Here is a 461373-nt window from a genome sequence, read left to right as displayed (position 1 = left end):
GGCCGAAACCGTGCCGCTGCGCTTCAAGGTTGGTGCGCCCGACGATGTGGAAAAGCTGGTCCTCTCGGCCATGCCCGGTGTGCAGTTGGTCTACACGCCGCAAGTCCCCCCCGCCGTTCCCGTCAAGCCGGGCGCCTGCTATTTCACCTTGCAAACCCGCGGTTCACTCTATGACCGCATGCTGCAAGCGCGAAGCATCGCCATCTATGCCCCATCCGGCATCCCTGAATTGAAGCTGGATCTCATCGCCGTCACCCGCTAACCGTTGTCCACCGAAAGAGCCCGCCATGACTGCCGACGCGCCCTCTCTGATGCATGGAGCCACGCTCCCTCCCCGTGCCGCCGACTTCTACGGTTCGCGGCCCACCAAATCGCTGCTGGACCTGCTGTACGACGGATTCCTGATGCTGTTCCTGCTTAAAAGCGGGCAGCAGCCAGCCAGCGCGGCGTCGTTTTCGGCCCGCGTGCAGCAATTCCTGGCGGATTTTGAACGCACCGCCAAGAAGCTGGATATCCCCGCCGAAGACGTCTACGCGACCAAGTACGCATTCTGCGCGGCGGTTGATGAAACCGTGCTTAATTCCGGTTTTTCCATCCGCGACGCCTGGATGCTGCAACCCCTGCAATTGACGCTGTTCGGCGAGCAGTTGGCGGGCGAGAATTTCTTTTCCCGCCTGGAAGACTTGCGGGCGCAGGGTGCGCCGCGGCTGCAATCCCTGGAAGTGTTCTACATGTGCCTGCTGCTGGGCTTCCAGGGCAAGTACATGATCGAGGGCCAGGAAAAGCTTGGCTACCTGACGGCGCGTCTGGGTGACGAGATCGCGTTGCTGCGCGGCAAACGCGCCGGCTTCGCGCCGCACTGGCCGCTGCCCGACAAGATTGCGCACACGCTCAAGCGCGACGTGCCGCTATGGAGCATCGGCGCCATCTTCGCGCTGCTGGGCTTGCTGGCGTACCTGGGCATGAGCCATTTCCTGAATGGCGACATGCAGACGGCGATGGCCCCGTATCACGACATCGTGAAGCTTGGGCCGCGCGCCGCCCACCTGACCATCTCGCTTCCTTGACGGTCCCTCCGGACGGCCACGCCCCATGATCGATCGCTCCTCCTCCATCACCGGCTACAGCAGTCTGGACGCCGCCGCCCTTTCCCAGCACGCGCGCCTGCTTCAGGTCAGCACGCCATTGGGCGACGCGCTGACCGCCGAACGCATGCACTTGCAAGAAGGCGTCTCTGAACTCTTCGCCTTGACGCTGGACTGCCTGGCCCCCTCTGCCGAGCTGGACGTGGAACAGCTGCTGGGCAAGGAAATCAGCGTCAGCCTGTTGTTGGCCGATGGCGGCCAACGCCGCTGGCACGCGGTGGTGGAAGGTGTGGACACATTGGGCGCCGACGGCGGTCTGGCGCGTTACCGCCTGCATGCGGCCCCCTGGCTGGCCACCTTGAGATTGCGCCGCGACAGCTTCCTGTACCAGGACAAGTCCGCCACCGACATCCTCAGCGAGATCTTCGCGGACTATCCGCTGGCCTCGTTTTCCTTCGACATCAGCGAGCCGCTAGCGCCACGCGCGGTTCGCACCCAGTACCGCGAGACCGACCTGGCTTTCGTGCTTCGCCTGATGGCGGAGTCCGGCCTGAGCTTTCGCTTTGATCACCAGCAGGACGACCAGCAATCCGGCGGCACGGGTGGCGCGCAACACCGGCTTGTCGTGTTCGACGCGAGCTCGTCGCGTCCGGAAAACCCCGCGTCCCCCCTGCGCTTTCATCGCAGCGACGCCACCGAGTCCGAAGACAGCATTCTTCGCTTTGGCGCCGCGCGTACCCTCCAGCCCAACCGCGTCACGCGCGTCGCCTGGAACGAGCGCACCCTGCTGGCCCACGGCGCGCAAGCGCAGTCAGACCTGGATGCCGGCGCCGTGCCACCGCTGGAAGACTACGACTTCGACGGCCATGGCCGTTACACGGACGATGCCGACGCCGACGCGCTGACCCGGCGCAGCCTGCATTCCCATGAATCCCGCATGGTGCGTTTTGATGGCGGTGGCACCGCGCGCCAGATGATGCCGGGCCACACCTTCGCCCTGACCCAGCACGACCGCTACGCGGAAGGCTCGAGCCAGGCGGTGGACGAATTGGGGGGCAACCGCTACACCCTGCTGCGCGTGACGCACGAAGCCGCCAACAACCTGGGCAGCCAGGCCGCGCAGGTACTGGAAGCGCCGGACCTGGAACGTGGCGCGTACCGCAACACGTTCAATGCCCAGCCCGCGGCGGCCGTGCTGCTTCCCGCCTGGCGCGCAAAGCCTACAGCCCCCGAAGGCGTGACGGCCGTCGTCGTGACGGCGCAGGATGCGGCGGTGTCCTCCGGCCGCGACTTGCGCGTCAAAGTGCAATTTCCGTGGCAACGCGGCAAGCGGCCTCTTGCGGGTGGCCTGCCGCATCGCAGCCATGGCGACGACGCCGGCAATGCGCCGGGCGACGACAGTTCCGGCACCTGGTTGCGCGTCACCGGCGCCCAGGCGGGCCCCAACTGGGGCGCGCATCACCTGCCGCGCCAAGGCACCGAAGTGGTCGTTGAATTTCTGGACGGCGATATCGACCAACCCGTCGTGGTGGCTCAGCTATACAACGACGCCGATTTGCCGCCTTGGACGGCCGGCGTGGACGCCGAGGCCAACCACCCCGGCACGCTGAGCGGATGGCATAGCCAAGGCCTGGACGGCCAGGGTCATAGCCAATGGCTGTTCGATGACACCTCCGGCCAGGTCCGTACTCGCTTGTCCACCTCGACCGCTGCCTCGCAACTGGGCTTGGGTTATCTCGTCACGCAAGGGGCGGACGAATCCAGCCGTGGCGCGTGGCGTGGCACCGGTTTCGAGCTGCGCTCGGACGCCTGGACCGTGGTGCGTTCGGGGCAAGGCATGCTGCTGTCGGCCAACGCGCAAGAGAACGCCCGATCCACGCAGGCGGATGCGCCGCAAGCGCTGGCGCTGATGCGCGGCGCGCAGAATTCCGCGCAGCGCATCAACGCCGCCGCCACGCAGCGCCAAGCCCGTCCACTGGCGGCCACGGACGGTTTCGATGCGCTGACCCAAGCCGTCGACCCCAAGGCCGACGGCCGCTATCCCGCCAGCGTGGGCGGGCAGCAAGCCATCAAAGCCAGCAACGGCGAACGCAGCGGCACGGAGCCCGTGGAACGAATCAACGGCGCGCGCATGCTGATCGACGCGCCCGCATCGCTGAATCTGGCGACGCCAGCCTCAGCCATCCTGCATGCCAGCGAAAACCTGCACGTCACGGCGCAGGCCGATGGCCATGTCGCCGCGCGCCAGACGTTTGCCAGCGCGTCGGGCCGCTCGACCAGCCTGTTCGTGCAGGACGGCGGCATCCGCGCCATCGCCGCCAATGCACCGGTCTCCCTGCACGCGCACACCGACATGCTGGAACTGCTGGCGGGACAGGACATCACCATCACGTCCACCACCGACAGTATCGAAATACTGGCGAACCAGCGCATCACCTTGCAGGCCGCCGGCGGCAGCATCGTCATGGACGGCGCCGACATCGTATTCAAGGGACCGGGCATGTTCTCGGTCAAGGGCGCATCGCACAATCTGATCGGTCCAGCCAGCGACGCCGCGACGTTGCCCGCACTGCCGTCCACGCAGGTGGGTGACGTGATGCTCGTCAAGGCGGAACTGGTCCATCGCCCCACACAAGTACTGCAAGCCCTGGCGGGCTCGGGCCAGGCCGTCAATGCGGCGGGCGCGTCGGACGCGGTGGCAGGCACCGCCGCCGCCGGCGCCGACGCCTCGGTCCTGGGCAGCATGGGCGCCACCCTGGCGAAAGGCGCCAGTGCCGTGTCCAGCGGCGTGTCCGCGCTGACGGACAGCGCCTCCGGCATGCTGGACCGCGCCAAGTCGATGGCCAGCGACGCCCTCAAACCCGTGCAGGATATCGCTGCGCGAGCGAACAGCGCGATGGCCTCGGTGCAACAGGCCGGGTCCGACATGATGTCGGCCGCAACAGGCAAGGTAGGGGACATGGCGGGCTCGGTCTTGGGCAGCGCCGGAGCCGGCGCCAGCAATGTGGCCAGCAATGTTGCCGGCAACATGGCCGGCAACATTGCCAGCGAGGCCATGGCAAACGTGACGCCCTCCCTGATGGGCGGCGCCACACCCTCGCTGATGGGCGGCGTGCCCTCCTTGGCTGAAGGCGCGACGGGCGCCCTGGCATCGGCGATGCCGGCATCGTTGACCCAGGCCGCGGACACCGCGGCCAAGGTGGGCGGCCTGGCAACACAGGCCGGCAACATGGCATCGGGCATATCGGGCGCTGCGGCGGGTGCGGCGGGTGCGGCAGGCAGCACGCAAGGCGGCGTCGGCGCGGCGATCCAACCCGTGATGACCCAGGCGATGAACGCCATGGGCGACAAGGGCGCGGCGCTGGGATCCGCCGTCAACACGCTGATGTCCATGCCGGACGTCAACTCGGGCAACATCCCGGCGGTGGCGGGCGCGATCCTGAGTACCCCCGGGCTGAGCGACTCCGCGATTCCCGCCGTGGTGGGTGCCATTCTGCAATCGCCCAACGTCACCAGCATCACGCTGCCGAAGGTGGCGGAAGCCATCATGAACGTCCCCGCGGTGGCGAACTCTCCCATCCCGGGATTGGCCCGCCGGGTCATGGATGCGGCTGGAATCAGCCTGCCGGGTACCGTGACGCGGCCCGCTGGCCAAGACGGCGCGGCAGGCCCCACGGAAGATCCAGGCGCCGAGGGCGCCGCCCGGGCCGCCTCTGCGTATCGCAGCCAAAGCGGCGCGCAACTGCAATACGTGAACCTGAAAACCACCGACGAACGCTGGAATGATGGCCAGGCGCTGACCAGCCTGGACCGCCAGACCAACCGGCCCAAGATCCGCGTGTCGTTCAACAAGCGCGGCGAACATCGCTTCTCGGTGAAAGTCCTGGCCCGCAGGACCAATGCCGTGTATTCGGCCCGCGAGCGTAGCCGCCAGCCGCTGTACCGCGATCCCGATCAGTCCACCTATCAGTACGTGACCGATCCGGACGGCACCAAGGTCGTCGATAACATCACGCTGCCCGCCGCCGGGTTGAACAGTTATCTGTTCGAGGTCTTGAACGACCAGAACCAGACGGTCATGACCGAAATGATCGAGACCGTGCGCCGCATGTACATCCAGGAAATCCGCATGCCGGGACCCGAGAACATGCAGCGCCGCTACGGCTTCCAGCCTACCGCCGAAGAATATGCGCGTCACGGCATCGACGTGCTGCAACTGCCCTACGTCCAGACGCGCGGCGACGCCAACTCCGACGTCTGGACGGAAGAAGGCGATGCGCGCATGCGGCAGCTGGTGCAGTCGGTCTATCCGCGCTCGGAAGGCGCAAGGCACGAGCCCTACACGATCGCCGTCTGCCACATCGACCGCCTGGTGGCCGCATGGCCGATATCACCGCTCATCATGCGCGCAAACGCCGGCCCGGGCGTGGGTGACGCCAACATGGACCTGCTGGGGCCCGATGGCAATCCCGCCTTCCTTTGGCTGGGCATCGATCCCAACGACGATTGGTACCTGGAGTGCCTGTTTGAATACACAGACCCCACAGGAACCGTCAAACGGGCCGTGGTGCCCAAAGATCGCATCACCCCTATCCCAGACGACCCCGCCGAACCGAACGGCTGCGCGCGCGTCAGGGTGCGTCTGGCGGGCCTGTTGCCCACCCCAGCGGCTGGCCGGATCATCCTGCGCGTCAAACTCATGGAAAGCGCGGCCGGCGGGGTCGCCTTCCTGGGCACCAACATCCTGGGCGTTGCAGTGCGCACGCCCTGGCAACTGGCCACGATGCAATACCAGCAAGAGACCCTGGTCCACGAAATTGGCCATTTGCTGGGCATGACGCCCAGCGGCCCGGATTGGGCCGCTGCCAACGACGACGGCGAACTGTATGACGCATCGAAACTGGACGGCGGCCGTTATTTCTATTCCGACGCCGGCAACCACTGCCACTTCGGCTTGCCCGCAAGCCAGGCCAATTCCCAAAACGTAGGCGCATGCGTGATGTTCGGTGGCGACTGCCAAAGCATCCGCTACTGCGCCTCATGCTCGGATGCCGTGCGCAAGGTGGATATGTCCAATGGCTGGACCACGTCCTGACGCGCGGCGCCGCACGTCGGCGCGCACCCTTGCCCTGCTGTTCAGCGCCGCCGCCTGGGCGTTCATCCCGGCGGCAGCGCCCGCTCAACCCGTTATGCCGAAACCGACCATGAACTCCGACTGGACCGATCCCGCCTCTTTCGCATCCGTGCAGATCGACAGCATGCGCGACCACGCCTGCATGCCGGCAACCCAAGGCTATGACGAACAGCTTCAGATTGCCGCGCCCTCCCGCGTGTGGCTTCGTCCCCCCGGCGTGCTGGTCATTCCGGTCTGCGCACGCGGCATCGTGCCCGCCGTGCAACACCCATCCCTGCCACGTATTGTCGCGACCGACCTGGAAACGCAAAAGGTCTATAACGGCGTGGCCTTCGAGTACAAGCTGCCTACCCAACCCGGCGTTGAAGTGGACACCATCCCAAGTTCACGACCGCCTCGCGGGCGACCGGTGGCCCCGGGCATGAGCGTCGGCACACAGTTCAGCACGGATGCGGCCGCCCGCGCCAAGCTGCCGGCCCATCCCGCCACCTACGAGGTATATATCGAAGCCAATGGCTTGCGGTCGAATACGGTCAAGATCGAGGTGCAGGCGGCGAAGTAGCCGCGTCGCGGTCAGCGTTTGGCTTGCCGGAACAAGCCCAACATCCAGTTTCGGATCGACCGCCCATACACCCAACCCAGCGCTGCAAGACTCAGCATGCCAGCGCCCCATGCGCGGGCAACCCTGTCTCCGGCGGTACGTTTCCCGCCCAAGCGTCTTTTCTCCTGCCTCTACCGCCTATTGATGCGGCTTCGTCGTTTCGATGAACTGCTGCAACTGCGCCGGGCTTGCTTCCCCGGGCTCTGGCAAGCCTTGGAGAAAGCCCGCAGCCCCCGGGCCGGCCGGAGAAGGTTGCACGCGCACCTCTCCACCTGGCAGGAAAATCGCCCAGGCATAACCGCTATGAAAGGGCTCGTAGGGCAAGACAGGAGCGTCGCGCACGGCCAGTTCATTGTCTCCGCGCCTGAACATCGAATCCGAGTTCCATTCGATCCGCATCGTCATGCCAGGCTTCCACTGCGAAGGTAATGAAATGCAGCAAGTACCCGAGGTATAGGCGTGCGCTTGCACACCGCTAGCCCACCCCTGATTGATATAGACCGGAGCCAGGCCTTCATCCAGGTAGTTGATGACACCAAGTCTCAGCGCAATCGTCTCAGGGATGGGCATGGGCTGCGCCCGCGCCGCCCCGACGGCGCAAGCCAAAGCGACCAGACACACCCCGATCACCAGTGGACGACCTGAACGAAGCCAGCGGCCCAGCGCGGACCCGACCTGCGGCGAATATGTCTGCATGATCAGAATCGAGGAATGGCGTTGAAGTTCATCGGCATATTCTGTAGCGCGCGGATCGTGCCTTCCCGGTCCTGCTGGGCTTCCCGTTGTGCCCGGACCTGCGGATTGGTGTAGACCGAGCGCCAGCGCAAATAGCCCCACTGCCAATAGAACTCCCGCCCGCTTGACTGCAATGCCAAGTCGTTCGGATTGGCGCGATACCTCGCCAGCTCAGCCTGCTCTTCCTTGTTCGGCCGCACCACGAGTGCCAGATCGGGACGGCCCTGGGAAACGTACTCCTCGGCCTCCTTTGCGCGCCTTTCCAGCTGTTTGAGGCGATCCTGCTGGATCGACAGCCAGACGTCATCATCCTTGCCTAGCGGCTTGAACCACGCGCGCGAATCATGCACGAAGTTGTCCAGCAGATCGATTACCCCGGCGGCAGGCTTTCCCGGCAGATTCCAGATACCGCGGATCTGATCCAACCACATTTTCTCCTTGGTACCGCGCAGCATCAGCATCAGGCTATCGTAGAGCCGGGCGCCTTCCGCGCCGGGGCCGGGTGCGACGACCGGATTACTCGTCCGCTCAAGCGCATTGTCCGTTGTGAGCTTTCGTACTTCCATCAACAGCTCGTCGTTGGCCTGGACCAGATCCTCATAGTCCTGCGGATAGTTTTCTCTGGCCCGCAGCGCGCTGGGAATGCCGCCGATCCACTCTGGTCCGCGTTCCGCACGCAGGCGCCGCCAACGCAAATATTGAACATAGTGGTTGTAGAGAATTCGGCGAGTCGACGTTTGCTTGCCTGAAATATCCCGAGTCGCCTCCACGTACGCATTGAAAGCAGCACGTAACTCGGGCGACACGCGAAACCGGCTCTGAAATAGATCCGGTGCCGTATGCAGCCTCAGCGGAACACCGGCCTGCACCGCCTCCCGGTACATGTCGCATAAGGGGATCTGGGACAGCTTGTCGCTGTCTTTCGCGCCACGGCCCTGCTCCGCCGGCTTGTAGCCACCGCCCACATCGGAGTGCACTCCCGGGTAGACGATCTCCTCGTAGTTCGGCCCATCAATCAGGTCCAGCGGAAAAGACCCCCGCACTTCGTGCGCACCGACCATGTGGACGCATCGGGAGACGTAGTTAGGTATCTCCATATCCTGCTTGCGCGCCCAGGCGCCATGCCCGTCCCACGCTTCCCCGGGCACGCTTTGAGCGATACCGGCGGAGGCCACCGTATCGAAAAGCCCCATGAAATCGATGTCGACTTTGATGCCCGCCAATCGCAAGATACCGTCGCCGCGAGGATTGTAGAAAGACATGCCTTCCGGCACATCGCAAGCATTCTTCAGCCAATTGGCAAATACGCGAGCTTCGGCCGCACCGCGTGAAAACCCGAAAATGGAAACACGGATGCGCTCAATCTTCGGATTCGTCGCCACATAGCTGGACAGTCTGTCTCGCAAATCCCGGTTGCGTCGGGACAGGACCGTATAGCGGGCCACGTCCTTCGGTTCGGCATAGTTGACTTTCCACACTCTCCAAAGGGTATCCAGGTTGCCTTGCACGCGCCTCGCCAACACATCAGCAGCATCGCCAGGCGCCATGTCGGTATAGGACGCCAAGGGAACCTTGGCCGCCTTCGCCAAGCTCTCGATCTGCAACTGGGACAACGACATGTCCGCGCTCATTTCGCGGATCAGCGTACGTGGATTCTGACCCAGGTCCTCGAACAGGTCCCGCGAAGTAAAGTGGGAATACAGGTGATTCTGAAATTCCAGCAATGCCCAGTTGATGCGCGCCTCGCCGCCCCAGCCAGCCGCTGCGCCCGCCTGCGCATGCGCGCCTGTTCCCGGGTCGCCGACCTTGTCCATGCAAGGCGTTCCCACGCCCTCCACATACGTCCTGAAGCGGTGCTGGCGTGCGCTATAGCTGGGATCCTTCTTGTCGTCGAACACGCTGTACAGTCGCGCCACATTCGTCTGCGTGTGGTTGCCGGCCTTATCGGACAGGTACATGTTATTGCGCGTACCGTCAAAGAAAAATCCGAAGAACAGCTCGATCGAGCAGTCCGTCCCGGCCTTTTCGCCCATGCGCTGGCAAGCCTTGCGCTGTTCCTGGAAATCCAGATCCGAGGGGATCTCACGGCAAGGATTCGCGAAGCGAAATTTAAAGCTCATGATTACGATTCCATTCCGGAGGCGGAAGACGCCTGAAGATGACGCGCAGAAACCAACATCCCCTGGCGGCGCAGCAATGTCAGCGCATGCCGGTAAGCCAGCGCTTCGTTGTCCAGTCCGCGACGCGCCAAGCGCGCCAAGCCTTCCTGGATGATCTGATGCGCGGCCGCGGGCGTACCGCCAAGCACGCCCAGTAGCGGCCCGCGCAACTGCACGAAACGCAATATGGCGTCGGGCAACGCCAGCCGTTTCAAATGACGTTGCTGGTCCGCAGCGATGAGATAAGGCTGTGTGTCCGCGTCAGGGTTGAAATGGGGGCTTCCTTCAATGCGACGCAGGGCGCCAGACCGTTCCACATACGACCACCAGTGAATACCTGCCAACAAGCGTTGGCGTTGCATCGGCGCAAGCACCTCCATCAGCGCCGCGAACGACCGGGTATCCGCCAGACGCAGCAGATACCCCTTTCCTTCAGCATTGACGGCTTCAAGTTGTGCACGCAGGTGGTCCGCCAATTGATCCAGCGACGCCGCACTCTGCAACAAAGACAGCATCGGCTTGCCTTGCGTCAACCGGAACAGCTTGTCGCACAAGGGCTTGCGCAGAGCGGGTACCCACGGCAGCCGCAACAGATACGGGGCCACTTGATCCAACCCATCACCTTCATAGCGGCCGGCGTAAAGCGAGCAGTAATCTTCCGCATCCAGCCAGCGTGCCAGCCGCTGGGGCAGTTGGGGCGAGAAGCCGGCATCAAGCAGGACGTAATGCTCCAGGTCGTCGGGACGTGTCCACGTCTCGTCATAAAGCGCCTTGGCGACTTCCGGGCCGGCGGGATCGATCCAGGTATCGCGGTCCTCAAGCATTCTTCACCGTCATCGCCTGTCCGCCCGCTGCCGCCTCTACCGCACAACTGACGCAGACGCTTTCGGGGAACTGCGGAAAGGGATAGGGCAATTGATCCGGCCCGGCGAACCGCTTATCCGCGGTCTTCACATCGATGCGCCCAGGCGCGGTGACGATAATGTTGCCGCCTTCGATCACGATGCTGGCGCCCGCCGCGTTCGCGATGCGGATGCGCTTGGGCGCGGCAACCTCCACCGCCGTCTGCGCGCTGCCCACGGTCACATCCTTCTGCGCCTGCACGCGCAAGATATCGTGCTGCGCCTGCACATCCACATTGCCCGTGGCGGATATCAGATCCAGGCCTGAGTCTTCTCCGCCCTGCTGCAAGCCCGCGACGATGCCCAGGCCCTGGCCGGTGTGCACGCGCAAGGCCCCCAGCACGGCCAGGTTCTGGTCCTTGCCGGACGACCAGTGCACCGCTTCGCCTGCTGTGTAGTGCATGTGCTGCCCCGCAATCTGCGCCAGTCCCGCGCGCGCCGCCATCAGGACGACCGGGTCGGAAAGATGCGGCACTTTACCGTCGGCCGCCTGGGTATGCTTGGCTGAGGCATCGCCACGCGCGCCGTCCAGGCTGTCGCCAGCAACGGTGCCGGAGACCACGCGGTGCATGGCGGCCAAGGGCGCTTTACCGGCGTCCAGCACGCTGGCCTCCGGCCCCGTGGTTCCCATCGCCGTCGCCAGGCGCAACCCTTGGTGCGCGCCGACCACGCTGTCCAGGGACCGCGCCAACTGGTCCGCCTGACTGGCCAGCGCCTGCACACCCGCTGCATCGCCCGCGGCACTCACATTGGCGCCGGCCGTCGTATAGGTGCTGAGCAGCACCCCTGCCCCGCCGCGCACCGCGCCATAGCCGTCGGTGCGCAGTTCCGCGCCCAGGCCGCGCAGGCCGCCACGATAGTTGCCCGCTTGATGGATCAAATGGCCCAGGTTCAATTCACTGGTTTCCTGACTGCTCTTGATCTGCGTGCGCAGCTGACCGTCCGTGTCGTCAAAGACAATCTGGTTGTAGCCCGCGCCGCCGAATTCCTTGCTCTTGAAGCCGGTCAGCGCGGCGGCATTCCGATGGTTTTCGTCGCCACCGCCCGCGCCGTGCCAGGCCGGCGCATTGCCGGCGGCCAGATTGGCCTGGGCGCTGGGCATGCCGTCGCGCGCGGCGCCATAGACCTGAGTGTCGGATTGGCCGCCCTGGCGTCCGCCCGGAGTGGCGGGCGTGCCGCCTTCGCCGCGTCCGTTGTACAGCGCACCGACCACCACCGGCTGGTCCACGTCGTCGTCCAGGAAGCGCACCAGCACCTCCTGACCGATGCGAGGCACGAAGCTCATGCCCATGCCCGCGCCCGACTGGCGCTGCGCCACGCGAACCCAGCGGCTCTTGGCTTCGCCATCCCTGCCCTCGGCTTGCCAGTGGAAGCGAATGCGCACATCGCCGCGCTGATTGCGCAGTATCTCGTCCTGGCCGTTGGCCTGCGTCGCGCCTTCCGCATCGGTCACCACGGCCGTATGCACGCCGTGCACCGAAGGCGCTCCCGCCAGCCGCGCACCGCGCCCTTGTGGCAACTCGGGCCGCCACGGGCGATCACAACGCACGGCCTCGAAACGATTCGCATAGCCCACCTCGCGCGCCTTGGACAACACGGCGGCGTCAGCGGACAACATCGGGGTGTCTTGCTGGCCTGCGCCCGGAGCCGTCAAGGCGTCGTCGTCCAACACCAGATGCGCATCCAGCCCGCCCAGCCGCTGCGAAAGCGACGCGCGGGTCTCGGGCGGGAGGTTGTTGATGCCCGTGTGCTCAACCCGGTCCAGCACAAAGGTGGGTTCAAAGCCGTTCTCGTTGGCGGGCCCCAGTGATGACATGTCTTGCAGCGTGAAGCGCGTGCCTGACCGGAAGGTGCGCACGCCGCCTTGGCCAATGAATGACTCAGCGCGCGCGCGCACGGCTTCCATCGCCAAGGTCGCTTGGCGTTTGGCCTGGGCTTCGTCGGCGACACCGCCGTGTCCCAACGGTTCATACCATTCCAGGCCCGCGGCGTCGTCCTCGCCATTGGCGGGGTTGACCAGCGCCTCGGCGGCGACGGCGCGCTTGCTGCTGGGGTGCCAGCCCAGCACCGTGATTCGATCAGGTACGCGGCGGCGACAGCGCGCGATGGCCTGCACGGTATCGCGCGTCTCAGTGGCGCCTGCGCGATGAAAGCGTATCCCACCGCCTGCGGATTCCGCATCCTCGTCCAGGCTGCGGCTATCCGTGAAGATCAGCACCGCATGCTTCGCGGGCACGTCAGCGGCCTCTACCACCGTCCACCCCAGCCCCGCCTCGGCCAGCAGGCGGGAGACGAATTCATAGTCGGTTTCCCGATACTGCGTGACATAGGCATGCGGCGTCAGATCCGCCAGCGCCGCTTCCACGTCGGGCGCGATGCGCGTGGCGTAGCCTTCATAGCCATCAAGCACATGCTTCACGATGTCCAGCACGGGCTTGGATTCAAACACGCGGCTGGCGCGTTGCTGCGTGGCAAGCCATAACCACGGCACGACGGTCAGCCGGTAGCGTGCAAGGCCCGCGTCGCCCGAAAGCAATTCGGCCTGACGAATCACACCGCTGCGGCCGGCTTCACTGCCATCCGCTCGCGTCGTCCAAAGCGTCACTGGCCGCGAAATCATGTCCTGCAACGCCAGCCCGGCATTATCTGCCAACACCACGATGCGTAACTGCGCCATGCCGGACAGCGCTTCACGCGCGACCCAGCCTTCAACCTGCAACGCTGCAAGCGCCCCTTCGCCCTCCAGCCGGTAAAGGCGGGCGTCGGAACTGAACAGGCCAGGCGTCGTGGTCGAATCCATTACGGGAAAACCTTTATCAAGGGCGCTCAAGGCTCAATGTGCGCTTGGGCATTGGGGCATTCCGCGGCGGTGCCCCAGTGGCCCGCGCACACGCGCAGGCGGCATTGCTCACTTTCCAGAAAGCCCAGCTTGCGGCATTCCGCCAGCCGCGCCGACAACGGCGAGCCCGGCAATTCGCGGATGAAAATGCCGTCTGTCTTGTAAACCTTGGTACCCGGTGGAGACGCCGGCGGCAAGCCGTAGGACATCAACGCAGCCAACAGCGCGGCATCACTATCGCTGCGCGGACTCTGCTTGGCGCGCGTTGGCGCGGCCTTCGGCGCTGCGGCAGCCTCACGTGCGCGATCTGCGCGTTGCACGGTGGGCCCCGGCGCCTTGGCGGTGGCGGCTGCCGGCGCATTCGAGGCGGTCACGGCAGCGGGCTTGGGTGCGGCGGCAGTGACCGCCAGCGCGGACAAGGGGTTGGAGGGTTCGGGCTCACGCGCATCCAGATCGGGCGCGCGCGCCAACTGCGCGAGTGGATGATCTTCCACGATCGTTGCCGCGGTGGATGCAGGTAGTTCGGGCGCGGGCGCTTGCGCCATCGCTGCAACGGGCAGGTTGGCGTCCTTGGTCGGCCTAGGGGGTTCAGACATGACCCCATCCGCATTGGCCACCACGTTGGGCCGCGCGGGCGTGTCGAACACCGCCCAAAATCCTGCTCCCGCGATACCCAGCAACAGCAGCAACGCCAGCAAAGGGGCTTTGGAACGGCGTTTCGGTGCCAGATGCTTGACCTCTGCTTCCGGCACGCGGCCTTCCAGTGCGGCAAGTATGCGCGACGATTCGCGCGCCTCTGCGGAAGAAGCGCGCCCAGCCAGCAAACTTGGAATAGAGGTCGGTGTGCTCGATCTTTTTTCGTCTTCTGCCATGCGAGGTCCCGTGTCGGCGAAGGACCTGTGGATCCCCCGTAACCAAGGTGATCGAGAATACCCGAGCTTGCTGTTTGGAGCACCGCTTCTTGTTACGATTTCTAAGGCACAGACGCTGTTTGCAACGCCCAAGCGCTTGCCTCAATCCCAAATAGAACAAAAGATTACGCCTTCGTGATCGAGGGATACCTTTGCTACTTCTGCTGCCCCTGTATTTTCTGCTTGCGATAGGCGTGTCCGCGTTGCTGGTCTTCCCCTCTTTCCGCATGGGAACCGCACGCGGCTTACGCGCGTTGGCGCTCGGCGTTCGCCGAATGGTGGCCCGTCGCGCAGGTCAGGCCGCAGGGGTCGTGGGCGGGTCCGCGCAGGGCATGCGAATGGGCTTTGGAAAGGCCGGCGACACGTTCTCGGCCTATCGCTGGCAGATCGCGGCGGTGCTTCTCGTGGTGTTGCTTCCGTCACTTTTCGCTTTCGTCATGCGACACAATCACACATTTTTTTACGAGGATCGAACGGCGGGTCCGGACCCTAGAATTCAGGCGTTATTGACGGGCGAGCGACTGGTGCCTCCGCCCCCTTTGCCGCCTGAAATATTCACCACGCGCGAGGTTGAATTGGTACGCCCGAACCTGGGTGGCGCCAGCCGCGATTGGAATCTTCTGGACGCCGACTATCGTCAGCGCCTGTTGGCCGCGTACCGAGTCATGCGTGAAGAGCACGGCTATGAAATGGTGCTGATCGAGGGCTATCGCAGCCCCGAGCGGCAAACCGAACTGGCCGGCAAGGGATCGCACGTCACCAACGCAGGCGCCTACCAGAGCTATCACCAGTATGGTCTGGCCGCGGACAGTGCGTTCCTGCGCGACGGCAAGGTCGTCGTGTCGGAGAAAGACCCGTGGGCCATGCGCGGCTACGAGCTATTTGGCGAGACGGCCGAGCGCGTTGGCCTGACGTGGGGCGGACGCTGGAAGTTGATGGACTTCGGCCATACCGAGTTGCGCCGCCCCGGCGTGATGCGACGCGACGCGGGGACCGCGCAATGATGCCGTCACGCCGTGCAGTCAGTATGAAAGGAACATCGCCCAAGCGCGCCACGACAACCGCCATTTCCCTGGGGCCTCATGACTCGCGTGCTTAAAACCGGCTTGCTGTTGGCCCTTGTCTTCGGCGTCGTCTGGCTGGCCGTCATTATCTGGTGGCAGGAATCGCACACGCTGCCCACCGGCACGGACATCGGCCTGTACCTCTTCGCCCTGCCGCTGGCGCTGATCGCGGCAGGCTGGGCAGGCGCGCGCGTGGTCCGGGCACGGCGCGAAGCGCGCGCGGCCCCCGCAGGCCCCGCTGCGGCTGGCGATGCCGATGCGGCTCCCGCCGCACCGATAACGCCACGGCTGATCGTGCTGGCCAGCGCGGCACGCGCCGCGCCAGGCAACGACCCGCAAGCCATCCATGCCGCAGTGACCGAACAGCAGCGCCCCGACCTGGACACGTTCTTGAAGAATGCCAAGGGCTTTCCCATTTTCAGCGCACGGGCCGCGCATCTGGACACCGAGATGCTGCGTGATGCCGCTGTCCAGGCGAATGCGCCGCAGGCTGCGCAGGCCGAGGACCGCATGCGCGCCACCACCTTGCTAAGCGAAGTGATTCAGTCCCTGTCGCAAGCCGCCCGCGCACACGTGCTGGACGGCGGCACGCCCCAGCGCGACGATGCGTGGCCGCTTCTGCAACTGGAATTGATGCTGCCCGCGGACTGGCCCGAGGCGGCGTGCGACCATGCCGTCGAACAAGCCCGCGCCGCAACGGTCTGGCCATCCACCCGCACCACCGTTCGCATCCATGCCGCGCAGGACGCCTTGGCCAGCGACAGCCTGCTGCGCCAGTTGGCGCAGGAGCCCTTGACGCCCGCGATCGCCACGATGCGTCTGGTGGCTGCGGCCGACTCCTATATCGATGCCAGTCAAGTGCAGGACTGGGAGGCCCAAGGCACGCTGGCCGGCAATGCCACGCCGCAGGGCCGCATCCCCGGCGAAGCGGCGGCGGGACTCTTGCTGGACCTGGCCATGGCCATGACCCCGGCCCCCGGCATGCCGCCTCCCGCGACGGACTTGGCGCCGCCTGCCGACGCGCTGGTGTTGACGTTGTCCCCCACGGCACAACGGGCCACCCGCGCCGATGCGCGTGGCGCCGTCATGGAACCCATGCTGACCGCGATGGCCACGCAGTTCCTGGAAGGCCACGCCCAACCGGCCGATGCAATCGGCGCGCTGGTCAGCGATGCCGACCATCGCGGCAGCCGTCCGCTGGAGGCCGTCGGGCTGGCCAGTGCCCTTTTTCCCGCGCTGGACCCGAATCAGGATTGCCTGGCGGTGGGAGCCGCTTGCGGCTACACCGGCGCCGCGTCCCACCTGCTGACTCTTGCCGTCGCGAGCGAGGCCTGCACGCAATCAGATTCCCCCGTGCTGGCCGTCTTGACCCAAGACCCCGCCCAACGCACGCTCACCCTTGTCTCTCGCGCCCCTTCCCTCTCCGCCTGACCCACAAAAAAATAGTCAAAACTCATGCGTAGCCCTTCAGGTTTTTTCTCCGGTATTTCCAGCGCGCTAAGCGAAGGCCGGCATTGGTCGTCGCGCTTGCTGGCCAGCCCTCGCACCTTCATGGTGATCGGCCTGCTTGCCTTGGTGGTCTTCCTGTTCCTGTTCGCAGACACCGTGGAAATAGGGCTGACCTGGGCGGCCATCGCGCTGGGTATTTTCCTGTTCCTCTGGTTGTGCGTGCATCTGTGGCGCCGGCGGCGCACGCGGCATGCCAACAAGAAACTGGGCGACATGCTGGAGCAGCAGGTACAGACCGGCGCGGCCGCCAATCGCAGCGAAGTGGACGCCCTGCGCACGCGGCTGACGCAAGCCGTGCGCACGATCAAGACATCGAAGATTGGCCAGGTATCGGGCAATGAAGCCCTGTATGAATTGCCCTGGTACATCGTGATCGGCAACCCGGCGGCGGGCAAGAGCAGCGCGGTGATCAATTCCGGTCTGCAATTCCCGTTTGCTGACAAGAATGGCGCGGCGGTGCGCGGCGTGGGCGGCACGCGCAACTGCGATTGGTTCTTCACCACCGAAGGCATCCTGCTGGACACGGCGGGACGCTATTCGGTGCACGAAGAAGACCGCAACGAATGGATGGGGTTTCTGGACCTGCTCAAGCGCCATCGCCCCAAAGCGCCCATCAACGGCATCATCGTCGCCGCCAGCATCGAAGAACTGACGGGTTCGGGCCCTGAGTTCGCCATCAACCTGGCCAAGAATCTGCGCCAGCGCGTGCAGGAACTGACGGATCGGCTGGAGGTGTACGCGCCCGTCTACATCATCTTCACCAAGGCCGACCTGATATCGGGCTTCAGCGAATTCTTCTCGGACTACGACCAACGCGAGCGCGACCGCGTTTGGGGTGCGACCTTGCCTTATGGGGCGGAAGAGAACCGCGACGTGCTGGCGCTGTTTGACGAGCGCTTTGACGAGCTGTACGAAGGACTGAAGGAGATGGGCACTGCGCAGATCTCCCTGCGCAACAATCGCGAATTGCCGCCGGGACTGTTGACGTTCCCCCTGGAATTCGCCGGGATCAAGCCTGCGCTGCGCACCTTTCTTTCCACGCTGTTCGAGACCAACCCGTTCCAGTACAAGCCAGTATTCCGCGGTTTCTACTTCACCAGCGCCTTGCAGGAAGGCGTGGCGCAAAGCACATCCACCGAGCGCCTGGCCGAACGTTTTGACCTGCACCCCGCGCAACGCGCGCAGCCGCGCAATGTGTCCTCGCACAACGGCTTCTTCCTGCGTGATCTGTTTTCCAGCGTCATCTTCGCTGATAAGAAGTTGGTACGCCAGCACGCCAGTCCGGCCAAGACGCGCATGCGCTACCTGACTTTCTTCGGCCTGGTGCTGGCGCTGGGCCTGGTGCTGGGGGGCTGGAGCTGGTCTTACCTTGGCAATCGGCAGTTGGCGCAGAACGTGCAGGCGGACATGGACAAAGTGGTGCGGCTGCAAAGCGAGCGCACCGACCTGCAAAGCCGGCTGGAAGCCATGGAGATCCTTCAGGACCGCATCGAACAGCTGGACCGCTATTCCTCCAGCCGGCCCTGGTCGTTGGGGCTCGGCCTGTATCAGGGAGACGTGCTGAAGCAACGCCTGCTCGCCGAGTACTACAACGGCGCCCGTCAATTCATGCTGACGCCGGTGAAGGCCAGCCTGGAGGACTTCCTGGCGAAGGTGGACACCTCGGCCGCGGCGGCTGCCGCCGGTGGCACCCCGCAACCGGCGCCGCAGGCCGCGCGCGCCGCGCACAACTCGGGCGGCGACACGCTGTTCCAGGATGCATCTCCCACCAATGCGGACGACGCCTACAACGCGCTGAAGACGTATCTGATGATGGCCAATCATCAGCACGTGGACCCCACGCACCTGTCCGACCAGATCACGCGCTTCTGGCGCGGCTGGCTGGAAACCAATCGCGGCGCCATGCCGCGCGACCAACTGATCCGTAGCGCTGAGCGCCTGATCTCGTTCTATGTCAGCCGCGCACCGGATGCGGGATGGCCTCAGATCGAGACCAATCTGGCCCTGGTGGAAAAAACGCGGGGCAGCCTGCGTTCGGTGATGCAGGGCATGCCGGCGCGCGAACGCGCCTACGCCACCTTGAAGGCGCGCGCGGCAACGCGCTTCCAGACCATGACGGTGGCGCGCATCGTCGGCGAGAACGACGCCGGCGTGGTGGCGGGCAGCTATGCCATCCCGGGCACGTTCACGCGAGAGGCGTGGGAACAATACATCCAGCCGGCGATCGGCGAAGCCGCCAAGAAGGAAGTCCAGACCAGCGATTGGGTGCTGGGCGTGAACGCCCGTGACGACCTGACCCTGGAAGGCAGTCCCGAGCAGATCCAGAAGAGCCTGGCGACGATGTACAAGACGGAATACGCCGAGGAATGGCAGAAGTTCCTGCGCGGCGTGACGATCAAGCCGTTCACCAGTTTCGATCAGTCCGTGACCGCCATGAACCGCCTGGGCGATCCGCAGACCTCCCCCATCGCCAAGCTCATCAACACGACCTACGAGCAGACCTCCTGGGACAACCCCTCGTTGATCAACGCCGGGCTGCAACAGGCCCAAAGCGGCGTGGTCGGCTGGTTCAAGCGCGTGATCCTGCGCCAGACGCCGCCCGCCCCCACCGCCACCGCCGCGAATGGCGAAGCGCTACCCATGGGCCCCATCGGCCGTGAGTTCTCGGACGTGGCGCGGCTGGTGGTCACGCGGGAAAACCAATCGCTGCTGGGCAACTACATGGGAGCCCTTTCCAAGATCCGCACGCGCTTCAACCTGCTGAACAACCAGGGCGATCCTGGGCCTGGCGCGTTGACGCTGATGCGGCAGACGCTGGAAGGCAAGGACTCGGAACTGGCGGACGCCTTGAAGCTGGTGGACGAACAGATGTTGGCAGGCATGAGCGCGACGCAACGCGAAACGCTGCGCCCGCTCTTGGTGCGCCCGCTGATTCAAGCCTATTCCGTCACGATGCAACCCGCCGAGTCGGAACTGAACAAGGTCTGGAATGCGCAGGTCTATCAGCCCTTCAACCTGACGCTGGCTGAAAAGTATCCCTTCGCCGGCCGCGCCAGCGTGGAAGCCAGCAGCGATGAGATCGGCCAAGTGTTCGGGCCGCAAGGCAGCATCGCCAAGTACGTCAATGACACGCTGGGGCCGCTGACCGTGCGACGCGGCGATATCCTCACCGCGCGCACCTGGGGCGACATGGGCGTCAGCCTGCAACCGACCTTCACGGCCAATTTCGCGCAATGGGTCGCGCCCTTGTCGGGCGGCGCGGCAGGCGGCGGCGCCGCCAGCCAGCCGCAGACGCTGTTCCAGATCCAACCGAAGCCGGCGGGCGGCGTCACCGAGTACACCATCGAGATCGACGGCCAGCAGCTGCGCTACCGCAATACGCCGCCGCAATGGGTCAATTTCGTATGGCCTAACGCACAAGGCGCTCCCGGTGCCCGCATCACCGCCACGACGTTCGACGGCAGCGTGGTCGAGATCGTCAACGAGCCCGGCCGCTTCGGCCTGGAACGCCTGATCTCCACCGCCCAACGCACGTCCAACCCGGACGGCAGTTTCAACATGAGCTGGGGCAAGTCCAACGTGACCGTGCCCGTCAAGCTGCGCATCATCAGCAATGCCCAGGCACCCGGTGCCGGTGGCAGCGAGCCCGGCAGCCAGGGCTTGCGCAACTTGCGCCTGCCCTCTTCCGTGGTGGGTACCTCCCCTGAACCCGCCGCCCAGCCGCGACCCGGAGCGCCGCAATGAGCAACGTGCAGTCCCCCCTGTTCCGAACGGCCTACTTCGGCAAGATTCCCTCGCGCGGCGATTTCGTGAAGAACACCTCGCACCCCCAGCTGATGGCTACGCTGGACGCCTGGGTCGCCAATACCATGGAGATCCTGGCGCAGGAACCGCATTGGAAGGCGCTTTACGACGACACCGCGCCCACCCCATTCGCCATCCTGGGCTCGCGCGGCAAGCTGGCCATCGCGGGCCATATACAGCCCAGCCAGGACCAGTCAGGGCGGCGCTTTCCCTTCCTGTCGGCCACGTCCCTTGAAGTGCAACGGCCGCTGGAATTCATTGCGCGCAGCCCCATCGCTTTCAGCAGGATGTGGAACCGCATGAGCGGTGCGGCCAATCTGCTGATGAGCGACGCCGACCCCAGCGCGGCCTTGCAGCAGCTGAACGAACTGGAAGGTGAAATCCGCACGGCGGCCGATGACGGCTTCGACGCCTTCGTGGACTTGCAGACCCTTGAACGCCTGCAAGCCATGCTGCGTAGCAACGGCCATGCCGCCAGCGTGCACGACATTGTCCTGGCGCTGGGCATCCTGCTGGAACCCGTCATGTCCAGCGGATCCTCGCAGTTGGACAAAGGACTGGCCCTGCCGCTGCCGGACGACCCGCTCTACATGAACCTGGTGGCCGCGTACTGGATGACGTTGATCTCGCCGTTCTTGTCCCGCGCGGATTTCGAGATCACGATTTTCATCGGCCGCATCGCGGGCAAACATCGGCTGGTGGCCGGCTTTCGCGGCGCATCGCCACAAACGCTGGCCAGCCTGCTCTCCACCCCACAAGCGTTCGCCGAACAACACATCGTGCTGGAAAACGCGCCTTGGGTGCGCAACCACGTGTCAGCCAGCCATGGCCTGGCCAAGCTCTCCAGCTATCTGGATCAACCGCGGCTGTCCTTGCGCACGGCGCTGGACACCTTCCGCGAAGTTTTCACCGGAGCCTGACCATGCGCGTCTCTCTCCTTCTCATTGCAACGCTGTTTTCATGCGTTGCGGCGGCCCAGGACGGCGCAACGGTCGTTCCGGCCAACGTCGTCCCGCAACCGGGCCAAGTCGTCGCCAGCGGCTCCGTGCCAGACGAAGCCACCAAAGCCGATGTACTGGCGCGGCTGCAACAGGTCTACGGCGTGGGCAATGTGATTGACCAGATCGATGTCGGCGGCGTCGTAGCGCCACCCAACTGGTCGGAGCACGTCGGCAAGCTGATCGGCCCACCGTTGAAGCAGATCAACCGCGGCCAGCTGGAAATCGACGGCACACAGATCCGCTTGCGCGGCGAGGTGCAGAACGAGGCATCGCGACAGCAGATCGCCAGCGCGTTCGCGACGTCACTGAATCCCACCTACAAGATTGTCAACGGCCTGCGCGTGTCGGCCAGCAAGGACGAGCAGGGCCAGCTGGACAAGCTGCTGACCAATCGAGTCGTGGAATTCGAGACCGGAAGCACCACGCTGACGCCGCGTGGACGCGAGTTGCTGGACCTGGTGGCTGATGTCGTCCCAAAGCTGCATAGCGAAAAAGTGCAGATCATCGGCCATACGGACAGTTCCGGCAGCCGCAGCACCAACCTGGCGCTAAGCCAGGCGCGCGCGGATGCCGTCAGGGCCTATCTGGTGGACAAGGGCTTGCCACCCGCCCGTTTTGAAACCCTGGGCGCGGGGCCCGACCAACCGGTGGCGACCAACGCCACGGCGGAAGGCCGCGCCAAGAACCGTCGCATCGAATTCCGGGCAAGCCGCTAGCGCGGCGCGACCGCAGGCGTCCCCGCCAGCCAAGCGGGTCGCCTGCCTTTAACCGCCCTCAGCTATTGCCATCAGGCGGTTTGGGTACGCCCAGCAGCTCTTCCAGCCCCGACAAGGCATCGCCGTTCTTGACGACGGTGCGCAGCCACAGGTGCAGCGACATCTCACCCCAGCTGGCAGCCTTGTCGGCCAGATAGGCCACCGGGCTATGAGGTTCGGTGCGGCGGAAGAATTCGGCCACTTCACGCAACTGCGCCAAGGCCTGATCACGGGTTTGCAGCGGCCCACGGGCGGGCCCGGCAGGCGTGGCGGATGCGGAGGGCGTGTCGGCGGACAAGGAGGGCTCCAGTCGGGTAGCGGCGGGCAAGGTCCCCGCATCAGGCGTGGCCGGTACAAGAGGCGCCAGGTCGGCACGCACCAGCAGCCCGGCCTCGCGCGCAAAGCGATGCGTCAACGCCGTGACATCCCTGAGCGCATCGCGCACGGGCGAAAATGCGGGGCCCTCATCACCCAGGCGTTCGTTCAGCGTCGCCTCCAGCACGTCGACCGCCGCAAAGCAACTTTGCAGATTGGCTTCCAGTTCGGAATAGAAGGCCGGCGGCGTGTCTCGGCGCGCAGCATCGAACTGGTCCATGGTGACCTTGCCGCGCGTCAGGTCCGCGGCATGCTGTGGCGTGCGCTTGACCGCGTTGGCCAGTTGCGCCGCACTGTCCCAAAGCGCCGCGCCAAAGCGACCGCCTTCGGATTGCGTCAACGGCAATTCACGGATCAATTGCTGGGAGCGCGACAGCAGCCAGGCCAGATTGCCCACGCGCTGCTGCACATCGCCTTCCTCGGGCACGGGATGCAGGCCGTCCCAATAGCGCCGGCACAGGCCGTCCACCAGCAGAAAGCCGTCACGCAAACCCGCAAAACCGCGCGTCTTGGCCCAGGCCTCGGCCAGCCAAGCCGCCACGCGCACGTCCTTGCTGCGATCCCGCAGCACTTCGGTGCAGATGCCGATCACCTTTGGCCAATCGGCCTCTTTGATGTCGATGATCCAATCGCCTTGATCCAGATGCGGATCGTCGTGGCGGCGGGCTTCACGGATGGCGTCGAACTCGGCCGAGAACACCATGTCGGTGCCGCAAGGCGCATCGCCCGCAATGGGTTCCAGCAATGGGTCGATATTGCTCATATTGGTCTTGTTGAATGGCTGATTCACGGCCGTCCCGCTTGCGAGTCAGACCGCCCGAAAGAGGTCCGATCATCCCATATCTGTAACGCGCTTACGTTCTAAGATGACACGTCCTATTACAAAGCGCATCACGCACCCTCGATATCATTCCTGTTCCCGACAGCAAGGAACTGCGATGACCAAGTCCTTCCACCAAATGCCTGACGGTCACTTCATCATTGGCACACCGCGCCGCTGCCCAGATGGCACTTACGTCGGTGACGGCGGCCCCATCACGCGCGCCCCCGACGGCACCTATGTTGCCGGAACGCCGCAGCGCGCTCCCAATGGCCGCTACCTGGGTGGAGATGGCCCCGTTCGCATGGCCCCCGACGGCAGCTTCGTGATCGGCACTGCCAGAATGGCGCCGGACGGCGCATATCTGTAAGCACTCTTTACCACTCTCCTGGAGCCCTCCACAGCCATGGCGCAACGATCGGTGATACGCAAGGGCGACCGTACCTCGCACGGCGGGGTGGTCGCCACAGGCGACGACACGGTGATGATCTTCGGACAACCCATGGCTCGGTTGGGTGACCGCGTGACGTGCCCGAAATGCGCGGGCCAGCATGTCATCGTCGAAGGCTCGCCTGGCGTCAGCTCCGATCGGCGCACCGCGCTGGAAGGCATGAAGACGTCCTGCGGCGCCACGCTGATCGCCAGTCAGCAGTTCTACCGGCTGGAGCACGGCGGCGGCTGAACCGCCCCACCGTCAGCGTTCCCCCGGCTGGCGCATGACGCCAGATGCCGTCCACCCGGATTCGCCCCGGCGTGCGTTGTCGGGCACAATCCGGCCACGTTCTTCATCGTGGCATCCCAAGCAGTCCCTATGACGTCTTCGCAGCACACTCCGATCACCCCGCTCGTGTTCGCCGCCGCCCTATGGCTGCTGCTGCCCGCCGTTCAGGCCGCCGAAACTCCCGCGCCCCACAAATCGGCCGTTCACGCCTCATCGCCCCCCGCCGGCATGCCGCAGTTCGGGGTCGGCAAGCATGGCCGCAGCCTGACGCTTGTCCTGCCGACGGACGGCGACAGCATCGCACCGGCGCCCAACACGCCGTACCGGCTGTTCGTGACCGGCAAGGACGACAGCATTCAGAACACCCCCAGCCAGGACGGCATCCTGCATGGCGTCACCGATGCACAGGGCCGAACCGCCTGGGTCTGGACTCAATTGCCGCACGCCGCAAAGGACTTCACGCTGATCCGCCGTATTGGCGACGGCGCCTGGGGCCACTTTTTCCAGCTGAATTCCAGCGGCGACAACGGGCCCCTTCCCGCCTGGCCCTACATCATGACCATGCGCCAGCGCTGGGGCGAACAATGGGTGGACCTGGGCTACACCACGCGCCAAGGCGCCACGGCCTATTTCAGTCATGACGTGCCGGCAGCGTCGCTTTCCCTGTCAATCGACGCACCGCTCATTTACAACCGGGCGTGTTTCGCCGAGCTGGACGCCATCAACCGCAAGTTCAGCCAGAACGACCCGGCCGGCGCGGAGTCATTGATCAACGCCATGCAGTGCGCCGACACGCCGCGCCAGCAACTGGACCTGGCCCACCTGCTACTGCTGGCCGGCCAGCAAGATCAAGCCCGGCACTGGCTGCTGCGTGCCCGCCAGTGGCGCTTTCCGGAATCGCTCACGCGCACAGACACAGAGCTGCTGCAAGACCGCATGAACCTGGAACGCCTGCTGGAAATGCCGCAACTGGCCCTGGCCGATTCCCAAACACTGCAACAGCGCCAAGCCCGCCGCGGGCATGCGCCGGCCGGAACCGAACCCGATCTGGCCAACGAGATTGCCTATTACCTGGCGGACTTTCCCAGCTTTCTGCCTGACGCCCAGGCGCAGGCGCGTCTGTCCATCCGCAACACCGGGCCCAATCCGTACAACCAGGGCACCCTGGGCTGGATTCTGGCCTTGCAAGGCGACACCACGGAAGGCTTGCGCCTGATGCACGAGTCCTACCGCGACATCCCGCGCAACGAAGAAATCGTGGCGGACTACGGCCTGACGCTGTGGCGCAATGGTCAGCCGGAACAAGCCGTGCGCCTGTGGGACGAAGCCCAAGCCCAATGCGTGTGGGGCCGGCGCCTGCACGATGCGATGCGCCAGGCGGAGTATCCGCATCCGTACTTCCAGCCGGCAAGTTCCGACGCAGTGAACGCTTATCGGCAACGCTGCGACAAGCCGTGGACCAAGCGTAAAACGATCACTGGCAGAGCGCCTGGCGATCGCACCCAGGCCAGCTAGTCGGGAATCACGGGATACGCATCGAAGGTTTCCTTCACCAACTCCCGCAACCACACAATGGCGGGATCTTGATGAAACCGCGGATGCCAATGCTGCCGCAACGCAAATGACGGTAGCGGCATCGGCGGTTCAAGCACGCGAACCGAGCCGTAACCGGCAAACACATTGCCCAGCTCTTGCGGCACGGTCGCGATCAGGTCTGGGTGCTGGTCGATCAGCAAAGGCACCACGAGGAAATGCGGCGTCGACAAATAGATGTTGCGCTTGATTCCTTGCTCTTCGATTGCGCTGTCATAGGCCTCGGACGATCGCCCCGCCAATGTCACCACGATCTGCGGCATGCGCTGGAATTGATCCAGCGTCAAGGCGTCGCCCACCTCTGCGTTCTTCACGCTGACCAGCGTGACGAACTTGTGCATGAACAGCTGCTGCTGAAACAGCCCAGACGGCGCGGCCCGCAACGACCCCAAGACCAGATCCACTTCGCCAGATGCCAGCAAGGGTTCAATCTGGGGCACCGGCACCTGCCGGGACCGCAATGTGCAATGGGGCGCCAGCTTGCGCAGCCGCTTGATCAGGGGCGGCAAGAACACCAGTTCACCCATGTCCGTCATGCACAACGTGAACGCGCGCCGCGCCACCGCAGGGTCGAACTGAGCCTGGGACAGCACCTGCGCACGTATCGTCGCCATCAGGTCCAGAATCGCTGGCGCCAGGCTCTCGGATTTTGGCGTCGGCAGCATGCCCTGCCCCGTCTTCACGAATAGCGGGTCATCAAAGAACGATCGCAACCGGTTCACTGCGTGGCTCATCGCGCTTTGTGACAAGCCCAGTTGTTCGCCCGCGCGGGTCACGCTGCGTTCGCGCAGCAGGCTGTCGAATACGGCAAGCAAATTCAGGTCGAACTTCTCGTTATGCATGACGTGCATTCCCAGTATTAGACCCATGACATTGACGCATATTCCGCGTCTGCCTATCTTGCTGTCAAGCGCCGCGCAGATCGGCGTTCCGACTAGGAGACAAATCTTGAAATCCCCCATACGCCTCATTCCCGGGGCGCTGCTTTCCTGCGCCCTGCTTTCCTGTAGCCCCGCCATCGCCGACATCAACATCGGCGTCGTGCTGTCGCTGACCGGGCCCGCCGCATCGCTGGGCGTACCCGCCAAGAACGCCATCGACCTGCTGCCGCGCGAACTGGCCGGCCAGGCCATCCGCTACATCATCCTGGATGACGCCTCCGACACGACGCAAGCCGCCCGCGCCTTTCGCCGCCTGGTCGACGAACACAACGTGGACGTGATTCTGGGCACATCGGTCACGCCCTCAACGTTGGCACTGGTGCCCATCGCGCTGGAAAAACAGGTGCCGTTGCTAAGCCTGGCCGCCAGCGTCAAGATCGTTGAGCCCATGGACTCCCAACGGCGTTGGGTGTTCAAGGTCATCCAGAATGAGAACCTGATGGTGGCCGCCACCCTTGCCCACATGCAGAAGCAAGGCGTCAAGACGCTGGGCTTTATCGGTTTTGCGGATGCCTATGGGGATAGCTGGCTGGCCGAAATCAGCAAGCAGGCAGAACAGGCCGGCATCAAGCTGGTGGCAACCGAACGCTACGTGAAGACCGATACCAGCGTCACGGCCCAAACACTGAAGCTGCTGGGCGCTCGCCCCGATGCCGTGCTGGTGGCGGCGTCCGGAACGCCGGGCGCGCTGCCTCAGAAATCGCTGCGCGAACGCGGCTACCGTAGCGGCATCTATCAAACCTATGGCATCGCCAACCGCGAGTTCCTGCGCATCGCCGGCAAGGATGCCGAAGGCGCGCTGTTTGCCGTCGGCCCCGTGGTGGTCGCCAGCCAGCTGGATGCAGCCAATCCGATCCGCACCGTCGCCACTGACCTGACACAGCGCTACGAAAGCGCCTACGGCAAGGATTCCATGTCGGTGTTCGCCGCCAATGCCTGGGATGCCAGCATCGTGCTGCAACACGCATTGAAGTCCGCATTGAACGCCAACAAGCCCGGCACCGCTGATTTCAGATCAGCCGTGCGCGATGCGCTGGAAGGCACAAGCGATGTTGTGACGTCGCAGGGAATATCCACCATGTCGCCCACCGATCACGTCGGCTATGACGCGCGTGCCGCCGTCATGGTCCAGATCAAGAACGGTGCGTGGCACTACGTGCAATAGGAGCAGATCCATGTTCATCAAAAACACCTGGTATGTGGCCGCCTGGGACAAGGAAGTCAGCGGGGACGGCCTGTTCTCGCGCACCATCATCGGAACCCCCATATTGATGTATCGCGACAGCAACGGCCAGTTGGTGGCGCTGGAAGACCGGTGCTGCCATCGCGGAGCACCGCTGTCGGTCGGTCGGCGCGAAGGCGACTGCGTGCGCTGTCTGTATCACGGCTTGAAATTCGACGCGACGGGCGCCTGTGTGGAAGCGCCCGCGCAACCTCGCATCCCTCCGCAGGCTCGCGTGCGGAAATTCCCCGTGGTGGAACGCCACCGCTGGATCTGGATCTGGATGGGCGACCCGGAACGCGCCGACACGGCGCTGATCCCCGACACGCAATGGCTGGATCATCCCGACTGGCGTAGCCAGGACGGTTATATCCACTACGACGTCAACTATCTGCTGATTGCCGACAACCTGCTGGACTTCTCGCATCTTCCGTTTGTGCACCCCACGACGCTTGGCGGCAGCGAGGACTACGCCGCGGTGTCCCCAAAGGTGGAACGGCTGGCCGACGGCGTGCGCATCACACGTTGGACCATCGACACGGCAGCCCCCGCCTTTGCCACCAAGGTCAAGCAATGGCCGGGCCGCGTGGACCGCTGGAACATCTACAACTTCACCCTCCCCGGCATCTTGCTGATGGATTCCGGCATGGCGCCCACCGGCACCGGCGCACAGGACGGCCAGCGTGTGGATGCCGCCGAATTCCGGGGCTGCCAGGCCTTGACGCCGGAAACCGAGACATCGACCCATTATTTCTTCGCGCATCCGCACAATTTTGCGATCGACCGGCCCGAAGTCACGGCATCCATCCACCAAAGCGTGGTCGCCGCCTTCGACGAAGACCGCGACATCATCACGGCGCAACAACGGTCCTTGTCGCTGGCACCGGATTTCAAGATGGTGCCGCTGTCCATCGACGCCGCGCTGTCGCAGTTCCGATGGGTCGTGTCCCGCCGACTAGAGGAAGAGCAGCAGCAAACATCCGCCATCATTCCGATCACCCCCTCCCGGGAAGTCGCCTGACATGCGGCCGCTGATCATCAGCCGGATCATCCGCGAGGCGGAAGGGGTACGGGGTGTGCTGTTGCGCAGCCCTGACGGCGCCGACTTGCCCGCCTACGCGGCGGGCGCCCATGTCGACGTGGAACTGGGCAACGGCCTGATCCGCCAGTATTCATTGTGTGGCGACCCGGCCAAGCGCGACGTGTACCGGCTGGGCATCGGCCTGGCCGCTGAGTCCCGCGGAGGATCCCGCCACGTCCACGACATGCTGCGCGAAGGCGATCTGCTGAACGTTGGCGACCCGCGCCAGCTTTTTGGCCTGCACGCGGAAGCGGCTTCGCATTGCTTTATTGCGGGCGGCATCGGCATCACGCCTATCCTCGGCATGATCCTGGCCTGCGAACAACGGCAGGAGACGTGGCATCTGCTGTATTGCGCGCGCAGCCGCGGCCATGCCGCCTACCTCCATGAGCTTTCCCCCTACGGAAACCGCGTCCGCCTGCATTTCGACGACGAACAAGGCGGTACGCGCTGTGATCTGGACACGCATCTGGCAGAAACCTTGCAACCGGCCTCGCATGTCTATTGCTGCGGTCCCGCCCCCTTGATGGATGCCGTGGCGTCGGCATGCGAACGCCGTCACCTGCCTGCCGCGCATCTACATGTTGAACGCTTCTCCGCGCCCCCCGCTACGGCGAAAGCAGGGCAGACCGATGCGGGCTTTACCTTGGTGCTGGCCAGAAGCGGCGGACGCTATGACGTCCCAGAGGAAAAATCGGTGCTTGAAGTCCTGGAAGCAGCGGGCATCGCGTGGCCGCACGCCTGCCGTGAAGGACTGTGCCGCAGCTGCGAAGCAGGCGTGCTATCCGGCCAGGTAGACCACCGCGACTATGTGCTGAGCGACGAAGAACGCGCCAGCAACCGCAGCATGATGGTTTGCGTCTCTCGCGGTTGCGGCACACTGGAACTGGATATCTAGGACGCCGCCCTGTAATCTTCCGTATACGCTGCACGCCACGCGCCTGCCGAGCGGCAGCCGCAGGAGACCCCCATGAAATCCCCGCTGATGCACCTGATCACCCTGCTGGCAACCGCCCTACTGCTTAGCGGCTGTGCGCCCGGCAATGGCGGCCCGCCCCACCCTGGCGCGACCAACCCCTACAGCAGCGGCGGCTTCCACGACGCCGGGCCAAACTACCCGGATACGGGACGCTAGGAAAACCTGCTTAGGCCGCGTCTCGAATCGCCGCGATCAAACCGTTCAATTCCGCATCACGGTCAGGTTCATTCGCGCTGACATAGCGTGGCTCGGGATACGCGGCCAATTGCACGACCGCGAGTGCACGCTGGCGGTCGATATAGATGCGCTGACCCGAATGGCCCATGGCCATCATCGCGCCGTCTTCGCGCAACCACCAGCTATAGCCATACGCCGTCAACCCGAGCGCCTGGCGGCTGGCGGAATGGAACGATTCAGGCACCCCGTGCGCCACGGAACTTGCCTGATCGATCCAGCCTTCGGGCAAGACCCGCTGGCCATCGATCACGCCATCATCCAAAACAAACTGTGCCAGCCGCCCCAGATCCCGCAGCGTCATCCCCGCCCGGCTGCCGCCGATTTCTTGGCCGTTCTCGGATTCCAGCGTGTAGAACGCATCGAACTCCATGCCGTACGGCTGCCAGATCTTGCGTGACAGATAGTCCGCCAACGTGCTGCCGGTGGCCGCCGATATCAGCGCGCCCAGCAGATAGGTGTCGCCGGTGTTGTAGTGCCACACGGTGCCCGGAGCATGCAGCCGCCGGCAAGCGCGCAGCAGCGCCAGGACGCCACCCGGCACCTTGTCCGCCAGCGACTTGCTGTAGCGGTTCACGTCCGACAGCTTGTCCGTGTAGTCCTCGGTCCATTCCATGCCCGAGGACATCGTCATCAAATGGCGCACCGTCACCTGCTCGTAGGCGCAGCCCTGCATCGCGGGCAGATAGTGCGTGACGGGATCATCAATGCTGCGAATGGCGCCGTCTTGCAGCGCCGCCCCCACCAACAATGCCGTGATCGATTTGATGGTGGACATCGTGGACCAGCGGTCATGCGGTTGCAGCCCCAAACCGTAACGCTCCAGCACTACCTGCCCCTGGCGCATCACCAGCAATCCCGCCACGTTGTTGCGGTCCATGAACTCGGGCAATTCGCGGTTCACGCCATCGGACAGATACTGCACGCGCAACGCCGGGCCACGCGGCAATTCCCGCACGTTGGCGCCGCGCGCCACCGTGCGCGTCGCGAAGAGCTGATCCACGATGCGGTAGCCATAGGATTGCAGGCACGGCGGCCACAGCAAGAAATCCTCGCTGCGCGGCAGGTGAACCGCGGGCTGGGCAATGGCCGGGGAGATCGGCAGGGAAGACAGGTCGGTCATGGGAAAGGCTCGATGCGGAGCATGCCGCGCAGAAGAAGGGATCAATCGTTCCGGATGCCCAGACGCTGGATGATGGGCCCCCACGTCGCGGCCTCGCGCGTCATGGCTTGCGCCACGGCCTGCCCACCGAACTCGGCGGGCGGCAGCATGTAGATCTGCGCCATCTGCGCCCGCGCCTCAGGGTCGGCCCAGAATTGTTTCGTGGCCTCGGTCAGCCGGGCCAGCACGCCAGCCGGCGTGCCCTTGGGCGCCATCAACCCATACCAACCGTCGCTGGGAAATTCCGTGGCACCCACCTCGAAGATCGTGGGCACGTCGGGCATCTCGGCCACACGCTTGCTGCCAAACACCACCAGCGGAATCGCCTTGCCCGTCTTGATTTGCGGAATCGCGCCCGACAGCGCATCCGCCGTCAAATCAATTTGGCCGCCCACCAGGTCCATCATCGCGGGCGCCGCGCCTTTGTATGGCACATGCGACATCTCAATACCGAAATGCTGCGCCAGGAAGGCCACGTTCAAGTGCGTTGAATTGCCCATCCCGGCCGATCCGTAGTTCAGGACGCCGGGCTTGCTCTTGGCCACGCGGACCAGATCGTCGACGCTCTTGATGCCGCTGGCCGGATTGGTCACCAGCACTTGCGACGTGCCCGCAATCATCGTCACCGGGTCAAAGTCGCGCACCGGGTTGTAGGCCAGCGTCTTGTACGAGAACGGATTCAAGGACATGTTCGACGTGCTGCCGAACAGTAGCGAATAGCCATCCGCCGGCTGCTTGGCCACAAAGGCGGCGGCAATGCTGCCGTTGGCGCCGGGCTTGTTCTCGACGATGACGGTGCCACCTATCGCCTTGGAGACGTAGCTGGCCCAGGCACGCGCCAGCGCATCCGCCGCGCCGCCCGCCGATACCGGCACCACCACGGACACCGGCTTGGCGGGAAACCGCTCTTGCGCCAACACCGGGGCGCCCATGGCCGCGGCAAGCCCGGCCGCCGCCAGCAAACGACACAGCAAACCGCGCGCGCGGCGGTTCCAAACGGCCGGGACGGAAAAGCGGGGGGATAGCGTCGGGACCATGGCGGCTCACTGGATGGCGGATGTTGAAAGGCGACGAATGAGCAGCGATCTTAGGAGCGCCACTAATTGCCGTCCAATGCATAATCGGCTTACCTTCCATAATCAAAATGAATAATTCTGGCGGACCGCATGAACCTACAACAGCTGGACCATTTCCTTGCGGTCGTGGAAACCCAATCATTCAGCCGTGCCGCCGATAAGCTGCACCTGACGCAACCGGCGCTTAGCCGCAGCATCCAGGCATTGGAAGAAGAACTGGGTGGCCCGTTGCTATTGCGCGGTAAAACAAAGACGCTGACCGCGTTGGGAGAATTGGCACTGGCCCGCGCGCGCCGGGTGCGCGTTGAACTGGCGGAGTTGCGGCGCAGTGCCAACATCCTGGCCAACGTCGAAGCGGGCACGCTGCGCCTGGGGCTGGGCCCCGCCCCGACCGCCATGCTGTCCGTGCATTTGCTACAGCACATGATGCAGCGCTATCCCGCCATCAAGGTGCAGCTAAGTGGCGGCACCGCCGACACGCAACTACAGGAACTGCGCGAAGGCGCGGTCGACGCGCTGATCCTGCACCGCACACAAGTGCCCCCTGATGACGACCTGACGCTGGACCTGTTCCCGCGCACCCCACTGGGCTTTGTCTGCCGGGCGGGGCATCCACTGGAGCATCTGCACGCGCTCAGTTTTGCGGAGCTGCGCAAGTATCCGCTGGCCGCCAGCGGACGCGCCATGAGCAACGATGTCATCCACCGCCTGAACGAGTACTTCGGCAATCGCACCCACTTCTACAATGCGATCCAATACCAGTCGAACGACGTGAACGCCCTGGTGGAAGTGGTGCGCAACACCGACGCCATTTTCTTCGGCGTGCTGCAAGTGGCGCGCACGCTGCTGGAACAGGGCGAACTGGTGCAACTGCACCTGTCGCCGCCGCTCTTGCTCAGTTCGGAGTTCATGTTCGTCACGCTCGATGGCAAGACGCCGCCGCCCGCCTTGGAAAAGATCCGGGACTGGTGCGCGGAGCAGATGGCGGGCACCCCTCTGCCCTAGCCGGGCTGCGCCAACAGGCGTTGGATTTCCGCTTCCGTCTCGGCGTAATTGCCCTCGCCGAAATGGCGATAGACAATCTGGCCCTGCTTGTCGATCAGGTAGAACGCCGGCCAATACTGGTTGCGGTAGGCGTCCCAGGTGGCGTAGCGGTTGTCCTGCGCCACGGGATACGTGATCCCGAAACGCTCCAGCGCCTTCTGGACGTTGGGCGTCGAGCGTTCAAATGGAAACTCCGGCGTATGCACACCCACCACGACCAGCCCCTGATCCTTGTACTTCTGATTCCAGCTGGTGACGTAGGGCAGCGTGCGGATGCAGTTGATGCACGTGTAGGTCCAGAAATCGACCAGCACGACCTTGCCGCGTTGCGACGCCAGGGTCAGCGGCGGGCTGTTCAGCCAGTTTTCGATGCCGGTGAATTCCGGCGCGGGAACCGGGCCCGAGGCGGCCCGTGCAACACCGGGCGCCACGGAGGCGGCCAGTGACGTGGCAAGCAACGCGCCCAGCGCGATCTTCTTGAATGAGGCAAGCATGGTCGTACTCCTTGGATGGCAGTGGGGAAGGTCAACTGAACAGATTGCTGATCCAGGCGTAAGCCAGGATGTCGTACTGGAAATAGATGGCGGCCGCGGTCAGGATCAGCAACACGCCAAAGCCCTGTTGCAAGCGGTGCGTGTAGCGGGACAGCCCGCGCACCCTGGCGGCAATGGCTTGCCCGCCATAGGCGATCGCCAGCATGGGAATGCCCGCGCCGATGGCGAACACCAGCAGCAAGGTGCTGGATTGGGTCAGGTTCTGCGCCTTGGCGGCCAAGATCAGGATGGATGCCAGCACGGGCCCCGCGCAGGGTGTCCAGACGGCGCCCAGCGACAGGCCCAGCAGGAAGCCGCCCGCATTGCCACTACCCGAGCCGCCGGCGCCGAACGCCAACTGCTGTAGCGGCCCGCCAAACCGGGCAATCAAGCGGTCATAGGGCTGCGGCCAGATGCGCACCAGGCCGAACAGCGCCAGCAGTCCGATCGAGGCGGATCGCACGGCCTCATGCACCGTCGCGTTCAGGTTGGACAGCAGGCTTAGCGCGATGCCCAGCCCCGCGAACGCCAGCACGAAACCCGATACGACGAACAGGGGACGCAACCGATCCGCCCGTTCCAGCGACGTGCCAAGCAGGACCGGCAGCAGGGGCAGCACACACGGCGATGCAATGGTCAGCATGCCGGCCAGCAGGGCGATGGGGGTGTTGATCAGGTCCATGGGTGTCCTTTGGAAAGAGGCCCCATTGCACCCGTGGCACGTATCCGGCTTGTGCCGGTTTGGTGCGAATTTCCCTGCTTATGTATCCACCGCCCTGGCGTATACAGTACGACACACATCACGGCTGCCTCGGCGCTATAAACCGGTCATCCCTCGTCTTTCGGAGCCCTCCGATGAAACGCCTTCTAGCCGTGCTGTTGCTGTTGTTCGGCGGCTTAAGCGCGGAAGCCGCCAAGCCTTTCCAGTGCCAATTGATCGCCAACACCCGTCCGCGCCGCGATCCCCTGCCCCCGGTATCATGAACGACACGCCCTCCCATCCCACAAAGGCATCCGCAGATGGATCACATTGATCACGTCATGATCGTCGACGACGACCGAGAGATTCGCGAACTTGCCGGCAACTTCCTGAAAAAGAACGGCATGACCGTCACGCTGGCCGCCGACGGCCGGCAAATGCGATCCCTGCTGGAAGGCCTGTCCGTCGACCTGATCGTGCTGGACATCATGATGCCCGGCGACGATGGCCTGGTGCTGTGCCGCGAGCTGCGCAGCGGCAAGCACCGCCGCATCCCCATCCTGATGTTGACCGCTCGCAGCGACGACATGGACCGTGTGATTGGCCTGGAGATGGGTGCCGACGACTATCTGGTCAAGCCTTTCGTGGCGCGCGAACTGCTGGCCCGCATCAAGGCCATCCTGCGCCGCACGCGCATGCTGCCGCCAAACTTCCAGGTGACGGAACCTGGCCGCGAGATCGCGTTCGGCGATTGGCGGCTGGATACGACGTCGCGCCACCTGCTGGACGCGGACGGCACCATCGTGTCGCTGAGCGGCGCCGAATACCGCTTGCTGCGCGTCTTCCTGGACCATCCGCAGCGCGTGCTGAACCGTGATCAGCTGCTGAATCTGACACAAGGCCGCGACGCCGACTTCTTCGGCCGTTCCATCGACCTGCTGGTCAGCCGCCTGCGACAGCGCCTGCGTGAAGACGCCCGCGAGCCCCAATACATCAAGACCGTGCGCAGCGAAGGCTACGTGTTCGCCGCTGCCGTCGATGTCTCGGAATCCAACCCGTGACCACCGCCGCCCCGCGCCGCTTCGCCTGGCCCGGCACGCTGGTCGCCCGGCTATTCCTGATCTTCCTGACGGGCCTGCTTCTGGCCTATGCCCTGTCGTTCGCCTCGCTCTTCTACGAACGCTACGCCGCCACCAAATCCATGATGCTGGGCGACCTGGGACGCGACGTCGCCATCGCCATGGACATCCTTGACCGTCTGCCGGCGAACGAACGCGCCGCCTGGCTGCCGCGCCTGTCCAGCGGCAACCGCGAATACCTGCTTGGCGACGGCGACGCCGACCAGCCCCTGACACTGGATGCCGCCCGCACGGCGGCGCAGGCCATCGAAGCGGCGTTGGGGCCTGCCCGCCACGTAACGATCCGCGCCATGGCCAATGACCCCCACCATATCCAGGCGCGCGTCGTGTTGACCGACGGCCAACCGGTGACGCTGGACATCCACCTTTCCATGATGGGCCTGGCCCCCTGGCTGTTGATCGTGCTGGCGGTGCAATTGGTGCTGCTGATCGGCTGCGCGTGGCTGGCCGTGCGGTTGGCCGTCCGCCCGCTGACGCGGCTGGCGCGGGCCGCCGAAGCGCTGGACCCAAACACCCACAGCCCCGCCTTGGACGAACGCGGGCCGACGGAAGTCGCGCACGCCGTCGCCGCGTTCAACGCCATGCAGGAACGCATCGCCACGCATGTTGCTGAGCGCATGCAGATGCTGGGCGCCATCTCGCACGATCTGCAAACGCCGATCACCCGCATGAAGCTGCGCACGGAATTCATGGAAGACTCCATCGACCGCGACAAACTGACGAACGACCTGAATGAAGTCGAGCGGCTGGTGCGCGAAGGCATCGACTACGCCCGCAGCGCACACGGCAGAGTCGAGCCCCCCGTGCGCGTGGACCTGAACGCCTTTTTGGAAAGCCTGGTGTACGACTACCAAGACACCGGCAAGCAGGTCAGCCTGTCGGGCGATCGCGCCGGCCCGATGCTGACCCGCCCGCACGCGCTGCGGCGGATCCTGGGCAACTTGATCGACAACGCGCTGAAGTTCGCAGGCGCGGCCGAGGTGCGCGTCGCCGCACATCCCGGCAAACCCCTGTCCATCTTCGTACTGGATCGCGGCCCGGGCATCCCCGAACCAGAACTGGCCGCCGTGCTGCAACCGTTCTACCGCGTGGAGAGTTCACGCAACCGCGACACCGGCGGCACCGGGCTGGGTTTGGCCATTGCGCATCAACTGGCCGACGTGCTGGGCGCCACGCTGATATTGAGCAACCGCGACGGCGGCGGCTTGTCGGTGGAAATCCGCATCCCGGCCTGACGGGCTGGGCGCGTTGCTACTTGCCTGACAACACACCCGATTTCAGCAACGGTTCCAGAATGCCTGCGGTGTATACCCGCGCCACGTTCTGCAAAAACGCCGTGAAGTCCATCTTCGCGGCATGATCGGCGCGATCCGATATCACGCGCATCACGGCGAACGGAATACCGAATTCATAGCAGACCTGCGCCATTGCCGCGCCTTCCATTTCCACGCACAGCGCATCGGGCAAGCGCTTGCGTAGCGCCTGGGCCTCGTCGTTATGGCTGACGAAGACATCCCCCGTGGCAATCAGCCCACGATGCACTTTCGGTGCGGCAAGCGTGGTTCTACCGTTGGCGGAGGGCTCGCCGCTTGCCCGAATGAACTGCTCTGCGCCGTCGTGCAACAACGCACTGAGTCCCGCATCTGCGTCAAAACACACGCGGCCCAGCAAGGGAATCTCGTGCTGATCGAACAATGGCCGCGCGTCCATGTCGTGTTGCATCAAGCTACTGGCAACGACCACGTCGCCCACATCCACGTCAGCATGCAAACCGCCTGCCAGCCCGGTGAACAGCACACGAGACACCTGGAATTCCTGAATGACGATAGAGGCCGTCGCGGCGGCGGCGACCTTGCCGATACGGCTTAGCGCGATCACGCAGGGTGTGCCCCAAAGCGTGCCCACATGAAAATCGCGCATGGCGATACGGTGGATGGTTGCGCCCGGGTCCATCGCGGCCAACAGGTCGGCGATCTCTTCGTGCAAGGCGCCCAGGATGGCAAGACGGCCCATGATGTTCTCTCGTAGTGAATAGCGTGTGGCTGAAAGCCGTTCAGGGCGGAACATACCCGATTGCGGCGCAGGTTGACACGGCGTCGGCTTGCCCCCTAGGTTGAATAATAGTGCGCAAGGGAATCGCCGAAACCACGCCTGAACGGCGTGTATCCCAGCGTATCCGGCTGCCCCCGGCGACACACATTCATGCCAACCCCGAGCCCCGCCGACACATTGTCGATACAGCCCGTTGATGCAATGCAGGCTCCAAATCCATCCTGCGGCCCCGCCGCGACACAACCTGGAGCCATCATGGCCAAGCAATTGGAAGAAGTCCTGTACACCGCCCACACCCACACCACCAGCGGCCGCGACGGCACCGGCCGCAGCAGCGATGGCGCGCTGGACGTACTGCTGAGTCCCCCCGGGTCCGGCAAGCCGGGCACCAATCCTGAACAATTGTTCGCCGTGGGCTATTCCGCCTGCTTCATGGGGGCCATGAAACGCGCGGGTGCCGCGCACGGGATTGCGGTGCCAAAGGACGTGGCGATCGACGCCCGTGTGTCGCTGGGCAAGGTCGACAACGGGAAGAATTTTGCGTTGGGGGTGGTGTTGGCCGTGTCGCTGCCCGGGTTGGAAGAGGAGCAGAAACGGCTGTTGGTGGAGGGTGCGCATCAGCTGTGTCCGTATTCACGTGCGATACGGGATAACGTGGATGTGCGGTTTGAAATGGTTTGAGGGGTAATGATCGGGCGGTGGCTTTGGCCACCGCCCTGACAGTTGCCGCATCCGGAATATGTCGTCTGGCCGCATTTAATTCCAGCCCGGCTTTCCCCTGATTTTCAGCGCCGCAAGTGCGGCAGGCTGCATGATATAAAGAGGCCCCAAAACCAGAGGCGCATGGTGCGCCGAGAGCTACGCAGCCATGGCCAAGTTTGACAAAGGTAGCGCCCTTCCCGCTGGCTGGAACGGCCTGGCTCACAAAAGCTGGGTACGGGGCGACGCACAAAGCGCAATTAACATTGTATTGGCGGACTTGAACCGGCACGGCGCCCAAAAGCCTTTAGGGATCATTCTTCAGTTTGCGTTTTATCTCTTTAATGCAGAGGACTTTGAAGCCGCAGCACGCATCCTGGAAGGCGCTCGCGCGGGTTATCCGAAAGATCCGCAATTGCTGCTGAATCTAGCGGTCTGCCTCACTAAAACGAAGCGCCATGAACTCGCGGCTGATCGACTGACGGAACTGATCGCGATTCAACCGGACAATGCCGTTGCCTGGGACGCACTATGCAACGTACGTCGTGCCCAGGGGCGATTCGAAGACGCCGCACAAGCTGGGACGCAAGCCTTGACCTTGAAGGATGAGGCCCAGGCCGAGGCCCCGTCAAATTGGAAGCTGCCAGCAGAAAGCCCGTCCGCCTGGCTTCGTGCTACCGGCAAAGCACAGCATTCCGTCCTGTCATTTTCGCTTTGGGGCTCAGGCCAGAGTTACTTGCGCGGGGCAATCGACAACACATTGGCAGCGGCCCAATTTTATCCAGGCTGGCAAGTTCGCTTTTACCTAGACGATACGGTTCCCGTTGCCGTGCGCGAAACCCTGGCAACCCTGGGTGCCGACGTACGAATGGAAACCGCTGGCCAAAACACCCGCCAGCGACTCACCTGGCGCTTCAAGGTGGCTGACGATCCACACGTGGGACGATTCGTGGTGCGCGACGCCGACTCGGTTGTGAACCAGCGTGAACGATCCGCTGTAGAGGCATGGATTGCATCGGATCGCTGGTTCCACGTCATGAGAGATTGGTGGACGCATACGGATCTGATGCTTGCCGGGATGTGGGGCGGAATCGCTGGCGCGCTACCCAAGATAGAACCGCTGTTGAAGACGTATACGCCGCCGGCCGTGGCAACCAGCACGATCGACCAATGGTTTCTCCGAGACAAGGTCTGGCGATATGTCCGCACAAGCTGCCTCATTCATGATCGTTGCTTCCCGGTTCCCAATGCCGTGCCTTGGCCTGATCCCGCACCTGCCGACGATACGCATGTGGGAATGAACGATCATATTTTGGTCGAAGAGACTCAAGCGACCAGATTGCGCGAGGCGCTTGATCTTCATGTACCGAAGTGGCGTGAAAATTTGGGGTGCCTGAAGTTGTGATGGGGGACGTTTCGGGTCGTTAGGATTTACGGTTTCAGACTATTTTTATACGGAAAGGCAGCTTGGATGGGTTTTGGCCTCATAGCTAGATCGGCCGAAAATTGCAGTCTGACACCTTAAATTGGGAAAAGGGGATGAGAGAAATTTCGACGATTGAGGCTACTGCGGCGGCGGCCTTAAAGGATCACCACGTTCTCACTTAGCTTGAATCGACACCTTAAATCCAAATCTCGGAAGGAAGGTACAACCCCACACCCGAAAAATTGCGCTGCTTCATCTTTTCAGCGAGCTCATTAGAAACTAACAGATGTGCCATATATTCAGAGTCTCTGGCTAACATGTGCCCTCCTAGACAATCCTCATAATATCGTAATTTCTTGAACCCCATAATCCTATCGGTTCCAGGAACAAGTGTGAAAATTGATTCATTTTTATCTATAGCGGTAACAGACGAAATTATGTTAACGAAATAAAATCCATCAACACCCCCATCTTCCGCCTGAATCCTAGCTTCTATTAACTGAATATCATCGGGTGCGTTTTCAATCAAAAAATCAGCAAAGTCTCTACCCACCAATGGCAACATTGCACTGTTTGGTAGGCATGAAAATTCATGCAACAAATTTCCAGAAACACTGAACCGAACTACAGGCATTGCATGCTGATCCGGCAGCCGCTCCCCTCTCCTCAAAGAAAACCTATCCAAACCCTCAGCACTAACATATTCCCCTATGAGAGCTTGAGGATAATCATCGGAAACTCTCCACAAATAGGTCATAACGTTCTTCATTTAGCCCATTCTCGAAAATTCTTATTTAACGCTCGGTCCCCTGACCTCAAACCCGGGCTAGCTCAGTCTGACATCTTGAATTCAAATCCTGTGCCTTTTACCTCCTTAAACCCCTACATCATCTCAATCGTACGTTCTTTCCAAAATTTAGTTTGCTCAGCAGTGCAGCCTAGAAATTGACAAAATCGTTCCGCAGCTTCGAGCCCCCCCTTGATACCGCGATCAACATCATCAGATGCTTGCCGTACATTTGCAGCCAATGCCAAGAAAATTTCAAAGTCCTTAGCTATTGATGTCAACTCCCAATTCGACGATGCCATCGTATTGAGATGGTAAACATGATCTGAGTTACTACTCCCAGATGGCGCAACACAGATTAGATTAGCCTCATACCTTCCCACTGCGACGAGATGTGTACCTTTAAGTTTTTTTATTAAAGACTCACCCGAATTCTCTTTCATCATGCTTTGACCCAGCGGCTCATTTATAGCAGACGGCCACAGAGAAAAAAAACCAATCGAGACCCCGGCAAGACGAAATTCTCGAGCAATAGAAACGTATTTTGGGGGCAAATCCAAAATTGATATTACATCATCCGATATACCACCCACATCGGGCACAACAGCCATCTCAGCAAGAATGCTCGGAAATGAGTAAGATAATTTTATGGTGTACCGACTAACGTCACCAACCGTTTTTAAAATCATACTTATTCCCCGAACTGTTTAAGGTTTCAGACTACGTTTTAGACGGTCGCCCTCGATTTCCCGGCACAACGTTTCGTTGCGATGCAGCCTCCAATTCCATCACGAATTCCGGCTTAGCCGTTGGATGATTGCTTCGAACCATCATTCGTATGACAGCCAAGTCAGCTTCTAGCATTGCCTATTCTATATACTGCACATAAGCCGCCCGGCGCGCAACTGTTGAACTCCCAAGGCCCAGATAAACAGCATATAGATCCAGAATGCGATCGATCGACAAGCCCATACGGCCGCGATAGCTGGACCATCGATAGTCCTCAGGCTTCTCCGCCATGCTTGCCCTCACAGGGTTCTGCTCAATATAGCGGCAACAAGCGAGCAAGTAGGCATCACTCTGCACGGGACTCGACTGAAGCGAAACTCCCACAGCGATCCAGCCCCCCGGAACGCTCGTTTCATCGTCTCGTCGCGCGCCTGGTGACCTCTTTCATCAAGCGGCCTACCGCAGCCACATCATCACCCGGTGTTAAAAGTAAATGCACATGGTTGGTCTTGAGGCAATAGGCATGCTCCACACTGTGATAACAGCATGGGGCAACTATCACCCGTAGGAGCCTTGACGCCATAGCCATCTCAATCTATCAGAGAACCAGTCCGGCACGTTAACCTGGTTTCATCACGACAATGAGAACGATGAGGGTCTATATGGCACATCCTACTGAAATGGCGCAGCCGGATTGACAGGCCATTATTTCAATATTCGGGACTTAATGTGCTAGTGCACATTAATGCGTGGAGCAGAATTGCTCCATGGGAGGGTGAGTGCGAGAACCTGCGACTATTTATGTCACTACTTAGATGGGTTCACAGGATGGCAATATTCCAGCGTCATAGCCATATTTGCCCCAAACTACAGCCAGTAATTTTAAATAATTCACGGCAAAAAAAACGCCGCATGAGACTACATATATTTTATTTTCAGTATCTATTCTTATAATAACCAAAAATCTCATTATCACTTAGAACATATGCAACATGGGCACAAAAATCCTCCTCAAAATTCTCTACCACCCCCTCCCCCGGAGAGACATCCAGATAATCTACCCACCATGATTTGTATAAAATTTCAGCACCACCCTTAGAATCAAAGACACTAAAGTTCGTCATCCCCCCGTCAAGATTCTTATATTTAAAACGAAAACTAGGATCCTCTAAATCAAAATATTTCCCAGAAATCCACAGAAAAATACCGTCATTCTCAACATACATTGCGACAAAACTTCCCCCAACAAAAGCGCCCTCGCCAACCACCTTCATATCGGACAATTCGGACGCAATCTCTATTACCTCACCATTATCAACGTCAAAGTTTAGATAACACTCATGCCAATTGAATTTTCTCAATATCACCAAGCACCTCAATGAGTTTTATCCATATCAAGAAGCATAGTTAACGCCGAATTTTCTTCCAATTTAGATCGGTACTAAAGACTGGGTTAGGATCACTGCTTCCCGATTCCCAATGCCGTGCCTTGGCCTGATCCCGCACCTGCCGACGATACGCATGTGGGAATGAACTATCATATTTTTGTCCAAGAGATCCAAGCGACCAGATTGCGCGAAGCGCTTGATCTTCATATTCAAAACTGGCGTGAAAAACTAGCGTGCTTGAAATTGCAAAGTGAGACGTTTCTGGTCGTTTGCACTTCATTTTAAGGCGTCAGACTGGGCAAACCCAATCTGACACTTTAGTTTTGGGTCGGGGGGAGCGTGCAATCTGATACCTTTAATTTCGAACTGCACTAAATTCTACGAACCAATTGAAACATTCCCGATCTTCGACCCAACGGCCACACCCCGGGACTGCAAAATTAGTCTTGAAAATATCTCCCAATAAATATCCAAATCAGATATCTCCAAATTATCAACCACATCCAAACCACCCAAAAAAAGTGGATTCTTGTAGCCAACGCACTGATCAATCAGTGGCGTCGCTCCCCCGCACGTAATCCACTGCAAATAAAAACTCTCCGCCAACGCCTCTTCACGGCACTCAATCAATTCCTCTTCGTGAAAGGTCAAAATATTACATGGCACTTCCAAAGCATCCCCAGTTCCTGGCTCAAACATTACAACACCAGGCGCTCCGTTCTCTACTCTACGATCATCAACTGCGAATATTCTTCCTAACCAATCCACACCAAAGCAACTTATGTGTGTATTAAATTTTGGAAATGTACGAGAAACCACAGCATTCCAGTTATCGACTGAAGATGCAGAAAAGATCCTATAAATTCCGTTATTAAAACTACAGCCACCAAAATTCTTGAGAAATTCTTTTATGGTGGGAAATTGGGAATCTCCTGCCTCCCAACTTAACAGTTGGTCAGACAGATACGCGGAGACAAAACCTTCAAACATTCATCGATCCTTAATCAGGAAATTCTCAATTAGAGTTCCGGGACATAGATTCTTGATCTGATGCTGAATTTGAACCCCAAATGCTTCGGTTGACACGAAAGTCCCGCTTAAGGTGTCAGACGGCATTCTAGACGGCCGCCCTCGATTTCGCGGCATAACTTTTCGTTGCAACGCAGCCTCCAATTCGTGGCAGAGAGCTTCTTTAGCAACCTCAAGAACGATTTAAGGCATCACCAAGTCTTTCATGGCTGGGAGCACGCGCGGCTGGCGACCTTCAACTACATCGAGGTCTTCTACAACCGCCGGCAAATCCATCAGCGGCTAGGCTATCGAACCCGTGCTCAGGCCGAGGCCGCAGTGCCTTAACCAAACTGTCCGGAAAACCCGGGCTAGCTCAGTCTGACACCTTAAATTTTCTAAGTTCGAGGTGGTTTGAGGGGTGATGGTCGAGCGGTGGCTTTGGCTACCGCCCTGGACGGTAGGCTTGACTGGAAAAGGCAGTCTGACACCATAAACAGAAATTCGTGGAGAAACCTCAGAGTCTGACACCTCAATTTTTAAATTTTCGTTATGAAGCCCACTCGGTTCGGTCTGGCAGGCGCCCCTCCGTCCATTCCCTCATGATCTTTATGGCAGCTCTATTGAAGCAATGTGCCTTATCATCGCCAGGCATGCTCTCTATTAATAATATTTCACCGCTCCCCTTGTTAATCTCAAAAATTCCACAACGAGATTCATCACCCGTAAAACGGTAATTTGCAACAAATCCGTCCTCCCCAACCTTCTCAATCAAAATATAGAAAGCCATATTTATTTACTCCGGAGTCCAATTTCGACCGGCACGCACCGCAGCATCATGCGCAGTTCGGTAGTCAGTCTTAAAAATTCCTTCAAACTTCGATTCGAAAATCTCATGCCTCAGCAAATCGATATCAGCCTGCACGTGACCTCCACCAGCTAGGCGATCCCATGCATTAAAGATATGCGGATCAGCGTCAAACCTTCTGGCCCCAATATCAAGTTGGTGCTCTTTGAAGAACAAATGATCTTTAATGCGACCAATTCTCGCTTCGGACCAACCAATATTCTCGGAAATAGTCATCACATCAGTCGTGCTCTTGCGAATCACATCGTACTTCGACTCCCCTCTGACTTTTGGCCCAGATAGTTATTTTCGGTTTCGATCTGAGCAGCTAGCTTCGCCGTCGACGTATCGCCGCCAAGCGCCTCAGTAAGGCCAGCCACGATACTCGTCACCAAATTGACGCGCGCCTCTTTGTCTTCCGCGGAGAGCTTCTCAGCATCCTTCCCGGTAATGCGATCAACCAGGTTGTTGAGCGCCACACTTACGGCAGCATCCATAGCGCCAACTCCGCAAGCGCCTCCCTTTCCGGCAGCCCCAGCACAACCAACCAGACCCTGCAATGCCGTCCGGGCAACCTCGCTGCCCAATGTGTCGGCAATCGACTTCACTTGGCTGGCACCTAAACCCTGCAAGTAGTTCGCCGCAGTTGCCTGAACGAATTGCCCCGCCCGGTCCCCATTTGGACGCCACCTCATACCGGGCCTTGAGATCCTTCTTAAGCGCGGGGTCTGTCTCAGCATTCGTGGAGCATGACAAAAAAAACCCGGCGATCTCTCGCCGGGAATGTCCCTGCACACACAACACCGAATAATCAGTTCGGGAACACCTTGATCTGGTCGCTTTTCAGTACGTCCGGCGTCAGGCTCTTGTCGATCCATTCCATCGACGTGTCGGCCACGCCCGGGGTGACCAGTTCAGCCGGCACGATGGTGATGTCGGCCAGTACCTTGAACGGGTACTTGTCGCTCTTTTTCGTCACGCCAAACAGTTGCGCTTCCAGGCCCTGGCCGTCGGCGCGGTGCATCTTGACGTCGCGGCCGTAGCCCTTGAAGGTCACGTCGTGCATGGCGGCGGCCACTTGTTCGGGGCTGGGCCAGGCGCCGCCGTTGTCCTTGATGGCCTTCTCGTAGCCTGCTTTCAGGCCCTGGATGGCTTGCACCATGTGGTAGACCGAGTAGATCGGGTAGGCGCCGGTCTTGTCGTGGAATTTCTTCACGAAGGCCTGGTGTTGCGGATCGTCCTTGGTTTCGGGATGGAGGAAGTAGTGGTCGCCGCGGGCGCCGACGTAAACGCCCTCAGGCAAGGCATTGCCCAGGCGTTCCAGCGAGCTCTCGGCCAGCGACAGCACGAAGGTGGAGTTCTTGAACAGGTTGCGCTGCGAAGCCTGACGCACGAAGTTGTCCAGGTCGCCGCCCCACGAGGTGGACACGATGACGTCCGGGCGCAGCGCTTGCAGGCGGCTGATCTCGGTGGAGAAGTCGGCGGCGCCGAATTTGGGGAACATCTCGGCCACGACCTTGACGTCAGGCTTGAACTTCTTCAGCGCGGCCAGGAAGATGTCGCGCGAATCGCGGCCCCAGGCGTAGTCCTGGTTGACGATGGCAATCGTCTTGAAGTCGGGCTTGACCTTCATCAGGTACAGCACCTGGGCCACCATTTCGGTGGTGGCGTTGGCCTGGGTCCGCACCACGTACTTGTATTTCTTGCCTTCCAGCGCCTTCTCCGTGCCGCAGTCCCACAGCACGTTCAACACTTTCAGGTCTTCGGCCACCGGCGCAACGATGTTGCAGTGGCCGCTGGAGATGGCGGACAACATGACGCGCGTGCCGCCTTCCGCCAGGCGGCGGTATTCCGACAACAGCTTTTCACCGCCGCCGCCTTCGTCGATGTAGCTGGGCACCAGTTTGACGCCATCGATGCCGCCGTTGGCATTGATGTCCTGGATCAGAATTTCGGCTGCGTCGCGGGCTGGCACGCCGAATACCGAGGCCGATCCCGACAGGAAAGTCGAAATGCCGATGTTCAGTTCTTTGGGCTTGTCAGCGGCGCCGGCCAGCGCCGTGAAGCCGGACAGCAGGGTGGCGCCCAGCAAGGCCGCCAGTCTTGAGGTTTTCATGGTCTTGTCTCCAGTGTTGTATGGGTCTTGGGCGTGTTTGGCCCGTTGCCCTTAGAAAACGATGGCGTCGCGCAGGCTGCCGCCGGTAGCGAGGTGATCGAACCCTTCGTTGATCTGGTCCAGCGAAAAGGATTTGCCCATCATCCGGTCCACCGGCAACTGCCCTGCCTTGTACAGGTCGATGTAGCGGCTGATGTCGATGGCAGGTACGCCCGAGCCCAAATAGCTGCCGCGTATGTCGCGCTCTTCGCCCACCATCTGCGACAGCGACAAGGGAAAGCTGAGCTTGGGGTTGGGCAGGCCCGAGGTGACGGTGGCGCCGCCCCGACGGGTCAGTTTGTAGGCGGTTTCGAAAGCCGGCACGGCACCGGCCATGTCAAAACCATAGTCCACGCGGCCGCCGGCCAGGTCGAACAGATCGTCGTCCGTCTTGACCTGTTTCGGGTTGACGGTGTGGGTCGCGCCCAGTTCCTTGGCCAGCGCCAGCTTGTCGTCGCTGAGGTCCACGGCAACCACCCGGCGCGCGCCAGCGGCCACGGCCGCCAGCAAGGCGCTAAGCCCCACACCGCCCAGGCCGACGATCGCCGCCGTGTCGCCAGCCTTGATGCGAGCCCGGTTCAGCACCGCGCCTGCTCCGGTCAGGACCGCGCAGCCAAACAGGGCTGCTTCGCGATGGCTGAGTTCGACGTTGACCTTGACGCATGATCGGCGAGACACCACGGCGTACTCGGCGAAGCAGGAAACGCCCGTATGGTGATTGATGGCTTCGTCGCCGATATGCAGGCGGCGGTCGCCGCCCAGCAAGGTGCCCTTCGTGTTGGCGACGGCGCCGGGCTCGCACAGCGCCGGCCGGCCTTCCATGCACGGGTTGCAGCAGCCGCAGCTGGGCACGAACACCAGGGCAACATGGTCGCCCGGCTTCAGGTCCGTGACGCCCGGCCCGGTCTCCACGACTTCACCGGACGACTCGTGGCCCAACACAATGGGCACGCCACGCGGGCGGTCGCCATTGATGACCGACAAGTCGGAATGGCACAGGCCTGCCGCCTTGATCCGAACGAGCACTTCGCCCGTACCGGGCGGGTCCAGTTCGACCTCGGTGATGCTCAAGGGCCGGGTTTTGGCGTAGGGGCCTTCCACCCCCACGCTGCGTAGCAACGCCGCTTTGATTTTCATGCGCTGGTATCCACGGTGAAGAAAGAAACGCCCGGACGGGCCGGGCGTGTGCCAAACCCATCAGACCGTGCGACCGCCGTCGACGGGAAATTCCACCCCGGTGATGAACTCCGCCGCGTCGCTGGCCAGGAACAGGGCGGCAGCCGCCACGTCCGAGGGCTGGCAAAAGCGGCCCAGCGGAATGGTGGAGACGAATTTGGCGCGGTTCTCGGGCGTATCCGGCAACCCCATGAATAGCTCGAACATGCCGGTGATGCCCATCACGGGGCAAATGGCGTTGACGCGAATGCCGTCGGGGCCCAGTTCCACGGCCATGGACTTCGACAACACGTTGACGGCGCCTTTGGAGGCGTTGTACCAGCTAAGGCCGGGACGAGGACGGATGCCGGCCGTCGATCCCACGTTCAGGATCACGCCACGTTTTTGCTTGCGCATCACCGGCACGACGGCTTGCGCCATGTGATAGATCGACTTCACGTTGATGTCGAACATGCGGTCGAACATGGCCTCGTCCACGTCCAGCATCGGCTGGTTCTTGTGGGTGATGGCGGCATTGTTGACCACGATGTCGACCGAGCCAAACCGCTCCAGGCATGCGCGCACGGCGTTGTCGATATCGGCGCGGCTGGACACATCGGCCTTCACCGCCAGTGCGGCGGCGCCAACCTCCGCGGCCACGCGGTCGGCGGCTTCCTTGTTGATATCGGCGATGACGACTTTTGCGCCTTCCTTCGCGTACAGCTTGACGATGCCTTCCCCGAAACCATTGCCCCCGCCCGTGACGATGGCAACCTTGCCTTGCAACTGACTCATGACTTGTCTCCGGATAGCCTGGCGATCATTCGCCGTAGAATTGAATAAGCGTTTTGGTCGTGCTCATTTCTTCCAGGGCGATGAAACCCTTTTCGCGTCCATGGCCGCTTTTCTTCACGCCGCCGAACGGCAGCTCGACGCCGCCACCCGCACCGAATCCATTGATGTAGACCTGGCCGCATTTGATGCCACGCGCGACCCGCTGCTGACGTCCACCGTTTTCAGTCCAGACTGCGCCGAGCAGACCGTAGTCGGTGGCATTGGCCAGCCGGATGGCATCCGCTTCAGAATCAAACGGCAACGCCACCAGAACCGGTCCAAATATTTCTTCGGTCAACAGCGTGCTGTCGTGCGTCGGAGCGCTGAACAAGGTCGGTTTGACGAAGTAGCCGCCGGCCGGCACGCCATCGGCAATACTGCCTTCGGCCGCCACTTTCAGGCCATCCGCCAAGCCCTTGGCGATGTAGTGGTTGACGCGATCGAATTGCGCCTTGTTGACGACGGGCCCGCAAGTCAGGTCCATGTCCGGCGTACCGGCGCGCACCTTTGAAAATTCGGCGGCCAGTGCCTTCATGAAGTCCGCGTAGATGCCCTTCTGCACCAACAAGCGGCTGCCGGCCGTGCAGGTCTGGCCGGTGTTGTGGACGATGCCCTTGACGATGGCAGGGATGGCCAACTTGTAGTTGGCGTCGTCGAACACGATATGCGCGGACTTGCCGCCCAATTCCAGCACGCACTTCACCGCATTGACGGCGGCGGCCTGCTGGATCAGCACGCCCACTTCGTTCGACCCGGTGAAGGTGATGAAGTTGATGTCGGGATGGCGCGACAGACTGGCACCGGCCTCTTCGCCCAGGCCCGTCACGATGTTCAGCGCCCCTGCGGGGAAGCCCACTTCCAGCGCCAGTTCCGCCACGCGGATGATTGACAGGCAGGCGTCTTCGGCGGGTTTGACGACGCTGGCGTTGCCCATGGCCAGCGCCGGGGCGACGCTGCGGCCGAACATCTGCGCCGGATAGTTCCACGGAATGATGTGAGCGGTGACGCCCAGCGGCTCACGGATCAGCTGGACCGAATAATCCTTCTGAAACGGAATGGTCTGGCCATGCACCTTGTCCGCCGCGCCGCCGTAGAACTCGAAGTAGCGCGCCAACACGGTGATGTCGCCGCGCGCCGTGGACATGGGTTTCCCCGTGTCACGCGATTCCAGCTGAGCCAGCTCTTCATGATGCGCCAGCACGGATTCGCCCAGGCGCAGCAGCAGGCGGCCGCGATCCAGCGCCGTCATGCGGCCCCAGTCACCATCAAGCGCGGCACGCGCAGCCTGCACCGCGTCATTCACGTCGGCCTGCTGGCCACGCGGGATCGTGGTGAACACGTCGCCATCGACGGGCGACACCACGTCTATGGTGCGTCCGTCTCGGGCATCGACCGGGCGGCCGTTGATAATCATCTGCGTCATGGATAGTCTCCGGGAATTCAATTCAAGGTGATCGAGCCACGCTCGATCGTCCATATCTGGTCGGGAATGTCACCAAGCAACTTGACGTTGGACTCGGTGATCACCACGCATAGGTCGGGTTGAAGCTCTTTCAGCCTCGCCAGCGCCTCGGTGTAGTCGCGCGCCAGCTTCGGAGCCAGGCCCTGAAAGGGTTCATCCAGCATCAACAGGCGGGTGCCAACCATGATGGCGCGCGCCAGCGCCACCATCTTTCCCTGCCCGCCCGACAATGCGGAACCCGACCGCTTGAGCATCGGTTCCAACTGGGGCATCACCTTCAACACCGTGGCAATGCGCACGGCGATTTCGGCCTTGGATTGGCCCTGCACTTCGCATGGCAGATTCAGGTTTTCTTCCACCGTCATGGTCGGGAAGATCACACGATCCTCGGGTGCGTAGCCCACTTTCAGGGCGGCACGCTTGTGGCCCGGCAAGGCGGTCAAGTCCGTGCCATCGAAGGCAATCTTGCCGGACCTTATCTTGGTCAGGCCCATGATCGAGCGCAGCAGCGTGGTCTTTCCCGCGCCGTTGCGGCCCACGATGCCGATGGTCTTGGACGGTTCAAAATTGGCGTTGACATCACGCAGGATGCGGTTGCCCGCCAGGTCGACGTTGATGGCCGATAGATTCAACATGGTTCAGGCCCCCAACACTTCGCTTTTGATCTGCGGGTTATTCAAGACTTCCTCGGGCGATCCGTCGGCGGCCACCTTGCCCGCGATCCAGGCCGCCACGCGCGTTGCGTAGCGTGACACGATGTCCACGTCGTGCTCGACGAACCAACTGGTCACGCGACGTTCGTCCAGCGCATGCATCACGGTTTCCATCAAGGCGAACTTGTCTTCCGACGCCACGCCGCTGGTCGGCTCATCCATGATCAGCAGCTTGGGCCGCAGCGCCAACGCCATCGCCACATCCAGCAGCTTGCGCTTGCCCTCAGGCAGTTCGATGGACAGCTCGTCTGCTTCGGCAAGCAGGCCCACCAGATCCAGCGTGGCGTCCACTTCCTTGTCGTCGATCGTGCTTTCCAACGACCGGAACCAGCTCAATTCCTTGTTGCGGCGTGCGGCCGCGATCTGCACGCACTGACGCACGGTGTGCTCGGTGAACAACTGCGGCAGCTGGAACGAGCGTCCCAGGCCCAGGCGTACGATCTTGCGCGGCGCCATGGCGGTGACGTCGCGCCCGTCGAAATACACTTTCCCCTTGGACGGCGCCAGGTAGCCCGTGCAGATGTTGATGAAGGTGGTCTTGCCCGCACCGTTCTGACCGATGACGGCCAGGCGCTCGCCTTCATGCAGTTCAAAGTTGATGTTGTCCGCGGCGATCACGCCGCCGAACGCCAGATGCAGGTTCGTGGTTTGAATGAGGGGCTTCATCTTCAGTTCCTCACCGATTGAACACGTGCTTGCACGCGGGCACCCGCCTCCGCGCGTGCCTGGTCCCGCTTTTGCAGGGTCACGCGCTTCATGATCTGACCGACAAATCCCGTTGGGAACATGAAGATCACCAGGATCAACGTAAGGCCCAGCAAGAATTGCCACAGACCGGGGAAGTACGCTGCCGACACCAGCTTGACGGTCTCAAAGCCGACCGCGCCCAGGAATGCACCCGCCGCGTGGCCCGCGCCACCGAGGATCGTGATGAACACGAATTCACCCGAGCGCAGCCAGGATCCGATCTCGGGTGTCACCAGCCCCTGCATCAAGGCCAGGATGGCGCCGGAGAATCCGACCACCACCGCCGACAGCAGATACCCTTTCCACATGATGAAGTAGGCCGAGAACCCCAGGTATTCGATGCGCGTTTCATTCGTCTTGATGGCGGACAAGGCCTGCCCGCTACCCGACCGGAAATAGCGCTGCACCCACCAGGCCAACGCCATGGACAGGATCAGCGTCAGCACCAGCAGTGCGCGTTCAAACGATTCGCGCTCCATCAGCACGCCAGCCATGGAAGGCCGCACGATGCGCATGCCGTCCGAACCGCCGGTCAGGGTGTAGAGCTTGCCCAGCAACGCAAACAGCACCATGCTCAGCGCCAGATTCAACATGCCGAAGAAGATGCCGCGATACCGCACGACGAACAGGCCGATCACAATCGCCGCCAGGAAGCTGGCGACCACGCCCGCCAGGATCAGCACCAAGGCGTCGGTGCCCGGCATGGCACGGGCCAGGAAGGCCACCGTGTATGCCGAGATGCAGGAATACATCGCATGGCCAAACGAGATCTGGCCGGCGCGCGCCATCACCGAGACGCCCAGCGCCGCGATGGCGTATGTCAGGCCGATGACGATAGGGGTGATGGTCCACGAAAAGGAGTAGCCAAGGAATAGCGTGGCCAGCGCGGCCAACAGGCTGAGTGCAGCGACTTTCATCAGATCCTCCGGGCCTGGGCAACCGTGAACAGGCCATGCGGCCGGATGATCAGCACCAACACCATGATGATGTACGGCACTGCCACTTCCAGTTCAGGCGCCGCATACACGGCGATGGCGCGGATGATGCCGATCAGCAGCGCGGCGATCAGCGCCCCGGTGATCTGGCCCAGCCCGGCCGTGGCGACGACCGCGAACGACAGCACGGTCATGTCTGTGCCGGCGCCCGGCACCAGCGACGTGGTGGGTGCGGCCATGGCGCCGCCCAGGGCACCCAGGATGGTGGCGATCACAAAGGTGACGTAACCGATCTTCTTGGCGTTGATGCCCAGGGATGTTGCAACTTCGCGGTTGTGCGTGGTGGCTACCGTCTGTTTGCCCAGCTTGGTGTGGCGCAAGAAGAATTCCAGACACACATAGGCCAGCACGGCCGTCACCGGCACCACGACCAACTGATAAGTCGTATAGGTGATGTCGCCGATCTCGATGTTGCCCAGCCGGTTGACGACTTCGCTGGCGCTGTAGGGCTGCGCGCCCCACAACAGGCGCTGGATGTCTTCCAGCATCAGGAAGCCACCGAAGGTGATCAGCAGCTTCAGGATGGGGTCGTAGTTCTGCGCCCGGCGGATCAGCACGAATTCCATGATGCTGCCCAACGCCAGGCCCACCGCGATGGCGGCGACGAACAGCGCGGCAAACAGCAGGAATGGGGAATCGGTTTTGGGCGCCAGGAACATGACGAGGCTGGCCGCGGCGTACCCGCCGAACGCATAGAAGGCGCCATGGGCAACGTTCAGGATGCCCATCACGCCAAACACCAGGGTTAACCCCATCGACACCAGGAACAGCAGACTGGCATACGCCACGCCGTCCACCAAAGCCAGAGGCAATAGATCCAAGGTCAAGCGTCTTCTCCCAATACGCTAAGCACCTGCCGCGGGGACGATGCGTTGCCGCGGCAACGTGTCTTCCAGCGTGGCGGTGCGGGCTTGTCGCCCTGGGTGCGCTGAGCGCACCCTTGTCTCGTTATGGACCTTGCCGTACCCGCTGCCGCTGCGATACAGCGCGGGCCGGAAGGCGGTTATGTGGCGGGTTCAGGTGGCCCGTAAAGGCGCTGATTCTTACCCGTCCGATAATGGAATCGAAGTATAGGTATGCCCCTTATTCAGCGCCTATTTATCTTTGTGCAAGCCGGGCTTCACAAGCCGTAGAGTGGCCGCTGGCTAGGGGGTTTCCGCACGGGGGTTTACCTGATGCATCACTGCCATTGGCGCCCGGGTTTGGTAGTCGGGGATGATGCGGATCTGCGCTTCGTCGGGCAATTGCACATATCGGCCTAGTCCATCCGGCGCCAGCGCCCCGACCTTCATTCCGGCAAGACGTGCGCCCGTGGCATCGCTGATGTCGATGCGCAGTTGGGGCGGGTTCAATCCGTATGGCTGATCTGGATGGGGCGCCAGCACCCGGTCGCTGCGGGCTTGCGAGAACAAGGCCAGAAAATCCGCCGCATCGAAGCCTTCAGCAATGCTTGCCGGCGTCGCGGTCCAACCCGTGTCGCCGCGAGTCAGCGTGACCGTGGTGGTGGGCGTCGTTAGCGTCACCTTGGCGGCCTGCCCCGCATTCCAGGCGTACAGCCGGGCAGGCTTTCCGGCGTCATCGTGCACATGCGTATGGCCATCGTGCGCGGCCGGGGCCTCGGCGGCGTCCTGCCATTGCCAGGCCGACAGGGCGACGCCGGCCACCAGCAGCAGTAGCCATCCGATGTGCGGGCGCATCACCGGCGCCTCCACCACAGCAGCAATCCCGTCATCAGCGCCAGCAGAGGCAAGGCGACCGTGCTGGTCCAGAACACCGCCCGCATCTGACGGTTGGTGAGTTCGACGCGGCGGCCTTCATAATGGCGCGGCCGGATCGTCAGCAAAGCGTCTTCCCCCGCCAACAGCGTCACCGCGCTGGTGAACAGCGCGCCGTTGCCCAACGTAGCGAAATGGCGGTTGGTGGCAAAGTCGCTGTCACCCGCCACCAGCAGCGTCGGGTGCGCCGCGCCCTCCGCGCTGGCCGCTTGCGCGTTGCGCGTGGCCAGCGCCATCAAGGTATAGCGCGACGCCGGCTGGCCAGGCAGATGCGCCTGGCTGGATGTCTGCGCCAAGGGCGTGACGACCACGCCCTTGGGCAGGCTATCGCCAGCAGGCTCCAGCCCACTGGCGCCGGGAAAGAAACTAAGCGGCAGCCCGCGCGTCATCTTGTGGCGCGTGTAGTCGCTGACGGCTGGACTGCCCGGATCATTGCGGTAATGGCTGCCCGGGTCCGCCAGCGCACCGGGGGGCCGCGCAATGCCGAAATCACTCAGCAGCGCGTCCAGTCCGTGGTTCGTATCCGGCTCCAGCAGCAGCAGGGTCTTGCCGCCTGCTGCGGTCCAATCGCGCAATGCCTGGGCGTCGTCTTGACCGAACGGCGCGCGCGGGCCTGCCGCCACCACCACCGCGCAAGCAGGTAGCGCTTGCGCCACACTGCCAGCGTTCACGCTTCGGGTGGAAAACCCCAGCGTCTGGAGCGCGTTGCGGGCCATCGCCATGCCATGCTGTTCATGGACCTCCACGCGGGCAACCAGGTTTTCGTCGTCGCCATGGTCTTCCAGGTCGTCCAACGAAGTCAGACTGTCCAACACGGCTTCGCGATGCCCCTGCGTGAAGCAGACCGTCTGCGCGCCACGCTGGCTGATGCGGATCAACGCATTGGTGAAGTCGGTTTCGGTACCGCCATTGATCGTCAACTTCCGGGAATCCGAATGCAGCACCGCGCTACCCGCGAACTGAATGCCCGCTTCGCGCGCATCGGCGGGCCGCAGCGCCGGGTCCACGCCGCGCACGCGGATCAGCGGGTTGGCATGCTGGTACTGGCGCAGCAGCTCCAGCGCATCGACCATGCTTTTGTTGCGCAAATCGTAGAACCACGTCACCTCAACCGGCTGCTTGATCTGGCGCGCGACTTCGATGCTCTCGGGCGCCAGGCTGTAGAGCCGTTGCGCGGTCAGATCCATCCGCCCCAGGTGACGGGACGTCCACAGGTTCAGCGCCAGCAATAACGCAGCGACGGCCAGCAACGGCAACCACAGCAACAACCGTCTGCCCGCGCGCCGCCACACCGGATGCGGGTTCATCGCAGTCTCCAGCGTTTCAGGTTGACCGCCGCGATCATCAACGCCAGCATCGTAAGGCTGGCCAGCATCACCGTGGCAGGCCCGGGCAGCACGCCACGGATGAAGTCCACGTGCTGAGCCGACAAGGACAGCGCCTGGAAGAACGGCGACAGCGCGGGGAAGGCGTCCAACGCGGCGGGGTAGTCGATGAACCACAGCAACACCAGAATCCCCCAGGTGGCACTGGCGGCGACAATCTGATTGGTGCAAGTGCTGGATACCGCGATGCCGATCGCCAGGAACAACGCGCCGTACAGGAACACGCCAACATAGCCGCCGACGATCGGCCCGTAATCCGGCTGTCCATACCAGGCCAGCGGCAGTACCGCAGCAGTGGTGCCGGCCAGCATCAGTGCCAGCACCGTCAGCCCGGCCGCATACTTGGCGGCAACCAGCGTGGCGTCCGACAAGGGCAAGGTCAGCAGCAGCTCCAGCGTGCCTTGGCGTGCCTCTTCGGCGAACGCCCGCATGCTGACCAAGGGCATCACCAGGATCAGCAGGATCGTCATGTTGTGAAACGCCGTCACCATCTGGCCCGTGCTGACGAAGAACAGATTGAAGCTGAACAAGTAGCCCGACAGCCCCCAGAACACAGCGACCACCACCAAGGCCACCGGTGACCCGAAATCCGTTCGCAGCTCCTTCCGGTACAGCGCGCCAAATCCTTTCATGCCTGCCTCCGGATTACGGGATCGTTCGGCGCCAGCGCCGCCAACAGCCGCGTTTCCACCGCGTCCTGCAAGGACAGCACCGCACGCAATTCCGCGTGCACCAGCACAATGCGCAGCACGGCGTCGCACGTTGCGCCGCTTGCACCACTTGCGTCGGCGCGGGCCATATCCTTGGCATTCGTATCCCAGCTGATGCGCCATTTGCTGCATGCGCCATCCAGCGCGGTGACGTCCACACCGCGCACGCCCGGGCAGGCGGACAAGGCCGCGTGCAAAGCCCCGTGGTGCGCCGTGGGCAACGCCAGCTTCAGCTGCAACGCCGCCTGCGCGTCCCCCAACGCAGCGTCTTCCACCAACCGGCCCTGCCGCAAGATGACGATGCGCGTGCACAGCGCCTCCACTTCCTGCATCAAGTGGCTGCTGAAAACGACAGCCCGTCCCTGCGCGCAGCGCCGGATCATCGCGCGCGCTTCCACAATCTGCACGGGATCCAGGCCGTTGGTAGCTTCGTCCAGCAACAGCACCGGCGGATCGTGCAACACGGCTTGCGCCAGCCCGACACGCTGGCGCTGCCCCTTGGACAGCCGGCCGATCACGGTGCGCGCCACGGCTTGCAAGTCAAAACCATCGATGGCGCGTTCGATGCTTTGGCGGCGCATGCCCGCCCCGCCCGCCACCTTCACGCCCGCCCCGAACTCCAGGTACTGCGTCACCGTCAACGATTCATAGAGCGGCGCGCGCTCTGGCAGGTAACCGATGTCGGCGTTGCCGCGCCCCGGTGCCGGGGCGTGGCCCCGAATCGTGACGCGGCCGCTGTCGGGCGTGTAGAACCCCGCCATCAGGCGCAGGGTGGTGGTCTTGCCGCTGCCGTTCGGCCCCAACAGGCCCACGATTTCACCGGGCCTGACGGACAGGCTCAGGGAATGCAGGACTTGGCGGGGTCCGAACGACTTGCAGACCTGGTGCAATGCAACAGCCGGCTGCATGGCCATGCCCGTCAGTCGAAGACTTTGGTTTTGGCGTTCTGCGCGTGCTGCTCCGCGTCATGGCTGTACCAAAGCTTGCCCTGGCGCGCGTCACGGATCTGCTTCAGGCGGTCAATCGCCTGCATCGAGGCCGCCGTGTTCCACGTGATGCCAGGAATCACGCCCGCCTCGTTCTCGCCCGTGTAGATCGCGTCTGCCGCCAGCAGCACCGTGCCGGTGTTCTTCAGTTTCACCTGCAAGGACTGGTGGCCCTGCGTGTGGCCCTTGGTGTCCAGCAACACGATCGAGCCGTCGCCAAACAGGTCGAAGTCGCCTTCCACCTGGATGAAGTCGTAGTCGCGCGTGGTGTCGAAGTCCTTCATCACGTAGGCGGCCCGCTGGAACTTTTCCGGCCACCAGGCGGCGCGCAACTCGGCCTTCTGCACAACGTGCCTGGCGTTGGGGAACATCTTGATGTTGCCGGCGTGATCCAGATGGAAGTGGGAGTACACGACGTACTTCACATCGCTGACGTCAAAGCCTGCCGCCTTCAACTGGCGGTCGACGACTTCGTCGCGGCCCTGGATGGAATTGAATGCGCCGCACAAGCCCTGGCCCCAATAGTTGGCGCAGTTGCCGTCGGCGGTGGCCTGGTTCATGCCGGTATCAAACAGCACCAGGCCGCGCGGGTGTTGAATGACATAGGCCGGCACGGGGATCTTGATCTTGGTGCCCACGTCCACCATGGCGGTCATGAAGCCTTTGTCCAGCTCGATCTTGCCGACGGATAGCTGCATCAGTTTGATGTCCGGCGGCGCATCGGCGGCATGCGCCGCGCCCCCCGCCATACCCGCCGCCACACCCACCGCGCCTACAAACGACTTCCAGCTCTTGCTCATTGTTGTCTCCTCGGACCAACAGGGAAAGCCGCTGCCTGCTGGCGGCGGCCGATAGCGAGCTGCCCGGTGTATCCCGGGCTGTCTACTTCGATAGGTTTCGTCTGTGCGGGGGCTGCGGCAGGCGGCGGTGACACCCGCAGCCTGGGACGGCATCTGTCGGCCGTTTTCTCTGTTGCGCACTCTGACGCAGCGCCGAGGGGCTGCCAATCAAGGAATGCTTAAGCTGGGCTTCACGGACGCCGAAGGGGGGTGGGAACCCTTACCGCTCAAGCAGCCCTGCGGATCGCGCCCGACCTACACCAGCACCGCACCCTTGCGTCGCGTGAATTGGGCCAGCGATTGCAGCGCCAGCGCGTGCATGGCTGCTACCGACGGCAACAGTGTTTCTTCTTTGCGGGTCAGAACGCCCACGATGCGCTCCACCGTGGGCTCGGCCAGCGGCACGAATGCCAAGCCGGTGCTGACGGCGGGGCGAGCCAACACCGGCAGCACGGTCACGCCCAGGCCGCTCACCACACTTGCCAACAGCGAGGCGCGGTTGGACACCACCATTGCCGGGTCATCGATGACGCGCCCCAACTGCTGATTCCTCAGCGTGTCGAAAGTGGCGTTGCCAATCAGTCGTTCGGCTTCCAGGGCGGACCAGGGCACCGGGCCGCGACGCCGTGCCAGCGGATGGCTCTTGCGGCAGACCAATCCGAACGCATCGCGCGCGACCGGCGTGAACGCCACCTCGGCGGTACGCGGCACCTGCCCAGCCACGCCAACCTGCACTTCACCGTTCAACACCAGCCGGTGCACGTCCTGCGACGACTCGTCCACGGCCCGAATGCGGATGTCGGGATGGCTGCGCGCATAGCGCGCCAGCAGCCGCGGCAGCCACTCATCCGCCAGCGATGGCATTACCGCCAACGACACTGGCCCGGTATTGCCCATGCCCAACTGGCGTGCGGCATCCAGCACGCGGTCGTGCGTGGACAGCAGTTCGCGAAACAACGGCGCCACCGCCTGGCCCAGTGGCGTCAATTGCGCCCGCTTGCCTGCCTCGAACAAGGGTGCGCCCAGTTGCTGTTCAAGATCCTGCATGGCGGCCGACACCGCCGCCTGCGATCGATGGGTACCCTCGGCCGCCAAGCGAAAACTACCGTGGTCGGCAGCCAGTAGAAACTGGCGCAGGTGCTGGATCTTCAGGGGCGATGGCATGGCGGAGGCGGATTGAATTCAGATTTTCCGAAATTAACTTACGTTAATTTGGATTGTCAAAATTCAACCCGCAATTCAACAATGCATGCATCGTTCATCACGCAGGCATTGGAGCAATGGCATGGCTTTGCAAGTACGCAAAATCGTCAGTTACGTAGAGAAGACCCACATTGAAGGCGGCAAGGCGGCCGAGCGCCCGCTGATCATGATCGTCGCGGCCGCTGTCATCCGCAATCCATGGGCAGGGCTGCCCTTCCAGGAAGATCTGCGGCCGCAGATTCTTGAAAATGCACCGCCTCTGGGCGAACTGCTGGTGGAAGAAATCCTGCGCCAGGCAGGCGGCGCCGACCAGATCGAGGCCTACGGCAAGGCCGCCGTGGTGGGCACCGCTGGCGAAGTCGAGCATGCGTCGGCGCTGATCCATACGCTGCGCTTTGGCAATGCGTACCGCAACGCGGTGGGCGGAACCAGCTACCTGAGCTTCACCAACATGCGCGGCGGCCCTGGCTGCGTGATCACGGTGCCGTTGATGCACAAACTGGACGAAGGCCTGCGGTCGCACTACCTGACCGTGCAGACCACCATCGCCGACGCCCCGGCGCCGGATGAAATCGTAGTCGCACTGGGTGCAGCCACGTCGGGCCGCCCGCATCACCGCATCGGAAACCGCTACTCCGACTTGCAGGAACTGGCGCAAGAGGCGCAACCGAAATGAGCATCCAACGTCAGCGTTCCGGCCGCGGCGAACCGCTGGTGCTGCTGCACGGCGTCGGGCTGGATCACACGCTATGGAACGACCTGGCGCCGTTGCTGGAACCGCATTTCGACGTGCTGCGCTACGACCTGCTGGGTCACGGCGCGGCCCCCGCTATCGAAGGCCGGGCGGGGATCCGGGATTTCATTGCGCAGCTGGATGCGGAACTGGATCTGGCCGGCTGGCCCCAAGCGAACCTGCTGGGATATTCCATGGGCGGGCTGGTGGCAGGCGCCTATGCAGCCGCCCGGCCAAGCCGGGTCTCGCGGCTGATCCTGTTAAGCACCGTGTTCCAGCGCACGCCTGACGAAGTCCGCGCGGTGACGGCGCGATTGGCGGCTGCCGCCACTCAGGACCCGCAGGCCGCTGCGGCGATCTCGCTGGAACGCTGGTTTACCCCGGAATTCCAGGCCGCGCGCCCCGAGCGCGTCGCAAGCATCGGACAACGGCTGATCAACAACGACCGCGCCAACTTCCTGGCCGCCTACCGACTGTTCGCGGAAGGCGACACGATTCTTGCGCAAGCCGCGCCCGCGATCGAACGGCCGACGCTGGCGATGACTGGCAGCGAGGACGTGGGGTCCACCCCGCGCATGACCCGCGACCTGGCGCAAGCGCTACCCAATGCCCGCGCGCAGGTGGTGCCTGGCCAGCGGCATATGCTGCCGGTGGAGGATCCCGCCATCGTGGCCTTGGCGCTGCAAGGCTTTTTACTGCCGCAAGACGCCGAATCGTCCGCCTGACAGAGACGATCGGCCAGGCCCCAAGGTGTGGAGACGGAGACAAACAACATGAATCGCAGAACCCTATTGAAGCAGTTGGCCATCGGCTCGATGGCGCCCATGGCTCTGACGTTGAGCCGCATGGCCGTGGCGCGCGAAGCGCCGCTGCGCGTCATCGTCCCCTTTCCGCCCGGTGGAGGCACCGACGTGCTGGGCCGCGTCATCGCCGCCACGCTGGAAGGCGCGCTTGACCGCTCCGTCATCGTTGAAAACAAGCCCGGCGCCAGCGGCATGCTGGGAGCAGACTACACCGCCAATGGCGCCAAGGATGGCAGCGTGCTGCTATTTGCCGGGCTGGTGCCATCGGTACGCTATTACGCCCGCCCGCCTGAAGACGTGCTCAAGCAGTTGGCGCCCGTCTGCCCGATCGCGCGCTCGCCCTATATGGTGGCCGTCAACAGCGATCTGCCCGCCAAGACACTGGCGGAACTGGTGGCCCAGGCCAAACGGGAACCCAAGGGGCTGACGTTCGGATCACCGGGCAACGCCACGCCGCAACACCTGGCCACCGAACTGTTGCAAGCCGCCTGCGGCATCGACATGCTGCATGTGCCGTATCGCGGCACAGGCCCCATGATGACTGACCTCTTGGGTGGGCAGATTCAACTGGTGGTGGCCACGGTTGCCGCCGTCGAACCTTATTTGAAAAGTGGCCGGTTGCGCGTGCTGGCCGTGACCAGCCGCGAGCGCCTGGCGAAATACCCCGACATTCCCACCATCGCGGAAAGCGGTTACGCCGGCTTCGATGCGCAGATTCAATTCGGCACCTACTGCGCGGCGGGCACGCCCGAAGCCACGATTGCTGCGCTGAATCAGGGCATCAACCGCGCGCTGCAAACCGACGCCGTCCACGCCAAGCTGGCCGAACAGGGGTTCCAGCCGACCGGCGGCACGCCCCAGCAGTTGCAACAGGCGTTGCTGTCCGAAATCCGCGACGTGGCCGGGCTGGTGAAGGCAGGCAAGGTGCGGGTGGACTTGTAGCGATCTGTAGCGGCCGGTAGCGAAAGGGACGCAACGCTGGCAGATGGCGTGATTAGAATTCGGTCTTCTTCATCCCTGCCCGCCTACGATGCCCCGCCCCCTATCCTTCTTGACCGGCGCCCTGACCTTGTCCGCCCTGTTGACGGGTGGCGTGGCGCACGCCGCAAGCGGCCCTTGCCCCGAGGCGGCCGACATCGTGCGAACCGTATATCAAAACCAGGACAAGCCCGACCGCGAAGGCCGCATTCGCTTGAAGCAAGCCCACGCCATCGTGACGCTGTCTGACGCGGACGTCGGCGCGCCCTTCGCGGTGGCCTGCAAGGCCTGGCCGGCCAACCCAGACTTGCTGCTGGTGGCGGTGCCGTTGATGCAAGACACGCCCGACCCCGAAAACGGCCACGAAGGCGATCTGGAAGTGCTTGTGCTGGACCGCCAGACGCTGCAAGCGCGGCAGCGCCGCACGCTGGTTGACCTGATGTCGGACGATGCCTTGCGCATTGCCAGCCTGTCGTTCGATACGGCGCGTTATGACCTCACGGCCGACCGCCGTGCGTTTGGTATCCGCATCGAACGCGAAGGCGCCTCGCGCGCCAACCCCATGGACGAAACCAGTTTGCGGCTCTTCACCGTGGAAGACAACGAATTGCGCCTGGTACTCGACGGCCTGATCGTCAACCACTCGTCCGGCCAGTGGGACACCAGTTGCGCGGGAAAATTCACGGAACGCGCGGTGAGCCTGTCGATAGGCACGGCGCAAACCAAGGGCTACCGCGACTTGGTCGCCGCCGACTCACACTCATCCAGTCGCGCTGCGGTGCAGCAAGGCGGTTGCGAAGAAAAAACCGTCAGCCAGGGCAAGACGCGCCACACGCTGCGCTTTGACGGCAACCGTTATCGGATTCCCAAAGCGCTGCGGTCGATAGACAGCGAGACCGCTGGATAACCACCATTTACAAGCGGGTCCGTCTCTGGGCATGCTGCCTTGCTGATCCGGCGTAGATCGGGCGCAACATGGAGACGACATGCCTAGTCAGGAATCCCTGCATTCCGCCCATATCCGCGAGATCGAACAAGTCGGCCAGGGTCGCCCCACGCAACGCGACGCACACGTCGTGCGCAGTTGGCTGCGCTGCCTGGATCAGTACCAACTGGACCCGGCCCAGGCGTGCGAGGCCTATATCGTGCCGGACGGGCGGCTGCGAGAACATCGCCAGCAATCCGAAGCGCTGATCAGCATTGCCCGCACCGGCCTGGATCACCTGTTTCGGCAAGTCGCCGGCCAGAACTATGTGCTGCTGCTGGCCGACCGCCAGGGCGTCACCGTGGAATTCCTGGGCGACCCGTTACAGACTGACAAGCTGCGCAAGGCCGGCCTGTATCTGGGGTCGGAGTGGTCAGAGCCACGCGCAGGCACCTGCGCGGTGGGCGCCTGCCTGGAAACGGGCGAAGCGCTGACCATCCATCAGACTGACCATTTCGACAACACGCACACGCCGCTGTCCTGCACGGCCGCCCCCATCTACAACGCAGACGGCGAACTAGCCGCCGTGCTGGATATTTCACTGCTCAGTTCGCCCAGCTTGAAAGCCAGCCAGAACCTGGCGCTGCATCTGGTCAACAGCACCACGCGCCGCATCGAACTGGCCAATCTGATGGCGCGCACGCGCAATGAATGGGTGTTGCGCTTTGCCCGTTCGCCCGAGTTCCTGGATGTGGACCCGGAAGCGGCCATTTCGCTGGATGGCAGCGGGCGCATCCTGGGCATGACGCATTCCGGCGCCAAGCTGCTGGCGCGCGCGGCCGGGCTGGACTGGCGCAACCCCGCCAGCCTGATCGGCCAATCCGTCACGCGCTTCTTCGAGGTGCAGCTGGATGACCTGCCCCAATTCACGCGCGGCCGTGCGCCGCAAGACCGCCTGATCGTCGCGCGCGACGGCAATGCGTTGTTCGCGCACGCCATCGAACCCAATCGGCATGCCCGCAGTGCCACGATCGCGGTTCGCGCCTCGCCATCCGCCTTGCGCGGCCTGGACGGCGGCGACGCAAGAATGGCGGCATTGCAGACGCGCGCCGCCAAACTAGCGCGCCAAGGCCTGCCCATCTTGCTGCAAGGGGAAACCGGCGTGGGCAAGGAATACCTGGCGCGCGCCATTCATGAAGACAGCCGGCGTCCGGGCCGCTTCGTTGCCGTGAACTGCGCGGCGATCCCTGAATCGCTCATTGAAAGCGAATTGTTCGGGTATCTGCCGGGCGCCTATACCGGCGCGGCGCCCAAGGGCCGCAAGGGCCTGATTGAGGAATCCGACGGCGGCACGCTGTTCCTGGACGAGATCGGCGACATGCCGCTGACGCTTCAAAGCCGTCTGCTGCGTGTGCTGGCGGAATCGGAAGTCACGCCCATCGGCGCCAACGCACCGCGCGCCGTACGCCTGACCCTGGTGTCGGCGTCCCACCGGGATCTGGCCGCCCGGGTACGCGAAGGACATTTTCGCGAGGATCTGTACTACCGCATCAATGCAGCCACCTTGACGGTGCCACCGCTGCGTGACCGGCAGGATCTGGACTGGTTGATCGCCCGCATGTTGGCGCGGCATCAGGACGAATCCGGAGCGCCGGTCTTGTCGCCCGAGGCATTGTTGGCGTTGAAGGCCCATACGTGGCCCGGCAATATCCGCGAACTGGCCAACGTGATCGCGGTGGCCGCCGCCTTGTGCGAGCACGGCGTGATCGAACTTCAGGACCTGCCCGACACGCTGGCGCCGATGGGCCGGGCGATCACCGCGGAAGAGGCCACGCTGCGCGCGGCCTTGGCCAACTGCGCCGGCAATGTGTCCGAGGCCGCCCGGCGCCTGGGCGTGGACCGGTCAACGGTCCATCGGCAGATGCGGCGCTACGGCCTGTCCTCGCGGCGCTGACCTCAAGGGGCCGCCACACCCTGCCGCCACAGGTGTGGCATCTGCAACAGCGGCTTCCGGCGGCGCAATGCCGCCTTGCCCGCGACAGCGCGGCTTTGCGCCCGCTGGCGCAAGGTGGCACGGCAATTGCATATAGACCGGAGACGCCACCCGCCGAGACAGGCTGGGGAGTCAACGGCCCGGACGGAGTCCATAAGAGATCCGCCATCGGGTTCGCCACGCCAACGACTGCCCTTGAAGGGCAAGGAGACAAGATATGCCGACCGATCACGCCGAAGCCGCGTTGGATGCCGTGCTCGCGCGTCTGAACACCGCGCTGGGTAACAAGGACGTCGATGCCGTTGCCGCGCTGTTCCAGGACGATTGCTACTGGCGCGACCTGGTGCTGTTCAGCTGGAACCTGCGCACGCTGGAAGGACGCGATCAGATCCGCGACATGCTGACGCAGCAGTTGTCGCAGGTGGAACCGGTGCGCTTCACCCGCGACGACCGCGAAGCCGTGTCCGACGAAGGCGGCCTGTTGCAGGCCTGGCTGCACATCGACACCAATCTGGCGCGCGGCTATGGCCATATCCGCGTCAAGCACGGCAAGATCTGGACTTTGCTCACCACCATGTCCGAGCTCAAGGGCCATGAGGAACCCAGCGGCACGCGCCGTCCCAAGGGCGCGGAACACGGCAGCAGCCGCGAACGCCTGACGTGGCAGGAAAAGCGTGAGCGGGAAGCGGCGGAACTGGGCTACACCACGCAGCCATATGTGCTGATCGTCGGCGGCGGCCAAGGCGGCATCGCCCTGGGCGCGCGGCTGCGCCAACTGGACGTGCCCACCATCATCATCGAAAAGAACGAGCGCGCCGGCGATAGCTGGAGGAAACGCTATAAGTCCCTGTGCCTGCATGACCCGGTCTGGTATGACCACCTGCCCTATATCCCGTTTCCCGAGAACTGGCCCGTCTTCGCGCCCAAGGACAAGGTCGGCGACTGGCTTGAGATGTACACCAAGGTGATGGAGCTGAATTACTGGACCTCCAGCGTCTGCGAGTCCGCCCGCTATGACGAGAAAAAGCAGGAATGGGAAGTCACGGTGCAGCGCGACGGCAAGCCCGTGGTGCTGCGGCCCAAGCAACTGGTGCTGGCCACCGGCATGTCGGGCAAGCCGAACATCCCGCGCTTTCCGGGTCAGGACGAATTCCGGGGCGAACAGCAACATTCGTCTCAACACCCCGGCCCCGATGCGTATCGCGGCAAGAACGTCGTGGTGATCGGCGCCAACAATTCCGCCCACGATATCTGCGCGGCGCTATGGGAAGGCGGCGCCAACGTCACCATGGTGCAGCGTTCGTCCACCCATATCGTGCGGTCGGACACGCTGATGGACATTGGTCTGGGCGGCCTGTATTCCGAACAGGCGCTGGCCAACGGCATGACGACGCGCAAGGCGGACCTGACCTTTGCGTCGCTGCCCTACAAGATCATGGCGCAGTTCCAGATCCCGCTGTATGAACAGATGCGCGAGCGCGACGCCGAGTTCTACGGCAAGCTGGAAAAAGCAGGTTTCATGCTGGACTGGGGCGATGACGGCTCTGGCCTCTTCATGAAATACCTGCGGCGCGGCTCGGGCTACTACATCGACGTGGGCGCCTGCGACCTGATCATCGACGGCAGCATCAAGCTGCAATCTGGCACGGACGTCAGCCATCTGGCGCGCGAGGCCGTCGTGCTGAAGAATGGCGTCACCCTGCCGGCGGATCTGGTGGTCTACGCCACCGGCTATGGCTCGATGAACGGCTGGGCCGCCGACCTGATCAGTCCGGAAGTAGCCGACAAGGTAGGCAAGTGCTGGGGCTTGGGTTCGGATACCACCAAAGACCCCGGCCCCTGGGAGGGCGAACAGCGCAACATGTGGAAGCCTACCCAGCAGGAGGGGCTGTGGTTCCACGGTGGCAACCTGCATCAGTCCCGCCATTATTCCCAGTATCTGTCCCTGCAATTGAAGGCGCGGCAAGTGGGGTTGCCCGTGCAGGTCTACGGGGTGCAGGCGGTCCATCACAAGCGGTAGCGCGCCCGCGCACCCCTCTCGCAGGCGGCCTTCGGGCTGCTTGCGCCGGAGCCTTGCTCAAGGTAAATTGTTGACAATCCAGCGTCTCGGGACGCTTTAATTCAAATATTTCCGCTAAAAACGGAAGGATTGTTGACACTATGAGCAAGGTGCTGGCGATGCCGGCCGCCCCGCCCGGCGATGGCGAAACGCTGTCGGATCACATTTTCAAGAAGATCCAGTCCGCCATCGTCAAGGGCGAGATCGCCCCGGGCAGCAAGATTTCCGAACCAGAACTGGCACGGCAGCATGGCGTCAGCCGGGGGCCGCTACGCGAAGCCCTGCATCGGCTGGAAGGCCAGAAGCTGCTGGTGCGCGTGCCGCACGCCGGCGCGCGCGTCGTGTCGCTATCCCAGCAAGAACTGTCCGAGCTCTACGAAATCCGCGAATCGCTGGAAGGCATGGCCTGCCGCCTGGCCGCCGAACGCATGCCGCCGTCCGAAATCGCAGAGCTGCGCGGCGTGCTGGAAGCACACGAGCGCGACGCCGCCTTTCAAGCCGGCCTGGGCTACTACCAGCAGGAAGGCGACTACGATTTCCACTATCGCATCGTCAAGGGCAGTGGCAACCAGATGCTGTTCCGCATGCTGTGCGACGAGCTCTACCAGCTGGCGCGCATGTACCGCATCCAGTATTCGACAACGCCCAACCGCCCCCGGCAGGCCTATGCCGAACACCACCGCATTCTTGACGCCATCGCCGACCGCGATGGCGAGCTGGCCGAAATCCTGATGCGCCGCCACATCCGCGTATCCCGTATCAACATCGAACAACAGATCGCCCAGAGCAACCTGCGGCGCACGGAGGCATGATGAATCACTCGTATCGCAAGACCCTGCCCGGCACCCGGCTGGACTATTTCGACGCCCGCGCTGCGGTCGAGGCCATTGCGCCTGGCGCCTATGCCGGCCTGCCCTACACGTCCCGCGTGCTGGCGGAAAACCTGGTGCGCCGCTGCGACCCGGCGATGCTGACCGACGCCTTGAAGCAGCTGATCGAACGCCGCCGCGACCTGGACTTTCCGTGGTTCCCCGCGCGCGTGGTCTGTCATGACATCCTGGGCCAGACCGCGCTGGTCGACCTGGCGGGCCTGCGTGACGCCATCGCCGAAAAAGGCGGCGACCCGGCCAAGGTGAATCCGGTGGTGCCCGTGCAACTGATCGTGGATCACTCGCTGGCCGTGGAATTCGACGGCAACGATCCCGACGCCTTCGCCAAGAACCGCGCCGTGGAAGATCGTCGCAACGAAGACCGCTTCCACTTCATCGACTGGACCAAGCAGGCCTTTCGCAATATCGAAGTCGTGCCGCCGGGCAACGGCATCATGCACCAGATCAATCTGGAGCGGATGTCGCCGGTGATCTACACGCAAGACGGCGTGGCCTTCCCCGACACGCTGGTGGGCACCGACAGCCACACGCCGCACGTGGATGCACTGGGCGTCATCGCAATCGGCGTGGGCGGCCTGGAAGCCGAAAACGTCATGCTGGGCCGTGCATCCTGGATGCGCCTGCCGGACATCATCGGCGTGGAACTGACCGGCCGCGCGCAACCGGGCATCACCGCTACCGATGTGGTGCTGACGCTGACCGAATTCCTGCGCCGCGAAAAGGTGGTCGGCGCCTATCTGGAGTTCTACGGCGAAGGCGCCGCCAGCCTGACGCTGGGCGACCGCGCCACCATTTCCAACATGGCACCCGAGTACGGCGCCACGGCCGCGATGTTCTCGATCGACCAACAGACGATCGACTACCTGCGCCTGACCGGCCGCGAAGACGAACAGATCGCACTGGTGGAAACCTACGCCAAGACGGCCGGCCTGTGGTCCGACAGCCTGAAGACTGCGGAATACGAGCGCGTGCTGCGCTTTGACCTGTCCACCGTGGTGCGCACGCTGGCTGGCCCGTCCAACCCGCATCGCCGCCTGCCGGTGGCAGATCTGGCCGAACGCGGCATTGCTGGCGTGGTGGAAAACGAGCCTGGCCTGATGCCGGACGGCGCCGTCATCATCGCCGCCATCACCAGTTGCACCAACACCAGCAATCCGCGCAACGTGATCGCAGCGGGCCTGCTGGCGCGCAACGCGAACCGCGCCGGCTTGAACCGCAAGCCCTGGGTGAAGAGCTCACTGGCCCCTGGCTCCAAGGCCGTGCAGTTGTACCTGGACGAAGCCGGCCTGACGGAAGATCTTGAAAAACTGGGCTTCGGCGTGGTGGCCTTTGCCTGTACCACATGCAATGGCATGTCGGGCGCGCTGGACCCGGTGATCCAGCAAGAGATCATCGACCGCGACCTCTACGCCACCGCCGTGCTGTCCGGCAACCGCAACTTCGACGGCCGCATCCATCCCTATGCCAAGCAGGCCTTCCTGGCCTCGCCGCCGCTGGTCGTGGCCTACGCCATTGCCGGCACCATCCGCTTCGACATCGAACGCGATGTGCTGGGCACGGGCGCCGATGGCCGCGAGATCCGTTTGAAGGACATCTGGCCCAGCGACGAAGAGATCGACGCCATGGTCAAGTCCGCGGTCAAGCCGGAGCAGTTCCGCAAAGTCTACGCGCCGATGTTCGGCATTCAGAACGACCGCAAGGCCGCCGTCAGCCCGTTGTACGACTGGCGCCCGCAAAGCACCTACATCCGTCGTCCGCCGTACTGGGAAGGCGCGCTGGCAGGCGAGCGCACGCTGCGCGGCATGCTGCCGCTGGCAGTGCTGGGCGACAACATCACGACCGACCACTTGTCGCCGTCCAACGCCATCCTTCTGGACAGCGCGGCGGGCGAGTACCTGGACAAGATGGGCCTGCCGGAAGAAGACTTCAACTCTTACGCCACGCACCGCGGCGACCACCTGACCGCGCAGCGCGCCACCTTCGCCAACCCCAAGCTCTTCAACGAAATGGTGACGAACGAAGACGGCACCGTGACGCAAGGCTCGCTGGCGCGCGTGGAACCGGAAGGCCAGGTCATGCGCATGTGGGAAGCCATCGAAACCTACATGGACCGCAAGCAGCCGCTGATCATCGTGGCAGGCGCCGACTACGGCCAGGGTTCGTCGCGTGACTGGGCTGCCAAGGGCGTGCGGCTGGCTGGCGTGGAAGCCATCGTGGCCGAAGGCTTCGAGCGCATCCATCGCACCAACCTGATCGGCATGGGCGTCTTGCCGCTGGAATTCAAGCCCGGCGTGAACCGCAAGACGCTCGCGTTGGACGGCACCGAAAGCTATGACGTCACGGGCGAACGCAAGCCGCGCGCCGACCTGACGCTGGTGATCCACCGCCGCAACGGCGAGACCGTTCAAGTGCCGGTGACTTGCCGCCTGGACACGGCCGAAGAAGTGTCGATCTACGAAGCCGGCGGCGTGCTGCAACGCTTTGCGCAAGACTTCCTGGAAGCCGAATCCGCCACTGGCGCCAAGCAAGCCAGCTAAATCACGACTCAACCGGCACAACCCGACAGGCGGACGCCACCGGCGCCCGCCCCTTATACCGAGACATCAGGACTGACCCATGGCCCATGCTCCCCAGACCAGGATTGCCGCCACCTACATGCGCGGCGGCACCAGCAAAGGTGTGTTCTTCAAACTGGACGATCTGCCCGAATCCGCCCGCGCGCCAGGCGCCGCGCGCGACGCGCTGCTGATGCGCGTGATTGGCAGTCCCGATCCCTACGGCAAGCAGATCGACGGCATGGGCGCTGCCACGTCCAGCACCAGCAAGACCGTGATCGTCGGCAAGAGCACGCAGCCAGATCATGACGTCGATTATCTGTTTGGCCAGGTGTCCATCGATCAGCCCTTTGTGGACTGGAGCGGCAACTGCGGCAACCTGTCTGCCGCCGTCGGCCCCTTCGCCATCACCAACGGCCTGATCGACCCCGCCCGCGTACCCGCCAACGGCATTGCCGTGGTGCGCATCTGGCAAGCCAACATCAAGAAGACCATCATCGCCCACGTGCCAATGACCGATGGCGCGGTGCAGGAGACCGGAGATTTTGAACTGGATGGCGTGACCTTTCCCGCCGCCGAATTGCAACTGGAGTTCATGGACCCGGCCGAAGACGGCGACGGCGGTTCGATGTTCCCCACGGGCAATCTGGTGGACGATCTGGAAGTCCCCGGCGTGGGCACGTTCAAGGCCACGATGATCAACTCGGGCATTCCGACGATCTTCCTGAACGCCGAGGCGCTGGGCTACCAGGGCACGGAACTGCAAGATGACATCAACAGCGACGCTGCCGCCCTGGCGCGCTTTGAGACCATCCGGGCGCATGGCGCGCTGCGCATGGGCCTGATTGAAAAGATCGAAGACGCTGCCGGCCGCCAGCACACGCCCAAGGTCGCCTTTGTCGCACCGCCCAAGGCCTACGAATCGTCCGCGGGCAAGCACATCGGCGAAGGCGATATCGATGTACTGGTGCGCGCGCTGTCGATGGGCAAGCTGCATCACGCCATGATGGGAACAGCATCCGTCGCCATCGCGACGGCCGCTGCGGTGCCGGGCACGCTGGTGAATCTGGCGGCGGGCGGCACCGAACGCGACAACGTGTGCTTCGGTCATCCGTCTGGCACGCTGCGCGTGGGCGCGCAAGCGCAATTGGTGGACGGAGAATGGAAGGTCACCAAGGCCATCATGAGCCGCAGCGCGCGCGTGCTGATGGAAGGTCGCGTGCATGTGCCACGCGCGGGCTTCTAGTCCCGCATCGAAACGATTTTCTCCTTGAAAACCCCTTTTTGCAGGGGTTTTTTTACATTTACATCGTTGAGCAAAGGCTCGTGATTTACATTTTTTTGGCAGTTTTTTCGGCCAGACGCTAGACCTCGCCGTCGACTGCCCCTATACTTAACAGATGATGTAACTCTTCACCGGACCCGTCCGATGCTTTGCCATCGAGGGTACCCGTCACACGGCCGCGCACAGCGGCCCGGCGCCAGCGCCGAAACACCACCACCCAGCCGCCTTTTGGCTGCGGAACAAAAACTGCTTACCCAGCAGAACCTTTGCTCGCTGTACTGAGCCGCGTCTTGCGTCATTGACTCATCCGTCCACGACGCCCGGCCTCATTCGGCGGCTAAGCACCGATACGGTGTGAATGTTGTCTGTTCGATCCAGGCCGCCATCCCCTGCCTGATCGCGCGGGCATGCGATCGCGCGCGCAATTCATGCGCCCGTGATCTCTTGGTGTTTCGCCCTGGCCGTGGGAAAGCTAGCCACCCATCGCACTCCGCGGAAACGGCGCTCACGCAGCCACGGCCATCAGGCCGCGACCTGGCTGTCGAGGAGTAAGGACCCAAAAGATGCAAGAGACAGCGTTCTTCCAGTTATCGGCGACGACCGCCATATTGTTGCTTGCCGGCTTCTACGGCGCGACGTTCCTCATGTCGCTGTTCATCGGCGAAAAGAATGAGAATGTCGACGGCTTCATGGTGTCGAACAACGCGGTCGGCTTCGGCCTGTCGACCGCCAGCATGATCGCCACCTGGATCTGGGCCGCCTCGTTCTATGCCAGCGCCACGTCCGGCTACAAATACGGACTATCGGGGCCGCTGCATTACGGATTCTGGGGCGCCTTGATGATTCTCTTCATCTACCCCTTCGGCAAACGCTTCAGGAAACTGGCGCCCAAGGCCCACACGCTGGCGGAAGTCATCCACGCCCGTCACGGCACGTCCAGCCAGATGATCATGGCGGTGTCCAACATCATCGGCAGCTGCATCAGCCTGATGGTGAACTTCACGGCGGCGGGCGCACTGGTGTCCATTCTCAGCCCGCTCACATTCATCCAGGGCGTGCTCATCGCTGGATTGGGCGTGCTGTCGTACACGCTGTGGTCGGGCTTTCGCACGTCGGTCATGACCGACTTCGCGCAGCTGGCGGCCATGATCATCGCGGCGGTCGTCATCATCCCGCTGATCTTCTTCAACGCAGGCGGCCCAGACCTGTTGCAAGCCAACATGTGGCGCTTGAACGCCGACCAGGCCGACTTCTATTCCACCAAGGCGATCCTGGAACAAGGTGCGCCCTACTTCGTCGCGGTGCTGGCCTACGCCATCGGCAACCAGACCATTGCGCAGCGCCTGTTCGCGGTGCGCGAAGACCTGATCAAACCCACCTTCCTGACCGCTACCGTGGGCTACGGCGCTGTCGTGATCGGCCTGGGCATGCTGGGCCTGTTGGCACTGTTCGTTGGACTGGAGCCGGCCAATGGTGACTTGAACAACATCATTCCGCAGATGGCCTCGACCTACCTGCCGCCATTTGGCATCGCGCTGTTCTTCCTGTTGGTCGTGGGCTCGCTATCGTCCACGGCTGACTCCGATCTGGCGGCGCTGTCCGCCATTGTGATGACCGATGTATATGCGAAGAACATCGCGCGCGGCCGTCCGAATCCGCAACGCATGCTGTGGTGGGGCCGCGCCACCATGATCATCGCCACGATGATCGGCGTGATCTTCGCCAGCCTGCGCCTGGACATCCTGGTCATGCTGGTGTTCGTGGGCGCGCTATGGGGCGCCATCGTCTTTCCTGTGATCGCTAGCTTCTACTGGGATCGCGTCAACAACAGGGCATTCGTGTGCTCGGTGCTGGCCGCCGTCGCCATGTTCACGATCGTGCGCTTTGAACTGCTGCCCATGGAAGGCGCCATCGCGGTGTTCTTCGAGATCTGCTCGGCGATCGGCGGCGGTGTCGTGCTGGGCCTGATGGCTTTCGGATTCCTGGGCCGCACGGTGGCCATTGTGGTCGGTGTCATCGGCACCGCCGTCATGCTGCCCGCCTTCGTCGGCAACCTGCGCGACTACATCGTCCTGATGGGATCGTTGACCGCTTATGGCGTCAGCGCCACCGTGTGCGTGGGCTTGAGCCTGCGCAACCGCGAACGCTTCGACTTTCGTCTGCTGGCCGATCGCGTCACGTCGTTTCACCACGAGCAGGATGAGGTGACGGACGCTTCGCCCCGCCATGGCGCCGCTCAACCGGCCAAGGCCTGAACCCTCTCACTTGATCCAAGGAGCTTGATATGTGGCTAACTGCCTATTTTCTGATCTGGCCGGTGATATCCGCCGCCATTCTGACGCTCTTGTGCGTGACGCTGTGGAAGGATGTTCGCGCAGCAAAGCAATCGGGGCAATCGATGGTTTGAGTGGCGCGCGGGAATAGGCTGTCAGGCTGCCTTCCCCAGCGACTTCAACAAGGCTGATGCCGTCGCCACTATGTTTCCGGCGACGGTCAACTCACCTTGCATGAACACCAGACTGGAAGTCGCCCGGACCACGCGGCCACGCACTTCCAGGAACTGACCCGCGCGTGCCGCCATCAGGAAATGCGTGTCCAACTGCACCGTCACGCACGCACGGCGCTCCAGCGCTTCCCACGCGATGGCGCTTAAACCGTGATCCAACAGCGCCGTCAGCAATCCACCATGGACGACGTCTGCGGGATTCAAGTGGCTGGCCGTCGCCAGTATTCCGTACGCCCATCCCTCCGTTTCCTTGCGCACCCACAACGGGCCTATCAGGCCCGCGAAGCCAGGCAAGGACTTCTGACGCCAACCGTCGGCAGTCAATGTTCCGCTGGTTGGTGTCATGGTCATGATGGTCAGCTCCGGGCGGCCAACAGTTGCGACAGCGTATGCGCTTCGGTCTGCAAATCCTTGGCCAGCGCGATGGCCTTGGCGTCATCAAGCTGTTCCGCAAGACCCGCCACAACCAAAGAATGCGTCATGCGATTGTGCCGGTCCAACACCGGCACCGCGATCACGACCACACCGTTGATGTAGTTGTTCCGATCCAGGCTGTAGCCCTCGCGGCGAACAGCATCCACATCGGCCTTCCACGACGCGAATTCGGGTGCCTGATCCCATCGCAACGCCTTGAAGCGGCGTTCCAATTCCTTGTCCGACAGATCCGCGAACGCGGCCACGAGCCGGCCAGTCGCGCTGATCAGCGCGGGGAAGCGGCTACCCACATCCACGTGCAAACGGAACGGCGCCGTCGAGCGTGACAGGGCCAACACCACCATGTGGTCGCCGCCCGCCACCTCCACGCCAATCGCCGTGACGTTGGCCGCGCTGGACAACTTGTCCAGCACCGGCTGCACCAGCGTCGGGAAGGGGCTGCTTTCGATCACGCTGCGGGCCAGCGTCAGCATGCCAACGCCCAGGCTATAGCGCTTGGTACCGGCGTCGACCTTCACCAGCCCCTCTTCCACCAAGACGCGAAGGATGTGCAGGCAGGTGCTGGTCACCATGTCCAGTTCCTGCGAGATCGTCTTCAAGGTCATCGGCTCTCCGCCGCGCCCCAGCAATCGCAGGATGGCGATCGACCGGGTGACGGCCGGCACCGGCCGAACGCGCGGCCCCACGGGCGCGCTGGATTCCTGGGGACTGGACTGACTCATCTGACTCTCCGTTTTATTGCGGCAAGCATACCTTGCCGCTTGGCTCGCCCGTCACGCCGGGCATCCTTATAATTGTCTATATACAATTGATAGACGTAATTGACAATTTAAAAAGCGGCGCGCAAACTCGCTTCAACAGATTGCGGACTTCAACAGGCGCGACGACATGACGACACTGACGCAGGCCATTTCCTACGCGGACGCCCAGGCGCTCTGCACGCCGGACAAGCTTTGGGAGCTGTTCGACGGCGACCGCAAGCAGATGAACATCGCCCATGAATGCATTGATCGTCATGTCGGCCAAGACCAGCCCGCAGTCATCCTGGTCCGGGCGGCGGGCGGCGATGAGTCCTATGGCTTCCGGCAGATTTCCGAAGCCTCGTCGCGCTTCGCGCACTACCTGGCCGACCAGGGCATCCAGGCCGGCGACCGGGTCGCGGTGATGCTGGAACCGTCCCTGGCGTTCTACGTGGCGATGTTCGGCGCGATGAAGGCTGGGGTGATCGCGGTGCCGCTCTTCACGCTGTTCGGCCCGGATGGCATTCGGCTGCGCGTGCAGGACTGCACGCCACGCATGCTGGTGACCAATGCCGAAAAAGCCCCGCTGGCGGGCGCCCGGGAAGACATGCGCGTGGTAATTGCGGACGAGGATTTCATCGCCGGGCTTTCCGCCTTCCCTGCCCAATACACATGTCGGACGCAGGCCGACGACCTGGCCATCTTCCAATACACCTCGGGCACCACCCGCGAACTACCGGACGCGGTCAAGCACACGCACCGGGCGTTGGTCACGCTGATGCTGGCCGCGCTGTACGGCACCGGCGTGCGCCCTGGTGACCGCTTCATGTGCCCCTCGTCGCCCGCCTGGGGGCATGGCCTGTGGCACGGCACGCTGGCCCCGCTGGCGCTGGGCGTGACCATCGGCGCCTACGCCGGCAAGTTCAACGCCGAACGCCTGCTGCAAGCGCTACAGGACCACGGCTTCAACAACATCTCGGCCGCCGCCACGCATTACCGGATGATGCGCAACTCGGGCGTGGCTGGCCAATATCGCTACCACCTGGAAAAAGTCTCTTTCACCGGCGAACCCATCGACAGCGAAACGTCGGCCTTTGTGGAAGCCACCTTCGGACGACCGGTTTGCAGCATGTATGGCACCACGGAAATCGGGGTCTGCCTGGTGAACTACCCTGGCGCACCCGACTTCACGGTCAAGCCCGGCTCGCTGGGCAAGCCCGTACCGGGGGTGCGCGTGGAAGTACAGGATGCCAACGGCGCTCCGTGCCCGTCCGGCGTCACGGGCGAACTGAAGTTGTGGCGCCGCGATGGCTGGGTCGCCACCAAAGACCTGGGACGCATCGATGAGGACGGCTATTTCTGGCACGGCGGCCGCGCTGATGACGTCATCATCTCGGCCGGCTGGACGATGAGCGCCGTTGAGATCGAAGACGCCATCCTGAAGCACCGCGACGTTACCGAGGCCGCCGCCATCGGCGTACCTGATGCCTTGCGCGGGCAGGTCGTCAAGGCCTTCGTGGTGTCGGCACGCGCAGGCGATGACACCTTCATCGAAGAGATCCAGAACACGGTGCGCAGCCAGTTGGCCCAGCACGAGTATCCGCGCCAGGTGGTGTTCGTATCCGAACTGCCCAAGACACCCGCTGGAAAGATTCATCGTAGAAAGTTGCGCGAGCAAGAGCTTGCCGCGACTCCCGTCAATACCGCGCCTGCCGCGCACGCCTAACCCCACGCAGGAGACATCATGCTGACCAAGACCCAGAATGAAAGAAGCTTCCCGAAAATCACCGAGCGCGGCCTGGACGACCTGCGCGAACGGATCGGCGTCAAGATCGGCGCCACGGCTGAGCCGTGGTGCTACGAGGCCACCCGTGACAACATCCGCCACTACGCCCACGGCATCGGCGACGACAACCCCTTGTGGTCCGACCCCGAGTACGCGGCCAAGACCCAGCACGGCGGCATCATCGCGTTGCCCAGCTTCCTGTTTTCAACCAGCCGTATCGTGTCGGGCTATGTGGGCGGACTGCCCGGCGTGCACGCCATGTGGTCGGGCGCCGACTGGACCTGGCACAAGACCGTCAAGCGCAATGACGTCATTTCGACCGAAGCGCATCTGAAGAACCTGATCGAACACCAGACCCGGTTCGCAGGCCGCGCGGTCCAGCAGATCTATCACGTCGATTTCTTCAACCAGGACGGCGATAAAGTTGCCGAAGCCGATAGTTGGTGCTTCCGCACCGAACGCGACCATGCGCGTGAACAAGGCAGCAAGTACAAGGAAGTGCGCGCCCGCGAACCCCGACGCTATAGCCCCGAGGAAATCAAGGAAGCCTACAAGCTGTATGCGCAGGAGGAAGTGCGCGGCGCCACGCCTCGCTACTGGGAAGACGTGAAGGAAGGCGAAGAGCTGCCCGTGATGTTCAAGGGTCCGATGACGGTGACGGGCTTCATTGCCTTCGCGCAAGGCTGGGGTGGCCTGTACATCCGCGCCAACAAGCTGGCGTGGCAACTGATCGACGCGCATCCCGGCGTTGGCATCACCAATCGTTTTGGAATCCCCGACGTGCCCGAACGGGTCCACTGGGAAGAAGAGTTTGCGTTGGAAGTCGGAGCGCCTGGCGCCTACGACTATGGCCCGGAGCGCAACTCGTGGCTGACGCACCATCTGACCAACTGGATGGGCGACGCCGGGTTCCTTCGCAAGTCGACCTGCAAGATCCGCCGCCACAACCCCGAAGGCGACATGCTGTTCTTCAAGGGCCGCGTCACACGCAAGTACATCGAGGACGGCCGCCATCTGGTGGAGATCGAGCAGGAAGCGCGCAACCAGGACGACGAGCTGTCCGTGCTGGGTTCCGGCGTGGTTGAACTGCCCTCCCGCGGGTAACGCCCGGGCCGCCGGCGCGCAACGCCGGACATGACCAAAGCGAGGTCGATGATGTCTGGTTCATTGGAGCATGCGGTACACGCCCCCGACGCCCGCCCCCCTGGCGCGTTGGAGGGCGTTCGGGTCATTGACCTGTCCAGGGTGCTGGCGGGGCCGCTTTGCACCCAGATGCTGGCCGATCAAGGCGCCGACGTCATCAAGATCGAGCCCCCCGGCGGCGACGAGACCCGCACGCTCGGCCCGCCCATCAACGCGGACGGGGATGCCGCCTACTTCACCGCCGTCAATCGCGGCAAGCGCGCTGTCGCGCTGGACCTGTCGCTTGCGGGTGGCCGCGACGTCTTGCTGCGATTGCTGGAAGACGCCGACATCCTGGTCGAGAACTTCATCCCCGGCACGATGGCCAAATGGGGGCTGGACTACGAGGCCGACTTGAAGCCCCGTTTTCCGCAGCTGATCTACTGCGCCATATCGGGCTTTGGCCAAGACGGCCCGTTGGGGGGACTGCCCGGCTATGACGCCATCTTGCAGGCGATGTGCGGGCTGATGAGCGTGAACGGCGACGCCGCCAGCGGCCCCACGCGCATCGGCATTCCCATCGTGGATCACCTGACGGGCTACACGGCGCAGTCGGGCATCTTGTTGGCGCTATATCACCGGGCGCGTAGCGGCCGGGGGCAGCGCGTGGACGCCACACTGTTCGATACCGCGCTCAGCCTGTTGGTGCCGCACGCCGCGAACTGGATGCACACGCAACGCACGCCCGGACTGCTGGGCAGCGCACACCCCAACATTGCGCCGTATGACCGTTTCGCTTGCCAGGACGGCGCGATCTTCCTGGGGATCGTGAACGACCGCCAGTTCCGAAAATTCTGCGACTACATCGGCCTGTCATCGTTGCAGCAAGACGAGCGCTTTTCGACCAATCGCTTGCGGCTGCAACACCGCGATGTGCTGCGGGTGGCCATCGAGGAAGCGCTGATCACCCGCACACGCGATGCGGTCTGCCAGGACCTGATGCGCCTGGGCGTGCCCGTGGGGCCCGTCAATTCCGTGCCGGAAGCCTTGGAGCTTGCGCACGCCAGGCATCGCGGCATGCGCATTGACCGCGACGGCTATCACGGCATTGGCACCGCCACGCGGCTATCCGATGCGCCCATGCGACTGGGCCGCTTGCCCCCCGCCTACGCGCAGCACACCGACGAGGTCCTCCGGGAGGCCGGCCTCGACGACACTCATATCGCGACCCTGCGGGAACAGGGTGTCTTGCCGCGCTGGCCTCCTTCGACGCCGTAGCAACACCGATCGCTACCCAATAAAAAAATCGAGGAGACCACCATGAGAGCATTACGCCTGTTCGCCGCGCTAGCGGCGTCCGCCCTGTTCGCCCAGCCCGTTGCGGCGGCCGACAGCTACCCCAACAAGCCCGTCAGAATCATCGTGCCCTATCAGGCCGGACAAGGCACCGACGTCGCGGGACGCTATCTGGCCGAGTATCTGGCCAAAGCGCTGGGGCAAGCCTTCATCGTTGAAAATCGCCCCGGCGCGGGCGGCAATATCGGCGCGTCCGAAGCCGCCCGCGCGGCGCCCGACGGCTACACGCTACTGATGGGCACCAACGGCACGCACGTGCTGAATCAATACATGTATGCGTCCACCACCTTCGACCCCGAGAAGGACTTTGAACCGATCATGCTGGTCAGCTCATTCCCGATGGTGCTGCTGACCACGCCGGGATCGCCCTACGCCAGCCTGGCCGACTTGCAGGATGCCAAGAAGGCGAAACCCGATAGCGTCAATGTCGGCATGCCAAGCACCACCGCGCGCCTGGTCTTCGAACTGCTCAAGCAACAAGGCGTTGGCAGCATTCGCGGCATTCCGTACAAGGGATCGGCCACCGCCACGACCGATTTGCTGGGCGGACAGGTTCAGATTGGCATCGACACCATCAGCGCCGCGCGATCGTTCATCACGGGCGGCAAGCTGCGGGCCTTGGCCGTGACGTCATTGAAGGAATCCGCGTTGCTGCCCGGTGTGAAGGCCGTGTCCGAGCAAGGCTTGCCCGGGTTTCAAGTCGTCGCCTGGAACGGGCTGTACGCGCCGAAGGGCACGCCACCGGCCGTCGTGCAGAAGCTGAACGTCGAAGTCGCGAAGATCCTGGCTCGCCCCGAAGTCCAGCAACGCCTGCTGGATCTCGGCCACGAACCAGGCGGCGGCTCGCCCGCCGAACTGGCCGCCTTTGCCCGCAGCGAACGCCTGAAATGGCAGCCATTGATTATCCAGGCCGGGTTGAAGGCAGAGTAAGCAGCAGAGGTCATCTCCACACACGGAAAGCGGCGCATTGTCATGCCGCGATGCGCTGCCGCTTCTGGCCCGCAGCCGCGATGGCCAACGCCACCAGAAGCAGCACCGCCGCCAATCCGTAGGTCCAACGCAGGCCCGCCGTCAACGCGGCGGGCAGCGAAAACCGCAAATCCCCCCCGCCGGACGTTGCCGCAAACACCGCGCCCATCAGCGACGCTCCCGTGATGAATCCCAAGTTGCGCGACAGGTTCAACACACCGGAGACGGCACCGCGCTGATCCGTCCCGGCGCAGGTCATCACGGCACTGCTGTTGGCCGCCTGGAAAAGCGCGTAGCCGGCCGTGATCACGCCCAACGGCGCCACGTACCCGATCGCCCCGAATTCCACGGACACCAGGGGCAGGATCGTTGCTCCCGCCGCCATGACGACCAGTGCGGCGCGCATCATCCGCTGCGCGCCGTAGCGGTCCACGCCCCGGCCGGCCGGCACGCCCGCCAGTGCGGCGATGGCCGGCCCGCAGGACATGACCAGGCCTACTCGCGCCGCATCCAGCCCCAACGCACCAGCAAGATAGAACGGCCCCACCACCAGCGTCGTCATCATGACGGTCGAGACCAGCGCATTCGTCGCCACGCCGGCGCTCAATACTGATTGGCGAAACAACGCCAGCCGGATCAATGGCGACGCCGCGGCGGCTTGCGCTCGTACAAACGCTATCGCCGCCACCACCGCCACGACCAGCAACAGCGCAACCCTCCCGTCGATGCGGGTGCCCGCCCGGGTCATCGCCAAGGCATAGGCGGCAATACTCGCCGCCAATAGCAACGATCCCCAGGTGTCGAAGCGCGTCCGCGCTCCGGCAGCCTGCGGCTTGTCCCGCGGCAGATAGCGCCAGGCCAATCCGAACGCCACCATGCCCAGCGGCAGATTGATCAGGAAGACGGACGGCCATCCCAGCCCCGTGATCAGCAAACCACCCAGCGTGGGTCCCAGCGCGGTGCCAACGGCCGACATCGTACCCAGCAGGCCCATGACGCTGCCCGTCTTCCCCTTGGATGCGGCCTCGCTCGCGAACGCCATCGTCAAGGCCATCATGACGGCAGCGCCCATACCTTGCATGGCTCGCGCGGCGATCAGTCCGCCTAGCCAGGGCGTTGCGCCGCACAGCGCCGATGCCACCGAGAACAGGCCGATTCCCATCAGCATCAGACGACGACGGCCCATCAGGTCGCCCAGGCGTCCCATGCTGACGATCAACGTGGTGATGGCAAGCAGGTACGCCAGCACGATCCACTGGACCGTCTGAAAGGGCGCATTGAACGCTCGCGCCAGGGTCGGCAGTGCGACGTTGGCGATGCTCGTGCCCAGTGCGGACAACAGCATGGACAAGGACAGAAAGACCAACAGCGGCAACGATTGCCGGGACGGGGAAGCGGACGGAGTGGGAGAGCGCATCATGTGCCTGCAAGGAATTGGACGCCAACACGACGCCCTGATGCATCCTAGGCGCTACCGACATAAGGCGGAAGACGCAGCATTTGCACTGAATACCTGCATGCGACGCCCTATCAACCCTCGTCGCTGCGGCCTATCCGTGCTACGTTTTCGGAAATGAGCACACCCGACTTGAACTTGCTGATCACCCTGGACGTCTTGCTGTCCGAAGGAAGCGTTGCGGGCGCCGCTCGGCGCTTGCGGCTCAGCCCTTCCGCCATGAGCCGGGCGTTGGCCCGGCTGCGCGAAACCACGGGGGACCCGCTGCTGGTGCGGGCGGGGCGCGGTCTGGTCCCCACGCCCCGCGCACTGGAATTGCGCGACCGGGTGCACCTGCTGGTCCAAGACGTGGAAGCGGTGTTGCGCCCGGCGGCTCAGCTTGACCTGGCGCAGCTTGCGCGCACCTTCACGCTGCGTGCAAGCGACGGCTTTGCAGAGAATTTCGGGCCGGCCCTGCTGGCCCGCACCGGCGCCACAGCGCCCGGCGTGCGGCTGCGCTTCGTGCAGAAGACCGACAAAGACAGCGCACCGCTGCGCGAAGGCGATGTGGACCTGGAAACCGGCATCGTCGGCGACGCGGCCAGTCCCGAACTACGCACGCGGGCGCTGTTCCAGGACCGTTTCGTGGGCGTCATTCGCGCCGGACATCCGCTGAGCCAAGGGCGGGTCACGCTTGCCCGCTATGCGTCCGCCCGCCACATTCTTGTTTCTCGGCGCAATCTGGACAAGGGGCCGGTTGACCACGCCCTGGCCTCGGCCGGGCGCGAACGCGACATTGCCGCCATCACGGGCGGCTTCTCGGCGGCGCTGGCGCTGGCGCGTGGTTCCGATCTGATCGCCACCGTGCCCGAACGGCATACCGGCAGCCTGCGGGCAGGGATGCACAGCTTTCCCCTGCCCTTCACGATGCCGGCGTTCACGATATCGATGCTGTGGCATCCGCGCATGGATGGCGATGCCGCCCATCGCTGGCTGCGCGAATGCGTGCTGCAAAGCGTCTGATGACCCTGCGGGCGCGGCGCCTGACGGGAGTTCCTGTAGGATCGCGTTCCGCCTACCCAGGCAACGCCCAGCGCGCCCAATGGCCCGGCCCGACGGCCCGGCGCCCGCAAATAGGAGACCCGATTGCTCTACACCGTCATCCGCCAGCACCGCAGTGAATACCCGGACCCGTTGATATTTTCCAAGGGTGCCTCACTTGCCATTGGCGAAGAATATGAAGGTCCCGAGGGCTGGGAAAACTGGTATTTCTGCTCGACCGCCGATCACGCGGGCGGATGGGTGCCTGGCCAGATCATCGACCGAATCGACGAAAGTCGGGGTACTGCGCGGGAAGACTTCTGCACGCGCGAATTGGATGTGGACCCGGGCGATGTGCTTTGGGGCCATAGGGACTTGAATGGCTGGCGATGGTGCAGCCGGGAATCCGACGCCAAGACCGGTTGGGTGCCACTGGAAAACCTGGCGCCGATTGGCGGCAGACCCTGACGGAAGCTTGTGTTCCGGGCCTGCCGCGCAACCCTTGACGCTTCGCGCCTTGTTACTTCGCGGCGCTGGCAGCCAGCGTGTCGAACTTCTTGTCCAGGTCTGCCAGCGACTTGTTGATGTGGTCGCGGCGTTCCTTGATCCACTTGTCTTGCGAGGCCAGTTGATCGCGGGCCTCTTTCAGCATGCGGTCCATCTCCGCCGGCTGCGGGCCGCCGCTGGTGGCGCGGTTCTTCACGATGGCCACGGGGTCCAGCGTCGACCGGAATTCGGCTTCGCTCATTGGCAGTTCATTGCCGTACTTTGAATCCTTCATGGCGTCGGCATAAATGCGGCGGGCCTGCTCGTACGGAAAGTCCAACGGCTTGATGTTGTTGGTCTTGGCGTAAGTCACCACTTCGGACGCGAAATGATGACCATCGCGGAATGGCAGCTTGTACTTGCGCATCAGCACATCGGCCAGTTCCTGCGAAGCGGTCCAGTCGCTGTTCAGTTCTTCCAGCGCGCGCTCGGGGCTGATGACCATGGCCTTCAACACGCGGTCCCAACGCTTCAATGCCGAGATGCCGCTGTCGACCATGGCGGAGTTCTGCTTCACATCTTTCGGATCGCTCATGCCCGGTGTGATGTTGTGCGTCTGGATGACCGGTCCCATCGCCAAGGTGATGGCGGTGGATGCGTCGCTGCGGGTGTCGTTGAGCAGACCCGGGTTGCGCTTTTGCGGCATGGCGCTGGACACGTAGGTATTGCCGCCGCCCTCTTCCAACAGGATCCAGGGGCGCGACTGCGCATACTGGGTCATGACGTCTTCGACGAAGTTGCCGGTGCGCAGCGCAATGCTGGTCACGATGGAGGCAACTTCCACCGGCTGGTCCATGGAAGAGATCTGCGAGGCGTCGTAGGCGTTGTCGACCAGGGCCTCGAAGCCCAGGTATTGCGCCATGCGTTTGCGATCCAATGGCCAGCTGGTGCCGTTCAGCACGGTCGTGCCCATGGGCGAGCGGTCAATGCGGACATAGGCCTCGCGGATGCGCTGCGCGTCGCGAGCCAAACCGGCAGCCTGGCCCAACAGATAGTGGCCGTAACTGTTGGGCTGCGCGGCCACGCCATTGGTGTAGTTCGGCACGATCGTGCCGGCATGCTTGCCGGCCAATTCGACCAGCGTCGTGGACGTCTTGTTCAACTGGTCGGCAAGCTCCAGCAATTTGTCGCGCAGGATCGCGCTGCGGTATGTCGCATGCATGTCCTGGCTGGACCGGCCAGCGTGCAACAAGGTCACGTCTTCCCCCGCCGCCTTGATCAGCAACGGTTCAAAGGTAATCACGCTGGCAGGCCGCTTGGCGCCCGGCTGATTGCCTTCGCTGATCACCTTGGCCACGCCTGCCGCCAGTCGCGGCGCGATGGACTTGTCCAGCAGGCCTTCATCCGTGTTGATGACAGCGGTGGCTTTGTTCATTTCGCCAAGCCAGAAGAAGGGATCCCGAGGCACGGCAGCGGCTGTCGCAGGCGCGGCGGCGGGCGCTTGCTGGGCTAGCACGGCATGCGTGCCCAGTGACAAAACAAGGGCGGCTCCCAGCGTGGGGAAAAACTGTCTCATGGCGTTCTCGTTATAGGGGCGGTGCGGTAGTTTATGGAAAAGCCCCGTAGCCGGAAACCCCTGTATTTCACCGATAGCCGGCGAATGCGTAACAAAGACGCTCCGCCCAGGAACCGGCCGCCCGCCAATGATGCATTGCAAAAAAAAGAGCCCCTGCCTTCACGAAGAAAGCAGGGGCGAAGCCGGCGCGCTGGCCCTAGAACAAGTACTGCGCGCTTACCCAGAACAAGGGTTTGTGATCCCGGCTGTCCGACTGCGGCGGGCCGCCATCGGTGCGCCACGCCACCGTGGCTTCGCCACGCCAGCCGCCCACGGCAACGCGGGCGCCAACGCCTGCCCCGGCCACGCGGCGGAAGTTCTCGCCGGCTTGCCAGGGATGGGAGGAAATCTGTACCCGGCCCGCGTCATAGAACGCGAACGGGGTGACCGCGCCAGCCGCATAGCGAACTTCCACTTGCGTCAGCCAGCCACGGTCGCCGTAGCCTTCGCCCACGGGATACGCGCGCACGCCTGCCGGGCCGCCCAGGCCAAAGTCCTCGGACGAATCCAGGTTGTCGTTGGTCCATTGGCCGCTGAAGCGGCCGTACAGGCTCCAACGCGACGACACGGATTGCAGACGCGCGATGTCCAGGTTCAGCTTGCTGTAATGGCCTGCCGACTGTGCGGTCAGACTGTCGGCGACGGCCAGGTTCCCGTCCAGCTTCAGCGTGCCAGGCGTCCAGCTCAGCGCGCCATACGTCAGCCCACCGCCGCCCAGGCTGTCGCGCACATCGAATTGCGCGGCAATCGGCACGCTGTTGCTGAACTTGTCCTGCACGACCTCGACCGCGCGATAGTCGTCACGCAGCTTCTTGTGCAGGAAGTCGACACCGATGGTCAGGTTGCGGCTTTGCGAACGGATCAGCGGATAGCTCAGGCCCACGCTGGCCACCTTGGCGCTGCCGTGGGCGTCCAGCTCGCTGAATTCCTTGCCCAGTTCATAGCCGGTGTAGCCGTAGCCGACCCGGCCACGCAGGCCCGAACTGCCCAGCGGCGCGCTGTAGCCCACATCGCCGTAGTTCAGGTTTTCGCTGGTGCGCTGGGCGCGCAGCGTGATCTGGTCACCGAGCATGAAGGGGCTATTGATCGACAGGGCCGCATTGGCGCGGTACTGCCCCGTATAGCGGTTGCCTTGATTGTCCAGGCCAACGCTGCCGTTGACGCGATCGCCGCGCTCCACTTGCACCACCAAGTCGCCCGTGCCCATTTCCTGGCCGGGGCGGATGATGGGGCTGACGGCAACGCCCGGCAGATCCGACAGCAATAGCGCCGCGCGTTCCAGCGAGGCGCTTTCGATGATCTCGCCGGACTTCAACGGGCTCAGATAGGACTGCGCCTTGGCGGACAAGACGGCATCGCCTTCCGCCTTGACCTCGCCATAGCGTCCTTCGACGACTTGCAGGCGCAGGATGCCGTTCTCCAGCCCTTGCGCCGGCAGATAGACGCGGGCGAACGGGTAGCCCGCGTTGCGGTAGTAACTTGTCAGTTGATTGGCCAGGCCTTGCATGCCGGCCAGGTCATAGGCCTTGTCCTGATAGGCGCCCAGTTGGGCCAGCAACTTGTCCGACGAAAACACCTGATTGCCCGTCAGGTCGATGCGGGATACGGTGGCCTGCGGGCCGCCGGGCGCGGCCGTGCCGGGCACGGGGCTGGTCAGGTTCAGTTCCGGCGAGGGTGCGGGCGGTTGCGGTTCGGTCGCTTGCTCCTGAAGGATGCGGCCGGCATTGGGAATCTGCTGCGCCCAGGCGGGAGCCGTGGCGGGCAAGATTACGGCAAGCGCCAGAGCCAGATAGTGCGGACGGGCGGTAAACGAAGCTAGCGTCATGATCTTGTGAAATCGGGTGTTCGAGGCGGCTGCCCGCAGCCCCGAAGGGCCTTGGGCAGCCGGCAGGCGGATAGGTGGAGTAAGGTTTCCGTATCGATGAAGCGGGATCAGATGCCGCCCTGGACGACGCCGTCCGGCAGACGGATACCCCCATCGATCACCAGCACCTGGGCGGGGCCTTGCACGCTGCGCGCGCCCTGCCCGGCGTTGGAAGCCGGCGGTGTACTGACGTCCTGCGCGGGGGTGCCGGAACTCACCGGCACGAAGCTCAGATCGCCCGACATACTGGGCGGAGGCGTGTTGGTGGAGTCCACCGCGGCCTGCAACCATTGCACTGCCGACAGCGCCGACGTGCGGCGGCTATCCGGCTGCACGGCATTGCTGATGACCAGCGTGCCATCCTGCGTGGCGATCAGGTAGTTACTGTTGGACAGGCCGTTGGCGCCGATCAGGTAGTTGCCTGCCGTCTCGCCCGCCGCACGGCTCAACACCCCTGCCAGCGTATCGTTGCCAACCAGGTTGCCTTGCGCGATGCGCCAGGTCAGCGCCGGATCTGCGTCACCCGCACGCTTGGTCTTGTCGTCCGCGGCGACGGTGATGGCGCGGCGGTCGATCACGGCCTGATGCTGCGTATCGGCCAGCCTGTAGTTGGCCGCCAAGCCGGTGTCGCTGTCGGCCAGCGCGTATTGCACATTGGCGTTGCGGTTGCCCGCGTTGGCGCTGTCGAATTGGGTCGAAGTGCCAACGCCCAGGGTTTCGCCTTCCACCAGGTTGGTCAGCGCGCCCGCTGATGCCTGGCCAGCGACGCTGCCGTCATACGTCTTGCCGGCGACCGTGGTGCCGTCGATGCCCAGCACGCGCTGGGCGATGGCGGCGCGGACGTCCGCGGCGTTCAGCACATAGTTGCCAGCGTCGCCCCCCGTCAGCGAAAAAGCCACCGTCTTGCCCTGGCCCGCATTCTTGTCGGCGAAATTGCCCGCGACGTTCAGCGCATCGCCTGCAATGATGCCGGCAATGGCGTCCGCGCCGGTCACGGCTGCGGCAGTGCTGCCGTCATAGATTTTGTCCAGCGCACCCAGCGCGCCGTTCAATTGGCGTGCAGCGATCGTGGCGGTCGTCGTGGCATTGGCATTGACGGTGTAGTTGCCCGCATCCGTGCCAACCAGCGAACCGCTGACGTTGACCCGCTTGCCGATGGCGGCGTTCTTGTCCGAGAAGACACCAAGCGTGGCCAGCGTCACCGCGTCGCCTGTCACCACACCCGTCAACGAACCCGTCGTGCTGGCGGCAGTGGTGCCGTCATACGTCTTGCCAGCCGCCGTGATGGCGCCGGTCAAGGCCTTTGGCGTGATGCTGGCTGTGGTCGTGGTGTTGGTCGACAACGTGTAGTTGCCCGCATCAACGCCCGACAGCGTGCCGTTCACCGCCACCAGCTTGCCGTTGCCGACGTTCTTGTCGCTGAACAAGCCGGTGCCAATGATGCCGACGTTGTCGCCCAGGACGACGCCGGTCAGCGCGCCACTGGTGGCAGCATTGCGCGACCCGTCATAGACCTTGCCCGCGGCCGTCAAGGCACCCGTGATCGCCTTGGGCGTGATGTTCGCCAGCGTGGTGGTGTTGGCGACCAGCGTGTAGTTGCCAGCGTCAGCGCCGGTCAGCGAGGCGCCGACATTCACCGTCTTGCCGTTGCCCACGTTCTTGTCCGTGAACGCGCCAGTGGTCGACAGCCCCACGGCGTCGGCCAGGATCTGGCCCGCCAGGCTGCCCGACGTGCTGGCGGCCAGCGAACCGTCGTAGACCTTGCCCGCAGCCGTGATGGCGCCAGTGATCGTCTTCGGCGTGATCGTGGCGGTCGTCGTGCCGTTGGCGCTGACGGTGTAGTTGCCTGCATCCGCGCCGATCAGCGAACCATTGACGTTTACGCGCTTGCCCACGCCGGCGTTCTTGTCAGCGAAGGCGCCGGACGTCGACAGCGCGACCGCGTCGCCTACGACCACGCCGTTCAGCGTGCCCGAGGTGTCAGCGGCAGTGGAGCCGTCATACGTCTTGCCTGCCGCCGTGATGGCGCCGGTCAAGGCCTTTGGCGTGATGCTGGCTGTGGTCGTGGTGTTGGTCGACAACGTGTAGTTGCCCGCATCGGCACCAGACAGCGTGCCGTTCACCGCCACCAGCTTGCCGTTGCCGACGTTCTTGTCGCTGAACAGGCCGGTGCCAATGATGCCGATGTTGTCGCCCAGCACCGTGCCGCTCAGCGTGCCAGTGGTGGTGGCATCCCGCGCGCCGTCATAGACCTTGCCCGCGGCGGTCAGGGCACCCGTGATCGCCTTGGGCGTGATGTTCGCCAGCGTGGTGGTGTTGGTGACCAGCGTGTAGTTGCCTGCGTCAGCACCGGACAGCGAGCCGCCCACGTTCACTGTTTTACCGTTGCCGACGTTCTTGTCCGCGAACGCGCCGGTGGTCGACAATGCCACGGCATCGCCCAGTACCGCGCCGCTGAGGCCGCCGTTGGTATTGGCCGCCAAGCTACCGTCGTAGACCTTGCCCGCAGCGGTAATCGCGCCGGTGATGATCTTCGGCGTGATGTTGGCCGTGCCCTTGAACACGCCGTTGCCCAGCGCGTAGTTGCCGGCGTCGGCGCCACCCATCACGTAGGCCACGGCTTTGCCATTGGCCACGTTCTTGTCGTTGAAGCTGCCGGTGAAGATCAAGGAATCGCCCGCGACCACATTCAGGCTGTTCTCGCCAATGACGGAGGCCAGCATGTTGCCGTCATAGATCTTGTCCAACGCGCCCAGCACGCCCGTCAGCTGACGCACGGCGATGTCAGCACTGGCGGTGCTGTTGGCAGTCACCACATAGTTGCCCGCATCCGTGCCGACCAGCGAACCGCTAACGTAGACCCGCTTGCCCGTGCCGGCGTTCTTGTCGGCAAAGACGCCTGTCGTCGACAGCGACACGGAGTCACCCGCAATCGTACCCGTCAGCGAACCCACGGTGCTGGCAGTCAGCGTGCCGTCATAGGTCTTGCCAGAGGCGGTGATGGCGCCCGTCAGCGCCTTGGGCGTGATCGTGGCGGTGGTCGTGGCGTTGGTCGACAGCGTGTAGTTGCCGGCATCGGCGCCCGACAGCGCGCCGCTCACCACCACCAGCTTGCCTGCCCCTGCATTCCTGTCCCCGAACAGGCCCGTGCTGGACAGCGATACGGCGTCGCCAAAGATGGCGCCGATGAGTTCACCCGACGTGACAGCGTCGCGCGTGCCGTCGTAGGTCTTGCCTGCTGCGGTGATCGCGCCCGTCAACGCCTTGGGCGTGATCGTGGCGGTGGCGGTGCTGTTGGTCGTCAGCGTGTAGTTGCCTGCGTCTTGCCCAGTCAGCGTACCAATGACGGACACCAGCTTGCCAACTCCCACGTCCTTGCTGCCGAAGAGTCCCCCGCCAAAAATCCGCACATCATCGCCAAAGACCAGGCCGGCAGTCACAAGGGCGTTGGCGTTCACATTGAGCGTGCCGTCGTAGACCTTGTCGGAAATGGTCACGGTGCCGGTCAAGGCCTTCGGAGTAATGCTGGCGGTAGTTGGAGCAAAGCCACTTCCCAGCACATAGTTGCCGGCATCCCCGCCGGTCATGCCGAATGTGACGAGCTTTCCGTACCCCACATTCTTGTCGCCAAAGCTGGCATTGATCATCAGGTAGTCACCACCAACAATGCCCGAGACAGCTCCCGAATAGTCAGCGGAGATAGAACCGTCATAGACTTTGTTCGATGCCGTGAGCTGGCCCGTCAGCTCGCGGGCGGTGATCGTTGCCGTGGTGGAAGACGCGCCGCCCGTGATGAAGTAGTTGTCCGCGTCGTTGCCCGTCAGCGAGATGCCCCCCAGGATGACCGTCTTGCCGGCTCCCACGTTCTTGTCCGAGAAGCTGCCGGTGCCGCTGACGCCCACGTTGTCGCCAGCGATCAAGCCGCTGCCGACCGAGCCCTGCACATTGGCGTTGGTGGTGCCGTCGTATGTCTTGTTGTCGACGGTAATGTCCGTCGAAATGCCCTTCTTCAGGACGTTCAGGCTCAGGCCGTCGGCATAGATGATGTCGTAGCCTTGCTGATTCGAATACAGGCCGCCGTTGACGCTAAGGCTGCCGTCGGCCAGGCGATAAACGCCGGCATTCTTCGAATTGGTCGTGTAGTTGATGCTGCCGTCCAGCTGTGCACCCGGCTGCGAGGCCACGTAACCAACGCCGCCGCTGATCTGGCCGTCGTAGACCTTGTCGGCAAGACTGACGGTCACTTGCTTCAGGAAGCCGCGCAACAAGGGCGTGGCGGAACCTTCATACATGCGCCAGGTCGTGCCGGTTCCGCCAGCGGCGTCGATGTCCCAGCCCGCATCCGTGAACGTGGACAGTTGCGTCAGTTGCTGGTAGGTCTTCAGACCGCTGGAGGCGTTGACGGTGCCGCCCCGAATGCCGACAAGCGCCGGCGGCACGGGGCCGATGGGCACGCCCGCCGCGTTGGTGCTGGCGGCAAAGCTGTCATTGATGATGCCGGAGCTGTAATTGATTCCGACCAATGCGCCGTAGCCGGATTGCGCACCGAGGTTGCCGAATGTGCTGGTCGAATAGGCCTTGCTGATGGTTCCCCAATTCGCCCCCACCAGGCCGCCCACGTTGTTAAGGCCAGGAAGGAACAGGTCCGAGCTTACCTGACCCGTCGAATAGGCATTCGAGATCGTTCCATAGTTGATGCCAACCAGGCCCCCTGAGCTTTGACTGATCCCATTGGTCCTGACTGTTCCATTGAAATAGACGTTGTCGATCGTGCCGCGGTTTATCCCCGCCAGGCCACCGATTTGATAGAAGCCCCTGACGACGGCCTTGTCCAGCCCGACGTTCTTGACCACGCCACTGACATCGATTTCCCCAAACAACCCACCAAAGGTCTGATTAAGGCCCGTCTGCAGATTGGAGATCGTATGGCCTTGGCCATCCAGGGTACCGGAGAACTGGACCGTGGAGCCCACGGAGACAAAGCCATTCACGCCCCACATACCGCTGCCCACCACCCCCGTCGCCTTGGCATCAATGTCGCGTACCACGGTGTATTTTGCGGTCGGGTCATAGGCCATCAACTGGAGCTGATGGTCGTTGGACAACGCCAGGCTGTATTCGCTGGCCAGGAACGGGCGCGTCATCCCTTCAAGCATGACCCATTGCGCCTTGCCGGCCGAATCCCTCGCGACCCACACATTGTCCGAACCGGGAACCGGCGACCACGTGCCCAGGTTGGCGTACGACGCATAGGAATAGGCGTTGCCGATCGACGAGGTTCCCGTCACGGTGCCTCCGACATCCAATCCCGTGGCATTGGCCTGCCCCGTCGTCGCGGCGTCCCATTGCGCGTTCTCCAGAACGATGCCGTTCCCGATGAACATGCCAACCAGACCGCCCGTACGGCCACCGCCTTGGACACGGCCGGTCGCATATACGTTGGAGACCTTGCTGTTGTCCCGGGCGGAACCGACCAGGCCGCCAATGCCCGAGCCCACGCCATCAACCGCGGCCGTGACGTTGCCGATGGCATAGGCATTGCGAATCACGCCGCCATTGATGCCGACCAGGCCGCCTGCGTCGGTGTTGCCACCGGTCACATTGCCGGTCGCATAAGCGTTGTCGATAACCCCCGCGGTGCTGTTGTTGCCCGCCAGACCGCCCAGGCTGAAGCCCTTCTTGGTGCTGGTGACCTCCGTGCGCGCGTGCGAACCGGTGATCAGATAGCTATTCGCCCCGACCAGGCCGCCCAGGAAGGAGTCGCCCGTGACGCTGCCGGAGGCGGACACGTTGCGGATCGTGCCTTCGTTGCTGCCCGCCAACGTACCCAAGTAGCTTCCGCCGCTGATCGTCGCGTTCGTCACCGCCAGGTCGCGGACCTCGCTGCCTGCGGCGATCGTGCCAAACAGGCCCAGACTGCCACCGTTTCCGGCATTGATGTTCAGGTTGTCTACGGTGTGGCCCAAGCCCGCCAGCGTGCCCCGCAAGTTCGTCACGACCGAACTCGAAAACGTGTTGCCTTTCAGGTCCAGGTCCTGCGCCAGCGCATAGTAGCCATGCCCGGAGGTATTCACGGACTGCAAGTCCTGCAAGGAATGCAGCAGCGTGTAATCTTGCCCGTTGATCTTCAACGTGGCGTTAGCACCGCTCAACGTCACGGGCGCATTGACCGAGTACGAACCGCCGGACGAAGACCCGAGTTGCTTGTAGCCGCCCAAGTTCAGTTCCAGGCCCGCCTGGGCGCCGGTGGCGGTAATGGGAGCATTGATGACCACGTCACCATGCGCGCTCAGCGTCAGCTTGGTGCTGGCGCTCCATTTCACGCCGGCATTGACGTTGATGTTGCCGGCCTGCGATCCGTTGGCAACCGTCATCAGCTCGACGTTGCCGTTATCCAGGTTGGCCGACAGCGTGTCGGCGCCAATGCCGCTGTCATTCTGGCCGCCAGCGCCCGCGCCGACGGTGAAGTCCGTCGGATCGATCAGCCACGAACCATGCTGGCCGCTGGCCGCCTTGGTGGTGATGACGGCGCCGGCCGCCACGGACACCTTCGCCGCCGACGTTTCCACAAACCCGCCCTTGCCGCCGTTCGGGGCGCTGGCGTCCAGCGTGCCGCCTACCGCGATGCGGTCATTGACCATGTCGCCCAGCAATACGATCTTGCCGTTCTCTCCGGTGGCAAGCGTCTTGGCTTGCGTGATGCCCGTGTGGTTGATGACGGTGCTGGCCAGATCGCCTGCGGCCTTGGCCGTCAGGTAGACCATGCCGCCGTCGGCGCGAATGGCGCCGCCCTGCTCGATCAGCGCATCGATGGCGCCTTGCTCGACTTCGATCTTGACCGGGCCGCCCAAATCCAGCTTGACGCGGCTGCCGGCGCCCAGCAGGACGTTGCCCTTGTCCGCCGTCAGGTTGCCGGTGTTGGTGATCTTGGCCGCGATCAGCGCAATGCTGCCGCCCGGCGCCGCCGTGATATTGCCCTGATTGATGATGGCGTTGCTGCTGGCGCCTTCAAACCGGTAGTTGCCCGCCAGGAAATCCTGCGTGCTGATGTTCAGCGTGCTGGCGACGATGCCGCCCACATTGACCTGGGCTGTGGGGGTGAACACCACGCCGTTCGGGTTGACCAGGAATACTTGGCCGTTTGCGTTCAGCGCGCCCTGGATCACCGATACATCCGGCCCCAGCACCCGGTTCAACGCCACGGAATCACGCCCAGGCTGATTGAAGGTGACGCTGTTGCTCTTGCCGATGGAAAAGCTTTGCCAGTCCACTGCCAGCTTGCCCGTCTGCTGGTTGATCGTCATGGCCGACCCGTTCTGGCTGATCGAACCCGATCCCGCCACCACGTTGCCGCCAGTCGGAAGATCCGCGGCAAGCGCCGGCCCTGACAGCAGCAGCGCCGCAGTCAGTGCGGCGGCGCCAGAGGCGTTGCGCTTGCGGCGCGCGCTGGCGTGTTCGGCAACAGGCACGTACACGCCCAATGCGTCATTCCAAACCAGACGAAAGATGTGATTGAGGGAGGGCTTTTTCATCGGATATTCCTGTTGTGCGCAGCGTCACAATTTGTAAATTTCGCTGCTGAAATATACCGATGATTGCGTCCTCAAATCTGAGCAAATCTAAGCAAGTCGTAAATTTCACTCTAATTCATCATGATGAATGAGAATTAGGCGATAAAAGACAGGCGATAAGCGATTTTATGAAATTGCCGCTCCGCGCGACAGATACACATAGATGCTTTTAAGCAACATATTGTCGGATGTCGACAGGGAAAGTAATGCGATCCCTCTACTGCCCCGCCGTCCGTTGCCGAGGAAGGCTCAGGCAAAAACACACCGGCTCGGCGCCGCCCGCGCTCTTCAGGCACACCGAGCCGCCTAGCCGCTCGGCAATCGTCCTGACGAGATACAGCCCCAGCCCGGCCCCCGGATGCCGCAAGGCATTCGGGCCCCGGTAGTATTTCTGGAACAAGCGGTCCTGCTCGGCCTGGGCGATGCGGTCGCCGGCGTTGGCCACATCGATGTGCATGAACTCGCCGTCTTCCCGCAAGGTGACCCGTACCGCCCTGCCCGCCGCGCAATGCCGGTCGGCATTGGCCAGCAGATTGCGCAAGGCAATGCGCAACAGGCCCGCATCCGACAGCAGAACGTGTTCCCCCTGGCCATAGACGCACTGGATGCGCCCCGCCGGAAACTCGCGGTCCAGGTCCGCCAGCAACGCCAACAGATCGCACTGCGTCAGACGCAGTTGGGCGCTGGGTTCGCTCATTCGGTCGTGGGTCAGGTATTCGTCGACCAAGGCCAGCAAGCGCATGGCGGCGCTGCGGATATTGCCGCAGCGCGCCAGGCTCTTTTCGACCGGCGCGGCCAGATTGCGGCCCAACTGCTGCGCCGAGGTGGTGATGATGGCCAGGGGCGTGCGGAATTCATGCGACACCATCGCGACGAATTCCCGTTGCTCGGCGAACACGCGACGCTCCAGTTCCAATGAGGCGCGCAGCTCGTCTTCCAGTTCAACCCGGCGCTGGATCTCGCCTTGCATCTCGGCGGTGCGCAACGCCACTTCCTGCTCCAGCTTGTGGCTGTGTTGCCGCGCCAGGTCCGCCGCCAGATTGGCCTGCTGGCGTTCCTTGCCGCGGCGCTGACGCTCATGGCGTCCGACGATGTTCAGACTGAGCAGCAACATGTGCAGCATCGTGCCCAAGGTGGACACATATTCCGTGAACACGTTGACGGGCAGCACGCCAAGATTGCGCAGGAACGCGATCAGCACGCTGACATAGAACACCCCGAACGCCAGCGCGAAAAAGCGCGCCGGCCGCCACCCTTTCTTCAACAGATACGCCGCCAAGGCCGTGAATCCCACGATCAACGACAAGGCCAGCAACTGGATCGGTTGCATGCCCCACGCATAGTGTCCCGACACGACCAACGCCGAACACACCAGCGCGATGCCCCAGAACAACCATTCCAGCCCTCGTACCGCGCGGGGATACAGCAAGGCCAGGTTCAACTGGGCAAAAGCGATCCGCAGCGCAACGGGCAGGCTGATCGCGATGCCGACGCCCAGCATCCGGTCGCTCCAGGCAACCGGCAAGCCCGTCAGTTGCTGGACCAGCCCCAGCGACACGACCTCGTTGAACACGCAATTGCCGATATAGGCCAGGAACAGACCGCTCATGGGTGCGCGCGTGGCCCACCAAAAGACCGCGTGCACGCAGATCAGCAGCAGATAGAAGCCGAAATACAGCCCGAACAGCAATCCTTCGCGTCGCGACTGATTATCAAACGCCAGGCGTTGCCAGATTTCCAGACGGGTCGCCATCGCGTTCTTGCTTTGCAAGCGCGCCAGGATCACATAGGAACCTGGGGCCGGCGGATCAAACTGGATCACCGGGCTGCGGTAGTCCACCGGCCAATTCCGGCGCGGCACGTCTTCGCCGCTATGGCCCAGCAACGACCAGCCGCCATCCTGGCCAACATAAATGCGCGCGTCGTCCAGCAACGCATTGCTCAGCCGCAGCATCCAGCCACCACGCGCCAGATCGTCCACCTGGATCGGCAAGCGCAGCCAGACCGTGTCTTCTGTGAAGCCCGCGTTCAAGCCGGCGGGCACCGGCGTCCACCCCGTCGCGCCCGCCGCCTGATCGGGCGTCAGTGCCGCGTTCGGATCATCCAGGCGTTCCAGATGGCCCGCGGCATCCGCCAGCCCCCGTTGCGCATTCAGATGCAAGGGCTCGGCGCGCGCCTGCCCGGCGCCCGCCAACATGCCGGCCAACCCCAGCGCCAACAGCATCAATCCTGCCCACACCGTGGGGTAATATTTCCGTTTCATCGAGTCACAGTCCCGTGCAGCCACGCAGATTACACCACCCCTCAAGCGGTTTTCACGCAGGCGCATCGCATGCTTGACGTCATCCTGCTTGAAGACGAACCGGTACTGCGCCAGGAACTTGGCGAGTTCCTGGATGAGCTTGGCTACGCACCGCAATGCGTATCCAGCCTGCAAGAATTCGACCGGCATTTCGATCCCACCCGCCACCATCTTGCGGTGATCGACATCGGTTTGCCCGACGGCTGCGGGCTGGATCTGATCCAACGCTTGCGACGGGAAGGCCAGCGAGTCGGCATTGTCGTGTTCAGCGCGCGTCAGACCAGCGCGGATCGGATTGCGGGCCTGGGACTGGGCGCCGACCATTATCTGGGCAAGGGCTGTGACCTGGACGAACTGGCCGCCACCCTCGCCGCGCTGGTACGCCGCCTGGGCTTGCAGCTGGCCCCCGCCAGCCCGCCGCCGCCCAATTGGACACTGGAAGTCGGACCTCGGCGCCTGCTCATCCCGGGCGCTCCTGCCGTGCCCTTGTCCCAGCAAGACCTGCTGGTGCTGCGCTGCCTGATGAGCCAACCCGGCGAGAACATCAGCCGCCGCCACATCATCGAAGCCCTGGGCTTTGACTACCTGGACTACGACCAGCGTCGGCTGGACACGCAGATGCGCCGGCTGCGGCGCCGCGTCGAAGACGTCAGCGGGCAGACCCTGCCAGTCAAGACACTGCGCAACAGCGGTTATTGCTTCTATCAGCCGGCGAAAGTGCTGGCATAACAGAAAAGCGGTCTGCCCTCTTCTGGACAAGTGGCATGTTCTACCCGTCCGCATCCCTCTAGAATTCCAGAGAGCGACTATCGCCGGGGCGGATCCGTTCCCGAATGCTTAAGGAAAACACCTTGCCGAACCAGACCGACACCCCTGACGGAATTGCCCACGCGGACTACCCGCAGGCCCGCACCGTGGAAGACTTCACGACAAATCTCGCCGCTGTCCAGCGCCGCATTGCGCTGGCTTGCGCGCGCGCCGGCCGCGATGCGGGCAGCGTGCGCCTCTTGCCCGTCAGCAAAACGGTGGATGCCGAACGTGTCCGGTTGTCGTACCAAGCAGGCATCCGCCAACTGGGCGAAAACAAGGTCCAGGAAGCCTATTCCAAATGGGAAGCCTTAAGCGACCTGACCGACATCCAATGGTCGGTCATCGGCCATCTGCAAACCAACAAGGCGAAACTCGTGGCTCGCTTTGCGTCGGAATTCCAGGCGCTGGACAGCTTGCGGGTCGCCGAAGAACTGGACCGTCGCTTGCAGGCCGAGGGCCGCGCGCTGGACGTGTTCGTGCAGGTCAATACGTCGGGCGAAGCCAGCAAGTACGGGCTGGCGCCGGAAGACGTGGAAGCGTTCGTGCAAGCGTTGCCGGCCTTTCAATCTCTGCGGGTCAAGGGGTTCATGACACTGGCGATCTTTTCCAGCGATGTCGACCGCGTGCGGCCCTGCTTCGTCCGGCTGCGCGACCTGCGCGACCGGATGCGCCAGACCGCACCGGCCGGCATGGACCTGTCGGGCTTGTCCATGGGCATGTCCGGCGACTTTGAACTTGCCATTGAAGAAGGCGCCACGGTCGTCCGCGTGGGGCAGGCCATTTATGGCTCGCGCGCGCAGCCGGACAGCTACTACTGGCCTGCGGCGCAGGCGGACACGTAGAAACATCGGCATGCGTCCAAAGTGGTCTGGCAATAGCCATAAAAGCGGCATGAATTAACAGTCCACATCACTCCTACACTTTGCGCTTTGTTCGGGCTGCATCCGCCGCAGCCCCTTTCGCACTGTGGAGTGATTCATGACAACATCGCCGGCACGGCTACGACCCGCCGACTTCTTTTCGCCTACTGTCGCCGCCCTGATCTCAGTGCTGGTCAACTATGGCGGAACCTTTGTGCTGGTGTTCCAGGCCGCCGAACTTGCCCGGCTGACTCCCGCGCAGACCGCTTCATGGGTATGGGCGGTGTCCATCGGTGTGGGCATTACCGGCGCCCTGCTCAGCTTCCGGTACAAAGCGCCCATCATCACTGCCTGGTCCACCCCCGGGGTGGCCTTCCTGGCCACCGTGATGCCGTTCACGCCCTACGGCGAAGTGATCGGCGCCTACCTGATTTCAGCGCTGGGCTTCATCCTGCTGGGCTTGTCCGGCGCCTTTGAAAAACTGGTGCGCATGATCCCCGGCGGCATCGCGGCGGGCCTGCTGGCCGGTATCCTGCTGCAATTCGGCATCAACGCCTTCGGAGGCGCCAGTGTCGATCCTGCCCTGGTGATCGTGCTGGTGGTCTCCTATGCGCTGCTTAAACGCTATACGTCGCGCTTTGCCGTTGTCGGCATCCTGGTCATCGGCGTTGCCATGTTGATTGCGCAGAACCGCATCGACTTCTCGGCCATCCATCTCAGCCTGGCCAAACCCGTATTTGAAATGCCCCGGTTTTCCCTGCAAGCGCTGCTGGGGGTTGCGCTGCCGCTATTCATCATCACGCTGACGGGCCAATACATGCCGGGCATGCTGGTGCTGCGCAACGATGGCTTCCACACCAGCGCCAACCCGATCCTGACCGTCACCGGCCTGGGCTCGTTGATCATGGCTCCGTTTGGGGCCCACGCCTTCAACGTGGCGGCCATTACCGCCGCGATCTGCACCGGCCCCGACGCGCACCCGGACCCGCGCAAGCGCTACCTGGCGGGACTGGCCTGCGGGGCGTTCTACATTCTGGTGGGCACCTTCGGGGTGACACTGGCCACGCTCTTCATGGTGCTGCCCAAGGCCTTCATCACCACGCTGGCCGGACTGGCGTTGCTGGGCGCCATCGGCGGCAGCCTGGCCAATGCCATGGCCGATGCCCGCACCCGGGAAACCGCACTGATCACTTTCCTGGCCACCGCCGCCAATGTCACCCTGTTGGGGGTGGGCGGCGCCTTCTGGGGGCTGGTCGCAGGCCTGACCGCGCACCTGCTGATGCACGGCGGCAGCCGCGCATTGATCGGCAGCCCGGCCAAACCGTAGGCGCAAACCCGCTAGGTCTTCTTTAGCGCAAGGGCCAGCCGCCGCATGGCGCTATCGATCTCGTGCGCGGCCAACGACGAATAACCCAGGATCCAGCCCTGCCGCTTGTCCTCGCCCGCATACAAGCGGCTAAGCCCCGGCAGTTGCAAGCCAGCGCTGGCGGCCTGCCGGATGGTCTTTTCCTCCGACCATCCACGCGCCAGCAGGCAGGGGATCTGAAGCCCGCCTTCTGGCCGCAACGGCATGACAACACCTGCCAGGTGCGTTTCCAGTGCTTGCAGCATGGCGTCACGGCGTGACGCATACAGCTTGCGCATGGCGCGGATGTGCGCGTTGTAGTGCCCGTCTTCCATGAATCGGGCCAAGGTCAGTTGCAGGATCTGCGGCGTGTGGCCATCCAGAATGCTGCGCGCGTAGGCAAAGGCGCTGACCAGTTCACGAGGCAGCGCCATGTAGCCCATCCGCAGTCCCGGATAGAGCGTCTTGCTGAAGGTGCCGATGTAAAGCGTGCGTTCATACTTGTCCAGGCCCTGGACGCAGGCGGTCGGCAGGCCGTCGTAATGGAATTCGCTGTCGTAATCGTCTTCGATGATCCACTTGCCGTTCTCGGCGGCCCAGCGGGTCAGCTCCAGCCGTCGCGCCAGCGACAGGGTCGCGCCCGTGGGGTACTGGTGCGACGGCGTCACATAGACGCAATTGGCACCGCTGCGATCCGCCCGAAGCAGGTCGGTGCGAATGCCCTGTGCGTCGACATCAATGGGAACGATCCGGGCTTCCGCGGATTCAAATGCCTTCTTGGCGCCGAAGTAACCGGGGTTCTCCAGCAAGATCGGCTTGCCGGCATCCACCAGCAACTGCGCACACAGGAACAGGGCCTGCCGCGTGCTGCTGAGCACCAGGATCTGATCCGGCGACACCTTGGCGCCCCGCTCCAGGTTCAGATAGGACGCGATTGCCTTGCGCAGGGGTGCGGCGCCTTGCGGGTCGCCATGCAGCAAGACCTGATCCCGGTGGTCCTTCAGCGCCTGGCGCTGCAAACGCTCCCAGACATCCGTCGGAAACGTCCGGGTTTCAGGCAGCCCCGTGGCAAAAGGCTGGACCACTTGCTGATCCACCACGCCACCACTTGCGTAGATCTGGCGCCCGCGACGGCTTAGGCCCGACCCGGGTTCCGCCGCGCCGCGCTTGTCGTCCGCGAGTTTGACGCGCCGGCTGGCCGCCCCGCGCAACTCGGCGCCCACGGTTTCGGACACGTAACTGCCGGACCCTTCGCGCCGCACGATATAGCCGTCACGGTGCAATTGGACATAGGCATTTTCGACGGTGTCGCGCGCCACGCCCAGCGACGTGGCCAACGTGCGCGTGGCAGGCAGCTTGACGCCAGGGTCCAGCGCGCTGTCCAGGATCAAGGCGCGCAATGCCCGCTGAATCCGCTGATGCAAATCCAGCCGTTGAAGATCCGCATCGTTCATGCGCATCTTCAACGTTTCCAGTTCAAATACCCGGGTCATGCGGTCTGCCTGCCAGAAGAATATGAATGATCGAAGCAGACCATTCTATCTGGTGACCGCGTTTCCCTTCACCCCAGGTATTCGACGTTGCCGCACACCGAAATGCTCTGGCCGCTGATCATCGCGCCTTCGTCAGCGCACAGGAAGGCCACCTGATTCGCCACATCCTCAGGTTGAGTCATGCGGCGCAACGAGACTTTCTCCACCAATTGCGCGCGCATCTCATCGTTGCTGACGCCGCCAGCCGTCGCACGGGCGGCGATCACGCGCTCCACGCGGTCGCCCGCCACGACGCCTGGCAAGACGGAGTTCACGCGGATGCCATCGGGGCCAAGCTCCATCGCCCAGGTCTGCGTCAATCCGGCCAAGCCGAATTTGCTTGCGCTGTAAGGCGAACGCAACGAGAAGCCCAGGCGGCCCGCCACGGACGAGATATTGACGATGGATCCGCCCCCCGCCTCGCGCAGCAACGGCACGGCGCTGCGCGAACAGAGGAACGTGCCGGTCAGGTTCACCTCCAGGGTGTTCCGCCACGCCTCCAGCGTGGTGTCCTCAAGCCGGCTGGTGGGGCCCGACACGCCCGCATTGTTGATCAAGGCGTCAAGCTTGCCCCATCGCTTCGCCACGTCCTTGAACATCGCCAGGACCTGCGCCTCATCCGCAACGTCCGTCACACTGACGTGCAGGCCGGGATGCGCGGCCTTGGCCGCATCGCACGCTTCCGCGTTCACGTCGCAGATATGCACATCGGCGCCGGCCAATAGAAACTTGCGCGCAATGGCCAAACCTATGCCGTGCGCGCCTGCGGTGATCAGGACCCGCTTGCCTTTCAAGGATTCAATCATGTTGCTACACCGGGATGAGGAGGGAAGTCGGATCAGAGCGCGAAAGCCGGCCGGATGCCGCTCTGCAAGGGCAGCCCAAGCATCTCGCGCGCCTCGGCGGGCGTGGCAGGTTCCATATCCATTTCCCGCATCACGCGCACGATGCGCTCGGTCAATTGCACATTGGTGGCCAACTCACCGTGGCGGTAATACAGGTTGTCTTCCAAGCCCACCCGCGCATGCCCGCCCAGCAGCAACGCGCTGATGTTGGCTTCCAACTGCGCCGGGCCGATGCCACTGACGCAGAAGATGCTGTTCTTCGGCAGCAGATCAACCATCATTTGCAGATGCCGGGGCGAAAACGGCATGGCGTTCTGGAAGTTCCGATGTACGTTCATCACCAGGTTGATGAAGTGCGGCCCTTCGTCCAGCCCCTCGTTGATCAGGGTCGTCGCGTCCTGCAAGATATGCGTAGGGCTGAAGACCTCCCATTCGGGCTTGATGCCACGGGCCTGCATGGCGGCCGCCATCTCGCGCGCCTTGGTCAGCGGCGTGTTCATCAGGTATTCGCGGTCGCCAAATGCCAGGTTCAAGGTCGTGGCGTCCAGCGTGCACATCTCGGCGCCGGCCTCCATGCCCTTCAGCCGTTCTTCCCACAAGATCTCCCAGGTGCCCGGCGACGTCTCCTTCACCATGTCGCCATGCACGCCGCCACCCGTGGAATTGTTCAGAACGATGTCGCAGCGCTCACGGATGCGCTGATTCATGTCACGGTAGATATCGGCGTTGCAGGTGGCAAGATCATCCGGCCGGCGCGCGTGCAGCGCCACCACGCTGGCCCCGGCGTTGTAGCAGCGGTAGACGTCGTCGGCGATCTCCGCCGGCTGGGTCGGCAGATGCGGGTTCTGGCTTTTCAGCGCCATGCCCCCCGTCGGGGCGATGGTCACGATGACTTTGCGTTTGGCCATGGAGTTCTCGTTAGGGAATTGAATCGATGAAGGCCCGCTTACTTCCAGAGCGCGCAGCGGCTTTCCGCCTTGGTCGTGAAGGCAGCATTGCCATCAATGGTCTGGAGCACGTTGAAGTAGTCCCAAGGTTCCTTGGACTGTTCGGGCGTCTTGACCTGCAACAAATACATGTCGTGCACCACACGGCCATCCGGGCGGACCACGCCGTCCTTGATGTACAGGTCGTTCAACTTGTTGTCGCGCAAATGGGCCAGTACGCGGTCGGCATCATCGGTTCCCGTGGCCTTGACGGCGCGCAGATACTGCAACGCAGCCGAATAGTCCGCTGCCTGCAATGACGACGGCATGGCCTTGCGGCGCTCGTAGAACTTCTGGCTCCAGGCACGGGTCTCGTCCGACGCATTCCAATACCAGCTGTCGGTCAGATACAGCCCCTGGGCCGCCTGTAGCCCCATGGCGTGGATATCGTTGATGAACATGATCAAGCCGGCCAGCCGCATCGTCTTCGTGATGCCGAACTCATTGGCCGCCTTGATGGCGTTGGTGGCGTCGGCGCCCGCATTCGCCAAAGCAAGAATCTCTGCCTTGCTGCTTTGCGCTTGCAGCAGGAAGGACGAAAAATCATTGGCGGCCAGCGGATGCTTGACTGCTCCCACCACGGTGCCGCCCCCCTCCTGCACGACCTTCGTGGTATCGGCTTGGAGTGCGTGGCCAAAGGCGTAGTCCGCGGTCAGGAAGAACCAGGTCTTGCCCCCGGCCTTGACCACCGCCGTCCCCGTCCCACGCGACTGCGCGACGGTGTCGTAGGCATAGTTCAGGGTGTAGGGCGTGCACTGCTCGTTCGTCAGCGCCGGGGCGCCCGCGCCCACGACGATGATCGGCTTCTTCTTGTCGGCCGCCACCTTGGACATGGCAAGCGCGGTGCTGGAATTGGTGCCACCGATCAGCATGTCCAGGCCCTTCTGGTCGAACCATTCGCGCGCCTTGGCCGATGCGATGTCCGCCTTGTTCTGGTGATCCGCCGTCAGCAGCTCGATCTTCTTGCCGTTGATCTCGCCCCTCATCTCCTCGATGGCCATCTTGATGGCCTCCGCCCCGCCGGGGCCGTCCGGCCCCGAATAGACGCCAGACATGTCGGTGATGAACCCGATCCGAATCACATCGTCGGAAATCTGCGCATGCGCGATGCTCGCGCTCAGCAACGAGGCGGCGCCAGCGCAAGCGAGCGCCGAGCCGGACAACATGCGTGGCATTGACAACATACCTATCTCCTCTTATGGTTTTTCGGCTCTGGGGCCTCGGCTATTCTGTGGCTGGACCCGCCGTGCGGACAGTCATCAAGTTGACAAAGCGCCCTAGGGTTTACCTGTGCGGAACCACCATTGCAGACTTGGGGAAAACTATGCACGGACCACCCACCGGTGCCGGCAACGACTCGTCAGCCGCAAAACGGCGGCCGGCGCCATGCCCTGTCGACAAAATGCTGGATGTTGTCCCCTGGTACAACGGACTGCCAGCGCTTGAACGCAACATGGTGCGCGCAGAATTGCGCACCGTGTCGCTGCGCACGGGCGAATACCTGTTCCGCGAAGGCGCCCGATCGCCCGGCTGGTATGGCGTGGTGGAGGGCCTGGTGAAATGGTCGTCCCGAGGATCGGACGGCCGGTCTTTGTCGCTAGCGGGCTTCAGCACCGGAAGCTGGTTCGGCGAAGCCACCATGATTCGCCATGAGCGGTTTGAATACGAAGTAATTGCACTCAGGCCAAGCCGGGTCGTCATCTTGCCCCGGGACACCTGCGAACGCCTGTGGAACCACAATATCGAGTTCACCAAAGCGTTGATGACGCATCTGGCCCAGCGGGTCAACTGGCTGATGGCGTCCTATACCGGCAATGTGCTGCTGGACGTCGACACCACGGTGGCGCGCGCCGTCGCGGCGCAGCTTGATGCCGAACTGCATTCCGGCACCAACGGCCGTTTGAAGATTTCGCAGGAAGAGATCGCCAGCCTATGCGGGGTGTCCCGCCAGCGCTGCAATACCGCGCTGACGCGGCTGGCCCGCGCAGGCGTCCTGCAAACGCACTACGGCGGACTGACCATACTGGACCGGGACGCGCTGTATCGTCATGCTGGGCGCTCATCTCAGGAGCAGGCATGAAGAAGCCGTCCCCCCTGGCGCGCATGCTGGGCGCGGCGCTGCTTGCAGCCGGGCACGTCGGAAGCGTTTTGGCGCAGGCCGCCCCCGAGGCCCCGGCGGCGGCGCAGCCCCCCGAGCAAGCGCGGCAGAAATATCAAACCATGATGGAACGCGCGTTCGCCAAGCAGGACGTGAATACCAACGGTTTCCTCGACAACGGCCCAATGTTCCAGGAGCTGACCGCCGAGCAACTCGCTGCCATGGACACGGACGGCGACGGCCGCGTCAGCAAGGCTGAATACATGGAGCACGCAATGAAGGGGTATGGCCGCTGATCGCCCGCCCCTAGAGCTCGTGCCCAAGACCAAGCAGGAAATCCACCGCAAGCCGAGTCCGGGCTGAACGGTGACGCGCTTTCTCATAAACCACGGACAACGGTGCGCCGACGCTCTGGAAGTCAGTCAGCACAGGCACCAGTAGACCGGCCGCCAGTGCGGGCGCCACCACGTAGCGCGGCGCCTGCAAGATTCCCCGCCCCCCCACGGCCAGCGCCAACAGTGCCGCCGCGTGATCGCTGGCCAGGGGACCGACTGGGAAGTGGTTGTATGACTGCCCGTCACGGGCGAAGGTCCAGGTACGAAACTGCCCGCTATTGGCCATGACATAGCGCAGGCATGCGTGCGCGGCGAGGTCGCTGGGAGTACGGGGCGTACCGTGCTGTTGCAGATAGGCAGGCGCGGCAATGGTCAGAAAGCGGTGCGCCGGTAACGGGCGGGCCACCAGACGCGAGTCCGGTACCTCGCCCAGCATCACGGCCAGATCAAATCGTTCGGCGGTCATATCGACATGGCGATCCGTCAACACCAATTCAATGTCCAGCCCTGGATGTCCCGCCAGCCATTCGCTCAGCGCCGGCGCCACCACGTACTGGCCGAAACTTACCGGCACGCAGAGTCGCAGTTTTCCGCGCCAGGGCTGCGCCTCTCTTGCCAACATGCTGCGCGCGTCTTCAATGGCCGTCATGCCCTGACGGCAGACTTCAAAGAATGCCTCACCATCACCGGTCAAGGTGATCTGCCGTGGTGAACGATGGAAGAGCTGGACGCCTACCTCGGCCTCCAGCCGCGCCACCGCCTTGCTGACGGCAGAAGGGCTGATCTGAAGCAGTCGCGCCGCGCGGGTGAAATTGCCGGCCTCCGCAGCCCGCACGAAGGTGCTGACATCGCTGAATGGGTCCATTTATCTATTCCTTGAATTCACAATAACTAGTAATCCAAAGGTCTTATCATGCCTTGAGGTCGATCCTATAGTCGATCCCACACGATTTGATGAGGGATCTGACATGATGAAATTCACTCGATGCCTGGTTTCCAGGCTTTTCCTGATGTCCGCCGTCGCCGCGGGCAGCAGCCAGGCCGCCCCGCCCCTGCCCCAAGCAGCCGCGTATCCGCCCTTGCAAGCGCCGGGCGAAGGCCGGGCCGCCCTGGTCATGATCGAATTCGTCAACGAATGGTTGGCGCCGGAAGGAAAATTGCGCGGGTTGATCAAGGATGAAGATCAGTTCACCCGTTCCCAAGAGGCGGCCAGCCAGGCGCTGGCCGCCGCTCGTAGCGCGGGGATACCGGTGATCCACGCGACGCTGCGAATGTCGCCGGACTATCGCGAATTGGGGCGTGCGCGGTTCGGCTTGCGCGGCGCCATCCCCAACGCCGGCACCTGGCAGAAGCAGGACACGGGTTGGCAGTTTCACGGACCCTTCACACCACAAGCGAACGAATTCGTCGTCAGCGGCCGGGCCGGCGCCAGCGCGTTCGCCGCCTCCGATTTGGACAATTACCTGCGCGGCCAGGGCATCACCCGCCTATATTTGGCCGGTTATGCGACGCACGTTTGCATTGAATCCACGTTGCGCGCCGCGCACGACTTGGGCTATGAGGCAGTGGTGCTAAGCGACGCCACGGCAGCGTTCACCGCACAGCAGCAACAACACGTGCTGAGCGAAGTCGTTCACCATTTTGGCTGGGCCATGCCGGTCCAGGCCTTCATCGAACGCTTAACGTCCACGGACACGGGAAGCGCCGGTGACACAAAGGACAGCGCCAAGACGGTGCCGGTAGCGATGCGCGCCATTACGGCTCCGGGACAGGAAATCCCAGGGATCTCGGGGGCCGTGACGGTCAATGACAATCTGGTGCTGCTCAGCGGCCACGTCCCGGTGGCCGCTGACGGCAGCGTGGCGCCCACGCTGGAGGGTCAGTTGGAACAGGCCTTCAAAAATCTGGACAGCACCTTGCGCCATGCCGGCAGTGCGCCGGAACGGATTGCCAAAATGACGCTGTACGTACGCGGCTATCAGCCTGACCAGTTGGAGACCATTCGTGCCGTGCGCGATCGCTGGCTCAAGGGCCACGCGCCGGCAAGCGCATTGATCGGCGTCAAGGCGCTGTTCAGGCCGGACGTACAAGTCGAAATCGATGCCGTGGCCGTGCTGCGCTGAGCTGAGCTGGCATTCCATGGATGGAAGATGGCGCGGGTGTTGAAGGGGGAGATTGGCCGCTGATCGCAAGCGGCCAAGACTCACCATCCGTGTTTGACGTCATCGGGAAACGATCCGTCCTTCACTGCCCGCACGTAGTTTGCGATCGCGCCCTTCACGCTGTCGCTCCCTTCCATGAAGTTGTGAACGAACTTCGCCATCCGGCCAAGATTGATGCCCAGCATGTCGTGCATGACAAGCACCTGCCCGGCGGTTGCGCGGCCGGCGCCGATGCCGATGGTGGCGCAGGTACTCAGATCGCAGGTAATGGATGCGGCAAGCGCGGCAGGCACCATTTCCAGGACCAGCATCGTGGCGCCCGCGTCTTCAAGCGCCGCGCTGTCTTCGCGCAAGCGCGCCGCGGCCTCATCCGTTCTGCCTTGAACACGAAAGCCGCCCAATGACGCCACGGTCTGCGGCGTCAGCCCAAGATGGCCACACACCGGAACGCCACGCTCGACCAAGAACCGCGTCGTCTCCGCGCACCAGCCTCCGCCTTCCAGCTTGACCATTTGCGCGCCCGCGCCCATCAACGCCATTGCCGAGCTTATCGCTTGCTCTTTGGACACCTGATAACTGCCAAAGGGAAGATCCGCCACGATCAGCGACCGGCCGTTGGTGCGCCGAACACCCTCTGCCACACACTGGGTGTGATAGACCATGTCGTCCAGCGAGACACCAACTGTGCCGTTCCGCCCCTGGCACACCATGCCCAACGAATCGCCGACCAGCAGCGTGTCGACGCCTGCGTCATCCGCCACCGCCGCGAACGTCGCGTCATAGGCGGTCAACATGACGATTTTCTCGCCACGGGCACGCATGTCCGCGAAGGACGGAACAGTGACTTTCTTCTGTGGTTCGGCTGATCGCAAGCCATACGGGGCGGCGGCAGACGGAGGATTCTCGGACGTGTTCATCTAATGCGACCTGGCCTTCTGTTGAGTTGAGGGAGCTGGGCGCAGGCGATACGAACACTGGCCTCAAGCGGACTCAAGCGTACGCCATGCGGGCCGCCTGTGGCGAAACTCCCGGGAGAAGGCGGCAGATTGAACCCTCAAGACGGGCAGCCGCTTCGGATTCAAGCAAAGCCCGCCTTTAGGAAATTTCGTACAAGGCACTCAGCAAAGCCCTGGCCGACCATGGCTAGTCGCGCTTGTACTATGCGAGCTATCACTCAACTCAGGCACTTTCTACCCGAGCACACGCCAAGAAATTCACTAGATAGGTAATCACAATGCACGGCAAAGCGCGGCATGGCGCGATACGGCACAGCGCGAAATTCTTCGTTCGCGCTTTTGCGCTTCTTTCATTGATTTATATATTCAATCCCCTCGCGCAAGCGGTCACCATTACTGCCACGGGCAGCCAGTATGAAGCGGCAGGCATCCGTTACTTCTTCACGGTCGAGGATTGGAATAGCAGTAGTTCAGGCCAAAGTTGGTGTCAAAATCCAAACACTATCGTAACCACCTGCAGCTTGTCCATTCGTGGGTTGAGATCCCCTGGAAACTCCCATAACGTGCTTTCAAGCTCATACTCGTGGGACCATATGCCAACGACCGCCACGACAATGGGCGAGCTGTATGGCCAGATGAACAGCAGGGGATTCTGGACCCCATTCAAGGGATCCGTACTTGTCCCCAAGGATATAAACCCACCCCTCGCGAACCCCATCTGCATCGGCTTCACCAGGGCATTTACCAGCGCTAACACCGGCGGATTTATCAGCCCTATCGGCCCATGCAGTGCCGTCATCGCCCCACCGCTCAAATGTGATATCAACGGCGACAGCACCCTCAATCATGGAAAGTTGACCGAAGATCGCGTCGACGGACACGTCGCCACGACTCAACTGACGGTCGCGTGCACGGGCATCAGCAAAATCAAGGTTTCGCTGGTTGATGTCGGATCAGACGGTATACGTCTCAGAAGCGACGGCAGCCTCTACTCGAAGATTCGCATCAACAATCGAGTGATGGATGACAGCGGCGAGCTCTTCCCCATCGACAACATGCTCACGCTGGATGTTTCTTCTCGGCTGTCAACGAGAGGCGACGTGGACCCCGGCCCATTTTCCGGCTCTGCGGTACTCAGAGTGACAAGCCCCTGAATGCACGGGGCGGGCGCAGCCAGTTCGACCGCCGGCGATGGATAGTGGAACGTCAGCGGACGCCCACGGCGCAGCTTGAGAGAAAAGCCGTTGAATCGCCAAGGAGAGTGGAGCGGGTGAAGGAAACAGTAAAATGCGTTCAACCTTTTGATTAATAAAAGGTTTATCGCGTTCGATAGAGCGCGATCCACAAGATTATCCGCATTTGCGAAGCAGTAGACAAGGCATCCGACAGCCTCAAGTTCCACCGTATTCTACTGAGCGCTCCCGAGAGCTACTCGACGTGTGAAAAGCAAGGACGCCGGCGAGTGGGGAACGGCAACACGATCAATCAGCGCATTCGCGCAGCCTGCCGAAAAAATGATCGTTGACGCCAACCCTGGATACGCACGACTCTCCCCGTCGCTCTCATACACGGCGTCGCGACGCACGCGATTGCCAAGGCCCGTCGACACGACTGCGATGAGCTATGAAAGTCTTAACGCTGGTCGCCGACACACAGCCCTATACTACTTTCGCCCCACACGAGACTGCTCTCGCGCAGACTGCCGAGCACCTGCCAGGGCAGATGGGACCGGCACTTTCTGGCGTTGTGGCGCACGGCGTCGCTAGTGCTCATTTGGTCATTGAGATGACCCGAAAAGCCATTGCGAGCAGCAAGACTGCCAGCGCGCAGCTGACGGGTCCAGCGTGTCCCTAGGGCCGCGCTCCGTTCTCATCCGATCCGGTTGCAGCGCATGCCGCACCCGCCGCCCCGCGGCGTCAGAACCGTGACCGATTCGGTCCGACGCTGCCATCAAGAAGTCATCTGTCGCTGCTGCAACCCACAGGGTCTTTACGCGCAGTGAATGCTTGAAAACACTGCCTTCGCACCTTTCAGGTGTCACAAATTTGTCGCTTCTCTGATCGCGAGCCGGAGCTTGCCTCGTCGGCGTGCTCGTTGGATCTGCTTTTGCCTAAAGCAGGAAGCCTCTGAGCGGCAGCGCGCACCGACCATCGGACCGTCCTCTGCGCGCCGCATGTGGCCTTGCCCTTCCCGGCGATCTCGGGCGCGACAAGCACCAACCGACCTACGGCAAACCGTCAAGGAGTTATCCGCTGCACTCGGTGGGCAGCGCGGGACACAAAAGGGGAAGCCCAGGGATGTGCACCTCAGTCAATCTCAACCAGCATGCGAAAGTCTTCTACACCCCTGTCGAAGCAGCGATCCGGTGGACCGGCCTGGCCCACCACGAGAGTCGGATCATCCGTGCACTGCGCGGGAGAAATCGTCCCATGCACCGCGAGCTCGCCCGCTGGCCGCAGTTGCACCTGTACATCGACCGGATATTCGATGGACTCGTCAACGGCGATTTGCCCTATGGGCGTCGCGGCATCACCAGCGATAAGCCCCAGCTTCTGTCCGACCCCGAGCTGACCGTCAGGCACGTCGATCTGCGGATGTGGATGCAGCAGCACTACCCCAACCATCGGCCGGACTTTCTCTTCGACCCCCTGGAGCGCACCCTACACCCAGCCATCAGCATCGAGACCATTCAGATGCTGCTCGTCGAGCGCGAAATCTTGCGCGCCACCTGCGCGACCTGCCAGCGTGACATCGCGGAAGCGAAGGTCGCCTACGAGTCCCTTCAACGCGAGCACGAACGACTCCTCGCACAGCGCCCGCCTGATGACCTGAGCCAGCGCGCCGAAACCACCTACTTGAACGTCATCGGGGCATTGCTGCACTTGATGCTCGCCGAGTCTCCAGCCGGCACACCGTACTCCACCCTTCGCAGCCAGGAAGCTGTCGTGAGTGCCCTGGTGGCACACCACACCGGCTTGATGGGGATTACCGAACGCACGCTGCACGCTAAGTTCGCTGAGGCCAATCGCCGCCTCGCAGCACAGGTCGCATAGCCCGCGCAACACTGTATGTGCAGTCCCCAATACTGCATATGCAATGGCCGGCATTACGCCGCCTCCGGTCGAATACAGATCACGTCCACGACAGCGCCAGCAGCGCCTAGGAGTGATCACCATGACTCAGCAAACATCTTCTGACGCGTCGAATGCCGAGCGACGTATCCTGCGCCGGGCAGAGGTCGAAGCAAAGACAGGCTTCAAACGCGCGCACATTTATCGGTTGATGCATCAGGGGAAGTTCCCCAAGGCGATGCGTCTCGGTGTACGCGCCGTAGGCTGGGATTCAGCCGAAGTCGAGCAGTGGCTAACCGACCGCCGCAATGAGCGCATCTGATCGTCCTCCTCGGAATCGATACGCACCGCAGGAGGATAAACCCATGCTTGTCGTTTCGCTCATATCCACGAAGGGAGGCGTCGGGAAGACAACTGTCGCCGCCAACCTTGGCGGGTTCCTCGCCGACGCCGGGCTGCGCGTGCTGCTGCTCGATCTTGATGCACAGCCAACCCTTTCGAGTTACTTCGCGCTCACGCACCGCGCTGCCGACGGGATCTACGAACTGCTGGCTTCGAACGAGCAAGCCGTCGATCGACTGGCATCGCGCACGTGCATCGAGCGACTGGACCTGGTGGTGTCGAACGACGAGCACGGGCAGCTAGGCACCTTGTTGCTCCACGCTCCAGACGGCCGTCTGCGTCTACGCAACCTGCTGCCCGCCTTCGCGCCGCATTACGACCTCTTGGTCATCGACACCCAGGGCGCGCGCAGCGTGATGCTGGAGATGGCCGTTCTGGCATCCGATCTGGCCGTGTCGCCCGTCACGCCGGAAATTCTGGCTGCTCGCGAATTGCGCCGGGGAACCCTGCAGTTGATCGAGGACATCGCCCCCTACCGTCGACTCGGCATCACGCTCCCGACCCTCCACCTGCTCATCAACCGCGTGCATCCTGTGTCATCGAACGCGCGGCTTATCAAACAGGCGCTTCATCAGATCTTTCGCGATCGGGCGGACGTGCATGTCTTGGCCAACGACATTCCCGCCATCGAGGCCTATCCACGCGCCGCCACACAGGGCTTGCCCGTACATCGGATCGAATATCGCCGTCCCAGCGGCCGCAGTGCACCGGCTGCCTTGGACTCCATCCGAAGCCTGGCCAGCGAGCTCTTCCCTCAGTGGCGCACGCGATTCGACACGGTCACGGGCAAGGCACAAGGAGGGCTGATCCATGCCGACCGCTCGTGAACTCAGCCGCGGACACAAGCGGCTGCTGCCGCTGATCGAGTTTGCCTTGCGCGAAGGTTGGGACGTCCGCCGCACACCGGGTGGGCATCTGAAATTCGTCAAGCCCGGGTTGCCTGCGATCTACACCAGTTCGACTGCCAGTGACCACCGCGCCACCCTCAACGCGCGAGCGCAACTGCGGCGCGCGGAGCTGCGCCGAGTCCGAACCGAAGAGGAAGAGAGAGATGGCTGACCTCACGGCGCAGGACATGGCCAACAAGCTGCTGGCGGACGGCTTCTCGCGCGCCGGCCCGGGCGATCAGACGTTGAGCGACCCGGTGGCCGACACACCGATGGTCGTGACCTTGGACGAACTGCGTCCCTACGAACTGGATCCCCGCGTTACCCGCAACCCCCTGTACGCGGAGATCAAAGATTCCATCCGCGAGCGCGGCTTGGATGCTCCCCCTCCCATTACCCGGCGCCCAGGAGCAGATCACTACATCATCCGCAACGGTGGCAACACCCGGCTCGCGATCCTTCGCGATCTGTGGAGCGAAACCCGCGACGAACGCTTTTTTCGGCTGACCTGCATGTTTCGCCCCTGGCCGGCGCGGGGCGAAATTGTCGCGTTGACAGGCCATCTCGCGGAGAACGAACTACACGGTGGATTGACCTTTATCGAACGCGCCTTGGGCGTGGAGAAAGCCCGCGAACTGTACGAAGAAGAATGCGATGCCAAGCCGCTATCGCAGTCCGAGTTGGCACGTCGCCTTGCTGCCGACGGGTATCCGGTGCAGCAGTCGCACATCAGCCGGATGCAAGACACCGTGCGCTTCCTGCTGCCCGCCATTCCAAACATCCTGTACGCGGGACTCGGCCGGCACCAGGCGGAGAGGCTGGCAGTGCTACGCAGATCTTGCGAGCTTGTCTGGGAGACGCATGCCGTAGGCAAGCGTCTGGCTGTGGACTTTGCAACCCTGTTTCAGGACGTCCTATGCACCTTTGACACGCAGGCAGAGGCGTTCTCCGTGCCGCGCGTCCAGGATGAACTCCTCGGCCAGATGGCGAACGTGCTCGATGCCGACTACACCGCACTGGAACTGGATATCGTGAGCATCGACAACCGGCAGCGCGCCGTGCTCAGCCCTCCCAGGTCGCCTGCCGAGCCGCCTAGGTCTACGCCTGCCCCCTTACCGGCGCTCGGCCCCACGGCTTTGCCGACAGCATCGCCGGCACCGCCTGAAGCTGCGCGAGCAGTGCCCTCGCCTGACGGTGCCAGCGCACGATCTCTTCACGGCGCCACCCCACCCCCTGACACAGTCCCTCAAACCGCACCGACAACTACGCCGGCCTCGGACGCTGCCCAGGCGGATATGGACGCTCGCCTGCAGGGACATATCGTATCGCCGGCTCCAACGAGCGAACGCGTCCACGCCATTCAGCAGTTGGTCGCGGAACACACCGGTGAGGCCGTGCAGGACTTCGCCACAAACGTCCTTCAAGCAATCCCTGTGCAGGTCGGCGGCCTGTATCCGATCACCGACGTCTGGTACATCGACCCAGGTCTAGACGCACACGATCACCTTCGCATCCACATCGCGCAGTTCGCCCGCGAAATCGCTGCCGAGGCCAACCTGGCGGAATACGTCGAACCGATCGATACCGGCATAGGCTTCATGTGTCCCGCATCAGCGCCGCAGGCGTCACCACTTTCCGGCCTCGGCCGAGCGGTGCTCGCACTGCTGCATTCCCTGAGCGTGGGGTACGGTCCGGAGATGTCCTCTCCTTCCGGCCCTGAGCGATCGCAGCTCGACATCGACTTGGGCCCGCTTTTGCAGGGCCAGCCGCATGGTCGCGCCAATGGCGTCGATCGCCTGAGCGACAACAGCCTTGTGAAGTTATTTCGTATGCTGCGGCTCGCCCGTCGATTGCTCGAACTCGATTCTGGCACTGACGAATCGCCCGAACCTTGACCAGGCAGGAGGCGAGCATGTCGGCACCCCATCCGCTGAACCAAGCTGTCATCGCCCAGGCTTTGCACGACTTACGCAACGGCCAGCTACGTCGGTGCCTGGCAATGGGGTTCGGCGAACGCGAGTTGGAGGTACTGAAGCAACCAGCGCTGGTGAGCTTGCTGGCGAACGCGCAGGTGCCGTGGTGCTCCGTCCAGGTGAATCTGGAGGTGCTGTGGCGGCTGCTGCGACAGATGGATGACATTGAGCACGAGATCGCCACCGTCGACCGCATGTTGCGCCTGGGTGCCAGCACTGAGATGGTGAGCAAGTTCTACGGATTGACTCACCAGGAGGTTGCGTTGCGTCGCAACATTCTCGGCCTGCCGAAGCGGAAAGGCCGCTACCCGGTGCTGGACGAGTCGCAAGACACCGAGCTATGGCGGCGCTGGAAGGCGGCTATCGGGGAGCGAGGCGTCGGCTTGGATGACGAGAGGGCAATGCTCACCCTGACGATGGACCTGGCCGAGGTCATGACCCTGCCGATGTCCGTGATCTGGACTGCGATACAGAGCTGGATCGATCAAGGACTGGTGTAGGCGATGGCAACGCAAGGCTCTTCGTCTGTGCGTGGGCCAGTCACGCTGTCGTCAGTGCTCGACGATGCGCTGCATCACCTGGAACCAGCGTCGCCCACAGGCGCCACACCATCCGACGGGTATCTGTACAGCGGCAATCGCCACGACAGCGTGCCACGGGCGCTCTTCTTCGATAGGCGGCTCACGCCGCTGGAGCGCAATGCCTGGCAGGTCTTTCGCTTGCAGCTGAATGACGACGGTCTGACAGCCTTCCCGACCTACGAGCAACTACGCCCCTTCCTGACGTCGATGCCATGCGCGCCCCGGGCATCCAACGAAACGGTGGCGCGTGCGCTGATCCTGTTGCGCCTGACGCGGTGGCTCAGCCTGGTGCGCCACCGCCGCGATGCGAAGACCGGTCGGATACAAGGCAACCTCTATGTGCTTCACGACGAACCGCTGAGCCCCTACGAGGCCATGCAGCTTGACCCCGATTATCTCGGGCTCGTAAGCCATGCGCTGGCACATGCGAGCAAATCCGTCCAACTCGTGGGCTGCCATGTACTACAGGAACTCGCCGAGGACCCGATGCTTGCTGGTCGCGTACTCCCGACGCGCCTGCAGGTGCTGGCCCAACGGCTCGCGCGAGGCGACGAGACCGAGGGGAACACTTATCCACAGGACGACCAACACTACAAATCCGAAGAGAGCGCCGATGCCCCTCTTCGGAATCGCGAACGCCCCACTTCGGAATCCGAAGCAGGGCACCAACCCGCGCCAGGCCACTCCCTTCGGAATCCGAAGCAGGACCGTACTACAGTACTTAGTAGTCGTATTCAAGAAGAACGTACAGTACCGCGCACGCGCGAAGTCCACGGTCTGCGCCTGCCCAGCCGGTTCAGCGCTCTGAAGGACGAGCAGCAGGCTGGCGCTCTGGTCGCACTGCGGCAAGTCGAGGCCACGCAACAACAAGCGGTGCTCGATGAGTGGGCGGCTCGCTGCCGCAGTAGCACGGTGCGCAATCCCGCAGGCTATCTCTTCGGGATCATTCAGAAAGCGCTGCGCGGCGAATTCAAGGCGTGGGCCAGCCAAAACGACGCGCCGAACGGCACCCGACACGTCAGCCCGACACAGACCACCGATCCGGCCAGTGCGCCCAAGCCGGCCAGCCCGGCGGTCGTCCGCGAGCATCTGGCCCGGCTGCGCTCGATCTTGGACAGAGACGCGCCATGAACTCGCTGGTGGTGGGTCTTTCCGCCTCCGTTGGGGACCACCATGGACGTCAGTGGAACTATCCCCAGGGGATAGCTGGGATAGACAGCCTTCCGGGTTTACATGGCCTGGCCGCGTTCCCGGCCACGCGGCGTGATCCTCACTCTCGCTCGCGCCAAACCGGCGACGGGTCGGTGCGGTTTGTTGACTGACCGCCTTCCGGTCTGCCCGGAAGCTACCGACTCGATCATCACCGCGAGTCGTCTCCATGGCCAACGAACCCTTGCAACTGAACCTCGGATCGCTGCGCAGCGCAATGTCGCTGACGCTGCATACCCATCACGCGTCGCGCATCTGGCACGGCCGCGCTGCTGCGGAGAGCAAGCCGGGCATCATCGGTCTGAATGGCTTCGTGTCCATCATGAACAAGCTCAAGCGGGGTGCAGAGCAGGATGACCCGTACTCCGATTGGTGGATGCTGCGCATCGAGGACAAGCTCAACACCACCAAGGAGCAGCTTCAGGCGCTGCGGGAGCAAGTCGACGTGGCCCTCGCCGGTGTGCCACCCGCCCTGAGCATCGGCGAGAACTTGAACGTCCAACCCGTCAAGCTGCCGCTGTTCGTGTCGTCACAACTCGGCTTCATGGCGGTGTATCTGCTAGCCGACTATGACGACCTGGCGCGAAAGCTGATCCTCGCGCACCACACAGCATTGATCGATCGCAGCACACTGGAGCGCTGGCTCAACGAAGGCGCACACGCGCTTCGCAGCCTGTTTTCACTGGCCCAGCAGTACCGCTACTCCGGCGCTAGCCGCGACGACTTTGCAGCGAAGAACGCGGTGGCACGTGCTGCGCTCGAGAAATACGGAGAGCTGCCGCAGGAAGTCCTGGAAGGCACGCTGCGCTCTCGCTATGCGCCGCCTATTGCTCGCCGCTCGCCACTCGCCGGCGCCGCGCAGGACGTTCCGGCGTCGGCCACCGATGCCAGACCTGCGGATATCAGTGGCGACGAGGATCCTTCGCCTGCGGCGGCCGACGAGGAAGAACGAGAATGAGCCCGCCAATCTCCGCCCATGCGGCTGACCGCTTCGTCTCACTGCAACAGGCGGACTTCCAAGCGCTCGAACATGCGTCCTATCTAAAAGGCCTTTTAAAACCCTTTAAAGGTAAAGGGGCCATCGATGCCTGGGCCAGCGAGTGCACAGCGTTGCGCGACGAACTGATTGCACTGGCGCAGCGGCGCGTGCTGCCGCAGGCCGCCGGTTACCCCTTCAGCCTACTGCCCGTCCAACTGGCCCAGCAGGTGACTGGCGCAGGGACCGTCTTTCTGCGCTGGCGCAACCTCGACCGCTCCGCGATGGGGGTGTCGCTGTGGCAGGGTCTGATCGCCAGCCGCGCCACCCCAGACGGCCTCATCGATGATCTGTACGCGATGGAGCTGCAGCGCATCGTCCTCAACATGCAGATCAGCCTGACCCATAGCATCGCCCGGCAGGCCCTCGAATGCGCCAGCAAGATCGCCCACGCCGATGCGGTCTATGCACGACGGACGGGTGCGGGTTCGGCAACCCAGCGGGCTGCGCCATGACCAGCCTTGCGGCCGCCGACAATTGGCTCGACAGGACCCACGTCGGAGACAGCGCCCGGCTGCTTCGGCAGATGCAGGCTGACGGGGTGCGCGTTCAGATGTGCGTGACGAGCCCGCCGTATTTCCGGCTGCGCTCCTACCTGCCGCCCGATCACCCTGACAAGGCGCTTGAGATTGGGATCGAGTCGACGCCGGGCGCTTTCATTTCCAGCCTCGTGTCGGTCTTTCGCGAGGTTCGCCGCGTGCTGGCCGAGGACGGGACACTCTGGGTCAACATCGGCGACGGCTATACGGCTACCGGCAAGTCCGGCGGCGGCAAGCAAGGCGCGCGCTGGGAGAGGTACGGCGCCCGTGCCGTCGGCCCGCGCGGGGGCCGTTGGTCGCCGGCGCCGCCGGGGCTCAAACCGAAAGACCTGCTCGGCATTCCCTGGTTGCTGGCTTTTGCGCTGCGGCAAGACGGATGGTATCTGCGTCAGGACATCATCTGGGCGAAGCCCAACCCGATGCCAGAGTCGGTCAGGGATCGATGCACCCGGTCGCATGAGCATCTTTTTCTGCTCAGCAAGTCAAAGCGCTACCACTTCGACAACGCGGCGATTCGCGAACCCTCGACCGACCCGCGAGGCCCTGGGAACGTGCGTCCTGTGCGTCAGCCCCCCGGAGAACGCGGGTCAGGTCCTAACGCCAACTTGCGCGGCAACTTGCACAGGATCACCGCACGTCCCACGCGCAATCGTCGCGACGTGTGGAGTATCGCCAGTCGCGCCTTCAAGGGCAGCCATTTCGCCGTGTTCCCGCAGGAACTTGTGGCCCTCTGCATCCTGGCCGGCTCGCGTCCCGGCGACACCGTGCTCGACCCCTTTATGGGCAGCGGCACGACTGCCGCCGTGGCGTTGCGACTGCAGCGGCATTTCATCGGCTGCGAACTGAACGGGTCGTTCCTCGACCTGCAGCACCTGCACCGCTGACTCGGTGCGGCAATTTCCATCGACTACGGAGGTATCACCATGAGTACGCGCTTCACCGGCGAGGGCAATATCGGCTCTACGCCCGAGTACCGGGAGTTTCCCAATGGCAACGACGAACCGCGCAGGCTGCTGCGCCTGAATGTCTACTTCGACAATCCCATTCCGCAAAAGGATGGCGAGTTCGAGGATCGCGGCGGCTTCTGGGCGCCGGTGGAGCTGTGGCACCGCGACGCCGCGCACTGGCAGACGCTGTACCAGAAGGGCATGCGGGTGTTGGTGGAAGGACGCACCGTGCGCGACGAGTGGGAAGACGCCGACGAGAACGAGCGTGTGACCTTCAAAGTGGACGCTCGGCGCGTGGGCATCCTGCCGTATCGCATCGAAGCGGTAACGCTTAGCGCCAAGCAGACTGCCTGACCGCTGCGACATTTCAAGGGCGGCTGCGGCAACCCACAGTCGCCCTCCCTGCTCCAGTAGACCTCAGTGGACCTATCCCCAAGGGACGGCTCCACCGTCGTCGGCCGAGCGCCACGCGCTCCCCCCCGACACGACGCTACCACCGGGCAACCCGCTGCCCGCAATGGCGCTGCGGCAACCACCATTTCTTCGGTCAACAAATCGGTGGCGATGGCGTGCCGCTTCTTTGCTGCCCGACCGATCGCTGTCGGCCACGCTGCTGGTCATCCGATGAACAGCACGTATCCAAGGAGGCGGAATGCGCGTGGTCTTGTGCGAGAAGCCGTCCCAGGGCAAGGACATCGCACGAATCCTGGGGGCCACCCAGCGAGGTAACGGCTGCTTCACCGGCACCGGTCTCAGCGTGACCTGGGGCATCGGCCACCTAATCGAAACCGCTCCGCCGGCAGCGTACGGCGAGCAGTACAAGCGATGGGCGCTCGAACCGCTGCCCATCCTTCCCCAGCGCTGGCAGGTCGTGGTCAAAACCACCACCGCAACGCAGTTCAAGGTCGTCAAGCAGTTGCTGGCGCAGGCCACCGACCTGGTGATCGCCACCGACGCCGACCGCGAGGGCGAGATGATCGCCCGCGAACTGATCGACCACTGCGGCTACCGCGGCCCAATCCAGCGGTTGTGGCTGTCGGCACTCAACGATGCGTCGATCCGCAAGGCCCTCGCCACGCTCAAGCCCTCGGCCGAGACGCTGCCGCTGTACCACTCGGCGCTCGCGCGCAGCCGGGCCGACTGGCTCATCGGCATGAACCTCAGCCGGTTGTTCACCGTGTTGGGGCGGCAGGCCGGCTACAACGGCGTGCTCTCGGTCGGCCGAGTGCAGACCCCGACGCTGAAGCTGGTAGTCGATCGCGACCGCGAGATCACGCGATTCGTTTCCGTTCCGTATTGGGCCATCGACGTGGCGCTGTCCGCCAGCGGTCAGACCTTCCTCGCCAACTGGATGCCGCCACAAGGCTCCGTCGACAACGCCGGGCGCTGCCTGCAGCAGCCGGTCGCGCAGCAAGCCGCCGAGCGCATCCGCGCCGCCGGTACGGCGCAGGTCATCGCCGTCGACACCGAGCGCGTACGCGAGCCGCCACCGCTGCCGTTCGACCTCGGCACCTTGCAGGAAGTGTGCTCCCGGCAACTCGGCCTCGACGTTCAGGAGACGCTGGACATTGCGCAATCGCTCTACGAAACACACAAGGCCACGACGTACCCCCGGTCGGATTCGGGTTACCTGCCCGAAAGCATGTTCGCCGAAGTGCCCACCGTCCTCGACAGCCTGGCCAAGACCGACCCAGGACTTCGCCCGCTTCTCGCCCAACTCGATCGCAACCAGCGCTCGCGCGCGTGGAACGACACGAAAGTGACGGCGCACCACGGCATCATCCCGACCTTGGAACCGGCCAACCTGGCCGCGATGAGCGAGAAGGAGCTGGCGGTCTACAAGCTGATCCGCGCCCACTATCTCGCGCAGTTTCTCCCTTACCACGAGTTCGACCGCACCGTCGCACGCCTCGCCTGCGGTGGCCAGGCTCTGCATGCCGTCGGCAAGCAGGTAATCGTGCCCGGCTGGCGTCTGGCGCTGGCCGCACCAGAATCTTCTGACGACGACAGCGACGCTGGGCAGCGCAGCCAGGTGCTGCCGGCGCTGCACGAAGGCGTGGACTGCCAGGTCGCCAACGTCGACCTGAAGGCTCTCAAGACCCTGCCGCCCAAGCCCTACACGCAGGGCGAACTGGTCAAGGCGATGAAAGGTGTCGCCAAGCTCGTCGGCGATCCGAGGTTGAAGCAGAAGCTCAAGGACACGACCGGCATCGGCACCGAGGCTACGCGCGCCAGCATCATCAACGGCCTGCTCGGGCGCGGCTACCTCATCAAGAAAGGCCGCGCCGTCCGCGCCTCCGAAGCCGCCTTCACGTTGATCGACGCCGTGCCGGCGGCGATCGCCGATCCAGGAACGACCGCGATCTGGGAGCAAGCCCTGGACATGATCGAGGCCGGGCAGATGACGCTGGACACCTTCGTCGAGAAGCAGTCTTCCTGGGTCACGCAGCTCGTGCAGCAGTACCGCGGCGCCACCTTGTCCATCAAGCTGCCCGAAGGGCCGGCATGTCCGCTGTGCGGCGCGGCCACGCGCCAGCGCAACGGCAAGAACGGCGCCTTCTGGGCGTGCCCGCGTTATCCCGACTGCAAGGGTAGCGTTCCTATCGACTCCAGTTCGGGACGCCGCGCGAGCGGCGGCACCCGCAGCGCAGCACGCAAGCCGCGCCGGCCACCCAACTAGCTTCCCCATCGCATCGCCGATAGCCGATGCGCCTGCCTCGCGTTCCCCGCGAGGCCCCCAAAGCACGCTCAACCTTCTGCGACGTGTGCCCGTCCGCTCCGGCATTGCCTGCCGGGTCGACGAGAAGGCGGATTCGTCCGCAGTTCGTCTCCACGGACATCGTGCTCTCCCTATTTCCGCCGCTTCGGCGGGTCTCCCAGCGCCTTGCGATGCGAGCCGCCCGGAGACCCGCTGGGTCGCCGGTAGTCGATGCCGGCGCCTACCGGCGAAACAACAGGCTCCTTTTGTGCGCGGATGCGTGCCGAAGGATTTCGGCCCCAGCCACGACACGGGCCGGGTGCGATTGCTGATGCAGCGACAGGCTCCACCGACGGCCACGTTCTGCCACAGCCCACGGGTGGTTTCTTGTTCGCCAGCCGAAGACCTCCAGGTCTTCGGCACCTTTCTCCTGCCTTCCCTTAACCCGAACAGGAGACACGACATGCACCCTCAACACCCCCCGTCGCCCGCGTTGCAGTACGGCAGCGTGTGCAGCGGCATCGAGGCGGTCAGCCTCGCCTGGGAACCGCTCGGCCTGCAGCCGGCCTGGTTCGCCGAAATCGAACCATTCCCTTGCGCGGTGCTCTCGCACCGCTACCCTCGCGTGCCGAACCTTGGCGACATGACCGGCATCGCCCACCAGATCCGTGCAGGCACGGTGCCCGCGCCGGACATCCTGGTCGGCGGAACCCCCTGCCAATCCTTCAGCGTCGCCGGCGCCCGCCAGGGGCTCGCCGATCCGCGCGGCGCGCTCACCCTTGCCTATATGGAGCTTGCCAATGCCATCGACCAAGTCCGCCTCCGCGCTCACCGCCCGGCGGCCACGCTCGTCTGGGAAAATGTCCCCGGCGTCCTCAGCGACCGCAGCAACGCCTTCGGGCATTTCCTGGGCGCACTGGCCGGCGAAGGCCGTGCGCTCGAACCGCCAGGGCCGCGGTGGACGCACGCAGGTTGTGTGTCTGGACCCCGCCGCCGCATCGCGTGGCGCGTCCTCGATGCCCAATTTTTCGGCGTCGCCCAACGTCGCCGTCGCGTGTTTCTTGTGGCAAGTGGTCGAGACGACATCGATCCCGCAGAACTACTTTTTGAGCGCGACGGCCTGCGCGGGGATTCTTCGCCGGGCTTCGCGCCGTGGGAAGACGCTGCCCGCGCTGCTGGATCTGGCCCTGCGGCAGCAGGCGACTATGCAGGACTGAACCGCGACTACGGCAAGGTCAGCATCGCCTTCGGCGGTGGAGCCACCCAGGGGCCGATCGACGTTGGCCCGACGCTGCTGGCGGCACCCGGCCACAAGTACGATTTCGACACTGAGACATTCCTGGTGCAGTCGGTGAGCGGCACCATCAGCCACACCCTGAACACCGCCAACGGCGGCAAGGGCTGTAGCGAGGACGGCACCGGCCGTGGCATTCCGATCATCGCCTTCACTGCTCAGGGTCACGGTGCCGATGCAGCGGTGGAACTAGCGCCGACACTGCGCGCGGGCGGACATCGCAACATCCATGCGAATGCGGGGGTGGTACCGGCGATCGCCTTCGCGCAGAACTCGCGTGGCGAACTTCGTTTCGAGTCAGGCCACGGGCAGATCGCTGGCGCGCTCTCCACGGGCGGCGGCAAACCGGGCCAGGGTCTGCCGATGGTGCTGAGCGCGGCGTTGCGTGGCCGCGAACACGGGCTGCCCGCCGACATGAGCGACGGTATCTCGCCGGCTCCGCGCGCAAGCGGCGCCAAAGCCCCCGTGCTGGCGCCGGCCTACGAAGCTCACTACCGCTACGAGCCGATCGACCCGGGAGCAAAGGGCTGGTCGCAATGGCGGGTGCGCCGCCTGATGCCGGTGGAGTGCGAGCGCCTGCAAGGCATGCCGGACGATCACACGCTGGTGCCATACCGCGGCAAACCCGCAGCCGATGCACCCCGCTACAGGGCGATCGGCAACTCCATGGCGGTCCCATGTGTTGCATGGTTGGGCAGCCGACTCATCCAGGCGCTGAGTTGAACACGGTGAGGGTCGGGTTCCGGTTCTCCGGCGACAGCCTGAGCGCCTACGGCCAATCTCGTATCGTGCGCCGCTGATTCGTCAGCACCACACCAGCAGCTCCGGTCCTCCAGGCTGCGCCGCGGACCCCTCCGCGCCGACCAACCAGTCCGCCTCGCATCGCTGCCTGCGGACGCTCGCCAGCAACGGCGTCGATGCCTCTTTTCTCCTCACTCCGTCCGGCAACTGGCTCGCCCAGTCATGCCATCGCCTGCGCTCGCCTTTCCTGAGCGCCAGTCCTCCACGCGCCCCAATGGGCGCATCACCTTCTCGAAGGAGTTCAACCATGCCCACGATTCATCTCAAGACCAATCAGCACCGCCTGATAGCAAACCTACGCCATGCGTTCAACCAGGCCTCCATGCTGGGGGAAATGCTGCAGAACGCCAGACGCGCCCAGGCCACCCATATTCACATCACCGCGGACGACGACACGCTGACCGTCAGCGACGACGGCACCGGCATCGCCGATCTGCAAACCCTCATCTTCATCGCCGAATCCGGCTGGGACGACGAGTTGATGGTCCGTGAAAATGCCTTTGGCCTGGGCGCTCTGTCCACGCTGTACTTCGCCCGGCACTTGAGCGTGCATTCCGTCGATCGGGCCTTCCACGCCGAAACCGCAGCGATCATCCGCGGCAGCGACGTCGAGGTGGTTCCCGCGCCGCTGCGCATCGGCACCGAGATCCGCCTGAACGGCGTAGCGTCGCCGCAAGCGGGCGTAAGCCTGCCTGACTGGGTAGGACGCGAGCTTGCACGGCTATGCGAGGCGTTTCCCGTCCCCGTCTCGTTCAATGGTGTCGAGGTCGCCCGGCCGCTAGCAAACCCGCGCCTGCCGTGGAGGCAAACCACCATGGGCCGTGTGCTGCTCGATCTCGACGCGTCGCATACGCAATGGCGATGCTTCCTGCAAGGTTTGCCCATTGGCAGGCGACCCACGTTTAGCGGCCACCAAGTCGTGTTCCTGCCCGACGACACGCTCGCCAAGCTCCCGGATCGACAGTGCCTGCTGAACGAGGCGGACGACAGCGAGCGCATCCAGGCCGCGATCGACCTAGCCTATCGCGAGGCCCTGATCGAAGCCAAGGCGCGCTTGGCCAGCAGCGAGTTCGTCGATCGGTACGGATTGATCTGCCAGAATTCCTCGAACGCCGACCTGCTCAACGACGTGCCAGTGGCGCTGCGTAGCTGGTTCCGTAACTGGCACAGTCAGCCCCCTGGCTATCGTCGGTACTGGAAGCGCTACTCGCTCGAAGGGATCGTGGCGAAGCAAGCACTCGAAGCAACCGGCGTCTGGTCCATCGAAGAGGATGCGATCGACGAGCATGTGGCGCAGGTCTATCTGGAGGCGCGCGACGCCTTCCTGCTCGAGGATGGCCGTCTCGACCCAGGGCACTGGCTGCACGGCATGGTCAGAACTCTGGATACGAGCCGGATCGTCATCAAGCAAGGGGCTACGCTGCATCAGGATGCCGACCCTCCGCTGGCCGACGATCCGCTCGTTTTGAAACTGGTCGAGACGCTCAGCGTCAGCCTCGAAGGCGAGCCGGGCGAATACTCGGTCGAAGCTCTGCGCAAGGGTGAGATGCTCTATCTCACCCCCGAGGCAGATGGCGTCACGCGGTTCGTTTCCGACTACATCTTCGACGATCGCTACGACGAGAATAGCGAGAGTGAGGATGAGAACACCATCGCCACCTTCATTGTCATAGGCTGCTCGCAGGATCCGTCGGACGTCGTCCGCGTCTTGCTGCCGCAGTCCCTGCGCCATCATCCGCAGCACCGGCTGGCCGGGGCGATTGTTCGCCTGGTCTTCGATGGCGAAGGCAGGCTACAGGAAGTCACGTCCTGAGCCCATCGTGTGAACGCTCCTTCGGGAGCGTTTTTTTCTTTCGCTACATCCGCTCTTGAATAGGGCGCACGCGGCTCCCCATTCCGGCGTGACGGCCGCACCGATCCGACTGAAGCTGCCGCGCACGCGTCCTCGGTCCGCCTAACCCAGCCCCGCTCTGCGGGGATTTTTTTCGTCTCACGGTTGCGGCAATCGGGGCGGTGGCGACTTCCCATTCCAGCATGACCGATGCCCGCCGCCTGGCCGATTCTCGCTGACATGCGTCGCTGACCTTGTCAGCACCATGCCAGCAGCCCGGGTTCGAGGCTGCCGCGGGACCCTCCGCGATACCCACCAGTCCGCCCCGCATCGCATCGCGGACGAGCGTCCACGTGACGCAGATGCCTTCGTGTCCAACCCTCGGGAGTTCCATGCCCGTCGGGCTATGGGCTCCCGGTTCCTTCAGCCAGGAGAACCCATGTCCCTAGCACCCACATCGGCGCCGTTGAGCGTTGCACAAGCCCGTGCCGACTCCGTCGGCTATCTCGCCCTGATCTATGCGGACAAGCGCCTGCCTCTACAGGTGCGTCAGAGCGCCGCCGGCCACTACATCGGTACAGCCGACAACGACGGTCCGGTCTCTCGCGAATCCATCGAGTACTTCCGCTCCCTACAGGCGGCCGACCGCGCACTGGCGAACGGCCGCTGGAAACAGCGCACCCACCCCTGATCCCTACCAGGAGACGACTCATGAAACTGTCTTTGCCACAAGACATGCTTGATCAGATCGCGGCGGAAAGGCGACATTTCGCCGACGCGCCGAATGCCTTTTTCCAGGCCTGGAAACGCGGCGTGCAACTCGCCGGCACCGCGTGGTTCGGCGAAGGAACACGCGAGGATCTGCAGCGTGCCACCACCAAGTGGGACCTGAGACCGAATGTGGCGATGATCAACGATGCCCTGGGTGTCCTGAGCAGCGGACAGCGCATGTTCCTGGCTGCCATGGTGAGCTTCTACAACGCTCACGATGGCGGTGCGATGCTCAAGCGCTGCGGCTTCGAAGGCCTGTCCGATCTCGGCGGCCTGGATCTGGAACGGCGCCAGGTCATCGCCGACCTGGTGCTGCATTACAGCGGCTGGTGAGCCCGCCACGGCACACCTGACGCCTTTCTTCCACCCCAATGAGGGACATCCGTCCCCTCGGGGCGGTGTCCCTCCTCACTTTCACAGGAGCTACACCATGCCCCGAATCCCATCCATCGCCGTCGTTCTCGAGGGCGGCCTGCTCCAGGCCTTCATCGTCGAGGACTGGCCAAATCAATCCGTGCTGCCCCGCGTCGCCATCGTCGATCACGACACCGAGGGCGCGGATGCCAATGAACTGACGCCGTTCGCGATCGGTAGCGAGATCGTCGAAGCCTTCTGCCGTGGCGAAACGCCCTTGGTGTACGAGGGCGAGGACGATGTCCTGTCTCCCAATCTTGTCCTCGCGGCGATCGGCGAGCCCGTCAACGACGAGGACGAACGGTCGCCGTTGGAAATCGTCCGCGAACTGCGCAAGTACATGGTCGAGTCCGACGAAATGATGATCCGCAACGACCAGGCACCGACCGGCCAGGACTACAACGACCTGTACCGGCTGGTTCACGACAGCCTGATGGAACTGCTGCGCGCCATGGGCCAGCCCGTGCCCGTCTCCGGCTGACCCTCATCGATCCCAATCGCCCGAAGTCCGATGCGGCCTCGGGTTGCCCCGCGCGGATGCTCGTCCGCTCGGACGTGGCTCCGCACCTTCATTTCAAGGAGCCACCATGGCCAACAACTACTTCGACGCTACCGGCGTTCTCGTGCTCGACCAGGTCACGCCGGTCATTTCCACGCTGTTCGGCCGCTTCAGGCTAGACCCGACCTATCCTGGCAACGGGAAGGCCTACATCGCCCGCATCTCCTACTACCGGGTCCCGCAATGGAACGACGTCCTGGTCGACCTGACGGCGCTCGCCGCCCGACTCGACCTCCCGGTGCCTGACATGGGCGACGACGAGGGCGAGGAGGACGACAGCAACGAAGGCGGCGGCGATCTGTCGATCGAGGTCGTTCTCGATCTTCTCGCTTCGCACTTCGGTGCCGAGGAAGACACAGATCTTCAAACCCTCATCAAACACCACGGGTTTCAAGACGAGGCGGACCTTGAAGCCCTGTTCGTGATCGCCACCGCCTTCGATGATGGTCACCGTCTGATCGCCGTCGAGTTCGAGGGCTGCTGGCACTGCAGCAAGCCACGATTGTTCGAGTTCGGCGGCCACGGCTGCTTCCTCAGTCGGGAGGTCACACTCTACGGCGATTCGAGCCAAGCCATATACCTGGGCCAGGACCTGCGCAAGGCGCTCCTGGCCGGCGACCTTGACGAGGCGGCCGCCCGGCTCGCGCTCGAAGCGTCGGGCTGGCTCGAGAGCATCCACGACGAACGCACCCGTGAATCGCTACGCCTGCGGCTGACAGAACGGCTGCTGGCCAACACCGCACCCCACCGCTCCCTCTGAGCGGGTTTCTCACTTCATCTCCCCCGGGGCCGAAATCCCTGCTGGGGATCGGCTCCGCCTATCCTTTAGCCGGAGAAATCCCATGTCCACCGACAACAATCCCTTTGTCCGCGGCTACCAGGGCCTGCACATTGTCCGAACCCTCTGCATCACTTATGCGGACGACAGCCCGCCGGTGTGGCGGCCGCTTCATTCCAGCCAGGCCCATCTTCCTGACGATCAGGTCGCTCAGTTCCCCTGCATCCTTTGCAGCGACTTTGCGCTGATTACCGAAGGCCAGCAAATCCCTGAAGCACTCGAAGCTCAATGCCAGACCGAAGGCATTGTCCGAACCGTGGTGTACGCGGTGGCCGGAGACGACTTCGGCCAGCCCGTTCATGTCGGCGATACCTATTCACAAGAAGCTGCGCGCGAGGTGATACGGCGCCTGAGTTTCGAGACCGGCTTCTACAGTCGTTGCTGGGAAATCAGCACTGTGCACATCACCGAGAAAGCAGGCCGCTACCTGGTCGAACTGGCAGACATCGCCACACCGACCGGCTTCCTGTTCATCGCCTTCCGCATTCCATACAGCCCGGCGATCGGCGTGAAGCTGATCGCCACACCCTGGACAGAAGAAAACCTGCAGAGCATCGAAGGCATCACAGCCAGCGATCTTCGGCAGGAACATCTGGGCAAGGGCGTGCCGCCCTCCTTGGTCGATGTCCTGCATCTGGCCGCCCTTGCTGACGTGCGCATGCTGGTCTTCGATGCCGATGCGCCCGTGCTCGACGGTCTGGCGCTATACGAGGACTGACACCTCGCCGAGCGCCATGACCCACAGCCCCTCATCGAGGGGCTTTTCTTCTGCTTACCACAAATAGGGTGGGCGCTTGATGCCGATTGCGCCCTCGACCTGCTGCGTTCCGATGCCACCCTGCGCCCATGTCCGCTGATGTCGTCAGCGACATCCCCAGGCAGCCCAGACCTTCAAGGCTACGGCGCGGATTCACCGCTTTGGTCGTCGTTCTCTTCGACGCATGCTGCGTCCACTTCTCTCAACCCTCAAGGGATACCCCCTTGCAGGCGGGAGTCCCTTGCATTCTTCAAGGAGTCTCCTATGGACATCAAAACTATTAACGAACTGATGCCGGCGCTCGCAAAGCGCCATCTACCCACCAACGTCTACTCGTATCAATGCGCGATCTACAACGGACGGCCCCAGTATCCCTGGCTCCATTTCGATCCGCATCCATTCAAGGGCAGAGTCATTGCCAAGACCGACGAGGCCATCATCGTGAAGACGGGGCGAGCCAATTTCGCAGCCCTTGACCGGACGCTTGTGACCGATGTGCCCGATGAGGGGGACAGGGTTCATGTTGAACCCTATGCCAGGCGCCGCTTCGATGGTCAACGTGCGGATACGCCCGAGGAACCGACCGGGTTCACCGCCGATGGACTACCGCACGCAGTGAATATTCTCCTCCTGCGCACTTGCGCACCGGCCAAGTTGCCGATTCCGCAAGCGCACTGTCCCTACCTACAAGATTTGATCAATCGACTGGAGCATCAGGCTGCTCCGGACGGCGTCCGCAGCCTCACCCACTTGCTGGTGGATGCGTGTGCCGGCGAGTTCGCCTGGATCGATCCTCCGCCCAAAGACATCATCAGGACGCCACCGAGCATCAGCTTCTCCGTGTCCACCAGAAAGTTTCAGGGCCGTGTCACCGTGCTGTGGCATGTCGGGAGTCTGTCGTATGAGTTCCAACTGCACCGCGATGGCGAGCTCATCAAGCGAGTGGATGACGTGTCCCCCGCCGACCTCGGCAAGACGTTGGAAAGGCTGATCGATGACGGGCAATGGCGACGCATTCGCGTGCAACGCCTACCTCGTCGCGGCCCGCTCCGGCGCTGACCCCAACGCGGCTAACTGCACTCCATGAGCCCCCTCCGTGGGGCTCTTCTTTTGGAACGCGGTGGCGACGCATCGCCGATTTCCGGGCGACTGACGCCGACTCCCACGCCACGCTGTTCTCATGTCCGCTGGCGTTGCCAGCAGCATGCCCAGGCAGTCGAGACCTTCAAGACTGCGGTGCGGCTCGCCGCGCCGGCTGTTCCTTTCCACGGACGCGCCGCGTCCATCCACGCCACCCACAAGGGCTCCCTCCCTTGTGGGCTGGGAGTCCCTTGTTCTTCCTCAAGGAGATTCCCATGGACCGTTCACTCATCAAGACCCTGATGCCTTCGCTCGTCGCGGGCCACGTTTCCCGAAACGTGCGCACGTACAAGTACCGCGTTTTCGATGATCAGCCGCAGTCCTCGACACTGGGCTTCGCCATCGATCCCCAGCCCTTCAACGGCAAAGTGGTCGCGGCCACTGACGATGCCATCGTCGTCAAGCTCAAGCCCAGCGAGTTCGCGGTGCTCGATCCCAGCCTGGTGACCGTCGTTCCCAACGAAGGCGCCAAGGTGCATGTCCAACCCTACGCACGGCGTCGTTTCGACGGCCTGCGCGCTGACACCCCGGAAGAGCGCACGGAGATGACGTCTGACGGCGTTCCCTACACCGTCAAGACGCACATCCTCGGCTCCGCACCAGCCAAGCTGCCCATCCCCAAGCCACAGTGCATGGAACTGGGCCAGCTCATCGAGCAACTGGAGGAAATGCCGGCGCCCGACGGGTTCCGGCGCATCACCCACATGCTGGTCGATGCCGGTGCCCGGGATTTCACCTGGGTCGATCCGAAGCCGTCCAAGATCATCGAAACGCCTCCTGCGATCAGCTTCACGGTCTCGACCGCGAAGTTCAAGGGCCGGGTCACGGTGCTCTACGACCGCGCGGGCGACGCCTACATGGTGGAACTGCACCGCGACGGCGAATTGGTCGATCGGTACAACGAGGTGTATTTCGACATGCTCGGCCGAGTGCTGGAGCGGCTCATCGACGACGGTCGCTGGCGCCTGATCGACGTGAGCTTGATCGACGCGAAGGCGGCCCGGCAACGCCAGGCGCTGCCGGCATGAGGCCTCGCACCGCAACCAGGCGGTTCTTCGGCTGACCCGTGGCTCCCCGCCACGGAGCTTCAGCCCATCCGGTCACATGGCCCACGGGCTCTCCATCCAGCCGGGTGGAGAGCCCTTTCTCTAATTCCACACAGGAGATTCAACCATGTCACTACGATTCAAAGGCTCCGACCTGCGCCCCGTGCTGACCGAGGCGATCGCCAACCGGTGCCGCGCCGTCCTCGTCAAGGACCACGGCGTGTACTTCCTCGCCGAGTGCGGAGAACGCCGCCCGAAGTGACGCCAGAAGCTGCTGGCCTACGCGGTCGGCTGCAACCCGGACACCGACCCGTTCGATGGCTGGTGGCACCTCGCCAATCGCGAGCTGGGCGGCGATGACTTCGCGGAGTTCTTCGACCCGAAGGACGGCCTATTCACTCGCATTCTGCACACCGCGGACGATTTGCTGCTGTCCGCCACCGCCACGCATCTGTCGCTGGAGGTGGTGCCTCACGCATAGAGCGGCAACCCCCGCTCGGCCCTCGCAGCCCCCCGCAGCGGGGGCTTTCTTTTCTCCGCACCACGGCCATCGCCGCGCGTGCGCGTTCGTCTCCGGCCGCCACGGCCCGCCTCGCCGGCCAGCCCGCCGGCATGCCACCGGAGACGACCGCATGCACGACCCGTTCAAGATCACCCAGCCCACCTGCATCAGCTTTTCGGGCGGGCGCACCAGCGCCTACATGCTCTGGCGCGTGTTGCAGGCCAACGGCGGCCTGCCTGCCGATACCGCGATCTGCTTCGCCAATACCGGAAAGGAAGTGGAGCCCACGCTGCGCTTCGTGCGCGACTGCGCCGAGCATTGGCAGGTGCCGATCCACTGGCTCGAATACCTGTCCACGAAGCCGGGCTTCACGCCGGTCGATTTCGAGCGCGCCAGCCGCCAGGGCGAACCCTTCGAGGCCCTGATCCGCAAACGCCAGTACCTGCCCAATCCCGTCGCGCGGGGCTGCACGACCAGCCTGAAGATACGTCCGATGCACCGCTTCCTGCGGCATCTGGGCTGGACGGACTGGGACCAGATGATCGGCATCCGCGCCGACGAACAGCGGCGTGTCGCCAAGATTCGCGCACGCGGCCATTCCACCGAATCGACCCACGAGACCATGTGCATGCCGCTGGCGGATGCCGGCGTCACCGTGCGCGATGTGGGCGCCTTCTGGCAGGCGCAGCCATTCGGTCTCGATCTGCTCACGGTCAACGGACGCACGCTCGAAGGCAACTGCGACCTGTGTTTCCTGAAGCCGCGCGGCCAGCGCCTGGCCCTCATCAAGGCCCGGCCCGAGGCCGCCGTGTGGTGGATTCGCATGGAGTCCCTGAACCTGGCGAGCAAGCCCAGCGGCGCACGGTTCCGCGCCGATGGCCCCAGCTACGCCGATCTGGCGCGTTTCGCCGCCGATCAGGGCGACCTGTTCGATATCGCGGAGGAGCCGATCGCCTGCTTCTGCGGCGACTGATCTGCATGGACAGGCCATCGACCTCGCCACGGCTGCAACTGCTGCCCGTGTCGCTGCGCACCGCCAATGCCTTCGTGCAGGACCACCATCGCCACCACCGCCCGGTGCAGGGGGCGAAGTTCGCCCTGGCTGTCACGCGGCCCGACAGCGAACGCATCTGCGGCGTGGCCATCGTCGGCCGCCCGGTCGCGCGGCACCTGGACGATGGCTGGAGCCTCGAAATCACGAGGCTCTGCACCGATGGCGCACTCAACGCCTGCAGCAAGCTCTACGGGAGCGCCTGGAAGGTGGCCAAGGCGCTGGGCTACACGCGCCTTATCACCTACACCTTGCCGGAGGAAGGCGGCGCCAGCCTGCGCACCGCTGGCTGGCGGCTGATTGGCATGCGCGGCGGCGGCGCCTGGAGCCGCCCGAGCCGTCCCCGTCCCGATACCCCCGGACACCTTCGGGGCCCAAAGTGCCTGTGGGAGGCCCCGGGGCTTTGCGGAAACAAGGAAGCGCCCGAATGCCGATTCATTGCTGCCTCGCGCGCAAGGCCCCGCCATGCTGACCTCATGCCTCGCTGACAGCCGTCGGCAGCATCCCAGGTAGCCACGATCTTCAAGGCTACGACGCGGTACCACCGCGTTGATCACCCAGCTCGCACCGCATCCATGCGCGAGCGGCCACCGGCCTGTCCGGTGGTGGATGTTTCCGCCTTATCAACCCACCGCGGGGGTACGCACCTCTCCCCGCATCGTGGGGATGGTGTGTCTCCGCTTTCTTCCCAATGGAGATTCACCATGAACACCACGTCCAACGAGAAATCGTATTTCGACCTTCACACCTCGGGTATCGGCTATCTGCAACGTGCCCGAGAAGTGCCTGTGAGGGGCGGCCGCCGAGCCCAACCCTTCCTCGCATGCACCATCGCCGCGCTGGTCGGACCCGCAAGGGACCCGCGCTACCGCTACTTCGATGTCAAGGTCTCCGGTGCAGAGGCCAAGGATCTGGTCCAGCGCTACATAGGCGTTGACGATCCCAAGCAGCGGCCTCTGGTGCGCTTCCGCCTCGGGGACCTGTGGGGCGATCCATACATCCGCACCCAAGGCGAGCGGAAGGGCAAGGTCGCCGCGTCTCTCAAGGCACGGCTACTCAAGGCCGAGCTAGTCGACCGCGTCGAGTTCACTTCGATCGCGCAGCACGAACTGATCACCCGCGGCATCGGTTACTTGAACCGTCCGAAGGACGTTACCCCAAAAGCCGGTGATCCGTTCCTGTCGTGCTCTATCGCCGCCCTAGCCGGCCCCGTCGATGAACCAGAGTATCGGTACATCGACACCATCGTCGCCAACCCTGAAGCCGAGCATCTCGTTCGTCGATGCGTACAGGCCATCGAAGGTGACCGCAAGGTGCTGATCGCCTTCCGTCTGAACGATATGAAGATCGATCCGTACATCCGCACCAAGGGTGAGCACGCTGGGGAACCGGCCGCAAGCCTCGAATCGACGCTGGTCCACATCGGTCTGATCAAGATCGATGGCAAACAGGAGTATCCGACGATCCAGGCGCAAGCCGAGACGCCCCCGGCCCAGGACGTACCCGCGCCCGAAGCCGAGGATGCCGCCAACACCGCTTCCGACCAGCCTTCGCAGCCCGCCGAACGCGAGCCCGAAAGTGAAGTGCAGGAGCAGGAGTCGGCATTGGCTGCTTCGTTCTGATCCGGCATGGCCCCTCACGGGGCCTTGCCGTTTTTCCTATTCGTCAAGGAGAACCATCATGGCAGTCACATCGGCGCCCGCGAAATCGGTATCGCCCATCGCCGTCCCGGGCCAGCTGACGCTGCGCACCATTCGCGGCCGCAATGGCCCGTTTACGGTCGGCCGCCTCGCCACGCACCTCGGTGTGTTCGAGGTGAAGGACCCGGAACTGGAACAGTACCCCGAAGGCAAGTACGACGGGGAATTCATCATCCGCTATATTTTCCCGAAGTCCTACCCGGTCGGCGGCGGCATGCGGTTCGAGATCCGTGCCAGCCTGGACGGGATGACGCTCTCGGGCATCGACAAACTGAGCCGGGACGAAGCTCGCAGCTTCGCCGTCCCGGATGTCGACCCGCTCGATGAAGAGCTGGGGACACAGCCTGCGGCAACGCCGGCCAAGCCCGCCAAGGCATCCAGGCCCGCCAAACCTGCACCCGTGCAGACATCTGCGGATCCGCTAGTCGATACCACGCCGTTCGGTGTGGATGCGCCGCCCCCTGCGGCTGCTGCCCCCGGCAGCGCCGAAGACGGCGACGCCGCGCTGTTTGGTCTCCTGTGGCCGCTGGGCGAATCCGTGAAGTTGGATTCGACCATCGACCGCCGAACCTTGCGCGGGCAGATCGCTCGCCTGGGCGAGATGGGCTACGCGTTGAACTTCAAGACGCAGGAGTGGCGCCAGGCCGAACTGCAACCTGCGTAATCGCAGACGCCGCATCCGCGGTGTTCTTCATCCACCCGCTGGGGTTCTTTCCCCATGCGGGGGAGACCCCGGCCTTTTCTTTGGAGGTCTCCATCATGTCCAACATCGCTTCAGATACACACCGTTCCGCACTGGATGAAACCGCGTGGCGGGCGGTCTGCGAGACGGCTGCCAAGCAAGCCATCCATGGCTGCGGACAGTCTCACGACTGGTACGTGGAACTATTCAGTTCAGAAGTTGACGCGCAAGTACATCGGTTACCCGAGCATCAGCAGGCATATGCCCTGCAGATAGCAGAGGAATACGGGGACTACGCAACACCCGCCGAAAGGCGGGAGACTCAGGACTGGAATGCCGAAAACGGCATTTGCATGCACGGCATCGATCGGGATTGCTGCCCGGCCGGTTGCGGTGATCTTGAGTACTGACACGCGACTTCATCGCTGCTAACGCGGCGTTCCATCACCCGCTGGGGGTTCTTCCCCGCGGGGATGCCTCCGGCTCCACTTTTCAGGAGGCCTCTCATGGGCTGGTATTTCTCCCCCCAATCGCGGTCTGAACTGATCGCGGAACTGATTGCACCGCAAGAGACCGAGCGCGCCAGCGTGAAGGTCATCGCACACGCGCTGCGCGGCAACGTCCTCTGGTCCGTCGCGGAAGTGACGGCCCAGGCCGAAGGCGTGCATCGTGATCTGGCGCCGGGACAATCCCTGCGCTACATCCGCTGCGATCTGCTTGAACGCAGTGGCGGTAAATGGGGCTACAAGCCGCTGGAAGAATCCATGCATCCGTACTACTACACATGCCCGTTGAGCTATCTCGACATGGCGCCGGAACAATCACGCGCGTGGCGTGAAGGTGTTCGCGCGTACCACGCACGGCGACGCACGCCTGTCGCGGCGCCGACAGCCTGATACGCAGGTTGTCGGCCATTTATCACCGCATCTGCGGCAATTTCACACACCCACCGGGGCAGCCCCGATGGGGACGCTCCCGGCAATTTCAATCTAGGAGCTTCACCATGAGTCAGCACTACTTCGAAACCGTTCACAAAGGATTTCCCATCACCGTCATCCTCGGCTGGGACCGGCCGATGCAGCATTTTTTTCTGGTCATCAAGAAGCCCGCCGAGCTGATTGGCGACCCCAAGTATTTTCATGACGACGAGGTCTTGTACAGCAACCTGTACGACGCCGACGCTTTCGGGCACGACCTGGACTACTTCGGTGAAGTGCTTCGCTATTTTCAGATCGTCGAACCGCCGAGCATGTTCGTCCAAGTTCTACGCGATTCGCTGAGGAATATCGGCAATCGCGTCGTCAAGCATGAGGCCGACGGTTCGTTCGCCGAACTGGAAGCCTGACATCACCTGCAGCGCAGCCGGGGCATTTGCCCTGGGCACTGCGCGTTTCATCCCCAACGGGGCATTCACTGCCCCTGCGGGCGGTGCGCCCCTCACATCGAGGAAACCACCATGCCTGCCATTTCATCCGACCAGCCCCTGTACCGCATCGACGAATGCAGCGACCTCATGGCCGACGCCTACGTCGGGGACGACCAGGGCAACCTGATCTTCCTGTCGATCTGGGCGCGCGATACCGCAGTCCAGCAGTTCCTCGCTCGCCTGACCCTCGGCCGCGACGAGCAGGGGCTGGACCAGTTCCACATCATCGGCGACCAGGGCGACAGCGTCCCGGTGTTCATCGGCAACGTCGACCGCCTGGAAAAGCGCACCACGCGCGCGTTCCGTCGCACGTTGTTCGGTTCGCTCTCCAACGTGTGGCTGTTCGACCGTCGCTGCATCAAGCCCGACAAGGCCAATGCCAGCGCGCTGGCATTGATACCACGCGACAACGCCCATCGGCTGGACCGCCTGTGGACGTTGGTGCGGGATACCTGCCCGCTTCCCTTGCTCGACCACTGGCGCGAGACCGTGCTGGACCTGCTGCAAACCCGCGAGATGCTGGCGCGACTTCCATTTGCCCTCGGGCCGCTGGAAGGCCATCGACTCGCGATCGACGTGCCTGCACTGACCCAGGCGCTGGGCGGCCTGATCCGCAACGACCTGCTCACCGCCGAGCCGTCTCGGCCCGAAATCGCCTCCGAACTGCCGCTCGAAGTGGCCGCGTGAGGTTTGCCCATCGGGCGTGCTTCCACCGCATACCTGCGGAGCACGCCCGCTTCCCTTTCATCCACGCCACCCAGGAGACTTCCATGGCCCTCATGTTCCCGCGGCTCGCCCGCAATTTCGTGAAGAACGGGTACTTCCCAACGGACGAACCCACGCTCGAAAGAGCCCTCAACGCACTGATGCCCAGCGACGGGCCAATGTGCATCCTCGATCCGTGCGCCGGCGAAGGCGTAGCGATCGCCGAAGCCGCCCACGCACTCGGGCGCGAGCAGGCCAAGGCGTTCGCCGTCGAGTTCGACGCGGAGCGGGCACGCCATGCCCGCCGCCTGGTCGATCACTGCCTGCACGCGGACCTGATGGACACGATGGTCTCCAAGCAATCCTTCGGCTTGCTTTGGCTGAATCCCCCGTATGGCGATCTGTCCAAGGACGTCAACGGCAACATCGGCTATCAGGGCCAGGGCCGTGCCCGCCTCGAAAAGTTGTTCTATCAGCGCAGCCTGTCGCTGTTGCAGTACGGCGGCGTGCTGGTCTTCATCGTCCCCGGCTACGTGCTGGACGCGGAGCTGGTCGGCTGGCTGACGCGCCACTACACGGACCTGCGGATTTACCGAGCGGTGGAAACGCAGTTCAAGCAGGTGGTGATCTTCGGCCGTAGGGTGCGGCAGCGCGAGCAGGTCCCAGATGACGTCAAGGCCGTGCGCAACCTGCTGCTGCAGGTTGGGCTTGGCGAAGCCGAAGCCGAGGAACTGCCGAGCGAATGGCCGTTCCTGCCGTACATCGTCCCCGCCAGTCCGGCCGAGCCGGCGCATTTCTTCCGAGTGACGATGGAGCCGGAGCAGTTCGCCGACGAGGTTGGCCGGCTGCAAGGTCTCTGGCCGTCGCTGGACACGCATCTAGGGGCCGCGCAGCAATCGCTGCGTCCACCGGCGCGGGCCTTGTCCCACTGGCATCTCGCCCTGGCTCTGGCCGCGGGTGCGATCTCCGGCGTGGTGCGCTCCAAGACTGGGCGCCTGCTCGTCGTCAAAGGTGACACCCACAAAGACAAGACGCTCCAGCGCGAATTCACCGAACGCGACGACGGCTCTATCGCCGAGACCCGCATCCTCACCGACAAGTTCGTTCCCGTCATCCGCGCATGGGACATGACCCCTGGCTCCCCGACACGGGGCGAGGTGTTGACCATCCGCTGATCGCTTCTCCACCGCAGACGGTTCGCCGTCTCTCTTCCCACCACGGGGCATGTCATCGGCCCCTGGGGGTGGTGCATGCCCCATTTTCTTTGGAGCATCACCATGTCCCTCGATTTCGATACCACCGCCAACGATGCAACGCCCGTACAGGGTGAACTGCTCGATGCGGAATCTTCCCCTCTGACCCTGAGCCTTCAGGATTTCGTCGGTGAGTTCGGCGACGAACTGCTCGACTCGCTCAACCGCGCCAACCCGCCGGTCTATACGGGCCGGCCGCAGGCGCATCGCCAACTCGTCGTCGCCGGCCTCAAGCGCAAGCTGTTCCCGGCCCAGGCTGAAGTCGTCCATGCCGCCGCCGAGCTACTGATCGACCGCGGCGAACGCGCCGCGATCGTCAATGGCGAGATGGGCTGCGGCAAGACGACCGTCGGAATCGCCACGGCCGCCGTCCTCAACGCCGAAGGCTACCGCCGAACCTTAGTTCTTTCGCCACCCCATTTGGTTTACAAGTGGCGGCGCGAGATCCAGGAGACGGTGGCGGGTGCCAAGGTGTGGGTGCTCAACGGCCCCGACACCTTGGTCAAACTCATCAAACTGCGCCAGCAGTTGGGTGTGCAGCCTACGGGCCAGGAGTTCTTTGTCCTGGGGCGCGTCAGGATGCGGATGGGCTTCCACTGGAAGCCCGTCTTCACCCACCGGCGCACTCGCCACGGTGACTTGGCGGCCTGCCCGGACTGCGGCCATGTCGTTATCGACCTCGATGGCGAGCCGGTCAACCCGGTCGCGCTCGAAGCGGAGGAGTACCGCAGAAAGTGCAGCCATTGCGCCGCGCCTCTGTGGACGCTGATCCGCCCGAGAAGCCTGTCCGGTAGCGACCAGTCCTCGGCCGTCCTTAAAGCCTTGAAACGTATTCCCACCATTGGGGAAGTCACCGCGCAGAAGCTGATGCAGAAGTTCGGCGACGGCTTCCTCGCCTCGATGTTGGGAGACAACGTGCATGAGTTCATTAACCTCATGGACGGCAACGGCGAGCTGGTGTTTTCGGACCGCCAGGCCACGCGCATGGAACGCGCGATGGCGAACATGGAGTTCGGCTTTGGAGAGGGCGGCTACCAGCCGTCCGAGTTCATCAAACGCTACTTGCCGAAAGGCACGTTCGACCTGCTCATCGCCGACGAGGCGCACGAGTACAAGAACGGTGGCAGTGCCCAAGGCCAGGCGATGGCCGTGCTGGCGGCGAAGTCGCGCAAGACGGTGCTACTCACCGGTACGCTGATGGGCGGCTACGGGGACGACCTGTTTCACCTGTTGTTCCGAGCCCTGCCCGGGCGAATGATCGAAGACGGCTACCGCCCGACCACGAGCGGCAGCATGACCGCGGCCGCGATGGCGTTCATGCGCGATCACGGTGTCCTCAAGGACATCTTTTCCGAAGGCACCAGCACGGCGCACAAGACCGCGAAAGGCACGAAAGTCAGTGTCAGAACGGTCAAGGCCCCGGGCTTCGGCCCCAAGGGCGTACTGCGCTGCATCCTGCCATTCACGATCTTCCTCAAGCTCAAGGACATCGGTGGGAACGTCTTGCCGCCGTATGACGAGGAGTTCAGAGAAGTTGCGATGGACACGGCGCAGGGCGCAGCCTACCGCGACCTGGCCGGCCGGCTAACCGCGGAGCTGAAACAGGCTCTGGCGCGACGCGACACGACCTTGCTGGGTCTGGTCCTCAATGTGTTGCTGGCCTGGCCGGACTGCTGCTTCCGGTCGGAGACGGTGACACATCCGCGCACGCGCAACACCCTGGCGTTCGTCCCGGCTCAGTTCAACGAGTTCGAGATCAGTCCCAAGGAGCGTGAGTTGATCGACATCTGTAGGGAAGAGAAGGCACAGGGCCGCAAGGTCCTCGCCTATACGGTCTATACCGGCACGCGCGACACCACGTCACGCCTGAAGGTGCTCCTAGAGCATGAAGGCCTCAAGGTGGCCGTGCTGCGCGCGAGCGTAGATGCGTCCCGCCGGGAAGACTGGATCGCCGAGCAACTGGACCGCGGGATCGATGTCCTGATCACGAACCCGGAGTTGGTCAAGACGGGCCTCGATCTGTTGGAGTTCCCGACGATCGTGTTCATGCAGAGCGGCTACAACGTCTACTCGTTGCAGCAGGCGGCACGGCGCTCGTGGCGTATCGGACAGAAGCTGCCAGTACGCGTGATCTATCTCGGCTACGCCAATTCATCGCAGATGACGTGCCTCGGGTTGATGGCCCGCAAGATCATGGTGTCGCAGAGCACGTCGGGAGACGTGCCCGAGTCAGGGCTCGATGTCCTGAACCAAGACGGCGATTCCGTCGAAGTGGCGCTGGCCAGGCAGTTGGTTGCTGCCTGACGTCCCACACCTACCGCGGCGGCCGCTAGGCCGCCACTTCGTTTCTCCAGCCACGTCCATGCCCATGCCGGGCATGGCGTCGCTGCTATTCCTCACAAGGAGCATCCAATGATCGACGACACCCAGCCGACCACCGATACCGTCAAGGTTCGCCTGACGCTGGACGTTGCCTACCTCCTCAACGGTGAACCCTCGGCCTAGATCTTCGCGCTCTTGCAGCAGATGTGCGAGTACGCCGTCGGCACGGCATGCAGACCGGCCATCCACCCGCATCCAGGGTTTTAAGTCCATAAAACTTGCGAGTTCTTGTGCCTGCACGGCCGTTGTGGATGTAGTTAGGGCCTTTTTCCTGAAGATTGCGCGACTTCAAGCGCAGCCAAAATGATTGCCACTTCTTCCACCGGCAACGACCGCAAGTAGTTCAGCACCTTGGTTTTTGCGGGTTTCCAGAGCTTGGCAAACCATTCGACCGGCTCTTCCATATCCTCTATCTCCTCGATCCAAGCTTCAGCCTCGCCTTCTTGAAGAAACACCGGGATGTGGTCGAGGTAGACCCGTAACGACAACGACTCCGCCACAGTTGGAAGCGGCAGTGCTGCGGCACCCTCAGCCATCGACAGCAATACTCTGGCTTTGAATGACCGGTCGTGAATTCCCGCCATACGACGCAGCACTGCGTCGACAAGTGGCCTTGCATAGACATCGAACGGTGAAAAATTTGCGTCCAGGATCGCAAGGGCAACCGGTGCATCACCGAGGACCGCTCGAATGGCACGGTCGTCGGTTTCACCAAAGCCGCACTCAAGGACTGTGCCAGACTTATCTCCTTCGCTCAGCCACGCCTCGGCGGCGACGCTTCCCGCAAGACCGTCGACGATCAGCATGAGCCCGCATTCGCGCGCCATCGTGCCGACAGCTGCAATCGCGCGCGCGGCTTTCGGTGTGACCCCCAGCGCTCGTAAAGTCTCCACTATTGGTTGGCCGGCCCCAGCCGCCGAACGTACGATGGATGTTCCCTCTCGGGGATCTGCAGGTCTGGACGGCGGTGGAATCGTTCCGACCGGAGGCGCCGGCTGCTCGACTAACTCATCTATCAGTGTCTTGAAGACAACCACTTCGCCGAGCGTTCCCAGCGCGTCAGCTCTCGCTCTATCGAACGCTGCGCGAATCGCTTTGGCAATGGCTGGGGCAATTGCCTTCTGCTCCCGTTCCGCTTGTCGCCGCGTTTCCAACAACTCGGCTTGCTTCTGCTCCAACTGCTGGACGCTTTTGTGAAGTTTCTCCTTCTGCGCAACGAGCAGATCGACCTTCGCTTCTACAAGCTTGTCAACCCGTACACCGATCCTCGGATCGCGCATGACTTCGTCCAGCAATGCGGACATTGCCCCTTCATGTTCGTCGATAGTTGTGAGTTCCGCGCGCAATCTCGCCGCGCGCTCGGAGCTAAGTTTTGGCGCACCCGACGCTATTAAGTCCTGCAACTTTCTCGTCAACGCCTTTGTCGGCTTGTCGGTACCCCAATACTCGCCCGCAAATAGCTTCCGTAGACTCGAAGCAAGTGCTTCGCACTCGTAGATCCCAGACGGTGGCAGCGGTCCCGGAACAAACGCTCGACCCTCTAAACGAAATGCCGTTAGTGCATGCCATGACGGTAGTCCGGCGTCGAACCCTTCGTCCCGGGTCAAGTCTTTGCCCGCGGGAGAACCGACGATTAACTGGTCGCGCAGCAAGAACAGCAGAGGCGTGACACTTGTCCTACCCTCCCCGACGGCGTGCTTTATGTACTCTCGAACGGCATCATGATTGGAGGAGTCGAATGGCACATCGCGCACCTCATAGACTAGGGTCTTGTCAGATGAAATGTGAAAGTTTGTGCGATGGCCTGGATTCGAGCCCTCGTTCTCGGCGACCCGCCAGATGCCGATCTCGCCGCGCTTGGGTTGTCGCGGGATATCTCGCCCCCCAGAGAAAGCAATCAAGTCACCAGAGGAGTAGAAGAGCTTCTTGCGATACTCGTTGTCGGACAGGTCGATCCACGGCCCGTCAGCCGCCCGAATAGCGGAAGGGTGCAAAAAGACGGTTGTCTCTGGAAAATCTCGCGTGCAAACCGCCAGAACCTCATCTCGATCAATATCGAAGGCGAAAGCCTCGCCAGGATGCGCGAAGCTCAACATCTGCAGACCTCGCGCCTCCCCGCTAGAGCGCGCGGACGCCTTCCGGGTGGCGTATTCAGCGAGCAAGCTTCGCACTGCTTGCTGATGGTCAAGGGCCTCAATCGCTATCTGAACGTCCTCGTAGCGGGCGTTGCGCACTGCCTGAACGCCCGCGACGAATGCTGCCGTCGAAGGGGGCAACGACGACAGGAACTCATCCGGATCTCGTCCTTCGGCCAGCGCGACGATCGCCCGACCAAGTTCCTCCGAGAGCGTGTCGAAACTTTGCCCGTTCGGAGTGGGCATCGGTGCCTCCTTCGCTTCAGGCGGGTCGACCGCTCCTCCTGCTTGCGCAGGGCGAAGGAACGACAAGAGATCGGAAGGAGGATCGGTGGAGAACAGGTGTACAAGGCACGAACGGGCGAGCCGCTTCGCTTCATCCTCGGGCGGGCTCTCGCCTGCCTCTTCGTACAGTCGCAGATCTGCGAGTAGCTCGTCGACCGACTTCGGGTCGAGCATCTTCAGATGTTCACCGAACCACTTCTGCACCACTCGGTCGGTCGCCTGAGGTAGCCCCTGTGCTAGCATTCGTATACGCGCAGGCTTGCCATGTGGGGGGTTCTGCACTTTGGCGCCCCTCTGAATCAGTTGTAGCCTCGTCTCTGCAAAAAAGCGCCGAAGCTCGTCATCATCAGCGCCCCACTCGAGCAACTGAGCGAATCGTCTCTTTTCAATCCCCGAATAAGTCATAAGTCTTTGTCTCCCTCCGTCGGATCGCGCTGTTGATGTTGAACTGCCCGGATGTAAGGCATCAGGCGGCTTGTCATGATGGAGCCGAGCCGATACAAGTTTTCGGGGCTGGGGTTGGAGAGGTAGCGCTTGACGTTACGCGCTCCTTCGGCCCCATAGTCTTGAACAACTAGCCGATCGATCCAGCGATTTACGATGACCGTGGGCGGTTGCGGTGCCGCAGGCTCAGCGGCACCGCTCTCTTCGGATGCGTCCAGCGACGCCGGAACGACGCAGCGAAGTTCCCCGAAGCTTCCCGCGTAGAAGTCTTTTGCTGATCCGCCTGGTAACGAAAGCCGCGTCTCCTCGAGAACCCAACCATCGTTCAAGCGCGCGAGGTGCGCCGCGATCCGTGCATTGCCGCAGTCGATGTTGACAGTGCCTGCCGTGAGAGCGTCCGCATCAAGCGGCGCATCCGTGACTAGATCCCACGAGAGATCGACGCTATCAACAGTGACGCCAACGGGACAGAACAACTCGCAGGGTTCAACGCGAAAGATTGCCTGCTCGCTGCCGTCAATAGCGAGGACGTATTCGCATCCGCTCGTCCACGGACCCCTTACTCGGACCCACTCATCGCCTTGCTCGCTGATTTCTGCTCCTCCGGTGCCGACTGACGCAGTCACCGATGTCTCCCCGCTGCCGCTTCTGCGAAGGAGCAATGACTCAGGTGGCTCGGGATACACATACGTACCGTCTACTTCAACGTGGTGTGGAAGTGGGTCCACCATATGGAGCCGCGGTCGGCGGCTACGGATGCGATGCCCCAAAAAGTCGGCAATTTCTTTGGGTAGATCTGGCTTCGATCCAACGAAGACTGAGGGCAGAGCCAGCTCGTAGCTGTACCAGCCACCGAATATTCCTTCCGGCTTCCAACCTAGCGCTGAACCGAGTTCTAACGGCGGAGCGACCTCATGCATCGATAGCAAACGATACCGTGCTCCCCACTCCAACTGTTCGTCGCTGAAAATGAAGCGCCCACCCCTCTCATCGGCGTAAAAAAGATTCCGATCCGCTGAAAATCCGCTGACCTGTCCCACAAGCTCGGCCGCAAGGGCCAGAAGCTGTCCAAAACCGGCGATTTCCGCCAATGGGACCTGCGGCGTCATAGGCACGAGGCGGGTAGCGCAGAGATCGGTATGCTGGTAGGTGCGGTAGCCGAGGCCTGACTGGATTTCTAGACGGCCTACGGCCGTTTCCCCAAGATTGCTGGGCGGGATTCGCAGCCACAGCGACAGCGATGTCCGTCCCGCCTCGGAGGCTAGGAACAGTCCGCAGCTCAACGACTCTCTTTTCCATCGACTTGGCGGCACCCGGATGTGGGGCCCCAGCGCCGTCATTACGGCACTGCCTTGGGAAGGAAAGTAGTTGTCGCAATCGGGCTTGGCGCGGTGGCTGTAGTGCGCAAAGTGCGGCCGGCGTTCTCCGCCAGCGCGCCGACGCACTGGCTCGCCACAGGATGGGCACGTCAAACCGAACCCCGACATTCCGCCCAGCCAAGCCGGCACATCATTGCCCAGGTGATCGCGTGCCCAGTCCACTATCCGACCTGTTGGCTGCGCTTGCGCTTCATATGCATATCGGTGCCGTCGAGCTCCCGAAGAAACTGCTCACTGCGCCAGATCCGGAACTCAGGCATTCGCTCTGCTCGTGGAATAATCCAGCGCACTTTGGCGGCCTCTCCCATCTGCGCCGCCGTAGGCAGGTGGTCGTACCTAGCGCGTTTGTGGTCCCCCCGGAGAAACTGGAGGGCGTTGCTTGCGAGCGAACAGAAGAACACCTCTCGCGCGAGACCATGCTTTGCCATGTCAGGATCAAGGCCCAGCAGGCCAAGGGCCTTGCGTATCAGCCGAAGTCGATAGTTAGGCCCCTGGCCGTAGCCGTGCGAGTCAGCGTAGTGATGACCGACTGACCGCAGATATTCCCGTAAGTCACTGAACAGTTCGTCGGAAATGTGGAAATGACCCCAGCCCGAGGTCAAGCCTATGGGGCTGAAGATCGACTGGCCGTTGATCTTCAGGCGGTTATACAAGGACGAGCGTCCGAGTGCCGACGTGGTCGTGACAGCGACGAGCTTGGCGTGCTTGGATTTCCCCGAGATCACGCCAACGGAGTCGTGATACTTTGCCTGGAAGACGTCAATGACATCCTGGCTACGAATGAGCGACGCGACTAGCTTGCCTCCCAGCAACATGTTGTACGGCGGCACAGCTCCAAGCGCGTAGGCATCCATAAGGTTCACCATCGCATCCATTCGACGATGATGATCCCAGCCAATGAATTCATCTCGGGCTCGCAGGTTGAATACTGCGTCCCCTAACGCGAACAGACCCATGAGCTTGTGATGGTGCTCATCCCACACAAGGAATCGTAAGCGTCGGCCGTAGCCTTCTGAAATCGGGATCCTCCAGTAGTAGCTCGCAAAGCGAAAAAGGTCGCCTTGCCAAGTGCCGGAGCGAACGAGTTCTATGCGGGGGCTGATGCGCTCGACATCAAGTTCAGCCCCGGACGCGAAGTGCTGAATCAAGCTGCTCGATCGCCCCACGATCCATGCGCGGTTGTCTTCAAGACGAGAGTCCCGCTGATGCGCATGCATGTCGCGGTAACTCTGCTTGTCGAGTTTGGGCGGTATCAGAGTACCGTCGGGAGCCCTCAAGAATCCGAGCCGCTTGAAATGGGCACGTACCTTCCGCTTGAGGCGCGCTTCGTCGCCCGGAAGCGCTATGACCAAGCCCGTCTTCACGTGACCTCTCCATAGGCGCCGGGCAAGTCACGCGCAAGTTCAAACGCCGAGAACGCACGGCGATTTGCTCCCGACGCGAACCCATAGTGCGTTGGGTCGACCAACGATGGGAATGAGAAGAACTGCACGTGCCTCCCCAGATGCGCGACCGCATAGGGGGCAGTAGCCGACGGTTCTTCAGACCAGCCCGCAAGCAGCATCATGTCCTTCAGCGGCTGAAGTGTGGACCGCTGCTCGTCATGAGATGGCGCCGCAGGTATGTAACCGTCCCGTGCGTAGCGCAGCAGGTCGAGCGCCAAGCGTCGATCCAGTATTGAGTGATGGAAGCGATTTCCATAATGACGCAGGCATTTGTCACATGATGCCGAACACGTGCACCGGCTCAGTAGGACCTCAGCCCGTGCCATGATTGCCTCAAAGAGTTCCCCCGCCTGCGTCGCATAGCCGGCACCGCCGGATAGCGTGTCGTACACGAAAATGTCGGCGAAGTGTTCTTCACCGACGCGGACGAACCGGAAGCCGGCGTTGATCTCACGGATGTCAATGTCCAGTTCCTGACTTGCGGCCAGAACGAACGCTTCGGCGAGCGATTGCAGCGCGTTTGAAATCGGCTCGCGTTCGGTTGTTATTAGAGGATCGAAGCGCAGCGGCCTCGACAGGGGCAGCCGCACTATGAGAACGTCGGATGCGAAGCCATAGCCGAGATATACCTGTTCGAAGTGACCAGTGCAGCGTCCCGTCCCGCGCGTGGAGAGGAAATAGTCGCGGTCGTGTGGACCCACGCGCTGCGGGTTTGATTCGGCCTTCCCGCAACGATTGCAGATCAGGAAGCCGGGATACTGGCCCGCATCCGCTTCTCCCTTATTGACCATCACGAGCTGTTGATCGCGTGCGGACCCTATGTGGCAGTGAATGCCTAGTCTCCTCAAGTCAAACGCTGGACTTCCAGCCGGCACAGACAGTTGTGCGCTCGTTGCGTTCGTAAAGGTCTGCTCATCGTCGAACTCATCGACCTCCCCGCGGCCTTCGGGAAAGACGACCTGCGGCTCTATAACCGATGCAGCCTGCAGCACGGCGGTGCGGCAAAGCGGGCATTGCTCACTCTCTGGCTCCGTGAGCCTGAACCCGGAGGTGTAATTACATTCTGGGCAATGTACATAGTAGCGGCGCTCAACGAATAGCCGCTCGGCTCGATCGACAACTGCGGTCGAGCCGTTGGCCGCAACCGTTCCAACGCGATAGGTCTTTTTGTCGACCACGACCAGGCGGCCCGGTGCGTACTCAGACAGCGCAACATTTAACCCTTGCTGAGGACGCTGAAGGATCTTTGGCTGCGTGAAGTTTCCGCGCCTCTCGAGCCATTCGATTTGCAGTGCGCACAGGTCGCGTGGGAAGGCGTACGACGGCAGGAATCCCTTCGCAAAGAGGAACTCGATAAGCTTTTCGTCAGCAGGGTCCAACTCTTGCGCGTTCCTCGGCCGCGCGCGCTCCAGCCAAGCAACGAACTCGTTCGCTACTTCTGCGGGCGACTTGTTGAACGACGCCGGCAACCACTGGCCCATTGCGCTGTAACAGGCTTGTGCTGCTTGAGAGCCGGAAAGCCACTCGACAAACGCAGGCAGGCTGAATGGACCTGTGCCGCCATAGAAGTGCATCGTCTCACCCAGTACGGAAAACACGTCTCCGCTCGCCGAGTTGAACGGCTGTGAGTGGAAGTAGGCCTGGATGAGCTGCGCACGGATGTGCCGCTCCACAATCTTGGGATTTGCCGTATCAACTCCGGGCAGAGTCGGTTCACCGGAGATAATCGGCTCAGGATTTGCGAAATAGTGATTGTCGTGAGGACTGTTCTGTGCGTAGGTGACGACCGTCGATACAGCCGATCCTCTTCGCCCGGCACGTCCGGCGCGCTGCTGGTAGTTCTGTCGAAGCGGCGGTACGTTGCGCAGCCCCACGGCGACCAGGGAGCCGATATCAATACCGACTTCCATCGTTGTCGTGCTGCTGAGGACATCAATCGACGTGTCGTTTCGCTCAACCAGAATGTCCCGGAAGCGACGCTCGAATTCCTCGATAGTTGTCGTGGAATCGTCTATGTCCCGGTAGGAGAGCTGAGCCGTATGTTCTTCCACCGATAAGTTGAAGGGGCTCGTCTTCCCTTCCAGTATGTCATTGACCGGATCTCGGAAGAACGCCTTGCGGGCCCGCAGGTACTGCGTTGCTCCGGGGCGAACGGCAGTCACTCCGTTAGCCAGGCAGTTAGGACAGTGCCCCCACCATTCGACTGGCGACACGGTGGCGCACTGCCCGCATTGATGCCAGTCGTGCTGGTCCGACGCAAACTCGAGGGCGAGCCGTCCTGGGACGACGAAAAAGCCAGGACGTCCCGGATGAGCCTGGCACAAGGTCGCAGTCAGCGTATCGAAGATCCGGTCCAGCTCAGGCAAGCGGGCGCGCAAAAACGCCTGCTGTCTCGCCGAGAAGCCGCCATTTCGGTCCAGACCTCCGCCGATGGGATAGCCTGCGGCTTGCGACCTGACACCTTGGGGCAGGTCCGCATCTACGGCGAAGTCGCTTGCAAAGCTTTGAATCCATGCTGTCCACACGGCACGCAGATTTGCTTCGTTGATGCCCTGCAGTTCCAGCAGAATCTGCCGACGCACGCGCGCGATGGGAACGACGTGCGCCAGCGTCAGCGCGCTCAGCGAGTAAAACGGCGAGCCTAGATGCCGCAAGAGGAGCGAGGAGAATCGCGGTGGTTTGGCCGGGGGTGACTCTTCGAGCGCATCGCGCAGTTCGCCCAGGTAGTGGCGGCGATGATCAAGCACATCTCGCTGCAATCGCTCCCGGTCGGCGCCATCGAAGAGCAGTAAAGCGTTCTTTGCGAGCACATGCAGCAAGGCAACGTACATGTGATCGCCGAGTGTGGCTTCGCGCCCGAGTCCGCGTAGTTCTCTCGATGCGAGGAGCAGCAACTGCCGGAAGACATCGTTCTCTATTTCGCGCGGAATGTCCCTTGCCAGACGCGCCGCCTTCTGTCGGCCGTCGGAGAAGAGCAGCGACTTGCGTCCGCCGTTGGGGGAACTGTCCGTTTTCCGCTGCGTGATCGGCTGCAGTTCGACCTGCGTCCGGATCAACTGTGCGAACGGTGCCTCACCCTTTGTGGCCAGATCCATGATCTTGGTCGAACCAGCCTGCCAACGCCGTGTGCACACTGGGCACTCGCGGTTGAAGGACAGCGCCTGCTGTCCTGAAATCGGAACAGGACCATCGGGGCGGACAAGCGCAAGGTATTGATCAAGTTCCGCTGCGGCGGGCGGTGCCTGAACAAGCCTTCCAGTGGCCGTGTGAAGCCACACCTGAGAGCCTTCCATACGCCCATGAGCGCCGGTCGCACGGCGGTCGATCTCAACGAGGAAGTGCGCTTCCATCAGGCCACCCGTTCCCCACAGGCCGCTGGAGGGTTGATGCCAGAGGAACATTCCGAACTGGTCCTGAACGAATCCTCGTATGAATGCCGCTCCGCAATCGCGATGCGTAAGCACTTCGTACACGCGAGCGCCACACTCGCATCGAAGCATCGGCTCCGAATAGAGCTTTCCGAGCCTCCCCGAAGGAACCGAAGAGTCTTTTGAACTGCAGCGCGGATCGGTGCAGGCATAAATGCCTGCAATGCCACGGAAGAACAGGTGCGAGCGTACTGGCGCGAACACGCGTCCGCTATTCTGCTCTTTGGCGAACGACATGAGCGCCAAAGTTGCCTCAATTGCCGCCTCGGCATCGAGCGCACCCGGGAAGGCCAAGGCTGCGACGGCACGCAGTTTTTGCGGATGTGCCGTCACTAGATTAGCAACGAGCGCTGCCGGGCCAAACGACTGAAGCCATTGATAGACGCCGTGCCGAAGTGCGGCCTGATCGCCTCCGGCGACCATTTCTGCTTCTTGTCCCAGTGCCTTTAGCAGCGCACCAAACCCTTCTATGGCCTTGCCCGGGTCGAGTGCGGACTCGTGCAGTGCTGCGATGTCGAAACGTGCCAGTGCGGCCGCCTCTTTTTTCGTGGCGGGCCTGTCCCCTGACTTCGTCAGTTGCTCGCCGCGGATGAGCGTGAACTCGCGTTGGCCTGCGGTGAGGCCGCTCAGATCCGCAGAGAAGGCCTTCATCCGTGTGACCGCCTCTGCCGTCTTGCCAAGGCTGGCGCTGGTCAGAATGTACCGCACCCGGTCCCGACTAATGCCAAGGCGCGCATGAAGCCTTCGGAGCAGGTAGGCAACTTCGGCGCCCCCCGAGCCGCGATACATGTGAGCTTCGTCGAGCACGACGGTGAAATAGTTCGATTGGTCGGCTGCCAACCATGCCGCCGTTTGATCGAAGATGCTCCGCTCAATTGGTCGCAGCAGCATGTACTCCAGCATCGAATAGTTGGTGACGAGCAGGTCAGGGCAACGAGCCTGCATCTCGCCGCGTGACAGCATTTCCGAGTCGTTGGCACCTGTTACGAAAGAGGAGGCCGCGAAGGCATCTAGATCCTTGACGGGCCACTTCCCTTCCTGATCGAGCCGCTCCTTTGCCTCCGCTGGAAGGTCGAGATAGGCATGCTGCACCAACGGTCGCAGGCGTGATTGATCGCGCGCCCTGCTCGTCACTCCGGGATACGGCGTTCGGCTCGTGTACATCCCGAACGTTGCGCGGCCGGGTCGACTGCCGCGAATGTGTTCCGCAATGTCTGGTTGGCCCATCAGACGTCGCAACCGTGAGAGCTGATCGTTGACCAGCGCATTCATCGGGTACAGCAGCAGCGCCCGGCAACCGGGGTTCCGCCACGAATCCGGCCGCTCGGAGGACTCGACTGCGAGCGATCCGAGGATGGGCATGAGGAAACACTCGGTCTTACCGGAGCCGGTGCCGGTGGCGACGATAATCTCCTCACCACGACCAAGGAACGATTCAAGCGCATCCGCTTGGTGTTTGTAGGGCCGCTCGGGAATTCCGGCTCCCGCCTGCCCAGCAGCAAGCTCAAGCACGGCCTTAGCTGGCGAAGGGATTTTCATCTGGGCATACGTGCTTCCCGCGACATAGAACGGCGTCCCCTCAATACGGGGCTCTTGAAACGTCACGCCTTCGGACTCCAGAAGCCGTTTGCGCCCTTCGATCAGGCTTTCATCCCAGATGTGGTATTGGGCCTCCAAGTATCGATGCAATGTCCCCTTCATCCCATCAAAGACAGCGCGGGCAGAGTAGGTCTTGGGGTCACTCATGGTGTTTTGTCTCGCAATTGAGTTCCTGCAGCGCTTCTAGTAGTACCGGTCGACAGGCCGGGGCACCACATGTCCAGACGCGCCCGAATGATTTTGGATCTTCTTCACAGAGCGCGACGAGCAGGCGTCTCATCGATCGGGGAGGAGCCACCGCCAGCGAAATCGTAGTCGTGCCGGAATTAGATGTGATGATGGCCGTGAACGGCTGACTCTGTAGAGCCGCAAGCCCGAATTGAAACCGCGCAGCATCGAGGACCGCGGGCCCCTCCAGAAAGTCTCTTCCAGCTTCGTACTTTCCAAGGAAATAGCGGTAGCGCGACGCGCCGGTTCGCGCACGAAATAGACCGACTCCGCGCCATTCACATGCCGGACTAGTCCCCGCCTGAAACCAGGCCGCCCCGCGGCGCTGTCCGCCAGCTTGTTGGACGGCGAAGATTTGGAGGTTGTCGGCGACGACCGACGGCGCAAGTTCTTTCATTGCCGAATTGATGGCGGACTGGGTCCACGAACTTGCGTCGTTCCCGTCGCTTCCCCGCCAAGCCACCTTCGATTGCCTAGGGAACGCAGCAGTGTCAGCACGATTCATCACGCGTCCCCCACCGGCCCGACGTAAACCTGCAACGTGCCGCTGCAGCTCCAATGTAGGTTGTGGGCCGACTAAGAGGTGGCAGTCGGGGCCGAGCTCAACGGTGCGGACGGGAGCAGGAGTCCAATATCCGCCCCCGAGCGGTTCGGCCTCGCGGAGAAATTGCATGGTTCCGAGGGCCGCCTCCATTGACGGCGCCAAGCCGGCTCGCTCGAACAAGCGGTGGAGCTTCGTAACGTGCGTTTCCCGCGCCGTATCAGCGGCCACAAAGGTCGCCGCGCAAAGCGCGCCACGGGCGAACTCGAGCGGATCGACCGCTGGCGCCGCCGATGCGTATGTAGTTAGAGAGGTAGATGCCGCGCGAAGTGTCATTATTTGTTGAGCGCCGTTTGCGCGTTGGTCATCCTGCGACTACATCGAGGCCACGCTTCTGTACGAGGTGCAGCAGCTTTAGAGCGGTGCCCGTCGGCCTCTTCTGGCCGATCTCCCACTTCTGAACGGTTGATAGGCTGGTATTGAGCAGCCGAGCGAAGACCGCCTGACTGACATGCGAGTTCTCGCGAATGCGCTTGATCTGCGCAGGAGCAAGTGGCTCGACCGGAGGCAGGGCCAACTGGTCGAATTCGCGCAGCGTGACCTGGTTCATCACCCCTGCCTGGTGCAGGCCGTTCGCCGTTTCAGGAACGGCAAGAATGGCTGACTTTATTTTCCGCATCGCAATCGATTTCGATCAACTTCCCGGCACGCTCTGCCTTACCAATGGCCTGCGGTGCGGATGACAGCAGAAGTGCCGCCAGAACTTGTTCAAAGGCTCGGCTTCGTCCTTGCCGATGTCGCTGCGGGCATTCTCGGGAAGTCGAATACGCAGCCCCAGCAACTCCCTCGTTCGTGGTGACCAGCGTGGGGTAGCCACCGCTCCTTCTTCGCCCATCCAATCTCCGTCTTGTTTAGGCCTCCGCCACGATCGGCTTTGAACAGCCCAGTCACGTGCGTTGGCGCAGAAGTTGATGTAGCCAATCCCTTCTTACGGGTCCAGCGGTCAAACCACCGCACCTTTAGATTTCTATGCTCGTCTCACCCATTTAAAGTATGGCACTAAGTGCTATAGGCGCGCAAGCTGAATCCGGCGAAGGTATTGCCTCGCGTCGACATTGGCGCATGCAGCCGGGGCCATGGTGCGTCCCTCGTTGCGCTCGGACTCCAAAGGCAGCCGATGTGCAGGGGCACTCTACGTCGCAGATCAGCGGCCGATCTGTACTAATGCTGGATATACTTGGCTTTGCTTGGTGCATTCGGTGTGCTGCGACGCCGGCGAGGTCAAGGTGATCTGCTGCGATGCGAGCGACACTGACGAGTTCTCAGACGCAGTAAGCGATCACCCCGTCGGAGAGAACGGCACGTCCGTCAGGTGCTGGGCCCACATCCAAACCGCCGATATCGATCCCCACCTTGAATAGGCCCGTCCCTAATCCTAGGCGATTGCGACTACGACGGCCCTTCGGGACCGTCTCTCTTTCCGGTCGACAGGACCGTCAGAGCGTCAACGTCGCGGACAGATGCTTGAACACGTGAGAGACGCGGCGCAGGTGCCGCGACTCTTGACTTGATGCATGAGCAGCCACAGTTCCGTCTCGGCCCCTTCGAGCACCCCGGTCAGTTGCGTCAGATCGGAGCGGTGTCGCGCCAGGAAGAGCGGCAGGATTCCAACACCCAGGCCAAGAGCGACAAGCTCCATGACCGTCAGGATACTGTTGACGCTGTAGTGCGGCTTCACCTGCGGATAGTTCTTCTTGCGCCATACGACGGAAGGATGTTCTGGCAACCCCTCATCAGGCGCGATCCAGCGCGCCGTCGCCGCTTCGAGCTGCTCGTAGCGCTCTGCGGGGCCAAGCTGGCGCGCTGCGAACAGCGCCACATGAATCGACCCGATGTGCTTGCCTACCAAGTGCTCGGGCGGCTGCTTAGTCGCACGCACCGCGATATCCGCGTCTCTGCGGGTCAGGTCGGCGATTTCGTTGCCCGTATGCAGCTCATAGGCAAGCAACGGGTGCATGGTCTGAATCTGCTTGAGCGCTGGCGCCACCATCCCATGCAGGATCGTGTCGGTCGTCGTGATGCGGACAGTGCCACCCAGCTGCCCCGGGGTCAGTTGCGCGGTCGATCTTGCGGACTCCAGTTGAACCTCCATCTGCTCCGCGTTCTCAGCCAATGCCATCGCCAGCTCGCCAGGCTGGTAGCCGGCACGTGAGCGCTCGAACAGACGCTGCTCCAAGCCGCGCTCAATGCGCTGAACGCTCCGAAACACGGTCGATGCGTCGATCCCCAGGCGCTCTCCCGCTTGGGCGAGCGTGCCGGTGCGCACCAGTGCCAAGATGACTTCGAGATCGGCGGCACTGAGTTTGTATTGCATTTTGATGTCTCCGGTCCTTGCGTTTTCGCATACCCAATTTTCCAGCATGCATATTTCCGTTGCATACCCGCAAGACTACAGTGCGTCGGTCTGTCCAAACTGAAAGCGAGCTGAGATGAATCGAGCGGCCATTGCAAGCGGAGCAGCGAACACCTTCGGTGCTCCACTGCTGCGCGTGGCCCTGGGTGTCATGTCGGTCGCGCACGCCTTGCTCAAGCTGCTCGCCTTCACACTCACCGGAACAGGTGAGTCCTTCCATGGCATCGGCCTTGCGGGTTTGCTGGCTTACCCCGCTTTCATCGCTGAACTGGCGGGCGGAGCGGCCCTCGTGCTCGGGATCTATGCTCGCCAAGTGGTCCTGCTGCTCGTGCCGATCGTGGCGTTCGCTGCCTGGGCGCCCTCGCACAGCGGTTGGTCGCACGAGAGCGGCGGAGGCGGCTGGGAATACCCCGTCTTCCTGATTGTCGCATCGGTATCGCTCTGGTTGCTGGGCGACGGCGCGGTTACGCTGAAAACCAGCAGGCGCCTCACACCACAAGCGACCTGAGCCCAGTCGGTCGCGCCGTGAAAGCAAACTTTCTCCTCGTCAGTCACACGCTCTGCCCCTACGTGCAGCGTGCAGCGATCATCCTATCGGAGAAGGGCGTGCCCTTCGAGCGCAGGGACATCGATCTGGGCAACAAGCCCGACTGGTTCCTCAAAGTGTCGCCGCTGGGCAAGACGCCCGTTCTGCTGGTCGGAGACAAGCCCATCTTTGAATCCGCGGTGATCTGCGAGTTCCTGGATGACACGCTTGCCCCGCGCCTTCACCCGAAGGCGCCACTTGCGCGGGCTGAGCATCGCTCATGGATCGAGTTCGGTTCTGCCTTGCTGAACACCATCTGGACCTTCTATAGCGCGCCAGACGAGGCGGGATTGAGGGCCGCGGCAACGGACATCCGGTCGCGGTTTCAAAAGATAGAACGCGCGCTTGGAGCCGGACCCTACTTCAGCGGCCAGCCATTCAGCATCGTGGATGCGACGTACGGCCCGGTTTTCAGGTACTTCGACGTATTCGAGACGATCGGCGATTTCGGCATCCTCGCGGATCTGCCGAAAGTGACTGCTTGGCGCGCCCGGCTTGCCGAGCGGTCGTCCGTGCAGGCAGCCGTTCAACTCGACTACCCCAAGCTACTACTGCACTTTCTGTCGCGCCGCGACTCGGCGCTATCCAGACGAATCAACGGCGAGGCGTCGCGCACATGATGCCCCGCCACAACCGTCGGACGGTTCCCGCTTTTCTACCTGCACTTGAGCGGGATTGCCTCGCTGTGGGTCAATGGTCCACCAACGTAACGAGAACACAGGGAAAGGTCTATGAACGTGGGAAGCCTCGCATTACCGCCGCAACGAGATCACGCTCTTCTGGCGAAGGCAGATATAACGCAGCATGAGATTGCGGCACTGCGGACCCCGTTCAACCTCGCGGACGCCCATACCCACCAAAGCCAAAGTCCGAGCCAGCGCCGCATCGTCGAGAGTCTGCCCCGACTCTGGGACGCGGCCGCCCGGCAAACTCAGTATCAAAGCGAGCAGGACTTTATCCAGGCTTTCTTTCGGCTCCACGGGCAGCACCGTGCGCTGGAGCGCCATGACGAAATTTATCTCGTCTATGCCGCGTCGGTCGGCATGCATATCACCGCCACTTATCTGCAGAAACACGGCCTGCGCGTCGGCCTCATTGAGCCATGCTTCGACAACCTGCATGACCTGATGCAGCACATGCAGGTGCCCATGGTTCCCCTCGGCGAACACTTATTTGCCGACAAGAGTCAGGTGTACCAGAGGCTTCTCGGGCACGCCGATCAAATCGACGCAGTATTCCTGGTCGACCCGAATAATCCAACGGGATTCAGCCTCTTCAACCCGACAGACCTCGCCTTCCGCGAAGTCGTTCGATTCTGCGTCGAACGCGACAAGATCCTGATACTCGATTTCTGCTTCGCGGCATTCATCCTGGCGTCCGGGCAGTCCCGCCCCGATGTGTACGCGATCCTGGAAGACTCGGGCGTTCGCTACATCGCGATGGAGGACACGGGGAAGACTTGGCCTATCCAGGACGCCAAGTGCGCCACCATCACCACCAGCCGCTGCCTCACCGCGGACATTTATCCGATCGTCACCAGCGTCCTCCTGAACGTCTCGCCATTCGTCCTGAAGCTGGTCACCGAGTATGTTCGCGACAGCGCTCAGGATCGCTTTGCGTCGGTGCGCGAACTGCTCGACGAAAACCGCAGCCTCGCGCGGCGGCAACTGGACGGGGGACTACTGCGCTATCGGAGTCCGATGGTGAGAACCAGCGTGGCATGGTTCGAGATCACCGATCCAGCGTGGACGGCCGACTTGCTACAGGCCCATCTGCTGGATTTCGACGTCTACGTCCTATCCGGCAAGTACTTCTACTGGAGCAATCCCTGGAAGGGGCAACGATTCATCCGCCTGGCGCTGGCGAGAGATGCTGACGTCTTCGCCGCGGCCATTGACGCGATATGTACTGCGCTTGAGGAGGTCGAAGCGTGAAGGAAATTCCCTTGTTCATCGACGCCTCGTTCTTCCTGGGCATGCACGATCGCGACGAAACGCGACGGCTACGCTCGCTCAGCTACTTTACCCGGAATTTCTCCAGTCAGCCGCGCATGAACTTCGAGCAGATTGGAATCTGCGACGCGGTCATCTGGGCGCAGAGCCGCCAAGTTCAGGATCTCTACTACCCGTTCATGGACCGCCTGCACAGCGACATGGCCATACAGCGGAGCGGGTACACCTACGACGACATCAACGCGGCGCTCAGCCACCCGCACCTCAAGCAGATGGATCCGGAGCAGGCGCTTCTGGTCGGCCAGCTGTTCCGAAGGGGTGGGCAGTTGGCGACCCATGACCCCGTGCTGCGCACGCTGGACTGCTTACAGGGCCGACTATGGCGCGATGACCAGGACGCCGCCCCGGTCTCCTTTCCATCGGAGCTGCAGGAGCTCTACGATGCGTCCCGGGCCTTCGTCTACAACGCGGACGGGTAGGCAAATGGCAACCGACATCTTCGTGCCGTTGATTACCCCGATCGACTACCGGGGCATGGTATGTGGGCCGAGCGTCCAACGTCTCCTTTCCTCGCTGCGGCATTCTGCCAACGGCTTCATTCCTTGCCTGACGTCGGGAGAGGGCTGGCGCCTCAGTGCGACGCAATGGGAAGACATGTTGCGATTCACGCTGGAACATGCGGGGGCGAGCGCGGTGATCGCCGGCATCGAGCAGCCTTCGACGGCAGAGGTTCATGCCTATGCTGAATCGGCGAAGCGCTTGGGCGCACACGGCGTCATGCTGACGTCTCCGTTCGGTGAATCGGTCACCCAAGCCGGCATCCTCGATCACTACCGACGGGTTCATGACGCCGTAGATCTGAGTATCTACGTCTACAACGAGTCCAGCCTTTCAGGGAACGAGACCCTTTTCGATACCTTGCTTGCCATCGCAGCGCTGCCGCGCGTTGTTGGCATCAAGGATTCGGCGGACGTGGCTCGTAGCTCGGACCAGATCAAGGCTTTGCAGGCGCAGGGGCTGAAGTACTACGTCGGCTGGGAGCATCAGTTGGGTGAGGACTTGCCCGTGGACGGGTGCGTCGTGTCTCTGGCGAACATCGAGCCCGCACTGTGCCGCGTGGCGCTTGCGTGCGAGTGCGCCGCCGTCAGGTCCGAGGTAACCCGGCTCACCGAAGCCTACGCACTGCAGAGCGACGACTGGTATGTTCACATCAAGAAAGAACTGTTCAGCCGCGGCGCCATCTCCACCGCGCGAGCGGCTACATCTTGAGGGGGGTGACATGCAAGCAGTCACTCAGAAGCGCCTGTATCAGTCGAATCGTGCTCGACTGCTCACGCCTGGATATCACGCACCAGAAGTCGATGCGTTCGAGCGCCAATGGATAGCGCATCGGCTGGCTGCACTCGGCACCGTGCCGCTGCCAAGTTCACTGCCAGCGCTGCGAAGCGCCTTAGCGCAACAGGTCCATGATGAACAGCAGGCACCGAACGAGAGCGCTACCTATGTGGCGGACCAGATCCGACGGGATGAGTTTTGCATCCTGGTACAGGAGTTTGCCATCGACGGGCTGACGGAGGCGCAGGTCTTCTACTTCGTGTTGCCACGCCTACCCCTGGAGGCGCAGATGCCGCTTCTGCGAATCATGATCGACGAATTTGGCTCTGGGAACATCAAGCGCGCGCACACAAGCCTTTATCTCGACCTCCTGCGCGAACTCGACATGCCAACGTCGCTGGACTTCTATCCGGATGAAGTCGGCACGGCGAGTTTCGAGTTCGTCAACCTGTTCTACTGGCTGACCCTTCGCGCTGACAGTGTTTCGTACTTTGCCGGCGCGCTGACCTATCTCGAAACCGCAATACCCTCGTTCTTCGACTGCTACGCCCAGGCATGCCGCCGGCTGGGCATTCGAGCACACGCCTACTATACCGAGCACCAACACATTGACGCCTTCCACGCCGTAGAGGGCCAGCGCCTGCTGAGCGCAATGAATGCGACCGGAACGCTCGACGCCGCCAAGGCCTTTCAAGGGGCGTTGTTGGCAAGTCATATCACCGACAAGGCGTTCAAGGACGCCGTCCTGAAGGCACGACTGTCCCACGCTCGTCTAGCGCCAGTCGCGGTCGGCGTCGAGTGATGGACGTCGACGACTACACGGAGGAAGGCAGCTTTACGCTGGTGCTGGATGGTTGCCGGTACCGCATTCCCGCACACTGCCCGCACCGTGCGGGGCGGCTCGCTCACGGACATATCAACCAGGCACGCATGACGATCACCTGCCCGCTACACCACTCGGTCTTCAGCCTGGAGTCGGGCGTACAGCTCGCCGGCCCCGCCTGCGGGGCGCTGAGCGTCAGGTCTCAGCCGCTTAGCTCCTCGGATTCGGCGGGCGACGTTCCTTTCAATCACGACTACGCGCGAGAGGAATAAGACCATGCGCTACGCGACGGAACAACTGTGGACGCCCTTGTCCGAGTCGCTGCTCGGATGGGATGACGCATTTCACGATCTCATGCTCAACGACGCCCTTCGTATGCACGCCTACCGTAAGGCGATCTTCGAGGTTGTTCGGCCCGGAGACCATGTCGTAGACCTGGGCACCGGTACCGGCATCTTGAGCCAATGGGCGCTGCACGCCGGCGCGGCAAGCGTGACCGGCATAGAGATGAACGCCGACATCCTTGCGCTGGCCGTGCAACGCCTAAGCGATGCCGGCTTTCGGGACCGCTTCGTTCCCGTCAATCAGATCTCCTACGACGTCGAACTGCGAGCACCAGTGGACGTGCTGATATCGGAGATCATCGGCAACATGGCCGACAACGAGAACTTTCAGCCGATTCTCGAAGACGCGATCAAGCGCTTCCTGAAGCCGGGCGGCGCCGTCCTGCCGCTTGCGGTCCGATCCTTTCTCGTTCCCGTGGCTGCGGCCAAGGCCCATCGACAGCTGTGCGCCGGCTCCGTGTCTAGCCTTACCGCACACTACGACGTCGCGCAGCTCTACAAGCAACGGGAGATCGGGTCGCCGTTCAGTATCTACTACGACTGCATCCTCCCGCGCGAGCTTTATCTATCCGATCCGCAGCAGCTTTGCTGCTATGGCGGCGCCTGGGATCAGCCGCCCACCTACACGCAGCGCCGGTCGTACGTTCTTCGGGCCGGCGCACGCTTCACCGGCTTCAAGGCCTATTTCGTGGCCGACCTCTCAGCCAACACGGTGCTGGACATCTCCGGGGGTGACATTGCGGCCGGGGAGACATCGGACAGTTGGAAGCACGCCTACCTCCCCATCGAAACCCCCATCGACGTACAAGAGGGTGACATGCTGAACGTAGCATTCACCCGACGCTATCCGAAGAGGCCGGCATCCGGCTTTCAGCAGGTGTACGAGTGGGTCGGAACGGTCGCACGGCAGGGGCAAATCGTAGGGCAGTTCGCGCAGCGCATGGAGAGCTAGACAACATCATCGGCAGCGGTCCGTCGGATGGCCTCTAAAGGTTGCCGGGCCACGCACTAATCGGTCCGCACAGGTTCCCTATTGTTTGCTGATGGAGTCGCCCCCAAGGGCGATGGTGGCGGTTCAGAAAACCTGGAACCGCCCTATGCGACCGATCATCCGTACTCATTACCGTTGGGCCGCCGGCGGGTTGCTGGCGGCCAGCACACTGATTGCAGGCTGCGTCACAGCACCGTCGGAGCCGGCTCCGGCGATCATCGAACAAGCGACAGAAGAAGCACCGGTCACCCAACCCGGATTAGCCGAGCCAGACTGGATTCCGGTCGTCCGCTATGGACGTTACACGCTGGTCGAACTCGCCCCCGGCTCGGCGCAACGCGACCTGTTGGCGCAGATCATCGACGTCACCATGCCCGACACGTCTCGTGCCGACGTGGGCGAGGCCTTGCGGTACGCACTGCTTCGCTCGGGGTATCGGCTTTGCGACAGGGCGGATGCGGCTGCCTTGTATGCGCTTCCACTCCCGGCCGCCCATCTGCGCCTCGGGCCGATCCTGCTGCGCGATGCGTTGCTCACGCTGGCGGGCCCGGCCTGGGACCTGCAGGTCGACGACACCGAACGCCAGGTCTGCTTTGCTCGCCACGACCAGCGCACGCCACCCGCTGATGGCGTGACGCCTCCAGCGCCCGAGAGCGCGCTGGGCGCAGAAGCCTTTCCGATCGCCACCGAGGCTCGGCCGTGAGCACCTTGGCCGAGATCCCCCCCCGTTCCCGGGCAACCTTAGTCCGGGCCGCCGCCGCCACGTGGCTGCTGCTGATCAGCATCGCCGTGATCATCAACCATGTTGCGTTGACGCGGCTGTCCGAGCAGGCTGAGGGTAGCGTCCAAGTGTCGCAGATGACGGCGCTTCAAAGCCGCATGGCCGAACTCGGCCAGCAAATCGACCACGACCGCGAGCAGCCCGCCGCGGTGACCCAGGCCGGTTACGATGCCGACCGCCAAGGATTGGAGCAGCGACTGGCGTCCATCGAGCAGGCGGTGGGCGACCGGCTGCCTGCCGACGGTCTGGTCCCTCTGGAGCAGCGGCTCGACCAATTGGTCGCTCGTCTCGATCAGTTGCAGTCTCGGCAGGCCAAGGCAAAGCCAGATGCCCCTGCACCAGCCCGTGCTCGCGCTACGCCGGCTCCGAAGGCGAAGGCGCCCGAGCCACCGCCGTTCACCGTCCTCGGCGTCGAGATGCGCGGTGGCGAGCGCTTCGTGTCCATCCTGCCCGTTGACAAGGCTGCGTTCTCGGAGGCCCGCCTACTGCACCCCGGTGAGTCGGAGGACGGCTGGTTGCTGGAGTCCGTTGAGGCCGGACTTGCCGTCTTCCGCCAGGGCACCGAGGTCCATCGCCTGGCAGTTGAACGGGGACGGTAATGCGCACTCTCGTCAGCCTCGCTGTAGGGGCCTGCCTCGCCACCTCGGGGCCGCTGCCGGCGATCGCGCAGAGCGTACGCGGCGCATCGCCGACCGTTCAAGCCAGCCAGGAGCGCCCGGCGACAACCTCCCGCAGCGACACAGCGCTCGCTGGAGACTGGGGGCTACGCGCGGAGGAGTGGGGACGCTACAAGGAACTGATGGAGGGTCCCTTGGGGATCTATTCCCCCAATCTCGATCCGCTGACCGCGCTGGGCATCGAGGCACGCTCGGACGAGGAGCGACGCCGCTACGCGGAGTTGCAGGTGGAAGTCGAGGCCCGTCGAGTCGAGAAGACGCTGGCCTATCAACGCGCCTATGACGCGGCCTGGCAGCGTCTACATCCAAGCATGCAGCGCGTGAGCCTACCCGATGTCACCGTCGCGGCCGCACCCGTGCCAGCAGGACCGGAGCGTCTCGCGGTGTTTGTCAAGGACGGCTGCGCGCCGTGTGGAGCGGTCGTCCAGCAGTTGCAGGCATCCTCTGCCGAGTTCGACCTCTATATGGTGGGCAGCCGCGGCGACGATGCACGCATTCGCGACTGGGCAAAGCTCACCAGGATCGACCCGGGCAAGGTGCGCGGCGGCGCGATCACCCTGAATCACGATGCAGGCCGCTGGCTATCGCTAGGCCTGCAGGGGGACCTGCCTGCCGTGGTGCAGCGGGTCGGCGGCCAATGGCAGCGGCGTCCCTAGGCCTGCGGCTGGCCCCGTCGATGCTCGGCGCCTGGCTGGCGTTCATCCCGGCCCACGCACAGGAAGTGCCGCCACCGGCCTACCAGCTCGCGGCTCAGCATGCCGGCATCCCGTCCTCGGTGTTGTACGCGGTCGCATTGCAGGAGAGCGGCATCAAGCGGGGCGACCGGTTCGTGCCCTGGCCCTGGTCGCTCAACGTGGCCGGTGCGCCCCGACGCTTTTCCACCCGTGCCGAGGCCTGCGCCGTCCTTCAGCACGCCCTACGCACGGTGCCGCCGACGCGCGTCGACGCAGGCTTGGGCCAGATCAACCTGGGCTTCCAGAAGCACCGCTACCTGCATCCCTGTGAGCTGCTCGACCCCTACCTGAACCTCGCCATCGCCGCTGAGATCCTGCGCGAGCAGCATACGCCCGGCCAGAACTGGCTCGTGGCTATCGGTCGCTACCACCGGCCGGCCGGCGGCGCACCCGCCGCGCGCTATCGACGCAGCGTCGGCCAGCATCTGGCGCGCGTGCTCGGCCCCGATGCGTCGGCCCATCCACGACAGTCCGCCTCGCCATGAAAACCACGCCCCCATATGTCGCGCAGCGGCCCGGCACATCCGACTTTCCTTCGCATGAGGCATCCAACATGCTCAATCACGCTTGCACCCTCGTTTTCCGTTTGCGCTCCCTGGCTGTCCTCGGGTTATCGCTATGCGCTGGCACCCTCGCCGCCCAGCCTGCGGGTACGCCGCTGATCGTGGTCGAGGACCACGGCGGGAGCGCCGCACAGCCGTACTACGAGGCGCTGGACCTGCAGCCACGCGCCGCGCGCCCGGCATCGCCGCCGCGATCGGTCCCGATGCCCCAGATCGGCCCCGTCGACGAGGCGGCCATGCTTCCGGTGCGCTCGGCGCGCCTGGCGCCGGGCACGGTTTCACGCAGGACAATCCAGGCTGCAGGGCTTTCGCCACTGTTCCTGGTCGGTGACGACGAGCGCTCGCGCGCGTGGCTACGCCAGCGAGTTGCGACCTTGCGTGACCTCAACGCCACTGGCCTTGTGGTCAATGTGGAGTCTGCAAGTGGCCTGGCGGCACTGCGCACACTGGTGCCCGGGCTCACCCTCACCCCAACGTCCGGGGACGATCTTGCCGAACGCTTGAATCTGCGCCATTACCCGGTGCTGATCACTGCCTCGGGTATCGAGCAGTGACTCGCACACCATGGCCCAACCCCATGCGGTCGAGGTGCTGTTGCGCCCTGCGGTGGAGCTATACACCGTCGCCGTCTGCGCCGGCGCCGTGCTGGTTTGCCTGGCGGCACCGTGGTCGCTCGCACTGAGCCCGCGGCTGGGACTCGGCAGCGCGTCGGCCTTCGTCCTATTCGGCGCCATCCGCCTGCGTCAGGCGGTGACGATCCTGCGCTACCGTCGAAACATCCGCCGCCTGCCGCGTTACGTCATGACCAGCCGTGCGGTACCAGTCAGCCAGCAGCGGCTGTTCATTGGCCGCGGCTTCCGGTGGGATCAACGGCACACCCACCGGCTGATGCAAACGTACCGGCCCGAGTTCCGCCGCTACGTCGAACCGACAGTCGCCTATCGGCTCGCACGGCACCTGGAGGAGCGGCTGGAGTTCGCGCCATTTCCGCTATCTCGGCTCGCCAGAACGCTAAGGTGGGACAGCCCCCTGAACCCTGTGCGGCCGCTGCCGCCGGTCGGGGGAATGCCGCGACTACACGGCATCGAGCCCAACGAAGTCGACGTCACGCTTCCGCTGGGCGAGCGGGTGGGACACACCCTGGTCCTGGGCACGACCCGCTGCGGCAAGACGCGCTTGGCCGAACTGTTCATCACGCAGGATATTCGGCGCCGCAACGCCGCCGGTGAACACGAAGTGGTGATCGTCTTCGATCCGAAGGGCGACGCGGATCTGCTGAAAAGGATGTATGTCGAGGCCAAGCGCGCTGGACGCGAGGGCGAGTTCTATGTATTCCACTTGGGCTGGCCCGACATTAGCGCCCGCTACAACGCGGTCGGCCGCTTCGGGCGAATCTCTGAAGTCGCCACGCGTGTCGCTGGGCAACTCTCGGGCGAAGGCAACAGCGCAGCATTCAGAGAGTTCGCGTGGCGCTTTGTGAATATCATTGCTCGCGCCTTGGTCGAGCTGGGTCAGCGTCCGGACTACTTGCTGATCCAGCGCCATGTCGTGAACATCGATGCGCTGTTCATCGAGTACGCCCAACAATTCTTTGCCAAGAACGAGCCAAAAGCGTGGGACGTCATCGTCCAGCTCGAAGGCAAGCTCAACGACAAGAATATTCCGCGCAACATGGTGGGGCGCGAGAAGCGCGTGATCGCGCTCGAGCAGTACTTGTCCCAGGTGCGTACCTACGACCCGGTCCTCGACGGCCTGCGCAGCGCGGTGCGCTACGACCGCACGTATTTCGACAAGATCGTGGCGAGCTTGCTGCCGCTGCTGGAGAAGTTGACCACGGGCAAGATCGCCCAGTTGCTGGCGCCAGACTATTCGGATCTTGCCGACGCGCGGCCCATCTTCGATTGGATGCAGATCATCCGCAAGCGAGCCGTGGTCTATGTCGGCTTGGATGCGTTGTCCGACGCGGAGGTAGCGTCCGCCGTGGGCAACTCGATGTTCTCGGACCTGGTGTCGGTCGCAGGCCACATCTATAAGTTCGGGATCGACGATGGCTTACCAGGGGCAGTAGCCGGCGCGAAGGTGCCGATCAATGTTCATGCCGACGAGTTCAACGAGTTGATGGGAGACGAATTCATCCCGATGATCAACAAAGGCGGCGGTGCCGGCATCCAAGTCACCGCCTACACCCAGACGTTGTCCGATATCGAAGCGCGCATCGGCAACCGGGCCAAAGCCGGCCAGGTCATCGGGAACTTCAACAACTTGGTGATGCTGCGCGTGCGCGAGACGGCCACCGCCGAGTTGCTCACGAAGCAACTCCCTAAAGTCGAGGTCTACACCACGTCCTTGATGAGCGGCGCCACCGACAGTTCGGACATCCGCGGACATACGGATTTCACGTCCAACACCCAAGACCGCATCAGCACGTCGAGTGTTCCCTTAGTCGAACCTGCACATGTTATCGGCCTGCCGAAAGGCCAGGCATTCGCGCTGCTGGAAGGAGGAAATCTTTGGAAAGTGCGCATGCCGTTGCCAGCCCCCGACCCGGACGAGGCGATGCCCAAGGATCTGCAACAGCTCGCCGGATACATGCGGCAGCACTATATGGACGCCGGCGACTGGTGGCAGAACGAGGCGCTACCTGGCTTGCAGGATGGCGGCTTGCCGATGGACCTGCGCGATGACTTCGAGCTCATGGTCGCGGACGTCGAGTCGGGCGATGAGGAGCGTCCATGAGCGATCCTGCCGTCGCGGCACAACGCCAGCAGGCTGCGCAACAAGGCTTGATCGCCGGTCTCGTCACGCTGCCGTTCCGGCTGTTCGGCGTGCTGTGCGGGTCGCTGCTGCTTTGCATCGTGATCGAATGCGTCGGCATGCACTTGTTCTGGCCCGACGAAGGCTGGCGACATGCCCAAGGGATGCTCAACTACGAACTCAACCAACTCTCCAGCCACTTCACACGTAGCGCGCTGGTGCAAGAGCCGGGACGCACGGCACATTGGCTCGTGGAGCTGGCCTACGAGTGGATATTCGTCAAGAGTGGTTTGATCGAGTGGATGCGCAATGCGTCAGCACAGGCCACCGCACCTAGCCAGGGTGTTACGCGCGATTTCCGCTACTACATCAGTCAACTCTATGTTTGGTTGGAGCGCTACCTGATTGCCGCCGCCTTGTCGGTCCTCGTGTTCGTCGTTCGACTCTTTGTATTGGTGCTGTCGCTGCCGCTCTTTCTGCTGGCGGCATTCGTCGGGCTGGTCGATGGACTGGTGCGACGGGACATCCGACGGTTCGGCGCAGGCCGTGAATCCGGGTTTGTTTACCACCGAGCAAAGGCGGCGCTGATGCCGCTGGCCGTGCTCCCTTGGGTGATCTATCTGGCGCTGCCGGTGAGCGTAACGCCGCTGCTCGTGCTACTGCCCGCCGCCCTGCTATTGGCACTGGCGGTGGATATGGCTGCAGGCAGCTTCAAGAAGTACCTGTGACAACAGAAATGCGGTGAAGCGGCAGTCCCCATTGTTTGCGGCTTTCCTAGCGCCGCAGCACCAGCATCGGTCCATTCGCCCTCACTGGAAATGGCACGATGCAACGGACTTACGGCTCAGCGCTTGCATGGCGGCACTCATTCGCCGTGCTGCTGCTCGCGTGCGTATCGACGGCGCAGCAAGCCGTCGCGGCTGACGACGGAAGTGAGCGAGACCGTCTGGCGGCCGTGGTCCGTCAATTGGATCTTCTCGACCACCTAGCCAAGCAGTCCGCCGTCGCCGCGCCGCAAGAGCGGGTTCGCTACCACTTCGACTATGAGCGCCTGGGGACGGACCTGCAGCGGGTTCGGGTCGGGATTCACGACTACCTGACGCCGCAACGCGCCCAGCCACGTGATCCCGCGGACCTGCTTGGCGACTACCGGCAGCAGGCCGAGTCGCAGGACACGCCATGAACGCCAACCAGATCGCCGCCTTTCAGGCCAATGGCGGCTTCGCCGCGTCCGCCGTCGCAGTCGTTCTGGTCGGCGCGGTCTTCGCCGTCCTGTTGCTGTGGGGCGTATGGGCGATGCGCACCGTCTACGTCGGGTGGGCGGAGCAGCGGATTTCCCAGCGTCAGTTTCTCGGCGTCGCGGTGCGCTTCATCGCGATGTACGTGGTGCTGACTTTCTTCCTGCTCTCGTAACAAAGGTAGCCATCATGAATTCGGTCTCCCGTCTCTTCCGCTCGTCGCGCTTCGCGCGCCTCGCCTCGTTGCCCATCCTGGTCGCATTGGCGCCGCTCGCGCAGGCCCAAGGACTGCCTACCCTCGAAGACCCGTCGCGCGGCACCGGCAGCGGAATCATGGAGACGCTGCGCAACTACGGCTACGACATCGTGATGCTGATCGCACTGCTGGTGGTCGCTTCGATGTTCGTTGGCGTGTGCTACCACGCGTACGGTACCTACGCGGAGATCCATACCGGACGCAAGACGTGGGGGCAATTCGGGCTGACCGTGGCGGTCGGCGCCGTTCTGCTCGTGGTGGGCATCTGGCTGCTCACCGAAGCCACGGGCATCCTGTGAGCGTGGCCTAGCGATGCCTGAATACCAGGACATTCGCCCGGACGGCACGGTCGCGTTCCTGCCGCACCGTTTGAACCGCCATCCCGTGGTCGTTCGCGGACTCACGGCGGACGAACTGTGGGTGTGTGCCGGCCTGTCGGGGGCGGTCGGATTGGCATCGGGCATTCCGCTGGCGTTCGTGTTCTCCACAGTCGCCATCGTGCCGACGCTGGTCGTCGCCAGCATCGCCGTGGGCGTTTTTGTGGGCGGTGGTGTGCTGCGCCGGCAGAAGCGCGGCAGGCCAGACACCTGGCTCTACCGGCAACTGCAATGGTGGATTGCGCGTCGCCATCCAGCGTTGGCGCCCTCTGTCGGTGCGCGCGTCCTGGTGATCCGCTCGGGCTACTGGAGCACACGCAGGAGCAGGAACCCATGAGCCGGTTCAAGAACGAGATCCTGCACCTTCAGGGCCATATCAAATCCCTGCGGCTGGGTGCTGGCGCGCTGGTCGGGTTGGCCCTGGTGCTGGGCTTCGGCTGGTGGAGTGCGCCGCGCGACCTGGTGATTCATGTGCCGCCGGACCTGCGCGCTGGCAGCACGCGCCCGTGGTGGCAAACCCCGCCGGAGAGCGTCTACGCCTTCACGTTCTACGTCTGGCAGCAATTGAACCGCTGGCCCGCCAATGGGGATGAGGACTACCAACGCAATATCCACGCGTTGTCGGCTTATTTCACGCCGGCATGCCAGGCGTTCTTGCGTCAGGACTACGAATACCGCCGCACGGCTGGCGAACTTCGACAACGCGTGCGTGGCATCTACGAGATTCCAGGGCGCGGCTACGGCGAGGCGCCGACTTCACGCGTGCGGACGGTATCCGATCGCGACTGGGTAGTGACGTTGGACGTGACCGCCGACGAGTACTACGGAGCCGAACAAGTCAAGCGAGCGTTTGTGCGCTATCCGATCAAAGTCCTGCGCATGGACGTCGACCCCAACCGCAACCCGTTTGGCTTGGCAATCGACTGTTACGACGGCGCGCCGCAGCGCATCGCTGAACCGGAGGTGGCCGCCGCGCAAGGCGGTAGCGGTCCGGACTTATCTGAGGGAGAGACCCAATGAGACGCGTTGCTTCGCACGCGGGTGCCGTACTCGTGCTGCTCCTGTGGATGCCGGCCGGCCACGCGATCGAAATCCTGCACTGGGAACGGCTTCCTCTGGCGGTTCCGCTGCGCGTTGACCAAGAGCGAGTGGTCTTCATCGACCGCAACGTTAGGGTGGGCATGCCAGCCTCGGTTGGGGATCGCCTGCGGGTGCAAAGCGCCGGCGGCGCTCTCTACCTTCGGGCCAGCGAGCCGATCGAGCCGACCCGGCTGCAGTTGCAGGATGCGGACACCGGCGCGGTGATCCTGCTGGACATCGCCGCCGAGCCGGCCCAGGCGGGCCAGGCCGCCTTGGAGCCGATACGCATCGTCGAGGGCGAATCAGCGCCGCAGCGCTACGGCCAGCAGTCGACACAGGCCGAAGGCACGGACGAAGAGACCGCCACCCTGCCAGGAGCGCCGACGCGCGCCGCGCGCGAGACGCCCGTGCCGGTGGTGCTCACGCGCTACGCAGCGCAGTCCCTATACACGCCGTTGCGCACCGTCGAGCCGGTGCCGGGCATCGCGCGCGTGAATTTGCGGCGCGACCTCGCGCTGGACACCTTGCTGCCGACCTTGCCGGTGCGCGGCCAGGCGTTGGCTGCTTGGCGACTCGACGACCTGTGGGTGAGCGCCGTACGACTGAGCAACAAGGCGTCGTCCTGGCTCGACCTCGATCCTCGCGCACTTCAGGGCGATTTCATGACGGCCACCTTCCAGCATCCGATTCTCGGGCCGGTGGGCACATCGGAGGACACCACGGTGGTCTATCTGGTGACGCGCGGGCACGGCCTGGCCGAAGCGTTGCTTCCGGCCATCAGCCCCATCGACGCGACGCTCAACCTGCCGGTGCCGGGCAGCACGGACGGGGGCCGCGATGAGGAGTAATGGCCTGCTGAAGTGGTTGATGATCCCGATGCTGCTGCTGCTCGTGTTTGTCGGCTTTCGTCTGTTCTCCGGAGGCGGCAGCCAGCCTGTGCGAGACCGCGGCAGTCAACTGACCCCGGAAGAAGCCAAGGCCTTGGGCATCGAGGGCGACACACCGCGGGACACCGTGGCGACGCTGGTGGCTCAGGTCAGGCAGTTGCGCACCGAGCTGCAGACCGCGCTTTCCGACAACAAGACGCAGCGCGCCGAGAACGAGCGCCTGCGCCAGCGCGAGGGCTCAATCGACCGGCGCATTCAGAGCGCCTTGGAGACTGAGCGCAGCCAGTTGCGGCAGGACCGCGAACAGGTTGCTTCCCAGCGCCAGCAGACCCAGGGACTGCTGCAGGATCTGCAGCGTCGGCTGGAAGGAGTGGGCGGCACGGACGGCCACGATGATCTGCCGGTCGGCCTGGGCCTGAAACCCGGTGACGGTACTGGACCTGGCGACGGGGTGCGCTGGATCGAACCCGCCGACGCCCCGGCCGAGGCCAAGGGCCGTGCGCCGGGCGCGGGCAGCGGTTTCAGCTTTCCCACCAGCTTCGCACCCGCACAAAAGACCTTAGAGGACACGGCATCCTCGGCGGTGGACGCCGACAGTCGAGCGGTAGGTGTATCCAGCGCCCGGCCGGTCTACACCGTACCGACCAATTCGACGTTGATGGGTTCGGTGGCGATGACCGCCCTGGTCGGCCGTGTGCCGATTGACGGCACTGTCAACGATCCGTATCCGTTCAAAGTGTTGATCGGCCCGGACAACCTGACGGCCAATGGCATCGACATCCCCGATGTTGCCGGCGCGGTGGTCAGCGGCACCGCCTCCGGCGACTGGACGCTCTCGTGCGTACGCGGACAGATCAGGAGCGTCACCTTCGTCTTTCACGACGGCACGATTCGCACCGTTCCCGAGGACCGCGAACGCGGCGGCAATCGCCAGCAGAGCGGCAACAACACGCGGGATGGCCTGGGGTGGATCAGCGACCCATATGGCATTCCCTGCGTCAGTGGCGAACGTCGCAGCAACGCCCAGCAATACCTCGGCACGCAGGCGCTGATCACTGCGGCCGGCGCGGGCGCAGCTTCGCTAATCGACTCGGACAGCGGCCGCATGTCCTATGTCGGCAGCGACGGATCGGTTGGGACGGTGGGAATCTCGGGCAACGAGGCGATGGGCCGGATTCTGGCCGGCGGCGTGCAAGAGATGTCGCAATGGGTGAACCGCTTGTACGGGCAGGCTTTCGCCGCCGTCTATGTCCAACCCAACGCCCGGGTCGCCGTCCATCTCGAAGAACCCATCACGATCGACTACGACCCGAAGGGGCGCAAGGTCGATCATCGCCTCGGAGGTACCTCGGATGTACAGGACCTGGACTAAGGGCGTGACCGCATTGATCGGCGCGGCGCTGCTCGGTGGCTGTGCCACCAGCAAAGAGGAGATGCTGTCCCATGGCGACCAGACCATGCTCGATATCTGGAACACGGGGACCGGCGGTAGCGCCGGGGGCGGCCAAGCCGCACGGCAGTTGCTCGATGCCCGGCAGGTACTGCGGCGCCCGTTGACGACCGAAGATCTGCAGGCCGCACCTGGATTGCAGGCCCGGTACACGCGCACGGCACAGAACGAAATCTACCGGCAGTTCCATCGCCTGCCGAATCCCGATCTCGTCATGTACGTGTTCCCGCACCTCGCCGGCACCGACCCGGTGCCCGTGCCGGGCTACAGCACGGTGTTTCCGTTGTACCAGCGGGTGCAGTACGCGCTACCCGGCGAGCGGGTCGAGGACTATTGATGGCGTGGCCTCTGCTCAAGCGTCGGCCACGGTCGGCGCCGACGACGGCATCTGCCCCACCGCCGGCCGACGCCTGGGAACGCCATGTCGCCCAGCTGCACGCGCATGGCCTGCCCGAGCCCGGCGGCCCCGGCGCCCGGCCGCGCCGCCGGGCGACCGTCGCCGACGAGCAGGCTTTGTACGACGTGGCGCCGTCGTTCGCGGATTTGCTGCCCTGGGCGGAGTACCTGCCTGAGTCGCAGAGCATGTTGCTGGAGGACGGCGCATCGGTGGCAGCGTTCTTCGAGCTGCTGCCGGTCGGAACCGAAGGCCGGGAGCCTGGCTGGCTGGGCCAGGTTCGCGACACCCTCGAGAACGCGCTACAGGACTCGTTCGACGAGTTGGACGAGGACCCGTGGGTCGTCCAGTTGTACGCCCAGGACGAGACCAGTTGGGACCGCTATCTCGAAGACTTGCGTAACTACATCCAGCCACGCGCAAAGGACAGCGCTTTCACCGAGTTCTACCTACGTTTCTTTGCCCACCATCTGCAAGCGGTGGCAAAGTCCGGTGGGCTGTTCGAGGACTCGACAGTCAGCCGCCTGCCGTGGCGCGGCCAAACCCGGCGTGTGCGCATGGTCGTCTACCGGCGTGTCGGCCGGACACCCACGCGTCGCGGGCAATCGCCGGAGCAGGCCCTGAATATGGTCTGCGACCGCCTGGAGGGCGGCCTGGCCAACGCAGGCGTGCGTGCGCGTCGTCTAGGTGCGCCTGACATCCATGCGTGGCTCCTGCGCTGGTTCAACCCGGCGCCACGCATGCTCGGCGACACTGCCGCCGACCTCGAGCGGTTCTACGCGCTGGTCCGCTATCCCGACGAGGCCGAGCCCGGCGAGATCGAACTGGCCAGCGGCACGGACTTCGCGCAGCGACTGTTCTTCGGCCAGCCGCGCTCGGATGTCGCCGAAGGCCTGTGGTACTTCGACGATCTGCCGCACCGGGCCATCGCGGTCGACCGCCTGCGCATGCCGCCGTCCACGGGGCACGTCACCGGCGAGACCCGCAAGGGCGGCGACGCCATCAACGCGCTGTTCGACCAGATGCCCGAAGACACGGTCCTCTGCCTGACGCTCGTGGCGACGCCGCAAGACATCCTCGAAGCGCACCTAAACCACCTTGCGCGCAAGGCAGTCGGCGAGACGCTGGCCTCCGAGCAGGCCCGCCATGACGTGGAACAGGCGCGCGGGCTCATCGGCAGCGCGCACAAACTGTATCGCGGCGCGCTGACGTTCTATCTGCGCGGTCGCGACCAGGCCGAGCTCGAGGCACGGGGCCTGCAGTTGGGGAACATCCTGCTCAACGCCGGCCTGCAGCCCGTGCGCGAGGACGACGAGGTCGCGCCGCTCAATACGTTCCTACGCTGGTTGCCGTGCGTCTACGACCCGGCCAAGGACAAGCGGCAGTGGTACACCCAGCTGATGTTCGTGCAGCACGCAGTCAATATCGCGCCGCTGTGGGGCCGCAGCCAGGGCACCGGACATCCCGGGATCAGCGTCTTCAACCGCGGCGGCGGGCTCGTCACGTTCGATCCGTTGAGCAAGCTCGACCGGCAGATGAACGCTCACCTGTTTCTGTTCGGCCCGACTGGCTCGGGCAAGAGCGCGACGCTCAACAACATCCTTATCCAAGTCACCGCGATCTACAGGCCGCGGCTGTTCGTGGTCGAGGCCGGCAACTCGTTCGGCCTGTTCGGCGAGTTCGCCGCACGACTCGGACTAAGCGTCCATCGCGTGAGGCTGGCGCCCGGCTCGGGTGTGAGCCTGGCGCCGTTCGCTGATGCCCACCGCCTGGTCGACATGCCCGGCCAGGTACAAACGCTCGATGCCGACGCGCTGGACGAGGAGGAAGGCGCCGGCGACGAGCAGCGCGACGTGCTGGGCGAGTTGGAGATCACCGCCCGCCTGATGATTACGGGCGGCGAGGACAAGGAAGAGGCGCGGATGACGCGCGCCGACCGCAGCCTGATCCGCCAGTGCATCCTCGATGCCGCCCAGCGCTGCATGAACGAGCAGCGCACCGTGCTCACGCGCGACGTGCGCGACGCGCTGCGCGAGCGGGGCCGCGATCCCACGCTGCCGGAGACCCGCCGCACGCGTTTGCTGGAAATGGCCGACGCCATGGACATGTTCTGCCAGGGGGCGGACGGCGAGATGTTCGACCGGGCGGGCACCCCGTGGCCCGAGGCAGACATCACCATCGTCGATCTCGCCACCTACGCCAGGGAGGGCTACAACGCACAACTCTCCATCGCGTACATCAGCCTGATCAACACGGTCAACAATATCGCGGAGCGCGACCAGTTCCTGGGCCGGCCGATCATCAACGTCACCGATGAGGGCCACATCATCACCAAGAACGCACTGCTCGGACCGTACGTTCTGAAGATCACGAAAATGTGGCGGAAATTGGGGGCCTGGTTCTGGTTGGCGACGCAGAATCTGGACGACCTGCCCAAGGCAGCGGAACCCATGTTGAACATGATCGAATGGTGGATCTGCCTGAACATGCCGCCTGACGAAGTGGAGAAGATCGCTCGTTTCCGGGAGCTGAATCCGGCGCAGAAAGCACTGATGCTCTCGGCCCGAAAGGAGTCCGGGAAGTTCACCGAAGGCGTGATCCTGTCGAAGTCGTTGGAGATTCTGTTCCGTGCGGTCCCGCCGAGCTTGTATCTCGCCTTGGCACAAACGGAGCCCGAGGAGAAGGCAGAGCGCTTCCAGTTGATGCAGCAGTTCAACATCAGCGAACTGGACGCCGCGGTCAAGGTGGCCGAGAGGATCGACCGCGCCCGAGGCATCGAACCGCTATACGACGCCATTCTCGATGCAGGCTGACATGCCGAACGCACCCCGTACTCGCTCGTCGTACCGGCGTTGGCTCCTGCCACTGGCTACGGTGGTCGGCCTCCTAGCCGCCCTGGTGCTGTGGTCGCTGCCTCATCTTTCGCACGACCCGCGCAGCGCTGCGGGCGATACCACCGAACAACATCCGCCTGGTCCCCCGTGGCGGTATGGCCAGGCGGACGCGCGCTTTACGGTGATCGAATACGCCGATCTCGAATGCCCGTACTGCCAAGCCTATGCGCCGGTCCTGCGCAAGTGGATCGACCAACATCCGGACGTGAGTTTGCAATGGCATCACTTGCCACTGCCCATGCACGAGCCGATGGCGACGCGACTCGCCCGGCTGGCCGAATGCGTGGGCGAAGCACAAGGCCATGCGGGCTTCTGGAAGGCTGTCACGTGGATCTATCAGCACACCCGCAGCGACGGCCAGGGCCTGCCGGCGGGCTTGGACTATCCCGATCAAGATCAGGTCGTGCAAGCCTGCCTCGCGAGCGAGCGGCCCGACGTCATCATCCGCGCTCAGGCCGACGAGGCGCGGCAAGCCGGCGTGATGGCTACACCCACCTTGCGCCTGCTCGACCACAAGAGTGGTCAGTCGCTGATCGTTGCCGGGCCCGCCGAAGGCGACACCTTGCTTTCTGCGCTGGATCTGCTGGCGGCCACCGACGCCACTCGCCCGACCACTGAATTGTCCGCTGACGACGTCAGCGACATGCCCAGGTAGCCGCGGGTCTTCAAGGCTACGGCGCGGGTTCCACCGCGTTGATCCACCCAGTTCGCCACGCATCCCCGGCGCGAACGGCCACCGTGCATCCGGTGGTGGATGCCAATCATCACTGTCCCTGGAGGGTCCGCCCTCCAGGGGACGGGAACCTCCCATTTCCTTGGAGGTTTCGTCATGTCTACATCCCTCGCCACGCTCGGTGGCGCTTCATCATTTAACCCCGCTGCCATTGCGCAGGACGACTGGATCATCAGCCGGGCCATCGAGATCCTGGAGCGCCGTGTCTTCCAGCATGGCCCCAAGTTGCAAGCCCCTTCCGACGTCCGGGATTTCCTGCGCATGAAGTTGTCGGCGGAGCCCAACGAAGTCTTCTCGGTGGTCTTCATGGATACCCAGCATCGTGTCCTGGCCTATGAGGTGCTGTTCCAAGGGACGATCGACTCCGCGTCCGTTCACCCTCGCGTTGTACTCAAGCGTGCCTTGGATCTTCGAGCAGCCGCCTTGGTGCTCTGCCACAACCACCCATCGGGCAACACCACACCCAGCGAGGCCGACAGACGCCTGACGCAGGTAATGAAGGATCTCCTGTTCCAGGTCGATGTTCGCGTACTGGATCATTTCATCGTTGGCGAAGGGACGCCGTACTCGTTTGCCGAATCCGGTCTCTTGTAGCCAACCGTTTCGTGGTGCCTGCATTGGCACCACTTTCACCCGTGCGGGCACCCCAGACCCGCAGGGGTCCGCTCGGTGCCCGCCATCTCACTCTTAGGAGCGCATCATGCAACCGCAACGTCATCACTTTGAAGGCGTCCCCTTCATTGCTACTCCCTATCACACCGGAACCTACATTCGCGAGGACGTGTTCTGGCGCCAGTTCACTATCCTTTGCCATGGCGATACCCTGTACCGGGAGGACGATCCTGCGCTCGGGACCTACTGGTCACCGGGCGTACGCGTACTCGGCTGGTCCGGCTTGATCGAAGAAGCCATGTCGCTGGCCAACGACATCGTCGATCGCGGGGATTTTGGCAGCGACGACGATAGCGAGGCGCTGAGCTTCGCACCGAAGTTGGTCCTAGTCCGTGACCGCAGCGGACGACACGTCCTTGCCGGAGAAGTCCGTAGCGCAGACATCAAGTGGTGCCTGCCGGTTGGGTCGGATCTTGAGGCCGATCAAGTCTTCAACGAAGCACGCGAGTTGCGACGCGGAGCCTCGTTTGAACATATGTGGGACAACTTCGGCACCGAGGAGGATCTGTGCCATCGTGCATCGGTTCTGGAAGGACGGCTGGTGGATAGGCTCTATCGCCACCACGCACTCACGGCCATTCAGACAGCCACTCACTGATCGACGCGGGGGCACTAAGCTCCCGCATCCCTTTTTTTTGCCCCATGTCCGGCTGTGGCGATGTTTCCTGCCGGTAGACTCGCTTCGCCCGCGACGCACTCATATTTCTCGCAACGGACCATCACCCGCATGATCGAGAAGCGGCTGCTCCGCCTCTCGCCCAACGCGTACGGATAACGAGTTTATCCTCCCCGCTTGCCTGGAAAGCACAGAGCAATGGACTCAAACTGTCGCGCCGCCAACAACGAGTCCATAGCTATCCATCCTGGGACAGCGTCAGCCATCAAGCATCATGTCCCGTGACCGGCCCAGGTCGCGCCTCGATCATGCGCCGAAGCAAGGATTCAGCTGCCACGAGAAAGGTTGTAGTGGTGTTCAATGTTTGCTCGACGTGGACAAAGGTTGGTCCAAAGACGATTCCAGATTGCTCACCATCGTCGAGGGTTACGAACTCAAGGCTTCGCAGCGTCGCGTGTCCAGCAGTAAAGGAGTACCCGCGAAACGCAAATTGGTACAGGTCATCCATTCCAGCCTTTTGCGCGGCTTGCTCGACGCTAAGGCTGGCTATGCTTCCTTGGGGTGTAGCCGCCAAGCGGCGCAGGAATTCGGCATGCTCAGGCGAAGTTCGGGACAGCAGTCTGCTGTTATCTACGATGGCATTTGCTTGTGTCCGTCGATGCCTGTCGTCATTGGCATGCATACGATTGAGCAGTTCCGGATCGAAGTGAAGCGCGCCGGAATAGAACAGGCACTCGGCACCAGTACGCACTAGGACTTGGGCTTCCGCAATTAGCGCACGCTCAGCGAGGAGGATCGCGCTTTGAAACGCAGTCATTGCTCTGACCCACAGAGCAACGGCGGCGATCTGTGAATCGCTCCACTCGGCAGGCCATGACCACTCAGAAAAAATAGTGGTCACGCGCTCAGACGCCTCCTCGGCGCTGCGTAGTGCCACCGCATACCGCTCTCTGACGTAGCCGCGGACTTCGGCCGCCTCCTCGGAGAGATAGCCGCGTAGATGCGCGTCGTTCGGTGATGATTTCGGCTCAGCCATCTTTTTCCTTTGACGTATCACAGTCGACGAATGTCAGCTGGCGGCTTTGGCGACGGCCAGACTGCGGCAGTCCGAAGGTCCTTTCCTCTTCTTCTGCCGGAGGTCCTCTTTCGGCTGTTGGTCCCGTTGCTGGCTTAGCCCTGCGGCCCCACCCACAGGCCACGCGCCACCTCGAACAATGCTTCGCCGCGTTCGGCAATGGCAACCTCGTCCCACTCCGTTAGCTGCATCAGGCTTCGATTGAGCTGCAGATTGGAATGCTCGAACAGAGCGGCACGCTTTCGCTCGAATGCATGGTTCTGTAGGCCTCTGTTCACGCCGTAGTGAATCAGCGTGAGATTGCCCATACAGGGTACGGCCGACTCACGATCAAGGACCATCTTCGCGCGTGCGTCCAAGCTGTCTGGCGCATACCGAAGGATACGGGCTTCGCTGACTTCGGCTGAAGTGGCAGTCGTTCCGTCCGGTAGTTCCCAGTAGGTGTGCCAAATCTGGGGAAGGATATGGTCAATGTCCAGCGCGTCCAAGGCTAGCGGCACCCGCTCCTCGCTCTTCTCCGAGCGCATCGCCATTTCCAGGCGGTGGAAGATAGTCCGCAACTTCGGGGCGTCAAGCCTTCCTGGATAGGCATCTCCGTCCAGCCAGTGACGGCGAAGCTCCTCGTCTGCCGGCCAGCGGGATATCTCGCCACCGCCCTCGGACAGCAGCGAACGGACTGCTGCGGCGTTAAGATGACCCGTCTGCAGTTTCTTGAGAAGCTGGGCGAAGACCTTATTGTAGCTTTTGCGAGTGAGCCCGCATATCGCACGACGCACCAGATAGGACTCGATGCTGTCGAAGATACGGCTCTGTTCATCGTGGGGCAGTTTCGACGTTGCCACTCGCAATGCCAACGCATGCGTCTGGGATGCATCCCAAACGCCGATCCGACGACCGAAGATGCCGATCGGGAGATCGCCGGTGCCAGTCACCAAAGCGCGGTAATGCTCAGCGTGCCTGCTGAGCATCTCCAACTGCGAATCTGCACTGCGCAGCGCCGCCGAGTTGTCGACGAAACGACGATATCCAGCGTAGAGCCGCCCGACATCGATCTCGTCGCCGGTCTCTGCCTGCACCGCGGTCTGCACGAACCACTCCAGCCTTGGGCGATTCAGCCGCCCGCGAGACTGCGCCTCCGACCAAAGCGGCGACTCGAACTGGCACCAAAGGTTGGCATACAGGTTGTCAGCATTGGCGCCAGCCCGCATGAAGATGAAATTTCGAATGAGGTCGGTGGCATGCAGCTCGGCGCCATGCCCATTCAGCGTCTCGAAGATCACCTGGGCATCATCCTCCTCTCCTAAGGATATGCAGACCACCGACAGGTCCGTCAGGATGGCAGTTGCCAGTGCCGTTGCGACGGCCTGTGCCGGTTGATCTGGGTGCTCCCGAGCCCAATCTATCATCGCCCCAGAGAAGAACACGATGGCTTCCAACGCGGGAGGATGATCAACGCCGATCTTGCGCAAACCGCCACTTTGCGTGAAGCTGGAAGGGAATCGGTCGCGCAATTCCACCACTGAAGTCGCTGTCATCGCTAGGACATACTGGTCTCGATCACGGAAAGTCGGCCATAATTTGAAACCTTCGATCTCCTGATCCTCCATGGTTTCCGGGTTCGCATTGTGCAAGCAGGCTTCGATGATCGGCAGAAAAGTCAGTTGATCCCATTCCCGCAACGCAAGGGTGAGCGCCGCCAGAACGTACTGCATTGTCGTGAGTCGCTGCTGACCGTCGATGATGTGATGGCGCTCGACGCCCAGGAGCCCTGTCTTCTTCTGCGGCTCCAACACGACCGCCCCCATGAAGTGCGGAACAGATTTGTCGCCACCTAGTCGTGCCTCGGCCTTGTCCCGAATGTCCTCCCAGAGACGGCCCCACTGGTCATCGCGGTTCCACACATAGGGTCGTTGATAGAATGGAACTCGGTACTGGCGCCTGTCTTGGTAAATCTGCTGAATGGTGAACGTTCGGGAATCCACTGCTCTTTCTCCTCTCGCTAGTCCGGCATGCTGCTCTCTCCTGCTCGCAGCCGTCGTGACCAAAAATGATGCCTCTGTCCGCGAGCTTAGCTGGATTCACTTTCGCAGCCCGATCTGCGTCGGTGAGCCTAGTTACAGACCAACAATATTGCACTTGTCAACAGCGTTCGTCCACAGCTATCCATATTGAGCTTTTTCATAGCCATCGATCTGGTCGACCACGATCCGGTCTGCGCGATAGCGGAAGCTACTCGGTGCTTGCGCCGGCTAGCTGTGGAGCATCGAGTGGACGTAGTCCTTGAGAGTATGGCGTTCGACTCTGTGTTCAAGGTAATACACAACAAGAACCGCAGGGGAGCAGGCTGGAGGGAGCAACGCATCCTCGGTCAGCAAGAAAGCATGCATACCACCGCCATACAAGCGAATCAGGAAGATAACGGAGTGGGAACTCTCTCCGACGGCTACGGGATATAGCAAGCCGAGATGTACCTGCCTGGCCTCCCGTTGGAACATCTGCTGCATTTGATCTGACATAGTGGTCAGGGGCACTGCCTCGCTGCCTGTCAGAATGATGTTTCGAATGTGATCGAAACTGTGCGATCGGACGACCTCAGCGCCGTACTCGTAGCACGCGAAGTTCATCCCAATCTTCGCCATGGCCCTGAAGACCTGCTGGTACAACACGGCCATGCCGACGTGAATGCTCGGCCGATTAATCGCCGTCGGTCCAGGGAGCTTCACATTCTGCAACGTGGATAGCGCTTTTCGAGTCTGCGCAAGAAACAGAGCAGTGTCATCTTCCCTCACGACTCGCGCGACATACTGACCGCGCGACCGCTGGAAAAGACGCGGCCATCCGACGGCTTGGCCGTCTGATCCGGCCAGCGCCTCCAACCAAATCCCGTTCGGCGGCTTCGGTTCCCCAGAAGCGCCGCTGCGCAGGTAGATGTCCTGTTCCCAGTCATAGGTGGTCACCTCGAAGCTAACCGTTTCGTCGGCCCTGACCTTCCTAATCACGTTGACGGTATCACCGAGCAGCGTGCCCAGACCCGCAAGAAAGCCTTCGATACGTTCACTGTCCGGCCCACTCAAGTGGAACTCGTTTCCAAAGACCTGAATCTGCGGAAGCGATCGCGGCGCCCCGCCAGTCGTAAATTCAGCCTCTGAGACGATCCCCGTTTCGGGATCGGTCATCTCACATCTGTCGGCCGTGAACTCCGGAGGTTGTGCTTTGCTCCCTTTGCCGCGACCAGTCGGTTGTTGATAAAGCCGTGCCAACGCGAAAGGAGAATTGCGCATTAGCTGCAGTTCTAGCGGAGAGAACACTTTTGTGTTGCAAGTCCCGCAAACAAGGTTCTTAAGCAAGTACTGCCTGTCGTCCCCGCCCAGGCCAGCGGGAAACACATGTTCATCCGTGAAGGTGTCAACTTGACCGCAGTAGATGCAGGTCCCCGGGTCAACGTGAGCGTTGGCGTATAAACGGATACTCACTGAGACGCCTCCCACCTAAATTCGGGCAACACCTTGCTCGGTCTGCACCTTACGAGGAGCCTGATCAGGACGTTCGTATCGAGCGCTTCCATTGCGAGTCAACGCCAGGCATTCATGTCGTCTACAGGAACATGCCTGCCCTTCGGGGCCTTCAGTGTCCCGGCCAGATTGAGGATCGACTTGGTCTTGGCCCGCACGATGATGCCGTCGTCGGGCATGACGTGCCAAACCAGCCGAGTGCCCGGGACGCCGCCAATCTGCGCCCGAATCTCAGCGGGCACCGTGGTCTGACCTTTGGCGTTGATGGTGGACTGTGACATCGAATGCTCTCCTTACATACGATCCATCGTAGTGCGTTCTGCCAGGACAAACAAATCTGGAGCCGCCCCGGGGACTGCGCCACACCGCCGCAATCCGGTCGCGGGCGAGTTCCCTTTGTTTGCGGTGTGTCTCGTTCGGATGGGGTCGACTACCGGTAGATATCCTCTTCCGGTGACAGCCCATGTCCGCATCTCATGATCCCCCCGCCATACGTGCGATTGGCGGCTGGCAGCTCTGGCTGCTGCTGCCGTCCTCTGCGCTTGCCTTCGCCGCCAATGCCTCCGCTGGCGAGGTCTGGGTCGTTACCGACCAACACCACGCAGTCAAGGCATCGCCCACCGTCCGTGTCATCGAACTCGACGCGCCTTCTCGCATCGAGGCAGAACTCTCGGCTGAACTGCCGACGGACCCGGTGCAGGCGACCACGCTCGTTCAGCGGCGCCTGCAAGGTGGTGGCACTGCGCTTCAAGGGCGCATCGGCAACGCTTACCAGGGCGTGATCGATGCGTGGAGTCTGGGCATTACGACGATTCCCGCGGTGGTCGTCGATCGGCGCTATGTGGTTTATGGCGAGCCAGATGTGGACAAAGCCTCCGCACGCATCGAGGCGTACAGGAGGTTGCACCCATGAGGATCGGGCACCGCCTTCGTTGCACCGCGGCCGCGGTCCTGCTCGGCACCGCGTCTGGAGCTTTCGCGCTCAATACCGCCACCATCGTCGCCTCGGCACTGTCGCCGGACTGCCTGGACTACCGCGTGACCGGAATTTGCTACTGGCTTTATTGCACGTGGACCGGGTGCACCGTTCGCACCTCGATCAAAGTCCGGCACTACATCCCTGACGCAGTGGTATCGAGCTATAGCAACACCGGAGAGAGCCCGTGGCTTGAAGTTCGTGCCATGAGCATGCCCAATCCCACGGCCCAAGCCGGCGGCGACGGCACCACCAACGAAGATCACGAGAACAACCTGTCGCGGTTCAAGAACGCCGACGTGATCGGGCATCCGGCCGGCGCGCTATTCAGCGACTTCGCCAGTGCTTCCGGCTACACCTGCGAGGGCGCGGCCACGCCGTTCATGCCGTACCTGCTCAGCACGCTGGACACGCCGGCGTGGCGCTACAACCTGCCGGAAGCCGTTTACCCCGAAGCGCTGATTCCCGGTATGCGCGAGATCGGCAGCCGCAGCGGCCTGAACCTGTGGGGCAACGTGTATCCCCGCGGGGGATTTCTCCACCAGGCCGATGACTACAAAGCGGGCGCCGTGGTGGCGCAGCGTGGCGGCGATGTCGTCACACGCCGCGGACAGATCCACGTCTACCAGCCACTGCTGGCAGATTCCCGTGACGGCTATTGGCCCGCAGGCGGACTTGTCGAGGGCGACGCTTCCACCGGCAAGTGGCAGGAGCTCACGCCCACGCTCTCATCGACGTGCGCCGTCTTTCCCCACACCAACGCGCAGGTCCAGACCCAGCAGGGCGACTATGCCTGGGCACTATGGCGACCCTATAGCTGCTGCCAGCGCCGCGGCCAGGTGTTGTTGAGTAGCGTGGATTTCAATTGAAGGTCGATGCCATGGCGATTTCGTTCCTCAACCGGGCTTTCCGCCCTGCCAGGCCGCTGTGCGCCGGCTTGCTCAGCCTCGCGCTGTCCTTGGTCTGCACCGCAGCCAGTGCACAGACGAGGGTCAACGACTACGGCCTGCAGCATCAGGGCAGCGTCATCGGCGACGACGTGCTCTACAGCATCGGCGGCGGGCGCGCCGTCTCCATGAGTGGCGCGGCCAGCATGCGGTCGATTGGCGTGGGCGTTGGCTGGAACAGCAACCTGATCTGCGGAGATATGAGCCTGGGCACCACGATCCAGAATCAGTTGAACGGCGTTTCCAATGGTTTCCAGAACATCATGTCATCGGTGATCCAGTCCGCGACCAGCGCAGTCGCGTCCTTGCCTGCGCTGATCATCCAGCGAGCCGACCCCGGCTTGTACAACCTGCTGACCAATGGCGTGCTGCAAGCCCGCCTAGATTTCGATCGCTCCAAGATGACCTGCAGGGCCATTGCGAACCGGATGGCCGACACGGCCGGGGGCCAGCTCGGGTGGGACCAGTTGGCCGAGGGCATGGCGCTCAAGCAAGCCGTATCTAGCGCAGACGCTGTCTCCGCCATTGAGCAGGCGGAGTCGAGTCGCGGGAATGCCGGTGTTCCGTGGGTCGGTGGTGGAAACGCCGGTGGTGCCGGGCAGCGGCCCGTCCGCATCGTGGGGGACGTGACCCGGGCCGGGTACAACCTGCTCAATGGCCGTGGTGCCACAGAAACTGGCGCCGTTGACCCCAGCACGTGTGGCGGCAACCTGGCGTGCCAGACCTGGAACTCGCCCGATGCCGCCGCCACCTGGGCCGTGCGCGTGCTCGGCGAGCAGGAGCAGCGCACATGCGAGAGCTGCACCAAGACGGAGACGGTGCCGGGCGTCGGACTTACCCCACTGATCCAGGAAGAATACGAGGCCAAACTGGAGGTCCTGCAGGAACTGATCGCGGGCGGGCGTGCAACCACCTTCGACAACCTGCAGGCCGCGAGCAGCGCTTCGCTGCCGATCACCCGGGGCGTGATCGAGGCACTGCGCGACGAGCCCGACCAGGACATCCTGGCTCGACGCCTGGCATCGGAAGTCGCCTTGGCGTCGGTGCTCGAAAAAGCCTTGCTGTTGCAACGCACGATGCTGACGGGGCGCAAGGAACCGAACGTAGCAGCAAACGACCTGGCCCAGCAGGCCGTCACCCACGAAAGCGATACGCTCGATCGGGAGATCCGGAACCTGAAAGCCGAACTTGAGCTGCGCCGCGAGCTGGCAAGCAACTCCCCAATGGCCATCATCCAGCGCCATGGCGCGCGGGCTGCGGGGTCGCGCGGCATCTATGAGGGCGATCCGACGCGCGACCGGCTCGATCAGTTGCAGCGGCCACCGGCCGGTGGGAGCAACCCGTGAGCGTTGGGAGGCTGCACGTGCGCTGGCGGTTCACCCGTCGTGTAGCGTCGGCGCTGCTATGGACGCTGCTCTTGTTGGCCGTGGCCGTCGCCGTGAACGTGCTCGGCATCCGCTTGGCCGGCAGCGTCGGCGGGTGGCAGCGGTGGATGGAAGCGCATGCAAGCCACTTCCTCGCCTGGCGCCTGCTCCTCTATGCCAGCACTGCCTGGGGCTGGATCTGGATGCGCCGGCGGCTGCGCGAACGTGAGCCGGAGCGTTCAGCCCGGCAGCGCATGTTGCGGGCAGAGATCGCCGCGGTGCTGGCGATCATGGCGCTGGAAATCAGCCAGGTCGTGCAGGTCGGATGACGGGGATGCTGCGATGACGCTCTACACCACCGACTACCTCGAGTACTACCTGACGCTGGTCGCTTGGATCGTCCACAACGGCATCTGGGCGGTGCTGGTCGCGAGCGGCGTGTTCGCTATTCCCTTCCTCGCCATCGTCATTCAAGAGTGGCTAAAGGCGCGCGCTGAGGGTGCGGACGAAGGAAACAAGGGTGTCTTATCCTCGATGCGCATCGAAAATCGGGTCTGGGTCGCGATCGTAGTGATCATGTTCGCCGGCATTCCGTTCATCGATGTGGATTTCGACACCCTCCAGTTCGACCGCTCCCGGTCGGCCCAATGCAACGTGAGCATTCCCGAACCCGCGGAGACAGGTTGGTCGCAGTCCTTCACCACCATCAACAGTCAGAGCGCGAAGGTTCCCGTGTGGTGGTACTTCATGCATGCGATTTCGCGCGCTGTCACAGGCGCATCGGTAGCGGCGATTCCGTGCGGCTCGGACCTGCGGCAGATGCGCATGGAAGTCGATGCAACACGCATCGATGACCCCGTGCTCGCCCAGGATGTCGCAGACTTCACGCACGACTGCTACGGACCGTCTCGGGCGAAGTTGTTCATGAATCGTCCGAGCCTGACCGAGGAGCAGATGTACGACGTCACCTGGATCGGCTCGAACTTCTTCCTGAACTCGCCCGGCTTCTACGACACCTACCGTTCCAAGACGCCACGCGAGGGCTGGCCTTACGACAGCAACCGCGACGCGGGATTGGCCGAAGTACCTAGTGGTGCGGGCTACCCGACTTGCCAGCAGTGGTGGTCGGACGGCAGCGGGCTGCGCGCAAGGCTGCTGGATCAAGTGGATCCCGGTCTGCTGACCCGGATCAGCGGTTGGGCGGGTTTCCTGAGCCAGAACCAGGTGAACGACTCCGTGATCCGTGCCATCGCGTCGCCGCGCCAGCAGAAGCTGAATCAAGGCTCGGTCTACACCGACTACGGCGGGCAGATCGAGATGACGGTGCCTAACATCGTGACTCGGGCTGCCAGCGACGTGGGACTGGCGGTGGGCTCACTCGGCTACTTTCCTGCGATGGACGTCGCGCGCCAGGCTCTGCCAATGGTGCTGGCGCTGCTCAAGATGGCGCTGGTCGTGTGCATTCCGCTCGTGCTCGTGATCGGCACGTACGACCTCAAGACGGTGGTGACCGTCAGCTGCGTCCAGTTCGCCCTGTTCTTCGTGGACTTCTGGTTTCAGCTCGCGCGGTGGATCGACAGCACGATTCTGGATGCGCTCTACGGTCAAGGCTGGGGCTGGAATCGGCCACACACGAACTTCGATCCGATCATGGGCCTCAACAACACGTTCGGCGACATGCTGCTGAACTTTGTGATGGCAACGATGTTTGTCGTGTTGCCTGGATTCTGGGTGATGGCCCTTTCTTGGGCAGGAGTGCGCGCGGGCAATTTCGTGAGCGGACTGACTGTGGGAACCGCAGACGCCAAGTCTGCCGGTAGCATCGGCTCCCGCACCGCGATGGGCGGAGCGAAATCTCTGTTGAAATAGGCGGCGGTTCAGCGCTCGTCCGAATCGCCCATATCAATGCGCCACTCGCTTTTGTCGTACAGGCCGAATCCATCGTGACCATCCCGCCATTCGGGCTGCTTTTCATCGTCTTCGCAGTCCGAATTCCGCGCCACCCACGCCGCCGTAATGGCGAAAGCCGCCAATAGCGCCAGCCAGAAAGAGACGTACAGGGCGAGAGCGAGGAGGACGACTCTCGCCACCCAGAGCAATCCCTTTGCCATTGCGAAAGAGAGGCCAGCACCGGTCATCACGCTCAGGACACGCCGCTCTTGCCGAGCGAACACGCGCCATCCACGACCGAGCCAGCGGCCGAAGCGTTCCGCGTTGCTGCTACCTGAACGTATCGTTGCATTCATCTCGGTTACCTCGAGAATCTTGGTTATTCCGTACTCTAGAGCGGCCCTTACCGGCTGCATTGCTTGGGGCCACTGGCTCGTCGCCAGCCCCCCAAGGGATGCGTTGCCATGCGTTTAGCATGATGGCCGTATATCTCTTGCCCGGCCTTGGTCCCACTGCTGTTCGAGAGCGTGCGCGCCAGGACCAAGCCCTAAGCGGCAGCATCCTGGCGGTAAGGAAACACGCTGCTGCGATCCATGCCCGGAAGAAACTCGCGCGGCAACAAATAGTTGTTCACGAGTTGAGTCCGAACGGCCTGGACATCGACATTGAAGTGCTGGGCGGCATCATCGATCATGTCATCAGAATAGTCCTCATCGAGGAAGTCCTTCAAGCTTTCGATCGGGCACAGAAACTCCGCCGCAAAGGCGCGCTGAGCCTTCTGCCGCGACGTCTTCGCGCCGGTCACCGGTAACCATCGATCCTGGTCGACCGCGACGGCGTGGTCGTAAAGAAACCGCGCCAGTTCGAATCGACGCGCGGGTTCGGTCCGCGGGCGTAGATGCAGGCTGAGATTGCGCCGATCGTGCCGCACAGCCAGCGCAAGCTTCGCGCGCGAGCCGTGGCGGGTATCCATAGCGGTGCCAGGCGCCACGCCCAGCAGACCGCAAAGGTCCTCGTTGGAAACCGGTTGGCCGTTCCAGCCCAGATGGTGCCGAACCGCCAATGCCATCTCCTTGCCTCGGACCCACGCGGGCAAGCGTGGATTCACCCGCCTGGCGTCCTGGCCCCTCGTTGCCGCATCGTCTGGGGTCGCCTCCAGCCCGGGCTCGTGAACCAGCCGACTCACATCGTCCAGCACCTGCGTGGACTGCCCACTGCCGCAGAGCGTGGCGATCTCTTGAACGGCTTCCGCCCCTGCGGCAGGCACAAACTCCTCAAGGCGGCCCAGGATGTCATCGGGTCCCTCGCCGGGATCAAAGCCTGCAACGGCTTCCAAGCGCCGGTATGTGGCCAGGTCCTTATCGTCTCGCTCGTGTCGCAGCTCGTTCCAGAGCTCGTGCAGGCTCGTTCCGCGTAGTTCGACCTTGTCCAAACGCGCAAGCACGCTCTGCACAAACCCATCGACAGTTCGCTCGAAGTCCCCGGCAGGCACGAAGCCGTGCGTCTGCGTCAGATACGTGACCGGTGCCGCGGGCGAGTTCTCCCCCGGTTCGGACCACACTTCGATTACTTCTCCGTCGGACGCGAAGAGCACGCGTGGCCACACATAGCCATAGCCCGCTGCAGCCAGTTCATGCGACATCCGCCACGACAGGCTCGGCTTGCCCGACGCAAGCGACTCCCAGCGCAATCGCCACCAGTTCGCGGCGAACCACAGGGCCAAGGGATAGGCGGACAGCCGTACGTCGTCGCTCACCGTTTTCGACCAGTCGTCGACATTCCGGGTCAGGACGGCGTCATCCAAGCCGATCCGCAATGTCGCCCCCGTCTGGCTAACTTCAGGGGCCTCGTGCTGGGAAGACAGCCAGTTGAAGTCGATCGAGAAGGTCATTGCGCCTCCCACCGGGCGAGCACGTCGCCAATCAGGGGATCGCTGGGGAGCATCGGGTAGCCGTGATAGGTGCCAGTCTCTGCATTCTCCAACATGGCCTCAAGCGGTACACCGTTCGCGGCGACAGCCCAGACATTCTGCGGCCAACCGTTGCGTTCCTGGATGCTGACCAAGCCGCGCCGGAAAGCCGTCCGCAGGAGCGCAACCGCTTCGCTGCGCCTGAACAGTTCGGCATGGTCGCACAGCGATTTGCCCTGACGCGGTTGGGCTGGTGGCTGGAGTCCGAAGTCGCCAGGGTTGCGCTTATGCTCAGGGTTCCCTCCATACGCCACCTTGCTGGCGGCCACGTCCAACCAGCCGCGCTCAACCTCGCTCTGCGGCGCTGCACGCAACTTGCGTTTTGGATTTACGGATCGACGGGGCTTCATTCTTCTAGGCCGATATTGACTGATAGCTTATTAGTTTAGCCTTTAGTTCTACACGCGAATACCCGAGCGTACCTATCTATATCGCCGTGGGCGACTGACACCCCGCAAGGCTGCTTCAAACAACGGTTGATTTTCATGCGACGTCCAATCACGTCCCGTGCCGCGTCCAGAATTCCGCGGGAGTAACGATGGGGTAATCCCCCGCCAAGACAAGCAGATCCTTGTCGCCGGTGATCAGGTAGTCTGCTTTCGCGGCCTTCAGCGTCAGCAGCACGGGCTGGTCGGCAGGATCGCGCAGATTCGTGTCCGGCGTTCCTTCAGGCTCGACAACGTCCGCGAGGAACATGAAGCTGTCGGCCAGATCGCGGATTTCGGCAGGCGTCATCTGAACCCTCGGCAGGCGTGGCAATACCCTGACCATCTCATCGAGAATGTAGTGCGACAACACCACCTCCAGCCCACCCCGACGCCAAGCGGTGACGATGCGTCCGGGCACGCTGCTCGGATAGGCCAACCCCGACACCAGTACGTTGGTATCGAGCACGACACGCAGTCCCGACATCAGCGCTGCTTTCGTTCGGCCGCCACGGCGGCGTCGATCTCTGCCAAGCCTTCGTCGACCGGCACACCGGCATACGCCTGGGCGATCCGGTCGCTCAGGGCGTCGAAACGCTCCCGCATGCGGCGGATGCGGGCGAACAGCTCCGCGTCGACAAGTGCCGCGACCGGCTTGCCGTCCTTGTTGATGACGATGCTGTCGTTGCGGTACTGCACCTGGTTGAGCATTTCGCCCAGGTTCTGCCTGAAGTTCACGGCATTTATTTCGGTGATCATAGAAGACCTCCAACCATATTGATCGATATGGTCATTATGATCGAAATTCAGCGCTGAGTACAGCCTCCCTTCTGGCGGCGGGTACAAATGTGCTGCAGTGGGCAGCCTCGGCGCTGGCATGGGCCCCAGAGCTGCGTCAGTCCTGCCCCTCAGGCGGCAAACCGGTGGCGAACGCGGTTCGCGGGCGGCTTCTCGCCCTCGATGAGATATTCGAGCGCTGGCATCGGAAAATGCAATCACCAGGCTCGCTCTTCAGCCAGTGACTCGTCGATGTTCGCCTTGTCCCGTGTACCAGTGGCCGGCTGCAACAGCAGCCACTGCAGCGCCGTCATCCCCGGGCGCCCCTGCGGCTGTCCCCCGATGAGGCGCTGGTATTCCTCCTCGGACAGCACCACAGCGGCTGCCTTATTACGTTTGACGATATGCACAGGACCACGCCGCAGGCCCTCTTCGATGGCAGCCATGCCACGGCGCTTGATCTCGGCGGCGGTCACGGTATTGTTCAAGGTATGCACTCTTTTGTACTAAATAAGGGGTAAATGGCACCAAATTCAGTACCGAATGGCGAGTTGGCCTCCAACTGTGCGGGAGCACATCGAGGAGACAGCACAGCTGCATTCAAGCGGTCGGTGTCGTTGACGGTGGTCTGGTGTTGGAATTGGGCGGGGTGCGAATCGGCTCACGCGCCGGCAATTCGAGTTCGATGCCGCCAAGTGGCACCACGCGCGCTCGGATCGCATCGACCAGCGATGCGCCCTGCGCCGGCTCGATCGACAGCGCGGTGCGCAGAATGTAGCGTGCCCCATCCTCCATTGCGCGTCCGTGCTCGGCCGCCTGCACGCGAAGTTGCGCCTTGGCCTGGTCATCGATATTGCGGATGGTCCTTGTCGCCATAGAGACCTCCATAAGTCATTGCCCAATTCCAATGTAAACCGGGCCTTGGGCCTTTGCCAACAAGCATCAGGCTGCATTCGGCACCGCCCGCGCAACAACCAGGGGCGCGCATAGCCGCATTGAAGCGCGCAAGTTCGCCCGCGTCCGGTAGAAAGGGGTGACAACGGGAAAAGGCTGGGAAGGGTTGAAGGGAATGGGGAGCAAGGGGAAAGGCCCTACCCGAAAAGGAAAAAGGCACCCCGCCGGCCGCCACTTCAGGTGTTTCGATGTTCACGCTGTTCCAACGAAAGGCCGCCGCGCGAGCGCCCGCTCCGCCGATGGACGCCGCCGCAAAGGGCAAAGGGCCGCTGCGACCGGAGCCGGCCGCGGCGCTGCTGGCGACGCCCCGCCGTCAACGTTTGCTGGAGCACATCTGGCAGCGCACGTCGCTGTCGCGCAAACAGTTCAAGGCGCTGTACCTCGCACCGTTGGAGCGCTACGCCGAACTGGTCCAGCAGTTCCCAGCCTCCGAGAGTCATCATCACGCGTACCCCGGCGGCATGCTGGACCATGGCCTGGAGATCGTGGCGTATGCCCTCAAGTTGCGACAGTCTCACTTGCTGCCCGCCGGTGCCACGCCAGAAGACCAGGCGGCGCAGGCCGAGGCCTGGACAGCCGCGGCGGCCTACGCGGCGCTGCTGCATGACATCGGCAAGATCGCGGTGGACCTGCACGTCGAGCTGGCCGACGGCACCACCTGGCATCCCTGGCACGGCCCAATGCAGCGCCCCTACCGCTTCCGCTACCGGACAGACCGCGAATACCGGCTCCACAGCGCGGCGACGGGCCTGCTCTACCACCAGTTGCTCGATCCCGCCATCTTCGACTGGTTGAGCGGCTATCCGGCACTATGGTCAGCGCTGCTCTATGTGCTGGCCGGCCAGTACGAGCATGCCGGGACGCTGGGGGAACTGGTGAGACAGGCCGACCGCGCCTCGGTGGCCCAGGCGCTGGGGGGCGATCCGGCGAAGGCGATGGCGGCGCCCAAGCACGCGTTGCAACGCAAATTGCTCGACGGGCTGCGCTACCTGCTCAAGGAGGAACTGAAGATCAACCAGCCCCAGGCGTCGGACGGCTGGCTGACACAGGAGGCGCTCTGGCTCGTCTCCAAAACCGTCTCGGACAAGCTACGCGCGCACCTCCTGTCCCAGGGTATCGACGGCATTCCCGCCAGCAACACCGCAGTCTTCAACGTGCTGCAGGACCACGGCATGCTGCAGCCCACGCCTGAAGGCAAAGCGATCTGGCGAGCCACCATCAGCAGTGACACAGGCTGGTCGCACAGCTTCACGCTACTGAAGTTGTCGCCGGCGCTGATCTGGGAATCCAGCGAGCGGCCCGAACCCTTCGCGGGTTCGGTGGTGGCTGAAACCGAATCCACTTCGGAAGCAGCAGACGCGCTTGGCCCGGCACCGCAGGCGGCTGCATCGTTGGAGACCGCAATGGCGAGGGAGACCACGCCGCCACGCCTGTCTCCAACTGCCCCATCAGGGCCTTCCCCGACGGCTCCGACGGGGCCGCCCGATGTGATGGAGGATCTGCTTTCGATGATCGGCGCAAACAGTCCGTCCGACACGGGGCCGCACGCCCTAGTGCCTACCGGCACCGCCTCGGTACCGCCCACACCCCGGGAGCCCAGCATCGTGCGGCCAGAGACGGGCCCACTGCCGCCGTCAGCGCCAGCGCCCGGCGCATCGCCGACACCGGCCTCGCCAGCCACGGCGAGTGCGGCGGACGCGCCCGCCGCACCCACAGGCCCCGCGGCCGCCCCCTCGGGAGAAGACTTCCTTGGCTGGCTGCGAGACGGCGTCCAGGGACGCAAATTGGTCATCAACGATGCGCGCGCGCTCGTGCACACCGTGTCCGATACCGTCTACCTGGTCAGCCCTGGGATATTCCAGCGCTACGTCCAGGAGCGCCCACAGATCGCCATGCTCGCAAAGCAGGAGGACCTACCGGAGTGGCGTTGGGTGCAAAAGCGCTTCGAGAAGCTACAGTTGCACCGCAAACAGGCGAGCGGGCTGAACATCTGGACGTGCGATGTCACAGGACCGCGCAAGACGAGGCGCGTGCACGGCTATCTGCTGGAGACACCCAGTACGATCTTCTCTGACGTACCGCCAAATAACCCGTATCTGTCGTTGATTCGGACTATTTAGAATGCGCAAGAAAAAAACGCATCATCTCGGCGCTGGCATCCGGGCCGGTGACATCCGTGTACGACCCGGTCTCTTCTCCTCCTGCCCAGGCGTGGGGTGCGTCATGAACGACCCAGTGTTCCGCGTCGACGCCAGCCGCGGGCGTCAACTTCCTTCTCGTTGATCGGCGCCCTTCGGCTTGCTCGGCGACCTCCTGGGAAACCGTCGTAGAGATGCCCTCGAACCCCAACAAGAGTTCCCGCCCGTTCGAAGGATGAACTGTCTTATCCAGGTCTCCATGAAAAACGATCAGCGGACGCTGTGGCGCCCACGTGGCGGCGCCTGGGGGTGCATGTGGCGCAAGCGTGCCCACCTTCATTGCGGCCAGAGCCGAGAGCAGGCCCCAGGCGCGCCGATAAGGCAGCCCGGAGTGAATCCCTGCGGCTGCGTAAAGGTCCGGGTAGGTGCTGATCATTATCGCGGCCATTGCGCCGCCAGCCGAGAGGCCAGCGACGTAAACACGCGCTTCATCAACGTCGAAGTCGGTAATGATGTCCCGCGTGATCCCAGCGATAAGGGAAGGCTCGCCCATGTCACGTTGCTGGTGCATGGGCCTGTACCAATTCCAGCACTTGGCAGGATTCGCATAGCGTGGCTGAATCGGATAGGCCACAAGGCATCCGTGCTTCTCGGCAAGCACGTTCATGCCGGTACCCAGCGAAAAGTCCGCTGCATCCTGCTTGCAACCATGCAGCATGATGATCAACGGCATCGGCTTGCGCCCGCAAGCCTGCGGGACGAAAAGCGTGTAGTCCCTTTCGCCCTGGGCGCTCGAGTATCGCAAGTGCTTCAGACCGCGGCCTGTCTCAAAGGTCGCGGACTCCCGCGCCTCCGTGTGTTGAACTTTACTCATCGTCTTTTCTCCGTCAAATATTTGAGCGCCCGCCTGGGCGTGCAGCGGGGTTGCTCGGATTCGGGAAGGCACCCTTCAAAGGCAGTCTGCTGACGGCTGAAACGGTGCGGAGGCGGAGGCAGTGCGGTACACACTTGAAGCACGTCAGAGGCGCCTCGGGTCCGCACGAACCTGAACTTGGCGGTAAAGCCTGCGCCCAGATTCGTTAAGGATAAGGCCATGAATGTTGCATCGCAACATATACATTTTGAAAGTACTGGACGACAAGTTGTGTGGCCTAGACCTTTGGCGATATGGGTGTCATCCAGTTCTGGATCAAACTTGAGGAGTTGCGCGAGCGACGCTTCGACAACGTGCAGGTAACGCTGCGTACTAAGGCCGACTAATGGTGTGAGCGACAGACGCTGCACCAGCCGCATCCCTCTTCAATGACGAGGGATTGACCTCTAAACAGCGTCATGTCTTTTCGATGTAACTATCGCGGCCCAGGTTTCTGGGATAATTCGGAAAATCGGGCTGAACTTGGTCTGCTCTAGCTTGCTGGACTAAATTAAATAATGGCAAAACAAACCTACGCACAGATCCAGAAGGAAATCGAGCGCCTGCAACGCGAAGGCGAAAAGATTCGGAGGCAAGAAGCGGTTGAGGTTGCTGCAAAAATTCGAGAGGCAATTGCCGTCTATGGCTTTACGGCAGACGACCTATTCGGCAATCAGACAACGAAGCGCAGAAAGGCCGGGCCCACGCGTCGCGCGAAGGTCAAGAAAGTTAAGAAAGCCAAGTACGCAGATGGGACGGGAAACACGTGGAGCGGAATGGGGCCGCGACCGGCTTGGTTTCGCTCTGCGCTTGAGGCAGGCAAGAAGGCTGAGGAGTTGCTCGCCTGAACCGACGGCGCAGGCCAGCGGTGCGCTGGGACTCGCTCGATGCAATGGGTACCAGCCAGGCCTCGCGCCTATGGTCGCCAATCTTTGGCCCCGGGATATTCGACGCCATCGCGGTACCTCACGCCTAGCGCGCAAGTGGCATGCGCTCATTCACCATGGCGTGCAGGCGCCGGGCCGCGCGGATTCCCTGGTCCTCAAAGTTCACGTTCACTAGGACTTGAATCGTGAATGCCTTGTCGATCAAGGCCAGCACCTGTTCGGCCAGCCCATCCAGTTCGACATCCGTGTACTCGTAGTTGAATCTCTGGGACGACGCGCTCAGGCCCTTTGCAGCCCAGGTCTCGGCATTGCGGCCATGAAGCCGCACCACAGACAGTGCTGGATGCGTGACCTCCCAGACACCGTGCGCGTAGTTGCCCACGCCCTGCGGCTCATCGACAATGACGTGCACAACGCCCAACTCACGCTCCCACGCCAAGGTGCGTTGTGCACGCCCCTCTCCAAACCACGTAGCGTTCCTGAACTCCACTGCCAGCAGGTACCCTGTCATGCGCCCGATGCACTGCTCGACGTGTGCCTGCCACTCTCTTGTCGACGCCACCCACGGGGCAAACTGAAAATGCACGGCACCGAGTTTTCCCGCGTCTTTCAGGGGTGCTACGGCGTCGATGAATCGGCGCCACAGTTCGTCCTGAACCTCGCGCGGCACATCGGAGTAGTAGTAGTTTTTCTTGCGCCCGCCCAACGGGGGCAACAAGGCGCGTAGGTCTGCCGGTAGCGATTCGGGCGGCGTTTGATGTCCGGTCAGCAGGCGAAAGGCCTTGATGTTGAAAATGAAATCTGCCGGCGTACGCTCGACCCAGAGCATCGAATTTGAGCGTTGCGGCATGGCGAAGAACGAACTGTCCACCTCCACCGTCCCGAACTGGGAGGCGTAATACCGTAGGCGCTGCTCCGCCGTCCCGAATCCGCGTGGATAGAAGCGATGACTCTTGATCAGCGAAACATCTGTCCAACTGCAGGTTCCTACGAGCACATTCGCACTCGGCCCCGCCGGCTCTCTCGTATCGGCGCAAGGGTACGGGTCTAGCTGTGACACATCTGGTACCGACATGGTCCACCCCGCAAAGTTAAGCCGAGATTTCTACCCATACTGGCGCATGGTCGCTCGCGCCGGCCAGTCCGCGCACCGACCGGTCCACCCCGACGTCGCCGATGCGCGGCACCATGCTCGGGCTGAGCAGCATGTGGTCGATGCGCAAGCCTGCGTCGCGGCTCCAGCGATTGCGCAGGTAGCTCCAATAGGTATAAGCAGGCGCCTGGCCCTTGCCATTCTTGAGCGCATCGGTCCAGCCCTGTCGGAGTAGACGGCGGTAAGCCGCTCGCGGACCGGGCTGCAGCAAGGCATTGTCTTGCCACGATGCCGTGGAGTAGATGTCGGCGTCAGTCGGCACGACGTTGTAGTCGCCGGCCAGAATCACCGGATGGCCCGTCTTGATCAGACCGGCGGCGTGCCGATTCAGGCGGTCGTGCCAGGCCAGCTTATAGTCAAACTTGGGGCCGGGCTGCGGATTGCCGTTCGGCGCGTACAGGCAGCCGACGATGATGCCGTTGACAGCCCCTTCGAGATAGCGGCTCTGCTTGTCGGCGTCGTCGCCCGGCAATCCGCGACGGATTTCGAGCGGGGCGTCGCCTCGCGCCAGAATGGCCACGCCATTCCAGGTACGCTGCCCGTGCACCAGTGCGCTGTACCCGAGGTCGCGCAGCTTGTCTGCGGGGAATGCGCTGGTTTCGCACTTCAACTCCTGCAGACAAACCACGTCTGGGCGCGTGACATCGAGCCACGCTCTGAGCGGCTCGAAGCGCCGGACGATCCCGTTCACGTTGTAGGTGGCGATCCGCATGCGCAGGACGCCGATCACCGAGTGGGTGATTCGAAATCGAGCAATTTCATGGCCTTGCCCAATGTCTGCGGCGCGTAGCCCTCCCACGGCGCGTTGCCCTGATCGAGGCGCGTGTGGATGTTGGCTACGGTCCACTGGGCGCCGCTCTTGATCGCGCCGACCTCGTCCCAGTGCACCGGCACGGACACGCCCAGCCCCGGGCGTGCCCGGGCAGACCACGCGGAGGCCGTTGTCGCGCCAAAACCGTTGCGCAGATAGTCGATGAAGATCTTGCCTACCCGGTTGCGCGGTCCACTCTTGGCGACGAACAGCTGTGGCAACGTTCGCGCCAGGTGCTGGACGATCGCCTGCGAGAACGGCTTGACCGTTTCCCACCCGTACTGCTTCTTCAACGGCACCACGACGTGCAGCCCCTTGCCGCCGCTCGTCTTGGCAAAAGACGTGAGGCCGAGTTGTGAGAGAAACGTGCGTACCAATTCGGCCGCCTGCAGCATCGTCTTCCATGGCACGCCCTCGCCGGGGTCCAAATCAAACGTCATGCGGTCAGGCTTGCCGATCGCCGTCTTCACTGCATTCCATGTGTGAAACTCAATCACGTTCATCTGCGCGGCCGAAACCACTGCCTGCGGCGAGGGGACCTCGAGCATGGACGGATGATCCGGATCGAGCGCCTTATCTAGCGCCTTCACGCCCGGCATCTTGCCCTCCAGGTGCTTCTGAAAGAACAGTTCGCCCTGAATCCCCGATGGCGCGCGCACGAGGGAGACTGGACGAGCCTTCAAGTGCTCGACCAACAGGGGCGCGACCAGCGCATAGAAACGCACCACGTCGAGCTTGGTGAGACCCGTGGACGGATCAATGACCCGGTCTGGGTTCGTCACGCGCAGGGGCTGGGTGGAGGTCGACGGCGCCGAGCGGCCGGACTTGGGCTGCGCGGGGGCCTCGGGTTCAACAGATTTCACCGGGTGCGGCTTCTCCCGGGTAATGGCCTTGGCCGGCTTGTCGCTGCGCAGGCCCCGGAACACGGAATGCCGAATGCGGCCTGTGGTCGTCCACTCACCGAACGAGACTTCCGCGACTAACTGCGGCTTGACCCAATGGGCGGTTCGATCCAGGTCAGTGGGGCTGGCGAAGGGACTCTTCGACGTGCCCAAGGCGTCGAGCTTCCTCTTGATATCGCCCAACGTCCTCTCATCAAAGCCGGTGCCGACGTTGCCCGCGTAACGCAACCCGCCATGCTCGTCGTTGACCGCCAGGAGCAGCGAACCAAAGCCGGACCGGGATCCCTTGGGATCGGTGTACCCGGCAATGATGAATTCCTGTCGTTTGGCACATTTCAACTTGATCCAGGTGTCTGAGCGGCGCGTCACATAGGGCGAGCCTCGGCGTTTGCCGATCACCCCCTCCAGGCCCATCCGACAAGCAGAGGCGACCAGGTCCCGCGGCGCTACGTCGAACGCCTCGCTAAAACGCAGGGCCGGCGGCGCACGATCACCAATCAATTGCCGGAGCAACTCCCGCCGGACTTCCAGCGGTTCCCGGCGCAGGTCGCGACCGCCGAGGTACGGCGCATCGAACAGGTAGTAGACGATCTCCGCCGTCCGGGCAGCGTCGAACGCGTTCTGGAGGGCCTGAAAGCTCGGCACACCCGCATCGTTCAACACCACGATCTCGCCATCAAGCCAACCAGCGGACAGCTTCAGTTTTCCGATCGCCGTCGCGAGCTTTTCCAGCTTGTGCGTCCAGTCGTTGCCATTGCGCGTGAATAGCCTGACCGACTCGCCTTCCACGCGCGTCAGCAGCCGGTAGCCGTCGAACTTGATCTCGAACAACCAATCCGCGGGTTCGGCGGGAACACCATCGACCAGCGTCGCCAACTGCGGCGCAAGCGTGGCAGGCAACTCGGCGTCCTCGCCTGGCAGGACCGGCGCGGGCGACACAGGTGCCTTGGACCGCCCGGAAGGACGCTTGGTGGCCTTCATCGCCTTGGTCACCGTGCGTGCCGCCGTGACGGGCTTGCGCAGCGGCACAACGCTGTCGGGCGCCTCATCGACCACGCTGAATTCCGCAGCCGGTCGTACGAACTCGTCCTTTTCCTTGATGAGCAGCCATGGCGGCTGCTTCTCGTCCCGACCCTTCATCCGGATCAGCGCCCATTTTCCTTTGAGCTTGACGCCGTGCAGCTCGAACTTGAGCATGCCGTCGCGGTAGCCCTTGCGCGCGTCCTGCGGCGGGGTCCAACTGCCTTCGTCCCAGATGATGACTTTGCCCGCACCGTACTGCCCGGCGGGAATGTCTCCCTCGAACTGGTTGTACGCGATCGGGTGGTCTTCCACCTGGACCGCCATGCGCTTGTCCTTGGGATCGTAGCTGGGGCCCTTGGGGACCGCCCAGCTCTTCATGACCCCATCGAGTTCAAGCCGCAGATCGTAGTGCAGGCGGCTGGCCCAATGTTTCTGAACCACGAATGCCGGCGCCCGCTCGTTCGGCGCACCGCCGTCGGCGGGCTCGGCGGTCAGCGCAAAGTTGCGCTTCTTCTTGTAGAGCGCCAGGAAGTCGGCCATGTTCAAATCTTCGCCAAGGCGTCAGGCGGTGCGGCGGCCGGTTTTCTTCGGCGGGGCGGTCTTCGCCGCCTTGCCAGCAGGCGTCTTCTTGGCCGGTGCCTTCTTGGCCGGCGCGCTCTTCGTTGGCGCGCGCTTTGCCGAAGGTAAAGCCGTCACCGAGGCAGGCGCACCCTGGGCCGAGCCGGATTTCTTGCCGCCGTCCAGGCTGCGCTTGAGCAGCGCGGTCAAGTCCAGCACGTCCGCGCCCGCAGGTACGCTTGACTCGCGCTCCACCTTGACGACGTCGGCGATTTCGCCAGCCTCGGCCTTGGTTTCGATCAGCTTGTTGATTTCGTCCGCGAACGAATTCCGGAAGTTGTCGGCGTCCCACTTCTGCGTCATGTCTTCGATCAACTGCATCGCCATCGTCATCTCCGCATCCTTGATGCCTGCAGCCTTGGCATCCAGCGGCGGAAGGTTGAGCTGCTCGAAGGAACGGATCTCGCCGCCCCAACGCAGCAGGTTCAGGATCAATGCGCGACCGCAAGGGATCAACACAGCCAAGTGCTGCTTGGTCTGGATCACGACCGTGGCGACGCCGACCTTGTTGCTCTTGCGCAGCGCTTCGCGTAGCAGCGCATAGACCTTCTCGCCACGCTTCAGGGGCGCCGTATAGTACGGCCGCTCCAGGTAGACGAAGGGGATTTCATCCGCGTCGAGAAACGTCTCGATCTCGATGGTCTGGGTGGTCTTGGGGAACGCGGCCGCGATCTCTTCGGGCGAGAGGATCACGTAGCGGCCGTCTTCGTACTCGACGCCCTTCACGATGTCCGAGCTGGCGATTTCCTCGCCCGTGACCTTGTTGATGCGCTTGTAGCCGACTGGCTCCATGCTGCGCTTGTCCAGCCAGTCGAAGTCGATGCCCGAAGTCACCGTCGCGGAGTACAGACCGACTGGAATGTGGACCAGGCCGAAACTGATGGCCCCCTTCCACATGGTCCGGGTGGAGGTCGGGGCCTTGCCGTCGTCGTCAGCCATGGTCGGCTCCAGCCTAGTTGCGCGATTTGAGGTGTTCGCGCACCTTGTCGGCGGAGTTGCCGACCGCCGCGACGGCCTTGCGCAGTTCTTCTTCGCTCACTCCCAGGCTCTGAGTCCAGTCGCGCACCTCGTAGGGCTCGCTCAGGTTGATCAGCTTGCGGTCCAGCGCGGTTTTGCTCTTGTCATCGCTCATGATCGCTCTCCTTTGTTGGAACAGACAACTTAGCACCGCACACCCTACCGTGGCGGTAGGGATTTTGCGGGAATCATGACAAACAGCTTCACTGAGCGCCGGAACACGCCGGACGTTACATAAAAATACACTCTCTCACACACCGGTCCGCGCCGACACTCGACGACGTCTTGCCCATGCAGCTTCGCATGCAACGAATCTAGGCCAGGGTGATTACGGTCGCGTCGAGGCCGCCATCCATCCAGTCCGCCCCGCCGAACGCGAGTGCCTCACGGCAACAGCGAGCGGCGGCTGTCACGCGTGCGAGGATGTGCCCGACGTAGATATCCCTGGTCCGGGGCCTACGCCTTTAGCTCGATATAAAGCCTTTGCGCATCCGCAAAGGTCTCGCCGGTGCCGACCAGCCTTGGTTGACCTTCGCTTTGCCACAGTTCATGGCGATAACGACCTTGCAGCCAGACGCGGCAGATCGTCCAACCGGGTGGCCCGGACCAGTAATAGTCGTCGACCTTTCGCCACTCAATCGCTGCGTTCATGTCCAGTTTGTCTCACAAGATTCCGGACGCCAGCAAGGCGCGAGGCGGGACCGTTAAAAGTATACGAAGGAGCACGAACCCTAGCCACCCAATCGAACGCTTGGGCGGAGGGGCTTCCGGTCTCCCCGCCCGCGACTGCCGGCTGGGCTGGCGAAATCTGACCGGGGATGCCGATGCCGGGCCAACCTTGTTCATTGAAAGTCCCGGCTGCCCGTGGGCAGTTCGCCCAGCAGCGCCGTCAGATCGACCAGTCGGCCCACCACCAGATGTTGTACCCCGGCTTCGGATTGCCATGTGCCGTACGCCCCGAGCAGGCGGGATGTCAGCAATTCTTTGCGCTGACGCTCCACCAGGTCCGGCCGCACGATGAGGTTGATCTGGCCGTCTTCGTCCTCCAGTGTCACGAAGACGATGCCCTTCGAGGTACCGGGACGCTGACGCACCGTGACGATGCCGGCGCCCCGTACCAGCCGGCGGTTCGGCAGGACGCGCAGTTGTGAGGACGAGGAGAACCGCAGTTGCGTCAGCCGTGCGCGCAATAGCGCCAGCGGGTGGCGCCCGAGCGTCAAGCCCAGGTGCCGGTAGTCGGCGACCAGCGTCTGACCTTCGCTCATCGCCGGCAATGCCGGGCGGTCCGACTCCCGGATCTCGGCTTCGCGCAGGAGCCCGCGCTCCGGCGCGCTCACCACGGCGTCCCACAGGGCCTCGCGTCGCTGGCCGGCCAGCGCCCGCAGCGCGTCGGCGCCAGCCAGCACCTGCAGGTCGTGTCGATTCAAGCTCGCCCGGCGGGCCAACTCGGCCACCGATGTGAACGGATGCACCGCACGTGCTTCCTCGATGCGCCAGGCTGCCTCCCGCGCCATGCCACTGATCTGGTTCATGCCCAGACGCACAGCCGGCCGGGCCTCAACGACGGCATCCAACTGGGCTTCCCAACCGCTGCGCGTGACATCAACGGGCAACACGGTCACGCCATGGCGTCGAGCATCCTGAAGCAGTGCCGATGGCGAGTAAAAGCCCATCGGCTGGCTGTTCAGTAGCGCGGCCAAAAACGCCTCCGGTTCGTGGCGCTTGAGCCAACAACTGGCGTAAGCAAGCAGCGCAAAACTGGCCGCATGCGATTCCGGAAAGCCATACTCGCCGAATCCCTGGATCTGCTGATAAAGCTGTTCTGCGAATGCGGGGTCGTAGCCGCGTTCGGTCATCCCGCTGACGATCTTGTCGTAGAAGCGGGCCAGTCCGCCCTTGCGTTTCCAGGCGGCCATCGAACGGCGCAGTTCGTCGGCCTCGCCCGCGCTGAACCCCGCGGCGAGCATCGCGACCTGCATGACCTGCTCTTGAAAGATAGGTACGCCCAACGTCCTCTCCAGGGCGGTGCGCACCGCATCGCTCGGATAAGTGACCGGTTCCAACTTCTGTCGCCTGCGCAGGTAGGGATGAACCATGCCGCCTTGTATGGGGCCTGGCCGCACGATCGCGACCTGGATCACCAGGTCGTAGAACTCACGCGGCTGTAGGCGCGGCAACATGGACATCTGCGCGCGCGACTCGATCTGGAACGCCCCGATGGTGTCTGCCTTGCAGATCATGTCGTAGGTATCACTGTCTTCGGCGGGGATGTCCTGTAGCTCGAACGGTTCACCGCGTTGCTGCGCAACGAAGTCCAACGCCCGGCGGATGACGCTCAGCATCCCCAGCGCCAGAATATCGACCTTGAGCAGCCCGACCGCGTCCAAATCGTCCTTGTCCCACTGCACCACGCTTCGGTTTTCCATAGCGGCCGGCTCGATGGGCACCAGCCGGCACAGCGGGCCTCTTGCGATCACGAAGCCGCCAGGGTGCTGTGACAGGTGGCGCGGAAATCCCAGCAGTCGCTCGGCCAGGACGATCCATTGCTGCGCCACGGGCGATTCGGCATCCAGCCCGCATTCGGCCATGCGCGCGGCCAGGTTTGCGCGTCCATCCCAGTGGTGATGGGCTTTGGCGACGGCATCGACCAGCATCGGATCGACGCCGAGCGCGCGCCCGGCATCACGCAGCGCGCTCTTGGTGCGGTAGCTGATGACCACAGCCGTGAGCGCGGCGCGCTCGCGGCCATACTTGTCGTAGATGTACTGGATGACCTCTTCGCGCCGCTGATGCTCGAAATCCACGTCAATGTCGGGCGGCTCGCCGCGCTCGCGACTGATGAAGCGCTCGAACAAGCTATTGCCGCGCGCGGGATCAACCTCTGTGATCCCCAAGCAGTAACACACGGCGCTGTTGGCCGCCGAGCCGCGGCCCTGACAAAGTATTCCCTGTTTCCGGGCAAACGCCACGATGTCGTAGACGGTCAGGAAATACGGCTCGTACTTCAGCTCGGCGATCAAGGCGAGTTCATGCTCGATCAGATCCTGCACCGAGGATGGAATGCCCTGCCGGAATCGTCGCTGCGCACCGATGTAGGTTTCCTGGCGCAAATACGCGGCCGGCGTCAGGCCTGGCGGGCAAATCTCGTCGGGATACTCGTAGCGCAACTCGTCAAGGTTGAACGGACATTGGCTCGCCACCTCCAGGGTCTCTTCCAGCAACTCCCGCGGGTACAGGTTGGCCAGGCGCAGGCGCGAGCGGAGATGGTGTTCGGCGTTGGAAGCGCGCTCGAAACCGCATTCGGCGATGCTGGTGCGCAACCGGATCGCCGTCAACGTATCGTGCATCGGCTTGCGTGAACGGATGTGCATCTCCACCTGGCCAGTCGCCACCACCGGCATATGGCAGTGCCGGGCCGCCTCCAGCACATGCGTCCGGTGCCGGTCATCCTGGGCGCGGTGCAGCAGCGTGAGGGCCATCCAGCAGCGTGCCCCAAAGGTTGCCTCCGCCCATTGCGCCTGAGCCAACAGTCGCTCGAACGGCGCGCCGTACTCGGGCACAAGCAGCACCACGCATTCGGGCAAGCCTTGCAAGTGCGCGTGCGCTGGCTCGGCGGGATGGTCCAGGTCAGAGGGCAGCAATCTGTACTCGCCCTTCGGGGCGCGGTTGCGCGCCAGGGTGATCAATTCGCACAGATTGCCGTAGCCGGCCCGGGTCTGTGCGAGCGCCACCAACTGGATCGCAGGCCTGCCGTCAGCGTTGCGCAGCGTGAAGCTCGATCCGATAAGGAGCGGGAACTTGTGTTTCTTCGCCTCCACGTGGGCACGAACAACACCGGCGACGGAGCATTCATCGGTGATCGCCAGCGCGGCGTAGCCCAGTTCGATGGCGCGAACGACCAGTTCCTCGGGGTGCGAGGCGCCCTTGAGAAAGCTATAGTTGCTCGTGCATTGCAGCTCGGCGTAGGGAGGCAGGATCGATGGCAGCATGGCGCGTCATCCGAACAGCCCATGCAGGAACCAACCGCTAGCGGTACCACGCTCGCGAAACAGCCAGTAGCGTGCGCCATCGGGTCCCTCGCCCACGAAGTAGTCGCGCACGGTCAGACCACCACCCGCGAGGCCGATCCACCAGCCGTCTTCGATGCGTTCGGGCCCCTGGACGATACGCAGTGGCGCACCGTAGAACGGACGATGATCACGCGTGATCAGCGCGATCGGCGTCTGCAGCAACCAGCAGGGGCGCGTCGCCCCTTGCGCGTAGCGCGCCGGCGCCGCCGTCTCGTCGATGGGCACCCACCGATTCGCGACCTCGGGCCGATGGTCGGCGACGGGACTCGCCTGCAAGACGTTCTCGCGCCCCAGACGCGCGACGAGGAGCGCCAGAACGTGCGCCCGGTCGCTGGCGCTCGCGCCCGGCTCGGGAAACAGGTCAGTTGGCGCGGGCGCCATCGTTTGCAGATCGGCCGCCTGCAGGACCACCGCGATGGCCGGCTGGGGCAAGCTCAGCCTTCCCAGCCGTTCGGTGAGCAGCGGCATCATGCGCGCCGGCGTCCAGCTCGGCTCAGCCAGCCGGATATCAAGGTCGGTGGGTGCGCACGCATGCCGCCCGCGCTCATGTTCGATCGACAGCACGATGCGGGTCGCCGCCTGGTGGTGGGCGACGAGCCAGCCGCACAGCAGCTCGACCAGGCGCCGGCCTATGAACAGCACCCCTTGCGCGTGTTCGATGCGCTCCTGCAACTCGATGCGCCCGGCGAAGACGGGCGGCGCGACCACCCAGGCGTGCAACTCTGGTGCCTCGCCGTAAGCTGCATCGAGTTCGCGCAGCAGTTGCGTATGCGTGCGGCGCTGCAGCGCTGCGCGTGGCAGACGGCGCAGACCGGCCAGTGTGTCGCAGCCGATGCCCGTCAGCCAGTCCAGATGCCGGGCCGCAGCCGGCATGCTGATGCAGGGCAAGGCGTCGAGCCGCTTGGCCAGGGTGAAGAATTTCAGCGTCCGCCGCCGCCGTGCACCGGATGCGGTGGCGAGCAGCCAGGCGCCGCCGGCCGTGGGCGCCACGCTCAGGCGCGCGCTCAGGCCCAGGCCTTGCACGGTCGCGCCAACCCGACGACATAGCGCCCGAATGCCGCGAAACAGGCTCAGGCTGGCGGTGACATCCAGCAGCACGGTATCCGCGTCTGCAAGTGCCACCTCCGGCGTGTACTGCAACAGGGCGAGCGCGGCGTCGTCGCGCGCACGTGCCTGAGCATGCGGGTCGTACTCGATCAGCGCGGCGGTCGGGCACAGAACATTGACGCCGCTGGCGCGCAGGCCCACGCGCACGCCGGCCTGCTCGGCCAGGGGCGAACAGGCGCGGACCTGGCCGCGCTCCAGGATGACGACCGCTTCAGTTCGCCAGCGTGGAAACAGCGTGTCCAGGCTCGCGTGCGTCAACCGCACGGCCATCCATACTCGCATGATGTTTCTCGGAAAGACGGCGCTGCGGGTATAGCGGAACCAGGATTGGACGGTCGCAGAGCAGACCTCTGCGTTTGAGGATGTCCACGGACACAGCGGCGGGGACCGGGCGAAGCGCCACACGCAGCGGCGCGGCTGAGGCCTGACTGGCGGCTGCCAACGGCCGCATCAGCACGAACAAGGCATCGCTCTGCTGAGCAGCCAACTGCAGACGGCGCAGCGTTGCGCCGCGCGCGACATCCTGCCACAGGACGACCGCCGCAAAGGCGGCGCTGCGCACCGCCTGTTCGGCGGCCCACAGCGCGTCGGCGCCGCGCGCCGCACGCACCCACAGCAGTCGGCCGGGATCACTGCCCCAGGCCGCCCAGGCGCTCGCCTGCGGCGGGTGCGGCGGTTGAATCAACATGATCGGCCTCGCATCAGTATCGGCGAGCGCAGCCTGGAGCAGGCGCATTTCGCCCACGCCGGGCTGCTGGACGAGCACGTCGATCAGTTGACCGCGCGGCCAGCCGCCGCCCGGCAATTGGGCAGAGAGTTCAGGGTATCCCGTCGCCAGGTAGCGACCTGGCGTGCGGGACAACTGGGAGGCCCGCCAAAGCGCGGGATGGATTTGTTCGGGAGATAGCAAGATGGCTTCGGCCATGGTGACCCGCGTTCAGGAACATGAATACTGGATAAATATACAGTATTGCTCCCGGCCGATCTGTAACCTTGCATATCGTGGCGTTTGCGCGTCGTTACCCGCTCCAGATTCGGATCTACAGAAGTCCACCGACGTCTGTAATTTATTGAACAAATGGGCTTTTGCCCCCTTTTTTCGTTCCAGCGATGCCCACTGGAATCCAGCCACAGCCGGGACTTTTAAGTTCATTTTTACGGACGCGGCCGGCACCGGATTGTTGCTGGGAGGCGAGGTTGACGGGCACACCATGAATCACCTGACTCATCTGGCAAGTCCCGACACTTCCGCTACTACTGGGCGGCCAAACAGAAACTCATGTCCCTCGGCACTTACCCTGCGGTCGGCCTTCGCGAGGCCCGCGAGGAACGCGACGAGGCCCATGCGCTGCTGGCCAAGGGGATCAATCCCAAGGTCGCTCGCAAGCGCAAGCGTCAGGCCGTGCGCTTGGCGGATGAAAACAGCTTCAAGGCCGTCTACCTCCGGTGGCTGGCCCAGCGCAAGCTGGAACTCAAGGAGGGACGCAACAGTACTCTCGCAAATTCAACGCATACATGCCTAACCTTGCCTTGATACTGCGGCTTGCCAAAGCGTTGAACTGCAGCGCCGCAGCCTTGATCGCGGCCACAAAAGAGCACCTGGGTGGCGTTGGCACCGAGTAGGCCACCATGCGCCGCATGGAGAGCGATTCGATAGATGTAGCCCTTGATGCTTAGCTCCGAGTATCCTTGTGTAACCACCATGGATGCTGCTCCACAACGTGCCCAACCTCAATTTCCAGTTCGCTGATGGCCACACTCGGGTCGATGTCGAGTACGCGCTTCGCGCGGGAGCTGGGCTCAACGTCTGCCTTCTTCAGCTTTCTGAGACGGTCGACGGTGCATTGCATGATGCGACCCGACCGGTCGCCGTGAAGGTGTTGCGCGATTTGCTTGTCGGAGGCCCACAACACCCGCAGCCAGTGCTACAGCAGTTAATGCCGGGTGGTGGGCCAGTCCTTGTGGTCGCTCCTGAATATGCCCTTGGCTCCAATGACTGGGCAGAGGTCGATGCAATCGTACGGGCGGCCAATCGGCCCCTCGTACTGTTGACCGGCTTCGGAGCCTCGATCGGTCAGACGGTGCTCGATTGGCATATCAGTGATGATCCAGTAGGCACCGTGCGCCACTTGTCGTGGCGACAGCACCAGCATCCCATTAGCGGCGCCATGCGGGTAAACGGGGGGTGGTGCTGGGTTCACGAGCCCAACGGCTCCACGCACTGCATCGCATACCTGAAAAATGTCCTTCAACAGGCATTCGAGGCAGTCGCAATCCCAGATATACAAACCGGCGCGACGCTACTTCATCTGCGGTTCGACGATCTCGATCTGTTGCCGCTGATCTGCGCCGACCTGGTGCAGCCAGCCGCACAGAATCCAGCATCGCCGCAAGCACGTCTCCAGAGTATGCTGATGAATCTCTCCAACGACCGGCCGACACTCGTCGTGGGATCGCTTCTGCAGACCGGCTTCAATCAAAATTGGGCGGTTGCGATCGACTCGCTACTCAACGTCGTGTTGGCCGGACGATCGGGCGTCGTCGCACTCTGCAATGTAGCGCACGATGAGCCGGTGGCGAACGAGAGCCATGACCGGTGGCGCAGTCTGAGCGGTGTGTTCGCCCCCTATGGCGCAATGACGCGGGGGCAAGCAAATCTGCCTGCAGCGCGTGCGCTCAACGCTCAAGGTGTTGCCGGTGCAGTTGTGCGCCAGACGCATCCATCGGTTACTGCAGGGATAGTCGCTTGGGCGCCGTACAACCCTGTTAATGGGAACTTTATCTGGCGTGGCAATATGGCCTGCGCGATCCATGCCGATGGCATTGTGGCGCCCATCGCGACCGCGCCAGTCGCTGCTGCCTGCGAGATTGCGCGATTTCTACGCCGGCATCCCCCCGGCCCCGGCTGTGCGCCACGATTAACCATTGGCGTTCGAGAAGTTGATGAGCAACTACGATGCGGCGCCCCGCCCGATCCGGCGTCCATACTCCAATCCACCCTGGACGGAATCCGACCTGCTAAGCCAATGGATCCCGATGCACTTGATGACGCTGAAGTAACTAGTGCGCTCAAGGCGGGGCTCCATGCGCTCGCGACGCTGAAGTCGATTGATGGAATCGGGTGGCAACTTAGTCCTGGTATGGCTGGACAATTGCGTATCGACGCGCAGGATCTTCACCTTCTTGTGTGGCGCTCTCCCAGCGAATCGCCGCGGGCTCTGCAACGTCATCTTTCCGCATGGCGGCTTGAAGGTGGAATGCATCCCTACCTCGTGGTGTTTGGATCTACACGGATGGGCGATCTCGCTGATGGCGAGATTGACGTGGATCGGCGCGACGACATCAGCGTCGCACCTGCCGTCAGCACAGAGCTTTTTGCCACCGGATCGCTCTCACCTGTCGCTGGCGACATCACAACCGCCAAAGGTATGCGGCGCGTGGCGGGCCTCAGCCTTTCACACGTCGCGTCAGTCTATGCTGACTATGACGCCACCGAGGACAATCAGCGCGTCACCACGCTGCTTAATCATATCGGCACCTTCTTCTCGGAGGGGAATTGATGACGGACGGCATCGACCCTGTAGGTCTATCCACCGCGCGCGAGCAGCTCGACGAACTCTGCACGAAGGTTGGCCTCGTGCGGGCAGAGGATCTCCCGCGCCCGGCTACAGCACTCCAGCCGCCCGAAGGGACGACGTTGTGGTTCTCCTCTTACGCGCGCCTCCTGCTCTGGCCCTGCGGGGCAAGCGAGTCAACGTCCGTGGACCAAGCAGCGGCTGTCGGCCAAGCGTGGTTCGACGAGCTTCTCGTTCAAAGCGAACGCAGCATGCGCGGCCGTCCGATCGATGGCTATCTCGTGCTAGCACTTCCGCAAGCCCCTGACCCACAGGCCTTGGAAGATATTCGACGCCTGGAGCTTTCGGCGCAGGTTTGCCGCAAGCATTTGATTTGGCCATCCTCGGCGAACGATGTAGACCACGAGGCTGGCCGATGGCGCCGTGTCGCCGACGTTACTGTCTTGGGATTGCCTGATGCGGCGGCAGCACCTGGACCGGAACTGCGATGGCCGGACCTCGATACCGAGGCCCAGGCTCTATGGACCGAACTCGCTTCCATTGGGGTCTCTGAAGCGATCTTGCGTCACGAGGAAGCCACCTGATGCGAGGCATTCGTCTTTCTTCTTTAAGTGTCGCCCACTTTCGTGGGATCAACGAAACGACGCTGTTCGACTTCAGCGCGCCGCTAACGCTGGTGTTCGCGCCAAACGGAACCGGCAAGACGACAATGTGCGAGGCCACCGAATGGCTTTTGACCGGCCAGGTCGAGCGGTTGAAAGAAGGCAAGGGCTTCGACGCGACAGTGCTCCGCTCCAAGTTTGCGAAGGAGACTGATAGCCCTGCCACAAGCGCCGACATAGTTATTGGCGGTCAAAGGCGTTTCGTCAGACGAGTGGCGGAGGGCGTGCAATCGCCGGCGACCTTCGGGAGTGATCGAGCGAACGCGACCGCGTACCGCCCACACGAACTACTAGCTCTACTTGCGCCCGCGGCCGCAGCGGACGAGGCACATCATCTGACAGCAATCAATTTGCGTCAGCGCTGGCTCAAGGGGACGCGGTTTCTAAGCGCAGAGGCGCTCGCCGCTCTAATTGATACCGACGATGAAACGATCGAGCGACGAACCCAGGTCTTCGCCGACCTGCTGGGCATTCGCCATCTTCTCGACGCGGAGCGCCAGTGCGAGAAGTTTGCGAATGAACTCTCATCTCGGCTTCGCGCACTAAACTCACTCGTCGAGCGGCAATCTGCCGAAGCGGATGCCCTGGAACAGTCTATGGCTGGCGCAGAGGCGGCCGATCCGCCAAGCACAACCTCTGCGCGTTCCGAGGCAAATGCCGCCGCAGAACTCCTTGCGACGGATGAACTACATCAAGCCCTGGAGCAATCGAGTTTCGACGATGTGCTCGGAGCATTAGCCGCCGTTCACGGCCGCCAGCGTCACGCGGTGGATGCACGTACATTCGGTGCTCAGCGAGTAGAAGCTCAGTGGAGCATGTATTCCACCTTGGAACTGGCGGTGAACGAAGGCACTGCGCTCGAAGCACGGCTATCGCGATCGCTTGCGGAAGTCGAAGAGAAGAGCAGGAACGCAGCGGCTAGCGTCGCCGAGCGCAGCTCACAGCGTGCTGTGACGAGCGACGCAGCCCGCGCACTCGCTGCAGCCAAAGATCGGCTATCGCACCTGAGCGCTGTCCTTCTGGCCACGCTTCTCGATACGGGTGCGCTGGACGGGCGTCCACAGACACTCGGCGCACTTTCGGATCTCTATCCCGAGAGCCAGTGGAACACCGACGCGCGCGCGCAGCGGCGCGGAGACTTGGTTGCCCTTGAGACGGCGATCGGTAATGCTGCCGATCAAATTCAGCGCGAGCGCTTGCTTGATGCGGAGATAGCGGCAACCCGTACGGGAGAGGCAACTGAGGAAGAACTCGCGACCTTGCGAAGCGACGTCGCAGGGGCTGATGTCCGTGCGCGAGCCGCGTCGACTCTCCTTGATGCTACGGCCGATCCGGTGGCACGTCTGCAAGCAGCTGCGCGCGCGCTCCTCGCACACGACCACGGCGTCGATGCCGCAAAATGTCCGACATGTTCGCATGACTGGGGCGACGCCGCGCAACTGCGCTCTGCTATCTCCGCCACGCTCTCGGCCGCACCGGAGTTCATTGAAGTGGCGCGCACAGCGGCAGCAGTTGCCTCGGATGCTGCGCGGGTTGCGCGCGAGCGGTTGGACGCAGCGCTTGCCGCTAAGAACCAGATTAATGTGCTGGAAAAGGAGCGCGCAAGCCTGCTTGCTGCCGCCGAGGCACGACGTCGCGAGAGCGAGCGACTCGGTTTCGCTGAAGGTGCTACCCCAGAGATGGCGAGGGTCGCGCGCCTACGTATTGATGTTGCCGATGCCCTCGCAGAGTTCCTTGCCGATTGCGACCGCCTTTCCACCACACTTCTAGGCGGGTCAGACCAACTTCTTGCGCCAGAGGTGCAGGTCTCAGACTTGCTCGATCAGCTCGATAAGACTTTCTCGGAACATGACCGCGCTATTCAGCTCCGGCTTGCTGGACTGGCGAAAGACATCGAGGATACGATAAAGGAGCGCGACCAACTGCGTGCAAGCTACGCTTCCACGCAACAAAATCTGCGCGAGTGCCGCCAAGCCCTGCAGCAGAATTCGGCGGATCTCGCTGCTTTGCGCGCGGCCTGGGAAGAGGCCGCTCCAGGAGTTGACCGGACGGACGCCGAACTATCTGCGCTCAAGACGCATCTTGCGGCCGAAGCACAACGGCTACTGCGCGCCGAGGGTCACATCGAGGCTGCGCGGTCAGCATGGTCGGCCGAATCCCGGCGAGCGAGACTCAGGGATCTGCGCCAAGCACTCCAGCCATCGCTTGATCGGCAGAAGAGAATGAGCGACCAGATCGCCGCGTCCAAACGCGCACGGGCGGTCTTCTACGATGCCTATACGACAATGAGTCGGAAGCGGGTGGAGGATCTCAGTCGTGTCGTCAATCCGCTTTTTGCACGCATGCACGCCAATCGCGTTTTCGATCGTATCAACCTCGGTGATGACCGCGACTTCCTTCACTGGCTGGCTGATGCCGGAGGTCAGCAACTCGACCCTGGCAAGGATTTCAGCCAAGGACAGCGGCAGGACTTGGCGCTCGCGTTGTTCCTAGCGCGGGCGCGTAGTCTCGGGGGTACATTCTTTCTTGATGAGCCAATCACACACCTCGACGATCTCAATCGTGTCGGGCTACTCGATATCTTGCGGGCGACGGTACTTGAGAGCAGCCACTTCCTCAATCTTGTCATTACTACTTCGAGCCGTGCATTGGCTCGCCATCTTATCGAGAAGTTCGCCGGCGTCGAGTTGGTTGAGACGCCTGAAGGCAGGGCTCGCCCGCTTAGAGTGCTGGAGCTTGACGGCAACGGACGCAGTGGTGTCCGGCTGACCGAAGTCTACCCACCCCGTTAGTCCGTTCAATCTCGCGGCATTCCCTTCCGAAGGCTCCTACGGGACATAGGCCGAGGTCGGTGACGCCCACGAAAATTTTCCGCGGCGCACCGTGGGCTATAGGAGTACAGGCTTGGCGGAGACGTCATGTAGAAGGTCAAGCTCTCGGTGTGGTGGCGCGTTCGATAAATCGGGCTAGCGATTCGACCACCTCTCCTGCAGGCCACAGCAGGTAGGTGGTCAAAACGACGTTTTCAGCATCCAGCGGCGGCATGATCACTTCTGCTGTCGCGTCTGAGAATGCGGGGCTTGATCGTCTTGGTCCAGAGCTTGTTCTTCAGATACTCCGAGTCGTAGTCCATCAAGACGACATCGCCGCTCGCTTTCGCGGCGGCAAGGGCTTGCCGCACCTCCAGCGCTAGTCGTTCGACTTCTTCGACGGTCAGGGTCGCCTGCAGAGAGGTATGGGGCCTCATATGTCTAGCTGAGATCGAGTAGCTTAGACGCCTGCGGTTGATCGAGAACGGGCGGTGAGGCGATAGACGAGGCGAAAACATCGTTTTCATTCGCCCGGTGCTTCGCAATACGTTCTTCCCGCTCTGCACGTTTGGTCTCCAGTTCTGCCTGGCGTTCCGACAGCCGCACCCGCATGTCTGCTCCCTGGTCGTGGGGCTCGATCTTGGCGTGCTCATAAAGACGTTCCGCAAGCGTGAGCGCCTTCAGCCCGAGCTTGACGTAGATGCGCTGCCGATCGGAAAAAAACTGCGGGTAATCGGGGGGGTCGTCATAGCCGTACTCGTCGTTCAGCACGCTCGCTTCCGAGTGCGCATACTCGGGAAAGGTGAGTATGTCGGTCATAAGGTTGCTTGGAAGCGATTTCCACTCGACGGTGAAATCCGATGGCTTAAAAGCAGGCGAAGTGACCGTGGCTTGGGCCGTTCCGTTTTCGCCTGCAGGGCGTCCTTCGGAGTACCCATCGTCGTAGCTGACTGAAAGGCATGTTGCCGCATAGGCGCGAAGTGCGGGGGCGATGTGCGAAGCGAGGTACGCCCCATTGATCGCGTTGACTCGTTCGATTTCCTTCCTGCTCGCCCTAGTAGTCATCTTGGCCGTGATGACCGCGCAAGTGATACCGGAGGCGCCGCCGATGAGTGCGGAAATGAGGTCAGGGTTCATAGAAGTAGTGTCGCCGGGCCTGGCCGCGGATGTAATTCCCTCAGGCTACGCTGATCGGCCCAAGCTGCCAATCCAGCAAGTGCACGGACGTCCCAAGCCCGCTGTTTTCGAGGGGCCTGCCGGGGGAGGCTTTGGATTGAGGCAGGGGTGCCAGCGATGCGCCGTTCGGAGGTCGTTGCGCACTCCATGACCCACGCCTCCGGCGTCCATACAAGGCGGCCCTACCCAGCCGTGTGTTGATAGCTATGGACGATCGACGTTGACGACGTGACAGTTTGAGTCCATAACGTCGTCCTTTCCATGCAGGTGGGAAGCAAAATCATGGCCCAACGCCATGGACAGGTCACGCGACCGATGGTCCCGGGTGGGGCATCAGGAATAAGCGACCATCGTGCGACGCCTGGCTGGGTACACGCTTGTCCAGCCGCGGATGGCGCAACGCCCAGGCGCGAGCCAGCGCAATGTTCAACTTGAAGTCGCTTTCCGGGCTGGTGATCACGGGCATCGCGCGCTGCAACAACTCCAACAACAACTCGACCGCTCTGTCGTCTTCAAGGAGCGTTCGCAGATCCTGCACGAACGGTCCGCTGTCCCAGACGGGCGTCTCCCCATGCAAGCCGACGAACCATCGAAAAGCCCGATTGAAAGTGAGCTGGTCGTGCAGCGTCGCTTCGGTCGGAATCGAATAGAGCACCTGAAGCATCAGGGCGCGAGCGATGGTGGCGGGTTCGAGCAGCAGTCGCGGGAAAACCGCAGTGAGCCCGAATGACCAGGCCTGGGTCTGCTGCGCATGCTCAATGGCGTCATTGAGCGGAACCAAGGGGGAACGCAGCGGGACGATGGCAGACGGTTTAGTCGTGCACACCCATGTGTCGTGAGACACGATGACCGCGTAGGGCGAACGGTACCGAAACACCGTGATGGGACGCTTGCGCGCCATCGCGAAGACCTTCGACACATTCATGTCGACGTCCAACAAGCTGACCTTCGAGACGTGTGGGTCAAGAGGGCTGCGACTGCCCTTGTTCGTGGTCTCCATGAGTTCCCGCAGTGGATGGTAGCGGCGGGCAATCCGGGCGCCCGACCATAAGGTGACTTATGGTTAGTAGGCCATAAGCGGGCTTATGGTGTCAACCCTTACGTATGCGCCGCTTATGAATGTCGCCACCCCGTCCTTCCGGCAACGAGAGCTTCGACAACTCTCTGAGCTATACCGTCCTGCGCTTGGCGCACGTCATGCAACGACGTGTCGAGGAGGAATTGCGCGCGTCTGCCGGAATCACCGCCTCCCAGTTCAGGGCGCTTCAAAACATTGACGCCGAACCTGGTATCGGGTCGGCGGCGCTGGGACGCGCACTGCTGATTACCCCGCAAAGCGCCGGCAAACTCGTGGAGGGGCTGGCACGCCTCGGGCATGTGCGCCGCGATGAAACGGCCAAGCCCGGCACCTTGATGGCTGCGACGCTTACCCCCAGCGGCGAATACGTGTTGCAGCAGGCCAGCGAAATTGCAAAGAAAGTGCACATCGAAGACGAAGCCGGCCTCAGCGCGTCGGAAGCGCAGGCGGTCAATCAAGCGTTGCGCCGGTTGCTGGAAAGATTGACCCGCGAGGCGTGAGCCGCCGAACGGCATCTCCCCTTTCGGCCATCAGTTCATTCGCTGAATTGTTCCGATCTGATGCGCGCCAAATCGGCTTCAAACTGTGGCAGATCCTGGTGGATGATCTCCCAAACCTCGTCCAGATCGACCTTATCCATGGGCAGCCAGCTGAAATCCCAGCAGTAGTGCAGCCAGGGATTCAACACCGGTTCGTAGGGCTGGAACCCGGGAAGATCCTGCAAACCCAGCACACCGTGGGCGATAGCACTGAGGTTGTGCGCCACTGCGTCCTGGCGTAACCGGTCATCCCGAAAGTCCTCCCTGTCACAGTCCCGGATGTACATCTGGATCTGGGCGATCGCGCTGGCCAAGGCATCCACACAGGGCGGCAGAAACGCATCTTCGCTGTCGTTCTCCTCGTCCATGTCATCGTGTACTTGCTCCGCGTCCATGTCCTCGTCGGGCATATCGGCTCGGTCCAACGCCTGTGACGGCAGAGCAGCAACGAGTTGCACAACACGTCCCACGACGGCGGATAGCGCAGCTTCGGCCGACTTCAGGTCGAGTTCGGTCATACAGCGGTCGGGGTCCACCATCACTCGGAGTTCGCCGCTTAGAACGCCCTCGCTGTCGCGATTGGGCAGACCGATGACACGCAAGTTGCAGGCGTGGTGCGACAGGGCAATAGATTCCAGTTCCTGTCGATTTCTGAGAAAGACGCGTATTGGGTGCATGCAGTTATCCTCCGAAAACAACCCAGAATTCCGTTGGCAGTCTGGCCAACGTCTCTCGACAGGGCGGCTCAGGTTCTGGGGCGTTACCAGATCCACCTTCTTACCCGCTATTTATTGCCTGGGTAAGTCCAGTCAGGGACTTGCCCAGCGGCTTCGACAGCCTTCGTTTGCTTTCCCGGTTCACCGAACTTTGGCAGTCGGGTGGCTCGTGACTTGCGGCGCAATGCCTGCATTTCAGCGTGGATCACGCGTTGTCGCGTTCAGCGCTGACGGCCCGTCAGTCCGAAACTCCTTCGTTGACCCGCGGCCCCACCGTCTTCTGCTCGTCAGTGCGGCACCACGGGCGGCGTGCCTTCGGCGTTGCCCGGCGGTGGCGCCTCGGTCCAATCGAGGCGCATGATGATCGGCAGGCGAAGTTTCTCGGGCGGCGATTCTCCGATGGGCATCCCCACCAGCAACGCCCTCAACTCCCGCTCCACGGCTGAGCCGGCTTGCTCGTCCAGTTCCAGTCCAGACAACGTCCCATGTCGATCCACCCACACCCGGGCAACCCAGGACTGCGCCGCCCCTGCCTGGGGCTCTGCCGCACGCAGCCGCTGCGTCACCGTGTCGTCGAGCGTCGATAGGGCCGTCTCGATCCGAGCTTTCACCTGACCGGCGTAGGCCATCCATTCTTTCGGTACCCCGACAGTCGTGACAGGCGTGGATGGCGCAGCCTGCGGCGCACCGGACACCCCGACGCCGATGACGCCACTTACGACTGCGTGCCATCCTCGATGCCACAGCCGGCGGACCCGCCGATGGAGCGTGCTCAACGACTGCACGCCTATCTTCCGCAGAAGAAGGGTCGACGCCGGGTCATCGTTTGCTCCCCGAAGCGGCCGTGGCCGCGTCCACCACGTTCTTCATGGCCTGCCCGTCCACCTTGACTGCGGCGCCGTTGGCAAGACCATCGAGATAGGCGCGGGCGATCTGGCCTTGACGCTCCTGCTTCATGCGCGCCCTGAGCCCTTCCTTTGCTTCCTCGAAAGTCGCCGGCTGTGCTTCGCGCGACTCCACGAGCTTGAGCACGTGGAAGCCCGCTGGCGATTGCACCGGTTCGGAAACTTCGCCTGCCTTCAGCTTGGCCACCACGGGCCGAACTTCCGGAAGGAGCTGGTCCAGCGTCACCCAACCGGTCTCGGCAGCCGGCGCCTCCGCTCCTTTTTCGTACTCGGTGATCAACTTGGAGAAATCGGCCTTCGGTCGCCGCGCCTTCTGCGCCGCCTCGTCTGCCGTCTTGCGTGCGGCGGCGACGCCGCCCTGGTCGCCCACCGGCGCCGAAATGAAGACCTGGCTGATGCGGTAGCTGGCCGGCTTGGTGAGGTTCCCCTTGACCCGGTTGTAGGCGGCGGTCAATTCCGTATCGGACGGATAGTCGCTGGGCACCTGGCTCACCGAAGCGAGATAGGAGCGCGCGACGATCTCCCACGTGGCGGCCTCGATCTGCCGGGCGATCTCCGGCCGCTGTGACCACTGCTGCGCAGTCGCTTCCGCGATCAGCAGCTTGTCGGCCAGGCGCCCGCGCACCCATTGCTCCAGCGCTTGTGGATTCTCCGACAGGCGTTGACGCTGCTCCGGCGGCAGGGTCGCGACGAAGTCCTGCACTTCGCTGCGGCCGACCGACACGGAGCCGGATACGGCAACGGCCGACTGAGCGGGCTCAGCGGCCACCGCGACCGGCGCGTGCATCGCGCCCAGCAGGGCCACGGCGCCGAGAAGCGCGTGCCCCGAGAAGATGCCCCGTCGTTGCATCATTGGGCCGTCTCCTTGTCTGCGCCTGCCTTGTCTTTGCCTGCCTTGTCCTTCTCCTTACCGCCACTCGGCTCCTGAAGCGGTGCCGCCTCGCCTTCGGTCGGCTGTACGCCCGGAGCCGCAGGGGCGGCGTCGCCCGGCTGCGACGGTGCAGCGGCGACCGCGTTGTTCGACACGTAGTCCTTCAGGAAGAGCACCAGTTCCTGCATCAAGCGGTCCCACAACTCGGTGGTCGCCCGCAGGTACTTGGGGCTCACCCCACCGGCGACGATCACGTCCTTCTCCAACACCAGGAAAGACGCCTGTTGCGCCAGACGGCCGAAGCGCTTGCGGATATTCCAGCTCTCGACCAGACCGGTCGGAATATCGCCTTGAACGTGCAGTGGACAACTGAGCGTGTAATCGATGAACTCGCTCGGCGCCTGCCCGGGGTTTCCAGGTCGTACTGAGAACCCGATCCCCTGCGTGGCACTGAGCAGCTGCCGCGCGCCTTCGCGCTCGGAGACCGTCACCCGGTAGCCCATGGACTGAAGCAGTTCCTGCAATTGCTCGATGCTCAGCGACTCGATCAGCTTGATCTCTTCTGTCATTAATCGTTCCTCAAAAATTCGTTGGTCATAACCCAGGCCTGTCCGCTACGGCGACCTATGGCCCGGCCGGTTGATCCGGTGGCGTGCCCGCGCCCACCTGGCTCTTGTAGAGCCGGTCGCCGAACTCCTGGGCCTTTTCATCGAACAGCACCCGTGCACGGCCGGAAAACGGCTGGCGAACGGCAAACAGGTCACCCGTTCCAACGGACTCGTAGGCCGTCAACAGCTCACGTCCGGCGCTGTACATCTCCTGGTTCTTGGCAAGGCATACCTGGTACTCACCGTCCCGCTGGGTCAACTGCGTCTTGAGCGTTGCCGCCTCAGACTGCAACGCTCTGGCTTGCCCCTCCAAGGTCTGAAAGGCGGACTGCACCTTGGTGGCTTGCTCGCGACTGCTGGCGACCTGTGCCTGCGCCTGGCGCTTGACCGTCTCTTGATCGCCTTCCAGGCGGTCCACACGCTTGCGCAAGCTGTCCGCCTGGGCACGCAACGTCGCCAGTTCCTTGTTCGCGGCATCGCGCTCCGCCTCGGCCGTGGCCTTGGCGGCGGTGAGCTGCGCCTGTTGGCTCTGGATCTGCTGCAACTTCCCGGTCGTGCTGCGCAACTCCGTGCGTAGCCGATCCTCAATGCTCTGCGCATGCACGCCGGGAGCGATCAGCATCAATGCCGCGATCCATAGTGCTGCTGCCGATACGGGCTGTTTCATGATTCCTCCACGGTCAGAATCGCGCGTTCAGGTCGAATCGAACGAGGTCGACGGACAGCGGCGCGCCATAGACTTCCTTGGAACTGCTCCACGAGAACTGCCCCCAGACGTTCTTGTCGAACGCATAGGCGCCGCCCAGGAAGTAGCCTCGGGCATTGGTGCCGCCCAGATGGAAACCACTGTCGTTGTAGCCGTCCGGAAATGCGTCGGGCTCGATGTACTTGTAGCCGGCGAAGGCGCGCCAATCGCCCTTGCTTTCCAGCTTCAGGCCGCGGCCCACCGTTGCTTGCAGACTCCAGGCGTTCGGACCACTTTCGATGTCGTTGAGGTTGTCGCGCGAGTTGACGATGTTGCCTGTGCCGCCCGCGCGGCGGATCATCTCGTCCTTGTTGTAGGCCAGGTTGCGGATGTAGTTGCCGTCCAGCCGGAAACCCATGCCGTCAATGATCTTGGTCTCCCAGGACATGTTCAAGTCCAGCAAGTTGAACTTGGACGCCAAGCCGACGTACTGCCATTCATTCCAGTCAGCCGGATCGGCCGACCATTGGCGAATGTCACGAAGCAGGAAAAGTGTGTTCCCTTTCTGCATGAACGCCGGGCGCGACCAGTCGGTGTCGCACGCATCGGATGACGTGAAAACCGTACATCCCGACGAGCGCCGACCGGCGATGTTTTCAAAGCGGTAGTAGGCCACCGCACCGGTGAGCGTGTCATCCTGGCTTGGCTTCCACGCCGCGCCGATCTGCCCCCCCAGCAACCACTTGTTCTCGCTTCTACCTTCGGAGTTGGTGTCCGAGCGCCAGGGATTGTTGGCGTACTCCAGCGCGAAAGCGCCCACGTTACCGAACACGGTCACGGGCCGATCTTCAAACGCATGGGACAACTTGGCCGAGATACCGTCGAACTGCAGATCGTCCGAATACAACATGTCGGTGGACTGGAAGGGATTGCTGGCGCGTCCAGCGGTGATGGCCGCCCACGGCGTGGGCCGATAGGTCATGTAGACCTGATCGAGCCAGATGTCTTTCTTGCCCATGCCGCCACCCAGCGTGTCGGAAGTCGAGACGGGGTTGTTGTCGCTGCCGCTGGCCAGCCGAATGCCGGCCGTCCATTCGTCGGCAATCTCGGCCTTCACGCCGAGGCGAGCGCGAAAGCGCCAGAGATTGCGGCGGTCCTGCCGGGTGTTCATCCACGGCAGATCGAAGGGATTCTGCTCATTGCCCACCACCGTGGCGATCGGCCCGTTCTCATTGAAGCGATTGAAGTCGACGATTTCGTTGCTGTTGCGGTCGTCGAACAGGCGCGACTCGTTGCGCACACGCACGTCACCATCGACGGTAATGCGCGAGACCCAATCGGGGAACGTATTGGGCTGGGCCCAGTTCTCCGACTTGGCCTGCGCCATCATGTCTTCCTTGACCTCCTGCTGGATCTGCTTGCGCACCGACGCAGGAATGTAGGGCACACGCACATCGCCGGGCTGCGCGATCGCCGCACCCGGATCGGCAGCGGCCTGGGCTTCCGCGGCCTTGGCCTGGGCTTTGGCTTGCGCTCTTTGCAGCAACGCATTCGCTTGCGCCTGCTGGAGCACGCCTTGCTCCACCAGTAGTTGGATCAGCTCGACTGTGACGTCGTCGCTGGCCGCTGTCTGCGCCTTTACCGGTGCGGAGGCGATGCCAAGCAGCAGCGCGGCGGCCATTACGCTGGCCAGTCGAGTTGGTTGAAAGTTCATAGTGAAGGGCTCCGTGGAATTCAATACCGCACGTCGATCACGACGGGCGGCGGCTGGTCAGTGCCACCTTGGCGGGCATGGTGGTGGTCGAGGTCGGGCGCTGGTCGAAAGCGGTACTTCGCAGAACCGCCAGCACTTGATCGTCGATCGCCGGGTCGCCGCTGGAGCGCGTGATCTCCGCGCGCGTGACCTGGCCTTCGCGATTGATCCAGAGGTCGACGCTCAACCGGTAGACGAGGTTGCGGGTGCTCTCGGCTTCTCGAAGCGTCTTCTGCAACGCATAGCCCAGGTACTGCCCATAGGTGGCATTCCCGAGCCGACCGCCGCCCCCCGAGCCGGCCATGCCCCCGCGGGTGCCCGCGCCGATGTTGAATGCGTCGCTGCCTGCTTGCGCATCGGCGTTCATCTCCATCGGATCGGCCGCGGAGTCGGCTGGGGTGGGCGGGGCGTCCTCGGCGGGTTTCGGCTCCTCGGCGGGCGTCGGTTCGGGCTCGGGCTCGACCATCTTTTCTTCGGGTGGCGGCTCTTCCGGCTCCGGCGGCTTCTCGGGTTCGGGCGGGGGCGGCGGGGGCGGCGGCAGCGGAATGATCGCGGTCATCTCCGGGGGCTTGCGCTGTACGCCGGACATGTCACTGATCCACTGCCAGGCGAAGTACCCCAAGACGCCCACGATCAGCACGGCCACGACAGGCTTGACCACGCGCATGACATCGCGCCGCGGTTCAGCCTGCTTCTCTGCGAACAGTCCGGCCAGTTCCTGTTGTTCTGGTGCCTGGGGCGGACGATTGGGGTTGGGCTCGGTCACAGATCCACTCAGCTTCAGTTTGGCTTGCCGGTAACAAGCCCGATTTGGGACAGTTCCAGCCTGCGTAGCAGATCGAGAACCTCAACGACCTTCTGGTACTGCACGACCGAGTCACCGCGCAGGATCACGGGAAAGTCCGGGTTGAGCGCCTTCTCTGTGCGCAACCGGTCCTCGAGTTCAGGCAAGGTGACCGGATAGGCGTCGAGAAAGACCTGACCGACCTCGTTGATGGATATCGCCTTGGTCTTTGGCTGCGACAGCGACACCGACGAACTCGCCTTCGGCAGGTTCACCTGGATGCCGGAGATCTGCGCGGTCGCCGTCAAGATGAACATGACGAGCACCACCATGAGCACGTCGACCAGCGGGGTGACGTTGATGCCATCGACGGCTACGCCCTCGTCGTCATCGCTTGCTGCGGATACGGAAGCCATCGCTTACTCCTTAGACAGCGGGAACGGGGGAATGGGGCATGGCAGCCTCGGGCCGACGGTCGGCATGGCTGCGCAGATGTGCTGCCTGATGGGCTTCTTCAGCCGCTTGAGATTCGCCGTGCACTTCGGCCAGGCGCGCGACGAATTCATCGACGAACACGCGCATGTCCGCGCCGATTTCCTTGTTGCGGCCCAGGATGCGGTTGTAGCCAAACAGCGCCGGAATCGCGACGAACAGACCCGCAGCGGTCGCGAGCAACGCAGCGGCCATACCCGGCGCTATGGCATTGATGTTCACGTCGCCTGCCATCGCCGTGCCCAGGAACACCACCATGATCCCCAGTACGGTTCCCAGCAGACCGATGTAGGGACCGCCGGCAATGGCATTGGACAGCGTGCCCATGCGGGAGCCGAGTGCCTGCGCCTCCTTGGTGCGCACGGCATCCATGGAAACGCGGATGGCTTCGATGGTGGCCGAAGAGATCGAAGTGGTGTCGGCGCCCTGCTCGCGGCGGACGCGGATTTCATTGACCGCAACCGAGTACAGGCGCCAGAGCGATGAGTCCTGCAACTGCGCCTCGGCGCGGTTGTCATCGGCCAGCAATTCCAAGCGCTTGCCCACCTTGGCAAAGACGGTGCGAAAGCTCGCGTTCGCGCGCTCCAGGCGCTTCAGGCGCCGGCTCTTGACGATCATGATGATCCAGGTCTGCACCATCATGAAGGCCAGCACGGCGAGCACGATCCAGGCATCGAAGGGCACGGCCTTGAGCAGGAAGCCCAGGCCACCGAAGCCGAAACCGGATTGCTCTTCGTCGGCTCCGTACTGAACCAGGCGGGATTCGCTACCCTGAGCTGTGGCATCGGCCAGGATCAGAGCGGCGGGGCGTGCGATTCTGGATAGGCGCACTTCATCAAGTGCGCCCGCAAACGGCGCGAATGCCGTGGGGACAGGCGCCGGTGCCGCCGTAGCGGGGGCACCGCTGGCTGGCGGCGCACCCGCGTTGACCGGCGCTGCAGGCGCGGCCGCAGCCACATCGCCGCCGATCGCCGCAGCGGTGGCCAGTGGCGGTAACGCTACGGCCAGCGTCGCAGCTTGACGGCCATTGACGTACAGGGCGACTTGCGAGCCGTCAGCGGTCACCGCCAGGTGCTGCCACGCACCGGCTGCGAACGGCTGCGCCTGCGGCGTGCGCTGCCCGTTGACCTCAACAAACGGGACGCCTTGGTTCAGGCCGATCAAGAGCGAATTGCCGCCGTCGCGCCGCGCGTACAACAACTGCGCTCCGGCAGACTGGTCGGCGCGCACCCAAGCGCTGAACGTGAACGCCCCCCCAGCAGGCAGCGCCAACGACGGCGAAGCCGGCAACATCAGCTGCGCGCCGCCCGTCAATTGCAAGCCGCGCCCGATCACGCTGTCGACCGTCGTTCCAGCCGTTGTTTGTGCGTGGTTGGCGTACGCCGTGGTATCGCGCTGCGGCGCATCGGCCGCGGCGCCGAAATGGTAGATCAGCGTGTAGTTCGGATCGAACGTCAACTGTCCGTTCGAGGCGGCGGGCGCGGCCTCGTTGCCGTAGTACATCCAGATATCTTGACGCGCCGCACCCGCGACCTCGGGCACGTCCACCCAGATGGTGGCAATGCCCAGCAGCGGGTCGAAGCTCTCGATCTGGTGATTGAGAACGGTCTTGTCATCGGCCGCGACAAAGCGCACGTCCGTGCCGTTATCGGCGACGCCCTCGAAGGAGAAGTTGCCGGTGTGAAGCCGCACCAGCACTGGCGTGCGCCCGACCGACTCGTTGATGGCACCGCCGTTGGGCGTGGTGTCGATCGAAATTTGCTTGCGGTACTTCCAGTCGGGCTGCCACCAGGCGGCATGAGCGACGGAAGGCAGGATGATGCTCGTCACTAGGACAAGCAAGCACATTAGCGAACGTAGCATCGTCGTTAACTCCGGATAAAACTATGGAAGGTTCAAAAACTGGCGCGTAGGTTGAAGTTCAGGCGCGGATCGTGTTTCTTGGTGTTGGGGCCGTCGCGCAGCGGATAGCCCCAGTCCAAGCCCGCCGAGAACCAGTCGTACAGCCGCATACGCGTACCGAGACCGACACTGGCGAGGGCATAGCGGGAGTCCTGCTCAGGTAGCGGATCGCGCAAGCGCAACGCAGCCGCTTCAGCAAATGCATAGAGACGCCATTCCCGCACCGAGCTTCCGAGCCAGTTCCCCAACGACGGCGTGCGCCACTCCTGGCCAACCAGGATGCCGTCGTCGCCGGTGCGCTCGGCCGCGTAGTAGCCCCGCACGCTGGTCGCGCCACCCGCGGCGAACTGCTCGTTCGATACCAACGGTCCGGAGGAAAACTGGAAGGAAGTGCGGGCATGCCACTGCCAGCCGTCGAAGACATCTTGCGTGTGGCTCAGATTGCCCTTGAGGGCGAGGAAACTGGGATTCGCCAAGTAGCGCTTGTCGTCGAACTGCTGCGCGTCGCTACCGATATTGAAAAAGCTGCGTGAACCGCCCACCAAGCTCAGATCGATGACCGTCTGCGATGTGTCGGTCGTACGAAACCCGTTGTATGAGAGGGTGATGGGAACGTAGCGCAGCGGGACCCGCTGGCCGCTTCCGCCGAAGCGCAACTCTTCATCGAAGTTCTTGTAGTCCAGTCCGAGCGATGCCGAGTGATACCAACTGCCTCGTGGCTCCCAGGTGTAGACAGCAGCTAGGCCCAACGAATAGCCCTTGCCGAGCACATTGGTGTCGTTGACGGTAGCGACGTCGCTGTCGGAGTGATAGCCCGAGAACTCGAGGCTCCAGCGATCGGACAACGGCATTGAATAGGAGCCCGTGACCACCTTGGCATCGTCCAGGTGCCTCGGCGCGGTGAAGAAGGTGAGCGATGCCGAATGTCCCTTCTGCCACAGGTTGCTGTTGCTCAGCGTCGCCATCGCACGAAGGTTCGACGTATCAGCGCTGTAGTCGTTGTTCAGGCCCGTACTTCCGCTCCACGGGCTCTTGTCCTCGACCTGCAGGTCCACATCCAAAGTGCCGGGGACTTGGCCCGGCTTCATGGCTGGAATGACTTGCCGATCTGCCGTGCGGTTCAACGCACCTAACTGCTCCTGCGCGAGATGCAGGTCGGGGACTTCGCCTTCCCGGAACGCCGGTACCTGATCACGGATCTCCAGCGGCGAGTGGTACTGCGCGCCAACCACCCGCAACCGGCCCACCTTGGTTTCCGATATCTGCAGGATGACCACACCCCCGACCACCTGCTGCTCGGGCAGCCCGACGTACACCGACTGCAGGCCCTTGTCGTTGTAGACTTTTTGCAGCGCCTCACGCGCGGACTCGATGTCGTCCATCGACCGCTCTGGACCCAGGTACGGAGAGACCGCAAGTTCGATCGTCTCCGCATCGAGCGTGGTGTTACCCCGCACGATGTACTCACGAATGGTGACCTGCGCGGCGCCTGGCGCTTCGGCGGCACTTTGGGCGTCGGGCTGGTCCTGAGCGAGTACCTCGCCGACCGGCCCGTGAAGGGCGATGACCAGCAGTACGGCCCGCGCCACAGATCGCCGCCGCGGCACCGGGCTTCGCATCACTGGTTGTGGAAATCTACGCTGCATCAACTGCAAGCCCCTCAATTGTTCTGATGCCACCGAAGTGACGACAAAGAAATCCTCTGTGGCGTGCCTTGGCAGGCACGCCACAAACGCAATAGGTTAAAGATCACTCTTGACCTCTTGATGTAAAAAGATCGGGAGCTTTTTTCATCGAAGGGGCACAAACACGGATTCGCGGGCGATAGAAAGCACCGCCCGAGCTAAAGCTCGGGAGAATGAAGGTGAACTCGGATGCGCCCCCGCAGGCCGGTGACTTAATCAGTCATGGTCTGCTCGCCTCCTTCGCGTTGAGGCGGCACGGGCTGATCAGCTTCTGACGAGTCCATCGCATCGGCGTGATGGGCGCGCAAGGTATGCAGCAAACCGTGATTGATGCAGAACTCTTCGGTGTCTGCATTGAGCAAAGCGCCGTGGGTCAGTGCGCGGTACACGATGTCGATCACATGCGGATCGGCGCTGACCATCTTGATGTCTTGAATGAACGCCTGCGGTTCGGGTAATGGCTCGGATCGCGCCGTGTAGCCCACGAACCAACGCCACAGCATGTTGTACCCAAGGGCCTCACGCAGGTGCTTGGGGTCTGCCAACGAATAGACCACCTGCAACAGCCATGCGCGCGTGATCATCCGCGCATCGACGCCGCTGGTGCACTGCATGGTGAGATCGCTCATGACATGCCCTTCGTAGGCGAGGACGCTGTCGACCGCCTCCCGCAAGTAAACCAACGCATGGTTCTCGGGTACAAAAGACTTCAGATGGTCGATGTCCACCCACAACACATGCGACACGATCCACACCCACGGCACACCATACCGATCTACTGGTACAGGCCTTTCTCGAGCGATCTCCACATGCTTGGACAGTTCCTTGTCCAAGGTCTGCATCGACACACTCCTGGCCGGGTTTAGTGAGACATTTGGCCTCGCTTTCCTTTTCCTCATCCAGACTTCTCCATCCGCCCCGTACGTGAACGACGCGCAGGCCGCAACCTGTGGTTGTTCGAATTGGCTGCCTTGACTGGGCGAACGCACGCGCGCGTCACACGCAACAAGTTGCTGCTACGCTTACGCGCTACCGTGATCGGGAATGTGTGTGTCTCCCAGCCGTGATTGGTTCAGTCGTGAGAGTCGCGTGGACCCCCGGTCCCACGCCGCCAAACCACTTCCTTATTGCTACAAACTTTACGTGATGTAAATGACGCGGTAATGAAGTAAAACCCCCAACATTCGCGGCGGCGTCTCTGTAATCACAGGCTCATACCAAAGAGCGACAATTGTCGATTGCGCATCAACAAACGGGAGGCTGCCATGCGCCGTCACACCTACTTCATCGTGCTGATTTCCATGACGTGCGGATCAGCGATTGCGACCGAAGCGAGCGATGAGTCCGCCTGCGTTACGGTCGAGGTCAACGGGGTTCCAGCGCTACCTTATGAGTGCTTGAACCGCCAGTTGGCGACGCCCCCACGGAGCGCGAAAGCGCCCAACGACAGGGCTCTGGAGCCGATGTCAGCGCGCACTGCGCAACGACCGCCGAACGAACTCGGGGTGTTCAATCGTTCCGCCACTTCGATTCGCATGGGGTCTAATTTCGGCAGGTCCGCAACACCGCAACGACCGCCGTCGCCGCCCGTGCAATCTCCCTTGGTGCCAGCGCGATAAGTCGCGGCCTCATGCAAGAGAAGGGTGCACACATTGTCCGGATATGACCGGAGCGCACCGAGTTCCTTTTCAGGGAAATGACAGGAACACCCGAGTTTGTCACATAGAGCCACGCGATCGACCGCAGCCCGTGCATAGCGCGCGCAAGATATGTGCGCCGCATTGATACACGGAATGGCCGGTCAAGGAACTCGCACGAGACCGGGAGGGCCGTAGTCGGGTCGTGAAGGTGCTGCGATGCGGATGGGATCACCGGCGCGGTCAACCGTCACCGCATCAGGCTCGATGGACACGAGGGTGACATCGCGCATCAAGGTCTCGCCGGTCATGAAGGCCTTCGGTGGCGCGCCATTGACTGTCAGGACGGCTACCGCACGGTCATGTCGACGGATGAGGCCGACCACGGCAACGTTCAGGCGCAGTTGCCCTGGGCCCAGCCACGCAGCGACCGTCTCGGCAGCGGGATCCGCCACGGCGGCCTGGGCTGCCTGAGCCGGCGGCGGTGCCGCTTTCGGTTGGTACAGCCTATAGCCCCAGAAGGCCACGCTGGCGAGCACCGCGACCAGGCCGAACACCGGCACTAGGCGCGCCGGCGGCACCGAGGAGGGCCATTTCCATGTTCGGGTCATCGTGCAACTCCTTCTAGGTCGGTAAGTGGGAGCAGAGACGCGCTGCGTTTGTCGGGAAAAACGATCAGTATTAGCAGATACGTGTTGGCGGTTCATGTCAACGCCACATTCCGCGCCTATTATTTTTTGGAACTCCCGCAGATCTACATCTGCCCAGCCTGAAATGGCGACGCTGTCTTATGAATCCGCTGCATCGAAGTCGTGGCTTCTCGCTGATCGAGGTGATGGTCGTGCTCGTCATCATCGGTATCGCCGCGGCCGCGATTTCGTTAAACGTTGCACCCGATCCCGCTGAGCCCCTGCGGCTCGATGCACGCGAACTCGCGCAGCGGCTCACCAGCGCGCAGCATGAAGTGCGCATCGATGGCCGGGTCATTGCCTGGGAGGCGCGCGGTGACGGCTACCAGTTCGTGCGAGGTACCTGGGTGAACACACCCGGCAGTGTCGTCCCGGTGGTGTCGACGGGTGGCGAGCTCGATCGCTTCGCGCAGGATGATGCGCTGCGCCCTCGACGCTGGCGCGCCAATCCGGTAGAGGTCACGCCCGCCAATCCGTTGCTGCTGACCTCGGAATGGATTGGCGCCCCCCTGTACTTGGAACTGCGCAGCGGCCCATACAAGGTCACTGTCGTGCGCGACGCCACCGGCGGCTTCCAGGTGCAATGACGCATGTACGTACACCCCACCTCCCATCGACGTTCAAGGCCGCAGCGCCAAGCGGGCTTCACCCTCATCGAAGTGTTGATCGCGCTTGCCATCATCAGCATTGCGCTGGCGGCGTTCGTTCGACTCACTAGCCAGACGGCGACCAATCAGGGACTTCTTGAGCAGCGGTCACTTGCGATGCTCTCAGCGGAAAGCAGCCTGGCCGAACTGCAGATCGGTACGCTGCCGTCGGCCGGCCTGCAGCAGATCCCGTGTCCGCAGGCCGATCAGCCGTTCGTGTGCCGCGTGCAGATTGGCCCTTCTCAGCAGGGGGTACGTTCGGTCTCGGTCGACGTCTATCTGGGTCGCAACAGCGACCAGCGTCTCGCCAGTCTCCAATCACGGCTCCTGGAGCGGCGTCGATGAAGAGGACGAACCGGCTCGGAGAACAGCGCAGCCAATCGGGTTTCACCCTCATCGAGGTCATGATCGCCATCGTAATCATGGCGGTCATCAGCATCCTCGCCTGGCGAGGCCTGGACAGCATGAGCCGCGCCAACACCCAACTGCAGGTGCGCACCGAGGAAACCGCGCGTCTGATGCGCACGCTGCAGCAGATCGAACGGGACCTGACGTGGCGCACCACTGTCGAGCTACCGTCCGCGGCCCTTGATGTGGCGCCCCAAGATGAGGAAGGTACAACCGCCCAGACGCCCGGTGGTGTCAGGCCACCATTGCCGATCGCGCTATTGCCGATGGGCATGGAGGTCCGTCGTTCAAGCCAAGCGTCGTTTCTGATCGAGCTCGTGCGCGCTGCGCCGGCCGCGCCGGGGCGTTGGCAGCGCGTGCAATGGTGGCTCCAGTCCGGCACGCTCTATCGCGCGGCCGGCCCAGCGGTGAGCGGCTATCCATTCCCCGCGCCACAGCCCGCCGATCGTGTTGCGGTGCTGGAAGGCATTGCGTCGTTCGAAGTACGCGCGTGGGAGCCCGAGCAGGGCTGGCGCCGGCTACCAGCGGCCGGCCAAGCCAGGACCCCGGCGTCGGGCCTCGAGGTCGTTCTTGGCGTGCGCCCAAGCACTGGCCCAGCGATGCAATACCGACGGGTCGTTCCGCTGAACTGAGTGGATGGCTGCAGCCTTGCCGGGCAGCGCGTCGGACGCCCGCACGCTCGCCACATCAACAGGACGCTACGGCCGGCCGCCGGCCGTGCACACATCCGGATTCCCGATATCGAGAGCATATCCGGACGCGCTGTCCAGAAGGGCATTCGTGATCGCCGCACGCCACGCGGCCGGAAGCGCAACTAGATTGTCCGGGAGCTGACCGGCCGGATTGATCAGCTTCTGCAAGAACTCCTTCACTTCACCCTCTACCCCTGGCGCGAGGTAGCATTGGTTCACCAGCAGGTACGCGCGCCCATACAATTGGTACCCCGGTGCGGACAAGTCATGCAACGGCGCCCAGTTCGCTGGCTCGGACAGTTCTGACGGCAGCGTCGGCGGCACTGGCTGCGCCGACGTGACATTGACGGGCGTGGCGAGATAACCGCTGATCGATGCGAACTGGTTGAAATCAGGCTGGTCATCGGGCCATTCGTCTGCGCGCACATAGGCCATGTGGTTCGATCCCGCCGCCAACGCATCGAGCAGCGCCTCGGGTCCAAGCGTCGCCACCCAGGAGACCGGCATGCCTACCGAGTCGGCCGGCAGTGCCGACTGCACGGCCTGCTCGAAGTTCGGAGACCTCGTGAAAGCATATCCTGCAGGCAGATAGCCATCGCACTGCTCAGCCAGATATTCCGTGAGCAGTGCCGTCGTCTCTGCCGACTCCTGCCGGTAAACGATCGAGATCGGAGCAATGTCCGCCGTTCCGAAAAGCTGTCCCCAAGTGCGATAGCCTGGCTGATAGGAGAATATCCGGCACACCTGAGCCACGCTGAGCTGCATCTCCCCCACGCCCGGCCTGTTGAACGGCAGGAATACCGGCACGAGTGCGACCGGAACCTGGATCAGTGGACCCCACTGAATCTCGTTGGGCGCATAAAGGGCGAGTTCGGCCTGGGTCAGCGGAATCTGCGTGCCGGCGAAGTGGACCGTCTGCGTAGACGGCCAAGGATTACGGGCCGGGTCGTTCTCATCCACCAGGCCATGGATCGAAGGTTCGTTCTCGATGAAAGCGCGCTTGCCCGCTGCACTGCCGACGAAGGTATAGCTCCACGGGCTTGGCAGGGTTGCGCCCACTTCATCGAACCAGCCTTTAGGGGGCAATGCGCCGCCACCGACCATCGACTGCGCAGACGCCATACTGGTGGCACCGAGCGTCGCGCACGAGAGCGTTAATAGGAATTTCCGGATTGTCTTCATTGCTTCACCCTGATTGAAAGTCAAAGAGATCGCAGCCCGGACCACTCCTATCCGTCGTCGGGTGTGCGCATCTAATAGCGTTGTCGTCGCTTGCTAGACCCGGTGGGAAGCCGTTTTTGTTCGCCTAGCAACTACTCGTGACCAGACGGGATTAACTGGGGCGACCAATGCCATTACAAACATCAGGATTGCCGATGCTCAGCGGAGTCACCAGGGCATAGAAAGTATCCCAAACCGCCTGCTTCCATACGCTCGGAAGCGGATACGCGGTCACGGGATCGTTGCCGCCGGTGTAGTGCGCGTTAAAGAAGGAGCGGATTCTGGCGTTGTCGATGGGGTTCGCGTAGCACTGGCTGAAAATCAAGTTGGTCGTTGCGACGATCGGATAACCAGCGGTCGGGTCAGGATTGTTGATGCCCCAAGCCAAGGGGTTGGCCCGCGCTCCACCGGTCGGGATAGGGACATCTTGCAGTGCAAGCTGTAGACTCGCCGCGGAAGGTAGCCAGCCATTGATGGTTGCAACTTTGGTCGGATCCTCGGAGGCAACGAAGTCGGGGCTGACGTAGCCAATTGAGAAAGGCGTTGTGGTCACCGCAGAGACCACTGCATTGCTGCCAGAGGCACCGACGTAATTCGGGCCACTGACGTCCGCCACAGAGGCGAAGGTGCCGCTCACCGACGGTATTGCGGCGCTGTTGACTGCATTGAGGTGGCGTGTGAGCATCTCCGTAGCGACATTACTGTCGAGCCGATAGACCACGGTGATTGGCTGGCTGGGGCCGCCGACGGCACTCCAGGTCGTGATGTTGCCTGCGAATATATCGGCCAGTTGCTGGCTGGTCAGGTTCAACGAGGTCAAACCTGGCACATTGAATGGCACAGAAACCGTAGTAAGTGCCACCGGTACTTGAATCAGCGGACCGAATATGGACAAACTGTTGGCTGCGTATCCAGCCGCTTGGGCTGCGGTAACCGACGATTCGCAACCCGCATAGTCCACCGTGGTCCCAGCAGGCAGTCCGAGCCACATCGAGTCGTTGCTAAAGAACGCTTGGTGGCCTGCACCACAGCCGACCGGGACGTAGGGTGCGAAACCCGGCAAAGGAACGTTGGTCAAGATGCCGCTGCCTACCGCGGTGCCATAGTATTCGGCGGGCAGTGTGGAACCACCGCCGATGACTTGTTGGGTAAGCGCGGCTGGCGCACCCAGCGCCGCCGCTGACGCCAATAGGAGTCGATACACACTGAGGCGTTTCATGATTTGCTCCTGGTCATAGAGAAGAGTTTGTTGCCGAATATTCCCTACAGGGCTTGGGTGCCAAAGCCCAGGATCTTTACCGAGATCAACGATGGCCGGTATTGGCCCGCCGTCGCCTTTTGCAGATGTACTACCTCCGCGGTGGCCCCGGCCGAAATACTCGGCGCGCCGCGTGCTGGCACTGGAGCCCATTCGAGCCGCTGGTGCCGCGATGCCCTTCAATACACGAGCTCCTTTGGTTTTCCTCCGGTCGAGCCAGTCAGGCCGGCCGACCTACGCCGGTGCAAACGTCGGGATTGCCGATCCGCTGCACGCTGTCGTTGCCGAAGAACGCGTTGAAAATCGCGCTCCTCCAGTTCTCGGGCAACTTGAAGAATGAATGCTCGGCGATCATCGCGTCGTTCACGGTTGAGCCGGGCGCATAGTGCTGCGACAGAAGTTGGCGAATACGGGTTGCGTCGACCAGGCTCTCATAGCACTGACTGAAGATCAGGTTGGTCGCGCCCACGATCGGATATCCCTGGACGGGATTCGCTAGAGGACTCGAGCCTGAAGCGACAAAGCCGATGCCCCAGTTCCGCGCCTGAAGAGCAGACGCACCCGTGGGAGGATCGATGTCCGTCAGCGCGTTCGTAATGTTGACATCGGGTGGTAGCAGGTTCTGAGTCACACCGCCAATCGTGCGGGTGATCGCCACGACCTGGGTCGGATCGTTGAACGCCACCTTGTCCGGGCTGACGTAGGTGATGGAATCGGGGTGCGCCGCCAGGGCCGCCACGACGCCGTCGTCACCCGTAGCAGCGATGTACTTACTGGTATTGCTCACGTTCACCACAGATGCGAATGTGTTACGGAACGCAGCTACTAGGGCTGGATTCACGGCGTTCAGGTGACGCAGGAAGATCTCGCTGGTGCCGCTGCCCTCAGAACGGTAGATCACCTTGATCAGGCGGTTGCCTGGCAGGAACTCGAAGCCGGGAATCTGGTTCCAGCGAACGACCATCGGGTCAGCGAAGATCGAAGCCAGTTGGGCGCTGGTAAGATTCACAGCTGAATACCCCGTGATGTTGTAGGGCACTGCGACTGAGGTGAGCGCCGTTGGAATCTGAATCAGGGCACCGTAGCTCGCGGCACCGAACGTAGGGTGGGCGTTGTAAGCATCCTCCTCAATCGCAGTCACCAAAGAGTCGCTTCCGGCGTAGTCCACCGTGGTACCCGGGCTCAAGACGAGCCCGGTAGGGTCGAGTAGCACGGGATCATTATTGAAGAAAGCGGCCTTGCCCAAACCGCTACCGACACCGACATAGGCACTAAATCCCGGCAACGGTGATCTGACTAGGATGTCGTCGTTGTAGAGGTCTTCCGGCAGCGTAGCTCCGCCGCCTACGACCTGCGCCGTCGACGGGTTCGGCACACCGATGGTTGCCAATGCCATCAAGGCGGGTCCCGCGAGGTCTCTGATGTTCATGATCGCTCCTTTATGTACATACATGAGAGAGGTAGATGTGGCCGCTGTCTATATAGCCTCGTCGCCAAATCCAAGTATCTGTACTGAGATCATCGAAGGCTGGTTCTGGCGCGCCGCAGCTTGCTGCTGACGCACCACTTCGCTTGCCGCTTGGGTTGCAGATGAGGCCGCTGCGCTTGCGGAAGTCAGTGCACCGACATTGACGGCCGCGAGCACAGGAATTCCTCTGGCCTCGCCTTGCACCTGAATGTTCGCCGCATTGACGACGTGAAGCGCCGCGATGTTGACGTTGCCCGAAACACGAATACCGGCCTCGCCGGCGTCGATAGTGCCTAGCGGGGCGATCAGGTCGACATCGCCAGGCTCCACTTCGGGAATGGGGTTAAGCGTGGCGATACCTGCACCGGTGCTGGGCACGTCCGGCGAGATTTCCACATTGCCCACATCGTCATAGACCCGTCGGGGCGGGGTATAGACCACAGTGGTCTTCGAGCCCCGACCGGCGTTGATATCGCCTTCCGCGGACCAGGCCAGTATGTCGCCGCCGAACGTGGTCATGATGCGGCTTTGGCCCAACAGGATGCTGTCGAAGGAGTAAAGCTGAATGTTGCCCTGCCCACGCGTAATCAAGCCCGCCGTGGAGGGCGGTGCTTCGCCCTCGACACCGTAGGTCTGGGTGCCACCTGGAGTGAGGACCTGGATGTCACCGCCAAGGTCAGTGTGAATGCCGGCCCCTCCATATAAGAGAACACTGCCCTCGTAGGCGATCTTGTTGGCCTGCGCATCTGCGGTCGGGAATAATGTGGCAATGGCATTGCGTCCGCGCAGGTAGCTCCCGGGCCGCAGGCCGTCCGGGTCGTTGTACTCGCGGCCGCCTTCTCGCAATTCGGCGAAATAGATCTGTCGTGCGAAGATGCGCTGTTGTTCGGACGCCAAGCCCGTGAAGTACGCAAGCGCCTCGTCGGCCGATCCCTCAAAACCATAGCGATCCCCCAGCCATTCGACCAACTCGTTCTCGTAGGTCTTCGCAACCTTGCCCGGTTGATCGGCCAAGGGGGTGCCCGTCTCCGCGAGGTTAGCCAAAGTCAGATACTGGTCGATGAGGGCCTGGTAGTTGGCGCCGTGGGTACCAAGACCAGCCTGCAGGACAACACTGGCTCCGGGACGGCTGTCACCTGGAAGGATGGGCCCGATGCTATTCACCGCCGTCTCGCCGTATATCGGCTGCCCCTGTAGGGTTTGACCGACCTGGCCAGCCATCAGGATATTGCGGCCAGCCGTAATCTCCAAGGTACCGGGGCCTGCTATGTCAAACGCGCTATAGAGAATGTCGCGACCCGCTTCGACGATGGAGACGTCGGTGATGTCGTTGTGAACGAATAAGTTGCCGGTTCTGGTGCCATTTCCGCTCCCTGAAGCGGTCTGTCTAATCTCCTCCGGAATTCCAGACGGTTGGCCAAGCACTGTCCCGGATCGGACGATATCGCGCCCCGCCCGCATCCACACGGGACCAGCGCCCTCGTACCAAGTCTGGCCGAGCCGCCCGCCGAACGTGAACTCTAGGATTCCGCCACTTTCCAGACCAACGATGTCGCCGTCCCGCGCGTACAGTCTCACGGGTGCTTGCGTTCGCTGCGTAGCATTGGCCGCATTATTTGCGCCGAACGCGAAGATCGGAAACCTGCCAATAGTGACATCCGGCAAGATCGCCTCATTCGACAGGTTATCTACTTGTAGCGCCCCGCTCGAGGACTGGCTGGCGGCGAAGGCCGGCCGGAACGGTGTAGGTATGGCGTCGACGCCAGCCCCGGACTGGGTGATAGCAAAGCCTCCAGCATAGATTGAGTCCCCCGCCAAGACGCTCAGCTTGGCATTCATCGAGGGCGCCAGGATCAAGGACGACATCGGATCTCCTCGCAGGAACACACTGCCCGATGCAGCCGATGCATTCAACTGGGACGGATAAACCAGACGGCCGTCAGTGGCGGCATAGTCGCGCTGATAGGGGCTTAGATTTGAGTTCAGATCCAACTGGGCCACAGGCGCAAGATCGCCCCCCCCTGACATCAGATTAATGGCGGTATTCTCGGTCCACAACGAGAACCAGCCGTAGCCGCCCGATTGGTAAGGTGTCTCGCCGTAGGTGTAGGGCAACGAATCCGGGAGTCGCACCCGTCCCGGATCTCCGCTGCCGGCTAGAACGAGGTCGCCACGTGTAGCCAGCGCAGCTGTGGCATCGCCCAACATCAAAACGATGCCACCCGTAGGCGTACCGAGCGTGGCCGTATATGGATCGTAGGCACGCACCTCGCTGGAATTGGATTGATTTATAGCGGTGCGGTAATGAGTCAGGGCGATGCCACCCAACTCACCTGCCTGCATCTGCACGGCACCGCGCAGATTCGTCAGCACGCCGTTAAGATCTGGGTTCTGCAATCGGTAGTCGTCAGCAGCAGCGTCGGGGCTGCCGCTGCTGGAGGTAGCACGCGCCTGCAGCCCGGCGTTGACGTCCCCACCGACGTGCAATCGCAGATCTCCCCCCCCCGTGAGTAGAAGATCGCCATCGCTCGTGACGCGTCCGCTACTCCCTATAGCAAGCACCAAACCTTCGCTACGAGGCACGTTGTTGTAGGCCACACCGCGACGAGACAGCAGGCCTGCGTTACCGACCACCTCGACAGACAGGTTACCTCCCCCCAAAGTGCCAATCCCAGTAAACCCCACCAGTTCCGGTATGGCAGCTACTGCTTCGCTGTCCACATTGCCCAAGTTGTAGGTAGTGTTCGTCACGCGCGCGCCACGGATATAGGTGCCGAAGTTGATCCACCAACTGGTCGCGATAGGGTCCACACCAACTGTGCCGCCACTGGCTTGGCGCCACAGCCAATTGCCAATGTTTGCACTACCGCGCTGCGGCCTCAGATCCTCGCCGGGATTGCCCGGCTCGTAGGTCGCAAGCAGGTCGCCAGTTAGATTACCGCCCGCACGCAGCAGCAGGTTGCCACCGCCATCTGGGTACCAGGCCGCGTAGGTGTTGTTCGGGCCGCCGTCTACCAGCGATTCGTAGATCGGGCCGGTACCTTCTTCTCCTTCGATCGGTTCGGCACTACGACTGGTGTTCAAGTACGTACCGTCAGCAGCCTTGCCACGCGCGCGATCAAAGGCAGCAGCCTCGCCCCCGGCCTGAGACGCCGTGGCGGTCCCCGCCGTGTAGATACCGTATAGCGATTGCATGGCGACATCGCCGCCGGCGATCAGATCAAGATCGCCGGTCCCCGTGCGTAGCACACTGAAGTTCTGCGCCACGGGGATCACTTTGGTCACATCGCCAACGACGACTTGGTCGGGCGTGCCGGGAATTGGTTCGCCCAAGGAAACGCAGAAGCCATCGGCACACAGGGACTCCCACTCGGGCGGAACGGGCGTCCCTGGGACGAACCCAAAGAGTTCACCCTGTTCGTTCCAAACGTAGGTGACGCGATCGCAAAAACCATCACTGCACAGCGACTCCCATTCCGATGGTACTGGCGTGCCTGGCTCAAATCCGAACAGCTCACCCAGTTCATTCCAATACCAAGCTCCTCCCGGCTGTTCCGGCGTACCGGGGATGACGATTCTCTCGTGCTGGTTGAAAAGACTGTAGTGGCTATCAGCAAGTACAAGCCGGCCGTTCGCTCCGGGCCGCGTCAACCGGGGATCGGCAGCGGCGGTGTCTGCGCCGGCCACCAGCCGCAGGCTCCACGACAAGGACCCCTCCGGCAGCATGGCCGCGACCGCCCAGTTGCGTCCCATGTGGTCCCCAGTCACAGTGCGCAGCGGCACCGACACGGCATCGCCTGGCAGCTTGACATCTGTCATGGAAGGAATAACGGCGCCCACGGGTAACGCGACGCTCGCAGCAAGCGTTGCTGTAACAGGAAGCGCCACGTTCGCCGGCCAACTCATCGCCGCCAATGGAACCGCCTGCAGTAGCCTCGACCCGGCATCCAGGCGGGTTCCAGCCGGCAGTGTCACTGCGGTGTCCATGACCGTGCCTGCCGCGTACAGGATAGTGCCGGACGCATCACGAACGGCAGCGCGCAGCACCGTTCCTGACTGCACCGTCAGGTCTGACGCCAGAACACCCTGTATCGGTAGCTCCGTCCCCGCCGGCAAAGTCATGTCCGCAAGTGGTACGGCGTAGTTCAGTGTCTTGCCAGCAGGGAATCGGGTACCCATGGCAAGCTCCACTCCCGAGCCGGGCACGATGACGTCTCCGCCATAACCCTGCACGCCCGGAGTCAATACCCAGCCGTTATCGTCCGGAGTGTCCGGCGGTGGCGCAAAACCGTCGTTGACACTCCCGAAAATAGATAAGTCGCCACCGGCACGAATTGCCAGTGCACCCGCTTCGCCTGAGCCATACACTGACGTCCGCTGCGTGTGGGGATTCAGACTCGCATAGCGGTGACCCGACAGGTCAAGATCGCCACTCACGATAATGTCGCCATCGGACGTGGCGCTGACGATCTCCACCCCAGGGCGCAGGTGGAAAGCATCCCGATAGGTGGCGTTGTTCAGCCCCGCCAGCTTGTTGCCCAGCAAATCGCTGTTGGCCAGCGCCACATTGATGAAGTCCGTGCTATCGGCGTGCTTGGCATCCAAGTAGGCCTGATCGATAACCTGGTAGGGTCGGCCGCTGGCAGCCTCGTCGGTGCCGTAGGCGGCATCGTCGTAGCGCTGCATGGCATTGACGGCAATGGACCGAGCGCCCTGAATGTCCACGCTGCCGCTGGCATCGATATCGATATCGCCCGACGTCGCGCCGCCCAGGCGCGGGGCGTTCAGTTCCAGCGTGCCACGGGCGCGGCCATCGTGCTGGCCCTTGCCCGTCCCGACTTCGGCCTCAGTCCCATGGCGCAGGTCGATACGCGCACCCTCGGCCAGTGTCAGTTGACCATCTCCCGAGTTCAGCTCGACGATGGCGCGGTTGGGGCTGTCGATGATCTGACCGTAGCTGTCCACGCGCAGCACGGAGCCATGGGCGTCGAGTACCGCGCTGCCGGCCAACGTCAGGCCTTGCCGGCCCGCCAGGCGGATGGAGCCAACCCGCTCTCCGCTCGCGTCGATAACGCCGTCCACGGTGAGGCGGCCATTGTCCAGGGAGACATTGACCTCCGTTGCCTTGAGATCGCTGCCGATGGTCAGGTCACCTTGCTTGAGCTGGAAGCTGCGCAGGCCAATCACCTCGCCATCGTTCAGACGCTGGTTGAGCGCGGCGAATTGCTCGCTCAGACTACCCGTCTCCCCCAAGCGCTGGGCGTAGATGTCGACCCCGCCGGCAAGATAGGGCACGAGAGTGCCGCCAGCGTTGTAGTGCCCGCTTGCGCTGCCGAGAACCTGCCCTTGCAGATCCACCAATCCGGCACCTTCGCTGAGCGCAACGACGGTCAACCGGCCCGCCTGGTTGTACTCAGCCGACAAGTCGATGGTCGAACCCGAGGCTTGGCGGATGTTGCCGGACCTGCTGTCCAGCTTTACATCGCCGCCCCAACTGTACTGGGTGGCATCCTCATCGTCGAAGAACTCGATGCTACGCCCGGACAGATCCAGATGCGCGCGCGCCCCAAGCGATACATCGCCGCCGGCGCTCAACGTTAGTTTTCCGCTGGGTAGCGCCACGGTGGTGTCCAGGCTCAGCCCTTGGCCTGCAGTCAGCGACAACTCTGCCCCAAGATCAGCGACCTCGGACGAATCGGTCGCCCCGGCTTCGGGGGCCATCGTGGTGATGCTGCCCCCAGCGGTGATTGCATTGACCGAACCGGCTTCACCGGTGAGCAACGGCGTAACGAGGCTGAGGTTACCGCCACTGTATTGATAGCCCTCCCCACTCACGTAATCGCCCTGGCTCTGGTAAACCAAGAGCGAACCCTTGTGGTTGGCTGTGATCCGGTCACTGGCACGCAGGCCGACGTTGGCAAAACCCAGCGCTAAACGATCCACTGTGCTTACGCCATCGGGTTGGCTATTTGCACCATAGCCAAACTCGATCCGTTTGGCCTCGATTGCCAGAGTGCCCGTCCCGGTCCCTGCACCACCCGATGCCACGGCCCCGGGCGTGTCGCCAGAACCATTCCAGATCAAGTTGCCGGTTTGGATCAGCGCCACATCGTCTGACCCACCATAGCCATAGATCGCCGGTGTGGTCAGAATCAGATTGTCCAACAAGGACACTCCATTTGCATCGAGGGTGGATAGCGTTACTGTATCGAAGAAGTTGACCGACTGGCCGGCGATCAGCTCCAGCGTCTCGAGAGCTGGTGCTCCTGTGCTTGTATCTCCTTGCAGTAGGCGTTCCATTACCTGCTGGTTCAACACCAGACCCGCGGTCAACGAACCGCGCGCAGATGCCGCAGCCAAAGCCTCGGCGCTACCGATGTTGAAAGCACCGACGCCCAGGCTTAGGTGGCGGGTCCCGTAGCGCACCGCATCGTCGAGTTCAAAATCGTTGTCGGTGACGAAGGCAATGCTGCCCTCGGAGTACAACTGGGTCGTTCCTGTGCAGTCATCCGACGTGCATGTGCCGATACGGATCGGTGTGGCGTGTTCGCTGCCGCTCGATTGTGCCGCTAGCCATTGCAACCGGCCATTAGACACGGCAAGCACACTGGCTGCGCCAGGCTGGTAGATAAATCCGTCACTTGAGTCGTAGGCGGCAGCGCCTTGGCCTAAAGTTCTGATCGACGAACCTTGCTCGATTTCGATGGTGCCACTATTGGATCCGATTCCTTGCGCAATCAGCATCACTTCGGGCGCGGCGAGCTCCGCACCACTGCGCATGATGATCGACCTTGCCGGTCCACCCCCGCGGTCAAACCGGATCAAATTGCCACCTTGGCCATAGATAGCTTGCGGCATGCCGCCGATCGCAAGGCGGTTCACATCGACTTTGCTCAAGTCCGATGCCCGCACGGCCACGCCACCTTGCATGTCCGGCTCGGCACGGTCACCGAGAATTTCGATCCGGTCCCCAAGCACCGCGAGGGTACTGCCGTACCCGTGCTCTGCAGCGTCGCCACGTACCATTCCGTCGAATCGGAAGCTGATCTCGTCACTATCGACGTCGCGGTCGACCAATTGCAGCCGTAGCGTTTTGGCATCGGCCTCCAATTGCGCACGCGGTACACCCAGCCGGGCGGCATCCCCGCGGACGAAATCGGCATATGTCGTTTCGTTGTACTGGGAATAGGTGCGCAGGGTATCGGCCGCGGTCAAGATCACCTGACCGGCTAGGTTGTCGCGGATCTCCGTGCCGGCAATCGACATCACTCCGGAAGTGGACCAGGAGCCGTTGCGCAGGGCCGTCGTGGTGGTCGTTGCGCGCTGCCCAGAAAAACCGTTGATCTCCACCCGGAACGCCCCGGGCAGCAAGGCGTAGGTTGAAGGCAGCAGCGTATACGTCCCAGCGGGCAGACCCGGAACGCCAGCGCCAATAGTGATCTGCTGGCCGAGTATTGGATCGACTGCGCCGGCCTCGCTGGCGGCACTAGGCGCGAGGCCCCCTTGCACGCCTGGCACAATCGCGTAGACCGGGTTGGTATCTAGCCCAGGCAGATTAAAGCCGTGCCTGCCGACCTGCACCAGCGGGTTATAGCGTGCATCAGTGGAACCGCCACGGCCCGAGACGAATCCCGCGCCGGCCAACTCGCCACCGCCCGACAGGTCAATAATTGCACCTTCGTTTACGTCGACGGTTTGTCCGGTCAGCGTAACGCTGCCGATAGCCAACGTACCCACACCCTGCAACGTGACCTGCTCTCCATCGTATTCCCATGTCACGCCGTCGCTAGTACCTCCATAGGGCATGATCAGCCCGTTTGCACTGGCCGAGGTCAGGCTTCCAGCTAGTAAGTTCACTGTCCGGGTGGTACCGCTTGTCGCCTGAACGCCGAGGTTCAATTCGCCTAACGGCGCACGCAGAATAGCCCCCTGCTCGATCGTACGTGCTCCAAGCGTCAGCCTGCCGAATACCGAGTATGGCAACTCTGGGCTCTCATCGGTCGTGCGGCCGAGCTTCAGTATCCTTTCAGGATCAAAATCTCCACTGCTGCTACCTCGCCAGCCCGCGTAGACCGTCGCATTCGCTCCCGTGGCCGGATAAATTTGCGCTGCCGCTAAGGTCAGATCACCCGGAGTGTTCAATACAGTGCCATCGATCACGGTCGTAGCAAGGAAACGCATATCGCCCTGGCTCACCAGTTCCACTTCATCGAATCCACGGCGGTCGACAGCCGTTGCGAGGCCCTCAGTTACCGACGTGCCTCCGCGGGCACCGAAGGCGACCCCATCGCGCATTTCCAACAACTTGCCTGCCTCCGCGCGGAAGCTGCCCACTGGCGCCTGCGTGGATATGCTGCTGACCCCGCCTCGCACTGTCGGTCGAATGTAGTTCTGAAGCGATTCTGTTGCACCGGCACCGGCCAACCTGATGTACGGCGCCGCCAATTCGATGCGGCTGTCTGCTGCAGCGGAATCCGACAGCCCGATCGCGCCGGCATACAGACTCAACGACTGCCCCAGCGAGAGCGAAACATCGCCCTCAAAGCTGAGCAGTCCGTTGCTAACCAGCACTAGGTTATCGAAGCCGCCGCCCTTGACTTGGGCGACATCGAGGCGGCCACGGCCGTACACCAGCGACCCAACTGCCTCTTCGGCATCAATCCCTGATGCGAGGCCGCTTCCCGCGCTGTTCTGAGTCACAACCAACTCACGTACTTGGCGGACCGGTTCACCGGCATCTTCGCTTCGATAGAGCGGCGCTTCCAGAACGGCCGTCAGAGTGCCACCGGCCGCGCCCGCGCCACCCGCTGCCGCGCGCATCAGACCATCTAGGTAGAGCCCATTGCTCGACGCCAAAGTAATACTGCCACCGGCGCTGGCAACCTCGACCGCACCTCGGCCCGGTATGTCCAACACAGCGCTGGAGCCCGAAGCGTCGAGTAGCGCCCCATCGCGTATGACTACGAACAGGTTGTCAGGGTTATTGTTCCCGGTCGCGGCGCTCTGGCGCCCGGCCTCGCCGGTTTCCGGGTCGAATTCGCCACCGATGACGATGTTTCCACCTGCACTCACCCTGCCATAACGATTGCCAAGTTCATCAATTGCCGTGACCGCGCGACCGGCTACGTCGAGTACGGCGTGCTCTCCAATCCAGATAGAACGGCCGTGGCCCGCCGCATCAGCCGGTGTAGTGTCCGGGAAGACTGATCCGAGGACGATTCTTCCGCCCTGCGCGGAGAGTGCTCCGTCCACAGTCAACTGGCCGATGCTGCGCACCGCGATGGCCTGGCCCGGGTCGACTTGCACGACAGCGTTACGTCCGATCACCGCCTGTATGTTCGCTTGGTCCTCCGGCGGCGACAAAAGCGTTCCTGCCTGCAGACTGAGGCTCGCACCGCTACGCTGCGTGAGCATACCCGCGACGGGATCCTCCCCGTACAACGGCGGTGTCCAAACCTCCAAGGCTAACGGCGGCATCTGGCCGGTCTCAAGAGACTGCGCGTCTGGACCAAGACGATATACCGGCATGAGCACGTCGACTTGTGTACCCTCAGCTACGTCTACACCTCGGTTGCCGGTGACTCGGTAATTGGAGAAACCTTTGTCAAAGAAGTTACCTGCTATCTGCAGGGACCCAGCCTCTTCATCCTCCGTTTCCGAGCCGATCAGGATGCTGCCGGCCTGCAAGTCCAACGTCCCGCCGCCCGCTACACCATAACCGCGGAGGTCACCATGCAGCGAAAACACGCCACTACTTGAAGAGCTGTTGGCATTGGCCGCAAGCGTGATGTTGCCGCCACGACCGCCTTGAAAGCTGCCGTCATATAGCACGGCGGCACCAGACGAAACGTCTATCAAGCTTTGCCGACTTAGGATTACGTCACCGCTGCTGCGAATCGACACGCTCCCGCCGTCCTGATAAGGCAGATTGGCGAGGTTCTCCGGGTCCAGAAGCAAGTTGCTCCATAGTCCGCTCACGTCGATCGCCGCGCCGTCAGCCACTTTGACGGATGCTGTAGAGCCGGCGGTCCCGGTAAGAGTTGTGTCTTCGATCCGGGCATTGCTGCTGACCTGATTTAGCACGTTGCCTAACCGAATGAGGCCACCATGGCTTGTCAAGTTGGCATTGACTTCGACCTGTGGACCGTAAAGCGTGATCTCTCCCGCAGGGTTAACGACAAGATCACCGTCCACCGCGATGCCGCCGCGCGCCGCGATCCTGACCGTCCCCAATCCGAAGCCGTTCAACTGCTCCGTGTCGAGGTAAAGCGTGTCCTGGCGATCTTCCGGCAGTTCCGTGCCGAAATCCAATCCGGCCGCGATCTTGTCGTCCGTAGTGCCGAGAATCACGTCCTGGATCGTGCTCCCATCGGCCGTAAGGCGGTATTGCAGCGTGCCGCTGTCCTTGACGTAGTACGGTGTATAGCTGCCAACCACCAACTGGGCACCCCGCGACACCGCGTCCTGCGACTGGTAGTAACCATCCAGCACTGCCTGCGGTGGCCGCGTTTGACGATCCCCCTGGAACGTCTCGCCCACGATGTCGCCTTCCACCACCGCATTGCGCGTGCCTATCACGAGTACGCCAGCGTCTCGGCCTACCGTATAGCCGGGTTCGTAGCGACGCGCGGGGCCGATGAGGGGACTGTAGTAGTACTCGGTGTTCCCCCAGCGCGCGCTGGTGGTCTCATAGCCTCGGTACAGCCCGGTATAGAGCAGGTCTCCAGGGGCGTTGGAGACCTCGTACAAACGACCGTCGCTTCCTCGAAGCCACGATTGCCGGATGTACCCACTTTGCACATCCAGCGTGCCACCCGAAAGATTGATCTGCGAGTCGGCCTGCGTGACGACCTCATTACCCGTGAAGCGTACCGTCCCTCCCTGGGCCATCCATTCACCTACGCTGTGGCCGCTGGTGGCTAGATACCCGCTCACTTCAAGTAAGCCGCCCGCCGTGTACCAACGATCGTTCTCCGCCCCGTTAGTGCCGGCAGGTACGTAAATCAACGAGCGGCGATCTACCCAAATATCGCTGCTGTTCAGGCCACCACTATCGCGGTTGCCGGGGCTATCGCGCTGCTCGTTGCCCTGCACGTTAATCGCGAGGTTGTTATCCTCCATCGCAACTTTGACACCGATCGCACCAGAAACGTCAAGCGCAGCGCCGTCGCGTACCAAGGCGCGCGATCCTGCGTCTACGCCGATCTGACCGCCTGTAGCCAACGTCAGCGAGCCAGACTCGAAATCTACTGTGCTCCCACTCTTGATCTCAATCAGCGACAGGTCGCGCCGATAGGGGTCGGCGGGGACGATGCCGTTGTCGGTGTTATCGACGACAGGTGCCAGCAGGCTGTCCCGCTGACCGTCCAACGCCGTGGCGTCGGTGTCTTCCAGCAGGACGGCCGTAACGGCGTCCTTACCGAGAACCACTCTACCACCGGCACCGGTGGCGTTAAGGTGTATCGTCCCGCGAACGTCTAACGAGGTCGTCGCCAACACCACGCCTTCCTGCACCACGTCGGTCCCGGTGAGCGTAACGTCGCCCGTGGGCGCCTGAATCAATCCCTTGTTGATGACAGTTCCACCGCCACCGGCGGTTACCTCGTTGCCGCGCGTAGTCGATGTCTGGTTGCCCTCGGTACCGTACCCCTTCCTGATGACGAAGTTGTCACCGGCAGCCAACGTCACTTGTCCCGTGGGGGCCGATAGTGTGCCCCTGTTTTCCACCTCCTTACCCAGTAGCAGTACGTAGCCGCCGCCGGTAGTGGAACTTGCCGGTTGTGCTGTCTGGATCACCGCACCAGCCTCAATGCTGACTTTGCCGGTTGCATCGGTGAAGGTAGGATTGGTGCCGTTGTATAGGCCGCTGTTGCGGAACTGCGGGTCCGTGATGTTGCCGGCCGCGACAACCAGATTTCGCACGTTGACCTGGCTGGTTCCCGTGAAGATGACACCATTCTGATTAACGACCATCACCGTGCCATCGCCTTTGATGGCGCCCTGAATCTGGCTGGGTCGAACGTCGGCGCCGACAACGCGATTCAGTACGGAATCACTGGATTGCTGTTGAAAATCGACCGTTGTGTTGCGGCCAACGTTGAACGAATCCCAGTTCAGAATGGCCTTACTCTCGGTCTGCTTGATGCTCACCGTGGTCTCGTGGCCGTCGACCTGCTGCACAGCACGTTCGGCACCTGTCCATGCCAGCAAATCGCCATTGGCATCGCGGTCCCATAGCCCACCTCGCACCAGACCGTCCGGCACGTCGCTGGATGCAATACTGGCCGCATCTCGAGCCGCGCGTTGCGCTGCTTGCTGAGCGGCAATGGCGGACGCCGTTCTCTCCAGATTCGCAACCGATTGCTGTAGCTTTTGCCGGGCGGCTTGTTGCTGTCTGAGAGTCGCTGCCTCAATCCCGGACTCGGGCCTCGCGTGCGGGCGAGCAACGCGACCGGCGCTTCCGCTTTGCGGCGCCGCAAACCACGCTCCACTTACTGGCGATTGCGCGTGGGACGGCACAGTTGATGTCCCCAACACAGCTAGAGTCAGCGCTTCGACGAGCGGCAGTAAGCGCAGACGGCGCACAGTATCAGAAGAGGAGTTAGGAGTGCGCGGACGTGGTTGGTTCATCGTTGGATCACCAAAAATCTAGAATGAGCAGACGTAGGCAACTGGTTTAAATACGGCCCTGTTACTTACTGCGGAAGGCGCGAGGCTAAATTCAGCCCCGATCGAAACCCCAAAAGCCGGATAGGTGCTTGGGCACCTATCCGGCCTGGAAGCGGATCTGAAGTGAACCGGCGGTGCTACACACCGCCAGAGCGATTCATATCCTAGATGTGCGCATCAGCTCGGGCGACCGCTGCCGGTGCAGACATCCGGATTGCCGACCCGCTGGGCGCTGGCGGTATCGAAGAACGCGTTGAACACGGCGCTCCTCCAGTTCTCGGGCAGCTTGATGAACGAATGCTCGGCAATCTTCGCGTCGTTGACCGTGGAGCCGGCGGCGTAATGCTGCGTCAAGAACTGACGAACGCGATTCGAGTCGGTCGCATTGGCGTAGCATTGGCTCAAGATCAAGTTGGTCGCGCCAACAATCGGATAGCCCTGCGAAGGATTGGCGATGGGGCTCGTGCCACTCGCAACGAAGCCGATGCCCCAGTTCCGCGCCTGAAGAGCAGCCGCACCTGTGGGAGGATTGATGCCCGTCAGTGCGTTCGTGACGTTGACCGCAGTCGGCAGCAGATTCTGCGGAACGCCGCCGATCGTGCGGCTGATGGCCACGACTTGGGTCGGATCGCCGAACGCCACCTTGTCCGGGCTGACGTAGGTGATCGAATCGGGGTTCGCCGCCAGGGCTGCCACGACGCCATCGCTGCCGGCGGCGGGGATGTACTTGCCGGTATTGCTGACATTGACGATGGACGCGAAGGTGCTGCTGACGCCTGTTACCAGACTTGGGCTCACGGCGTTCAGGTGACGCAAGAAGATCTCGCTGGTGCCGCTGCTCTCGGAACGGTAGATCACCTTGATCAGGCGAGTGGCCGGCTCGCTCTCGAAGCCGGGGATCTGGTTCCAGCGAACGACGGTTGGGTCAGCGAAGATTCGGGCCAGTTCGGTGCTCGGCAGGTTCACCGCGGTGCGTCCCGTGATGTTGTAGGGCACCGTCACCGAGGTCAGAACCGTCGGCACCTGGATCAGGGCACCGAAGCTCGCGGCGCCGAGCGTGGGGTGTGCGTTGTAGGCATCTTCTTCAGCCGCGGTCACCAGCGAGTCGCTGCCGGCATAGTCCACGGTGATTCCGGCGGCCAGGCCGAACTGGGTGGCGTCGTTGTTGAAGAACGCCGTTTTGCCGCCGCCGCTGCCCACACCGATGTAGGTGTTGAAGCCGGGCAACGGCGCGCGCACCAGGATGTCGTCGTTGTAGAGATCTTCGGGCAGCGTGGCGCCGCCTCCGACCACTTGAGCTGACGCCGCACCGGCTACCGCCATCATGCCGACCGCAAAGATCGCGGACAGCGCCTTGAGTTTGAATACGGATTTCATCGAATACTCCTAAAGTAGATCTGAGAGATTGAGACATCGAAAACGAACTGACCAGACTTGTGGGCGCCACATCCGGAACTCATGCACCACGCCCCGTCACCCTTTGGGTCGACATGCCGCCATTGCTTTGGCGACGAGTTAAGTTTGAAGACTCGCGGTGACATCCTGTTGAACAAGAAACCCCAACACGATCCAAAATTCTCCCGAGTTTTCATGCACTTACAGCGCAGTCGAACCATCGACCAAACTGGTCGAAATGCACTCAACACGACATTGCAAAGCGCGCGCAAGCCATTGATTTTTGGCCTCGAATCGACGGCAGGCACTTCGATCGCGAACATGCTTCGGGCATCCTCGTCAAGCTCCACGGACCAGGACTCGATGACCGATCCTCCCGAACATGCGAATAACGCACGGGAGAACGTGTCCATGACGCGTCTTTGAGCAACTTCGCGAGCGCTACGTGCAGCGCCCCCCATCGCCAAGAGACGGGGGAAAGGGACCTGGGCAGGTCCTGGATTCGTGGAGTCAGGTCTGTCGTCCATCACTGCACCATCTGATTGATTTCCATGATCGGCAGCAACACGGCCAGCACGATCAACATCACCACACCGCCCATGCCAAGGATCATCAAAGGTTCTAGCAACGCGGTCAGTCGCGTAGCGCGGCGCTCAAGATCGCGTGATAGGTTGGCCGCAGCGCGATCGAGCATCGGGGCGAGCGCGCCTGTTTTCTCACCACTGGCTACCAGGTGGATCAGGTTCGAGGGAAACACCTTCTGCACCCGCAGTGCGGGTGCGAGTGGCGCCCCTTCCCTGACGCGCGCGGTGGTATCGGCCACGCAGCGCTTGAGCCGGTCGTTACCCATCGTCTGGCGTGCAGCATCGAGCGCACGAAGTAACGGCACACCGGCGTCCATCAAGATGGAGAGCGTCGACGCGAAGCGCGCAGTGTTCACGCCCAACACGTACTTGCCTATCATCGGCACGCTGAGCAGAGACGTGTGCCAACGCAGGCGCACACCGTCGTCGCGAAGCGACCAACGCCAGAGCGCGAAGGCGCCCACCAGGACAACGGTGGTGAGCCATCCCCACTCGCGAACATAGCTGCTTGCGGACAGCATGACCTGCGTGATCGTGGGTAGCTCCTGACGCGCCTGGGAGAAGGCACTCACCACTTGGGGCACGACGTACCCAAGCAGGAAGATCACGATGCACACGGAGACAAAGGCTACGACTGCGGGGTAGATGAATGCCGTGAGCATCTTGCTGCGCAAGTTGTCACGGCCCTCCAGGTAGTCGGCCAGCCGCTCCATCACACGCGCCAAATCGCCAGAATCCTCTCCGGCGCTCACCAATGCGCGATAGATCGAAGGGAAGTCGCGGGGGCGCTCGGCCAATGCATGGGCGAAGCGCATGCCGCCGCGGACGTGGTTGCACACGTCTGTCAGCGCCTCGGCCACCACCTTTTTCTCCGCCTGTTCGATGGTGGCCATCAGGGCCGATTCCAACGGGAGCCGAGCCTCTAGAAGACTCGCCAGCTCTCGCGTGGCCCAGCACAGGTCCGCCGCACTGAGCTTGGGACCGAGCCAAGAGAGGCCGCCTCCTGATGCGGTCTCGTTTACATCCAGGGCGGTCAACCCACGTTCGCGCAGTTGCAGCCGCACTGCTCGTGACGAATCGGCTTCCATCACACCGGCCTGTATCTGGCCCGTTGCATTGGCGGCTTCAAACTGGAATCGCGGCATCGTTTGTCCTCCTAGCCGTCGTCGCGCGTGACGCGCAGGATTTCGTCGGAGGTACTGATCCCTGCCGCGACCCACCGCTGCCCGTCTTCGCGCATGGTGCGCATGCCGCGGCGGCGCGCCGCCTCGCGCATGGCGTGCTCGTTGCCGCCGTCATGGATGATTCGACGAATCTCGTCGTCGATCACGAAGAGTTCGTGAATGCCAGTACGTCCCTTGAAGCCTGATTGGTTGCAGTGCGCGCAGCCCACAGGGACCCAACGGGTACTGCCGTCGGGCTCCTGCTCGGCGCGCTTACATTCCGGGCACAGGCGTCGCACCAGCCGCTGAGCGAGCACGCCCAAGAGCGATGACGACAGCAGGAAGGGTTCGATCCCCATGTCGGTCATGCGCGTGACCGCGGAGATCGAATCGTTGGTATGCAGCGAGGCGAGCACCCCGTGCCCGGTCAGCGACGACTGAACCGCGATTTGCGCGGTTTCCAGATCGCGTATCTCGCCGATCATGATGTTGTCCGGATCCTGCCGCAGCGCGGCGCGCAACGCAGCCCCGAACGTCATGCCGATCTTGGTATGCACCGGAATCTGGTTGACACCCGGTAAGTCGTACTCGACAGGGTCTTCCACGGAGAGGATGTTGCTCACGCTACGGTCAAGTTCGCCGAGCGCGGCGTAGAGCGTGGTGGTCTTGCCGCTGCCGGTCGGCCCGGTCACAAGTACGATGCCATGCGGCTGTCGGATCAATCGCGTGAGTTCCGCGAGGGTGTCGGGCGCAAGACCCAGGCGCTGCAGTTGTAGTCGGCCGGCGTCCTTCTCCAGCAGGCGCAGTACGGCGCGCTCGCCGTGCACCGTGGGTACGGTGGACACCCGCACATCGATGGGACGTCCGCCCACGCGCAGGGTAATTCGCCCGTCCTGTGGGATACGCTTCTCGGCGATGTCGAGCTGCGCCATGATCTTGATACGTGAGATCAGCGCGGCGTGCAGTGCCTGGCGCGGCGAGACCACGTCGCGCAGCGTGCCGTCCACGCGGTATCGCACGACCGAATGTGTCTCGAACGCCTCGAAATGCACGTCGCTGGCACCATCTCGCGCTGCCTGGGCGAGCAGCGCGTTGATCATGCGAATGACAGGAGCATCGTCCGACGCGTCGAGCAGGTCTTTGACCTCTGGCATGTCCTGCATCAGGCGTTCAAGATCCACTTCTGACTCGGCCGCGCCGACCACGGCGGCAGCGCTACCCGTCTCCGCGTAGCTGGCGGACAGTAGCGCATCCATGTCCTCTTCCGACACTTCGTGCCAGCTATGGATGCCGGTCTGACGCTGCGCTTCGGCGACGGCCCAGCCTGGCGTGCGTGCACTGAACGCGAGTTCCATGACGTCGCCTTCCCTGCGCACGGCGACGCGCTGCGCACGCGCCCAGGCATGCGGCAAGACGGGAGTCGGCTGCAGCACGGCGCTCATGGGGACTCCAGCCTCACATAGTGGTTCAGTTGCCTGACGGCATGCTCCGCCCCGATGATGACTTCTTCCTCCTCGGTGGGCAGCATCGTCAGGGTGTCCAATGCCCCATTGAGCGCGCGCCAGCGTTGCATGGCCACTTCCGAGGTCTTGTTCGGGTAACGGTTGCCGAAGCTGCCGTTCAATCCTCGCCTGCAGGTCAGTCGATGCAGCGCAATCGCGTAGAGATTGGCGGCCTCGCCCACGAACAACCATCCCAATGCAGTGGTCCAGGCTTGCTCAACGTCCATCAGCCCCGTCCCGGGCGCGGGCAGCGCGCATCGCAGGGCGCTCAGTTGATTGGCGATCGCGGGCAGGCGACGCCATTCCTGCAAGTCCGGCAGCGCGATGCGAAGCACTCGATTGGCGTAGAGTGCGTCGATGTCCCGGTGCAGGCGGTACAACACACGCAGGAACCCGGCATAGTGTTCAAGGCTTGCTATCCCGGCGGCGACCTTCATATCGAGTGCGCAGTGGGCAGCGTCGGCCACAGCGATCAGGCATCGGCTGGGGGTGGGCTCGAACCGCGCGACGGATGTTGCCCGTCGTGCCCCTACTGAGGCACGGTACAGGGCGAGCCGTACGGGCTGGACCGCGTTCATGGAGTGACCACTATTTCCGGGTGGTAGCCCAGTTCGCGCAGTACACCCGTCGCGGTATCGACGGACTTCGCGTCTCGCGGCAAGTCGACCCGCACGGCGTAGCCGGTGCCGCCCGGGCCGGTCACGATATAGGCGGGCATTCCACTGATTCGCACGCGCTTGGCCACGCGCACGGCGTCATCCTCCTCGGAGACATCAGCCACCTGCAATACGCTCTTATTGTTCTCGGGTGCTGAATAGAGCACTGCCGGATCGCCGGTGACGCCGACGTTGGATGGCAACCGAGACCGCATTTCGGGTTCGTGCGGCTCGCTCTCCGCTGGCCGTTCGCGCACTTCGCTGGAGGACTGCGTAGCGGGTGCCTGTTGCTCACGCGTTTTGCTCCACTCCTCCGGCCGGAGGTCCACTTCGGGTTTTCGGCCCGCCACGGGTACGTCAGCGGGCGGCAGGATGGGAGCAGCCATGTCGGGCAGCAGTGGATGCTTGCGTGGCTGCATCCGGCTTTGCGCGTTGCGCATGAAGTTGTAGCGGTCCTGTGTCAGACCTCGCCCGGCATTGGCGTCACGGATCACATAGGGACGCAGGAAGACCATCAGGTTCGTCTTCACACGCTGTCGCCGGTCATAGCGAAACAGATTGCCAAGGAATGGAATCGACCCGAGCACGGGGACCGAATCCGAGCCGTTGGTGACGCTGTCCTCCAACAGCCCGCCTAACACCATGATCTGCCCGTCATCGAGCAGCACGCTGGTATCGAGCGCCCGTTTGTTGGTCACGATGCCCGCAACCCCGGAGTTCTGTTCGTCGATGCTCGACACTTCCTGGTAGATATCGAGCTTGACGGTTCCGCCTTCGGAGATCTGCGGCCTTATTTTGAGCTGCAGACCAATGTCTTCGCGTTGCACGGTCTGGAAGGGATTGTCCGAGCCACCGCCGCCCGGCGTGATGTACTGCCCGGATACGAAAGGCACCGTCTTGCCGACGATGATGGATGCCTCTTCGTTGTCGAGCGTCATGATGTTCGGCGTCGACAGGATGTTGGCGCCGCCCTTGGTTTGCAGGGCACGTGCCAACAAGTTGAGATTGAGAATCTCGCCGACCCCTGGCAGATTCACGGTGCCATCGACAATGCCCAGATTGAGCCCCGGGGGCAACAGATCGATCGAGTTGTTCGCATTGACGTTCAGACCAGCGCCACCGCCAAGGTTGGTACCGCCGATGAAGCGGCCGTTGTTCCGCATCCATTGAATGCCAAGCTGCGAAGCATCCTCTTCGGTGACCTCCACGATCAGGCTTTCGACCAGCACTTGCGCACGCCGTTGGTCGAGCAGATCGATGACTCGACGCACGCTGCGATACATGGGCTCGGGTGCGGCGATGATGAGCGTGTTGGTAGTAGCGTCGGCCTGAACCGTCACGCCGTTGGCCGAGAACGCGGTACCCGTATCCGGGCTCCCGGGGATCCCTGCCTGCGCGCTGTTGGCGCCAGTGCCGCCGCCGGCAGCGCCAAAGCGCGTGCTGCCGCCAGTGCTGCTACCCGTCGTACCGATCGAATTCGTGCTCGATGATGAGGAGGTACCCGTTCTCGCTTGGCTGCTCGTTCCACCGGTCGCCCCAACGCCACCCGACATCCCACCCGCCCCAAGCGCGGCCCGGGCGCTGTCGCCGCTACCCAGTGCGGTGCTTCCCGAGTCACCGGTCAGCAGCCCTCGGAGTACACCGGACAAGTACGTCGCCTGGGCGTTGCGCAGGTACACGACGTGAAGATTCCCAGGATCGTCCTGCGAGTTGTCGAGCTGGACGATTAGGTCTCGCGCCAGCGCTGTGCGCGCCGGGCTGCTGGAGCGGATGATCACGCTGTTCGAGCGCGGGTCGGCCAGCACCGCGATGTCCCGCCGGGTATCGTTTCCGTTGCCTTGGAGCAGTTCGTTGGCGAGCCCTGCGATATCGACCGCCACGCCGTTGTAGACCTTGACCACGGCGGTGTCGAGCGAAGTCGGTGTATCGATGCTTTCAACAATGCGCGCGATTCGTTCGAGATTGTCGACGTAGTCGGTGATCACCAGCGTGTTGTTCGCCGCGTAGGCGGCAATGCTGTTCTCCGGCGCGATCATCGGCTTGAGCACAGCGACCAGCGCCTCGGCGTTCTCATAGGCCAGCCGAAACGTGCGCGTCGCAATGCCACCGCCCGGCGCGGTGGCATTGACGTCGCCGCCTTGCACCTTGGCGTCGGCCACCGGGACGACGCGGCTGACGTTACCGACATCCACGATGGTGAAGCCGCGCATGCGCAAAGCCGACACCAGCATGTCGTAGGCCGTATCCGAGGGGATCTCACCATCGGACACGAGGGTGATCTGACCCTTGACGCGCGGATCCATCAGGAAGTTGCGGCCCAGGAATCGGGATAACGCCGAGATCACCGCCTGGATATCCGCATCGACGAAGTTCAGTACCGACTTGTCTTCGGCACCAGCGATAGGCCGACGGGCCGCCCTAGTCCCTGTTGTTGAAGCGCGGCTTTGTCCCACTGGGCGCACCACGCGCCCCTCGCCGCCGGACGCGGTCGGCGTCCCAGGGGCGGGTGGCGGCGCGACTGGCCGCGTCTGGGCCGGTGACTCAGCAGCAGCTCCTGAACTTGGGACGTAGGTTCCGTCCCGGAACAGCGGTTCCTCCGGGGCCGTTGTGGCGCATCCCGCCAGGGCCAGAACGTACACTAGCGCACAGCGCCTTCCCACCTGACCCGCGGTGTCTCGCATCATGACCCGTTCCCTGGTTGTCGTTGCGCCACCACCGTTACCGCAGCTCGGGCGTTGCTCTTCTGGCCCGACGAGCCACTGTCGTCCGAGCGTTGCAGCGTGACTTGCTGCACCGTCATCCCCAGGGGTGTCGGCGCGCTGAGCAGCCAGGCCATCACCCGCGACACGTCGGTGGAGCGTTCAAATTCGATCTGTAGGGCGGGGCCGGCCTCGCGTAGTTGATATGCGCCGGCCAGCCCCGCGCCATCCAGGCTCACCCGCACGCGCTCGGCCGGTTTCAAGGGTGAGTCGGCGGGAGCCGCAGCAGGGCTGCTGACATCGGCCAGCACGTCCTGCAACGCGGCAGCTTGCGAGCGAAGGCGCGGCAACTCGTTGTCCCAGTGCTCTAGGGTCTCCAAAGCCGGCTTGGTGAACAAAAGCCAGAGGATTGCGCCAGTCACGACCGCAACCATCAACAAGACCTGTTGGCGCTCGCGCCGCGACAGGCCGCGCCAACGGCTCCGCACCTGATCAAGACTCGGCTGTAGGCGCGCGCGAAGGCGGCGGCCCCATGCATGCCAAGCCGCTGGGGGACGCGGAGCGCGGCTTATCTGACGCCGCGTGCGAAGCGCGTTCAGCCAGCTGCTCATGGCGTCGCTCCCGAAGCTGGGGGGTCTGCTGCCGCCGTAGCGGACGGTGTGGACGCATCGCCCTCTTGTTCGGCAGCGACGTTCAGGCGCAGGCCGCCATCCTCGGCGTGCACCGCGAGGCCACGCTCATGGGCCCGTCCCTCGATGGACTTCAGCTCCTCCGCATTGGGCGCGGCCCCCTCGCGCCATCGAACAGTTAGTTGACCATCGCGAAAGTCCAGGCGCTGGACCTGTCCCTCGGCTTGCGTCAGCAGCGCCGCGGCAGCGCGTGTGAGCGCGCCGAAGTCCGCTGCATCGACGCTGACAGCGCCTGCGCGTCGCGCGTCGCGTAGCTGGCGTGCTTGTTGAAGCGGATTGAGGACCACCGACACTTCGGGAAACGCGGCCTTCACCTGTGTCGACATCTGTCGCGTCAACGCCTGTCCTTGGGCAGCGACCTGCGAAGCGTAGAGGTTGAGACCCACTAGCCACACCGCCGCAGCTGTGGCAGCCCAGCCCAAGGCCGGGCCCAACCAGCGATGCTCCGCGCCGTGCGTGGACGTGATGCCAGTAGGTATCGTCCAGTTCCACCCGCCTCCAGTCCAGGGCGTGGGCGCTTGACCGGAATCTGCATCGACTGGTCCGCCGACGTCCAACCAGTGCAGTTGCGAGGAATCGGGCAAGAGTGGCTGCAGCCTTGCATTGACCTGTGCAAGCTCGGTGTGACCAGCGGGAACCGGCTGCAAGAACCCTCCGTCAACCTTGGTTCGTACGACAGCCCAGTCATCGATGAGGATCGCACCCGCCGTGCGTTCGGGCCAGGACGCCTCCTCCGGATTGGGGAGGAAGGCAGGCGGTGGATACACCGCGTGCACAGGCAGGCCGTGCTGCTGCAGGTCCCGCAGACTCGTCGCCAGGACGCTGGCGCTCATCCAGGCCACCGGCACGGAACCCGCAGCGTTGCGCACACCGAATCCCACCGCCAGGCTCTTAGGAGGCGCAAGGGCCAGCAGTTCGACAGCACCTAGCACGGCGACGCGCTGGCGCTTGGCGGGCAAGGGGGGCAAGTCGATCTCGGTCATCGACATATCCCCCGGGTGCGGGCAGACCTCGACACGCTTGGGTTGGTAGCGAGCGGAAAGCGCTGCAAGAGTCTCAAACGCATCGCTTTGCCACGCGCCCTGCGGCATCCGAAACGCACATCGCACGGGCGCCGTTTCCATATATCGCGCGGGCGGCAGCATCAGCCGTAGAAGGTCTACGCGCACCATGTCAGGCGCCCTCCCGCAGCCACATCACCTGAGGGAGAGCTTCCTTGTCGTCATGCAGCAGCGCCTGCATTAAGATTGTTGTGCGCGGGGTCTGCAATGCGGTAGAGACGCGAAACCACTGGCTCGTTATACCGATGCGAATGCTGCTCGGGTTGACCCCGGGCATTTGCAGCCGGTTTACGAAATCTCCACGGTTGATGAACCACTGGCCGTTGTCGCGCGCCCGGAGCATGGCGCCAGCACGATCAAGCGACAGCCCCGGCACCCAGGCAGCCAAAACCTCGGCACGGGCTGTGTTCGCATTGATCCAAGTTCGTCGTGGCAACACCGTGACATATGGACGCAGGCGTGCCACGCTGGTGGCATCGACTCCTGATACGGCAAGCAGGTCTTCGACCGTTCGAAGGCGTGGGGCTAGCTCGCGGGCGGGCATACCCGCGAGGCCGAGTTCCTGTGCAGCTTCCTGTGCCGCCTTGGCTTCGGTGGACGCAGTCGGCGGGGGTGACTGTCGATCCGCTTCGACCAGGCTCACCGCCACTCGGCGAGCGATACGGCCTGCTTGATCCGGCGGTACGCCAACCAGCGCACAGAGCCGTAGGAACGCAGCGCTCTCGGCCGGATCGATCCGACCGTAGTTAACCAGGTTGCGCAGATTGAACTTGGATTGCTCGTCAATGATCTCGGTAAAGGCGCGCGCAGGACCTCCCTCAACCTCCCCAAGGACCAGTCCATTCACAGGACGGCTCCATAGCCCATCAAGTCGGGTAGCTGGTTCGCGTATTGCCTCCGAGCGCAATACGACTTGTGCGCGACTGATCTCGCCGCGAAGCAGCCAGCGTGCTTGCGCGTGGGTCTGCTCCGTCTGGACACCGCGAATAGCCGTCGTCTGCCTACCGAGCAGCGCCGATGCAAGCACTGCGATAACCGCAACAACCAGCAGTACGGCGACGACAGCCATACCCTGCTGCGCGTCGCTTGTTTGTGTGCGATGTCGTCGATACAGGCCCGCGGGCTGCCCCTTGATTTCACTCATGAGGTCGCCTACAACTGCCACGAACCGATGTCGGCGTTCGCTTTCTCTCCGCCCGGCTCGCCATCGGCGCCGAGCGAGAACACGTCGATCTCGCCGTTGGTGCCGGGGTTGAGGTATTGGTATGGCCGGCCCCAGGGGTCGTTGGGCAGCCGCTCCAGATAGTTGCGCCAGTTCGGGGACACCCTTCCCGCCGTGGGCTTCTCCACAAGCGCGCGCAACCCTTGAGCAGCGCTCGGATACTCGCCGTTATCGAGGCGGTAGAGCTTGAGCGCTTGCATGATGGAACCGACATCCTGGCGCGCCGCCGTGGCGCGCGCCTGGTCTGGGCGCTCCATCAGGTTAGGCACAACCAACGCCGCGAGCACGCCCATGATGACCAGCACCACCATGATCTCAATGAGCGTGAAGCCCTGCTGCGGCCGCAGGCGCAGGTGCTTCTTTTCGAGGTTCCCTGCGGCCATGTTCTTATCTCCGGGTCGGTGCCAATAACACCCGAAGATGATCGCAACTTAGCGTGTCAGCTTGATGGATAAAACTCGGGAGGATTCGGGCGGTCTTGCACCGAATGCTCCGAAATTCGCCCTTCAACTGGCCTTTCCTCCCGAACATTTACGGAGAGGCCCCTCACAGAGCAACGGGCCGGGTACTTACGTGCGTCGCGCACCCACCCGGCGCGCATATCAATAGGGGCTCGGTCGCCTATCGCGAGTAGCAGACCAGACGTGCTGCCCCAGCGCCAGCCGTGGTGTCGCTGCCGAGTCGCTAGCGCTCGCAGGCTCGAAGGCCGAACCCGGTCTGGACGCAGTTGTGGCGCGCCCCTCGATCCAAACCATCCAGACGGACCATCCATAGATCGGGAGCGATCAGCGCGGCTGGAACCCCATCCTCGCATCATGATTCGTACAACCATCACCTTCTTCAAGCAGGGCCCTTTCAATATCGCAGACGGCGTGCATTGATTCAGAGTCCAAACGCATACCGTCCTCTCCAGCCGTTGCCTTTTACACCTGGAAACGATCGCATAGTTCGGTGTCAGCCTGATGGAATAAGTTCGGGAGAAGTAGACCGCTCGACCCACCCAATGCATGACCCGACCAATTCACGGGTCTTATTGCACCAGAGCTTTCTTCATATAACCGTCATGAAACATCGACGCATTACCCGGCTAAGCCCGCATTGGGACATCACGCGGTATTAGCACGACGAACAAGTCTCTCTATACTTGCCCGGTCGGGTTCACGAGTTCGCTTCCTATTGCGCTTCTGCACGAGTCTCGTGCATGTCTCAGGTTCCGTTTTGGCCGCCGCGCGCGAATCGCCCCGCAATTCCCTGGCGGCGATTCGCACGCCCCCGCAACGCTTAGGCATGGGAGGTCACATGGATCTGCGGCACTTGAGATGCTTCATGGTCGTGGCCGAGGAGCTGCATTTTTCTCGTGCCGCCGAGCGACTGCACATCGAGCCTTCGCCGCTCTCCCGAACCATCAAAGAACTGGAAGAGGATCTCGGTATCCTGCTGTTCAAGCGCGACCGGCGGGGGACCCATCTCACGCATCCTGGCCAGGTATTCCTCGGTGAAGTTCGACGGGTGTTCATGGCGCTCGATCACGCCAAGAAAAGTGTCAAGGCTGCAGCGTCGGGATATCGCAGCACGTTGCGCATCGCATTGTCCGATGGCGTCGCCCAGCCACGCCTTGCCTCCATTCTTGCCCGGTGCAGGGAAGAAGAACCCGAGGTCGAAGTGCGATTGGTTGAGGTCCCACTGGCGGTGCAGTTACGCGGCTTGCGCGATGACACGTTCGACGCCGGCTTTTCCCGCTCGGCCGACGTGGGCGATGCCATCATCGCGCAGCCGGTCTGGTTCGACCCGTTGGTGGTAGCAGTCCCCACGCGTCATCCCTTGCTGTCGCACAAGGAAATCCCCTTAGAGGAGCTCCTTCGCTACCCGCTCGTCCTATGTCACCCCGAAGTCTGTGTGGGGTGTGCCCGCCAGGTCCAGCGCATTCTCCGGATGTCCGACGTGGAGCCCATGGTCGCGGAACATGTCACCTCGACCGACATGATGTTGACGCTGGTTGCCGCGGGGTATGGCTTGGGCTTTGCCACCACATCCCACATCGCAGTCTGCAAGCACCCTGAAGTCGTCGCTCGGCCGCTGGCCGTGGAGGGGTCGGCCCTGACGACCTATTTGCTGACGCCCGAGACAGCGTCCAGTCCGCAGTTGGGAGGCTTTATCGAACGTGTCATGGAAAGCGCGGAGAATTCAATCGATTTATAAACCGTGCGGCGTGGGGGATCAAAGCCGCGAATCGTCTTTACTCGTTTTGCAAACTGGCTTCCGTGGCGGCCACGAGCTCGGCAGCACTGCAATTGAGGGCTTTGGCGATTCTTAGGATAAGGATCAGGGTAGGGACATGCTCACCCCTTTCGATTTTCCCCATGTGGGAGCGTTCGATACCAGCGTGATGGGCCAACGTTTCCTGGGCCAGGCCCTGCTGTATCCGCACTTCGCGTACGGCGGCGCCGAAGGCTCTCCCGGGAGACGCTTCGTAGGTTGTGCGACCGGGGGGCCTTCCCCGCTGAACCGAACGCTTTTGCATCAACAAAAGCGTGATTCAATAGCCTTAATTAAACCACGTTAAATTTAACTCATAGTACGATTTCAGCGGAATAATCACCGACGCCGGGAAAGCCATCCATGCGTGCTCGTACCGACCCTTCGCTCAGCATCTCGGTGTCGTTTGGCGCCATCTCGCCCCGCCTGTCGAGGCTGATGGCGTGCCAGCGCGCAGAGGAGCCCCAGACGCCGATCCATCTGCACGAGGTCGGTCTGGCCGAGCAGTTGCGCGGACTGCAAGACGGCCGCTACCACGGCGGCCTGGCTGTGACGAGCGCGCCCGGCTGCGACCTGCGGGCGCGACCGCTATGGCGCGACGAGTTGGCCGTCGCGATGCCGACGCAGTCGCCTCTGCAGGCGTTCGACGCCGTTCCCCTTGAGGAAGCCGCTCGCTATCCGCTGATTCATTGGCAGTCGCCGGCCTGCGAGCCGGTCAGCGCGCTGGTCGACGCGGCGTTCAAGACGCACGGCCCGCGACCGACGTCCGCGTGCGTGCAGTCCTATGAGCTGATGGCCGTGTTGGTCGCGGCAGGCTATGGCATCGGCGTCGGCGTGCGATCGCGCATCGCCTGGCTGCGGGCGCCGAACATCGCCGTGCGTCCGCTGGCGGGCGACTCCCACGCCGTGACGACCTACCTGCTGCAGCCCAGTTCGGAAACGGTGGCGGCGGTCGATCGCCTGGCGCGCCGGGGCCAGGCGATGCGTACCTGAGTCAAGGCTAACGTGCGCTCGGCTACGCGACGCGTAACGCGGGCCATAGCGATTCTTCGACCGCCTCGCACACCAGGGCCGTGACCCGCTCGAGGTTGCTTGCCATGACGGCCTCAACGGGCGACGCACCATTGAGCTGCGCGTGCGGCCGCGTCAGGGCGTGGTAGACCTGCCAGCTATCGATGCCGGGGTTCGTGCGCGTCAGTACAGACTGCACAAGGCGGCGCTTCAAGGGGTCCAGTTGCCAATCAGGGATCCGCAGGCCCCGGTGCCCCACACTCAGTGCGAGCACGTTGCGCGCCTGGATCTCGTAGCTGATCCAGCGCCTGGATTTGCCCACCAGCTTGGCGTAGTCCACGACGCGCAGGTTGTGCGGCGCCTCGAATAGCTCCAGCAACTCGTTGCGCTCGCGTTGCAGGTCCGAGGGATTGGGCATCGCGTACTCGGGCATTGTCACCGCGGAAAGCCGCTGCGTTCCCGGCGACACCGCGGGCGTGCCCGCTGCGGCGGGGGCCACCACCAGGGTGGGCGCGGCCGGGTTGACCACGGGCGGGTTGGCCGCCGCTTGCCCGGGGATGGTCGGCAGGCCTTGCAGCGTGATGGTCAGGTGCGTGCTGGCAGCCTCGACTTGGTTCTGCTCGAAGAGGTCGAGACGGTCGGCCCAGTCTTGCATCATGATACGGCGCTGCTCGACGTACTCGGCGTGGTTGTAGGTCGCGCTGGTCTTGTCGGGATCCGCATGCGAGAGCTCGGCATCGACCCACTTGGCGGGATAGCCGAGCTCATTGAGCGCGGTCGAGAGGGTGTGGCGAATCCCATGTCCGGTCAGCAGGCCCTCATAGCCCAGGCGCTTGAGTGCAGTATTCAAGGTGTTCTCGCTCACGGGCATTTTGATGTCCCTCTCGCCCGGAAGAAGATAGACCTGAGCCGGCTTGAAGTCGGCCATCAGGTGGCGCACGATCTCCAGCGCCTGGACCGACAGCGGCACGATGTACGGCGGGATTTCGACCAGGCGCTGGCGCTTCTTGCGCTTGAGCTGCTTGCGCTGTTTAAGCCGGACCACCGGAATCAGCCACAGGCGCCGATCCAGGTCGAACTGATCCGGTGTGGCGTGACGCAGTTCGCCGGTACGCACCCCTGTCAGCATCAGCAGACGCACGCCGAGTTGGGTCTTGAGCCTGCCCCGGTACTTGCGCAGCCTTTGCAACATCTCCGGCAGTTCGGGCATGCGCAGGTACGGGTTGGGATCGGCCGGCGGCAGCGGCAGGGCTACCGCGTCCAGGTCGATGGCCGGGTTCTCGGTCATGCTGGGGACGACGACCTTGGCATAACGAAAAAGCTGCTCGAACCAGGTCCGCAGTTTCTCGGCCACCGACAACGAACCGCGCTTCTCGACGCCGGCAATGATCTGCAGCAGGTGCGCCTGGGTGACCTCGTGCATCGCCAAGTGACGCAGCACGGGAAACACGTCTTTCTTGAAGACGCGGGTGATCTGCCCCAGGCTGGTTTGGCGACCTTCCTCCAGGGAGAGCTTGCGGTGGCCATGCCACTGTTCGTACACCGCCATGAAGGTCTGCTCGCCGGCGACGACCGCCGCATGGCGCTTCTTCGTGCGCTCGGCGCGCGGGTTCAGGCCCCTGGCAAGTTGGGCGCGCGCCTCCTCACGCCGGATGCGGGCATCGCGCAAGGAGAGCGCGGGGTAGGTGCCCAGAGAAATATGATGGGGCTTGCCCGCATGGTTGTAGCGAAAGTGCCAGGCCTTCTTGCCCTTGGCAGGGATAAACAGGAAGAGGCCTTCGCCATCGGCCAGGCTGCGCTTCTTGTTCGCAGCTTTGGCCTGCCGGACAGCCAGATCAGTGAGTGCCATGTCATCCAACTCCTGAGAGTTCAGGTTGAATGCATCGTGCCCGGCACCCGCACGCAGGCCCACCAACAATCCGATCCGGGCGCTTGCCCGATTGTTCTACATGAAAATCTACATGTTTGGACCGGATTTCAGTGGATCTCGGGAGACGTCTGTAGAACCTCCAGTCCGGGAAAACTTCCCTGGAATCAAGGACTTGGAGAACTCCAGAGCCTTTGGCAGACCACTGTGGAAAATGGGCGTGGAGCGGGTGAAGGGAATCGAACCCTCGTATGAAGCTTGGGAAGCTGCCGTTCTACCATTGAACTACACCCGCTCGGGTGTCGTGCCGCAGCGCAAGGCCGGGGCAGAGCCAGCGATTATAGCGCGCCTTCTTTCAGAATCCAGTGGGGATTTTCGGGCGCTCGGCCCGTCATCCCTGCCTGTTCTTTTAAATATGTCCCCTATTTAGTCCATCCAGGCGACTACCCCCCGGCAAACCACCCACTACAATTCGGGGCTATGAATACGAACAACCCCGCGGACAAGCCCGCGACGCCCCCTGTGAACACCCCCGACACGACCGCCGATTCCGCCGCGCCGGCCGCCGCGCACGCCGCTGCGCACGCCCCCGTTTCCCCGGAAACCCAGGCTGCGCTGGCCAGTACCGCCCATGCCCCGAACAGCCCGGGCGCCACGCACATCCGCAGCTTCGTGCATCGCCGCGGCCACATCACCCAGGGCCAGCTGGCCGCGCTGGAACGCCTGATGGACCAATGGTCCATTCCGTATTCCGCCCGCCGCCTGGACCCCGCCACCGCGTTCGGCCGCCAGGCGCCGACGGTGCTGGAAATTGGCTTCGGCATGGGCGAGACCACCGAGAAGATCGCGCTGGCCCGCCCAGGCGACAACTTCCTGGGCGTGGAAGTGTTCAACGCCGGCGTGGGCTCGTTGCTGCGCCGCATTGAAGATTCCAGCATCCCGAACCTGCGCATCATCCAGCATGACGCCGTTGAAGTCGTGCGCGACATGATCGCCCCGGATTCGCTGGCCGGCGTGCATGTGTACTTCCCGGACCCGTGGCCCAAGAAGCGCCATCACAAGCGCCGCCTGCTACAGCCGGCATTCGTGTCGCTGCTGGCCAGCCGCATCGCCCCCGGCGGCTACATCCATTGCGCCACCGACTGGGAAGACTACGCGGTGCAGATGCTGGAAGTGCTTAGCGGCGAACCGCTGCTGGCCAACACGGTGGAAGGCTATGCCCCCCGCCCCGATTACCGCCCCCTGACCAAATTCGAGACACGCGGCCTGCGCCTGGGCCACGGCGTCTGGGACCTGATCTTCAAGCGAGTCGCCTAATGCTCTATCCGCCAATCGAACCCTACCGCCACGGCATCCTGGAAACCGAAGACGGCCACCAGATCTATTGGGAAATGTCGGGCAATCCGAACGGCAAGCCCGCCGTGTTCCTGCATGGCGGCCCCGGCAGCGGTTGTTCGCCCGTCCATCGCCAGTTGTTCGATCCGCAACGCTACAACGTGCTGCTGTTCGATCAGCGCGGTTGCGGCCGATCCAAGCCGCACGCCAGCCTGGACAACAACACGACCTGGCACCTGGTGTCCGACATCGAACGCCTGCGCACCGAGATCATGGGCGTGGACAAGTGGTTGGTGTTCGGCGGGTCATGGGGTTCGACTTTGGCGCTGGCCTATGCGGAAACGCATCCTTCGCATGCCAGTGAATTGGTACTGCGCGGCATCTTCGGCCTGCGCCGTGCGGAAATCCAGTGGTTCTATCAGGAAGGCGCGTCGTGGCTGTTTCCTGACCGTTGGGAAGACTATCTGGCGCCTATCCCCGAAGCCGAGCGCGGTGACCTGGTGGCGGCGTATCACAAGCGCCTGACGGGCGATGACCCGGCCGAGCAATTGCGTGCCGCCAAGGCCTGGAGCAAGTGGGAAGACAGCACCATCACCCTGCTGCCCAGCCCGCGCCATCAGCAAAGCCATGCGGCCGACCGCGCCGCGCTGGCCTTTGCCCGCATCGAGAACCACTACTTCGTGAACGCCGGCTTCATGGAAGAGGGTCAACTGATCCGCGACGCCCACAAGCTGCGCGGCATTCCCGGCACCATCATCCAGGGCCGATACGATGTCTGCACGCCTGCACGCACGGCGTGGGACCTGCATCGCGCCTGGCCGGAAGCTGATTTCCATCTGGTGCCCGACGCGGGCCATGCGTTTGATGAACCCGGCACCTTGGCGCGCTTGATCGCCGCCACGGATGCCTACGCAAAACAGTGAGGAGACCTGACATGCACATCACCCTGAATGGCGACGCGCGGGAGTTCCCGCTGGACACCACCGTCATCGAACTGCTGCAAACGCTGGGTTACGCCGGCAAGCGCGTGGCCGTGGAACGCAATGGCGAGATCGTGCCCAAGAGCCAACACGAACAGACGGCCCTGCAAGACGGCGATCAGATCGAGATCGTGGTGGCAGTCGGCGGAGGCTGACCGGCTTCGCATGGTTTTCCGCATGGGGTGTTTCCCGCATTCATTGCGCCGCAAACACTCCAGCACAAGCAAAGGGCCGCTACATTAGCGGCCCTTTGCTTATGCGTTTTTGTCAGGTTTTGATGCATGGCACCATGCGTCCGAGGGGGTTTGCACTTACCGCCCTACGCTCCCTGCAAACTGACGAGCATTCTTGCGTAGTCTGCCATCAGGCTAGCAACCTGTTACACGTTAACCCCTCGTCTGGCGGCAATTCCGCGAGTCATAATCGTTGCTGCTGGTGTTGTTACGTTGTCGTGTTGTTGTTCTAGCGTTGCACATCGCCCCACGGGGCAAGGAGGCATCATGAACACCGCGGTCATCATCAATCTTCTCATCCAGCTTGTCGCTGGCGCAGCCGGCGGCAATGGACTGGGGAAAATGCTCCAGCAGTTCAACCTGGGCCCGCTTGGCAACACCATCGCGGGCGCCATAGGAGGCTTGGCAGGCGGATCGTGGCTGGCGCCCATGATCACCGCCGGCGCGGGAGCAGCGGCAACAGCAGGCAATACCGGGCTGGATCTTTCAGCAATCGCCGGTGACGTGGTGGGCGGCGGCGTCGGTGGCGCCGTGCTTACCTTGATCGTCGGGATCGTGCGCAAGATGCTTGTGGGCCGCGCGCCCTGAAGGCACTTCTCGTTTTCTCACCGCAACATAGATAAAGGAAACACTATGGGTCTGCTCAATTTCATCAAGGACGTTGGAGAAAAGCTCTTCGGCGCCAGCGAGGCCAAGGCCGCGACGGCGGACGAATTGAAGAAAGAGCTGGATAAGCACGGCCTGAACGCGGACGGCCTGCAAATCACGGTGGACGGCGACAAGGTCACGGTGGCGGGAGAAGCCCTGAGCACCGAAGCGGCCGAGAAGATCTCCCTGGCGCTGGGCAACACCGTCGGCGTGGCCGCGGTGGACAATCAGTTGAAAGTGAAACAGGCCACGCCCGAAGCCAAGATGTACACGGTGCAAAAGGGCGACAACCTGTGGAAGATCGCCGAAGCACAGTACGGCAAGGGCCAGGGTGGCAAGAACACGCTGATCTTCGAAGCCAACAAGCCGATGCTGACCAGCCCCGACAAGATCTACCCGGGCCAGGTGCTACGCATTCCGCCCCTGGCGTAAGCCGCGACGCAATCCAACAACCCGGAGAACACACATGCGTTTTCCGGCTTGTGTCGCGGCGAGGCGCCCCCTGCCTGCCGCGATTGCTTGGCCAGACGCAACGTCTGGCCATTTTTTTGTGTACTGCCGGGGCAGGAAGCGCACGCTGCGTGCGCCCCTCCTGGCGTTTACTTCATGCCGAAGCGGCCAAGGCCCTTCATGCCGCCCATGGCGCGCATCATCTTCGCCATGCCGCCCTTCTTCATCTGCTTCATCATGCCCTGCATCTGTTCAAACTGGGCCAGCAGGCGATTGACCTCTTGCACCGGTACGCCAGAGCCCGTGGCGATGCGGCGCTTGCGCGAGGCCTTGATCAGTTCCGGCTTGGCGCGTTCGGCGGCCGTCATGGAGTTCAGGATGCCTTCCGTGCGACGCAGCTGCTTTTCAGCCTGGCCGCCTTGCAGCTGGCCTGCGGCCTGCTGGAACTGAGCCGGCAGTTTTTCAAGCAGCGAACCCATGTCGCCCAATTTCTTCACCTGGCCGAGCTGGTCGCGGAAATCGTTCAGGTCGAACTTGTTGCCCGACTTGATCTTCGCCGCCAACTTCTGGGCTTCGGCGATGTCGATGTTCTTTTGCGCCTGTTCAACGAGCGAAACGATATCGCCCATGCCCAGCACGCGCTGCGCCATGCGGTCGGGATAGAAAGGCTCCAGGCCGTCCAGCTTTTCCGACACGCCGACAAACTTCAGCGGCTTGCCCGTGACATGGCGCACCGACAGGGCCGCGCCGCCTCGGGCGTCGCCGTCCAGCTTGGTCAGCACCACGCCGGTCAGGGGCAGCGCATCGGCAAAGGCGCGCGCGGTGTTGACCGCGTCCTGGCCCTGCATGGCGTCCACGACGAACAGCGTTTCAACCGGTTTGACCAAGTCATGCAGCGCGCGGATTTCGCGCATCATGGCTTCGTCGATGCCCAGACGGCCCGCCGTGTCCAGGATCAGCACGTCGTAGTGATGGCGGCGCGCATGGTCCACCGCGCCGCGCGCGATGTCTTCAGGCTTCTGGCTGGGGTCGGACGGCAGGAAATCCACGCCGACCTGTGCCGCGACGCTCTTCAACTGGTCGATAGCGGCCGGACGGTAGACGTCGGCGGACACCACCAGCACTTTCTTCTTGCCGGTCTTGCGGCCGTGCTGCGTGTGCTGGCCTTCGGACAGCCAGCGGGCCAGCTTGCCGGTAGTGGTGGTTTTGCCGGCGCCTTGCAGGCCGGCCATCAGGATGACGGCGGGCGGCTGCACGGCCAGCGACAGTTCATTGGCGTCGGCGCCCAGGTCGCCGCCCATCAAGGCGGTCAGTTCCTTGTGGACGACGCCCACCAGGGCCTGGCCCGGGCTGAGGCTGCCGGCGACTTCTTCGCCCAGCGCCTTGTCCTTCACACGGGTAACGAATTCGCGGACGACGGGCAGCGCCACGTCGGCCTCCAGCAGGGCCATGCGCACTTCGCGCAGCATCTCCTGGGTGTTGGCCTCGGTCAGGCGGGCTTCGCCGCGCAGCGTCTTGACGACGCGCGACAGGCGTGTAGTTAGGTTATCGAGCATGAGAGGCGTTTCCGCTTAAACTAGTTGATTGAACGGTGGCCGCAGGCGCGGATTCTGCGCTTTCGGGTGACATGCACCCCAAGGCCCCATCCAGACAACGGTTTCTATGTCACTAGGCATTGTATTTCACACAGCGGCTGCCTTGGCGTACGCAGTGCTAGGGGGGTCACTTTGGATCCGACTGGCCGGCGCCGGGGAAGTGGAAAAGACGGGCAAAATCGCCCGTCTGTGCCTGCTGGGGGCCCTGGTTCTCCATGGAATCGGCCTGCAACAAGCGATGCTGGGCGCCCAGCATCTGTTCATTGGGTGGGCACTTGCCCTGTCAGCGGCCATCTGGCTGGGCATGGTGGTGTTCTGGCTGGAAAGCCTGTTGGTGCGCATTGACGGCCTGCAATTGCTGCTGTTGCCGGCCGCCGCCATCGCCAGCGCCCTGGCCGCCGTGTTCCCACAGGGACAGTTCGTGCCCCATGCCGACGACGCCTGGCTGCGCGTCCACCTGCTGATCGCCCTGGCCGCCTATGGCCTGATCACCATCGCCGCCCTGCACGCCATGATGATGGCCCTGCTGGACCGCCATCTGCACCGCCCCCTGGACGCACCCACTGAACGCAGCATCATCGGCCGCGTGCTGGACTCCCAGCCGCCCCTGCTGGTGCAGGAACAGCTGCTGTTCCGTATTATCTGGATCGGTTTCGTGGTGCTGACCCTGGCCGTGGGCTCGGGCTCGGTGGCATCCATGAAACTGACCGGCAAGATTCTGCCGTTTGACCACAAGACCGTCTTCACCCTGCTGTCCTGGCTGACATTCGGCGTGCTGCTGGTGGGCCGCCACGTGTGGGGCTGGCGCGGCCGCGTGGCCCTGCGCTGGACGTTGACGGGCTTTGGTTTCCTGATTCTGGCTTACACCGGTAGCCGGTTCGTGCTTGAAATGATTTTGCATCGAGGCTGACGTGGGCAAGTTGCTGTTTTGGGTGGTTCTGATCATCGCGGTGCTGTTCGTGGCCCGCATCGCCGCGCGCATGGCGGCGGCAAGGCAGGCTGACGAGCAAAAGCCCGCCCGCCGCAATCCCCCCCCGGCCGCGCCCAAGCCGGCCGCGCCCGAGTCCATGGTGCGCTGTGCGCATTGCGGCATCCACCTGCCGCGCTCTGAAGCCGTGCTGCAAAACGGCCTGACCTGGTGCAGCACCGAACACGCTGCGTTAGGCAAAAAGTAAGCCCCCACTCCAGATTTGGGAGGCGGCGGCGACCACGGCATAATGCCTGTTGGATTCACCACGCATGTTCTCTCCCATGGCTCTGCTTCTGGATCGACATGGCTGGCTGGCGCCAGCCCCCGGCATCACCCTCCTGCCCTCGCCCAACCGCGACGCGCGCCCCGCTGGCGCGCAGGTCTCGCTCTTGGTGCTGCACAACATCAGCCTGCCGCCCGGCCAGTTCGGCGGCCCCGAGGTTGCCGGACTATTCCTCAATACCCTGGACTACTCCTCGCACCCCTGGCTGGAACGCCTGCGCGGCTTGCGTGTATCGGCCCACTTCTTCATCCGCCGCGACGGGCGCATCATCCAGTTCGTCTCCACCGACCAACGCGCCTGGCACGCGGGCGTGTCCCGCTTTGGCACACGCGAACGCTGCAACGATTTCTCCATCGGCATTGAACTGGAAGGCACCGACACGCTGCCCTACGCCGACGAGCAATACCTGGCCTTGCGCAAGTTGACGCCGGTGCTGCGCACGCGCTACCCCCTGGCTGCGGCCTGGGGCCACGAACATATCGCCCCGGGCCGCAAGACCGACCCCGGGCCCGCTTTCAACTGGACGCGCTTTTCGCGCGACAGCGGCTTTTCGCGGCGGCAATTGCCGCCCGTCTGACACTACTCAAGGACTGGATATGCTGAAGATCTGGGGACGCCTGACTTCCGTCAACGTACAGAAAGTGATGCTGGCCGTGCGCGAGCTAGCTCTACCGCACACCTTTACCCAGGCAGGCGGCCCGTTCGGCGTGGTCGACACGCCTGAATTCGCCAAGCTGAATCCCAACCGCACGGTGCCGGTCATCGATGACGGCGGCTTCGTACTGTGGGAATCCAACGCCATCGTCCGTTACCTGGCCGCGCGTTACGGCGTGGGGACCTTGTGGCCCGAAGACACGTGCATGCGCGCGGACGCCGACCGCTGGATGGATTGGCAAACGACGGAATGGCAAGGCGCGATGGGTCCGGCGTTCCTGGGCCTGATCCGCACGCCGGAAGACAAGCGCGACAAAGCCGCGATCGAGAACTCCATCAAGCGCTCCAACGCGCGTGCGTTGATTCTGGACCAGGCCTTGCAAGGCCGCGAGTTCATCGCCGGGCGCCATCTGACGATTGGCGACATCGCACTGGTCAGCTCGGCGCATCGCTGGCTGGCGCTGCCGATCGAACGGCCCGACACGCCGGCGCTGTCCGCCTGGTATCGCCGCGTGATGATGCGCCCCGCCCCGCAGGGTGTGCTGACCTTGCCGCTGGAATAAGCCGCCTGCGATCAAACGCATGGACAGGACATGCGGCGCCCGCCGCTTGCCCCGTCCTTGCCAGGCGGTCGATCTATCCGTCTATTCGACCCACGGCGTGCGCGCCCAGATCTGCCGCAGGCGCGCATCATCGCCCTTCAGCCGCGCTTGCCATTGCGGCCCGTCGACATAGTCCATTTCAGTGAATTGCTGCTTCATCTGGGTTTGAAAATCCGGATTCGCGGCAACCTTGCCCAGCGCCTTGCGCAACGTGTCGGCCACCTCGGGCGGCAGGCCCTTCGGTGCGACGATCCCACGCTCCGACGCAAACACCAGATCCACGCCCAGCTCCTTGAAGGTAGGCACATCGGGGCCCAGCGCAGACCGCTTGTCGCTGGCCTGCGCCAACACCCGCATGTTCTTGCCGTGATAGGGCATGACTTCGCCCAGGTTCAAGCCGCCGATGACGGTATGCCCGCCCAGCACGGCGCTGCGCAATGGCCCGGCGCCGTTGTAGGGGACGTGGTTCAAGCGGGTGCCGGTAAGCGACTGGAACAGCACCAGCGCCAGATGATCGTCCGTGCCAACCCCCGTGGACCCGTAGCTGATCGTGCCGGGCTTTTCCTTCGCGGCGGCGATCAAGGCGTCCAAGGTCTGATAGGGGCTATTGCTGGCGACGCTGAACGCGCTGGGGTCCCGCACCAGATTGGCCAGGTAGGTGAAGTCGTCCGGGGTAAAACCCGCCTTGCGTTCAATGGGCAGCGACACCAGCCCGGGCATGTTGGTCATGGCCAGCGTGTAGCCATCGGGCTTGGCGCGCGCCACATACGACAAGGCGATTGCGCTTGATGCGCCCGGCTTGTTTTGCACCACCACCGTCGTTCCCAGCTCCTTTTCCAGGAATACCGCCAGGGAACGCGCGGTCAGGTCCGTGCCGCCGCCAGGCGCGAACCCAACGATCAATTCGATCGGATGATCGGGCCAGGCCCACGCCGGCATTGCGGCGCACAAGCCGGTCATGGTCAGCACAGCACACGCAGCCGCCTTGGGTATCAAGAACATGGTTGTCTCCTCGTTATCTATTTTTTTAAGTGTGATGGCTCAAGCGGCTTGCGCCTCGCGCCAGGCCAGCAGACGGGCTACCCCTTCCGCCATGCCTACCTTGGGTTGCCAGCCGATGTGCTGTCCGGCCAGATCATGTGGAATATGGAACGCGCCGCCCGAGGTCAGCCGCACCGTGCCCGGCGGGTCTGGCTTGATCTCGGGTTGCAGGTCGCTCTTGCAGTAGTCCAGCACCAGGCGCACCAATTCACCGGTGGTGATGGGCGCGGGGCCCGACACATTCACGGCCACATCCGTCGCCGCGCTCTGGAATGCCGCCACATTGGCGCGAGCCACGTCCGAGACATGCACGAAATGCTTGGTGTCCGTGCCGTCGCCCGGCAGCACGGGCCGTTCGCCCTTGCGCACCCGGTCATAGGTTTCCATGATGTAGAGCGAGTTGGCCGCGCGGTAGTGCTGGCGTTCTCCATACACGGTGGAATAGCGCAACACCACGTAATCCAGCCCCGCCTGCTGGTAGTACTGGCGGCAAAGCTGTTCGCCCATGATCTTGGACGCGCCATACAGGATCGCGGCGGGCGGCGCCCCCACGGAATGGAAGGGACCGTTTTCGACCAAAGCGCCCGCGATGCCGCTGCCATAGCCATAGACCGCATTGGACGAGGCAAAGACGATCTTCTTCACCTTGTTCGCGCGGCAGGCCTCCAGCATGTTCTGCGCACCGCGGATGTTCACATCGACCGCCTGCCAGGGAGTTTGGGAAAAACCCAGCGTCATGTAGGCCGCCAGATGCAGCACGCCATCCACGCCTTCGGTGGCCGCCAGCAGATCCGGCAGGCGCATCAGGTCTCCCCGCACGACTTTCACGCGCGGATTGCCTTGCAAATGGGCGATGGCATCGGGTGTGCCAAAGGCGAAGTTGTCCAGCAGGATCACTTCCCGCACGCCAGCCGCCAGCAGGGCGTCGGCGGTGTGCGAGCCCACCAGGCTGGCCGCGCCAGCGATCAGGATGCGGGATTCGGCAAGCGGCAGCGCCGCGCTTTTCTTGTTGGTCGTCATGTTGTTCACAGTCCCATGGGTTTGTCGTGCATGCCCCAGTACAGGCTCTTGACCTGGCTGTAGAGGCGCAAGCCGTGCAGGCCTTTTTCGCGTCCGATGCCGCTGGCCTTGAAGCCGCCAAACGGCGTCGCGATGTGCGATTGCTTGTAGGTGTTGATCCAGATGGAGCCGGCCTCGATCTCGCGCGCGACCCGCCAGGCGCGGGCGTAGTCCCCCGTCCACATGCCGGCGGCCAGACCGAAGGCCGTATCGTTGGCCTGGCTGATCACGTCGTCTTCGTCATCAAACGGCAACGCCACCAGCACGGGCCCGAAAATTTCTTCCTGGCAGACGCGCGCCTGATTGCCCAGGCCGTCGATCACCGTGGGCAGATAGAACCAGCCACGGGCCAGGTCGGGCTGCGATGGCGCCGCGCCGCCCACGAGCACGCGGCCCCCTTCCGAGCGGCCGATATCCACATAGCCCGCAACCTTGTCGCGATGGGCGCGGGACACCAGCGGCCCCATCTGCGTGGCGGGGTCGTCAGGCAGGCCGACACGTAGCTGCCGAGTGCGTTCCACCAGCGTTTCCATGAAGCGCTTGTAGATGGATTTCTGGACGAACAGCCGGGATCCCGCGACACAGCTCTGCCCCGCCGAGCCGAAGATGCCTGAGATCACGCCCGCCACGGCACGATCCAGATCCGCGTCGTCAAAAACGATGTGAGGCGACTTGCCGCCCAGTTCCAATCCCACTGGAATCAAGCGCTGGCCGGCGATGCCGCCAATGGCTCGCCCGGTTTCCGTTCCACCGGTAAACGACACCATGCGCACGCCGGGGTGCTTGACCAGCGCCGCGCCCACGTCTTCGCCATGGCCGGGCAACACGATCAGCAAGCCTTCGGGCAAGCCGGCTTCCGCGCAGATGCGGGCGAGTTCCAGCGCCAGCTGGGGCGTCTCTTCGGAAGGCTTGATCAGCACGGCATTGCCGGCGGCCAAGGCGGGCGCGGCCTTCTGGGCCTCGTTCATGATGGGTGAGTTCCAGGGCGTGATGGCCGCGACCACGCCGAAGGGTTCGGCCAGCGCCATCGAAAAGTACTCGCCGCGCGGCGAGGTCATTTCGTTCTGCCAGGTTTCACACACGGCGGCGTAGTAGCGGAAATGCCCCGCCGCGCTGTCCACCATGTTCAGGCATTCCTTCCAGGGCTTGCCACTGTCTTGCATTTGCAAGCGCGCCAACGCTTCACGCTCGGCCAGCAATCGGCGCCCGATCTCATACAAGGTGGCCGCGCGCTGATCCGGGCGCAGCTTGCGCCACGGTTGCTGCTGAAAGGCGTGCTGGGCGATGGCGACGGCGGTATCCACATCTTGCGGCAGGGCGCGCGTGACAACGCCCGCGATACTACCGTCGGCCGGGTTGATGGAGGTAATGACGGCGTCGCCGTCTTGATGGCGACGCCAGCTGTCGCCGAGTCTGAATGGCTTGGGGGTGATTGCGTCCATAGCGTCTGCGAATCCGGGGAGTTCATCGGTAGACGCCATCATGGTCTGCACGATTCTTAGACACAAATCGATATTTCTCACCTATTCTTAGCTTATGGCTATGAATATCAAATACCGGCCGCTCAAGGCTTTCCTGCTGGCGGTCGACAGCGGCTCATTCACGCACGCCGCCAATCAGCTGGGCGTGACGCAACCGTCGTTCACCGCGTTGATCCAGGACTTGGAAGACGTGCTGGGCTTGCGCCTGTTCGAGCGCACCACGCGCAGCATCAGCCTGACTTCCGCGGGGCAGGATTTCTTTGCTCGCGTGCAGCGCCCCATCGCCGATCTGGAAGAGGCCTACCGGGGGTTGGCCGATCTGGCCGCGATGCGCCGGGGAAATGTCGCGCTGGGCGCCTTGCCTTCCACGGCGCTGACGCTGCTGCCCGCCGCCGTCGGCGCACTGCGCAAAGCGCACCCCGCCTTGAAGGTGCGGGTGGTTGAAGCACACAACGATGAACTGGTCGCCTTGCTGCGCACCAACCAGATCGAATTCGCCGTGGGTGCGTTGGCTGAACCGGTATCCGATCTGTCATTCACGCCCTTGACCGAGGATTGCTTCTGCGCGATCTATCCGGCGGGCCACCCGTTGGGCAAGCAACGCCGCACGCTGCATTGGCGCGACGTGCTCCGGTATGACCTGATTCTGTTGTCGCAGGGCTCCAATGCGCGCCAGCAATTTGATCGCGCGGTGCGGGACGAAGTCGGCGCCCCTGCCACGGCGCTGCGTTACGACGTCACGAACATGGGCACCGCCGCCGGCATGGTGCGCCAGGGGTTGGGCGTCAGCGTGCTGCCGCGCCTGGCCTTGCCCGAACTGAATTTGACCGGCCTGGGTTGCACGCCCCTGGGCGATGCCTCGGCCCGCCGGTACATCGGGCTGCTGCATCGGCGCGACCGGTCGTTGTCGCCCGCCGCCCAGGCGCTGGTGGCGCAGCTGGAAACCGTCATTGCCGGCATTGCGCCGCAATTGCTGCCCTTGCCGCCCCTGGCTGCGGCGCGCTAGCCGCCCTTCAACCCCGGTCTACTTTCCAGCCCATCTCGGCGGAAATGCTGGCCGCCGCGCCCTGCACGACCGCAACCATTTCGTGCATGCGCGCAAGCGACATGTACGGCACCGTGCTGGACACGCTGATCGCGGCCACGATGCCGCTGGACGCATCGCGCACCGGCGCGGCCACACAGCGGATCGAGGGCTCGTTGTCTTCCAGGTCGAACGCATAGCCTTTCGCGGCATAGTCACGCATGCGGTCGCGGAAAGCCTCCCAGGTCTGCTGCCCGCCGGGCGCGCGCGACGACACGGGCGTGCCGATGCGGTGCAACGCCTTCCATTGCGGCTCTTCCGTGTCCAGCAACAGCGCCTTGCCCACGCCCGTGGCGGCCAGCGGCATGCGGTGGCCCACCCGGGAGCGCATTTCCAGCCCCTTCTTGCCGGGGATCTTTTCCAGGTACAGCACGTCGTTGTTGTCCCGCACCGCCAGATGGATCGTGTCGCCCGTCAGCTCGGCCAGGCCGTCCAGGTACGGCCGCGCCAAGGTCGCCATCGGAAACGCTTCGCGCGCCTGGAACCCCAGTTCGATCAGCTTTGGCCCCAGCACATAGCCCACGCCCGGCAAGGCGCGCAGGTAGCGCTCTTGCACCAGGCAACTGGCCAGGCGATGCGTCGTGCTGCGCGCCACGCCGATGCGGGCGCAGATCTCTTTCAGGTCGCGCGCGCCATCGGCCACCGCTTGCACGACGGCCAGGCCGCGCATCAGCGTCTGCGTGCCGGCGGGTGCTGCGCCGTCAGGGTCCAGGGAGGGGGAAGGAGCGGAAGAGACGATGGGGGTCATGAAACAGGCCTACACGGCAAAGACGGGCGCAAACATACCCGGGGCAGATATCCGACCCGGAAAGCCGAGCCGGGTTCCAGGCGACATAGGTGAATTACCGCTGCATTATATTCCCTATATGTGGGATTTAATTCTATATTTTGAGATTTTTTAAGCGCTGATCTAGAATTTTTCGCAAACGCACGCCCTTCGCGTTCTGGCGACGGGCAAGCGACCAACAACGAGTTCCGCCGTGCCCTGCCACTTCGCGCCATGCCTCTGCGCGATTCCGGAAGCCAGCATGGCGGACAAAGACGAGACAGATCAGATGACTACCGGATCGCCCGCCCGCGCGGCGCTTATCGCGCTGGATTGGGGCACCTCATCGTTGCGCGCCTACCGCCTGGATGCCACGGGGCAGACCCTGGACACGCGCCACCTGCCCTGGGGCATCATGCGTCTGCCGCAACCCTTGCAGGACGGCGCGGCCAGTACGGCGCTGTCCGGCTTTGACCTGGCGTTCGAGCAGGCTTGCGGCGACTGGCTGCGCGCCGAGCCGTCGCTGCCCGTGATCGCCTGCGGCATGGTCGGTAGCGCCCAAGGCTGGAAGGAAGCCGCCTACCTGGACGTGCCTGTCGACCTGGAGCGCATTGGCACGCTGCTGACGAAGGTCGAACGCGGCGACGCGACGCCGCTGCATATCGTGCCCGGGCTGATCCAGCGCCATGGCTTGCCCAACGTGATGCGCGGCGAAGAGACGCAAGTCTTCGGCGTCATGTTCGACCAGAACCGCGCTGATTCGCACCCGGCCGATAACGTGTTGATCGGTTTGCCCGGCACGCACTCCAAATGGGTCAATGCCCGCCGTGGCCGCGTCACGCATTTCGACACGTTCATGACCGGCGAGGTCTACGCCGCGCTGCGCGGCCACACCATCCTGGGCCGCACCATGAGCGAGGCGCCCGCCGCCGACATGGCCGCGTTCGAGCGCGGCGTGAAGGTGGCTGGCGCCCCCGCTGGCCGCGCCGGCGTGCTATCCACCATCTTCAGCACGCGCGCGCTGGGCTTGACCGGCGAACTGGCGCCGGGGTCGCAAGCCGACTATCTGTCGGGCCTGCTGATCGGCCACGAAGTCGCCGCCTTGGCCGACATGCTGCGCCAGCAGGGCGAACTGCCTCGCATCGTGCTCTGCGGCGACCCGGCGCTATGCCAGCGCTACATCCTGGCCATGAAGCATTACGGCTTGGGCTCGCCCGAACAAGCCCAGAACGCCACCGAACGCGGCCTGTGGCACCTGGCCCTCTGCGCCGGCTTGGTCACGGCAGCTTCCCCCTCTTCGGCATCCGTCTAGGAACCCCACATGAACCACCCTGGTCTGCAATCCGCCATGGCCCACTGCGGCCTGATCGCCATCCTGCGCGGCATCCAGCCCGCCGAAGCGGAAGCCATCGGCCACGCGCTCTACGACGCAGGCTTCCGCCTGATCGAAGTGCCGCTAAATTCGCCCGACCCCCTGGACAGCATCCGCGCCCTGCGCGCCGCGCTGCCCACCGATTGCCTGATCGGCGCCGGGACCGTCCTGAAGCCCGATGACTGCGTTCGCATCCAGGACGCGGGCGGCGAACTGATCGTCATGCCGCACAGCGACGCCGCCGTGATTCGCGCCGCCAAGAAGCTGGGCATGGCGTCCTGCCCGGGCGTGGCCACGCCCACCGAGGCCTTTGCGGCACTGGCTGCCGGCGCTGACGTGCTGAAGATGTTCCCGGCCGAACAATTGGGCCCCGTCGTGCTGAAGGCCTGGCGTGCCGTGATGCGCCCGCCCATCGCGCTGGTGCCCGTGGGCGGCATCACGCCCGACAACATTTCCATTTATGCCCAGGCGGGCGCCAGCGGCTTCGGCCTGGGCTCCGCCTTGTACAAACCCGGCCTGTCGGCCACCGAAGTCGGCCAGAACGCGCGCGCATTCGTCGCCGCCTGGCAACGTGCCTATTCCGCCCAGGAGACCCAAGCATGAAGATCACCAAGCTCACTACCTACATCGTGCCGCCCCGGTGGTGCTTCCTGAAAATCGAAACGGACGAAGGCATCGTCGGCTGGGGCGAACCCGTCGTCGAAGGCCGCGCCCATTCGGTCGCCGCCGCCGTTGAAGAACTGTCCGATTACCTGATCGGCAAAGACCCGCGCAACATCGAAGACCACTGGACCGTGCTGTATCGGGGCGGCTTCTACCGGGGCGGCGCCATCCACATGAGCGCGCTGGCCGGCATCGACCAGGCGCTGTGGGACATCAAGGGCAAACACCTGGGCGTGCCGGTGTCGCAACTGTTGGGCGGCAACGTGCGCGACCGCATCCGCGTGTATTCGTGGATTGGCGGCGACCGCCCCGCCGACACCGCCGCCGCCGCCAAGAGCGCCGTTGACCGCGGCTTCACCGCCGTGAAGATGAACGGCACCGAAGAACTGCAATACATCGATTCGTTCGACAAGGTAGAGAAGTGCCTGGAGAACGTGGCCGCCGTGCGCGACGCCGTGGGCCCGAACGTTGGCATTGGCGTGGACTTCCACGGCCGCGTCCACAAGCCCATGGCCAAGGTGCTGATGAAAGAGCTGGACCCGTTCAAGCTGATGTTCATCGAAGAGCCCGTGCTGAGCGAACACTACGAAGCGCTGAAGGAACTGGCGCCGCTGACGTCCACCCCCATCGCGCTGGGCGAACGCCTGTTTTCCCGCTGGGACTTCAAGCGCGTGCTGTCCGAAGGCTATGTGGACATCATCCAGCCAGACCCCTCCCACGCGGGCGGCATCACCGAAACCCGCAAGATCGCCGCCATGGCCGAAGCCTATGACGTGGCGCTGGCGCTGCATTGCCCGCTAGGCCCCATTGCGCTGGCCACCTGCTTGCAGATCGACGCCGGTTGCTACAACGCCTTCATCCAGGAGCAAAGCCTGGGCATTCACTACAACGCCGCCAACGACTTGCTGGACTACGTCAGCAACCGCGAGGTGTTCGCCTATGAAGACGGCATGGTCGCGATTCCGCAAGGTCCCGGCCTGGGCATCGAGGTCAACGAGGAATACGTGAAGGAGCGCGCCGCCGTGGGCCACCGCTGGCGCAATCCGATCTGGCGCCATGCCGACGGCAGTTTCGCCGAGTGGTAAGCCAATAAAACAACGAGGAGACGCCCTTGTCGACCACCACTCACGCCGGCCTGCAAAGCGCCCAGCGCCCCACGCGCAGCCGGTACATCATCATGGTGATGCTGTTCATCACCGTCGTCATCAACTACCTGGACCGCAGCAATCTGTCCATCGCCGCGCCCGCGCTCAAGGACGAGTTCGGCCTGGACACATGGCATGAAGGCCTGATCCTGTCCGCCTTCGGCTGGACCTATGCCGCCATGCAGATTCCCGGCGGCTGGCTGGTGGACCGCGTGTCCCCCCGCGTGCTGTACGCCGCGGCGCTGATCCTCTGGTCCGCCGCGACCTTCTTCATGGGTTTCGCCGGCAGCTTCGTCATTCTGTTCGTGCTGCGCCTGGCCGTCGGCGCACTGGAAGCCCCCGCCTATCCCATCAACAACCGCGTCGTCACCACCTGGTTCCCGGAAAAGGAACGCGCCACCGCCATCGGCTTCTACACGTCGGGACAATTCGTCGGCCTGGCGTTCCTGACGCCCGTCCTGGCCTGGTTGCAGCATCACTACGGCTGGCACATGGTGTTTGTCAGCACCGGCCTGCTGGGTGTTGTCTGGGGCGTGCTCTGGTATCTGATCTACCGCGAACCGCGCCAGTTCAAGGGTGCCAACGCCGCGGAAATTGAACTGATCCAGCAAGGCGGCGGCGTGGTCGACCTGGACCGCAGCGTCAAGGAAAAGAAGGCGCCCTTCAACTGGAATGACCTGGGCCTGGTCATGTCCAAGCGCAAACTCTGGGGCGTGTACCTGGGCCAGTTCTGCCTGACGTCCACGCTGTGGTTCTTCTTGACGTGGTTCCCGACCTACCTGGTGAAGTACCGTGGCATGGACTTCATCAAGTCCGGATTCCTGGCGTCGGTACCGTTCCTGGCGGCCTTCGTGGGCGTGTTGTGCTCAGGCGTGCTGTCCGACTTCCTGATCCGCCGCGGCGCCACCGTGGGCCTGGCGCGCAAGCTGCCCATCATCCTGGGCCTCTTGATCTCGACGTCAATGATCGGCGCCAACTTCACTGATTCCACGCCCTGGATCATCTTCTTCCTGGCGGTGGCCTTCTTCGGCAATGGATTGGCATCGATCACGTGGTCGCTGGTGTCGACACTGGCTCCCGTGCGCCTCTTGGGCCTGACGGGCGGTGTCTTCAACTTCGTCGGCAACCTGTCGTCGATCTGCACGCCGATCGTGATCGGCCTCCTGGTGTCCAAGGACAGCTTCGCGCCGGCGATTGTGTACGTATCGTCGCTGGCCTTGCTGGGCGCGCTGTCGTACATCCTGCTGGTGGGCAAGGTGGAACGCATCGACGCCTGATCCGTGCCGAGCTTGAAGCGTTGAATGACGTGGGCGCCTTTGCAGGCGCCCATTTTCCTTGGCGGCCAACAAACGGCAGCGAGCTGAAGCCACCCTTCATTCAACGGGATTTGTCGTTTCAATTAGTTATGATATAACATAACAATAATTGATTGAATCAAACGACGAAGGACCCGCAGTGCTTGAAGCCATCGGCCTGACCAAACGCTACGGCGACCACATTGCGCTGCACCCGCTGGATCTGCGCATCGAACCCGGCGAAATCTATTGCCTGCTGGGCGCGAACGGCGCCGGCAAGACCACCACCATCAATCTGTTCCTGAACTTCATCCAGCCCGACGGCGGGCAGGCGCTGATTCACGGCATGGATGTGGTGCGCGAACCGCTGGCCACCAAGCAGCATGTGGCGTACATCCCCGAACAGGTGAATCTCTACGGCACGTTGACCGGGCTTGAGAACTTGCGTTATTTCGCCGCGCTGGCCTTGGGCGAAGCGCCCCCGCGCGAACGCCTGATGGCATTGCTGGACGAAGTCGGGCTGGACGCCGCCGCCGCGGACAAGCGCGTGGCGGCGTACTCCAAGGGCATGCGCCAAAAGGTCTGGATTGCCGTGGCGCTGGCCAAGAACGCGCGCGCCCTGCTGCTGGATGAGCCCACCTCTGGACTCGACCCGTCGGCGGCAGCCGAGTTCACCCGGCTGCTACAGCGCGCCAGCGAGGCCGGCGTTGCCATCCTGGCGACCACGCATGATCTGTTCCACGCACGGCAGACCGCCACCCGCGTGGGCATCATGAAGCGTGGCCGCCTGGTCGACAGCCTGGACAGCCGGCAGATCGCCGACACCGACCTGCAAGCCTTGTACCTGGACCACATGAGGGCCGAAGCATGATCCTGCTGATCGCGATCAAGGATCTGCGTGAGCGCCTGCGTGACGGCCGGCTGTACTGGGCGGGCGGCATCGTCGCCCTGCTGCTGTTGACCGCGCTGGCGGTGGGATATGCGCATCAACAAGACGCGCGCGCGGAACAAGCCGCCGCGCAGAATTCGGACTACCGCGACTGGCTGCGGCAAGGCGCCCGGCATCCGCACGACGCAGCGCATCAGGGCATGCACGTCTTCAAGCCCGAAGCCGCGCTGTCGTTGCTGGACCCGGGCATCAACCCCTATATCGGCAGCACCGTATGGCTGCAAGCCCACCGGCAGAGTGAGGTGAAATTCCGTCCCGCGCAGGACGCCACGGGGCTTCAGCGCTTTGGCGACCTGTCGGCCGCCTGGATCTTGCAGGCGCTAGGGCCGCTGCTGGTGATCGTGCTGGGATTCAACGCCTTTTCGGGCGAACGCGAGCAAGGCATCCTGCGCCAGACCTTGAGCCTGGGTGTTGCCCCTTGGCGCCTGTTGTGGGGCAAGGCTGCGGCATTGGGCATGAGCCTGGGCCTGCTACTGGCGCCCGCGGCGCTGATCGCCGTGGCAGTGGTATGGACGGCGGGTGGCCGAGCCGACGCGCTGTGGCGTTTCGCCGGACTGGCCGCAGGCTATGCGCTGTACCTGGCGGCATTCATCTTCATCACGCTGGGCGTTTCAGCGGCGGCACGATCGTCGCGCATCGCCATCACGCTTTTGCTGGCGGTCTGGATCGCCAATACCGTCGTCGCGCCGCGCGTGATGGCCGAGCTATCGCGCGCGCTGTACCCCAGCCCGACGCGGCTGGAATTCAATCAGGCCCTGAACGCCGACCTGAAAGCCACGTCCGATCGCGTGTGGATGCAAGCCTTCGGCACCACGGAGCGTTGGAGCCGCGACGTACCGCTGAACAAATGGGGCCTGGCCCTGAAGCTGGATGACCAGTCCAGCTACCTCGTCTACGACCGCCATTTTGGCGGCCTGTGGGACACCTGGGAAAGGCAGCAAACCGTGCAGGAAAGTGTGGGTTGGTTGATGCCGATGCTGGCGATCCGCGCATTCTCCGCGGCCATGGCCGGCACGGATTTCGCGCACCATCGGAACTTCACCGTCGCCGCCGAACAGCAGCGCCGCGTGATCCAGGACATCGTCAGCCAGGACCTGGTGCAGCACGCCGATACGCAGGGTCATGCGCATTTTTCGTATCAGGCCCGTCCCGAGCTCTGGGCGCGTGTGCCTGAATTCCACTACCAGGCGCCACCGGCCGCCTGGGCGCTGCGGCACGGCGCCATGGGCTTGCTGATGCTGTCCGCCGGCCTGCTGCTGAGTATTGCCTTTGCATGGCGCGCAGTCGCCCGGCAGCCCGCCCTGTAGGAGACCCCGGTGCACGCTTCCCAATTTCATCGCTTCCGGCTGGTCGTCCGACACGAACTGCGCTTGATGATCAAAGAGCGCCTGTTGTGGATCGCAGGCGGTCTGTTCCTGCTGCTTGTCGGCTACGCCGTCTTCAACGGACTGCTGCAAACCGCGCTGCGCGACGATGCGCAAGCCGCGCTGGCGAGCACCGACGCAGAGGCCCGCAGCGCCCAGCTGGCTCAGTTGCGCCGCATCATGGATGGCAGCGAAACGCCCACGCCGTTCGGCAACCCCGCCAGTCCCGCCAACATGGGCGGCGGCCTTGGCGCGCACTACGCCATCATGCCCAGTTCAGCCATGGCGCCCGTGGCGCTGGGGCAAACCGACCTGTTCCCCTCCCAATTCAAGGTGACCTACCAAAGCAAGGTCAACTTCATCCACAACAACGACATCGAGAACCCCTGGCATCTGCTCAGCGGCCACTTCGATCTGGCCTTTGTGGTGGTGTACCTGCTGCCGCTGCTGATCTTCGCGCTGGGCTACAACCTGCTCTCTGGCGAGAAGGAAGACGGCACGCTCAGGCTGCTGCTTTCCCAACCGTTGGCGCTGGCAACACTGATCGCCGGCAAGGTCGCGGTGCGCGCGGGCGTGCTGCTGGGTGCTGCCGTGCTGACACCGCTGGCCGTGCTGCTGATCGCGCGTCCCCAGGTGTTGCAGGCTTCGGGCGCCACGCTGTGGTGGGTGCTGTTGGTGGCGGCCTACGCACTGTTCTGGTTCGCCGCCGTGATAGCGGTCAACGCATTCGGCAAGTCGTCCGCAGCCAACGCCATGGTGCTGATGGTTGGCTGGGTGGCGCTGGTGTTGGTGGCGCCCGTGCTGCTGAACATTGCAGCGGGGTTCGCCAGCCCCGCGCCCTCGCGGGCAGAACTGGCCACGCGCACCCGGGTGGCCACCGCGCAAGCCATGCAAGACAACGCGGCATTGCTGTCGTCCGATTACGAACACGTCGACAGGCCCGACGTGCTGCTGCCGCGCGATGGCAGCATCCACATCAGCGGCCGGCCCTTGGGCCAGGCCCGCGTCGAACGTCAGGTAGACGAACGCATGGCGCCGGAGCTTGAGCGCTTCGACGCGCAGATCAAACGTCAGCAAGCACTGGTGGCACGCTACAGCCTGCTATCGCCCGCAGCGGTGGCCTATGAAGGCATCACGGCGCTGGCGGGTACCGGTCAGCGCAGGCACGCCTATTTCATGGCCCAGGTCGACACATATCACCAGGCATGGAAGGCGTTCTTCCTGCCCCGCATTGAACAAGGCCGCGCCATCACGGCGGCGGATTTTCCCAACATGCCAGCGTTTCATTGGCAAGAGGAAGACAGCCGTGTCGCCCGTGCGCAGGCGCTCCGAACCTTGGCGCAACTGCTGCTGCCCACCCTTCTTCTGCTTGGCCTGGCCGCCTGGCGGCTACGCCGGTATCGCATCGTGTAGCGCGTTTTCGTTTACCCCCACCCATCAAGACCATCGGGAAAGATCCATGAGGAAAGTCGTATCCGCCGCCGCGATCGCGGCCTGCGCAGCCGTGCCCGCCGCCCAGGCGCAAGAAGATGAAAATGAACTGCCGGCCATCCGGGTCGAAGCGGCCAGCGACGCCGAAGGCCTGCGCTTGAACGCCAAAAGCGACAGCGCTTCGCGTCTGGGGCTGACGTTGCGTGAAACGCCCGCGTCGGTGGAAATCGTGTCTCAGGAAGCCATGCGCCAGCGTGGCGCAAGCACGCTCAGCGAAGCGCTGCGCGGGGCCACCGGACTGGCCGGCGGCGGCCCGCCTTCGTCGCCCACCACGCTGTCGTCTCGGGGCTTCACCGATATCCTGTATCTGTACGACGGGCTGCGCATGTCCGGCGCGGGTTCAACCAACCGCGTCCAGGACACCTGGAACTACGAACGCATTGAAGTGCTGAAAGGCCCTGCTTCCGTCCTGCAAGGCGACAGCGCCATCGGCGGCATCGTCAACTTCCAGACCAAGCGCCCTGATCGCGACAACCCCGGCCGCGAAGCCATGGTGTCCTACGGCAGCTATGGCACCACGCGCACGGGCATCGGCCTGGGCGACAACTTCGGCCAGACCGGCGCTTATCGCATCGACTACAGCCACAGCGAAACCCAGGTCGGCACCATCGAGCGCAACACCAACAAGCTGGACCACCTGACCACCGGCGTGGCGTTCGACGTGGCGCCTGCTACCCGCCTGGACTTGTCGTTCGACTATTCCCGCGATACCGGACACGCCTACTGGGGCACGCCGCTGGTCCCACGCAGCGTGGCCACCTCCCCCACCAGCGTGGTCAGCACGCCCGACGGCCGCGTGCTCGACCGCGATCTGGTGCGCAACAACTACAACGTGTTGAACGACAGGAACGAGGCGGAAGCCTATTGGCTGCGCGCGCGAGTCACCCACAACCTGACCTCCGCCTGGAGTCTGCGCAACGAGTTCGCCGTGAACAAAGTGGATCGCCTGTGGAAGAATTCCGAGTCCGCCGTCTTCCGCGCGCCATCCTGGATCGACCGTGACCAGACCACGATCACCCATAACCAGCGGTACCTGATCGACCGCTTCGATGCGACGCACACCGGCCAAATCGGCGGCCTGCAAAACAAGTTCGTCGTGGGAGGTGAACTTAGCAAGACTCGTCTGGACAGCGAACGACGCTTCTCCAACCGGTCGGCGGCCACGGCCGATGCGCTGCGCGTCTCGCTGCGCCAACCGAATGTGGGCGACTACAACGACGACCCCGCGCTGATGAGCGGCCCCGGCAACCGCACGGACTTCAGCACGGATGTGCATGGCGCGGCGCTGTTCCTGGAAGATTCACTCAAGCTTGCCGACCCGTGGACAGTGGTGGCCGGCTACCGGTACGACCGCATCCGCGTGGACCGCAGCGTGACCGATCTGAACGAAGGCACGCGCAGCGAATTCGGCACCCGCTATTCCGCCAGTTCGGCACGGCTGGGGTCGGTGCTGGACTTGACGCCCTCATCGTCCGTCTATGCGCAATACACCAACGCCACGCTGCCCGTGAACTCGCTGTTCCTCTTGTCCCAGTCGGGCGCGACCTTCCCCTTGTCCAAGGGCGAGCAATGGGAATTGGGCTTCAAGCAAAGCCTGGACAACCTGGAGTGGACCGCCGCCGTGTATCACATCACGCTGGACAATGTGCTGTCCCGCGATCCGAACAACGCCGCCCTGACCGTCAACAACGGCAAGCAGTCCTCGCGCGGCGTCGAGCTATCCGCCGACTGGCGCGTCACGCCCCAGCTTACGCTGTCTGGCAATGTCGCCATGCTGAATGCCCGCTACGATTCCTTGATCGAAGGCGACGGCGCATCCCGCATCGGCAACACTCCGCCCAACGTACCTGAACGCATCGTCAACCTCTTTGCCAACTATCGGTTCAGCGACGTGCCCATGAATGTCTTCGTCGGCATGAACCACACCGGCAAGATCTACACCGACCGCGCCAACCAGGTCCGCATCAACGGCCACACCACGGTGGACGCCGCCATCAGCTACCGGATCCGGCCCGCGCTGCTGACCTTCCGCGTGCGCAACCTGACCGACAAGCTGTATGCGTACTACGGCGGCCGCGATATCAGCCAGGTCCTGGTGGCGCCCGGGCGCACCTACGAGCTGGCTGCGTCATTCGATTTCTAGAGGTCAAAAAAAACGGCCCGCACACAGCGGGCCGTTGTGATTCCAACGCGGCTCAGCAAGCCTGCATCGCCAGCCTGCGGCGCTGATTCGCCGCGCGCTGCACCAACACCAGGGCCAAGCCCGCGATCGCGATGATGGCGCCGGCGATTGGCACGGCGGCATAGCCCATGCCCGCCGAAATCACCGCGCCGCCCGCCGCCGCGCCCACGGCATTGCCCAGATTGAAGGCGCCCACATTCACCGACGATGCCAGCCCGGGCGCATCGGTGGCGGCGCGCATCACGCCCATCTGCAAGGGCGGCACCACCGCAAACGTCGCCACGCCGAAGATCAGCAGTGAAATCGCCGCGCCGACTGGCGTGGAACCGATCCACGGGAAGGCCAGAAGATCCACGATGACGATCACCAGGAACGTGATCAGCGTGCCATCCAGCGAGCGGTCGGCCATGCGACCGCCCAAGCCGTTGCCCAGCGTGAAGCCCAGGCCGATCAGCACCAGCATGCCCGTGATGAAGCCAGGCGACGCGCCGGTGATGTCCGCCAGGGTCGGCGCGATGTAGGTGTACAGCGTGAACATGGCGCCCGCGCCCAGCACGGTGGTCAGCAGCGCCAGCAACACGACGGGACTCTTCAACACGGCCAGCTCGTGACGCACATTGGGGCGGCGTCCGGCTTCACCCGCCGGCAGCGCGAACCACAGCGACAACATCGCAACCAAGCCCAATACCGCCGTGGCGGCAAACGACATGCGCCAGCCTATCACCTGCCCCAGCCACGTCGCGGCGGGCACCCCGCCCACGTTGGCGATGGTCAAGCCCATGAACATGGTCGCCACCGCGCTGGCCTGCTTGTGGCGCGGCACCACGCTGGCCGCCACCAGAGAACCCAGGCCAAAGAAGGCGCCATGGTTCAGGCTGGTGACCAAACGCGCCAGCAGCAGCGTCGTGTAATTGGGGGACAGCGCCGACAGGATATTGCCGATCGTGAAGATCGCCATCAGCAGGATCAACGCCTTGCGCCGCGACCAGCGCGAAAACGCCAACGTCATCAGCGGCGCACCGACCATCACGCCGATCGCGTAGGCGCTGATCAGCATGCCGGCGCTGGGAATGGACACGCCCACGCCGTCAGCGATGACAGGTAACAGGCCCATGGGAGAAAACTCGGTCACGCCGATGCCAAACGCACCGACGGCGAGCGCCAACAACGGCAGGCCGGCCTTCGCCGGTTGGGTATCTTGCGGGTTCATGCGGTTTCCTTGGGTTCGATGGCGCCGGCAGGGTGTTCCTGGGGCGTCGCCGGCCAGAATTGGCGGGCACATCGGGAAGACAGGCATGCAGTATGACGGCTGGATCCTTGCAGAAAAAGGCGTCTGACGGGTAAACACTTTTGACTTGGAGTCACGAATCCCGCTAATTCAGCCCCAGCAATTGCTCGGTTTCCCGCGCCAGCGCAACCAGCCGGGGACCAATGTCCGCTGCGCGGTCCCGGTAAGGGCCGTCACCCGATGGAACGCCGCAGTTGAAGACGTACAGCAGCGACTGATAGGGACGGCACAGTGGCGCCGCAAAACCATAGGCGTCCGGGCGCCACTGCATGTTGTTGCCGCAATAGCCCTTGCGTTCCAGGTCGCGGGTAGCGGCGGCCAGACTGGAGAAATGCGCGGCGTAGTGGTCGGCGTCGGCCACGCGCAACTGGTTCAGCACCGCCGCCCGTTCGCTGTCCGGCGCGCGGCACAGCCACGCCTTGCCGGCGGCGCTGGCCAACAGCGGCAATGACGCGCCAATATCCGGGCGAGTTTGCAAGGCGTCATTCGACCTGGCGGTTTCCACATACACCATTTGCAGACGGTCGCGCACCACCAGGGACACCGCGCCCCGGGCGTGGTCGGCCAACTGCTTCATCAGCGGCCGTGCCAACTGGCGGATCTGCATGCTGGCCAGCAAGGGATAACTCAACGCCAGCACCGAGGCGCCCAGCCGATAGCGGGATGGCGATCCGGAACGTTGCAGAAAGCCCAGTTCGACCAAGGTATGCGTCAAGCGCGCCACGGCGCTCTTGGACAGGCCGGTCTGCGACGCGAAATCCTTGTTGGCCAGTTCAGGCCGATCCGCCCGGAAGCAGGCCAGGATATCGATGCCATGCGCCAGGGTCGTGGCGAAGTCGCGGTCGCGTTCAAGCGGCATCCTGGCGCTCCAGCATGCTCTCCACCCGCGCCACCAGGGTCAGCAGGCGTGGCGCGATGCGCCGGCGCAGGTCGCCCCCGCGCAAACGCCGCGCTGGCACGCCACAGTTGAAGACGAACACCTGCCCATCAACGCGCCGTCGCATCGGCACGGCCACCGCGTAGACATCCGCATGCCATTCGCCCTCGGCCACGCAGTAACCATGCTGGGCGTAGTCGCGGCGAGCCTGCTCCCAGCCTGCGGCATTGCGCTGCCACGCGGCGGGATCCTGACGCCGCAAGGCCTCCAGCAGCGGTTCTGCTTGCGCGGCGTCGGCCTGCGCCAGCCAGGCGCGGCCCATGGCGGAAGGCAGCAAGGGCAACATGGCCCCGATATCGGGCCGGAACGCCACCGCGTCGTGCCCACGGCAAGTCTCCAGATAGACCATGTGCATGCCGTCGTGCATGCCCAGCGACGCGGATCCGCCCGCTGCGTTCGCCAGGCGCGTCATCAACGGACGCGCCAGCTGCCGCAGCTTGATGCTGGCCAGTAACGGATAGCTAAGCGACAACAACGCGGTACCCAGACGGTAGCGGCGCAGGCTGGCGTCATACCGCAGCAGGCCACGCTGCACCAGCGTGTAGGTCAGTCGCGAGATCGTCGCCTTGGACAAGCCAGTGCGATCGGAGAGTTCGCGGTTGCTCAGCGCCGGTTCGCCATGCCGGAAGGTCTGCAAGACAGACAAGCCGTGCGCCAGGGTGGTGGCGAATGCGGGGTCAGGGTGGCGGCCGCCCAGGGGCGTGGTCATGGTCGCAATCCGGAAGTCGGCACTGCGGCGAATGCGCGGCACCGTTGCTGCTGATGATAGAGCAAGGCCAGGCAGGCTGGCCGTCAAAACGTTCAAGATATCAAAACACTTGTCTCGTATTCTCCGCCGCTTTGCTAGCCTGGGTTTCCAGTCGCCCCGGAACCGGAACGTCGCCGGCAGGCAGGCTGGATATCCAAGAAAAACGGAGACACTTCATGATCAGGGACCCCGACGGTTTCCCCAATTTCCTCGACTCGCTGCGCCGCTTTGTCCGCGAACAGCTGGTGCCGCGAGAGGCCGAAGTGGCTCGCCTGGACGAGGTGCCGGACGATCTGGTGCGCGCCATGGCAGCCCAGGGCATGTTCGGGTATTCGATCCCCGAAGCCTACGGCGGCGCCGGCATGAGCACCGAAGAACTGATCCGGGCCGCGCTTGAACTCTCGCAGTGTTCCGTGGCGTTCCGCGCCCGGGTGGGCACCAATACCGGCATTGGCTCCGAAGCGCTGGTGGCCGACGGCACCGATGAGCAGAAAGCGCGTTATCTGCCCCGGCTGGCATCCGGCGAACTGACGGGCTGCTTCGCCCTGACCGAACCCCAGGCGGGCTCGGACGCCACCGCCTTGCGTACCACCGCCGTGCGCGATGGCGACAGCTACGTGCTGAACGGCGAAAAGTGCTTCATCACCAATGCGCCGTTGGCCGGGCTGTTCACCGTCATGGCGCGCACCGATCCCGACGCCCCTGGCGGCAAAGGCATTTCGGCGTTCATCGTGGAACGCAGCACGCCCGGCCTGTCCACCGGGCAGCCCTACGACAAGATGGGCCAGGCGGGGTCGCCCGTGTCATCCGTTCATTTCGAGGACTGCCGAGTCCCTGCCGCCAACATCATCGGCGGCCAAGCGGGCATGGGTTTCAAGACCGCCATGAAAGTCCTGAACAAGCAACGCATCCATCTGGCCGCGCTGTGCATCGGGCCGGCCATCCGCATGCTGGACGACACCATGCGCTTCGTGGCCGAACGCCAGCAGTTTGGCAAGCCGCTGATGGACTTTCAGCTGATCCAGGCGATGCTGGCCGACTGCCAGACGGAAATCCAGGCCGCGCTGGCGCTGGTGCTGCAAACCGCGCGCGAACGCGACGCCGGCCAGGATGTGACGCTGAATGCATCGATCTGCAAGTACTTCGCGTCGGAAATGTGTGGCCGCGTGGCGGATCGGTGCGTGCAGATGCACGGCGGCTACGGCTACATCGCCGATCAGGGCATTGAACGCTTCTATCGCGATGTGCGCCTGTTCCGCTTGTACGAAGGCACCAGTCAGATCCATCAACTGACCATCGCCCGCCATACGCTGTCCCAAGCAGGTTATATGCCCGGCCGCTAGGCCTGGGCGAACCCCGGGACCCCGGCCACAAGAAGCCGGCGGCCCTGAACCAAAGGAGACTGACATGCTGCACAAGCACCTGCCAAAATGGATCGCCGCCACGGCGGCCGCACTTGCCTTCGCGGCCGTGACGCCGCACGCCGTGGCCGCTTATCCCGACAAGCCCGTCCGGCTGATCATTCCCTTCGCGCCTGGCGGATCGACCGACATTCTGGGACGGCTGCTGGCCGAGGCGCTGCACCCCATCCTGGGCCAGACGGTCATCGTCGAAAACAAGCCTGGCGCCGGCGGCAACATCGGTGGCGACTTCGTTGCCCGCTCCGCCCCCGATGGCTACACGCTGCTGCTGGCCGCGGCCGGTCCCACGGTCATCAACCCCAGCCTGTACGCCAACATGCCGTTCAATCCGGCCAAGGATCTGGTTGCCATCACCTGCATCGAGAAAGAGCACAACCTGATGGTGGTCAAGAAGTCCCTGCCAGCCAAGACCTTGCAGGAATTCTTGCAGTACGCGCGCGCCAATCCGGGCAAGCTGTCTTTCGGTTCACCCGGCAATGGTTCGCCCGCGCAGTTGGCTGGCGAATTGCTCAAGCAAAAGGCCGGCTTGCAAGCAGAGCATGTGCCCTACAAGGGAACGGGCCCCGCGCTCACCGACCTGGTGGCGGGCCATATCGATTTCATGATCGACAACATGCCGGCACTGCTGCCGCAGGTGAAGGCAGGCACCATCCGCGCATTGGCCGTGCCCAGCGATGCGCGTGCTTCCGCCGCGCCCGACGTTCCCACCTTTAGCGAAGCGGGTCAGCCGGGGTTCGTGGTGATGGCCTGGAAAGGTCTGATGGCGCCCGCCGGCACCCCGCCCGCCGTGGTCGACCGCTTGCATGCCGCCGTGGTCAAGGCCTTGCAGGATCCCCAGTTGCGGGCCCGCTTCCAGGAACTGGGCGCCGAACCGTTGGGCAGCACCCCCGCCGAATTCGCCAAGCAGATCGCGGATGAGACCGCATGGTGGGGCAAGCTGGTGCAGTCCACCGGCACCAAGATCCAGTAGCCCGGAGACCGCCATGCATCCATTCACTCAAGCATTGCGTGCGTTGTGCGCCGCCGCTCTCGTGGCAACGGCCGGAACGCCGCTGACCGCCATCGCAGCCTATCCCGATCATCCCATCCGGCTGATCGTGCCCTACGCGGCCGGCGGCGGCGCCGACACCGCCGCCCGCATGATCGCCCGCAAGCTGGCGCCGCTGATTGGCCAGACCGTGGTGGTGGAGAACAAAGCGGGTGGCGCGACGCAGATCGGCACGGCCTATGTGGCTGCGGCGGCCCCCGACGGCTACACCTTGCTGATGGGCACCGCCAACCTGGCCACCAACAGCGTGCTCTACGCAAAGCTGCCCTACGACGTGCAAAAGAACCTGGTGCCCGTGGTGTGGGCCACCGACGTCCCGGTCTATCTGCTATTGCCTGCCGCCAGCCCCATCCACACCCTGGACGCGCTGAAACTCGCCGCCACCCAGCAGCAAGGCCTGACCTTTGCCACGGCAGGCACCGGCAGCATCCCGCATCTGGCTGGCGAACAATTCGCCCACCAGACCGGAATCGCATTGCGGCACATCCCGTACAAGGGCAGCAGTGAAGCCGCGACGGCCCTCGTCGGCGGCCAGGTGCAACTGAGCTTCGACAACCTGGCGCCGGTCTATCCGCAAGTTCAGGCGGGCCGCCTGAGAGCTGTCGCCATCGCCGCGGCGGCACGCAATCCCGAATTGCCCGACGTGCCCACGCTAACGGAATTGGGCGTGCCGCTGGTCGCCTCTTCCTGGTGGGGCGTGATGGCGCCAGCCGGCACGCCGCAGACCGCCATCGCCCTGCTGAACCGCCAGATCAATGCCGTGCTGGCAGACCCCGAGGTTCGACGCTACTTCGCGGGGTTGGGCATGCGAGCCACTGGCGGCACGCCGGAGGCATTCGGCCGGCATATCACCGACGAGACGGACAAGTGGCGAGCCGTGGTCCGTCAGGCCGGCGTGAAGATCGAGGAATAACCCGTCATGCGACAAGAAGATCAACCGAACGGCGACATCGCCTTGCAAGACCTCTGCGAGCGTGTGCGCCAGTTCGTGGACGACGTTGCCATCCCGGCGGAATCGCCCGCCATCGCCCGCGACGTGGCCGCCCTGGACCACTGCGTGGCGGGGCTGCGTGAACAAGCCCGCCGGGCCGGCCTGTATGCCCCCCAATTGCCCACGGAGTGGGGTGGACTGGGCCTGGGCTGGGTCGCGCTGGCCCAAGTGCTGGAAGCGGCGGGACGCGGCTTTCTCGGGCCCGCCGCGCTGAATTGCGCCGCCCCTGACCAACCCAACATGCTGACACTGCTGCGCCTGGGCACGCCCGCCCAGCAGGAGCGTTATCTGCGTCCATTGATCCGCGCGGAGCAGCGCGCTTGCTTTGCCATGACCGAGCCCGCGCCAGGCGCCGGTTCCGACCCGTCGATGCTGCGCACCCGCGCCGAGCGGCACGGCGATCGCTGGGTGCTGAACGGACACAAGCAATTCATCAGCGGCGGCGTGGGTGCGGACTTTGCGCTGGTGCTGGCGCAAACAGATATCGGCGCCACCCTGTTCCTGGTCCCCGCCGACACCCCGGGTTACCGCGTCGTGCGTGACATCGGCATGGTCACCGGTTATCAGATCGGCGGCCACGCCGAGATCGAACTGCACGGCTGCGAGGTGGGCGAGGACGCCGTGCTGGGCGAACCCGGCCGGGGCCTGGAACATGCGCAACTGCGGCTGGAACCCGCGCGTTTGTCCCACTGCATGCGGTACATCGGCCGTGCCCGCCGCGCCCTGGACACCGCACAGGCCTATGTTGCCCAGCGCGAGTCCTTTGGTTCGCGCCTGGCCGACCTGCAACAGATCCAGGCCATGATCGCCGATTCGCACATCGATCTGCACGCCAGCCGCCTGATGACGCTGGACTGCGCCCAACGCATGGATGCAGGGCTATCCGTCAAGCAGCACAGTGCCATGACCAAGGTCTTCGTGTCCGAAGCCGTGAACCGCGTGGCCGACCGCGCAGTGCAGATGATGGGCGCGTCAGGACTGTCGGACGACACGCCGGTCGCCATGATCTGGCAAGAAATGCGCCCTTTCCGCATCTACGACGGCGCCAATGAACTACATCGCGCCACGCTTGCCCGCCGCCTGTTGGCGCGCGCCTGACCCACTTTGGAGACCCGCATGGCCAACCTAGAATTCCAGGCTTATCGGCTGCATGGCAGCCCGGACGGCGCCTTGCCGCAAGGTCGCTTCGACACGCTGTCGGTGGATGAACTATCTGCCGGTGACACGCTGATCAAGGTGGCCTATGCGGGCCTGAACTACAAGGATGCGCTGGCCCAGGCCGGGCGCGGCAACGTCATTCGCAACTACCCGCGCATTGGTGGCATCGACCTGGCCGGCACGGTCGTGCAGTCGGCCGACCCTGCCCTGGCGCCCGGGCAGGAAGTCGTGGTGCATGGCTTTGGCATTGGCGTGGATTGCGACGGCGGCTATGCGGAATATGCGCGCGTGCGTCACGATTGGGTCTTGCCTCTGCCGCGTGGCATCAGCCTGCTGGACGCCGCCGTGTTGGGCGCTGCCGGCTACACGGCCGCCTTGTCGCTGCATTGGATGGAACACTGCGGGCTGACGCCCGACCAGGGCAGCGTCCTGGTCACGGGCGCCACCGGTGGCGTTGCGGGCATTGCCATCGACATACTCAGCCAACGTGGCTACACGGTGTGCGCCATGTCCGGCAAGCCAGAGGCCGAAAGCTATCTGCGGTCGCTGGGCGCCGCCGAGGTTATCGCGCCGCCAGACCTATCGGGTCCGATCAAACCGCTGATGAGCGCGCGCTGGGCTGGCGTCATTGACTCCGTTGGCGGGCCGCTGCTGGCCCACGCCCTGGCCAGCCTGCGCCCGGACGGCGTGGCGGCCGCTTTCGGCAATGCGGGCGGCGCGGACCTGCCCGGCTCGGTCATCCCGTTCATCCTGCGCGGCGTGAAGCTGCTGGGCATCAATGCCAACAGCCCCATGCCGCTGCGCCGCGAACTCTGGCAAAGACTGGCTACCGACTACCGCCCGTCGCGCCTGGCCCTTGCTTCGCGCGTGATCGAACCCAAGGACTTGCCGCAGGCGCTGGCTGCCTTGCTGGAACGCGGCAGCACGGGCCGCAGCGTCGTGCGCTTTGCATGACGGCTGCTTCTGAACATTCTCACCGACACGTCTTCACCCACCCCATGCCTCCGCTTCCCGACCCCTCGCTGTCCCGCCTCTTCAACCCCCGCAGCATTGCCATCGTGGGCGCCTCCGCCACGCCCGGCAAGATCGGCGCCATGCCGGTCAGCTTGCTGCGTCAGCACGGCTACGACGGCCGCATCCTGCCCATCAACCCGCGCGCGCAAGCCGTGCAGGGCCTGCCCACAGCACCGGACCTGGCCGCGTTGGACTCCGAGGCCGATCTCGTCATCCTGGCCGTACCTGCCGCGCACGCCGCCCAGGCACTGGCGCGCGCGCGCCCAGGCCAGGTCGGCGGCGCGGTGGTGTTCACATCGGGATTCTCGGAAACCGGCGCACCCGGCGTCGCCATGCAAGAACAGTTGTGCGGCATCGCTCGCGAACGTGGCATCCGGCTGCTGGGCCCCAATTGCCTGGGCTTCATGAACATCCGGCGCAATATCTACGCCACGTTTTCCCCCGCCCCGGCCAACGGCACGGTCGCCCCCGGCGGCATTGGCATGGTGTCGCAAAGCGGCGCGTTCGGCGCCTATGCATACTGCATGGCGCGAGACCGAGGCCTGGGCCTGTCGCATTGGATCAGCACGGGCAACGAAGCCGACATCGACGTCGCGGACTGCATCGAATGGCTGGCCCATGACGACGACACGCGCGTCATCATGACGTACATGGAAGGCTGCCGTGACGGCACCAAACTGCGCCGCGCCCTGTCCGCCGCGCGCGACGCCGGCAAGCCCGTGGTCGTCACCAAGATCGGCCGCACCCAGGCCGGCGCGCAAGCCGCGGCGTCGCACACCGCTGCGCTGGCAGGCGACGACGCCGTCTACGATGCGCTATTCCGCCAATACGGCGCCGTGCGCGCCCGCACCATCGAAGAATTCTTCAATCTGGGTTATGCGCTGGACACCTGGAAGCAACGGCCCCAAGGCAAGCGCCTGGGCATCTTCACGATCTCGGGCGGAGTCGGCGCCCTGATGGCCGACGATGCGCAAGACGCCGGACTGTCGCTGCCCGAACCCGCAGTGGAGGCCCAGGCCAGGCTGCTGGAACGGGTGCCCTTCGCCAGCGCGCGCAACCCCGTCGACGTCACTGGCCAAGCCGTCTCCGAACCCGGCCTGCTGCTGGCCACCGCCGAAGACATGCTGGCCGACGACCGCTACGACGCCCTGGCCGTCTTCCTGGCCGCGGCGGGGTCGTCGGAAGCCCTTGGCCCCACCTTTGAAACCTTCGCCCGCGAAATGCGTGCACGCAGGCCCAACGTACCGCTGGCCATCTGCGCCCTGTTTCCGCCCGCACGCCGGCGCGAACTGGAACGCCTGGGCGCGCTGGTGTTCACAGACCCCAGCGCCGCGATCCGAACCATCGGCGCGGTAGCCAATCTGGCGACAGATACCGATGCGGATGTCGATGTCGATGCAGACGTGACCACAATCGCTTCCGATGACGCCGCGCCGAAGCTGGCGTCCTATAACGAAGTTCAGGCGATGGCGGTGCTGCGCGAAGCCGGCATGCCCGTGCCCGACTGCACGCTGGCCACTCACGCGGACGCAGCCGTGCTTGCCGCTGCGCGCGCAGGTGGCCCCGTGGTGCTTAAAGTGGTGTCGCCCGACATCCTCCACAAGAGCGACATCGGCGGCGTCAAGCTGGGCCTGTCCGGCGACGACGCCGTGCGCCGCGCCCACGACGCCATCCTGGATAACGTCCGCGCCCATCGCCCCGACGCCCGCATCGACGGCATCCTGGTCGCCCCCATGGCGCCCCAAGGCGTCGAGTGCATCGCGGGCGTGCATTGCGATCCGGTATTCGGCCCCGTCGTCATGTTCGGACTGGGCGGCGTATTCGTGGAAGTGCTGAAAGACGTCAGCTTCCGCCTGGCGCCCTTCGGACGCCAGCAGGCGCTATCGATGATCCGGGAAATCAAGGGTTACGCATTGCTGCAAGGCGCGCGCGGTGCGCCGCCTTGCGATATCGACGCCTTGGCCGATGCGCTGGTCGCGCTGTCGCGCTTTGCCTATTCGCGGCGCAAGGACTTCAGTTCGGCAGAGATCAACCCGTTGTTGGCGCTGCCCGAAGGCAAAGGTGCGCTGGCGTTGGATGCGGTGCTTATTCCCACCGTGTAGCGTGCTTGCGGGTGTTGGCTTTTATCCACCGGCCCAGGCGTTCGATCAGCGTGAATATTGAGAATTTCCCAATGCAACAAACAAAAAGGGCGCCCTCACAGGCGCCCTTCGCTTTACCGCGTTTGCTGATTACTTCAGCAGCAGCGCGTTCAAGCGCTTCACAAACGCAGCCGGGTCGGCGATCTGCGCGCCTTCGGCCAGCAACGCCTGATCCAGCAGCAGACGCGCCCATTGGTCGAACTCGCCGTCTTCCGCCGCGCGGATACGCGCCAGCAACGGGTGCTCCGGATTGATTTCCAGCACCGGCTTCACGTTCGGCGCTTCCTGGCCGGCGGCCTTCAGCATGCGCAACAGATGCGGGCTGAGTTCGTTCTGGCCCACCACCACGCACGCCGGGGAATCCACCAGACGCAACGTCACGCGCACTTCCTTGACCTGCTCTTCCAGCGTCTTTTGCAGGCGCTCGACCAGCGGCTTGAAGTCCTCGGCCACTTCGGCCTGGTGCTTCTTTTCTTCTTCGTCGGCCAGTTCAGCCAGGTCCAGGCCGCCCTTGGCCACCGACACCAGCGACTTGCCATCGAATTCGCGCAGATAGGACAGCATCCATTCGTCCACGCGGTCAGACAGCAGCAGCACTTCGATGCCCTTCTTGCGGAAGATCTCCAGGTGCGGGCTGTTGCTGGCCGCGGCGAAGGTGTCCGCCGTCACGTAGTAAATCTTGTCCTGGCCTTCCTTCATGCGCGACACGTAGTCGGCGAACGACACCGTCTGCGCCTGATCGCCCGAATGCGTGGACGCAAAGCGCATCAGCTTGGCAATGCGTTCCAGGTTGGCCGAGTCTTCGCCCGCGCCTTCCTTCAACACCTGGCCGAATTCCGACCAGAACGTGGCGTAGTCTTCGGGCTTGTTTTCCGCCAGATCTTCCAGCAGCGACAAGATGCGCTTGGCCGAACCTTCACGGATCGCGCGCACATCGCGGCTTTCCTGCAAGATTTCACGCGACACGTTCAGCGGCAGGTCGGCCGAATCGATCACCCCGCGCACGAAGCGCAGATACGACGGCAACAGCTGATCGGCGTCGTCCATGATGAAAACGCGCTTCACGTACAGCTTCACGCCGTGGCGGCCGTCACGGTCCCACATGTCCATCGGCGCGTGCTTCGGCACATACAGCAGCTGCGTGTATTCGCTGCGGCCTTCCACGCGGTTGTGCGTCCAGGCCAACGGATCGTCGTAGTCGTGCGACACCGTCTTGTAGAACTCGCGGTACTGCTCTTCCGTCACGTCCGACTTATTGCGGGCCCACAGCGCGCTGGCCTGGTTCACTGTTTCCAGTTCGTCGGTCTTGACCTGCTCGCCCTTTTCTTGGTCCCAATCTTCCTTGGCCATGCGGATCGGCAGGGAGATGTGGTCCGAATAGCGGCGCAGAATCTCGCGCAGCTTCCAGCCGTTCAACAATTCGTCTTCGTCGGCGCGCAGATGCAGCGTCACGTCAGTGCCGCGCGTGGCTTTTTCAGCGGCGGCAATGGTGAATTCGCCCTGGCCGTCGGACTCCCACTGAATCGCGTCCGTGGCGCCCGCACGGCGGCTGACCACCGTGACCTTGTCCGCCACGATGAACGAGGAATAGAAACCCACGCCAAACTGGCCGATCAGTTGCGCATCCTTCTGCTTGTCGCCCGTCAGTTGGGAAAAGAACTCCCGCGTGCCAGAACGGGCGATCGTGCCCAGGTTGGCCACGGCCTCGTCGCGCGACAGGCCGATCCCGTTGTCGGAGATCGTGATCGTGCGGGCCGCCTTGTCGTAGCTGACGGTGATGGCCAGTTCGCCACCGCCTTCCAGCAGCTCGGGCTGATCGATGGCTTCAAAGCGCAGCTTGTCGCAAGCGTCCGATGCGTTCGACACCAGCTCGCGCAAGAAGATTTCCTTGTTGCTGTACAGCGAATGGATCATCAGGTGCAGCAGCTGCTTCACCTCGGCCTGGAACCCCAGGGTTTCGGACGTGGAGGACGTGGCGGTTTGGCTCATAGTTTTACGTGAAGGTCGATTAAATTAGGGACAAAACAAAGGGATGCCGGGGCGACATGCCCACGCGGGATCCGGGAAACCCTACTGATGTGGGGGCCAATGGAAGGTTTTCAAGACCGGGCCATCCCGCAGCCCGATTTTGATTCAAAACAGCGATAGAAAGCCGCGATACCGGGTCTTCGCTTCCAGGATCGTCTCGCTGGCGGGCGCCGCCATTTTTCCGTCTCTGATCAGCTTGCGGATGTCGTCCATCCTGATTTGCAGGGTCTGTTGCGACCCCAGGAGGAAATCGGCTGCGCCACGGTCCAGGATCCGGTAGATCGGGCTGAAGACCAATTGGCTGCTGCCGGTTTGGTCAAAGTAATAAAGTTGGTCGCCGTTTTGCCAGACCGAGCCAAACCGGTGATACACGTCGCCCAGCTTCTTCCATTCGCCCGTCGGGGCGCCCTTCACCCGATTGATCTGGGTAGCGCGGTAAATCAAACCGCCCCCGCCCCGCGACGATCCCCACGATTCGCGGCCTTGCAGAATCAGCACCTGCTTGCCATCCGAGAACACAAAGGGAGATAGCGCGGTAAAGCGCCCCGACGCAAACGGATCATCGCCAGCCCGTTCCACCCGATCTTTCTGGCTGTTGAAGAAGTAAATGCCGTCCTTGCCCGCAAACAGCGCCTGCTTCACGTGCTCGCTACGGGGGCTAAGCAGGCGGTACGGCGCATGCGCGGCATCAAAAGCCCGCGCCCCCACGTACACCATGCCGTCGCGTCCGTCGTACAGGTACGGCTGCTGATACAGATCGCCGACACGGAAGGTATGCAACGCCGGGGCGTCCGACAGCGCCAACAATTGATCGTGGAAATAAACGTGGCGCCCGTCCGCGAAGAAATCCTCGCTGAGCCGGTCGGCGCCATCCCTGCCCCCACGCAAGCGCCGCATGGTGTCCGAATTCGCCTGCGGCATCGGAAGCCCTTGATAGAAGACGCTGGCGCCGTCCGTCGCCAAATCACGGTCCAGCAGTGACCGATACGGCTGGGCGCTGGCCGGCAAGGCCACGTAGGGATACAGGTACGTCTGCGGCTTGGGGCCTGCGTTCCGTTGGTACTGGAACTTCTGCCACACCTCCTGCAAGCCACCCAGCTCTTTATTGATCACCGTATACGGCGCGCAATAGAAAGCCGCCGTTCCATCGGTGTAATAACTGTTGCCAACCGTCCGCACCGACGCGGGATTCAACCCCGGCAATATCTGATTGCCGCAATACACATGCTGGCGGTCCTTCGCCACCTGCCGGTTCGCATAGTCTTCACCGATGGGCTCGAAAGTCGCCAGATCCGCGCCCGGCATCGGGTAGGAGCCATTGCTGGGAACTGCCGCGTAAATGCGGTCGGCATTACGCTTGTAGATCGTGCCCGAATACGATTGGCCCGCGTCCGCAAGCGCGTTGGCGTCATCATCGGCCAAGGCCAAGAACAGCAATGACATCGGCGACATCGCGATGAGGATCACCAGCGCGCTCAGGATCCATCTCGTCCGTTTCTGCATCATCGATTCTGCATCGTTATTCTTCGCCCGATCAGGTGTTTGGCGGCATCGCGTTAGCGGCCCAAATTCTAGCAAGCCCTGCCCCGAGAGCCCCAACGGCAAGGCTTGCGGGGCGCTCCGGGGCCTTCCCCGCTAAAATCCCGCACTTCTCCTTCACCCCCCACCTGGCCGGCCCCCCGCCATGCAACCCGCCTCCCTAACCCAACCCGCCCCCCACGGCGCCTCCGACGACACGCCCAGCCATGATCTGGTCTACGGCCCCGACGATCGCCCCGCGCCTCCCGTCGCCTTCGTCGCCGCGCTACAGCACCTGCTGGCCATCCTGGTTCCCATCGTCACCCCCGGCCTGCTCATCTGCCAGGCTCTGGGCGTCAGCTCCCGCGACACCACCCTGATCGTGTCCATGTCGCTGGTGATCTCCGGCATCGCCACCTACGTGCAGTGCAAGCGTTTCGGGCCCCTGGGCGCCGGACTGCTGATCGTGCAGGGCACCAGCTTCAACTTCGTGGGGCCGCTCATCGCCGGCGGCTCGGTCATGGTCAAGCAGGGCACCCCGGTGGAAGCCGTGATGGCCGCGATCTTCGGCGTCGTCATCGCCGGCTCGTTCGTCGAGATGGGCATCAGCCGCATCCTGCCCTTCGTGAAGCGCCTGATCACCCCGCTGGTCACCGGCATCGTCGTGCTGCTGATCGGCCTGACCTTGATCAAGGTCGGCCTGATCAGCATGGGCGGCGGCTTCGGCGCCATGGCCAACGGCACCTTCGCCAGCGCCGAGAACCTGACCCTGTCGGGCTTGGTCCTGGGCACCATCATCCTGCTGAACCGCGTGCCGGTCGTATGGATCCGCAGCACCGCCCTGGTCCTGGCCCTGGCCGTCGGCTACATCGCCGCCGCCGCCATGGGACGCCTGGACTTCACCGGCGCCCGCGAAGCCGCCCTGTTCCAGATCCCCGTGCCGCTGCACTTCGGCCTGGGCTTCTCGTGGGCCCTGTTCGTGCCGATGCTGATCATCTACCTGGTCACGTCCCTGGAAGCCATCGGCGACGTCACCGCCACCAGCAAGGTGTCCAAGCAGCCCGTTGAAGGCCCGCTGTGGATGCAGCGCATCAAGGGCGGCGTCCTGGTCAATGGCGCGAATTCGCTCCTGGCCGGCGTCTTCAACACCTTCCCCAGCTCGGTTTTCGCGCAGAACAACGGCGTGATCCAGTTGACCGGCATCGCCAGCCGTCACGTCGGCGTGTGGATCGCCGGCATGCTGATCCTGCTGGGCCTGTTCCCGGGCGTGGCAGGCGTGCTGCAAGCCGTGCCCGAACCCGTCCTGGGCGGCGCTGCGATGGTCATGTTCGGCGCCGTGGCCGCGTCCGGCATCAACATCCTGGCCGGCATCCACCTGGACCGCCGCGCCCTGCTGATCATCGCCGTGTCCCTGGCCCTGGGCCTGGGCGTGTCGCAAGTACCCGAAATCCTGTCGCACCTGCCGCACTCCGTGAAGAGCGTGCTGGAATCGGGCGTGGCCACCGGCGGCATCTGCGCCCTGGTCATGAACTGGTTCCTGCCCGAGAAAAAGTAGTGCTTTGACCGGGGCAAATCTGGGTTTCCGTCTACGAGCGGACCCTGAATTTGCCCCGATCAACAGGCTCCGTTGCAGGGGCGCCTGACAATTTCCGAAAGTACGCATATAATCGCTGTCTTCGTTCTCCCGCAGCCGTCATCTGGACGTGTTCGCGACCCCCTTGCCCGGGTGGTGAAATTGGTAGACGCAGGGGACTCAAAATCCCCCGCCGCAAGGCGTGCCGGTTCGATTCCGGCCCCGGGCACCATCTATAGATCTTCCGATCATTCAAGCATTTGGAAGATATCGCAGTCCAAGCCCCGCATCGGGGGATTCCTTAGCGTTTTGGTCAGATACCGTACTAGTGCAGCGCGTGCCTCTTTGCGAAGCACTCAGGGCTACGAGTGTTGGGACACTACTTTCTCTGATCATTGAAGCGGCGCGCGCCTTCACGCAGGCACTCGCTTGCCCTTGGACCACGCTGAAACCGGATTGGAGTTCTTTGGCTACCCGACAAAGCGAGCGTTCGCTGCCCTACGAGGATCTCCCGCAAAAGCGTTGTAGCCGGAAGTAGAATATACCCAGCCAGGGTAGGATTAGCGCACGATCGGCAATCGCCGGGACATGTCGCTCGTAGTATGTTCCTGCTTATCCTCCACGAGCCTTAGATATTTCATAGCGCTTATCCGCCAGTGATTAACAAGCCTCAACCCACCAAAAAAATTACCATTGAGCAATTATTCAGTGAATATAAATGAAAAAACAAGAGACGTGGAGTACGTCGAAATATTATTAGAACCACTCAGAAAGTGCGCAGATTATCTACCCAAAATGGGCGGCCAAGAAGAAGTCGACCTTGGTGGTTTTAGAGTTCTTTATGGCGCCGATTCATTGTACCGGTGGATGGGTCTGGATTCGCCGTTAATGTTTGCCGCACATAAAGCTGCCGGAGGAATGACCTCTGTCTATCGCCAGCTTGGGATTGGATGCGAACGAATCTTTCGACGCATTTTGCGTGACGAATTACAGCTGACCACTGACCAAGTTGCTTGGTCCTACGAAGTACTACCAGACGACCTGCAAGAGGAAGTCGACACTCAAAAGAAGCCTCGAATTCTTTCTTTAGATGGTCGAATTGAACTCGCCGACATTCGTTCAGACGAATCTCGACTGCGAGTCCAGGAATGGATCAATCAACAACAACGCCTGCTTGACATAACGACCTCATTGCGAGGAGCCGTTTTCGAAGTTCGGCAAGGCTACAAAAGCGCAGATTCCAAGCGTCAAAATGCAGACCTATCCAATGCAGCCCAAGCATTAGGACATGGATTTCTGCCCGTACTTACCCTAATGAGCACGCAAATAAATCAAGTTGTCCACGCTCGATATCGCGTAGGGAACTGGGCAATTTTGACTGGCACAGTAGGGGCCAAAGACGCAAGAAATTCAACCTTTGATTTCTTGCGTACTGTTATTGGCTATGACCTTGCCGCATTTTTTGAAAGAAATACAGAAGCTCTGCGCGAAGGCACAGAATCAATTCTCAGTGCCCTCTTGGATACAAAATGACCCACTCGGCCATGATGGTTAGTCGAAACGAGCACATGACCTTCCGCGCCAATATGGGCGTAGGGCGTCATGGATGGTTGCGCCTTACCCCTGCTTATGGAGTAAGAATAGTTCGAGAACGAATCGCAGCCATGCCCTCGGATAGCGTCATTCTGGACCCTTTTTCGGGAACGGGCACCACCACGCTAGCCGCTGCTGAACGTGGACACTTTGGACAATCAACCGATGTCAACCCATTTTTAGTATGGCTGGGAAATACAAAGCTCAAAAACTACTCGGAAGATGTACTGCTTGACGCATTAGAAGCGGCACGTTCGCTCATTGATGCTCACCCCCACTCCAATCATCATGAGAATCTTTGGCAACCGAATATCCACAACATTGAACGGTGGTGGTCTCCTGGCGCCTTGCAAGCATTAAAAATACTTCGCCATGGAATAGACAAACTGGAAGGCGATGTCCGTAATCTTTTGGACGTGGCTTTTTGCCGGACGCTTATTGCTTGCTCCAACGCTGCTTTTAATCATCAGTCGATGTCGTTCAAAGAATCATCAGCGGCGCCTACTCTATTCAACAGCGATGAAGTCTCATTAATAATCCAATCGTACTACAAAGAAATTGCTGAGATCGTTGACAGCGCCCGTTTCGATTTGGCGGGAAGCGGCGTAGTCGTCCTCGCTGACGCTAGGGCAGCATCAGAGAGCATTCGACAGGCAGATTGCGTCGTAACATCCCCTCCATACGTTAATCGGATGAGCTATATCCGAGAACTTCGGCCGTACATGTACTGGCTGCGCTACCTAGATCAAGCTTCCGACGCTGGGAATCTCGACTGGAAAGCGATAGGTGGAACCTGGGGCACAGCCACAACAAAAGTTGGCGCTTGGTCTCCAGAATTTTCAACCCCTGTCGAAGCTGAACTAGATAAAATCTGCGCAGCCATCAGCTCTGATGGAGGAAAGAATGGCCCTCTTCTTGCGAATTACGTCCGCAAATACCACCATGACATGTGGCTACATTTTCAGGCCGTGACCAAATTGGTCAAGAAAGGCGGGACTCTCTCGTACATCGTGGGCAACTCGACGTTTTACGGACATGATGTGCCTGCCCAAGAATTGTATGCAGAGATGTTGCGAGCGTTGGGATGCGTTGAAGTCGAAGTTGAGACGATACGAAAAAGAAACTCAAACAAACGTCTTTTTGAATACGATGTTACCGCGACGCTTGCATTCTAATTAAGAGAAATTACGCAGCATTCGCCGTAAAGCCAGTGTTGTGAATCCAGATGGTCTTGGTGCAATACATCATCAAGCGCGTAGCCGGGGCTGAAACCCAGCATTTTCCTGGAATGAGAGTTAAGTTTGGTCGTGGCATCGTCCGGTTTACGCTGTATGTCAGGACCGCAGCCCCATGTCAGGTTTTTTGCAACCGCGAGGGAAGCTGGCTGGGCATTCCCGCCCCCTCCCCCGACAGGCTGTCCCGTACATGACGACAAGAACCTACCGGCGCTACCTCTTCGGCATCATCCTATCCATCGCCTTGGCGGCCTGGCTTGCTGCCCTTGGCATCATCGCCGTCACCTCTCCCAACCTGGGCTGGGGCATCGTGGCGTTGATCACGGCGGCGATCTGGGTGGGTGGGCCGTTGGCCATCGTGCTGGTCGTCACCTGGTGCGTCTATCTGGTGCGTGACCGCGGGCAGATGCCGGGGCGTGTGCATGCGCTGCTTTTCATGCCGACATTGCTTGCGTTGCTGATCTACCCGGCAGCCCAATCCATCGAGCAGGGCAAATACAACGCCTTCAGCGCCTCGCATCCCGCGATTGCCGAGACACACGTCAATCTAAGCGGGCGGGATCTGTGGATCGACGCGACGCCCTATGCCAGCACATCCTCGGGCGCGGGCCCCACCATGCCGCTGTCGGCCAGGGAACCCCAGCGTTTCATGGCGTTTATCCGTTATCCCTCACCCGATTCCACGGGTGCCGCCGCTGGGGCTTTTCCGTACCAGGGGGCACGGTTGAGCGACGGCGTCGTGCAATATGCCTATCGTCCTGACGCCTCCGGCGCAGCCACGGCGTTGCCGTTGAAGCGGCTTTCCTACCCGGACCTGACGCCGCTCTTTCCCAATCTGGGCAAAGATGAATCATCGAAGCTCCGATATCTCTATTTCCACTACCCCGACCATGTTGAGGTAGCCCCCGCGTTGCAGCGCCTTGCCGGGATGACGGAGCAACGGCTGGATGCCGCCAGGCAGAAAGGGCTGGTCTTGTTGAAGGCGCAAAACTACACGCCGAACACCATCGTCAGGCTGGAGATCAATGGCCAGACGCTGGATATCGGCGACCGGGCAATGGAATCGGTGGCACCGCTGCCTGCGCCCTGCCACGATTACGCATGGCACGTGGGCGGCGCTTTCGTGGATCTCGACAAGCCGCTGACGCTACGTTGGCAAACGTTGGATGCTCCGCAATCCTGGCATACGGCCACCTTGCGCGTTCCGGCGTTTGCCCAGCCCAAGCCGGTTGATGGAGAATCCACGCTGGCGCGAGCGCTGCTCTATTTCCTGCCCGATGGCACGGTCGAGGGCGAACGGTTTGTGGAAGTCCATATGCCCAAGGCACAACTGGGCATACGGGCGACTGGCATACCGGCGCGAGCGACCGCCTACGCAAGCTGCGGCAGCGCCTTTAGCGCTTTCAATCCGCAGACGGTCAAGTTACTGGCGGACTGAGCAATAATCCCATCTTGGCATCAGGACTCAGCCTGCGGGCTGCCTCCGTTCAAAGCGTGTGCCGTTGACAAAAATCATGATGTTCATTGCATTGCTTCGGATAGGCTTATGCGCAATATAAAAGGCAAGTCCTCGTCCAATAGGGATGGCTATTTGTTTTCTGATCAGGTGGGCCACCTGCTGCGGCGCGTCTACCAGCGGCACACCGCTCTCTTCCAGCAGTACATCCCCGACTCCCAGCTCACCGCGGCGCAGTTCGTCGTGCTGTGTTCGGTGCGGGATCATGGCGCCAGCTCTTTGGCCGATCTGGTGAAGGCGACGGTCATTGACCAGGCCACCGTGCGCGGCGTGGTCGACAGGCTCAAGCAGCGTGAATTGGTCCAGGTGGATCACGATCCCGTGGACCGGCGCAAGGTCGTGATCAACCTGACGCCCATCGGCCAGCAGTTGGTGCAGCAGATGGAACCGTTCGCCAAGCAGATCACCGAAAGCACGTATGGCAATCTGAATCCCGCCGAACGCCTGGCACTGAATTTTCTATTGACGAAAATGCTGAATAGCGACGAGCAGGACTAGCCTGCTCGTCGCCATCGGTACAGCTGCCACTCAGTCAGTCAAACAAGCTTCATTCCAGCGCGCGGTTGCGTGACTCCACGTCCACCGACCAGATGGAAATGGCGCCCGCGATCAGCATGCTGGACAGCACGACCAGCGACAGCGTGAAGTGGCTGCTCATGATGGGCGCGATGATGGCCGGCGCAAACAAGCCGCCAAAGCGCGCAACCGCCCCCGCCATACCCATGCCGCTGGCGCGCAGATCGGTCGGGTACACCTCGGGCGTGAACGCATACAAGGCGCCCCACGTGCCCAGCAACGAGAAGCTCATCAACAAGGTGGAACCGATCACCACGGCTGGCGACGTGCCCAGGCTATAGAGCATGCAACCCACGGCGCTCAGAATCAGGAAGCCGATCAGCGTGGGCTTGCGGCCCCAACGTTCCACTCCATAGGCCGATAGCGCAAACCCCGGCAATTGCACGATCGCCAACAGCACCAGGAATTCCTGACCGCGCATGAAGGCGAAACCTTCCGTGCTGAGCTTCACTGGCAGATAGACAAAAACGCCGTAGTACGCGATGGAGATCAACGCCCATGCCAGAAGCAGGCCAATGCTGCGCCGCCGATAGCTGGCCGAGAACAACGCGAACATGGACTTGTGCACCGGCGTTTCCGGTTGCAGCGCGGGAACGTCGACGTCGCGGCGGTTGACCCGGGCCACGCGCTCCAGCACCTTGCGCGCCTGCTCCGATTTTCCGTTCCTGTTCAGGTACATCGGCGACTCTGGGATGTAGAAGCGCAGCACCACGCCGATCAAGGCCGGCAGCCCGGTCACGAAGAAGATCACGCGCCATGCATCGTCGCCCCAGGACGTTGCCGCCAATGCCAGCAGGGCCAGAAAAATGGTGCCCACGGCCCAGAACGATTCCAGCAACACCAGCCAGCGGCCACGACGCGCGCTAGGCAGGAACTCGGCCATCATCGTGTAGTCCACGGGAAGCGTTCCCCCCACGCCGATGCCAGTCAAGAAGCGCAGGAACAGCAGCCAGGTGAAGTCCGGCGCAAAGGCCGACGCCACGCCTGCGCAAGCGTCGATCACCACCGCGATCATCAAGACCGGACGGCGCCCGATGCGGTCGGCCATGCGGCCAAACACGAAAGCGCCGATCAACATGCCGATAAAGAAAAACGTACCACTCTGCAACGCCTGCGGCACGGTGATGCCGAAGGTCTTGGCGATCGACGGCGCGCTGAAGCCGATCGACAGCACCTGCATGGCATCTGCCATCCACACCAAACCGAAGATGACGAATAGCCGATACTGAAACTTGCCGACGCCCGCCACCTGAATGGCTTTGTCCACTGAAACCAATGAAGCTGACATAGATGAAAAACCCCTTGTTGTGATCAACACAAACTGCCGCACGCGCTATGGCCGCGTTTCCTTTAGTTCAGCTCCGCGTGCTCGCGCAGCTTGCTAATCGTGTTCGTTGGATCTGGCCAGGCTTCTTTCTCTGGCGCATGGCGTTCCCGCAAATAGCCGATCAGATCCGCAATCTGCCTGTCGTCCAGGCTGTCCTTGAATCCCGGCATGTACCCCAGATCGTCGTTGGCCGGAGTCTGGATGCCGTTGAGGATTACCTGGATCAGGTTGTCGGGCGTGGCGGCATGCAAATTGGTGTTCGAGCTCAGCAAGGGCTTCACGCCGAATAGCGTGGGACCACTGCCGGCCTCATGACAGACCGCGCACGCATTCTGATAGACGCGCTCACCGTTCGCGCGCCGGCCCTGTAGGGATTGGATCGTGACGGCGGCGGGCGCAGGTTGCGCAACGGGTGCCGCCGCCTGCGTGGCCGCGACGGGCTTGGCCTTGCTGGCCCCCGACGCTTGCGGCAGGTCCAGCAGATAGGCCGTGATCGCCTTCACGTCGCTGTCGGGCAGTTCGGCCAAGCCATGGATCACCGGCGCCATGGGGCCTGCCGCCACGCCATGCCGGGGCGAGTAGCCCGTGCGCAGGTATTGGAAGAGTTCGTCTCCCGTCCACGCCTGGGCGCCCGTGGCCAGTTGGTTCAGCGCGGGCGCGGTCCAGCCCTCGGCTTCGCCACCGGCCAGGTAATGCACGCCGGTCTTTTCCGCGCCCAAGCGGTTGCGCGGCGAATGGCAGGCCGCGCAATGGCCGGCCCCTTGCACGAGATAAGCGCCGCGCAGCCACTGCGCGTCACGCGACGGATCAGGAGTGAATGGCGTGGCGTCGTGGAACAACGCATTCCAGCCGGCCAGCAAGGGACGGAAGCTGAACGGGAACGCCAATTGCGTCTTGGGAGGCTCGGCCCGCACCGCAGGCTGCGACATCAGATAGCCGTAAAGTGCCTGCATATCGGCATCGGTCAGCTTGGCGTAGGCCGTGTACGGAAACGCGGGATAGAGCTGGCGTCCATCCTGATGCACGCCCTGGCGCATGGCGCGCTCGAACGCGGGATACGACCAACGGCCGATGCCGGTTTCATTGTCAGGCGTGATGTTGGTGGAATAGATCGTGCCGAAAGGCGTGTCCAGCGCGAATCCGCCGGCGTTCGTTTTACCGCCCGGCGCGGTGTGGCAGGCCACGCAGTCGCCCGCAGCCGCGACCAGACGTCCGCGCTCAATCGCACGTAACGAATACAACGACACATCGGGGCCGGCCGTCAGCGGCAACGCCGGCTTGATCGGCCACAGCGCGGCGGCAATCCCGGCCACCGCCGCCATGCCGCCGGCCAGCCATACCCAGCCCCGGCTAAGCGGATTGCGTGAGCGTTCGCGGCGACGGCCGGCGAGCGCCAGCCGCAACTGCTCGGAATCAAACGGCACTTGACGCAGGCGCACGCCCGTCGCGTCCTGAATGGCATTGGCGATGGCGGCGGCGGCGGGCAAGGTCACGACGCCATCCAGGCTCAACTGTCCCTGCGTCACCACGCTGTCTTCGGCCCGGCCCAATGTGGACAAGCCATCGTTTCCTGACGGCGTGCTCAATGCACGGGACGGTTCACCCTTGGACGACAAGGCTGGGCTCGTCCAGTCGTCAAAGGCCGGAGGGCCGGCCAGCAGGCGACGGGCATTGGCCAGCAGGCGCGGGGCTTGGTGTTCGATTTCAGGCTGGATGGATGCGCCTTGCGCTGCCTGCAAATGCTGGCTGTCATGGCCGGCAACGACCCGCGTCACTTCGATCTGGCCGGTCTGAGGCTGCACCGCCACCTCGGCCACCCAGGCGCTCCAGACCATGCGGGCCGCGCCGGTCTCGTCCACGCACGGCACCTGCGTGGTGGCAAATCCGGTTCCCCGCAGCGTTCCGATGCGCTGCGACGTGCCATTGCCATCGCTCGCGTCTTCCTCGGCGGACAGTCCTGCCCTTTCCACCACTTGGCGCGCAAGCGCCCGCCCCTGGCCTTCCGGCAAATGCCGCAGTCGCCAAGGCAGTGGGGCTTCACCACGAGCCAGCGCTTGTTCGTGCCACTGGCTTTCCTGGGCGAAGACTTGCGCGGCGTTCAATTCATCCACACTGGCACGCAACGGGGGGCATGCGTGCTGACTCGTCTGCACCGTGAAGTCCGTGCGCGCCGTCGCCTGCGCGGATGCGGTCGCCTGCCCGGGCTGGCTTAACAGCCGAGCCAGACTCGGGCGCATTGCCCAGGGCGCGTCCGACGCCAGCCTCAGAGGTTGATCGCCCGGATGCCGCGCGTCATGCGCGTCATTCGTGGCTGGCGCATGTTGGCCAGGCATCGTCGCCGATGATTCGGCCGATGGCGGAACATACAACGCCAGTTCCCCCGGGGCCTCTGAGCGGCACGCCACGCAAACCGGCCGGCCCACTTCCTGCGACAGCAACGCCGCATCGGCCGCCGCGTCCATCAGATCCAACGGATGCAAGGCCTCTGGGCCGAAGGTGGACGCCCCATCCGCATCGGTGACCGTCAACCGTATCGTTGCCTCGGGCTGCCGCAGCAATGCCGCCAGTTCGCGCCGCACGAGATGCTGCACGTCCAGCGAGCAGGCGGGCAGCCATACACTCGCATGGCCGTTCAGACTCCATGCCGTGACCCGCGCGTCCGGCCGTGACCCAATCGCGGGCGGCAGAAAACCATAACGAATCTGCCCCGCGACGGATGCGGCCGAGCGTTGCGCCTCGTTCGCCGGCGCGGCTTGCCATACCGGCGCCAAGCCTGCCGCGCCCTGTTGGGCGTATAGCGGCGTCACCGCGACCACCCCTGCGAAATGCGTGCGCTGCACGACGGCGACAACCCCCGCCAAGGTTCGGGCCTGGGCCAATTGCACGCTCTGCAAGCGGCTGCCTCGATAGCGCCCGCCGTCCCACAGCACGTCCGGCGGGCGCAAGGCCACGCCGTGCAGCAGGTCCGTCGGCAAGGCGGCCGGCACATCTTCCGCCCGCAAGGAATCCCCGAATGCGTTCGCGTTCATTGCTGGGATTCGTCCGTCAGGCCAGAGACCGCGGCGCCGGAAGCCGCCGCACCGTTCGTCCGCAATTGCACCGCCCGCCATGCGGCCTGCATGATCTCCACATGCGTGCCGCAACGGCACAGGTTGTGATGCAGCTCACTGCGCAGCACTTGTTCGGAAGGGTTGGGATTGCGGCGCAACAAGGCTTCCACCGTCATGATCATTCCGTTCAGGCAATAACCGCATTGCGCCGCTTGGCATTCGATAAAGGCTTGCTGGGTGGTCCCGGGCCGCTGCCGCGTGCCCAGGCCTTCCAGCGTCGTCACCGCCCGCCCTTGCGCCGCCCTGACCGGGATGACGCAGGAACGCGCGGCCACGCCGTCGATCAGCACCGTGCAGGCGCCGCACTCGCCCAGGCCACAGCCGTACTTGGGACCGTTTAACTCCAGGTCGTTGCGCAGCACATGCAGCAGCGCCGTGTCGGGAGCCGCCGGCACGTCGTGCACATCGCCATTGACCGTCAAGCGAATCGGGTGAGGAGCACTGCTTGAATTGACTGAAGATCCCATGGAGCGTGGCGCCTGTCCGCAGTTCGAAAAGTACGAAGGTTGCCGCTACGCGGCCCAGGGTGCAAGCGCAGCGTGCAGCCGTTCTTGTGCAACGCTGCGCACCGCATCACGCCACGGCCCGGGCCTTGGGGTCGACCAGGGGTTCGCTGAACACGTCGTAACCAAAGCACCACGACGGATCCTCATTGGTGCGCAGCCAGGTATTGTCGTGCGAGATGCGCTGCACCTTGCTGGCGCGCTCGGCGCGATTCGCTTCGTACAGCGCAAAGGCCAGTTCATGCTGATTGACGCCGACTTCCTTGAAGCATCGCGCCAACATGGCGCCGTCTTCAATCGCCATGGCCGCACCCTGCGCCATGTGTGGCTTCATCGGATGACAAGCGTCACCCAGCAGCACCATGCGCCCACGGCTCCACAAGGGCAGCGGATCGCGTTCCAGCAAGGACCACTTGGTCACCTCCACCGTGGCATCGATCAGGGCTTGCACCGTGGGGTGCCAGCCGTGGAAGGCCTCGCGCATTTCGTCCTTGCTGCTGGGCAGCCAGCGGTCGTTCAAGTCCCACTGTTCAACCGGCACGCCGGTTACGTAATAGAGTTCGTCGGCCTTGCCAGTCACGAAATACACCATCATGTGGCGGTCGTCGCTCCACCATTTCACGCAGGAATCGAAGGGCAGCATTCCCGCCTTGATCTGCGGCGTGGGGAATACCGCACGGTGCGCCAGATAGCCTGCGTACTTGGGCAGTTCCGGCCCCAGCAGTTCTTCACGGATTCGAGAATTCACGCCGTCTGCGCCGATCACGATATCGGCCTCTTCCGACGTGCCATCGGCAAATTGCATCACCACCACATTGCCCCGGTCTTCTACCTTGACCAGGGATTTGCCGTAGACCACGGCGCTTTTTGGCAAGGCGTCGATCAGCAGACCGTGAAAATCGCCGCGGTGCACAGTGAGATAAGACGCACCGTATTGCTTGACGGCGTAGTCGCCCAGCGGAATCTGCGCCAGGATGTCACCCGTTTCCCAATGGCGGCTGTACCAATAATCGGGGTGGGAACCCTGGGCGTTCAGCGCGTCCTCGACGCCGATTCGCCGCAAGATCTTCATGACGTTCGGGCCCACGTGGATCCCGGCCCCCAACCGCGAAAAGCCCGGTGCCTGCTCATAGACGCGGACGTTCAAACCTTCCTTGAGCAACAGCGCAGCGGTCGCGGCGCCGCCAAGACCGGCGCCAACGATGGCGATACGAGGGGATGTAGACACGGGGCTTCTCCTTGCGGGATGGTGAAAGACTAGAAAAACGAATGCTTGAACAGGGTGCCGACTGTCGGTCGACGGAATTGGCGCGAGCTTACGAATCTTGAAATTTATGAAGTACACGCTTTATTTCTTGGCGCTGAATCTTTCATTTCAAGCGTAAGCCCAAAGACGGATCACCAAAATAGTGCATATTTTTCACCAAATTAGGTGAAAACCACTACGAAAGCCGGGCTGGCTATCTGTCTCGCTCTTTGCAAGAATAGAGCGTATACGCTTCTTTTGAATTTATCGGAAACCCTAGTCCCACCCCTCAAGGCACCTCATGACGAAGACTTTTCGAATCGGCCAGATCGTCCCCAGTTCCAACACGACCATGGAAACCGAAGTGCCTGCGATGTTGCAGGCACACTCGTCGCTGCGGCCCAGCGACCGCTTCACCTTCCACTCCAGCCGCATGCGCATGAAGAAGGTGCAAAAGGAAGAACTGGCGGCCATGGACGCCGAAAGCGACCGCTGCGCGCTGGAACTCAGCGACGCGCGCGTCGACGTGCTGGGGTACGCCTGCCTGGTGGCCATCATGGCCATGGGCCGTGGCTATCACCGCGTCTCGCAGAAGCGTCTGACGGAGCGCACCACCGAAAACGGCGCGTCCGCGCCGGTCATCACTAGCGCCGGGGCGCTGGTCGACGCGCTGCACGTCATGGGCGCGAAGAAAATCGCGCTGGTGGCGCCCTACATGATTCCTCTGACCGAATTGGTCATGGACTACATTGCGTCGGAAGGCTTTGAAATCGTTGATTGGCGCGCGCTGGAAATCCCCGACAACCTTGAGGTGGGTCGCCACGACCCCGCCAAACTGCCTGGCATCGTCGCAAGCATGAACGTCGCTGATGCTGATGTGATCGTGCTGTCCGCCTGCGTGCAAATGCCTTCGTTGCTGGCCGTCTCCCAGGTCGAAGCAGAAACGGGCAAGCCCGTGCTGACCGCCTCCATTGCCACCACCTACGCCATCCTGAAGGCGCTGAACCTGGATCCCGTGGTGCCGGGCGCGGGCGCGCTTCTGTCCGGTGCGTACCCCTATTCCAGGAACGAACAATGAGCCAGACAGCCAGCACCTTTCTTTACGGCGGCCAGGTCCACGCCAACGGCATCCGCCAGCACTACCTACGCTATGGCGGCAGCGCGGGCGAACGCGCCGAACGCGACGCCGTCGTGCTGATTCCTGGCATCACCAGCCCGGCCGTCACCTGGGGCTTTGTCGCCGAACACCTGGGACGCCAGTTCGACACCTATGTGCTGGACGTGCGCGGACGCGGCCTGTCGGCGTCCGGCCCAGGACTGGACTACGGGCTGGATGCGCAAGCGGCCGACGTCATCGCATTTGCCAAGGAACTGGGGCTTGAACGCTACGCACTGGTCGGCCATTCCATGGGCGGCCGGATTGCGGTTCGCGCCGCAAGCAGCAAACCGGAAGGCCTTGCGCGCCTGGTCATCGTCGACCCGCCCGTGTCGGGCCCGGGCCGCCGGGCCTACCCGGCCAACCTGTCGTGGTACGTGGACTCCATCCGCCAGGCCATCCACGGCATGACCGCCGAAGACATGCGGGCGTTCTGCCCGACCTGGACCGACTCCCAGCGTCAGTTGCGTGCCCAATGGCTGCATACCTGCCACGAACCCGCGATTATCCAGAGCTTCGAGGATTTCGGCCGCGATGACATCCACGCCAACCTGCCCGGCCTAGCCTTGCCAATGCTGCTGATGACCGCCGAAAAAGGCGGCGTGGTGAGCGACGAGGATGTCGCCGAATGGCAAGGCTTGGCCCCGCAGACCCAACACGTGCGAGTGCCCAGCGCCGGCCACATGATCCCCTGGGACAACGAGGCCGGGTTCTACGCCGCCTTTGGCGATTTTCTGGGCCGCCCAGTGGACTGACCGTCACGCCGCGCTTGAAATCTCTCCCTTCAGCTGCCCCAAGGAACATGCCATGTCCGTCAGCGATATCGATCTGATCCACGCCTGGAAGCAGGTGCTTGCGCTGTCCCGGCTTGAGGCCGGCCAGATTGTCACCGTGCTTACCGGCGCAGACACCCACCCGCAAACCCTGCGTTGCGCGATCGCCGCCACCACCGACATGGGCGCCCGCGTCAACCGGCTGGACCTGCCACCCGTCAACGCCGAAAAATCGATCAGCCGGGACGCCCTGGCCTATCTGGGCACCACGCCGCTGACCGGCAACCCGGCCGCCATCGCCGCCCTCAAGGCCAGCGATCTGGTCCTGGATCTGATGACGCTGCTGTTTTCACCCGAGCAGCACGACATCCTGCAAACCGGCACCAAGATCCTGCTGGCGATCGAACCGCCGGAAGTCCTGTGCCGCCTGGTGCCCACCGAGGCTGATCGCGATCGCGTGCAGGCCGCCGCCCGCCTGATCGTGGCGGCCCGCCACATGCACATCACCTCGGCGGCCGGCACCGACCTGCGCTGCCAGCTGGGCGACTTTCCGGCGATCTCGGAATACGGTTTCGTGGACGAGCCTGGCCGCTGGGACCACTGGCCCAGCGGTTTCGTGCTGACCTGGCCCAATGAAGGCCAAAGCAACGGGCGCGTGATCCTGGACCGCGGAGACATCCTGCTGCCCATGAAGGACTACGTGACCGACCCCATCGAGCTTGTCATCGAAAAAGGCTACGTGACCCGCATCAACGGCGGGTTGCAGGCTGACATCCTGAAGGAATACATGGCGGCCTACGAAGACCCGGAAGCCTACGCCGTGTCGCACGTCGGCTGGGGCCTGCAACCCCGCGCCCAGTGGTCCATGCTGGCCCACTACAACAAAGAAGCCCATATCGGCATGGACGCCCGCGCCTTTGAAGGCAATTTCCTCTGGTCCATGGGCCCCAACAACGAGGCTGGCGGCAGCCGCACAACCGCCTGCCACATCGATATCCCGATGCGCCATTGCAGCGTCACCCTGGATGACCAGCCGGTCGTGATCCGTGGCGTGGTGCAGGACGAACCCGGGCTGGCGCGCGCCGCCCGCCGTAAGGAAGACAAATGAACGCCCCCACCCAAATCCGCACGGCCGACAGCACGACAGGCAGCGTCACCGGTGACATTTCAGCCTATTCCCGGCAAGGCTTCGGCACCCCGCTTCCGCTGAAGCCTCCCTTCGGTTTGCTGATCATCGACTTCGTCAACGGTTTCGCCGACCCCGGCGTCCTGGGCGGCGGCAACATCCCCGAGGCCATCGCACAAACCCGCCACCTGCTGGCCCACGCACGTGAACGTGGCTGGCCCGTGGCGCACAGCCGCATCGTCTTCTCTGACGATGATGCCGACAGCAACATTTTCTGCCTGAAAGTGCCCGCCATGCTGGCCCTGAAAGAGCACAGCCACAACAGTGCCATCGTGCCGGAACTGGCGCCAGCCGCGGGCGAATACGTGGTGCGCAAGAGCACCCCCTCCGCCTTCTTCGGCACCATGCTGGCGCCGTGGCTGGCGCAGCGCGGCGTGCAGACGCTGCTGGTGGCCGGCTGCGTGACCAGCGGCTGCGTGCGGGCCAGTGTGGTCGACGCCATGCAAGCGGGCTTTCGTCCGCTGGTGGTCTCGGACTGCTGCGGTGACCGCGCGCTGGGGCCGCACGACGCCAACCTGTTCGACATGGCGCAGAAGTATGCCGCTGTCATGCCGCTGGCCCAGGCGCTTTCGGATACACGCGCGCTGACGGAAAATCCGGTCCCCGGCGCTCGCTGATACCGGCATAATCATTCTTCGGCCTGGACCCTCTTTGCCCCATGAATCTGCCTCAGCCCAATGCAATGGTTGGCGCGCTGCTCGCCCACCCTGATGTCTTGCTGGTCGTGCGCGAGCCCTCGGCTCCGCCGCGACCCGCGCCGGGCCAGCCTGGGGTCGCGTCAGATTATGTCCAGGCAACGCCAGAGATATTCATCGCGGTGGTGGGCGACAGCGGCCTGCTGCATAACGCTACGGCCAGCGAAGGCTGGCGCGTGCTGGCCTTCAATGGCCATGTGGACCTGGGCACCGGCATACGCACATCCCTGGCACAGATCGTCGCGGAAGAACTCGACGTGCCGATGTCGCGCATGGATATGGTGCTGGGCCACACCAATGCAGCCCCCAACCAGGGGCCCACCATTGCCAGCGCCAGCATTCAGATATCCGCGGTTCCATTGCGCCGCGCCGCCGCCCAGGCCCGCGAACATCTGCTGATGCTGGCAGCACAGCAATGGGACTTGCCCCGCGATGCGCTACAGGTCAGCGACGGCACCATCCGCCCCGTGGACCACAACGACCCGCGCCAACTGCACTACGGCCAATTGCTGCACGGCCAACACATCCGGCTGACGCTGGCGCCGCCCGACCAAGCGGTACGGCTGAAACCCGCCGACGACTACAAGATCGTGGGGCAAGGCGTCGCCCGCGTCGACATCCCCGCCAAGGCCACCGGAGAGCTCAGCTTTGTGCATGACGTGCGCGTGCCTGGAATGCGCCACGGGCGCGTGATCCGGCCGCCTCACCCGGGACGCGACGCCGGCGACTTCATCGGGCGCTGTCTTGCGGGACTGGACCGCGACTCCGTCGCTCACCTGCCGGGCAATGTCCAGGTGGTGGCGCAGGGCGACTTCATTGGCGTGGTGGCGGATCGCGAGGAACAGGCGATTGCCGCAATGCGCGCACTGAAAGTGCGCTGGCATCCCATCCCACCCGCGCCCCGCCTGGGCAACATTGCCGACGCCATCCGCGCCCAACCCTCAAGCGCCCGCCCCCTGATTGAAGACGGCGACGTCGACGCCGCTTGCGCCCAGGCCGCCACGCATCTGCGCCGCAGCTATGTCTGGCCTTATCAGATGCATGCCTCCATCGGCCCATCTTGCGCCGTGGCCGACTTCAGCGACGGCCGATTGACCGTCTGGACGGGCTCGCAGAACCCGCACATGCTGCGCACTGACCTGGATCGCCTGCTGCAACTGGGCGAAGGCCAGATAGACCTGGTTCGCCTGGAAGCCGCGGGTTGCTACGGCCGCAACTGCGCGGACGACGTCTGTGCCGATGCAGCGCTGCTTTCCATCGCCGTGGGCGGCCCAGTCCGCGTCCAGCTGACTCGCGAGCAAGAGCATCAGTGGGAACCCAAAGGCACCGGCCAGTTGATGGACGTAGGCGCGGCCATCGACGCCAATGGCGACCTGTTGGCCTACGACTTCGCCGTTCGCTACCCTTCCAACGATGCACCGTTGCTGGCGCTCTTGCTGACCGGCGCCATCCCCGGCCAACCCCGCACGCTGGAAATGGGCGACCGTACGGCGGCACCGCCCTATCGCTATCGAAACCGGCGCGTCGTCTGCCACGACATGGCGCCGCTGGTGCGGGCGTCCTGGCTGCGCGGCGTCTCGGCGCTACCCAACTCCTTTGCGCACGATTGCATGATCGATGAATTGGCGCATGCGGCGGGCGCAGACCCTGTGGCCTACCGCGTGCGCCATCTGGACGATCAGCGTGCCGTGGCGCTGATTGAGGCCACGGCCGCACGCGCGCAGTGGTGTCCTTTGACGCCTGGTAGCCGTGGCACGCCCGGCCCTGACGGCCAACTACGCGGACGCGGCGTGGCCTATGCGCGCTACGTGCATAGCAAGTTTCCTGGCTTCGGCGCCGCCTGGGCCGCCTGGGTCATCGATCTGCGCGTGGATCCCGCCACGGGACGCATCACCATCGAACGCATTGTCGTCGGCCAAGACACCGGCATGGTGGTCAACCCTGACGGCGTGCGCCACCAGATCCACGGCAACGTCAACCAAACGCTAAGCCGCAGCCTGCTGGAGAAAGTCGATTTCGACGACGCGGGCGTGGCCAGCCGAGAATGGGGCGGCTACCCCATCATCGGCTTCAAGGACCTTCCGCCCATCGACGTGCTGCTGATGCCGCGCCAGGACGAGCCCCCGATGGGCGCAGGGGAATCCGCGTCCGTGCCCGGCCCCGCTGCGATCGCCAACGCGCTCTTTGACGCGACGGGCAAGCGCTTTTACGAAGCGCCCTTCACGCCCGACGCCGTGCGTGCCATGCTGGCGGCGTGACGGGCCTTATCAGGCCAGCACTCCTTCGCAAATTCCGCTGGGTGGATTTAACGGGAATTCCCTGATACTCCCGCCCGGGCCCCATGGCTACCATTCCGCGCACATCAGCCTATTGGCTGAAGAATACCCATGCGCATTCTGCGCGGAGACACCATGAAAGCACTCAAACTGGCTGCGGCAGGCACCGCCTTATTCCTCTCGTCCTGGACCGCCCACGCAGGCGTGACTTTCGACAGCATCAAGAGCAAGGGCTTTGTTCAATGCGGCGTCTCCACGGGTGTCGCGGGCTTTTCGGTGAACGACAGCAAGGGTGGATGGATCGGCCTGGACGTCGACCTGTGCCGTGCGCTTGCCATCACCATGTTTGGCGATGCGTCCAAATCCAAGATCATGGCGGTAAGCGCCGTGCAGCGCTTTACCGCCTTGCAGTCCGGTGAGGTCGACGTCCTGCCGCGCAACACCACCCTGTCCCTGACCCGAGACACCACCCTGGGCTTGATCGGCGTCGGCGTGAACTACTACGACAGCCAGGGCATCATGGTGAACAAGTCCCTGAACGTGAAGAGCGCCAAGGAACTGGATGGCGCGACCGTGTGCGTGCAACCCGGCACGACCACCGAACTGAACCTGTCCGACTGGTTCCGCTCGCAGAACATCGTCTTCAAACCGGTTGTCGTGGAACGCCTGGACGAGATCATCCGCGCCTTCGCCGTGGGACGCTGCGACGCCTTCACCGGCGACAAATCGCAGTTGGCCGCGGCCCGCACCAACCTGGAGAACCCGGAAAAGTACGACATTCTTCCGGAGAACTTCTCGAAGGAGCCGCTGGGCCCCATGGTCCGCCAGGGCGATGAGCAGTGGTTCAACGTCGTGCGCTGGACGATGTTCGTGATGCTGGAAGCCGAGGAATACGGCATCACGTCGAAGAACGTGGACGAGATGCTGAAAAGCACGAATCCCAATGTCCAGCGCCTGCTGGGCGTGACGCCAGGAATGGGCAAGAACCTGGGGGTGGATGACAAGTGGGCCTACAACATCATCAAGAACATCGGCAATTACGGCGAGAGCTTCGAGAAGAACCTGGGCGACAGCAGCCCGATGAAGCTGAAACGTGGCCTGAATGCCGGGTACAAGGATGGCGGCCTGATGTACGGATGGCCGGTTCGGTAACTGGTTTTCCATCGCGTTCTGCGACGCCTGCATCCGCCCTGACCCCGGGGCTGGCAAGCGCTCAGGCGGGATAGTGTGATACACACAAGCAAGCGGCTTTCTGTTCTGACGCTTCGGAACAGAAAGCCTGCGCGCCTTGATCTCACACCCGCCACGCATGACGACATCCCCCTATTCCGCTCAATTCTCGCCTCCCGGCTTCATTCCCACCGACGAGCAGAGAAAGATCCAAACGTCGCAGAGCCGGATTAGCCTCGTCATCGCCAACGCCGGGGCCGCGAAAACGACCACGCTCGCCCTGCGCATCGGCGAAGCGATCAGCCGGGGCATGGCCCCCGAAGACATCCTGGCGCTTACCTTCACCCACGAAGCCCGGCAAGTCATGACGGCCCGGCTGGCGGAGGTGGGCATTGCCTACAACGTCGCCAAGCGGGTCAACGTACAGACCGTTGAAGATTTCGCAGCCCGCGTGCTGTCGCGCTTCGAGGACGGCACGCCGGCCCTGATGCCGTCGGTGCGTGAACAAAAACAATTTGCCCTATTGGCGCTGGAGCATGTGGGGTACAACCACCCCGACCACGCCGATCTGCTCGATATCCGCACGCACAACACCGCGGTCAGCCAGTTCCTGAATCACCTGCTGAAGCTGAAAGCCACGATGACACTGGCTGTCGACGATGACAGCGATCCTGTCTACACGGCGGAAACACTGGGCATCCCGCTGACCGACTATCTGTGGGCGATCGAATATGAAAAGCAGCGTATCGATGTGTTCGGCTTCGTTGAGGCCCGAGGCTATTTCGACGCGACCTACGACCTTGCCGGCATGCTGCGATCCCGCCCTGAAATGGCGTCTTCGCTACCCGCTTTCAAACTGCTGGTCTGTGATGAATTGCATGACGTGAATGAAGCGTCGTTTTGCATCATCGAAGCGATGTTGAATACCGGAAACCCCTACTTTGTAGGCGTCGGCGACAAGGATCAGGTCATCTATTCGCACTTGGGCGCGGACGAGGCCTTCCTGCAACATCGGATCCCCACGAGCTTTCCCGGTTGCGTCCGCTTCCCGCTCACGATGACCTATCGCCACGGCCCTCATCTGGCCTACGCGATGGAAGCGTTCAAGCAAAAGCCCGTCGACTCGAATCTTCCGTTGCGCACCGAGATCCAACAGGCCACGTATGCGGAGGCGCCAGAAGCATGCGGAGCCAAAGTGGTGGAAGCGCTTTCTCAATGGAAACGCGACGGCAAGGCGCTGGACAAAAGCTGCGTCCTGTTGCGCGACGGGCATCAATCCATCGCCATTGAAAACGCACTGATGCACGCAGGCATCCAGTACCGCACCTTGACGATGAACAGCTACCTGCTGCGCGACGAGATCCTGTTTCTACGCGGCATGCTCGCCATCGCGCTGGACGACTTTCACAACGTCGCATCGCCCGCCACCCGCGAGGCCATTGTGGAGGCGTTGGCCACCTTTGCCGAAGTTCCGCTGGAGCCTGATGACCTGCGCGAAGCCAAGTCCACGATTTCCCGCGAGCCCTCGACGCTGAAGCACTTCTTCGACGGCCAAATCCAGCGCGTCGGCAGCCTTGCAGCCAGAACTCGCATCGTCAACGCAGTATCGGCCTTGCGCGGCCTGCCGCCCGGAGCGCTTGCCCACGAGGCACTGAACCAGGTCTGTGACATCGTAGAGATGGATAAGCTGGCCCAACGCCTCTACGTACACCCTTACGAAGCGTCGGTCGTGACCAAATCCGTGGCGGGATTCATCGCCACCGCCCAACATCTTGGGAAAGACCTGCGGCAGTTCTCTGAATGGATCGGGGCAGCGGAAGCCTTCGCGGGCGCGCGGCCGAACAAGGACATGGTCCTGATGGACTGCATCGAAAACGCCAAGGGCAAAGAGTTCGACCATGTTGTCTTGCCGTTCCTGGATGCGGGCGAGTTCCCGAACCCGCTGCGGGAACGCGGGGAAGAAGAGAATCTTTTCTACGTCGCGGCCACCCGAACAAAATCACGGCTGACCTTGATTGCCTCCGATGACCCGACGCGGCGCAGCCCATTCATTGCGCAGATGCAGCTGGAAAGCACCCAAAAGCGTGCGGACAATGCCTTGCGTCGAAACCAGGCGGCTCCCGAGCAGGTCCCCGGCCGCCGGGATCTCAAGGTCGCTTATGAAAACAGGGCCGCAGTCAAGGTACTGGGCGCGCAATGGGACAAGACACGGAAGGTCTGGTACGTGCCCGGCAACCTGGATCTGGAGCCGTTCAAGAACTGGCTGGCGGATTGAAAGGAGCGTCAATCGCGGCGTGGGCAAGCGCGCGGCTGGCACTCTGGCACCATTATTTTCAGAGCTCCCCCAAATCCCCGTTTATGATTACAAGGTAGCGAGTACGCCCAAATGCGTTACTCTCCCCTCCCCAAATCAAGCCCTGCAAGGAGCCTCCTCATGGCACAAGCCTCCGCCCGTCACATCCTCGTTTCCACCGAAGCCAAGGCCAACGAACTCAAGACCGCCATTGCCAATGGCGCTGATTTCGCCCAGGTCGCCAAGGAAAACTCCAGCTGCCCGTCGAGCCGTGACGGTGGCAATCTGGGTACGTTCGGCCCGGGCCAGATGGTCAAGGAATTCGATACCGTCGTGTTCAGCGCCCCCGTCGGCGAAGTTCAAGGCCCGGTGAAGACCCAGTTCGGTTATCACCTGGTTGAAGTGACCAGCCGCAAGGACTAAGTCACGCCGCTGCACGCTAAAAGGCCGCCGCCAGGGGAAACCCGGCGGCGGCCTTTTCTATGGGTGCTGGGACGCGGGAGCGCCCGGCCGGATCATTCCTTGCCGGTCATCACCATATGCGCCAGGGCGTCCGCATCCAGCCCGGCGACGTCGCGCTCCATCACCTTGACGCCGCTTTTCAAGATTGCAACGCGATCGGCCAGCGCAACCACGTCTGCCATGTTGTGGCTGATCAGGATGACTGTCCGCCCTTCTTCGCGCAGCTTGCGCACCAGGTTCAGCACCAGCGCGGTTTCTTTGACGCCCAGTGCGGCCGTCGGCTCGTCCATGATGACGACGCGCGCATCCCAGCGCAGTGCACGGGCAATGGCGACGGCTTGCCGCTGGCCGCCGGACATGCGTTCGACCGGACGGTCCATGTCTTCGATCGGTACCGACAGCCGCTGCAAGTATCCCCGTGCATCCAACGCCATGCGGCGCTTGTCCAGGATGCTGAACGGCCCCACGCGGCGCACCCGTTCGGCGCCCATGAAGACGTTTTCCCAGATGGACAGGCGTGGCGCCAGCGCCAAGTCTTGGTAGATCGTTGCAATGCCTTGCACCAGCGCATCGTGCGGCGAACCGAACACGACTTTCTGGCCATTCAGGCTGAGGTCTCCGCCGGTCGGTTCCTGAGCCCCTGAGATGATGCGGATCAGCGTCGATTTGCCAGCCCCGTTGTCGCCGCAGATGGCCATGACACGGCCCTCCGGCACGTCCAGATCCACGCCCTTCAAGGCCTCAACCGCCCCATAGGACTTCCGAATCTGGCGTAGCGACAACGCGATGGTCATGGTGGCGGCTCTGCTTACTTGGCGGCGGGTTGCAGGAATTTCTGGACGTTGGTGGCGTCGACCAGCACGGAATCCATGAACAGGTAGGGGCCGGCGGCCACGGTTTCCCTGGGTTCCTTCTTGACGACGATGCGGTCAATGGAATCGATGGCGCTTTTGCCCAGTTGTTCAAACGGGATCATCATCGTCGCGGTGATCAGGCTGTTGGGGTCGGCGATGCGGCGATACGTTTCCGGGCCGCCATCGACGGACACCAAGGTGATGTCGCCCTTCTTCATGCCCTGGGATTGCAGCAGGTCGTCAATGACGTAGGCCTGGCCGTCGAACGATGCCCAGACGCCTTTGAATTGACCTTGATGGCGCAGGAACAGCGCCTGCATGCCGTTGCGGACGTCGTCGCGCCAGCTTTGGGTTCGGGCCATGCTGAATTTGGCCAGGTCCTTGACGGCGGTGTTCTCCGTCAGGACGGCATCCAGCATCTTGCCGCGGATGCGGGTGCCCGAGTTGCCGTCAAAGCGGGCGGACAGGATGTTTCCCTGGTAGCCCATCTTGCCCAGCAGGTACAGCACGGACTGCGCGCCGGTGGCGTATTCATTGACTTCGATGTCGAACAGCATGTGCGGGCTGGCGCCGGACATGACGCCCACCACGGGGATGCCTTTCTCTTTGGCGGCCTGCAATTGCGCATCGGTTTCCACGGGCTTGCCCATGGCGACGACGATGGCGTCGACCTTCTTGTTGACCAGCGTATCCAGCTGTTCGGCCAGCTTGGGCAACGAGCCTTCGGCATTCAGCTGCGTGACCGTCCAGCCTTTGGCGCGGGCGGCTTCTGCCGCGGCATTGGCCACGCGGGCGTGCGTTTCGGACGACATTTGGAAGGCGACAATGCCCACATCAAAGGCATGGGCGGCGCTGGCAATCAGCGCTTGCGCGGCAAACGCGCTTGCCAGCAGCGTGCGCTTCAAGGTCTTGGTCATGGTGGTTTCCCCTTGGGATCAGAATTTGAAGGCCGCTTTCTTCAGGACGGCCGATGACACCGCGACGGACGCGATCATGATGAAGCCCAGCACGATGTCCTGCACGTAGTACGGCGCCCCCATCAGCACCAGGCCGTTGCCCAGCACCTTCAGGATCAGCGCGGCGACGAGCGTGCCAGGGATATTGGCGTGGCCGGGGTTGAACATGGTCATGCCCAGCAGGACGGCGGCGATTGCGTACAGGAAATAGTCGCCGGCCATGTTGGGCGCGGCGGAAGACAGGCTGGATGTCAGCAGCACGGCGGCCAGGCCGGCACACAAACCGGACAAGGCCAGGCCTATGCTTTTCATGGCCCGAATATTGATGCCGGCCAGCCGTGCGGATTCGCCGGCTTCACCGGTCGCCGTCATGCGGGCGCCGGTACGAGTCCACTTGATCAGGAAATAGGCGACCAGCACCGTGCCCAGCATCCACAAGACCAGGGCCGGGATGCCGAAGGGCTTGGCGCGAGCCAGGTCGGTGAAGGCGGCGGGCCAGCGGCCCACGTACGACACGCCGTCGGTCAGCATGAAGGCGAAGCCGCGCGCCATGGCGGCCATGCCCAGGGTGGCGATCAGCGAGGGGACACGCAAGCGGGTGACGGCAATGCCGTTGACCAGGCCGCAGAGCAAACCCACGCCCAAGCCGGCGGTGATCGCCATCAATACGGGCTGCCCGGTATGCACCAGCGCGCCCGTAACGACCGCCGCCAGACTGGCGACGTCGGCAACGGACAAATCCAGTTCGGCCGTGACCAACGCCAGCGTGAAGCCGATGGCGATGATGGCCAGGAAGCTGGTTTCCTTGGCGATGTTCAACAGATTGTTGGGGGCCGCGAAATTCTGGGCGGCCATTGCGAAGAAGCCCACGAGGACCAATCCCGCGATTGCCGTGCCGTACTTTTCCAAGATGCCGCGCATCGACTTGACCCTTGCTGCGTTGATATTTGTTGTCGTGCAAGGGTTATCCACCACCTGCCGGGCGTTTACGCCCTGATGGCGTAGCAGTTTATACCCGCTCGGCGCCCGACAGGGCGGTCTTGTCGCGGCACCGCACTAGGGTTTTTACGGCAAGCGCAAGGCAGTCAAGGCATGCGATACGGGCGTCAGCGCGGCTTCGGCAGCCTGGAACTGAACGCGCAGTTGACGATAGACGCCAACACGGCCGGGTTGGGGTTCATAACGGCGTGCGATGCGAACCAGCGCGTCTTGCGCCGCCACGAAGCTGTCGTATCGACCCAGGGCGGTCCAGGCGGCAACCGCCGCGCCGATGACGCCGGGCTGGTCGGCATGGCCCACCACCACGGCGCGTTCGCAGATGTCCGCCTTGACCTGGCACCACTGCGGATTGGATGCCGCGCCGCCGCCGAAGCGGATCTCGCCGACTGGGGCGCCCAGGGCCGCTTCGGCGCGTTCCAGCACGGTGCGGTTCAAGAATGCAACGCCTTCCAGCAAGGCCCAAGCCAGATCGCCGGGACCATGGCGGCGGTTCAGGCCGACAAAAGCCCCGCGCAGATGCGGGTCCCAGTACGGAACGCGCTCGCCTTGCAGGTAAGGCAGGAACAAGGCCGGCTGCGGATCGCGGGGCGCGTTCAGCAAGACGTCCATGGCGGCGCCGACGCCGGCCATGCCTTCCGCGCCCACGCGGCCCAGCAAGGGCAGCAGCCAGGCCACCGTATCCGCGCCGTTCTGGCCAGGGCCGCCAATCTGGTGGTTGCCGTTGCCCCAATCCACCGTCATCAGGCCCTGCGCCTGCACCGGTTCGGCGCCCACGGCGCCAAAGACTTCAGTCGTGCCCGAGATGTTGTAGGCGTAGCCGGTGCGCAGCGCGCCCAGCCCCGCCACGGCGGCCCAGGTGTCGTTGGAGCACGCGATGACGGTGCGGCCGGCCAGACGGGCAAGCACGCCCGGCAAACCGGCCACCACCGGGCCGACGGCATCCAAGGGCGCCAGCAGGGGCGGCCCCCAGGCCGGATCGGCGCCCAGGGCCGTCATCAGGTCGGTTGCCTGCCCGTGCGATTGAGCGGCGGCCGACAGGCGTGCCATGGATACCGTGTCGCTGGCCGCCCTGCCCGTCAGGCGAAAGTTCAGGTAGTCCTTGGGTTCCAGCACGACCCGCACCCGCGCCGCGTGTTGCGGCTCGGCGCGCAGCAACCACGCCACGCGCGCCCAGGGGTGAAAGGCGTTGATCTGCTGGCATTCGGGATGGCTGGGCGGCATGGCCGCCAGCCATCCGGCCACGTCCGCGGCCGCGCGCGTATCGCGCCAGGTGATGGCTGGGCGGATAGCGGCGCCCTGCGCATCCACGAACACCTGGGTGCGCGTAACGCCGCAAATGGCAATGGCCTGCACGGCATCAAACGCCGCGCCAGCCTGCCCGGCCAAGGTATCGGACAGGGTTTGCAGGCCGCGCCACCAGGCGTCGGCGTCGATCTCGTCCCACCCCGGTTGGCCGCCTGCCCCCGCCGGGCTGTCGATCGCGCAGGAATGCGCAATGCCGCCCCTGTCATCCACCAGCGCCGCACGAAAGCGGGTGCCGCCCAGGTCTACCGCCAGGACGTAGCCATTTTGGGGGGATTGAGGGGAAGACGGGCGAAGCATCGGGCTGTCGGACATAGCCTGCGATTGTATTTCAGGCGGCTATTCCAAAGTCATCCGCATCAAGTATCCTCGGCACACGCCACCCGGCGTATTGCAAGTTGCCCAGGCGTTACCCCTTCACCAAGAATGGAGACGACGATGAGCGGTTACTTTGTACTGAAGCGTAGCGGGACCGAGTTCATGTTCAATCTGCACGCGGGAAATCACGAGGTGATCCTGACCAGCGAGCAATACACGACCAAGGCCTCGGCCGAGGGCGGCATTGCCGCAGTGCAGAAATACGCGGCCGACGACGCGCGGTATATGCGCAAGACGGCGAAAGATGGCTCGCATTATTTCTCGCTGGTGGCGGCGAATGGCGAGTCGGTCGGGCGCAGCGAGATGTACACGACCGCGCAGGCGCGGGACAAGGGCATCGAATCCGTCAAGACGAACGGCCCCAAGTCGCCGACCAAAGACCAGACTTGATCGCGGTTCCGCAAGAGGCCGCCGCCACGCAATGGCGGCGGCTTTTTACTGGGCACTTGCCACGTTCTGCAATGGCACGCCAGCGGTTGGCCCGCATTCACGCTGCGCCGCAGCACCGTAAAGCCTATCAGTTGATAATTTCTGTTCAAGTGACAAGGCCAGGACCCTGCGACAGAATGGGCCGCACCCCGGGGGAGACAACATCATGAAGAAAACCTTGAATGCGGCCATGGCCACCTTGCTGCTGAGCCTGAGCGGCGCTGCCACTGCCGATGACGGCGTGATCCGCATCGGCTTCATCACCGATATGTCGGGCTTGTCGGCGGATGCCGATGGCCCGGGCGGCGCCGAAGCCATCAAGATGGCGGTGGCGGACATGGGCGGCGCCGTGGCGGGCAAGAAGATCGAGGTATTGGTGGCCGACCATCAAAACCGCGCGGACATCGCCTCGTCACGCGCCCGCGAATGGCTGGATCAGAAAGGCGTCGACATGCTGATCGCCGGCGCCAACTCTGCGGCGGCGCTGGCCATGGCGAAGGTGGCCGAAGAGAAGAAGACGCCGTTCTTCGTGGTCAGCGCGGGCGCATCCGAGCTGACCAATGCGCAATGCACCCCCTACACGGTGCACTATGTCTATGACACGGTATCGCTGTCGCGCGGCACGGCCCGCGCCATGCTTAAAGAAGGCAACAAGGATTGGTACTTCCTGACGGTGGACCATGCGTTCGGGCACGCACTGGAACGTGACGCATCAGCGGTCGTGCAGGCCGATGGCGGCCAGGTGAAAGGCCGCGTGCGCCACCCGCTGAATTCGGCGGATTTCTCCTCGTATATCTTGCAGGCGCAGGCATCCGGCGCAACGGTGTTGGGGCTGGCAAATTCCGCCAACGACACCAGCAATGCGGTCAAGGCGGCAGCCGAGTTCGGCCTGACGCCAAGAATGAAGATCGCGGGCTTGCTGGTATTGATCACCGATATCCACGCGCTAGGCTTGGCTGCGGCGCAAGACATGTATCTGACCACGGCCTGGTACTGGGACCAGGACGACGCCTCACGAAAGTGGGCGGCACGCTTCGAGGAACGCATGAAGAAGAAACCGTCCATGCTTCAGGCGGGCGACTATTCCGTGACCACCACCTATCTGAAAGCGGTGCAGGCCACCGGCTCCACCGACGGCGACACGATCATGAAGTGGCTGAAGGCCAATCCCGTAAACGACTTCTTCGCCAAGGATGCCCACATCCGCGCCGACGGGCTGATGGTGCACGACATGTACCTGATGCAAGTGAAGAAGCCGGCCGAATCCAAAGGGCCGTGGGACTACTACAAGCTGATCGCGCAGATTCCGGGCGATCAGATCTATACGTCGCCACAGGAATCCACCTGCCGGTTGATGCGCAGCCCCAGCGCCGCACGCTAGCCGATCAGTTGGATCGTGTCGCCAAATACCCCCGTGCGGCGAGCCTGGGCCGTGGCGTGCAGCGCGCCCAGCAAGCGTTCGGTCAGATCCTGATTCTGCGCTTCCTGGCGGGTGATCAACACGAAGTCGAACCACTGCCTGGATGCCAGCGGCAAGGCGATCAGGTCGGGGTAGACCGACACGATGTCCGAGGCCGATAGCGCGTTGATCAGGCTGATGCCCTTCACCGCGCGGACGGTTCCCGGCACCAAGGTCATATGCGCCTGCATGCCGGAGTCCAGCAGCATCGAATCGGCCACATCGCCTTGCGCCACCACATAGTCGGACCACAACGGCTTGACGAAGGTGTCTGGCGTGATGTCCGCCACCGCCACCACGCCGCACCCGGCCAGCGGATGGTCCCGATGCGCAATGGCCATCACGTCGGTACGCAGAAAGGGCGTGAAGTTCAGCCGCGGGCTGTCGCGCCCGACAGCCCCCAGGCCGAAGTCCGCCCGCATCGTCTCTACCGCGCTGATCACTTGCACCGACGATTCCACATCCACCGAGAACGGCCGTTTGCCATGTTCGTCCAGGTAACGCTTCACGGCCTCTGGCGCGTAGCACAGCGCCAGTGCTGGCGACGACGCAATGCGCAAACCCCGGCCGCCGAATTGCTCGATGCTATGCAGCGCTTCGTCGATGCGCACCAGCTCGTCCAGCACGAACTTCGCTTCGGTGTACAAATACTGCCCGGCCTCGGTGGGCCGCAAGGTCTTGTGCGAACGGTCGAACAACTGCACGCCCGTGGCGCTTTCCAGGCGCGAGACCGCGTGGCTGATCGCCGGTTGCGTCAGATGCATGATCTGCGCCGCCTGACGGGTCGACCCGGTCATGACGACGGTATAGAAGATACGCAGATCGTGGATGTTGAAGTTGCGTTTCATGCCCCTGGCGCCTACTTCGCCACCCGCTCGATTTCCGGCGAGACCCACTTCCCATTCAGCATGTCCGGCTTGGGCCAGTAGTACCGCATGGTCACCATGAAGGGGCCTTCCGGCGCGGGCAGCCAGTTGGACTCCTTGCCCGTGCCGGGCGATTGCGCCTGGATGTAGAGCGTCAACCCGCCGTCCGCATCCTTCTTCAAGGATGGCAGCATGGAAGAATTGATCAGGTAGCGGTTGATGGGATTCGGTGCCAGCAACTGGTCGGGCAGCCGGTACATGGTCACGGACCAGAACGCATTGACGGGCGGCAGGCTGCGCGGCGCGAAGCGCAGCGTGTATGCGTATCTGCCGTCCAGATCCTGGCCGCGGCTGTCCTTTTCCAGCACGGGATACAGCGCTTCGTCACGGCTGTTGGCGCCGATGCCGATCTGCGCGCCGGTGGCCCGCGACAGATAGTCGTTCTTCAGCGTATTGCGGTCGCCGAAAAGCGTGTCGGTCTTACCGCCCAGCGTCGTGCGGTTCTTGTCGATGTCGTTCTGTGCCGTGTGCATGCCTTCCTGCAAGGCTCGGCGCAACGCCGGATTCCGGCTGTCGACGTTAAAGGGCTGGCCCGGCTTCAGGCCGATGCTGGCGAAGCGTTCGCGCAGCCATTTCTCGGTGGGATGGGTGGGCGCGAATTGCAGCAGGAAGGCCAGCTGGTTGTAGAACTCCAGAGACGTCCGCATCTCGCCGGGCGGCACCGGCGCGATCCAGTCCACCGCTGCGGGCGCGGGCGGCGCAGGCCGCCGGGTAAAGGCCGACAAGGGCTGGATCTTGTAGCGGGCCTGGATGCGCTTGACGTTTTCAAGATCGGCGGCATTGAACAACTGGGTCCGGCCCACCATGTTGACCAGTTCGGTTTCGGACTTGATCACCTTGGTGATGCCTTTGGGCACGGAGCCGTTCCAGCGCGGCCCGGCGATCAGGAAACGGCCTCCGTCGTTGCCCGTGGTACGGCTACCGATATACGCAAAATTGTAGGTATACAGATCCATCAATTGCAGGACGAAGTAACGCCGCTTTTCCATGGGCGGCACGGAAATAACGACAGGTTCGGCGCGCAGATCCAGCACGGCGAATGAATACGGCGTGTCGGCGTTGGGCGTGACCAATGCGGTGTCGTCGGGTGAGAACACCCGTGCGATGTTGTTGACCGTGTTGAACGGCCCTTTGTACTGCGGGTTTTTCTGATCGATGCTGAACGCATACATGGTCTGGTAACTGGCGACCATGGGCGTGCCGTATAGATAGGCTTCGCGGGCGATACTGCGCGCCTGCTGTGCGGTAACGCCTTGAATGCCGACGGATTGCGAGCCCGTGGCTTCGTCGGGCGATGTGAAACTGCATCCGGCCAGACCGCCGGCCAATAAGGCCGTGATGATCCATCGTGCAGGCACCATGCCTGCGGCTTGGGAAAATCCAGTGCTACTCTGGCGGTCACGCATGGTTGACTCCAACACTTTCGTGATGTTGGCAACGCCCTGGTGGCGGCAGCGTCGCGGGCAAGGCAGGGATTCCGGGGACGATTCTGGCATATTTCCCGGAGATGAAGAAGAAGCGGCGCGGCGCGATCGGCACCGCTTCCAACAGGAGCAACATAACAGGCATGGATACGCAGAATAGAAATATGGCCCGCGACGACGATACGGATGCCAATCTGCGCGCGCCGTCGTACTACGTGCTGCAAGCCACGCACGATTGCGCCGGTTGCGGAAAATCCACATCGGTGTTTGCGCTGGCCGTACCGCCCGACCATCTCAGTACGGACGGCGATATCGAATTGGACGATGACGGCGACAGCATGGGGCTGGCGCCCGATGCGTTCCGCGAATGGCTGTTCAGCCCGGCGCAATGGCAAGAGATCGCCGGACCCGCACTGCTTAGTCAGATCGGGATCTTGTCGGCATCTGTCGCAAGCACGCTGGGGCACCTGGCACCCACCCTGCGCCAGAATCCGGATCGGAATGGCGAGTGGACCAATTTCTGCGCCCACTGCGATCGCGCGGTATGGGAAGGCGTGCTGTACCCGAATCCCGGTCAGCCTTTCTGCCCCAAAGACGACGCAGCGGCCGCGCGGATCATGGTGCATGAGGTGCACGAGCCGTTCGCGGCATTCACCGCCATGTGCTGGACAGACCGCTACCGCAACAAGTGGCCGCTGTTCAAACGCCTGGGCGTGGCGTGCAGCGAAGCGGATTGACGCGGTCAGCCTGCGTTATTGCCCGGCGCTTTCCTGCGCCAGTTCGGCCAGGCCTTCCAGCCGTTGCAGGGGAATCGCCACGATGGTGCTTTCCGATGCCCGCGCATCGGTCGTCAAGTGCTGGATCAAGTCCACCGTGGTGGAACGCCGGGTCAACATCAGGCAGGTGACTTCCGCGTCGACCACGCGAGTCGCGTGCCAGCACCCTGGCCGCATGCAGATGCCTTGTCCTTGCGGCACGCGGAAAGCGGCCAGCGACGCCAGGTCCGGGCTGCCGTCAGCGGCGCTTTTGGCCACCACCTGAATGATCTGGCCCGTCAGCGGCACGATGGCCTGCTGCGTCAGCAGATGCTTTTCCAGACTGCCGATTTCCACGGACGGGCTGCGGTAGTTGACCCACAGCAGCTCGGCGTCGCCGCCCGCTCCCGTGTTGAATACGTGTTCCTGCCAGAAATCGGTGGCCGGATTGGAGAACAGCGGCACGCCATTGCCGTCCGGCATGGGCTTGCCCAACATCCAGCCATATGCCGTGAAAGCCTGCGGCGTCAGATCATTGACGGCCAACTGCGTAATGCTTGTCATGCGGAACCCTGTGATGGCTTGAGCGGCGTGCCGCGTTTGGGAAATTCAGCGTCGTAGTCGAAATCACCGCGTGCAATGGCCGCGAGGATGGCCGCCCGGCGATCGGCGGCGCGCTTCAGGTTGGCGGCGGTGGGTTTGACGCGGATGCGCTCGACGCAATGCCGGCCATCATAGAAGAAGCCGATCTCGATGGACGATTCGGACGCGGGCCTGACCCCATCGAACCCCTGGCTCATCGCCTTTCCCGTTGTGATTGCTGATGTTCGACATGATATCGCTTCAAGCGAGTCTGCCGGCGCCCTGATGAATGATCGGTTCAAATCCCGCCGGCCTCGTTAATATGGTTGTACGCCCCCAACCCAAGGATGCGCACCATGACCACCAATCTGTCGACGCACTATGTCTTGCTGGATGCCGCCGGCGCCGCATCCCCCGTGAACGGAGGCGAAGCGTTCTGGTCCCAGTCGCCCGATGAACTGGACCGCTATGGCCGCGATTGGCTGGTGTCCGAATACACCTTCGCCGCGGACTGGCCGCAATGGGAAATGCACCCCGAAGCGGACGAGGTGGTGCGCTTGATGTCGGGCGCGGCCGAGCTGCACCTGGAATGGCCAACAGGCATCCAAGTCGTGAGGATGCTGGCGGGCGACGCCTATGTGATCCCCAAGGGCGCATGGCATACCGTCAAGGTGATCGAACCCTGTGGCATGCTGCACATCACCATGGGCGCCGGCACGCAGCACCGCCCGCTATAGGGTCAGCCGGACACACTGACGGGCCGGACCCGCGTGATCTCGCGGTCGTCTATGGGCCAGTGCAGCATGGCGGACAAGATGCCCAGCGCCATCGCGCCCAGCCATATCAGGTCGTAGGACCGGGTGGCTTCAAACACGACGCCGCCCAGCCACACCCCCAGGAACGAGCCCAGCTGATGGCCAAAGAACACGAAGCCGAACAGCGTGGTGATGTAGCGCACGCCAAACACCTGCGTGATCAAGCCATTGGTCAGCGGCACCGTGCCCAGCCAGACAAACCCTATGATCGCGGCGAACGCATAGACGGTCCAGGTGGATAGCGGCAACAGCAGAAAAAGCGCGATGGCCGCGGTGCGCAACAGATAGATGCCCGCCAGCAGGTACTTGCGGCGATGGCGCGTCCCCAGGACACCGCAGACGTACGTGCCCATCACATTGGTCAGCGCAATGATCGCCAGCGCCGCCACGGCATCGGCGGCGCGCAGGCCTTTGTCCATCAAGTACGCGGGCAGGTGCGTGCCAATGAACGCCAGCTGGAAACCGCAAGCCAGGAATCCCAGGTTCAGCAGCCAGAATCCGGGCTGCGCGAAAGCTTCCCGGATCGCGGCGCGCATGGTCAGCCCCGCATCGGGTGAAGCGGGATCATGCGCGCCGCGAGCAGGCTCGCGCAACGGCCATGCCAGCGGCAGCACGATGGCTAACGTCACTGCGAATACCAGCAAGGCACTGACCCAGCCCCAGCCGCCAATGAGCCATTGCGCGGCCGGCACCATGGTGAACTGGCCCAGTCCGCCCACCGCGCCCGCCCCCCCCAGCGCCCAACCCCGGCGTTCGGCGGGCACCAGGCGGCTCAATGCGCCATAGATGACAGCAAACGCCGTCCCGGACAGCGCAATGCCGATGCACACGCCAGCCGTCAGCAGAAACACAGCAGGCGTCGCGGCATACGCCATGCCGACCAACCCCAGCGCGTAACAAACCAGCCCCCCGGCAATGACCTTGGCCGACCCGAAGCGGTCAGCGATCATGCCGGTAAAAGGCTGCGCGATGCCCCATGTCAGGTTCTGCACGGCCATCGCCATGGCGAAGGTTTCACGGCTCCAGCCCCTATCCATCGACACCGGCAACAGGAACAGGCCCTGCACGTGACGCACGCCCAGGGCCAAGCCCATGACGATACCGCCAGCAAGCACCAGCAGCCATAGCGATGAAGCATCCGGGGAAGACTTGGCAAGCGGGGACGGCATGGCGGTTCTCCTGTCTGACGCAGCGTCCTGATCAAAGGACGCCTGGCGTCTATTACAGAAGGGCGGAGCCCGGACTTCAACTGATTATTTTTTGTCCGCTACATGCATGGCGGGAATGTGATCGGCCCGGGCGGACGCGGGCGTGCGGATCGAAAACACGGACCCCTTGCCCGGCGTGGACCGCAGCAGGATCTCAAAGCCCATCAGCCCCGTCAGCCGCCGCACGATCGCCAGACCCAAGCCCAAACCCAGTCCCTGCCCCGCTGGCGCGCTGGCACCGCGCGTGAATTCGTTGAAAACCGCCTCTTGCGCATCGGGCGCAATACCCACCCCGGTGTCCCAGACCTGGATCAACGCGCCACCCTGTCGAGGACGCGCGCACAACAGCACGCCGCCTTTGGGCGTGTACGACAAAGCGTTGCTCAGCAGGTTGTGCAAGACGCGACGCAGCAGGGTCGGGTCCGTATCCAGCACCAGATGCGTGGGCACCACGGCCAAGCGCAAACCTTGCGCCTGCGCCTGGGGTTCAAAGTCTTGCCGGATTTCGTCGAACAGCGCGTCCAGGCTGACCGGCCGCCGTTCGACGCGCAGCAGATGCGCGTCCATGCGCGACACGTCCAGCAAGCCGTCCAGCAAGCGGTTCAGGCTGGCCAGCACGGTTTGCTGGCGTCGCGCCACGTGCAGCACGTCCTGCGGACTGGCGTCGCCTTGCTGGGCGCGGTTGGCAAGAATGTCGGTGAACAGGCCCAGCGCATGGACAGGTTGGCGCAGATCGTGCCCGGCGGCAGCCAGGAAACGGGTCTTGGCTTGGTCGGCAGCGGCCACGCGGTCCCGTTCGCGCTGCAAGTCGCCGATCAGGCCCAGGTTCTCAAAGCGCAGTGCCACCGTGGTCTTCAGGCTGCGATAGGTGACGATGCTGAAATACAGGTTCACGCCCAGCAAGCAAAGCGCAAAGGCGGCGTAGACCAGATGCAATCCATCGCCCTCGATCAGGCAGGCCACGGTAAACGGCGCCAGCATGGCCAAGGCCGATCCGGCATAGGCCGGCGGGTAGGCCGATAGCGACGGCACCGCACCGCTGCACATGCCGGCCAGCATCACACAGCCAAACGCCAGCATCATGCTGTCGTGTGACAGCACTGCGGCCAGGCCAGCCAGCCCCCACAGCAGGCCCGACAGCCAGGACAAGGCGCAGAACCCGAAGACCCAGCCCTGCACGTCGGCGGGCGCGATCTGGCGCCGCAGAAACTGGCGGTTCACACCCACGCGCAACATCGTCAACACGTAAAGCGCGGCGGCCCAGACGGCCAGCAGCCAGTCCGGCACGCTTGCGCGCATCACGTAGGCCACGGGGATCACGATGACGAAGTTGGCAAACAGCACGCCATATGACTGGCGATAGAGCAGACTGGCCAGCTCGGCGCGATGAGACGCCTGGGGCGTTGGCGCGGACAGCGCAGAAGAAGGGGGGAGCGCGGCTGGGGCGGTCATGCGCCTGATGAGTCCCTATAATGGTGCATCATTTTGACACAAACACGCCCTGCCCCTGATGAGCTTTCCCAACCAGTCTGCCCCGCTGCGCCTCTTGCTGGCGGACGACCACGGCATCGTGCGCGAAGGCTTGAAAATGGTGCTGGCAGGCGCGCAAGCCCCCATCAGCACGATTGACGAAGCGGCCAGCGGTGAACAGGTGCTGGCGCTACTGGCCGCGCATGGGGCCGACATACTGGTGCTGGACCTGGGCATGCCCGGCGTGTCCGGATCGGGGTGGGTACGGGCCGTCCGCGCGCGCTATCCCCTGCTGACCATCATGGTGCTGACCGCCAACACCGACGAGCGCACCCGCCTTGCCGTGCTGAATGCCGGCGCCGACGAATTCCTGGCCAAGAGCGGTGATTCCCAAGCGCTGCTGGCGGCCATCAACCGGCTGGCGGGCAATCCATCGACGCCCCGCGCGCCGCAGGCCGCCCACGCGCACACGCCCGCCGAAACACTGACCTCGCGCGAGCAGCAGGTATTGGCCATGGCGGCCCAAGGCGCGACCGCGATCCAGATCGCCGCCGAACTCCACATCAGCCCGTTCACCGCGCGCAAGCATCGCGAGAACCTGATGCGCAAACTGTCTTTGCACAACACCGCCGAGCTGGTCGCCTACGCCATGCGCCTGGGCCTGCCCACGGCCTGATCCGGGCGCGGCGCCGGGCCGAATTCCGCGTTATCGAGGCGTCGAAAAATACGGCACACGTCGTATTTCCGGCCGCATCCTTCGCCACTAGACTGGCTGGGCAGGACAACGCCATCCCTTCCGAAAGGGCCATGGGGGATCGCGTTCCTGCCCCCAAGAACATTCCCTCATCGCCGTGCCCCCCATGCCCCGACCTTCCGCGTTGACCGCCGCTGTGCCGCCTTCGCCTGCCTGTCCGGTCGGCCTGCTGGTACGCGAAGAAAGCGATCGCCTGCGACGCTTTGTCAGCCGCCATGTCGGCGACTGCTCGGACGCGGACGAGATCACGCAGCAAGCCCTGGTCGAAATGTCGCTGTCATATGACCAATTCCGTGGTGACAGCAAACCTTCAACCTGGCTCTACGGCATTGCGCTCAATCTGATCCGCAATCACCTATCGCGCGCACCGGAACGGCGCTACACGTTCCTGGACATCGACCTGCTGGTGGACGAGCCTTGTTCCCTGCCGGGGCCGGGCGCGCAAGCCGAGATGCGGGAAACGCTGGATCTGCTGGAGCAATCCATCGCGCAGATCCCGCAGGAGTTGCGCGTGCTGCTACGGATGATCTGCGTGGAAGAAGTGTCGTATGAAGACGCGGCCGCAAGGCTAGGCATGCCGGTTGGCACCGTGCGCAGCCGGCTGTCGCGCGCGCGGGCGCTGGTGCGGTCGCTCATGCATGCGCACGGTGCGTGGCACCGCGCATGGCGGTCCCCGCATTAACGTTTTCTCTTTTATCGTTACATTTCCCACGTCATTGACTGGTACCTCTAGTTACAGTGCTGCCTTCGCATAATTTTGGCAGGCACTCGACATGTGGCACGTCCGGCTTGGCGCACTCCTTCCCGCGGACACGCTCCGCGCCATCACGCAATGAGGGGCGCGCTCACGCCCCTGGCGATGGCATTGGCTCTTGCCTTGCCCGGCATCCACGCCACGGCGCAAGCCGATTCCTGGATCGACCGGTGCACCACCAGCTACTACGGCCAGGGTTCCGATACGTACTGCCATCAAGCCTACAGCGAGGGCCTGGCCGCCATGCTGACCGGATCGCGCGCGGACGACGCCGGCGTCTGGGGCTACATCGACAAGCAAGGCCGCATGGCCATTCCTCCTGCCTACTCGGACGCCAAACCGTTCCAGAATGGCCTGGCTGCCGTCAGCCAGGGCGATCTTTGGGGCTATATCGACGCCTCGGGCAAGTGGGTCATCACGCCGCGCTTCAGCACGGCGACGGGCTTTAACGCGGAAGGCACCGCGCTGGCCGAAGAAGACGACCGCGATGTGCTGATCGACCGCCAAGGCAAGGTCATCAAGACCTTTGCGCTGGGCACGCGCACGTGGGGTTTCCAGCCGGGGCAGAAGCTGGCGTCGATGGAAGTGCCTACCCCGCCGCGTCTGTTCAATACCGCGACGGGCAAGGCCGCGTCGTTGCCGGCAGGCGTGATGATGCTGGCAGCCCCCACGGACGGGTATCTGCCGGCGCAGTTGCGCGAGTCCCGCTACAACGGCTGGTGGGGCCTGTTGGATACCCAAGGCCGCTGGGCGCTGCCGCCGGACCTGTTGCGTTCGCGGGAAGCGCCCATGCGTGACGGCGGCGTCATCGCCGTGCGCCGCGACGAAAGATGGGAATTCGTGGATCCGAGCGGCGCCGCGCTGTCGCCAGCGCGCTATGAGCGGGTGGAGCAGGTAGCGCCCGGCCTGTGGCTGGTCCAGCCCGAAAACGGACGTCCGTCATTGCTGGACGCCAAGCTCAATACCCTGCACACCTTCTCGCAGCGCTACGTCGGCGTGCAAGAGCGCGACGGCTGGCGTTACCTGCCGGATGTCTTGGCAACGATGCTGATCAGCCCGGCTGGCAAGCTGACGCAACTGGCGTTGCGCGACGGCCGTGTGGACATCAACCAGGGACGAGCCTGGGTCTATGGCGTACCCCTGTCGTCAGTGGAAACCCCCGGGATAGACGCGCAGGCTACCGCCGCAGGTTCGATGGAAACAGCGGACGCCGCACAGGAAGCCGCCCCCGTCCAGGCCGAGGCCGCCGACGGCGCTCAGGCCGTCGACTATGCGGCGCCCGCGCCAGACGTGGCCGCCGCGACCGACGCTGCCGCAGCCGACAGCACCGCCATTCGCGCGACGGACGCCTCCAAGCCGGCCGAGGAAATGGTCCTCACGGACACCCCCGAAGTCGCCGCGGTTGCCGCGGCTGAAGCCGCTGGCGCAACCCTATCCACCCAGCAAGAGGACAGCGACAGCCAGACCACATCGATGGCCTCGCCGGGCGTTGAGGTCCTGTTCCAGATCTACGCGCAGGACGGCACCCCCATGCTGGATGCGGACACCGCCGCGTCATTGCATGGCTATCAGATCAGCGCGCTCTCCCCAGGCAAGACTGCCCTGCGTGACCAAGGCGCCGCGGACATGCCATTGGCGCTGCTGCGCCCCAACGACTACCAGCAACCGTCGGCAATCCTGACCGCCAGCGGCAAACTGGTCTCGAACCCGGAATGGGACGACATCGACATCTATGACGCCACCATGCCGCTGATCGTGCGGACGACAGGCGGAAAGTTCGGCGCCATTGACGGCAAGGGCAACTGGGCCGTGCCCGCCACATTCAGCGGCATCCGCAAATTCAGCGGCGCCTACACCTGGGCGCGCACCCCGGGCATGTCGCGCGGCGACGCGCTCTTGATCGATAGGCAAGGCAAGACGATACCCATTCCCGCCGAAGTCTCGGCCGACTCGGAACAGCTGAATGGCGAACTGCTGACCTACCGCACACCGGACGAAAATCGTACGCGCCGCTGGGGCATCTGGAATGTCCGCCTGGGCGCACCCGCATTGAAGCCGGCCTACGAACGCATTGAAGAGTTTGAAGACGACTGGGTCCGCGTCCAGGACAAGGACGGCTGGGGCGTCGTCAACCGCGAAGGCAAGTGGGTCGTGCGCCCCACGCACAGCGGCGCTTACGACATGGAATACCTGGGCAACGGCTTCATGCTGGTGGAAGATCCCCAAGGCAAGAACAACGCCGATCACTACGCGCAGAGCCCCTACAAGATCATCAACCTGCGCACCGGCCACGCCAGCGAAACCGTCTACGGCAAACCCAGCAAGGTCAAGGGCGGCAGCTACATCGGCGAACTGGCCGACGGCAGCGCGGTGCTCTTCGATGCGCAAGGCCGCCCCACCCGCCTCTCGGATGGCAGGCCGGAAAGCAAAGACCAGTACGGTGATTGGATCATCGTGCGTAATGACGAACGTGAAGGCGCGATCGACGCGCGCGGCAACCTGGCGGTTCCTGCCCTGTACGGTGAATTCAACCCGTTCTTCGCGCAGCCCGAAGGCCTGGCGCGCGTCAACCTGGGATCGGGCTACCGCCTGATCGACCAAAGCGGCAAGACCGTGTTGGAAAAGCGGGGAGACGGTTTTCCGCTGGCATCGATGAAGCGCCTGCTATTCACGGATTACACGGAATCCAGCTCCATCATGACCGACTTGCAAGGCCGTGAAATCACGCGCTTCGCGGGCCGCCATTCCGTGGAATACAGCCGTGCCAGCGAGGGTGTGGTGCCTTATAGCGACGGCAACGACAAATCGGGCTTTGTGAATGCTGACGGCAAGCGCGTCGTCGGTGCGCATTTCAGTGAACTCGGCCCGATGAAGAACGGCTTGGCCCGCGCACGGCGCGTGGAACGCACCGGAAAACTGTACGGCTATATCGACCTGAGCGGACGCTATGCGATCGCGCCGGCCTTCGCGTGGGCCGATGATTTCCATGACGAACGCGCAATGGTCCTGCGTTCCGGGGTCGTGGAATTCATCGACACCCGTGGCAAGACGACTGCCCGAACCGGCGTGCTGTGCGACCGCGTGGTGATCCTGGATGGGCAAGAGAACCTCACGTGGCCGCCAGAAGAGCTGACTTGCCCCGAAGTCACGAACCCGCCGCCCCCCGTCCTCGACAACGCCAAAGCAGAATAACCATGACGTCACGTGTGATCCACATCACCCGACTCGCCTGCGCCATTGCGGCGTTGGGCGGATCCTTCTCCGCGCAAGCGCAATCCGGCCACCTGTACTGCCTGAATGAAGCCGACTACCGCTCCGGGGCAGATACCGACGATATCTCGGGCGTCAGCCCCTACACCAACGGTTGCATCCGAGCGCTGTCGGACGAGCGCGCCGCCGTGCTGTTGCCCTCGGCGTTGGAGAACATCAACCGCGTGCCCATGGACCAGTCGCTGCGTCGGCATGCCTGGGGCTTCCTGGATCAGAACGGCCGCTTGGCGATCCGCCCCATCTTCCAGGATGTCGGCGATTTCCGCCATGGCCTGGCCGCCGTGCGGTGGAAAGGCAAATGGGGCTTTATCGACACGCGAGGCAGGATGGCGGTGCCGCCGCGCTTTGACAGCGTGCAAGACTACGCCGAGATCGGCCTGGCGGTCGTCACGCTGGACGGGCGCAAGCTATTGATCAACCGCCAGGGTGAGCAGGTGGGAGAGCCCTTGGACGCCGGCATCGAGAACCTGTTCCTGGCCGATGGCATCCCGGCACGGGCCGCCGTGCAGTACAAGGTGGAATATCGCTCCAGCACCGGCGAACGCCGCTTTCCCAAGCCCGGCATCGCCATCACCCGAGCCTACGGCCAGGGGCTTTTCATTGCCAGCAACGACGACCGTCGCTACGGCGTGATGGACCATGACTGGAACTGGGTGATCGAACCGGTCTACGACGGCATCGAGGCGGACCACAAGGGCATGCTGGCCGTGGCCTATGGCCGCGAGGGCGCGGTGCTGATCAGCGCCGACGGCAAGGTGATCGGCGCGGACCAGCACTACCAAAGCATCACCCCCATTGGCGGCGCATTCTGGAGCGCCGAACTCGACCGCCGCAAGGGATATGCCGTCTTGGACGTGGCGGGCACGCCCATTGTCAGCATGACGCCGGAAGAAGCGCAGGCCTCCCAGCGCTTTGGCGACACCATTGTCTATCCGTCCGGCGACAACCTGATGGCCCTGGTGCCGGGGCAGGCCGCGCCGATGACGCTGGGCGGCGGCTTGTCGCCCAACCGGGACGATGCGGGCTTCGTCGTATTCACCGACCAGGCGGGTGCTCCGGCGGGCGTGCTGACCCCCAAAGGCATCTGGGTGCATGGCGGCACGGCCCCCGCCTGGCTGGCCCAGGCAGGAGACATGGATGTCCGCCAGGGCAGGCTATGGATCAGGAAGCAGGGCGGCGGCGGCGTGCTGAACGTGCTGGACGCCGAGGGCCGCGCGCTGCTTACCCCCGAGACGGTGGAAGCGATGCAAGACCTGGAGCTGCTACCCCTGGCGCTGAACGTCGCAGGCGGGCCGTTGGGCGTGCTGAGCCAGGGGCATTGCCAATGCGGCCCTGCCGGCGCTGGCCTGCTGCTGGGCGATGGCAGTCTGGTGACCCATCCGTCATGGAAAGACCTGATCCCGCTGGATGCGCCCGACGAACGCTACAACGATGACCCGGAACGCGACAGCGGATCGGACGCATTGAAGGCCGACCAACTTCGTTACGCCGCCGAGACCGACCGCGGCATGCAACTGCTGGACGCCCAAGGCAAGCCGCTTGATCTGCCGGTGCAGCAGCATATCGGCACGTTCCGCCACGGCTATGCGCTGATCTACGGTGACGGCGTCAACCGGATGATCGACCGCAACGGCAAGACCTATGACCTGCCCGACGTCTTTGAAACGGAAGCGGTGGCGCCCGGTGTCGTCCGCTTCCTCAAGACCGCCAGCGACGATGCCCTGTGGGGTCTGTACGACTTCGTTGCCGGCAAGGAACTGGCCGCCCCTGCCTTTCACCACATCAGCGCCTTCCGTCACGGCCAGGCCGTGGCCTCGCTGGGCACGGATCGCGTGGGCGTGATCGATCTACAGGCGCGGTGGATCATCCCGGCCAGCCACTATGGCATTACCCGCATCAATGACAAGCTGTGGCGGGTGATGCAGGCCGGCGGTCAGGGCGAGGACTACGAACGCAGCGCCGCAGTATTCACCGATAAGGGCCGCGCACTGACGCCGTTCCAGCAGCGGCTGCAAATGTCGGCGGAGGCCGCGGGCTCCATCTCGGCCGACAGCGAACAGGCGCGTTGGATCATTTCCGCCAACGGCGAAAACGCGGTGAACATGGAAGACGCCACCTACGCCCGCAACGGTGACTGGCTGGAAATCCACCGCGCCGTGCGCTACGGCTATTTGAATAGCCAGGGGGGGTGGCAGATCGGGCTGACGGCCGCGATCGGTTCGACCTTCCAGGGCACGCCCGCCCGCGCGCTGTCCACGGATGCAACCGGTTCGCGCCTGATCGACGCGACGGGCAAGACCATCATCACGTTGCCGGGGGGGGATTGGCGATGGCCGTTGGGATCCTCGCTGCTGCTCAGGCATTACGCCGCCAACAACAAGATCGTGACGGATTACGCCGGCCTGGACGGCAAGACCCGCATGAAGGTGGAAGGCACGGCGTCCGCCTACACGGACGGTCGTGCGGTCACGCAGCTGTCGACCAACGCGGCTCGCGCGGTGGACAGCAAGGGCACCTTGAACGGCCCTGCATTCGATGCGCTGGGCGTCTTGCGCGATGGCCTGGCGCCCGCCCGCGCCGACGTCAACTTCGGCTACGTGGACAGCCAGGGCAAGTTCGTCATTCCGCCCGACTACAACGCCGTCACGCCGTTCGCGAACCAGCGCGCGGTGGTGTCCACGATGGATGTGTCGAAAATCCTGGACCCGGAAGGCAACACGCTGGCTAGCGTCGAAATGGTGTGTGGCATCCGCACGTTGACCGGCAGCGCCGGCCAACGCCTGTGGCCGCCGTCCTTGCCGGCACGCTGCCGCCGCTAAGCGCTTGGCGCTGGACGCCTATTGCGCGTCCAGCGCCAGATAGCGCTGCGTCTGCACGATGGCTTCGCGTTCCTTGAAGCTGGTCAGGCGGTCGGCCAATGCACTGCTGTCGCCCGTCTGTTTGATGGCGGCCAAGGTGGCCTGCATGGCGTGAATGGCGGCCCGCTGCAAGTCCGACGGGATGATCGCCAAGCGGTAACCCATCGCCGCCAGATCGGGCAGCGGAACCAGCGGCGTCTTGCCGCCATAGAACATATTGATGAGCTTCAGGCCCGGCAGGCGTTCCGCGATGGCGCGGACCTGCTCCAGCGTTTCTGGCGCTTCCACGAAGACCATGTCCGCGCCCGCCTTCACATAGCGTTCCGCGCGCACGATGGCGGCGTCAAAGCCTTCCACCGCGATGGCGTCCGTCCGCGCGATGACCAGCGCGTCGGCGTCCGACAGCGTTTGGCGCGCGATGTGCACCTTGCGGCACATCTCGTCGGTATCCACCAGGCTCTTGTCGTCCAGATGGCCGCAACGCTTGGGGAATGACTGGTCTTCGATATGGAAGGCAGCCACGCCCGCGCGTTCCATGATGCGCACGGTGCGCTCCACGTTGGCGGATCCGCCGAACCCGGTATCCGCATCCGCCACCACCGGCAGGCCGCTGGCGTCGACAATCTTTTCCACGCGGTCCATCACCTCGGTAAAGCTCAGCAGCCCGATATCCGGATAGCCCGCCGCGCGCGCAATCGCGCCGCCACTGGCATAGACGGCTGAAAAGCCAGCCGCCGCCACCAGCCGGGCCGACATGCCGTCATAGGCGCCGGGCGCGACCACGATGTCGCGCGCCAGATGCTGGCGCAACAGGGTGCTGGGTTTGAGGGGTGCGTTCATGCGGGTTCCTTGAGGGCGAAGAATCAGTGTGTCCATCATCGACCCGCCGCAATAGAATGTCCAATATATGGAAAATTGATAATCAGTACTTTTAAGGTATCGATATGGAACTGCGCCACTTGCGCTATTTCGTCGTGACCGCCGAGGCGCAGCACTTCACCCGCGCGGCCGAATTGCTGGGCATGGCGCAGCCACCGCTCAGCCAGCAGATTCGTCAGCTGGAACAGGAAGTCGGCACGCCGCTGTTTGATCGCACCGGGCGTGGCGTAGTGCTGAACGATGCGGGCCGCGCGTTTCTGATCTGCGCGCAAGACATCCTGCACCGTGCGCAGGCTGCCGTGCAGACGGCGCAGCGCGCCGCGCGCGGCGAAGTCGGCGAATTGACGCTGGGCTTCACGGAATCCGCGTCGTTCAACGGCGTGGTGACGGAACTGATCCGCCAGTACAGGCAGCAGTATCCCGATGTGGAGATGACGTTGTCGCAAGGCGATAGCGAAACGCTGGTGGCGCAGCTACGGGAAGGCGCGATCGACGCTGCCTTCGTGCGCCCGCCCTTTGCGCTGGATGGCGGCTTGACGTTCACGCAACTGGTTGAGGAACCGCTGGTGGTCGCCCTGCCGCTGGGTCACGCGCTGGCGCGGCGCAAGCGATTGGCGCCGGAGGATCTGACGCAGGAACGCTTCATCCTGTATTCGCGCAGGTCTGGCTATGGGCTCAGCGCCGACATCATGGCCGCGTGCCGGCAGCATGGCCTGAATCCGCTCACCGGCCAACGCGCGCCGCAGCTGTCGTCGGCGGTGAACCTGGTTGCGGCAGGCATGGGCGTGGCAGTCGTGCCGGCGTCGTTGCGCCACCTGCGCCCCGACGGGGTGGTCTACCGCCCCTTCACGCTGGACTGGCCGCGCGCGGTGCTGGGCCTGGCGGTGCGTCAGGACAAGCCCGGCGGCAAAGTGGAGAACCTGCTTCGGTTGGCGCGTGGGGCGTGACGGCGATCCGCGGCGATCCGCGGTGATCAGTCGTCGTGCGATTCATGCACCGCCACGGCGCCGCGCTTCCAGTAGCTGGCGGCGCGGATGCGCGTCTTGTCGACGCCATGCTGCGCCACCATGATTTCACGCACGGCCTTGGCGGTGGCGGATTCGGCCGCGACCCACACATAGCCCTCGCCTGCCGGCAGCGACAACTCGCGCGCCGCTTCCAGCAGCAGCGTGCTGTAGCCCGGCGCGGTACCGTCGCGATGTAGCCAGCGTATGGATGCGCGAGCCGCCGACGGCAGCGGGATCTGGTTGGCGGCGGAAGGCACTTCAATCAACACCAGCGCCTCTGCCGCAGCGGGCAGTTCCTCAAGGCGGCGGGCAATGGCGGGCAACGCGGTTTCGTCACCGATCAGCACGTGCCAATCAAACCCCGTGGGCACCACGAACGATCCGCGCGGGCCGCCGATGCCCAGCGTCTGGCCCGGCGCGGCCTGCTCGGCCCAGGTGGATGCGGGGCCATCGCCATGCAAGACGAATTCAATGATCAATTCGCGCGCGGCGGCGTCAAAGCGGCGCGGCGTGTAGTCGCGGGCGGCCGGCTTGGGCACGCCTTCGGGAAACTTGACGCCATCGGGGCCAACCGTGGGCAGTGCCAGCGGTTGCGAAGGGTCGGCGGGGAAGAAAAGCTTCACGTGATCGTCGAACGAAGCGGACACGAAATCGTCCAGGTCGTCGCCGGTGAAGGTGATGCGGGCCAGCAGGCCCGCGACGCGCTCAATGTGCGTCACGGTCAATACGCGCATCTTCAGGTTGTGGCGCACGCGCTCCACGTTCAGGTCGCTACGGGTCATCAAAACTCCAGGATTCGGGGGGACAGGATCAAGCACAGGGCTTGCCGTTGATTTCTGCCGTGGCGCGCGCCAGGATGGCCGCGATACGCCGTTGTTCGGCAGGCGTCGCGTCGGTGCGTTCCAGCAGCGCATGGCGGAGCGCGTGGCGGGCATCCACGAATTCGGGCAACCAGCCGGTGCGCACGTCTTCGCCTTCCGGCCCCAGGTTGCGGGGTTCGCCGCTCCAGGCCTGGCGCATCCAGTCCATCTTGCGGGCGATGTGCTTGAAGCGGTTGAACATCATGGACAAGCGATCGCGGTTGGCTTGCAGGTGCGCCTTGCCCGGTTCGGCCAGGTGGTAGCGCTTCTTGGCGCCGTCTTGCTCGACGGTGGCATAGCCCAACTCTTCCAGATAGGTCAGCGCGGGATACACCATGCCCGGGCTGGGCGTGTAGAAGCCGTTGCTAAGGGTGCCCAATGCCTTGATGAGCTCGTAGCCGTGGCTGGGGTTTTGTTCCAGCAGGCCCAGCAGCATCAGTTGCAGATCGTCGGCGGACACACGGCGGCCGCGCGTGAAGCCGCGCCCGTCGCCGCCAAAGCCATCGGCGTCACCCCGGCCGTCGGGCGGACCCGAAAACCAGTCGCCGCCCGCGGCGGCATGGTGGTGATGGTGGGAATGATGGGCGTGATGCATGGCGTGGCCATGGTGGCCGTGATGGCCGTGGTGAGAATGGGAATGGCGCATGGATTAGCTCTTAAGATGTATCTTTAGATATATATCTTACGATACACCCGCAAAAATCCAGACGTCAAGCGCGGCGTTTATTCCCTGGAACCACGCAAGGCGGTACCCGCCCCGTCCGTGCGTGCTTGCAGCCAGCGTGCAAAGTCCCCGGCGCGCGGCTCTTCGGGCGCCGGCGCGTACACCACCAAACGCAGATGGCGGCTTTCATCCACCGACAAGGTGGCGTGCTCAAACGCCACATCGCCCAGCGATTCCACATGCAATTTGCGCTGGCCCATGCAAGCGCCATGCACGTCGTGCTCACGCCACCAGCCCTTGAAATCCGGCGACACCCTTTCCAATTCATCCACCAGTTCCGCAATGTCGGGCACGCCCGCCGCGCTGGCGAAATCGCGCCGGAAGGTGGACAACATGGCGGGCGCTTGCGCGTGCCAGTCCACGAACACCTGCCGCATCGCGGGCACGGTGAACAGCATCCACAGAAGATTGCGGCGGCCGGGCGCTTGCGCCGAAAAATCGAAGACATGATCGGCGGCGGCATTCCACACCACGACGTCCCAACGCAGATTCAGGATATAGGCGGGCCGCGCGGGCAGATCGTCCATCAACCGGCGCACTTGCGGCGGCACGGTGCACCAGGTGCGCCCGGCTTCAGCCGGAGGACGTTGATGGGCAAGCAGATACAGATGACGGCGCTCGGCGGCATCCAACTTCAGCACGCGGGCCAGGTTTTCAAGAAAGGTGGCCGACACGCTGATGTTGCGCCCCTGTTCAAACCAGGTGTACCAGGCCAGCCCGACGCCGGCCAACGCGGCGACTTCCTCGCGGCGCAGCCCAGGGGTGCGACGACGGCCACCCGCTGGCAAACCCAAGTCCGTGGGGCTAAGACGTTCGCGGCGCAAACGCAGAAATTCAGACAGATCCGCACGGGTGCGGTCCAGGCGGTGAGGGGCTGCGGTATCAGTCATCAGGCGTGAAATCGGCATGGCCGTGAGTAGGCTATTGCAGCCAGTAATAGCATAAACAGCTAAATTGTATAAGGCTAAAGGTCCGCCCAGAATAGCGCCAATCCTGTTTCCGATGGCGCATTCATGACCTCCACCACCCTGCCTGCCGCACGCGCCGAACGCGCACCCGGCGCCCCCACGCTCAGCCCGCTGGGCCTGGCCGTGCTGCTGTCGGGCGGCTTCATCACCATCTTCGACCTGTTCGTGGTGAACGTTGCCATTCCCAGCATGCAGAGCACGCTGTCGGCCAGCTTCGCGCAGATCAATTTCATCATTGCCGCCTACGAGATGGCGTATGGCGTCCTGCTGATCGCCGGCAGCCGGCTGGGCGACCGTCACGGCCGCCGCCGCTTGTTCATGCTGGGCATGGTCGGGTTCGCGCTGGCATCGGCCCTATGTGGACTGGCGCCCACGGCCGACACCCTGATCGGCGCACGCATCCTGCAAGGCGTGGCGGCTGCCATGCTGTTTCCGCAGGTGTACGCGCTGATCCGCGTCAGCTACGACGGCCACGCGCGGCGGCGCGCGTTCGGCCTGATGGGCATGACGTTGGGGTTGGCGGCCATTGCCGGCCAGGTGCTGGGCGGCTGGATCGTGCATGCCGACGTGTTCGGCCTGGCGTGGCGCACCATCTTCCTGATCAATGTGCCTCTGGGCCTGCTGGCCTGGCGACTGGCCCGCCATATCCCCGAATCCCGCGAAGCCTCGGGCGCGTCGATGGACTGGCCCGGCGCGGTCCTGGTGGGCGCGGGCCTGGCCATGCTGCTGCTGGCGTTGATTGAAGGGCCGGCACGGCATTGGCCTGCCTGGACCATCGCCTCCGGTGGCGCGGCGGCCATGCTGCTGGCGCAGTTCGTGCGCATGCAACGCCGCGTACGGTCCCGGGGCGGCGTCCCGCTCGTCGACATGGCGTTGCTGGCACAACCGCGATTTGCCGCCGGCTGCCTGTTGGTGATGCTGGTGTTCTCTACCGCCAGCGCGATGTTTCTTTGCTACGCCCTGTTGGTGCAGACAGGCTTCGGACTGGATGCGTTGACCGCCGGCCTGATCTTCGCCCCCGCCAGCGTGGGCTTTGTCGCGGGGTCGATGGCAGCGCCCTGGTTGGTGGCACGCTTTGGCACGGGCGCCATCGCACTGGCCGCGCTGCTGTATGGCGGGGCCACGGCGGCGTTGATGGCGCAGGTGAGCATTGCAGGCGCGGCGTTGGCGCCATGGTCGCTGGTGCCGGCGCTGGTGTGGCTGGGCGCCGCGCAAGGCGCGGTCAACACCCCGCTGGTGAACCTGGTGCTGGGGCTGGTTGAAGACCGCCAGGCGGGCATGGCGGCCGGTGTGGTGTCGACCTTGCAGCAAGTCGGCGCCGCATTGGGCGTGTCGGCGGCAGGCATGTTGTTTGGCGGCACGTTGCAGGCGAATGCCGACGCCGACGCCCCCACGCGGTACGCCAGCGCCTTTGCGTCGGCCATGCAGTTCAACGTGGCGGCAATCGCGGCGTCGGTCCTGCTGCTGTGGTGGCTTGGGCGTCGGCGCTGAACCAGCCGCCCGCGCGGCTTATCCCGCCGACAATTCGCGCGCGCGCTGTTGCGCCTTGTGGACCGCTTGCGTGATCGCATCGGCAACACCGGCTTCACGCATATGCGACAAGGCGGCGTAAGTGGTGCCGCCTTTTGACGTGACACGATCCTGCAATTCGGTAAGCGGCACCGCATCGCTGGCGGCAAGTTCGGCAGCCCCGCGAAAAGCGGACACGGCCAGTCGGCGCGCATCAGCAGCGGAAAAACCCAGCTCCCGCGCCCCCTGCTCCATAGCCGCCATGAAGTGAAAGACATAGCCTGGCCCGCTGCCCGTCACGGCAGTCACCGCATCGATCATGGCTTCGCTGTCGGTCCAGATACGGTCGCCCACGGCGGCGAACAACGCATCGACCCGATTGCGCTCAACCGCGCCGCAAGCCGGCGTGGCGTACAAGCCCGTCATGCCCAAGCCCACCTTGGCCGGCGTGTTCGGCATGGCGCGCACAATGCGCGCATGCCCCCCCAGCCATTGCGTCAGCGAGGCCAATTCCACACCTGCCGCGATGCTGACCACCGTGGAGGCGGCCGGCAGATATTGATGAAGCTGTGCGCAGGCCTCGCGCAGGACCTGCGGCTTGGTGGCCAGCACGCACAATGTGGCATCGCCGATTTCCGGGCCCACGCTTGCGCGGCAGGTCAGGCCGCGAGCGGCCAAGGCGTCGCGCGTGGGCGCGTACGGTTCGATCACCAGGAAGTCAGCCAGATCACGACCCTGTTTGAGCAGGCCATCGATGATGGCGGAGGCCATGTTGCCGCCGCCGACGAAAACGATCTTTTCACGCATGTTGCTCTGATTCCAAAAAGAATGACTTCAAGACGGGATTAAACGCTTGCGCACCGCTGCGGCATCCAACGCGCCGATGCGAGTGCGGCCCAGCAGCCTTAGCGTATTTTCTAGCTCAGTGCGCAAGATCGCCAGCACTTCCCGCGCGCCAGCCGGGCCACGGCCCGCCAAGCCATACAACGGCGCACGGCCCAGCAGGACGGCGCGCGCACCAAGCGCCACGGCCTTGGCGATATCGCTGCCACGCCGCACGCCGCCATCCACCAGGATTTCCAGCGACTGCCCGAGCTCCGCCGCAACGTCGGGCAGCACCTCAAGCGGGCACGGCGCGCTTTCCAGCTGACGTCCGCCGTGGTTCGACAGCACGATGCCGTCCACGCCATGCGCCTGCGCGCGCCGCGCATCGGCCAAGCCCTGGATGCCCTTGATGACGATGCGGCCACGCCAATGCCGACGCAGCCAGGCCACGTCGTTCCAGCTTAGCGCCAGGTCCATCTGGCGGCTTAGCGCGGAGGCCTGCTCGGTGATGTTCTCGCGCGCGTTGGAACTGACGGCCAAGTTCTTCAACTGCGGCCCGCCATGGCGCAGCATGCGCCAGCACCAGCCTGGATGCGTCGCCAGATCCAGCAACAAACGGCGCGACGGCCGCAGCGGCAACTGGAAGCCATTGCGCTTGTCATGGTCGCGATTGCCGTGCACCGGCACGTCCACCGTCAGGAACAGCACGGTGTAGCCGTTCTGCCAGGCGCGGTCCATCAGATGTTCGGCGATGCGGCGATCACGCTGCACATACAGTTGCAGCCAGAGTTCGCCGGGTGTGGCCGCACGCACGTCTTCCAGCAGCGAGGTCGACGCCGTGGACAAGACGAACGGCAGGCCCGCCTGATGCGCCGCGCGCGCCAGATGCACATCGGCTTCCGGCCAGAACAACCCGTTCAAGCCAGTGGGGCCGACAATGGCCGGCATGGCCGCCCGCGCGCCCAGGACGGGCACGTCCAGATGGCAGTCCGACACATCGACCAACACGTCCGGGCGGAATTCCAGATCGGCATAGGCCGCGCGATTCCGCGTCAGCGCATGCCCGTCTTCCGCCCCACCCTCCAGGTAATCAAACGCCAGCCGGGGCAGCCGTCTTTGCGCCTGCCGCCGGTACTCCATCACGCTGGGAAACATGTCCCTTCCTTGATTTGCGGGAGTCAAATAGAATTGTATTTCGCACGATATGATTGTATTTCGATCATTTTGAAAATCGCAATCGGGAATGGCCACTAGGATCCGATCAAGCCTTGCAGGGCTTGGCCGCGCGGCACGCCGCGTGCTGCAAATCAGACCGATTCATCCCTAGTACATACCCTTGAATCGATTGAAATACGATTATTCAAATCGAAAAGCGATTTAAGTAATCGTATGCTGTGCCTCAATGCGCTCGGCGTTCCGTCGATCTCCGAGCCCCATTCGGGATCACAGACATGACCAACGGCATCACCCTGCTAGAAGCGTTGACCCAGGCCCTGGGCGCGGACGCCATCCTTCATTCCGACGCCGATACCGCCGGCTACACCGAAGACTGGCGCGGCCGCTACAAGGGTCCGGCGTTGTGCGTCGCCCTGCCCGGCAACACGCAGCAGGTCGCCGACATCGTTCTTCTGTGCAATGCGCACGCCACGCCGGTGCTGCCGCAGGGCGGCAACACCAGCCTGTGCGGCGGCGCCGTGCCGGACGCCAGCGGCAAGCCGCCCGTCATCGTGAATCTGGCACGCATGCGCCGCATCCGCCGGGTCGATGCCGCAAACAATTCCATGGAAGTCGAGGCCGGCTGCGTGCTGGCCACGGTGCAGGACGCCGCCGCCGCCGAAGGCAGGCTCTACCCGATCAGCCTGGGCGCCGAAGGCTCATGCCAGATTGGCGGCACCATCGCCACCAATGCCGGCGGCACGGGCGTGCTGCGCTACGGCAACACGCGCGACAACATCCTGGGCCTGGAAGTCGTGCTGCCCGACGGCGCCATCTGGAACGGCCTGACGGCACTGCGCAAGAACAATACCGGCTTTGACTTGAAACACCTGTTCATCGGCGCCGAAGGCACGATGGGCATCGTCACCGCCGCCGTGCTGAAACTGCATCCGCTACCCACCGACCACGCGGTCGCCTGGTTGGCGCCGAACAGCCCGCAGGCCGCGCTGGAGATCCTTGGCCTGTTCCAACGCGCTTGCGGCTCGCGCCTGTCAGCGTTTGAAATGATCGACAGCAACCAGCTGGATATCGTGATGACGCACGTGCCAGGCCGCAAGAATCCGCTGGCTGGCGCGCATCCCTGGCATGTACTGGTTGAACTGTCCGACACCGGCAGCGGCGCCGGATTGCAGGACCTGCTGCAACAGATCCTGGAGCAAGCCTCTGAACTGGGCTTGCTGAACGACGCGGTCGTGGCCAGCAACGACACGCAACGCGCCGCGCTTTGGGAAGTCCGCCACAGTGTGTCGGAAGGCAATAAGAAAGCGGGCGTGGGCCTGACCACCGACAGCGCCGTGCCGGTTTCAAGCGTGCCGCGCTTCATCGACGAAGCCACGGCCGCCGTGCGCCGCCTGGTTCCCGACCTGCCGGTGCTGATCGTGGCGCATCTGGGCGACGGCAACGTGCACTTCATCCCCTTCTTCACGTTCGATGCCTGGAACGCACTGCCCAACCGCGACGCCACGGCCGCCGCCATCCGCCGTGCCGTCAACGACGTGGCCGACGCGCTGGGCGGCACATTCAGCGCCGAACACGGCGTGGGCCGTACGTCGCTGGCCGAAATGGCGCACTACAAGTCACCGGTCGAACTGACCATGATGCGCGCGCTGAAGCACACCTTTGATCCCGCCAATCTTTTCAACCCCGGCCGCTTGCTGCCCTGAGCCGTCGTTCTTGATCCGTCGTCCCTGACCCGCAGGAGTCTTCCATGAAATCGACCCTCCACAACGCTTCGCGCCGCACCGCGCTGAAAACCGTTGCCGCTGGCGCTGCCGCGCTGGCCATGCCCATGATCTGGACGCCATCACGCGCCGCGTCCAAGCGCATCGTCGTACGCGACGACGGCGGCATCTACAGCAAGGCGTATGGCGCCGTGTTCTACAAGCCGTTCACGGAAGCCACCGGCATCCAGGTCGTCGGCGTGCAGGCCAACGCCGAACCCACCGCGCAGATCCGCAGCATGGTGGACACCGGCAACTACACCTGGGACATGGCCAAGATCAGCCAGCCCGCCATCCTGATGCTGACGGAAGGCGGCAAGGTCTACCTGGAAAAGCACGGCCTGGAATTCGACCCGGTCGTGGCCACCATCCCCAAGCAATACATGTCGCCCTACGGCGTGGGCAACAACGTCTACTCGACGGTGCTGGCCTACCGCACGGATGCGTTCAAGGGCCGCCGCGCCCCTGCCTCGTGGGCCGACTTCTGGAACGTGAAGGACATCCCCGGCCGCCGCGGCCTGCGCAAGCACCCGTTCGACACCATCGAAGAAGCGCTGATGGCCGACGGCGTGCCGACCGACAAGGTTTATCCCTGCGATATCGACCGCGCGCTGGCCAGCCTGGACAAGGTCAAGGCATCAGTGGACGTGTGGTGGAACACGGGCGCGCAGGTGGAACAGATGCTGGGGTCGGGCGAAGTCGACATGATCGCCACCTGGGTGTCGCGTGCGCAATCCGCCATCGCCAACGGCGCACCAGTGCAGATCGTCTGGGACCAGAACATCTGGGGTTGCGACAACTGGTCCATCCTGAAGGGCACGCCCAACGCCGATGCCTGCCGCGAATTCATCAAGTTCGCCTCCGACGCCAAGCGCCAGGCCGCGCTGGTGGAGTACTTCGCCGCTGGAGTCACGCAACCCGCCGCCTTCGACTACATCAAGGCCGATGTCGCACGCAACTGCCCGACCCACCCCGACAACATCAAGAGCGGCCTGCACATCAACGCGGCCTATTGGCTGGACAAGCAGCGCGATGTGCTTGAGCGCTTCAACGGCTGGGTCCTGAAGTAATTCCTCCTGAATGAACACCATGTCTTCCTCCAATCTGCAAATCTCGGGCCTGGGCAAACGCTACGGCGACTTCGTCGCCTTGGCGCCCACGCACCTGGACGTCGCTCGCGGCGAATTCCTGACCCTGCTGGGTCCGTCTGGTTCCGGCAAGACCACCCTGCTGAGCCTGATCGCTGGCCTGGCCCAGCCCGACGAGGGCCGCGTGCTGATCGACGGCGCCGATGTCACCTACGGCGCTCCGTATGAACGGGATATCGGCATGGTGTTCCAGAACTACGCGCTGTTCCCGCACATGAGCATCGAGGAGAACATCGCGTTCCCCTTGAAGATGCGCAAGGTGCCGGCGGCCGAAGCCCGCCGCCGCGCGCACGAAGCGCTGGAAATGGTGCGTCTGCCGCACGTGGCCGCACGCCTGCCGCGCGAACTGTCTGGCGGCCAGCAGCAGCGCATCGCGCTGGCTCGCTGCATGGTCTATCGCCCCGCCATCATTCTGATGGACGAACCCCTGGGCGCGCTGGACAAGAAGTTGCGCGACCAGATGCAGCTGGAGATCAAGCGCATCCACCGCGAACTGGGCACCACCATCGTGTACGTCACCCATGACCAGGAAGAAGCGATGACGATGTCCGACCGCATCTGCCTGATGAACGGCGGCGCGATCGAACAACTGGGCACCCCGGCCGATCTGTACTTCCGCCCTCGCACGCTGTTCGTCGCCGACTTCCTGGGTGAATCGAATCTGCTGCAAGGCGAAGTCACCGCCGTGGATGGCGACACGTTGTCGGTGACGCTGGCGCATCAAGGCGTGACCGGGCACGCGCTATCGAACGGCGCCCCCATCAAGGTCGGCCAAAAGGTCACGGTGATGTTGCGCCCGCAGAACCTGCGCGTGCGCGCCGCCACCGAAACGGGCGAAAGCGGGCTCACCGGAAAACTGCTGGACGTGATGGTGACGGGCAGCCTGACCAAGCTGTACCTGGACTTGGGCACGACCGATGCCGCGCCGATTGTCGTGGCCTACCCCACGCAACGTCAGGCCGAGCAATACGCCATCGGCCAGCCGTTGACAGTCAGTTGGCAGGCCGCCGACGCGGTGGCCATTGCGGAGTAATCGCATGACAACCCTTGCCACTCCCCGCAAACGCATGAGTCCCGGCCGCCGCCATTTCCTGATGGCGGCCCCGCTGGTCGTGCTGCTGCTGGCGCTGCTGATCTATCCGGTTGGCCAGCTGCTGCTATTAAGCGTCGTTGGCGAACAAGGCTTCAGCCTGACGCAATACCACCGGCTGTTTGAATCGTCGGTCTACGTGAACGTCCTGCTGATCACGCTGAAGATCTCGCTATGGACCACATTCTTTTCGGTGGTGGCGGGCTACCCCGTGGCCTACCTGATCTCCAGCCTGTCGGCCAAACGCAAGACGTCCCTGCTGTTCTGGGTGTTGCTGTCGTTCTGGACCAGCTTCCTGGTGCGCACCTTCGCCTGGGTGGTGCTGTTGGGCCGCAACGGCGTGGTCAACCAACTGTTGCAGGCCCTTGGCATTCTGGATGCCCCCGCCAACCTGCTCTACAACTTCGGCAGCGTGCTGGTCGGCATGGTGCATGCGCTGATGCCCCTGGCGGTCCTGACAATGCTTTCCGTCATGGAGAACATCGACCGCAATCTGCCCCGCGCGGCTTCCACACTGGGCGCACGCCCCGGCACCGCGTTCTGGAAGATCTACTTCCCGCTGTCGATGCCCGGCGTCGCGGCCGCAGCCATCATGGTGTTCGTGACGGCCATCGGCTTCTTCATCACGCCCGCGCTGCTGGGCGGACGCAAGGAAACGATGATCACGCAGATCATCATCGACCAGATCCAGCAAACCATGAACTGGGAATTCGCCGGCGCGGTGTCGGTGTTGCTGCTGGTGGTGGTGCTGGTGGTCTTCGCCATCTATGACAAGGTGCTGGGTCTGTCCACCATGACCGGCGGCGCGTCCACCCGCGTGCGGGCCTCCGGCAAGGAAAGCCTGTCCCGCCGCGCCGGCGATGCCGTGCTGACCGTGCTGGCCAATATCTCCGATGCCCTGTTCGCGTTGCTGCCCAAGCGGCTGCGCCGTTCGGTATCGGGCACTGGCCAATCGCGCACCTTGTGGTGGGTGGTGCTGGGCATTCTGGCCTTCCTGAGCGCCCCCGCCTTCCTGATGATTCCGCTGTCGTTTGACTCGGGTTCGGGCCTGACATGGCCTCCCAAGGGCTTTTCGCTTCAGTGGTACGAACAGATGTTCACCTCGCCCGTCTGGATGCAGGCGATTACCCGTTCGCTGATCGTGGGCGTGGGCACGGGCCTGCTGGCCATGTTGATCGGCACGCCCGCCGCCTTCCTGCTGGTGCGCGCCAACATGCGCGGCAAATCAGCGATGCTGGCCTTCGTGCTGTCACCCATCGTCGTGCCGCGCATGATCATCGCCGTGGGCATGTTCTATTTCTTCGCCCGCGTCGGTCTGGTGGGTTCCACGATCGGCTTGATCCTGGCGCACACGGTCGTGGCCGTGCCTTACGTGGTGATCACCATGATGGCAGTGCTGCGCAACTACGACACGCGCCTGGACCTGGCCGCGCAAAGCTTGGGGGCTGGCCCCTGGGCCACGCTGCGCTTCGTGACGTTCCCCATTCTGGGGGCCGGGCTGATGTCGTCATTCCTGTTCGCGTTCGCCACCTCGTTCGATGAACTGACGATTGCGCTGTTTGCCTCCGGCGGCCTGAACGCCACCTTGCCCAAGCAATTCTGGGACGAAGTGACGTTGCAGATTTCCCCCGTGATCGCCGCCGTCTCCACGTGCCTCTTCATCTTCATTGCCGCGCTGATCTGGCTGGCCGACCGGTTGCGCCGCCGCAGCCTGGCCAACTGATTCCATGCGCGTTTGTTTTACCTCTTAGGATTCTCGCAACATGCTGAACGCAACCCATCTACGCGGTGTCTTCCCCGCCATCCCGACCCCGGTCAATGCCGATGACACCATCAACGTCCCGGCCGCCCGCGCACTGATCGCCTACCTGCTCAAACAAGGCATCGACGGCATCGTGCCGCTAGGCGGCACGGGCGAATACGGCGCGCTGGCCCGCGCCGAACGCATCCGCATGTGCAAGCTGACGGTTGAAGCCATCGAAGGCCGCGTGCCGGTGATTCCGGGCGTGCTGGACCCCGGCTTCCACGACGCCCTGCAAGCCGGCCACGAATTCGCCGACGCCGGCGCCGACGCGCTGATGGTGCTGACCCCGTACTACACCACGCCCACGCAAGCCGGCATCCGCGACTACTTCCTGCGCTACGCCGACGCCTCGCCGCTGCCCGTGATGATCTACGAAATTCCGTACCGCACGCGCATCGCCATCGCGCCTGAAGTGCTGCACGAACTGTCGCGTCACCAGAACATCATCGGCATGAAGGCATGCAACACCGACATGTACCACTTCCTGCGCACCGTGGCGGGCGTGGATGAGTCGTTTGCTGTCTTCAGCGGCGAAGACACGCTGCTGCCAGTGCACCTTGCCGCCGGCGCGCGCGGCGGCATCGTGGTCACGGCCAGCTTGTTGCCGACAGCGTGGCGCAAGGTGTATGCGCTGGCCTCCGAAGGGCGGACAAGGGAGTCCATGGAATTGCATCGCCGTTTGATTCCGTTGATGGATCTGGCGTTTGCCGAGACGAATCCCGGGCCGATGAAATCGGTGATGGATCTGATTGGCGTGGATGCGCCGGCAGTGCTGCACCCGTTGGTCGCCCCCGCGGATGGGTTGCAGGCAGCATTGCGCCGCGAATTGATTCCGTTGTTGAAGGAATTTGAAGGGGTGGTTTGAGAGGTTGGGAGGGGTGGTTTGAGCGGGGTGGTTTGAGCGCGGTGGTTTGAGCGGGGAGGTTTGAGCGGAGTGGTTTGAGCGGGGCTTGAGTGGTTTGGGGAGATGATGGGTTGCGCGCGATGGGGTGTGGTGTTCTTGTGTTTAATGTGCCGCGCTACACCCATCCTACGCCCATCCTCCGCACATTCACCGCACATTCACCGCACATCCAGCGCACATTCACCGCGCATTCAACGCACATCCAACCCACATCCAACGCACATCCAGCGCACATCCACCGCGCATCCAATACACATCTCGCGCGCATCTCACGCACATCCCGCGCCCGTCGCACGGACTCGAATTCGCCCATATCGCAAAGCGGGCACCGTCACGACGTCTCACGACCCTGTATGCCGATTGTGGCCGCCCGCGCGGCCGCAATCGGCGGGCCCCGTACCTCTCGTCATTGAGCACGGACCTGACGGCGCTACAAGCCTAGACATCGGTAGCTCATTGGCATGGGCGTCTTGGACGCGAGCAACCTCGATGCGCCCGAGGGAATCTGAAGGGAAGGCCAAGGGCCTGGACGAAGATGACGACGGGGCAGTCCGGAGCGGACGCTCCGGACCGCAATCGTGGGCGCGAGCGTCCAAGATGCCCGTGCCAATGAGCGGGCCACGAAGCGCAGCAATCGTCCCGCTACATCACCCCCGAGAAAGACAAACAACAACAGCCCCAAGCCATCACCCAGCTACCTCGCTCACGAGAAAGACAAGCAACAACAGCCCTAAGCCATCACCCCGCTACATCGCCCACGAGAAAGACAAGCAACAACGGCCCTAAACAATCACCTCGAATACGCCGAGAACTTGGACTTGGAGATCGACGTCGCGGCCACCTGAACATGGGGTGCCAACTCAGCCTCTACCCGCGCTACGGTCCACCGTGTCGTCGGCACGGAAATATTGATCGCGGCAACCGCCAGCCCACGATGATCGATCACCGGCGCTGCCACCGAAATATCCCCCAACACCGTCTCGTTCACGATAATCGCGTAACCCTTCTCCGCCACTCGCTGTACGCGGTCCAGCAGCTTGTCGGGATTCACTTCGGTATAGGGCGTGATCGCTTCCAGCCGCGTCTGGCTCAGGATCTCGCGGCGCTGCTCGTCCGACAGGCGGGACAGGATAGCCGTGCCCGATGCCGTGAAAAACGCCGGCAGACGACTACCCACCGCGATATCCACATTCACCAAATGGTGGCCGGGAAAGCGCGCCACGAAAACAATCTCGTGGCCATCCAGCTCTTGCAGATTCGTGGTCTCGCCCAACGTCCGGCTGATGTCCAGCAGATACGGCGACGCCTTGTCGATCAACTCATTCGCGCGCACGTAGTTGTATGAAAATTGCAGCACCTTCGGCGTCAGGCCGTAATTGCGCGTATCTGGAATCCGGCGCAAATAGCCCAGCGTCTCCAGCGTGTAAACCAGGCGCTGGGTCGCGCTGCGATCCAGGCCGGACTCGCGCGCGATATCGGCCAGCGTCATATGGCGTTTTGAACCGTCAAACGCATGCAGCACTTGAAAGGCTTTTTCCGTGGAACCGACAAATAGCGAAGACCGGGTCTCGGTCGGCGCCTGCGGTTTTTCCGTGTCGTCTGGGGGTAATTTGCGCACAGGGAACAGCCTATTGAGTTCTAGGGATGCCACGCAAGAATCAACACGACGAGGGTACATGCCGGCCCATCATCGCGTATTGCGCTCAATTTAATTGTAATTCAATTATTAATAGCAAATATCAATTACTTTCGAGCGATCCCACAGACAGATTTCCCAGCGGCACGCCAGCTTGCGAGGCCGATCGCGTACCCGGAAGCGGGTGGCAGGACTGCGGGTGATACGTATGCACCACCGATAACTTCACCCGGTCGCTGCGGTTGCCCTGCGCCGCATGCAAAGTGCGGCAATGGAAGAACACCACGTCGCCAGCTTCGAGTTCCGGGCACACGGCCCGCGCGATCCAATCGGCATTCTGCGGCGCATCGTCGCGAAAGAATTTCTGGCCGTCGAACTGGTCGGGCGTGAACGCCGCCGCATGCGAACCCGGGATCAAAGACAATCCACCGTTCTCGCGCTTTTCCGTGCCCAACGCCAGCCAACAGGACACCAGGTCCGTATCGGAAAACGACCAGTAGCGGATGTCCTGGTGCCAGCCGGTCAGACTGCCATAGGCGGGATGCTTGGTCATGACGCAATTGTGATGCACCGTGGACAACACCGCGGGCTCACCGAAGTAACTGGCCAGCCATTGCGCAATGCGGGGGTCGGCCGCCCATTGCGCGAACAAGGGGTCACGCGCATAGGCATTGAGCAGCCGGCGCACGGTCAGCCCGCCCTCGGCAGCGCGCGACTCCGGCGCACCCGGATAGCGCAGATCGGCTTCGTATTCGATGGGAGCCACGTGCTCGCGCAAATGGCGTTCGGCCAGCGCACGTAGCGCCGCCACCTGGTCGGGGCCAACGAATTGGCGCGCAACCACAAACCCCTGCTCGCGCAGGACGGCTATCTGATCATCAGGCAGTAACCCGGACATCTCGATCCTCACACCCCGCGGCGTATGCGAAGCGTCTGCGGGCGGGGCAGGCGCGTACCGGGTCAGGCGCCGGTATACGCGGGGATGGCTAGATTACCAAAAGCGCCGGGTGCGCCGGCCTCAGGCACGGGGTGTTTTTTCAACCGATGGCGCAACGGGAGGATGCAAGCGGGCCGCGTCACGCTCTTGCACTTCGTGGTGCACCCATTCGCGCCACACCGCCACCAGCAATGCCATCAGCACCGGGCCGACAAACAGCCCCACGATGCCCATGGTCTTCACGCCGCCCACCAAGCCGAAGAACGTCGGCAGAAACGGCAGCTTGACCGGGCCGCCCACCAGGCGCGGGCGCAGCGTCTTATCGACGATGAAGAGTTCGACGCTGCCCCAGACCATCAACGCGATACCCGCAACCAGATGGCCAGAGCCCACCAGATACAGCGACACCAACGTGAACGACAACGGCGCACCGCCCGGGATCAACGCCATGAATCCCGTGACCACGCCCAGCAACACCGGCGACGGCACACCCGCCACCCAGTACGCAATGCCCAGCACCAACCCTTCGCCCAAGGCGATCAGGCCCATGCCGGTGACGGTGGAATTGATGGTGGCCGGCACCACGCGCGAAAAGCGCTGCCAGCGCGCGGGCAGAATGCGTTCGCCCAGCACATCCAGCTGCGCCACCATGCGGATGCCATCCTTATAGACAAAGAACAGCGTGATCAGCATGAAGAGCACGGTCAGCAACAGTTGGAACACGTTGCCCGTGGCCGCCAGCACCATGCGATAGATGTTGCCCAGATGTTCGCCGCTGACGGCTTCGACCAGCGCCCCCAAGGCGTGAGGCTGGCCAATATACGATTCCCAATACTGGCCCAGCCGTTCGCCCACGGCCGGCATCGAGGTGATCCAGTTGGGCACGGCCACACCATGGCGGTTGGCCGCAATAGCCCAGGCGAAGAAGGTGCTGGCTTCCTTGATGGCATAGGACAGCGCAAAGGTCATCGGCACGATCAGCACGACGACCACCATCAGCAGCGCCAGCGATGCCGCCACCGCCGTGCGGCCGCCGCAGCGTGCCACCAGCCGCTGGTACAACGGCCAGCTGGCCAAGCCAATGATCAGCGCGGCAAGCGCTGGAACGAGGAAGCCACTAAGGAAGTAAACCCCTGCCAACAAGACAAGCAGCAGCAGCCAACGGGCGATCAGGTAAGCGGGTAGAACAGGCTGCATAGAGCGGATCGACAGTAAGGGCGTTGTAGGCTTTGACTGTCGGACTATACAGACGTTTCAAGAAATACGAGGGACACAAGCCCTGTATTTACTACGGGGTTTCCCGTGGTGGCCCAGCGTGGCGGGCCGGCCGGCCCGCCACCTCAGACGCTTACAGGGCGTACTCGGCCGCCTCTTCGCGCGCGCTGCGGCGGCGCGGCGGTGTCGTTTGAAGCAAGGCCGGTTCGGCTTGCGGCTGCACCATGGCGCTGGGCATGCCGAGTTGGCGCTGATAGACACCACAACTGGCCGCCGCCGGATCGGTTTCGTCGCGACCGCTCAGCAGCGGGCAACCGGCAAACAGTTCCGCCACCCAATCCGCAAAGGCGCGCACCTTGGGTGACAACTGCCGGCTTTGCGGATACAGGACGGAAATAGCGGTGGAGCTAGGCTTCCACTGCGGCAGGATCTCGATCAATTCGCCGGTTTGCAGGTGCGGCAACGCCATGTAGCGCGCGGTCTGGATCAGCCCGAAACCCTTCAGGCCGCAATCCAGGTAGGCGCCGGCTTCGTTCACCGCCACCGAACCCTTCATGTCCACTTCCTGGTGCTTGCCGTCCACCTTGAAGTCCCAGGCGCAATTGCGGCCGGTGCGGCTAGAGAAATAATGCACCGCGTGGTGGTCGCGCAAGGCTTCGATCGTTTGCGGCATGCCGTGGCGTGCCACATAGGTTGGCGACGCGCAGGTCACGGTCTGCAAGGTGCCGATGCGACGGGCCACCAGGCTGGAATCTTCCAGCTCGCCCGCGCGAATCACGCAGTCCACGGCCTCTTGCACCATATCCACGGGACGGTCGCCCAAGCCCAGCACCAGCTCGACGTCCGGGTATTTGTCGTGAAAATCACACAATGACGGAATTAGAATCAGCCGCCCGATGCACGTGGGGACGTCGATGCGCAGCCGGCCCTTCAAGCGCAGGGCCGCTTCCTGGAAACAGGCCTCGGTTTCCTCGACGTCGGCCAGGATGCGCACGCAATGCTGGTAATAGCCCGCGCCATCCGGCGTCAGGCCGATACGGCGCGTGGTGCGATTGAGCAGGCGCACGCCCAGCAGGCGTTCGAGGTTCTGAATGATGGTGGTGACGGTGGTGCGCGGAAGCGAGAGGCTGTCGGCCGCCCGAGTGAAGCTATTGGCGTCCACGACGCGCACAAACACCTGCATAGCCTGAAAACGGTCCATGGCGACGGTGTCCTTTTGAGCAAATAAGTCGGGGTGAACGGAGCATAACCCGATTTCGCCGCCGATTAGTCATTTCCACCGAACAGTGTTGCCGGAATAGACATGTTTATCCGGCCCCGCAAAACACTCAGAATGCAAACCATCTTGAAGTGCCCTTGCCTCCCGGCGCCTCCACAGGGCATGTCAATCCTCAGCTTCCGACACCGCAGTGACCCGCCCCGCCAAGGCGCCATTGCCCAGGAAACGCAACACTGTTGCATGCTGCATTGCACCATATGCATCTAAGCATATAGCCGAATGCCACACCAACGGATGTTGAGGACTGCCATACCCCGGATCGCCGCGGCCGCCTCCGCCCCAGGCTCAAACAAGCGCGCTTTCGCACCTATACCACTCAAGGAAACACCATGGTTTCGCGCAATCGTATCGCTATGCTCGTCGTCTTTGCCGCCGTACTCGCGGCCGGAGGCGGCTACGCCCTGACCCGTGGCCCTGCTGGCGGCAACGTCGCCATGGCCCAGGGAGCCCCGACCGCCACGCCCGTCGAGGTGGCCGAAGTCGTCAGCAAGACCATCGTGGACTGGCAGCGCTACTCCGGCCGTCTGGAAGCGATCGACCGTGTCGACATCCGTCCGCTGGTGTCTGGCACCCTGACCGCCGTGCACTTCCAGGACGGCAGCATCGTCAAGAAGGGCGATGTGCTGTTCACCATCGACCCGCGCCCCTATGCGGCCGAGGTGGACCGCGCCGCCGCCGCCCTGACGGCCGCCAAGGCCCGCGCCTCGTATACCGCCACGGAGCTGGCCCGAGGCCAGCGCCTGCTGACGGACAACGCCATCGCCCGCCGCGACTTCGAGGAAAAGCAGAACGCCTCGCGCGAAGCCGCCGCCAATCTGCAAGGCGCCCAAGCCGCCCTGGACTTCGCCAAGTTGAACCTGGGTTACACCCGCATCGAAGCGCCGGTGGCTGGCCGCGTGTCGCGTGCTGAAGTCACCGTGGGCAACGTGGTCGCGGCAGGCGCCGCGTCGGTGCCGCTGACGACGCTGGTTTCGGTGTCGAAGATGTACGCCTCCTTCGACGTGGATGAACAGACCTTCCTGCGCTACGTCAACCCGGCCCGCAACGGCCGCGCGGGCTCGGTGCCGGTCGAGCTGGGCTTGGCCAACGAGGAAGGCTATTCGCGCACCGGCTTTGTGCAGTCGGTGGACAACCGCCTGGATGCGACGTCGGGCACGATCCGCGTGCGCGCCGAATTCGACAACGCCGATGGCTCGCTCCTGCCTGGCCTGTACGCCCGCGTCCGTCTGGGCGGCAGCGACCCGCGCTCGGCCGTGCTGATCGACGAAAAAGCCATCGGCACCGACCAGGACAAGCGCTATGTGCTGGTGCTGGACGACAAGAACCACGCCGTCTACCGCCAAGTGAAGCTGGGCGCCAACCAGGAAGGCCTGCGCGTCGTCGATTCCGGGCTTGCCGCCGGTGAACGCATCGTCGTCAACGGCCTGCAACGCATCCGTCCTGGCGACTCCGTGGCCCCGACCGTCGTACCCATGGTTGCCGCCAAGGCGACCCCGGTCCAGACCGCCGCGGCCGAAGTGAAGTAAGGCCTGCGCGTCTACAGAGAACGTTCATGAATATCTCAAAGTTCTTCATCGACCGGCCGATTTTTGCCGGCGTGTTGTCCATCCTGGTCTTGCTGGCAGGTCTGCTGGCCATGTTCCAGCTGCCCATTTCCGAATACCCGGAAGTCGTGCCGCCGTCGGTCGTGGTGCGCGCGCAGTATCCGGGCGCCAACCCCAAGGTCATCGCCGAAACCGTCGCCTCGCCGCTGGAGGAATCCATCAACGGCGTGGAAGACATGCTGTACATGCAGTCGCAGGCCAACAGCGACGGCAACCTGACCCTGACGGTCAACTTCAAGCTGGGCGTGGACCCGGACAAGGCGCAGCAACTGGTGCAGAACCGCGTGTCGCAAGCGCTGCCGCGCCTGCCGCCGGACGTGCAGCGCCTGGGCGTGACCACGGCCAAGAGCTCGCCCACGCTGACGCTGGTCGTGCACTTGATCTCGCCCAATGACCGCTACGACATCACCTACCTGCGCAACTACGCGATCCTGAACGTCAAGGATCGCCTGGCCCGCATCACGGGCGTGGGCGAAGTGACGGTGTGGGGCTCGGGCAACTACTCGATGCGCGTCTGGCTGGACCCGCAGAAAGTGGCTCAGCGTGGCATGACCGCGTCTGAAGTGGTCGCCGCCATCCGCGAACAGAACGTGCAGGTGGCCGCCGGTGTCATCGGCGCATCGCCCACGCAAGGCGACGTGCCGCTGCAACTGAACGTCAATGCGCGTGGCCGCCTGCAAAGCGAAGAAGAGTTCCGCGACATCATCCTGAAAACCTCGCCCGACGGCGCCGTGACGCATCTGTCCGACGTGGCGCGCGTGGAACTGGATGCGCAGGAATATGGTCTGCGCTCGCTGCTGGATAACAAGCAGGCCGTCGGCATGGGCATCATGCAATCGCCCGGCGCCAATGCCCTGGACGTGTCCAGCAAGGTGCGCGCCGCCATGGCGGAACTGTCGCAAGACTTCCCGCCGGGCGTGGAATACCGCATTGAATACGACCCCACGCAGTTCGTGCGTTCCAGTATCGAAGCCGTGGTGCACACGCTGCTGGAAGCCATCGCGCTGGTCGTGCTGGTGGTGATTCTGTTCCTGCAAACCTGGCGCGCGTCGATCATCCCGCTGCTGGCCGTGCCCGTGTCCATCGTGGGGACGTTCGCGCTGCTGCTGGTGTTCGGCTATTCCATCAACGCCTTGTCGCTGTTCGGGATGGTGCTGGCCATCGGGATTGTGGTGGACGACGCCATCGTGGTGGTCGAAAACGTGGAGCGCAACATCGCGGCGGGTTTAAGTCCACGCGATGCGACCTATCGCGCCATGCGCGAAGTCAGCGGCCCCATCATCGCCATCGCGCTGACGTTGTGCGCCGTGTTCGTGCCGCTGGCTTTCATGACGGGCCTGACCGGCCAGTTCTACAAGCAATTCGCCATGACCATCGCCATCTCGACGGTGATCTCGGCCTTTAACTCGCTGACCTTGTCGCCCGCCTTGTCGGCCCTGCTGCTCAAGGGCCATCACGACAAGCAAGACTGGCTGACCCGTGGCATGAACCGTGTCTTCGGCCGCTTCTTCAACTGGTTCAACAACATGTTCGGCCGCGCGTCCGAGTCGTACGGCACGGGTGTGTCCCGCGTGATCCGCCGCAAGGCCGGCGCGATGGGCGTGTACGGGGTGCTGGTGGCCGCCACGATCGGCGTGTCCTATCTGGTGCCCGGCGGCTTCGTGCCCGCGCAGGACAAGCAGTACCTGATCGGCTTCACGCAGTTGCCCAACGGCGCCTCGCTGGACCGCACGGAAGCCGTGATTCGCCGCATGAGCGACATCGCCCTGAAAGAGCCTGGCGTGCAATCGGCCATCGCCTTCCCCGGCCTGTCGATCAACGGCTTCACCAATAGCTCAAGCGCCGGCATCGTGTTCGTGACGTTGAAGCCCTTTAATGAACGCAAGGGCGCCGCGCTGTCCGGCAACGCCATCGCGGGGTCGCTGAACCAGAAGTTCGCGGCCATCCAGGATTCGTTCATTGCCGTGTTCCCGCCCCCGCCCGTGATGGGTCTGGGCACGCTCGGCGGCTTCAAGCTGCAACTGGAAGATCGCGCCGCCCTGGGATATGCCGAACTGGACAAGGCCAAACAGGCATTCCTGGAAAAAGCCCGCCAAACTCCTGAACTGGGCCCGGCGTTCTCCAGCTACGAAATCAACGTGCCACAGCTGGATGTGGATCTGGACCGCGTGAAGGCCAAGCAGTTGGGCGTGCCGGTGACGGAAGTCTTCGACACCATGCAGATCTACCTGGGCTCGATGTATGTGAACGACTTCAACCGCTTCGGCCGGGTGTTCCAGGTGCGTGCGCAAGCCGACGCGCCGTTCCGCGCCCACGCCGACGACATCCTGCAACTGAAGACCCGCAATGCGGCGGGCGACATGGTGCCGTTGTCGTCGCTGGTGACAGTCAAGCAGACCTTTGGCCCGGAAATGGTGGTGCGCTACAACGGCTACACCGCCGCTGACATCAACGGCGGCCCGGCTCCTGGCTATTCGTCCGACCAGGCGCAAGCCGCGGCCGAACGTGTCGCCGCCGAAACGCTGCCGCGTGGCGTGAAGTTTGAATGGACCGACCTGACGTATCAGCAGATTCTGGCGGGCAATGCCGGTTTGTGGGTGTTCCCGATCAGCGTGCTGCTGGTGTTCCTGGTGCTGGCCGCGCTGTACGAAAGCCTGACCTTGCCGCTGGCCGTGATCCTGATCGTGCCGATGAGCATCCTGGCTGCGCTGACGGGCGTCTACCTGACGGGCAACGACAACAACATCTTCACGCAGATCGGCCTGATGGTGTTGGTGGCGCTATCCGCGAAGAACGCCATTCTGATCGTGGAGTTCGCCCGCGAGCTGGAGATGAATGGCCGCACGCCGCTCGAAGCCGCCATCGAGGCCAGCCGCCTGCGTCTGCGTCCGATCCTGATGACGTCCATCGCGTTCATCATGGGGGTCGTGCCGCTGGTGCTGTCCTCGGGCGCGGGCTCTGAAATGCGCCACGCCATGGGGGTCGCCGTGTTCTTCGGCATGCTGGGCGTCACCTTGTTCGGTCTGTTCCTGACGCCGGTGTTCTATGTGCTGTTGCGCTCGCTGGGCAGCAAGACGCTGCATTCGGCAGCGCCGCATGAAGCGCCCGTGTGCATGCCGCACATCGACCCGAACGCGCCGCCGGCCACGCAACCCCACGCTTGAGGCCAGCGAGACATCAGAGCAGCCAGTGCGTCCCGTCCAGGGTGACGGGACGTGCAACAAAGAGAATTCATCATGATCCAAAGACTGACCCGTGGTTCCGCCCTGCTTGCCGTCCTGCTTGTGCTGGCCGGCTGCGCGGTGGGCCCCACTTACGAAAAGCCGTCGGCCGCCGCGCCCACGGCATTCAAGGAAGCCCCCCTGCCCGCCGCTGAAGCCGGCACCTGGAAGCCCGCCGAACCGTCGGAAGACGCGCTGCGCGGCGCCTGGTGGAAGGTATTCGGCGACGACGGCCTGAACCAGTTGGAAGACGAAGCGCAACAGGCCAATCAGAACCTGCAAGCCGCCGCCGCCCGCCTGGCCCAGTCCCGCGCGTTGCAACGCGAGGCCCGCGCCGGCTTCTTCCCCTCGCTGGACGCCGCCTTCGGTCCCAACCGCCAGCGCCCGTCTGCCGTGTCGCAAGGCCTGCCTGACGGCACGTCCACCAGCCCGGTGACGACGTGGCGTGCGCAAGGCGCGGTGTCTTACGAGGCCGACTTGTTCGGCCGCGTGGCCTCCACCGCGGACGCGGCAACCGCCGATGCCCAGCAGAGCGAAGCGCTGTACCGTTCGGTGCTGCTGGCCTTGCAGGCCGACGTGGCCACCACCTACTTCCTGGTGCGCGAGCAAGACGCCGAATCGCAGCTGTACCGCCAGACGGTCAAGCTGCGTACCGATACGCTGCAACTGATCCAGCGCCGCTACGACGCGGGCGACATCAGCGAACTGGATCTGGCACGCGCCAAGGCGGAACTGGCCTCCGCGCAATCGGAAGCGCTGGGCATCGACCGCCGCCGCGCCACCTCCGAGCATGCGCTGGCCGTGCTGCTGGGCCGCGCGCCGTCGGACTTCACGATGCCGCCGCAACCGATCCAGAAGGTTGCGCTGTCGATTCCCGCCGGCCTGCCGTCGACCTTGCTGGAACGCCGCCCGGACATCGCCGCGGCCGAACGCGCCATGGCCGCCGCCAACTCGCGCGTTGGCGCCGCCAAGTCCGCCTTCTTCCCGCGTCTGGACATCACGGGAGCCTTTGGCTATGAATCGTCGGACCTGGGCAATCTGTTCCAGTGGTCCAGCCGTACCTTCCTGCTGGGTCCGCTGGTGGGCGCCGCGCTGTCGATGCCCATCTTCGACGGCGGCCGCCGCCAAGCCGGCCTGGACCGCGCCCGCGCCGTCTACGAGGAAGACGTGGCCGTCTACCGCCAAACCGTGCTGAACGCATTCCGCGAAGTCGAAGACAACCTGGCCAACCTGCGCATTCTGGCGGACCAGACCAAGGCGCAAGACGCAGCGGTGGAAGCCTCGGCCCGCGCCGCCAAGCTGTCCCATACGCAATACCGCGAAGGTTCGATCAGCTACCTGGACGTGATCGAAGCCGACCGCAGCGTGCTGTTGCAGCAACGGGTCGCCGTGCAGTTGAGCGGCGAACAGGCGCGATCGGCCGTGGGCCTGATTCGAGCGATTGGCGGCGGCTGGGGAAATCCGGTGCCGGTGGATGCGGTGGCATCGAAGTAATCGGGAAGCCGCCTGCGGATTCGGCCGGAAATCACAGCGCGTTGGACAACGGGGACCTACCCAATGTCTGACGCGCCGGGCCTCAGTCACTCTTCAAAGCCACCTTCCCGTTGCCAGACGAGCCGACGCCATCTGCGGACACGTCTATCTCCGGTTCCACCGACATGCCAACCCGAAGGCGCGCAGCGTCCGGCTGATTGGGGTCCAGGCGTATCCGGGCCGTCAGACGCTGGACGATCTTGGTGAAGTTGCCCGTGGCATTTTGCGGGCCCAGCGGTGCATAACTAGCATTGCTGGCTGGAGCCAGGCTATCCACGCTGCCGTGCAGCGTGACGCCGGGCAAGGCGTCGACGCTGATCTTGACCGGTTGTCCCAGGCGGACGCGGGCCAGCTGAGTTTCGCGGTAATTAGCCTCGATATAGACCTCATCCAGCGGCACGATCGCGGCAACGGGTTTGCCCGTGGCGACAAACGCGCCTACCCGCAATGCACGCTGGCCGACAGAGCCAGCGATCGGCGCAACGATACGGGTATAGGACAGGTTCAGTTCCGCAGAGGCCTCTTCCGCCTTCATCTGCGCCAGCGTGGCCTGGGCTTTACGCGATTCGGCGCGATAGATGTCGAGTTGGCGCAGCGCGGCCTGATGGGCGGCTCGGTCTTTTTCAAGGTTGGCGCCGTGGATGGTCGCTTGCGCTTGCGCCTGCTGCAAAGCCTGTACGGTGCCGGATCCGTCCGCCGCCAGGTTGCGGTACCGCGCCAGCTCCGCCTGCGCGAGTCTCAAGGCCGCCCGGTCGGCGGTAACGGTGGCCTCAGCCCTCGATATCTCGCTTTCCTGACGGGCCGATTGGGCTGACAGGCTATCGATGACGGCTTGTGCGCTCAGGATCCTGGCGCGGGCGTGTTCAAGCGCAATGACGAAATCACGATCATCGATCAGGGCCAGGACCTGACCCGATGTCACTCGTTGATTTTCCTCGACCAGGACCTGGGCAATGCGGCCTGAAACCTGGGGCGATACCTGCGTGTAGTCGGCGCGGACATATGCGTTGTTCGTCGACTGGAAGTTCGACGCGCTTTCCGGGCGATTGATATGGAAGAGTGCTGCGATGACGGTAATGGCAAGCAAGGCGCCGACGGCGGTCTTGCCGATCTTGGGTAATGGCATTGGATTATCCGTGAGAGGAAGAAGAGACGGGTTGCGGCGCCGGTATGTACTGGAGGCGCAACACCAAAGGAATCATCAGAAGGGCCAGCAGACCCAGCAATAGATAGACGTCGGATGTCGCCAGAACAAAGGCTTGTTCATGCAGGGCCGACGCTACCTGGTCAGGTCCGATCAAATGCGTCCAGCTCCCGTGGAGAAGCCCTGGGGAGTCCAGCAATGCGTCCGCATGGAATCGTTCGCGCAACACCGTGATCTGACCCACTCCCGCACTGCCGACCAACGTACCGAAGACCCGCAGCGCGTTGATGGTGCCCGACACGTATGGCCCTTCGGGAGGTTTCACCACGCTGGTCGCCAGAAACAGCAGAGACACGACGGCCATGGGCTGACCCAGCGCTTGCAGTATCTGGACAAGAACGAACTGCTCCCAAATCCAGTCCGAGGTCAGGCGCGAACCGAACAGGCACGACAAGGCAATCAGCCCCAGCCCCAATGCGAATACGATGCGCGCGTCGACCCACTTGCGATACAACAACGCGGCAACGCAAGGGCCGAGCAGCAATTGCGGCAAGCCGATGATCAAGCCGATAGGCGCGCTTTGCAGCGCGCGGTATCCCCAGACGCGACCGAGATAGGCGGCCGGCACCGAAGAGCCGGATAGCATCACAATCAACAGGCCCACGAACACGGCAAATCCAAGTCCCAGATTGCGGCGTCCCAGCAAGCGAAGATTGATGAATGGCTCGGGATGGCGCCACTCGCTGACGAGGTAGGCGCCGGTGAACACAAGACCCACCGCAAGCGAACCCGTGATCAGCCGCGATTCGAACCAGTCCAGCCGCACCCCTTGGTCCAGCGCGACGGTGATCAGAGTCAGGCCGATGGATCCCAGGGCCATGCCGGGCCAGTTCGCGCGCCTGAAGCGTTCAGCCTGGGACGGAGCGTCGGGCAGGCCCCATCCCACCAGCGTGCCGGCAAGCAGCAGCATGGGGATCGCTTGCCAGTAGACCAGGCGCAGGTCTGTCAACGTGTCGGTCCAAAGGCCTGCCAGCCAGATCGCCACGTTTGGCGCAAAGGTGGCGGTCATCGCATAAAGCGCCAGGCCGTGCAGCCTGACCGGCGGCGGCAGGAACTTCAATGCGGCCATCATCAGTACCGGGATAAGCGCTCCGCCAGCCAGGCCTTGCAGGCCACGCAACGCCAACAGCAGAGGCAAGCTGTGAATGAACGGCAGGACCAGGGCAATCAATGCGCAAAGTCCGACCATGCCCAGATGAAAACGGCGCAACGACAGCGTGATGGCAAACCATGAGGCGAAAGGCATGGCGACGAGTTCGCCCGCGGTATAGACCGTGCCGAGCCAGGAGGCATCGTCCAGCCCCTGGCCCAGGGCGCCGCGGATGTCCGCCAGCGCCAGGGCACCGACCCGATTGTTCAGGCCGGCAGTCATGGCGGCAAGGAAGATACCGGTCAACGCGACCAGAGGCCGGGCACGGCGCTCGTGGCCCACGGCCGGGGCGGCATGGGCGCTCATAGCCGGGCCCCGCCGTCGCCCTGCGAGGGAACGGAAAACGCGGAGGGGTCCCAGCCGCCTCCCAATGCCTTATACAAAGCCACGATCGTTAGCGTCGATTGGGTCGAACTGTCAGTCAGCGCCAACTGGCTGTCGAGCAAGATGCGCTGCGCGATCAGAACAGGAAGGTAGTCGGCGGCGCCCTGCTCGTATGCCCGCTCGGAAGCCTGCAACGCAAGGCGATTGTGGTCGAAGGCGCGTTGCAGTTCGACGTGATGGCGCTGTTCCGCCGCCCAGGCGTTGAGCGCATCATCGACTTCGTGCCAGGCATGCAGCACGGTCTGCTGGAAGTCGATGGCGGCTTCCTGTTGGCGGGCCTCTGTCAACGCCAAGGTGCTGCGCAGCCTGCCGCCTTCGAAGATCGGCAGATACAGCGTCGGTCCCACGGAGAACTGCCGCGACGCCCAGTTGCCCAGGTCACTGCCTTGAAAAGCCTCGACACCCAGACGGCCTCCGAGCGTCAGTCGGGGATAGAAATCGGCGTCAGCCGCTCCGACGGCGGCCGTGGCCGCCTGTAGACGCGCCTGGGCACGCTGGATGTCGGGACGGCGCCGCGCCAATTCAGACGGCAAACCCACCGGCACGACTTTTGGCGGACTTGGAAGCGCATGCACGGGCCCAAGCTCGATGTCCAGCTCGCGCGGCGCCAAGCCCAATAGCAAGGCCAGTGCATTCATGTGCGCATCACGCTCCCTTGCCAATTCGGGTTGCAGCGCGCGCACCGTCGCCAACTGCGCGTTGGCGGCGGCGGTATCGAAATGCGTGGCGATGCCATTGCGCCGGCGGCTTTCAGCCAAGCGCAGGGCGTGCTCCGCGATCTGCTCATTCTGCCGGGCAATATCGAGTTGAGCCTGCGTACCGCGCAGTTGCAGGTAGTGGCGCGCAATCTCGGTGGCCATGGCGACACGCGCCGCCTCCAAGTCATACCAGGCGGCCGCCATGTCGGCCCCGGCCTGCTCCCGCAACTTGCGCGCATGGCCCCAGAGATCGATTTCCCAGGCGGTCTCGAAACCGGCTTGCCAGTATTCGTAGGAATCGGTTGGCGCCCCCAGTGCAGCCATCTTGCCGTTCGCACTGTCGGCCTCGCGTGCATAGCCGGCTCTGGCGCCCACCCGCGGCAGCAGCCGTGCATCCGCGACACCCAGTCGCGCCCGGCTTTGAGCGACGCGCGAGGCGGCGGCCTGCAAGTCCAGATTGGTTTGTGCGGCCCGGCGTTGCAAACTGGCCAGCATCGGATCTTCGAGCAGATCCCACCAAGCAACAGGCACGGATTCGCGCTCCAACCTGGAGGAAAGCACGTTCGCGTCACGCGGTTGCAGATTTGCGGTAATGAGCTGGTCTGAGGGGGGATGAAATCCCGGCCCCACGGCGCAGCCTGTCAGCATCAGGCCAAGGAGGATGCCGGCGGGGCGTGAAATCGGAAAGCGGATCATTTGACGGGCGAAGCGCGCAGCCTGGCGTCCAGAGACGGATGCCGGCCGTTGCGGAAAGGTTGAGGATGACGCCGCCGCGCCGGCGATTCGGAACATCGACCAGGCTGGCGGGTACAGGCATTCTCTTGCCCATTCCGAATGGCGTCATTCCAAAAAATGGCCAATTCATTGATCGATCCGGCCACTTACATAAATGGCTGGATCGATAAACGAATTGGCTCTTTTCACCAATGACGCCAACCCGGATATACCGTATCGTGACCTACCGCCGCTTCGTCCCGTTCCTGCCTGTGGCTTTATGGAATACGCCCCCGCCTACCTTGATCCCGAGCCTCATCAGATTGACCGACCGGTTGTGGCGGCCAGTATTTCCCTGGTGACGGAGGGGCGTGAATATTCGCCTCATCGCCACCGCAAAGCGCAACTGCTCTACACGGTCTCGGGCATCATCACTTGCGAAACTGAGCAGGGCGTCTGGATGATTCCACCGGGATGTGCCGTATGGATCCCTGGCGGCATCAGCCATCGCGCCAAGCCATCGGGACAAGTCCGCGGCTATGCGCTATTTGTCGAGCCGGACGCCGCTCCCGGCCTGCCGGAGCGGTGTTGCAGCGTCGCGGTTTCATTGTTGTTGCAAGCGTTGATCGACCGGGCCAGCCAACTGCCCAGGCGGTATGACGCGCAAGGCGCCGACGGCCGGATCATGACCGTACTGTTGGACGAATTGGCGGCTGCGCCGATCGAGCAATTGCATCTGCCTCGGCCGTCGGACGCGCGACTGCTGAAGTTGGCCGACGCCATGCTTGCCGATCCGGCTGATTCCGCCACGCTGCACCAGTGGGCAGCCCGCATCGGCATGAGCGAACGCAGCATGAGCCGTTTGTTCCGGCAACAGACCGGAATGAGCGTGGGCCGCTGGCGCAGGCAATGGCATGTCATCGCGGGCCTGCAGCGGCTGACGTCTGGGCTGTCGGTGCAGACCGTGGCCTACGAGCTAGGCTACGACAGCGCCAGCGCCTTCGTGACGATGTTCAAGAAAGCCGCGGGCAAGCCGCCTGGCCGGTTTTTGGCCGAGCGCGCGGCCCCGCGCGACTCAGCCTTCATGGGGCGGCCACCGCAAGATATTCCGCCGTTGCCTGGCCAGTAGCAAGCGCCGTAAGGCGCTCATCGCGCTCATCGGCCCTTACCCATGAACCTGCGCGCCATCTGATACCCCGCAAACACATAGAACCCGCCGCTATTCAGCACAAGCCAAGCCCCTAACCCCGCCAACACCGCCACGACGGGGCCCACGGCCCGCACATCCCCCAGCATCCACGCCAACACACCCGCCCCACCGGCCCCCACCAAGCCCAGCGCCAGCCACTTCAGCACCAACAACCCCGCCGCGCGCCCGGCCATGAACATCACCACCCCTATCGCCAACGCCAGCGCCGTCGCCGCGCAAACTGCCACCAGCGCGAACGCCGCCCAGGCCGCACCAGCAGTGGGCAACAGCAAACTCAGCACCTCGATGCCCATCCCCAGCCCGCCGGCCATCACCAACACGGCCAGCGCCAAGGGTGACCACATCCCGGGCGGTGCGCGCGGGGCATCCATGTCCGCCACAAAGCGATGCATCGCCGCGGACACTGCGGGATCGGTTTCTCCGGCCAACGCCGCCTCCAACCTGCGGCACTGCGCGATCAACGCATTCAGGCCGGCGCCGGAAGCACGCATCACACTCTCGCCGCGCCCGGCGCGTGTTCCGCCACCGTGCTCCGAAGCGCCGCCATCGCTTCCTGCACCGCCATCGGCCGAAACGCATCTTCGCGCCAGTACATCGTCACCGACCCGAACCCCGATAGCCGCACCGGGATGATCCGCATCGCCCGCATTTGCGAAAACCGCAACGCCGCGCGGTGCGATGCCACGCCGATCATGTCGCTGTTGTTGATCAGCGTGAGATTGATCGTGACCGAGTTCGACTCCACGTGATCCGCCGGCGGCGCCTGCCCTGCGGCCGCCAGCGCGGCATCCACCGCATTGCGGATGGGTGTGCCCTTGGGCCACAGAATCCACCGGTACGACAGCAGGTCCGGCCACGTCGGCCGCTCGATCGCGAACAGCGGATGGCGCGGACGCGCCACCAATTGAATCGGTTCCAGATACAGCGCCTCGAAACGGATGGCGGGGTCGTGGTGCTCGGGCGCCGACCGGCCCACCACGATGTCCAGATCGCCTTGCGCCAGTTGCGCCAGCAGGCGGTCAGTCGTGCCTTCCACCAGTTTCACGCGGGCCTGCGGCATGCGCTCCAGCAGCTTCAGCACCGCCAGCGGCACCGTATCGGAGGCCGACGCGCCCGAGGCGCCGATCACCACGCGCCCGCCGCCGCCTTCACGCAGCGCGGCCATATCGGCGCTGGCGCGGTCCAACTGCGCCTCCACGCGCTGGGCGTGCGCAATCAGCACATCGCCGTGCGGCGTGGGACGCAGGCCGCGCGCATGACGTTCAAACAATGGCAGCCCGATGTCGTCTTCCAGGTCTTTCAACCACTTCGACAGGCCGGGCTGCGTGGTGTTGAGCATCGCAGCCGAATGGCTGATGTTGCGCGTCTGGGCAAGGCTGAGCAACATCTTCAGATTGCGCAGGCGCAGGCGGTGGGTCCAGTCCATGCAGGCCCTCCTCTGGGAGGTTTGTCTCGTATGTATATTCTTATTCGTATGGATAATAAGATAATTTCATTTCAAAACACATAGCTGCTTACGCATAATCGTCTCCATATCAGGACCAGCCGCGACCCACGCGGCGGCCAACCCGTAGAAGCCGGCACCAGTCGGACAGACCGGAGACAACCATGCCCGACAGCCATCACAACGGCGCGGAACGCGCTGCTTATTACGCGCGCATCGCCAAGAAGCACATGTCCCCTTTGTGGGAATCGCTGCATAACCTGGTGCCGCGCCAGCCCGCCCCACGCTGCCTCCCCGCCATCTGGAAGTATGACGACGTGCGCGACGACGTCATGGCGTCCGGCTCGCTCATTACCGCGGAAGAAGCCGTGCGGCGCGTGCTCATCCTGGAGAACCCCGGCCTGCCTGGACAGGCCAGCATCACGCAAAGCCTGTACGCCGGCCTGCAACTGATTCTGCCCGGCGAGATCGCGCCCAGCCACCGCCACACACAATCAGCATTGCGCTTCATCGTCGAAGGCCGCGGCGCCTTTACCTCCGTGAACGGCGAACGCACCACCATGCATCCAGGCGACTTCATCATCACGCCGTCCTGGACCTGGCATGACCACGGCAACGCCGAAACCGCCGAGGGCGGCGAACCCGTCGTCTGGCTGGACGGCCTGGATATCCCGCTGCTGCGGTTCCTGGATGCCGGCTTCGCGGAAAACTATCCGCAAGCCACCCAGCCCGTCACGCGCCCCGAAGGTGACAGCATGGCGCGCTTCGGCCACAACATGGCGCCCGTGCGCCATCAGGCCACAAGCGGCACCTCGCCCATCTTCAACTACCCCTACGAACGCAGCCGCGAAGCGCTGGACGCGCTGTACCGGCATGGCGAACTGGATCCCTGGGACGGCGTGAAACTGCGCTACCTGAACCCGGCCACGGGCGGTTACCCGATGCCGACCATGGCCACGTTCATGCAACTGCTGCCCGCAGGGTTCCAAGGCAAGGCCTACCGCGGCACCGACTCCACGGTCTACAGCGTGGTGGAAGGCCGTGGCACCGCCCGCATCGGCGACCAGGAATTCCACTTCGCCCCGCGTGACGTGTTCGTCGCTCCATCCTGGCTGCCCGTGCAACTGGCCGCGCTGGACGACGTCACCCTGTTCAGCTATTCCGACCGCCCGGTGCAGGATGCGCTGGGCTTGTGGCGCGAAGAACGCATCGCTTGATTCAGCCGCGGCGTTCCGCACCCCGCTTTCTCTCTCCTCCATGCCTCAAGGGTGATCCATGTCTTTTGTGTTTGCTCCCGCCGCTCCCGTTGCCGTGCCCATCGCCGGCAGCCAGGACAGCTTTCCCGTGCGCCGCGTCTACTGTGTCGGCCGCAACTATGCCGCTCACGCCCGCGAGATGGGATTCGACCCCGACCGTGAGCCGCCCTTCTTCTTCTGCAAGCCCGCCGACGCGGTCGTGCCGGTGGCGCAGGGCCATACGCTGGACCTGCCGTATCCGCCCGAGACCGCCAATCTGCATTACGAGATTGAACTGGTTGCCGCCATTGGCAAGGGCGGTGCCAACATCCCCGTGGACCAGGCGCTGCAACATGTCTGGGGCTACGCCGTGGGCCTGGACATGACGCGCCGCGACTTGCAGATGAAGATGCGCGAAGCCGGCCGCCCCTGGGAATTGGGCAAGGCCTTTGACCAGAGCGCACCCATCGGCCCATTGCATCCGGCGGCATCGGTGGAGGGCATCGGGCAGGCCGCCATCTGGCTGCAAGTCAACGGCGCCGACAAGCAACGCAGCGACATCGGCAAGCTGATCTGGTCCGTGGCTGAAACCGTCGCCTATCTGTCGAAGTACTTCCGCCTGGAACCGGGTGACCTGATCTACACCGGCACGCCCGAAGGCGTGGGCCCGGTGGTACGCGGCGACATCATGACAGGCAGCGTCGACGGCCTGGGCACGCTAAGCGTGCGGATGGTCTGACCAGGAAACCCGCATGCAACTCCACAGCTTCTTCAACAGTTCCACGTCCTACCGCGTACGCATTGCGCTGGCGCTCAAGGGACTGCCCTACGAATACCTGCCCGTGAACCTGCGCAAGCAGGAACAGCGCGCCACGGACTACGTCGCCAAGAATCCGTCGGCGGGCGTACCGTTGCTGGTTGATGGCGACACCCAGTTGTCGCAGTCGCTTGCCATCATCGACTACCTGGATGCCACCCACCCCGAACCCCGCCTGATCCCTGCCGAAACGCTGGCGCGCGCCCGTGTTCTGGAGCTGTCCGACGCCATCTCCTGCGACATCCATCCCGTCAACAACATGCGCATTCTGCGTTATCTGCAAGACGTGCTGCGCGCCAGCGATGAGCAGAAGAACGCCTGGTACCAGCACTGGATAAAAGAAGGACTGACCGCAGTCGAGGAACTGCTGGCCCGCCATGGGCACGGCCCGTACTGCTTTGGCGATGCCCCTTCGCTTGCCGACTGCTGCCTGGTGCCGCAAGTGGCCAACGCACAACGCATGGGCTGCGACCTGTCCACCTATCCCCGCATCTTGCGGGTTTACGAATACTGCAACGCGCAGCCCGCATTCCAGCAAGCCGCGCCCAGCCGCCAGCCCGACTACATCCAATGACGACGCCCACCCCCATGCAAGAGCCCGATACCCACGGCGCCCCCCTGCGCGAATACACCGACCCCGCCTATCGTCCCCTATGCGCCAACCTGGCCGAGGTGCGCGCCAACATCGACAGGCTGGACGACGAGATCGTACGGCTGATCGCCCAACGCGCCATGTACGTGAAGGATGCCGCGCGCTTCAAGCGCGACAGCTTCCAGGTCAGCGCGCCCGCGCGCCAGGCTCAGGTCTTCGACAAGGTCCGTGCGCTGGCTGAACGCCATAACGCGGGCTTCACCCATCTTGAGCAGGTGGTGGACGCCACCTACCGGGCGATGGTCGCAGCCTTCATCGCCAACGAACAAACCTATTTCGACACGATGAAAAACGTGGGAGACACGCATGCCTAAGTCCTTGCCTCTGGCCCTGGTCCGCCATGCGGCGGCACGCGCCCTGATCTTGGGGCTGGCCGCCACGACGCCGCTTGCGGCTGCGCAGGCCGCCGATACCTGGCCCGCGCAGCCGCTGAAAGCCATCGTGCCCTTCGGGCCAGGTTCCAGCCCTGATCAGGTGGCCCGCATCGTCGGTGAGAAGGCCGGCGCCATCCTTGGCCAGACCATCGTCATCGAGAACAAACCAGGCGCCAGCGGCAATATCGGCACGTTCGCCATCGCCAACGCCAAACCTGACGGCTACACCTTTGGCGTATCGATCACCGGCCCGCTGGTGAACAACACGCTGCTGTTCGACAAACTGCCTTATGCGCCGGCCACCGACCTGTCGCCGCTGACGCTGGCCGTGCACCAGCCCAACGTGCTCGTCGTGCCAGCATCCGCCGGGATCGGCAACGTCGACCAGCTGCTCGACGCGCTGAAGCGGAACCCGGACAAATACAACTTCCCGTCGCCGGGCGCGGGCACCGTGTCGCACCTGGCCGTGGAGCTGCTGCTTCAGCAGATCGGCGCGCGCGCCACGCATGTGCCTTATCCCTCGTCGCCCGCCGCGCTGACGTCATTGCTATCGGGCGATACGCAGTTTGCGGCCTTGCCTCCCATCGCTGTCATGCCGATGGTCAAGGATGGCCGGTTGAAGGCGTTGGCGGTGACGTCGTCCAAACGCTCCGCCCTGCTGCCTGATATTCCGACGCTGGCCGAAGTGGGTGTGCCGGGCATCGAAGGATCGGCGTGGATTGGATTCGTGGTGTCCTCGAAGGTGCCGGCCGATATCCAGAAAAAACTATCCGATGCATTGATCCAGGCCATCCGCGATCCCGAGGTCACCAAGCGATTGCAAGCACAGTTCATGGACCCGGTGGCCAGCACGCCCGCCGAGTTCCGCACCTACATGGACGATGAGCTCACGCGGTGGGCGCCCCTGATCAAGAAGCTGGGCATCAAGGGCCAGTGACAGGCATGCCAAAGAAGGAGATTCACATGGTCATCAACGAACCCGCCCGGCAAGTCCCGCTGTATGGCGAATATGACGTGGTGGTGCTGGGTGGCGGCCCAGCCGGCGTGCTGGCGGCCACCAGCGCCGCGCGCAATGGTGCGCGCGTGCTGCTGGTGGAACGCTATGGCTTTCTCGGCGGCATGGGCACGGCGGCTGGCGTGTCCAACTTTTGCGGGCTGCACGCCAACATCCACGGCGACATCCAGCAAGTGGTCCACGGCATCACCGATGACCTGCTGGGCCGCATGCGCGCCATGGATGGCTTGAATGATCCCCATCTGATCCTGGGCAAGATCCACGCCCAGGCCTATGACATCTCGGCCTTCAAATGCGCGGCCGACGGCCTGGTGCAAGACAGCGGCGCCCAGATACTGTTCCACGCGCTGGCCACCGGCCTGGCACGCGACGAGCAAGGCCGCGTGGATGCGTTGTTCCTGGAAACCAAGTCTGGCCGCTGCGCCGTGCGCGGCAAGGTCTTCATCGATTGCTCAGGCGATGCCGACATCGCGCAATGGGGCGGCTTGCCGTTCGAGAAGGGCGATGCGCACGGCCACATGCTCTATCCCACCTTGATGTTCAAGGTGGGCAACGTGGACGGCGCACGCGCCCAGGAAGCCTGGAAGACCATTCCGCTGTTGATGGACCAGGCGGCAGCCAGCGGTGAATTCACGTTCCCGCGCCGAGGCGCCATCGTGCGTCCACAAAAGCATGACTACGAATGGCGGGTCAACGTCACGCAACTGGCCAACATCGACGGTAGCGCCGCGGACGGCACTGACGCCGGATCCCTATCGGCCGGCGAACTGGAAGGACGCCGCCAGATCATGCAATACCTGGCATTCCTGCGGGCCAAAGTTCCGGGCTTTGAAAATGCCTACGTCCTGGATATCGCACCGCAATTGGGCATCCGCGAAACCCGCCGCATCGTAGGCGAAGCCGTGCTGACGAAGGAACACGTGCTGGGATGCGCCGATTTCACGGACAGCATCGGCGTCAACGGCTGGCCGCTGGAAATGCACACCGCCGGTGACGTGCAATGGATATGGCCGCCCATCCCTGAATCACGCGGCTACAACCAGCTGCCATTCCGCATGATGGTGCCCAAGCGCGGCACAGGCGCCGCGGATAACGTGCTGGTGGCGGGGCGTTGCGCCTCGATGACACACGAAGGCCAGTCGGCCGCGCGCGTCAGCGGCAGCTGCTTCGTCATGGGCGAAGCCGCTGGCACCGCGGCGGCAATGGCGCTGCGGGCCGGCATCGCGCCCGCCGACCTGCCCATTTCAACCTTGCAAGCCCAACTACGGCAACAAGGCGCCTTCCTGGGCGGCCAGGACTGATGAGTTCACGCGGGAAACGACAATGAATGCATCTTCAACGGCCACACAGGCAACGCGCTCCGTCATCGTGGTGGGCGGCGGCATCGGCGGCCTGGCCGCCGCGCTGGCGCTGACTCGGCAAGGCATCGCGGTGCAACTGCTGGAACAGGCCGCGCACATCGGCGAGATCGGCGCCGGCATACAGCTGGGACCCAACGCCTTCGCCGCACTGGATGCGCTGGGCGTGGGTCAGACCGCACGCGCGCGCGCCGTCTTCACCGACCACATCATCATGATGGATGCAGTCGACGCCCGGGAAGTGGTGCGCATCGACACCGGCGACGCCTTCCGCGCACGCTTTGGCGGCCCGTACGCGGTGATCCATCGCGCCGATATCCATCTGTCCATCCTGGAAGCCGTGCAGCAGAACCCGCTGATCCGCTTTCGCACGTCCACCCAGATCGCCAGCATGTCGCAAGACGGACAAGGCGTGGAAGTCGTGGATACGCACGGCAACCGCTATCGGGCGGATGCCGTCGTGGGCGCGGATGGCGTGAAGTCCGTGATCCGTGAACGTACCGTGGGCGACCCCGCGCGCGTGACCGGGCACGTGGTCTACCGAGCCGTCGTCGAACGCGACAACATGCCCGAGGAACTGCGCATCAATGCACCCGTGTTGTGGGCTGGCCCGCATTGCCACCTGGTGCACTACCCGTTGCGCGGCGGCCAGCAATACAACCTGGTCGTCACCTTCCATAGCCGCGAACAAGAGGAATGGGGCGTGCGTGAGGGCAGCAAAGAAGAAGTGCTGTCGTATTTTCAAGGCATCCATCCGCGTCCGCACCAGATGCTGGACCGCCCCACATCCTGGAAACGCTGGGCCACCGCCGACCGCGAACCCGTCGAACATTGGGGCCAAGGCCGGGTCACGCTGCTGGGCGATGCCGCCCATCCCATGACGCAATACATGGCCCAAGGCGCCTGCATGGCGCTGGAAGACGCCGTGACACTCGGCGAAGCGGTGCGCCAATGCGGACACGACCTCGAGGCTGCGTTCCGGCGCTATGAATCGGTGCGCATTCCACGCAGCGCGCGCGTCGTCTGGTCCACCCGCGAGATGGGCCGGCTGTATCACGCACGCGGCGTTGAACGCACCGTGCGCAACATGCTGTGGACCGGCCGCAGCCAGTCCCAGTTCTACGATGCGTTGCAGTGGCTCTATGGCTGGAAGGTGGAGAACTGCCTCGCGGGGCCTATCCCGCAGTAAACAAACCAGGGCACAGGAGGAGACAACCATGAGAAAAATCACAAACCGTACCGCCGCCGCAATCACGCTGGCGCTGGCCGCATGCACGACGTTCCCGGCGATTGCGCAGCAAAAGCCCGTGGACATCGGATTCATCGGCACGCTATCCACGCCCGCCGGCTACATCGGCGAAGACGAGCGCGACGCCTTCATGCTGGCCGTGAAGGAAGGCGGAGGCAAGCTGGGTGGCGTCCCGGTCAACGTGCGCGTCGAAGACGATGCACTCAAACCCGCCAACGCCAAGCAGATCGCCGACAAGATGGTGCAGGATGGCGTGCGCCTGTTCACGGGCGTCAACTTCTCGAACGTCATGGCGGCCGTCGGCCCCACGGTGCTGAACGCTGGCGGCTTCTACGTCAGCTTGAACGCCGGCCCGTCGAACTACGCTGGCAAAGCCTGCAACCCCAATTACTTCGCGGTCGCCTTCCAGAACGACTCTTACGCCGACACTGCCGGCATGGCCGCCAACGAGCTGGGCGCCAAGCGGGTCGTCGTCATGGCCCCCAACTACCAGGCCGGCCGCGACGCCGTGGCTGGCTTCAAGCGCACCTACAAAGGCGAAATTGCCGAAGAGATCTACACCAAGCTGGACCAGTCCGATTTCTCGGTGGAACTGGCCCGCGTTCGATCGCTCAACCCCGACGCCATCTTCCAGTTCCATCCAGGCGGCGCCGGCATCAACCTGACCAAGCAATTCGCCAATTCCGGGCTATCCGACAAGATCAGGATGATCACGCCCATCTACTCGATGGACGAACGCATGCTGGCCGCGACCGGTACTGCGGGCAAAGGCTTCTATCTCAGCTCATTGTGGAGCGCAGACCTGGACAACGCCCAGAACAAGCACTTCGTGGAAGCCTTCACCAAGGCCTATAACCGCGCGCCCACTGCCTATGCCGCACAGGCCTACGACACCGCAAACCTGATCGCCTCGGCCCTGAAAGCCGTCAACGGTGACGTCACCGGCCGCGCCGACGACTTTCGCAACGCCTTGCGCAAAGCCGACTTCCCCACCGTGCGCGGCAAATTCAAGTTCGGCCCCAACCAACACCCGGTCCAAGACTGGTACCTGCTGCACATCGAAGCCGGCCCCGATGGCAAGCTCATCTACAAGAACCAGAAAGTCCTGGCCCGCGACCACACCGACGTGCATGCGGCCGACTGCAAGATGTAGCCAAGACGCTGGCGCAAGCGCCTAATCCTGGCTTTCGCAAAAGCTCAGGCGGTTGCCGAACGGATCGGTAACCGCCAGCACCCGTCCCCAAGGCGCGTCTTCGATACCTGGCCGCATATAGCCGTATTGCGTGGCGCTGAGTTCGGCGTGATACGCATCCACGCCCTGCATCCGCACGAATATTGCCGACCCGGGCGTGGCATCGCCATGGTGTTCGCTGAGATGCAGCACCAGATCCCCTCGATGCACCTGCGCATACAACGGGAAGCCCGCCTCGAAGCGATGTTCCCAGTCCCATGAGAACCCCAAGTAATCCAGATAGAACTCGCGCGCCTTCTCCACCGAGAAGATGCGGAATATGGGAATGGCGGGAGAGAGTTTCATGAAGGGGCCTTGGTGAAATGCATGGATGTCACAGCATAATCCTCGGGTGGAGAATGGCGGGGATGATGGGTTGCGCGCGATGGGCGTCCGTGTTCAGGTGATGATCCCAGCGCGCTTCACCCATCCTACAGGGACGGGCAGCGCCTCGACGCAAGACACCGCGTAAGCTGCGCAAGGCCGCCCGCGCGGCCGCCGCGAAGCGGGCATCGAAAGATCTTCCGCCACCACGCAACCGGTGACCAATACCCTACGCACAAGGCTCGCCCCAGCGGACGCAAGATTGCCGCTGACGGAGCACGTCGCGTCGGTGGCCTGGGGTGCGCGGGGAGTCGGCAAGCCCAAGGGAATCCGTAGGGAGCCGAAGGCGTACGAGGATGACGCAGGGGAAGCCCGGAGCGAACGCTCCGGGCCGCAGCCGTTGACCCGGGCACCCCAGGCCGCCGACGTGGCGGGCGCCTAAAGAACTCAATAAAACGGCCAAAGGAACATCATCCGGGGCGTCTGAAGAAATCGATCAAACCCACGGAGAAACATCGTCCGGCGTGATGCAGAGGTGATGGGTTGCGCGCGATGGGCGTCCGCGTATATGTGATGATCCCAGCGCGCTACACCCATCCTACAGGGACGGGCAGCGCCTCGACGCAAGACACCGCGTAAGCTGCGCAAGGCCGCCCGCGCGGCCGCCGCGAAGCGGGCATCGAAAGATCTTCCGCCACCACGCAACCGGTGACCAATACCCTACGCACAAGGCTCGCCCCAGCGGACGCAAGATTGCCGCTGACGGAGCACGTCGCGTCGGTGGCCTGGGGTGCGCGGGGAGTCGGCAAGCCCAAGGGAATCCGTAGGGAGCCGAAGGCGTACGAGGATGACGCAGGGGAAGCCCGGAGCGAACGCTCCGGGCCGCAGTCGTTGACCCGGGCACCCCAGGCCGCCGACGCGACGGGCGGTTGAAGAACTTAATCAAACGGCAGGAGGAACATCGTCCGGAGCGTCTGAAGAACTCAATCAAACGGCCAGCGGAACATCGTCCGGGGCGGTTGAAGAACTCAATCAAACGGCAGGAGGAACATCGTCCGAGGCGTCTGAAAAAATCAATCAAACGGCCAGAGGAACATCGTCCGGGCGTCTGAAGAACTCAGTCAAACGCACGGAGAAACATCGTCCGGCGTGATGCAGAGATGATGGGTTGCGCGCGGTGGGCGTCCGCGTACGTGTGACGATCCCAGCGCGCTTCACCCATCCTACGAGGACAGGCAGAGATCCGAGCCCCTGGCGCGATGGGCGGAAGAACTCAATCCAACGCCCATCAACACACTCAATTCAAACTAGCCCCGGAAATCTTGACGATTTCCTGATACTTCGTCTTCTCGTTCTTGACGAATTCGGCAAACGCCTCAGGCGTCATCGGCCCCGCCTCTGAACCCATGGTCAGCAGACGTTGCTTCACGTCCGGCTGCTGCATCGCGTCGGCATAGGCCTTGTTCAGCTTCGCCACCACCGGTGCGGGCGTGCCGCCCGTGGTGAAGACGCCGAACCAGGTGCCCAGGTCAAAGCCCTTGATGCCCGATTCCTCAACCGTCGGCACATCCGACAACAAAGACGAACGCTTGGCCGTCGTGACGGCCAGCGCCTTGACCTTGCCGTCCTTGATCAACGGAGCAGAAGCCGCCAGGTTGTCGAACATGAAATCCGACTGGCCCGACAACAAAGCCAATTGCGCAGGCGCCGCGCCTTGATACGGAATGTGCTCGACGCTGATGCCGGCACGCGCCTTCAACAACTCACCCGACAGATGGCCCGCGCTGCCGTTGCCGCCCGAACCGTAATTCAGCTTGCCCGGATTCTTCTTCGCGTACTCGATCAAATCAGCCAGCGACTTGATGTTGTTCTTCTCGGCGAACTCCACATTCATCACCAGCACATTCGGCACCGACGCCACGATCGTGACCGGTGCGAAATCCTTCACCGGGTCATACGGCAGGTTGGCGAACAGCCACGGATTGATCGCGTGCGTGGCCACCGCGCCCATCACCAGCGTATAGCCATCAGCCGGCGCCTTGGCCACCAGATCGGCGCCGATATTGCCGCCCGCGCCCGAACGGTTTTCAACAATCACGGCCTGGCCGAGCGAACCACGCACCTTTTCAGCCAGCATGCGGGCCATGGTGTCCAGCGGGCCGCCAGGCGGGTAAGGCACGACGAAGCGGATCGGCTTGGACGGGAAATCAGTGGCTTGCGCCAGCGCGGGCGCGGCGAACGGCAAGGTGGCGGCAAGCGCCACGGCGCCTTGCAACAAGGCGCGGCGGACGGCGCTGCGGGGGGCTTTGGTCATCATGTTTTTCTCCTCACTCTGGATCAATAGCGGTCAGTAGCATACCGCAGCGAGCAGATCGGCGTAACAAAGGGATACCGGCCCCGATCCACCGGAATTCACCGGATTGACGCCTGCGAGGCCCAAAGAAAAACCGCCCGAAGGCGGCTTGGAGGGATCAGTGCAGGATCTGACTCAAGAACAGCTGGGTCCGTTCGTTCTGCGGATTATCGAAGAACTCGTCGGGCGTGTTCTGCTCGATGATCTCGCCACGATCCATGAAAATCACACGGTTGGCGACCTTGCGCGCGAAGCCCATTTCGTGGGTCACGCAGATCATCGTCATGCCGCTTTCCTGGGCCAGCGTCACCATCACGTCCAGCACTTCCTTGACCATTTCCGGGTCCAGCGCGGACGTCGGCTCATCAAACAGCATGATCTTGGGGCTCATGCACAAGGACCGCGCAATGGCCACGCGCTGCTGCTGCCCACCCGACAACTGGCCGGGGAATTTCTTGGCCTGATCAGGGATGCGCACGCGCTCCAGATACTTCATGGCCGTCGCTTCGGCTTCCGCGCGCGGCTTCTTCAGCACCCACATGGGCCCGAGCGTCAGGTTTTCCAGCACCGTCAGGTGCGGGAACAGGTTGAAGTGCTGGAACACCATGCCAACGTCCTTGCGGATCGTCTCGATGTGCTTCAGGTCATTGGTGAGCTCCGTGCCGTCCACGATGATGTGGCCTTTCTGGTGCTCTTCCAAACGGTTGATGCAGCGGATCATGGTGGACTTGCCCGACCCCGAGGGGCCGCACACCACGATGCGCTCGCCTGGCGCCACGTCCAGGTTGATGTTGCGCAACACGTGGAACTGGCCGTACCACTTGTTCACGTCCTGCAAACGAATAATGGCATCCGACATGCCTGTACTCCCGTAAATATCGCTGTGCGCGCCCGCCTGGCGGCGGACGCGCGGCATTGGCTAGCGTTTGTGATCAGTCGCAAGACGTTTTTCAAGCGCCTGACTGTACTTGGACATGGAAAAGCAGAACACGAAGTAGATCAGCGAGATGAACAGATACGCCTCTACGCCGAATCCGCGCCATGCCGCATCGGACAAGGCTGCCTTGGCCGCCAATGTCAGGTCGAAGATACCGATGATGACCACCAGCGACGTGTCCTTGAACAGCGCGATGAAGATGCTGACCAACGGCGGAATCACGATCTTCAGCGCCTGCGGCAAAATGATCTTGCGCATCTGCTGCCAGTAATTCAGGCCCAGCGAATCCGCGCCTTCATACTGCCCCTTCGGGATGGCTTGCAAACCACCGCGCACCGTCTCCGCGATGTAGGCCGCCGCGAACATGATGATGGCGATCTGCGCGCGCAACAGCTTGTCGATGGTGAAGCCTTCCGGCAGGAACAAGGGCAACATCACCGACGACATGAAGAGCAGGCTGATCAGCGGCACGCCACGGATCAGCTCGATGTACACGACACACAGCGCCTTGATGGCAGGCATCTTCGAGCGCCGGCCCAGGGCCAGCAGCACGCCGATGGGGAACGCGAAGGCGATGCCGAACGTGGACAGGATCAGCGTCAGCGGCAAACCGCCCCAACGCGCGTTTTCCACGTAGCTCAGGCCGAACACGCCGCCCCACATCAACAGCGCCACGGCCGTCAGGCCCACCGTCCAGATGGCGGCCAGCTTCCAGTTCCAGAAGTAGCGGATGCCGCTGCATACGATCACCGCCACCAGGATGACGGTGGCGATCAGCGGACGCCATTGCTCATCGAAAGGATAGGTGCCAAACAGGATCAGCCGGTGCTTCTCGATGATGAACGCCCAGCAGGCGCCCCCCGAGGCCCGGCATTCCTGGGCGTTGGCCGCGTTGAAATCGGCTTTGATGAAGGCCCATTCGACCAGCGCCGGCACCGCCATCAGCAGGAACCACGCAAGCAGTACCGTGATGAGGATGTTCAGCGGCGACGAGAACAGGCGAGACCGGAGCCAGGGCCATGCACCCACGTGGGTGCTGGGCGGCGGTAGGCCTTCGCTGGGGGTATGCGTAGTGCTGCTCATCTCAACGCTCCACCAGCGCGATGCGCTTGTTGTACCAGTTCATGAATATCGAGATCGACAGGCTGACCGTCAGGTACGCGCCCATGATGATGAGAATGCCCTCGATGGCCTGGCCCGTCTGGTTCAAGGTGGTGTTCACCACCGACACGATGTCCGGATAGCCGATGGCGACCGCCAGCGAACTATTCTTCGTCAGATTCAGATACTGGCTGGTCATCGGGGGAATGATCACGCGCAGCGCCTGCGGCAAAATCACCAGGCGCAGCACTTTCGCGCGCGGCAGTCCCAGCGACCCGGCGGCTTCCCACTGGCCGCTATTGACTGCCTGGATGCCCGACCGCACCACTTCGGCGATGAACGCCGACGTGTAGATCACCAGCCCCGCCAGCAATGCGGCGAATTCCGGCGACAGCGTCAGTCCGCCCGAGAAGTTGAAACCCTTGAGTTCCGGCATGTCCAGCGTCAGCGACGCGCCGCTGACCAGCCAGCCGATGACCGGCAGCCCGATCAACAGGGCAATCGCCCAACGGCCCAGCGGGAACATGTGGCCGGTGGCCTCATGGCGCTTCTTGCCGTAGTGGCCCAGGAAGATGATGGCCACGATGGCCAGTCCCAGTCCGGCCAGCATCCAGTCCAGCGAATTGCCTTCCAGCCCGGGCACTTTCAAGCCACGGTTGGAAATGAAGACGCCCGGCAGCGGGTTGTGCGCCTGGCGCGGACCCGGCATGTTTTCCGTGATCAGCGCGTACCAGAAGAACAGTTGGAGCAGCAGCGGCACGTTGCGCATCACTTCGACGTACACCGAAGTGATCTTCGCAACCAGCCAGTTCTTGGACAGGCGGCCGATGCCGATCAGCGTGCCAAGAATGGTGGCCACCACGATGCCGATGACGGCAACGCGCAAGGTGTTCAGCAAGCCGACCAGGATGGCCCGGCCGTAATCGTTTGCGGGGGTGTAGGCGATGGGCGTTTCGCCGATCGCGAACCCGGCCTCACGGTTCAAGAACCCGAAGCCCGTGGCGATGTTGCGCACGGACAGGTTGTGAAGCGTGTTGGAAACCAGGAACCACACGGCCCAGGCAACCGCAGCCAGCGCAAGCACCTGGTAGACCACGGAGCGCACGCCGGGGTCATTCCAGTTCAGCCGCCGGCGGGGCGCCGAAATTGGGGCGTTTTTATTGGAAGTCGTCATGTTGAATCTACAGAAGTCGTACACCGGGTGGCAACGCCGGCAAGGCCACGCCCCCCACTCCTGCCGCCCGCTCTATGGCGGGCTAGGCAAAACGGAGCCCAAGGCTCCGTTTTGCCAGGCAGCCGTGTGTTAGCGCACCGGCCAGCCGTACATCAAACCGCCCTGCTTGTACGATGCGTTCAAACCACGCTCCAGCTTCATCGCGCTGTTCTTGCCCAGCGTGCTTTCGAAGCTTTCACCGTAATTGCCGACGTTCTTGATGATGTTGTAGGCCCACTTGTCATCCACGCCCAGGTTCTTGCCCATGCCCGGCGTCACGCCCAGGATGCGCTGGATGTTGGGATTGGGGCTCTTGAGCATCTCTTCGACGTTGGCCTTGGTAAGACCGTATTCCTCGGCTTCCAACATGGCATTCAGCGACCAGCGGACCACGTTGAACCATTGCTCATCGCCCTGGCGGACCATGGGGCCCAGCGGCTCCTTGGAGAAGTCTTCCGGCAGGATGACGAACTTGTCCGGATTCTCAAGCGTGGTGCGGGTGGAGGCCAGTTGCGACTTGTCGGTCGTGAAGGCGTCGCAGCGGCCGGCCGAGAAGGCGCGGATGATTTCGTCGTACTTGTCGATCACGACAGGCTTGAATTCGATCTTCTGGCCACGGAACCAGTCAGCCAGGTTCAGTTCGGTGGTGGTGCCCGGCTGCACGCAGATGGTGGCGCCGTTCAGTTCCTTGGCGCTCTTGACGTTCAGGTCCTTGGAGACCATGACGCCCTGGCTGTCGTAGTAGTTCACGCCCACGCCGATCAGGCCCAGCGTCGTGTCGCGGGTCAGCGTCACGGTGGTGTTGCGGGTCAGCACATCGACTTCGCCGGATTGCAGCGCGGTGAAGCGTTGCTGCGTGTTCAGCGGCGTGAATTTGACCTTGGTGGCGTCGCCGAACATGGTCGAGGCGATGGCGCGGCACAGGTCCACGTCGATACCCTTGTATTCGCCCTTGCTGTCAGCGATCGAGAAACCCGGAATACCCGTCGAAACCCCGCATTGAACAAACCCTTTCTTCTTGACGTTATCGAAGGTCGCGCCCGCATTGGCAGCCGCGGATGCAGCGAACAATGCCGCGCCAATAGCAGCGAGTTTCAGTACTTTCATCGTGATCTCCGTGTGGGATAAAGCGAGCCTTGCGCGGGCCGGGTTGGGCCGACGCATGGGGCGGATGGTAGCGTCCGCGCAGCAGGCGGCGCATCCGGGAATTCCCTTGAAATATAGGGACACTGGCGAAATCAAACGATGTTTTTGATCAAAAACGGGGACGTGTTTTAGCGATTCGGATTCGTCAAAGGACCCATTCATTTCGTTCGGACGAAAACGTGTCCGGCCGGTCACATGGATACGCTTTTTCACAGGCCAGTCACCAACAGGCTTAGGCCACCTTACTGTCCCCGAGTTACTATTGCGGCTTCATCTGACAGCCGCCATGATCGAATTCCAGCACGTATTCAAATCGTATGGTCGCGGCCGCAATATTCTGGCCGACATCAACTTCCGCGTCAGCGCGGGAGAATTCGTTTTCGTATCGGGGCCGTCCGGCGCCGGTAAATCCACGCTGCTCAAGCTGATTGGCGGGCTGGAGCCCGCCAGCCGGGGATCCATCCAGGTCAACGGTCAGCGGCTGGACAAGCTGCCCTCGCGCGCCCGGCCCTATCTGCGCCGCGCGGTGGGCGTCATCCTGCAAGACACCCATCTGTTGTTCGATCGAAGCGCGTTTGAAAACGTGATGCTGCCGCTGGCCGTCCAGGGGCATCCCTGGGATTCGGCCGCCGCCCGCGCCCGCGCCGCGCTGGACAAGGTGGGTTTGTCGGGCAAGGAAGACATGAACCCCATCGAGCTGTCCGGCGGCGAACAACAGCGCCTGGCGATCGCGCGGGCCATCGTGAACCGGCCCGCCATCCTGATCGCGGACGAACCCACCGCCAACCTTGACCACGACAACGCGCAACGCATCATGAATGTGTTCCGCGACTTCAACCGCGTCGGCGTGACCACGCTGATCGCCTCGCACGACCAGGACCTGATGGCGCGCTATGCCACGCGCACCTTGCGCATCGACCCGGGCAAATTCGCTGACTCCAACGGCACCCAAACCCCGCCCGACGCCGGGCAGCCCCAGGGCGCCCCGGCCCGCACGGGCAGCGGCCGCGCCGAGCCTGGCCTGGGCCATCCGGGAGAATCGGCATGAACGCCTGGTTGCGGCAACACCGCTATGCGCTCATGGTCACCCTGCGCCGGCTGGCCAAGCAGCCGTTCTCCTCGCTGGCGAACCTGCTGGTCATGGCGCTGGCCCTGGCGCTGCCACTACTGGGCAGCGCCATCCTGGTGTCGGTTCAGCCAGTCGCGCGCCAGATGTCCGTCACGCCCGAAGTGACCGTGTTCATGCGCGTGGACGCCCCTGCCGGCGCCGCCGCAGACGTGGCCAAGCGCATCCAGGACGAATATCAGCAAGACGTGCGCGCCGTGCGTGTGGTGGGGCGCGACGCTGCGTTGGCCGACCTGCGCGCCAACCCCGCCTGGCAACAGGCGCTGGCCGTCCTGCCGGGCAACCCGCTGCCCGATGCGGTGGTCGTGACGCTGGCTGACGGCGACAATCTTGCCGGACGCGCCGACAAGCTGGCCGGGGCCTGGAAGCAATGGAACCACGTGGACTTGGTGCAGTTGGACAGCGCCTGGGTGCAACGCCTGGAGGCCATCCTGAGATTCGCCCGTATCGGCCTGGGTTTCCTGGCTATCTGCGTGGCGGTCGTGGTGCTGGCCACGGTGTTCAACACCGTGCGCATGCAAGCGCTGTCGCAACGCGAGGAAATCGGTGTTGCCCGCCTGGTAGGCGCCACCGAATCCTTCGTGCGCCGGCCCTTCCTCTATCTGGGAGCGCTGTCAGGCGCGGTGGCCTCGCTGCTGGCCATCGGCGTGGCCGCCATCGCGTTGTCGCCGTTGAACGACGCCCTGCTGGGGCTGGCCCGCAGCTATGGCGCGGAATTCGCCTTGCATCTGCCCGGCGCATCGGTGCTGATCGCCGCCGTGGTCGCCTCCGCGGCCTTGGGCGCGCTGTCGGCCCGCTGGTCGGTCACCCGCAGCACGCGCTTCTAAACCTGCCCAGCATTGACCGCCCGGGTCCGGACGCTGCGCGTCCCGGACCCTGCGCGAACCGCCCGCCGCACGCCTTCACGCCTAAAGCCACGTATGAAGCCCGATCCTCCCCGTGATCCGGGGAAAGGCTTTCCGCGCCCCGGGCTACGATGAAAGAGCGTTAAAAATCAGGGACGTATCTAATTGTGGCCGTTACAAGCATTTCTCCCGTTGTAAGCTGGGATATGCAAGAATAAAGCGACATTTTTTTACACTTTTTGAAACATTCATTGTTTTACCGAGCGCCGTCCGTCGTGTCCCAATTGCTGTCCTTATCCCTTAAGTCCCATGGTCGCCCGTCTTGAAGCCCGTGCAACGCGCCATTATTTCGATAGCGCGTTCCAATGTCAGGCGGTGAAAGTACTCCCCAACGAGTACTACGTCACCGACGAAGACCTGATGATCTCGACCGTACTCGGGTCGTGTGTCGCCGCCTGCATCCACGATCCGGTCAACGGCGTGGGCGGCATGAATCATTTCATGTTGCCGGAAGGCGACATGCAGTCGCCCGCCTCGGCCACGATGCGCTATGGCGCCTTCGCCATGGAAGTGCTGATCAACGAATTGCTCAAGGCGGGCGCCGTGCGCGACCGCCTGGAAGCCAAGGTATTCGGCGGCGGCGCGGTGCTTAGCGCCATGCAGCAGATGAACATCGGCGAACGCAACGGCCAATTCGTCCTGAACTACCTGAAGACCGAGGGCATTCCCGTCAAGGCGCAAGACCTGGGCGACGTGCATGCGCGCCGCATCAATTATTTCCCGCGCGACGGCCGGGTGATGGTGCGCAAGATGGCCCCGCACCATCAACGCGCCGAAGAAATCATTGCCAAGCGCGAACAGGCCGCGGCACAAAGCGTGCAGGCCAAGACGCAAAGCCCGCCCCGCGTCGAACGCTTCAGCCGGCCTGGGGTGGAGCGCTTTGATCGACCCGCGCGACCCGGCGTGGAACGCTTTGACCGACCGGCCCGCCCCGGTGTCGAACGCTTCGACACCGCGCTTGGCCGCCTGCGCAAATCGGAAACCACCGATAGTTAAGCGCCGCGCCGCGTCAGAACCCGAAACTGGCGCGGTACTGGCTGGGCGACACGCCCAGCCGGCGTGTGAATACCTCGCGCAGATGGCGTGCGTCGCGAAAGCCGCATTCGTAGGCAATGGTTTTCAGCGGCCGCGCTTCGCGTTCCAGACGGCCACGCGCCGCGTCCACCCGCACGCGCTCGACGAATTCGGCCGGCGTCACCCCGGCGTCGCGCAGGAATACCCGTGAAAAATTGCGCCGGCTCATGTTGGCGACGGCCGCCAGCGCGGCCAGGCCCAGATCCGCATCCAGATGACTCAGCACATGGTGCTGCACTTGCGCCACGGCTGACGTCTCTTCCACGAACGGCGTCAGGAACGGGCTGAACTGCGATTGCCCGCCCGCGCGTTGCGTGAACACCACCAGCCGCTTGGCCACATTCAAGGCGACCTCCGGCCCGGCATCCTGCGTCAACAGATACAGCGCCAGGTCGATGCCCGCGGTCACGCCCGCCGACGTATGCAGCCGGCCGTCCTGCACATACAAGCGATCTGCCTCGACCCGCAGCGCGGGATAACGCGCCGCAAGCGCCGGCGCGTCATTCCAATGCGTGGTGACAGTGGCATCTTGCAGCAGGCCCGCCCGCGCCAGCAGGAAGGTGCCGTTGCAAATCGACCCATAGCGCGACGCCCGTCCACACATCGCGCGCAGCCAGGCCAGCGCATCGTCGGGCTCAAGCTGTCCGGGCAAGGCGGGGCCGCCCGCCACCAGCAACAGATCGGGCGGATCTGTCACGTCCGCATAGTGACGCTGCGGCAGGAGCGCCATGCCGTTGGAACAAGGCACCGCGCCCCGAGTCAGCCCAATCAGTTCCAGCTGGTAGTGCTGTGCCGGCAACAGGAAACGATTGGCTTCGGCGAAGACGTCCAGCGGGCCACTGACGTCCAACGCTTGCACCCCGGGGAAGACGACGATGGCAACGGTTTTCATGGCTGGGCGGCAGGCGCCGGATGGCAATACGCTACCTTAGCCGACCCCAGGGGCGGCCGCGCAACCGCAGGGGGACCTGGCCCGAAAGCGCGGCATCGCGGCCCGAATGCCCCCCTTTGCGCCGCGTGGCCGTCAACCGCGCCAGCCTGGCGCGATTCCGCTCTTCTTGGCACGCGACCGCTGCCCATCCTGGCGGCAAGATTCCCCTCTCTGGCCCGGCATGCCGCCGCGCCGCGTTACAGGAATCCCGCCATGACGATGCCCTCTTCGATGCCCCCTGCCTTGGCCAGCGAACGTGTTGGCCCCGCCTTCTCGGTGGACGGCATGCTGGCCGCCCGCAACAAGACCCGCCAGGCCATCGCCGACGTCGCGGCTCGCATCCGCCCCGGCATGGTCGAGGAAGACGCCGTGCAACTGGCGCGGCAAACCCTGATCGATGCTGGCCTGGCGCTTAGCTGGCACCCGACGCGCGTGCGCTTCGGCACCAACACCATGAAAGCCATGCGGCAGCCTTCCGAGCCCGGCGTGATACTGGGCGAACACGATATTTTCTTCCTGGACATCGCGCCGCGCCTGGAGGCCTGGGAAGGCGATGGCGGCCAGTCCTTCACCGTGGGCGACAACGGCTACCATGCGCGCTGCGCCCGCGACGCCGAAGCCTTGTTCCACGACGTGCGCGGCCTGTGGCAGCGCGAAGGGCTGACCGGACAGGCACTCTACGCCTATGCCGACCGGCAGGCGCGCGCACTGGGATGGGAATTGAATTTCGACCTGCCTGGCCATCGCGTGTCCGACTTCCCCCACGCCGCGATCCACACCGGTTCGCTGGCGGATCTGGCCAGCCGCCCGTCGGAAATGCGCTGGATCCTGGAGATCCATTTGCGCGATCCGGCCGGCCGCTTCGGCGCGTTCTTTGAAGACATGCTGCTGGGCGACGAGCACTACGCCTAGGACGCTTCCCGCGCCTACAATCGGCGCATGTCCACCGTCCGTCTCTTCTTCGCCCTGTGGCCGTCGCCCCCGCTTGCCGCGTCACTGGCCGGTTGGGCGGAACAGGCCCGGCTGGCCTGCGGCGGGCGCGTCATGCGTACCGAGACGCTGCATCTGACCTTGGCGTTCCTGGGGCCGGTGGACGCGCAACTGGCCGACACGCTGGCGTGCGCCACGCCGGAACACCGGCTGACACCGGGCGAGGTCGCGCTGGATCACTACGGGGTGTTCAACCGCCAGCGCATTCTCTGGGCCGGCCCGGGCAACACCCCCGCCGGCTTGCAGGCCGCGCATGACGGCCTGTGGCAATGGCTGGCCGGTTTCGGCCTGGCCGCGCCGCCCCAGCCCTTTCGCCCGCACATCACCTTGCTGCGCAACATCGAGCATGCGCAGCCGCCCCAGGGCACGCCTGCGCCCCTTTCCTGGCGCTATGACCGCATGGTGCTGGTGGCGTCCGAATCCCTGACGGGCGGCAGCCGTTACCGCGTCATCGCCCAGTCGCGCCCCCGCGACCCATGAGCCCGGCTCTGGCACAATCGGGCGGTTGCAACGACCCGGAATCACCATGATCATCCTGCTGGACCAAGACGGCGTGCTGGCGGATTTTGAACACGCATTCATCGACGCCTGGCGTGCCCGCCATCCGGACATCGCTCCCGTTGCGTTCGAGGACCGCAAGTCCTTCTATATCCGCCAGGACTATGCCCCGGAACTTCGCGGCATGGCCGAGGCCATCTACACCGCCCCGGGATTCATCCGCAACCTGCCGCCCGTGCCAGGCGCGCTGGATGCGGTGAAGGAACTGCTGGCCCTGGGCATGGATGTCAGGATCTGCACCTCGCCGCTGTCGCAGTTTGAGAACTGCGTGGCCGAGAAATACCTGTGGGTGGAAAAGCACCTGGGGCGCGAGGCCACCAACCGGCTGATCCTGACCAAGGACAAGACCCTGGTGCAAGGCCATCTGCTGATCGACGACAAGCCTTTGATTGAAGGCGCGGTGAAGCCACGCTGGAAGCACATCCTGTTCGACGCCCCCTACAACCGGCAAGTCACCGACCGCCCCCGCATCACCTGGGCGAACTGGCGCAATGTGCTGGCGGGCGAGCTCTATACGGCAGACGAATGAGTCGGGGCGGGTCCTGTTCAGGCGTCATGATTTAGGACTATTCTGTGTTGGCTGTACCCCCACCCCGGAGGAGCCCGCACCATGAATCTGCACCGCCTGCTCAAGCAGCGAGAAGCCGACCACAAGCCTTTGCGAGTTGCATTGCTGGGCGCCGGAAAGTTCGGCGCGATGTTCATGAGCCAAGCCCCTCGTACCCCGGGGATGCGCCTGGTGGCGGTGGCGGACCTGGCGCCCGCCCGCGCCCGCGCCGCCCTGACCCGCGTGGGCTGGCCAGCCAGCGCGCTGACCGCCACCAGCACCCATGACGCGCTGAAGAACGGCAAGGTCTACTTCAGCGACGACCCCCACGCCATCATCGCCAGCCCCGAGGTCGATATCGTCATCGACGCCACGGGCCAGGCCGCCGCCGGCATCAGCCACGTGCTGGCCTGCTGCGAATATGGCAAGGACATCATCATGGTCAACGTGGAAGCCGACGCGCTGGCCGGCCCGCTGCTGGCCCGCCGTGCACGCGAGGCGGGCATCGTCTATTCGCTGGCCTATGGCGACCAGCCGGCCCTGATCTGCGAAATGGTGGATTGGGCGCGCGCCGCCGGCTTCGAGGTCATGGCGGCCGGCAAGGGCACCAAGTACCTGCCGGAATTCCACACGTCCACCCCGGACACGGTATGGCCCTATTACGGGTTCACCGCCGAAATGGTTGCCGCGGGCGATTTCAACGCGCAGATGTTCAACAGCTTTCTGGATGGCACCAAGAGCGCCATCGAAATGGCGGCGGTGTCCAACGCCACGGGCCTGCTGCCGTCCCCGTCGGGCTTGCATTTCCCGCCTTGCGGCGTGGACGACCTGGCTCGCGTGCTGCGCCCCCGCGAAGACGGCGGCATCCTGCACCATCGCGGCCAAGTGGAAGTGATTTCGTCCCTGGAGCGCGACGGCCGCCCGGTGTTCCGCGACCTGCGCTGGGGCGTCTATGTGACGCTGGCCGCGGACAGCGACTATGTGCGGCGCTGCTTCCAGGAGTACGGGCTGGTCACGGACCCCAGCGGCAACTTCACCGCCATGTACAAGCCCTATCACCTGATCGGGCTGGAACTGGGCATCAGCGTGGCCAGCGTGGGCCTGCGGCGCGAACCCACGGGCGCACCGGCCGGCTGGCACGGCGACGTGGTCGCCACCGCCAAGCGCGACCTGCAAGTCGGCCAGGTGTTGGACGGCGAAGGCGGCTACACGGTGTATGGCCGGTTGATGCCGGCCCCCGATTCGGTCGAGGAAGGCTACCTGCCGCTGGGCCTGTCGCACCAGGTCAAACTGAAGAACCCGGTGCGGCAGTCGCAGGCGATCCGCTGGCGCGACGTGGAATACGACGACCGTTCGACGGCCGTGCAATTCCGCCGCGAAATGGAACAGACCTTCGCTTGAGCGTCCCTGCCGGGGCCGGCCTGCGGGCCGGCTATACCGGCGCGGCGCGTTCGGCCTGGAACAGGCGCAGGCGGTCGGCGGCGTTGCGCAAATGTTGTTCCGCGGCGCGGCCCGCGGCATCCGGGTCGGACCCTTCGATGGCGACAAAAATGGCTTGGTGCTCGCTTTGCACGGCGGCCATGCGCTCGGCATACATGCGGGCCGTGTTGTGGCGCGCGCTGCGGATCACCCGGCGCACATTGGCCTCGAGGTAGTCGTTCAGCGCGATCAGGTGCGGGTTGTGCGTGGCCTGCACGATCGCTTGATGGAACTGGTAGTCCTCTTCGTCGCCCAGCTTGTCGTTGATCAGCGCGTATTCCATTCCCACCAGCGCCTGCCGGATCTTCTTCAGGTCTTGCTCGGTGCGGCGCTGTGCCGCGTAGCGCGCGGCGGTGACTTCGATGGACAGCATCAATTCCAGGATGTGTTCCAGGTCTTGGCTGTCGCCCGGCGTGGGCGCGGCGATGCGGAACGCATTGCGCTGGAAATTGGGATCGACGAACACGCCACTACCCTGCTGCGACGTGATCAGGCCTTCCGACTTCAAGCGAGCCAGCGCTTCGCGCACGACCGCGCGACTGACGGAATAGGTTTCGGTCAGCTGCTTTTCGGTGGGCAGGCGGTCACCGGGCGCAAGCGCCCCTTGACGTATCTGCTCGGCCAGCGCATCGCCCAAGGCCGCGGAAAGCGAACTCTTGGGCGCGGCGCGCGGCGGGTCCTGTTCTTGTGTGGGCTGCATGGAAAATCGTTGAGACGTGATGGCGGCGTCCTGCACTTTAAGCGATATAGATGCCGCCGTTGACCTGCATGACTTCGCCCGTGACGAAGCCCGCGAGCGGCGAACACAGGAACGCGATCGCCCCGGCAATCTCCTCGGCCGTGCCAAAACGCCGCAACGGCGTGCTTTCCAGCAACTGTGCGCCCTTCTGGCCGATCAGGTCATGCGTCATCGAGGTGGCGATGATGCCCGGCGCCACCGCGTTCACACGGATCTGCGGCGCCAGTTCCAACGCCAGGCTGCGCGTGAAGCTCTGCACGGCGCCCTTGGATGCCGAATAGGCGGCATGCGCGTAACTGCCGCGCTGCGCGGCCAATGACGTCAGCAGCACGATCGAGCCGTTGTGGCGCAGATGACGCTGCGCCGCCCGGCAGGTGTAGAAGGTGCCGTCCAGATTCACGCGCATCAGCGTGCGCCAGGCCTCGTCGCTGGTGTCCTTGACCAGTTGTTCCGGGTAGATGCCGGCGCAGTGGACCAAGTGATCCAGCCCGCCGAAATGCTTGGCTGCTGACTCAAAAACCCGTTCGCAATCATGCGACACGGACACGTCCAGCGCGTGGGTATAGACCCGCTGGCCGCTGGGATCCAGCTCGGCGGCGATCGCTTCCAACCGCGCGTTGTCGATGTCGGTCAGCACCAGCCGGGCGCCGTGGGCGGCCATCAGCCGCGCCGTCGCCAATCCGATGCCATTGCCCGCGCCCGTGATCGCGGCCACTTGTCCTTCAAACGAAATCATCCTGTCTCCAACGTTCTCTATGGGTGGCCCGCCTGCTCTTCCGGCCGCCGCGGCAAGTTCGATTGAACTCCTGAATGCGCCGCTTGACACGAGAAAAACGCTTGCCCTATGATTTATCGGACAACTTAATAAAGTTGCCTGACAACTTATGCCGAAAGCGTAAATCAACTCACGCATTCAGGCAAGAAGATCAGAAAAATACGGCGGCACGCCCGCATGACAGGCAGGGGACAACCAGGTGGATATCACCGGCAGCACTACCGTATTCGCGATTGCGGCGGACCCGATCGCGCACGTCAAAACGCCGCAGCGGCTGAACGCCCTGTTGCGTGAACGCGCCGTCGACGCCGTCATGGTGCCCTTCCATGTGCCCGCCGACGCGCTGGCCGGGCTGTTCAACGGCCTGCGCGGCCTGGCCAACCTGGGCGGCATCGTGGTGACGGTGCCCCACAAGGAACATGCCGCCGCCCTGTGCGACACCCTGACTCCGGCGGCCCAGCTGATCGGCGCGGTCAACGCCGTGCGCTTGCAGGACGGCGTGTTGACCGGCGGCAACTTCGACGGCCTGGGCTTCGTGGCCGGCCTGCGCAGCCAAGGCCATGATCCAGCCGGCCGCCACATCTATCTGGCCGGCCTGGGCGGCGCGGGCAAGGCCATCGCCTGTGCCATCGCCGACGCTGGCCCCGCCAGCCTGCGCCTGTACAACCGCTCGGCCGACAAGGCCCACGCTTTCGCCCAGCACCTGGCGCGTCAGTACCCGGACCTGCCCATCCAGGTGGCCAGCGACACACCCGAGCCTTGCGACATCGCCATCAATGCGACCTCGCTGGGCCTGCAAGACACCGATCCCCTGCCCTTTTCCCTGCATGCGCTTGCCGCCGGCACCGTGGTCGCCGACGCCGTGATGAGCCGCGTGGACACCCCCTTGCTGCGTGCCGCCGCCGCGCAAGGCTGCCGCGCGCACCCGGGCCTGTACATGCTGGAAGGACAACTCACCGAAATTGCCCGCTTTCTGGGCGTAGAAGAGCCGCAACAAAGCGCGCTTGCTTGATTCACGGACTCACCACTCCCGTTCCACGGAGGAGACACGCATGAAATTGGCTTTCACCACCGGCCTGCTGTGCCTGGCCGGCATTGCCGCATCGGCGCACGCCGCACCCGTCAAGATCGGTCTGATCGAAACGCTGTCCGGCCCCCAGGCCTCGACCGGCCAGATGTTCCGCGCCGCGGTCAAATACGAACTGGACCGCATCAACGCGGCCGGCGGCTGGAATGGCCAGCCGCTGGAACTGGTCGAGTTCGACAACCAAGGCGGCCCCGTGGGCGCCTCTGACCGCTTCCGCGCCGCCGCGGCCGAAGGCGTGCAGATCCTGGTGCAGGGTTCGTCTTCCGCCATCTCGGGCCAATTGACCGAAGACGTGCGCAAGCACAACCTGCGCAACCCGGGCAAGGAAGTCGTCTTCCTGAACGTGGGCGGCGAAGCCCTGGAACTGACGGGCCAGAAGTGCCACTTCTACCACTTCCGCTTCACCACCAACGCCGACCTGCGCGTGAAGTCGCTGGCCTCGGTGATGTCGGCCGACGGCACGCTGGGCAAGCGCGTGTACGCCATCAACCAGAACTACTCCTGGGGCCAGGACATGGAAGGCGCCACCGAGCGCTTCGCCAAGCCGTACGGCTATGAAGTGGTGGGCAAGACGCTGCACGAAGTCAACAAGATCCAGGACTTCGCGCCTTACGTCGCGCGCATCCGCTCGGCCACGCCCGACACCGTCATCACCGGCAACTGGTCCAACGACCTGCTGCTGCTGATGAAGGCCACGCAGGCCGCCGGCCTGAAGGTGCGCTTCGCCACCGTGTTCCTGGACCAGGTGGGCAACCTGGCCAACGCCGGCGACGTGGCACTGGGCCACTACATCGCCCACCCGTACAACATCGAAGCCGCGGGTGAGGAAGGCGCCAAGTTCGCCGAAGACTACAAGGCCAAGACCGGCCACTACCCCAGCTACACGGAACCGCAGACCGTCATCGGCGTGCGGTTCCTGGGCGAAGCGTTAAAGCAGGTGCCGCCGCAAGACGGCAAGCTGTCCGTGCCCGCATTGGCCAAGGCGCTGGAGACAGTCACCTACACCTCGTCGCTCGGCACCTACACGATGCGCGCCGAAGACCATCAGGTGCAGTTGCCGATGGTCGTGTCCAAGGTCAGCAAGAGCGCCAAGTACAAGGCTGACGGCACCGACATGGGCTTTGAGCCGGTCAAGGTGCTGACGGCCGCGGAGGTGTCGGCACCGGTGCAGGCGACTTGCAAGATGCAGCGGCCGGGTTGAGGGCGGGATGATGGGTTGCGCGTGGCGATGCCGGGGTTCTTGGCGCGTGCTGCTTGCGCTTCACCCATCCTACGTGGGAAGGGCGGTTTCACCCATCCTACGTGGGAGGGGCGGTTTCACTCACCCTGCGTAGGGTGGGCGGTCCTCGAACTTCGGCGCCCTGCGCGCGCAAGTCATCAATCCCCCGCAATAACAACGCACACCGGCGCGGGCCGGAAAAAACACGGTGCGTGATGGATCGCGTGCGCCTTGGGCGCCCACGCGAAAGGATTTTGGAGCGGACATGGAATACTTTACCGTCTCGCTGTTGAACGGCGTGATTTACGGCCTGCTGCTATTCATGGTGTCGGCAGGCCTGACTTTGATTTTCGGAATGATGGGCGTGCTGAACTTTGCGCACGCCTCGTTCTACATGATTGGCGCGTATGCCGCCTATACGCTGACGCCCGTGACGGGCTTCTGGGTGGCGCTGGTGCTGGCCACGGTCATTGCGGGCGTGCTGGGCATGGGCGTCGAACGCTTCTTCCTGCGCCGCGTCCACAAGTTCGGCCACGCGCAAGAATTGCTGGTGACGTTTGGCCTGGCGTTCATCGTGGCCGAGCTGATCAAGCTTTTCTACGGTGACTTCCCCGTGGACTATCGCGTGCCGCCATTCCTGAACTTCGCGGCCTTCCGCGTGTTCGGCGCGGACTACCCCTTCTATCGCCTCTTGATGGGCGGCGTATCGCTGGCGATGTTCGTCGTGATCTACCTGCTGCTGTCGCGCACCCGCGTCGGCATCGTGGTGCGTTCCGCCATCTACCGGCCGCGCATGGCCGAGGCCTTGGGCCACAACGTGCCGCTGGTCTTCATGAGCGTGTTCGGCGTGGGCGCGGCCATGGCCGGCCTGGCAGGCGCCGTGGCGGGCGCCTTCTATACGACCAACCCCAACATGGCGCTGGAACTGGGCGTGCTGGTCTTCGTGGTGGTCGTTGTCGGCGGCCTGGGATCACTGGCGGGCGCGATGATCGCGTCGCTGCTGATCGGCCTGATCAGTTCGTTTTCCGTGGGCATCGACGCCAGCCTGGCCACCTTGTTCGGCCTGTTCGGCGCGGGCGAATGGGCGGAAAGCGTGGGCGGCCTGATGACCGTGAAGATTTCCAGCCTGGCCGCCACCTTGCCCTTCCTGCTGATGCTGGTGGTGCTGCTGGTCAAGCCGTCGGGCCTGAAGGGAGAGCAAGCATGACGCAAGGCCTGACGCCTACCCGTATCGCCTCTGGCGCTTTGTTGTTGATCCTTTGCGTGGGCATCTTGTGCGCGCTGCCCTGGTTGTTGCCGCCTGGGCAGCTCGTGGCCGCCGTCCAGATGTTGATTGCCGCGCTGTTTGCCTGCGCCTTCAACCTGCTGGCGGGCCAGGGCGGCATGCTGTCCTTCGGCCATGCCGCGTACTTCGGCGTGGGCACCTTCGCCACCATTCACGCCATGAACGCGCTAGGCGGCGCGGGCCTCCTGCCCACGCCTCTGATGCCGCTGGCGGGCGGCGTGGCCGGATTGCTCTTCGGCCTGATCGCCGGTTGGTTCGCCACGATGCGTTCGGGCGTGTACTTTTCGATGATCACGCTGGCGCTGGCGGAATTGCTGCACGCACTGGCGCCACACCTGAAAGGCGTCTTCGGCGGCGAAGCCGGCGTGTCCGCCATGCGCATGCCGGCCTGGGGCTTCACCTTCGGCTCCGACATCGAGGTGTATTTCCTGGTGCTGGCCTGGGTGCTGATTTCGCTGGCCGCCTTGTACGGACTGACCCGTACGCCGCTGGGCCGCTTGACGCTGGGCCTGCGCGAAAACGCCAACCGCCTGCGCTATCTGGGCTACCGCCCGCACGCGCTGAAGACGATGGTGTTTGCGTTGTCGGCCATGTTCGCGGGTATCGCGGGCGGCCTGCAAGCCTTGAACATCGAAGCCGGCAACTACGTGCTGTTCGAGGTCAAGCTGTCCACCGACGCCGTGCTGTTCGCCTATATCGGCGGGGTCAACGCCTTCCTGGGCCCCGTGCTGGGCGCATCCGTGCTGACCTTTCTGTCGCAGACGCTCGCCGACATCACGCGGTCATGGTTGCTCTACCAGGGCATTCTGTTCGTGCTGGTGATGCTGTTCGTGCCGGACGGCCTGGTTGGCCTGGTGCAGCGCGCCGCCAAATCGCTGCGTGAACGCGGCCTGGCCAACTGGCTGCCGCGCGCCGTTGTATCGGTGGCCGGCGGCCTGCTGCTGACCGCAGCCACCGTCTTCACGGTGGAACTGCTGCAACGCATGTTCGCCCGTGACTACCGCGCGCTGCTGGCGATGAACCCGGAGGCCGGCTGGCCCGCCATTCCCCTCTTCGGCCAGGACTGGGCGCCGCTGGCGCTGTCCACGTGGCTGATCCCGCTGGCGCTGTTCGTGGTGGGTCTGGCCGCCTGCCGCTGGGCCCTGGCCCTGTGGCGCAACGACGATGACGCCGCCCCTGTGCTGGAGCCCGCAAAATGAGCCACGAGATCCTGACCCTGACCGATGTGCGCAAGTCCTTTGGCGACGCGCAGATCATCCGCGGCGTGAACCTGGCGATCGAAGCCGGCGAGCGGCATGCGGTCATCGGCCCCAACGGCGCGGGCAAGTCCACGCTGTTCCACCTGATGTCGGGCTCGTTCGCGCCGACTTCAGGCGACATCAGCCTCCGTTCACGCGCCATTGGCGGCCTGGCCCCTGAAGCCATCAACCGACTGGGGCTGGCGCGTTCGTTCCAGATCACCAACGTCTTTCCGCGCCTGTCGGTGCGAGAAAACCTGCGGCTGGCGGTTCTGCGCATGCACGGTCTGGTCTACAACTTCTGGCGCCCCATCGCGCGCAATCGCGCCGTCAACGAAGACGTGGACCGCCTGCTGGAAAAAGTGCGGCTGACGGCCAAGCAGGACACGGCCGCGGGCGACCTGAATTATTCCGAGCAACGTTCGCTGGAAATCGGCATGACGCTGGCCTCGCGGCCGAAAGTCATCTTGCTGGACGAACCGATGGCCGGCATGTCCCAGCATGAAGTCGACTACACGGTAGAACTGATCAAGGACGTCACGCGCGACTGCACCCTGCTGATCGTGGAACACGACATGCAGGTGGTGTTCTCGCTGGCGGATCGCATCAGCGTGTTGGTCTATGGCGAAATCCTGGCCACCGGCACGCCAGCGGACATCCGCGGCGATGCCCGCGTGCGGGAAGCCTATCTGGGAGAGGAAACGGTATGACGGCGCAATCCCCCCTGCTCAGCCTGCAAGGCGTGCACGCGCACTACGGCAAGAGCCACATCCTGCACGGCATTGACCTGACCATCGGCCACGGCGAAGTCGTCAGCCTGCTGGGCCGCAACGGCGCGGGCCGCTCCACCACCATGAAGAGCATCATGGGCCTGGTGGATGTGACCGGCGGCAGCATCGCCATTGAAGGCAGCGACATCACCAACAAACGCCCCTTCGAGATCGCACGTGCCGGCGTGGGCTTCGTGCCGGAAGAACGCGAAGTCTTCGCGAACCTGACGGTGGACGAAAACCTGCGCATGGGCGAACAGCCCAAACGCGACGACGCGCCCTTCTGGACCGTGGCGCAGATGTTCGACTACTTCCCCCGGCTGAAGGAACGCAGCAACACGCGCGCCGGCAATCTGTCGGGCGGCGAACAGCAGATGCTGACCATGTGCCGTTCGTTGCTGGGCAACCCCAAGGTCATGTTGATCGACGAACCCACGGAAGGACTGGCCCCGAAGATCGTGGAAGTGATCGCCGACGTCATTCGCGATATCCACAAGCGCGGCGTATCCGTGGTGCTGGTGGAGCAGAAGCTGACCATCGCATTGAAGGTGTCAACCCGCGTCAGCGTCATGGGTCATGGCCGCATCGTGTTTGAAGGACCGCCCGCGCAGCTGCATGAGCGCCAGGACGTCGTCCAGGAATGGCTGGCGGTCTGACCGCCGCCGTCACGCAACTACTCAATAGGCACCTCTCTTGGACAACGTTTCCGAAGTCATTCACGCTGAACTGCGCGGCCAGACCGTCGTCATCACTGGCGGCGCCAAAGGCATCGGCTATTCCAGCGCGCAGGCCTTTGTACGCCAAGGCGCGCGCGTCGCCCTGCTGGACATGGACGCCACCGCATTGGACGCGGCCGTGGCAGGCCTGCAAGCCGCAGGCGGCGAGGCCATCGCGGTGCAAGCCTCCGTCACCGATGCCGAAGCCGTCGAACGCGCGTTCGCCCAGGTCGAACAAACCTGGGGCCGCATCGACGTGCTGGTCAACAACGCCGGCATCTCGGCCAACAAGCCCACGCTGGAAGTCACCGTCGACGAATGGCGCCGCGCGGTGGACATCAATCTGACCGGCGTCTTCCTGTGCGCGCAGGCCGCCGGCCGCCGCATGGTGCCGGCAGGCACGGGCAGCATCATCAACCTGGCCTCCATGTACGGCGTGGTGGCCGCGCCCGATCGCGCCGCCTACTGCGCGACCAAAGGCGCGGTGGTGCTGCTGACCGAAACGCTGGCCGTGGAGTGGGGCCCGATGGGCGTGCGCGTCAACGCGCTGGCGCCCGGCTATGTCGAAACCGATCTGGTGCGCGACCTGGCCGCACGCGGCCGGCTGGACCCCGAACGCTTGAAACAACGCACTCCGCTGCGCCGCATGGCGCAGCCGGCCGAAATGGCCGACCTGGCGGTTTTCCTGGCGTCACGCCAGGCCGCCTACATCACCGGACACACCCTGGTGGCAGACGGCGGCTGGAGCCGCTACAGCTACCTCTAACCGCACCGACGCTTAAAAACATTCTGGAGATTCACTCATGGCCACCTACCAATCGCTTGAGCCCCAAGCGCCTTGGCGGCAACTGACGGTCGACGCAAAGGACTGGCAGCAGGCGGACCCCGCCCTGCTCGGCACCATGCTGACCCAGCTGCACTGGATCCGCGCCTTTGAAGAGGCCGTGCTGGACCTGGCCGCCGAAGGCCTGGTGCACGGCCCCGCGCACTCGTCGGTGGGCCAGGAAGGCGGCGCCGTCGGTTCGGTGCTGGCGCTGGGCGCGGGCGACCAGATCAACGGCTCGCACCGCGGCCACCACCAGTTCCTGGCCAAGGCATTGCAGCATGTCGCCCCGCTGGGTCTGGACCCGCGCAACCCGCTGACGCCTGCCATCGACGACGTCCTGCAAAAGACCCTGGCCGAAATCATGGGCCTGGCCCAAGGCTATTGCCGTGGCCGTGGGGGCAGCATGCACCTGCGTTGGCTGGAAGCTGGCGCACTGGGCACCAACGCCATCGTGGGCGGCGGCGTGCCGCTGGCCGCGGGCGCGGGCTGGGCGCACAAGCACGCCGGCACCGACCGCGTGGCCGTGACCTATTTCGGCGACGGCGCGGTGAACATCGGTTCCGTGCTGGAAACGATGAACCTGACCGCCGCATGGAAGACGCCGCTGTGCTTCTTCATCGAAAACAACCGCTACGCCGTGTCGACCACGGTGGAAGAATCCACCGCGGAACCGCGCCTGTCCGCACGCGGCCTGGCATTCAATATTCCGTCGTGGAAAGTCGACGGCATGGACCCGCTGGCCGTTCACCTGGCCATGTCCGAAGCGGTGGCGCACATGCGCGCGGGCAATGGCCCGACCATCGTGGAAGTGGACGTGTACCGCTTCTTCCACCAGAACGGCCCCTTCCCCGGCAGCGCCTTCGGCTACCGCACGAAGGACGAGGAAGCGCAGTGGCGCCGCCGCGATCCGCTGGACAAGATCGCCACCGAAATGGTCGGCCGCCAATTGATCACACAAGCCGAAGTGGATGCGCTGCGCCAGCGCTGCAAAGACGTGATGAAGGACGTCTGCGGCCGTCTGACCGAAGCCGCCGACGGCGGCCGCCGCCGCGTGCGCGCCGACCTGTGGCCCAGCCCCGACTTCCGCGACGTGGGCTTGCGCAGCGATGGCGCCGAACTGGCCGGCCTGCGCTACCAGGACGCCGCCGACTACACGGGCGCCCGTGTCGAACGCAAATTCGTCGACGCCGTGGCTGACGTGCTGGACCGGCGCATGGAAACCGATGGCGGCGTCGTCGTGCTGGGCGAAGACGTCCACCGCCTGAAGGGCGGCACCAACGGCGCCACGCGCGGCCTGAAGGACAAATACCCCGACCGCGTGCTGGGCACCCCGATCTCTGAAAATGCCTTTGCTGGCCTGGGCGGCGGTCTGGCCATGGATGGGCGCTACAAGCCCATCGTCGAATTCATGTACCCGGATTTCATGTGGGTCGCGGCCGATCAGATCTTCAACCAGATCGGCAAGGCACGCCACATGTTCGGCGGCGACATCGATGTGCCCTTCGTGCTGCGCACCAAGATCGCGATGGGCACGGGCTACGGCTCGCAGCACTCGATGGACCCGGCCGGCATCTTCGCCACCGCGCCCGGCTGGCGCATCGTGGCGCCGTCCACGCCGTATGAGTACGTTGGCCTGATGAACACCGCGCTGGCCTCGAAGGACCCGGTGCTGGTCATCGAACACGTGGATCTGTATGCCTCGTCCGGTGAAGTCCCCGTCGACGACCTGGACTACGCCATCCCGTTCGGCCGCGCCCGCGTGCGCCGCGAAGGCAGCAAGGTCACCATCCTGACCTACCTGTCGATGGTCAGCCGCGCGCTGAAGGCCGCCGAGCAAGCCGGCGTGGACGCCGAAGTGATCGACTTGCGCACGCTGGACCGCGCCAGCCTGGACTGGGACACCATCGGCGCCAGCATCCAGAAAACCAATAACGTGCTGATCGTGGAGCAAGGCGCGCGCGGCACGTCCTACGGCGCCATGCTGGCCGACGAGATCCAACGCCGCTACTTCGATTGGCTGGATCAGCCGATCAAGCGCGTGACGGGCGGCGAGGCATCGCCCAGCATCTCCAAGGTACTGGAACGGGCGGCGTTCGCCGATACCGAGGAAGTGCTGGCAGGGCTGGCCGACGTGCTGGCCGATCTGGGAGAACAGGCATGAGCGCGCTATCCATGACCGTGCCGATGGAAGTCGGCCTGTGCTGCAAGAATCTGGACGCACTGCTGGCGTTCTATACGGACGTGGTGGGCCTGACGCTCGTCAACCGTGTCAGCGTCCCTGCCGACAAGGCGCGAGCCACCGGCCTGACGACTCACGGCTACGACGTCGCGCGGCTGCAAACGTCTTACGGTGAACGCATCAAGCTGTTGCAGCCCAGCGTGGCGCCCGAGGCCGCCGTGCGCGGCACGACGATCCTGGACCGCCAGGGCACCACCTACCTGACCTTCATCGTGCGCGATCTGGCCAGCGTGGTGCAGGACCTGCAATCCAAGGGCGTCGTGTTCGACAGCGCGCCCGCACCAATGGAAGTCCGCCCCGGCACCTGGCTGGCCTTCTTCCGCGATCCGGAAGGCAATGTGCTGGAACTGGTCGAGTACGACGACCCCGCCGCCTACCGGCCCGATCTGTCCGTCGCCGCAAACTAGGAAGAACATCGTGGCACACCTTATCAAGCTCCCCTCCGTTGCTGCCGATACGTCCGGCGGCAACCTGCACCAGTGGCTCAAGAAAGAAGGCGACACGGTTGCCGTCGGCGATGCCCTGGCTGAAATCGAAACCGAAAAAGCCATCGTCGAGATCAACGCCGAACATGCGGGCGTGCTGGGTCGTATCGTGGTGCAGGCCGGCGCCGCATCGGTACCGATCAATACCGTGATCGGCGCGCTGCTGGCCGAAGGCGACGATGCATCAGCGATCGATCGTGCGCTGGCTGAGCATGCCGGCGCGGCCGCACCTGCCGCACCGATTTCCGCCACGGCTCCCGCTACCGCCACAGCCACCACCGACGTCACGCCAGCCGCTGCCAAGCCCGTGGCCGCCACCGACGCCACGCCGGCCGCTGCCAAGCCCGCGGCCGCCCCTGACGGTGGCCGCCTGTTCGCCAGCCCGTTGGCCCGTCGCCTGGCCGCGCAATGGCATGTGGACCTGCTGGGCGTGACGGGCACTGGCCCGCATGGCCGCATCGTGCGCCGCGACGTCGAAGCCGCGCGGGACCGCGCACCCGCCGTCGCCGCAGCGGCGCCGTTGGCTGGCCGCCCCGCGGCCCGTCGCGTGCCGCATACCGGCATGCGCCGCGCCATCGCCCGCCGCCTGACCGAAAGCAAGCAGCACGTGCCGCACTTCTACTTGTCCGTGGATTGCCGGATGGACGCGCTGCTGGCTCTGCGCGCGCAGGCCAATCACGGTGGCGCGGTGAAACTGTCGGTCAATGATTTCATCGTGCGCGCCGCCGCGCTGGCGCTGCGTGAAGTGCCCGAAGTAAATGTCAGCTGGCATGAAGATGCCATCGAGTTTCACGCGGGCGCCGATATCTCGGTGGCCGTTGCGACCGACGGCGGCCTGGTCACGCCCATCGTGCGCGGCGCGGACGTGAAGCCGCTATCCGCCATTGCGAGCGAAATCGTCGAACTGGCGGGACGCGCCAAGATCAACCGCTTGAAACCCGAGGAATTCACCGGGGGTTCTCTGACGGTCAGCAACCTGGGCATGTACGGCATCAGCCAATTTGCCGCGATCATCAATCCGCCGCAGGCCGCCATTCTGGCCGTGGGCGCGGCCGAACGCCGGCCCGTGGTGGGCGAGAACGGCGACATCACCGCCGCCACCGTCATGACGGTCACACTGTCGGCCGACCACCGCGCGGTCGATGGCGCTGTGGGCGCGCGCTGGCTGGCCGCCTTTCGCACGCTGATCGAAAACCCTGTGCGCATCCTGTTGTGAGTCCCACGATGACGAAATCCGTGTTTGACCTGATCGTCGTCGGCGGCGGCCCCGGCGGCTACGTCGCTGCCATTCGTGCCACGCAACTAGGCATGTCGGTCGCGCTGGTGGAACGCGCCGAACTGGGCGGCATCTGCCTGAACTGGGGCTGCATTCCCACCAAGGCGCTGCTGCACAGCGCGACCGTGCTGCGCGCCTGCCGCGAGGCCACGCACTACGGCGTGACGGGTGCGGGCGAGGCCCGTCCCGACCTGGCCGCCATGGTGGCGCGGTCCCGCAAGGTGGCCGGGCGCCTGGGCCAAGGCGTGGCGCATCTAATGAAGAAGAACGGCGTGACCGTGTTCGCCGCCAGCGCCACACTGGCGGGGTCGGGCAAGCTGGCGCTGGACAACGGCACCACCCTGTCGGCCAAGCACATCATCCTGGCCACCGGCGCGCGCGCGCGTGATCTGCCGGCCTTGCCGGTGGGCGAACGCATCTGGGCATACCGCCAGGCCCTGGCCCCCGCCGAGATCCCGAAGTCGTTGCTGGTGGTGGGCGCAGGCGCGATCGGCGCGGAGTTCGCCAGCTTCTATCGGGCGATTGGGTCGGATGTCACGCTGATCGACATGACTCCGGAAATCCTGCCGCAGGAAGACGCCGAGATCTCGCAGCTGGCGCGCAAGGCGTTCGAGAAACAAGGCATCCGCGTCCTGACGCAATGCGCCGTCACGGCGTCGTCCCCAACCGCCACGGGCATCAAGGTAACGCTGGACCAGCAAGGCAAGAAGACCGAACTGGACGTCGACCGCGTGATCGTCGCCGCCGGCATCGTGGGCAATGTGGAGGGCCTGGGCCTGGAGAAAACCCGCATCAAGGTCGAGAAGACCCACATCGTCACCGACGCTCAGTGCCGCACCGGCGAACCCGGCGTTTACGCCATTGGCGACGTGGCCGGCGCCCCGTGGCTAGCCCACAAGGCCAGCCACGAAGGCGTGTTGTGCGTGGAGGCCATCGCGGGCCTGCCCACCCACGCCATCGACCCGCTGCGCATTCCCGCCTGCACCTACTCGTATCCGCAAGTCGCCAGCATCGGCATGACCGAAGCCCGCGCGCGCGAACACGTCACGCAGTCGGGCGGCGAAATACGTGTCGGAAAATTCACCTTCGCCGGCAACGGCAAGGCGATTGCGATGGGTGAGGATCAGGGTCTGGTCAAGACCGTGTTCGATGCCAAGTCCGGCGAATTGCTGGGTGCGCACATCATCCATCCCGAGGCGTCCGAGCTGATCACGGGATATGGCGTGGCAGCATCATTGGAAACCACCGAGGAAGATCTGATGCACACCGTGTTCGCGCATCCCACCTTGTCGGAAACGCTGCACGAATCGGTGTTGTCAGCGTTTGGAAGAGCGTTGCACGCTTGAGGCGTGATGGGGTGTGTGCTTGTGGCGTGATGGGTGTGTGCTTGTGGCGTGATGGGTGCGTGCTTTAGGCGTGATGGTGCGTGCTTTAGGCGTGATGGGTTGCGCGCGTTGGGCGATTGCGCCCAGGCGCGCAATTTCTCGCGCTTCACCCATCCTACGGTGCTACGGTGCCAAATGCATCATCGCCGCATGCGGGCAATGGCGCGGGGCATTGTAGGATGGGTGAAGCGCAAAACGCCCGACAAAAAAACCCCGACATCCCACGCGCAACCCATCACCGCAGCCCATCACCGCAGCCCTTCACAGCCCCCCATCACCCCAGCCCTACACCCGCCCCGCGAAGAAATCCAGAAAGCACGCAATCCGCCGCGACAATTGCGTATTCCGGTGATACACCGCGTGCATGGGTTGCAAATGGTCGCTGTACACGCCTTCCATCACCTTCACCAGCCGCCCCGCGGCAATATCCTCACGCACCACGAAGTCCGACAGACAAGCAATGCCCACGCCCCGCAGCGCCAGTTGCCGCTGCGTTTCTCCGCTGGACGTAGCTAGCGTCGGCGTCGCCAGATAGCTGGACCCGCCGGCATGCTTCAGCGGCCATACGTTCAGGCTCTCGGGCTGCGTGAAGCCCAGCACTTCATGCCCCGCCAGATCCTCCACCGTCTGCGGCGCCCCGCGCCGCGCGATGTACTCAGGACTGGCCATCATCCAACGCGGTGACGGCCGCAGCGATCGTGCGTGCAACGTGGAATCCGTCAACGGTCCCATGCGGATCGCGACATCCGTGCGGTGCTCCATCAAATCCACGATGCGGTCGTTGCTGGTCAGCTCCAGCGTGATCTCTGGATACTCGCGCCGGAACTCGCCCACGTGCGGCACCACGCAATGCAGCATCACGGGCACCGACGCATCCACCCGCAACCGGCCCGCCGGCCGCTGATGCACCATCCGCATGCATTCCTCGGCCTCTTCCAGCGACGCCACGATCTGGCGGGCCTTGGGAAGAAAATGCGCCCCCTCCTCGGTCAACTCCATCCGGCGCGTGGTGCGGTTCAAGAGGATGACGCCCAACTCGTCCTCAAGCCGCGACAGGCCTCGACTGACGCCTGACGCGGTCTGTCCGAGCATCTCGGCAGCGGCGCTCATGGAGCCGGCATCGACGACGCCAAGGAACAGGCGCAACGCTTCAGAATTAAGGGACATGGGGGCTCCTGGCGGGATCCAGGAATTTTATCGGGGTTTCCATGATCGGCGCAGTGTTGGTTCGTGAGACGCACGGCGCGCGCGGCCTTTGAGGACTTCCACAGCATCTTGCGGACGAGGCGGCTGCGCGGCGCACAACGCGAAAAACACTCCCCACCAGCGCGCAAGCGACCACCGCACCACGCCCCGCGGATGCGGATGCCGAATGTGGCCGCCCGCGCGGCCGCATGAGGCGGGCCACGCAAATCTCGTCAGCAAGCACGACCTTGCAGCGCGCAAACCAAGACAGCGCCAGCCCGTCGGTGGGGTCGGGCTGATGGCGCGCAACCTTGATGCGCCCGAGGGAATCCGAAGGGAGCCGAAGGCGGACGAGGATGACGACGGGGCAGTCCGGAGCGAAGGCTCCGGACCGCAATCGTGGGCGCGCGCCATCAGCCCGACCCCACCGACGGGCGACCTACGAAGTCTCCACCCACCACAAAACTCACCAACAGAGCCCGCCACACCGCGCAAAAAAAAAGCGGCGCATCAAGCGCCGCTTTTTAATCAAGGCAATACAGCAATCACCGCTTGCCCTTCTGCTTCAACTGCGACAGATCCCGCACCGCACCGCGATCCGCCGACGTCGCCAAGGCGGCATAAGCCTGCAACGCCAAGGACACCACGCGCTCGCGCCCCACCGGCTCCCAACCATCCGCCCGCGCATCCATCGCTGCACGGCGACGCGCCAGTTCCTCGTCGGAAACGGCCAGATGCATCTTCCGGTTCGGAATATCGATTTCGATCACGTCACCTTCTTCCACCAGGCCGATCGTGCCGCCTTCCGCCGCTTCCGGCGACGCATGCCCGATCACCAGCCCCGACGAGCCGCCCGAAAAACGGCCATCCGTGAACAGTGCGCAAGTCTTGCCCAGGCCCTTGGACTTCAAGTACGACGTGGGATACAGCATTTCCTGCATGCCCGGGCCGCCCTTCGGGCCTTCATAGCGGATCACCACCACATCGCCCGCCACGATCTTGTCGCCCAGAATGCCTTCCACCGCGTCGTCCTGGCTTTCAAACACGCGCGCACGGCCCGTGAAGACCCATTGCGACTCGTCCACGCCTGCCGTCTTGACGATGCAACCCTTCTCGGCCAGGTTGCCGTACAGCACGGCCAGGCCGCCGTCCTTGGAATACGCGCTTTCCTTGCTGCGGATGCAGCCCGTCTGGCGATCCGTATCCAGCGTCAGGAACGTCGCGTCCTGGCTGAATGCCACCGTGGTCGGGATGCCGCCAGGCGCCGCGCGATAGAACTTGCGCGCTTCTTCGCTTGCGTCGCCGGCCACGTCCCATTTCTGGATCGCATTGCCCAGCGTGCCGCTATGCACGTTGCCGCAAGACAGATCCAGCAGGTCCGCCCGCGCCAGCTCACCCAGGATGCCCAGGATGCCGCCTGCGCGGTGCACGTCTTCGATGTGGTATTTGTCCGTGGCAGGCGCCGCCTTGCACAGGCACGGCACCTTGCGCGAAATGCGGTCGATGTCGGCCATGGTGAAGTCCACGCCCGCTTCCTGCGCTGCCGCCAGCAAATGCAGCACGGTGTTGGTCGAACCGCCCATGGCCACATCCAGCGCCATGGCGTTCTGGAATGCGCTCTTGGTGGCGATGTTGCGCGGCAGGACCGATTCGTCTTCTTCCACGTAGTAGCGGCGGCACAGGTCCACGACCAGACGGCCGGCCTGCTCGAACAAGCCCTTGCGCCAGGCATGCGTGGCCACGATGGTGCCGTTGCCCGGCAGCGCCAGGCCAATGGCTTCGGTCAGACAGTTCATGGAATTGGCCGTGAACATGCCGGAACAGGAGCCGCACGTCGGGCACGCGCTACGTTCCACTTCGGCGACTTCCGCGTCCGACACCTTCGGGTCGGCGGCCTTGATCATGGCGTCGATCAAGTCGATCTTGGCGATGACCTTGCCATCCACCGGCGACTTGACCTTGCCCGCTTCCATCGGGCCGCCGGACACGAACACGACCGGGATGTTCAGGCGCATGGCGGCCATCAGCATCCCCGGGGTGATCTTGTCGCAGTTCGAGATGCAGACCATGGCGTCGGCGCAATGCGCGTTCACCATGTATTCGACCGAGTCGGCGATCAGTTCACGCGACGGCAGCGAATACAGCATGCCGCCGTGGCCCATGGCGATACCGTCATCGACGGCGATCGTATTGAATTCCTTGGCAACGCCGCCCGCAGCTTCGATTTCCTTGGCGACCAGCGCGCCCAGGTCACGCAGGTGCACGTGGCCCGGCACGAACTGCGTGAACGAGTTCACGACCGCGATGATCGGCTTGCCGAAGTCTCCGTCCTTCATGCCGGTGGCGCGCCACAGGGCGCGGGCGCCGGCCATGTTACGGCCGTGGGTCGATGTGCGGGAACGGTAGTGCGGCATGATTTGTCTCGAGTGCTGTTAGCGTGGCGGCAAAACGGTAAATAATACGCTGGATCGGGACGACGCAGCCCGGCGGCGGCCCGTGGGACGGTTCGTGGCCATCAGGCGGACGCGCCACGACGGGCCGCAAACGCGCTGGGTGACTCGCCGACGGCGCGGCGAAACATGGCCGCGAACGCGCTGGGACTGTCGTATCCCAGGTCCAGCGCCACATCCAGCACCCGCGCGCCGCGCGCCAGCCGCTCCATGGCGGCCAACAGGCGTGCCTGCTGGCGCCAGCGGCCGAATGTCATGCCGGTATGGCGCAGGAACAGGCGGTGCACCGTTTTAGGGTCCACCCCCAGTTCCCGAGCCCAATCCGCCGCCCCCGCCTGCCGTTCGGGATGGCGCACGATGGCGCGGCAAATGCGCGCCAGGCGCGGTTCGGACGGTTGCGGCAAGTGCAGCGGCAGCACCGGTTCCTGGTGCAATTCGTCCAGCAACAGCATCATCAGCCTACCGTCGCGCGTGTCGGGCGCCCAGTCCAACGGCACGTCGGCGGCAGCCACCATCAGTTCTCGCAGCAGCGGGGAAATCGACAGCACGCAGCACTGTCCGGGTAAGTGGGCCGCCGCGCCCGGTTCGACGAAAACAGTGCGCATGCGCGGCTCGCCGCTCATGCGGATGCCATGAGGCACCCAAGCGGGCACCCAGACGCCGCGCGTGGGCGGCACGACCCAAATACCCGCGTCGGTGTCCACCACCATCACGCCCGATATCGCGTAGAGCAATTGCCCACGCCGATGCCGGTGCCGCCGCACGCGGTGGCCGTCTTCGTAATCCACGGCCAGCCCGGCAACCGGCGGCCGAGAGGACTCGTACGGGAACAGGTCCAGATCCGTGGGAGACCGCGATGGGGCGGCGGCGTTGGCAGCAGGCATGTCGGTTCTTCCAGGGTTCATATCCAGGCGGCCGCGCGTGCGGTCATGGGCGCAGGGCCAGCAGCGCGTCTTGCAGGTGACGCAGCCCCCGGCTAAGCGTTTTGTCCCGGCGCAGCACAATGGCCAGGTCGCGCGACAGGCGCGGTGTCAGCGAACGCACGGCCAGCGCGGCACGCTGGCCAGCGCCGGTCACGGCCAGCCGGGGCAGCACCGCGCAACCGAGGCCAGCCGCAACGATTTCCTTCATGGCTTCGGTGCTGCCCAGTTCCATGACGGGCTTGACCGCCACGCCCGCGGCTTCAAACCAATCGTCCACAAGCCGGCGCGTGCGGGCGCCGGGCTCAAACAGCACCAATGGCAGCCGCGCCAGCGATTGCGGCGAAACCGTGTCGGGAATGAAGGCCGGATCGCGGGCAGGAAAGATGGCCACGAATTCGTCTTCCATGACCGGGCTGACCTGGAACATGCGGCCCGGCGCCGGCAGGGTGACCAGCGCCATGTCCAAGGTGTTGTTCTCCAGCCCACGCAGCATGTCGGAGGTATTGCCGGTGCTGGCCACGATATCCAAGGCGGGAAAGCGCCGGCGCAGGTCGGCCAATAGCGGCGGCAGCAAATAGGTGCAGGCGGTGGCGCCGGTACCCAGCCGAATCCGGCCAGACACCTGAGATACGTGCGCGGTCATCGCCTGCTCGGCCTGCGCCAACGCGGCGTCAATGACGCGGATATGGGTCAGCAATTCCAGCCCCGCCGCGGTCGGCCCGGCGCGGCGGCCGATGCGCTCGACCAGTTTCAGACCAAAGCGCCGTTCCAGCTGACGGATTTGCAGGCTGACGGCGGGCTGCGTCACGCCGCCCCGTTCGGCGGCAGCGGAAAAACTGCCCAATTCAACCACCTGGGCAAAGGTCCGCAAGTGATCCAGGTTCAGGCCTCGCATCACACCAATCCAAAGTTTTACTTATGAAAATCATAATAAACCAAAGCTTTATTAATGCACCGCCTTGCGCCACACTGACGTCAGGTTTTCCCCGTGCTTTCCCTGCCCGCTTTCTTTCCTTTTACCCACCCGCCATTCCATGTCGCCCCACACCCCAACCGTCCTGATCCGCGACAGCGCGGAAGCCGACTTGCCCGCCATCAAGACCCTCTATGCGCACCACGTCGAACACGGCACCGCCTCGTTTGAACTGGAGCCGCCCTCGATCGCCGACATGCGCCAGCGACGCGCCGCCGTTCTGGAAAAAGAGATGCCCTACCTGGTGGCGGAGATCAACGGTGAAGTCGTGGGCTACGCCTATGTCACGCCCTACCGCCCGCGTCCGGCCTATCGTCACACGGTGGAGGATTCGGTGTACGTGAAGGCGGGCCGATCCGGTCTGGGCATTGGCGGCATGCTGCTGGCGGCATTGATTGAACGCTGCACCGCTGCCGGTTGGCGCCAGATGCTGGCGGTGGTTGGCGACAGCCGCAACGCCGCGTCCCTGGCCTTGCACGCCAGCCAGGGCTTTCACCCCGTCGGCACATTGCGATCCGTCGGCCATAAGCATGGTGAATGGCGCGACACCGTGCTGATGCAGCGCGCACTGGGCCAGAGCGACACCACACCGCCAGAACGGCCGTGATCCGTCCACGCGCCATCGTCTGCCTGGGCCTGACCCAACTGGTCGGCTGGGGCGTGACGTTCTATCTGATCGGTGCGCTCGGCCCGGCCATGGCGTCCGACCTGGGCTGGAACGCCGCCACGGTCTATGGCGGCTTTTCCGCCGCCATCGTGACCATGGCGCTGGTGTCACCGCTGGCCGGCATGGCCGTCGACCGCTGGGGCGGGCACCGCGTCATGCCTCTGGGCGCCTTGATTGCCGCGTCCGGCTGCGCCCTCTTGGCCGCCGCGCACGCCGTTCCCCTGTATTTCCTGGCCTGGCTGCTACTGGGTGTCGGGATGCGGCTGTGCCTGTACGACGCCGCCTTCGCATCCCTTGCCCGCGCCGCCGGCCCCGCCGCGCGCCGCCCCATGTCGCAGATCACGCTGTTTGGCGGCCTGGCGTCGACCGTGATGTGGCCCGTCGGCCATGCGCTGTCCGCATGGCTGGGCTGGCGCGGCGCGGTGCTGGTCTACGCCGCGCTGGCGCTGGCCACGCTGCCGCTGTACCTGGCGCTACCCCGCCAACGCTACTCGGCCCCCGCCACGGCCACTGGCAATCACGCAACCGGCCTGACCCGCACCCTCAATGAACGCCGCCTGGCCGGCGCGCTGTACGCGGTCATCGCGATGCTGACCAACTTTCTGGCGGCCGGCAACGCCGCCCATCTGATCTCGCTGCTATCCGGCTTGGGGCTGGCCAGCGCCACGGCCGTCAGCGTCGCCGCCTTGTGGGGCGTTGGCCAATTCGCCGCCCGCGTGGCTGATGTCGGACTGGGCTCCAGGCTGCACCCGTTGACGCTGACGCTGGCGGTCAGCGTCCTGTTCCCGCTATGTTTCCTGCTGGCCTTGCTGTCCCAAGGCAACCTGTACGCCACCGCCGCGTACGCCCTGCTCTACGGCGCCTGCAACGGCCTGATGACCATCACGCGCGGCACGCTGCCGTTGGCCCTGTTCGATTTCCGCAGCTACGGAACCCTGGTTGGCGCGCTGCTGATCCCCAGCTTCCTGCTGACCGCCACGGCGCCCGTGGCGTATGCGTATGTGATCGAACAACATAGCGCGCGTGGCGCGATGGCGATGTCTGCGGGATTGGCCGCGGCCATCATGGCGGCGGCATTCGCGCTGCGGTGGCGCTTTATTGCCCGAGTTCGGGCATGACTGCGGCGTAGTGCGCGCGCTGCCCGGCCAATGCGCGGGCGAATTCGTCGCTGGACGACGGCTTGAAGAACAGGAAGCCCTGCATCAGTTCACACCCGGCATCCAACGCGGCCTGATAGTGCGCATCCGTCTCGATGCCCTCAGCCACGGTCGTAATGCCAAGATCCTTCGCCAATTGGCAGATGGACCGCAGCACCTTATGGGAATCTGGATACCGCGCGGCGTTCCAGACAATGGTTTTTTCCAGCTTCAGGCCAGCCAGCGGCAGCGTCGATATCCATTCCAGGTTGTTGTAGCCCTTGCCAAAGTCATCCAGCCACACCTGGACCCCCAGGCTCGTGAACTCCTTCAGAATGGCGCGCACATCGGCGGAGCCCGCATGGGAAGTGGTCTCTTCGGTGATTTCCAGACGCAGGTCACGAGGCGAAAGGCCATTTGAGAACACCCCGAGCAGGATCGCGTCCACGACATCCCGCCGAGCAAAGCTCTGGGGAGAGACATTGATATTGACGACCGTGCCGGATCCGGCTCCGGCCTGCCGCCAGCGGGCCTGATCGGCGGAGATGGTCCGCAGCCCCCAGCCCACCAGCGCATGCGCGGCCTCTGACGCGCATGCGTCCCGCAACAGGCCTTCGACATCCACGTCCATGTCGTCGGCATCTTTCCACCCAAGCGTCGCTTCGGCACAAGCGATCTCCTGGGTTTGCGCCGTGACGATAGGCTGATAGAGAAAGTGCAGCCGATCGTCCTGGATCGCCGTCAGCAACGGATATCGCGGCTCGTCGGCCTTGCGCACAGGCAGTCGGACAGCCGTAGGCGCAGGGACATCTTCGCGCGCGCCGTCCAAACGCAGCTCGCCCGAGAACGAGTATCCCTTGCCCCGCATACTTCGTATGGGGATGCTTGCTCCCACGGTGTTGCCCTTGCGCTTGAGACGGCTGACGATGAGATCAAGCGACCGGCCATTGCCGGCCATGTCCGCGCTATCGATCGTGAAATCACCTCGCCCTACCATTTTCTCGGGATGCACGCGCATGGCTTTCAGGACCGCCTTTTCCATGGGAGTCAGGCTGACGACAATGCCCGCCGGCGAAATCAGCGTCCATTCGTTGTCCCCCAGCCGCCAGGCTTTTTCTGGTGGCACGGTACTGACCGCGGCCGGTCCCGCAACCAGGTCCGACCTGCGTGCGGCGAGACCGGCAGGCGTATAGGAAAGGGTGTGCTTGCGCTGCGCGGACTGGATGGCGGCGGCCACCTCGCTGTAGCTGATGGCGGCGCCATAGCAACTGTCGGCGCCTGCCAGCAGCGCATTGATCCGCACGGCGGGGCTGTCAATATCGCGTATCGCGATAATCGTGGAGGTCAAGAAACTCGCGCGCAGTTGGCCAATGGTGATGTCCATGTCGCGCGGCAGGCACAAATGCGCCAGGATTTCACCGGACAGACGGGCCGCAAACGCCGCATCCTGGAGCGAGATGGGGTGCAAGATAAAACCGATTTGCTCCAGGGAATTGGAAATACCCCGTTTTGCAAACTCGTTGTCGAAAACGAGAATAACCCTCGACCGATTCATGATGATTAAGCCCTGATTGGATAATGCCGTTCCATCGAACGGTATCGAAATGTGTGGACGCATTTCCATACTCTGGACAGAGTCGCAAATAAAGGGGGGCTTAATACGAAAAGGGCGACATTAAGTCCGCCCTTATTGAATAATATTCATATTAATATGAATATTATTCAATATATCAATATAAAACTCATCGACCCGTGAAACATGGCGATACTCGTCAACATGGGTTCACATCGCGTGATGACCCAGCAGCATCAGGCCTTGGCGGCGGTCCACTTTTCCCAACCCGCCCGGCGCAATTCGCAGGCCGGGCAGGTACCGCAGCCGTAGCCCCAACCGTGGCGCGCGCCGCGTTCGCCCAGATAGCACGTATGGCTTTCTTCGACGATGGTCTCGACCAGCGCGTCGCCACCCAGTGTTTGGGCAAGCGCCCAGGTCTCGGATTTGTCGATCCACATCAGCGGGGTCTCGATCGTGACGCGGCTTCCCAGGCCCAGGCCCAGCGCCACCTGCTGCGCCTTGATGGTGTCATCACGGCAATCGGGATAGCCCGAGAAATCCGTCTCGCACATGCCGCCGACCAGCACATCCAGCTGACGTCGATAGCCCAGCGCGGCCGCCAGCGTCAGGAATAGCAGATTGCGGCCCGGCACGAACGTATTGGGCAGGCCATTGGCCTGCATCTCGATCGCGCGGTCGCTGGTCATCGCGGTATCGCCCACCTGGCCCAACACCTTCAGATCCAACAGGTGATCCTCACCCAGCCGCGCCGCCCATTGCGGAAAATTCGCGCGGATGTCGCGCAGCACGTTCAGCCGGGCATCCAGTTCAATGCGGTGACGCTGACCGTAATCGAAAGCCACCGTTTCCACATGGGCATAGCGGTCCAGCGCCCAGGCCAGGCAAGTCGTGGAGTCCTGGCCGCCCGAAAATAGGACAAGTGCGCGGCGTTGATGGTTTTGCATAAAGGGGGCTTGTGGAAAGACGAAGGGAATAGGCGAACTTTAACGCAGCCGCCAAGCCTTTCCCGTAAGCAAGCCTGCGTAAAATCAGATCCGTTTTCTATCCGGTCGTTCTCAGCACCCCCGTTTCCTTCGCCCTTTCCTTCCTCCAGCCGCCAGACGGATCCCTCGCCCGATGAATGCCATCCGCCCGCAGTCCGATTCAGCAGAACCCTTGCGTCACGATATCCGGCTGTTAGGCCGCCTGTTAGGAACGGTCATCGAGGAATGCGAAGGCAAGCGCGTCTTCGACACCATCGAGACCCTGCGCCGCACGGCAGTGAAGTTCCGCCGCGAAGGCAACGACGCCGACAGCAAACTGCTGGAGCAGCGCGTCAAGCGTTTGCAGGGCAACGACCCCAACTCGGTGGCCCGCGCCTTCAGCTACTTCCTGCACCTGGCCAACATTGCCGAAGACCGCGACCAGAACCGCCGCCAGCGCGCCCGGGCCCTGGCCGACGAGACCGCCGCGCGCGGCAGCCTGCGCGACGCGGTGCAGGCGCTGGGCAAGCACGGCGTGGGCGCGGCCCGCATCCGCCGGTTTCTGGCCGATGCCTGCGTGGTGCCGGTATTGACTGCGCACCCCACCGAAGTGCAGCGCAAAAGCACGCTGGACGTACACCGCGAAATCGCATCGGCGCTGACTCTGCGCGACGGCCCGCTGACGCCGGAAGAACTGGCGCAACTGGACGCCGCCCTGCTCGGCCGCGTCGCGACCTTGTGGCAGACCCGCATGCTGCGCTACACGCGCCTGACCGTGGCCGACGAGATCGAGAACGCGCTGTCGTACTACCGCAGCACCTTCCTGCAAGTCATCCCGCGCGTGTACGCCGACCTGTCCCGGCTGCTGAATCGCGAACCCGCCAAGCCGTTTGCCGCGCCGCCGCCGCCGCTGGAACCCTTCCTGCGCATGGGCAGCTGGATCGGCGGCGACCGCGACGGCAATCCGAATGTCGACGCCAGCACGCTGGAACGCGCGCTGCTGCGCCAGGCCACGGTGCTGTTTGAACACTATCTGCAAGAGGTCCATGCGCTGGGTGCGGAACTGTCGATCACCACCCTGCTGATCTCGGCCAACCCCGAACTGCTGGCGCTGGCCGACAGCAGCGGCGACGATTCCCCCCACCGCAGCGACGAACCCTACCGCCGCGCGCTGGTCGGCGTCTACGCCCGCCTGGCCGCCACCGCCCAAGGACTGACCGGCCAGGACCTGGCCCGCCGCAGCACCGTGGCGGCCGCGCCCTATGGCACGCCGCAGGAACTGTCGGCCGACCTGGCCGTGATTGCCGCGTCGCTGGCCGCCCACCACGGCGCACCCATCGGCAAGCTGCGCCTGGCCGGGTTGCAGCAGGCCGTGGAGGTTTTCGGCTTTCACCTGGCCACGGTTGATCTGCGCCAAAGCTCCGATGTGCACGAGCGCGCGCTGGCCGAACTGTTTGCGCGTGCTGGCACTCAGCACAACGGCCAGACGCTGGACTATCTGGCGCTGAGAGAAGAGGAACGGGTGGCCCTGTTGCGAGCCGAGTTGGCACAAGCACGCCCGCTGGCCTCGCCCTGGATCGCCTACAGCGAGGACACCACGCGCGAACTGGCGGTGCTGCGCGCGGCCGCCGCCGGCCGCGCCCGCTACGGCAAGCAGGCCGTGCGCCAGACCATCGTGTCGCACACCGAAACCCTCAGCGATCTGCTGGAAGTGATGGTGTTGCAGAAAGAGGCCGGCCTGATCGCCCCCGCCGGCCAGGACATCGATCCCGAAGACGGCCTGATGGTCGTGCCGCTGTTTGAAACCATCCCCGACTTGCAGCGCGGCGCCAACATCATGGCCGCCTGGCTGGATCTGCCCGAGATCCGCCATCGCGTGAAGCGCGCGCAGAACGGTGCGCAAGAGGTCATGCTGGGCTATTCGGACAGCAACAAGGACGGCGGCTTCCTCACGTCCAACTGGTCGCTCTACCAAGCCGAACGCGCGCTGGTCGACGTGTTCTCGGCCCGCAATGTGCGGCTGCGGCTGTTTCACGGCCGCGGCGGCTCGGTGGGCCGCGGCGGCGGTTCCAGCTTCGACGCCATCCTGGCCCAACCGCCGGGCACCGTTGCCGGACAGATCCGCCTGACCGAACAGGGCGAAGTGATCCAAAGCAAGTACAAGGACGCCGAGGTCGGGCGCTGGCACCTGGAACTGCTGGTGGCCGCCACGCTGGAATCCAGCCTGGCGCCGCGCGCCGAAGCCACCAGTGCCGAAGACGCGCACATGGCGCACCACGGCCCGGCCATGTCGTTCATGTCGGAAACCGCACAGCGCACCTATCGCGGCCTGGTCTACGACACGCCGCGCTTCGCGGAGTACTTCTTCGCCGCCACCCCAATCAGCGAGATCGCCGGCCTGAATATCGGGTCGCGCCCGGCCTCCCGCAAGAAGGGCCAGCGCATCGAAGACCTGCGCGCCATTCCCTGGGGCTTCTCGTGGGCGCAATGCCGCCTGATGCTGACCGGCTGGTACGGCATGGGCTCGGCCATCGAGGCCTACCTGGAAACGGGCGCCCCCGACGCCCCGCGTTCGCGTCGTGGCCGCCTGGCCCAACTGCGCGAAATGGCCCGCGACTGGCCCGCCTTCCGCACGCTGCTGTCCAACATGGAAATGGTGCTGGCGAAATCCGACCTGGCCATTGCCGCGCGCTACGCCCAACTGGTCCCGCAGCGCGCCCTGCGCGAACGCATCTTCGGCGCCATCAGCGCCGAACACGGCCGCACGCTGGCGATGCTGAAGCTGCTGACCCAGCGCGAATTGCTGGCGGACAACCCCATGCTGCAAGACTCGCTGCGCGAACGCTTCGCCTATATCGACCCGCTGAACTACTTGCAGATCGACCTGATCCGGCGCCACCGGGCGGCGCAAAAGCACCCGGATGCCGACATCGACGAGCGCGTGCAACGCGCGATTCACCTGACGATCAACGGGATCGCGGCGGGGCTGCGCAATTCGGGGTAGCGGGGCCGAGGTCACGGCAGCGCCGTCTGCGTGGCCGACGCACGTCTCGCATGATCGCGGTGGCTCGGAAATTACAAAATGAGTATTATTCTCATTTTTTAGCACCGGGCGTCCCTGCGCCGCGTGCGTCCGAGGCGCCCCATGTCGATTACCGAATCCGCCCAGCCGCAGCAGGACATAGAAAGCCTGTATGCCGAGCACCATGGTTGGCTGCGCAGCTGGCTGCGGCGCCGGCTGGGCGACGCTTTCGAGGCGGCCGACCTGGCCCATGACACGTATCTGCGCATCATGAACAGCGGCCGCATGCCCGAACGGCAGCAGTCGCGCCAGCACTTGGCGCAGATCGCCCGTTGCCTGGTCATCGACCTGTATCGCCGCCGCCAGATCGAGGCCGCCTATCTGGACACCATCGCCCACCTGCCCGCCGGGCACGCGCCGTCCGAGGAAACCCGCGCGATGGCGATCCAGGCGCTGATGGAACTGGACGCCATTCTCAACACGCTGCCCGCCAAGGCCCGCGAAGCCCTGCTCCTGTGCAAGCTGGACGGGCTGGGCTACCGCGATATCGCCAACCGCCTGGGCGTGTCGGTGTCATCCGTGAAAAAGTACATCGCCACCGCGTTGCTGGCCTGCTATGAAGCGCAGCAGGCGGCCACGGACGGTTAAGACGCCATGACCGCCACCACCCAATCCCCGCGCGCGGCCCCCATCGACCCAGCCATCATGCGACAGGCGGCCGAATGGATCGCCCAGTTGTGGTCGGACGAGGCCAGCGACCGGGACCGGGCCGAATGCGCCCGCTGGCGCGCGCGCCATCCCGACCACGAACAGGCCTGGCAACGGCTGATCGCGTTCGAGGACAAGCTAGCCGGCGTACCGCGCGATGCCGCCAGCCTGGCGCTACGCAAGCCGGCTGCGGGCAGTGGCCGGCGGCGCGCGCTCCGCACATTGGGCCTGGGCGCGATCCTCATGAGCACCGGCTACGCCGCGCGCCAGACCGACGCCTGGCAAAGCGCCACCTCCGATTTCCACAGCGCCACCGGCGAAATCCGCGCGGTCACCCTGCCCGACGGTTCCCACCTCACCTTGTCTACGGGCTCGACCGTCGACCTGCTGTTTTCCGACAGCGAACGCCTGCTGGTGCTACGCGCCGGCGAGATCCTGGTGTCCACCGCATCCGACCCCTTCGCCCACGCCCGCCCGTTCCTGGTACGCACGCGGCACGGGTCGGTGCAGGCACTGGGCACCCGCTTCACGGTCAGGGACGACGAGGACACGTCCCGCGTCGCCGTATTCGAAGGCGCCGTGCAGATCCGCCCCGCCCGCGCGCCGGAAAGCGCGCTGCGGATCGATGCCGGCCAGGGCTCGCGCTTTTCGCAATATGGCAGCGATGCGCCCGCCCCCGTGACCGAAAACGCAGCCGCCTGGAGCCGTGGCGTGCTGGTGGCGGACGAGATGCGCCTGGACGCTTTCATCGAGGAACTTGGCCGCTATCGGCCAGGCCTGCTGCGCTGCGATCCGCAGGTAGGCGGCTTGCGCGTCAGCGGCGTGTTCCCGCTGCGCGATACCGACCGGGCGCTGGACAACCTGACACGCGGCCTGCCGGTGTCCGTCGTCTACCGCACGCGCTACTGGGTCACGGTGCGGGCGGCGGACTGAACCCGGCCATCCTCCTGTCCTCCCCGCCTTGCCGCCGTTACAAATTTTCGGCAAGAACGATTGTCCCTTTGGCCCTGCTCATTCGGGAAACAGGTTGAACCCCTCAACCTGAACACGATCCGCCAGGCCCAAGACCATGTCCCGTCATTACCCGAAGCATCGCAACGCTTTGCCGCAAGCCACGCAGCCCCCGCGCCTTTGCGCCACGCCGTCCGCCCTGCGCCGCCGCGCTGCCGCGGCCCGTTTCGCGCTATTGCTGAGCGCAGCGTTCGGCGCCGCCGCCGCTGCGCCCGCCACGCAGGCACAGGCGGCCGAGGCCCGCCGCAGCGTCAACATCGCGGGCGGATCGCTAAGCCAGGTGCTGAACGCCTATGCCAACACAACTGGCGTCGAACTGACCATGGACGCCGGCATGCTGCAAGGCAAGCGCAGCAACGGCCTGTCAGGCACCTACACCGTGCGCGAAGGTTTCGCGGAACTGCTGCGCGGACACGGCTTGCAAGCGCAGCCGGAGGCCAATGGCAGCTATACCCTGAAGGCGGCGCCTGCCGCGTCGCAGGACGCCACGTTGCTGGAAGCGGTCACGGTCACCGGCCAGCACAACGAAACCGCGACGGGCCCCTTCCAGGGCTACGCGGCCCGGCTGAGCGCAACGGGCACCAAGACGGACACGGCCATCATCGAAACCCCACAGTCGATCTCGGTAGTGGGCGCGGAAGAAATCGAGACACTCAAATCGCAAAGCCTGCAAGACGCGCTGGGCTACGTGGCGGGGGTCAGCCGCTTCGAAGGCCTGTCGCGCGTGCAGGACACGATTTACCTGCGCGGGTTTCAGGCGCAGGCCGGTACCGGCAGCCTGTATCGCGACGGGACCAAATACTCTGTCAACGCCTTCAACGGTAAACAGGAAATCTACGGTCTGGAACGCATCGAGGTGCTCAAGGGCGCATCGTCGGTGCTGTATGGCTCGGCGGGGCCGGGCGGCATCATCAACATGATCAGCAAGCGCCCCACGTCCACCCCTCTGCATGAGCTCAATGTCGAGCTCGGCAGCTTTGACCGCAGGCAGCTCTCAGGCGACTTTGGCGGCCCCGTGGATACCGATGGCCAGTGGTCCTACCGTCTGACCTTCCTTCAACGCGACAGCAATACCTTCGTGGACCACGTGGCGGATGACCGGACCTTTATCGCCCCGGCGCTGAAATGGCAGCCTAGCGCCTCGACGTCGTTGACCCTGCTGGCCGATTACCAGAAGGACAAAACCAATTATGTTTATTGGTTGCCGGCCCAGGGCACGATTTTTCCCACCATCCACGGGAAAATTCCACGCAATCGATTCACCGGCGAACCCGGATACAGCAAGTTCGATATGGAGCGCTACTCGGTCGGCTACCTTTTCGAACACGCCTTCAACGACCAAATCACGCTCAGGAACAGCCTGCGCTATTTCCACTCGAACAGCGATTTCCCTCAGGTTTGGGTGTCGGGGCTTGCCGCCGACCAACGCACTTCCGCGTACCGGGGCGGCACGCTGCGCTGGGAGCGCTCGTCGGCAATCGTCGCGGACACCTCACTGCAATACCGGGCGTCGCATGGCAGCGTCCAGCACACGATGCTGGTCGGATTCGACTACACCCGTCCCAGGAACCAGTCGGAGCGATACGATCGAACGGCCAGCAACATCGACTACTACGACCCGGTGTATGGCACGCCGCTGGGCGAACCGACGCGCGACAACTGGTGGTCCTACAACGCCGACACCCGACAGCTCGGCGTTTACGCGCAGGACCAGATCAAGATCGCGGACAAATGGGTCGTTTTGCTCGGGGGCCGATACGACCATGCCCGAGACAATCAAAGCAATTTGTTCACGGGCGAAAAATCCATCGACAATGAAACCAGCAAGGCCTTCACGGGTCGTGCCGGAGTGGTCTATCTTGCCGACAACGGCTTCGCGCCCTTCATCAGTTTCAGCCAATCATTCGAACCCACTTCCGGCAGCGATCGCCAGGGCTCGCGCTTCGATCCGTCGACGGGCTCGCAATACGAACTCGGCGCGCGCTACCAGCCTCCCGGCTCGAATACGCTGATCTCGGCCGCCATTTACCAACTGACCCGGCAGAACGTCTCGGTAGCGGATCCGGTTGATCCCACCTATTCGGCCCAGATCGGCGAAGTGCGCTCCCGGGGTATTGAACTGGAAGCGCGCACGCGCCTTGGCCGCAACGCCAACCTGATTGCCGCCTACGCCTACACCGATGCGCGCACGACCAAGGCCAGCCCCCTGCAACCTTCACAGGCGGGCCTGAGGTCTCCCGGCATTCCCTTCCACCAACTCTCGATCTGGAGCGACTACAACTTCGGCAGCTTCGGGATGCCCAATCTCAAGGTGGGCGGCGGCGTGCGCTATCAAAGTTCGACCAAACCCAACTCGGGCAGCTTTGATGTTCCGTCCTTCACGCTGTTCGATGCCATGGCCAGCTACAGCACGGGGCCGTGGAGCTTCGCACTGAACGTCACCAACCTGTTCGACAAGACCTATGTCGGCAGTTGCACCACGGGCTGCTTCTACGGCGAACCACGGCGGGTCATCGGCACCGCGTCCTACCGCTGGTGAGCAAGTCGTCGCGTTGGCTCCCTGGCCGTTGCAAGGGGGAGCCGGCGCGGCGCGGGTACGTCCACTGGACGGACACCCCAAAAACCCCATTTGTCCACCCCCCGCGACTTTGAGTAATATCTTCCTCATAAATTCTATATACGCACAAATGTTCGTATATAGAACAACGATTTTTCTGGCCAGGCGCACAGGAAGACACTGACGGAAGAGACAGGCAGCAAGTCGCTGGTTCCGCTAGTGCCGTCCGCAGGCTGGCCTGTCAGGCACCGAGCGAACCATCATGGATACTCCCCTCAAGAATCTGGCCGTCATCGGCGCAGGCGCCATGGGCAGCGGCATTGCCGCGCTATTCGCCTCGAAGGGACTGAATATCGTCCTGATCGACCCGATGGAGGGCGCCCTTCCCCGCGCCCGGCAAACCATCGACCGCCAACTGAACGTCTACGCGCCCGACGACGTCCAGGAAGCCATCGCACGCATCCGCTTCGCGCCGGATCTGGAAGCCGCGGCAGCCTGCGACCTCGTCATCGAAGCCGTGCCGGAAAACCTGGAGCTCAAACGCGGCATCTTCGCCAAGCTTGACGCCCTGTGCCCGGCGCACACGCTGTTCGCCACCAACACCTCGGGCTTGTCCATCAACGCCATCGCCAGCGCCGTCGCACGCCGCGACCGCTTCGTGGGCGCGCACTTCTTCACCCCCGCCGACGTCATCCCGCTGGTGGAAGTCGTGCGCAATGACGACACCTCGGAAGCCACCGTCGCCCAAGTCATGGCCACGTTGCGTTTCGCCGGCAAGCGGCCCGTGCTGGTGCGCCAAGACATCCCCGGCTTCATCGCCAACCGCATTCAGCACGCACTGGCCCGCGAGGCCATCTCGCTGCTGGAAAAAGGCGTGGCCAGCGCCGAAGACATCGACGAAGTGGTCAAGTGGAGCCTGGGCATCCGCCTGGCCCTGTCCGGCCCGCTGGAACAGCGCGACATGAACGGCATCGACGTGCACTACGCGATCGCCAGCTACCTCTACAAAGACCTGGAGAACCGCACGGAGCCGTCCGAGCTGCTGAAAAGCAAGGTCGAAAGCGGGCAGATCGGCGCCAAGAGCGGCCAGGGCTTCTACACCTGGAGCCCCGAACGCCGCGAGCGCGTGCTGCGCGAGAAAAGCGCCACGCTGGGCGAGCTTGCCGCGTGGTTGAACAGCAAGGCAGGCGACGCCTGACGGCGTCTCTTCGCAGCCAGGACACCGTTTTCACAGAATCGCATTTTCAACACTGCATTTTCAAAAATAAGGCGCGGCGGCCACGGCCAACCGCGCCATCGGGCCACGAGCCCAACCACGCAAAGAAGACCAAACGTCACGCCCGCCCGCATCGCCAGCCGATGGCGGGCAAGGCAAGACACTAGAGAACCCGCCTACGGAGTTTGTTGGAGGCACCATGAATAAACTAGCTTCATTCTTTACCGAGCTGATGCGCAAGTATCTGCCCGATCCTTTCGTTTTCGCGATCGCGCTGACCTTGCTGACCGTCCTGTTGGCCATGGGCATTGAAGGCCAAAGCATCGGCGACGTCACCCGCGCCTGGGGCAAGGGCTTCTGGAGCCTGTTGGCCTTCACGACGCAGATGGCCGTGATCCTGGCGATGGGCTACGTGCTGGCCACCGCCCCGCTGACCGACCGCCTGCTCAACCGCATCGTCAGCCACGTGCACAAGCCGCACACCGCCATCATCGTCGCGACGCTCGTCGGCGGCGTGGGCAGCTACCTGAACTGGGGCTTCGGCCTGGTCATCGGCGGCATCGTCGCCAAGAAGCTGGCGCTGAAGGTCAAGGGCGTGCACTACCCGCTGATCATCGCGGCAGCCTATAGCGGCTTCACCATGTACGGTCTGGGCCTGTCCGCCAGCATCCCGGTGCTGGTCGCCACTCCCGGCCATCCCACCGCCAAGCAGATGGGCACCATCCCGCTGACGGAAACCATCTTCTCGGTGCCCATGCTGATCACCAGCCTGGTCATCATCATCACGCTGCCGCTGCTCAACGCCTGGCTGCACCCGAAGAAGGGCGAGAAGATCGTTGAAGTCGATCCTGACATCGACCGCGACAGCAACAAGTCCGGCGCCACCGAAGACATGCTGGAAAAAGGCACGATTGCCTCCAAGCTGAACAACAGCCGCATCCTCTCCCTGCTGATCGGCGCGCTGGGCATCGCCTATGTCACCTTCCACTTCATGGACGGCGGCTCGCTGGACCTGAACCTGATCAACTTCATCATCCTGTTCCTGGGCATCATCCTGCTGGGCACGCCGGCCGCCTACGTGGCCAAGCTGACCGAAGGCATCAAGACGATCTCCGGGATCATCCTGCAATACCCGTTCTACGCCGGGATCATGGCCATCATGGCCGCCTCGGGCCTGGTGACGTCGATCTCGCAAGTGTTCGTGGACTTCGCCACGCCGGCCACGCTGCCGTTCTGGGGCCTGATCAGTTCGTTCTTCATCAACTTCTTCGCCCCGTCCGCCGGCGGCCACTGGGTCATCCAGGGTCCGTTCATGATCGACGCGGCGAAGGAAATCGGCAGCGCGCTGAACCAGACCACGATGGCCGTCATGCTGGGCAACGCCTGGAACGACCTGGTGCAGCCCTTCTGGATCCTGCCGGCGCTGGCCTTGTCCAAGCTGAAGCTGCGCGATGTGATGGGTTACACCGTCATCATGATGCTGTGGGTCGGCGTGATCCACATCACCGCCGTGCTGGCCTGGGGCTACGCTACACATTAAGCCCCCCCCTACGCGCTCGCGCGCGCCCCCAGGGGCGACACCTACGGACCGGCGGAGCCGGATCCGGTGGTGTCCCCGCTTGGGGGTAGGGCGGCGTCATGCTTGGAAGTCGTGCTTTTTTTGGACATTGAACGGGAACTGATATGAGCAAACCGACTGCGTATCTCGTCACCGGCGGCAGCGCCGGGATTGGCGCCGCCATCATCCGCATGCTGCTGGATGCGGGCCACAAGGTGGTCAACATTGACTACAAGCTGCCCGAGAATCCGCCGGCGGGGCTGGTCTCGTATCAGGCCGATCTGACCGATGAGGCGCGCACCAAGGAAGTTGCCCGTGAAGTGACCCAGGCCTACAACATCGTCGGCCTGGTGAACAACGCGGGCGCCACCCGCCCCGGCACGGCCGACACGGCCACGCTGGCGGATCTGGACTATGTGGTGAACCTGCATCTGCGCACCGCGCTGATCCTGGTGCAAGCGGCGCTGCCCGCCATGCGCGAAGCGGGCTTTGGCCGCATCGTGAACATGTCGTCGCGCGCCGCGCTGGGCAAGCCTGACCGCGTGGTTTATTCGGCCACCAAGGCCGGCCTGGTGGGCCTGACGCGCACGCTGGCCATGGAGCTGGGCGGCGACGGCATCACCGTCAACGCCATCGGTCCCGGCCCCATCGCGACCGACCTCTTCACCAAGAGCAACCCGGCAGGCGCCCCGCAGACCGAACGCATCATCAACAGCATCGTCGTCAAGCGCCTGGGCACGCCGGAAGACGTGGCGCGCGCCGCCATGTTCTTCCTGTCGCCCGACAATGGCTTCGTGACCGGCCAGATGCTGTATGTCTGCGGCGGCACGACGCTGGGCGTCGCTCCTATCTGAGCCCTGCCGCCATGCCCGCCCAGCCCCGCTCCCTGCCTTGCCGCTGGCTTCGCCTAGCGGCGCAGCAGCGCGTGGTTGATCTGATCGGCGGCGTGGCGCAACGGCGGCAGAAATGCCTCCAACATGGCCTCGCGCGAAAAGCGGTTGGAATGTCCGCTGACGTTCATCGCGGCGATCACCCGGCCGCTACGATCGATGATCGGCACGGCGACGGACTGCAAGCCCGGCTCCAGCTCCTGCGCCACGCAGGCGTAGCCGTCGGCGCGCACGCCGGCCAGTACCTGTTTCAACCCGTCGATGCTGGTGACGGTATCGGCGGTGTACGGCTGGATCTGGCTCATGGCCAGCACGCGGTCCAACTCCGCTTCCGGCAGGCCGGCCAGCAGCACGCGGCCCATCGACGTCACCCAGGCCGGCAAGCGACTGCCCACGGCCAGGTTGATCGTCATGACCTTGTGCGTGGACAAGCGCAGGATGTAGACGATGTCCGCGCCTTCCAGCACGGACACGGAACACGACTCGCGCGTCAGCTCGGCCACTTCTTCCATGTAGGGCAGCGCCAGATTCCACAGCGGCGTGCCCGACAGGTAGGCGTAGCCCAGTTCCAGGATGCGCGGCGTCAGCGCGAATTTGCGATCGAAGGCGGTGACGTAACCCAGGTGTTCCAGAGTCAGCAGGATGCGGCGCGCGCCGGCACGGGTCAGCCCTGTCACCGCGGCCACCTCGGACAACGTCATCTGCGAACGATCCGGGCCGAAAGCGCGGATCACCGACAGGCCGCGCGCGAACGATTGCACGTAGCTGTCACTGGGTTGCTGGGTGTCTTGCTCCGCCATCCGTCTGGTCTCACGAGAAAAAAGCTCGCCGCTGGCGAGCCGTCCGTTGCCGCGAAAGGCAACGCAAAACAGTGGAGATTGCACCGCGCCGGCTCGCCTTGACGCTCCGCAGTCCCCATGAAACGATGTTCTTCAGAAGAACGAAAGTTCTAATGAAGAACAAATTATGACACGCCACCTATGAGCGAACATCATGATCTCTAAGCTTGTTGCAAGCGCGGCGGCCGCCCTGGCGGACGTACCCGACGGCGCCACCGTCATGATCGGCGGCTTCGGCACTGCCGGCCAGCCCATGGAATTGATCGACGCCCTGCTCGAACAGGGCGCGAAAGACCTGGTCATCATCAATAACAACGCCGGCAACGGCACCACCGGCCTGGCTGCCCTGCTGGGCGCGAACCGCGTGCGCAAGATCATCTGCTCGTTCCCGCGCCAGGTCGACTCGCAGATCTTCGACGGTCTGTACCGCAGCGGCAAGATCGAACTGGAATTGGTGCCGCAGGGCAACCTGGCCGAGCGCATCCGCGCCGCCGGCGCCGGCATCGGCGGATTCTTCTCGCCCACCGGCTACGGCACCCCGCTGGCCGACGGCAAGGAAGTCCGCGAGATCAACGGCCGCCACTACGTGCTGGAAACGCCGCTGCATGCCGACTACGCGCTGATCAAAGCCGAACGCGGCGACCGCTGGGGCAATCTGGTCTACCGCAAGACCGCCCGCAACTTCGGTCCCATCATGGCCAGCGCCGCGCGCGTGGCCGTGGCGCAGGTGCGTGAAGTGGTCGAGCTGGGCACGCTGGACCCTGAAACCGTCGTCACCCCCGGCATCTTCGTGAAGCGCGTCGTGCAGATCGACGCCACCCCGGCCGCCAAGGAGCAGCAATGAGCACCAAACTGACCCGCGACCAGATCGCCGCCCGCGTCGCGCAGGACATTCCTGAAGGCGCCTACGTCAACCTGGGCATCGGCCTGCCCACGCTCGTCGCCAACCACCTGCCCGCCGACCGCGAAGTCATCCTGCATACCGAAAACGGCATGCTCGGCATGGGCCCCGCCCCCGCCAAGGGCGAGGAAGACTACGACCTGATCAACGCCGGCAAGCAGCCCGTCACCGAGCTGCCCGGTTGCTCGTTCTTCCATCACGCCGATTCGTTCGCCATGATGCGTGGCGGCCATCTGGACATCTGCGTGCTGGGCGCCTTCCAGGTGTCGCAGCACGGCGACCTGGCCAACTGGCACACGGGTGCGCCCGACGCCATCCCCGCCGTGGGCGGCGCGATGGACCTGGCCATCGGCGCCAAGGACGTCTTCGTGATGATGGAATTGCAAACGCGCGAAGGCCAGAGCAAGCTGGTCGACGCCTGCACCTATCCGCTGACGGGCGTGCGCTGCGTGTCGCGCGTGTACACGGACGTAGCGGTGTTCGATATCCGTGCCGACGGCGTGACTGTCATCGACATGTTCGGCGAGGTCACCGCCGACGAGCTGCTGGCCCTGACCGGCCTGCCGCTGAAGTTTTCCGCCTAATCCTGTTTGCCGATACACCGTCCGGGCACTGGCCGGGACGGTTTCTCTGGAGAGTCCATCATGCTGTTCATGGTTCAAATGCAAGTCAATCTTCCCGTCGACATGCCCGCCGACCGCGCCGATAAACTCAAGGCCGACGAAAAGGCCCTGGCGCAGCAACTGCAACGCGACGGCAAGTGGAAGAATCTGTGGCGCGTGGCCGGCCGCTACGCCAACGTCAGCATCTTCGACGTTGAAAGCAATGACGAACTGCACACGCTGCTGTCGTCGCTGCCGCTGTTCCCGTACATGGACATCAACGTCACGGCGCTGGCGCGCCACCCCTCGGCGATCTGACAGGAGCATTCCATGCCCTACATCATCGAAACCTTCGACAAGCCCAACCACCAGGAAGTCCGCCAGCAGCATCGCGCGGCGCACCTGGAATACCTGGACGCCAACAAGCAGCTGCTGCTGGCTTGCGGCGCCAAGCTGCAAGACGACGGCAAGGATGCCGGCGGCGGCCTGTACATCGTTGACCTGGACACGCGCGAAGCCGCGCAGCTGTTCATCGACGCTGATCCGTTCGCCCGCGCCAATCTGTTCGACCGCGTGACCATCACGCGCTGGCGCAAAGCCTATCTCGACGGCACCTGCCATCTGTAGTCCCGTAGCGGCCGCGCGAAGCGTGGCCGCGGCATTACCCTAGGAATCCCACATGTCTTACGCCCAACTCAGCCAGGCACGGCTGTTCTACGTCATCGATGGCCCCGCCGACGCGCCGGTGCTCGTGCTCTCCAATTCGCTGGGCACTTGCTCCGACATGTGGGCTCGCCAGATCCCCGAACTGACCAAGCACTTCCGCGTGCTGCGCTACGACACCCGCGGCCACGGCAAGTCGTCGATTCCCGATGGCGACTACACCTTCGCGCAATTGGCTGGCGACGTCGCCGAGTTGCTGGCGCACCTGAACATCAAGCACGCGCACTTCTGCGGCCTGTCCATGGGCGGCCCCACCGGCATCGCGCTGGCGCTGGCGCACCCGCAACTGGTTGGCAAGCTGATCCTGTGCAACACCGCCGCACGCATCGGTTCCGCCGACGGCTGGAGCACGCGCATCGCCGCCGTCGCCGCCCAGACGCTGGAACAGATGGCCCCCACGCTGGTCGAGCGTTGGCTGACCGACGATTACCGCGCTGCCGAGCCCGGCCTGACGCAAGTGTTGACCGACATGCTGCGCCGCACGCCGGACGCCGGCTATTCGGGCAACTGCGCCGCGCTGCGCGACGCTGACTATCGTCCCCAGGTGTCGACCCTCACCGCCCCCACGCTCGTCATCAGCAGCACCCACGACCTGGCCTGCACCCCGGCACAGGGCCAGGAACTGGCCGCCGCGATCCCGGGCGCCCGCTATGTCGAACTGAATACCTCCCATATCTCGAACTGGGAGCAACCGGAAGCCTTCACCCGCGCGGTCGTCGACTTCCTGACGGAGTAACCGCATGCAGCGCTGGAAACATCGGCCCGAAGGCTCCAACTGGGGCGACTTCGGGCCCGACGACCAACTTGGCCGCCTGAACCTCATCACCGAAGAGCAGGTCTTGAAAGGCGCGCGTGAAATCCGCGCTGGCAAGACGTTCTGCCTGTCGCTGCCCTTGGACCTGCCCGGCGGCAACGTGCTGAATCCGCGCCGCCACCCGCCGCAGCTCAGCCCCACGAAGCTGAAAGACACGCCCTACCTGAACTTCCCGCTGCGCAACGTCAACCCCGATGCGGTGGACGTGCTTAGCGACGATCAGGTGCTGCTGTCCATGCAGTACTCCACCCAGTGGGACGCGCTGGCGCACGTGGGCGCCTTGTTCGATGCCGACGGCGATGGCAAGCCCGAACTGCGCTACTACAACGGCTTCCAGGCCGGCGTGGACGTCGTGGGCCCGGCCGATGGCGATCACACGGGTTGCGGATGCAATAGCGGCGGCCCGTCCGCCGCGCTGAAGCTGGGCGTGGAGAACCTGGCCCAGAAAGGCATGCAAGGACGCGGCGTGCTGGTGGACCTGTTCCGCCACTACGGCCCCGGACGCACGCTGATCGGCCACGCCGAGCTGATGCATGTGCTGAACACGGACGGCATCACGGTCGAGCGCGGCGACATGCTGGTCCTGCGCACCGGCTACGCCGAAGCCGTGGTCGCCATGAACGGCACGCCTGACCCGGATGTGCTGCACACCTACGGCGCCGCGCTGGATGGCACCGACGCCGCGCTGCTGCAATGGATCACGGACAGCGGCATTGCCGCCATCTGCGCCGACAACTACGCCGTCGAAGCCTACCCGGCACGCGAGAAGACGGGTCCGCGCGCCATGCTGCCGCTGCATCACCATTGCCTGTTCAAGCTGGGCCTGCCGCTGGCGGAACTCTGGTATCTGAAAGACCTGGCGGACTTCCTGCATGCCAACGGCCGCCATCACTTCATGCTGACCGCGCCGCCGCTGCGCCTGCCGCATGCGATCGGTTCGCCGGTCACCCCGATTGCCACGGTATAAGAAGGCAAGCGGACAAGCAAAAGCGCCAGGCCCATGGGTCCTGGCGCTTTTTTCTGGAACAGCCGCGAGGCTGCCCCAACACGCATCACGCTTGGCCGATCAGCCCTTCAGGCAGGTGCTCATGAAGGTCTTGCGGGTATCGCCCGTCAGCTTCTGTTCGCCGGCCTTGGCGTTGCAGTCCTTCATCTTCTGCTGCTGCGGCGTCAGTTGCTTGGCTGGCGCCGGGGCCTCGCCCTTCAGGCAGCTGCTCATATAGGCTTTGCGATCATCGCCCGTCTTGCCCGTGGCCGACTTATTGCACTCGGACATGCGCTGCTGCTGCGGCGTAGGGGTCTTGGCGGGCGGGGTCGCGGCGGGGGTCTGAGCATACGCCCCGAAAAAACATGCGGACAACACAATGGCCGAGGCCATCTGGCTAGTACGGGAAAGCATGAGTTTCTCCCTTGAGCGTTGAAGCGCCCGCTTCGCGCGGGTAGGCGCATGGCACCGGGCGGTGCAATTCGCCGGCCACTTGCCGGCCCGGTCATCATCGAACAAACCGCCGGGCTCCGCAAGCATGGAAAAGTTAAGAAAAGCCAGGGAATGCCACCCGGGTTGTTCAGCTTGTCGACAGGCGCGGCGGCAAGACTTCGGCGATCATCCGGCGTCGCGAAAAATCCGTCCGCCAAACACGGAATTCCACCCGGTTCAGCCTCGTCGGATCACTATCGAAATATCTCAATCTAGAGACATTCGGACGCACTTGTGGCATCCGCAATCGAATCTGGGAACAACCTGCGCACCCTGTTACCCATTCATCCTTTTGACCCGTTGTGCGCCGTCACGGAAAGGTGTGAGATACACCTGCCCGCACAATATGCGGGTGGTGCAGACGGCGGCGCGGATTGGCAAGCGCCCCAACGCCAGCGTCCAGGAGACCACCATGAAACTCGCCCTTGCTTCTCTCGTCCTGCTTACCGGCCTGTCCGGCGCCGCTGGCGCGCAAAGCCTGGCGTATGGCGTCACCCTGGGCAATGTGCAGGCGGTGCGCGACACCAACATCAATATGTCGACCATCACGGGATCACTGGCCAATCAATCCGGCCGGCCCATCTCAAGCGCCGTCCTGACCTTCGTGCTGTATGACGCGCAAGGCAGGGAAGTAGGACGGGTCAACGACGATGTGATCGGCCCGATGGCCCCAGGACAGATCCGGCTGGTCAAGGCGATAACGCCGCTGCAATTCACGCGCGTCACCGTATTGGACGTCCGCGCGCAGTAACGGGGGCCCGCGCTTGCCGGCCCTGACCGCCTTTTCCCATTCGGAAAAAGGTCAAAAAACCCTCCTGATATCAGGGTTTAGTCAGGGGGATGTAGGGGCAAGTATGGGAAAATTCCGCTTGTCGACTCGATAACAGGGGCTTCCACACGAAGCCCCTTATTCCGTCTGTCGGCGTGCCAGCAAGCCTGGCCCTGTTACTAGGAAGTGAAGATCATGTTTCCCAAAAGACTCACCGAAGGCTACCAATCATTCCTGGATGGCCGTTTCCATTCGGAAAGCAGCCGCTATCAAAAGCTGGCCGAACTGGGGCAAAGCCCGGAAATCCTGATCATCGGCTGCTGCGACTCCCGCGTGTCGCCCGAAGTGATCTTCGACGCCGGCCCCGGTGAAATGTTCGTGGTGCGCAACGTCGCCAACCTGGTGCCGCCCTGTGAACCCGACTCTGAATCGTCCTATCACGGCACCAGCGCCGCCATCGAATTCGCGGTCAATGGCCTGAACGTCAAGCACATCGTCGTGCTGGGCCATGCGTCCTGCGGCGGCATCCGGTCGTTCTTCGACGATGCCAAGCCCCTGACCAAGGGCGACTTCATCGGCAAGTGGATGTCCCAGATCGAGCCCGTGGCCGAACGCCTGGGCCCGGGCACCGGTGACCGCCAAGCCAATCTGAAGCGTCTGGAACTGGCCGTCGTCGAACACAGCCTGCACAACCTGATGACGTTCCCGTCCATCCGCCGGCGCGTGGAAAAGGGCGACCTGGAACTGCACGGCACCTACTTCGGCGTGGCCACCGGCCTGCTGTTCCTGCGCGATCCCGAAACCGGCGAATTCCATCCCTGCCTGGAAACCGGCATCACCGAATAAACAAAGGCCCTGATGGGCCGGCCAAGACTTTCGGCCAACAAGCCGCCTTGTCCGCGGCATCGGGGCCTGCGTTCGCGCAGGCCCTTTGCACGTCTGGCGGCCCAGTCCGCGCATGCGTGTTTTTGGGGATGGACAACCGTGATCTCTTGCCCAACACTGGCGCCTCTGCTTCGACAAGGTTTCTCATGAAGATCTTCTACTCGCCTGCTTCGCCCTTTGTTCGCAAGTGCATGGTCATCGCGCACGAGCTCGGCCAGGCCGACCGCATCGAAAAGCTGCCCAGCGCCGCCGGCCCCGTGGCCCGCGACCAGAGCATCATCCCGAACAATCCGCTAGGCCAGGTGCCGACGTTCATCACGGACGACGGTCAGATTCTGTTTGATAGCCGGGTGGTCTGCGAATACCTGAACGACTTGGGCGGCGGCGCGCTGTTCCCCACCGGCAAGGAACGCTGGCAGGTGCTGACACAGCAATCCATGGCCGACGGCATGATGGGCGCCGCGCTCCTGGCACGTTATGAAACCGCGCTGCGCCCCGAAGCGCTGCGCTGGGACGACTGGGTCCAAGGCCAACTGGGCAAGGTCCGCGACGGACTGGCCCTGATCGAAAAGAACGCCGCCGCACTGGAAGGCCGCGTGGACATCGGCACCATCGCCATCGGCTGCGCCTTGGGCTATCTGGATTTCCGCTTCCCGGACCTGAACTGGCGTGCCACGCATCCGGCCACCGCCTCCTGGTACGAAGCCTTCAGCCAGCGCCCTTCCATGCAGGCCACGAAGCCCTGATCCGGTTTGGCAGGCGATGCGGCCGGGACACCTCGCCGGAGTTCCAGCAGCCCGCCTGCGTAGTACGGCGCGGCCTTCGGGCAGCACCGCTCAGCCCCTGACTTCGGTCAGGGGCTTTTTTTATCATTCGCCGCCCCGTGTCATCCTTGGGGAATGGGCCGGGAAGGCCGAAGGTATGTCATCCGGGCCATTCCTGTTACATTGAACTTGCCTCTCGCCAAGCGGACTAACCGTCTGGCCAACCACGACAGGGAGTGCCGCAATGAACGTCTCTGCGATCTCCGCCATCCCCCGCGTCGCCGCGCCCTACCCCGCGCGTATTCCCATGCTGGACGACACGCGGCCCACCTGGGAAACGGAACGGGCCACGCAAAACGCCGCCGCCGCCCAAGCCCAACGCACCGCCCAGGCCCAATCGGCCTGGGAAGCCCAACGCCTCGCACGCACCCGCGAGGCCGCCCGTACCGAAGACATGCCGGGCCAGGCACGGGCCGGCCTGGGTCATGACGTCCCGCACCCGCCCATCGCCACCGCGCCGCCCGCGAATCTGGACGCCTTGCGCGACCAATACGCCGACATGCGCATGCGCCGGGCCATCGACGACTACACGGCGCCGCCTGATCCGCAGGCTCCGCGCGCCGGTAGCGCCAACGACTTGGGCACGATCGATGGCCTGACCCCGTTGCAACCCTATCGGGTCGCGATGGGCAATCCGCAAGTCCAGGAATTGCAGGCCGCCGTGGCCATGAAGGCCGCCGGTGCCGCCGTGCCCGCCGTGGCCAACATCGGCGCCACCGAAAACGTCACCGACAACGCGCGCTACCGGCCCGGCTTCACGCCCGAGCGTCCTTGATCGCCACGGTCAGGCCACGTTGCCGCTCACAGCGGCGCGCGGTCTCGCAAAAGAAAAAGCCGCCTGATGCCAGGCGGCTTTTTCATTGACCAAAGGTCAGGCGGCGTCAGATCAGTGGAAGAATTCCGCGATCATGGTGGCGCCCAGGAACGTACCGGCATTGGCGGCCAGCGACACCACCACGATCTTCCAGCCCAGCTTGCGGAAGGCGGGAAGATCCTTCAGGATCGACAGACCGGCCATGGCCAGGATGACGGTCGTGAAGGGCAGGAAGTTCACCTTGCCCACGGCGGCGATGATCTGGTCCGAATACGGCAGCACGCCGGGGCAGCCTGCCGTCATGGCGATCAAAGACAGCACGGCCACGGCGGGCAGCTTGGGCAGCACGCGCAGGATCAGGTCGGTCAGGACCACCAGCAGGATGATGATGCCCATGCCAGGCAGCGCATCCAGGAACGGCACGTTGTAGCCCAGGCGGTTGCCCACCAGCGCGAACAGGCCGCAAATGAGATAGGCAGTCAGGCGATCGCCGAAGCCCATCTTGGTGTTGTGCGCCGGCACGTCTTCCGACACGCTCTCGTCAACCACGGCTTCGGAGGCCTTGCCGCGCGAGAAGCGGCCCAGCACGGGTTCCAGCTTGCCGTACAGGAAGATGGTCGTGGGCAGCGAGATGAACAGCGTGAAGTACACGCCCACCACCGTCGTCAGCAGGTTGGCGGCAGCAGCCAGCGCGGCCACTTGGTGCGCCATCTCGGGCGTTTGCTGGGACGCAATGGCGCCCACGCCGGCCGCCATCATGCTGCCCGAGCCCACGCCGGCGCCCATGGCGAGCGAACGCGGATCAAAGATGTTCAGGCTGGTGATGAAACCGGCCATCAGCGCCACGAACAGCGCGCCGATCACGGTGCCCGTGATGTACTCGGCCATCACGCCACGGCCTTCCGGCGAGTTCATGCCGTAGCGCTCGCCAATGATCGCCAGGCTGGGCTCGCGGCCCACCGAGAAGGTGGCGCCAATGGCCTCGCGCTTGATGCCCAGCAGCAGCGCCAGCGGCAAGCCGATGGCCATCGTGCCGAAGAAGTGACCGAATTCCTGGAACACGAGCGCCCAGCCGGCTTCGCGCACTTGCGGCAGCGAACCACCAACCATCAGACCCAGCTTCGCCAGGAACGGCAGCAGTGCGTATTGCAGATAGCCGCTGATGCGGGTCTGCATGGCCTTGTCGATACCGGAGCCTGCCGGCAGCCGTTGGCCAAACGCCGCCACGATGGCGCCAATGAAGATCGCCCAAAGCATCGGTTGCAGAACGATCTTGCCCGGACCCACCGCGAAAGTGACGCTGCCGATCGCTTCGGAAATGACAACCACCAACAAAATGGCGGCAAGCATGCGAATGCGGGCGGATAGCGGCATGGAAGGCGCGGCCAGACTGACGCTGGCGTGAGACATCGGATTCCCCTGATGAACGTGAATAAGTTTTCGTAGCGGCGCGGCGGCGTATGGACGCAGCGGCGCGGGCAGCAGGCGCGATTTTCGCCCGGGGGCCTTGCGGGCAACCATGACACCACTTGCGCATTAGCGTTGCGTAAAATGCAACACACAGCCTTTTCCTGGGAAAATTTTGCAAGGTATCCGGTATTTTACGGGTAATCCCTAGGAAGGCGCTGTGGATCTCCCGCCGCACTCCGCCTTGAAGAGCCTCGCCATGGATGAAAAACTCGACGCCCGCCGCACCCACTATTTCATGCAGGTCATGAGCCGGGGGTCGGTGCGCGGCGCCGCCGAAGTGCTGGACATGGACCCGTCCGCCGTCAGCCGCGCCATCGCCGCGCTGGAACGCGACTGCGGCATGGCCCTGTTCGAGCGCCGCGGGCGCGGCGTGGTGCCCACCGACGCCGGCCACATGCTGGCCCGCTACGTCAAACGCCAGCAGAACATCCAAGAGAGCTTTTTTTCCGAGATTGACAGCCTGCGCAAGGCTGAACGCGGCCATATTGATCTGGTGCTGGGCGAAGGCTTTGTCGAACTGATGTTCGACCGCGTCCTGCCCGGCTATTGGCACAGCCACCCCGAGGTCACACTCGACATCGACGTGGCCCGCACGTCCGAGATCGTGCAGCGCATCGTGGATGACCGCGCCTATATCGGATTGGTGTTCCAGCCCCCCAACGACGCCCGCCTGCGCACGCACTATTCGCGCCCGGAACCCATCCGCGCCATCGTCCGCCAGGATCATCCGCTGACCCGGCTGCACCGCCCGCTGCTGCTGACCGACCTGGCGGATTATCCCGGCGCGTCGATGCAGGAAGGCTTTGGCGTGCGCCAACACATCCAGGCGGCCGAAATCAGTGAACAGGTGCGGCTGCGCAACGTGCTGACGACGTCGTCTTTCAAGGCGCTGTGGCAATTCGCCGCCGCCGGCATCGGCTATGCACTGACGCCCCCCATCGCCGTCACCGCCGACATGCGGGCACAGCGGCTGGCCAGCCTGCCGCTGGCCAACCCCATCCTGAACCAGGGCAGCCTGCATGTGCTGAGCCGCGCCGGCCGCCACATTTCACCGGCCGCGCGTGAACTGCTGGACCACATCGTGCGCGGCATCGGCGCCCCGGCGGCGCCATCTGATACGGTCGGTTGACGCGAATCTGCCTCTGTTTGGCGAAGACGGGCCGGCCTACAGTGCCGTATCCCCTCATCCGCCAGGAGGCGCATATGCTTAGTTTCCTGCGCACGGTTCGCTCCGTGCTCTGGGGTTTTTTCGGCGTGCGCCGCGGTCGCGGCTACGACGCCGACATCGCCCACAACAAACCCGGCCCCCTCATCGCCACCGGCCTGCTCCTAGCCGCCTGCCTGGTCATCATCCTGGTCTTCGTCGCCCGCTGGGCCGTAAACGCCGCGCTGTAGGATGGGTGTAGCGCGAGAGGCTCTATATAAGAACGAACACGCTCAGCGCGCGCAACCCATCAAGCAACGATGGTGCCGTGGCAGGAGCTGAAGAGAATTCAGCGTTGCTTGATGGGTTGCGCGCGCTGGCTGGCAGGGTTCTTGCGCAGACGCTCTCGCGCTACACCCATCCTACAAAGCCGACGCACGCACAGCAGATCGCCCCCCCATGCCCAGCTCCTGTCGCTTTGGCACCCCTTATTTTCTTATTACCAGAATGACTTAGACGTTGATATCTGCTGCCTGTTACGGTTATGAATCCCCTTTTCCCGCCGCCTCGCGCCGGATGCAAAGAGACTCAGACCGAGAAGACTTCAAGGGCAGTAGACATGTACGTGTATGACCCCGTCGATCAGCAGCTTGTCGAGCAACGTGTGGCGCAGTTTGCCGATCAGACGCGCCGCTTCCTCGATGGCCAGCTCACCGAAGATGAATTCCGCGTTCTGCGCTTGCAGAACGGCCTGTACATCCAGCGCCATGCGCCCATGCTGCGCGTGGCCATTCCGTACGGCATGCTGGCATCGCGCCAATTGCGCACCCTGGCGCACATCGCGCGCAAATGGGATCGTGGCTACGGCCACTTCAGCACCCGCCAGAACATTCAATTCAATTGGCCGAAGCTGGAAGACGTGCCGGACATCCTGGCTGAATTGGCCACCGTCCAGATGCATGCCATCCAGACCAGCGGCAACTGCATCCGCAACACCACCACCGACCACTTCGCGGGCGTCGCGCCAGACGAACTGGTGGACCCGCTGGTCTGGTGCGAGATCATCCGCCAATGGTCCACGCTGCATCCGGAATTCGCCTTCCTGCCGCGCAAGTTCAAGATCGCCGTCAGCGGCGCCGTGCAAGATCGCGCCGCGGTCGGCGTGCATGACATCGGCCTGCAAGCCGTCGAGCGCGACGGCAAGCTGGGATTCCGCGTCTGGGTGGGCGGCGGCATGGGCCGCACGCCCATCGTCGGCAAGCTGATCAATCCCTTCGTCGAATGGCAAGACCTGCTGACCTACATGCAGGCCGCGCTGCGGGTCTACAACCTGCACGGCCGCCGCGACAACAAGTACAAGGCGCGCATCAAGATCCTGGTCAAGGATCTGACGCCCGAGGTCTATGCGCAGCAAGTCGATGAACAATGGCAGCTCATCAAGGGCGGCCCCGACACCATCACCCAGGAATTCGTCGACGGCATCAAGGCCCGCTTCGTCTGGCCGAAATATGACGCCACGGCCGCCGCCGATGCTGACGATACCGCCGCGCTGGCCGCTGGCGACAAGCGTTTTGCGCGCTGGCTGCGCACCAATGTGCACGCACACAAGGTGGCTGGGTACGCCGCGGTCACCGTGTCGCTGAAACCCACCGGCGTGCCGCCGGGCGACATCACCGCCGACCAGATGGATGCCGTGGCCGACCTGGCCGACGCCTATGGCTTTGGCGAACTGCGCGTCTCGCACGAGCAGAACCTGATCCTGGCCGACGTGCGCCGCGCGCAACTGCATGAACTCTGGCAGAAGCTGGAGGCCCTGAACCTGGCCACGCCCAACGTCGGCCTCTTGACCAACATCATCGCCTGTCCGGGCGGAGACTTCTGCGCACTGGCCAACGCCGTCTCCATCCCCGTGGCCGAAGCCATCCAACGCCAATTCGACGACCTGGACTACCTGTTTGAAATCGGCGAACTGGACTTGAACATCTCGGGCTGCATCAACTCCTGTGGCCATCACCACGTGGGCCACATCGGCATCCTGGGCGTCGATAAAGCAGGTGAAGAGTGGTATCAGGTCACGCTGGGCGGCCGCCAGAACGGCGGCGCCAAGCCCTTGCCCGATCTGGAATCCACCCGTGGCGGCGGCGCTGCCGTCGGCCGCATCATCGGCCCGTCGTTCGCCCGTGACCAAGTCCCCGGCGTGGTCGACCGTCTGATCCGCACCTACCTGGGCTTGCGCGACAGCGAAATCGAACGCTTCATCGACGTGGTGGACCGCGTCGGCATCGACCCGTTCAAGCAAGACGTCTACGCCGACCCCGCCTTCGCCAAACCCGCACAAAGCGCCGAGCCCGCCCATGTCTGACCTGTACGCCCACGACGCCCCCGGCCCGCACCTGATCCGCGACGGCCGCCTGCAAGCCGACACGGCCCGCGCTTTCGTGCCCGAGCCCGAAGTCGCCGCCGAAGGCCAAGTGCCCAGCGACGAACCCGGCTGGATTGTGCCGCTATCCGTCTGGAAGACGTCACGCGCGACCTTGCGCCGCCACCAGCATCCCGTTGCCGTATTGCTGGAGCCCGATGCCGACTTGCGTGAGCTGGCCGAGGCCGACGGCACGCTGGACCCCGCCGGCATCGCCTTCATCGCGGTGGACTTCCCGGTCTACACCGACGGACGCGGCTATTCGCTGGCGCAGTTGCTGCGCACGCGCTATCAGTGGACGGGCGAACTGCGCGCGGTTGGCGACGTGATGATCGACACCATCCACTATCAGGCGCGCGTCGGTTTCAACAGTTTTCTCGTCAAGCCCGGCCACGATCCGCACAAGGCACTGGACGCCTTCAAGACCTTTACCGTGCACTACCAGAAGACGTACCGGGCGCCGACGCCGGCAGCCGCCTGACGAAAGCGGCTCTCCGGAGCCGTTTTTTTGAGTGCGTCCTAGGACATCTTCAGGCCAACGATCAGACCGTCAAGGCAGTAGTGCCCGGATGGCTTGCCGGACCGCCGCATCAGCAAGTATCGCTCGATTCAGATCCTTGAATTCAGCATCGTCACTGACGTAACCCCAATGATGTATCGCCCGCACCTTACCGGCAGTATCCAGCACAGGTGAACCTGAGCTGCCATCAGCGGTATCGCACTGATGAGCCATGTCATGCAGACTCGCGTTTAAGGGGGATTTGGCGGGGGCTCTCATATTCGAGCATCCGTTCAGAACCGCTTGTTGAGGGCCTCCTAATGGATGCTGAATGATCACAAGCGGCTGGTTTGGCGCCAGCCTCTCAGAAGCGAACTCCAGTCCAGGCGGAGGATTGTCATTGGCGGGAATCTGTAGTTCCAATACGGCTAAATCCCGCTCCTTGAGCACGTCATTTTTTACAACCGACTTGCAAGGAAACCAACGGGTAGGATTCGACGCATCAGCAATTTCCGCACGGTACCCAAAAATTATCCGAGTGGATTTGCATTGACTCATAGTCGCTACGCAATGGTAGTTGGAAAGCAAATGCCGCTGCCCTATCATGAAACCACTGCAAACACGCAAGCTGCCATTTTCCACCCAATAGAGCAAAGCGACTGAACGCGAAGCCTGTGACAGCGCCTCGCTCTTCACCGTCTCTATGTTCACAAACCGCGGTGGATCCCGAAAGCTGTAGGTTTCTCCCACCGGTTTGACGGCGGTATAGGTGTAGGTAAATTGCAGCTCCGGCCGCACACTGCTCAAACTTTCCAGCTGCAACACGGCCCCGCTGCTACGCATCAGCGGAATCCAGAACTCCTCTTGCGCTGCCATGGCATTTCCATCAATCACATACTCCGGAACCGCCCCCGGCCTGGGCCCGGACTCGTTCCATACGAGCAGACGAAATTCCCCGGTAGACGCACTCAAATTCTTAATCGCCACAAGAAAGTTAGTCGCTCCCATGCTATAGAGCGACGTCTGCCAAATGACCCCAGGCGCATTGCCCATCGCGGCTTCCGTGCGCGAGTCAAATAGCAACGCGGTTTCAGTCACACCCACCCTCAGAGGCGATATGTTTTGGCCCTCCTCCGCGCGACATGCCGCTGAGAGGCAGGCAAGAAAAATGAGCCAGGCAAATCTTCCCATGACATCAGTCCGGAGATTTTGGCTGAGCGGCTGTGAAGTCCTGCAGATCATTCAACGAGACAGGCAAGTCCCCTGCGCCCTCCAGCCAGACATAAACCGGCAGTCTCTTCGATTCGTGAATCAAGGTTCCGTCGACGCGCTGCAAGGTGCGGTTGGACATATAGAAGACTGTATGTTCGCGGTCCAGGTCACTACCGTCGTTACGGTGCAACCGTCTTACCGAATCCAGCAAGATGGCCACTGGGGGATCACTGGCCAGACTGTCTGCCGTCTTGATAAATAATGTCGGAGTCGGCTTATCCATCGCACCAAACCGGACCGATTTGGCGAGTTTTTCCTGGCCTGCCAATGTGACCCACGGCGCATTCAGTGCATAGGCCCGATGGAAATTCAACCGGCCGCCAAATAGTTTTCCACCATTTTTCTGCAATGCTGGACTGAGATCAGACGTGTAGATGAGGCGATTCCTTGCTTGTTCGGGAGGCAACGACGTACCGTGAATGAGCATGGCGGCAGCCGCAGAAGCCACCGCCGCCGCCTGGGACGAACCGGACGCCGCCACCACCTGATTTTTCTGGCGAGAACTTAGCACACTGATCGCCGGAACACCGATGTCGACAGGCGCACCATAATTCGCACCGGGGGCAACATCAGGGTTGCTCACATCATTCGTCAATGCCGTAACCGAAAGCACGTTCCTGCGTTTCGCCGGACAAACAGGAGTGATATCACAAGCCTGAGCACCCAAATCCAGCTTGCTGTTACCTGCGGCAATGACGAAAAGCACATTGCTTGAAGCTCCCAACTCAGTATGACTAGAAATCGCCTGAGCAATCGGATCGTTGCGCGGTTGACTGCCCTTCACTGTCGGTGTGCTGCCCCATGTCGCTTGAGACATCACGCCCCAACTAAGATTGATGATCTCGGCCTGCTCGCTCATCCTTGCCATCAACGCGCCAACATCGCTGTAATAGCTGGCACTGTGCCCTAGCTTGTTCAGATCCAGATCCGCCAATGTCAACTCGAGTTTTTGCTGGGGCAATAGTCCAGGCCCACCATTCGCCGAGTTTTTGGCAATCCACAAACCCAGCAGATGTGTTCCGTGTTCGGCGCGACTCAAAGCCATCGGACTCAACTCGCCGCAGGGGGCATCCACCGCACTTTTCCCAACGATCTCACCGATGCTTTCCAGGGTGATTCCCGATCTGCTGGCGGACAACCGCGACAGGCGTTCCGCCTGGATCATTTTCTTCAGTTCAAATTCGCAGTGCGTTAAATCCGGCATTGAATCTATCAATCCGAGCGTCAACGAATGGCTAGGACTTTTAGCCGACACTGGCATGTACTGAATCAAGGCGGCAAGAGATTTCCGATCCAAGCTAGACCCTTTTTCGTCCAGGGCAACGTCCTCGTCCGAATGCTGTTTCGCCCCAATAGGCGGAGGCACCACATTTTTCAAGAATTGATCCGCCACATCAGGCTTGACGTTGAATCCCGTTGTGATCGTGCCTTCAGTCAAATCTTTTGCGGCCTCCGGAGACAGCGGCAATTCCGTTCGCAGGCGTTGCGAGGGCACCATAATTACGCCTTGATAATCGTCACTCAGCTTCATGCCTGCACTATCTCGATTCAGCCTTTGCAGTCGAGCTCGGCAGGCTGCATCCATTTCGGCGCAACCCGCTCGATCCCTGACGACAATATTCTCGATTCGGTCGCCTTTCTTTTTGGAGTAGGCTCGCACCGACTCGATCGACTGCAGTCGCACATCCGGTATCAGGATCTCAGCCTCTCGCAATGCCGACCACTGGGCCGAAGGCTCAGTGTTGCGGCTGGTTCGTATATGGCATCGGGTCGGGTTGAGTTCACAGACAAGAAAGTCGAGAGCCCGGGGGAAATTCTCGCCGTCACCCTGATACAGGCCCTCGTCCACCATTACTTGCCGGATCTCCCTGCTGTCCTCGGAACGCAAGAGCGTCGTGCGCGTTCCTATAGACACGCCACTTTTGTGAAGTTGGTACAGGGTCTCATAGAGCGAGACGACCTCCGTCTGAATGCCGGCGCGGCTAGCAGCAACACTTTCCCACAATAAAGGTTCAACGACATTTCCCGAATCTTCGGCGTAGGCCGCACTTGCTGTGACGAGGGCCGTGGCCACAACAATGGCGCGCATTGACAGCCTGTCCATGATTGCGCTCTCAGTCTGTGGAAGTTCCCAGAAGTTTTTGAATAGCAGCGCTTACTTTCGGATCTATCTTTGATTTGTTTTCCGTGATGAATTCTGAGAATTTCAACAGAAAATCTCCACCACCTTCAACCTCGACAGCAGCGACACGTAAATTGAAAGTGCGAGAGCCTTTGTCGAAAAACTGCGCCGGCGTGGTCATGCCGATCAGCGCTCGCGACCTGAATGTTGAACCCACGACAACGTCGCCATAGCTCAGCGGAAAAGAGGCGAGGGTCTTTTTTCCGGCCGGATCAGAGCCTGCTTCACTTGAAGCGTCAGCCTTACCAGAGCCGGCCTGCGGAATGGCAGCGAAAACATCTGCCGAGCCCTTAGCCCCATTCGAGGGAGCACTCAGCTCTATCACGAACGACAACGTCTTGGTTGCCGCAGAGCTAGTGCGAATGGACTGAGGTTTGCTGAAATCCAAATAGGTAGGGGTGATTGCTAAGTAGCGCTTATCTTGGTCTACATAATGCAGGACCCATTCCGCGTAGACATGTGGCGGCTCCGCCAAACCAAGCTGGTCCAGGCTTGCGGCGGGCCATGTTTCCGTTTGTCGAGATAGCTGGTCGCCATATAGGCCTGCGCTGTATATGACGCATCCTACGAGGCGGGAAGAATGCTCGGGCAGCACGACAGAGGTCGCAGCGGAATTGCTAGCTGAATACTCTTTGGCTCGAGCCGCTGCGTAGCTAGCCACAAATCCGGTCAATTTGTCGACCAAGCTTGGCACCAATGCGCCGACTAACGAAAGCAGAATGCCAGACTCCGCCCCGCTTGCTTTCCCCTGGTCGCCATATCGCGCCATCGTCTCTGGCAAAGTCTGTATACACGTTTCCTGGAACACCGCCTTGGATGTGTATATCTGGTTAACGGCGGCCGGTTGAGTGGCGGGCTTGGTACCACAAGCCGAGAGCGCAACACTGAGGGCGACTGCGACAGAAATAGCTTTCTTTCCCATTTTCTTTCTCGAGTTGAGACAATAGGAGTACAGGTAGCCCCGTAAAGAAGACGGCACACCACGCTGTCAAGCTGCGCATACAGACGGGACTTTGGGTTCAACAGAAAGCGACGAATAAGTTCTGACACCGGCATCCTTTTCGGTAAACGAATTGAATGCCCGGTGATGCTGACGTAGATACAGAATGTAGCGGGCGAAACAACAAAAGTAGAGCTCGGGAAAGCCCGGGGGTATGTGCGCACCCGCCCCCCGTATTTTTAAACTAGCCAACAAATCTTGAAGTCACGCTTGGTAGATATCCTTTTTCTGATCACCGAACATTCGCGGCTTATCACCAGGACGTCGTATACGCGCCGGGGAACTGCTTGGCCACGAACGCCTTCACTTCATCCGACTGGTAAGCCTTGATGAAGCGGGCGATGCGCGGATCGTTCTTGTTGTCCTCGCGCGCGGCGATCACCACCGCGGCAAACGGCGCATCTTTGCTTTCCAGCGCCAGCGCGTCCTTGGCGGGCGACAGGCCGGCAGGAATGGCATAGGCGGAATTCACGGCCGCCGCGTCCACGTCCGCCAGCGAATGCGGCAATTGCGCCGCTTCGATTTCGATGAACTTCAGATTCTTCGGATTCTCGACCACATCAAACAACGACGCCGTCACCGTCACGCCATCCTTCAACTTGATCAGCTTGGCGGCCTGCAACACCAGCAGCGCGCGGGCGCCGTTGGTCGGGTCATTCGGAATCGCCACCTTGCCGCCCTGCGGCAAATCGTCCAGCGACTTCAGGCGCTTGGAATAAATGCCCATCTGCTGCACCACGGCGGTTGCCACCGGCACCAGCTTGTAGCCGCGCGCCTTGTTCTGCGATTCCAGGAAAGGTTTGTGCTGGTAGATGTTCAGATCCAGCTCCTTGGCGTCCAGCGCCGCGTTCGGCTGGATGAAGTCGCTGAATTCAATCAGCTTGACCTTCAGGCCTTGCTTGGCCGCCACCTGCTGCACCACTTCACCAATCTGCGCATGCGGGCCGACGGTCACGCCCACCTTGAGTTCGGCGTCCTGCGCCATGGCTTGAGTGCTGGCAAAACCAAGCACGGCGGCAAGAACAGCCAGGGAATGACGAAGGCGCATGACGAATCTCTAGAGTGAAAAGAATGACCCGCGATTCTAGTAAGTGCACTTCAAAACCGGAAGCGATGAATATTCATATTGATATGCGTGAAACGATATAAGCGCCCACGCCATGACAAGCTCGCGCCATGCGGACACAATAGCGGCTGCTTTCAATCACACGCACTCATCGCCATGTCCACGCCCAACGAACTCCATCCGCATGCGCGCGCCCTGCTCGCTGACCACCACGCCGCCATCGATGCCGACCTGCCCGCGCTGCTGGACTTGCTGTTCGCGCGCAGCGCCGGGGAAGACTGGCACAAGGCCGGCACGTTCAAGCACCACTTGCTGGGCGTGTACCGCACACTGACGCTGTGGAACCAGCCGCGCGAAGTGCGCCTGCTGGGCCTGTTCCATAGCGTCTACGGCAATGAATACGTGGACCTGACCTTGTTCGACCGTGAGCGTGAACGTTCCACCCTGCGTGAAGTGCTGGGCGCCGAAGCCGAGGAATGGGTCAGCCTGTTCTGCGCGATGCCGCGCACGAAGTTCGTGCAAGCCGTGCTGCAAGGCCAGGGCACGGGCAACGACGGGCTGACCCTGGAAGGCGCCGACGGCCAGGTCTTCACGTTGACGCCTCGTCAGGTCGCCGCCTTCATCGTGGTGTCCGCTGCCGACATCGGTGAACAATGGCACAGCTGGCAGGACGAGATCTTCGCGGGCTATCCGCAGCAACAGCGGCGCGACCTGAAAACGAACTGGGCGTCCTCCCTCTGGCCCGGCCCGCTGAAGCCACCGTCAAACATTCTGTCGATGCTGTCGCATCTGCTGGCGCCGCTGTCGCAGATGCCGGCAGACACCGGCATCCCCATTCCGCCCGCGTTCGATCAATGCCGCGCCACGCTCAGCCCGCGCGACGAAGCGGCCGCCAGCGCGCTGTACTGGCAGGTCATCACGCGCATGCATCCGCTGACGGAAATGGACAGCGCCCGCCATCTGCTGGAAGCCTCCGTCGCGCACAATCCGTGGGTGGGCGAACCCCGTTTGCTGCTGGCGCAATTGGCCCTGACCGCTGGGGATTTCGATGCCGCCGAAGCGCACGCAGCGGCTGGACTGGCCGCGTTGCAGGCCTGGGGCACGGCTTGGGACAAGCGCATCGAATGGGCGGGCTGGATGGCCTGGGCGCGCATCGAACTGCAAAACGCCCGCGCGCGCCAATGGCCCGAGAACCTGGCCGCGCTGAACGGCTTGGGCCTGGTGCAGTAACGCTGACGGTAGAAAGCAGACAGCCCCGCACGCGGGGCTGTTTTTCCAAGCGGGCAAGACCTGTACTACTTCATGCCTTCCCAGTGCGGGCCCGGCACGACGATGTCGAACAGTTCCAGCACGCGCGCCACCGTGTGGTCCACCATCTCTTCGATGGAGGCCGGCCGGTGGTAGAAGGCCGGCAACGGCGGAAACACGATGCCGCCCATTTCCGTCACGGCCGTCATGTTGCGCAGGTGCGCCAGGTTGAAGGGCGTTTCACGCACCATCAGCACCAGGCGCCGGCGTTCCTTCAAGGTCACGTCAGCGGCACGGGTGATGAGGTTATCCGACAGGCCATGGGCCACCGCCGCCAGCGTGCGCATCGAGCACGGCACGATCACCATGCCCGCGGTCTGGAAGGCGCCGCTGGCCAGCGTGGCGCCCACGTCGCGCACTGAATGCACATGATCGGCCAGCGCGTAGATGTCGTGGCGGCCGACATCCAGTTCGTGCTTGATGTTCAGCACGCCGGACGCAGACACCACCAAGTGCGTCTCGACATCCTCCACGCCACGCAAGGCTTGCAGCATGCGCACCGCGTACAGCGCGCCGGTGGCGCCCGTGATGCCGATGACCAGCCGCCGCATCGGCGGCTTTACGCCGTGGCGCCGGATTGCTCCAGCAGCGTTTTCAGTTCACCGGATTCGTTCATCTCATTCATGATGTCCGAGCCGCCGATGAACTCACCCGCCACGTACAGCTGCGGAATGGTGGGCCAGCTGGAGAATTCCTTGATGCCCTGACGGACTTCGTCGTCTTCCAGCACATTGACGGTAACCAGCTTCTTCACGCCACAGCCTTTCAGGATCTGAATGGCCTTGCCGGAAAAGCCGCATTGCGGGAATTGGGCGGTGCCCTTCATGAACAGCACGACGGGGTGCTGGGTCACGGTTTCGCGGATGAATTCTTGAACGTCGCTCATGGTGGTCTCTTGGACAGGCATAACGGAATACGCCAATTATAGGTACAGCCGGAAAAACCGCCCCGATTACCCGGATACGGCGCCGGCCTATGCCGGAAATTCAGCTGCGCAATCTGTAACAACCGGACCGGATCACCGGCCGGCGCCGTTCCAACGTCCGCCGGAGATGCGCTCGATCCCCGCCAGATCCTGGCGGCTATGGACGGCATCGAACCCGGCGGCAGCCAATAGGTCGCGCACGGCCTGCGCCTGGTCCCAGCCATGCTCCATCCACAAGGAGCCCCCCGGTTTCAGGTGCCGGCCGGCCCCCGCCACGATGCGGCCCAGGTCTTCCAGGCCGCCCGCGCCGTCGGTCAGCGCGCCGCGCGGCTCAAACCGCACGTCGCCCTGCCCCAGATGCGGATCGTCACTGGCCACATAAGGCGGATTGGACACGATCAGGTCAAAGCCTTCACCCGCGGGCACGGCCTCGTACCAACTGCCTTCCACAAAACGCACCGAGGCCGTCAGTTCCCAGGCGTTGCCCGCGGCCACGGCCAGCGCGGCTGCGCTGACATCGGACGCCATGACCCGCGCGTCGCGGCGGGCAAGCGCGATGGAAATCGCAATGGCGCCACTGCCCGTGCCCAGATCCAGCACGGCAGGCCCCGCCACGCCGGCCACGCATTCCAGCGCGGTCTCCACCAGCACTTCGGTGTCCGGCCGCGGAATCAGCACGTCTGGCGTCACGCGGAACCGGTGGCCCATGAACTCGCGATGGCCCAGCAGATAGGCCATGGGTTCGCCTGCCAGGCGCCGCGCAAGCAAGGCTTCGTAGGCGGCCGCCACCTGGGGCTCCAGCGGATCGGTATCGTGCGCCAGCAGCCACGCGCGCGGCTTGCCCAGCACGTGTTCCAGCAACATGCGCACTTCCAGGCGTGGCACCCGGGTGTCGGTCAGCAGGCTTTTCAGCTGGAGCGTCGTCATGGCTTGCCTTAGATGTCGTCGCCCAGGGCCGCCAGCTGCTCGGCCTGGTGCTCGGCGATCAGCGCGCCGGTCAACTCTTCCAGATCACCTTCCATGATCTGCTGCAACTTGTACAGCGTCAGGTTGATGCGGTGATCCGTGACCCGGCCCTGCGGGAAGTTATAGGTGCGGATGCGTTCGGATCGGTCGCCCGAGCCGATCAGGCTCTTGCGCTCGGCCGCTTCCTTGCTTTGCCGTTCGCGGGTTTCCTTGTCTTTGAGCCGCGCCGCCAACACCTGCATGGCCTTGTCTTTGTTGCGATGCTGCGAACGGTCGTCCTGGCATTCCACCACCAGGCCGGTCGGCAAGTGGGTGATGCGCACGGCCGAATCGGTCTTGTTGATGTGCTGCCCGCCCGCGCCGCTGGCGCGGAAGGTGTCGATGCGCAGGTCGTTCGCATTGATGACGATTTCCGACATCTCGTCGGCTTCCGCCATGATGGCCACGGTGCAAGCCGACGTATGGATGCGGCCCTGCGCCTCCGTGGCCGGCACACGCTGCACGCGGTGCGCGCCCGACTCGAATTTCAGGCGGCCATAGGCGCCATCGCCATCAATGCGCGCGATCACTTCCTTGTAGCCGCCCAGCTCCGATGCGCTTTCCGACATCAGTTCCACCCGCCAGCCGCGCGTTTCCGCGTAGCGCGAGTACATGCGCAGCAGGTCGCCGGAAAACAGCGCGCTTTCATCGCCGCCCGTGCCCGCGCGGATTTCCAGGAACACGCTGCGGCCGTCATTGGGGTCGCGCGGCAGCAGCAGCAACTGCAACGCGCTTTCCAGCCCTTCCAGTTTGCCGCGGCCCGATTTGATCTCGTCTTCCGCCATCGCCTTCAGGTCGGGATCGGACAGCATTTCCTGGGCTGCCGCCAGGTCGTCTTCGGTGCGGGCAAACGCGGTGAAGGCTTCGACCACGGGCTCCAGCTCGGCGCGTTCGCGCGAGAGCTTGCGGAAGCGGTCCATATCGGACGCGGTTTCCGGTTGCGAAAGCAAGGCGTCCACCTCCGTCAGGCGGTGACACAGATGCTCCAGCCGACTGCGCATGGAAGATTTCATGGGGGAATGACCAAAGAAAAAACAGGAATAGCGGGCGCCCACAAGACGAACGCCCGCCAGGAGGCGGGACGTGGGACAGATTCGCTAACGGCGGGAGTCGCGGCCGGGGAACAGGCGCGGCATCCAGGCAAGCAGTTGCTTGCGCTCGTCGCCTTCGCTGCGGTTCAACGCCGCCAGCGGGCCGTGCAGGTATTTTTGCGTCAGGCCGTGCGCCAGTTGCTCAAGCACGGCTTCGGGGGATTCGCCACGCGCCAGCAGGCGGCGCGCACGTTCCAGTTCAGCGGCGCTGACGTCTTCGGCGGCCTGATGCAGGTCGCGGATGACGGGCACGACTTCGCGGGATTGCATCCAGTGCATGAAGCCCTGGACGCGCGTTTCGATAATGGCTTCGGCCTGCACGACCGCCGCGCGGCGGGCATCGGTGCCGGTCTGTACCAGGCGGCCCAGATCGTCCACCGAATACAGATACACGTCGTCCAGGCGGCCAACTTCGGGTTCGATGTCGCGCGGCACGGCCAGATCAATCATGACCATCGGGCGGTGGCGGCGCAGCCGGGTGGCCCTTTCCACCATCCCCAAGCCGAGGATGGGCAGGGAGCTTGCCGTACAGGAAACAATGACGTCGAATTCCGACAGGCGCTCCGTCAGGTCCGACAATTTCATGGTGCTGGCCGAGAAACGATTGGCCAGGATTTCAGCGCGTTCGGCCGTGCGGTTGGCCACGACCATGCTGCGCGGGCGTTGCGCCGCGAAGTGCGTGGCGCACAATTCAATCATTTCGCCCGCGCCGATGAACAGCGTGCGGGCCTGATCCAGATTGCCAAACACACGCTCGGCCAGACGGACGGCGGCGGCGGCCATGGACACCGATTGGGCGCCGATGGCGGTTTGCGAGCGGACTTCCTTGGCGACCGAGAAGGTGCGCTGGAACATCTGGTGCAGCAAGGTGCCCAGCGATCCGGCTTCACCGGCGGCGCGCACGGCGTCCTTCATCTGACCCACGATCTGGGTTTCGCCCAGCACCATGGAATCCAGGCCGCTGGCCACGCGGAAGGCATGGCGGACGGCGTCGTCTTGATGGTGGCGGTACAGGTGCGGGCGCAGCGTGCCGGCGTCCAGGCGGTTGTGTTCAGCCAGCCAGGCGGGTAGTTGATCGGCAACGTGGCCGTCAGCGGCGCAGTAGATCTCGGTGCGGTTACAGGTGGACAGGATGGCGGCTTCGCGAACCGAGCCGCCGAACGCCGAACGCAGGCCTTCCAGCGCGGGCTTGACCAGATCGACGGGCATGGACACCCGTTCGCGTACCGAAACCGGCGCGGACGTGTGATTCAGACCGAAGGCGAGGACAGCTACCGACATGTGTAAGCGTAAAGAACTGCCACTAAGAACAAGGCGTCACGCCCGGGGCGATACTGCGTACAACTTGCGTACAACTCCCCTGACCGTAACGGTAGACCGCTAACGATTATACCCCTGCGGGTTATCCCCAGGCCAATCCTGACCCCCGCCGCGACCCTGCGTCGCACCCTACCGTGCCATTCACCCAACACTTGGCCGCAAACGCGGCGCCAGAAGAATGCCCCTTATTTTTTCCCAAACTGGCGTCACGCCAAAAAATTGTGTATAGTTGCGGACTTCGTTGGCCTGGTAGCTCAGTCGGTAGAGCAGAGGATTGAAAATCCTTGTGTCGGTGGTTCGATTCCGCCCCAGGCCACCAAAAATGCAATGGGACCCGTTCCCCAAGAAAAG

Annotated in this window: 395 protein-coding genes, 3 tRNA genes and 5 pseudogenes (1 of these 403 only partly in view); 232 read left to right on the top strand and 171 right to left on the bottom strand. The window is 63.4% G+C overall.

The features are described from left to right. The 4 genes in view from tssK to HV753_RS13720 are tightly spaced (at most 25 nt apart) and all read left to right on the top strand, a layout consistent with a single transcriptional unit that may run on beyond the window. Positions 1-262 carry the 3' end of a type VI secretion system baseplate subunit TssK gene (gene tssK / locus HV753_RS13735; RefSeq protein ID WP_175175039.1) on the top strand. It extends 1085 nt beyond the left edge of the window, so only the last 262 of its 1347 coding nucleotides appear in the window; the start codon falls outside the window, past its left edge; the stop codon is at positions 260-262. Between the two features lie 25 nt (positions 263-287). Further along, positions 288-1067, top strand: a complete 780-nt coding sequence (gene icmH, locus HV753_RS13730) for a type IVB secretion system protein IcmH/DotU (RefSeq protein WP_175175038.1) — start codon at positions 288-290, stop codon at positions 1065-1067. A 25-nt stretch (positions 1068-1092) separates the two neighbouring features. Then, on the top strand, positions 1093-6180 hold the full coding sequence (locus tag HV753_RS13725) for a type VI secretion system tip protein TssI/VgrG (RefSeq protein WP_175175037.1): 5088 nt from the start codon (positions 1093-1095) through the stop codon (positions 6178-6180). Beyond that, positions 6161-6781 (top strand): hypothetical protein, encoded by a 621-nt coding sequence (locus tag HV753_RS13720; protein WP_175175036.1) that lies wholly within the window; start codon positions 6161-6163, stop codon positions 6779-6781. The genes HV753_RS13725 and HV753_RS13720 overlap by 20 nt, the downstream gene beginning before the upstream one ends. Before the next feature lie 177 nt (positions 6782-6958). On the opposite strand, the gene HV753_RS13715 is transcribed toward HV753_RS13720, so the two are convergent. The 5 genes from HV753_RS13715 to HV753_RS13695 form a co-directional block, all read right to left on the bottom strand. Then, the gene (locus HV753_RS13715) at positions 6959-7390 is read right to left on the bottom strand and encodes a DUF3304 domain-containing protein (protein WP_175175035.1); all 432 of its coding nucleotides are present in this window, start codon (positions 7388-7390) and stop codon (positions 6959-6961) included. Positions 7391-7518: 128 nt separating this feature from the next. Further along, entirely contained in the window at positions 7519-9675 is a 2157-nt protein-coding gene (locus HV753_RS13710) for a T6SS phospholipase effector Tle1-like catalytic domain-containing protein (protein WP_175175034.1), read from the bottom strand. 2 nt (positions 9676-9677) lie between these two features. Then, a complete protein-coding gene (locus HV753_RS13705; RefSeq protein WP_175175033.1) occupies positions 9678-10538 on the bottom strand; it encodes a DUF4123 domain-containing protein in 861 nt (286 codons plus the stop codon). Continuing rightward, positions 10531-13416: a type VI secretion system Vgr family protein gene (locus HV753_RS13700; RefSeq protein ID WP_175175032.1), complete on the bottom strand. Its 2886-nt coding sequence runs from the start codon at positions 13414-13416 to the stop codon at positions 10531-10533. The genes HV753_RS13705 and HV753_RS13700 overlap by 8 nt, the downstream gene beginning before the upstream one ends. 26 nt (positions 13417-13442) lie before the next feature. Further along, on the bottom strand, positions 13443-14207 hold the full coding sequence (locus tag HV753_RS13695) for a hypothetical protein (RefSeq protein WP_175175031.1): 765 nt from the start codon (positions 14205-14207) through the stop codon (positions 13443-13445). Between the two features lie 311 nt (positions 14208-14518). Between HV753_RS13695 and HV753_RS13690 the strand changes: the two genes are divergently transcribed. The 5 genes from HV753_RS13690 to HV753_RS13670 all read left to right on the top strand — a co-directional run bounded on the left by HV753_RS13690 (position 14519) and on the right by HV753_RS13670 (position 22460). Further along, on the top strand, positions 14519-15370 hold the full coding sequence (locus tag HV753_RS13690) for a M15 family metallopeptidase (RefSeq protein ID WP_175175030.1): 852 nt from the start codon (positions 14519-14521) through the stop codon (positions 15368-15370). Positions 15371-15448: 78 nt separating this feature from the next. Continuing rightward, on the top strand, positions 15449-16861 hold the full coding sequence (locus HV753_RS13685; protein WP_175175029.1) for a hypothetical protein: 1413 nt from the start codon (positions 15449-15451) through the stop codon (positions 16859-16861). Positions 16862-16981: 120 nt separating this feature from the next. Further along, a complete protein-coding gene (tssM, locus tag HV753_RS13680; RefSeq protein WP_175175445.1) occupies positions 16982-20683 on the top strand; it encodes a type VI secretion system membrane subunit TssM in 3702 nt (1233 codons plus the stop codon). Beyond that, positions 20680-21663 carry a type VI secretion system-associated protein TagF gene (gene tagF / locus HV753_RS13675; RefSeq protein WP_175175028.1) on the top strand — a complete coding sequence of 328 codons (984 nt, stop codon included), beginning with the start codon at positions 20680-20682 and terminating at the stop codon, positions 21661-21663. Before tssM ends, tagF begins: the two co-directional genes overlap by 4 nt. A 2-nt stretch (positions 21664-21665) precedes the next feature. Beyond that, positions 21666-22460, top strand: a complete 795-nt coding sequence (locus HV753_RS13670; RefSeq protein ID WP_175175027.1) for an OmpA family protein — start codon at positions 21666-21668, stop codon at positions 22458-22460. Positions 22461-22518: 58 nt separating this feature from the next. Here the strand turns inward: HV753_RS13670 and tssA are convergent, their stop codons facing one another. Next, complete coding sequence (gene tssA / locus HV753_RS13665; protein WP_175175444.1) at positions 22519-23637, bottom strand: type VI secretion system protein TssA; 1119 nt, start codon at positions 23635-23637, stop codon at positions 22519-22521. A 175-nt stretch (positions 23638-23812) separates the two neighbouring features. On the opposite strand from tssA, the gene HV753_RS13660 reads away from it, so the two are divergent. The 3 genes from HV753_RS13660 (at position 23813) to HV753_RS13650 (ending at position 25930) form a co-directional block, all read left to right on the top strand. Further along, positions 23813-24064, top strand: coding sequence for a hypothetical protein (locus HV753_RS13660; protein ID WP_175175026.1), 252 nt, complete (start codon positions 23813-23815; stop codon positions 24062-24064). A 36-nt stretch (positions 24065-24100) separates the two neighbouring features. Next, positions 24101-24376, top strand: a complete 276-nt coding sequence (locus tag HV753_RS13655; protein WP_175175025.1) for a PAAR domain-containing protein — start codon at positions 24101-24103, stop codon at positions 24374-24376. A 129-nt stretch (positions 24377-24505) separates the two neighbouring features. Next, positions 24506-25930 (top strand): tetratricopeptide repeat protein, encoded by a 1425-nt coding sequence (locus HV753_RS13650; protein ID WP_175175024.1) that lies wholly within the window; start codon positions 24506-24508, stop codon positions 25928-25930. Here HV753_RS13650 and HV753_RS13645 read toward each other — a convergent pair. Beyond that, positions 25927-26850, bottom strand: coding sequence for a LysR family transcriptional regulator (locus tag HV753_RS13645; protein ID WP_175175023.1), 924 nt, complete (start codon positions 26848-26850; stop codon positions 25927-25929). The genes HV753_RS13650 and HV753_RS13645 overlap by 4 nt on opposite strands. A 106-nt stretch (positions 26851-26956) precedes the next feature. Here HV753_RS13645 and HV753_RS13640 point away from each other — a divergent pair, with 106 nt between their 5' ends. The 4 genes from HV753_RS13640 (at position 26957) to HV753_RS13625 (ending at position 30387) form a co-directional block, all read left to right on the top strand. Continuing rightward, on the top strand, positions 26957-28114 hold the full coding sequence (locus tag HV753_RS13640) for an ABC transporter substrate-binding protein (protein ID WP_246288268.1): 1158 nt from the start codon (positions 26957-26959) through the stop codon (positions 28112-28114). Between the two features lie 10 nt (positions 28115-28124). Further along, positions 28125-29192, top strand: a complete 1068-nt coding sequence (locus HV753_RS13635) for an aromatic ring-hydroxylating dioxygenase subunit alpha (protein ID WP_175175021.1) — start codon at positions 28125-28127, stop codon at positions 29190-29192. A 1-nt stretch (position 29193) separates the two neighbouring features. Next, the gene (locus HV753_RS13630) at positions 29194-30150 is read left to right on the top strand and encodes a PDR/VanB family oxidoreductase (protein ID WP_175175020.1); all 957 of its coding nucleotides are present in this window, start codon (positions 29194-29196) and stop codon (positions 30148-30150) included. Between the two features lie 72 nt (positions 30151-30222). Further along, positions 30223-30387: a hypothetical protein gene (locus tag HV753_RS13625; RefSeq protein ID WP_175175019.1), complete on the top strand. Its 165-nt coding sequence runs from the start codon at positions 30223-30225 to the stop codon at positions 30385-30387. 10 nt (positions 30388-30397) lie between these two features. On the opposite strand, the gene HV753_RS13620 is transcribed toward HV753_RS13625, so the two are convergent. Together HV753_RS13620 and HV753_RS13615 are read right to left on the bottom strand one after the other, a co-directional pair. After that, positions 30398-31588 (bottom strand): serine hydrolase domain-containing protein, encoded by a 1191-nt coding sequence (locus HV753_RS13620; RefSeq protein WP_175175018.1) that lies wholly within the window; start codon positions 31586-31588, stop codon positions 30398-30400. A 41-nt stretch (positions 31589-31629) separates the two neighbouring features. Next, positions 31630-32601 (bottom strand): Bug family tripartite tricarboxylate transporter substrate binding protein, encoded by a 972-nt coding sequence (locus HV753_RS13615; RefSeq protein ID WP_246288267.1) that lies wholly within the window; start codon positions 32599-32601, stop codon positions 31630-31632. Between the two features lie 192 nt (positions 32602-32793). Here HV753_RS13615 and HV753_RS13610 point away from each other — a divergent pair, with 192 nt between their 5' ends. Continuing rightward, the gene (locus tag HV753_RS13610; protein ID WP_175175017.1) at positions 32794-33708 is read left to right on the top strand and encodes a LysR family transcriptional regulator; all 915 of its coding nucleotides are present in this window, start codon (positions 32794-32796) and stop codon (positions 33706-33708) included. Here the strand turns inward: HV753_RS13610 and HV753_RS13605 are convergent. Continuing rightward, the gene (locus HV753_RS13605; RefSeq protein ID WP_175175016.1) at positions 33705-34241 is read right to left on the bottom strand and encodes a thioredoxin family protein; all 537 of its coding nucleotides are present in this window, start codon (positions 34239-34241) and stop codon (positions 33705-33707) included. The two genes, HV753_RS13610 and HV753_RS13605, sit on opposite strands and share 4 nt — an antisense overlap. A gap of 31 nt (positions 34242-34272) precedes the next feature. Beyond that, a complete protein-coding gene (locus HV753_RS13600) occupies positions 34273-34962 on the bottom strand; it encodes a cytochrome c biogenesis CcdA family protein (RefSeq protein ID WP_175175015.1) in 690 nt (229 codons plus the stop codon). A gap of 173 nt (positions 34963-35135) precedes the next feature. Between HV753_RS13600 and HV753_RS31295 the strand changes: the two genes are divergently transcribed. Genes HV753_RS31295 through HV753_RS13590 form a run of 3 tightly spaced genes read left to right on the top strand, consistent with a single transcriptional unit; the run spans position 35136 to position 37354 of the window. Continuing rightward, entirely contained in the window at positions 35136-35264 is a 129-nt protein-coding gene (locus HV753_RS31295; RefSeq protein ID WP_281370978.1) for a hypothetical protein, read from the top strand. Between the two features lie 36 nt (positions 35265-35300). Further along, complete coding sequence (locus tag HV753_RS13595; protein ID WP_175175014.1) at positions 35301-36041, top strand: response regulator; 741 nt, start codon at positions 35301-35303, stop codon at positions 36039-36041. Further along, complete coding sequence (locus HV753_RS13590; protein ID WP_175175013.1) at positions 36038-37354, top strand: ATP-binding protein; 1317 nt, start codon at positions 36038-36040, stop codon at positions 37352-37354. Before HV753_RS13595 ends, HV753_RS13590 begins: the two co-directional genes overlap by 4 nt. Before the next feature lie 16 nt (positions 37355-37370). On the opposite strand, the gene HV753_RS13585 is transcribed toward HV753_RS13590, so the two are convergent. Then, on the bottom strand, positions 37371-38132 hold the full coding sequence (locus HV753_RS13585) for a 5'-methylthioadenosine/adenosylhomocysteine nucleosidase (RefSeq protein WP_175175012.1): 762 nt from the start codon (positions 38130-38132) through the stop codon (positions 37371-37373). Between the two features lie 294 nt (positions 38133-38426). Here HV753_RS13585 and HV753_RS13580 point away from each other — a divergent pair, with 294 nt between their 5' ends. Next, a complete protein-coding gene (locus HV753_RS13580) occupies positions 38427-38852 on the top strand; it encodes an organic hydroperoxide resistance protein (protein ID WP_175175011.1) in 426 nt (141 codons plus the stop codon). Positions 38853-39039: 187 nt separating this feature from the next. Next, positions 39040-40275, top strand: coding sequence for a tetratricopeptide repeat protein (locus HV753_RS13575; protein ID WP_175175010.1), 1236 nt, complete (start codon positions 39040-39042; stop codon positions 40273-40275). Between the two features lie 217 nt (positions 40276-40492). Here the strand turns inward: HV753_RS13575 and HV753_RS13570 are convergent, their stop codons facing one another. The 4 genes from HV753_RS13570 to HV753_RS13555 all read right to left on the bottom strand — a co-directional run bounded on the left by HV753_RS13570 (position 40493) and on the right by HV753_RS13555 (position 44190). Next, a complete protein-coding gene (locus HV753_RS13570) occupies positions 40493-41065 on the bottom strand; it encodes an imm11 family protein (RefSeq protein WP_175175009.1) in 573 nt (190 codons plus the stop codon). A gap of 113 nt (positions 41066-41178) precedes the next feature. Continuing rightward, positions 41179-41772, bottom strand: coding sequence for a hypothetical protein (locus HV753_RS13565; RefSeq protein WP_175175008.1), 594 nt, complete (start codon positions 41770-41772; stop codon positions 41179-41181). Positions 41773-42747: 975 nt separating this feature from the next. Beyond that, the gene (locus tag HV753_RS13560; protein WP_175175007.1) at positions 42748-43086 is read right to left on the bottom strand and encodes a hypothetical protein; all 339 of its coding nucleotides are present in this window, start codon (positions 43084-43086) and stop codon (positions 42748-42750) included. Between the two features lie 492 nt (positions 43087-43578). Next, the gene (locus HV753_RS13555) at positions 43579-44190 is read right to left on the bottom strand and encodes a DUF1851 domain-containing protein (RefSeq protein ID WP_175175006.1); all 612 of its coding nucleotides are present in this window, start codon (positions 44188-44190) and stop codon (positions 43579-43581) included. Between the two features lie 186 nt (positions 44191-44376). Here HV753_RS13555 and HV753_RS13550 point away from each other — a divergent pair, with 186 nt between their 5' ends. Then, positions 44377-44556 carry an IS3 family transposase gene (locus HV753_RS13550; RefSeq protein WP_175175005.1) on the top strand — a complete coding sequence of 60 codons (180 nt, stop codon included), beginning with the start codon at positions 44377-44379 and terminating at the stop codon, positions 44554-44556. Between the two features lie 448 nt (positions 44557-45004). Here the strand turns inward: HV753_RS13550 and HV753_RS13545 are convergent, their stop codons facing one another. The 16 genes from HV753_RS13545 to HV753_RS13470 form a co-directional block, all read right to left on the bottom strand. Then, a complete protein-coding gene (locus HV753_RS13545; RefSeq protein ID WP_175175004.1) occupies positions 45005-45292 on the bottom strand; it encodes a hypothetical protein in 288 nt (95 codons plus the stop codon). A gap of 23 nt (positions 45293-45315) precedes the next feature. Further along, on the bottom strand, positions 45316-45552 hold the full coding sequence (locus tag HV753_RS13540; RefSeq protein ID WP_175175003.1) for a hypothetical protein: 237 nt from the start codon (positions 45550-45552) through the stop codon (positions 45316-45318). Between the two features lie 314 nt (positions 45553-45866). Continuing rightward, positions 45867-47171 (bottom strand): ABC transporter substrate-binding protein, encoded by a 1305-nt coding sequence (locus tag HV753_RS13535; RefSeq protein ID WP_175175002.1) that lies wholly within the window; start codon positions 47169-47171, stop codon positions 45867-45869. 51 nt (positions 47172-47222) lie between these two features. Further along, positions 47223-48347, bottom strand: a complete 1125-nt coding sequence (locus tag HV753_RS13530; protein WP_175175001.1) for a zinc-dependent alcohol dehydrogenase family protein — start codon at positions 48345-48347, stop codon at positions 47223-47225. Between the two features lie 60 nt (positions 48348-48407). After that, entirely contained in the window at positions 48408-49160 is a 753-nt protein-coding gene (locus HV753_RS13525) for a glucose 1-dehydrogenase (protein WP_175175000.1), read from the bottom strand. A 25-nt stretch (positions 49161-49185) separates the two neighbouring features. Beyond that, positions 49186-50622 carry an aldehyde dehydrogenase family protein gene (locus tag HV753_RS13520; protein WP_175174999.1) on the bottom strand — a complete coding sequence of 479 codons (1437 nt, stop codon included), beginning with the start codon at positions 50620-50622 and terminating at the stop codon, positions 49186-49188. Between the two features lie 17 nt (positions 50623-50639). Further along, positions 50640-51296 carry an ABC transporter ATP-binding protein gene (locus tag HV753_RS13515; RefSeq protein WP_175174998.1) on the bottom strand — a complete coding sequence of 219 codons (657 nt, stop codon included), beginning with the start codon at positions 51294-51296 and terminating at the stop codon, positions 50640-50642. A gap of 3 nt (positions 51297-51299) precedes the next feature. Further along, positions 51300-52040: an ABC transporter ATP-binding protein gene (locus tag HV753_RS13510; RefSeq protein ID WP_175174997.1), complete on the bottom strand. Its 741-nt coding sequence runs from the start codon at positions 52038-52040 to the stop codon at positions 51300-51302. A gap of 2 nt (positions 52041-52042) precedes the next feature. Continuing rightward, positions 52043-53038, bottom strand: a complete 996-nt coding sequence (locus HV753_RS13505; protein WP_175174996.1) for a branched-chain amino acid ABC transporter permease — start codon at positions 53036-53038, stop codon at positions 52043-52045. Then, positions 53038-53943: a branched-chain amino acid ABC transporter permease gene (locus tag HV753_RS13500; RefSeq protein ID WP_175174995.1), complete on the bottom strand. Its 906-nt coding sequence runs from the start codon at positions 53941-53943 to the stop codon at positions 53038-53040. Before HV753_RS13500 ends, HV753_RS13505 begins: the two co-directional genes overlap by 1 nt. Before the next feature lie 318 nt (positions 53944-54261). After that, a complete protein-coding gene (locus tag HV753_RS13495; RefSeq protein WP_175174994.1) occupies positions 54262-54813 on the bottom strand; it encodes an electron transporter SenC in 552 nt (183 codons plus the stop codon). Continuing rightward, positions 54813-56198 carry a GldG family protein gene (locus HV753_RS13490; protein ID WP_175174993.1) on the bottom strand — a complete coding sequence of 462 codons (1386 nt, stop codon included), beginning with the start codon at positions 56196-56198 and terminating at the stop codon, positions 54813-54815. Before HV753_RS13490 ends, HV753_RS13495 begins: the two co-directional genes overlap by 1 nt. Beyond that, complete coding sequence (locus tag HV753_RS13485; RefSeq protein WP_175174992.1) at positions 56195-56908, bottom strand: ABC transporter permease; 714 nt, start codon at positions 56906-56908, stop codon at positions 56195-56197. Before HV753_RS13485 ends, HV753_RS13490 begins: the two co-directional genes overlap by 4 nt. Continuing rightward, the gene (locus HV753_RS13480; protein ID WP_175174991.1) at positions 56905-57894 is read right to left on the bottom strand and encodes an ABC transporter ATP-binding protein; all 990 of its coding nucleotides are present in this window, start codon (positions 57892-57894) and stop codon (positions 56905-56907) included. Before HV753_RS13480 ends, HV753_RS13485 begins: the two co-directional genes overlap by 4 nt. Before the next feature lie 11 nt (positions 57895-57905). Next, entirely contained in the window at positions 57906-58772 is an 867-nt protein-coding gene (locus HV753_RS13475; RefSeq protein WP_175174990.1) for an N-acyl homoserine lactonase family protein, read from the bottom strand. A gap of 294 nt (positions 58773-59066) precedes the next feature. After that, on the bottom strand, positions 59067-59975 hold the full coding sequence (locus tag HV753_RS13470; protein WP_175174989.1) for a LysR family transcriptional regulator: 909 nt from the start codon (positions 59973-59975) through the stop codon (positions 59067-59069). Positions 59976-60096: 121 nt separating this feature from the next. Between HV753_RS13470 and HV753_RS13465 the strand changes: the two genes are divergently transcribed. From HV753_RS13465 to HV753_RS31145, 11 genes are all read left to right on the top strand, one after another. Then, positions 60097-60690 (top strand): amino acid synthesis family protein, encoded by a 594-nt coding sequence (locus HV753_RS13465; protein WP_175174988.1) that lies wholly within the window; start codon positions 60097-60099, stop codon positions 60688-60690. Further along, the gene (locus tag HV753_RS13460) at positions 60687-61472 is read left to right on the top strand and encodes an alpha/beta fold hydrolase (protein WP_175174987.1); all 786 of its coding nucleotides are present in this window, start codon (positions 60687-60689) and stop codon (positions 61470-61472) included. Before HV753_RS13465 ends, HV753_RS13460 begins: the two co-directional genes overlap by 4 nt. Positions 61473-61520: 48 nt before the next feature. After that, positions 61521-62492 carry a Bug family tripartite tricarboxylate transporter substrate binding protein gene (locus HV753_RS13455; RefSeq protein ID WP_175174986.1) on the top strand — a complete coding sequence of 324 codons (972 nt, stop codon included), beginning with the start codon at positions 61521-61523 and terminating at the stop codon, positions 62490-62492. Between the two features lie 88 nt (positions 62493-62580). Continuing rightward, positions 62581-63435: a PA3715 family protein gene (locus HV753_RS13450; RefSeq protein WP_175174985.1), complete on the top strand. Its 855-nt coding sequence runs from the start codon at positions 62581-62583 to the stop codon at positions 63433-63435. Positions 63436-63514: 79 nt separating this feature from the next. Beyond that, positions 63515-65407 (top strand): sigma-54-dependent Fis family transcriptional regulator, encoded by a 1893-nt coding sequence (locus HV753_RS13445; RefSeq protein ID WP_175174984.1) that lies wholly within the window; start codon positions 63515-63517, stop codon positions 65405-65407. A gap of 256 nt (positions 65408-65663) precedes the next feature. Then, the gene (locus HV753_RS13440) at positions 65664-67466 is read left to right on the top strand and encodes an NAD(P)/FAD-dependent oxidoreductase (protein ID WP_175174983.1); all 1803 of its coding nucleotides are present in this window, start codon (positions 65664-65666) and stop codon (positions 67464-67466) included. Positions 67467-67606: 140 nt separating this feature from the next. Next, positions 67607-68317 (top strand): GntR family transcriptional regulator, encoded by a 711-nt coding sequence (locus tag HV753_RS13435; RefSeq protein ID WP_175174982.1) that lies wholly within the window; start codon positions 67607-67609, stop codon positions 68315-68317. Next, on the top strand, positions 68317-70932 hold the full coding sequence (gene acnD / locus HV753_RS13430; protein ID WP_175175442.1) for a Fe/S-dependent 2-methylisocitrate dehydratase AcnD: 2616 nt from the start codon (positions 68317-68319) through the stop codon (positions 70930-70932). The genes HV753_RS13435 and acnD overlap by 1 nt, the downstream gene beginning before the upstream one ends. Before the next feature lie 79 nt (positions 70933-71011). Continuing rightward, positions 71012-72196, top strand: a complete 1185-nt coding sequence (prpF, locus tag HV753_RS13425; RefSeq protein WP_175174981.1) for a 2-methylaconitate cis-trans isomerase PrpF — start codon at positions 71012-71014, stop codon at positions 72194-72196. Between the two features lie 602 nt (positions 72197-72798). Then, complete coding sequence (locus HV753_RS13420) at positions 72799-74490, top strand: sodium:solute symporter family protein (protein WP_175174980.1); 1692 nt, start codon at positions 72799-72801, stop codon at positions 74488-74490. A 29-nt stretch (positions 74491-74519) separates the two neighbouring features. After that, positions 74520-74642: a putative transporter small subunit gene (locus HV753_RS31145; protein WP_217481471.1), complete on the top strand. Its 123-nt coding sequence runs from the start codon at positions 74520-74522 to the stop codon at positions 74640-74642. Positions 74643-74663: 21 nt separating this feature from the next. Here HV753_RS31145 and HV753_RS13415 read toward each other — a convergent pair whose 3' ends face one another. Both HV753_RS13415 and HV753_RS13410 read right to left on the bottom strand, forming a co-directional pair. Then, positions 74664-75092, bottom strand: coding sequence for a PaaI family thioesterase (locus HV753_RS13415; RefSeq protein ID WP_246288266.1), 429 nt, complete (start codon positions 75090-75092; stop codon positions 74664-74666). A gap of 5 nt (positions 75093-75097) precedes the next feature. After that, positions 75098-75898 carry an IclR family transcriptional regulator gene (locus tag HV753_RS13410; RefSeq protein ID WP_175174979.1) on the bottom strand — a complete coding sequence of 267 codons (801 nt, stop codon included), beginning with the start codon at positions 75896-75898 and terminating at the stop codon, positions 75098-75100. A 166-nt stretch (positions 75899-76064) separates the two neighbouring features. On the opposite strand from HV753_RS13410, the gene HV753_RS13405 reads away from it, so the two are divergent. Genes HV753_RS13405 through HV753_RS13390 form a run of 4 tightly spaced genes read left to right on the top strand, consistent with a single transcriptional unit; the run spans position 76065 to position 81110 of the window. Then, positions 76065-77642: an acetate--CoA ligase gene (locus HV753_RS13405; RefSeq protein WP_175174978.1), complete on the top strand. Its 1578-nt coding sequence runs from the start codon at positions 76065-76067 to the stop codon at positions 77640-77642. A gap of 18 nt (positions 77643-77660) precedes the next feature. Further along, positions 77661-78806 carry an FAS1-like dehydratase domain-containing protein gene (locus HV753_RS13400; RefSeq protein ID WP_175174977.1) on the top strand — a complete coding sequence of 382 codons (1146 nt, stop codon included), beginning with the start codon at positions 77661-77663 and terminating at the stop codon, positions 78804-78806. A gap of 48 nt (positions 78807-78854) precedes the next feature. Continuing rightward, positions 78855-80102 (top strand): CaiB/BaiF CoA transferase family protein, encoded by a 1248-nt coding sequence (locus HV753_RS13395; RefSeq protein WP_175174976.1) that lies wholly within the window; start codon positions 78855-78857, stop codon positions 80100-80102. 42 nt (positions 80103-80144) lie between these two features. After that, the gene (locus HV753_RS13390; protein ID WP_175174975.1) at positions 80145-81110 is read left to right on the top strand and encodes a Bug family tripartite tricarboxylate transporter substrate binding protein; all 966 of its coding nucleotides are present in this window, start codon (positions 80145-80147) and stop codon (positions 81108-81110) included. A 40-nt stretch (positions 81111-81150) separates the two neighbouring features. Here the strand turns inward: HV753_RS13390 and HV753_RS13385 are convergent, their stop codons facing one another. Next, a complete protein-coding gene (locus tag HV753_RS13385) occupies positions 81151-82569 on the bottom strand; it encodes an MFS transporter (RefSeq protein ID WP_343056502.1) in 1419 nt (472 codons plus the stop codon). Between the two features lie 153 nt (positions 82570-82722). Between HV753_RS13385 and HV753_RS13380 the strand changes: the two genes are divergently transcribed. Both HV753_RS13380 and HV753_RS13375 read left to right on the top strand, forming a co-directional pair. After that, a complete protein-coding gene (locus HV753_RS13380) occupies positions 82723-83607 on the top strand; it encodes a LysR family transcriptional regulator (RefSeq protein WP_175174974.1) in 885 nt (294 codons plus the stop codon). Between the two features lie 123 nt (positions 83608-83730). Beyond that, positions 83731-84093 (top strand): hypothetical protein, encoded by a 363-nt coding sequence (locus tag HV753_RS13375; protein ID WP_175174973.1) that lies wholly within the window; start codon positions 83731-83733, stop codon positions 84091-84093. Positions 84094-84145: 52 nt separating this feature from the next. On the opposite strand, the gene HV753_RS13370 is transcribed toward HV753_RS13375, so the two are convergent. The 4 genes from HV753_RS13370 to HV753_RS13355 all read right to left on the bottom strand — a co-directional run bounded on the left by HV753_RS13370 (position 84146) and on the right by HV753_RS13355 (position 97424). Then, complete coding sequence (locus tag HV753_RS13370; protein WP_175174972.1) at positions 84146-85687, bottom strand: argininosuccinate lyase; 1542 nt, start codon at positions 85685-85687, stop codon at positions 84146-84148. Between the two features lie 196 nt (positions 85688-85883). Then, on the bottom strand, positions 85884-87551 hold the full coding sequence (locus HV753_RS13365; protein ID WP_175174971.1) for a ShlB/FhaC/HecB family hemolysin secretion/activation protein: 1668 nt from the start codon (positions 87549-87551) through the stop codon (positions 85884-85886). A gap of 107 nt (positions 87552-87658) precedes the next feature. Beyond that, positions 87659-95122, bottom strand: coding sequence for a YDG domain-containing protein (locus HV753_RS13360; protein ID WP_175174970.1), 7464 nt, complete (start codon positions 95120-95122; stop codon positions 87659-87661). Between the two features lie 256 nt (positions 95123-95378). Beyond that, the gene (locus tag HV753_RS13355) at positions 95379-97424 is read right to left on the bottom strand and encodes a sensor histidine kinase (protein WP_175174969.1); all 2046 of its coding nucleotides are present in this window, start codon (positions 97422-97424) and stop codon (positions 95379-95381) included. A 69-nt stretch (positions 97425-97493) separates the two neighbouring features. Here HV753_RS13355 and HV753_RS13350 point away from each other — a divergent pair, with 69 nt between their 5' ends. The 3 genes from HV753_RS13350 to HV753_RS13340 all read left to right on the top strand — a co-directional run bounded on the left by HV753_RS13350 (position 97494) and on the right by HV753_RS13340 (position 100460). Continuing rightward, positions 97494-98192 (top strand): response regulator transcription factor, encoded by a 699-nt coding sequence (locus HV753_RS13350; protein WP_175174968.1) that lies wholly within the window; start codon positions 97494-97496, stop codon positions 98190-98192. Positions 98193-98296: 104 nt separating this feature from the next. Beyond that, positions 98297-99115 (top strand): YggS family pyridoxal phosphate-dependent enzyme, encoded by an 819-nt coding sequence (locus HV753_RS13345; protein ID WP_175174967.1) that lies wholly within the window; start codon positions 98297-98299, stop codon positions 99113-99115. Positions 99116-99251: 136 nt separating this feature from the next. Then, positions 99252-100460 carry a benzoate/H(+) symporter BenE family transporter gene (locus HV753_RS13340; RefSeq protein WP_175174966.1) on the top strand — a complete coding sequence of 403 codons (1209 nt, stop codon included), beginning with the start codon at positions 99252-99254 and terminating at the stop codon, positions 100458-100460. An 11-nt stretch (positions 100461-100471) separates the two neighbouring features. On the opposite strand, the gene pdxR is transcribed toward HV753_RS13340, so the two are convergent. From pdxR to HV753_RS13320, 4 genes are all read right to left on the bottom strand, one after another. Then, positions 100472-101971 (bottom strand): MocR-like pyridoxine biosynthesis transcription factor PdxR, encoded by a 1500-nt coding sequence (gene pdxR / locus HV753_RS13335; protein WP_175174965.1) that lies wholly within the window; start codon positions 101969-101971, stop codon positions 100472-100474. A gap of 68 nt (positions 101972-102039) precedes the next feature. Continuing rightward, positions 102040-102816: an SDR family oxidoreductase gene (locus HV753_RS13330; protein ID WP_175174964.1), complete on the bottom strand. Its 777-nt coding sequence runs from the start codon at positions 102814-102816 to the stop codon at positions 102040-102042. A gap of 32 nt (positions 102817-102848) precedes the next feature. After that, on the bottom strand, positions 102849-103763 hold the full coding sequence (locus HV753_RS13325) for a beta-keto acid cleavage family enzyme (RefSeq protein ID WP_175174963.1): 915 nt from the start codon (positions 103761-103763) through the stop codon (positions 102849-102851). 38 nt (positions 103764-103801) lie between these two features. Further along, the gene (locus HV753_RS13320) at positions 103802-105016 is read right to left on the bottom strand and encodes an ABC transporter substrate-binding protein (RefSeq protein ID WP_175175439.1); all 1215 of its coding nucleotides are present in this window, start codon (positions 105014-105016) and stop codon (positions 103802-103804) included. A 227-nt stretch (positions 105017-105243) separates the two neighbouring features. Here HV753_RS13320 and HV753_RS13315 point away from each other — a divergent pair, with 227 nt between their 5' ends. Further along, positions 105244-105921: a Crp/Fnr family transcriptional regulator gene (locus HV753_RS13315; protein WP_175174962.1), complete on the top strand. Its 678-nt coding sequence runs from the start codon at positions 105244-105246 to the stop codon at positions 105919-105921. Continuing rightward, positions 105918-106235: a CREC-EF hand family protein gene (locus tag HV753_RS13310; RefSeq protein ID WP_246288265.1), complete on the top strand. Its 318-nt coding sequence runs from the start codon at positions 105918-105920 to the stop codon at positions 106233-106235. Before HV753_RS13315 ends, HV753_RS13310 begins: the two co-directional genes overlap by 4 nt. A 10-nt stretch (positions 106236-106245) precedes the next feature. Here the strand turns inward: HV753_RS13310 and HV753_RS13305 are convergent, their stop codons facing one another. Continuing rightward, complete coding sequence (locus tag HV753_RS13305; protein WP_175174961.1) at positions 106246-107139, bottom strand: LysR family transcriptional regulator; 894 nt, start codon at positions 107137-107139, stop codon at positions 106246-106248. A gap of 145 nt (positions 107140-107284) precedes the next feature. Between HV753_RS13305 and HV753_RS31245 the strand changes: the two genes are divergently transcribed. Continuing rightward, complete coding sequence (locus HV753_RS31245; protein WP_246288264.1) at positions 107285-108397, top strand: isochorismatase family protein; 1113 nt, start codon at positions 107285-107287, stop codon at positions 108395-108397. Between the two features lie 80 nt (positions 108398-108477). On the opposite strand, the gene panB is transcribed toward HV753_RS31245, so the two are convergent. Next, on the bottom strand, positions 108478-109353 hold the full coding sequence (gene panB / locus HV753_RS13290; protein WP_175174960.1) for a 3-methyl-2-oxobutanoate hydroxymethyltransferase: 876 nt from the start codon (positions 109351-109353) through the stop codon (positions 108478-108480). Positions 109354-109670: 317 nt separating this feature from the next. Here panB and HV753_RS13285 point away from each other — a divergent pair, with 317 nt between their 5' ends. The 33 genes and pseudogenes from HV753_RS13285 to HV753_RS13125 all read left to right on the top strand — a co-directional run bounded on the left by HV753_RS13285 (position 109671) and on the right by HV753_RS13125 (position 141809). Further along, the gene (locus HV753_RS13285; protein WP_175174959.1) at positions 109671-110546 is read left to right on the top strand and encodes an MrpH family fimbial adhesin; all 876 of its coding nucleotides are present in this window, start codon (positions 109671-109673) and stop codon (positions 110544-110546) included. Positions 110547-111821: 1275 nt separating this feature from the next. Further along, a complete protein-coding gene (locus tag HV753_RS13280) occupies positions 111822-112445 on the top strand; it encodes a hypothetical protein (protein ID WP_425485892.1) in 624 nt (207 codons plus the stop codon). 121 nt (positions 112446-112566) lie between these two features. Further along, positions 112567-112785, top strand: coding sequence for an AlpA family transcriptional regulator (locus HV753_RS13275; RefSeq protein WP_175174957.1), 219 nt, complete (start codon positions 112567-112569; stop codon positions 112783-112785). A 43-nt stretch (positions 112786-112828) separates the two neighbouring features. After that, positions 112829-113692 (top strand): ParA family protein, encoded by an 864-nt coding sequence (locus HV753_RS13270; protein WP_175174956.1) that lies wholly within the window; start codon positions 112829-112831, stop codon positions 113690-113692. Continuing rightward, positions 113676-113924 carry a type II toxin-antitoxin system HicA family toxin gene (locus HV753_RS13265; protein WP_175174955.1) on the top strand — a complete coding sequence of 83 codons (249 nt, stop codon included), beginning with the start codon at positions 113676-113678 and terminating at the stop codon, positions 113922-113924. The genes HV753_RS13270 and HV753_RS13265 overlap by 17 nt, the downstream gene beginning before the upstream one ends. Continuing rightward, positions 113917-115647, top strand: coding sequence for a ParB family protein (locus HV753_RS13260; protein ID WP_175174954.1), 1731 nt, complete (start codon positions 113917-113919; stop codon positions 115645-115647). Before HV753_RS13265 ends, HV753_RS13260 begins: the two co-directional genes overlap by 8 nt. A gap of 17 nt (positions 115648-115664) precedes the next feature. Beyond that, on the top strand, positions 115665-116225 hold the full coding sequence (locus HV753_RS13255) for a DUF2857 domain-containing protein (RefSeq protein WP_175174953.1): 561 nt from the start codon (positions 115665-115667) through the stop codon (positions 116223-116225). Between the two features lie 3 nt (positions 116226-116228). Next, positions 116229-117437 (top strand): STY4528 family pathogenicity island replication protein, encoded by a 1209-nt coding sequence (locus tag HV753_RS13250; RefSeq protein ID WP_175174952.1) that lies wholly within the window; start codon positions 116229-116231, stop codon positions 117435-117437. Between the two features lie 247 nt (positions 117438-117684). Continuing rightward, positions 117685-118473, top strand: a complete 789-nt coding sequence (locus HV753_RS13245) for a PFL_4669 family integrating conjugative element protein (protein WP_175174951.1) — start codon at positions 117685-117687, stop codon at positions 118471-118473. Then, a complete protein-coding gene (locus HV753_RS13240) occupies positions 118470-119006 on the top strand; it encodes a DUF3158 family protein (RefSeq protein WP_175174950.1) in 537 nt (178 codons plus the stop codon). Before HV753_RS13245 ends, HV753_RS13240 begins: the two co-directional genes overlap by 4 nt. After that, positions 119003-119974, top strand: coding sequence for a DNA-methyltransferase (locus HV753_RS13235; protein ID WP_217481470.1), 972 nt, complete (start codon positions 119003-119005; stop codon positions 119972-119974). Before HV753_RS13240 ends, HV753_RS13235 begins: the two co-directional genes overlap by 4 nt. 39 nt (positions 119975-120013) lie before the next feature. Continuing rightward, a complete protein-coding gene (locus HV753_RS13230; protein WP_175174949.1) occupies positions 120014-120391 on the top strand; it encodes a single-stranded DNA-binding protein in 378 nt (125 codons plus the stop codon). 298 nt (positions 120392-120689) lie between these two features. Next, entirely contained in the window at positions 120690-122717 is a 2028-nt protein-coding gene (locus HV753_RS13225; protein WP_175174948.1) for a DNA topoisomerase III, read from the top strand. A gap of 481 nt (positions 122718-123198) precedes the next feature. Further along, positions 123199-124752, top strand: a complete 1554-nt coding sequence (locus HV753_RS13220) for a DNA cytosine methyltransferase (RefSeq protein ID WP_175174947.1) — start codon at positions 123199-123201, stop codon at positions 124750-124752. Positions 124753-125077: 325 nt separating this feature from the next. Next, entirely contained in the window at positions 125078-126643 is a 1566-nt protein-coding gene (locus HV753_RS13215) for an ATP-binding protein (RefSeq protein WP_175174946.1), read from the top strand. A gap of 457 nt (positions 126644-127100) precedes the next feature. Then, on the top strand, positions 127101-127352 hold the full coding sequence (locus tag HV753_RS13210; RefSeq protein WP_175174945.1) for a hypothetical protein: 252 nt from the start codon (positions 127101-127103) through the stop codon (positions 127350-127352). A 20-nt stretch (positions 127353-127372) separates the two neighbouring features. Continuing rightward, entirely contained in the window at positions 127373-127765 is a 393-nt protein-coding gene (locus tag HV753_RS13205; protein ID WP_175174944.1) for a hypothetical protein, read from the top strand. 97 nt (positions 127766-127862) lie between these two features. Continuing rightward, positions 127863-128327: a hypothetical protein gene (locus HV753_RS13200; RefSeq protein WP_175174943.1), complete on the top strand. Its 465-nt coding sequence runs from the start codon at positions 127863-127865 to the stop codon at positions 128325-128327. Between the two features lie 106 nt (positions 128328-128433). After that, positions 128434-129165, top strand: a complete 732-nt coding sequence (locus HV753_RS13195) for a hypothetical protein (protein ID WP_175174942.1) — start codon at positions 128434-128436, stop codon at positions 129163-129165. An 82-nt stretch (positions 129166-129247) separates the two neighbouring features. After that, on the top strand, positions 129248-129961 hold the full coding sequence (locus HV753_RS13190; RefSeq protein WP_175174941.1) for a DUF5983 family protein: 714 nt from the start codon (positions 129248-129250) through the stop codon (positions 129959-129961). A 303-nt stretch (positions 129962-130264) separates the two neighbouring features. Further along, positions 130265-131059 carry a LamG domain-containing protein gene (locus tag HV753_RS13185; RefSeq protein WP_175174940.1) on the top strand — a complete coding sequence of 265 codons (795 nt, stop codon included), beginning with the start codon at positions 130265-130267 and terminating at the stop codon, positions 131057-131059. Between the two features lie 296 nt (positions 131060-131355). After that, positions 131356-132168, top strand: coding sequence for a GTPase (locus HV753_RS13180; RefSeq protein WP_175174939.1), 813 nt, complete (start codon positions 131356-131358; stop codon positions 132166-132168). A gap of 145 nt (positions 132169-132313) precedes the next feature. After that, positions 132314-132667: pseudogene (locus HV753_RS13175) on the top strand (DUF3085 domain-containing protein). A gap of 151 nt (positions 132668-132818) precedes the next feature. Further along, on the top strand, positions 132819-133661 hold the full coding sequence (locus tag HV753_RS13170; RefSeq protein ID WP_175174938.1) for a phosphoadenosine phosphosulfate reductase domain-containing protein: 843 nt from the start codon (positions 132819-132821) through the stop codon (positions 133659-133661). A 5-nt stretch (positions 133662-133666) separates the two neighbouring features. Beyond that, on the top strand, positions 133667-134227 hold the full coding sequence (locus tag HV753_RS13165; RefSeq protein ID WP_246288263.1) for an XF1762 family protein: 561 nt from the start codon (positions 133667-133669) through the stop codon (positions 134225-134227). Positions 134228-134443: 216 nt separating this feature from the next. Further along, on the top strand, positions 134444-135361 hold the full coding sequence (locus HV753_RS13160) for a DUF3577 domain-containing protein (protein WP_175174937.1): 918 nt from the start codon (positions 134444-134446) through the stop codon (positions 135359-135361). A 58-nt stretch (positions 135362-135419) separates the two neighbouring features. Beyond that, the gene (locus tag HV753_RS13155; RefSeq protein WP_175174936.1) at positions 135420-136103 is read left to right on the top strand and encodes a DUF3275 family protein; all 684 of its coding nucleotides are present in this window, start codon (positions 135420-135422) and stop codon (positions 136101-136103) included. A gap of 95 nt (positions 136104-136198) precedes the next feature. Next, entirely contained in the window at positions 136199-136531 is a 333-nt protein-coding gene (locus HV753_RS13150) for a hypothetical protein (protein ID WP_175174935.1), read from the top strand. A gap of 96 nt (positions 136532-136627) precedes the next feature. Next, a complete protein-coding gene (locus HV753_RS13145; protein WP_175174934.1) occupies positions 136628-137017 on the top strand; it encodes a hypothetical protein in 390 nt (129 codons plus the stop codon). A gap of 107 nt (positions 137018-137124) precedes the next feature. Further along, positions 137125-137466, top strand: a complete 342-nt coding sequence (locus HV753_RS13140) for a hypothetical protein (protein ID WP_175174933.1) — start codon at positions 137125-137127, stop codon at positions 137464-137466. A 111-nt stretch (positions 137467-137577) separates the two neighbouring features. Further along, positions 137578-138234: a hypothetical protein gene (locus HV753_RS13135; RefSeq protein WP_175174932.1), complete on the top strand. Its 657-nt coding sequence runs from the start codon at positions 137578-137580 to the stop codon at positions 138232-138234. 83 nt (positions 138235-138317) lie between these two features. After that, complete coding sequence (locus HV753_RS13130) at positions 138318-139427, top strand: DUF6094 domain-containing protein (protein WP_175174931.1); 1110 nt, start codon at positions 138318-138320, stop codon at positions 139425-139427. 102 nt (positions 139428-139529) lie between these two features. Beyond that, entirely contained in the window at positions 139530-141809 is a 2280-nt protein-coding gene (locus tag HV753_RS13125) for a helicase-related protein (RefSeq protein WP_175174930.1), read from the top strand. 335 nt (positions 141810-142144) lie between these two features. Here the strand turns inward: HV753_RS13125 and HV753_RS13120 are convergent, their stop codons facing one another. From HV753_RS13120 to HV753_RS13095, 7 genes and pseudogenes are all read right to left on the bottom strand, one after another. Next, positions 142145-144712 (bottom strand): hypothetical protein, encoded by a 2568-nt coding sequence (locus tag HV753_RS13120; RefSeq protein WP_175174929.1) that lies wholly within the window; start codon positions 144710-144712, stop codon positions 142145-142147. Continuing rightward, positions 144709-146034, bottom strand: a complete 1326-nt coding sequence (locus HV753_RS13115; protein ID WP_175174928.1) for a hypothetical protein — start codon at positions 146032-146034, stop codon at positions 144709-144711. Before HV753_RS13115 ends, HV753_RS13120 begins: the two co-directional genes overlap by 4 nt. Positions 146035-146151: 117 nt before the next feature. Next, positions 146152-146238, bottom strand: a pseudogene (locus HV753_RS31435) (competence protein CoiA family protein); the annotation flags it as partial. A gap of 53 nt (positions 146239-146291) precedes the next feature. Further along, complete coding sequence (locus HV753_RS13110) at positions 146292-147494, bottom strand: Druantia anti-phage system protein DruA (protein ID WP_175174927.1); 1203 nt, start codon at positions 147492-147494, stop codon at positions 146292-146294. Beyond that, the gene (locus tag HV753_RS13105; RefSeq protein ID WP_175174926.1) at positions 147491-152749 is read right to left on the bottom strand and encodes a DEAD/DEAH box helicase; all 5259 of its coding nucleotides are present in this window, start codon (positions 152747-152749) and stop codon (positions 147491-147493) included. Before HV753_RS13105 ends, HV753_RS13110 begins: the two co-directional genes overlap by 4 nt. A gap of 986 nt (positions 152750-153735) precedes the next feature. Further along, complete coding sequence (locus tag HV753_RS13100) at positions 153736-153981, bottom strand: helix-turn-helix domain-containing protein (protein ID WP_246288262.1); 246 nt, start codon at positions 153979-153981, stop codon at positions 153736-153738. Between the two features lie 886 nt (positions 153982-154867). Beyond that, positions 154868-155745: pseudogene (locus HV753_RS13095) on the bottom strand (LysR family transcriptional regulator). 115 nt (positions 155746-155860) lie between these two features. Between HV753_RS13095 and HV753_RS13090 the strand changes: the two are divergent. The 27 genes from HV753_RS13090 (at position 155861) to HV753_RS12960 (ending at position 177903) form a co-directional block, all read left to right on the top strand. Then, a complete protein-coding gene (locus HV753_RS13090; RefSeq protein ID WP_175174924.1) occupies positions 155861-156292 on the top strand; it encodes a DoxX family protein in 432 nt (143 codons plus the stop codon). A 17-nt stretch (positions 156293-156309) separates the two neighbouring features. Beyond that, positions 156310-156990: a glutathione S-transferase family protein gene (locus HV753_RS13085; protein WP_175174923.1), complete on the top strand. Its 681-nt coding sequence runs from the start codon at positions 156310-156312 to the stop codon at positions 156988-156990. Positions 156991-157101: 111 nt separating this feature from the next. Then, positions 157102-158304, top strand: a complete 1203-nt coding sequence (locus tag HV753_RS13080; protein ID WP_175174922.1) for an aminotransferase class I/II-fold pyridoxal phosphate-dependent enzyme — start codon at positions 157102-157104, stop codon at positions 158302-158304. 11 nt (positions 158305-158315) lie between these two features. Beyond that, the gene (locus tag HV753_RS13075) at positions 158316-158801 is read left to right on the top strand and encodes a DUF6190 family protein (RefSeq protein ID WP_246288261.1); all 486 of its coding nucleotides are present in this window, start codon (positions 158316-158318) and stop codon (positions 158799-158801) included. 4 nt (positions 158802-158805) lie between these two features. After that, positions 158806-159591, top strand: coding sequence for a dihydrodipicolinate synthase family protein (locus HV753_RS13070; protein WP_175174921.1), 786 nt, complete (start codon positions 158806-158808; stop codon positions 159589-159591). Positions 159592-159601: 10 nt separating this feature from the next. After that, positions 159602-160459: an iron-containing redox enzyme family protein gene (locus HV753_RS13065; protein ID WP_175174920.1), complete on the top strand. Its 858-nt coding sequence runs from the start codon at positions 159602-159604 to the stop codon at positions 160457-160459. After that, entirely contained in the window at positions 160459-160752 is a 294-nt protein-coding gene (locus HV753_RS13060) for a Rieske (2Fe-2S) protein (protein ID WP_175174919.1), read from the top strand. The genes HV753_RS13065 and HV753_RS13060 overlap by 1 nt, the downstream gene beginning before the upstream one ends. A gap of 4 nt (positions 160753-160756) precedes the next feature. Further along, positions 160757-161776, top strand: coding sequence for a methyltransferase domain-containing protein (locus HV753_RS13055; RefSeq protein WP_175174918.1), 1020 nt, complete (start codon positions 160757-160759; stop codon positions 161774-161776). A gap of 145 nt (positions 161777-161921) precedes the next feature. Next, complete coding sequence (pilL2, locus tag HV753_RS13050; protein WP_175174917.1) at positions 161922-162518, top strand: PFGI-1 class ICE element type IV pilus protein PilL2; 597 nt, start codon at positions 161922-161924, stop codon at positions 162516-162518. Continuing rightward, entirely contained in the window at positions 162515-163195 is a 681-nt protein-coding gene (locus HV753_RS13045) for a hypothetical protein (protein WP_175174916.1), read from the top strand. The genes pilL2 and HV753_RS13045 overlap by 4 nt, the downstream gene beginning before the upstream one ends. Next, positions 163195-163929: a TIGR03759 family integrating conjugative element protein gene (locus HV753_RS13040; RefSeq protein ID WP_175174915.1), complete on the top strand. Its 735-nt coding sequence runs from the start codon at positions 163195-163197 to the stop codon at positions 163927-163929. Before HV753_RS13045 ends, HV753_RS13040 begins: the two co-directional genes overlap by 1 nt. After that, positions 163911-164492 carry a lysozyme family protein gene (locus tag HV753_RS13035; RefSeq protein ID WP_175174914.1) on the top strand — a complete coding sequence of 194 codons (582 nt, stop codon included), beginning with the start codon at positions 163911-163913 and terminating at the stop codon, positions 164490-164492. The genes HV753_RS13040 and HV753_RS13035 overlap by 19 nt, the downstream gene beginning before the upstream one ends. A gap of 68 nt (positions 164493-164560) precedes the next feature. Further along, complete coding sequence (locus tag HV753_RS13030; RefSeq protein ID WP_175174913.1) at positions 164561-165124, top strand: integrating conjugative element protein; 564 nt, start codon at positions 164561-164563, stop codon at positions 165122-165124. A gap of 10 nt (positions 165125-165134) precedes the next feature. After that, positions 165135-167306: a type IV conjugative transfer system coupling protein TraD gene (traD, locus tag HV753_RS13025; RefSeq protein WP_175174912.1), complete on the top strand. Its 2172-nt coding sequence runs from the start codon at positions 165135-165137 to the stop codon at positions 167304-167306. Further along, complete coding sequence (locus tag HV753_RS13020) at positions 167303-168052, top strand: TIGR03747 family integrating conjugative element membrane protein (RefSeq protein ID WP_175174911.1); 750 nt, start codon at positions 167303-167305, stop codon at positions 168050-168052. The genes traD and HV753_RS13020 overlap by 4 nt, the downstream gene beginning before the upstream one ends. Before the next feature lie 98 nt (positions 168053-168150). Continuing rightward, positions 168151-168507 (top strand): integrative conjugative element protein, RAQPRD family, encoded by a 357-nt coding sequence (locus tag HV753_RS13015; protein ID WP_175174910.1) that lies wholly within the window; start codon positions 168151-168153, stop codon positions 168505-168507. Beyond that, positions 168504-168737 (top strand): TIGR03758 family integrating conjugative element protein, encoded by a 234-nt coding sequence (locus HV753_RS13010; RefSeq protein ID WP_175174909.1) that lies wholly within the window; start codon positions 168504-168506, stop codon positions 168735-168737. Before HV753_RS13015 ends, HV753_RS13010 begins: the two co-directional genes overlap by 4 nt. A 14-nt stretch (positions 168738-168751) precedes the next feature. After that, entirely contained in the window at positions 168752-169117 is a 366-nt protein-coding gene (locus HV753_RS13005; protein ID WP_175174908.1) for a TIGR03745 family integrating conjugative element membrane protein, read from the top strand. A gap of 13 nt (positions 169118-169130) precedes the next feature. Further along, positions 169131-169532 carry a TIGR03750 family conjugal transfer protein gene (locus HV753_RS13000; RefSeq protein WP_175174907.1) on the top strand — a complete coding sequence of 134 codons (402 nt, stop codon included), beginning with the start codon at positions 169131-169133 and terminating at the stop codon, positions 169530-169532. Beyond that, positions 169529-170215 carry a PFL_4703 family integrating conjugative element protein gene (locus tag HV753_RS12995; RefSeq protein ID WP_175174906.1) on the top strand — a complete coding sequence of 229 codons (687 nt, stop codon included), beginning with the start codon at positions 169529-169531 and terminating at the stop codon, positions 170213-170215. The genes HV753_RS13000 and HV753_RS12995 overlap by 4 nt, the downstream gene beginning before the upstream one ends. Beyond that, positions 170212-171123 (top strand): TIGR03749 family integrating conjugative element protein, encoded by a 912-nt coding sequence (locus HV753_RS12990; protein WP_175174905.1) that lies wholly within the window; start codon positions 170212-170214, stop codon positions 171121-171123. Before HV753_RS12995 ends, HV753_RS12990 begins: the two co-directional genes overlap by 4 nt. Next, a complete protein-coding gene (locus HV753_RS12985; RefSeq protein ID WP_175174904.1) occupies positions 171113-172534 on the top strand; it encodes a TIGR03752 family integrating conjugative element protein in 1422 nt (473 codons plus the stop codon). The genes HV753_RS12990 and HV753_RS12985 overlap by 11 nt, the downstream gene beginning before the upstream one ends. Continuing rightward, positions 172515-172949 carry a TIGR03751 family conjugal transfer lipoprotein gene (locus tag HV753_RS12980; protein ID WP_175174903.1) on the top strand — a complete coding sequence of 145 codons (435 nt, stop codon included), beginning with the start codon at positions 172515-172517 and terminating at the stop codon, positions 172947-172949. Before HV753_RS12985 ends, HV753_RS12980 begins: the two co-directional genes overlap by 20 nt. Next, positions 172949-175819, top strand: coding sequence for a conjugative transfer ATPase (locus HV753_RS12975; protein ID WP_175174902.1), 2871 nt, complete (start codon positions 172949-172951; stop codon positions 175817-175819). The genes HV753_RS12980 and HV753_RS12975 overlap by 1 nt, the downstream gene beginning before the upstream one ends. Before the next feature lies 1 nt (position 175820). After that, complete coding sequence (locus tag HV753_RS12970) at positions 175821-176555, top strand: DsbA family protein (protein WP_175174901.1); 735 nt, start codon at positions 175821-175823, stop codon at positions 176553-176555. 174 nt (positions 176556-176729) lie between these two features. After that, positions 176730-177227, top strand: a complete 498-nt coding sequence (radC, locus tag HV753_RS12965) for a RadC family protein (RefSeq protein WP_217481468.1) — start codon at positions 176730-176732, stop codon at positions 177225-177227. Positions 177228-177333: 106 nt separating this feature from the next. After that, entirely contained in the window at positions 177334-177903 is a 570-nt protein-coding gene (locus HV753_RS12960) for a hypothetical protein (RefSeq protein ID WP_175174899.1), read from the top strand. Positions 177904-178186: 283 nt separating this feature from the next. Here HV753_RS12960 and HV753_RS12955 read toward each other — a convergent pair whose 3' ends face one another. The 5 genes and pseudogenes from HV753_RS12955 to HV753_RS12940 all read right to left on the bottom strand — a co-directional run bounded on the left by HV753_RS12955 (position 178187) and on the right by HV753_RS12940 (position 182789). Next, complete coding sequence (locus HV753_RS12955) at positions 178187-178957, bottom strand: DUF5677 domain-containing protein (RefSeq protein ID WP_175174898.1); 771 nt, start codon at positions 178955-178957, stop codon at positions 178187-178189. Positions 178958-179091: 134 nt separating this feature from the next. Further along, positions 179092-180978 carry a DUF262 domain-containing protein gene (locus tag HV753_RS12950; RefSeq protein WP_175174897.1) on the bottom strand — a complete coding sequence of 629 codons (1887 nt, stop codon included), beginning with the start codon at positions 180976-180978 and terminating at the stop codon, positions 179092-179094. A gap of 267 nt (positions 180979-181245) precedes the next feature. Next, complete coding sequence (locus HV753_RS12945; RefSeq protein ID WP_246288259.1) at positions 181246-182172, bottom strand: hypothetical protein; 927 nt, start codon at positions 182170-182172, stop codon at positions 181246-181248. Positions 182173-182310: 138 nt separating this feature from the next. Further along, positions 182311-182469 (bottom strand): annotated as a pseudogene (locus HV753_RS31395) (HNH endonuclease); the annotation flags it as partial. A 98-nt stretch (positions 182470-182567) separates the two neighbouring features. Then, the gene (locus HV753_RS12940; protein ID WP_175174895.1) at positions 182568-182789 is read right to left on the bottom strand and encodes an AbrB/MazE/SpoVT family DNA-binding domain-containing protein; all 222 of its coding nucleotides are present in this window, start codon (positions 182787-182789) and stop codon (positions 182568-182570) included. Positions 182790-182971: 182 nt separating this feature from the next. Here HV753_RS12940 and HV753_RS12935 point away from each other — a divergent pair, with 182 nt between their 5' ends. Genes HV753_RS12935 through HV753_RS12915 form a run of 5 tightly spaced genes read left to right on the top strand, consistent with a single transcriptional unit; the run spans position 182972 to position 187664 of the window. Further along, on the top strand, positions 182972-183421 hold the full coding sequence (locus tag HV753_RS12935) for a TIGR03757 family integrating conjugative element protein (protein WP_175174894.1): 450 nt from the start codon (positions 182972-182974) through the stop codon (positions 183419-183421). Then, positions 183418-184353 carry a TIGR03756 family integrating conjugative element protein gene (locus HV753_RS12930; protein WP_175174893.1) on the top strand — a complete coding sequence of 312 codons (936 nt, stop codon included), beginning with the start codon at positions 183418-183420 and terminating at the stop codon, positions 184351-184353. The genes HV753_RS12935 and HV753_RS12930 overlap by 4 nt, the downstream gene beginning before the upstream one ends. Before the next feature lie 11 nt (positions 184354-184364). Then, on the top strand, positions 184365-185777 hold the full coding sequence (locus HV753_RS12925; RefSeq protein WP_175175434.1) for an integrating conjugative element protein: 1413 nt from the start codon (positions 184365-184367) through the stop codon (positions 185775-185777). 11 nt (positions 185778-185788) lie between these two features. Further along, a complete protein-coding gene (locus HV753_RS12920) occupies positions 185789-186124 on the top strand; it encodes a hypothetical protein (protein ID WP_246288290.1) in 336 nt (111 codons plus the stop codon). 13 nt (positions 186125-186137) lie between these two features. Then, positions 186138-187664, top strand: coding sequence for a conjugal transfer protein TraG N-terminal domain-containing protein (locus tag HV753_RS12915; protein ID WP_175174891.1), 1527 nt, complete (start codon positions 186138-186140; stop codon positions 187662-187664). Between the two features lie 8 nt (positions 187665-187672). Here HV753_RS12915 and HV753_RS12910 read toward each other — a convergent pair whose 3' ends face one another. From HV753_RS12910 to HV753_RS12880, 7 genes are all read right to left on the bottom strand, one after another. Then, on the bottom strand, positions 187673-188041 hold the full coding sequence (locus HV753_RS12910; protein ID WP_175174890.1) for a DUF3742 family protein: 369 nt from the start codon (positions 188039-188041) through the stop codon (positions 187673-187675). Between the two features lie 191 nt (positions 188042-188232). Next, the gene (locus HV753_RS12905) at positions 188233-189576 is read right to left on the bottom strand and encodes an ImmA/IrrE family metallo-endopeptidase (protein ID WP_175174889.1); all 1344 of its coding nucleotides are present in this window, start codon (positions 189574-189576) and stop codon (positions 188233-188235) included. After that, a complete protein-coding gene (locus HV753_RS12900) occupies positions 189573-190004 on the bottom strand; it encodes a hypothetical protein (protein WP_175174888.1) in 432 nt (143 codons plus the stop codon). Before HV753_RS12900 ends, HV753_RS12905 begins: the two co-directional genes overlap by 4 nt. A 148-nt stretch (positions 190005-190152) precedes the next feature. Continuing rightward, positions 190153-190566, bottom strand: a complete 414-nt coding sequence (locus HV753_RS12895) for a putative toxin-antitoxin system toxin component, PIN family (RefSeq protein WP_175174887.1) — start codon at positions 190564-190566, stop codon at positions 190153-190155. After that, positions 190566-190838: a type II toxin-antitoxin system prevent-host-death family antitoxin gene (locus tag HV753_RS12890; RefSeq protein ID WP_175174886.1), complete on the bottom strand. Its 273-nt coding sequence runs from the start codon at positions 190836-190838 to the stop codon at positions 190566-190568. Before HV753_RS12890 ends, HV753_RS12895 begins: the two co-directional genes overlap by 1 nt. Before the next feature lie 236 nt (positions 190839-191074). Continuing rightward, positions 191075-191344, bottom strand: a complete 270-nt coding sequence (locus HV753_RS12885) for a type II toxin-antitoxin system Phd/YefM family antitoxin (protein WP_175174885.1) — start codon at positions 191342-191344, stop codon at positions 191075-191077. A gap of 112 nt (positions 191345-191456) precedes the next feature. Further along, the gene (locus HV753_RS12880; RefSeq protein WP_175174884.1) at positions 191457-191732 is read right to left on the bottom strand and encodes a FitA-like ribbon-helix-helix domain-containing protein; all 276 of its coding nucleotides are present in this window, start codon (positions 191730-191732) and stop codon (positions 191457-191459) included. 266 nt (positions 191733-191998) lie between these two features. Here HV753_RS12880 and mobH point away from each other — a divergent pair, with 266 nt between their 5' ends. Further along, the gene (mobH, locus tag HV753_RS12875; RefSeq protein WP_175174883.1) at positions 191999-193930 is read left to right on the top strand and encodes a MobH family relaxase; all 1932 of its coding nucleotides are present in this window, start codon (positions 191999-192001) and stop codon (positions 193928-193930) included. Here mobH and HV753_RS12870 read toward each other — a convergent pair. After that, on the bottom strand, positions 193923-194822 hold the full coding sequence (locus HV753_RS12870; protein WP_175174882.1) for an extracellular catalytic domain type 1 short-chain-length polyhydroxyalkanoate depolymerase: 900 nt from the start codon (positions 194820-194822) through the stop codon (positions 193923-193925). The two genes, mobH and HV753_RS12870, sit on opposite strands and share 8 nt — an antisense overlap. Before the next feature lie 293 nt (positions 194823-195115). Here HV753_RS12870 and HV753_RS31390 point away from each other — a divergent pair, with 293 nt between their 5' ends. Together HV753_RS31390 and HV753_RS12860 are read left to right on the top strand one after the other, a co-directional pair. After that, complete coding sequence (locus tag HV753_RS31390; RefSeq protein WP_175174881.1) at positions 195116-195208, top strand: hypothetical protein; 93 nt, start codon at positions 195116-195118, stop codon at positions 195206-195208. Positions 195209-195379: 171 nt separating this feature from the next. Then, positions 195380-195709 (top strand): H-NS histone family protein, encoded by a 330-nt coding sequence (locus tag HV753_RS12860; RefSeq protein ID WP_175174880.1) that lies wholly within the window; start codon positions 195380-195382, stop codon positions 195707-195709. A 124-nt stretch (positions 195710-195833) separates the two neighbouring features. On the opposite strand, the gene HV753_RS12855 is transcribed toward HV753_RS12860, so the two are convergent. The 9 genes from HV753_RS12855 to imuA all read right to left on the bottom strand — a co-directional run bounded on the left by HV753_RS12855 (position 195834) and on the right by imuA (position 207374). Continuing rightward, positions 195834-196745, bottom strand: a complete 912-nt coding sequence (locus tag HV753_RS12855; protein WP_246288258.1) for a DUF72 domain-containing protein — start codon at positions 196743-196745, stop codon at positions 195834-195836. A gap of 94 nt (positions 196746-196839) precedes the next feature. Continuing rightward, a complete protein-coding gene (locus tag HV753_RS12850; RefSeq protein WP_175174878.1) occupies positions 196840-197613 on the bottom strand; it encodes an exodeoxyribonuclease III in 774 nt (257 codons plus the stop codon). Between the two features lie 14 nt (positions 197614-197627). Next, positions 197628-200177: a DNA ligase D gene (ligD, locus tag HV753_RS12845; RefSeq protein ID WP_175174877.1), complete on the bottom strand. Its 2550-nt coding sequence runs from the start codon at positions 200175-200177 to the stop codon at positions 197628-197630. A gap of 21 nt (positions 200178-200198) precedes the next feature. Then, positions 200199-201194, bottom strand: coding sequence for a non-homologous end joining protein Ku (gene ku, locus HV753_RS12840; protein WP_175174876.1), 996 nt, complete (start codon positions 201192-201194; stop codon positions 200199-200201). A 13-nt stretch (positions 201195-201207) separates the two neighbouring features. Then, positions 201208-201387, bottom strand: coding sequence for a DUF3606 domain-containing protein (locus HV753_RS12835; RefSeq protein WP_175174875.1), 180 nt, complete (start codon positions 201385-201387; stop codon positions 201208-201210). Positions 201388-201728: 341 nt separating this feature from the next. After that, positions 201729-201923, bottom strand: a complete 195-nt coding sequence (locus HV753_RS12830) for a hypothetical protein (RefSeq protein WP_175174874.1) — start codon at positions 201921-201923, stop codon at positions 201729-201731. Positions 201924-202114: 191 nt separating this feature from the next. Then, positions 202115-205261: an error-prone DNA polymerase gene (locus HV753_RS12825; RefSeq protein WP_175174873.1), complete on the bottom strand. Its 3147-nt coding sequence runs from the start codon at positions 205259-205261 to the stop codon at positions 202115-202117. 6 nt (positions 205262-205267) lie between these two features. Beyond that, entirely contained in the window at positions 205268-206731 is a 1464-nt protein-coding gene (locus tag HV753_RS12820; protein ID WP_175174872.1) for a Y-family DNA polymerase, read from the bottom strand. Beyond that, on the bottom strand, positions 206661-207374 hold the full coding sequence (gene imuA / locus HV753_RS12815) for a translesion DNA synthesis-associated protein ImuA (protein WP_175174871.1): 714 nt from the start codon (positions 207372-207374) through the stop codon (positions 206661-206663). Before imuA ends, HV753_RS12820 begins: the two co-directional genes overlap by 71 nt. Before the next feature lie 312 nt (positions 207375-207686). On the opposite strand from imuA, the pseudogene HV753_RS12810 reads away from it, so the two are divergent. From HV753_RS12810 to HV753_RS12795, 4 genes and pseudogenes are all read left to right on the top strand, one after another. Beyond that, positions 207687-207950: pseudogene (locus tag HV753_RS12810) on the top strand (integrase arm-type DNA-binding domain-containing protein); the annotation flags it as partial. Positions 207951-208155: 205 nt separating this feature from the next. Then, positions 208156-210009, top strand: a complete 1854-nt coding sequence (locus HV753_RS12805; protein WP_175174869.1) for an ABC-three component system protein — start codon at positions 208156-208158, stop codon at positions 210007-210009. After that, complete coding sequence (locus tag HV753_RS12800; protein ID WP_175174868.1) at positions 210009-210608, top strand: hypothetical protein; 600 nt, start codon at positions 210009-210011, stop codon at positions 210606-210608. Before HV753_RS12805 ends, HV753_RS12800 begins: the two co-directional genes overlap by 1 nt. Continuing rightward, entirely contained in the window at positions 210608-213478 is a 2871-nt protein-coding gene (locus HV753_RS12795) for an AAA family ATPase (RefSeq protein ID WP_175174867.1), read from the top strand. Before HV753_RS12800 ends, HV753_RS12795 begins: the two co-directional genes overlap by 1 nt. 233 nt (positions 213479-213711) lie before the next feature. Here the strand turns inward: HV753_RS12795 and HV753_RS12790 are convergent, their stop codons facing one another. The 3 genes from HV753_RS12790 to HV753_RS12780 form a co-directional block, all read right to left on the bottom strand. Further along, positions 213712-213933: a hypothetical protein gene (locus tag HV753_RS12790; protein ID WP_175174866.1), complete on the bottom strand. Its 222-nt coding sequence runs from the start codon at positions 213931-213933 to the stop codon at positions 213712-213714. Positions 213934-213937: 4 nt separating this feature from the next. Further along, complete coding sequence (locus HV753_RS12785) at positions 213938-214633, bottom strand: hypothetical protein (protein ID WP_175174865.1); 696 nt, start codon at positions 214631-214633, stop codon at positions 213938-213940. A 343-nt stretch (positions 214634-214976) separates the two neighbouring features. Continuing rightward, positions 214977-215672 carry a transposase gene (locus HV753_RS12780; RefSeq protein ID WP_175174864.1) on the bottom strand — a complete coding sequence of 232 codons (696 nt, stop codon included), beginning with the start codon at positions 215670-215672 and terminating at the stop codon, positions 214977-214979. A 119-nt stretch (positions 215673-215791) separates the two neighbouring features. Here HV753_RS12780 and HV753_RS12775 point away from each other — a divergent pair, with 119 nt between their 5' ends. Beyond that, entirely contained in the window at positions 215792-216250 is a 459-nt protein-coding gene (locus HV753_RS12775; RefSeq protein WP_175174863.1) for a MarR family winged helix-turn-helix transcriptional regulator, read from the top strand. 35 nt (positions 216251-216285) lie between these two features. Here the strand turns inward: HV753_RS12775 and HV753_RS12770 are convergent, their stop codons facing one another. The 12 genes from HV753_RS12770 to HV753_RS12715 all read right to left on the bottom strand — a co-directional run bounded on the left by HV753_RS12770 (position 216286) and on the right by HV753_RS12715 (position 228938). Continuing rightward, entirely contained in the window at positions 216286-216966 is a 681-nt protein-coding gene (locus tag HV753_RS12770; protein WP_175174862.1) for a HepT-like ribonuclease domain-containing protein, read from the bottom strand. 326 nt (positions 216967-217292) lie between these two features. Continuing rightward, positions 217293-217616, bottom strand: coding sequence for a hypothetical protein (locus HV753_RS12765; protein ID WP_175174861.1), 324 nt, complete (start codon positions 217614-217616; stop codon positions 217293-217295). Positions 217617-217824: 208 nt separating this feature from the next. Continuing rightward, the gene (locus tag HV753_RS12760; protein WP_175174860.1) at positions 217825-218763 is read right to left on the bottom strand and encodes a peptidylprolyl isomerase; all 939 of its coding nucleotides are present in this window, start codon (positions 218761-218763) and stop codon (positions 217825-217827) included. Next, complete coding sequence (locus HV753_RS12755; RefSeq protein WP_175174859.1) at positions 218760-219350, bottom strand: YbjN domain-containing protein; 591 nt, start codon at positions 219348-219350, stop codon at positions 218760-218762. Before HV753_RS12755 ends, HV753_RS12760 begins: the two co-directional genes overlap by 4 nt. Before the next feature lie 55 nt (positions 219351-219405). Continuing rightward, the gene (locus HV753_RS12750; protein WP_175174858.1) at positions 219406-220056 is read right to left on the bottom strand and encodes a DNA repair protein; all 651 of its coding nucleotides are present in this window, start codon (positions 220054-220056) and stop codon (positions 219406-219408) included. A 13-nt stretch (positions 220057-220069) separates the two neighbouring features. After that, a complete protein-coding gene (locus HV753_RS12745) occupies positions 220070-221788 on the bottom strand; it encodes a putative porin (protein WP_175174857.1) in 1719 nt (572 codons plus the stop codon). A 37-nt stretch (positions 221789-221825) separates the two neighbouring features. Beyond that, the gene (locus tag HV753_RS12740) at positions 221826-222593 is read right to left on the bottom strand and encodes an energy transducer TonB family protein (protein ID WP_246288257.1); all 768 of its coding nucleotides are present in this window, start codon (positions 222591-222593) and stop codon (positions 221826-221828) included. 14 nt (positions 222594-222607) lie between these two features. Next, positions 222608-223027 carry an ExbD/TolR family protein gene (locus HV753_RS12735; RefSeq protein WP_175174856.1) on the bottom strand — a complete coding sequence of 140 codons (420 nt, stop codon included), beginning with the start codon at positions 223025-223027 and terminating at the stop codon, positions 222608-222610. Positions 223028-223037: 10 nt separating this feature from the next. Further along, positions 223038-224966, bottom strand: coding sequence for a DUF2341 domain-containing protein (locus HV753_RS12730; protein ID WP_175174855.1), 1929 nt, complete (start codon positions 224964-224966; stop codon positions 223038-223040). 32 nt (positions 224967-224998) lie between these two features. Beyond that, positions 224999-226624 carry a ShlB/FhaC/HecB family hemolysin secretion/activation protein gene (locus tag HV753_RS12725; RefSeq protein ID WP_175175432.1) on the bottom strand — a complete coding sequence of 542 codons (1626 nt, stop codon included), beginning with the start codon at positions 226622-226624 and terminating at the stop codon, positions 224999-225001. A gap of 278 nt (positions 226625-226902) precedes the next feature. Further along, positions 226903-227532 (bottom strand): transposase, encoded by a 630-nt coding sequence (locus HV753_RS12720; protein ID WP_175174854.1) that lies wholly within the window; start codon positions 227530-227532, stop codon positions 226903-226905. Positions 227533-228491: 959 nt separating this feature from the next. Further along, complete coding sequence (locus tag HV753_RS12715) at positions 228492-228938, bottom strand: general secretion pathway protein GspC (RefSeq protein WP_175174853.1); 447 nt, start codon at positions 228936-228938, stop codon at positions 228492-228494. A 179-nt stretch (positions 228939-229117) separates the two neighbouring features. Here HV753_RS12715 and HV753_RS12710 point away from each other — a divergent pair, with 179 nt between their 5' ends. Genes HV753_RS12710 through HV753_RS12700 form a run of 3 tightly spaced genes read left to right on the top strand, consistent with a single transcriptional unit; the run spans position 229118 to position 230703 of the window. Beyond that, positions 229118-229603: a prepilin-type N-terminal cleavage/methylation domain-containing protein gene (locus HV753_RS12710; protein ID WP_175174852.1), complete on the top strand. Its 486-nt coding sequence runs from the start codon at positions 229118-229120 to the stop codon at positions 229601-229603. A gap of 3 nt (positions 229604-229606) precedes the next feature. Next, positions 229607-230008, top strand: coding sequence for a type II secretion system minor pseudopilin GspI (gspI, locus tag HV753_RS12705; RefSeq protein ID WP_175174851.1), 402 nt, complete (start codon positions 229607-229609; stop codon positions 230006-230008). Further along, positions 230005-230703, top strand: a complete 699-nt coding sequence (locus HV753_RS12700) for a prepilin-type N-terminal cleavage/methylation domain-containing protein (RefSeq protein ID WP_175174850.1) — start codon at positions 230005-230007, stop codon at positions 230701-230703. The genes gspI and HV753_RS12700 overlap by 4 nt, the downstream gene beginning before the upstream one ends. Before the next feature lie 66 nt (positions 230704-230769). Here HV753_RS12700 and HV753_RS12695 read toward each other — a convergent pair whose 3' ends face one another. From HV753_RS12695 to gspG, 13 genes are all read right to left on the bottom strand, one after another. Then, entirely contained in the window at positions 230770-231945 is a 1176-nt protein-coding gene (locus HV753_RS12695; protein WP_175174849.1) for a substrate-binding domain-containing protein, read from the bottom strand. Positions 231946-232096: 151 nt separating this feature from the next. Continuing rightward, a complete protein-coding gene (locus tag HV753_RS12690) occupies positions 232097-233203 on the bottom strand; it encodes a substrate-binding domain-containing protein (protein ID WP_175174848.1) in 1107 nt (368 codons plus the stop codon). 259 nt (positions 233204-233462) lie between these two features. Next, on the bottom strand, positions 233463-234671 hold the full coding sequence (locus HV753_RS12685; protein ID WP_175174847.1) for a substrate-binding domain-containing protein: 1209 nt from the start codon (positions 234669-234671) through the stop codon (positions 233463-233465). Between the two features lie 48 nt (positions 234672-234719). Continuing rightward, the gene (locus HV753_RS12680; RefSeq protein ID WP_175174846.1) at positions 234720-247340 is read right to left on the bottom strand and encodes a filamentous haemagglutinin family protein; all 12621 of its coding nucleotides are present in this window, start codon (positions 247338-247340) and stop codon (positions 234720-234722) included. Positions 247341-247556: 216 nt separating this feature from the next. Then, on the bottom strand, positions 247557-248756 hold the full coding sequence (locus tag HV753_RS12675) for a substrate-binding domain-containing protein (RefSeq protein WP_175174845.1): 1200 nt from the start codon (positions 248754-248756) through the stop codon (positions 247557-247559). Between the two features lie 544 nt (positions 248757-249300). After that, positions 249301-250503 (bottom strand): type II secretion system inner membrane protein GspF, encoded by a 1203-nt coding sequence (gene gspF / locus HV753_RS12670; RefSeq protein ID WP_175174844.1) that lies wholly within the window; start codon positions 250501-250503, stop codon positions 249301-249303. Positions 250504-250514: 11 nt separating this feature from the next. Further along, entirely contained in the window at positions 250515-251963 is a 1449-nt protein-coding gene (gene gspE / locus HV753_RS12665) for a type II secretion system ATPase GspE (protein ID WP_175174843.1), read from the bottom strand. Beyond that, entirely contained in the window at positions 251960-252460 is a 501-nt protein-coding gene (locus HV753_RS12660; RefSeq protein WP_175174842.1) for a biliverdin-producing heme oxygenase, read from the bottom strand. The genes gspE and HV753_RS12660 overlap by 4 nt, the downstream gene beginning before the upstream one ends. A gap of 137 nt (positions 252461-252597) precedes the next feature. After that, positions 252598-255132: a type II secretion system secretin GspD gene (gene gspD / locus HV753_RS12655; protein ID WP_246288254.1), complete on the bottom strand. Its 2535-nt coding sequence runs from the start codon at positions 255130-255132 to the stop codon at positions 252598-252600. A gap of 227 nt (positions 255133-255359) precedes the next feature. Continuing rightward, positions 255360-255989 (bottom strand): type II secretion system protein GspM, encoded by a 630-nt coding sequence (gene gspM / locus HV753_RS12650; RefSeq protein ID WP_281370977.1) that lies wholly within the window; start codon positions 255987-255989, stop codon positions 255360-255362. Continuing rightward, positions 255986-257158 carry a type II secretion system protein GspL gene (gene gspL / locus HV753_RS12645; protein WP_246288288.1) on the bottom strand — a complete coding sequence of 391 codons (1173 nt, stop codon included), beginning with the start codon at positions 257156-257158 and terminating at the stop codon, positions 255986-255988. Before gspL ends, gspM begins: the two co-directional genes overlap by 4 nt. 82 nt (positions 257159-257240) lie before the next feature. Beyond that, positions 257241-258272, bottom strand: coding sequence for a type II secretion system minor pseudopilin GspK (gene gspK / locus HV753_RS12640; RefSeq protein WP_175174839.1), 1032 nt, complete (start codon positions 258270-258272; stop codon positions 257241-257243). A gap of 8 nt (positions 258273-258280) precedes the next feature. Continuing rightward, the gene (gene gspG / locus HV753_RS12635) at positions 258281-258733 is read right to left on the bottom strand and encodes a type II secretion system major pseudopilin GspG (protein WP_175174838.1); all 453 of its coding nucleotides are present in this window, start codon (positions 258731-258733) and stop codon (positions 258281-258283) included. Between the two features lie 916 nt (positions 258734-259649). Between gspG and HV753_RS12630 the strand changes: the two genes are divergently transcribed. Next, positions 259650-260549 carry a LysR family transcriptional regulator gene (locus HV753_RS12630; RefSeq protein WP_175174837.1) on the top strand — a complete coding sequence of 300 codons (900 nt, stop codon included), beginning with the start codon at positions 259650-259652 and terminating at the stop codon, positions 260547-260549. A 37-nt stretch (positions 260550-260586) separates the two neighbouring features. Here HV753_RS12630 and HV753_RS12625 read toward each other — a convergent pair whose 3' ends face one another. Next, positions 260587-260871, bottom strand: coding sequence for a helix-turn-helix domain-containing protein (locus HV753_RS12625; RefSeq protein WP_175174836.1), 285 nt, complete (start codon positions 260869-260871; stop codon positions 260587-260589). Positions 260872-260969: 98 nt separating this feature from the next. On the opposite strand from HV753_RS12625, the gene HV753_RS12620 reads away from it, so the two are divergent. Next, positions 260970-261599 (top strand): LysR family substrate-binding domain-containing protein, encoded by a 630-nt coding sequence (locus tag HV753_RS12620; protein ID WP_175174835.1) that lies wholly within the window; start codon positions 260970-260972, stop codon positions 261597-261599. A gap of 22 nt (positions 261600-261621) precedes the next feature. On the opposite strand, the gene HV753_RS12615 is transcribed toward HV753_RS12620, so the two are convergent. Then, on the bottom strand, positions 261622-263466 hold the full coding sequence (locus HV753_RS12615; protein ID WP_175174834.1) for a tyrosine-type recombinase/integrase: 1845 nt from the start codon (positions 263464-263466) through the stop codon (positions 261622-261624). A gap of 239 nt (positions 263467-263705) precedes the next feature. Next, positions 263706-263779, bottom strand: a tRNA-Gly gene (locus HV753_RS12610). 185 nt (positions 263780-263964) lie between these two features. Between HV753_RS12610 and trmB the strand changes: the two genes are divergently transcribed. From trmB to lysM, 5 genes are all read left to right on the top strand, one after another. After that, positions 263965-264801 carry a tRNA (guanosine(46)-N7)-methyltransferase TrmB gene (gene trmB / locus HV753_RS12605; protein WP_175174833.1) on the top strand — a complete coding sequence of 279 codons (837 nt, stop codon included), beginning with the start codon at positions 263965-263967 and terminating at the stop codon, positions 264799-264801. Continuing rightward, a complete protein-coding gene (gene pip / locus HV753_RS12600) occupies positions 264801-265742 on the top strand; it encodes a prolyl aminopeptidase (protein ID WP_175174832.1) in 942 nt (313 codons plus the stop codon). Before trmB ends, pip begins: the two co-directional genes overlap by 1 nt. Positions 265743-265753: 11 nt before the next feature. Further along, positions 265754-265954: a sulfur carrier protein ThiS gene (gene thiS / locus HV753_RS12595; protein WP_175174831.1), complete on the top strand. Its 201-nt coding sequence runs from the start codon at positions 265754-265756 to the stop codon at positions 265952-265954. Positions 265955-266299: 345 nt separating this feature from the next. Continuing rightward, entirely contained in the window at positions 266300-266620 is a 321-nt protein-coding gene (locus tag HV753_RS12590; RefSeq protein ID WP_175174830.1) for a hypothetical protein, read from the top strand. A gap of 45 nt (positions 266621-266665) precedes the next feature. Next, the gene (lysM, locus tag HV753_RS12585; RefSeq protein WP_175174829.1) at positions 266666-267112 is read left to right on the top strand and encodes a peptidoglycan-binding protein LysM; all 447 of its coding nucleotides are present in this window, start codon (positions 266666-266668) and stop codon (positions 267110-267112) included. A 167-nt stretch (positions 267113-267279) separates the two neighbouring features. Here the strand turns inward: lysM and ffh are convergent, their stop codons facing one another. Continuing rightward, positions 267280-268686 carry a signal recognition particle protein gene (ffh, locus tag HV753_RS12580; RefSeq protein WP_175174828.1) on the bottom strand — a complete coding sequence of 469 codons (1407 nt, stop codon included), beginning with the start codon at positions 268684-268686 and terminating at the stop codon, positions 267280-267282. 106 nt (positions 268687-268792) lie between these two features. On the opposite strand from ffh, the gene HV753_RS12575 reads away from it, so the two are divergent. The 4 genes from HV753_RS12575 (at position 268793) to HV753_RS12560 (ending at position 271195) form a co-directional block, all read left to right on the top strand. Further along, entirely contained in the window at positions 268793-269635 is an 843-nt protein-coding gene (locus HV753_RS12575; RefSeq protein WP_175174827.1) for a cytochrome C assembly family protein, read from the top strand. A 1-nt stretch (position 269636) separates the two neighbouring features. Then, positions 269637-269900, top strand: coding sequence for a PP0621 family protein (locus HV753_RS12570; RefSeq protein WP_175174826.1), 264 nt, complete (start codon positions 269637-269639; stop codon positions 269898-269900). 76 nt (positions 269901-269976) lie between these two features. Next, positions 269977-270555, top strand: coding sequence for a 1,6-anhydro-N-acetylmuramyl-L-alanine amidase AmpD (gene ampD, locus HV753_RS12565; protein WP_175175430.1), 579 nt, complete (start codon positions 269977-269979; stop codon positions 270553-270555). A 19-nt stretch (positions 270556-270574) separates the two neighbouring features. Next, positions 270575-271195 (top strand): glutathione S-transferase family protein, encoded by a 621-nt coding sequence (locus HV753_RS12560; RefSeq protein WP_175174825.1) that lies wholly within the window; start codon positions 270575-270577, stop codon positions 271193-271195. Positions 271196-271276: 81 nt separating this feature from the next. Here HV753_RS12560 and HV753_RS12555 read toward each other — a convergent pair whose 3' ends face one another. From HV753_RS12555 to HV753_RS12545, 3 genes are read right to left on the bottom strand one after another with little or no spacing between them, the layout of a single operon-like run. Continuing rightward, the gene (locus tag HV753_RS12555; protein ID WP_175174824.1) at positions 271277-272236 is read right to left on the bottom strand and encodes a tripartite tricarboxylate transporter substrate binding protein; all 960 of its coding nucleotides are present in this window, start codon (positions 272234-272236) and stop codon (positions 271277-271279) included. Positions 272237-272275: 39 nt separating this feature from the next. Continuing rightward, positions 272276-273295, bottom strand: a complete 1020-nt coding sequence (locus HV753_RS12550; protein WP_175174823.1) for an NAD-dependent epimerase/dehydratase family protein — start codon at positions 273293-273295, stop codon at positions 272276-272278. Positions 273296-273300: 5 nt separating this feature from the next. Continuing rightward, positions 273301-274776, bottom strand: a complete 1476-nt coding sequence (locus tag HV753_RS12545; protein WP_175174822.1) for an aldehyde dehydrogenase — start codon at positions 274774-274776, stop codon at positions 273301-273303. Positions 274777-274876: 100 nt separating this feature from the next. On the opposite strand from HV753_RS12545, the gene HV753_RS12540 reads away from it, so the two are divergent. After that, entirely contained in the window at positions 274877-275821 is a 945-nt protein-coding gene (locus HV753_RS12540) for a LysR family transcriptional regulator (protein ID WP_175174821.1), read from the top strand. Between the two features lie 7 nt (positions 275822-275828). Here HV753_RS12540 and HV753_RS12535 read toward each other — a convergent pair whose 3' ends face one another. Further along, a complete protein-coding gene (locus HV753_RS12535; RefSeq protein WP_175174820.1) occupies positions 275829-276647 on the bottom strand; it encodes an IclR family transcriptional regulator in 819 nt (272 codons plus the stop codon). Between the two features lie 307 nt (positions 276648-276954). On the opposite strand from HV753_RS12535, the gene HV753_RS12530 reads away from it, so the two are divergent. The 8 genes from HV753_RS12530 to HV753_RS12495 all read left to right on the top strand — a co-directional run bounded on the left by HV753_RS12530 (position 276955) and on the right by HV753_RS12495 (position 287087). Then, entirely contained in the window at positions 276955-277977 is a 1023-nt protein-coding gene (locus tag HV753_RS12530; RefSeq protein ID WP_175174819.1) for a 2-dehydro-3-deoxygalactonokinase, read from the top strand. A gap of 9 nt (positions 277978-277986) precedes the next feature. Further along, positions 277987-278640, top strand: coding sequence for a 2-dehydro-3-deoxy-6-phosphogalactonate aldolase (locus HV753_RS12525; protein ID WP_175174818.1), 654 nt, complete (start codon positions 277987-277989; stop codon positions 278638-278640). Beyond that, positions 278637-279785 carry a galactonate dehydratase gene (dgoD, locus tag HV753_RS12520; protein WP_105557095.1) on the top strand — a complete coding sequence of 383 codons (1149 nt, stop codon included), beginning with the start codon at positions 278637-278639 and terminating at the stop codon, positions 279783-279785. Before HV753_RS12525 ends, dgoD begins: the two co-directional genes overlap by 4 nt. A 26-nt stretch (positions 279786-279811) precedes the next feature. Beyond that, complete coding sequence (locus HV753_RS12515; RefSeq protein WP_175174817.1) at positions 279812-281122, top strand: MFS transporter; 1311 nt, start codon at positions 279812-279814, stop codon at positions 281120-281122. A gap of 178 nt (positions 281123-281300) precedes the next feature. Beyond that, positions 281301-282011 carry an ABC transporter ATP-binding protein gene (locus tag HV753_RS12510; RefSeq protein ID WP_175174816.1) on the top strand — a complete coding sequence of 237 codons (711 nt, stop codon included), beginning with the start codon at positions 281301-281303 and terminating at the stop codon, positions 282009-282011. Next, positions 282008-283396, top strand: a complete 1389-nt coding sequence (locus tag HV753_RS12505; RefSeq protein WP_175174815.1) for an ABC transporter permease subunit — start codon at positions 282008-282010, stop codon at positions 283394-283396. The genes HV753_RS12510 and HV753_RS12505 overlap by 4 nt, the downstream gene beginning before the upstream one ends. 9 nt (positions 283397-283405) lie before the next feature. Then, complete coding sequence (locus HV753_RS12500; protein WP_175174814.1) at positions 283406-284866, top strand: ABC transporter permease subunit; 1461 nt, start codon at positions 283406-283408, stop codon at positions 284864-284866. A 46-nt stretch (positions 284867-284912) separates the two neighbouring features. Further along, the gene (locus tag HV753_RS12495) at positions 284913-287087 is read left to right on the top strand and encodes a TonB-dependent receptor (RefSeq protein ID WP_175174813.1); all 2175 of its coding nucleotides are present in this window, start codon (positions 284913-284915) and stop codon (positions 287085-287087) included. Between the two features lie 52 nt (positions 287088-287139). On the opposite strand, the gene HV753_RS12490 is transcribed toward HV753_RS12495, so the two are convergent. The 3 genes from HV753_RS12490 to HV753_RS12480 all read right to left on the bottom strand — a co-directional run bounded on the left by HV753_RS12490 (position 287140) and on the right by HV753_RS12480 (position 290060). Beyond that, on the bottom strand, positions 287140-288336 hold the full coding sequence (locus HV753_RS12490) for an MFS transporter (RefSeq protein WP_175174812.1): 1197 nt from the start codon (positions 288334-288336) through the stop codon (positions 287140-287142). Between the two features lie 163 nt (positions 288337-288499). Further along, positions 288500-289273, bottom strand: coding sequence for an IclR family transcriptional regulator (locus HV753_RS12485; protein WP_175174811.1), 774 nt, complete (start codon positions 289271-289273; stop codon positions 288500-288502). Further along, positions 289263-290060, bottom strand: a complete 798-nt coding sequence (locus HV753_RS12480; protein WP_175174810.1) for an IclR family transcriptional regulator — start codon at positions 290058-290060, stop codon at positions 289263-289265. The genes HV753_RS12485 and HV753_RS12480 overlap by 11 nt, the downstream gene beginning before the upstream one ends. Before the next feature lie 215 nt (positions 290061-290275). On the opposite strand from HV753_RS12480, the gene HV753_RS12475 reads away from it, so the two are divergent. The 6 genes from HV753_RS12475 to HV753_RS12450 all read left to right on the top strand — a co-directional run bounded on the left by HV753_RS12475 (position 290276) and on the right by HV753_RS12450 (position 297833). After that, complete coding sequence (locus HV753_RS12475; protein WP_175174809.1) at positions 290276-291442, top strand: acyl-CoA dehydrogenase family protein; 1167 nt, start codon at positions 290276-290278, stop codon at positions 291440-291442. A 64-nt stretch (positions 291443-291506) separates the two neighbouring features. Further along, positions 291507-292490 (top strand): Bug family tripartite tricarboxylate transporter substrate binding protein, encoded by a 984-nt coding sequence (locus tag HV753_RS12470; protein WP_175174808.1) that lies wholly within the window; start codon positions 291507-291509, stop codon positions 292488-292490. 13 nt (positions 292491-292503) lie between these two features. Next, positions 292504-293481, top strand: coding sequence for a tripartite tricarboxylate transporter substrate-binding protein (locus HV753_RS12465; RefSeq protein ID WP_175174807.1), 978 nt, complete (start codon positions 292504-292506; stop codon positions 293479-293481). 6 nt (positions 293482-293487) lie between these two features. Then, a complete protein-coding gene (locus HV753_RS12460) occupies positions 293488-294657 on the top strand; it encodes an acyl-CoA dehydrogenase family protein (protein WP_175174806.1) in 1170 nt (389 codons plus the stop codon). An 18-nt stretch (positions 294658-294675) separates the two neighbouring features. Then, entirely contained in the window at positions 294676-295671 is a 996-nt protein-coding gene (locus HV753_RS12455; protein ID WP_175174805.1) for an acrylyl-CoA reductase family protein, read from the top strand. Between the two features lie 44 nt (positions 295672-295715). After that, positions 295716-297833 carry an acetate--CoA ligase family protein gene (locus HV753_RS12450; protein ID WP_175174804.1) on the top strand — a complete coding sequence of 706 codons (2118 nt, stop codon included), beginning with the start codon at positions 295716-295718 and terminating at the stop codon, positions 297831-297833. Positions 297834-297962: 129 nt separating this feature from the next. On the opposite strand, the gene htpG is transcribed toward HV753_RS12450, so the two are convergent. Both htpG and HV753_RS12440 read right to left on the bottom strand, forming a co-directional pair. Then, the gene (gene htpG, locus HV753_RS12445; RefSeq protein WP_175174803.1) at positions 297963-299861 is read right to left on the bottom strand and encodes a molecular chaperone HtpG; all 1899 of its coding nucleotides are present in this window, start codon (positions 299859-299861) and stop codon (positions 297963-297965) included. A gap of 144 nt (positions 299862-300005) precedes the next feature. Further along, a complete protein-coding gene (locus HV753_RS12440) occupies positions 300006-301406 on the bottom strand; it encodes a DKNYY domain-containing protein (protein WP_246288253.1) in 1401 nt (466 codons plus the stop codon). A gap of 178 nt (positions 301407-301584) precedes the next feature. On the opposite strand from HV753_RS12440, the gene HV753_RS12435 reads away from it, so the two are divergent. The 6 genes from HV753_RS12435 (at position 301585) to HV753_RS12410 (ending at position 307833) form a co-directional block, all read left to right on the top strand. Continuing rightward, entirely contained in the window at positions 301585-302973 is a 1389-nt protein-coding gene (locus HV753_RS12435; protein WP_175174802.1) for a uracil-xanthine permease family protein, read from the top strand. 165 nt (positions 302974-303138) lie between these two features. After that, positions 303139-303223: transfer RNA gene (locus tag HV753_RS12430), tRNA-Leu, on the top strand. 461 nt (positions 303224-303684) lie between these two features. After that, positions 303685-304524: a hypothetical protein gene (locus tag HV753_RS12425; protein WP_217481467.1), complete on the top strand. Its 840-nt coding sequence runs from the start codon at positions 303685-303687 to the stop codon at positions 304522-304524. A gap of 35 nt (positions 304525-304559) precedes the next feature. Further along, the gene (locus HV753_RS12420) at positions 304560-305759 is read left to right on the top strand and encodes a DNA adenine methylase (RefSeq protein ID WP_217481466.1); all 1200 of its coding nucleotides are present in this window, start codon (positions 304560-304562) and stop codon (positions 305757-305759) included. Between the two features lie 250 nt (positions 305760-306009). After that, complete coding sequence (locus HV753_RS12415; RefSeq protein ID WP_175174801.1) at positions 306010-307257, top strand: hypothetical protein; 1248 nt, start codon at positions 306010-306012, stop codon at positions 307255-307257. Positions 307258-307365: 108 nt separating this feature from the next. Further along, positions 307366-307833 (top strand): MarR family winged helix-turn-helix transcriptional regulator, encoded by a 468-nt coding sequence (locus tag HV753_RS12410; protein WP_175174800.1) that lies wholly within the window; start codon positions 307366-307368, stop codon positions 307831-307833. A gap of 49 nt (positions 307834-307882) precedes the next feature. Here the strand turns inward: HV753_RS12410 and HV753_RS12405 are convergent, their stop codons facing one another. The 4 genes from HV753_RS12405 to HV753_RS12390 all read right to left on the bottom strand — a co-directional run bounded on the left by HV753_RS12405 (position 307883) and on the right by HV753_RS12390 (position 314079). Beyond that, positions 307883-309199 (bottom strand): MFS transporter, encoded by a 1317-nt coding sequence (locus HV753_RS12405; RefSeq protein WP_175174799.1) that lies wholly within the window; start codon positions 309197-309199, stop codon positions 307883-307885. A 62-nt stretch (positions 309200-309261) separates the two neighbouring features. Continuing rightward, on the bottom strand, positions 309262-312267 hold the full coding sequence (locus tag HV753_RS12400) for a cytochrome c (protein WP_175174798.1): 3006 nt from the start codon (positions 312265-312267) through the stop codon (positions 309262-309264). Continuing rightward, the gene (locus HV753_RS12395) at positions 312264-312815 is read right to left on the bottom strand and encodes a (2Fe-2S)-binding protein (RefSeq protein ID WP_175174797.1); all 552 of its coding nucleotides are present in this window, start codon (positions 312813-312815) and stop codon (positions 312264-312266) included. The genes HV753_RS12400 and HV753_RS12395 overlap by 4 nt, the downstream gene beginning before the upstream one ends. Positions 312816-312921: 106 nt before the next feature. After that, a complete protein-coding gene (locus HV753_RS12390) occupies positions 312922-314079 on the bottom strand; it encodes an FAD-dependent monooxygenase (RefSeq protein ID WP_175174796.1) in 1158 nt (385 codons plus the stop codon). 319 nt (positions 314080-314398) lie between these two features. On the opposite strand from HV753_RS12390, the gene HV753_RS12385 reads away from it, so the two are divergent. The 8 genes from HV753_RS12385 to HV753_RS12350 all read left to right on the top strand — a co-directional run bounded on the left by HV753_RS12385 (position 314399) and on the right by HV753_RS12350 (position 324069). Then, positions 314399-315175, top strand: coding sequence for a maleate cis-trans isomerase family protein (locus tag HV753_RS12385; RefSeq protein ID WP_281370976.1), 777 nt, complete (start codon positions 314399-314401; stop codon positions 315173-315175). Then, a complete protein-coding gene (locus HV753_RS12380; RefSeq protein ID WP_175174795.1) occupies positions 315172-316008 on the top strand; it encodes an alpha/beta fold hydrolase in 837 nt (278 codons plus the stop codon). The genes HV753_RS12385 and HV753_RS12380 overlap by 4 nt, the downstream gene beginning before the upstream one ends. Before the next feature lie 52 nt (positions 316009-316060). Then, positions 316061-317134: a 2,5-dihydroxypyridine 5,6-dioxygenase NicX family protein gene (locus HV753_RS12375; RefSeq protein WP_175174794.1), complete on the top strand. Its 1074-nt coding sequence runs from the start codon at positions 316061-316063 to the stop codon at positions 317132-317134. Continuing rightward, on the top strand, positions 317131-317829 hold the full coding sequence (locus HV753_RS12370; protein ID WP_175174793.1) for an N-carbamoylsarcosine amidohydrolase: 699 nt from the start codon (positions 317131-317133) through the stop codon (positions 317827-317829). Before HV753_RS12375 ends, HV753_RS12370 begins: the two co-directional genes overlap by 4 nt. A 41-nt stretch (positions 317830-317870) precedes the next feature. Further along, positions 317871-320165, top strand: coding sequence for a xanthine dehydrogenase family protein molybdopterin-binding subunit (locus HV753_RS12365; RefSeq protein WP_175174792.1), 2295 nt, complete (start codon positions 317871-317873; stop codon positions 320163-320165). A gap of 153 nt (positions 320166-320318) precedes the next feature. Further along, positions 320319-321335: an amino acid ABC transporter substrate-binding protein gene (locus tag HV753_RS12360; protein WP_175174791.1), complete on the top strand. Its 1017-nt coding sequence runs from the start codon at positions 320319-320321 to the stop codon at positions 321333-321335. 157 nt (positions 321336-321492) lie between these two features. Then, a complete protein-coding gene (locus tag HV753_RS12355) occupies positions 321493-323628 on the top strand; it encodes an ATP-dependent helicase (RefSeq protein WP_175174790.1) in 2136 nt (711 codons plus the stop codon). A 159-nt stretch (positions 323629-323787) separates the two neighbouring features. Next, the gene (locus HV753_RS12350) at positions 323788-324069 is read left to right on the top strand and encodes a peptidylprolyl isomerase (RefSeq protein WP_175174789.1); all 282 of its coding nucleotides are present in this window, start codon (positions 323788-323790) and stop codon (positions 324067-324069) included. Between the two features lie 92 nt (positions 324070-324161). On the opposite strand, the gene HV753_RS12345 is transcribed toward HV753_RS12350, so the two are convergent. The 4 genes from HV753_RS12345 to HV753_RS12330 all read right to left on the bottom strand — a co-directional run bounded on the left by HV753_RS12345 (position 324162) and on the right by HV753_RS12330 (position 328519). Next, the gene (locus HV753_RS12345) at positions 324162-324902 is read right to left on the bottom strand and encodes an ATP-binding cassette domain-containing protein (protein WP_175174788.1); all 741 of its coding nucleotides are present in this window, start codon (positions 324900-324902) and stop codon (positions 324162-324164) included. Positions 324903-324916: 14 nt separating this feature from the next. Further along, on the bottom strand, positions 324917-325879 hold the full coding sequence (locus tag HV753_RS12340) for a sugar ABC transporter substrate-binding protein (protein ID WP_175174787.1): 963 nt from the start codon (positions 325877-325879) through the stop codon (positions 324917-324919). 18 nt (positions 325880-325897) lie between these two features. Further along, positions 325898-326839 carry an ABC transporter permease gene (locus tag HV753_RS12335; protein WP_175174786.1) on the bottom strand — a complete coding sequence of 314 codons (942 nt, stop codon included), beginning with the start codon at positions 326837-326839 and terminating at the stop codon, positions 325898-325900. A 144-nt stretch (positions 326840-326983) separates the two neighbouring features. Beyond that, positions 326984-328519, bottom strand: coding sequence for a xylulokinase (locus tag HV753_RS12330; protein WP_175174785.1), 1536 nt, complete (start codon positions 328517-328519; stop codon positions 326984-326986). A 138-nt stretch (positions 328520-328657) separates the two neighbouring features. Between HV753_RS12330 and HV753_RS12325 the strand changes: the two genes are divergently transcribed. Further along, complete coding sequence (locus HV753_RS12325) at positions 328658-328987, top strand: YegP family protein (protein WP_175174784.1); 330 nt, start codon at positions 328658-328660, stop codon at positions 328985-328987. Between the two features lie 205 nt (positions 328988-329192). Then, on the top strand, positions 329193-330407 hold the full coding sequence (locus tag HV753_RS12320; protein ID WP_175174783.1) for an ABC transporter substrate-binding protein: 1215 nt from the start codon (positions 329193-329195) through the stop codon (positions 330405-330407). Here the strand turns inward: HV753_RS12320 and HV753_RS12315 are convergent. Together HV753_RS12315 and HV753_RS12310 are read right to left on the bottom strand one after the other, a co-directional pair. Then, the gene (locus tag HV753_RS12315) at positions 330404-331333 is read right to left on the bottom strand and encodes a LysR family transcriptional regulator (protein WP_175174782.1); all 930 of its coding nucleotides are present in this window, start codon (positions 331331-331333) and stop codon (positions 330404-330406) included. The two genes, HV753_RS12320 and HV753_RS12315, sit on opposite strands and share 4 nt — an antisense overlap. 11 nt (positions 331334-331344) lie before the next feature. Then, a complete protein-coding gene (locus tag HV753_RS12310; RefSeq protein ID WP_175174781.1) occupies positions 331345-332817 on the bottom strand; it encodes a DUF1254 domain-containing protein in 1473 nt (490 codons plus the stop codon). 182 nt (positions 332818-332999) lie between these two features. On the opposite strand from HV753_RS12310, the gene HV753_RS12305 reads away from it, so the two are divergent. Beyond that, complete coding sequence (locus tag HV753_RS12305) at positions 333000-333572, top strand: hypothetical protein (RefSeq protein WP_246288252.1); 573 nt, start codon at positions 333000-333002, stop codon at positions 333570-333572. Positions 333573-333587: 15 nt separating this feature from the next. Here the strand turns inward: HV753_RS12305 and HV753_RS12300 are convergent, their stop codons facing one another. After that, complete coding sequence (locus HV753_RS12300) at positions 333588-334154, bottom strand: ureidoglycolate lyase (RefSeq protein WP_175174779.1); 567 nt, start codon at positions 334152-334154, stop codon at positions 333588-333590. Beyond that, positions 334151-334390: an Arm DNA-binding domain-containing protein gene (locus HV753_RS12295; RefSeq protein ID WP_175174778.1), complete on the bottom strand. Its 240-nt coding sequence runs from the start codon at positions 334388-334390 to the stop codon at positions 334151-334153. Before HV753_RS12295 ends, HV753_RS12300 begins: the two co-directional genes overlap by 4 nt. Positions 334391-334528: 138 nt before the next feature. Here HV753_RS12295 and HV753_RS12290 point away from each other — a divergent pair, with 138 nt between their 5' ends. Next, on the top strand, positions 334529-334909 hold the full coding sequence (locus HV753_RS12290) for a cupin domain-containing protein (RefSeq protein ID WP_175174777.1): 381 nt from the start codon (positions 334529-334531) through the stop codon (positions 334907-334909). A gap of 2 nt (positions 334910-334911) precedes the next feature. On the opposite strand, the gene HV753_RS12285 is transcribed toward HV753_RS12290, so the two are convergent. Continuing rightward, entirely contained in the window at positions 334912-336156 is a 1245-nt protein-coding gene (locus HV753_RS12285) for an MFS transporter (RefSeq protein WP_175174776.1), read from the bottom strand. Positions 336157-336240: 84 nt separating this feature from the next. Further along, the gene (locus HV753_RS12280; RefSeq protein WP_175174775.1) at positions 336241-337647 is read right to left on the bottom strand and encodes a sensor histidine kinase; all 1407 of its coding nucleotides are present in this window, start codon (positions 337645-337647) and stop codon (positions 336241-336243) included. Between the two features lie 58 nt (positions 337648-337705). Here HV753_RS12280 and HV753_RS12275 point away from each other — a divergent pair, with 58 nt between their 5' ends. The 4 genes from HV753_RS12275 to HV753_RS12260 all read left to right on the top strand — a co-directional run bounded on the left by HV753_RS12275 (position 337706) and on the right by HV753_RS12260 (position 345262). Continuing rightward, the gene (locus tag HV753_RS12275) at positions 337706-338341 is read left to right on the top strand and encodes a response regulator (protein WP_175174774.1); all 636 of its coding nucleotides are present in this window, start codon (positions 337706-337708) and stop codon (positions 338339-338341) included. A gap of 184 nt (positions 338342-338525) precedes the next feature. Beyond that, on the top strand, positions 338526-339101 hold the full coding sequence (locus HV753_RS12270; RefSeq protein ID WP_175174773.1) for an RNA polymerase sigma factor: 576 nt from the start codon (positions 338526-338528) through the stop codon (positions 339099-339101). Between the two features lie 177 nt (positions 339102-339278). Beyond that, positions 339279-342365 (top strand): WG repeat-containing protein, encoded by a 3087-nt coding sequence (locus tag HV753_RS12265; RefSeq protein WP_246288251.1) that lies wholly within the window; start codon positions 339279-339281, stop codon positions 342363-342365. 2 nt (positions 342366-342367) lie between these two features. Continuing rightward, a complete protein-coding gene (locus tag HV753_RS12260) occupies positions 342368-345262 on the top strand; it encodes a WG repeat-containing protein (RefSeq protein WP_175174771.1) in 2895 nt (964 codons plus the stop codon). Between the two features lie 18 nt (positions 345263-345280). On the opposite strand, the gene HV753_RS12255 is transcribed toward HV753_RS12260, so the two are convergent. Then, positions 345281-346141, bottom strand: coding sequence for an isocitrate lyase/PEP mutase family protein (locus HV753_RS12255; protein WP_175174770.1), 861 nt, complete (start codon positions 346139-346141; stop codon positions 345281-345283). Between the two features lie 104 nt (positions 346142-346245). Here HV753_RS12255 and HV753_RS12250 point away from each other — a divergent pair, with 104 nt between their 5' ends. Next, positions 346246-347127: a LysR family transcriptional regulator gene (locus HV753_RS12250; RefSeq protein WP_175174769.1), complete on the top strand. Its 882-nt coding sequence runs from the start codon at positions 346246-346248 to the stop codon at positions 347125-347127. Between the two features lie 26 nt (positions 347128-347153). Here HV753_RS12250 and HV753_RS12245 read toward each other — a convergent pair whose 3' ends face one another. The 3 genes from HV753_RS12245 to HV753_RS12235 form a co-directional block, all read right to left on the bottom strand. Beyond that, positions 347154-347969 carry a siderophore-interacting protein gene (locus tag HV753_RS12245; protein ID WP_175174768.1) on the bottom strand — a complete coding sequence of 272 codons (816 nt, stop codon included), beginning with the start codon at positions 347967-347969 and terminating at the stop codon, positions 347154-347156. Between the two features lie 28 nt (positions 347970-347997). Then, positions 347998-348642, bottom strand: coding sequence for a PadR family transcriptional regulator (locus tag HV753_RS12240; RefSeq protein ID WP_425485897.1), 645 nt, complete (start codon positions 348640-348642; stop codon positions 347998-348000). Between the two features lie 128 nt (positions 348643-348770). After that, complete coding sequence (locus tag HV753_RS12235; RefSeq protein WP_175174767.1) at positions 348771-349661, bottom strand: helix-turn-helix transcriptional regulator; 891 nt, start codon at positions 349659-349661, stop codon at positions 348771-348773. Positions 349662-349784: 123 nt separating this feature from the next. On the opposite strand from HV753_RS12235, the gene HV753_RS12230 reads away from it, so the two are divergent. Continuing rightward, positions 349785-351230: an MFS transporter gene (locus tag HV753_RS12230; RefSeq protein WP_175174766.1), complete on the top strand. Its 1446-nt coding sequence runs from the start codon at positions 349785-349787 to the stop codon at positions 351228-351230. Positions 351231-351248: 18 nt separating this feature from the next. Here the strand turns inward: HV753_RS12230 and proC are convergent, their stop codons facing one another. Together proC and HV753_RS12220 are read right to left on the bottom strand one after the other, a co-directional pair. Continuing rightward, positions 351249-352055, bottom strand: a complete 807-nt coding sequence (proC, locus tag HV753_RS12225; RefSeq protein WP_175174765.1) for a pyrroline-5-carboxylate reductase — start codon at positions 352053-352055, stop codon at positions 351249-351251. A gap of 27 nt (positions 352056-352082) precedes the next feature. Next, on the bottom strand, positions 352083-353228 hold the full coding sequence (locus HV753_RS12220) for an alpha-hydroxy acid oxidase (RefSeq protein WP_175174764.1): 1146 nt from the start codon (positions 353226-353228) through the stop codon (positions 352083-352085). A gap of 296 nt (positions 353229-353524) precedes the next feature. Here HV753_RS12220 and HV753_RS12215 point away from each other — a divergent pair, with 296 nt between their 5' ends. The 5 genes from HV753_RS12215 to dapA are packed head-to-tail and all read left to right on the top strand — an operon-like array spanning position 353525 to position 359916. After that, complete coding sequence (locus HV753_RS12215) at positions 353525-354952, top strand: FAD-binding oxidoreductase (RefSeq protein WP_175174763.1); 1428 nt, start codon at positions 353525-353527, stop codon at positions 354950-354952. Positions 354953-354996: 44 nt separating this feature from the next. Then, the gene (locus tag HV753_RS12210; protein ID WP_175174762.1) at positions 354997-356079 is read left to right on the top strand and encodes an ABC transporter substrate-binding protein; all 1083 of its coding nucleotides are present in this window, start codon (positions 354997-354999) and stop codon (positions 356077-356079) included. Positions 356080-356098: 19 nt separating this feature from the next. Next, positions 356099-357190: an ABC transporter ATP-binding protein gene (locus tag HV753_RS12205; protein WP_175174761.1), complete on the top strand. Its 1092-nt coding sequence runs from the start codon at positions 356099-356101 to the stop codon at positions 357188-357190. Between the two features lie 4 nt (positions 357191-357194). Further along, positions 357195-358970 (top strand): ABC transporter permease subunit, encoded by a 1776-nt coding sequence (locus HV753_RS12200; RefSeq protein ID WP_175174760.1) that lies wholly within the window; start codon positions 357195-357197, stop codon positions 358968-358970. 40 nt (positions 358971-359010) lie between these two features. Further along, complete coding sequence (gene dapA / locus HV753_RS12195) at positions 359011-359916, top strand: 4-hydroxy-tetrahydrodipicolinate synthase (RefSeq protein ID WP_175174759.1); 906 nt, start codon at positions 359011-359013, stop codon at positions 359914-359916. Between the two features lie 829 nt (positions 359917-360745). On the opposite strand, the gene HV753_RS12190 is transcribed toward dapA, so the two are convergent. The 4 genes from HV753_RS12190 to HV753_RS12175 form a co-directional block, all read right to left on the bottom strand. Further along, positions 360746-361573: an IclR family transcriptional regulator gene (locus HV753_RS12190; protein ID WP_175174758.1), complete on the bottom strand. Its 828-nt coding sequence runs from the start codon at positions 361571-361573 to the stop codon at positions 360746-360748. Between the two features lie 121 nt (positions 361574-361694). Continuing rightward, positions 361695-362489, bottom strand: a complete 795-nt coding sequence (locus HV753_RS12185; protein WP_175174757.1) for a phytanoyl-CoA dioxygenase family protein — start codon at positions 362487-362489, stop codon at positions 361695-361697. 120 nt (positions 362490-362609) lie between these two features. Further along, positions 362610-363725, bottom strand: a complete 1116-nt coding sequence (locus HV753_RS12180; protein WP_175174756.1) for an AI-2E family transporter — start codon at positions 363723-363725, stop codon at positions 362610-362612. A 151-nt stretch (positions 363726-363876) separates the two neighbouring features. Continuing rightward, entirely contained in the window at positions 363877-364944 is a 1068-nt protein-coding gene (locus HV753_RS12175) for a LysR family transcriptional regulator (RefSeq protein WP_175174755.1), read from the bottom strand. A 407-nt stretch (positions 364945-365351) separates the two neighbouring features. On the opposite strand from HV753_RS12175, the gene HV753_RS12170 reads away from it, so the two are divergent. The 3 genes from HV753_RS12170 (at position 365352) to HV753_RS12160 (ending at position 371341) form a co-directional block, all read left to right on the top strand. Further along, positions 365352-366548, top strand: coding sequence for an efflux RND transporter periplasmic adaptor subunit (locus HV753_RS12170; RefSeq protein ID WP_175174754.1), 1197 nt, complete (start codon positions 365352-365354; stop codon positions 366546-366548). Between the two features lie 26 nt (positions 366549-366574). Continuing rightward, the gene (locus HV753_RS12165; RefSeq protein ID WP_175174753.1) at positions 366575-369790 is read left to right on the top strand and encodes an efflux RND transporter permease subunit; all 3216 of its coding nucleotides are present in this window, start codon (positions 366575-366577) and stop codon (positions 369788-369790) included. Positions 369791-369862: 72 nt separating this feature from the next. After that, positions 369863-371341, top strand: a complete 1479-nt coding sequence (locus tag HV753_RS12160; RefSeq protein WP_175174752.1) for an efflux transporter outer membrane subunit — start codon at positions 369863-369865, stop codon at positions 371339-371341. 82 nt (positions 371342-371423) lie between these two features. Here the strand turns inward: HV753_RS12160 and HV753_RS12155 are convergent, their stop codons facing one another. The 3 genes from HV753_RS12155 to HV753_RS12145 are packed head-to-tail and all read right to left on the bottom strand — an operon-like array spanning position 371424 to position 375464. Next, the gene (locus tag HV753_RS12155; protein ID WP_175174751.1) at positions 371424-372506 is read right to left on the bottom strand and encodes an HlyD family secretion protein; all 1083 of its coding nucleotides are present in this window, start codon (positions 372504-372506) and stop codon (positions 371424-371426) included. 4 nt (positions 372507-372510) lie between these two features. Then, positions 372511-374040: an MFS transporter gene (locus HV753_RS12150; RefSeq protein ID WP_175174750.1), complete on the bottom strand. Its 1530-nt coding sequence runs from the start codon at positions 374038-374040 to the stop codon at positions 372511-372513. Beyond that, positions 374037-375464 carry an efflux transporter outer membrane subunit gene (locus tag HV753_RS12145; protein WP_217481474.1) on the bottom strand — a complete coding sequence of 476 codons (1428 nt, stop codon included), beginning with the start codon at positions 375462-375464 and terminating at the stop codon, positions 374037-374039. The genes HV753_RS12150 and HV753_RS12145 overlap by 4 nt, the downstream gene beginning before the upstream one ends. Positions 375465-375810: 346 nt before the next feature. Between HV753_RS12145 and HV753_RS12140 the strand changes: the two genes are divergently transcribed. Continuing rightward, positions 375811-376659 (top strand): AraC family transcriptional regulator, encoded by an 849-nt coding sequence (locus HV753_RS12140; RefSeq protein ID WP_175174748.1) that lies wholly within the window; start codon positions 375811-375813, stop codon positions 376657-376659. Positions 376660-376685: 26 nt separating this feature from the next. On the opposite strand, the gene HV753_RS12135 is transcribed toward HV753_RS12140, so the two are convergent. Together HV753_RS12135 and HV753_RS12130 are read right to left on the bottom strand one after the other, a co-directional pair. After that, positions 376686-377231, bottom strand: coding sequence for a hypothetical protein (locus HV753_RS12135; protein ID WP_175174747.1), 546 nt, complete (start codon positions 377229-377231; stop codon positions 376686-376688). After that, positions 377231-378166, bottom strand: coding sequence for a LysR family transcriptional regulator (locus HV753_RS12130; RefSeq protein WP_175174746.1), 936 nt, complete (start codon positions 378164-378166; stop codon positions 377231-377233). Before HV753_RS12130 ends, HV753_RS12135 begins: the two co-directional genes overlap by 1 nt. Before the next feature lie 182 nt (positions 378167-378348). Between HV753_RS12130 and gtdA the strand changes: the two genes are divergently transcribed. The 8 genes from gtdA to HV753_RS12090 are packed head-to-tail and all read left to right on the top strand — an operon-like array spanning position 378349 to position 386037. Further along, positions 378349-379401 carry a gentisate 1,2-dioxygenase gene (gene gtdA, locus HV753_RS12125; protein ID WP_175174745.1) on the top strand — a complete coding sequence of 351 codons (1053 nt, stop codon included), beginning with the start codon at positions 378349-378351 and terminating at the stop codon, positions 379399-379401. Positions 379402-379459: 58 nt separating this feature from the next. Further along, complete coding sequence (locus HV753_RS12120) at positions 379460-380158, top strand: fumarylacetoacetate hydrolase family protein (RefSeq protein ID WP_175174744.1); 699 nt, start codon at positions 379460-379462, stop codon at positions 380156-380158. A 13-nt stretch (positions 380159-380171) separates the two neighbouring features. Continuing rightward, complete coding sequence (gene maiA / locus HV753_RS12115; RefSeq protein WP_175174743.1) at positions 380172-380810, top strand: maleylacetoacetate isomerase; 639 nt, start codon at positions 380172-380174, stop codon at positions 380808-380810. Beyond that, on the top strand, positions 380807-381202 hold the full coding sequence (locus tag HV753_RS12110) for a chorismate mutase (RefSeq protein ID WP_175174742.1): 396 nt from the start codon (positions 380807-380809) through the stop codon (positions 381200-381202). The genes maiA and HV753_RS12110 overlap by 4 nt, the downstream gene beginning before the upstream one ends. After that, positions 381195-382199: a Bug family tripartite tricarboxylate transporter substrate binding protein gene (locus HV753_RS12105; protein ID WP_175174741.1), complete on the top strand. Its 1005-nt coding sequence runs from the start codon at positions 381195-381197 to the stop codon at positions 382197-382199. Before HV753_RS12110 ends, HV753_RS12105 begins: the two co-directional genes overlap by 8 nt. Before the next feature lie 26 nt (positions 382200-382225). Beyond that, positions 382226-383578, top strand: coding sequence for an FAD-dependent oxidoreductase (locus tag HV753_RS12100; RefSeq protein ID WP_175174740.1), 1353 nt, complete (start codon positions 382226-382228; stop codon positions 383576-383578). Positions 383579-383600: 22 nt separating this feature from the next. Next, positions 383601-384824, top strand: coding sequence for a 3-hydroxybenzoate 6-monooxygenase (locus tag HV753_RS12095; RefSeq protein WP_175174739.1), 1224 nt, complete (start codon positions 383601-383603; stop codon positions 384822-384824). A gap of 28 nt (positions 384825-384852) precedes the next feature. Continuing rightward, the gene (locus tag HV753_RS12090; RefSeq protein WP_175174738.1) at positions 384853-386037 is read left to right on the top strand and encodes an ABC transporter substrate-binding protein; all 1185 of its coding nucleotides are present in this window, start codon (positions 384853-384855) and stop codon (positions 386035-386037) included. A 21-nt stretch (positions 386038-386058) separates the two neighbouring features. On the opposite strand, the gene HV753_RS12085 is transcribed toward HV753_RS12090, so the two are convergent. The 6 genes from HV753_RS12085 to HV753_RS12060 all read right to left on the bottom strand — a co-directional run bounded on the left by HV753_RS12085 (position 386059) and on the right by HV753_RS12060 (position 393150). Beyond that, a complete protein-coding gene (locus HV753_RS12085) occupies positions 386059-386421 on the bottom strand; it encodes a glyoxalase superfamily protein (RefSeq protein WP_175174737.1) in 363 nt (120 codons plus the stop codon). 1315 nt (positions 386422-387736) lie between these two features. After that, positions 387737-388753 carry a Bug family tripartite tricarboxylate transporter substrate binding protein gene (locus HV753_RS12080; protein WP_175175424.1) on the bottom strand — a complete coding sequence of 339 codons (1017 nt, stop codon included), beginning with the start codon at positions 388751-388753 and terminating at the stop codon, positions 387737-387739. 157 nt (positions 388754-388910) lie between these two features. Then, positions 388911-389651, bottom strand: coding sequence for an amino acid ABC transporter ATP-binding protein (locus HV753_RS12075; RefSeq protein ID WP_006216008.1), 741 nt, complete (start codon positions 389649-389651; stop codon positions 388911-388913). Between the two features lie 60 nt (positions 389652-389711). After that, on the bottom strand, positions 389712-390812 hold the full coding sequence (locus tag HV753_RS12070) for an amino acid ABC transporter permease (protein ID WP_175174736.1): 1101 nt from the start codon (positions 390810-390812) through the stop codon (positions 389712-389714). 1 nt (position 390813) lies between these two features. Then, positions 390814-392004 carry an amino acid ABC transporter permease gene (locus HV753_RS12065; RefSeq protein ID WP_175174735.1) on the bottom strand — a complete coding sequence of 397 codons (1191 nt, stop codon included), beginning with the start codon at positions 392002-392004 and terminating at the stop codon, positions 390814-390816. A gap of 129 nt (positions 392005-392133) precedes the next feature. Continuing rightward, entirely contained in the window at positions 392134-393150 is a 1017-nt protein-coding gene (locus HV753_RS12060; RefSeq protein WP_175174734.1) for an amino acid ABC transporter substrate-binding protein, read from the bottom strand. 325 nt (positions 393151-393475) lie between these two features. Here HV753_RS12060 and HV753_RS12055 point away from each other — a divergent pair, with 325 nt between their 5' ends. From HV753_RS12055 to cheD, 3 genes are all read left to right on the top strand, one after another. After that, the gene (locus HV753_RS12055; RefSeq protein WP_175174733.1) at positions 393476-394237 is read left to right on the top strand and encodes a cell division ATP-binding protein FtsE; all 762 of its coding nucleotides are present in this window, start codon (positions 393476-393478) and stop codon (positions 394235-394237) included. After that, positions 394234-395142 (top strand): cell division protein FtsX, encoded by a 909-nt coding sequence (locus tag HV753_RS12050; RefSeq protein WP_175174732.1) that lies wholly within the window; start codon positions 394234-394236, stop codon positions 395140-395142. Before HV753_RS12055 ends, HV753_RS12050 begins: the two co-directional genes overlap by 4 nt. Positions 395143-395469: 327 nt before the next feature. Next, a complete protein-coding gene (gene cheD, locus HV753_RS12045; protein WP_175174731.1) occupies positions 395470-396216 on the top strand; it encodes a chemoreceptor glutamine deamidase CheD in 747 nt (248 codons plus the stop codon). Positions 396217-396229: 13 nt separating this feature from the next. Here cheD and HV753_RS12040 read toward each other — a convergent pair whose 3' ends face one another. Then, a complete protein-coding gene (locus tag HV753_RS12040) occupies positions 396230-397186 on the bottom strand; it encodes a GlxA family transcriptional regulator (protein ID WP_175174730.1) in 957 nt (318 codons plus the stop codon). 252 nt (positions 397187-397438) lie between these two features. Between HV753_RS12040 and HV753_RS12035 the strand changes: the two genes are divergently transcribed. The 4 genes from HV753_RS12035 to HV753_RS12020 all read left to right on the top strand — a co-directional run bounded on the left by HV753_RS12035 (position 397439) and on the right by HV753_RS12020 (position 400721). Next, positions 397439-398137: a M24 family metallopeptidase gene (locus tag HV753_RS12035; protein ID WP_246288249.1), complete on the top strand. Its 699-nt coding sequence runs from the start codon at positions 397439-397441 to the stop codon at positions 398135-398137. Between the two features lie 27 nt (positions 398138-398164). After that, the gene (gene thpR, locus HV753_RS12030; protein ID WP_175174729.1) at positions 398165-398695 is read left to right on the top strand and encodes an RNA 2',3'-cyclic phosphodiesterase; all 531 of its coding nucleotides are present in this window, start codon (positions 398165-398167) and stop codon (positions 398693-398695) included. A gap of 46 nt (positions 398696-398741) precedes the next feature. Next, positions 398742-399302: a 5'-3'-deoxyribonucleotidase gene (locus HV753_RS12025; RefSeq protein ID WP_175174728.1), complete on the top strand. Its 561-nt coding sequence runs from the start codon at positions 398742-398744 to the stop codon at positions 399300-399302. Between the two features lie 81 nt (positions 399303-399383). Beyond that, positions 399384-400721, top strand: coding sequence for an NAD(P)H-dependent oxidoreductase (locus HV753_RS12020; RefSeq protein ID WP_175174727.1), 1338 nt, complete (start codon positions 399384-399386; stop codon positions 400719-400721). 31 nt (positions 400722-400752) lie between these two features. On the opposite strand, the gene HV753_RS12015 is transcribed toward HV753_RS12020, so the two are convergent. Beyond that, complete coding sequence (locus HV753_RS12015) at positions 400753-401499, bottom strand: FadR/GntR family transcriptional regulator (RefSeq protein ID WP_175174726.1); 747 nt, start codon at positions 401497-401499, stop codon at positions 400753-400755. Between the two features lie 37 nt (positions 401500-401536). Then, positions 401537-402274, bottom strand: a complete 738-nt coding sequence (locus tag HV753_RS12010; RefSeq protein WP_175174725.1) for an SDR family NAD(P)-dependent oxidoreductase — start codon at positions 402272-402274, stop codon at positions 401537-401539. 238 nt (positions 402275-402512) lie between these two features. On the opposite strand from HV753_RS12010, the gene HV753_RS12005 reads away from it, so the two are divergent. From HV753_RS12005 to lpdA, 11 genes are all read left to right on the top strand, one after another. Beyond that, positions 402513-403325: a shikimate dehydrogenase family protein gene (locus tag HV753_RS12005; RefSeq protein WP_175174724.1), complete on the top strand. Its 813-nt coding sequence runs from the start codon at positions 402513-402515 to the stop codon at positions 403323-403325. 40 nt (positions 403326-403365) lie between these two features. After that, on the top strand, positions 403366-404601 hold the full coding sequence (locus tag HV753_RS12000; RefSeq protein ID WP_175174723.1) for a branched-chain amino acid ABC transporter substrate-binding protein: 1236 nt from the start codon (positions 403366-403368) through the stop codon (positions 404599-404601). Positions 404602-404884: 283 nt separating this feature from the next. Beyond that, positions 404885-405826, top strand: coding sequence for a branched-chain amino acid ABC transporter permease (locus HV753_RS11995; RefSeq protein ID WP_175174722.1), 942 nt, complete (start codon positions 404885-404887; stop codon positions 405824-405826). Further along, positions 405823-407103 carry a branched-chain amino acid ABC transporter permease gene (locus HV753_RS11990; protein WP_175174721.1) on the top strand — a complete coding sequence of 427 codons (1281 nt, stop codon included), beginning with the start codon at positions 405823-405825 and terminating at the stop codon, positions 407101-407103. Before HV753_RS11995 ends, HV753_RS11990 begins: the two co-directional genes overlap by 4 nt. Beyond that, positions 407100-407852, top strand: coding sequence for an ABC transporter ATP-binding protein (locus HV753_RS11985; protein WP_175174720.1), 753 nt, complete (start codon positions 407100-407102; stop codon positions 407850-407852). Before HV753_RS11990 ends, HV753_RS11985 begins: the two co-directional genes overlap by 4 nt. Beyond that, the gene (locus HV753_RS11980; protein WP_175174719.1) at positions 407849-408568 is read left to right on the top strand and encodes an ABC transporter ATP-binding protein; all 720 of its coding nucleotides are present in this window, start codon (positions 407849-407851) and stop codon (positions 408566-408568) included. Before HV753_RS11985 ends, HV753_RS11980 begins: the two co-directional genes overlap by 4 nt. A 37-nt stretch (positions 408569-408605) precedes the next feature. Next, complete coding sequence (locus HV753_RS11975; RefSeq protein ID WP_175174718.1) at positions 408606-409394, top strand: SDR family NAD(P)-dependent oxidoreductase; 789 nt, start codon at positions 408606-408608, stop codon at positions 409392-409394. Between the two features lie 37 nt (positions 409395-409431). After that, entirely contained in the window at positions 409432-411615 is a 2184-nt protein-coding gene (locus HV753_RS11970) for an alpha-ketoacid dehydrogenase subunit alpha/beta (RefSeq protein WP_175174717.1), read from the top strand. Next, positions 411612-412100: a VOC family protein gene (locus HV753_RS11965; protein WP_175174716.1), complete on the top strand. Its 489-nt coding sequence runs from the start codon at positions 411612-411614 to the stop codon at positions 412098-412100. The genes HV753_RS11970 and HV753_RS11965 overlap by 4 nt, the downstream gene beginning before the upstream one ends. Before the next feature lie 10 nt (positions 412101-412110). Then, positions 412111-413394 carry a pyruvate dehydrogenase complex dihydrolipoamide acetyltransferase gene (locus tag HV753_RS11960; protein ID WP_175174715.1) on the top strand — a complete coding sequence of 428 codons (1284 nt, stop codon included), beginning with the start codon at positions 412111-412113 and terminating at the stop codon, positions 413392-413394. Positions 413395-413402: 8 nt separating this feature from the next. Then, on the top strand, positions 413403-414800 hold the full coding sequence (gene lpdA / locus HV753_RS11955) for a dihydrolipoyl dehydrogenase (RefSeq protein WP_175174714.1): 1398 nt from the start codon (positions 413403-413405) through the stop codon (positions 414798-414800). 324 nt (positions 414801-415124) lie between these two features. Here lpdA and HV753_RS11950 read toward each other — a convergent pair whose 3' ends face one another. The 4 genes from HV753_RS11950 to HV753_RS11935 all read right to left on the bottom strand — a co-directional run bounded on the left by HV753_RS11950 (position 415125) and on the right by HV753_RS11935 (position 420292). Further along, positions 415125-416006, bottom strand: a complete 882-nt coding sequence (locus tag HV753_RS11950) for a LysR family transcriptional regulator (RefSeq protein ID WP_175174713.1) — start codon at positions 416004-416006, stop codon at positions 415125-415127. 563 nt (positions 416007-416569) lie between these two features. Continuing rightward, positions 416570-418438, bottom strand: coding sequence for a dihydroxy-acid dehydratase (gene ilvD / locus HV753_RS11945; RefSeq protein WP_175174712.1), 1869 nt, complete (start codon positions 418436-418438; stop codon positions 416570-416572). A 101-nt stretch (positions 418439-418539) separates the two neighbouring features. Then, positions 418540-419358, bottom strand: coding sequence for an AraC family transcriptional regulator (locus HV753_RS11940; RefSeq protein WP_175174711.1), 819 nt, complete (start codon positions 419356-419358; stop codon positions 418540-418542). Between the two features lie 43 nt (positions 419359-419401). Further along, positions 419402-420292 carry a LysR family transcriptional regulator gene (locus HV753_RS11935; protein ID WP_175174710.1) on the bottom strand — a complete coding sequence of 297 codons (891 nt, stop codon included), beginning with the start codon at positions 420290-420292 and terminating at the stop codon, positions 419402-419404. Positions 420293-420431: 139 nt separating this feature from the next. Here HV753_RS11935 and HV753_RS11930 point away from each other — a divergent pair, with 139 nt between their 5' ends. Both HV753_RS11930 and HV753_RS11925 read left to right on the top strand, forming a co-directional pair. Further along, positions 420432-420977: a GNAT family N-acetyltransferase gene (locus tag HV753_RS11930; protein ID WP_175174709.1), complete on the top strand. Its 546-nt coding sequence runs from the start codon at positions 420432-420434 to the stop codon at positions 420975-420977. Further along, complete coding sequence (locus HV753_RS11925) at positions 420974-422155, top strand: MFS transporter (RefSeq protein ID WP_175174708.1); 1182 nt, start codon at positions 420974-420976, stop codon at positions 422153-422155. Before HV753_RS11930 ends, HV753_RS11925 begins: the two co-directional genes overlap by 4 nt. On the opposite strand, the gene HV753_RS11920 is transcribed toward HV753_RS11925, so the two are convergent. Both HV753_RS11920 and queC read right to left on the bottom strand, forming a co-directional pair. Next, complete coding sequence (locus HV753_RS11920) at positions 422133-423791, bottom strand: EAL domain-containing protein (RefSeq protein ID WP_246288248.1); 1659 nt, start codon at positions 423789-423791, stop codon at positions 422133-422135. The genes HV753_RS11925 and HV753_RS11920 overlap by 23 nt on opposite strands. Positions 423792-423982: 191 nt before the next feature. Further along, positions 423983-424693: a 7-cyano-7-deazaguanine synthase QueC gene (queC, locus tag HV753_RS11915; protein ID WP_175174707.1), complete on the bottom strand. Its 711-nt coding sequence runs from the start codon at positions 424691-424693 to the stop codon at positions 423983-423985. A 172-nt stretch (positions 424694-424865) separates the two neighbouring features. Here queC and ppc point away from each other — a divergent pair, with 172 nt between their 5' ends. The 7 genes from ppc to HV753_RS11880 all read left to right on the top strand — a co-directional run bounded on the left by ppc (position 424866) and on the right by HV753_RS11880 (position 435637). After that, the gene (ppc, locus tag HV753_RS11910) at positions 424866-427715 is read left to right on the top strand and encodes a phosphoenolpyruvate carboxylase (protein ID WP_175174706.1); all 2850 of its coding nucleotides are present in this window, start codon (positions 424866-424868) and stop codon (positions 427713-427715) included. Positions 427716-427856: 141 nt separating this feature from the next. Further along, positions 427857-428381, top strand: a complete 525-nt coding sequence (locus HV753_RS11905) for a sigma-70 family RNA polymerase sigma factor (protein WP_175174705.1) — start codon at positions 427857-427859, stop codon at positions 428379-428381. A 6-nt stretch (positions 428382-428387) separates the two neighbouring features. Further along, positions 428388-429374, top strand: a complete 987-nt coding sequence (locus tag HV753_RS11900; RefSeq protein ID WP_175174704.1) for a FecR domain-containing protein — start codon at positions 428388-428390, stop codon at positions 429372-429374. A gap of 136 nt (positions 429375-429510) precedes the next feature. After that, positions 429511-431991 (top strand): TonB-dependent siderophore receptor, encoded by a 2481-nt coding sequence (locus HV753_RS11895; protein ID WP_175174703.1) that lies wholly within the window; start codon positions 429511-429513, stop codon positions 431989-431991. Positions 431992-432271: 280 nt separating this feature from the next. Then, positions 432272-433207, top strand: a complete 936-nt coding sequence (locus HV753_RS11890; RefSeq protein WP_175174702.1) for a 3-hydroxyacyl-CoA dehydrogenase family protein — start codon at positions 432272-432274, stop codon at positions 433205-433207. A 217-nt stretch (positions 433208-433424) separates the two neighbouring features. Continuing rightward, the gene (locus tag HV753_RS11885) at positions 433425-434765 is read left to right on the top strand and encodes a short-chain fatty acid transporter (RefSeq protein ID WP_175174701.1); all 1341 of its coding nucleotides are present in this window, start codon (positions 433425-433427) and stop codon (positions 434763-434765) included. Between the two features lie 143 nt (positions 434766-434908). Further along, positions 434909-435637, top strand: a complete 729-nt coding sequence (locus tag HV753_RS11880; protein ID WP_175174700.1) for an SDR family NAD(P)-dependent oxidoreductase — start codon at positions 434909-434911, stop codon at positions 435635-435637. A gap of 53 nt (positions 435638-435690) precedes the next feature. Here the strand turns inward: HV753_RS11880 and HV753_RS11875 are convergent, their stop codons facing one another. Beyond that, positions 435691-436473: an IclR family transcriptional regulator gene (locus HV753_RS11875; RefSeq protein WP_175174699.1), complete on the bottom strand. Its 783-nt coding sequence runs from the start codon at positions 436471-436473 to the stop codon at positions 435691-435693. A 193-nt stretch (positions 436474-436666) separates the two neighbouring features. On the opposite strand from HV753_RS11875, the gene HV753_RS11870 reads away from it, so the two are divergent. Genes HV753_RS11870 through HV753_RS11845 form a run of 6 tightly spaced genes read left to right on the top strand, consistent with a single transcriptional unit; the run spans position 436667 to position 440519 of the window. Further along, positions 436667-437356 carry a 3-oxoacid CoA-transferase subunit A gene (locus tag HV753_RS11870; RefSeq protein ID WP_175174698.1) on the top strand — a complete coding sequence of 230 codons (690 nt, stop codon included), beginning with the start codon at positions 436667-436669 and terminating at the stop codon, positions 437354-437356. Further along, entirely contained in the window at positions 437353-437997 is a 645-nt protein-coding gene (locus HV753_RS11865; protein ID WP_175174697.1) for a 3-oxoacid CoA-transferase subunit B, read from the top strand. Before HV753_RS11870 ends, HV753_RS11865 begins: the two co-directional genes overlap by 4 nt. A gap of 60 nt (positions 437998-438057) precedes the next feature. Further along, positions 438058-438333: a muconolactone Delta-isomerase gene (gene catC, locus HV753_RS11860; protein WP_043546701.1), complete on the top strand. Its 276-nt coding sequence runs from the start codon at positions 438058-438060 to the stop codon at positions 438331-438333. 12 nt (positions 438334-438345) lie between these two features. After that, positions 438346-438642, top strand: a complete 297-nt coding sequence (locus HV753_RS11855; protein WP_175174696.1) for a YciI family protein — start codon at positions 438346-438348, stop codon at positions 438640-438642. A gap of 52 nt (positions 438643-438694) precedes the next feature. Continuing rightward, on the top strand, positions 438695-439474 hold the full coding sequence (gene pcaD, locus HV753_RS11850) for a 3-oxoadipate enol-lactonase (RefSeq protein WP_175174695.1): 780 nt from the start codon (positions 438695-438697) through the stop codon (positions 439472-439474). A 4-nt stretch (positions 439475-439478) separates the two neighbouring features. Next, positions 439479-440519 (top strand): cyclase family protein, encoded by a 1041-nt coding sequence (locus HV753_RS11845; protein WP_175174694.1) that lies wholly within the window; start codon positions 439479-439481, stop codon positions 440517-440519. A gap of 99 nt (positions 440520-440618) precedes the next feature. Here HV753_RS11845 and HV753_RS11840 read toward each other — a convergent pair whose 3' ends face one another. Beyond that, a complete protein-coding gene (locus tag HV753_RS11840) occupies positions 440619-440951 on the bottom strand; it encodes a PsiF family protein (protein ID WP_175174693.1) in 333 nt (110 codons plus the stop codon). A 490-nt stretch (positions 440952-441441) separates the two neighbouring features. Here HV753_RS11840 and HV753_RS11835 point away from each other — a divergent pair, with 490 nt between their 5' ends. The 4 genes from HV753_RS11835 to HV753_RS11820 all read left to right on the top strand — a co-directional run bounded on the left by HV753_RS11835 (position 441442) and on the right by HV753_RS11820 (position 444282). After that, positions 441442-441780: an FxLYD domain-containing protein gene (locus HV753_RS11835; RefSeq protein WP_175174692.1), complete on the top strand. Its 339-nt coding sequence runs from the start codon at positions 441442-441444 to the stop codon at positions 441778-441780. A 213-nt stretch (positions 441781-441993) separates the two neighbouring features. Further along, positions 441994-442644: a carbonic anhydrase gene (locus HV753_RS11830; protein WP_175174691.1), complete on the top strand. Its 651-nt coding sequence runs from the start codon at positions 441994-441996 to the stop codon at positions 442642-442644. Positions 442645-442829: 185 nt separating this feature from the next. Next, positions 442830-443429, top strand: coding sequence for a glutathione S-transferase (locus HV753_RS11825; protein WP_175174690.1), 600 nt, complete (start codon positions 442830-442832; stop codon positions 443427-443429). A gap of 262 nt (positions 443430-443691) precedes the next feature. Further along, positions 443692-444282 carry a hypothetical protein gene (locus HV753_RS11820; protein WP_175174689.1) on the top strand — a complete coding sequence of 197 codons (591 nt, stop codon included), beginning with the start codon at positions 443692-443694 and terminating at the stop codon, positions 444280-444282. 111 nt (positions 444283-444393) lie between these two features. On the opposite strand, the gene HV753_RS11815 is transcribed toward HV753_RS11820, so the two are convergent. Further along, entirely contained in the window at positions 444394-445731 is a 1338-nt protein-coding gene (locus tag HV753_RS11815) for a DUF3100 domain-containing protein (protein ID WP_175174688.1), read from the bottom strand. A 256-nt stretch (positions 445732-445987) separates the two neighbouring features. Here HV753_RS11815 and HV753_RS11810 point away from each other — a divergent pair, with 256 nt between their 5' ends. The 4 genes from HV753_RS11810 to HV753_RS11795 all read left to right on the top strand — a co-directional run bounded on the left by HV753_RS11810 (position 445988) and on the right by HV753_RS11795 (position 449835). Beyond that, positions 445988-446920: a LysR family transcriptional regulator gene (locus HV753_RS11810; RefSeq protein WP_175174687.1), complete on the top strand. Its 933-nt coding sequence runs from the start codon at positions 445988-445990 to the stop codon at positions 446918-446920. Between the two features lie 74 nt (positions 446921-446994). Continuing rightward, a complete protein-coding gene (locus HV753_RS11805; protein ID WP_175174686.1) occupies positions 446995-447186 on the top strand; it encodes a DUF2970 domain-containing protein in 192 nt (63 codons plus the stop codon). A 368-nt stretch (positions 447187-447554) separates the two neighbouring features. After that, entirely contained in the window at positions 447555-449297 is a 1743-nt protein-coding gene (locus tag HV753_RS11800) for a nitrite/sulfite reductase (protein WP_175174685.1), read from the top strand. Continuing rightward, positions 449290-449835 carry a DUF934 domain-containing protein gene (locus HV753_RS11795; protein WP_175174684.1) on the top strand — a complete coding sequence of 182 codons (546 nt, stop codon included), beginning with the start codon at positions 449290-449292 and terminating at the stop codon, positions 449833-449835. Before HV753_RS11800 ends, HV753_RS11795 begins: the two co-directional genes overlap by 8 nt. 69 nt (positions 449836-449904) lie before the next feature. Here the strand turns inward: HV753_RS11795 and HV753_RS11790 are convergent, their stop codons facing one another. The 4 genes from HV753_RS11790 to HV753_RS11775 all read right to left on the bottom strand — a co-directional run bounded on the left by HV753_RS11790 (position 449905) and on the right by HV753_RS11775 (position 455355). Then, positions 449905-450951, bottom strand: coding sequence for a trypsin-like serine peptidase (locus HV753_RS11790; protein WP_175174683.1), 1047 nt, complete (start codon positions 450949-450951; stop codon positions 449905-449907). A gap of 97 nt (positions 450952-451048) precedes the next feature. Beyond that, positions 451049-453214 carry a S8 family serine peptidase gene (locus tag HV753_RS11785; protein ID WP_175174682.1) on the bottom strand — a complete coding sequence of 722 codons (2166 nt, stop codon included), beginning with the start codon at positions 453212-453214 and terminating at the stop codon, positions 451049-451051. Positions 453215-453239: 25 nt separating this feature from the next. Then, positions 453240-454229, bottom strand: coding sequence for a hypothetical protein (locus tag HV753_RS11780; protein ID WP_175174681.1), 990 nt, complete (start codon positions 454227-454229; stop codon positions 453240-453242). Between the two features lie 331 nt (positions 454230-454560). Continuing rightward, positions 454561-455355: a MetQ/NlpA family ABC transporter substrate-binding protein gene (locus tag HV753_RS11775; protein WP_175174680.1), complete on the bottom strand. Its 795-nt coding sequence runs from the start codon at positions 455353-455355 to the stop codon at positions 454561-454563. Positions 455356-455529: 174 nt separating this feature from the next. Here HV753_RS11775 and HV753_RS11770 point away from each other — a divergent pair, with 174 nt between their 5' ends. Continuing rightward, entirely contained in the window at positions 455530-456603 is a 1074-nt protein-coding gene (locus tag HV753_RS11770) for a DUF6817 domain-containing protein (RefSeq protein WP_175174679.1), read from the top strand. 65 nt (positions 456604-456668) lie between these two features. On the opposite strand, the gene HV753_RS11765 is transcribed toward HV753_RS11770, so the two are convergent. From HV753_RS11765 to hemA, 5 genes are all read right to left on the bottom strand, one after another. Then, positions 456669-457232 (bottom strand): UbiX family flavin prenyltransferase, encoded by a 564-nt coding sequence (locus HV753_RS11765; protein WP_175174678.1) that lies wholly within the window; start codon positions 457230-457232, stop codon positions 456669-456671. An 8-nt stretch (positions 457233-457240) separates the two neighbouring features. After that, positions 457241-457567 carry a Grx4 family monothiol glutaredoxin gene (gene grxD / locus HV753_RS11760; RefSeq protein WP_006227137.1) on the bottom strand — a complete coding sequence of 109 codons (327 nt, stop codon included), beginning with the start codon at positions 457565-457567 and terminating at the stop codon, positions 457241-457243. A 132-nt stretch (positions 457568-457699) separates the two neighbouring features. After that, entirely contained in the window at positions 457700-458533 is an 834-nt protein-coding gene (gene prmC / locus HV753_RS11755; RefSeq protein WP_175174677.1) for a peptide chain release factor N(5)-glutamine methyltransferase, read from the bottom strand. Positions 458534-458541: 8 nt separating this feature from the next. Continuing rightward, on the bottom strand, positions 458542-459624 hold the full coding sequence (gene prfA, locus HV753_RS11750; protein WP_175174676.1) for a peptide chain release factor 1: 1083 nt from the start codon (positions 459622-459624) through the stop codon (positions 458542-458544). An 84-nt stretch (positions 459625-459708) separates the two neighbouring features. Next, a complete protein-coding gene (gene hemA, locus HV753_RS11745; RefSeq protein ID WP_175174675.1) occupies positions 459709-460983 on the bottom strand; it encodes a glutamyl-tRNA reductase in 1275 nt (424 codons plus the stop codon). A gap of 282 nt (positions 460984-461265) precedes the next feature. On the opposite strand from hemA, the gene HV753_RS11740 reads away from it, so the two are divergent. Beyond that, positions 461266-461341: transfer RNA gene (locus HV753_RS11740), tRNA-Phe, on the top strand. Positions 461342-461373: the final 32 nt, after the last annotated feature.

Origin of the sequence: Achromobacter pestifer (assembly GCF_902859625.1) — a bacterium.
GTDB lineage: Bacteria > Pseudomonadota > Gammaproteobacteria > Burkholderiales > Burkholderiaceae_B > Achromobacter > Achromobacter pestifer.
Note: the sequence above shows the minus strand (reverse complement) of the source record. Positions and strands in the feature narration are given on the sequence as shown.

What these genes read in the sequence shown, in the direction of transcription:
- icmH (WP_175175038.1), top strand. Translation starts at nt 288, where the DNA reads ATGACTGCCGACGCGCCCTCTCTGATGCATGGAGCCACGCTCCCTCCC.
- HV753_RS13725 (WP_175175037.1), top strand. Translation starts at nt 1,093, where the DNA reads ATGATCGATCGCTCCTCCTCCATCACCGGCTACAGCAGTCTGGACGCC.
- HV753_RS13720 (WP_175175036.1), top strand. Translation starts at nt 6,161, where the DNA reads ATGGCTGGACCACGTCCTGACGCGCGGCGCCGCACGTCGGCGCGCACC.
- HV753_RS13715 (WP_175175035.1), bottom strand. Translation starts at nt 7,390, where the DNA reads ATGCCCATCCCTGAGACGATTGCGCTGAGACTTGGTGTCATCAACTAC.
- HV753_RS13710 (WP_175175034.1), bottom strand. Translation starts at nt 9,675, where the DNA reads ATGAGCTTTAAATTTCGCTTCGCGAATCCTTGCCGTGAGATCCCCTCG.
- HV753_RS13705 (WP_175175033.1), bottom strand. Translation starts at nt 10,538, where the DNA reads ATGCTTGAGGACCGCGATACCTGGATCGATCCCGCCGGCCCGGAAGTC.
- HV753_RS13700 (WP_175175032.1), bottom strand. Translation starts at nt 13,416, where the DNA reads ATGGATTCGACCACGACGCCTGGCCTGTTCAGTTCCGACGCCCGCCTT.
- HV753_RS13685 (WP_175175029.1), top strand. Translation starts at nt 15,449, where the DNA reads ATGACTCGCGTGCTTAAAACCGGCTTGCTGTTGGCCCTTGTCTTCGGC.
- tssM (WP_175175445.1), top strand. Translation starts at nt 16,982, where the DNA reads ATGGTGATCGGCCTGCTTGCCTTGGTGGTCTTCCTGTTCCTGTTCGCA.
- tagF (WP_175175028.1), top strand. Translation starts at nt 20,680, where the DNA reads ATGAGCAACGTGCAGTCCCCCCTGTTCCGAACGGCCTACTTCGGCAAG.
- HV753_RS13670 (WP_175175027.1), top strand. Translation starts at nt 21,666, where the DNA reads ATGCGCGTCTCTCTCCTTCTCATTGCAACGCTGTTTTCATGCGTTGCG.
- tssA (WP_175175444.1), bottom strand. Translation starts at nt 23,637, where the DNA reads ATGAGCAATATCGACCCATTGCTGGAACCCATTGCGGGCGATGCGCCT.
- HV753_RS13660 (WP_175175026.1), top strand. Translation starts at nt 23,813, where the DNA reads ATGACCAAGTCCTTCCACCAAATGCCTGACGGTCACTTCATCATTGGC.
- HV753_RS13655 (WP_175175025.1), top strand. Translation starts at nt 24,101, where the DNA reads ATGGCGCAACGATCGGTGATACGCAAGGGCGACCGTACCTCGCACGGC.
- HV753_RS13650 (WP_175175024.1), top strand. Translation starts at nt 24,506, where the DNA reads ATGACGTCTTCGCAGCACACTCCGATCACCCCGCTCGTGTTCGCCGCC.
- HV753_RS13645 (WP_175175023.1), bottom strand. Translation starts at nt 26,850, where the DNA reads ATGCATAACGAGAAGTTCGACCTGAATTTGCTTGCCGTATTCGACAGC.
- HV753_RS13635 (WP_175175021.1), top strand. Translation starts at nt 28,125, where the DNA reads ATGTTCATCAAAAACACCTGGTATGTGGCCGCCTGGGACAAGGAAGTC.
- HV753_RS13630 (WP_175175020.1), top strand. Translation starts at nt 29,194, where the DNA reads ATGCGGCCGCTGATCATCAGCCGGATCATCCGCGAGGCGGAAGGGGTA.
- HV753_RS13625 (WP_175175019.1), top strand. Translation starts at nt 30,223, where the DNA reads ATGAAATCCCCGCTGATGCACCTGATCACCCTGCTGGCAACCGCCCTA.
- HV753_RS13620 (WP_175175018.1), bottom strand. Translation starts at nt 31,588, where the DNA reads ATGACCGACCTGTCTTCCCTGCCGATCTCCCCGGCCATTGCCCAGCCC.
- HV753_RS13610 (WP_175175017.1), top strand. Translation starts at nt 32,794, where the DNA reads ATGAACCTACAACAGCTGGACCATTTCCTTGCGGTCGTGGAAACCCAA.
- HV753_RS13605 (WP_175175016.1), bottom strand. Translation starts at nt 34,241, where the DNA reads ATGCTTGCCTCATTCAAGAAGATCGCGCTGGGCGCGTTGCTTGCCACG.
- HV753_RS13600 (WP_175175015.1), bottom strand. Translation starts at nt 34,962, where the DNA reads ATGGACCTGATCAACACCCCCATCGCCCTGCTGGCCGGCATGCTGACC.
- HV753_RS31295 (WP_281370978.1), top strand. Translation starts at nt 35,136, where the DNA reads ATGAAACGCCTTCTAGCCGTGCTGTTGCTGTTGTTCGGCGGCTTAAGC.
- HV753_RS13595 (WP_175175014.1), top strand. Translation starts at nt 35,301, where the DNA reads ATGGATCACATTGATCACGTCATGATCGTCGACGACGACCGAGAGATT.
- HV753_RS13585 (WP_175175012.1), bottom strand. Translation starts at nt 38,132, where the DNA reads ATGGGCCGTCTTGCCATCCTGGGCGCCTTGCACGAAGAGATCGCCGAC.
- HV753_RS13580 (WP_175175011.1), top strand. Translation starts at nt 38,427, where the DNA reads ATGGCCAAGCAATTGGAAGAAGTCCTGTACACCGCCCACACCCACACC.
- HV753_RS13575 (WP_175175010.1), top strand. Translation starts at nt 39,040, where the DNA reads ATGGCCAAGTTTGACAAAGGTAGCGCCCTTCCCGCTGGCTGGAACGGC.
- HV753_RS13570 (WP_175175009.1), bottom strand. Translation starts at nt 41,065, where the DNA reads ATGAAGAACGTTATGACCTATTTGTGGAGAGTTTCCGATGATTATCCT.
- HV753_RS13565 (WP_175175008.1), bottom strand. Translation starts at nt 41,772, where the DNA reads ATGATTTTAAAAACGGTTGGTGACGTTAGTCGGTACACCATAAAATTA.
- HV753_RS13560 (WP_175175007.1), bottom strand. Translation starts at nt 43,086, where the DNA reads ATGAAGGTGGTTGGCGAGGGCGCTTTTGTTGGGGGAAGTTTTGTCGCA.
- HV753_RS13555 (WP_175175006.1), bottom strand. Translation starts at nt 44,190, where the DNA reads ATGTTTGAAGGTTTTGTCTCCGCGTATCTGTCTGACCAACTGTTAAGT.
- HV753_RS13545 (WP_175175004.1), bottom strand. Translation starts at nt 45,292, where the DNA reads ATGACTATTTCCGAGAATATTGGTTGGTCCGAAGCGAGAATTGGTCGC.
- HV753_RS13540 (WP_175175003.1), bottom strand. Translation starts at nt 45,552, where the DNA reads ATGGATGCTGCCGTAAGTGTGGCGCTCAACAACCTGGTTGATCGCATT.
- HV753_RS13535 (WP_175175002.1), bottom strand. Translation starts at nt 47,171, where the DNA reads ATGAAAACCTCAAGACTGGCGGCCTTGCTGGGCGCCACCCTGCTGTCC.
- HV753_RS13530 (WP_175175001.1), bottom strand. Translation starts at nt 48,347, where the DNA reads ATGAAAATCAAAGCGGCGTTGCTACGCAGCGTGGGGGTGGAAGGCCCC.
- HV753_RS13525 (WP_175175000.1), bottom strand. Translation starts at nt 49,160, where the DNA reads ATGAGTCAGTTGCAAGGCAAGGTTGCCATCGTCACGGGCGGGGGCAAT.
- HV753_RS13520 (WP_175174999.1), bottom strand. Translation starts at nt 50,622, where the DNA reads ATGACGCAGATGATTATCAACGGCCGCCCGGTCGATGCCCGAGACGGA.
- HV753_RS13515 (WP_175174998.1), bottom strand. Translation starts at nt 51,296, where the DNA reads ATGTTGAATCTATCGGCCATCAACGTCGACCTGGCGGGCAACCGCATC.
- HV753_RS13510 (WP_175174997.1), bottom strand. Translation starts at nt 52,040, where the DNA reads ATGAAGCCCCTCATTCAAACCACGAACCTGCATCTGGCGTTCGGCGGC.
- HV753_RS13505 (WP_175174996.1), bottom strand. Translation starts at nt 53,038, where the DNA reads ATGAAAGTCGCTGCACTCAGCCTGTTGGCCGCGCTGGCCACGCTATTC.
- HV753_RS13495 (WP_175174994.1), bottom strand. Translation starts at nt 54,813, where the DNA reads ATGCGCCCGCACATCGGATGGCTACTGCTGCTGGTGGCCGGCGTCGCC.
- HV753_RS13490 (WP_175174993.1), bottom strand. Translation starts at nt 56,198, where the DNA reads ATGAACCCGCATCCGGTGTGGCGGCGCGCGGGCAGACGGTTGTTGCTG.
- HV753_RS13485 (WP_175174992.1), bottom strand. Translation starts at nt 56,908, where the DNA reads ATGAAAGGATTTGGCGCGCTGTACCGGAAGGAGCTGCGAACGGATTTC.
- HV753_RS13480 (WP_175174991.1), bottom strand. Translation starts at nt 57,894, where the DNA reads ATGCAGCCGGCTGTTGCATTGCACCAGGTCTGCAAGTCGTTCGGACCC.
- HV753_RS13475 (WP_175174990.1), bottom strand. Translation starts at nt 58,772, where the DNA reads ATGAGCAAGAGCTGGAAGTCGTTTGTAGGCGCGGTGGGTGTGGCGGCG.
- HV753_RS13470 (WP_175174989.1), bottom strand. Translation starts at nt 59,975, where the DNA reads ATGCCATCGCCCCTGAAGATCCAGCACCTGCGCCAGTTTCTACTGGCT.
- HV753_RS13465 (WP_175174988.1), top strand. Translation starts at nt 60,097, where the DNA reads ATGGCTTTGCAAGTACGCAAAATCGTCAGTTACGTAGAGAAGACCCAC.
- HV753_RS13460 (WP_175174987.1), top strand. Translation starts at nt 60,687, where the DNA reads ATGAGCATCCAACGTCAGCGTTCCGGCCGCGGCGAACCGCTGGTGCTG.
- HV753_RS13455 (WP_175174986.1), top strand. Translation starts at nt 61,521, where the DNA reads ATGAATCGCAGAACCCTATTGAAGCAGTTGGCCATCGGCTCGATGGCG.
- HV753_RS13450 (WP_175174985.1), top strand. Translation starts at nt 62,581, where the DNA reads ATGCCCCGCCCCCTATCCTTCTTGACCGGCGCCCTGACCTTGTCCGCC.
- HV753_RS13445 (WP_175174984.1), top strand. Translation starts at nt 63,515, where the DNA reads ATGCCTAGTCAGGAATCCCTGCATTCCGCCCATATCCGCGAGATCGAA.
- HV753_RS13440 (WP_175174983.1), top strand. Translation starts at nt 65,664, where the DNA reads ATGCCGACCGATCACGCCGAAGCCGCGTTGGATGCCGTGCTCGCGCGT.
- HV753_RS13435 (WP_175174982.1), top strand. Translation starts at nt 67,607, where the DNA reads ATGAGCAAGGTGCTGGCGATGCCGGCCGCCCCGCCCGGCGATGGCGAA.
- acnD (WP_175175442.1), top strand. Translation starts at nt 68,317, where the DNA reads ATGAATCACTCGTATCGCAAGACCCTGCCCGGCACCCGGCTGGACTAT.
- prpF (WP_175174981.1), top strand. Translation starts at nt 71,012, where the DNA reads ATGGCCCATGCTCCCCAGACCAGGATTGCCGCCACCTACATGCGCGGC.
- HV753_RS13420 (WP_175174980.1), top strand. Translation starts at nt 72,799, where the DNA reads ATGCAAGAGACAGCGTTCTTCCAGTTATCGGCGACGACCGCCATATTG.
- HV753_RS31145 (WP_217481471.1), top strand. Translation starts at nt 74,520, where the DNA reads ATGTGGCTAACTGCCTATTTTCTGATCTGGCCGGTGATATCCGCCGCC.
- HV753_RS13415 (WP_246288266.1), bottom strand. Translation starts at nt 75,092, where the DNA reads ATGACCATGACACCAACCAGCGGAACATTGACTGCCGACGGTTGGCGT.
- HV753_RS13410 (WP_175174979.1), bottom strand. Translation starts at nt 75,898, where the DNA reads ATGAGTCAGTCCAGTCCCCAGGAATCCAGCGCGCCCGTGGGGCCGCGC.
- HV753_RS13405 (WP_175174978.1), top strand. Translation starts at nt 76,065, where the DNA reads ATGACGACACTGACGCAGGCCATTTCCTACGCGGACGCCCAGGCGCTC.
- HV753_RS13400 (WP_175174977.1), top strand. Translation starts at nt 77,661, where the DNA reads ATGCTGACCAAGACCCAGAATGAAAGAAGCTTCCCGAAAATCACCGAG.
- HV753_RS13395 (WP_175174976.1), top strand. Translation starts at nt 78,855, where the DNA reads ATGATGTCTGGTTCATTGGAGCATGCGGTACACGCCCCCGACGCCCGC.
- HV753_RS13390 (WP_175174975.1), top strand. Translation starts at nt 80,145, where the DNA reads ATGAGAGCATTACGCCTGTTCGCCGCGCTAGCGGCGTCCGCCCTGTTC.
- HV753_RS13385 (WP_343056502.1), bottom strand. Translation starts at nt 82,569, where the DNA reads ATGATGCGCTCTCCCACTCCGTCCGCTTCCCCGTCCCGGCAATCGTTG.
- HV753_RS13380 (WP_175174974.1), top strand. Translation starts at nt 82,723, where the DNA reads ATGAGCACACCCGACTTGAACTTGCTGATCACCCTGGACGTCTTGCTG.
- HV753_RS13370 (WP_175174972.1), bottom strand. Translation starts at nt 85,687, where the DNA reads ATGAGACAGTTTTTCCCCACGCTGGGAGCCGCCCTTGTTTTGTCACTG.
- HV753_RS13365 (WP_175174971.1), bottom strand. Translation starts at nt 87,551, where the DNA reads ATGACGCTAGCTTCGTTTACCGCCCGTCCGCACTATCTGGCTCTGGCG.
- HV753_RS13360 (WP_175174970.1), bottom strand. Translation starts at nt 95,122, where the DNA reads ATGAAAAAGCCCTCCCTCAATCACATCTTTCGTCTGGTTTGGAATGAC.
- HV753_RS13355 (WP_175174969.1), bottom strand. Translation starts at nt 97,424, where the DNA reads ATGAAACGGAAATATTACCCCACGGTGTGGGCAGGATTGATGCTGTTG.
- HV753_RS13350 (WP_175174968.1), top strand. Translation starts at nt 97,494, where the DNA reads ATGCTTGACGTCATCCTGCTTGAAGACGAACCGGTACTGCGCCAGGAA.
- HV753_RS13345 (WP_175174967.1), top strand. Translation starts at nt 98,297, where the DNA reads ATGCTTAAGGAAAACACCTTGCCGAACCAGACCGACACCCCTGACGGA.
- HV753_RS13340 (WP_175174966.1), top strand. Translation starts at nt 99,252, where the DNA reads ATGACAACATCGCCGGCACGGCTACGACCCGCCGACTTCTTTTCGCCT.
- pdxR (WP_175174965.1), bottom strand. Translation starts at nt 101,971, where the DNA reads ATGACCCGGGTATTTGAACTGGAAACGTTGAAGATGCGCATGAACGAT.
- HV753_RS13330 (WP_175174964.1), bottom strand. Translation starts at nt 102,816, where the DNA reads ATGATTGAATCCTTGAAAGGCAAGCGGGTCCTGATCACCGCAGGCGCG.
- HV753_RS13325 (WP_175174963.1), bottom strand. Translation starts at nt 103,763, where the DNA reads ATGGCCAAACGCAAAGTCATCGTGACCATCGCCCCGACGGGGGGCATG.
- HV753_RS13320 (WP_175175439.1), bottom strand. Translation starts at nt 105,016, where the DNA reads ATGCCACGCATGTTGTCCGGCTCGGCGCTCGCTTGCGCTGGCGCCGCC.
- HV753_RS13315 (WP_175174962.1), top strand. Translation starts at nt 105,244, where the DNA reads ATGCTGGATGTTGTCCCCTGGTACAACGGACTGCCAGCGCTTGAACGC.
- HV753_RS13310 (WP_246288265.1), top strand. Translation starts at nt 105,918, where the DNA reads ATGAAGAAGCCGTCCCCCCTGGCGCGCATGCTGGGCGCGGCGCTGCTT.
- HV753_RS13305 (WP_175174961.1), bottom strand. Translation starts at nt 107,139, where the DNA reads ATGGACCCATTCAGCGATGTCAGCACCTTCGTGCGGGCTGCGGAGGCC.
- HV753_RS31245 (WP_246288264.1), top strand. Translation starts at nt 107,285, where the DNA reads ATGTCCGCCGTCGCCGCGGGCAGCAGCCAGGCCGCCCCGCCCCTGCCC.
- panB (WP_175174960.1), bottom strand. Translation starts at nt 109,353, where the DNA reads ATGAACACGTCCGAGAATCCTCCGTCTGCCGCCGCCCCGTATGGCTTG.
- HV753_RS13285 (WP_175174959.1), top strand. Translation starts at nt 109,671, where the DNA reads ATGCACGGCAAAGCGCGGCATGGCGCGATACGGCACAGCGCGAAATTC.
- HV753_RS13280 (WP_425485892.1), top strand. Translation starts at nt 111,822, where the DNA reads ATGCACCGCGAGCTCGCCCGCTGGCCGCAGTTGCACCTGTACATCGAC.
- HV753_RS13275 (WP_175174957.1), top strand. Translation starts at nt 112,567, where the DNA reads ATGACTCAGCAAACATCTTCTGACGCGTCGAATGCCGAGCGACGTATC.
- HV753_RS13270 (WP_175174956.1), top strand. Translation starts at nt 112,829, where the DNA reads ATGCTTGTCGTTTCGCTCATATCCACGAAGGGAGGCGTCGGGAAGACA.
- HV753_RS13265 (WP_175174955.1), top strand. Translation starts at nt 113,676, where the DNA reads ATGCCGACCGCTCGTGAACTCAGCCGCGGACACAAGCGGCTGCTGCCG.
- HV753_RS13260 (WP_175174954.1), top strand. Translation starts at nt 113,917, where the DNA reads ATGGCTGACCTCACGGCGCAGGACATGGCCAACAAGCTGCTGGCGGAC.
- HV753_RS13255 (WP_175174953.1), top strand. Translation starts at nt 115,665, where the DNA reads ATGTCGGCACCCCATCCGCTGAACCAAGCTGTCATCGCCCAGGCTTTG.
- HV753_RS13250 (WP_175174952.1), top strand. Translation starts at nt 116,229, where the DNA reads ATGGCAACGCAAGGCTCTTCGTCTGTGCGTGGGCCAGTCACGCTGTCG.
- HV753_RS13245 (WP_175174951.1), top strand. Translation starts at nt 117,685, where the DNA reads ATGGCCAACGAACCCTTGCAACTGAACCTCGGATCGCTGCGCAGCGCA.
- HV753_RS13240 (WP_175174950.1), top strand. Translation starts at nt 118,470, where the DNA reads ATGAGCCCGCCAATCTCCGCCCATGCGGCTGACCGCTTCGTCTCACTG.
- HV753_RS13235 (WP_217481470.1), top strand. Translation starts at nt 119,003, where the DNA reads ATGACCAGCCTTGCGGCCGCCGACAATTGGCTCGACAGGACCCACGTC.
- HV753_RS13230 (WP_175174949.1), top strand. Translation starts at nt 120,014, where the DNA reads ATGAGTACGCGCTTCACCGGCGAGGGCAATATCGGCTCTACGCCCGAG.
- HV753_RS13225 (WP_175174948.1), top strand. Translation starts at nt 120,690, where the DNA reads ATGCGCGTGGTCTTGTGCGAGAAGCCGTCCCAGGGCAAGGACATCGCA.
- HV753_RS13220 (WP_175174947.1), top strand. Translation starts at nt 123,199, where the DNA reads ATGCACCCTCAACACCCCCCGTCGCCCGCGTTGCAGTACGGCAGCGTG.
- HV753_RS13215 (WP_175174946.1), top strand. Translation starts at nt 125,078, where the DNA reads ATGCCCACGATTCATCTCAAGACCAATCAGCACCGCCTGATAGCAAAC.
- HV753_RS13210 (WP_175174945.1), top strand. Translation starts at nt 127,101, where the DNA reads ATGTCCCTAGCACCCACATCGGCGCCGTTGAGCGTTGCACAAGCCCGT.
- HV753_RS13205 (WP_175174944.1), top strand. Translation starts at nt 127,373, where the DNA reads ATGAAACTGTCTTTGCCACAAGACATGCTTGATCAGATCGCGGCGGAA.
- HV753_RS13200 (WP_175174943.1), top strand. Translation starts at nt 127,863, where the DNA reads ATGCCCCGAATCCCATCCATCGCCGTCGTTCTCGAGGGCGGCCTGCTC.
- HV753_RS13195 (WP_175174942.1), top strand. Translation starts at nt 128,434, where the DNA reads ATGGCCAACAACTACTTCGACGCTACCGGCGTTCTCGTGCTCGACCAG.
- HV753_RS13190 (WP_175174941.1), top strand. Translation starts at nt 129,248, where the DNA reads ATGTCCACCGACAACAATCCCTTTGTCCGCGGCTACCAGGGCCTGCAC.
- HV753_RS13185 (WP_175174940.1), top strand. Translation starts at nt 130,265, where the DNA reads ATGGACATCAAAACTATTAACGAACTGATGCCGGCGCTCGCAAAGCGC.
- HV753_RS13180 (WP_175174939.1), top strand. Translation starts at nt 131,356, where the DNA reads ATGGACCGTTCACTCATCAAGACCCTGATGCCTTCGCTCGTCGCGGGC.
- HV753_RS13170 (WP_175174938.1), top strand. Translation starts at nt 132,819, where the DNA reads ATGCACGACCCGTTCAAGATCACCCAGCCCACCTGCATCAGCTTTTCG.
- HV753_RS13165 (WP_246288263.1), top strand. Translation starts at nt 133,667, where the DNA reads ATGGACAGGCCATCGACCTCGCCACGGCTGCAACTGCTGCCCGTGTCG.
- HV753_RS13160 (WP_175174937.1), top strand. Translation starts at nt 134,444, where the DNA reads ATGAACACCACGTCCAACGAGAAATCGTATTTCGACCTTCACACCTCG.
- HV753_RS13155 (WP_175174936.1), top strand. Translation starts at nt 135,420, where the DNA reads ATGGCAGTCACATCGGCGCCCGCGAAATCGGTATCGCCCATCGCCGTC.
- HV753_RS13150 (WP_175174935.1), top strand. Translation starts at nt 136,199, where the DNA reads ATGTCCAACATCGCTTCAGATACACACCGTTCCGCACTGGATGAAACC.
- HV753_RS13145 (WP_175174934.1), top strand. Translation starts at nt 136,628, where the DNA reads ATGGGCTGGTATTTCTCCCCCCAATCGCGGTCTGAACTGATCGCGGAA.
- HV753_RS13140 (WP_175174933.1), top strand. Translation starts at nt 137,125, where the DNA reads ATGAGTCAGCACTACTTCGAAACCGTTCACAAAGGATTTCCCATCACC.
- HV753_RS13135 (WP_175174932.1), top strand. Translation starts at nt 137,578, where the DNA reads ATGCCTGCCATTTCATCCGACCAGCCCCTGTACCGCATCGACGAATGC.
- HV753_RS13130 (WP_175174931.1), top strand. Translation starts at nt 138,318, where the DNA reads ATGGCCCTCATGTTCCCGCGGCTCGCCCGCAATTTCGTGAAGAACGGG.
- HV753_RS13125 (WP_175174930.1), top strand. Translation starts at nt 139,530, where the DNA reads ATGTCCCTCGATTTCGATACCACCGCCAACGATGCAACGCCCGTACAG.
- HV753_RS13120 (WP_175174929.1), bottom strand. Translation starts at nt 144,712, where the DNA reads ATGACTTATTCGGGGATTGAAAAGAGACGATTCGCTCAGTTGCTCGAG.
- HV753_RS13105 (WP_175174926.1), bottom strand. Translation starts at nt 152,749, where the DNA reads ATGAGTGACCCCAAGACCTACTCTGCCCGCGCTGTCTTTGATGGGATG.
- HV753_RS13100 (WP_246288262.1), bottom strand. Translation starts at nt 153,981, where the DNA reads ATGAACCAGGTCACGCTGCGCGAATTCGACCAGTTGGCCCTGCCTCCG.
- HV753_RS13090 (WP_175174924.1), top strand. Translation starts at nt 155,861, where the DNA reads ATGAATCGAGCGGCCATTGCAAGCGGAGCAGCGAACACCTTCGGTGCT.
- HV753_RS13080 (WP_175174922.1), top strand. Translation starts at nt 157,102, where the DNA reads ATGAACGTGGGAAGCCTCGCATTACCGCCGCAACGAGATCACGCTCTT.
- HV753_RS13070 (WP_175174921.1), top strand. Translation starts at nt 158,806, where the DNA reads ATGGCAACCGACATCTTCGTGCCGTTGATTACCCCGATCGACTACCGG.
- HV753_RS13065 (WP_175174920.1), top strand. Translation starts at nt 159,602, where the DNA reads ATGCAAGCAGTCACTCAGAAGCGCCTGTATCAGTCGAATCGTGCTCGA.
- HV753_RS13060 (WP_175174919.1), top strand. Translation starts at nt 160,459, where the DNA reads ATGGACGTCGACGACTACACGGAGGAAGGCAGCTTTACGCTGGTGCTG.
- HV753_RS13055 (WP_175174918.1), top strand. Translation starts at nt 160,757, where the DNA reads ATGCGCTACGCGACGGAACAACTGTGGACGCCCTTGTCCGAGTCGCTG.
- pilL2 (WP_175174917.1), top strand. Translation starts at nt 161,922, where the DNA reads ATGCGACCGATCATCCGTACTCATTACCGTTGGGCCGCCGGCGGGTTG.
- HV753_RS13040 (WP_175174915.1), top strand. Translation starts at nt 163,195, where the DNA reads ATGCGCACTCTCGTCAGCCTCGCTGTAGGGGCCTGCCTCGCCACCTCG.
- HV753_RS13035 (WP_175174914.1), top strand. Translation starts at nt 163,911, where the DNA reads ATGGCAGCGGCGTCCCTAGGCCTGCGGCTGGCCCCGTCGATGCTCGGC.
- HV753_RS13030 (WP_175174913.1), top strand. Translation starts at nt 164,561, where the DNA reads ATGCTCAATCACGCTTGCACCCTCGTTTTCCGTTTGCGCTCCCTGGCT.
- traD (WP_175174912.1), top strand. Translation starts at nt 165,135, where the DNA reads ATGGCCCAACCCCATGCGGTCGAGGTGCTGTTGCGCCCTGCGGTGGAG.
- HV753_RS13020 (WP_175174911.1), top strand. Translation starts at nt 167,303, where the DNA reads ATGAGCGATCCTGCCGTCGCGGCACAACGCCAGCAGGCTGCGCAACAA.
- HV753_RS13015 (WP_175174910.1), top strand. Translation starts at nt 168,151, where the DNA reads ATGCAACGGACTTACGGCTCAGCGCTTGCATGGCGGCACTCATTCGCC.
- HV753_RS13010 (WP_175174909.1), top strand. Translation starts at nt 168,504, where the DNA reads ATGAACGCCAACCAGATCGCCGCCTTTCAGGCCAATGGCGGCTTCGCC.
- HV753_RS13005 (WP_175174908.1), top strand. Translation starts at nt 168,752, where the DNA reads ATGAATTCGGTCTCCCGTCTCTTCCGCTCGTCGCGCTTCGCGCGCCTC.
- HV753_RS13000 (WP_175174907.1), top strand. Translation starts at nt 169,131, where the DNA reads ATGCCTGAATACCAGGACATTCGCCCGGACGGCACGGTCGCGTTCCTG.
- HV753_RS12995 (WP_175174906.1), top strand. Translation starts at nt 169,529, where the DNA reads ATGAGCCGGTTCAAGAACGAGATCCTGCACCTTCAGGGCCATATCAAA.
- HV753_RS12990 (WP_175174905.1), top strand. Translation starts at nt 170,212, where the DNA reads ATGAGACGCGTTGCTTCGCACGCGGGTGCCGTACTCGTGCTGCTCCTG.
- HV753_RS12985 (WP_175174904.1), top strand. Translation starts at nt 171,113, where the DNA reads ATGAGGAGTAATGGCCTGCTGAAGTGGTTGATGATCCCGATGCTGCTG.
- HV753_RS12980 (WP_175174903.1), top strand. Translation starts at nt 172,515, where the DNA reads ATGTACAGGACCTGGACTAAGGGCGTGACCGCATTGATCGGCGCGGCG.
- HV753_RS12975 (WP_175174902.1), top strand. Translation starts at nt 172,949, where the DNA reads ATGGCGTGGCCTCTGCTCAAGCGTCGGCCACGGTCGGCGCCGACGACG.
- HV753_RS12970 (WP_175174901.1), top strand. Translation starts at nt 175,821, where the DNA reads ATGCCGAACGCACCCCGTACTCGCTCGTCGTACCGGCGTTGGCTCCTG.
- radC (WP_217481468.1), top strand. Translation starts at nt 176,730, where the DNA reads ATGTCTACATCCCTCGCCACGCTCGGTGGCGCTTCATCATTTAACCCC.
- HV753_RS12960 (WP_175174899.1), top strand. Translation starts at nt 177,334, where the DNA reads ATGCAACCGCAACGTCATCACTTTGAAGGCGTCCCCTTCATTGCTACT.
- HV753_RS12955 (WP_175174898.1), bottom strand. Translation starts at nt 178,957, where the DNA reads ATGGCTGAGCCGAAATCATCACCGAACGACGCGCATCTACGCGGCTAT.
- HV753_RS12945 (WP_246288259.1), bottom strand. Translation starts at nt 182,172, where the DNA reads ATGACCGATCCCGAAACGGGGATCGTCTCAGAGGCTGAATTTACGACT.
- HV753_RS12940 (WP_175174895.1), bottom strand. Translation starts at nt 182,789, where the DNA reads ATGTCACAGTCCACCATCAACGCCAAAGGTCAGACCACGGTGCCCGCT.
- HV753_RS12935 (WP_175174894.1), top strand. Translation starts at nt 182,972, where the DNA reads ATGTCCGCATCTCATGATCCCCCCGCCATACGTGCGATTGGCGGCTGG.
- HV753_RS12930 (WP_175174893.1), top strand. Translation starts at nt 183,418, where the DNA reads ATGAGGATCGGGCACCGCCTTCGTTGCACCGCGGCCGCGGTCCTGCTC.
- HV753_RS12925 (WP_175175434.1), top strand. Translation starts at nt 184,365, where the DNA reads ATGGCGATTTCGTTCCTCAACCGGGCTTTCCGCCCTGCCAGGCCGCTG.
- HV753_RS12915 (WP_175174891.1), top strand. Translation starts at nt 186,138, where the DNA reads ATGACGCTCTACACCACCGACTACCTCGAGTACTACCTGACGCTGGTC.
- HV753_RS12910 (WP_175174890.1), bottom strand. Translation starts at nt 188,041, where the DNA reads ATGAATGCAACGATACGTTCAGGTAGCAGCAACGCGGAACGCTTCGGC.
- HV753_RS12905 (WP_175174889.1), bottom strand. Translation starts at nt 189,576, where the DNA reads ATGACCTTCTCGATCGACTTCAACTGGCTGTCTTCCCAGCACGAGGCC.
- HV753_RS12900 (WP_175174888.1), bottom strand. Translation starts at nt 190,004, where the DNA reads ATGAAGCCCCGTCGATCCGTAAATCCAAAACGCAAGTTGCGTGCAGCG.
- HV753_RS12895 (WP_175174887.1), bottom strand. Translation starts at nt 190,566, where the DNA reads ATGTCGGGACTGCGTGTCGTGCTCGATACCAACGTACTGGTGTCGGGG.
- HV753_RS12890 (WP_175174886.1), bottom strand. Translation starts at nt 190,838, where the DNA reads ATGATCACCGAAATAAATGCCGTGAACTTCAGGCAGAACCTGGGCGAA.
- HV753_RS12880 (WP_175174884.1), bottom strand. Translation starts at nt 191,732, where the DNA reads ATGGCGACAAGGACCATCCGCAATATCGATGACCAGGCCAAGGCGCAA.
- mobH (WP_175174883.1), top strand. Translation starts at nt 191,999, where the DNA reads ATGTTCACGCTGTTCCAACGAAAGGCCGCCGCGCGAGCGCCCGCTCCG.
- HV753_RS12870 (WP_175174882.1), bottom strand. Translation starts at nt 194,822, where the DNA reads ATGAGTAAAGTTCAACACACGGAGGCGCGGGAGTCCGCGACCTTTGAG.
- HV753_RS31390 (WP_175174881.1), top strand. Translation starts at nt 195,116, where the DNA reads ATGGGTGTCATCCAGTTCTGGATCAAACTTGAGGAGTTGCGCGAGCGA.
- HV753_RS12860 (WP_175174880.1), top strand. Translation starts at nt 195,380, where the DNA reads ATGGCAAAACAAACCTACGCACAGATCCAGAAGGAAATCGAGCGCCTG.
- HV753_RS12850 (WP_175174878.1), bottom strand. Translation starts at nt 197,613, where the DNA reads ATGCGGATCGCCACCTACAACGTGAACGGGATCGTCCGGCGCTTCGAG.
- ligD (WP_175174877.1), bottom strand. Translation starts at nt 200,177, where the DNA reads ATGGCCGACTTCCTGGCGCTCTACAAGAAGAAGCGCAACTTTGCGCTG.
- ku (WP_175174876.1), bottom strand. Translation starts at nt 201,194, where the DNA reads ATGGCTGACGACGACGGCAAGGCCCCGACCTCCACCCGGACCATGTGG.
- HV753_RS12835 (WP_175174875.1), bottom strand. Translation starts at nt 201,387, where the DNA reads ATGAGCGATGACAAGAGCAAAACCGCGCTGGACCGCAAGCTGATCAAC.
- HV753_RS12830 (WP_175174874.1), bottom strand. Translation starts at nt 201,923, where the DNA reads ATGAACGCAGCGATTGAGTGGCGAAAGGTCGACGACTATTACTGGTCC.
- HV753_RS12825 (WP_175174873.1), bottom strand. Translation starts at nt 205,261, where the DNA reads ATGCTGCCATCGATCCTGCCTCCCTACGCCGAGCTGCAATGCACGAGC.
- HV753_RS12820 (WP_175174872.1), bottom strand. Translation starts at nt 206,731, where the DNA reads ATGCGAGTATGGATGGCCGTGCGGTTGACGCACGCGAGCCTGGACACG.
- imuA (WP_175174871.1), bottom strand. Translation starts at nt 207,374, where the DNA reads ATGGCCGAAGCCATCTTGCTATCTCCCGAACAAATCCATCCCGCGCTT.
- HV753_RS12805 (WP_175174869.1), top strand. Translation starts at nt 208,156, where the DNA reads ATGCTGCTCCACAACGTGCCCAACCTCAATTTCCAGTTCGCTGATGGC.
- HV753_RS12800 (WP_175174868.1), top strand. Translation starts at nt 210,009, where the DNA reads ATGACGGACGGCATCGACCCTGTAGGTCTATCCACCGCGCGCGAGCAG.
- HV753_RS12795 (WP_175174867.1), top strand. Translation starts at nt 210,608, where the DNA reads ATGCGAGGCATTCGTCTTTCTTCTTTAAGTGTCGCCCACTTTCGTGGG.
- HV753_RS12790 (WP_175174866.1), bottom strand. Translation starts at nt 213,933, where the DNA reads ATGAGGCCCCATACCTCTCTGCAGGCGACCCTGACCGTCGAAGAAGTC.
- HV753_RS12785 (WP_175174865.1), bottom strand. Translation starts at nt 214,633, where the DNA reads ATGAACCCTGACCTCATTTCCGCACTCATCGGCGGCGCCTCCGGTATC.
- HV753_RS12780 (WP_175174864.1), bottom strand. Translation starts at nt 215,672, where the DNA reads ATGGAGACCACGAACAAGGGCAGTCGCAGCCCTCTTGACCCACACGTC.
- HV753_RS12775 (WP_175174863.1), top strand. Translation starts at nt 215,792, where the DNA reads ATGTCGCCACCCCGTCCTTCCGGCAACGAGAGCTTCGACAACTCTCTG.
- HV753_RS12770 (WP_175174862.1), bottom strand. Translation starts at nt 216,966, where the DNA reads ATGCACCCAATACGCGTCTTTCTCAGAAATCGACAGGAACTGGAATCT.
- HV753_RS12760 (WP_175174860.1), bottom strand. Translation starts at nt 218,763, where the DNA reads ATGATGCAACGACGGGGCATCTTCTCGGGGCACGCGCTTCTCGGCGCC.
- HV753_RS12755 (WP_175174859.1), bottom strand. Translation starts at nt 219,350, where the DNA reads ATGACAGAAGAGATCAAGCTGATCGAGTCGCTGAGCATCGAGCAATTG.
- HV753_RS12750 (WP_175174858.1), bottom strand. Translation starts at nt 220,056, where the DNA reads ATGAAACAGCCCGTATCGGCAGCAGCACTATGGATCGCGGCATTGATG.
- HV753_RS12745 (WP_175174857.1), bottom strand. Translation starts at nt 221,788, where the DNA reads ATGAACTTTCAACCAACTCGACTGGCCAGCGTAATGGCCGCCGCGCTG.
- HV753_RS12735 (WP_175174856.1), bottom strand. Translation starts at nt 223,027, where the DNA reads ATGGCTTCCGTATCCGCAGCAAGCGATGACGACGAGGGCGTAGCCGTC.
- HV753_RS12730 (WP_175174855.1), bottom strand. Translation starts at nt 224,966, where the DNA reads ATGCTACGTTCGCTAATGTGCTTGCTTGTCCTAGTGACGAGCATCATC.
- HV753_RS12725 (WP_175175432.1), bottom strand. Translation starts at nt 226,624, where the DNA reads ATGCGAAGCCCGGTGCCGCGGCGGCGATCTGTGGCGCGGGCCGTACTG.
- HV753_RS12720 (WP_175174854.1), bottom strand. Translation starts at nt 227,532, where the DNA reads ATGCAGACCTTGGACAAGGAACTGTCCAAGCATGTGGAGATCGCTCGA.
- HV753_RS12715 (WP_175174853.1), bottom strand. Translation starts at nt 228,938, where the DNA reads ATGACCCGAACATGGAAATGGCCCTCCTCGGTGCCGCCGGCGCGCCTA.
- HV753_RS12710 (WP_175174852.1), top strand. Translation starts at nt 229,118, where the DNA reads ATGAATCCGCTGCATCGAAGTCGTGGCTTCTCGCTGATCGAGGTGATG.
- gspI (WP_175174851.1), top strand. Translation starts at nt 229,607, where the DNA reads ATGTACGTACACCCCACCTCCCATCGACGTTCAAGGCCGCAGCGCCAA.
- HV753_RS12700 (WP_175174850.1), top strand. Translation starts at nt 230,005, where the DNA reads ATGAAGAGGACGAACCGGCTCGGAGAACAGCGCAGCCAATCGGGTTTC.
- HV753_RS12695 (WP_175174849.1), bottom strand. Translation starts at nt 231,945, where the DNA reads ATGAAGACAATCCGGAAATTCCTATTAACGCTCTCGTGCGCGACGCTC.
- HV753_RS12690 (WP_175174848.1), bottom strand. Translation starts at nt 233,203, where the DNA reads ATGAAACGCCTCAGTGTGTATCGACTCCTATTGGCGTCAGCGGCGGCG.
- HV753_RS12685 (WP_175174847.1), bottom strand. Translation starts at nt 234,671, where the DNA reads ATGAACATCAGAGACCTCGCGGGACCCGCCTTGATGGCATTGGCAACC.
- HV753_RS12680 (WP_175174846.1), bottom strand. Translation starts at nt 247,340, where the DNA reads ATGAACCAACCACGTCCGCGCACTCCTAACTCCTCTTCTGATACTGTG.
- HV753_RS12675 (WP_175174845.1), bottom strand. Translation starts at nt 248,756, where the DNA reads ATGAAATCCGTATTCAAACTCAAGGCGCTGTCCGCGATCTTTGCGGTC.
- gspF (WP_175174844.1), bottom strand. Translation starts at nt 250,503, where the DNA reads ATGCCGCGATTCCAGTTTGAAGCCGCCAATGCAACGGGCCAGATACAG.
- gspE (WP_175174843.1), bottom strand. Translation starts at nt 251,963, where the DNA reads ATGAGCGCCGTGCTGCAGCCGACTCCCGTCTTGCCGCATGCCTGGGCG.
- HV753_RS12660 (WP_175174842.1), bottom strand. Translation starts at nt 252,460, where the DNA reads ATGAAGGTCGCCGCCGGGATAGCAAGCCTTGAACACTATGCCGGGTTC.
- gspM (WP_281370977.1), bottom strand. Translation starts at nt 255,989, where the DNA reads ATGAGCAGCTGGCTGAACGCGCTTCGCACGCGGCGTCAGATAAGCCGC.
- gspL (WP_246288288.1), bottom strand. Translation starts at nt 257,158, where the DNA reads ATGCCGCAGGGCGCGTGGCAAAGCGATGCGTTTGAGACTCTTGCAGCG.
- gspK (WP_175174839.1), bottom strand. Translation starts at nt 258,272, where the DNA reads ATGAGTGAAATCAAGGGGCAGCCCGCGGGCCTGTATCGACGACATCGC.
- gspG (WP_175174838.1), bottom strand. Translation starts at nt 258,733, where the DNA reads ATGGCCGCAGGGAACCTCGAAAAGAAGCACCTGCGCCTGCGGCCGCAG.
- HV753_RS12630 (WP_175174837.1), top strand. Translation starts at nt 259,650, where the DNA reads ATGGATCTGCGGCACTTGAGATGCTTCATGGTCGTGGCCGAGGAGCTG.
- HV753_RS12625 (WP_175174836.1), bottom strand. Translation starts at nt 260,871, where the DNA reads ATGCAAAAGCGTTCGGTTCAGCGGGGAAGGCCCCCCGGTCGCACAACC.
- HV753_RS12620 (WP_175174835.1), top strand. Translation starts at nt 260,970, where the DNA reads ATGCGTGCTCGTACCGACCCTTCGCTCAGCATCTCGGTGTCGTTTGGC.
- HV753_RS12615 (WP_175174834.1), bottom strand. Translation starts at nt 263,466, where the DNA reads ATGGCACTCACTGATCTGGCTGTCCGGCAGGCCAAAGCTGCGAACAAG.
- trmB (WP_175174833.1), top strand. Translation starts at nt 263,965, where the DNA reads ATGAATACGAACAACCCCGCGGACAAGCCCGCGACGCCCCCTGTGAAC.
- pip (WP_175174832.1), top strand. Translation starts at nt 264,801, where the DNA reads ATGCTCTATCCGCCAATCGAACCCTACCGCCACGGCATCCTGGAAACC.
- thiS (WP_175174831.1), top strand. Translation starts at nt 265,754, where the DNA reads ATGCACATCACCCTGAATGGCGACGCGCGGGAGTTCCCGCTGGACACC.
- HV753_RS12590 (WP_175174830.1), top strand. Translation starts at nt 266,300, where the DNA reads ATGAACACCGCGGTCATCATCAATCTTCTCATCCAGCTTGTCGCTGGC.
- lysM (WP_175174829.1), top strand. Translation starts at nt 266,666, where the DNA reads ATGGGTCTGCTCAATTTCATCAAGGACGTTGGAGAAAAGCTCTTCGGC.
- ffh (WP_175174828.1), bottom strand. Translation starts at nt 268,686, where the DNA reads ATGCTCGATAACCTAACTACACGCCTGTCGCGCGTCGTCAAGACGCTG.
- HV753_RS12575 (WP_175174827.1), top strand. Translation starts at nt 268,793, where the DNA reads ATGTCACTAGGCATTGTATTTCACACAGCGGCTGCCTTGGCGTACGCA.
- ampD (WP_175175430.1), top strand. Translation starts at nt 269,977, where the DNA reads ATGGCTCTGCTTCTGGATCGACATGGCTGGCTGGCGCCAGCCCCCGGC.
- HV753_RS12560 (WP_175174825.1), top strand. Translation starts at nt 270,575, where the DNA reads ATGCTGAAGATCTGGGGACGCCTGACTTCCGTCAACGTACAGAAAGTG.
- HV753_RS12555 (WP_175174824.1), bottom strand. Translation starts at nt 272,236, where the DNA reads ATGTTCTTGATACCCAAGGCGGCTGCGTGTGCTGTGCTGACCATGACC.
- HV753_RS12550 (WP_175174823.1), bottom strand. Translation starts at nt 273,295, where the DNA reads ATGACGACCAACAAGAAAAGCGCGGCGCTGCCGCTTGCCGAATCCCGC.
- HV753_RS12545 (WP_175174822.1), bottom strand. Translation starts at nt 274,776, where the DNA reads ATGGACGCAATCACCCCCAAGCCATTCAGACTCGGCGACAGCTGGCGT.
- HV753_RS12540 (WP_175174821.1), top strand. Translation starts at nt 274,877, where the DNA reads ATGAATATCAAATACCGGCCGCTCAAGGCTTTCCTGCTGGCGGTCGAC.
- HV753_RS12535 (WP_175174820.1), bottom strand. Translation starts at nt 276,647, where the DNA reads ATGACCCCCATCGTCTCTTCCGCTCCTTCCCCCTCCCTGGACCCTGAC.
- HV753_RS12530 (WP_175174819.1), top strand. Translation starts at nt 276,955, where the DNA reads ATGACTACCGGATCGCCCGCCCGCGCGGCGCTTATCGCGCTGGATTGG.
- HV753_RS12525 (WP_175174818.1), top strand. Translation starts at nt 277,987, where the DNA reads ATGAACCACCCTGGTCTGCAATCCGCCATGGCCCACTGCGGCCTGATC.
- dgoD (WP_105557095.1), top strand. Translation starts at nt 278,637, where the DNA reads ATGAAGATCACCAAGCTCACTACCTACATCGTGCCGCCCCGGTGGTGC.
- HV753_RS12505 (WP_175174815.1), top strand. Translation starts at nt 282,008, where the DNA reads ATGATCCTGCTGATCGCGATCAAGGATCTGCGTGAGCGCCTGCGTGAC.
- HV753_RS12495 (WP_175174813.1), top strand. Translation starts at nt 284,913, where the DNA reads ATGAGGAAAGTCGTATCCGCCGCCGCGATCGCGGCCTGCGCAGCCGTG.
- HV753_RS12490 (WP_175174812.1), bottom strand. Translation starts at nt 288,336, where the DNA reads ATGAACCCGCAAGATACCCAACCGGCGAAGGCCGGCCTGCCGTTGTTG.
- HV753_RS12485 (WP_175174811.1), bottom strand. Translation starts at nt 289,273, where the DNA reads ATGCCGCTTGAACGCGACCGCGACTTCGCCACGACCCTGGCGCATGGC.
- HV753_RS12480 (WP_175174810.1), bottom strand. Translation starts at nt 290,060, where the DNA reads ATGACCACGCCCCTGGGCGGCCGCCACCCTGACCCCGCATTCGCCACC.
- HV753_RS12475 (WP_175174809.1), top strand. Translation starts at nt 290,276, where the DNA reads ATGATCAGGGACCCCGACGGTTTCCCCAATTTCCTCGACTCGCTGCGC.
- HV753_RS12470 (WP_175174808.1), top strand. Translation starts at nt 291,507, where the DNA reads ATGCTGCACAAGCACCTGCCAAAATGGATCGCCGCCACGGCGGCCGCA.
- HV753_RS12465 (WP_175174807.1), top strand. Translation starts at nt 292,504, where the DNA reads ATGCATCCATTCACTCAAGCATTGCGTGCGTTGTGCGCCGCCGCTCTC.
- HV753_RS12460 (WP_175174806.1), top strand. Translation starts at nt 293,488, where the DNA reads ATGCGACAAGAAGATCAACCGAACGGCGACATCGCCTTGCAAGACCTC.
- HV753_RS12455 (WP_175174805.1), top strand. Translation starts at nt 294,676, where the DNA reads ATGGCCAACCTAGAATTCCAGGCTTATCGGCTGCATGGCAGCCCGGAC.
- HV753_RS12450 (WP_175174804.1), top strand. Translation starts at nt 295,716, where the DNA reads ATGCCTCCGCTTCCCGACCCCTCGCTGTCCCGCCTCTTCAACCCCCGC.
- htpG (WP_175174803.1), bottom strand. Translation starts at nt 299,861, where the DNA reads ATGAGCCAAACCGCCACGTCCTCCACGTCCGAAACCCTGGGGTTCCAG.
- HV753_RS12440 (WP_246288253.1), bottom strand. Translation starts at nt 301,406, where the DNA reads ATGATGCAGAAACGGACGAGATGGATCCTGAGCGCGCTGGTGATCCTC.
- HV753_RS12435 (WP_175174802.1), top strand. Translation starts at nt 301,585, where the DNA reads ATGCAACCCGCCTCCCTAACCCAACCCGCCCCCCACGGCGCCTCCGAC.
- HV753_RS12420 (WP_217481466.1), top strand. Translation starts at nt 304,560, where the DNA reads ATGACCTTCCGCGCCAATATGGGCGTAGGGCGTCATGGATGGTTGCGC.
- HV753_RS12415 (WP_175174801.1), top strand. Translation starts at nt 306,010, where the DNA reads ATGACGACAAGAACCTACCGGCGCTACCTCTTCGGCATCATCCTATCC.
- HV753_RS12410 (WP_175174800.1), top strand. Translation starts at nt 307,366, where the DNA reads ATGCGCAATATAAAAGGCAAGTCCTCGTCCAATAGGGATGGCTATTTG.
- HV753_RS12405 (WP_175174799.1), bottom strand. Translation starts at nt 309,199, where the DNA reads ATGTCAGCTTCATTGGTTTCAGTGGACAAAGCCATTCAGGTGGCGGGC.
- HV753_RS12400 (WP_175174798.1), bottom strand. Translation starts at nt 312,267, where the DNA reads ATGAACGCGAACGCATTCGGGGATTCCTTGCGGGCGGAAGATGTGCCG.
- HV753_RS12395 (WP_175174797.1), bottom strand. Translation starts at nt 312,815, where the DNA reads ATGGGATCTTCAGTCAATTCAAGCAGTGCTCCTCACCCGATTCGCTTG.
- HV753_RS12385 (WP_281370976.1), top strand. Translation starts at nt 314,399, where the DNA reads ATGACGAAGACTTTTCGAATCGGCCAGATCGTCCCCAGTTCCAACACG.
- HV753_RS12380 (WP_175174795.1), top strand. Translation starts at nt 315,172, where the DNA reads ATGAGCCAGACAGCCAGCACCTTTCTTTACGGCGGCCAGGTCCACGCC.
- HV753_RS12375 (WP_175174794.1), top strand. Translation starts at nt 316,061, where the DNA reads ATGTCCGTCAGCGATATCGATCTGATCCACGCCTGGAAGCAGGTGCTT.
- HV753_RS12370 (WP_175174793.1), top strand. Translation starts at nt 317,131, where the DNA reads ATGAACGCCCCCACCCAAATCCGCACGGCCGACAGCACGACAGGCAGC.
- HV753_RS12365 (WP_175174792.1), top strand. Translation starts at nt 317,871, where the DNA reads ATGAATCTGCCTCAGCCCAATGCAATGGTTGGCGCGCTGCTCGCCCAC.
- HV753_RS12360 (WP_175174791.1), top strand. Translation starts at nt 320,319, where the DNA reads ATGAAAGCACTCAAACTGGCTGCGGCAGGCACCGCCTTATTCCTCTCG.
- HV753_RS12355 (WP_175174790.1), top strand. Translation starts at nt 321,493, where the DNA reads ATGACGACATCCCCCTATTCCGCTCAATTCTCGCCTCCCGGCTTCATT.
- HV753_RS12350 (WP_175174789.1), top strand. Translation starts at nt 323,788, where the DNA reads ATGGCACAAGCCTCCGCCCGTCACATCCTCGTTTCCACCGAAGCCAAG.
- HV753_RS12345 (WP_175174788.1), bottom strand. Translation starts at nt 324,902, where the DNA reads ATGACCATCGCGTTGTCGCTACGCCAGATTCGGAAGTCCTATGGGGCG.
- HV753_RS12340 (WP_175174787.1), bottom strand. Translation starts at nt 325,879, where the DNA reads ATGACCAAGACCTTGAAGCGCACGCTGCTGGCAAGCGCGTTTGCCGCG.
- HV753_RS12335 (WP_175174786.1), bottom strand. Translation starts at nt 326,839, where the DNA reads ATGCGCGGCATCTTGGAAAAGTACGGCACGGCAATCGCGGGATTGGTC.
- HV753_RS12330 (WP_175174785.1), bottom strand. Translation starts at nt 328,519, where the DNA reads ATGCTTCGCCCGTCTTCCCCTCAATCCCCCCAAAATGGCTACGTCCTG.
- HV753_RS12325 (WP_175174784.1), top strand. Translation starts at nt 328,658, where the DNA reads ATGAGCGGTTACTTTGTACTGAAGCGTAGCGGGACCGAGTTCATGTTC.
- HV753_RS12320 (WP_175174783.1), top strand. Translation starts at nt 329,193, where the DNA reads ATGAAGAAAACCTTGAATGCGGCCATGGCCACCTTGCTGCTGAGCCTG.
- HV753_RS12315 (WP_175174782.1), bottom strand. Translation starts at nt 331,333, where the DNA reads ATGAAACGCAACTTCAACATCCACGATCTGCGTATCTTCTATACCGTC.
- HV753_RS12310 (WP_175174781.1), bottom strand. Translation starts at nt 332,817, where the DNA reads ATGCGTGACCGCCAGAGTAGCACTGGATTTTCCCAAGCCGCAGGCATG.
- HV753_RS12305 (WP_246288252.1), top strand. Translation starts at nt 333,000, where the DNA reads ATGGCCCGCGACGACGATACGGATGCCAATCTGCGCGCGCCGTCGTAC.
- HV753_RS12300 (WP_175174779.1), bottom strand. Translation starts at nt 334,154, where the DNA reads ATGACAAGCATTACGCAGTTGGCCGTCAATGATCTGACGCCGCAGGCT.
- HV753_RS12295 (WP_175174778.1), bottom strand. Translation starts at nt 334,390, where the DNA reads ATGAGCCAGGGGTTCGATGGGGTCAGGCCCGCGTCCGAATCGTCCATC.
- HV753_RS12290 (WP_175174777.1), top strand. Translation starts at nt 334,529, where the DNA reads ATGACCACCAATCTGTCGACGCACTATGTCTTGCTGGATGCCGCCGGC.
- HV753_RS12285 (WP_175174776.1), bottom strand. Translation starts at nt 336,156, where the DNA reads ATGCCGTCCCCGCTTGCCAAGTCTTCCCCGGATGCTTCATCGCTATGG.
- HV753_RS12280 (WP_175174775.1), bottom strand. Translation starts at nt 337,647, where the DNA reads ATGACCGCCCCAGCCGCGCTCCCCCCTTCTTCTGCGCTGTCCGCGCCA.
- HV753_RS12275 (WP_175174774.1), top strand. Translation starts at nt 337,706, where the DNA reads ATGAGCTTTCCCAACCAGTCTGCCCCGCTGCGCCTCTTGCTGGCGGAC.
- HV753_RS12270 (WP_175174773.1), top strand. Translation starts at nt 338,526, where the DNA reads ATGCCCCGACCTTCCGCGTTGACCGCCGCTGTGCCGCCTTCGCCTGCC.
- HV753_RS12265 (WP_246288251.1), top strand. Translation starts at nt 339,279, where the DNA reads ATGGCATTGGCTCTTGCCTTGCCCGGCATCCACGCCACGGCGCAAGCC.
- HV753_RS12260 (WP_175174771.1), top strand. Translation starts at nt 342,368, where the DNA reads ATGACGTCACGTGTGATCCACATCACCCGACTCGCCTGCGCCATTGCG.
- HV753_RS12255 (WP_175174770.1), bottom strand. Translation starts at nt 346,141, where the DNA reads ATGAACGCACCCCTCAAACCCAGCACCCTGTTGCGCCAGCATCTGGCG.
- HV753_RS12250 (WP_175174769.1), top strand. Translation starts at nt 346,246, where the DNA reads ATGGAACTGCGCCACTTGCGCTATTTCGTCGTGACCGCCGAGGCGCAG.
- HV753_RS12245 (WP_175174768.1), bottom strand. Translation starts at nt 347,969, where the DNA reads ATGACCCGTAGCGACCTGAACGTGGAGCGCGTGCGCCACAACCTGAAG.
- HV753_RS12240 (WP_425485897.1), bottom strand. Translation starts at nt 348,642, where the DNA reads ATGCATCACGCCCATCATTCCCACCATCACCACCATGCCGCCGCGGGC.
- HV753_RS12235 (WP_175174767.1), bottom strand. Translation starts at nt 349,661, where the DNA reads ATGACTGATACCGCAGCCCCTCACCGCCTGGACCGCACCCGTGCGGAT.
- HV753_RS12230 (WP_175174766.1), top strand. Translation starts at nt 349,785, where the DNA reads ATGACCTCCACCACCCTGCCTGCCGCACGCGCCGAACGCGCACCCGGC.
- proC (WP_175174765.1), bottom strand. Translation starts at nt 352,055, where the DNA reads ATGCGTGAAAAGATCGTTTTCGTCGGCGGCGGCAACATGGCCTCCGCC.
- HV753_RS12220 (WP_175174764.1), bottom strand. Translation starts at nt 353,228, where the DNA reads ATGTTTCCCAGCGTGATGGAGTACCGGCGGCAGGCGCAAAGACGGCTG.
- HV753_RS12215 (WP_175174763.1), top strand. Translation starts at nt 353,525, where the DNA reads ATGACCAACGGCATCACCCTGCTAGAAGCGTTGACCCAGGCCCTGGGC.
- HV753_RS12210 (WP_175174762.1), top strand. Translation starts at nt 354,997, where the DNA reads ATGAAATCGACCCTCCACAACGCTTCGCGCCGCACCGCGCTGAAAACC.
- HV753_RS12205 (WP_175174761.1), top strand. Translation starts at nt 356,099, where the DNA reads ATGTCTTCCTCCAATCTGCAAATCTCGGGCCTGGGCAAACGCTACGGC.
- HV753_RS12200 (WP_175174760.1), top strand. Translation starts at nt 357,195, where the DNA reads ATGACAACCCTTGCCACTCCCCGCAAACGCATGAGTCCCGGCCGCCGC.
- dapA (WP_175174759.1), top strand. Translation starts at nt 359,011, where the DNA reads ATGCTGAACGCAACCCATCTACGCGGTGTCTTCCCCGCCATCCCGACC.
- HV753_RS12185 (WP_175174757.1), bottom strand. Translation starts at nt 362,489, where the DNA reads ATGTCCGGGTTACTGCCTGATGATCAGATAGCCGTCCTGCGCGAGCAG.
- HV753_RS12180 (WP_175174756.1), bottom strand. Translation starts at nt 363,725, where the DNA reads ATGCAGCCTGTTCTACCCGCTTACCTGATCGCCCGTTGGCTGCTGCTG.
- HV753_RS12175 (WP_175174755.1), bottom strand. Translation starts at nt 364,944, where the DNA reads ATGGACCGTTTTCAGGCTATGCAGGTGTTTGTGCGCGTCGTGGACGCC.
- HV753_RS12170 (WP_175174754.1), top strand. Translation starts at nt 365,352, where the DNA reads ATGGTTTCGCGCAATCGTATCGCTATGCTCGTCGTCTTTGCCGCCGTA.
- HV753_RS12165 (WP_175174753.1), top strand. Translation starts at nt 366,575, where the DNA reads ATGAATATCTCAAAGTTCTTCATCGACCGGCCGATTTTTGCCGGCGTG.
- HV753_RS12160 (WP_175174752.1), top strand. Translation starts at nt 369,863, where the DNA reads ATGATCCAAAGACTGACCCGTGGTTCCGCCCTGCTTGCCGTCCTGCTT.
- HV753_RS12155 (WP_175174751.1), bottom strand. Translation starts at nt 372,506, where the DNA reads ATGCCATTACCCAAGATCGGCAAGACCGCCGTCGGCGCCTTGCTTGCC.
- HV753_RS12150 (WP_175174750.1), bottom strand. Translation starts at nt 374,040, where the DNA reads ATGAGCGCCCATGCCGCCCCGGCCGTGGGCCACGAGCGCCGTGCCCGG.
- HV753_RS12145 (WP_217481474.1), bottom strand. Translation starts at nt 375,464, where the DNA reads ATGCTGACAGGCTGCGCCGTGGGGCCGGGATTTCATCCCCCCTCAGAC.
- HV753_RS12140 (WP_175174748.1), top strand. Translation starts at nt 375,811, where the DNA reads ATGGAATACGCCCCCGCCTACCTTGATCCCGAGCCTCATCAGATTGAC.
- HV753_RS12135 (WP_175174747.1), bottom strand. Translation starts at nt 377,231, where the DNA reads ATGCGTGCTTCCGGCGCCGGCCTGAATGCGTTGATCGCGCAGTGCCGC.
- HV753_RS12130 (WP_175174746.1), bottom strand. Translation starts at nt 378,166, where the DNA reads ATGGACTGGACCCACCGCCTGCGCCTGCGCAATCTGAAGATGTTGCTC.
- gtdA (WP_175174745.1), top strand. Translation starts at nt 378,349, where the DNA reads ATGCCCGACAGCCATCACAACGGCGCGGAACGCGCTGCTTATTACGCG.
- HV753_RS12120 (WP_175174744.1), top strand. Translation starts at nt 379,460, where the DNA reads ATGTCTTTTGTGTTTGCTCCCGCCGCTCCCGTTGCCGTGCCCATCGCC.
- maiA (WP_175174743.1), top strand. Translation starts at nt 380,172, where the DNA reads ATGCAACTCCACAGCTTCTTCAACAGTTCCACGTCCTACCGCGTACGC.
- HV753_RS12110 (WP_175174742.1), top strand. Translation starts at nt 380,807, where the DNA reads ATGACGACGCCCACCCCCATGCAAGAGCCCGATACCCACGGCGCCCCC.
- HV753_RS12105 (WP_175174741.1), top strand. Translation starts at nt 381,195, where the DNA reads ATGCCTAAGTCCTTGCCTCTGGCCCTGGTCCGCCATGCGGCGGCACGC.
- HV753_RS12100 (WP_175174740.1), top strand. Translation starts at nt 382,226, where the DNA reads ATGGTCATCAACGAACCCGCCCGGCAAGTCCCGCTGTATGGCGAATAT.
- HV753_RS12095 (WP_175174739.1), top strand. Translation starts at nt 383,601, where the DNA reads ATGAATGCATCTTCAACGGCCACACAGGCAACGCGCTCCGTCATCGTG.
- HV753_RS12090 (WP_175174738.1), top strand. Translation starts at nt 384,853, where the DNA reads ATGAGAAAAATCACAAACCGTACCGCCGCCGCAATCACGCTGGCGCTG.
- HV753_RS12085 (WP_175174737.1), bottom strand. Translation starts at nt 386,421, where the DNA reads ATGAAACTCTCTCCCGCCATTCCCATATTCCGCATCTTCTCGGTGGAG.
- HV753_RS12080 (WP_175175424.1), bottom strand. Translation starts at nt 388,753, where the DNA reads ATGACCAAAGCCCCCCGCAGCGCCGTCCGCCGCGCCTTGTTGCAAGGC.
- HV753_RS12075 (WP_006216008.1), bottom strand. Translation starts at nt 389,651, where the DNA reads ATGTCGGATGCCATTATTCGTTTGCAGGACGTGAACAAGTGGTACGGC.
- HV753_RS12070 (WP_175174736.1), bottom strand. Translation starts at nt 390,812, where the DNA reads ATGAGCAGCACTACGCATACCCCCAGCGAAGGCCTACCGCCGCCCAGC.
- HV753_RS12065 (WP_175174735.1), bottom strand. Translation starts at nt 392,004, where the DNA reads ATGACGACTTCCAATAAAAACGCCCCAATTTCGGCGCCCCGCCGGCGG.
- HV753_RS12060 (WP_175174734.1), bottom strand. Translation starts at nt 393,150, where the DNA reads ATGAAAGTACTGAAACTCGCTGCTATTGGCGCGGCATTGTTCGCTGCA.
- HV753_RS12055 (WP_175174733.1), top strand. Translation starts at nt 393,476, where the DNA reads ATGATCGAATTCCAGCACGTATTCAAATCGTATGGTCGCGGCCGCAAT.
- HV753_RS12050 (WP_175174732.1), top strand. Translation starts at nt 394,234, where the DNA reads ATGAACGCCTGGTTGCGGCAACACCGCTATGCGCTCATGGTCACCCTG.
- cheD (WP_175174731.1), top strand. Translation starts at nt 395,470, where the DNA reads ATGGTCGCCCGTCTTGAAGCCCGTGCAACGCGCCATTATTTCGATAGC.
- HV753_RS12040 (WP_175174730.1), bottom strand. Translation starts at nt 397,186, where the DNA reads ATGAAAACCGTTGCCATCGTCGTCTTCCCCGGGGTGCAAGCGTTGGAC.
- HV753_RS12035 (WP_246288249.1), top strand. Translation starts at nt 397,439, where the DNA reads ATGACGATGCCCTCTTCGATGCCCCCTGCCTTGGCCAGCGAACGTGTT.
- thpR (WP_175174729.1), top strand. Translation starts at nt 398,165, where the DNA reads ATGTCCACCGTCCGTCTCTTCTTCGCCCTGTGGCCGTCGCCCCCGCTT.
- HV753_RS12025 (WP_175174728.1), top strand. Translation starts at nt 398,742, where the DNA reads ATGATCATCCTGCTGGACCAAGACGGCGTGCTGGCGGATTTTGAACAC.
- HV753_RS12020 (WP_175174727.1), top strand. Translation starts at nt 399,384, where the DNA reads ATGAATCTGCACCGCCTGCTCAAGCAGCGAGAAGCCGACCACAAGCCT.
- HV753_RS12015 (WP_175174726.1), bottom strand. Translation starts at nt 401,499, where the DNA reads ATGCAGCCCACACAAGAACAGGACCCGCCGCGCGCCGCGCCCAAGAGT.
- HV753_RS12010 (WP_175174725.1), bottom strand. Translation starts at nt 402,274, where the DNA reads ATGATTTCGTTTGAAGGACAAGTGGCCGCGATCACGGGCGCGGGCAAT.
- HV753_RS12000 (WP_175174723.1), top strand. Translation starts at nt 403,366, where the DNA reads ATGAAATTGGCTTTCACCACCGGCCTGCTGTGCCTGGCCGGCATTGCC.
- HV753_RS11995 (WP_175174722.1), top strand. Translation starts at nt 404,885, where the DNA reads ATGGAATACTTTACCGTCTCGCTGTTGAACGGCGTGATTTACGGCCTG.
- HV753_RS11990 (WP_175174721.1), top strand. Translation starts at nt 405,823, where the DNA reads ATGACGCAAGGCCTGACGCCTACCCGTATCGCCTCTGGCGCTTTGTTG.
- HV753_RS11985 (WP_175174720.1), top strand. Translation starts at nt 407,100, where the DNA reads ATGAGCCACGAGATCCTGACCCTGACCGATGTGCGCAAGTCCTTTGGC.
- HV753_RS11980 (WP_175174719.1), top strand. Translation starts at nt 407,849, where the DNA reads ATGACGGCGCAATCCCCCCTGCTCAGCCTGCAAGGCGTGCACGCGCAC.
- HV753_RS11970 (WP_175174717.1), top strand. Translation starts at nt 409,432, where the DNA reads ATGGCCACCTACCAATCGCTTGAGCCCCAAGCGCCTTGGCGGCAACTG.
- HV753_RS11965 (WP_175174716.1), top strand. Translation starts at nt 411,612, where the DNA reads ATGAGCGCGCTATCCATGACCGTGCCGATGGAAGTCGGCCTGTGCTGC.
- lpdA (WP_175174714.1), top strand. Translation starts at nt 413,403, where the DNA reads ATGACGAAATCCGTGTTTGACCTGATCGTCGTCGGCGGCGGCCCCGGC.
- HV753_RS11950 (WP_175174713.1), bottom strand. Translation starts at nt 416,006, where the DNA reads ATGTCCCTTAATTCTGAAGCGTTGCGCCTGTTCCTTGGCGTCGTCGAT.
- ilvD (WP_175174712.1), bottom strand. Translation starts at nt 418,438, where the DNA reads ATGCCGCACTACCGTTCCCGCACATCGACCCACGGCCGTAACATGGCC.
- HV753_RS11940 (WP_175174711.1), bottom strand. Translation starts at nt 419,358, where the DNA reads ATGCCTGCTGCCAACGCCGCCGCCCCATCGCGGTCTCCCACGGATCTG.
- HV753_RS11935 (WP_175174710.1), bottom strand. Translation starts at nt 420,292, where the DNA reads ATGCGAGGCCTGAACCTGGATCACTTGCGGACCTTTGCCCAGGTGGTT.
- HV753_RS11930 (WP_175174709.1), top strand. Translation starts at nt 420,432, where the DNA reads ATGTCGCCCCACACCCCAACCGTCCTGATCCGCGACAGCGCGGAAGCC.
- HV753_RS11920 (WP_246288248.1), bottom strand. Translation starts at nt 423,791, where the DNA reads ATGCGTCCACACATTTCGATACCGTTCGATGGAACGGCATTATCCAAT.
- queC (WP_175174707.1), bottom strand. Translation starts at nt 424,693, where the DNA reads ATGCAAAACCATCAACGCCGCGCACTTGTCCTATTTTCGGGCGGCCAG.
- ppc (WP_175174706.1), top strand. Translation starts at nt 424,866, where the DNA reads ATGAATGCCATCCGCCCGCAGTCCGATTCAGCAGAACCCTTGCGTCAC.
- HV753_RS11905 (WP_175174705.1), top strand. Translation starts at nt 427,857, where the DNA reads ATGTCGATTACCGAATCCGCCCAGCCGCAGCAGGACATAGAAAGCCTG.
- HV753_RS11900 (WP_175174704.1), top strand. Translation starts at nt 428,388, where the DNA reads ATGACCGCCACCACCCAATCCCCGCGCGCGGCCCCCATCGACCCAGCC.
- HV753_RS11895 (WP_175174703.1), top strand. Translation starts at nt 429,511, where the DNA reads ATGTCCCGTCATTACCCGAAGCATCGCAACGCTTTGCCGCAAGCCACG.
- HV753_RS11890 (WP_175174702.1), top strand. Translation starts at nt 432,272, where the DNA reads ATGGATACTCCCCTCAAGAATCTGGCCGTCATCGGCGCAGGCGCCATG.
- HV753_RS11885 (WP_175174701.1), top strand. Translation starts at nt 433,425, where the DNA reads ATGAATAAACTAGCTTCATTCTTTACCGAGCTGATGCGCAAGTATCTG.
- HV753_RS11880 (WP_175174700.1), top strand. Translation starts at nt 434,909, where the DNA reads ATGAGCAAACCGACTGCGTATCTCGTCACCGGCGGCAGCGCCGGGATT.
- HV753_RS11875 (WP_175174699.1), bottom strand. Translation starts at nt 436,473, where the DNA reads ATGGCGGAGCAAGACACCCAGCAACCCAGTGACAGCTACGTGCAATCG.
- HV753_RS11870 (WP_175174698.1), top strand. Translation starts at nt 436,667, where the DNA reads ATGATCTCTAAGCTTGTTGCAAGCGCGGCGGCCGCCCTGGCGGACGTA.
- HV753_RS11865 (WP_175174697.1), top strand. Translation starts at nt 437,353, where the DNA reads ATGAGCACCAAACTGACCCGCGACCAGATCGCCGCCCGCGTCGCGCAG.
- catC (WP_043546701.1), top strand. Translation starts at nt 438,058, where the DNA reads ATGCTGTTCATGGTTCAAATGCAAGTCAATCTTCCCGTCGACATGCCC.
- HV753_RS11855 (WP_175174696.1), top strand. Translation starts at nt 438,346, where the DNA reads ATGCCCTACATCATCGAAACCTTCGACAAGCCCAACCACCAGGAAGTC.
- pcaD (WP_175174695.1), top strand. Translation starts at nt 438,695, where the DNA reads ATGTCTTACGCCCAACTCAGCCAGGCACGGCTGTTCTACGTCATCGAT.
- HV753_RS11845 (WP_175174694.1), top strand. Translation starts at nt 439,479, where the DNA reads ATGCAGCGCTGGAAACATCGGCCCGAAGGCTCCAACTGGGGCGACTTC.
- HV753_RS11840 (WP_175174693.1), bottom strand. Translation starts at nt 440,951, where the DNA reads ATGCTTTCCCGTACTAGCCAGATGGCCTCGGCCATTGTGTTGTCCGCA.
- HV753_RS11835 (WP_175174692.1), top strand. Translation starts at nt 441,442, where the DNA reads ATGAAACTCGCCCTTGCTTCTCTCGTCCTGCTTACCGGCCTGTCCGGC.
- HV753_RS11830 (WP_175174691.1), top strand. Translation starts at nt 441,994, where the DNA reads ATGTTTCCCAAAAGACTCACCGAAGGCTACCAATCATTCCTGGATGGC.
- HV753_RS11825 (WP_175174690.1), top strand. Translation starts at nt 442,830, where the DNA reads ATGAAGATCTTCTACTCGCCTGCTTCGCCCTTTGTTCGCAAGTGCATG.
- HV753_RS11820 (WP_175174689.1), top strand. Translation starts at nt 443,692, where the DNA reads ATGAACGTCTCTGCGATCTCCGCCATCCCCCGCGTCGCCGCGCCCTAC.
- HV753_RS11815 (WP_175174688.1), bottom strand. Translation starts at nt 445,731, where the DNA reads ATGTCTCACGCCAGCGTCAGTCTGGCCGCGCCTTCCATGCCGCTATCC.
- HV753_RS11810 (WP_175174687.1), top strand. Translation starts at nt 445,988, where the DNA reads ATGGATGAAAAACTCGACGCCCGCCGCACCCACTATTTCATGCAGGTC.
- HV753_RS11805 (WP_175174686.1), top strand. Translation starts at nt 446,995, where the DNA reads ATGCTTAGTTTCCTGCGCACGGTTCGCTCCGTGCTCTGGGGTTTTTTC.
- HV753_RS11800 (WP_175174685.1), top strand. Translation starts at nt 447,555, where the DNA reads ATGTACGTGTATGACCCCGTCGATCAGCAGCTTGTCGAGCAACGTGTG.
- HV753_RS11795 (WP_175174684.1), top strand. Translation starts at nt 449,290, where the DNA reads ATGTCTGACCTGTACGCCCACGACGCCCCCGGCCCGCACCTGATCCGC.
- HV753_RS11785 (WP_175174682.1), bottom strand. Translation starts at nt 453,214, where the DNA reads ATGCGCGCCATTGTTGTGGCCACGGCCCTCGTCACAGCAAGTGCGGCC.
- HV753_RS11780 (WP_175174681.1), bottom strand. Translation starts at nt 454,229, where the DNA reads ATGGGAAAGAAAGCTATTTCTGTCGCAGTCGCCCTCAGTGTTGCGCTC.
- HV753_RS11775 (WP_175174680.1), bottom strand. Translation starts at nt 455,355, where the DNA reads ATGCGCCTTCGTCATTCCCTGGCTGTTCTTGCCGCCGTGCTTGGTTTT.
- HV753_RS11770 (WP_175174679.1), top strand. Translation starts at nt 455,530, where the DNA reads ATGTCCACGCCCAACGAACTCCATCCGCATGCGCGCGCCCTGCTCGCT.
- HV753_RS11765 (WP_175174678.1), bottom strand. Translation starts at nt 457,232, where the DNA reads ATGCGGCGGCTGGTCATCGGCATCACGGGCGCCACCGGCGCGCTGTAC.
- grxD (WP_006227137.1), bottom strand. Translation starts at nt 457,567, where the DNA reads ATGAGCGACGTTCAAGAATTCATCCGCGAAACCGTGACCCAGCACCCC.
- prmC (WP_175174677.1), bottom strand. Translation starts at nt 458,533, where the DNA reads ATGACGACGCTCCAGCTGAAAAGCCTGCTGACCGACACCCGGGTGCCA.
- prfA (WP_175174676.1), bottom strand. Translation starts at nt 459,624, where the DNA reads ATGAAATCTTCCATGCGCAGTCGGCTGGAGCATCTGTGTCACCGCCTG.
- hemA (WP_175174675.1), bottom strand. Translation starts at nt 460,983, where the DNA reads ATGTCGGTAGCTGTCCTCGCCTTCGGTCTGAATCACACGTCCGCGCCG.